At 58.1% G+C, this 461,373-nt stretch carries 407 protein-coding genes, 11 tRNA genes, 3 rRNA genes, 6 pseudogenes and 1 riboswitch (2 of these 428 running past the window's edge); of the genes and pseudogenes, 273 read left to right on the plus strand and 154 right to left on the minus strand.

Translation table 11 applies throughout. The features are described 5' to 3' along the window. The 6 genes from odhB to BLU11_RS04795 form a co-directional block, all read left to right on the plus strand. On the plus strand, positions 1-1,217 hold the 3' portion of the coding sequence (gene odhB / locus BLU11_RS04770; protein WP_090272287.1) for a 2-oxoglutarate dehydrogenase complex dihydrolipoyllysine-residue succinyltransferase. 16 nt of this gene lie to the left of the window's left edge; only the last 1,217 of its 1,233 coding nucleotides appear in the window; its start codon lies off the left edge, out of view; the stop codon is at positions 1,215-1,217. Between the two features lie 101 nt (positions 1,218-1,318). After that, positions 1,319-2,755 (plus strand): dihydrolipoyl dehydrogenase, encoded by a 1,437-nt coding sequence (lpdA, locus tag BLU11_RS04775; protein ID WP_090272288.1) that lies wholly within the window; start codon positions 1,319-1,321, stop codon positions 2,753-2,755. A 207-nt stretch (positions 2,756-2,962) separates the two neighbouring features. Beyond that, positions 2,963-4,129 carry an ADP-forming succinate--CoA ligase subunit beta gene (gene sucC / locus BLU11_RS04780; RefSeq protein WP_090272289.1) on the plus strand — a complete coding sequence of 389 codons (1,167 nt, stop codon included), beginning with the start codon at positions 2,963-2,965 and terminating at the stop codon, positions 4,127-4,129. Then, positions 4,129-5,010, plus strand: a complete 882-nt coding sequence (sucD, locus tag BLU11_RS04785; RefSeq protein ID WP_090272290.1) for a succinate--CoA ligase subunit alpha — start codon at positions 4,129-4,131, stop codon at positions 5,008-5,010. Before sucC ends, sucD begins: the two co-directional genes overlap by 1 nt. Before the next feature lie 153 nt (positions 5,011-5,163). After that, a complete protein-coding gene (gene brnQ / locus BLU11_RS04790; protein ID WP_090272291.1) occupies positions 5,164-6,474 on the plus strand; it encodes a branched-chain amino acid transport system II carrier protein in 1,311 nt (436 codons plus the stop codon). Positions 6,475-6,497: 23 nt separating this feature from the next. Then, positions 6,498-7,253: a DUF599 domain-containing protein gene (locus tag BLU11_RS04795; RefSeq protein ID WP_090272292.1), complete on the plus strand. Its 756-nt coding sequence runs from the start codon at positions 6,498-6,500 to the stop codon at positions 7,251-7,253. A 68-nt stretch (positions 7,254-7,321) separates the two neighbouring features. Here BLU11_RS04795 and BLU11_RS04800 read toward each other — a convergent pair whose 3' ends face one another. Then, entirely contained in the window at positions 7,322-7,678 is a 357-nt protein-coding gene (locus BLU11_RS04800; RefSeq protein ID WP_197674258.1) for a hypothetical protein, read from the minus strand. A 161-nt stretch (positions 7,679-7,839) separates the two neighbouring features. Between BLU11_RS04800 and BLU11_RS04805 the strand changes: the two genes are divergently transcribed. The 6 genes from BLU11_RS04805 (at position 7,840) to BLU11_RS04830 (ending at position 15,313) form a co-directional block, all read left to right on the plus strand. Further along, positions 7,840-8,304, plus strand: coding sequence for a PaaI family thioesterase (locus BLU11_RS04805; RefSeq protein WP_090272293.1), 465 nt, complete (start codon positions 7,840-7,842; stop codon positions 8,302-8,304). Continuing rightward, positions 8,301-8,738 carry a PaaI family thioesterase gene (locus BLU11_RS04810; protein ID WP_090272294.1) on the plus strand — a complete coding sequence of 146 codons (438 nt, stop codon included), beginning with the start codon at positions 8,301-8,303 and terminating at the stop codon, positions 8,736-8,738. The genes BLU11_RS04805 and BLU11_RS04810 overlap by 4 nt, the downstream gene beginning before the upstream one ends. Positions 8,739-8,775: 37 nt before the next feature. Further along, positions 8,776-9,774, plus strand: a complete 999-nt coding sequence (locus BLU11_RS04815; protein WP_090272295.1) for a hypothetical protein — start codon at positions 8,776-8,778, stop codon at positions 9,772-9,774. Between the two features lie 98 nt (positions 9,775-9,872). Next, a complete protein-coding gene (gene htpG / locus BLU11_RS04820) occupies positions 9,873-11,777 on the plus strand; it encodes a molecular chaperone HtpG (RefSeq protein WP_090272296.1) in 1,905 nt (634 codons plus the stop codon). Between the two features lie 264 nt (positions 11,778-12,041). Next, entirely contained in the window at positions 12,042-13,451 is a 1,410-nt protein-coding gene (locus BLU11_RS04825) for a hypothetical protein (RefSeq protein ID WP_090272297.1), read from the plus strand. 65 nt (positions 13,452-13,516) lie between these two features. Beyond that, complete coding sequence (locus BLU11_RS04830) at positions 13,517-15,313, plus strand: ABCB family ABC transporter ATP-binding protein/permease (protein WP_231702272.1); 1,797 nt, start codon at positions 13,517-13,519, stop codon at positions 15,311-15,313. A 220-nt stretch (positions 15,314-15,533) separates the two neighbouring features. Here BLU11_RS04830 and BLU11_RS04835 read toward each other — a convergent pair whose 3' ends face one another. Continuing rightward, a complete protein-coding gene (locus BLU11_RS04835) occupies positions 15,534-17,963 on the minus strand; it encodes an acyl-CoA dehydrogenase (protein WP_407920247.1) in 2,430 nt (809 codons plus the stop codon). Positions 17,964-18,167: 204 nt separating this feature from the next. Next, positions 18,168-19,481, minus strand: a complete 1,314-nt coding sequence (locus BLU11_RS04840; RefSeq protein WP_090272299.1) for a spinster family MFS transporter — start codon at positions 19,479-19,481, stop codon at positions 18,168-18,170. A 186-nt stretch (positions 19,482-19,667) separates the two neighbouring features. Here BLU11_RS04840 and BLU11_RS04845 point away from each other — a divergent pair, with 186 nt between their 5' ends. The 3 genes from BLU11_RS04845 to queF all read left to right on the plus strand — a co-directional run bounded on the left by BLU11_RS04845 (position 19,668) and on the right by queF (position 22,281). Beyond that, positions 19,668-20,600 carry an ABC transporter ATP-binding protein gene (locus BLU11_RS04845; RefSeq protein ID WP_090272300.1) on the plus strand — a complete coding sequence of 311 codons (933 nt, stop codon included), beginning with the start codon at positions 19,668-19,670 and terminating at the stop codon, positions 20,598-20,600. A 2-nt stretch (positions 20,601-20,602) separates the two neighbouring features. Continuing rightward, complete coding sequence (locus tag BLU11_RS04850) at positions 20,603-21,379, plus strand: ABC transporter permease (RefSeq protein WP_407920248.1); 777 nt, start codon at positions 20,603-20,605, stop codon at positions 21,377-21,379. Positions 21,380-21,447: 68 nt separating this feature from the next. Next, positions 21,448-22,281, plus strand: coding sequence for an NADPH-dependent 7-cyano-7-deazaguanine reductase QueF (queF, locus tag BLU11_RS04855; RefSeq protein WP_090272302.1), 834 nt, complete (start codon positions 21,448-21,450; stop codon positions 22,279-22,281). A gap of 4 nt (positions 22,282-22,285) precedes the next feature. Here queF and BLU11_RS04860 read toward each other — a convergent pair whose 3' ends face one another. Beyond that, complete coding sequence (locus BLU11_RS04860) at positions 22,286-22,564, minus strand: DUF4404 family protein (protein WP_090272303.1); 279 nt, start codon at positions 22,562-22,564, stop codon at positions 22,286-22,288. A gap of 196 nt (positions 22,565-22,760) precedes the next feature. Here BLU11_RS04860 and BLU11_RS04870 point away from each other — a divergent pair, with 196 nt between their 5' ends. From BLU11_RS04870 to rssC, 3 genes are all read left to right on the plus strand, one after another. Then, entirely contained in the window at positions 22,761-23,486 is a 726-nt protein-coding gene (locus BLU11_RS04870) for an MlaA family lipoprotein (RefSeq protein WP_231702273.1), read from the plus strand. 144 nt (positions 23,487-23,630) lie between these two features. Next, complete coding sequence (locus BLU11_RS04875) at positions 23,631-24,818, plus strand: SpoIIE family protein phosphatase (protein WP_090272305.1); 1,188 nt, start codon at positions 23,631-23,633, stop codon at positions 24,816-24,818. Between the two features lie 2 nt (positions 24,819-24,820). Further along, entirely contained in the window at positions 24,821-25,306 is a 486-nt protein-coding gene (gene rssC, locus BLU11_RS04880; RefSeq protein ID WP_090276259.1) for an anti-sigma factor antagonist RssC, read from the plus strand. Here the strand turns inward: rssC and tal are convergent. Both tal and dusA read right to left on the minus strand, forming a co-directional pair. Next, positions 25,295-26,245, minus strand: coding sequence for a transaldolase (tal, locus tag BLU11_RS04885; RefSeq protein ID WP_090272306.1), 951 nt, complete (start codon positions 26,243-26,245; stop codon positions 25,295-25,297). The two genes, rssC and tal, sit on opposite strands and share 12 nt — an antisense overlap. Positions 26,246-26,288: 43 nt before the next feature. Further along, positions 26,289-27,335, minus strand: a complete 1,047-nt coding sequence (dusA, locus tag BLU11_RS04890) for a tRNA dihydrouridine(20/20a) synthase DusA (RefSeq protein ID WP_090272307.1) — start codon at positions 27,333-27,335, stop codon at positions 26,289-26,291. A 97-nt stretch (positions 27,336-27,432) separates the two neighbouring features. Between dusA and BLU11_RS04895 the strand changes: the two genes are divergently transcribed. Continuing rightward, a complete protein-coding gene (locus tag BLU11_RS04895) occupies positions 27,433-28,560 on the plus strand; it encodes a site-specific integrase (RefSeq protein ID WP_090272308.1) in 1,128 nt (375 codons plus the stop codon). 8 nt (positions 28,561-28,568) lie between these two features. Here the strand turns inward: BLU11_RS04895 and BLU11_RS04900 are convergent, their stop codons facing one another. From BLU11_RS04900 to BLU11_RS04960, 13 genes are all read right to left on the minus strand, one after another. Further along, a complete protein-coding gene (locus BLU11_RS04900) occupies positions 28,569-28,847 on the minus strand; it encodes a pyocin activator PrtN family protein (RefSeq protein WP_090272309.1) in 279 nt (92 codons plus the stop codon). Next, positions 28,844-30,340 carry a DNA cytosine methyltransferase gene (locus BLU11_RS04905; RefSeq protein WP_090272310.1) on the minus strand — a complete coding sequence of 499 codons (1,497 nt, stop codon included), beginning with the start codon at positions 30,338-30,340 and terminating at the stop codon, positions 28,844-28,846. The genes BLU11_RS04900 and BLU11_RS04905 overlap by 4 nt, the downstream gene beginning before the upstream one ends. Next, on the minus strand, positions 30,337-30,519 hold the full coding sequence (locus BLU11_RS04910) for a hypothetical protein (RefSeq protein WP_090272311.1): 183 nt from the start codon (positions 30,517-30,519) through the stop codon (positions 30,337-30,339). The genes BLU11_RS04905 and BLU11_RS04910 overlap by 4 nt, the downstream gene beginning before the upstream one ends. Continuing rightward, on the minus strand, positions 30,516-30,728 hold the full coding sequence (locus tag BLU11_RS04915) for a hypothetical protein (protein ID WP_090272312.1): 213 nt from the start codon (positions 30,726-30,728) through the stop codon (positions 30,516-30,518). Before BLU11_RS04915 ends, BLU11_RS04910 begins: the two co-directional genes overlap by 4 nt. Beyond that, positions 30,725-31,273: a hypothetical protein gene (locus BLU11_RS04920; protein WP_090272313.1), complete on the minus strand. Its 549-nt coding sequence runs from the start codon at positions 31,271-31,273 to the stop codon at positions 30,725-30,727. Before BLU11_RS04920 ends, BLU11_RS04915 begins: the two co-directional genes overlap by 4 nt. Before the next feature lie 53 nt (positions 31,274-31,326). Further along, positions 31,327-32,154: a DUF2303 family protein gene (locus tag BLU11_RS04925; protein WP_090272314.1), complete on the minus strand. Its 828-nt coding sequence runs from the start codon at positions 32,152-32,154 to the stop codon at positions 31,327-31,329. Between the two features lie 30 nt (positions 32,155-32,184). Next, positions 32,185-32,529, minus strand: coding sequence for a hypothetical protein (locus BLU11_RS04930; RefSeq protein ID WP_090272315.1), 345 nt, complete (start codon positions 32,527-32,529; stop codon positions 32,185-32,187). Beyond that, on the minus strand, positions 32,526-32,822 hold the full coding sequence (locus BLU11_RS04935; protein ID WP_090272316.1) for a pyocin activator PrtN family protein: 297 nt from the start codon (positions 32,820-32,822) through the stop codon (positions 32,526-32,528). The genes BLU11_RS04930 and BLU11_RS04935 overlap by 4 nt, the downstream gene beginning before the upstream one ends. Beyond that, positions 32,819-33,106 (minus strand): phage antirepressor KilAC domain-containing protein, encoded by a 288-nt coding sequence (locus tag BLU11_RS04940; RefSeq protein WP_090272317.1) that lies wholly within the window; start codon positions 33,104-33,106, stop codon positions 32,819-32,821. The genes BLU11_RS04935 and BLU11_RS04940 overlap by 4 nt, the downstream gene beginning before the upstream one ends. Further along, entirely contained in the window at positions 33,099-33,323 is a 225-nt protein-coding gene (locus BLU11_RS04945) for a hypothetical protein (RefSeq protein ID WP_090272318.1), read from the minus strand. Before BLU11_RS04945 ends, BLU11_RS04940 begins: the two co-directional genes overlap by 8 nt. After that, positions 33,320-33,613, minus strand: coding sequence for a hypothetical protein (locus BLU11_RS04950; RefSeq protein WP_090272319.1), 294 nt, complete (start codon positions 33,611-33,613; stop codon positions 33,320-33,322). Before BLU11_RS04950 ends, BLU11_RS04945 begins: the two co-directional genes overlap by 4 nt. Then, positions 33,610-33,813 carry a hypothetical protein gene (locus BLU11_RS04955; RefSeq protein ID WP_090272320.1) on the minus strand — a complete coding sequence of 68 codons (204 nt, stop codon included), beginning with the start codon at positions 33,811-33,813 and terminating at the stop codon, positions 33,610-33,612. The genes BLU11_RS04950 and BLU11_RS04955 overlap by 4 nt, the downstream gene beginning before the upstream one ends. A 135-nt stretch (positions 33,814-33,948) precedes the next feature. Then, positions 33,949-34,566, minus strand: a complete 618-nt coding sequence (locus BLU11_RS04960; RefSeq protein ID WP_090272321.1) for a LexA family transcriptional regulator — start codon at positions 34,564-34,566, stop codon at positions 33,949-33,951. 110 nt (positions 34,567-34,676) lie between these two features. Between BLU11_RS04960 and BLU11_RS04965 the strand changes: the two genes are divergently transcribed. From BLU11_RS04965 to BLU11_RS05095, 27 genes are all read left to right on the plus strand, one after another. Further along, positions 34,677-34,901, plus strand: a complete 225-nt coding sequence (locus BLU11_RS04965) for a helix-turn-helix transcriptional regulator (protein ID WP_090272322.1) — start codon at positions 34,677-34,679, stop codon at positions 34,899-34,901. Between the two features lie 318 nt (positions 34,902-35,219). After that, positions 35,220-35,702 carry a phage regulatory CII family protein gene (locus BLU11_RS04970; RefSeq protein ID WP_090272323.1) on the plus strand — a complete coding sequence of 161 codons (483 nt, stop codon included), beginning with the start codon at positions 35,220-35,222 and terminating at the stop codon, positions 35,700-35,702. Then, positions 35,695-35,895: a TraR/DksA C4-type zinc finger protein gene (locus tag BLU11_RS04975; RefSeq protein ID WP_090272324.1), complete on the plus strand. Its 201-nt coding sequence runs from the start codon at positions 35,695-35,697 to the stop codon at positions 35,893-35,895. Before BLU11_RS04970 ends, BLU11_RS04975 begins: the two co-directional genes overlap by 8 nt. Next, on the plus strand, positions 35,895-36,941 hold the full coding sequence (locus BLU11_RS04980; RefSeq protein ID WP_090272325.1) for a PriCT-2 domain-containing protein: 1,047 nt from the start codon (positions 35,895-35,897) through the stop codon (positions 36,939-36,941). Before BLU11_RS04975 ends, BLU11_RS04980 begins: the two co-directional genes overlap by 1 nt. Then, positions 36,938-38,716: a primase-helicase family protein gene (locus BLU11_RS04985; protein WP_090272326.1), complete on the plus strand. Its 1,779-nt coding sequence runs from the start codon at positions 36,938-36,940 to the stop codon at positions 38,714-38,716. Before BLU11_RS04980 ends, BLU11_RS04985 begins: the two co-directional genes overlap by 4 nt. A 308-nt stretch (positions 38,717-39,024) precedes the next feature. After that, on the plus strand, positions 39,025-39,564 hold the full coding sequence (locus tag BLU11_RS04990) for a hypothetical protein (protein ID WP_090272327.1): 540 nt from the start codon (positions 39,025-39,027) through the stop codon (positions 39,562-39,564). 284 nt (positions 39,565-39,848) lie between these two features. Continuing rightward, positions 39,849-40,220, plus strand: coding sequence for a chemotaxis protein (locus BLU11_RS04995; RefSeq protein ID WP_090272328.1), 372 nt, complete (start codon positions 39,849-39,851; stop codon positions 40,218-40,220). Continuing rightward, positions 40,220-40,549, plus strand: a complete 330-nt coding sequence (locus tag BLU11_RS05000) for a hypothetical protein (RefSeq protein ID WP_090272329.1) — start codon at positions 40,220-40,222, stop codon at positions 40,547-40,549. The genes BLU11_RS04995 and BLU11_RS05000 overlap by 1 nt, the downstream gene beginning before the upstream one ends. Continuing rightward, complete coding sequence (locus tag BLU11_RS05005; RefSeq protein WP_090272330.1) at positions 40,546-40,878, plus strand: HNH endonuclease; 333 nt, start codon at positions 40,546-40,548, stop codon at positions 40,876-40,878. Before BLU11_RS05000 ends, BLU11_RS05005 begins: the two co-directional genes overlap by 4 nt. 192 nt (positions 40,879-41,070) lie before the next feature. Then, entirely contained in the window at positions 41,071-41,241 is a 171-nt protein-coding gene (locus BLU11_RS19395) for a hypothetical protein (protein ID WP_172828671.1), read from the plus strand. A gap of 20 nt (positions 41,242-41,261) precedes the next feature. After that, a complete protein-coding gene (locus BLU11_RS05015) occupies positions 41,262-41,792 on the plus strand; it encodes a phage terminase small subunit P27 family (RefSeq protein WP_090272332.1) in 531 nt (176 codons plus the stop codon). Beyond that, positions 41,758-43,506 carry a terminase large subunit gene (locus BLU11_RS05020; protein ID WP_090272333.1) on the plus strand — a complete coding sequence of 583 codons (1,749 nt, stop codon included), beginning with the start codon at positions 41,758-41,760 and terminating at the stop codon, positions 43,504-43,506. Before BLU11_RS05015 ends, BLU11_RS05020 begins: the two co-directional genes overlap by 35 nt. Further along, positions 43,503-44,744, plus strand: a complete 1,242-nt coding sequence (locus BLU11_RS05025) for a phage portal protein (RefSeq protein WP_090272334.1) — start codon at positions 43,503-43,505, stop codon at positions 44,742-44,744. The genes BLU11_RS05020 and BLU11_RS05025 overlap by 4 nt, the downstream gene beginning before the upstream one ends. Beyond that, on the plus strand, positions 44,734-45,585 hold the full coding sequence (locus tag BLU11_RS05030) for a head maturation protease, ClpP-related (RefSeq protein WP_090272335.1): 852 nt from the start codon (positions 44,734-44,736) through the stop codon (positions 45,583-45,585). The genes BLU11_RS05025 and BLU11_RS05030 overlap by 11 nt, the downstream gene beginning before the upstream one ends. Positions 45,586-45,596: 11 nt before the next feature. Beyond that, positions 45,597-46,814 carry a phage major capsid protein gene (locus tag BLU11_RS05035; RefSeq protein ID WP_090272336.1) on the plus strand — a complete coding sequence of 406 codons (1,218 nt, stop codon included), beginning with the start codon at positions 45,597-45,599 and terminating at the stop codon, positions 46,812-46,814. A gap of 45 nt (positions 46,815-46,859) precedes the next feature. Then, entirely contained in the window at positions 46,860-47,114 is a 255-nt protein-coding gene (locus tag BLU11_RS05040; protein ID WP_090272337.1) for a hypothetical protein, read from the plus strand. A gap of 17 nt (positions 47,115-47,131) precedes the next feature. Further along, positions 47,132-47,443 carry a head-tail connector protein gene (locus tag BLU11_RS05045; RefSeq protein ID WP_090272338.1) on the plus strand — a complete coding sequence of 104 codons (312 nt, stop codon included), beginning with the start codon at positions 47,132-47,134 and terminating at the stop codon, positions 47,441-47,443. Between the two features lies 1 nt (position 47,444). Further along, complete coding sequence (locus BLU11_RS05050) at positions 47,445-47,777, plus strand: phage head closure protein (protein ID WP_090272339.1); 333 nt, start codon at positions 47,445-47,447, stop codon at positions 47,775-47,777. After that, a complete protein-coding gene (locus tag BLU11_RS05055) occupies positions 47,770-48,261 on the plus strand; it encodes an HK97-gp10 family putative phage morphogenesis protein (protein ID WP_090272340.1) in 492 nt (163 codons plus the stop codon). Before BLU11_RS05050 ends, BLU11_RS05055 begins: the two co-directional genes overlap by 8 nt. After that, on the plus strand, positions 48,258-48,623 hold the full coding sequence (locus BLU11_RS05060) for a DUF3168 domain-containing protein (RefSeq protein ID WP_090272341.1): 366 nt from the start codon (positions 48,258-48,260) through the stop codon (positions 48,621-48,623). The genes BLU11_RS05055 and BLU11_RS05060 overlap by 4 nt, the downstream gene beginning before the upstream one ends. 68 nt (positions 48,624-48,691) lie before the next feature. Further along, a complete protein-coding gene (locus BLU11_RS05065; protein ID WP_090272342.1) occupies positions 48,692-49,192 on the plus strand; it encodes a phage tail tube protein in 501 nt (166 codons plus the stop codon). Then, a complete protein-coding gene (locus BLU11_RS05070; protein WP_090272343.1) occupies positions 49,189-49,539 on the plus strand; it encodes a phage tail assembly chaperone family protein, TAC in 351 nt (116 codons plus the stop codon). Before BLU11_RS05065 ends, BLU11_RS05070 begins: the two co-directional genes overlap by 4 nt. A gap of 32 nt (positions 49,540-49,571) precedes the next feature. After that, positions 49,572-49,835 (plus strand): phage tail assembly protein T, encoded by a 264-nt coding sequence (locus tag BLU11_RS05075; RefSeq protein WP_090272344.1) that lies wholly within the window; start codon positions 49,572-49,574, stop codon positions 49,833-49,835. 224 nt (positions 49,836-50,059) lie between these two features. Beyond that, the gene (locus tag BLU11_RS05080; RefSeq protein WP_090272345.1) at positions 50,060-50,572 is read left to right on the plus strand and encodes a hypothetical protein; all 513 of its coding nucleotides are present in this window, start codon (positions 50,060-50,062) and stop codon (positions 50,570-50,572) included. Then, on the plus strand, positions 50,572-51,000 hold the full coding sequence (locus BLU11_RS05085) for a type II toxin-antitoxin system YafO family toxin (protein ID WP_090272346.1): 429 nt from the start codon (positions 50,572-50,574) through the stop codon (positions 50,998-51,000). Before BLU11_RS05080 ends, BLU11_RS05085 begins: the two co-directional genes overlap by 1 nt. A 102-nt stretch (positions 51,001-51,102) precedes the next feature. Further along, complete coding sequence (locus BLU11_RS05090; RefSeq protein ID WP_090272347.1) at positions 51,103-51,429, plus strand: hypothetical protein; 327 nt, start codon at positions 51,103-51,105, stop codon at positions 51,427-51,429. A gap of 67 nt (positions 51,430-51,496) precedes the next feature. After that, complete coding sequence (locus BLU11_RS05095) at positions 51,497-54,460, plus strand: tape measure protein (protein ID WP_090272348.1); 2,964 nt, start codon at positions 51,497-51,499, stop codon at positions 54,458-54,460. Between the two features lie 4 nt (positions 54,461-54,464). Here the strand turns inward: BLU11_RS05095 and BLU11_RS05100 are convergent, their stop codons facing one another. Further along, entirely contained in the window at positions 54,465-54,719 is a 255-nt protein-coding gene (locus tag BLU11_RS05100; protein WP_090272349.1) for a hypothetical protein, read from the minus strand. Between the two features lie 131 nt (positions 54,720-54,850). Between BLU11_RS05100 and BLU11_RS05105 the strand changes: the two genes are divergently transcribed. From BLU11_RS05105 to BLU11_RS05135, 7 genes are all read left to right on the plus strand, one after another. Beyond that, the gene (locus BLU11_RS05105) at positions 54,851-55,309 is read left to right on the plus strand and encodes a hypothetical protein (protein ID WP_090272350.1); all 459 of its coding nucleotides are present in this window, start codon (positions 54,851-54,853) and stop codon (positions 55,307-55,309) included. A gap of 1 nt (position 55,310) precedes the next feature. Continuing rightward, positions 55,311-55,799: a DUF1833 family protein gene (locus tag BLU11_RS05110; RefSeq protein WP_090272351.1), complete on the plus strand. Its 489-nt coding sequence runs from the start codon at positions 55,311-55,313 to the stop codon at positions 55,797-55,799. Further along, a complete protein-coding gene (locus BLU11_RS19205; protein ID WP_157718559.1) occupies positions 55,796-56,185 on the plus strand; it encodes a hypothetical protein in 390 nt (129 codons plus the stop codon). Before BLU11_RS05110 ends, BLU11_RS19205 begins: the two co-directional genes overlap by 4 nt. Beyond that, positions 56,178-59,246: a host specificity factor TipJ family phage tail protein gene (locus tag BLU11_RS05115; RefSeq protein WP_157718560.1), complete on the plus strand. Its 3,069-nt coding sequence runs from the start codon at positions 56,178-56,180 to the stop codon at positions 59,244-59,246. The genes BLU11_RS19205 and BLU11_RS05115 overlap by 8 nt, the downstream gene beginning before the upstream one ends. Positions 59,247-59,319: 73 nt before the next feature. Further along, a complete protein-coding gene (locus BLU11_RS05120; protein ID WP_090272353.1) occupies positions 59,320-61,851 on the plus strand; it encodes a DUF1565 domain-containing protein in 2,532 nt (843 codons plus the stop codon). A gap of 413 nt (positions 61,852-62,264) precedes the next feature. Next, complete coding sequence (locus BLU11_RS05130) at positions 62,265-62,801, plus strand: glycoside hydrolase family 24 protein (RefSeq protein WP_090272355.1); 537 nt, start codon at positions 62,265-62,267, stop codon at positions 62,799-62,801. Further along, on the plus strand, positions 62,798-63,391 hold the full coding sequence (locus BLU11_RS05135; protein ID WP_090272356.1) for a lysis system i-spanin subunit Rz: 594 nt from the start codon (positions 62,798-62,800) through the stop codon (positions 63,389-63,391). Before BLU11_RS05130 ends, BLU11_RS05135 begins: the two co-directional genes overlap by 4 nt. Before the next feature lie 686 nt (positions 63,392-64,077). Here the strand turns inward: BLU11_RS05135 and BLU11_RS05145 are convergent. Next, positions 64,078-64,269, minus strand: a complete 192-nt coding sequence (locus BLU11_RS05145) for a hypothetical protein (protein WP_090272358.1) — start codon at positions 64,267-64,269, stop codon at positions 64,078-64,080. Positions 64,270-64,419: 150 nt separating this feature from the next. Further along, the gene (locus BLU11_RS05150; protein WP_090272359.1) at positions 64,420-65,115 is read right to left on the minus strand and encodes an SOS response-associated peptidase family protein; all 696 of its coding nucleotides are present in this window, start codon (positions 65,113-65,115) and stop codon (positions 64,420-64,422) included. 86 nt (positions 65,116-65,201) lie between these two features. Between BLU11_RS05150 and BLU11_RS05155 the strand changes: the two genes are divergently transcribed. The 3 genes from BLU11_RS05155 (at position 65,202) to BLU11_RS05165 (ending at position 68,531) form a co-directional block, all read left to right on the plus strand. Continuing rightward, positions 65,202-65,636 (plus strand): LexA family protein, encoded by a 435-nt coding sequence (locus BLU11_RS05155; protein WP_090272360.1) that lies wholly within the window; start codon positions 65,202-65,204, stop codon positions 65,634-65,636. Beyond that, complete coding sequence (umuC, locus tag BLU11_RS05160; RefSeq protein ID WP_090272361.1) at positions 65,629-66,900, plus strand: translesion error-prone DNA polymerase V subunit UmuC; 1,272 nt, start codon at positions 65,629-65,631, stop codon at positions 66,898-66,900. Before BLU11_RS05155 ends, umuC begins: the two co-directional genes overlap by 8 nt. Before the next feature lie 311 nt (positions 66,901-67,211). Continuing rightward, entirely contained in the window at positions 67,212-68,531 is a 1,320-nt protein-coding gene (locus tag BLU11_RS05165; protein WP_090272362.1) for a DEAD/DEAH box helicase, read from the plus strand. Between the two features lie 46 nt (positions 68,532-68,577). On the opposite strand, the gene BLU11_RS05170 is transcribed toward BLU11_RS05165, so the two are convergent. From BLU11_RS05170 to pyrC, 5 genes are all read right to left on the minus strand, one after another. After that, positions 68,578-69,006, minus strand: a complete 429-nt coding sequence (locus tag BLU11_RS05170) for a universal stress protein (RefSeq protein WP_090272363.1) — start codon at positions 69,004-69,006, stop codon at positions 68,578-68,580. Positions 69,007-69,020: 14 nt separating this feature from the next. After that, positions 69,021-71,609 carry a TRAP transporter permease gene (locus BLU11_RS05175; protein ID WP_090272364.1) on the minus strand — a complete coding sequence of 863 codons (2,589 nt, stop codon included), beginning with the start codon at positions 71,607-71,609 and terminating at the stop codon, positions 69,021-69,023. 72 nt (positions 71,610-71,681) lie between these two features. Next, positions 71,682-72,656: a TAXI family TRAP transporter solute-binding subunit gene (locus BLU11_RS05180; protein WP_090272365.1), complete on the minus strand. Its 975-nt coding sequence runs from the start codon at positions 72,654-72,656 to the stop codon at positions 71,682-71,684. A 122-nt stretch (positions 72,657-72,778) separates the two neighbouring features. Then, entirely contained in the window at positions 72,779-73,423 is a 645-nt protein-coding gene (gene rnt, locus BLU11_RS05185; protein WP_090276262.1) for a ribonuclease T, read from the minus strand. A gap of 55 nt (positions 73,424-73,478) precedes the next feature. After that, positions 73,479-74,513 (minus strand): dihydroorotase, encoded by a 1,035-nt coding sequence (pyrC, locus tag BLU11_RS05190; RefSeq protein WP_090272366.1) that lies wholly within the window; start codon positions 74,511-74,513, stop codon positions 73,479-73,481. A 226-nt stretch (positions 74,514-74,739) separates the two neighbouring features. On the opposite strand from pyrC, the gene BLU11_RS05195 reads away from it, so the two are divergent. From BLU11_RS05195 to gloA, 4 genes are all read left to right on the plus strand, one after another. Further along, a complete protein-coding gene (locus BLU11_RS05195; RefSeq protein WP_090272367.1) occupies positions 74,740-75,990 on the plus strand; it encodes an NAD(P)/FAD-dependent oxidoreductase in 1,251 nt (416 codons plus the stop codon). Between the two features lie 76 nt (positions 75,991-76,066). After that, entirely contained in the window at positions 76,067-76,915 is an 849-nt protein-coding gene (locus BLU11_RS05200; protein WP_090272368.1) for a flagellar protein MotY, read from the plus strand. Positions 76,916-77,048: 133 nt separating this feature from the next. Then, on the plus strand, positions 77,049-78,266 hold the full coding sequence (locus BLU11_RS05205) for an argininosuccinate synthase (protein ID WP_090272369.1): 1,218 nt from the start codon (positions 77,049-77,051) through the stop codon (positions 78,264-78,266). A 102-nt stretch (positions 78,267-78,368) separates the two neighbouring features. Beyond that, complete coding sequence (gene gloA, locus BLU11_RS05210; RefSeq protein WP_090272370.1) at positions 78,369-78,761, plus strand: lactoylglutathione lyase; 393 nt, start codon at positions 78,369-78,371, stop codon at positions 78,759-78,761. Positions 78,762-78,846: 85 nt separating this feature from the next. Here the strand turns inward: gloA and BLU11_RS05215 are convergent, their stop codons facing one another. Continuing rightward, entirely contained in the window at positions 78,847-80,175 is a 1,329-nt protein-coding gene (locus BLU11_RS05215; RefSeq protein ID WP_090272371.1) for a deoxyguanosinetriphosphate triphosphohydrolase, read from the minus strand. Positions 80,176-80,298: 123 nt separating this feature from the next. On the opposite strand from BLU11_RS05215, the gene BLU11_RS05220 reads away from it, so the two are divergent. Both BLU11_RS05220 and BLU11_RS05225 read left to right on the plus strand, forming a co-directional pair. Continuing rightward, the gene (locus tag BLU11_RS05220) at positions 80,299-80,562 is read left to right on the plus strand and encodes a glutaredoxin family protein (RefSeq protein ID WP_090272372.1); all 264 of its coding nucleotides are present in this window, start codon (positions 80,299-80,301) and stop codon (positions 80,560-80,562) included. Positions 80,563-80,564: 2 nt separating this feature from the next. Continuing rightward, entirely contained in the window at positions 80,565-81,014 is a 450-nt protein-coding gene (locus BLU11_RS05225; RefSeq protein WP_090272373.1) for a YcgN family cysteine cluster protein, read from the plus strand. 45 nt (positions 81,015-81,059) lie between these two features. Here BLU11_RS05225 and BLU11_RS05230 read toward each other — a convergent pair whose 3' ends face one another. The 12 genes from BLU11_RS05230 to BLU11_RS05285 all read right to left on the minus strand — a co-directional run bounded on the left by BLU11_RS05230 (position 81,060) and on the right by BLU11_RS05285 (position 92,241). Further along, positions 81,060-81,836, minus strand: a complete 777-nt coding sequence (locus BLU11_RS05230) for an MlaA family lipoprotein (RefSeq protein ID WP_090272374.1) — start codon at positions 81,834-81,836, stop codon at positions 81,060-81,062. Further along, positions 81,833-83,122 (minus strand): alpha/beta fold hydrolase family protein, encoded by a 1,290-nt coding sequence (locus tag BLU11_RS05235; protein ID WP_090272375.1) that lies wholly within the window; start codon positions 83,120-83,122, stop codon positions 81,833-81,835. Before BLU11_RS05235 ends, BLU11_RS05230 begins: the two co-directional genes overlap by 4 nt. Before the next feature lie 185 nt (positions 83,123-83,307). After that, positions 83,308-83,493 carry a PA3496 family putative envelope integrity protein gene (locus BLU11_RS05240; protein WP_090272376.1) on the minus strand — a complete coding sequence of 62 codons (186 nt, stop codon included), beginning with the start codon at positions 83,491-83,493 and terminating at the stop codon, positions 83,308-83,310. A 79-nt stretch (positions 83,494-83,572) separates the two neighbouring features. Then, positions 83,573-84,208, minus strand: coding sequence for an endonuclease III (gene nth, locus BLU11_RS05245; RefSeq protein WP_090272377.1), 636 nt, complete (start codon positions 84,206-84,208; stop codon positions 83,573-83,575). 1 nt (position 84,209) lies between these two features. Next, positions 84,210-84,926, minus strand: a complete 717-nt coding sequence (locus BLU11_RS05250; RefSeq protein WP_090272378.1) for an electron transport complex subunit E — start codon at positions 84,924-84,926, stop codon at positions 84,210-84,212. Beyond that, on the minus strand, positions 84,919-85,572 hold the full coding sequence (rsxG, locus tag BLU11_RS05255) for an electron transport complex subunit RsxG (protein WP_090272379.1): 654 nt from the start codon (positions 85,570-85,572) through the stop codon (positions 84,919-84,921). The genes BLU11_RS05250 and rsxG overlap by 8 nt, the downstream gene beginning before the upstream one ends. A gap of 1 nt (position 85,573) precedes the next feature. Beyond that, positions 85,574-86,641, minus strand: a complete 1,068-nt coding sequence (gene rsxD, locus BLU11_RS05260) for an electron transport complex subunit RsxD (protein ID WP_090272380.1) — start codon at positions 86,639-86,641, stop codon at positions 85,574-85,576. After that, positions 86,638-88,380 (minus strand): electron transport complex subunit RsxC, encoded by a 1,743-nt coding sequence (gene rsxC, locus BLU11_RS05265; RefSeq protein ID WP_090272381.1) that lies wholly within the window; start codon positions 88,378-88,380, stop codon positions 86,638-86,640. The genes rsxD and rsxC overlap by 4 nt, the downstream gene beginning before the upstream one ends. After that, entirely contained in the window at positions 88,380-88,961 is a 582-nt protein-coding gene (gene rsxB / locus BLU11_RS05270; protein ID WP_090272382.1) for an electron transport complex subunit RsxB, read from the minus strand. Before rsxB ends, rsxC begins: the two co-directional genes overlap by 1 nt. A 1-nt stretch (position 88,962) precedes the next feature. Beyond that, positions 88,963-89,547 carry an electron transport complex subunit RsxA gene (rsxA, locus tag BLU11_RS05275; protein ID WP_090272383.1) on the minus strand — a complete coding sequence of 195 codons (585 nt, stop codon included), beginning with the start codon at positions 89,545-89,547 and terminating at the stop codon, positions 88,963-88,965. A gap of 263 nt (positions 89,548-89,810) precedes the next feature. Further along, positions 89,811-91,868, minus strand: a complete 2,058-nt coding sequence (metG, locus tag BLU11_RS05280; RefSeq protein ID WP_090272384.1) for a methionine--tRNA ligase — start codon at positions 91,866-91,868, stop codon at positions 89,811-89,813. Positions 91,869-91,986: 118 nt separating this feature from the next. Continuing rightward, positions 91,987-92,241, minus strand: coding sequence for a GlsB/YeaQ/YmgE family stress response membrane protein (locus BLU11_RS05285; RefSeq protein WP_090272385.1), 255 nt, complete (start codon positions 92,239-92,241; stop codon positions 91,987-91,989). Positions 92,242-92,369: 128 nt separating this feature from the next. On the opposite strand from BLU11_RS05285, the gene BLU11_RS05290 reads away from it, so the two are divergent. The 5 genes from BLU11_RS05290 (at position 92,370) to BLU11_RS05310 (ending at position 95,243) form a co-directional block, all read left to right on the plus strand. Continuing rightward, entirely contained in the window at positions 92,370-92,678 is a 309-nt protein-coding gene (locus BLU11_RS05290; protein WP_090272386.1) for an antibiotic biosynthesis monooxygenase family protein, read from the plus strand. Positions 92,679-92,761: 83 nt separating this feature from the next. Beyond that, on the plus strand, positions 92,762-93,370 hold the full coding sequence (locus tag BLU11_RS05295; RefSeq protein WP_090276264.1) for a LemA family protein: 609 nt from the start codon (positions 92,762-92,764) through the stop codon (positions 93,368-93,370). Then, the gene (locus BLU11_RS05300) at positions 93,367-94,113 is read left to right on the plus strand and encodes a TPM domain-containing protein (RefSeq protein WP_090272387.1); all 747 of its coding nucleotides are present in this window, start codon (positions 93,367-93,369) and stop codon (positions 94,111-94,113) included. Before BLU11_RS05295 ends, BLU11_RS05300 begins: the two co-directional genes overlap by 4 nt. 19 nt (positions 94,114-94,132) lie before the next feature. Continuing rightward, complete coding sequence (locus BLU11_RS05305; RefSeq protein ID WP_090272388.1) at positions 94,133-94,750, plus strand: TPM domain-containing protein; 618 nt, start codon at positions 94,133-94,135, stop codon at positions 94,748-94,750. A gap of 31 nt (positions 94,751-94,781) precedes the next feature. Next, the gene (locus BLU11_RS05310) at positions 94,782-95,243 is read left to right on the plus strand and encodes a DUF2147 domain-containing protein (protein ID WP_197674260.1); all 462 of its coding nucleotides are present in this window, start codon (positions 94,782-94,784) and stop codon (positions 95,241-95,243) included. Between the two features lie 9 nt (positions 95,244-95,252). Here BLU11_RS05310 and BLU11_RS05315 read toward each other — a convergent pair whose 3' ends face one another. From BLU11_RS05315 to BLU11_RS05345, 7 genes are all read right to left on the minus strand, one after another. Beyond that, on the minus strand, positions 95,253-96,404 hold the full coding sequence (locus tag BLU11_RS05315; protein WP_090272389.1) for an NnrS family protein: 1,152 nt from the start codon (positions 96,402-96,404) through the stop codon (positions 95,253-95,255). A 135-nt stretch (positions 96,405-96,539) separates the two neighbouring features. Next, complete coding sequence (locus BLU11_RS05320) at positions 96,540-97,079, minus strand: anti-virulence regulator CigR family protein (protein WP_157718562.1); 540 nt, start codon at positions 97,077-97,079, stop codon at positions 96,540-96,542. Positions 97,080-97,468: 389 nt separating this feature from the next. After that, the gene (locus BLU11_RS05325; protein WP_090272391.1) at positions 97,469-97,729 is read right to left on the minus strand and encodes a YebG family protein; all 261 of its coding nucleotides are present in this window, start codon (positions 97,727-97,729) and stop codon (positions 97,469-97,471) included. Between the two features lie 222 nt (positions 97,730-97,951). Continuing rightward, a complete protein-coding gene (locus BLU11_RS05330) occupies positions 97,952-98,398 on the minus strand; it encodes a VOC family protein (protein WP_090272392.1) in 447 nt (148 codons plus the stop codon). 20 nt (positions 98,399-98,418) lie between these two features. Further along, positions 98,419-99,054, minus strand: a complete 636-nt coding sequence (locus BLU11_RS05335) for a DUF4142 domain-containing protein (protein WP_090272393.1) — start codon at positions 99,052-99,054, stop codon at positions 98,419-98,421. 131 nt (positions 99,055-99,185) lie between these two features. Continuing rightward, on the minus strand, positions 99,186-99,650 hold the full coding sequence (locus BLU11_RS05340) for an META domain-containing protein (protein WP_090272394.1): 465 nt from the start codon (positions 99,648-99,650) through the stop codon (positions 99,186-99,188). Between the two features lie 74 nt (positions 99,651-99,724). Next, complete coding sequence (locus BLU11_RS05345; RefSeq protein WP_090272395.1) at positions 99,725-100,852, minus strand: mechanosensitive ion channel family protein; 1,128 nt, start codon at positions 100,850-100,852, stop codon at positions 99,725-99,727. A 190-nt stretch (positions 100,853-101,042) separates the two neighbouring features. Here BLU11_RS05345 and BLU11_RS05350 point away from each other — a divergent pair, with 190 nt between their 5' ends. Both BLU11_RS05350 and BLU11_RS05355 read left to right on the plus strand, forming a co-directional pair. Beyond that, on the plus strand, positions 101,043-101,936 hold the full coding sequence (locus BLU11_RS05350; protein ID WP_090272396.1) for a DMT family transporter: 894 nt from the start codon (positions 101,043-101,045) through the stop codon (positions 101,934-101,936). Positions 101,937-102,040: 104 nt separating this feature from the next. Next, positions 102,041-103,738 (plus strand): purple acid phosphatase family protein, encoded by a 1,698-nt coding sequence (locus BLU11_RS05355; RefSeq protein ID WP_090272397.1) that lies wholly within the window; start codon positions 102,041-102,043, stop codon positions 103,736-103,738. Positions 103,739-103,959: 221 nt separating this feature from the next. Here BLU11_RS05355 and BLU11_RS05360 read toward each other — a convergent pair whose 3' ends face one another. The 10 genes from BLU11_RS05360 to BLU11_RS05405 all read right to left on the minus strand — a co-directional run bounded on the left by BLU11_RS05360 (position 103,960) and on the right by BLU11_RS05405 (position 117,757). Next, positions 103,960-105,375: an undecaprenyl-phosphate glucose phosphotransferase gene (locus BLU11_RS05360; RefSeq protein WP_090272398.1), complete on the minus strand. Its 1,416-nt coding sequence runs from the start codon at positions 105,373-105,375 to the stop codon at positions 103,960-103,962. 96 nt (positions 105,376-105,471) lie between these two features. Further along, positions 105,472-106,608, minus strand: a complete 1,137-nt coding sequence (locus BLU11_RS05365; RefSeq protein WP_090272399.1) for a glycosyltransferase — start codon at positions 106,606-106,608, stop codon at positions 105,472-105,474. A gap of 125 nt (positions 106,609-106,733) precedes the next feature. After that, positions 106,734-108,170 (minus strand): mannose-1-phosphate guanylyltransferase/mannose-6-phosphate isomerase, encoded by a 1,437-nt coding sequence (locus tag BLU11_RS05370; RefSeq protein ID WP_090272400.1) that lies wholly within the window; start codon positions 108,168-108,170, stop codon positions 106,734-106,736. Positions 108,171-108,172: 2 nt separating this feature from the next. Beyond that, a complete protein-coding gene (locus BLU11_RS05375) occupies positions 108,173-109,318 on the minus strand; it encodes a glycosyltransferase family 4 protein (RefSeq protein ID WP_090272401.1) in 1,146 nt (381 codons plus the stop codon). Positions 109,319-109,366: 48 nt separating this feature from the next. Then, a complete protein-coding gene (locus tag BLU11_RS05380) occupies positions 109,367-110,368 on the minus strand; it encodes a glycosyltransferase family 4 protein (protein WP_090272402.1) in 1,002 nt (333 codons plus the stop codon). Continuing rightward, entirely contained in the window at positions 110,343-111,650 is a 1,308-nt protein-coding gene (locus BLU11_RS05385) for an O-antigen ligase family protein (protein WP_090272403.1), read from the minus strand. Before BLU11_RS05385 ends, BLU11_RS05380 begins: the two co-directional genes overlap by 26 nt. Next, positions 111,647-112,870, minus strand: coding sequence for a glycosyltransferase family 4 protein (locus BLU11_RS05390; protein ID WP_090272404.1), 1,224 nt, complete (start codon positions 112,868-112,870; stop codon positions 111,647-111,649). Before BLU11_RS05390 ends, BLU11_RS05385 begins: the two co-directional genes overlap by 4 nt. Before the next feature lies 1 nt (position 112,871). Beyond that, positions 112,872-114,194: a UDP-glucose dehydrogenase family protein gene (locus tag BLU11_RS05395; protein WP_090272405.1), complete on the minus strand. Its 1,323-nt coding sequence runs from the start codon at positions 114,192-114,194 to the stop codon at positions 112,872-112,874. A gap of 38 nt (positions 114,195-114,232) precedes the next feature. Next, entirely contained in the window at positions 114,233-116,458 is a 2,226-nt protein-coding gene (locus tag BLU11_RS05400; RefSeq protein WP_090272406.1) for a polysaccharide biosynthesis tyrosine autokinase, read from the minus strand. A gap of 201 nt (positions 116,459-116,659) precedes the next feature. Next, complete coding sequence (locus BLU11_RS05405) at positions 116,660-117,757, minus strand: winged helix-turn-helix domain-containing protein (protein WP_090272407.1); 1,098 nt, start codon at positions 117,755-117,757, stop codon at positions 116,660-116,662. A 225-nt stretch (positions 117,758-117,982) separates the two neighbouring features. Between BLU11_RS05405 and BLU11_RS05410 the strand changes: the two genes are divergently transcribed. Further along, on the plus strand, positions 117,983-118,969 hold the full coding sequence (locus BLU11_RS05410) for an ATP-grasp fold amidoligase family protein (protein ID WP_157718564.1): 987 nt from the start codon (positions 117,983-117,985) through the stop codon (positions 118,967-118,969). 2 nt (positions 118,970-118,971) lie between these two features. Then, the gene (locus tag BLU11_RS05415; RefSeq protein WP_090272409.1) at positions 118,972-121,047 is read left to right on the plus strand and encodes an acyltransferase family protein; all 2,076 of its coding nucleotides are present in this window, start codon (positions 118,972-118,974) and stop codon (positions 121,045-121,047) included. Positions 121,048-121,121: 74 nt separating this feature from the next. On the opposite strand, the gene glmS is transcribed toward BLU11_RS05415, so the two are convergent. Together glmS and BLU11_RS05425 are read right to left on the minus strand one after the other, a co-directional pair. Then, positions 121,122-122,948: a glutamine--fructose-6-phosphate transaminase (isomerizing) gene (gene glmS, locus BLU11_RS05420; RefSeq protein ID WP_090272410.1), complete on the minus strand. Its 1,827-nt coding sequence runs from the start codon at positions 122,946-122,948 to the stop codon at positions 121,122-121,124. A 54-nt stretch (positions 122,949-123,002) separates the two neighbouring features. Next, positions 123,003-124,565, minus strand: a complete 1,563-nt coding sequence (locus BLU11_RS05425; protein ID WP_090272411.1) for a methyl-accepting chemotaxis protein — start codon at positions 124,563-124,565, stop codon at positions 123,003-123,005. A 133-nt stretch (positions 124,566-124,698) separates the two neighbouring features. Between BLU11_RS05425 and acnA the strand changes: the two genes are divergently transcribed. Continuing rightward, the gene (acnA, locus tag BLU11_RS05430) at positions 124,699-127,434 is read left to right on the plus strand and encodes an aconitate hydratase AcnA (RefSeq protein ID WP_090272412.1); all 2,736 of its coding nucleotides are present in this window, start codon (positions 124,699-124,701) and stop codon (positions 127,432-127,434) included. 341 nt (positions 127,435-127,775) lie between these two features. On the opposite strand, the gene BLU11_RS05435 is transcribed toward acnA, so the two are convergent. Continuing rightward, entirely contained in the window at positions 127,776-129,608 is a 1,833-nt protein-coding gene (locus BLU11_RS05435) for an ABC transporter ATP-binding protein (RefSeq protein ID WP_090272413.1), read from the minus strand. Positions 129,609-129,796: 188 nt separating this feature from the next. Between BLU11_RS05435 and BLU11_RS05440 the strand changes: the two genes are divergently transcribed. Further along, positions 129,797-130,579, plus strand: coding sequence for a spermidine synthase (locus tag BLU11_RS05440; protein ID WP_090272414.1), 783 nt, complete (start codon positions 129,797-129,799; stop codon positions 130,577-130,579). A 3-nt stretch (positions 130,580-130,582) separates the two neighbouring features. Here the strand turns inward: BLU11_RS05440 and BLU11_RS05445 are convergent, their stop codons facing one another. Further along, entirely contained in the window at positions 130,583-131,074 is a 492-nt protein-coding gene (locus BLU11_RS05445; RefSeq protein WP_090272415.1) for a SprT family zinc-dependent metalloprotease, read from the minus strand. A gap of 82 nt (positions 131,075-131,156) precedes the next feature. After that, positions 131,157-131,624, minus strand: a complete 468-nt coding sequence (locus BLU11_RS05450; protein WP_090272416.1) for a flavodoxin family protein — start codon at positions 131,622-131,624, stop codon at positions 131,157-131,159. Positions 131,625-131,761: 137 nt separating this feature from the next. On the opposite strand from BLU11_RS05450, the gene BLU11_RS05455 reads away from it, so the two are divergent. Next, positions 131,762-133,060: an MFS transporter gene (locus tag BLU11_RS05455; protein WP_090272417.1), complete on the plus strand. Its 1,299-nt coding sequence runs from the start codon at positions 131,762-131,764 to the stop codon at positions 133,058-133,060. Positions 133,061-133,066: 6 nt separating this feature from the next. Here BLU11_RS05455 and BLU11_RS05460 read toward each other — a convergent pair whose 3' ends face one another. Beyond that, positions 133,067-134,971 (minus strand): choice-of-anchor I family protein, encoded by a 1,905-nt coding sequence (locus BLU11_RS05460; protein ID WP_090272418.1) that lies wholly within the window; start codon positions 134,969-134,971, stop codon positions 133,067-133,069. Between the two features lie 110 nt (positions 134,972-135,081). Here BLU11_RS05460 and BLU11_RS05465 point away from each other — a divergent pair, with 110 nt between their 5' ends. The 5 genes from BLU11_RS05465 to BLU11_RS05485 all read left to right on the plus strand — a co-directional run bounded on the left by BLU11_RS05465 (position 135,082) and on the right by BLU11_RS05485 (position 138,684). Next, a complete protein-coding gene (locus BLU11_RS05465; RefSeq protein ID WP_090272419.1) occupies positions 135,082-135,696 on the plus strand; it encodes a DNA-J related domain-containing protein in 615 nt (204 codons plus the stop codon). Between the two features lie 150 nt (positions 135,697-135,846). Continuing rightward, on the plus strand, positions 135,847-136,446 hold the full coding sequence (locus BLU11_RS05470) for a Yip1 family protein (protein ID WP_090272420.1): 600 nt from the start codon (positions 135,847-135,849) through the stop codon (positions 136,444-136,446). Between the two features lie 134 nt (positions 136,447-136,580). Then, on the plus strand, positions 136,581-137,405 hold the full coding sequence (ttcA, locus tag BLU11_RS05475; RefSeq protein ID WP_090272421.1) for a tRNA 2-thiocytidine(32) synthetase TtcA: 825 nt from the start codon (positions 136,581-136,583) through the stop codon (positions 137,403-137,405). Between the two features lie 12 nt (positions 137,406-137,417). Beyond that, entirely contained in the window at positions 137,418-138,092 is a 675-nt protein-coding gene (locus BLU11_RS05480; protein WP_090276268.1) for a DNA-3-methyladenine glycosylase I, read from the plus strand. Between the two features lie 91 nt (positions 138,093-138,183). Continuing rightward, positions 138,184-138,684, plus strand: coding sequence for a C40 family peptidase (locus tag BLU11_RS05485; protein ID WP_090272422.1), 501 nt, complete (start codon positions 138,184-138,186; stop codon positions 138,682-138,684). A gap of 100 nt (positions 138,685-138,784) precedes the next feature. Here the strand turns inward: BLU11_RS05485 and BLU11_RS05490 are convergent, their stop codons facing one another. After that, the gene (locus tag BLU11_RS05490) at positions 138,785-139,864 is read right to left on the minus strand and encodes a patatin-like phospholipase domain-containing protein (protein WP_090272423.1); all 1,080 of its coding nucleotides are present in this window, start codon (positions 139,862-139,864) and stop codon (positions 138,785-138,787) included. Positions 139,865-139,967: 103 nt separating this feature from the next. Here BLU11_RS05490 and BLU11_RS05495 point away from each other — a divergent pair, with 103 nt between their 5' ends. The 5 genes from BLU11_RS05495 (at position 139,968) to BLU11_RS05515 (ending at position 143,765) form a co-directional block, all read left to right on the plus strand. Further along, positions 139,968-140,276, plus strand: a complete 309-nt coding sequence (locus BLU11_RS05495) for a PepSY domain-containing protein (RefSeq protein WP_090272424.1) — start codon at positions 139,968-139,970, stop codon at positions 140,274-140,276. Then, complete coding sequence (locus tag BLU11_RS05500) at positions 140,269-140,601, plus strand: PepSY domain-containing protein (RefSeq protein ID WP_407920226.1); 333 nt, start codon at positions 140,269-140,271, stop codon at positions 140,599-140,601. Before BLU11_RS05495 ends, BLU11_RS05500 begins: the two co-directional genes overlap by 8 nt. Beyond that, complete coding sequence (locus BLU11_RS05505) at positions 140,601-141,272, plus strand: response regulator transcription factor (RefSeq protein WP_090272425.1); 672 nt, start codon at positions 140,601-140,603, stop codon at positions 141,270-141,272. Before BLU11_RS05500 ends, BLU11_RS05505 begins: the two co-directional genes overlap by 1 nt. Next, positions 141,269-142,576, plus strand: a complete 1,308-nt coding sequence (locus BLU11_RS05510) for a sensor histidine kinase (RefSeq protein WP_090272426.1) — start codon at positions 141,269-141,271, stop codon at positions 142,574-142,576. Before BLU11_RS05505 ends, BLU11_RS05510 begins: the two co-directional genes overlap by 4 nt. 250 nt (positions 142,577-142,826) lie before the next feature. Next, positions 142,827-143,765, plus strand: coding sequence for an IS110 family RNA-guided transposase (locus BLU11_RS05515; protein WP_090272427.1), 939 nt, complete (start codon positions 142,827-142,829; stop codon positions 143,763-143,765). 183 nt (positions 143,766-143,948) lie between these two features. Here BLU11_RS05515 and BLU11_RS05520 read toward each other — a convergent pair whose 3' ends face one another. Next, entirely contained in the window at positions 143,949-145,271 is a 1,323-nt protein-coding gene (locus BLU11_RS05520) for a Na+/H+ antiporter family protein (protein WP_090272428.1), read from the minus strand. A 190-nt stretch (positions 145,272-145,461) separates the two neighbouring features. Further along, positions 145,462-147,108 carry a methyl-accepting chemotaxis protein gene (locus BLU11_RS05525; protein WP_090272429.1) on the minus strand — a complete coding sequence of 549 codons (1,647 nt, stop codon included), beginning with the start codon at positions 147,106-147,108 and terminating at the stop codon, positions 145,462-145,464. Between the two features lie 292 nt (positions 147,109-147,400). Here BLU11_RS05525 and rloA3 point away from each other — a divergent pair, with 292 nt between their 5' ends. Next, positions 147,401-148,102 carry a retropepsin-like aspartic peptidase RloA3 gene (gene rloA3 / locus BLU11_RS05530; RefSeq protein ID WP_231702274.1) on the plus strand — a complete coding sequence of 234 codons (702 nt, stop codon included), beginning with the start codon at positions 147,401-147,403 and terminating at the stop codon, positions 148,100-148,102. 20 nt (positions 148,103-148,122) lie between these two features. Here rloA3 and chrA read toward each other — a convergent pair whose 3' ends face one another. Genes chrA through BLU11_RS05545 form a run of 3 tightly spaced genes read right to left on the minus strand, consistent with a single transcriptional unit; the run spans position 148,123 to position 150,100 of the window. Further along, complete coding sequence (gene chrA / locus BLU11_RS05535) at positions 148,123-149,310, minus strand: chromate efflux transporter (protein WP_090272430.1); 1,188 nt, start codon at positions 149,308-149,310, stop codon at positions 148,123-148,125. Positions 149,311-149,339: 29 nt separating this feature from the next. Further along, complete coding sequence (locus tag BLU11_RS05540; RefSeq protein ID WP_090272431.1) at positions 149,340-149,870, minus strand: DUF2058 domain-containing protein; 531 nt, start codon at positions 149,868-149,870, stop codon at positions 149,340-149,342. A gap of 53 nt (positions 149,871-149,923) precedes the next feature. Further along, entirely contained in the window at positions 149,924-150,100 is a 177-nt protein-coding gene (locus tag BLU11_RS05545; protein WP_090272432.1) for a DUF2897 family protein, read from the minus strand. A 200-nt stretch (positions 150,101-150,300) separates the two neighbouring features. Here BLU11_RS05545 and BLU11_RS05550 point away from each other — a divergent pair. Then, positions 150,301-150,377 (plus strand) — tRNA-Asp (locus BLU11_RS05550). Positions 150,378-150,510: 133 nt separating this feature from the next. On the opposite strand, the gene BLU11_RS05555 is transcribed toward BLU11_RS05550, so the two are convergent. Together BLU11_RS05555 and BLU11_RS05560 are read right to left on the minus strand one after the other, a co-directional pair. Beyond that, positions 150,511-150,957: a DUF411 domain-containing protein gene (locus tag BLU11_RS05555; protein ID WP_090272433.1), complete on the minus strand. Its 447-nt coding sequence runs from the start codon at positions 150,955-150,957 to the stop codon at positions 150,511-150,513. A gap of 21 nt (positions 150,958-150,978) precedes the next feature. Beyond that, positions 150,979-151,236, minus strand: coding sequence for a heavy-metal-associated domain-containing protein (locus BLU11_RS05560; RefSeq protein ID WP_090272434.1), 258 nt, complete (start codon positions 151,234-151,236; stop codon positions 150,979-150,981). Between the two features lie 104 nt (positions 151,237-151,340). Then, positions 151,341-151,536, plus strand: a riboswitch (cobalamin riboswitch). A 247-nt stretch (positions 151,537-151,783) separates the two neighbouring features. Between BLU11_RS05560 and bluB the strand changes: the two genes are divergently transcribed. The 6 genes from bluB to BLU11_RS19670 all read left to right on the plus strand — a co-directional run bounded on the left by bluB (position 151,784) and on the right by BLU11_RS19670 (position 155,573). Next, complete coding sequence (gene bluB / locus BLU11_RS05565) at positions 151,784-152,431, plus strand: 5,6-dimethylbenzimidazole synthase (RefSeq protein WP_090272435.1); 648 nt, start codon at positions 151,784-151,786, stop codon at positions 152,429-152,431. Positions 152,432-152,497: 66 nt separating this feature from the next. Next, positions 152,498-153,058 (plus strand): bifunctional adenosylcobinamide kinase/adenosylcobinamide-phosphate guanylyltransferase, encoded by a 561-nt coding sequence (cobU, locus tag BLU11_RS05570; RefSeq protein ID WP_090272436.1) that lies wholly within the window; start codon positions 152,498-152,500, stop codon positions 153,056-153,058. Then, a complete protein-coding gene (gene cobT, locus BLU11_RS05575; RefSeq protein WP_090272437.1) occupies positions 153,055-154,116 on the plus strand; it encodes a nicotinate-nucleotide--dimethylbenzimidazole phosphoribosyltransferase in 1,062 nt (353 codons plus the stop codon). Before cobU ends, cobT begins: the two co-directional genes overlap by 4 nt. Beyond that, positions 154,110-154,685 carry a histidine phosphatase family protein gene (locus tag BLU11_RS05580; RefSeq protein WP_090272438.1) on the plus strand — a complete coding sequence of 192 codons (576 nt, stop codon included), beginning with the start codon at positions 154,110-154,112 and terminating at the stop codon, positions 154,683-154,685. Before cobT ends, BLU11_RS05580 begins: the two co-directional genes overlap by 7 nt. Next, positions 154,673-155,398 carry an adenosylcobinamide-GDP ribazoletransferase gene (locus tag BLU11_RS05585; RefSeq protein ID WP_090272439.1) on the plus strand — a complete coding sequence of 242 codons (726 nt, stop codon included), beginning with the start codon at positions 154,673-154,675 and terminating at the stop codon, positions 155,396-155,398. Before BLU11_RS05580 ends, BLU11_RS05585 begins: the two co-directional genes overlap by 13 nt. A 46-nt stretch (positions 155,399-155,444) precedes the next feature. Next, positions 155,445-155,573 carry a hypothetical protein gene (locus tag BLU11_RS19670; protein ID WP_269433236.1) on the plus strand — a complete coding sequence of 43 codons (129 nt, stop codon included), beginning with the start codon at positions 155,445-155,447 and terminating at the stop codon, positions 155,571-155,573. A 106-nt stretch (positions 155,574-155,679) separates the two neighbouring features. Here BLU11_RS19670 and BLU11_RS05590 read toward each other — a convergent pair whose 3' ends face one another. Then, a complete protein-coding gene (locus BLU11_RS05590) occupies positions 155,680-156,732 on the minus strand; it encodes an AraC family transcriptional regulator (RefSeq protein ID WP_090272440.1) in 1,053 nt (350 codons plus the stop codon). Positions 156,733-156,912: 180 nt separating this feature from the next. Between BLU11_RS05590 and BLU11_RS05595 the strand changes: the two genes are divergently transcribed. The 10 genes from BLU11_RS05595 to BLU11_RS05640 all read left to right on the plus strand — a co-directional run bounded on the left by BLU11_RS05595 (position 156,913) and on the right by BLU11_RS05640 (position 170,632). Beyond that, positions 156,913-158,943, plus strand: a complete 2,031-nt coding sequence (locus BLU11_RS05595; protein WP_090272441.1) for an NADPH-dependent 2,4-dienoyl-CoA reductase — start codon at positions 156,913-156,915, stop codon at positions 158,941-158,943. A 125-nt stretch (positions 158,944-159,068) separates the two neighbouring features. Further along, a complete protein-coding gene (locus BLU11_RS05600) occupies positions 159,069-159,920 on the plus strand; it encodes a hypothetical protein (RefSeq protein ID WP_090272442.1) in 852 nt (283 codons plus the stop codon). A 117-nt stretch (positions 159,921-160,037) separates the two neighbouring features. Further along, positions 160,038-160,922: an NAD(+) kinase gene (locus BLU11_RS05605; protein WP_090272443.1), complete on the plus strand. Its 885-nt coding sequence runs from the start codon at positions 160,038-160,040 to the stop codon at positions 160,920-160,922. Positions 160,923-160,924: 2 nt separating this feature from the next. Further along, on the plus strand, positions 160,925-161,881 hold the full coding sequence (locus BLU11_RS05610; RefSeq protein WP_090272444.1) for a metallophosphoesterase: 957 nt from the start codon (positions 160,925-160,927) through the stop codon (positions 161,879-161,881). Next, complete coding sequence (locus BLU11_RS05615; protein ID WP_090272445.1) at positions 161,878-162,720, plus strand: rhomboid family intramembrane serine protease; 843 nt, start codon at positions 161,878-161,880, stop codon at positions 162,718-162,720. The genes BLU11_RS05610 and BLU11_RS05615 overlap by 4 nt, the downstream gene beginning before the upstream one ends. A gap of 45 nt (positions 162,721-162,765) precedes the next feature. After that, complete coding sequence (locus tag BLU11_RS05620) at positions 162,766-163,038, plus strand: YeaC family protein (protein ID WP_090272446.1); 273 nt, start codon at positions 162,766-162,768, stop codon at positions 163,036-163,038. Then, on the plus strand, positions 163,038-163,871 hold the full coding sequence (locus BLU11_RS05625; RefSeq protein ID WP_090272447.1) for a DUF2797 domain-containing protein: 834 nt from the start codon (positions 163,038-163,040) through the stop codon (positions 163,869-163,871). Before BLU11_RS05620 ends, BLU11_RS05625 begins: the two co-directional genes overlap by 1 nt. A 10-nt stretch (positions 163,872-163,881) precedes the next feature. Continuing rightward, positions 163,882-166,533 (plus strand): aminopeptidase N, encoded by a 2,652-nt coding sequence (gene pepN / locus BLU11_RS05630; protein WP_090272448.1) that lies wholly within the window; start codon positions 163,882-163,884, stop codon positions 166,531-166,533. 526 nt (positions 166,534-167,059) lie between these two features. After that, positions 167,060-168,223: a WD40/YVTN/BNR-like repeat-containing protein gene (locus BLU11_RS05635; protein WP_090272449.1), complete on the plus strand. Its 1,164-nt coding sequence runs from the start codon at positions 167,060-167,062 to the stop codon at positions 168,221-168,223. A gap of 57 nt (positions 168,224-168,280) precedes the next feature. Next, positions 168,281-170,632: an efflux RND transporter permease subunit gene (locus BLU11_RS05640; protein WP_090272450.1), complete on the plus strand. Its 2,352-nt coding sequence runs from the start codon at positions 168,281-168,283 to the stop codon at positions 170,630-170,632. Positions 170,633-170,798: 166 nt separating this feature from the next. Here the strand turns inward: BLU11_RS05640 and BLU11_RS05645 are convergent, their stop codons facing one another. The 7 genes from BLU11_RS05645 to BLU11_RS05675 form a co-directional block, all read right to left on the minus strand. Further along, on the minus strand, positions 170,799-171,737 hold the full coding sequence (locus BLU11_RS05645) for an IS110 family RNA-guided transposase (protein ID WP_090272451.1): 939 nt from the start codon (positions 171,735-171,737) through the stop codon (positions 170,799-170,801). Positions 171,738-172,108: 371 nt separating this feature from the next. Further along, a complete protein-coding gene (locus tag BLU11_RS05650) occupies positions 172,109-173,770 on the minus strand; it encodes a BatD family protein (RefSeq protein WP_090272452.1) in 1,662 nt (553 codons plus the stop codon). Next, complete coding sequence (locus BLU11_RS05655) at positions 173,767-175,566, minus strand: VWA domain-containing protein (protein WP_090272453.1); 1,800 nt, start codon at positions 175,564-175,566, stop codon at positions 173,767-173,769. Before BLU11_RS05655 ends, BLU11_RS05650 begins: the two co-directional genes overlap by 4 nt. After that, on the minus strand, positions 175,559-176,560 hold the full coding sequence (locus BLU11_RS05660) for a vWA domain-containing protein (RefSeq protein ID WP_231702275.1): 1,002 nt from the start codon (positions 176,558-176,560) through the stop codon (positions 175,559-175,561). The genes BLU11_RS05655 and BLU11_RS05660 overlap by 8 nt, the downstream gene beginning before the upstream one ends. Continuing rightward, on the minus strand, positions 176,550-177,014 hold the full coding sequence (locus BLU11_RS05665; protein WP_157718568.1) for a DUF4381 domain-containing protein: 465 nt from the start codon (positions 177,012-177,014) through the stop codon (positions 176,550-176,552). Before BLU11_RS05665 ends, BLU11_RS05660 begins: the two co-directional genes overlap by 11 nt. Beyond that, positions 177,014-177,946 (minus strand): DUF58 domain-containing protein, encoded by a 933-nt coding sequence (locus BLU11_RS05670; protein WP_090272455.1) that lies wholly within the window; start codon positions 177,944-177,946, stop codon positions 177,014-177,016. The genes BLU11_RS05665 and BLU11_RS05670 overlap by 1 nt, the downstream gene beginning before the upstream one ends. An 18-nt stretch (positions 177,947-177,964) precedes the next feature. Further along, complete coding sequence (locus tag BLU11_RS05675; RefSeq protein ID WP_090272456.1) at positions 177,965-178,924, minus strand: AAA family ATPase; 960 nt, start codon at positions 178,922-178,924, stop codon at positions 177,965-177,967. Positions 178,925-179,052: 128 nt separating this feature from the next. On the opposite strand from BLU11_RS05675, the gene BLU11_RS05680 reads away from it, so the two are divergent. The 3 genes from BLU11_RS05680 (at position 179,053) to BLU11_RS05690 (ending at position 185,267) form a co-directional block, all read left to right on the plus strand. After that, entirely contained in the window at positions 179,053-183,936 is a 4,884-nt protein-coding gene (locus tag BLU11_RS05680) for an NAD-glutamate dehydrogenase (protein WP_090272457.1), read from the plus strand. Beyond that, positions 183,917-184,138 (plus strand): DUF2835 domain-containing protein, encoded by a 222-nt coding sequence (locus BLU11_RS05685; RefSeq protein WP_090276276.1) that lies wholly within the window; start codon positions 183,917-183,919, stop codon positions 184,136-184,138. Before BLU11_RS05680 ends, BLU11_RS05685 begins: the two co-directional genes overlap by 20 nt. Positions 184,139-184,220: 82 nt before the next feature. Then, on the plus strand, positions 184,221-185,267 hold the full coding sequence (locus tag BLU11_RS05690; protein ID WP_090272458.1) for a quinone-dependent dihydroorotate dehydrogenase: 1,047 nt from the start codon (positions 184,221-184,223) through the stop codon (positions 185,265-185,267). Between the two features lie 89 nt (positions 185,268-185,356). Here BLU11_RS05690 and rmf read toward each other — a convergent pair whose 3' ends face one another. Then, positions 185,357-185,572, minus strand: a complete 216-nt coding sequence (rmf, locus tag BLU11_RS05695) for a ribosome modulation factor (RefSeq protein ID WP_090272459.1) — start codon at positions 185,570-185,572, stop codon at positions 185,357-185,359. A 250-nt stretch (positions 185,573-185,822) separates the two neighbouring features. Between rmf and rlmKL the strand changes: the two genes are divergently transcribed. Then, entirely contained in the window at positions 185,823-188,027 is a 2,205-nt protein-coding gene (gene rlmKL / locus BLU11_RS05700; protein WP_090276278.1) for a bifunctional 23S rRNA (guanine(2069)-N(7))-methyltransferase RlmK/23S rRNA (guanine(2445)-N(2))-methyltransferase RlmL, read from the plus strand. A gap of 113 nt (positions 188,028-188,140) precedes the next feature. Here the strand turns inward: rlmKL and BLU11_RS05705 are convergent, their stop codons facing one another. The 4 genes from BLU11_RS05705 to BLU11_RS05720 form a co-directional block, all read right to left on the minus strand. Beyond that, positions 188,141-189,079, minus strand: coding sequence for an IS110 family RNA-guided transposase (locus BLU11_RS05705; protein WP_090272427.1), 939 nt, complete (start codon positions 189,077-189,079; stop codon positions 188,141-188,143). 255 nt (positions 189,080-189,334) lie between these two features. Next, on the minus strand, positions 189,335-190,807 hold the full coding sequence (gene dacB / locus BLU11_RS05710) for a D-alanyl-D-alanine carboxypeptidase/D-alanyl-D-alanine endopeptidase (protein WP_090272460.1): 1,473 nt from the start codon (positions 190,805-190,807) through the stop codon (positions 189,335-189,337). Positions 190,808-191,069: 262 nt separating this feature from the next. Further along, positions 191,070-191,858, minus strand: coding sequence for a TatD family hydrolase (locus tag BLU11_RS05715; protein ID WP_090272461.1), 789 nt, complete (start codon positions 191,856-191,858; stop codon positions 191,070-191,072). A 14-nt stretch (positions 191,859-191,872) separates the two neighbouring features. Next, entirely contained in the window at positions 191,873-193,579 is a 1,707-nt protein-coding gene (locus tag BLU11_RS05720; RefSeq protein WP_090272462.1) for a DEAD/DEAH box helicase, read from the minus strand. A gap of 129 nt (positions 193,580-193,708) precedes the next feature. On the opposite strand from BLU11_RS05720, the gene greB reads away from it, so the two are divergent. Continuing rightward, positions 193,709-194,185: a transcription elongation factor GreB gene (gene greB / locus BLU11_RS05725; protein WP_090272463.1), complete on the plus strand. Its 477-nt coding sequence runs from the start codon at positions 193,709-193,711 to the stop codon at positions 194,183-194,185. Between the two features lie 323 nt (positions 194,186-194,508). On the opposite strand, the gene BLU11_RS05730 is transcribed toward greB, so the two are convergent. Then, a complete protein-coding gene (locus tag BLU11_RS05730; RefSeq protein WP_090272464.1) occupies positions 194,509-197,010 on the minus strand; it encodes an ABC transporter permease in 2,502 nt (833 codons plus the stop codon). Next, positions 197,007-197,687 (minus strand): ABC transporter ATP-binding protein, encoded by a 681-nt coding sequence (locus tag BLU11_RS05735; protein WP_090272465.1) that lies wholly within the window; start codon positions 197,685-197,687, stop codon positions 197,007-197,009. The genes BLU11_RS05730 and BLU11_RS05735 overlap by 4 nt, the downstream gene beginning before the upstream one ends. A 14-nt stretch (positions 197,688-197,701) precedes the next feature. Between BLU11_RS05735 and BLU11_RS05740 the strand changes: the two genes are divergently transcribed. Genes BLU11_RS05740 through BLU11_RS05750 form a run of 3 tightly spaced genes read left to right on the plus strand, consistent with a single transcriptional unit; the run spans position 197,702 to position 199,610 of the window. Next, on the plus strand, positions 197,702-198,316 hold the full coding sequence (locus BLU11_RS05740; protein WP_090272466.1) for an arylesterase: 615 nt from the start codon (positions 197,702-197,704) through the stop codon (positions 198,314-198,316). Between the two features lie 37 nt (positions 198,317-198,353). Further along, positions 198,354-198,677, plus strand: a complete 324-nt coding sequence (locus BLU11_RS05745) for a hypothetical protein (RefSeq protein ID WP_090272467.1) — start codon at positions 198,354-198,356, stop codon at positions 198,675-198,677. A 3-nt stretch (positions 198,678-198,680) separates the two neighbouring features. After that, on the plus strand, positions 198,681-199,610 hold the full coding sequence (locus BLU11_RS05750; RefSeq protein WP_090272468.1) for a L,D-transpeptidase family protein: 930 nt from the start codon (positions 198,681-198,683) through the stop codon (positions 199,608-199,610). Positions 199,611-199,668: 58 nt separating this feature from the next. On the opposite strand, the gene BLU11_RS05755 is transcribed toward BLU11_RS05750, so the two are convergent. Beyond that, on the minus strand, positions 199,669-199,926 hold the full coding sequence (locus tag BLU11_RS05755; protein ID WP_090272469.1) for an Lpp/OprI family alanine-zipper lipoprotein: 258 nt from the start codon (positions 199,924-199,926) through the stop codon (positions 199,669-199,671). 204 nt (positions 199,927-200,130) lie between these two features. Between BLU11_RS05755 and BLU11_RS05760 the strand changes: the two genes are divergently transcribed. After that, positions 200,131-201,531 carry a GntP family permease gene (locus BLU11_RS05760; RefSeq protein WP_090272470.1) on the plus strand — a complete coding sequence of 467 codons (1,401 nt, stop codon included), beginning with the start codon at positions 200,131-200,133 and terminating at the stop codon, positions 201,529-201,531. Positions 201,532-201,615: 84 nt separating this feature from the next. Beyond that, on the plus strand, positions 201,616-201,888 hold the full coding sequence (locus BLU11_RS05765; protein ID WP_090272471.1) for a GNAT family N-acetyltransferase: 273 nt from the start codon (positions 201,616-201,618) through the stop codon (positions 201,886-201,888). Positions 201,889-201,944: 56 nt separating this feature from the next. Here the strand turns inward: BLU11_RS05765 and BLU11_RS05770 are convergent, their stop codons facing one another. Beyond that, a complete protein-coding gene (locus BLU11_RS05770) occupies positions 201,945-203,024 on the minus strand; it encodes a 3-deoxy-7-phosphoheptulonate synthase (RefSeq protein ID WP_090272472.1) in 1,080 nt (359 codons plus the stop codon). 250 nt (positions 203,025-203,274) lie between these two features. On the opposite strand from BLU11_RS05770, the gene BLU11_RS05775 reads away from it, so the two are divergent. Both BLU11_RS05775 and cysB read left to right on the plus strand, forming a co-directional pair. Further along, positions 203,275-204,234, plus strand: coding sequence for a putative 2-dehydropantoate 2-reductase (locus BLU11_RS05775; RefSeq protein WP_090272473.1), 960 nt, complete (start codon positions 203,275-203,277; stop codon positions 204,232-204,234). Between the two features lie 135 nt (positions 204,235-204,369). Next, positions 204,370-205,344 carry an HTH-type transcriptional regulator CysB gene (gene cysB / locus BLU11_RS05780; RefSeq protein WP_090272474.1) on the plus strand — a complete coding sequence of 325 codons (975 nt, stop codon included), beginning with the start codon at positions 204,370-204,372 and terminating at the stop codon, positions 205,342-205,344. A 31-nt stretch (positions 205,345-205,375) separates the two neighbouring features. On the opposite strand, the gene BLU11_RS05785 is transcribed toward cysB, so the two are convergent. Beyond that, the gene (locus tag BLU11_RS05785) at positions 205,376-206,110 is read right to left on the minus strand and encodes a phosphoadenylyl-sulfate reductase (RefSeq protein ID WP_090272475.1); all 735 of its coding nucleotides are present in this window, start codon (positions 206,108-206,110) and stop codon (positions 205,376-205,378) included. 207 nt (positions 206,111-206,317) lie between these two features. Between BLU11_RS05785 and thrH the strand changes: the two genes are divergently transcribed. Next, positions 206,318-206,935, plus strand: a complete 618-nt coding sequence (thrH, locus tag BLU11_RS05790) for a bifunctional phosphoserine phosphatase/homoserine phosphotransferase ThrH (RefSeq protein ID WP_090272476.1) — start codon at positions 206,318-206,320, stop codon at positions 206,933-206,935. A gap of 101 nt (positions 206,936-207,036) precedes the next feature. Here the strand turns inward: thrH and pabB are convergent, their stop codons facing one another. From pabB to rloB, 3 genes are read right to left on the minus strand one after another with little or no spacing between them, the layout of a single operon-like run. After that, on the minus strand, positions 207,037-208,371 hold the full coding sequence (gene pabB / locus BLU11_RS05795) for an aminodeoxychorismate synthase component I (protein ID WP_090272477.1): 1,335 nt from the start codon (positions 208,369-208,371) through the stop codon (positions 207,037-207,039). Further along, positions 208,368-209,384, minus strand: a complete 1,017-nt coding sequence (locus BLU11_RS05800) for an alpha-L-glutamate ligase-like protein (protein ID WP_090272478.1) — start codon at positions 209,382-209,384, stop codon at positions 208,368-208,370. The genes pabB and BLU11_RS05800 overlap by 4 nt, the downstream gene beginning before the upstream one ends. A gap of 9 nt (positions 209,385-209,393) precedes the next feature. Next, positions 209,394-210,923, minus strand: a complete 1,530-nt coding sequence (gene rloB / locus BLU11_RS05805) for an osmotic stress tolerance membrane protein RloB (RefSeq protein WP_090272479.1) — start codon at positions 210,921-210,923, stop codon at positions 209,394-209,396. A 241-nt stretch (positions 210,924-211,164) separates the two neighbouring features. Between rloB and BLU11_RS05810 the strand changes: the two genes are divergently transcribed. The 6 genes from BLU11_RS05810 (at position 211,165) to BLU11_RS05835 (ending at position 218,873) form a co-directional block, all read left to right on the plus strand. Further along, entirely contained in the window at positions 211,165-211,875 is a 711-nt protein-coding gene (locus BLU11_RS05810; RefSeq protein ID WP_090272480.1) for a GntR family transcriptional regulator, read from the plus strand. Continuing rightward, complete coding sequence (gene prpB / locus BLU11_RS05815) at positions 211,872-212,756, plus strand: methylisocitrate lyase (protein WP_090272481.1); 885 nt, start codon at positions 211,872-211,874, stop codon at positions 212,754-212,756. The genes BLU11_RS05810 and prpB overlap by 4 nt, the downstream gene beginning before the upstream one ends. 90 nt (positions 212,757-212,846) lie before the next feature. Next, positions 212,847-214,007, plus strand: coding sequence for a bifunctional 2-methylcitrate synthase/citrate synthase (gene prpC, locus BLU11_RS05820; RefSeq protein ID WP_090272482.1), 1,161 nt, complete (start codon positions 212,847-212,849; stop codon positions 214,005-214,007). Then, the gene (acnD, locus tag BLU11_RS05825; protein WP_090272483.1) at positions 214,007-216,616 is read left to right on the plus strand and encodes a Fe/S-dependent 2-methylisocitrate dehydratase AcnD; all 2,610 of its coding nucleotides are present in this window, start codon (positions 214,007-214,009) and stop codon (positions 216,614-216,616) included. Before prpC ends, acnD begins: the two co-directional genes overlap by 1 nt. Positions 216,617-216,679: 63 nt before the next feature. Further along, entirely contained in the window at positions 216,680-217,867 is a 1,188-nt protein-coding gene (prpF, locus tag BLU11_RS05830) for a 2-methylaconitate cis-trans isomerase PrpF (protein WP_090272484.1), read from the plus strand. A 217-nt stretch (positions 217,868-218,084) separates the two neighbouring features. Then, complete coding sequence (locus BLU11_RS05835) at positions 218,085-218,873, plus strand: SDR family oxidoreductase (protein ID WP_090272485.1); 789 nt, start codon at positions 218,085-218,087, stop codon at positions 218,871-218,873. A gap of 47 nt (positions 218,874-218,920) precedes the next feature. Here the strand turns inward: BLU11_RS05835 and folD are convergent, their stop codons facing one another. Continuing rightward, on the minus strand, positions 218,921-219,775 hold the full coding sequence (folD, locus tag BLU11_RS05840; RefSeq protein WP_090272486.1) for a bifunctional methylenetetrahydrofolate dehydrogenase/methenyltetrahydrofolate cyclohydrolase FolD: 855 nt from the start codon (positions 219,773-219,775) through the stop codon (positions 218,921-218,923). 242 nt (positions 219,776-220,017) lie between these two features. Between folD and BLU11_RS05845 the strand changes: the two genes are divergently transcribed. The 4 genes from BLU11_RS05845 to BLU11_RS05860 all read left to right on the plus strand — a co-directional run bounded on the left by BLU11_RS05845 (position 220,018) and on the right by BLU11_RS05860 (position 220,962). Then, positions 220,018-220,094 (plus strand) — tRNA-Arg (locus tag BLU11_RS05845). Positions 220,095-220,145: 51 nt separating this feature from the next. Next, positions 220,146-220,221 (plus strand) — tRNA-His (locus tag BLU11_RS05850). A gap of 55 nt (positions 220,222-220,276) precedes the next feature. Beyond that, positions 220,277-220,361: transfer RNA gene (locus BLU11_RS05855), tRNA-Leu, on the plus strand. Positions 220,362-220,524: 163 nt separating this feature from the next. Next, positions 220,525-220,962, plus strand: coding sequence for a YqaA family protein (locus BLU11_RS05860; RefSeq protein ID WP_090272487.1), 438 nt, complete (start codon positions 220,525-220,527; stop codon positions 220,960-220,962). A gap of 52 nt (positions 220,963-221,014) precedes the next feature. Here BLU11_RS05860 and BLU11_RS05865 read toward each other — a convergent pair whose 3' ends face one another. Continuing rightward, positions 221,015-222,403, minus strand: a complete 1,389-nt coding sequence (locus BLU11_RS05865) for an iron-containing redox enzyme family protein (RefSeq protein ID WP_090272488.1) — start codon at positions 222,401-222,403, stop codon at positions 221,015-221,017. Positions 222,404-222,756: 353 nt separating this feature from the next. On the opposite strand from BLU11_RS05865, the gene tig reads away from it, so the two are divergent. From tig to BLU11_RS05915, 10 genes are all read left to right on the plus strand, one after another. Continuing rightward, positions 222,757-224,100 carry a trigger factor gene (tig, locus tag BLU11_RS05870; protein WP_090272489.1) on the plus strand — a complete coding sequence of 448 codons (1,344 nt, stop codon included), beginning with the start codon at positions 222,757-222,759 and terminating at the stop codon, positions 224,098-224,100. 135 nt (positions 224,101-224,235) lie between these two features. After that, positions 224,236-224,877, plus strand: a complete 642-nt coding sequence (clpP, locus tag BLU11_RS05875) for an ATP-dependent Clp endopeptidase proteolytic subunit ClpP (RefSeq protein WP_090272490.1) — start codon at positions 224,236-224,238, stop codon at positions 224,875-224,877. A 163-nt stretch (positions 224,878-225,040) separates the two neighbouring features. Continuing rightward, positions 225,041-226,324 carry an ATP-dependent Clp protease ATP-binding subunit ClpX gene (gene clpX, locus BLU11_RS05880; RefSeq protein ID WP_090272491.1) on the plus strand — a complete coding sequence of 428 codons (1,284 nt, stop codon included), beginning with the start codon at positions 225,041-225,043 and terminating at the stop codon, positions 226,322-226,324. Positions 226,325-226,506: 182 nt separating this feature from the next. Beyond that, complete coding sequence (lon, locus tag BLU11_RS05885; RefSeq protein ID WP_090272492.1) at positions 226,507-228,915, plus strand: endopeptidase La; 2,409 nt, start codon at positions 226,507-226,509, stop codon at positions 228,913-228,915. A gap of 211 nt (positions 228,916-229,126) precedes the next feature. After that, the gene (hupB, locus tag BLU11_RS05890) at positions 229,127-229,399 is read left to right on the plus strand and encodes a nucleoid-associated protein HU-beta (RefSeq protein WP_036992334.1); all 273 of its coding nucleotides are present in this window, start codon (positions 229,127-229,129) and stop codon (positions 229,397-229,399) included. Between the two features lie 222 nt (positions 229,400-229,621). Then, positions 229,622-231,508 carry a SurA N-terminal domain-containing protein gene (locus BLU11_RS05895; protein WP_090272493.1) on the plus strand — a complete coding sequence of 629 codons (1,887 nt, stop codon included), beginning with the start codon at positions 229,622-229,624 and terminating at the stop codon, positions 231,506-231,508. 242 nt (positions 231,509-231,750) lie between these two features. Next, a complete protein-coding gene (locus BLU11_RS05900; protein WP_090272494.1) occupies positions 231,751-232,914 on the plus strand; it encodes an efflux RND transporter periplasmic adaptor subunit in 1,164 nt (387 codons plus the stop codon). A 70-nt stretch (positions 232,915-232,984) separates the two neighbouring features. Beyond that, positions 232,985-236,074, plus strand: a complete 3,090-nt coding sequence (locus BLU11_RS05905) for a multidrug efflux RND transporter permease subunit (protein ID WP_090276280.1) — start codon at positions 232,985-232,987, stop codon at positions 236,072-236,074. Continuing rightward, positions 236,074-239,172, plus strand: a complete 3,099-nt coding sequence (locus BLU11_RS05910; protein WP_090272495.1) for an efflux RND transporter permease subunit — start codon at positions 236,074-236,076, stop codon at positions 239,170-239,172. Before BLU11_RS05905 ends, BLU11_RS05910 begins: the two co-directional genes overlap by 1 nt. After that, positions 239,169-240,590 carry an efflux transporter outer membrane subunit gene (locus BLU11_RS05915; protein WP_090272496.1) on the plus strand — a complete coding sequence of 474 codons (1,422 nt, stop codon included), beginning with the start codon at positions 239,169-239,171 and terminating at the stop codon, positions 240,588-240,590. Before BLU11_RS05910 ends, BLU11_RS05915 begins: the two co-directional genes overlap by 4 nt. 118 nt (positions 240,591-240,708) lie before the next feature. Here BLU11_RS05915 and fabI read toward each other — a convergent pair whose 3' ends face one another. The 8 genes from fabI to gloB form a co-directional block, all read right to left on the minus strand. Then, positions 240,709-241,509 (minus strand): enoyl-ACP reductase FabI, encoded by an 801-nt coding sequence (gene fabI / locus BLU11_RS05920; protein ID WP_090272497.1) that lies wholly within the window; start codon positions 241,507-241,509, stop codon positions 240,709-240,711. Positions 241,510-241,521: 12 nt separating this feature from the next. Then, positions 241,522-243,162, minus strand: a complete 1,641-nt coding sequence (locus tag BLU11_RS05925; protein ID WP_090272498.1) for an ABC transporter ATP-binding protein — start codon at positions 243,160-243,162, stop codon at positions 241,522-241,524. Continuing rightward, positions 243,159-244,190 carry an ABC transporter permease gene (locus BLU11_RS05930; RefSeq protein ID WP_090272499.1) on the minus strand — a complete coding sequence of 344 codons (1,032 nt, stop codon included), beginning with the start codon at positions 244,188-244,190 and terminating at the stop codon, positions 243,159-243,161. The genes BLU11_RS05925 and BLU11_RS05930 overlap by 4 nt, the downstream gene beginning before the upstream one ends. Positions 244,191-244,194: 4 nt before the next feature. Further along, the gene (locus BLU11_RS05935) at positions 244,195-245,268 is read right to left on the minus strand and encodes a microcin C ABC transporter permease YejB (RefSeq protein ID WP_090272500.1); all 1,074 of its coding nucleotides are present in this window, start codon (positions 245,266-245,268) and stop codon (positions 244,195-244,197) included. A 3-nt stretch (positions 245,269-245,271) separates the two neighbouring features. Then, complete coding sequence (locus BLU11_RS05940; RefSeq protein ID WP_090272501.1) at positions 245,272-247,095, minus strand: extracellular solute-binding protein; 1,824 nt, start codon at positions 247,093-247,095, stop codon at positions 245,272-245,274. 19 nt (positions 247,096-247,114) lie between these two features. Next, positions 247,115-248,950, minus strand: a complete 1,836-nt coding sequence (locus tag BLU11_RS05945; RefSeq protein ID WP_090272502.1) for an extracellular solute-binding protein — start codon at positions 248,948-248,950, stop codon at positions 247,115-247,117. 93 nt (positions 248,951-249,043) lie between these two features. After that, positions 249,044-250,381: a LysM peptidoglycan-binding domain-containing protein gene (locus BLU11_RS05950; RefSeq protein ID WP_090272503.1), complete on the minus strand. Its 1,338-nt coding sequence runs from the start codon at positions 250,379-250,381 to the stop codon at positions 249,044-249,046. A gap of 144 nt (positions 250,382-250,525) precedes the next feature. Continuing rightward, the gene (gene gloB, locus BLU11_RS05955; RefSeq protein ID WP_090276282.1) at positions 250,526-251,305 is read right to left on the minus strand and encodes a hydroxyacylglutathione hydrolase; all 780 of its coding nucleotides are present in this window, start codon (positions 251,303-251,305) and stop codon (positions 250,526-250,528) included. Positions 251,306-251,377: 72 nt separating this feature from the next. Here gloB and BLU11_RS05960 point away from each other — a divergent pair, with 72 nt between their 5' ends. The 7 genes from BLU11_RS05960 to BLU11_RS05990 all read left to right on the plus strand — a co-directional run bounded on the left by BLU11_RS05960 (position 251,378) and on the right by BLU11_RS05990 (position 257,475). Next, positions 251,378-252,148, plus strand: coding sequence for a class I SAM-dependent methyltransferase (locus BLU11_RS05960; protein WP_090272504.1), 771 nt, complete (start codon positions 251,378-251,380; stop codon positions 252,146-252,148). Next, a complete protein-coding gene (gene rnhA / locus BLU11_RS05965; RefSeq protein ID WP_090272505.1) occupies positions 252,148-252,609 on the plus strand; it encodes a ribonuclease HI in 462 nt (153 codons plus the stop codon). Before BLU11_RS05960 ends, rnhA begins: the two co-directional genes overlap by 1 nt. Further along, positions 252,602-253,333, plus strand: coding sequence for a DNA polymerase III subunit epsilon (dnaQ, locus tag BLU11_RS05970; protein ID WP_090272506.1), 732 nt, complete (start codon positions 252,602-252,604; stop codon positions 253,331-253,333). Before rnhA ends, dnaQ begins: the two co-directional genes overlap by 8 nt. 120 nt (positions 253,334-253,453) lie before the next feature. Then, on the plus strand, positions 253,454-254,266 hold the full coding sequence (locus tag BLU11_RS05975) for a crotonase/enoyl-CoA hydratase family protein (RefSeq protein ID WP_090272507.1): 813 nt from the start codon (positions 253,454-253,456) through the stop codon (positions 254,264-254,266). 40 nt (positions 254,267-254,306) lie between these two features. Then, positions 254,307-255,959, plus strand: a complete 1,653-nt coding sequence (locus BLU11_RS05980) for a hypothetical protein (RefSeq protein ID WP_090272508.1) — start codon at positions 254,307-254,309, stop codon at positions 255,957-255,959. A gap of 4 nt (positions 255,960-255,963) precedes the next feature. After that, entirely contained in the window at positions 255,964-256,797 is an 834-nt protein-coding gene (gene nudC, locus BLU11_RS05985) for an NAD(+) diphosphatase (RefSeq protein ID WP_157718572.1), read from the plus strand. Positions 256,798-256,827: 30 nt separating this feature from the next. Next, on the plus strand, positions 256,828-257,475 hold the full coding sequence (locus BLU11_RS05990; RefSeq protein WP_090272510.1) for a hypothetical protein: 648 nt from the start codon (positions 256,828-256,830) through the stop codon (positions 257,473-257,475). A 31-nt stretch (positions 257,476-257,506) separates the two neighbouring features. Here the strand turns inward: BLU11_RS05990 and BLU11_RS05995 are convergent, their stop codons facing one another. Further along, positions 257,507-258,274, minus strand: a complete 768-nt coding sequence (locus BLU11_RS05995; RefSeq protein ID WP_090272511.1) for an SDR family oxidoreductase — start codon at positions 258,272-258,274, stop codon at positions 257,507-257,509. Between the two features lie 173 nt (positions 258,275-258,447). Further along, positions 258,448-258,762 (minus strand): SCP2 sterol-binding domain-containing protein, encoded by a 315-nt coding sequence (locus tag BLU11_RS06000; protein WP_090272512.1) that lies wholly within the window; start codon positions 258,760-258,762, stop codon positions 258,448-258,450. A 215-nt stretch (positions 258,763-258,977) separates the two neighbouring features. Between BLU11_RS06000 and sohB the strand changes: the two genes are divergently transcribed. The 5 genes and pseudogenes from sohB (at position 258,978) to BLU11_RS19790 (ending at position 263,377) form a co-directional block, all read left to right on the plus strand. After that, positions 258,978-259,997, plus strand: a complete 1,020-nt coding sequence (gene sohB, locus BLU11_RS06005) for a protease SohB (RefSeq protein ID WP_090272513.1) — start codon at positions 258,978-258,980, stop codon at positions 259,995-259,997. Positions 259,998-260,006: 9 nt separating this feature from the next. Further along, positions 260,007-260,993: a YhdH/YhfP family quinone oxidoreductase gene (locus BLU11_RS06010; RefSeq protein ID WP_090272514.1), complete on the plus strand. Its 987-nt coding sequence runs from the start codon at positions 260,007-260,009 to the stop codon at positions 260,991-260,993. 6 nt (positions 260,994-260,999) lie between these two features. After that, the gene (gene alkB / locus BLU11_RS06015; RefSeq protein ID WP_090272515.1) at positions 261,000-261,650 is read left to right on the plus strand and encodes a DNA oxidative demethylase AlkB; all 651 of its coding nucleotides are present in this window, start codon (positions 261,000-261,002) and stop codon (positions 261,648-261,650) included. A 215-nt stretch (positions 261,651-261,865) separates the two neighbouring features. Continuing rightward, a pseudogene (locus BLU11_RS19860) lies at positions 261,866-262,822 on the plus strand (IS91 family transposase); the annotation flags it as partial. Between the two features lie 318 nt (positions 262,823-263,140). Beyond that, the gene (locus BLU11_RS19790) at positions 263,141-263,377 is read left to right on the plus strand and encodes a type II toxin-antitoxin system death-on-curing family toxin (protein ID WP_090272518.1); all 237 of its coding nucleotides are present in this window, start codon (positions 263,141-263,143) and stop codon (positions 263,375-263,377) included. A 24-nt stretch (positions 263,378-263,401) separates the two neighbouring features. On the opposite strand, the gene BLU11_RS06035 is transcribed toward BLU11_RS19790, so the two are convergent. Further along, positions 263,402-264,954, minus strand: a protein-coding gene (locus BLU11_RS06035) for an IS3 family transposase (RefSeq protein ID WP_407920211.1) whose coding sequence is annotated in 2 segments (ribosomal slippage) — positions 263,402-264,501 and positions 264,501-264,954 — 1,554 coding nt in all. Because the reading frame shifts where the segments join, the coding sequence is not laid out codon by codon here. A 344-nt stretch (positions 264,955-265,298) separates the two neighbouring features. Between BLU11_RS06035 and BLU11_RS06040 the strand changes: the two genes are divergently transcribed. The 5 genes from BLU11_RS06040 (at position 265,299) to BLU11_RS06065 (ending at position 269,361) form a co-directional block, all read left to right on the plus strand. Next, the gene (locus BLU11_RS06040) at positions 265,299-266,267 is read left to right on the plus strand and encodes an IS5 family transposase (protein ID WP_090276209.1); all 969 of its coding nucleotides are present in this window, start codon (positions 265,299-265,301) and stop codon (positions 266,265-266,267) included. Positions 266,268-266,442: 175 nt separating this feature from the next. Then, positions 266,443-267,605, plus strand: a protein-coding gene (locus tag BLU11_RS06045; protein WP_090272001.1) for an IS3 family transposase whose coding sequence is annotated in 2 segments (ribosomal slippage) — positions 266,443-266,698 and positions 266,698-267,605 — 1,164 coding nt in all. Because the reading frame shifts where the segments join, the coding sequence is not laid out codon by codon here. Between the two features lie 323 nt (positions 267,606-267,928). Beyond that, positions 267,929-268,153, plus strand: coding sequence for an addiction module protein (locus BLU11_RS06050; RefSeq protein WP_090272519.1), 225 nt, complete (start codon positions 267,929-267,931; stop codon positions 268,151-268,153). 289 nt (positions 268,154-268,442) lie between these two features. Further along, entirely contained in the window at positions 268,443-268,865 is a 423-nt protein-coding gene (locus tag BLU11_RS06060) for a lysozyme inhibitor LprI family protein (protein ID WP_090272521.1), read from the plus strand. A 58-nt stretch (positions 268,866-268,923) separates the two neighbouring features. Continuing rightward, a complete protein-coding gene (locus tag BLU11_RS06065) occupies positions 268,924-269,361 on the plus strand; it encodes a DUF1810 domain-containing protein (RefSeq protein WP_090272522.1) in 438 nt (145 codons plus the stop codon). 136 nt (positions 269,362-269,497) lie between these two features. Here BLU11_RS06065 and BLU11_RS06070 read toward each other — a convergent pair whose 3' ends face one another. Continuing rightward, positions 269,498-270,439 carry an AraC family transcriptional regulator gene (locus BLU11_RS06070; RefSeq protein WP_157718576.1) on the minus strand — a complete coding sequence of 314 codons (942 nt, stop codon included), beginning with the start codon at positions 270,437-270,439 and terminating at the stop codon, positions 269,498-269,500. A 182-nt stretch (positions 270,440-270,621) separates the two neighbouring features. Between BLU11_RS06070 and BLU11_RS06075 the strand changes: the two genes are divergently transcribed. From BLU11_RS06075 to BLU11_RS06085, 3 genes are read left to right on the plus strand one after another with little or no spacing between them, the layout of a single operon-like run. Then, positions 270,622-272,835 (plus strand): TonB-dependent siderophore receptor, encoded by a 2,214-nt coding sequence (locus BLU11_RS06075; protein WP_090272524.1) that lies wholly within the window; start codon positions 270,622-270,624, stop codon positions 272,833-272,835. A 29-nt stretch (positions 272,836-272,864) separates the two neighbouring features. After that, complete coding sequence (locus BLU11_RS06080) at positions 272,865-273,185, plus strand: DUF2218 domain-containing protein (RefSeq protein ID WP_090272525.1); 321 nt, start codon at positions 272,865-272,867, stop codon at positions 273,183-273,185. Further along, a complete protein-coding gene (locus BLU11_RS06085; protein ID WP_090272526.1) occupies positions 273,182-274,141 on the plus strand; it encodes an alpha/beta hydrolase in 960 nt (319 codons plus the stop codon). The genes BLU11_RS06080 and BLU11_RS06085 overlap by 4 nt, the downstream gene beginning before the upstream one ends. Positions 274,142-274,305: 164 nt before the next feature. Here the strand turns inward: BLU11_RS06085 and BLU11_RS06090 are convergent, their stop codons facing one another. From BLU11_RS06090 to metH, 9 genes are all read right to left on the minus strand, one after another. Beyond that, positions 274,306-274,986, minus strand: coding sequence for a Fe2+-dependent dioxygenase (locus BLU11_RS06090; RefSeq protein WP_090272527.1), 681 nt, complete (start codon positions 274,984-274,986; stop codon positions 274,306-274,308). Between the two features lie 98 nt (positions 274,987-275,084). Continuing rightward, positions 275,085-277,379, minus strand: a complete 2,295-nt coding sequence (locus BLU11_RS06095) for a catecholate siderophore receptor Fiu (protein WP_090272528.1) — start codon at positions 277,377-277,379, stop codon at positions 275,085-275,087. A 394-nt stretch (positions 277,380-277,773) separates the two neighbouring features. After that, complete coding sequence (locus BLU11_RS06100; RefSeq protein ID WP_090272529.1) at positions 277,774-278,268, minus strand: DUF934 domain-containing protein; 495 nt, start codon at positions 278,266-278,268, stop codon at positions 277,774-277,776. Continuing rightward, positions 278,252-279,910 carry a nitrite/sulfite reductase gene (locus BLU11_RS06105; RefSeq protein ID WP_090272530.1) on the minus strand — a complete coding sequence of 553 codons (1,659 nt, stop codon included), beginning with the start codon at positions 279,908-279,910 and terminating at the stop codon, positions 278,252-278,254. Before BLU11_RS06105 ends, BLU11_RS06100 begins: the two co-directional genes overlap by 17 nt. Before the next feature lie 371 nt (positions 279,911-280,281). Beyond that, positions 280,282-280,521 carry a DUF2970 domain-containing protein gene (locus BLU11_RS06110; RefSeq protein WP_090272531.1) on the minus strand — a complete coding sequence of 80 codons (240 nt, stop codon included), beginning with the start codon at positions 280,519-280,521 and terminating at the stop codon, positions 280,282-280,284. Between the two features lie 24 nt (positions 280,522-280,545). After that, complete coding sequence (locus tag BLU11_RS06115; protein WP_231702276.1) at positions 280,546-281,895, minus strand: MATE family efflux transporter; 1,350 nt, start codon at positions 281,893-281,895, stop codon at positions 280,546-280,548. Positions 281,896-282,010: 115 nt separating this feature from the next. Continuing rightward, positions 282,011-282,535: an AAA family ATPase gene (locus tag BLU11_RS06120; RefSeq protein WP_090272532.1), complete on the minus strand. Its 525-nt coding sequence runs from the start codon at positions 282,533-282,535 to the stop codon at positions 282,011-282,013. Next, positions 282,532-283,092: a nicotinamide riboside transporter PnuC gene (gene pnuC, locus BLU11_RS06125; RefSeq protein WP_090272533.1), complete on the minus strand. Its 561-nt coding sequence runs from the start codon at positions 283,090-283,092 to the stop codon at positions 282,532-282,534. The genes BLU11_RS06120 and pnuC overlap by 4 nt, the downstream gene beginning before the upstream one ends. 70 nt (positions 283,093-283,162) lie before the next feature. After that, positions 283,163-286,855, minus strand: coding sequence for a methionine synthase (metH, locus tag BLU11_RS06130; protein WP_090272534.1), 3,693 nt, complete (start codon positions 286,853-286,855; stop codon positions 283,163-283,165). A 214-nt stretch (positions 286,856-287,069) separates the two neighbouring features. Here metH and nfuA point away from each other — a divergent pair, with 214 nt between their 5' ends. Then, a complete protein-coding gene (gene nfuA, locus BLU11_RS06135) occupies positions 287,070-287,654 on the plus strand; it encodes a Fe-S biogenesis protein NfuA (protein WP_090272535.1) in 585 nt (194 codons plus the stop codon). A 94-nt stretch (positions 287,655-287,748) separates the two neighbouring features. Here the strand turns inward: nfuA and BLU11_RS06140 are convergent, their stop codons facing one another. Beyond that, a complete protein-coding gene (locus tag BLU11_RS06140; RefSeq protein ID WP_090272536.1) occupies positions 287,749-289,695 on the minus strand; it encodes a transglycosylase SLT domain-containing protein in 1,947 nt (648 codons plus the stop codon). Positions 289,696-289,867: 172 nt separating this feature from the next. On the opposite strand from BLU11_RS06140, the gene BLU11_RS06145 reads away from it, so the two are divergent. Then, positions 289,868-291,781 carry an ATP-binding cassette domain-containing protein gene (locus BLU11_RS06145; RefSeq protein ID WP_090272537.1) on the plus strand — a complete coding sequence of 638 codons (1,914 nt, stop codon included), beginning with the start codon at positions 289,868-289,870 and terminating at the stop codon, positions 291,779-291,781. Positions 291,782-291,800: 19 nt separating this feature from the next. On the opposite strand, the gene BLU11_RS06150 is transcribed toward BLU11_RS06145, so the two are convergent. Beyond that, positions 291,801-292,244: a universal stress protein gene (locus tag BLU11_RS06150; protein ID WP_090272538.1), complete on the minus strand. Its 444-nt coding sequence runs from the start codon at positions 292,242-292,244 to the stop codon at positions 291,801-291,803. A 103-nt stretch (positions 292,245-292,347) separates the two neighbouring features. On the opposite strand from BLU11_RS06150, the gene BLU11_RS06155 reads away from it, so the two are divergent. The 4 genes from BLU11_RS06155 (at position 292,348) to BLU11_RS06170 (ending at position 298,055) form a co-directional block, all read left to right on the plus strand. Further along, the gene (locus tag BLU11_RS06155) at positions 292,348-292,791 is read left to right on the plus strand and encodes a hypothetical protein (RefSeq protein ID WP_090272539.1); all 444 of its coding nucleotides are present in this window, start codon (positions 292,348-292,350) and stop codon (positions 292,789-292,791) included. 221 nt (positions 292,792-293,012) lie between these two features. Then, positions 293,013-295,160, plus strand: coding sequence for a fatty acid oxidation complex subunit alpha FadB (fadB, locus tag BLU11_RS06160; RefSeq protein WP_090272540.1), 2,148 nt, complete (start codon positions 293,013-293,015; stop codon positions 295,158-295,160). A gap of 30 nt (positions 295,161-295,190) precedes the next feature. Beyond that, complete coding sequence (gene fadA / locus BLU11_RS06165) at positions 295,191-296,366, plus strand: acetyl-CoA C-acyltransferase FadA (protein WP_090272541.1); 1,176 nt, start codon at positions 295,191-295,193, stop codon at positions 296,364-296,366. A 210-nt stretch (positions 296,367-296,576) separates the two neighbouring features. Further along, positions 296,577-298,055: a flavin-containing monooxygenase gene (locus tag BLU11_RS06170; RefSeq protein WP_090272542.1), complete on the plus strand. Its 1,479-nt coding sequence runs from the start codon at positions 296,577-296,579 to the stop codon at positions 298,053-298,055. 175 nt (positions 298,056-298,230) lie between these two features. Here BLU11_RS06170 and BLU11_RS06175 read toward each other — a convergent pair whose 3' ends face one another. Both BLU11_RS06175 and BLU11_RS06180 read right to left on the minus strand, forming a co-directional pair. After that, positions 298,231-299,385: an acyl-CoA dehydrogenase family protein gene (locus tag BLU11_RS06175; protein WP_090272543.1), complete on the minus strand. Its 1,155-nt coding sequence runs from the start codon at positions 299,383-299,385 to the stop codon at positions 298,231-298,233. A gap of 64 nt (positions 299,386-299,449) precedes the next feature. Continuing rightward, on the minus strand, positions 299,450-300,313 hold the full coding sequence (locus tag BLU11_RS06180; RefSeq protein ID WP_090272544.1) for an IclR family transcriptional regulator: 864 nt from the start codon (positions 300,311-300,313) through the stop codon (positions 299,450-299,452). A 249-nt stretch (positions 300,314-300,562) separates the two neighbouring features. On the opposite strand from BLU11_RS06180, the gene BLU11_RS06185 reads away from it, so the two are divergent. Then, positions 300,563-301,798 (plus strand): CaiB/BaiF CoA transferase family protein, encoded by a 1,236-nt coding sequence (locus tag BLU11_RS06185; protein ID WP_090272545.1) that lies wholly within the window; start codon positions 300,563-300,565, stop codon positions 301,796-301,798. Between the two features lie 22 nt (positions 301,799-301,820). Here BLU11_RS06185 and BLU11_RS06190 read toward each other — a convergent pair whose 3' ends face one another. Further along, positions 301,821-302,312, minus strand: coding sequence for an Lrp/AsnC ligand binding domain-containing protein (locus BLU11_RS06190; RefSeq protein ID WP_090272546.1), 492 nt, complete (start codon positions 302,310-302,312; stop codon positions 301,821-301,823). A gap of 140 nt (positions 302,313-302,452) precedes the next feature. Between BLU11_RS06190 and BLU11_RS06195 the strand changes: the two genes are divergently transcribed. From BLU11_RS06195 to BLU11_RS06205, 3 genes are read left to right on the plus strand one after another with little or no spacing between them, the layout of a single operon-like run. Next, entirely contained in the window at positions 302,453-303,715 is a 1,263-nt protein-coding gene (locus BLU11_RS06195; protein ID WP_090272547.1) for a D-amino acid dehydrogenase, read from the plus strand. 10 nt (positions 303,716-303,725) lie between these two features. Beyond that, positions 303,726-304,085, plus strand: a complete 360-nt coding sequence (locus BLU11_RS06200) for a RidA family protein (RefSeq protein ID WP_090272548.1) — start codon at positions 303,726-303,728, stop codon at positions 304,083-304,085. 43 nt (positions 304,086-304,128) lie between these two features. Beyond that, positions 304,129-305,235, plus strand: a complete 1,107-nt coding sequence (locus BLU11_RS06205; RefSeq protein WP_090272549.1) for a YkvI family membrane protein — start codon at positions 304,129-304,131, stop codon at positions 305,233-305,235. Positions 305,236-305,298: 63 nt separating this feature from the next. Here BLU11_RS06205 and BLU11_RS06210 read toward each other — a convergent pair whose 3' ends face one another. Next, entirely contained in the window at positions 305,299-305,766 is a 468-nt protein-coding gene (locus BLU11_RS06210; RefSeq protein ID WP_090272550.1) for a MaoC/PaaZ C-terminal domain-containing protein, read from the minus strand. A gap of 204 nt (positions 305,767-305,970) precedes the next feature. Here BLU11_RS06210 and BLU11_RS06215 point away from each other — a divergent pair, with 204 nt between their 5' ends. The 8 genes from BLU11_RS06215 to BLU11_RS06250 all read left to right on the plus strand — a co-directional run bounded on the left by BLU11_RS06215 (position 305,971) and on the right by BLU11_RS06250 (position 319,233). After that, on the plus strand, positions 305,971-307,656 hold the full coding sequence (locus tag BLU11_RS06215) for a long-chain-fatty-acid--CoA ligase (protein WP_090272551.1): 1,686 nt from the start codon (positions 305,971-305,973) through the stop codon (positions 307,654-307,656). Positions 307,657-307,905: 249 nt separating this feature from the next. Then, positions 307,906-309,594, plus strand: coding sequence for a long-chain-fatty-acid--CoA ligase FadD1 (gene fadD1, locus BLU11_RS06220; RefSeq protein ID WP_090272552.1), 1,689 nt, complete (start codon positions 307,906-307,908; stop codon positions 309,592-309,594). Positions 309,595-309,684: 90 nt separating this feature from the next. Beyond that, positions 309,685-313,581, plus strand: a complete 3,897-nt coding sequence (hrpA, locus tag BLU11_RS06225) for an ATP-dependent RNA helicase HrpA (RefSeq protein WP_090272553.1) — start codon at positions 309,685-309,687, stop codon at positions 313,579-313,581. Positions 313,582-313,642: 61 nt separating this feature from the next. After that, on the plus strand, positions 313,643-314,551 hold the full coding sequence (locus BLU11_RS06230; RefSeq protein WP_157718578.1) for an alpha/beta fold hydrolase: 909 nt from the start codon (positions 313,643-313,645) through the stop codon (positions 314,549-314,551). Positions 314,552-314,620: 69 nt separating this feature from the next. Then, on the plus strand, positions 314,621-315,745 hold the full coding sequence (locus tag BLU11_RS06235) for a beta-ketoacyl-ACP synthase III (protein ID WP_090272555.1): 1,125 nt from the start codon (positions 314,621-314,623) through the stop codon (positions 315,743-315,745). A gap of 274 nt (positions 315,746-316,019) precedes the next feature. After that, entirely contained in the window at positions 316,020-317,099 is a 1,080-nt protein-coding gene (locus BLU11_RS06240) for a porin (protein WP_090272556.1), read from the plus strand. A gap of 220 nt (positions 317,100-317,319) precedes the next feature. After that, a complete protein-coding gene (locus BLU11_RS06245; RefSeq protein ID WP_090272557.1) occupies positions 317,320-318,042 on the plus strand; it encodes a DUF2057 family protein in 723 nt (240 codons plus the stop codon). Between the two features lie 66 nt (positions 318,043-318,108). After that, positions 318,109-319,233 carry a GNAT family N-acetyltransferase gene (locus BLU11_RS06250; RefSeq protein ID WP_090272558.1) on the plus strand — a complete coding sequence of 375 codons (1,125 nt, stop codon included), beginning with the start codon at positions 318,109-318,111 and terminating at the stop codon, positions 319,231-319,233. Between the two features lie 22 nt (positions 319,234-319,255). Here BLU11_RS06250 and BLU11_RS06255 read toward each other — a convergent pair whose 3' ends face one another. Both BLU11_RS06255 and BLU11_RS06260 read right to left on the minus strand, forming a co-directional pair. Further along, complete coding sequence (locus tag BLU11_RS06255) at positions 319,256-319,819, minus strand: peptidylprolyl isomerase (RefSeq protein ID WP_090272559.1); 564 nt, start codon at positions 319,817-319,819, stop codon at positions 319,256-319,258. Between the two features lie 85 nt (positions 319,820-319,904). Next, on the minus strand, positions 319,905-320,792 hold the full coding sequence (locus BLU11_RS06260) for a LysR family transcriptional regulator (protein ID WP_157718580.1): 888 nt from the start codon (positions 320,790-320,792) through the stop codon (positions 319,905-319,907). Positions 320,793-320,847: 55 nt separating this feature from the next. Between BLU11_RS06260 and BLU11_RS06265 the strand changes: the two genes are divergently transcribed. Then, complete coding sequence (locus BLU11_RS06265; RefSeq protein WP_090272560.1) at positions 320,848-321,165, plus strand: hypothetical protein; 318 nt, start codon at positions 320,848-320,850, stop codon at positions 321,163-321,165. A gap of 52 nt (positions 321,166-321,217) precedes the next feature. On the opposite strand, the gene BLU11_RS06270 is transcribed toward BLU11_RS06265, so the two are convergent. Together BLU11_RS06270 and BLU11_RS06275 are read right to left on the minus strand one after the other, a co-directional pair. Continuing rightward, a tRNA-Asn gene (locus BLU11_RS06270) sits at positions 321,218-321,293 on the minus strand. A gap of 80 nt (positions 321,294-321,373) precedes the next feature. Beyond that, on the minus strand, positions 321,374-322,579 hold the full coding sequence (locus BLU11_RS06275) for an amino acid aminotransferase (protein WP_090272561.1): 1,206 nt from the start codon (positions 322,577-322,579) through the stop codon (positions 321,374-321,376). Between the two features lie 151 nt (positions 322,580-322,730). Between BLU11_RS06275 and uvrB the strand changes: the two genes are divergently transcribed. The 10 genes from uvrB (at position 322,731) to BLU11_RS06325 (ending at position 332,334) form a co-directional block, all read left to right on the plus strand. Beyond that, the gene (uvrB, locus tag BLU11_RS06280) at positions 322,731-324,746 is read left to right on the plus strand and encodes an excinuclease ABC subunit UvrB (RefSeq protein ID WP_090272562.1); all 2,016 of its coding nucleotides are present in this window, start codon (positions 322,731-322,733) and stop codon (positions 324,744-324,746) included. Between the two features lie 81 nt (positions 324,747-324,827). Further along, positions 324,828-324,904, plus strand: a tRNA-Val gene (locus BLU11_RS06285). 133 nt (positions 324,905-325,037) lie between these two features. Then, entirely contained in the window at positions 325,038-326,963 is a 1,926-nt protein-coding gene (gene thrS, locus BLU11_RS06290) for a threonine--tRNA ligase (protein ID WP_090272563.1), read from the plus strand. Continuing rightward, positions 326,960-327,511, plus strand: a complete 552-nt coding sequence (gene infC, locus BLU11_RS06295) for a translation initiation factor IF-3 (protein WP_172828711.1) — start codon at positions 326,960-326,962, stop codon at positions 327,509-327,511. Before thrS ends, infC begins: the two co-directional genes overlap by 4 nt. 60 nt (positions 327,512-327,571) lie before the next feature. Next, the gene (gene rpmI, locus BLU11_RS06300) at positions 327,572-327,766 is read left to right on the plus strand and encodes a 50S ribosomal protein L35 (RefSeq protein ID WP_090272565.1); all 195 of its coding nucleotides are present in this window, start codon (positions 327,572-327,574) and stop codon (positions 327,764-327,766) included. A gap of 21 nt (positions 327,767-327,787) precedes the next feature. Next, complete coding sequence (gene rplT, locus BLU11_RS06305) at positions 327,788-328,144, plus strand: 50S ribosomal protein L20 (RefSeq protein ID WP_022964141.1); 357 nt, start codon at positions 327,788-327,790, stop codon at positions 328,142-328,144. Positions 328,145-328,246: 102 nt separating this feature from the next. Continuing rightward, entirely contained in the window at positions 328,247-329,263 is a 1,017-nt protein-coding gene (pheS, locus tag BLU11_RS06310) for a phenylalanine--tRNA ligase subunit alpha (RefSeq protein WP_090272566.1), read from the plus strand. Between the two features lie 38 nt (positions 329,264-329,301). Then, entirely contained in the window at positions 329,302-331,683 is a 2,382-nt protein-coding gene (gene pheT, locus BLU11_RS06315; RefSeq protein WP_090272567.1) for a phenylalanine--tRNA ligase subunit beta, read from the plus strand. Positions 331,684-331,691: 8 nt separating this feature from the next. Then, on the plus strand, positions 331,692-331,994 hold the full coding sequence (gene ihfA / locus BLU11_RS06320) for an integration host factor subunit alpha (protein ID WP_022964138.1): 303 nt from the start codon (positions 331,692-331,694) through the stop codon (positions 331,992-331,994). Next, positions 331,975-332,334 (plus strand): MerR family transcriptional regulator, encoded by a 360-nt coding sequence (locus tag BLU11_RS06325; protein ID WP_090272568.1) that lies wholly within the window; start codon positions 331,975-331,977, stop codon positions 332,332-332,334. The genes ihfA and BLU11_RS06325 overlap by 20 nt, the downstream gene beginning before the upstream one ends. 55 nt (positions 332,335-332,389) lie before the next feature. Here BLU11_RS06325 and BLU11_RS06330 read toward each other — a convergent pair. After that, positions 332,390-332,466, minus strand: a tRNA-Pro gene (locus tag BLU11_RS06330). A 303-nt stretch (positions 332,467-332,769) separates the two neighbouring features. Here BLU11_RS06330 and xth point away from each other — a divergent pair. From xth to rrf, 6 genes are all read left to right on the plus strand, one after another. After that, positions 332,770-333,552, plus strand: coding sequence for an exodeoxyribonuclease III (gene xth, locus BLU11_RS06335; protein WP_090272569.1), 783 nt, complete (start codon positions 332,770-332,772; stop codon positions 333,550-333,552). A gap of 447 nt (positions 333,553-333,999) precedes the next feature. Beyond that, a 16S ribosomal RNA gene (locus BLU11_RS06340) occupies positions 334,000-335,536 on the plus strand. A gap of 109 nt (positions 335,537-335,645) precedes the next feature. Then, a tRNA-Ile gene (locus BLU11_RS06345) sits at positions 335,646-335,722 on the plus strand. A gap of 33 nt (positions 335,723-335,755) precedes the next feature. Then, positions 335,756-335,831 (plus strand) — tRNA-Ala (locus BLU11_RS06350). A gap of 292 nt (positions 335,832-336,123) precedes the next feature. Beyond that, positions 336,124-339,015, plus strand: a 23S ribosomal RNA gene (locus BLU11_RS06355). A 154-nt stretch (positions 339,016-339,169) separates the two neighbouring features. Next, positions 339,170-339,285 (plus strand): 5S ribosomal RNA (gene rrf / locus BLU11_RS06360). Together the 16S, 23S and 5S rRNA genes with 2 tRNA genes alongside form the textbook arrangement of a ribosomal RNA operon. 147 nt (positions 339,286-339,432) lie before the next feature. Here the strand turns inward: rrf and tnpC (BLU11_RS06365) are convergent. From tnpC (BLU11_RS06365) to tnpA (BLU11_RS06375), 3 genes are all read right to left on the minus strand, one after another. After that, complete coding sequence (gene tnpC / locus BLU11_RS06365; protein ID WP_090271637.1) at positions 339,433-340,971, minus strand: IS66 family transposase; 1,539 nt, start codon at positions 340,969-340,971, stop codon at positions 339,433-339,435. 75 nt (positions 340,972-341,046) lie between these two features. Continuing rightward, entirely contained in the window at positions 341,047-341,382 is a 336-nt protein-coding gene (gene tnpB, locus BLU11_RS06370; RefSeq protein ID WP_157718495.1) for an IS66 family insertion sequence element accessory protein TnpB, read from the minus strand. Next, positions 341,379-341,753 carry an IS66-like element accessory protein TnpA gene (gene tnpA, locus BLU11_RS06375; protein ID WP_090271635.1) on the minus strand — a complete coding sequence of 125 codons (375 nt, stop codon included), beginning with the start codon at positions 341,751-341,753 and terminating at the stop codon, positions 341,379-341,381. The genes tnpB (BLU11_RS06370) and tnpA (BLU11_RS06375) overlap by 4 nt, the downstream gene beginning before the upstream one ends. A gap of 165 nt (positions 341,754-341,918) precedes the next feature. Between tnpA (BLU11_RS06375) and tnpA (BLU11_RS06380) the strand changes: the two genes are divergently transcribed. From tnpA (BLU11_RS06380) to BLU11_RS06395, 4 genes are all read left to right on the plus strand, one after another. Then, a complete protein-coding gene (gene tnpA, locus BLU11_RS06380; RefSeq protein ID WP_090272570.1) occupies positions 341,919-342,284 on the plus strand; it encodes an IS66-like element accessory protein TnpA in 366 nt (121 codons plus the stop codon). Continuing rightward, on the plus strand, positions 342,281-342,616 hold the full coding sequence (gene tnpB, locus BLU11_RS06385) for an IS66 family insertion sequence element accessory protein TnpB (protein ID WP_157718583.1): 336 nt from the start codon (positions 342,281-342,283) through the stop codon (positions 342,614-342,616). The genes tnpA (BLU11_RS06380) and tnpB (BLU11_RS06385) overlap by 4 nt, the downstream gene beginning before the upstream one ends. A 74-nt stretch (positions 342,617-342,690) precedes the next feature. Beyond that, positions 342,691-344,229 carry an IS66 family transposase gene (tnpC, locus tag BLU11_RS06390; RefSeq protein WP_090272571.1) on the plus strand — a complete coding sequence of 513 codons (1,539 nt, stop codon included), beginning with the start codon at positions 342,691-342,693 and terminating at the stop codon, positions 344,227-344,229. Between the two features lie 169 nt (positions 344,230-344,398). Beyond that, a complete protein-coding gene (locus BLU11_RS06395; protein WP_172828712.1) occupies positions 344,399-344,917 on the plus strand; it encodes a hypothetical protein in 519 nt (172 codons plus the stop codon). Between the two features lie 77 nt (positions 344,918-344,994). Here BLU11_RS06395 and cls read toward each other — a convergent pair whose 3' ends face one another. From cls to BLU11_RS06425, 6 genes are all read right to left on the minus strand, one after another. Then, positions 344,995-346,434: a cardiolipin synthase gene (gene cls / locus BLU11_RS06400; RefSeq protein ID WP_090272572.1), complete on the minus strand. Its 1,440-nt coding sequence runs from the start codon at positions 346,432-346,434 to the stop codon at positions 344,995-344,997. A gap of 24 nt (positions 346,435-346,458) precedes the next feature. Next, positions 346,459-346,791: a TusE/DsrC/DsvC family sulfur relay protein gene (locus BLU11_RS06405; RefSeq protein ID WP_090272573.1), complete on the minus strand. Its 333-nt coding sequence runs from the start codon at positions 346,789-346,791 to the stop codon at positions 346,459-346,461. Then, a complete protein-coding gene (gene tusB, locus BLU11_RS06410) occupies positions 346,791-347,090 on the minus strand; it encodes a sulfurtransferase complex subunit TusB (protein WP_231702277.1) in 300 nt (99 codons plus the stop codon). Before tusB ends, BLU11_RS06405 begins: the two co-directional genes overlap by 1 nt. 20 nt (positions 347,091-347,110) lie before the next feature. After that, entirely contained in the window at positions 347,111-347,464 is a 354-nt protein-coding gene (gene tusC / locus BLU11_RS06415) for a sulfurtransferase complex subunit TusC (RefSeq protein ID WP_090272575.1), read from the minus strand. Between the two features lies 1 nt (position 347,465). Next, positions 347,466-347,855, minus strand: coding sequence for a sulfurtransferase complex subunit TusD (tusD, locus tag BLU11_RS06420; protein ID WP_090272576.1), 390 nt, complete (start codon positions 347,853-347,855; stop codon positions 347,466-347,468). Positions 347,856-347,927: 72 nt separating this feature from the next. Continuing rightward, entirely contained in the window at positions 347,928-348,596 is a 669-nt protein-coding gene (locus BLU11_RS06425; protein WP_090272577.1) for a Bax inhibitor-1/YccA family protein, read from the minus strand. A gap of 153 nt (positions 348,597-348,749) precedes the next feature. On the opposite strand from BLU11_RS06425, the gene BLU11_RS06430 reads away from it, so the two are divergent. The 5 genes from BLU11_RS06430 (at position 348,750) to BLU11_RS06450 (ending at position 354,577) form a co-directional block, all read left to right on the plus strand. Beyond that, a tRNA-Ser gene (locus tag BLU11_RS06430) sits at positions 348,750-348,839 on the plus strand. Between the two features lie 168 nt (positions 348,840-349,007). After that, entirely contained in the window at positions 349,008-349,208 is a 201-nt protein-coding gene (locus BLU11_RS06435; RefSeq protein WP_090272578.1) for a hypothetical protein, read from the plus strand. Positions 349,209-349,423: 215 nt separating this feature from the next. Next, positions 349,424-352,390, plus strand: a complete 2,967-nt coding sequence (locus tag BLU11_RS06440; protein ID WP_090272579.1) for a diguanylate cyclase — start codon at positions 349,424-349,426, stop codon at positions 352,388-352,390. A gap of 132 nt (positions 352,391-352,522) precedes the next feature. Continuing rightward, on the plus strand, positions 352,523-352,789 hold the full coding sequence (locus BLU11_RS06445) for a DUF4212 domain-containing protein (RefSeq protein WP_090272580.1): 267 nt from the start codon (positions 352,523-352,525) through the stop codon (positions 352,787-352,789). Positions 352,790-352,807: 18 nt separating this feature from the next. Continuing rightward, complete coding sequence (locus BLU11_RS06450) at positions 352,808-354,577, plus strand: sodium:solute symporter family protein (protein WP_090272581.1); 1,770 nt, start codon at positions 352,808-352,810, stop codon at positions 354,575-354,577. A 74-nt stretch (positions 354,578-354,651) separates the two neighbouring features. Here the strand turns inward: BLU11_RS06450 and BLU11_RS06455 are convergent, their stop codons facing one another. The 3 genes from BLU11_RS06455 to BLU11_RS06465 all read right to left on the minus strand — a co-directional run bounded on the left by BLU11_RS06455 (position 354,652) and on the right by BLU11_RS06465 (position 358,781). Next, positions 354,652-355,926 carry an OmpP1/FadL family transporter gene (locus BLU11_RS06455; protein WP_407920249.1) on the minus strand — a complete coding sequence of 425 codons (1,275 nt, stop codon included), beginning with the start codon at positions 355,924-355,926 and terminating at the stop codon, positions 354,652-354,654. 207 nt (positions 355,927-356,133) lie between these two features. Continuing rightward, a complete protein-coding gene (locus BLU11_RS06460) occupies positions 356,134-356,850 on the minus strand; it encodes a 3'-5' exonuclease (protein ID WP_331456696.1) in 717 nt (238 codons plus the stop codon). Then, positions 356,847-358,781: a putative nucleotidyltransferase substrate binding domain-containing protein gene (locus BLU11_RS06465; RefSeq protein WP_090272583.1), complete on the minus strand. Its 1,935-nt coding sequence runs from the start codon at positions 358,779-358,781 to the stop codon at positions 356,847-356,849. The genes BLU11_RS06460 and BLU11_RS06465 overlap by 4 nt, the downstream gene beginning before the upstream one ends. 209 nt (positions 358,782-358,990) lie before the next feature. Between BLU11_RS06465 and BLU11_RS06470 the strand changes: the two genes are divergently transcribed. From BLU11_RS06470 to BLU11_RS06495, 6 genes are all read left to right on the plus strand, one after another. Beyond that, a complete protein-coding gene (locus BLU11_RS06470; RefSeq protein ID WP_231702278.1) occupies positions 358,991-359,344 on the plus strand; it encodes an AMP-binding enzyme in 354 nt (117 codons plus the stop codon). A gap of 97 nt (positions 359,345-359,441) precedes the next feature. Beyond that, complete coding sequence (gene uvrY / locus BLU11_RS06475) at positions 359,442-360,092, plus strand: UvrY/SirA/GacA family response regulator transcription factor (protein ID WP_090272585.1); 651 nt, start codon at positions 359,442-359,444, stop codon at positions 360,090-360,092. Next, positions 360,089-361,918: an excinuclease ABC subunit UvrC gene (gene uvrC / locus BLU11_RS06480; RefSeq protein WP_090272586.1), complete on the plus strand. Its 1,830-nt coding sequence runs from the start codon at positions 360,089-360,091 to the stop codon at positions 361,916-361,918. The genes uvrY and uvrC overlap by 4 nt, the downstream gene beginning before the upstream one ends. 31 nt (positions 361,919-361,949) lie before the next feature. Then, complete coding sequence (gene pgsA, locus BLU11_RS06485; protein WP_090272587.1) at positions 361,950-362,522, plus strand: CDP-diacylglycerol--glycerol-3-phosphate 3-phosphatidyltransferase; 573 nt, start codon at positions 361,950-361,952, stop codon at positions 362,520-362,522. A gap of 62 nt (positions 362,523-362,584) precedes the next feature. After that, a tRNA-Gly gene (locus tag BLU11_RS06490) sits at positions 362,585-362,660 on the plus strand. Between the two features lie 223 nt (positions 362,661-362,883). Continuing rightward, positions 362,884-364,680 carry a tyrosine-type recombinase/integrase gene (locus BLU11_RS06495; RefSeq protein WP_090272588.1) on the plus strand — a complete coding sequence of 599 codons (1,797 nt, stop codon included), beginning with the start codon at positions 362,884-362,886 and terminating at the stop codon, positions 364,678-364,680. A gap of 548 nt (positions 364,681-365,228) precedes the next feature. Here the strand turns inward: BLU11_RS06495 and BLU11_RS06500 are convergent. Next, entirely contained in the window at positions 365,229-365,603 is a 375-nt protein-coding gene (locus BLU11_RS06500; RefSeq protein WP_090272589.1) for a hypothetical protein, read from the minus strand. 93 nt (positions 365,604-365,696) lie between these two features. Here BLU11_RS06500 and BLU11_RS06505 point away from each other — a divergent pair, with 93 nt between their 5' ends. After that, positions 365,697-367,472, plus strand: a complete 1,776-nt coding sequence (locus BLU11_RS06505; RefSeq protein ID WP_090272590.1) for a hypothetical protein — start codon at positions 365,697-365,699, stop codon at positions 367,470-367,472. 409 nt (positions 367,473-367,881) lie between these two features. On the opposite strand, the gene istB is transcribed toward BLU11_RS06505, so the two are convergent. The 3 genes from istB to BLU11_RS06525 form a co-directional block, all read right to left on the minus strand. Next, a complete protein-coding gene (istB, locus tag BLU11_RS06515) occupies positions 367,882-368,622 on the minus strand; it encodes an IS21-like element helper ATPase IstB (protein WP_090271457.1) in 741 nt (246 codons plus the stop codon). Further along, a complete protein-coding gene (istA, locus tag BLU11_RS06520; RefSeq protein WP_090271454.1) occupies positions 368,619-370,139 on the minus strand; it encodes an IS21 family transposase in 1,521 nt (506 codons plus the stop codon). The genes istB and istA overlap by 4 nt, the downstream gene beginning before the upstream one ends. A 363-nt stretch (positions 370,140-370,502) precedes the next feature. Next, positions 370,503-370,889, minus strand: coding sequence for a hypothetical protein (locus tag BLU11_RS06525; RefSeq protein ID WP_231702279.1), 387 nt, complete (start codon positions 370,887-370,889; stop codon positions 370,503-370,505). A 516-nt stretch (positions 370,890-371,405) separates the two neighbouring features. Here BLU11_RS06525 and BLU11_RS06530 point away from each other — a divergent pair. From BLU11_RS06530 to BLU11_RS06740, 42 genes and pseudogenes are all read left to right on the plus strand, one after another. After that, the gene (locus BLU11_RS06530) at positions 371,406-372,170 is read left to right on the plus strand and encodes a hypothetical protein (RefSeq protein ID WP_090276294.1); all 765 of its coding nucleotides are present in this window, start codon (positions 371,406-371,408) and stop codon (positions 372,168-372,170) included. A gap of 117 nt (positions 372,171-372,287) precedes the next feature. Next, entirely contained in the window at positions 372,288-372,506 is a 219-nt protein-coding gene (locus BLU11_RS06535) for an AlpA family transcriptional regulator (RefSeq protein ID WP_090276296.1), read from the plus strand. A gap of 37 nt (positions 372,507-372,543) precedes the next feature. Next, on the plus strand, positions 372,544-373,395 hold the full coding sequence (locus BLU11_RS06540; protein WP_090272593.1) for a ParA family protein: 852 nt from the start codon (positions 372,544-372,546) through the stop codon (positions 373,393-373,395). 46 nt (positions 373,396-373,441) lie between these two features. After that, a complete protein-coding gene (locus tag BLU11_RS06545) occupies positions 373,442-373,612 on the plus strand; it encodes a hypothetical protein (protein WP_231702280.1) in 171 nt (56 codons plus the stop codon). Beyond that, complete coding sequence (locus BLU11_RS06550) at positions 373,605-375,317, plus strand: ParB family protein (RefSeq protein ID WP_090272595.1); 1,713 nt, start codon at positions 373,605-373,607, stop codon at positions 375,315-375,317. The genes BLU11_RS06545 and BLU11_RS06550 overlap by 8 nt, the downstream gene beginning before the upstream one ends. Before the next feature lie 16 nt (positions 375,318-375,333). Beyond that, on the plus strand, positions 375,334-375,894 hold the full coding sequence (locus tag BLU11_RS06555) for a DUF2857 domain-containing protein (protein WP_090272596.1): 561 nt from the start codon (positions 375,334-375,336) through the stop codon (positions 375,892-375,894). Positions 375,895-375,897: 3 nt separating this feature from the next. Beyond that, the gene (locus BLU11_RS06560) at positions 375,898-377,088 is read left to right on the plus strand and encodes an STY4528 family pathogenicity island replication protein (RefSeq protein ID WP_090272597.1); all 1,191 of its coding nucleotides are present in this window, start codon (positions 375,898-375,900) and stop codon (positions 377,086-377,088) included. Positions 377,089-377,299: 211 nt separating this feature from the next. Further along, positions 377,300-378,130, plus strand: coding sequence for a PFL_4669 family integrating conjugative element protein (locus BLU11_RS06565; RefSeq protein ID WP_090272598.1), 831 nt, complete (start codon positions 377,300-377,302; stop codon positions 378,128-378,130). Then, a complete protein-coding gene (locus BLU11_RS06570; protein WP_090272599.1) occupies positions 378,127-378,678 on the plus strand; it encodes a DUF3158 family protein in 552 nt (183 codons plus the stop codon). Before BLU11_RS06565 ends, BLU11_RS06570 begins: the two co-directional genes overlap by 4 nt. Further along, on the plus strand, positions 378,675-379,076 hold the full coding sequence (locus BLU11_RS06575) for a single-stranded DNA-binding protein (protein ID WP_090272600.1): 402 nt from the start codon (positions 378,675-378,677) through the stop codon (positions 379,074-379,076). The genes BLU11_RS06570 and BLU11_RS06575 overlap by 4 nt, the downstream gene beginning before the upstream one ends. A 282-nt stretch (positions 379,077-379,358) precedes the next feature. Then, positions 379,359-381,374, plus strand: a complete 2,016-nt coding sequence (locus tag BLU11_RS06580; protein ID WP_090276298.1) for a DNA topoisomerase III — start codon at positions 379,359-379,361, stop codon at positions 381,372-381,374. Positions 381,375-381,915: 541 nt separating this feature from the next. Beyond that, positions 381,916-383,417, plus strand: a pseudogene (locus tag BLU11_RS06585) (DNA cytosine methyltransferase). Positions 383,418-383,791: 374 nt separating this feature from the next. Then, positions 383,792-384,184: a hypothetical protein gene (locus tag BLU11_RS06590; RefSeq protein WP_090272601.1), complete on the plus strand. Its 393-nt coding sequence runs from the start codon at positions 383,792-383,794 to the stop codon at positions 384,182-384,184. A gap of 162 nt (positions 384,185-384,346) precedes the next feature. Beyond that, entirely contained in the window at positions 384,347-385,063 is a 717-nt protein-coding gene (locus tag BLU11_RS06595) for a DUF5983 family protein (protein ID WP_090272602.1), read from the plus strand. Positions 385,064-385,344: 281 nt separating this feature from the next. Then, on the plus strand, positions 385,345-386,148 hold the full coding sequence (locus BLU11_RS06600; RefSeq protein WP_090276299.1) for a GTPase: 804 nt from the start codon (positions 385,345-385,347) through the stop codon (positions 386,146-386,148). 102 nt (positions 386,149-386,250) lie between these two features. Next, a pseudogene (locus tag BLU11_RS06605) lies at positions 386,251-386,605 on the plus strand (DUF3085 domain-containing protein). A gap of 434 nt (positions 386,606-387,039) precedes the next feature. Continuing rightward, positions 387,040-387,912 carry a DUF3577 domain-containing protein gene (locus BLU11_RS06610; RefSeq protein ID WP_090272603.1) on the plus strand — a complete coding sequence of 291 codons (873 nt, stop codon included), beginning with the start codon at positions 387,040-387,042 and terminating at the stop codon, positions 387,910-387,912. Between the two features lie 103 nt (positions 387,913-388,015). After that, entirely contained in the window at positions 388,016-388,681 is a 666-nt protein-coding gene (locus tag BLU11_RS06615) for a DUF3275 family protein (protein WP_407920227.1), read from the plus strand. Positions 388,682-388,776: 95 nt separating this feature from the next. Further along, entirely contained in the window at positions 388,777-389,118 is a 342-nt protein-coding gene (locus BLU11_RS06620; RefSeq protein ID WP_090272605.1) for a hypothetical protein, read from the plus strand. 120 nt (positions 389,119-389,238) lie between these two features. Beyond that, the gene (locus BLU11_RS06625) at positions 389,239-389,895 is read left to right on the plus strand and encodes a hypothetical protein (protein WP_090272606.1); all 657 of its coding nucleotides are present in this window, start codon (positions 389,239-389,241) and stop codon (positions 389,893-389,895) included. Positions 389,896-389,961: 66 nt separating this feature from the next. Continuing rightward, positions 389,962-391,071: pseudogene (locus tag BLU11_RS06630) on the plus strand (DUF6094 domain-containing protein). Between the two features lie 52 nt (positions 391,072-391,123). Continuing rightward, positions 391,124-391,444, plus strand: a complete 321-nt coding sequence (locus BLU11_RS06635; protein WP_090272607.1) for a methyltransferase — start codon at positions 391,124-391,126, stop codon at positions 391,442-391,444. 95 nt (positions 391,445-391,539) lie between these two features. Continuing rightward, positions 391,540-391,836 carry a hypothetical protein gene (locus BLU11_RS06640; protein ID WP_090272608.1) on the plus strand — a complete coding sequence of 99 codons (297 nt, stop codon included), beginning with the start codon at positions 391,540-391,542 and terminating at the stop codon, positions 391,834-391,836. 103 nt (positions 391,837-391,939) lie between these two features. Next, positions 391,940-394,215 (plus strand): annotated as a pseudogene (locus tag BLU11_RS06645) (SNF2-related protein). Positions 394,216-394,492: 277 nt separating this feature from the next. Beyond that, positions 394,493-396,514, plus strand: a complete 2,022-nt coding sequence (locus tag BLU11_RS06650; protein ID WP_090272609.1) for an nSTAND3 domain-containing NTPase — start codon at positions 394,493-394,495, stop codon at positions 396,512-396,514. Positions 396,515-396,567: 53 nt separating this feature from the next. Next, the gene (locus tag BLU11_RS06655; RefSeq protein WP_090276301.1) at positions 396,568-397,536 is read left to right on the plus strand and encodes an IS5 family transposase; all 969 of its coding nucleotides are present in this window, start codon (positions 396,568-396,570) and stop codon (positions 397,534-397,536) included. Between the two features lie 574 nt (positions 397,537-398,110). Next, the gene (gene pilL2 / locus BLU11_RS06665) at positions 398,111-398,650 is read left to right on the plus strand and encodes a PFGI-1 class ICE element type IV pilus protein PilL2 (protein ID WP_090272611.1); all 540 of its coding nucleotides are present in this window, start codon (positions 398,111-398,113) and stop codon (positions 398,648-398,650) included. 14 nt (positions 398,651-398,664) lie between these two features. After that, on the plus strand, positions 398,665-399,387 hold the full coding sequence (locus BLU11_RS06670; RefSeq protein WP_090272612.1) for a TIGR03759 family integrating conjugative element protein: 723 nt from the start codon (positions 398,665-398,667) through the stop codon (positions 399,385-399,387). After that, positions 399,369-399,953 carry a transglycosylase SLT domain-containing protein gene (locus BLU11_RS06675; protein WP_090272613.1) on the plus strand — a complete coding sequence of 195 codons (585 nt, stop codon included), beginning with the start codon at positions 399,369-399,371 and terminating at the stop codon, positions 399,951-399,953. Before BLU11_RS06670 ends, BLU11_RS06675 begins: the two co-directional genes overlap by 19 nt. Further along, positions 399,950-400,501, plus strand: coding sequence for an integrating conjugative element protein (locus BLU11_RS06680; RefSeq protein WP_090272614.1), 552 nt, complete (start codon positions 399,950-399,952; stop codon positions 400,499-400,501). The genes BLU11_RS06675 and BLU11_RS06680 overlap by 4 nt, the downstream gene beginning before the upstream one ends. Before the next feature lie 4 nt (positions 400,502-400,505). Next, positions 400,506-402,692, plus strand: coding sequence for a type IV conjugative transfer system coupling protein TraD (gene traD, locus BLU11_RS06685; protein ID WP_090272615.1), 2,187 nt, complete (start codon positions 400,506-400,508; stop codon positions 402,690-402,692). Further along, the gene (locus BLU11_RS06690; protein ID WP_090272616.1) at positions 402,664-403,413 is read left to right on the plus strand and encodes a TIGR03747 family integrating conjugative element membrane protein; all 750 of its coding nucleotides are present in this window, start codon (positions 402,664-402,666) and stop codon (positions 403,411-403,413) included. Before traD ends, BLU11_RS06690 begins: the two co-directional genes overlap by 29 nt. 259 nt (positions 403,414-403,672) lie before the next feature. Then, positions 403,673-404,035, plus strand: coding sequence for a histone-like nucleoid-structuring protein, MvaT/MvaU family (locus BLU11_RS06695; protein WP_090272617.1), 363 nt, complete (start codon positions 403,673-403,675; stop codon positions 404,033-404,035). A 163-nt stretch (positions 404,036-404,198) separates the two neighbouring features. Continuing rightward, positions 404,199-404,564: an integrative conjugative element protein, RAQPRD family gene (locus BLU11_RS06700; protein ID WP_090272618.1), complete on the plus strand. Its 366-nt coding sequence runs from the start codon at positions 404,199-404,201 to the stop codon at positions 404,562-404,564. Beyond that, entirely contained in the window at positions 404,561-404,794 is a 234-nt protein-coding gene (locus tag BLU11_RS06705; protein WP_090272619.1) for a TIGR03758 family integrating conjugative element protein, read from the plus strand. The genes BLU11_RS06700 and BLU11_RS06705 overlap by 4 nt, the downstream gene beginning before the upstream one ends. An 18-nt stretch (positions 404,795-404,812) precedes the next feature. Further along, positions 404,813-405,172, plus strand: coding sequence for a TIGR03745 family integrating conjugative element membrane protein (locus tag BLU11_RS06710; protein ID WP_090272620.1), 360 nt, complete (start codon positions 404,813-404,815; stop codon positions 405,170-405,172). Between the two features lie 10 nt (positions 405,173-405,182). After that, on the plus strand, positions 405,183-405,581 hold the full coding sequence (locus BLU11_RS06715) for a TIGR03750 family conjugal transfer protein (protein ID WP_090272621.1): 399 nt from the start codon (positions 405,183-405,185) through the stop codon (positions 405,579-405,581). Next, the gene (locus BLU11_RS06720; RefSeq protein ID WP_090272622.1) at positions 405,578-406,258 is read left to right on the plus strand and encodes a PFL_4703 family integrating conjugative element protein; all 681 of its coding nucleotides are present in this window, start codon (positions 405,578-405,580) and stop codon (positions 406,256-406,258) included. Before BLU11_RS06715 ends, BLU11_RS06720 begins: the two co-directional genes overlap by 4 nt. Beyond that, positions 406,255-407,136: a TIGR03749 family integrating conjugative element protein gene (locus BLU11_RS06725; protein WP_456237239.1), complete on the plus strand. Its 882-nt coding sequence runs from the start codon at positions 406,255-406,257 to the stop codon at positions 407,134-407,136. Before BLU11_RS06720 ends, BLU11_RS06725 begins: the two co-directional genes overlap by 4 nt. Continuing rightward, a complete protein-coding gene (locus BLU11_RS06730) occupies positions 407,126-408,523 on the plus strand; it encodes a TIGR03752 family integrating conjugative element protein (RefSeq protein WP_090272623.1) in 1,398 nt (465 codons plus the stop codon). Before BLU11_RS06725 ends, BLU11_RS06730 begins: the two co-directional genes overlap by 11 nt. After that, complete coding sequence (locus tag BLU11_RS06735; protein WP_090272624.1) at positions 408,504-408,938, plus strand: TIGR03751 family conjugal transfer lipoprotein; 435 nt, start codon at positions 408,504-408,506, stop codon at positions 408,936-408,938. The genes BLU11_RS06730 and BLU11_RS06735 overlap by 20 nt, the downstream gene beginning before the upstream one ends. Continuing rightward, positions 408,938-411,820 (plus strand): conjugative transfer ATPase, encoded by a 2,883-nt coding sequence (locus BLU11_RS06740; RefSeq protein ID WP_090272625.1) that lies wholly within the window; start codon positions 408,938-408,940, stop codon positions 411,818-411,820. Before BLU11_RS06735 ends, BLU11_RS06740 begins: the two co-directional genes overlap by 1 nt. A gap of 153 nt (positions 411,821-411,973) precedes the next feature. On the opposite strand, the gene BLU11_RS06745 is transcribed toward BLU11_RS06740, so the two are convergent. Both BLU11_RS06745 and BLU11_RS06750 read right to left on the minus strand, forming a co-directional pair. After that, positions 411,974-413,737 carry an alkaline phosphatase D family protein gene (locus tag BLU11_RS06745; protein WP_090272626.1) on the minus strand — a complete coding sequence of 588 codons (1,764 nt, stop codon included), beginning with the start codon at positions 413,735-413,737 and terminating at the stop codon, positions 411,974-411,976. A 100-nt stretch (positions 413,738-413,837) separates the two neighbouring features. After that, positions 413,838-414,617, minus strand: coding sequence for a CHAD domain-containing protein (locus BLU11_RS06750; RefSeq protein ID WP_090272627.1), 780 nt, complete (start codon positions 414,615-414,617; stop codon positions 413,838-413,840). Between the two features lie 678 nt (positions 414,618-415,295). Between BLU11_RS06750 and BLU11_RS19215 the strand changes: the two genes are divergently transcribed. From BLU11_RS19215 to BLU11_RS06770, 4 genes and pseudogenes are all read left to right on the plus strand, one after another. Beyond that, positions 415,296-416,570: a hypothetical protein gene (locus tag BLU11_RS19215; RefSeq protein WP_157718585.1), complete on the plus strand. Its 1,275-nt coding sequence runs from the start codon at positions 415,296-415,298 to the stop codon at positions 416,568-416,570. Between the two features lie 119 nt (positions 416,571-416,689). Continuing rightward, positions 416,690-416,761 carry a hypothetical protein gene (locus tag BLU11_RS19510; RefSeq protein ID WP_407920250.1) on the plus strand — a complete coding sequence of 24 codons (72 nt, stop codon included), beginning with the start codon at positions 416,690-416,692 and terminating at the stop codon, positions 416,759-416,761. A gap of 91 nt (positions 416,762-416,852) precedes the next feature. Further along, positions 416,853-417,086: pseudogene (locus BLU11_RS19795) on the plus strand (hypothetical protein); the annotation flags it as partial. Positions 417,087-417,478: 392 nt separating this feature from the next. Next, positions 417,479-418,708, plus strand: a complete 1,230-nt coding sequence (locus tag BLU11_RS06770; protein WP_231702281.1) for a hypothetical protein — start codon at positions 417,479-417,481, stop codon at positions 418,706-418,708. A 102-nt stretch (positions 418,709-418,810) separates the two neighbouring features. Here BLU11_RS06770 and BLU11_RS06775 read toward each other — a convergent pair whose 3' ends face one another. Both BLU11_RS06775 and BLU11_RS06780 read right to left on the minus strand, forming a co-directional pair. Continuing rightward, complete coding sequence (locus BLU11_RS06775) at positions 418,811-421,447, minus strand: AAA family ATPase (protein WP_090272630.1); 2,637 nt, start codon at positions 421,445-421,447, stop codon at positions 418,811-418,813. Positions 421,448-421,646: 199 nt separating this feature from the next. Then, a complete protein-coding gene (locus tag BLU11_RS06780; protein WP_172828674.1) occupies positions 421,647-423,134 on the minus strand; it encodes a BAR domain-containing protein in 1,488 nt (495 codons plus the stop codon). 730 nt (positions 423,135-423,864) lie between these two features. On the opposite strand from BLU11_RS06780, the gene BLU11_RS06785 reads away from it, so the two are divergent. The 8 genes from BLU11_RS06785 (at position 423,865) to BLU11_RS06820 (ending at position 443,178) form a co-directional block, all read left to right on the plus strand. Further along, complete coding sequence (locus BLU11_RS06785) at positions 423,865-424,797, plus strand: DMP19 family protein (protein ID WP_090272632.1); 933 nt, start codon at positions 423,865-423,867, stop codon at positions 424,795-424,797. An 87-nt stretch (positions 424,798-424,884) separates the two neighbouring features. Then, positions 424,885-425,172 (plus strand): FecR/PupR family sigma factor regulator, encoded by a 288-nt coding sequence (locus tag BLU11_RS06790; protein WP_090272633.1) that lies wholly within the window; start codon positions 424,885-424,887, stop codon positions 425,170-425,172. A 401-nt stretch (positions 425,173-425,573) separates the two neighbouring features. Then, positions 425,574-426,758 carry a substrate-binding domain-containing protein gene (locus BLU11_RS06795; protein ID WP_090272634.1) on the plus strand — a complete coding sequence of 395 codons (1,185 nt, stop codon included), beginning with the start codon at positions 425,574-425,576 and terminating at the stop codon, positions 426,756-426,758. 309 nt (positions 426,759-427,067) lie between these two features. Then, positions 427,068-440,390, plus strand: coding sequence for a filamentous haemagglutinin family protein (locus BLU11_RS06800; protein WP_172828675.1), 13,323 nt, complete (start codon positions 427,068-427,070; stop codon positions 440,388-440,390). Between the two features lie 73 nt (positions 440,391-440,463). Further along, positions 440,464-441,303, plus strand: a complete 840-nt coding sequence (locus tag BLU11_RS06805) for a hypothetical protein (protein ID WP_090272636.1) — start codon at positions 440,464-440,466, stop codon at positions 441,301-441,303. Positions 441,304-441,427: 124 nt separating this feature from the next. After that, positions 441,428-441,724, plus strand: a complete 297-nt coding sequence (locus BLU11_RS06810; protein WP_090272637.1) for a hypothetical protein — start codon at positions 441,428-441,430, stop codon at positions 441,722-441,724. 144 nt (positions 441,725-441,868) lie between these two features. Then, positions 441,869-442,222, plus strand: a complete 354-nt coding sequence (locus BLU11_RS06815) for a hypothetical protein (RefSeq protein WP_090272638.1) — start codon at positions 441,869-441,871, stop codon at positions 442,220-442,222. A gap of 251 nt (positions 442,223-442,473) precedes the next feature. Continuing rightward, a complete protein-coding gene (locus BLU11_RS06820; RefSeq protein WP_090272639.1) occupies positions 442,474-443,178 on the plus strand; it encodes a DUF2971 domain-containing protein in 705 nt (234 codons plus the stop codon). Positions 443,179-443,413: 235 nt separating this feature from the next. Here BLU11_RS06820 and BLU11_RS06825 read toward each other — a convergent pair whose 3' ends face one another. The 4 genes from BLU11_RS06825 to gspH form a co-directional block, all read right to left on the minus strand. Continuing rightward, positions 443,414-444,250, minus strand: a complete 837-nt coding sequence (locus BLU11_RS06825; protein WP_090272640.1) for a hypothetical protein — start codon at positions 444,248-444,250, stop codon at positions 443,414-443,416. Positions 444,251-444,452: 202 nt separating this feature from the next. Beyond that, positions 444,453-445,136 (minus strand): prepilin-type N-terminal cleavage/methylation domain-containing protein, encoded by a 684-nt coding sequence (locus BLU11_RS06830; RefSeq protein ID WP_090272641.1) that lies wholly within the window; start codon positions 445,134-445,136, stop codon positions 444,453-444,455. Then, positions 445,136-445,504: a type II secretion system minor pseudopilin GspI gene (gene gspI / locus BLU11_RS06835; RefSeq protein WP_090272642.1), complete on the minus strand. Its 369-nt coding sequence runs from the start codon at positions 445,502-445,504 to the stop codon at positions 445,136-445,138. The genes BLU11_RS06830 and gspI overlap by 1 nt, the downstream gene beginning before the upstream one ends. Before the next feature lie 2 nt (positions 445,505-445,506). Then, positions 445,507-445,992, minus strand: coding sequence for a type II secretion system minor pseudopilin GspH (gene gspH, locus BLU11_RS06840; RefSeq protein WP_090272643.1), 486 nt, complete (start codon positions 445,990-445,992; stop codon positions 445,507-445,509). A 148-nt stretch (positions 445,993-446,140) separates the two neighbouring features. On the opposite strand from gspH, the gene BLU11_RS06845 reads away from it, so the two are divergent. Then, positions 446,141-446,593, plus strand: coding sequence for a hypothetical protein (locus BLU11_RS06845; RefSeq protein ID WP_090272644.1), 453 nt, complete (start codon positions 446,141-446,143; stop codon positions 446,591-446,593). 2 nt (positions 446,594-446,595) lie between these two features. Here BLU11_RS06845 and BLU11_RS06850 read toward each other — a convergent pair whose 3' ends face one another. The 4 genes from BLU11_RS06850 to BLU11_RS06865 form a co-directional block, all read right to left on the minus strand. Beyond that, positions 446,596-446,937 carry a hypothetical protein gene (locus BLU11_RS06850; protein ID WP_090272645.1) on the minus strand — a complete coding sequence of 114 codons (342 nt, stop codon included), beginning with the start codon at positions 446,935-446,937 and terminating at the stop codon, positions 446,596-446,598. A gap of 46 nt (positions 446,938-446,983) precedes the next feature. Further along, positions 446,984-447,964, minus strand: a complete 981-nt coding sequence (locus BLU11_RS06855; protein WP_090272646.1) for a FecR family protein — start codon at positions 447,962-447,964, stop codon at positions 446,984-446,986. Positions 447,965-448,003: 39 nt separating this feature from the next. Beyond that, positions 448,004-448,534, minus strand: a complete 531-nt coding sequence (locus tag BLU11_RS06860; RefSeq protein WP_090272647.1) for an RNA polymerase sigma factor — start codon at positions 448,532-448,534, stop codon at positions 448,004-448,006. A 75-nt stretch (positions 448,535-448,609) separates the two neighbouring features. Continuing rightward, positions 448,610-449,305 carry a hypothetical protein gene (locus BLU11_RS06865; protein ID WP_090272648.1) on the minus strand — a complete coding sequence of 232 codons (696 nt, stop codon included), beginning with the start codon at positions 449,303-449,305 and terminating at the stop codon, positions 448,610-448,612. Between the two features lie 440 nt (positions 449,306-449,745). On the opposite strand from BLU11_RS06865, the gene BLU11_RS06870 reads away from it, so the two are divergent. The 12 genes from BLU11_RS06870 to gspK form a co-directional block, all read left to right on the plus strand. After that, positions 449,746-451,329, plus strand: coding sequence for a ShlB/FhaC/HecB family hemolysin secretion/activation protein (locus BLU11_RS06870; RefSeq protein WP_407920228.1), 1,584 nt, complete (start codon positions 449,746-449,748; stop codon positions 451,327-451,329). A gap of 57 nt (positions 451,330-451,386) precedes the next feature. Continuing rightward, complete coding sequence (locus tag BLU11_RS06875) at positions 451,387-453,267, plus strand: DUF2341 domain-containing protein (RefSeq protein ID WP_090272650.1); 1,881 nt, start codon at positions 451,387-451,389, stop codon at positions 453,265-453,267. Positions 453,268-453,279: 12 nt separating this feature from the next. Continuing rightward, positions 453,280-453,702, plus strand: coding sequence for an ExbD/TolR family protein (locus BLU11_RS06880; protein ID WP_090272651.1), 423 nt, complete (start codon positions 453,280-453,282; stop codon positions 453,700-453,702). A 28-nt stretch (positions 453,703-453,730) separates the two neighbouring features. Further along, entirely contained in the window at positions 453,731-454,444 is a 714-nt protein-coding gene (locus tag BLU11_RS06885) for a TonB family protein (protein WP_090272652.1), read from the plus strand. Between the two features lie 51 nt (positions 454,445-454,495). Further along, positions 454,496-456,211, plus strand: a complete 1,716-nt coding sequence (locus BLU11_RS06890; protein WP_090272653.1) for a putative porin — start codon at positions 454,496-454,498, stop codon at positions 456,209-456,211. Positions 456,212-456,274: 63 nt separating this feature from the next. Then, positions 456,275-456,919: a hypothetical protein gene (locus BLU11_RS06895; protein WP_090272654.1), complete on the plus strand. Its 645-nt coding sequence runs from the start codon at positions 456,275-456,277 to the stop codon at positions 456,917-456,919. 47 nt (positions 456,920-456,966) lie between these two features. Beyond that, positions 456,967-457,485, plus strand: coding sequence for a YbjN domain-containing protein (locus BLU11_RS06900; protein ID WP_090272655.1), 519 nt, complete (start codon positions 456,967-456,969; stop codon positions 457,483-457,485). A gap of 60 nt (positions 457,486-457,545) precedes the next feature. Then, on the plus strand, positions 457,546-458,505 hold the full coding sequence (locus tag BLU11_RS06905) for a peptidylprolyl isomerase (protein ID WP_090272656.1): 960 nt from the start codon (positions 457,546-457,548) through the stop codon (positions 458,503-458,505). 19 nt (positions 458,506-458,524) lie between these two features. Beyond that, positions 458,525-458,968 (plus strand): energy transducer TonB, encoded by a 444-nt coding sequence (locus tag BLU11_RS06910; protein WP_157718587.1) that lies wholly within the window; start codon positions 458,525-458,527, stop codon positions 458,966-458,968. Positions 458,969-459,020: 52 nt separating this feature from the next. Beyond that, on the plus strand, positions 459,021-459,956 hold the full coding sequence (locus BLU11_RS06915) for a LysR family transcriptional regulator (protein ID WP_157718589.1): 936 nt from the start codon (positions 459,021-459,023) through the stop codon (positions 459,954-459,956). Positions 459,957-460,321: 365 nt separating this feature from the next. Then, positions 460,322-460,774, plus strand: coding sequence for a type II secretion system major pseudopilin GspG (gene gspG, locus BLU11_RS06920; RefSeq protein ID WP_090272659.1), 453 nt, complete (start codon positions 460,322-460,324; stop codon positions 460,772-460,774). A gap of 80 nt (positions 460,775-460,854) precedes the next feature. Then, positions 460,855-461,373, plus strand: the 5' portion of a protein-coding gene (gene gspK / locus BLU11_RS06925) for a type II secretion system minor pseudopilin GspK (protein ID WP_157718591.1). The gene runs 441 nt beyond the window's last position; only the first 519 of its 960 coding nucleotides appear in the window; its start codon is at positions 460,855-460,857; its stop codon lies off the right edge, out of view.

The raw sequence follows: 461,373 nt of genomic DNA on the forward strand, positions 1-461,373 counted from the left end.
AGGCCCCGACATTTCCCGAATCCATTGCGGACGGCACTGTTGCAACCTGGCACAAGCAACCCGGCGACGCAGTCAAGCGTGATGAGCTGATCGTTGATATCGAGACCGACAAGGTGGTTCTCGAAGTACTGGCCGAAGCGGATGGCGTACTGGGTGACATCATCAAGGGCGAAGGCGAAACCGTGCTCAGCGCTGAGTTGCTGGGCACATTGAATGACGGCGCTACCGCGGCTCCCAAGGCGGAAGCGGCCCCCGCAGCAGCGCCTGCTGCAGGCAATACTGCGGCAGCGCCCGCTGAGGCAGCTCAAGCCGAAGGCGACGAGCAGCTGCTGAACCCGGCTGCCCGCAAGCTGGCTGAAGAAAGCGGTCTGAATCCGGCTGAGCTCAAGGGCACCGGCAAGGGCGGTCGCGTCACCAAGGAAGACGTGCTCAATGCCATTGAAGCGAAGAAATCCGCGCCGGCTGCCAAGCCTGCTGCCGCCGCTGCGTCCAGCGTGATGCTGAGCGAAGGTGACCGTGTCGAGAAGCGCGTCCCGATGACCCGTCTGCGCGCCCGCATCGCCGAGCGTCTGGTCGATGCCCAGTCCAGCATGGCCATGTTGACCACGTACAACGAAATCGACATGAAGCCGATCATGGACCTGCGCAAGAAGTACAAGGACCTGTTCGAGAAGAAGCACAACGGCGTTCGCCTGGGCTTCATGTCCTTCTTCGTCAAGGCTGCGACCGAGGCGCTGAAGCGCTTCCCTGCGGTCAACGCTTCCATCGATGGCAAGGACATCGTGTATCACGGTTATCAGGATATCGGCGTAGCCGTATCGAGTGATCGTGGTCTGGTGGTTCCGGTTCTGCGTAACACCGAATTCATGAACCTGGCACAAATTGAAGGCACCATTGCCGAGTACGGCCGCAAGGCACGTGACGGCAAGCTGTCCATGGAAGAAATGACGGGCGGCACCTTCACCATCTCCAATGGTGGTGTATTCGGTTCGCTGCTGTCTTCACCGATTGTCAACCCGCCGCAAGCGGCCATTCTGGGTATGCACAAGATCCAGGAGCGTCCGATGGCTGTAAACGGACAAGTGGTAGTGCTGCCGATGATGTATCTGGCGCTTTCCTATGACCACCGCCTGATCGACGGCAAGGAAGCGGTCAGCTTCCTGGTTGCGATCAAGGAACTGCTGGAAGATCCAGCGCGCATGTTGCTGGACATCTGATCCCGGCGGCAGTCACAGGTTTCAATGCTTCAAGCGGCAAGCTGCCGGCGGTATCCCACCGGCAGCTTTGAGCACATAGCTGCAAACAGAGGAATTGGTTTATGAGCGAAAAATTTGATGTAGTGGTCATCGGCGCCGGTCCGGGAGGCTATGTAGCCGCCATCCGTGCAGCCCAACTGGGTCTCAAAACCGCCTGTATCGAGAAGTACAAGGGCAAAGACGACAAGCTGGCCCTGGGTGGCACCTGCCTGAACGTGGGGTGCATCCCCTCCAAGGCGCTTTTGGACAGCTCCTGGAAATACCACGAAGCGAAGGATTCCTTCAATGTTCACGGCATCACTACCGGTGAAGTGAGCATGGACGTGTCGGCGATGATTGGCCGCAAGGACCAGATCGTCAAGAACCTGACCGGTGGCGTAGGCGGACTGCTCAAGGCCAATGGCGTGACTGTTTACCAGGGTCATGGCAAGCTGCTGTCCGGCAAGCAGGTCGAAATCACCAAGGAAGACGGTAGCACTGAAGTGCTGGCCGCCGAGAACGTCATTCTGGCCTCCGGCTCGCGTCCTGTGGAAATCCCGCCGGCCCCGGTCGATCAGAACATTATCGTCGACTCCACCGGTGCTCTGGAATTCCAGGCTGTACCCAAGCGTCTGGGTGTGATCGGCGCCGGTGTCATCGGTCTGGAGCTGGGTTCGGTATGGTCGCGTCTGGGCGCTGAAGTGACTGTCATCGAAGCGCTGGACAAGTTCCTGCCGGCGGCTGACGAGCAGCTGTCCAAGGAAGCGCTGAAAATCTATACCAAACAGGGCCTGAAGGTGCTGCTGGGTGCGCGCGTTACCGCCAGTGAAGTCAACGGCGAAGAAGTGACCGTCAAGTTCACCGACGCCAAGGGTGATCAGGAAATCACCTTCGACAAGCTGATCGTTGCCGTTGGCCGTCGCCCGGTCACTACCGATCTGCTGGCTGCCGATTCCGGTGTCACCCTGGACGAGCGTGGCTATGTCTACGTCGACGATCATTGCGCCACTTCGGTACCGGGCGTTTACGCCATCGGTGACGTGGTCCGCGGCCTGATGCTGGCTCACAAAGCGTCGGAAGAGGGCGTGGTGGTAGCTGAGCGAATCGCCGGACACAAAGCGCAGATGAACTATGACCTGATTCCGTCGGTTATCTACACTCATCCCGAAGCAGCCTGGGTCGGCAAGAACGAACAGCAGCTGAAGACCGAAGGCGTTGATGTCAAGGTCGGCGTATTCCCCTTCGCTGCCAGCGGTCGTGCCATGGCGGCCAACGACACCGCCGGCTTCGTCAAGGTTATTGCCTGCGCCAAGTCTGACCGCGTACTGGGCGTTCACGTGATCGGGCCGAGTGCCGCCGAGCTGGTACAGCAGGGCGCCATCGCCATGGAATTCGGCACCAGTGCCGAAGATCTGGGCATGATGGTCTTCGCGCATCCGACCATGTCGGAAGCAATGAAGGAAGCTGCTCTGGCGGTGAATGGCCAGGCTATTCACGTAGCCAATCGCAAGAAACGCTGAGGAATCATCCCAGTTGCTGCCGGTGCCTCTGTATGGAAGCGCCGGCAGCCTGGTTGCCATTCATAAGGCAAGGTCAACGGATTGACCATCACCCCATGCTGGGTGAACCGGGTGTGTCGGAGTTCTGATCCGATGACCTGATAGGTGACGGTGGTGCGTTCGCGCTTGACCACCGTTATGAATTCATACGAACAATGGTACAAACGAATGAATCTTCACGAATATCAGGGGAAGCAGCTGTTCGCTGAATACGGTCTTCCTGTCTCCAAGGGCATCGCTGTTGAGACTCCCGAAGCAGCAGCTGAAGCCTGTGACACCATTGGCGGCACTGAGTGGGTGGTAAAAGCCCAGGTTCACGCTGGTGGTCGCGGTAAGGCTGGTGGCGTCAAACTGGTCAAGAGCAAGGAAGAAGCCAAGGCCTTCGCCGAAAAATGGCTGGGTCAGCGTCTGGTGACCTATCAGACTGATGCCGATGGCCAGCCTGTTGCCAAGATTCTGGTTGAATCCTGCACTGACATCGCTCAGGAACTGTACCTGGGTGCCGTAGTGGATCGCTCCACTCGCCGTATCGTTTTCATGGCGTCCACCGAAGGTGGTGTCGAGATCGAGAAAGTTGCCGAGGAAACCCCGGAAAAAATCCTGAAAGCTACCATCGATCCGCTGGTTGGCCCGCAGCCTTACCAAGGTCGTGACCTGGCCTTCAAACTGGGCCTGAAAGGCGATCAGATCAAGCAGTTCACCAATATCTTCGTCGGTCTGGGCAAGCTGTTTGCCGACTACGACCTGGCGCTGCTGGAAGTCAACCCGCTGGTCATCAAGACAGACGGCAACCTGCACTGCCTGGATGCCAAGATCAACATCGATGCCAACGCTCTGTACCGTCAGCCCAAGCTGCGCGGCATGCACGATCCGTCCCAGGACGATGCCCGTGAAGCCCACGCTGCCAAGTTCGAACTGAACTATGTCGCGCTGGACGGCAACATCGGCTGCATGGTCAACGGTGCCGGTCTGGCCATGGGTACCATGGACATCGTCAACCTGCACGGTGGCAAGCCAGCCAACTTCCTCGACGTAGGCGGCGGAGCTACCAAAGAGCGCGTAACCGAAGCGTTCAAAATCATCCTGTCCGACAGTAATGTGGCCGCGGTTCTGGTCAACATCTTTGGCGGCATTGTGCGTTGCGACATGATTGCCGAAGGCATCATCGGTGCGGTCAAGGACGTTGGCGTCAAGGTGCCAGTCGTGGTACGTCTGGAAGGCAACAATGCCGAACTGGGCGCCAAGGTACTGGCTGAAAGTGGTCTGAACATCATCGCAGCAACCAGTCTTACCGACGCTGCAGTACAGGTCGTGAAAGCGGCGGAGGGCAAGTAATGAGCATCCTGATCGACAAGAACACCAAGGTAATCTGCCAGGGCATCACTGGTTCCCAGGGTTCCTTCCACACCGAACAGGCCATCGCCTACGGCACCAAGATGGTCGGTGGGGTTACGCCGGGCAAGGGCGGTACCGAGCACCTGGGTCTGCCGGTTTTCAACACCGTTGAAGAAGCGGTCAAGGCCACTGGCGCCACTGCATCGGTCATCTATGTACCCGCACCCTTCTGCAAGGACTCCATCCTTGAAGCAGCCAACGCCGGTATCGAGCTGATCGTCTGCATCACCGAAGGCATCGCCACCCTCGACATGCTCGAGTGCAAGGTCAAGTGTGATGAGCTGGGCGTACGCCTGATCGGGCCCAACTGCCCGGGCGTCATCACCCCCGGCGAGTGCAAGATCGGCATCCAGCCCGGTCACATCCACCTGCCAGGTAAAGTGGGCATCATCTCCCGCTCCGGCACCCTGACCTACGAAGCGGTAAAGCAGACCACTGACGCCGGTTTCGGTCAGTCCACCTGCGTGGGTATCGGTGGCGACCCGATCCCGGGCTCCAACTTCATCGACATTCTGGAAATGTTCCAGAACGATCCGAAGACCGAAGCGATCGTCATGATCGGTGAGATCGGCGGTAGCGCTGAAGAAGAAGCTGCAGCCTACATCAAGGCCAATGTAACCAAGCCGGTTGTGTCCTACATCGCTGGTGTAACTGCTCCGGCAGGCAAGCGCATGGGTCACGCCGGTGCAATCATCTCCGGCGGCAAAGGTACTGCCGACGAGAAGTTTGCTGCACTGGAAGACGCAGGCGTTAAAACCGTTCGCTCGCTTGCCGATATCGGCAAGGCGCTGTCCGAGCTGACTGGTTGGGCAATGAAGTAATACTTCATTGCACGCCAGACAGGACCCCGCTTCGGCGGGGTTTTGTCGTTCTGGGTTCACAAAGTGACCAGGAATGCCCAATTTGTCCATCAGCTTGTTTATAATGCCCCGCATTGCTGTCTCTACCAGGCAGTCCCTGACAGAAGAGCTCCAATGAAGACATTATCGCCAGCCAATATTCTGGCCCTCGGTTTCATGACATTCGCCCTGTTTCTGGGAGCTGGTAACATCATCTTTCCACCCAGTGCTGGCCTGTCAGCGGGGGAGAACATGTGGCCCACCGCGTTTGGCTTTCTGCTTACCGCTGTGGGCCTGCCGCTGCTCACCCTGGTTGCCCTGGCGCGGGTAGGTGGTGGTATCCAGGATCTGACAGCACCCCTGGGTCGGTTGCCCGGCCTGATCCTCGCGATTCTTGTATACCTTGCCATCGGCCCGCTGTTTGCTACCCCGAGAACCGCTGTTGTTTCCTATGAGGTGGGTGTATTGGGGCTGGTCGAAGACAGCTGGCAAACGCTGTTGATTTATTCGTTGGTGTACTTCGCTGTGGTGCTTTTTCTGGCGCTGAAGCCTGGTCGGTTGGTGGATAACATCGGCAAACTGATCACCCCGGTATTGCTGCTGGCGTTGGTGGTGCTGGGCATTACTGCATTGCTGTTCCCCGCAGGTGAGCTGGGCCAGGCCACGCCGGCCTATAAGGAGAACCCGGTTGTTGAAGGTATTCTGCAGGGTTACCTGACCATGGATGCACTGGGGGCGTTGGTATTTGGTGTGGTCATCACCCGCGCCATCCGTGACCGTCAGGTGCAGGAAACTCACATCGTTACGCGATACACCGTTATCGCTGCGGTTATCGCCGCAATCGGCTTGGCGCTGGTGTATCTGACCTTGTTCCAGTTGGGCGCCACCAGCGGTTCGCTGGTCGGCGAGGGTGCCAACGGCGCGGAGATTCTGGCTGCCTTCGTCCAATATCGATTTGGTACCGCTGGCAGCTTCCTGTTGGCGGTGGTGATCACGCTGGCCTGTCTGACGACAGCGGTGGGGCTGATCTCCGCCTGTGGTGCGTTTTTCAGTCGGGAATTTCCGGTCAGCTATGCGCAGGTGGTGTGGGTATTCACCATCTTCTGCATGGCGGTTTCCAACCAGGGTCTGGATAGCCTGATCAATATTTCCGTCCCGGTGCTGGTCGGCCTGTACCCGTTGGCAATTGTGCTGGTCTGTTTGGGACTGTTCAGCAGCAGCCTGGCACGTCCGCAGAATATAATGCGCCCTGTCATGTCGGTTGCTCTGGTATTCGGTATCATGGATGGCCTGAAAACCGCTGGCTTAATGGCCCGTGATACTGCCTGGATGAGCGCATTGCCGTTCTCTTCTCAAGGGCTGGGCTGGTTGGCGCCGGCGGTTATAGTGCTGGTACTGGCATTAATTGTTGATCGCTTGCGCTTTGGCAAGACGCAGCACGCCTGATCAACTTTATTGAAGGGAGCCGGATGGACGCCTTACCTGATGCGGGGTCGCTGTGGCTGAATCTCGCTGCATTCTGCTGGTTCATGTTCTGCTGGGTCGGCTATACCCACTTTGCTTGGTACAAGGGGCGGGATACGCCCTGTCTGGCGAGCGTCCTGCATCTCTACCGCAAGGACTGGATGAGCAGGCTGCTGCTGCGTGAACAGCGTATCGCGGATGCCAGTCTTATCAGCAATCTGGAGCGCAATACGTCCTTCTTTGCTTCCAGTACACTGCTGATCCTTGCGGGTCTGATTACGGTCATGGGGGCAACGGACCAAGCGCAGAGCCTGCTGCGTGATCTGCCTTTCGTGGCGCAGGTCAGTCGTGAAATGTCGGAAATGAAGCTGCTGATCATGCTGGGCATCTTCGTTTATGCGTTTTTTACCTTCTCCTGGGCCATGCGTCAGTACAACTTCGCCTCTGTGTTGTTCGGGTCGGCACCGCTGGTGGGGGAGAAGCATGTCAGTGAAATCGAACGCAAGGCGTTTGCCAGTCGCGCAGCCAAGGTCCTCTCCATGGCGGCGCATTCCTTCAACCTGGGGCTGCGTTCCTATTATTTTGCATTGGGCATGCTGAGCTGGTTCATCAATCCCTGGGCGTTCATCTGTATCACCACGGGCGTGGTGTATGTACTGTACCGGCGCGAATTCCGTTCGACGGTGCTGGAAGTGCTGATGGCCACGCCAGCGCAATTTCCTGAGCCCCCAACTGACGCACTGCAGACTCCCGAGCAGTGAAAGCCGAAAACATTACCGGCCGCAAAAGCGGCCGGTAATGTCGTGGGATACAGCAAAAACCTGAAAGGTTATTCGCCGTCGGTCTGCTCTTCGAGATCGTTCTTCGCCTCAACCGCCGCATTCTGGGCCTGCTGGCCTTTTTCCTTCAGGTAATCGGTTGAATCGTCATAGGCTTCAGCAACCCGGTCGCCAGCGTCATCCAGATTCTCCTGAATCCGCTCGCCGGTGGTGGGTTCGTTATTGAAGGTCTGGTCGGCCTTCTGTTCAAGGGCATCACCGGTTTCTTCGGCAGCATCACCCATGTTATCCATCGCATCGGACATCGACTCCTGAGCCGACTCCATCTTGTCTTCAGGCTCGTCCTGGCAGGCTGCCAGCAATCCGAGACTGGCCACCAGGGCGGCCGTTACGCAAAGCTTTTTCATCTGATTCTCCAAGTGATGATTCATGGGAGATTAGTCCCACGTCTGAGCAAAGAGTTCCCGCTTCGCTAAGTTATGCCGTTTACAACGAGCTGTTTTGTCGCCTCTCTACCGTGATCTGCTAAAATCTGCCGCTTTGTTGTATTCCGGATCTGGATTTTCCTATGACCATCGAACAACGTGCGCGGAATTTTCTTTCAGTGCTACGTCATTGCCAGGTGCTTGGCATGACGGTAGAGCAGGCCGACAAGGATGGACTGGTCATACAGTTGCCCTACAGCGATCTCATTGTCGGCAATCCGGTCACCGGAGTAGTCCATGGCGGAGCCATTACCACGCTGATGGATACCTGCTGCGGTATTTCAACGGTCTGTTATCTGGATGACTTTGAAGTCTGTCCAACGCTGGATCTGCGTATCGACTATATGCATCCTGCCGAGCCCGGCAAACCGATTTTCGGCTTTGCTGAATGCTACAGGGTAACCCCGACGGTGATCTTCACCCGGGGCGTCGCCTATCAACACAGCCGTGAGGAGCCCATTGCCCATGTGGTCGGCAATTTCATACGCATGGGCAAAGCGCCACTCGGTGCCGCTCAGGAGCAGATACTTCCGGGAGCGGCAGAATGAATATGGATATCGAACAGCTGATTCGAGACGCGCATAACTCGGGCGATTACATGCCGCTGATTGCGCAGATCCCCTACGCACGCATGCTTGGCGTACAAGTGCTGCGACTGGGCGAGGAAATGGTCTTTCATCTGCCGCTCAACGCCGACAATATAGGCAACCCCGTGTTGCCCGCTCTGCATGGCGGTGTCCTCGCCGGGTTCATGGAGCAAGCCGCTATGCTGCATCTGATGGTCAGCATGAACAGCCAGACCTTTCCCAAGATCATCGATTTTTCCGTGGATTACCTGCGCGCCGGCTTGTCCAGGGACACCTACGCCACCTGCCAGGTATGGCGTCAGGGTCGGCGAGTGGGTAATGTGGCGATTACCGCCTGGCAAACCCGTTCGGACGAACCGGTGGCGACAGCGCGGGCCCATTTCAAGCTGGATTGAGTGCGCGCCTCAAAGAGGTAAAGGAGATATTCAGGACATGGAAGCCTTGTTGATACTGGCCGGTGCCGTCTTGTTGGCCCTGGGCTGGGTGTGGCTGGTCATCGCTGCCATTCGGCTGTCGGTCGGACGCATGCTGTTCGCGTTGCTGGCAGCTCCCCTCACATTATTGGTTCGTGGTCGCGGTTATCCTGTCTCGCCGCGCCTGCTGTTATTGCTGGGTCTTCTCGGCATTCTCATTGGTACTGCGCAACTCTACCGTCATCAGCCCGAGCGCTTGGATCTGCTGTTGTCGGGCCGTTGGATGGCGGATGCATCAACCGTCAATGACTTGCAGGGTACCATCATGGGCCAGCCATTTTCGCCGGAGCGCATATTCTGGCGCGGCGAGGATCTGGTTTTTGAGGAAGGCCCGGAGGATCGGGTGCGGAGCGCATTGACCATCCGCTTCGGCGTTGCTCAGGACCTGTTACGCGCGCCGACCATCGAACGCCTGCCCAGCGATGACGGAGCCTGGCCGGAACTCATTCTGCAATGGTACTCGGGGGCGCTGAGTGCGCCTGGCCTGCGCAAGGTGAAAGACGAATACAGTCTGAGTCTGGATCTTGCCGAGCCGGTTGATGGTCAGGTGGCGGGACGCATACATCTGCATCTTCCGACGATCTACAATACCTGGCTCACTGGTCGCATCGAATTGCCCCCCACTCCGGACTGGCTGCAGGAGCGCATACATGGCGAGCAGCTAGAGCAGCAGCGCGCCGCCGAACAGACGGCTAATGCCGCAACGGAGAAGGGGGGCGGGGAGCTGCCGCCGCAATGGCAGGAATTGAGTCTGCTGGCCATGATGGATGAGCCAGAGCTGTTTGCAGGCGCCCCGGTACGCCTGACGACCTGGTCAGGCCGCACTCATCTGGGCGCCTTCAAGCAGCTCAGTGAGGAAAATCGGTTGATTCTGGCCCAGACCCGTGGGCCGCATCAGATCGAACTGCACTTTCATCCGCTGGATATCCGCATGATCGAGGCGCGCAACAGACCTTGAGTCGCGCCTTGAAATTTTCCCACAGTGTCCCCATCAAGGACTCATCCGCCCGCGAGTGTCGGGCAAAGTCCCTTGAGAAACATGGAGATACTGAAAACATGACCGTGGAAGCCCAAAAGGAAACGCTTGGATTTCAGACCGAGGTGAAGCAACTGCTGCACCTGATGATCCACTCGATGTACTCGAACAAGGAGATCTTTCTCCGCGAGCTGATCTCCAACGCGTCGGACGCCTCGGACAAGCTGCGCTTCGAAGCCATCGCCAAGCCGGAACTGCTGGAAGGCGAGCCCAACCTGCGGATTCGCATCAGCGCTGACGAACAAGCCAATACCCTGACCATAGAAGACAACGGTATCGGTATGTCCCGCGAGGAAGTCATCAGCCATCTGGGGACCATCGCCAAGTCGGGCACCGCAGCCTTCATGCAGCAACTGACCGGCGACGAGAAGAAGGACGCCAGCCTGATTGGCCAATTCGGCGTGGGCTTCTACAGTGCTTTCATCGTTGCTGACAAGGTTGAAGTGTTCACCCGCCGTGCCGGTGCTGACGCTGCCGAAGGCGTGCGCTGGGAATCAGCGGGTGAGGGCGACTTCACCATCGAGAATATCGATAAGCCCGAGCGCGGTACACGCATCGTGTTGCACCTCAAGGCCGCAGAAACAGAGTTTGCTGATGGCTGGCGTCTGCGCAATGTCATCAAGAAATACTCCGACCACATCTCCCTGCCGATCGAACTGCCCAAGCAGAACACCGGCGAAGAGCAGGAGCAACCTGCCGAGCCGGAATGGGAAAGCGTCAACCGTGCCAGCGCGCTGTGGACGCGTTCGCGTACCGACGTGAAGGACGAGGAGTATCAGGAGTTCTACAAGCATGTCTCCCATGACTTCGACAACCCCCTGAGCTGGAGCCACAACAAGGTTGAAGGCAAGCTGGAATACACCAGCCTGTTGTACGTGCCAGCTCGTGCGCCCTTTGATCTGTACCAGCGCGAAGCGCCGCGTGGGTTGAAACTCTACGTGCAGCGCGTATTCATCATGGATGACGCCGAACAGTTTCTGCCGCTCTATCTGCGCTTTATCAAGGGTGTGGTGGACTCCAATGATCTGTCGCTGAACGTATCCCGGGAAATCCTGCAGAAGGATCCGGCCATCGACAGCATGAAGTCGGCGCTGACCAAGCGTGTGCTCGACATGCTGGAGAAACTGGCGAAGAAGGATGACGAGAAGTACGCCAACTTCTGGAATGCGTTCGGTAGCGTATTGAAAGAAGGCCCGGCGGAAGATTTCGCCAACCGCGAGAAAATCGCCGGCCTGCTGCGCTTTGCCTCCACCGCGCAGAATGACGACAGCGAAGTGGTCAGCCTGGACGCCTATATCGAGCGCATGCAGGAAGGTCAGGACAAGATCTACTACCTCACAGGCGAGCGCTACAGCCAGGTCAAGAACAGCCCGCATCTGGAAATCTTCCGCAAGAAGGGTATCGAAGTCCTGTTGCTGACCGATCGTATCGACGAATGGCTGATGAGCCATCTGAACGAATACAAGGATAAGCAGTTCGTCGACGTGGCGCGTGGCGACCTGGATCTGGGCAAGCTGGAAGGCGAAGAAGACAAGCAGGCGCAGGACGAAGTGGCCAAGGCCAAGGCGGATCTGGTGCAGCGCGTCAAGGATGTGCTCAAGGATGACGTGGACGAGGTCAAGGTGTCCCATCGTCTTACCGACTCCCCGGCGGTATTGGTGGTCACTGAAGATGGTATGGGTCTGCAGATGCGCAAGATCCTCGAAGCTACCGGCCAGAAAGCCCCGGAAAGCAAGCCGATTCTGGAGATCAACCCGGCCCACCCGTTGCTGGACAAGCTCGATCAGGAGCAGGATGAGGCGCGCTTTGCTGACCTCACCCATATCCTCTTCGACCAGGCCGCACTGGCCGCCGGTGAATCCCTGCAGGATCCCGGCAGCTATGTACGCCGCCTGAACGCGCTGCTGGTGGAATTGAGCAAGTAAGCCACCACGCCGTATCCAAGCCCGGCCCGGAATACCGCGCCGGGCTTTTTTGTGGGAGCCTGCCTCAGGCGCCCAACGGCGGCTGATGGCAGAAGAGAGTGCCATCACTACTTCACCATAACAGGTGATATTCAGAGAGGTGATAGAAGAGCTGACGGCTAGAGCTTCACCGGATGCCCGTCAATAATGAAAGCAGTCCACGCGAAGGCCAGGTAAGGCGAAATCGCGGCAAAACAAATAATAAATAACCATGGAGATGGATTTATGTCCCGACCTGAACTGCCCGGCTGGCGCTGGGGACCTTTTACCTTCCGTTTGCCGTTCTATCACACCCGGCTGTACTGGCCAGAGCTGTTTCAGGGGCTTTTCATCGCGGCTGCAACGGGCCTGTCGCTCGTGCCCCTGATGATCATGTTCTTCGGTCTGACTTTCGAAGAGGCCGTAGCCGCCTCGATGATCCATTCCATTCTCATCAGCACAGCGTTGATCGTGTTCGGCGAACCCTATGCGCCGGGCTGGCTCACACCGGCGCTGCCGCTGGCGCTGGCCTTTGCAATTGGTGCCGGGGGTGATCCGGTGCTGCGCCTGCAGGCCATGATGGCCCTGTCGCTGGATTTTGCCTTGTTGCTGCTGCTGCTGGGTATTACCGGCCTGGGCAAGAAGTTTGTAATCTGGCTGCCGGATACGCTCAAGGCCGGAATTATCCTGGGCGCTGCGCTGGCGGCGCTCAAGCGGGTATTCATTGACGACGCCGAGCGTTTTCTGCTGCAACAACCCATAGCCACCACACTGGCCTGTGCGGTCTGTCTTATCTTCGCTTTCTCGCTGCCGATGCAGAGGCTCAAGGAAAAATATCGTTGGGTGGCCAGGATTGCGGCGTTGGGACTGCTGCCGGGCTTCCTGATTGCCGCCATTGTCGGGCCCATGGTGGGTGAGGTCTCCTATGACATTCAGTGGGGCTTCATGGTTCCGCCGGTGGCGGATATGTGGGCCAAGATGTCGCCATTCGCCATTGGTTTCCCCAGCCTGAACCTGATGATCCAGGCCCTGCCGCTGGCCATCATCACCTACGTCATCCTGTTCGGTGATCTGGTCACCGGCAACGAGGTGATTCGTGAGGGCCTGAAAGAGCGCAATGATGAGCATATCGATATCAATCCGACCCGTTCGCACTTCGCGTTGGCCATCCGTAACGCGTTGATGGGTATCAGCGCGCCGTTTTTCCCGACTCAGGGGCCGATGTGGACCGGTGTGCATGTGATCATCATCCAACGCTGGAAACAGGGCAAGCAGACCATGGACAGCCTGCATAGTGGCTTGATTTCCTACTATGGCATGGGCATTCCCATCCTGTTTTTCACGCTGCCGCTGGTCACCGGACTGCAGCCACTGCTGGGTATCGCCCTGTCGCTGACCCTGGTTCTGACCGGCTTCGCCTGTGCCTATATCGCCATGGCCATTCCCAAGAGCAATGCGTCACGTGGCGCCGTGCTGATGATAGGTGCGGGTCTGGCGTTCTTCGAGCCCTGGGTTGGTCTGCTGTTCGGCGTGTTGACCACCCTGCTGCTGGTGGGTTGGGATCGGAGCGCCGAGCCGATTCTCGAGGAGCATGATGATCGGGTACCCGAGCCGGCAAGCACTCCAGTGGTTGCCAAGCTGGAGGCGGAAAGCTGAGTGAGAAGTAACGCGCCTCGGGGTGATAGACTGCCGCTTTGGCACATCATCCCGAGGCTCTTGCATTGCGACCCAGAAGTGACAGTTCCTATGCCGGTGGCCCGGTCAATTGGCGGATCATCCGCAGTCTTGTTCCCTACCTGAGCGAATTTCGCGGTCGTGTCACCCTGGCGATGGCGTGTCTGCTGCTCGCCAAGGTCGCTGGCGTGGCGGTGCCTTGGGTACTCAAGCTGATCGTCGAGCATTACGAGGCCACGACCGATGCCTTGATTCTGGTGCCGGTTGCCTTACTCGCCGCCTACGGGTTGCTGCGTTTCTCCACTGTGCTGTTCTCGGAGCTGCGTGACGCAGTATTTGCGCGAGTGGCCGAGCGGGCCATGCGGCGCATATCACTCAAGGTGTTCGAACATCTGCACCGGCTGGATCTGGGCTTTCACCTGTCGCGGCGCACCGGTGGGCTGGCACGGGATATCGAGCGCGGCACCAGCGGCATCAGTTTTCTGCTGCGGTTCATGGTCTTCAATATCCTGCCGACCTTGCTGGAAATCGGCCTGATCGCCATTATCCTGCTGGCCAACTTCAGTCCGGTGTACGCGTTGACGGTGTTGGGTGCGGTGATTGTCTATGGCCTGTTCACCATCGTCTTCACCGAATGGCGCAATCGCTTCGTGCGGGAAAGCAATCAGCTGGATAACCGCTCCAATACCCGGGCGATAGACAGCCTGCTGAACTACGAAACGGTGAAATACTTCGGTAACGAAGAGTTCGAAGCTCGGCAATACGACGGGCATCTGGCGGGCTGGGAAGCGGCGCGGATGAAGACCCGATTATCATTGGCGGCGCTGAATTCGGGCCAGGCGCTGATCATTGCCGGATCGGTTACGCTGATGATGGTGCTGGCGGCGCGGCAGGTATCGGCCGGCAGCATGACCCTGGGTGAGCTGGTGATGATCAATGCCTACATGATCCAGCTGTTCATTCCGCTGAATTTCCTCGGCTTCATCTATAGGGAGATTCGCGAGGCGCTTATCAATATCGAGCGCCTGTTCGGCCTGTTGGAAGCGCCGGTCAAGGTGGTGGACGTGGAAACCGCCCCCGCGCTGAGAATCAGCGGCGGGGCGGTGCGCTTTGATAAGGTCAGCCATGCCTATACAGCGGAGCGGCCGATTCTCGAAGATGTCAGCTTCACCATTCCGGCCGGTCAGACCTTGGCTGTGGTCGGGCCCAGTGGCGCCGGTAAGTCCACCCTGGCGCGGCTGCTGTTCCGCTTCTACGACGTCAGCAGCGGCAGCATCAGTATCGACGAGCAGGATATCCGCAGCGTCAGCCAGCACAGTCTGCGTCAGGCCATTGGCGTGGTACCGCAGGATACAGTGCTGTTCAACGACAGCATCGGTTACAACATCGCCTATGGCAAACCCGGTGCCAGCGACGAGGAGATCTGGAATGCACTGCGCATGGCGCAACTGGAGGATTTTGTCGCGCAGCTGCCCGAGGGGCTGAATACTCAGGTGGGCGAGCGCGGGCTGAAACTGTCCGGCGGCGAGAAGCAGCGTATCGCCATCGCCCGGGTACTGCTCAAGGACCCGCAACTGCTGATTCTGGACGAAGCCACCTCATCCCTGGATACCCATTCCGAACGGCGGATTCTTGATTCACTCAACCTGGTCGCGCAGCGGCGCACCACGCTGGCTATCGCCCACCGCTTATCCACCATCATCCATGCCGAGCAGATTCTGGTGTTGGATCAGGGGCGGGTGGTGGAGCAGGGCAATCATCAGCAACTGCTGGCGGCAGGCGGAGCCTATGCCCATCTGTGGGCAGAACAGCTGCGTAATAGCGAAGGCGAGTCTGACGTTTAGCGTGAAGGCTGGCTGGTTCGGACGCAGAGCGTCCACTGCGCCGGCTCCCACGCAGAGCATGGGAGCCATCGAGAGATGAGTGCTGGCTCCATATCAGATCGTTCCCACGCTCCTGCGTGGGAATGCCTGCCGGGACGCTCAGCGTCCCGGTTTTAGCGGTGTGCAGGCGGTGGGTTCGACGCCATGTGTCCCGGTTTGGGGCTTTACAGCAGACAGGACCTCACTCTGGCCGCATTTCCTCCTTCGAGAAATCATCCACTTCGATAACCGAGCGGCGTGCCAGACGGGCAGCGCGGACCTTCTGCGCCTCGTCAGGGCTGATGACGCCGCTTTCGGCCGCGACAGCCAAGACGTCAGCGTCGCTGTCATGTTCCAGTTCCCCGGAACGAACTGCCTTGCTCAGGCGCAGCTCGATCGGATCAGCCAGGATTACCTTGTCCAATGCCGTGTTGAGCAGCCCGGTAACATCCTCTGGATCGTTGCTGCGATAACAGCCTGACAACAGCCGGTCACGTGAGGCGCTGGGGGTCATCAGCTGGCGTGCCACTTCACTACCGGTAAGGTCTGATGGTGGCGTGAGGCGCCGGCCCAGGGGGAAGATCAATACTCGCAGCGCAATACCCATGCAACGATCCGGGAAGTTAAGCAGAATCTCGTGCATCGCCTGTTCGATCTTGGCCAGCAGATCCTCGACACCCCAACGCAGCAGTGGCAAGTCCTCTTCCGGTGATCCCTGGTCGTGATAATGCTTGAGCGTGGCACTGGCCAGATAGATGAAGCTGAGTACATCGCCGAGTCGTGCTGACAGTCGCTCGCGGCGCTTCAGTTCCCCGCCGAGCATCAGCATGGTGGTATCGGTAAGCGTGGCAAAGGCGGCACTGAGGCGTGACAGCTGTCGATAATAACCGCGAGTGTCATCATTGCCCGGTGTTTTGACCAGCGCACCAGCCGTCAGGCCCAGCAGCAGACTGCCTGCGGCGTTTCCCAGCGCATGTCCGATGTGCTCGAACAGCAACCCATCGAAGCGCACGATGGCGCGGTCCTGATCCGGATCCTGGGTCGCCTGCATTTCCTGCAATACATACGGGTGACAGCGAATCGCACCCTGGCCGAAGATCATCATGCTGCGGGTCAGGATGTTGGCGCCTTCCACGGTGATGGATATCGGCACCGACTGATAACCGCGCCCCAGATAGTTCTTCGGCCCCATGCAGATGCCCTTGCCGCCATGCACGTCCATAGCGTCGTTCATGCACTCACGCATGCGCTCGGTGATGTGGTATTTCACCACACCGGACAACACCGCGGGTTTCTCGCCCAGGTCCACGGCGCCGGCAGTCATGGTGCGGGCGGCATCCATGACATAAGTGTTGCCGCCGATGCGGGCGAGAGCTTCCTGAACGCCTTCGAACTCGCCGATGGGCAGGTTGAATTGTTGACGTATGCGCGCATAGGCGCCGGTAGTCATACTGGCCATCTTGGCCGCGCCGGTGCCGCCAGCGGGCAGGGAAATGGAACGCCCGACGGCCAGGCAATTCATCAGCATCTTCCAGCCATGGCCGATCATCGGCTGGCCACCGATCAGATAATCCATCGGGATGAATACGTCCTTGCCGGAGTTGGGGCCGTTCATGAAAGCCGCATTGAGTGGGAAGTGGCGGCGGCCGATTTCGACGCCCTCGGTGTCGGTTGGAATCAATGCCAACGTGATGCCCAGCTCTTCCTGATCACCCAGCAGACCATCGGGATCGTAAACCTTGAACGCCAGACCCAGCAAGGTGGCCACTGGCCCCAGGGTGATGTAGCGTTTTTCCCAGGTGACACTCAGGCCCAATACCTCTTCACCCTGCCACTGGCCGCGACAGACGATGCCTCGGTCGGGCATGCCGCCGGCATCTGAGCCTGCTTCCGGAGAGGTCAGTGCAAAGCAGGGCACCTCCTGGCCGGCCGCCAGGCGCGGAAGGTAGTGTTGCTTCTGTTCATCGGTACCGTATTGCATCAACAGCTCAGCGGGGCCGAGGGAGTTGGGCACCATGACGGTAGAGCCCAGATCTCCGCTACGGCTGGCCAGCTTCATGGCGATCTGCGAGTGGGCATAGGCAGAGAAACCTTTGCCGCCGAACTCCTTTGGAATGATCAGGCCGAAGAAACCGTTGCTCTTGATGAAGCTCCAGACCGGCTCCGGCAGATCCTGCAACTCCGTGGTGACTTCCCACTCATTGGTCATCCCGCACAGTTCTTCCACGGGGCCATCAAGAAACGCTTGCTCTTCCGCCGATAACGTCGGCCTGGGATAACTATGCAGCCTGTCCCAATCGGGGCGGCCGCTGAAGATCTCGCCATCCCACCAGACGGTGCCAGCATCCAGGGCTTCCTGCTCGGTGTCGGAAATGGGCGGTAACACCTTCTTGAACCAGTGAAACAGCGGTGTGGTTATGTTTCTACGACGCCAGTCAGTCATGTTCAATGGAAGGGCAATGCCGAGAAACAAAGCCCACAGGATGACATCGAGCAGCCAGTGGACCGGGCCCAGCAGGGTCATTGCCAGCAGATAGGCGCCGACAACCAGACAGCTGTTCAGCAGGCCGATGCGTACCCAGGCAAGTATGACAACGCAGAAAATAAGGCCCAGCAGCCAGAGCAGGGTCAGCATGAAGCACTCCTTGGTTGATTGATCCACTATTGAGCATAGCTGTTCTACAGACGCCCTGCGCGATGATGGGGCCTGGTCCAACTGTAACGGGATATCACTGTAGGGGGGGGGGGCGACGAGGAAGTGCGTAACGGGAGAGGTGAAGCAGGTAGGCCAGGTTGGCTACGGCTTGCGCAGCCAACCTGGCTCGGTACGGCGGGATCAGTGATCGATGTGAGCGGTATCGTATTTGATGGTCTTGCCCGCGAGGTAATAGTGGAAGCAGGCCCAGATGTTGATCAGCGATGCGGCGATCAGCGCGTAACGCAGGCTGTCCGCGCCATAGGCGCTGTTCATCAGGTCACTGGCCAGACCGATCAGCTGCGGGCCGAAACCCAGGCCGAACAGGTTGAGGATCAGCAGCATGACGGCCGATGCCAGAGCGCGGCTGCGCAGCGGCGTCAGGCTCTGGATCATGGCAAAGCTCGGCCCGAGATAGAAAGCCCCCAGGAACACCGCTGGCATATAAGCGATCAGTGCCAGAGTGGTGTTCTCAATGGTATAGAAGGCGATGATGAACGGGATGGCCATGAGCTTGGCCAGACCGACGATCCACGCGTTCCAGCTCTGATTGCGTGCCGTCAGCTTGTCGGCGAGGAGGCCCCCGATCCAGACGCCGAGACCCCCGACGATGCCCATCAGCGGGCCGAGCAGCATGCCGACTTCGCCGGCGCTCATGCCGTGACTGCGCATGAGGAAGGCCGGATTCCAGACGATGGTGCCATAGCCGACCAGTGCGGTCAGGGTAACGCCGGTCACCACGTGACGGGTAGTGCGCACGCGCCACAGTACAGCCATGCCGGCCTTGACGCTGACCTTGCCGCGCGGTGGCGGGGGGACGCCATCGGCGAAGCCGCGTGGTGGTTCGATCATGGTGAAACGTACCAGCAGGGCGATCAACAGTCCGGGAATACCGACAACGAAGAAGGCCGCACGCCAGCCCCAGGCATCGGCGACGAAACCGCCAACGATGAAGCCGATCATGATGCCGAAATACACACCCAGGGAATACAGCGCCATGGCACTGGAGCGCTGTTCCTTCGGATAGAGGTCAGACAGCATTGAATGGGAGGGTGGGCTGGAACCGGCTTCACCGATGCCGACCCCGATACGGGCGGCAGCCAGTTGCCAGAAGTTCTGTGCCAGGCCGCACACCGCAGTCATCAGACTCCAGATGGCAATGGCCCAGGCGATAATATTACGGCGGTTGGAGCGGTCGGCCCAGACGGCGATCGGGATACCGAGGGTGGCGTAGAAGAGAGCGAAGGCAATCCCCGACAGGAATCCGAGCTGGGTATCGGACAACAGCAGATCGGCCTTGAGCGGCTCGATCAGAATGCCGACAATGTTGCGGTCAACGTGGCTCGAGGTATAGGCCAGTACCAGAATGAAGAGCGCGTAACGACGATAGGCCGGAGTAATACGGCTGACAAAGTCGTCCTTGGCATTTGCCGATGTTTCTGGCAATTGGGACATGGAGAATCTCCGTGTGATGGTTATTGTTGTCAGGCAGAAGCATACGACCGGGCACTTCTGACCACAATCGACCGGACAGTCACATTTGTAGAGGTTTTGTAATTGCCAGCCGGGAGGCTGTTCAACTTGAATCTGGTGATTTCACCCCCATATCGTGGGCCTGTTCCATGAATTAAAGGCGTATGCATGACGGCAGCAATCACAATTCGCGGGCTTGAAAAAACCTACCCCAATGGCATGCGTGCTCTCCGAGGCCTGGATCTGGATGTGGCGCAGGGCGACTTCTTTGCGCTGCTCGGCCCCAATGGAGCAGGCAAGTCCACGACCATCGGCATCCTGTCGTCGCTGGTCAGCAAAAGTGCGGGCAAGGTGAGTATCTTCGGGCATGATCTGGATACCGATCTCATGGCGGCCAAGCGTTGTATCGGTGTGGTTCCACAGGAATTCAACTTCAGCCAGTTCGAGAAGACGCAGGATATTCTGATCAACCAGGCCGGTTATTACGGTATTCCCGCCGCCGAGGCACGCGAACGCTCCGAGCACTTTCTCCGTCGCCTGAGTCTGTGGGACAAGCGTGATGTGGCGTCGCGCATGTTGTCCGGCGGGATGAAGCGGCGGTTGATGATCGCCCGCGCATTGATTCACGAGCCGAAGCTGCTGATTCTTGATGAACCGACCGCTGGTGTGGATATCGAAATCCGTCGCTCCATGTGGCAGTTCCTGGAGGAGATCAATGCTCAGGGTGTCACCATCATCCTGACCACGCATTATCTGGAAGAGGCGGAACAGCTGTGCCGTAACATCGCCATCATCGACGGAGGGCAGATCATTCATCACACCGGCATGCGCGAGCTATTGAAGGAGTTGCACGTCGAAACCTTCCTGCTGGATTGCCGCAACGCGCTGGTACAGGCGCCGATGTTGAATGGCTATCCCTGCGCACTGGTGGATGACCACACGCTTGAAGTACAGGTCGACAAGGAGCAAGGCATGAACGGCCTGTTTGCCGAGCTGGCCGGGCATGGCATTGATGTATTGAGTTTGCGCAACAAGAGCAACCGGCTTGAGGAGTTGTTTCTCAACCTGGTGGACGGTAATTCGGAGAAGGAGACAGCATGAACATGCAGTATTGGCGCAACGGCTGGATCGCCTTCACCACCATCCTGTTCAAGGAAGTACGTCGATTCTCCCGCATCTGGCCGCAGACCCTGCTGCCGCCGGGTATCACCATGGCACTGTATTTCGTTATTTTCGGCAACCTGATTGGCAGCCGTATCGGCGAAATGGATGGCTTTTCCTATATTGATTACATAGTACCGGGGCTGATCATGATGTCGGTGATCACCAACAGCTATTCCAATGTGGTGTCCAGCTTCTTCAGCACCAAGTTTCAGCGCTCCATCGAGGAGTTGATGGTGGCCCCTGTTTCGCCCCACGTGATCCTGTTGGGTTATACCCTGGGTGGCGTGGCGCGCGGGCTGGCGGTGGGGTTGATCGTGACGCTGATGTCGCTGTTCTTTACCCGGCTGAATGTGCAGCACATCGGGCTGACTGTTGCGGTGGTGTTTCTCACCTCGCTGGTATTTGCTCTGGGCGGATTCATCAACGCGGTCTTTGCCAGAAACTTTGATGACATCTCCATAGTGCCGACCTTCGTGCTGACGCCGCTGACCTATCTTGGTGGGGTGTTCTACTCGATCAGCCTGTTGCCAGAATTCTGGCAGAAGGTATCGCTGATCAACCCGATTCTGCATATGGTCAATGCGTTCCGCTACGGCATCCTCGGCGTGTCGGATATCCATATAGGCACTGCATTGATGCTGATGATGCTGTTTGCGGTGGTTCTCTATGTGTTCAGCTATCGGCTCTTGGTGCGCGGTACAGGCTTGCGTCAGTAACTATTGATTATTGGCCTGACCTGCACTCCACAGGTATGCTTGCGGGTCTCACTGAAGGAGACCCGCAGATGCACCCGGCAGAACAATCGCCCCTCGGAAAAACCACCAGCTACAACGGTATTTACACGCCGTCACTGTTGTATCCGATTCCGCGCCAACCTATCTGGCACGGCCTGGGGCTGGATCCGGAAAACTTGCCCTTCCATGGCGTGGACGTATGGAACAGTTATGAGGTTTCCTGGCTCACTCCCTCGGGTAAGCCGGAAGTCGCAGCGGTGGAGTTCATCTTCCCGGTGACGGCCAGCGGGCGCATTGTCGAGTCAAAGTCCTTCAAGTTGTATCTCAACTCGCTCAATCAGACCGTGTTCAGCGACCGTTCGGATGTGCTGCGTACCCTCGAGTCCGATCTGAGCGTGACTGCCCAGGCGCCGGTCATGGTGCGATTGTTGAATATGGGCCGGTTGCAGCAGGAAGGCATCGCGCGGCTGCCCGGCGAGTGTCTGGATGATCTGGATATAGCCGTAGACGTCTACGAATACACGCCGTCCCTACTGCAGCGGGTGTCCGGCGGCGGTTGGGCGCGGGAGACATTGCACAGCCATCTGCTCAAGTCCAACTGTCCGGTCACCGGCCAGCCGGACTGGGGCAGCGTGATGATCAGTTATGCCGGACCTGCCATCGACAAGGCCGGCCTGCTGCGCTATCTGGTGTCCTTCCGGCAGCACGCAGACTTCCATGAGCAATGCGTCGAGAGGATATTTCTCGATCTGCAGCGGCTGCTGGGCGACGGTTGTGAGTTGACGGTATATGCGCGGTATCTGCGCCGGGGCGGGCTGGACATCAATCCCTGGCGTTCAACCAAGGCCGGCGTGCCGGACAATATGCGACTGGCACGCCAGTAAGGGTTCAGATACCCATGTTCGAAAGGCTTTGCACGACGTTTTGCAAGGTGGCTGCCAGCGTTGGGTGGCGCTCGGAAAACTCCTCGATCATCAGGTTGACCCCATCTACCAGGCTGGGGTCGGCGAGTGATTCCTCATTGCTCTCACTGACCAGCAGGCGCGCTTCGAGGTTGTCCGCCAGCGCCTGCAGCGAAATACGCTCTTCTGCGGTCAGAACGATATCTGGATCATTCAGGGTCTGCTGCAAGGAATCGAGCTGGGCTTTCAACTGTTCTTCGGCCATGGGCCACTCCTTTATTCGAAAAAGTCTTGGTCACACTATAGCTCTGTGCGATGTTCCCGTCTCCCCGGAGCGACTTGTTGAGGGTAGTGCAAAATTAACTGAGTTGGCCGTTGGTTTGAATTACAATGGCGACATGATACGCGCCATCGATGTCGGCGACGCCGCCATGAATGGCATGAATGGAGAGTAAGCACTGATGAACCTCATGAATGCCACTGCCTGCGGTCTGCTGGCCGGAGCGCTCTCATTGTCATTGATCGTCCCGGCTTCGGCGCAGGATGCCGATGCTGACTACGCCGCCTACCCCAATCCCGATCCGTGGGAACCGGTCAATCGCGTGGTGTTCCGGTTCAATGACACGCTGGATACGTATGCTCTGAAGCCCGTCGCCAAAGGCTATGACTGGGCCATGCCGACCCCGTTGAATGACGGTGTCACCAACGTCTTCAACAACCTCGGCGAACCGAAGAACCTGGTCAATAATCTGCTGCAGGGCAAGTTTCATGACGCCAGCGTGGACCTCTCGCGGTTTCTGATGAATACCACGCTCGGGGTTGTCGGTGTGTTCGATGTGGCGACTCGCATGGGGCTGCGCCGCAACGATGAAGATTTCGGTCAGACCCTGGGTCGCTGGGGTGTGGAAAGCGGCCCTTATGTCATGCTGCCTTTCTTCGGCCCGAGCACGCTGCGCGACGGCAGCGCTTTTGCTGCTGAAGGTTTTGCCGGCTATAGCTATGGCAGTCAGATGGATCATGTACCAAGTCGCAACACCGCGGTGGGGGTGGATATTGTCGACACGCGTGCGGGCCTGCTATCGCAGGAAAGGCTCATCCGCGGCGACAAATACCGCTTCATCCGTAATGCCTGGTTGCAGAATCGTGAGTATAAGGTCATGGATGGACAGGTAGAGGACGACTTCTAGTCTCCCCGACCTTGCCTATGGTTGCCTGTACGGGCGGATGGGAGTAATGTCTGCCCCTTGATGGCGTCAGGCTCGTTCTGACTCGAATACACCCCTGTGGTTGAGAAGTTCTGCCTGGCTTCTCGGCAATGACGTAGGGAAAATATGCAGCTTCCTGGCATTACCTTGCTGGTTATTGATGATGACGACATGGTTCGTCAAAGCATCGCGATTCATCTTGAACAGTGTGGCTTCGAAGTTCTGCAGGCCAGTCACGCTCGTGAAGGTCTGGCACTTGTTGTTTCACACTCTCCGGCGCTGGTGCTGTGTGACCTGTACATGTCGGACATGAACGGGTTCGAGCTTCTCGCGCAGATCGGCGAACAGGCATCGGAAACGCCGGTGGTGGTCATTTCCGATGATGGAGTCATGAGCGACGTGGTCGAAGCGCTGCGCCTGGGTGCCAGCGATTATCTGATCAACCCTCAGGCCGACCTGGAAGTGCTGGAACATGCGGTGCGCCGCTCTCTTGATCGTGCGCATCTGCGCAACGAGAACCAGCGCATCCGCGAACGTCTCGAATTGGCCAACCGCGAGCTGGAGAATCATCTGCGTGAACTGCGAGATGACCAGACGGCAGGACGCCAGGTTCAGCTCAACATGTTGCCGGCCACGCCCTGGAAAAGTGACGAGTATCTGTTCGAACACCGCATCATCCCTTCGCTGTACCTCTCCGGTGACTTTGTCGATTACTTCCGTGTGTCTGAAACCCAGCTGGCCTTCTATCTGGCTGATGTGTCCGGACATGGCGCCTCCTCGGCTTTCGTCACCGTGCTGCTCAAATTCATGACCACCCGACTGCTGTACGAGCAACGCAAACAGCGAGAGCAGGGGCCGATTGCGTTCCAGCCTTCCGACGTGTTGGGGCATATCAACCGCAGCCTGATCAGCTGCAACCTCGGCAAGCATGTGACCATGCTGGGTGGCGTGATTGATGAAGCGCAGCAGACGCTGACCTACAGCATCGGTGGCCATTTACCCTTGCCGGTCCTGTGTGTTGGAGGCAAGGCGGAGTATCTGCAGGGCAAGGGGCGCCCGGTGGGGCTGTTTGCCGAGGCGGAATATGAAAACCATCAGATACCCCTGCCACCTCGATTCTCCCTCACGCTGTGCTCCGATGGCGTGCTTGATTGCGTCGAAGGGGCTACGCTGAAGGAAAAGGAAGACCGGTTGCCCATATTGGTTGGGCAGGCAGGAGGAGATATGCAGACCTTCATGCAATTGCTCGGACTCGAGCACGCCAAGGTGATGCCCGATGACATCTCTGTATTGCTGTTGAGCAGGACACCCTAATGATGACCACAGGCAGGATTCAGTTCGCTGAATCCGAAGGTACTTTTGTTCTCAAATTCATTGGCGATGTGCGCCTGACCTTGTGTGCGGCTCTTGATGCCTATATCGAAAAGATCTTCAGCGCACTGAGCTTCCAGTCCATCGTCATCGATCTGACCGAAACTCACGGGATTGACAGCACCTCACTGGGGCTGCTGGCCAAACTGTCCATTCTCTCCAATAATCGGGTCGGGCTGCTGCCGACGCTCGTTTCCACTCATGCCGACATGAATCGACTGCTGCAGAGCATGGGGTTTGATCAGATCTTCAACATCGTGGCCGAATCCACGCCTACCGATACCGAGCTGCAGGATCTGCCCGGGCAGATGTTGTCCGAAGATCAGGTAAAAGGGCGGGTGCTGGAGGCGCATCGCATTCTGATGGACCTCAACGAGCATAACCGCGCCGCCTTCACCGATCTGGTCGACACTCTCGAATCAAGCTGTTGACGCGACCCGTTCGGCCAGCAATTTCTCCAGTTTGAGTTGGTCTGCGGCAAAGGCACGGATGCCCTCTGCCAGTTTTTCCGTCGCCATGGCATCTTCATTGTGCGCCCAGCGAAATCCAGACTCATCCAGCAGTTGCTGCGGGTCTTCCGAAGGGCTGCTCAACAGGCCCGACGGGGTCAATGGGTCAGATTCTTCAGCCAGTTGCTGCAACAGGGAAGGGCTGATAGTCAGGCGATCGCAACCGCACAACGATTCGATCTGGCCAATATTGCGGAAGCTGGCGCCCATCACCACGGTGGCGTACATATGCTGCTTGTAGTAGCGGAAAATGCGCGCCACTGATTGCACGCCCGGGTCGTCAGCACCCTGGTAATCCACGCCGTCGCGCTGTTTGTGCCAGTCATAGATTCTGCCGACGAAGGGCGAAATGAGAAACACACCGGCGTCGGCACAGGCCTGGGCCTGGGCGAAAGAGAACAGCAGCGTGAGATTGCACTGGATGCCTTCGCGCTCGAGCTCCGCAGCAGCCTGGATGCCTTCCCAGGTGGCGGCAATCTTGATCAGTACCCGGTCGCGGGTCACCCCAGCCTGTTCATAGAGAGCAATCAGCTTGTGCGCCTTGTCGAGAGTCGCAGCGCGGTCGAATGACAGGCGCGCATCGACTTCCGTGGAGACCCGGCCCGGCACCAGTTTGATGATTTCACTGCCGACCGCCACGGCAAAGTGGTCGCAGGCGTCGGTAATCTGCTGATAGCTGCCGGAGGCCTGTTGCAATGCCTGGTCCAGCAAATACGCGTAGTCAGACTGTTGCGCGGCCTTCAGCAGAAGTGAAGGATTGGTAGTGGCATCCACGGGTTGCAGTGTGCGAATGGCATCGATATCGCCGGTGTCGGCGACAATCAGCGTGTGCTGACGGAGACTGTCCAGTTTGCTTGTCATGATGGCCTGAGGAGGTTGCGAAGAAAGTGTCTTCGACCTTACCTCAAGCTTGTTGCAGTGAGCAATCCTGGGATTGCATGCGTGCGGTCATATCGGTGACCAAGCGGTCATAGAGTTCAAGCGGTTGGTCGGTGCGGTGGATTTCGGTGCTCAACTGTCGGCGGAAATACCGCGCGCCCGGCAGTCCCTGAAACAATCCGAGTATATGCCGGGTAATGTGATGCATCACGCCGCCTTGCTCGATATGTGCAACAATGTAGGGCCGTAGTGCCTCAAGTACCTGAATACGACTGAGTACTGGCGTTTCGTCCGCATAGAATCGTCTGTCTACTTCGACCATCAAGTAGGGATTGTGATAGGCCTCGCGGCCTACCATCACGCCGTCCAGTATCTGCAAGTGCTGCTGCATGGCATCCAGGTCGGTCAGTCCGCCATTGAGAATGATCTCAAGCTGCGGAAAATCAGCCTTCAACTGATGCACTACCTCGTAGCGCAACGGGGGGATGTCGCGGTTTTCCTTGGGTGACAGACCTTCCAGGATCGCTATACGGGCATGCACGATAAAGGTATCGCAGCCTGCTTCCTGGACCTGACCGACAAAATCACACAGCTCCCCATAGCTGTCGCGGCCATTGATGCCGATTCGATGTTTTACTGTGACTGGCAGGCTGCAACTATCCAGCATCGCCTTGACGCCATCGGCTACCAGTGCCGGATGACCCATCAGGCAGGCGCCGATCAGATTGTTCTGCACTCGGTCACTGGGACAGCCGACATTCAGATTCACTTCGGCAAAACCAGCCTGTTCAGCCAGTTGAGCGCACTCAGCGAGTTCCTGTACATTGCTGCCGCCCAATTGCAGCGCCAGCGGCTGCTCCCCGGCGCTGTAGCCCAGCAGGCGCGAGCGGTCGCCATGCAGAACTGCACCCGTGGTGACCATCTCGGTGTACAGCAGGGCGTGCCGGCTGATAAGACGGGCAAAGTAGCGGTAATGGGCGTCAGTCCAGTCCATCATCGGGGCCACGCTGAACCGTCTATTCGGGCCGGGCCGCGTGATTGCTGGGTTTGATGGGGTTTTTGGCTCTGTCATGATTGTCTCGTTTACGCTTGTTTACTACTGTTTACGCCTATTTATTACACGCCGTTGCTACAATGTAGCAATCACAAAACGGAATGTAGCAAACGCCATGGGCACGATCAGCAGCAGACAAAAGAAAGATGGTTCAACCAGCCACACGGCGCAGATCCGGATCATGCGCAACGGGAAGCGAGTTTATCAGGAAAGCCAAACCTTTGATCGGAAGCCTGCTGCAAAAGCGTGGATGAAGAAGCGGGAGGTGGAGCTGGGTGAGCCTGGTGCGCTTGAACGAGCTATGCGGCAGGGCGTGACGCTGAGGGAGATGGTTTACCAGTACCTGGAGCAGTATGAAAAAGTGCGGCCCCTTGGATCGACCAAGCGCTTCACGCTGAAGGCCATTGCCGCGAGCTGGCTGGGTGATGTACTGGACTGTGATCTAACCAGCCAGAAACTGGTGGAATATGGTGTTTGGCGTACGAGTGACGAGGGTGGCGGCGTTCAACCCCAGACCGTCGGTAACGATCTTTCACACCTGGGAGCGGTAATGGCCGTGGCTCGCCCGGCTTGGGGCTATGATATCGATCCGCATGCCATGGCCGATGCGCGAAAGGTTTTGCGGCGCATGGGGCTATCGGCATCATCCAGCGAACGGAATCGCCGTCCCGAACTGGAAGAGTTGGATCGTTTGCTGACGCATTTCAGTGAGTTGCAGCTACGCCGCCCCACATCGATCAACATGCTGAAGGTGGTAGGGTTTGCGCTGTTCTCCACCCGCAGACAGGAAGAGATCACCCGCATCCGGTGGGCTGATGTTGATGATGCGCATCAGCGAGTACTGGTTCGTGATATGAAAAACCCAGGCCAGAAGATCGGCAATGATGTCTGGTGTTCCCTGCCCGATGAAGCCTGGGCCATACTCCAGAGTATGCCGCGGACATGCGATGAGATATTCCCCTACAACTCAGATTCAATCAGCGCAGCCTGGACGCGGACCTGCAAGTTTCTCAATATCACCGACCTGCGCTTCCATGACCTGCGTCATGAGGGAGTTAGTCGGTTGTTTGAGATGGGTTGGGATATTCCCAGGGTATCCAGCGTGTCAGGGCACCGGGATTGGAACTCGCTGCGACGCTATACGCATCTGCAGCGGAGGGGGAATCGATTCGAGGGATGGGAATGGCTGCAGAAGATTGTGGACGCCCCAGTCGAGCTGGGGGCCAGAGTGAGAGGCTGGTGAGCAATTGCTCACCCCGCTTTCTTATACCTACCGTGCAGCTTGTCGTTCTCCGTCACGGCGCGCCTTCGCTGCTCGTCCAGATAGCTTGCCAAGTCCTGCAGGTGGACGCCTTTTGCTGCTTTCTGGCTGCCCTCAATGCGAGTGATAGGCAGGTCTATCTCTCCGACAGCGACCTTGCGCAGCAACTTCTCCGGCGTTAGATGCTGAAAGTAATCCTTGCAAACAACATCCAGCGGCACGATGGCCAGACCATCGTACTGCGCCATCAATAGAAATAGCGTATTCATGCCACCTCCTTCAAGCCCTGCTGCTCTGCCATATTCGCCCGCACCAGCGCCGCCGCCATTGGCGGACAAACGCTGTTGCCGCACATGCGTACCTGGGCCTTGATAGTGAGTGGCTTGCCGCCAGCGGTACGGTCATGGATGTAGTCAGCCGGGAATCCCTGCGCGGCGTAGAGCTCGTGGGGCGCGAGCATGCGCATGCCAATGTCGACGATCTGATAAGGCTCACCCTTTACCATGATCAATCCGTACCGGTCCTTGGTGGTGACGGTGTGCAGCGGCTCCTGCATGGTTTGGCCATCTCCGGTGCCGTAGTATTTGATCAGGAAGGCGCGGACCTCTCCGAAGTGACCACCGGTGGTGATGGTATGGATCGGTTCACGCAGATCCTGCCCGGTGCAGTTGTTGCGCAGCTTTAATAGGTGACTGGTTACCAGGGCGTTGTGGTCAGTTGCGGTGACGGTGTGCACAGGCTGGTCAATCCCACTCCCGGCTCCTGTGTAGTTCCCTCCGTAATGCTTGGCCAGAAATGAAGCAACTAGCTCATGCTTACCACCAGCACCTTTGGCGGTACCGAGATGCATCAGTGTCGGGGTGACCAAGGCGGTCCCCAGTATGCTGGTAATAGTCTGCAGCGGGTCATCGAGCGACTGCCCCCGAAAATAGTCATAGCCATGGTTGACCTTGACCAAGAACGGCGTCGGACTATCGATCACATAACGCTGGAGGCCTCTGGCAATCCGCCGCATAGTGTTCTCCGCCAGTGGCCGCTTCCGCTCGAAGATTGAAGGACAAGGCAGCGACCAGTCGATGATGTCGCCCGCTGTACGCCATGGCTTGAGCTGCTTCGCCTTCACCTCTGCGCCATTCGGATCGCCATGCGTAGCGGCTGGCCAACTGATGGGCAGGCCATCGCAACGGGCAACCAGAAACAGTCGTTTGCGAATGGTGGGCGCGCCATAGTCGCTGGCCCGCAGCTCTCGCCATTCGACTGCATAGCCGTGTTTGCGCAGGGCATTAACGAAGCTGGCGAAAGTGCGGCCCTTGTTATCCGGGCATGGGCGGCCGTCACTACCGATCGGCCCCCAAGTGACGAACTCCTCGACGTTCTCCAGCATGATTACGCGCGGCCGCACGGTAGCGGCATAGCGCAGAGCAACCCAGGCCAGCCCACGAATCTTCTTACTGACGGGAGTGCCGCCCTTGGCTTTGCTGAAATGCTTGCAGTCAGGACTGAACCAGCAAAGATCGACCGGGCGGCCGCCAGTGATGGTGCGGGGATCTATATCCCATACGCTTTCGCAAAAGTGCTTGGTATGGGGGTGGTTAACGTCGTGCATTGCAATGGCTTCGGGGTCGTGGTTGATGGCAATGTCCACTGGTCTGCCGAGTGCCATTTCAATACCTGTACTGGCTCCGCCCCCGCCGGCAAAGTTGTCGATGATCAGACCGCCGAAGTTGAATCCCGGCTGGGGGTGGAGGCGGTAGGCGTTCATACCAAGCTCCTCATGACGTGGATGTTTTCACGCAGGACGTTGATGGACCATTGGGCTCGGTCTTTCAGGTGCGGGTCGGTCACTCTCTCCAAGCGACTGATGCTTTGCTGGGCATCCCTGATGCTCCAAACCAGCTGGTCGTTAGTCATTTCCAGGTAAGGCAGCGGCTTATTTTTCATGTTCGCTCTCCCGAGCCCTCTTGGGGGTGGCTCTGCATAGCCGCGTCGATTGCGTCATGGCCTGCCTGCAGGTAGTCGTTCTCCTCACCCTCTGGCATCTCCCCGGCTGCCGCCTGCAACAACGCCGCCCGATACTGCCCCAGGCTCTGGAAGGTGGCTGCATAGCTGTCGTCGCTGATCAGTTTCGCCAATCTGGACTGGATGCTCATGCCGCGTCCTCCTTAACTTCATTCTTCGGGCGCAGGCGCTTGACCAGGTTGTCGCCTCGCAGTGCCAGCTCTCTTGCTTCACGGGCGTCGGCGAACTGCTGGGTGGCGTGCAGTGATGCGCCGCTGAGGCGCAGCTTGCCGGCCATGTCTTCAAGCAGCTGAATTTCATTCTGGGTGAGGGTGCAGTTGCGTAGGCGGGCTACTTCAGTATCGGCGGCTTCATTGCAGAACCGCAGTTCATCGCGCAGCACTCTGCTGTTGGCCTCTGCTTCTTGCTGAGCATTGCTCGCTTCTTTGAATTTTCGGGCATAAGTGCCAGTCACTTCCAGCAGCTCTTCTTGATGCCGTTGCGACTGGTCTTCCATTGCTCTGACAAAGTCTCGCTGACGTGCTGCAGCAGCTTTGCGTGATTCAACCAGTGCGCGGTGCCGATCGGCCGCGCTTGCCTGTTGGCCTCGGGTGTAGGCTTCGCGCGCGACGTACAGGACTATGACCAATGCCGTAAATAGGCCGATGCCGGTGGTCAAGATTTGGATTGTGTTCATGTGCTGTGTCTCCGCATAGGTGTGGCGGGCTGGTGAAGCCCGCCGGATGGTGGTTACTTGCCTGGATCGAAGCTACCCAGGGTGAGGTGGACGAAGCCGCCGATTTCAGCGGTGAGTACGGCCTTGAATTCCTGGGCGATCTCTTCCTCCTGCGCCTCCTGCTGCACCCAGCGGGCGACCAGCACCGGCTTGTCACCGGTGATCACGCTGAGGCGCAATGTAAAGGTGCGCTCCTCCAGCCCTTCGTAGGGCTTGATGGTGAACAGCAGGTCGTTCGGTTGCTGCTCGGCATGGGCCGCCTCGATCTGGTCCATGGCACTGCGGCCAGCACTGAAACTGCCCTCGGTGCTCGTGCGCTCGGCGGTGGCCTTGATGGTAATGGTACGGATCTTCTGCACGGCCACGCCGACGGGTATATCTTCGCCGTTGGTGCCGGTGACCTTGAGGTTGGTCGCCCAATCTTCCATCCACTCGGCCAGTTGGGTCTGGGTTACGCGTGAACCGGCGATGGCTCGCATGGCGGCATAGGCAGCGGTGGGCTTGAGCTTGATGGTGGCGGTATCGTCAGCGTGGCCAGGTGCGGCCTCGTCGCCAAGGTTGAAGATCACCTCGCAGCTCATGCTGTCTGCATCAATGAAGCCCGCTTCGGTGGCCGCGGTCTGATCGCCGCAGGTGCGGCGCTCTACATAGTTACAGAAGTCCGGCAGGCTGTTGGTCTTCATGCAGCTACGGAAGCGGGCGCGGTATTCGTGGAGGCGCTCCATATTCTGCACAGCATAATGCTCGGGCAGCAGAATGGCCGGGGTATGGGTGCCCAGCTCACGACCGGTGGCAGCTGCATGGGTGGCGGTGATCTGGTTCAAAGTGTCGATAGTCAACATTCGGTCAATTCCTTTCATTCAGTCGGTGGGTCAGGTGCGGGCGATAACCGGGGCGTCTTCGCTCTTGAAGAGTCCGGCGGTGGGGTTGTCGGCAAACAGCTTCAGCCCGTCTTTTGTCACGTGCATCGGAGTATCGAGTGCCAGATCCTCCCGCTTGGAGCCGCGTTTGGTCGGCTCGGTGTAATCCAGCTTGTGGGTGATCTTCACCTGGTGGCTTTCGCCGATCTGGCTCATTTCCAAGGTGATGACCACCTTGCCCTTCTTGCCGTTGTCGACCACCGCGCCGGCGACGGCGCTGAGGGCGGTGGCGAGCTGGTTGTTGAACACGCCAGCGTTGAGATTGGCGAGAAACTCGCCGGGATCTGTTGGTTTCATGGTGCTGTGTCTCCGTTGCTATTGAATGCCGGTAGGTGTCCGGCAGGTTGGGTGTTGCTTGGGTTGCGACTGAGCAGCCAGCGGGCCAAGTCGTCGAGGTAGACGACGGGGATGCCCTTGCGGCTGTGCAGGCGGGTGTATCTGAGCCGGATGCGTCCAAGGCGAATCTGTTTCAGAAGATGCTCTTCGCTGTTGATGTGCGGTAACCATTCGGCTCGCACCTCGTCCAGCGGCAGACAGGGCCGGTCATAGCGGCGGCGCAGTTGCTCCAGCGTGGCGGGAAGAGTAGTCATGCCGCCTCATCCATGTTCTTGATCTGCAGCCCCAGCTCGGCGGCCAGCCAGCGCACGCCCGCAGGCGTGACCATGGCAACGCTGTACAGTTGGCCATTGCCGTTGTTCCATAGTGGGTTTCGGGTGTGCTCTCGCAGCTCGGTCACGAAGCGGCCGGCGTCGATGTGCTGCTGGGCGGGCAGGCGCTGGTGGTCGAGGATATTGCGCTGCTTGAGCTCGCGGATCAGGCGGTTGCGTCCGGTGCCGAACAGCTTGGCAACGCGCGCCAGAGAATAGTTATGCATGGCGCAACTCCTGCCGCGCTTTCTCCGCGGCGTTCAGTGCCAGATCACTCAAGCGACTCCATTCATTCGTGGTGATAAATCCGCACCGCCGCGCGGCTTCCTGCCATGCCAGCGCTCCACCGAACAGGGTGCTGATCGTTTGTTGGTTATCTCCGCCGCGCCGCAACCGCGATAACGATGCGCGGATGCCGGTCATGTGCACGCTGTGGATGCTCATGCCGCACCCTCCAGCCGCCCGTTGGCGCAGTCTTCAATCCAGCTCTGTACCGACACCGACATTTTGCGCGCATCGGCCTTGGCGACTGACCAGCTGTGCCGGCTCCCGTGGATATGCAGGATCAGATGGATGGTGTACTGGCCCTGTTCGATAAGCAGGCTGAGCGGGACGATGTCCTCGATCTGTGTGGCATGACCGCGCCGCAGCACTCGATGGTTGAATGTTCCGTTCAGTGCCAGCTGGCTGGGTAGCAACTTGGTGCCGTGTTCGGATAGGTACAGGGGATTCATGCCGCTGACCCTCCGCCCCATGGGCCATGCTCTGGCGGTGTACTGCGGACCAAACTGGCGGCGAGTGGATTGCGGCCGGCCACGGCAATCAAGCCGGTGGCAGCGTGAATCTCACGGATGATCTGGGGGTTGGATGCCGCTGCCGGGTGCAGAAAGACCAGGCAGCGGGTTGCTGCGGGGTGGTGCTGTGCTGTGTCCATTTCGCGATCCCTTGGTGAGTGGGTACGCGATTAATATTACGATATGTTCTGGTTTAGTCAATACAAAACGTAATTTAACTTACAGAGAACACTAAAAAGCCCGCCGAAGCGGGCTTGGTTTGTAAGGCTGGTATTTCAATACCTGATTTTGCTAGGAGCGACGATGCCTCCAACATGGTGTATCTGCTCAACTTCCTCGCTTGGTATCGTCACGCGGCCGTATGTGCCGTTGACTGCCATCAGGCTTACTTCGCGGTCGTTAATGTAGAGCAGTTCCTTGACCATGCATTGACCATCAATCGTCCGCACCATCACGTATTCACTGGGCACAAGCTCTCGGTTAGGCTCGCACCATACTACCCACCCGCTGCGAATGGCTGGCATCATAGATTCGCCTTTAACACGCAATGCATAGGCGTCTGGATCACTGCTGGGAACGTCAACGCTGCCATCGTCGGCTGACAGCGCTTCCCAATATCCTTCGGGGCCCAACTGAGCACATCCTTTTATATGAACGGTTTGCCAGCTTTTGGTGAACTCTGGGCCAGGTACCAACGCGTCTCCAGCTTGATACTCGAGCGGCGGCAAGCCTAGGTAGGCTAGTAACTGATTGATGACTTCCAGCTTTGGCTCGCGCCTGCCTTTTAGCCAATGGGCAATGGCGCCCTGGGTAACGCCCAGCTGCTCCGCCAATTTTTCCTGGCTTATCTTTTCCTGTTTCATCCGCGCTTGGGCGGCTTCATACCATTTCATGCCGCAATATTACGCGCTGTAGTATTTCGGGCAATCGACATATTGTAATATCTCTTGCGCGGTATTATTACAGTATGTATGATTTCCTCATAGTTCGTACGGAGGCACATATGAGTGCACTTACCAAGGCCCGGAAAAAGGCAGGCTTGACCCAGCGGGAGCTGGCTTCTCGCCTCGGCCTGACGCAGGGCGCCATTGCGCATTACGAGGCGGGCCGCCGTGTGCCGCGGCTGGATGATTGCCGCCGCATTGTTGCTGCATTCAATGAGCATGGATTGGCCTGCAACCTGGAAGAAGTTTTTCCTGAAACCAGCCGGCCCGAAAGGGCAGCCTGAATCACAACCCGCCGTGGGACACAGCACACGGAGCATTCAGCGGCGGGGGCCGGGTCGGAAGCCTCACCAGCAGTCCGACCCGGCCAAGGGGGGAGTAACCCTAAATAAGAACAACCGGTCTGCCGCCTTGGCGTCAGACTAAATAAGTGAAGGGCGGGGTTTCCCCAACCCTTCGAACCCGGAGCACGGCACCACCCGTTTGCTCCTCAACCAGCGGCCCTGCGAAGACACAGCAGTCAACTAGGGGGCCGCTAGCTGTACCCACATGATAGGCGATCGCCTGCATGTCGGCTACGGCGTTACAGGGGATTTAACGTCATGAGTCGCAAAGACCTTTTGCCGGACGCCGGTCCGGTGTTGACCCTGCGACAGGCGCTGTATCGGGCCTGCCGTGATTATCGGGGCGGTATCAATGCCGTGGCGCTGATGATGGGTATTGACCCTGATGCGCTGGCTAAAGCCGTTAACCCAAATGACAGCCGCCCCATGCGCCCGGAATGGATAGAAGAGATTCTGACCATGACCGGCGATACTCGCTTGATTGCTGCCCTGGTGCGTCCTGCCGGGGCGATCGCCTTTATCCCCGAGCCGGTAACGGCCGACGCCGCGACTCTGCGCGCCCTGGCGGGTACCTGCCGGGCGAAGGGTGACTTTGTTGAGTCGCTGCATCTGGGTAGTGCCGATGGCGTGTGGCAACCCCATGAAGTGGCCCTGCTCAAGCATCACGCAGCGGGGCTGATCAGCAGCATCCTGAGTATCGTTGCCGGCGCCGAGCAGGCCATGGAGGCCGACCATGGATGAGCGTGCATTCGAGATGGCACAAGAGCGCGAAGAAGCAGAGCGCGCAGCGGCCATCGAGCGCCGTGTGCGTTACGCGGGTGTGAGCCGGGAGCATTGCGCGGAGTGTGATGATCCGATACCTGCCAAGCGCCGCAACGCGATCCCTGGTGTGCAATGCTGCATTGAGTGCCAGGCACTCAAGGAGCGCCCGTAATGACTGACATGCCTGATATTACTCTGGATGATCTGCGTGGGCTGCTGGCCCATATCAGTGCTGACGACCGTGATACTTGGGTGCAGGTGGCCATGGGCGTCAAGGCCGAGTTCGGAGAAGGTGGTTTCGACGAGTGGGACAGTTGGAGTCAGACCGGGGCAGGCTATAAAGCTGCCGAGGCGCTATCGGTCTGGAAATCCTGCAAAGGCGGCAAGGTTGGTATTGGCACAGTGGTGCATCTGGCCAAGCAGGGTGGCTGGAAGCTGCGCAAGCAGGATCTGACCGCCGCTGAGCGTAAGCAGCGCAAGGCTGATCAGGATGCCAGGCGCAAGGCCCGGCAGGCTGAAATTGAAGCAGACGAAGCGCTGTCTCTGGCCATGCAACAGAAAATTCAGGAGGCCACACTGCGGCTGCTGGCTGAGTACACGACAGCCCGAGGCAAAAGTGAGTACCTGGACCGCAAAGGCGTTGCTGCCTTTGGTGTGCGTTTTGTCAGTAAGCCGGTTGTGCTGAGCATTGATGCGAAGCTGATGCGCTGCGATCTGTGGGCGGACGATGATATCCGCCACTTCTTCAGCGGATTGCCCAATCCGCGGCCGGACCATCACAGCTTCATGTTCCTCAAGCCGGGTACCTTCCTGATTCCATTGTCGGACCTGTCAGGGGCCGTATGGTCGTTCCAGAGCATCGCCCCGAATGGCAAGAAGCTGTTCCCCAAGTTTTCCCGCAAGCAAGGTTGTTGTTATTGGGTTGGCAAGGCCGACCCAATGCCAGTTATTGCTCTGGCGGAAGGGTATGCGACCGCCGCCTCTGTGTATCACGCGACCGAGTGGCCAACCGTTATGTGCGTGGATGTGGGCAATATGGTTGCCGTTGGTCGCCAGCTGCGTCAGCGGTACCGGGATGCAGTGATCATGATCGCCGGTGATGATGATCCAACAACCAAGGACAATCCCGGACGCACAAAAGCCGAAGCCCTGGCTGCAGAGATCGGGGCAGTGGCCGTCTTCCCCAAGTTGCCAGAGCAGGGGAGTGAAGCCGCGTGAATGATGCTCAGAAGTTAGATTGGAATGATCTCCATGTGCAGCATGGGCTGGACGTAGTACGAGAGCAGTTGATGGCCGCTGCGGCGAATGAACCCATGGTACGCCTTGCCGGGCTACCGGATGCGCCTGAGCCAGATGCGAGCCTTCCCTCGGCCCCATCAACCGAAGATCCCGCCGCCGATGCGGCATCACCAACTGAGGGGGCCGGGGAGAGCGGCTGGACGCTGGACAAGGTTAAAGCCCGGTTTGCCCTGGTGGAAGGCGAAACCAAGGTATTCGACTTGCATCGCAAGGCGATCATCAAAAAGACAGCGTTCCTCGCAATGACTGGCAAGGTGATCGGCAATGCCTGGTTTGATCTGCCCAGCAAAAAGGGTATTGATGGCGAGCATGCCAAGCGGCTTGAGACAGACGCAAAGCTGGGTGCACGGTTGCGTCGCTCCGCCAACGGAACTGAGGGTGCGGACCCTTTCTGGCGGTATGTGCTGCTGGACGGGACTCAGGATATTTATGACCGCTATCTGCGGCAGCGTTTGCCCGCCGGCGCGGTTAAACTGGCGCTGGGTGATGGGTTTTCGCTATGGCAGAACTCAGATCAGCGGCGGTCCATTCCTTCTGCCAACCTGGTGTTCGATCCCTGCATGACCGAGCCGCCTGCTGATGTGATCAATACCTATGACGGTCTGCCACTTACTCCCAGTACTGATCTGGAACGATGCCAAGGCATCATCTGGATGGTCAATTTCCTGTGCAATGGTCAGCAGGATGCGATTCAGTGGCTGACGCGCTGGTTGGCCTATCCATTGCAAAAGGTGGGGGCCAAAATGGATACGGCCGTGCTCATGCACTCGACTATGGAAGGTTCGGGCAAGTCGCTGCTTTTCGGTGATATTATGCGACCCATCTATGGCGAGTACGGCGCCACAGTGGGGCAGGTGCAGCTGGAAAGCGCGTGGTCACAGTGGCAGTCCAACAAGTTGTATGGCTTGTTTGAGGAGGTTGTGAGCCGGGACCAGCGTTATAACCAGACGGGCAAGATCAAACACATGATCACCGGCAAGTCTGTGCGCATTGAGTCCAAGTTCATGAACGGTTGGGAAGAGGCGAACTATATGAACGCTGTATTCCTGTCCAACGAGATCCTGCCTTGGCCCATTGGCGAGAACGACCGGCGGATGCTGGTGTTGTGGCCGGAACTGACTTTGCCGGTGAAGGCGCAGAAGCGGATCGGCTGGGAGCTGGCCAACGGCGGCATCGAGGCGTTCTACCAGTATTTGCTGGACTATGACCTGGGTGACTTTAACGAGCGGACACGGCCTCCCCACACCCCAGCCAGACAGCGACTGGTTGAACTGAGCCGTGCGGCCTGGGAAACATTCTATTACCAGTGGCAGAAGGGTGAGTTGGGTGTACCATTTACCCTCTGCCGCACACAGGACGTGCACGGGCTGTATCTGGAATGGTGCGCCAGGGGCAAAGAGCATGGGCTGAGCGAGACAAAGCTGAGCCTGTTCCTGTCGACCAAGCCCGATACCTTCAAGTCATCAGGCCAGATATTCTGGACCGACGACTTTAAGAACCGAAGGCGTAGCATCTTCTTTGTGCCGAAAGGGACGCCGCTGGAGCTGAACATCTCATCCGCTGCGGATGTTGGTAGAGCCGTGCGGGACTGGCGTATAGCGGCCTGGAAGGCTGGCTGGTCGCCTGAGAAGTGGGAGAACTGCCTGGGCTTTTCGGCGCCCATGGCCGCCGAAAGGAGCAGCTCAGATGCCTGATTACCTGTCCTGGGTGTCTAGGGTTGCGATAGGGTTGCACTTTTCAACCCTAGACAGATTACACCCCTCTATTTCGCGGGTCTCCGCCACCTGTCCGGGGTGTCTAGGGTTAGGCGCGGGCGCGCGTGCGTATGTATATAAAAGCCTTTCACCTATTGTTTTCTCATGCGTGAGCAAATAACCCTATCAACCCTAGACACCCTAGACAAAAGATTGAATGTTATTGTTTTTAAAGGGTTTTTAATGTCTAGGGTGTGTCTAGGGTTGGCCGTTTTCTGTCTAGGGTTGGTTTCTGCGAGGGTTAAGCCATGATCGAGTTTGTTGAAGAGCTGTTGCTGGCATGGGGTCATGAGCAGGTATGCCCAAGCACCGAGGTGGGTATCCCCAGCCCTCTGGGCCAGATGGATGAAGTCGCTGCTGGTACCGGTGGCCATCGCTGCCTGTCGCTGACCGAGCAGTATGCTGCAGCGGATCGTCGAGTGCTGGCAGTGGAGCAGGCGCTGCGGGACATCGTGAGCGGCCTGGGGCTCGTAGGACGGCAGCTGGATAACCTGGCTGATGTGCGGTATGCCCGCAAGCCGTCGTTGCCGTTGGTGGTTCAGTGGGAGCGGCTGGGCATATCGCGGAATACCTACCGCGCTCGATTGGATCGGCTGCATGTGGAGATCGCTGCCCGGTACCCAGACCTGGAAGGCGTGATCACCCGACTGGAAGCTGAGCTGCCCGCCGCCATGGCCAGACAGGCTTGGGTTGATAAGGCCCGCAAGGCGGCAGAGAAGGCGGCCCGGCAAGCGCAGAAGCGGCAATGCGACTGCTCGCTGTGCCAAGTTCGGCGGCAAGCGAGCTAGCTGCAAGGGGTAACCATTTAAACCGCTCGTCGGCAAATAAAGAGCATTAGCAGAGCATTGATGGAGCATTGACGGAGCATTCAGGGAGCGGCTTTTTTTGGGTGTTTACGCCCCTGGGCCTCGGGTAGTACAAAGGCTCCATGATTTCATAGGTGCGCCCGCAAGAGGCACCAGACAACGGAGCTGTGTCATGACTGGCTTCCCCGGCCAGTCCGCCCCGCAAGGGGCACCCATTCAATAAAGCCCTGGCCTCGGTCGGGGCTTTTGCATTTCTGGAGCATCCGATGGACCCAACCGACCTCGGACCGGGCACAGCCAGTTGGCTGGGCGGAACCGGAACCGTATTGCTGGGTGGCTTTCTCTGGCTGAGAAAGTTTCTCGCTGACCAGAACACAGCCCGTGTGATGGACAACGCCGACATCGGTACCGTGCGCCGGCTGAACGAGCTGCTCGATTCTGAGCGTGCTGCTCGAAAGGAGGCGGAAGCCCGCGCCGACCAATTCGCGAAGGAGCGCAACGAACTTGCTACCGCAGTGGGCCGGATGGAAGGGAAGATCGAAGCCCTGTCTGGTCAGGTCGCACAACTTACCGAGAAAGTGACAAGCCAGAGCGCCGAGATAGGCCGGCTTCGATCGCAGCTTGGAGGTATGAGCTGATGGACAGAGTAGCAATGGAGTTCATTGCACGCAGGTGTTGGCGTAGGGCGGAAGCCTGGGTGATCGGGCTGCTGCTGATCGTTGGCGGCGGGATCTTCGGATACCAGATCAGCCAGTGGACATTGGCCAAGGCCTACATGGATCAAGTCTCCGAAGTGCGCAACGCCTACGACGAGGCCATCAAGCAGCGTGACATCCGGCTGGATGCGCTGACACGCCTGACGGGGACCGCGGCCAGCAAAGCAACTGAGGCGGCCGTGAGTGCCAACCAGGCGGCAGGCAAGGCCGATGAGGCTATCAACCGGCTGGCTCCGGAAGCTGAGCAGTGACCACACCCACCAAGTCGCGTCCCTGGCGGCACCTGTACAACACCAAGCGCTGGAACAGACTGAGGTGGTACCAACTGCAGGGTGAGCCGTTGTGCCGCTTCTGCGCTGCGCTGGGCCACGTGACCGAGGCGACAGTGGTTGACCACAAGCAACCGCACAAGGGCGACGAGGAACTGTTCTTCGACCCCGAGAACCTGCAGTCGCTGTGCAAGACCTGCCACGACTCGACCAAGCAGCGGCAGGAGAAGTCCGGTTACCTGGCCGGCTGCGACGCCAACGGCTGGCCCCTCGACCCCAACTCGCACTGGAACCGTACCCCCGGGGGGTAGGCAAAAGTTCAGGAAGATCCGCACGAAGACCCCGCCCGATGGTTTTTACGCAACGCCGGGAAAAATGGGGGGGTCCCCCTTTGCGCATGAGTGCGCTGCTACGTGAAATTCAGCCCGTTTGAGGAGTTGAAATGGCCTGTTCTGGCTGTGCGCGTCGACGCGAGTGGATCAAGAAGTGGACACAGGTGGCCTATGACCGAGCACGACAACACATCACTGGCGCCGCTGATCGAGGCACTGATAGCCGAGCAGCGCCAAACCAACCAGTTGCTGATGATGCTGATCGAAGCGCTGGCAGACGAGGGCGGCCCTGACGACGACGCGCCGCCGACGCATTACATGGACGGCAGCCCGATCGGCTGACCGACCGGGAGTGAATGACTATGGCTGGCAACAGCAATTCGGGCCGCCCGCCCAAGCCGGCGGTCGTGCACATGCTGCGCGGCAACCCCAGCAAGAAGAACGCTGCTGCGCTGGAAGCAGAGGTTCGGCAGACGCAGCTGGAGGCAGAGGCACCGGCAATGCCTGACTGGCTGGATGCTGATGCTCAGGTGGAGTGGGATCGGGTAGTGCCTGACCTGCTCAAGCTGGGCCTGATCAGCGGCCTGGACCGCCAGGCCCTGGCGCAGTACTGCGAGGCCGTGAGCGACTACCGACGCTGGACCTTGAAGATCCGCGAGCTGAACGAAAGCCTCGTCAGTCCTGACCGGGGTGATGTGCAGACATACAAGACGGGAGCCAAAGACCTGTCTATCTGGCGCAAATTGCGCAATGACGCTGAGCGACGTGCAGACGCAGCGGGGGCCAAGTTCGGCTTTTCGCCGATGGCCCGCCGCGCCCTGCGCGCCGTAGTAGCGCCGCAAGGTGAGTTGTTCCCCAATGAGCAAAAGCAAATCGTCGACAAGTACTTCTGATCGCGCGACTGCCTATGCCCAAGATGTACTTGCCGGCCGCATCATCGCCGGCCCTGATATCCGCAACGCCTGCCAGCGTCACCTGAACGACCTGGATACCGGCGGTGACCGAGGCCTGATCTGGGATGTGGGCTCAGCCAACCGCGCCCTGGGCTATTACGAAGAAGTGCTCTGTCTGAACGGCGGCGAGTTCGAGGGCCAGCCGTTCATCCTGCTGCCCTGGCAGGCATTCATCATCGGAAGCCTGTTCGGCTGGAAGAGCGCCGACGGGTACCGCCGCTTTCGTACTGCCTACATCGAGACCGCCAAGGGCTCCGGCAAATCACCGCTGGTGGCCGGCATCGGCCTGTACGGCATGACCAGCGACGGCGAAGCGCGGGCGGAGATCTACGCCGCGGCCACCAAGAAAGACCAGGCCATGATCCTGTTCCGCGACGCGGTCTCGATGGTCGACCAGTCGCAACTGCTGGCTGACCGCATAGACAAGACCGGGCGCGGAGAGAAGGTGTGGAACCTCGCGCACCCCGACAGTGGCAGTTTCTTCCGGGCGATCAGTGCCGACGATGGCCAGTCTGGCCCACGCCCGCACGTGGCGCTGCTGGACGAGATTCACGAACACAAGGGCCGCATGGTAGTGGACATGATGCGGGCGGGCACCAAGTCCCGCCGGCAAGCGCTGATCGTGATGATCACCAACAGCGGCCACGACAAAACCACCATCTGCTACGAGTACCACGAATACGGCCAGGCGGTCAGCGCCGGTACCAAGCTCGACGATAGCTTCTTCGCCTTCGTCTGCAGCCTGGACCCGGATGATGACCCGTTCAAGGATGAGGGCTGCTGGCACAAGGTCAACCCCAGTCTGGCGTTCGGCAAGCCCGGCGACGCCAACGGCGGTGTGCCCGGTTACAAGTACCTGCGCGAGCAGGTCACCGAAGCCCGGGGCATGCCGTCGAAAGAATCCACCGTCCGCCGGCTGAACTTCTGCCAGTGGGTAGATGCCGAGAACCCATGGATCTCCGGCCCACTGTGGATGCGCTGCGAAAGCGAATTCGAACTCGAGGAACTGCTGGGTGAAGAGTGCTACGGCGGCTTGGACTTGTCCGGCTCCAGAGACCTGACAGCCTTGGCGCTGTACTTCCCCCGCCAGCGCAAAGCCTTCGTCGAGTTCTGGACGCCGGGCGACTCGCTGCAAGACCGGGCCCGCACCGACCGCGTGCCGTATGACGCATGGCTGCGCAACGGCCACATCCACGCCCCGCCGGGCATGGCGGTGGACTACGGCTTCGTCGCCTCGCGTATTGGTGAGCTGACGCAGATGTTCCAGATACAGGGTCTCGCCTTTGACCCGTACCGCATCAAGTACATGGAACCGGAGCTGGACGCCGAAGGGGTGCAGATTGAACTGATATCCCACGGCCAGGGCTACTACAAATCGCAGCAGTCGGGACTGTGGATGCCGCGCTCTATTGAACTGCTCGAAGCGGCTCTCACCGGCCAGCAGATCGAGATCAAACCCAACCCTTGCCTGCGCTGGAACGCCGCCGGCGCCGTGCTTGAAGCCGACCAGAAAGACAACCGCATCTTCGCCAAACGAAAAAGCACGGGCCGTATCGACGGCATCGTGGCGTTGGCGATGGCGGTGGGAGCTGCCGGTGAACACGAGCCAGTAGCGGACATAGCAGCCTTCTTAATGGACCCGATCATCGTATGAAGAATCAGCAGAAGAAACCGGGCCGGGTCAAGGCGGCAGTGTTGGGGTGGCTCGGTGTGCCGGTCGGCTTGACCGACGAAGCATTCTGGGCTCACTTCGGTGCCAACGTCGCCGGCCAAGAGGTCAACGAGCGCACGGTAATGCAGCTGTCCGCCGTCTGGGCCTGCGCCCGGTTGATTGCCGAAACCATCTCAACGCTACCGATCAGCCTTTACGAGCGCACCAGCACAGGCCGCCAGTCGGCCAGCCACCACCCGATCTACACGCTGATCCACAGCCGCCCGAACGCGGACAGTACCGCCGCCGTGTTCTGGGAAGCGGTCATCCTGTCCATGCTGCTCCGTGGTAATGGCTTTGCTGAGATGAAATGGATTGGCGACCGGCTGATTGCCCTGGTGTTCCTATCGCCTCGGCGCCTCAGCATCAGCCGCGACAGCAAAGGCAAGCGTATCTACCGCTACACCGAAGGGGATGGCACCCAACGAGTAATCCCGGAGAAGAACATATTCCGCATTCCTGGATTCACCGCAGACGGCAACTGGGGACTGTCGACCATTGAGTTCGGCGCCCAGGTGTTCGGCTCGGCCCTGGCGGCCAGTAATGCCGCAAACACCACGTGGGAGCGTGGCTTATCCCCCACCGTGGCTTTCACGATGCAGCAGGTGCTCAAGCCTGAGCAGCGCCAAGAATTCCGCAAGAACCTTCAGGACGTGTCCGGCGCCATCAACGCCGGCAAGTCACCGCTGCTGGAAGGCGGCATGGATGCCAAGACCATCGGGATCAACCCCAAGGATGCACAGCTGTTGGAGTCCCGCGCATTCAGCGTTGAAGAGATCTGCCGCTGGTTCCGGGTACCGCCGTTCATGGTTGGTCACAGCGAGAAGTCCACCAGCTGGGGTACCGGTATTGAGCAACAGCTTATCGGCTTCCTGACCTTCACCCTGCGCCCTTGGCTGACCCGCATCGAGCAGGCCATCAACAAGGATCTGCTCAGCCCGGTCGACCAGCTGCGCTACTACGCCGAGTTCAACGTGGAAGGGCTGCTGCGCACCGACAGTGCTGGCCGCGCCGCCTACCTCGGCACCATGACCGAGAAAGGCCTGATGACGCTGGACGAAGGCCGCGCCAAAGAGAACCTGCCGCCTAAAGGCGGGAACGCAGACAAGTTGATGGTCAACTCCGCAATGATGCCAATCGACCAATTGGGCCAGTCCCAGGGGAACAACAATGCCTCGTAGAACCATGCCGGCCGCGAACGTGCGGCGACCCCGTAACGGGATGCGCTTCGACCTATCGCCCAAGGCGCTGGATTTGTGGAACCCCAGCATTCGTGCAGCGGCCACCGATGAGCCAACCATCAACGTCTTCGACGTGATCGGTGAAGATTACTGGACAGGCGAAGGCGTGACCGATAAGCGTATCGCCGCTGAACTCAGGTCCATTGGCAACCGCGACGTAACGGTGAATATCAATAGCCCTGGTGGCGACATGTTCACTGGCATGGCCATCTACAACATGCTGCGAGAGCACCCCGGCCACGTCACAATCAATGTGTTGGGCGTGGCTGCCAGCGCCGCCTCGGTCATTGGCATGGGCGGGGATGAGGTGCGTGTTGCCCGCGCTGGCTTCCTGATGATCCACAACGCTTGGATCTGGGTACCGGGCAACCGCCATGAGCTGCGTGAGTTCGCCGACTACCTGGAGCCCTTCGACGCCACCATGGCAGACATCTACGCCGCCCGCACGGGTGCAGATGCCGCGGCCATGCAGAAGCTGATGGACGCCGAAAGCTGGATTGGCGGCAGTGCTGCTGTAGACCAGGGCTTTGCTGATGATCTACTGGCCTCTGACCAGATCGAGGATGGCGGATCTCACCCGGCCTCGCTGGCCGTCCGACGAGTTGAAAACGCGCTGCGTGCTTCCGGCATGCCACGCTCCGAGGCCATGCGCCTCATATCCGAGTTCAAGGCCGGGCTGCGTGATGCGTCCGGTAACGGTGAGCGTGACGCCACCGACAAAGCAGCGGCCAAGGCCCTGCAAGAAACTGCCGCACTTGCGGCGTCACTGCTAAATCGTTAGGAGACATATCCATGTCCGAAGTTGAAGAAAGCATCAAGGCCATCAACGCCAGCCTGAAGCAGGTCGGCGATCAGTTGCGGGCCCAAGCGGAATCGTCCGAGAAGGAAATCAAGGCTCACAGCAAAATGTCGGAAGAAACCAAAGCCAGCGTCGACAAGCTGCTGATCACCCAGGGTGAACTGCAGGCGCGGCTGCAGGCTGCCGAACAGCACATGGTTAAGATGGAAGAAGGCGGTGGCCGTGAAGCGCCCAAGTCCATGGGCCAGTCCTTCGTTGAATCCGAAGGGATGGCAGAGTTTGCCGCCCGTGCTGCCGTCGGCAACAAAGGCAGCTTCACCGCACCGGTCAAAGCAGCCATCACCAACCTGGACAGCAGCGCCGGCAACCTCGGTGAGCCGACCCGTGTTGGTCTTATCAACCCGACCCAGCAGCGCCTGTTCGTACGGGATCTGCTCAGCTGGGGCCGCACCACCTCGAACTCCATCGAGTACGTGCGCGAAACCGGCTTCACCAACAACGCAAACGTAGTAGCTGAGAACCCGGTCGATCCCAAGCCGGAATCGGATCTGACGTTCGAGCTGGATACCGATCCGGTAGCGACCATTGCCCACTGGGTGCGCGCATCCCGTCAGGTGTTGTCGGACATCCCCATGCTGCAAAGCTACATCGACGGCCGCCTGCGTTATGGCCTCAAGCTCAAGGAAGAAGCGCAGCTGCTCAAGGGCTCCGGCGTCGGCTTGAACCTGAACGGCCTGTACACCCAGGCATCAGTATTCGCCAACCCCGGCGTAACGGTGCAGGCAGAAACTGCCATCGACCGTCTGCGCATTGCCCTGCTGCAGGTCACCCTGGCCGAATACGAAGCCGATGGCATCGTGCTCAGCCCGATCGACTGGGCAATGATTGAGCTGACCAAGACGGCGGATAACCAGTACCTGTTCACCACCCCGACCGGGTTGGCTGTGCCGGGCCTGTGGGGTCGCCCCGTGGTGCCGACTAAATCCCTGGCCGCGGGTGAGTACCTCGTTGGCAGCTTCCAGCAGGGCGCGCAAGGCTGGGACCGCGAGGATGTATCGGTCACCGTCTCCACCGAAGACCGCGACAACTTCGTGAAGAACATGGTCACCATCCTCTGTGAAGAGCGGGTTGGCCTGTCGGTCTATCGCCCGGAAGCGTTCGTCAAAGGTGACTTCGATGGTCTGCCGGTGCAGCCGGAACCCGCGGCGTAACATCCAGCGGGGCGAAAGCCCCGCTCTCTACCTGGAGACAGAATCATGCCCAAAGTGATTGCGCTTCACTCTTTCACCCATAACGGTGAAAGCCGCGCCCGCCACTCCGAATGGCCTACCAGCGAGAAAGATGCAGCAGCGTTGGCCCGGGCCGGTCTGGTCCGTATCAAGGGCGGCGAGCCTGCAGCAGCCATCAAGCCCGCGCCCACGAAGAAACCCGCGGCCCGCAAGAAACCTGCCGCGCCCAAGCAGCCAACCACGAAAGCTGACGACCCGAAGCCGGGCCAATTGACCGCGTGATATAGGAAGGTGACCGCATGCCGATCTTGCTCAGTGACGTGAAGATTCACCTGCGGCTGGATCCGGAGCCTGACGCCGATACCGACCGCGAGCTGGAAGGCATGCTGGCCGCGGCGATCGACAATGCCAGCCAGTACATCAACCGTCCCATACCCTGGGTTGATGAGCAGGGGAATGAAGTGTTCCCGCCTTCGGTGCGTGCGGCCATCCTGCTGATTGTTGGGGACCTGCACGAGAACCGGGAGGGCATTATCACCGGTACCATCGTCGCACGAAACCCGACAGTCGAAAGGCTGCTGCACTTCTACCGCGTCGGGCTGGGGGTGTGACATGCGCAATGGACCGCTCCGGCATCGCATCACCCTACAACAGCGGGTGCAGGTGCAAGACCCGGTAACGGGGGAAGTGGTGCCCGGCTGGATTGACTGGGCCCGGCCCATGGCTCGGATCGAGCCGCTATCGGCCCGGGATTTCATTGCGGCCAAGGCGGCGCAGTCTGAGGTTACTGGACGCATCGTCATCCGGTACCGGGAAGGGGTGCTGCCCACCATGCGCATTCTGTACCGGGGCAAGGTGTACAGCATTCACGGCGTGTTGCCCGATACCAAAAGCGGCCGGGAATATCTGACGCTGCCCGTCAGCGAGGGGGTACGTGATGGCTGACGGAATCCAATTCAGCCTCACCGGCGTGGATGAGCTGATCGCCACCCTCAACGCAGTCACCTACGACACCAAGCGCAAGGGCGGTCGGTTCGCGTTGCGCAAGGCGGCGCAGGCGATCCGAGACGCGGCCAAGCGCAACGCGGAAGGTCTGGACGATCCCTCTACCGGCAGACAGATCGCGGCCAACATCAAGGAGCGTTGGAACGGTCGCCACTTCAAGCGCACTGGAGACCCAGCGTTCCGGGTGGGTGTGCAGCACGGCGCCGTCATCCGTGAGAAGGGCAACCCCGACCCAGGCGTCAACGGCCCCACGCCGCACTGGCGGCTGCTGGAGCTGGGTACCGAGAAGATGCGCGCCCAACCCTTCATGCGCCCAGCTCTGGAAAACAACATCGGCCTGGCGACCGACACCTTCGTGCGCGAGTTCGAGAAGTCGCTCGATCGGGCCATCAAACGCGCTGCCAAGACTGGAGGGTCAGCATGACGCCACCGATCTTTACTGTTGCTGCCGCTGACCCAGTAGTGACCGCGCTACTCGGTACCGACCCGGTACGCTTGTTCCCGTTCGGAGAAGCACCGGAAGGGGTGGAATACCCATACGCCACTTGGCAGGGCATCGGCGGTGCACCAGAGAACTACCTCGGCAACCGCCCCGACATAGACCGCATCGCCCTGCAGGTGGACGTGTGGGCCAAGACCGGCAGCTCGGCAACGGCGGTAGCCAATGCCCTGCGTAACGCCATTGAACCCCACGCCTACATCACCGCCTGGCGCGGCGATGGCCGGGACACCGAGACCGGCAGTTACCGCGTGAGTTTCGATATCGACTGGCACGTCGAGCGATAGCAGAACCAACCCCAACCCAACCCGCTAAGGCGGGTTTTTTGTACCCAAAACCCGCGAGGAAATATCCTATGGCAATGCTCACCCAAGGCACAGAGGTTTACGTGCTGGCCCCCAGTGCGGCCGATCCGTCGGTCATGGAAGTGCTGGAAATCGAATGCGCTACCGCGTTCACCCCTGGCGGCAACCCCGCCGACCAGATTGAAACCACCTGCTTGAGCGACACCGTGCGCAGCTACCTGCGCGGGCTTCGCACCCCTGGCCAAGCTTCGCTGACCATCAACGCCGACCCGCGCAACCCGTCCCACGTACGGCTGCATGAGCTGAGCGAAGATGACAGCATTGAAGACCTGGCCTGGGCTGTTGGCTGGTCCGATGGCAAGGGCCTTGCGCCGACTGTCAGCACCGATGGTGATGACTTCGAATTGCCGAGCGACCGCACCTGGTTCGTGTTCCGCGGCTACGTCTCGGACTTCCCGTTCGACTTCGCGGCCAACACCGTTGTTACCACGGCGGCCACCATTCAGCGCAGCGGCGGTAGCGCGTGGATTCGCAAGGTGGTGACCCCGTGAACCTGAGCATCGATTCCCTGAAAGAAATGGGCGCCTTCACCGGCGCCCCGGTTAAGCGTGAGATCACCTGGGAGCAGGGCGATAAGCAGCTGACCGCGACCGTCTTTGTGCGGCCACTGTCGTACCTGTCGGCCAAGTCAGACCTGCTGGCCATGGGCGGCAAGGGTGACGCGGTGGCCGGGCGCATTGCGGCCAGCATCTGCGATGCCGAGGGCAAGCCAGTGTTCACCCCCGAGGACATCACCGGCGAAGCCGACCCCGAGCGCGGCCCGCTGGATGGCAACCTGACCATGGCCCTGCTTGCTGTCATCGGCGAGGTCAACGGCCTGGGAAAGACGACGAGCTGACCGACGAGGATGAGCTCTGGCATGAACTGGTAATGTGCGGCATCGGCGGCCGCACCATCGCCGAGGCCCAGCAGCGCATCAGTTTGCCAGAGTTCATCCGCTGGTCCCGGTACCGCCGAAAGCGGGGCAGCTTGAACCTGGGGCTGCGGGTCGAGCGCGGATCAGCTCTACTGGCTACCCTGTACGCGAACACCCATAAGGGCAAGGACACCGCCGCCTTCCAGCTCCACGACTTCGCGCCGCATCATGACCAGCCTGAGCTGACGTTGGAGCAGGCGATGGCGACGTGGGGGTAGGCATATCATCGACCGGGCGCGCATACGCCGTAACGAGCACATAGTCAATGATCTGTTGAAACCTGTGTCGGAAGTCGACATAATCATTATCCGAAACAAATCAATGCCTGCTTCCTAAGCAGGCATTTCCCGTTTCGGCGCAACGATCACCAAGCGGACGGTGTCGGATGTGTATAGGGCCCTGATGAGTGGGCGCCATGAGATTTTCATTTGGAGAACCATCTATGAGCAAAGCAACGCCAGCAGTGATTACAGCTGCACTGGGGCTTATGGTTGGCTATGATTCTGCCGTCGGTGCTGCCGCCCCGAGCGAGCCGGTAGCGCGCAATGAGCGTCACCAGGATCTGCAACGGGTGGCTGACAACATCCATTCTGTTATCTCAGACGCCCGAGCTCTGGAAGCGACCTATACATCTCTCGTCAAAAGGGCGACCAATACCGATATTCGTGCATTCGTCTCTCCTGATGACCTGGGTACTCTTGAAGAGCTCCTTAAGAACCTGCGTGGCGTGGAGGTCGGTTTAAAGGGAGCAGACGTACCAGCGGAGCTCATGGATCTCCATATGCAAGTGCGCAGAGCAATTGCTAAGGGGCGTTCTCGGGTGGCAGCATTCTACAGCTTAGCTTGGCAGGCGTACACGGAGCCCAAGGTGGTTGCCGCGCGTGCGAGCGGTGAGGGGCTCAGATCTTTGGCCGATCACACGACTCGTCGGTTAGTTGAGCTGGCGAATGCTTAATGTCAGGGATCATCGTCGAATACCACCCGCGCACTTTTGAAGAGTTTTTTTTGGAGCCGCTGAAAGACTTCCCGAACTTGGCGGAAGATCTGAAGGCTGACTTTTTTAGCTACAAAGCGCACGGTGAGCTACCTTCGACCTTTGGGCGGGATGCCTCGTATACCCAGCCTTACTCGGCGTATAAGGCTCATCTGATGCATATCCACCTGAAGCTGCCCCCCGAGACCTTTCCCGAAAACTTGCCTCAGGACGACCGCAAATGCACTCGTCGGAAAGATGCTGCGATCGTATATGTTCAGGGTGAGCTAGAAGAAAACCTGTACTGCATTCTCGGAGTCTTGTATCCGAACGCGCACGCTAAGGCGCGAGAGGACAAAATCATGCGATATCTTGCGCGGTTGGCCCAGGAGTTTAGGGATGCCCATTAGGGAGCAGTGAGTTCGTCTTCCAGTCTGAATAGCAGGCGGATGGCGGCGCAAAGGAAGCGAAGGGAGCTATGGTGTATCACTGGATATCAAAGGAGTTGGCAAATGATGAAGCGTCTTGCTTTTCTGTTTGGAGTTCTAATGGCCCCCATGCTTTTGCAAGCGGCCGAGCTTTCTGCTGAGGATGAGAGAGCCCTCAGAAGCGCGCTAGACGAGCATCTACGTGATGCAGACAGTGCAAAATTCAAAGATCTGAAGTACGGAGCAGAAGGATCGTTCTGCGTGAAAGTAAACGCAAAGAACGCTTACGGGGCTTATGCCGGTTATAGCCCCTTTATGGGCATGAAGCTCCAGAGTGGAAAATTTTTCATCTTGAAGGGTGGGTCCTCTGCAGTTGAGCAGGTATGCCGACAGCAAGGGATGTTGGACTAGATTCAGCGAGCAAAAGTGATTACATACAAACCCGCTTCGGCGGGTTTTTTATTGCCTGGAGAAAATCATGGCAAGCAAATCCCTCGGGGTTTTGACGCTTGATCTAGTCGCCAAGACAGGCGGCTTTGAGCAGGGCATGGACAAGGCGCAGCGCTCCTCCGAGAAGTGGCGTAAGCGCGTAGATGATGATATGCGTGGAGCCTCCGCCAGTTCGGAAAAGGCGTTCTCGTCTATAGCTGGTAATGCCGCGAAAATGGCGGGAGCCATTGGCCTAGTTCTGTCGACGCAACAAATTATTGATTATGCAGACGGCTGGTCCGAGCTTAGCGCCCGGGTAGCTAACGTGGTCGGCCCGGGGGGCGATGCGGATAGCGTAATGCGGTCCATTGCCACTACGGCGCGTAGCACCTACACATCGCTCAACCAGACAGCCGAAGCTTTCCTGAATAACGCAATGGCGCTGACTGAGCTCGGCTACAGCACAGAGCAGCAGTTGCAGGTGTCGGATGCCCTGAACAACGCGCTCGTGATCTCTGCCACCCGCGGGCAGCAGGCCGAGTCGGTGATGCAGGCGTTGTCCAAGTCCATGGCAGCCGGCGTGCTGCGCGGTGATAACTGGAACACCGTGCTGCAGAGTGGGGGGCGTATTGTCCAGGCACTGGCTGATGGTCTTGGCGTAACAACTATTGAGTTGCGCAAGATGGCCGAGGACGGCCTGCTAACCACTGAGAAGGTTGTGACCGCGCTGACATCACAGCTGGAAGTGCTCAGGGCTGAGTCTGACGCAATGGCCGCCGCGGTAGTGGACGGGGTTGGCCAGATCGGTAACTCCTTATTGGCACTGATAGGGATTACTGATCAAAGCATAGGGGCGAGCGGCTCACTCGCGAATGCTTTGGTAGCTGTGGCCGACGCAATCCGGCCCTTTGATAACGCTGGCAACCTGAAGGCTTGGGCGGAAAATCTGCACCTTGTAGCAGATGCAGGCGCGGTAGTTGCTTTGGTAATCGGAAGTCGAGTTGCCGGTGCTGCGACAACATCTGCTTATGCCTTCACTATGGCGACTGCGGAGTCCATACGCTACCAGGCAACGCTGGCCCAAATGGCAGGTGTGTCGAACATCACCGCAGCACGTCTGACGGCACTGTCGGTTGCGGCGCGTACTGCGTCTGCGGCCATGGCCCTGGTTGGCGGCCCGGTGGGGGCAGTGATCCTGGCGGCGGGTGCACTGACCTACTTTGCAACTCGGGCCAGCGAGGCCGAGCGGGAAGCCGAAGCGCTGGATGGGCGCATAACCAAGCTGGGCGGCAGCTTCGACAAACTGACTGCAGCCCAGGCATCCGCAGCCATTCTGGATTATGACCAGAAGCTGGCGTCGGCCACGCTTACCATGCAAGCCGCCGAGGCCAAGGCGTTCACGCTGCGCCGGAATCTGGAACAGTTCCCTAATTCCAAAAAGGCGGAACAGTGGGGTACGGATCTGATTCGCGCTGAGGGCGCGGTGGATGACGCTCGCACTGAGGTCGACGCCATCAATTCCAGCCTTGAGCGGCTGAACGGTATTGTGCAGGCCGGTGGAGCTGGTGCGCTGGCGGATGATGCCAATGAAGCGTCTGAGGCTTTCCAGAAACTCAACCGCCAGTTGGTCGAGCGTCTGGCTTTGGTTGGGCTGAGTACTGAGGCCGAGCGGCTGGCCGCCCGCGTAGCTGGTGGCTATGTCGAGGGTCTTGAGGAGGGAGAAGGCGAGCTGCTGGTTGCGATTCAAAAGCAAATCGACGCCCGTGAAGAATCAATCGCAGCAGAAGAGCGCAGGACGAAAGTCGCAGCGGATGCCAGTAAGGCAGCTGCCCAGGCTGAAAAATCCCGCCTCGAGGCTATCGCCAACGAGATCACCGCCCTTGAGCGTGCCGCCACTACCTGGGGCATGACATCAGATGAGGTGAAGTTGTACACCCTCGCGGCGCAAGGCGCATCGGAGGAACAGCAGCTCCAGGCGGCCAACGCTCTGCGCGTAGTTGAATCCCTGAACGCCCAAGCCGAAGCGCACAAGCGGGTTCGGGAAGAACAGGGCCGCATCAACTCCGAGGCCGTGGGGATCGCTGAGAGCCTCCTGACAGAAGAAGAATCGATACTCGCCAGCTACGATCGGCGGCGGCAGATCATTCTGGATAATACCAAGATCACCGGCGAGGCCCAGACCGAGCTGTTGCGCCGGCTGGAAGAAGAGCGAAACGAGCAGCTGATTGAAGTTAATGGCAGCTACTGGGAGAAGTGGCTTGCTGGGGCCGAAGAGGCGCTGACAAGTTTTGACGAGCTGGCTGGCAACGTGGTTGAGCAGTTCTCCGGCCAGTTCGGCGATGCGTTTGAATCCATGGTGTTCGATGCGGAGACCGTGGACGAAGCCATACAGGGCATGGCTGAAAGCATGGCGCGTTCAGTTGTGAATGCGTTGGGGCAGATGGCTGCGCAATGGCTGGCCTATCAGGCTGTTCAGCTGCTGGTTGGCAAGACGGCCCAGTCAAGCGCCGCCACCGCGATGACCGGTAATGCTTACGCTGGTGTAATGCAGGCCGGCATCAGTGCGTTCGCCAGCACGGCAGCTATCCCCATCGTTGGCCCCGTATTAGCCCCCGCCGCGATGGCCGGTGCTATCGCGGCAACATCTCCGCTGGCCGCGGCCGTGAGCACGTTCTCGCTGATGGGCATGGCCCACGATGGTATCGACTCGGTACCGCAGACGGGCACCTGGCTGCTTGAGAAGGGGGAGCGGGTTACCACCGCGGAGACCAGCGCCAAGCTGGATGCCACGCTTGCCCGGGTGGAGGCTGGGCAGACGGGTGGTGGAGGTGCGGGTGGATTACCGCCAGTGGTCAACATTTACGAGGACGCGAGCAAGGCTGGTCAGAAGCGGAGCTGGGTAGATCAGGACGGGCGACAGGTTCTGGATCTATGGATTGCCGATTTCATGGGCGAGGGGAAAACCTTCAAAGCGGTGGCCCGAAAAATTGGTGCGAGGGCGGTGGGTGGGTAAGCGTTCAACCACCTGGCTTAAGCCCGGTGGCGTCGTCGATGTCTATCGAGATTTCGACAAACTCGTCTTCCCCCTTAACGAATTCCATGTCCATGCCGGGAATGAGAGTGTATTTGAAGGTCCATCCCTTCGATGTAGTTATTGAGATATGGACGGGGCCTGCGTGACCCGGGAAGCAGATCCTGCCCTCCCCGCCGACAGGTATTGAACGGATCATCTCAGTGATCTGATGAGACAGTTCTTCAGAGTTATTAAGCATGGCCGCTCTCCATTGGTTTAGACAGTGATAGCACGAAGCGAATGGATAGCCAAGCTCCCCTTAGCTAGCTTCTATGAGATCCCGCCTCGGCGGGATTTTTTATGCCCGCAGAAAAGTGCAGGAAAGCATCCATGATCCAATACCCAGCAGGCCTGCCCTGCTTCGAGCGTACCGGCTACGGCCTGAAGACCAAAGACCCGCAACTGCGCTCCGAGCTGGAGTCTGGCCGGTCGCGGCCGCGGCGCAAGTTCACCCAAACCCCGACCGCCATCGAGGTGGTCACCCGGCCCATGAACGATGCCCAGGCCCAGCTGTTCGAGGCTTGGTGGGAGCAGGTGTTGGTCAGCGGTACCAAGTGGGTTGACCTGCCCCTGAAAACGCCCTTGGGCATGCAGCATTACACGGCTCAGTTTGTCGGCATTTACGACGGCCCGCTGTTGGTGGGCGTCAGCCATTGGCGCTTCAGCTGCACTGTGGTGCTCCGCAAACGCCCCCTGATCCCAGCCCCCTGGGCCGCACAGGCCCCGGATTGGATCCTGAATGCTGGCAAGTTCGACCGGCTCATGAACGACACCTGGCCGGAGGCCTGACATGGCGACACCCCTTGACACGATATATGCCAGCGGCGGGGAGGCATTGATTGTTTCCCATGAGCTGCAGTGCGACGCGTGGCCCGGGCCGATCCGGCTGGTGGATGAATACGAAGACCTGGTGCTGGGTTTGGAAGACGGCACGGCGGCGCTGTTCGAGGGTAGCGGCATTGACTTTGCGCTACCCAAAACAAACGCCAGTGGCCAGCAGACGATGAGGTTCGCGATCGACAACGTGCGCGGGGAGGCGCAGCAGTTGATTGACTTGGCGATTGAGGCTGGTGCGCGGGTGGTGATGATTGCGCGCAAGTATGCCGGCGATGACTTGTCAGCGCCGCTGGAGCGGCCAATGCGCTTTACGGTACACAGTTCCGCTATGGCCATGAACACCGTGCGCCTGGAGGCAGGTTTCTTCGACATGCTGGGTCGCCGTTGGCCCATCCACTTCTATACCGCGGACGAGTTCCCCGGCGTCACGTACATGGTATGAGCACATTACTGCAATACCTGCAGGCACCCTATGTGGTCGGTGCTCGCGGGCCGGATGCTTATGACTGCTGGGGGCAGGTGCGCGAGGTGCGCCATTTGCTGTGCGGTAAGTCACTTCTGCCATTGTACCCGGCGGCCAACTGCCGCAACCCGCGGGAGATCACACGCTGCTGGCGGGAGGGCACCGCGCCCATGCGCCCCTGCGGGCCAGAGCACGGCGCGATCGCCTCGGTATTTCGCGGCAAGCTGTGCATCCATGTGGCTGTGGTGCTGGCGGTGCCGGAGGGCTTGCGCGTGCTGGAGACCAATGAGGGGACCGGCGCCCGCATCATGCGGGTGGACGAGTTCGAGCGGCTGTATCTACGGGTGGAGTATCACAATGATTGAGATGTACCCCAGCTATTTGGATGGCGCCCCGCTGGCCACCTACCGCACCCGCAAGCGCATGACCATCGAGGCGTGGTTGCTGGCCAACATGGACACCTATGCCGACCGCGATCCGGCGAAGACTGGCCGGATGGTGGTGTTGCTCAATGGTGAAGAAGTGCCGTCGCCGGAGTGGCCGGAAGTGGAGTTTGGGCCGGACGATTACGTGCGAATCCACCCAGCGGCGCGCAGTGGCGCGGGCAAGGCCTTAGGTGGTTTGCTCAGCGGTGCGTTCAAGGTGCTGGACGTCATGTTCCTGGGCACGCTCAGTGGCTTGCTTGGCGCCATGACGCCGTCAATGAAAACCAGCAGCAGCCGCCAGTCCCAGGGTGATCGCCTTTCCGAAGCGACCATCAAGACCAACTCGGCAAAGATCAATACGCCGATCCGGGTGGCCGCTGGTCGCAACCGCATCTACCCGGACATCATCATGCCGCCGCGCCGTTACTTCACCGCGCCGACCGAGCAGAAGATTGATCTGCTGCTGTGTTTCGGCTGGGGTGACTACGACCTGACCTCAGCTGATCTGCTGATTGGCGATACTCGAGCAATCGCGCTGGGTGAGGATTTTCAGTCCACGATCTATTCACCCGGTGCAGACCTGGGCGCAGACGTGCGGCACGAATGGTGGCACCAGGCGCCGGAGGTGGGCGCCAGTAGCAAGGGCAGCGCCGGTTTGGAGCTGCGCGCCACCTTTGATGTGGACCCCGACCTGCGCGATGTGTCGGAGCTGACATTCACCGACGATGTGGTGTTCATCCCCACCGGTGCGGGTCAGTACCCTGAAGGCTGGACCAATGGGGCGGTCGTGCGCATCGAGCAGTTCCGGGATTACACGGTGTTGGATGGCATGCGCATCCGTGGCCCGCTGGGGCAGCTCGCGCCGTTCCCGGGCATGCAGATAGAAATCATCGGGGAGAGCGAAGGGCTGTACCGTGTTGGCACTTACACGCCGTACAGCCCCGAGGTGCCAGCCGATCCCGGCAGCGCGAGCATGGCGACCGGATCAGCAGCCCCGGCCACCTTTGACTTTGCCGCAGCGCCGGTAACGTTCAACGTGCTGTTCAACAACGGGATATTCCCGATCAACCTGGCAGCAGATGTAAGCGATATGACAGGCTTGCTCGCCGCCCTGAGCGCCCAGCTGCCGGCGCAGATTCGCGCGGGGCAGGTGGGTGACGCGGTGCGGCTCACAGAGCATTCGCCCTACAGCGGCGCGGCCATCACCGTCAGTGCCGGGGCCGGCAGTGTGTTCGGCTCGCTCAGTTATGTGGCCGGTACCGCGACCACCGCGGCCCAGCCCGAGGTGGTCGCGCAGATGACCCTGACCTTTGCGGATGGGTCGCCGGTGACCGGTTTGGTGAGCGGCACCCAGCGCATGGCAATTGGATACGCCGGCCTGCGGTACCGGATTATCGCTGGCGGTGAATACAGTATTGCGGTGGAGCGCCTGACTGATACCGGGGCGACCGATGAGGATTGGCCGGGGTTTGACTTCTTTACTGCCGTTGACGCGGTGCTGACGCTCGATGACAGCAGCCTGGAGGGCGACTGGTGCGGGTGGTTCGCCGTATGCCCGGAGGGGGAGGTGGTCGACGCCATCGAATGGGATGTGTTCTTCCCGGGCGGTCTGATCTACATCAACGACAAGGGCCGCAAGCGGTCACTGTCGGTTACCTGCGATCTGGAGTGGCGCGAGCTCGGATCCGTCGCCCCAGGTACCCGAATCAGCAAGACCTATACCCAGGCTACTCAGGACCAGATCGGGTTCACTGAGCGGGAGATCCTGCCGGCCCCGGTACGACCAGAAGTGCGCATGCGGCGTATTGGCGCCAAGTCCACCTCGGTGGGGGCGTCTAATGCGGTGCAGTGGTACGGATTGAAGGGCCGCATCCCCCGGGCGCCGACCGCCTATGAGGGCGTGACCCTGGCTGCTGTGACCATCGCCGGCGGGGACCGCTTAGCCGCGCAGGTAGAAAACCGCATCAGTGGCAAGACTACCCTCAAGCTGCCCCTGATGGATGGCGGCTTTGGCCCCACGCGGGACATCGCCCCTTGGGTGCGCTACGTGTGCCATAGCGTGGGCTACAGCGATGACGACATCAACATGGCCGAGCTCCGGCGCCTGCATGATATCTGGTCTGCCCGGGGCGATTACTACGACGATATGATTGAAGACAACGGAACCGTCAAGCAGGTGCTCAACGACGCCCTGGGCGCAGGCTTTGCCGAGCTGACCGTGCAGCGCGGGCTGATCCATCCCGTGCGGGACGAGCCGCGGTCTACCTTCGATGACGCCTTCATGTTCAGCGCGCAGAACTACCTGGCCGGCGGTGGCCTGGTGAAGACGACCGAGATGTTCAAGCACGACGACTTCGACGGCGTCGACGTGGAGTACATCGACCCGGACACCAACCAGTGGGAGACGGTGAAATGCCGGCTACCCGGTGACCTGGGCCTGCGCGTGGACAAGATCCGCGTGCAGGGCGTGAAGGACCGCACCCGCGCCTGGCGTATCGGCATGCGGCACCGCCGAGCGCTGCAGTACCGTCGCACGCAGTTCAGCTGGTCCACGGAAATGGATCTGTTCAACTGCGGCTACATGAGCTTCGTCTCGCTGACCGACGACGTGCCAGGCTACGGCCAGAGCGCCCTTGTTGAAAACGTGGAATACCGCGACGGCAAAGCGCTGCTGGAATCCACCGAGCCGCTGCACTGGGAAGAAGGCCAGAGCTACCTCATCGGCTTGCGCCGGCCAGATGGCAAGCTGTCGGGACCGTACCCAGCCACCCAGGTGGATGAGTACACAGCGCAGATCGACATCCCCGACTTCGACGTGATCCCATACAGCGAAGCACCGGACATCGAGCCGACGCACCTACAGTTCGGCCCGGCCCAACGCTGGAGCTACGTGGCCCTGGTGCAAGACGTATCACCCAACGGCCTCACCCAAGCCACCGGCACCGCCGTCAATTACGACGAACGGGTCTACGCCGACGACGACAACTTCGTACCCGCTTAAACCCTAACCCTTAACACAACACGCAGACACGGCCATTGACGCTGTGGGCTTCGCTCTGTCTGGAGATTGATACATGAGCAGGAATAATACTGGCAACCCGATTGATTCGATGGCGTTTGCGGATTTTGAGGATAACGTCAAGAATTTCGACGAGTGGTCCACCTCCGAAGCTGACACACTCAAGGATCGGAAGGGAGAGGAGCGGCTGACGCTGCGTGGGACTGAGCGGGCCGGGGCGGGTGATACGTCGGTGGCGGTGGATGCTGCGGCGCGGGCGGTGGCGGCGGCTGGGCAGGTGGAGGCGGATGCTGAGCAGATTGCGCAGGAGGCTGCGCAACAGGCGGTGGATAGTGTTGTGGTTGCGGTGGACGGGGCGGTGGTGCGGGCAGAAGATGCGGCTGATCGGGCTGAGACTTCAGCTTCGTCAGCAATTGCGGCTAGTAACACTTATAGCACAACGGCTGTAGGGATCGCTGAGACCGTGAGTGGTCAGTATTTCCTGCTGAGCACTGCCGACCCACAAGTTTTTGATCTTTACCTTAACAGTAGCGGGACAGCCATACTACAGTCGGGCCAGTTTAGCGTTGCGGGATTGGGAGTCGCTGGTCCGATCCCTCTAAATCTGAGGATAAACGGGTTTGCGCTCAGGGACGGATTTGTCCAAGGCGAGGTGATTGGCCCTGTGTCCGCGACGACTCTGACACCACAGACGGGGATCGGATGGGATGTCGTTGGCGGAGCGTTGACGCTAGACGGCAACGGCAGCTTTACACAGGCCCGGCTCTGGTCTGTAGGTCATCATCGGTCCGCAGATTTTGCGCTGGACTTGACGATGCGCCAGACGATCACTACTGAGATACCGACTAGCGCAGGGTCAGCAACCGGGCCGCTGATCTTGATCGGCGATACAGCAGCGGCGCTCTTGGGTGTTTATTGGATCAACACAGGAGTCATGTATCAGTCTACGGGCAATCGCGGGTCCGGCGGTGCGACTACCGGCCCGATCCCTGGGCTGCAATTTACTGCGGGTCAGGAGCTACAGCTCCGGATGGCTGTGCGAGAAGACGGCTCCGGTTTTGCAGTTGCCACTAATTTATCATCAGGATTCGAGCACACGCTCACATTCACGACCCCAGTGCCGGCAGGTAGAGTATGGCTGGGATGGACCCGAGCGTATGCGGGGGCGATTTCACATCTTGTCGTGCGCTACCCCGACGCGCTGCCCGAAGATGAAAACTACGCGGGTCAGATTGCTGATATAGACGCACGCGTTGACAGCTTGACTCAGCAGATAGACATCAACCCGTCGAGCGAACCCACGACCGCAGTTACTGCGCCTGAGGGGTTCTTATTCCGCGACTATGGGTTCCGAATTTTACGCGGGCTGCATAGCGGTCGCATAACTACGGATATAAATCCGCAGGACTACAAAGCGAGCGCGGTGTCATCAATTTATATTGACCGTGCGACTGGCGATGACAGCAACCCCGGCACCGCAGCGCTGCCGTTCCGCACCGTGAGTGCTGCGCTGGTTGCTGTCAATGCTGGGGGCCAACCGTGTGATGTTACGATCTCGGGTGGGGAGTACACGTATGAGGACATCGGCGCTATGCCGATACTGACTCAAAGCGTCAATTTGGTTTGCATGGACCCCGTGCCCGCAGTGCTAAGTTTATCTGCACGCGACTTGCTATGGTCCCCGACTTCGGGCAGGGCTGGAGTGTTTGAAGCCACTCCCGCTGCTGCCGCGCCGCTATGGGGTTATGATAAATCTAATCTTGACCCGTGGGGCGAAGAGATACCCTTCACGCCGGTATCATCAGTTGATCTTGTCGAATCGACGCCCAACTCTTGCTTTGTTGAAGGAGGCGTCATCTATGTACAAACACACAACAGCAGAGTCCCGGACGGAAGCATACGGGTATTGCTGGATGTTGACGGCCTGAACGCGGGAGCCACAAAATACTACATCGAAAACGTGCATATCTTGGGCGGAAAGCAGCGGTCCCTGCGCTGCACAAATATGACTGACGATACAAAAGCGGACAGTATGACGTACCGCTGCCGTTTTTCTTATTCATACGCCAACGCCTGTTATGGCACGTTACGAAGGCTGGGCAGGCTATACGCGGTCCAGTGTGTCGCGTCATGGGCTAGAGCCGGCGACGGATTCAGCTACACAACGAGCGGCATTCGCACGACCGATATTGTAGAGATTGACTGCATTGGTCACGACAACGGGCGCTTTTCTGGCAGGGATAACAACGGTTCTTCTATCCATCATGCTGGTCGTATCATCCGAATCAATGGAGACTACCCGAATAATATCAAGAATATCGCTGACACTGGGGATGGAAGCCAGACGTGGATGGTCAATTCGTCAGCTAGTGACTCGACCGACGAATCTGGCAGCGAGGAATATTCCATTAATTTCATATTTAGTGGCGGAGAGGTTAAAGCATGGCTGGATACTTGCGTGTCTCGGGGCGGGTCTGTTGTGGATTTTTACGTCGGGGAAGGCGCGCAGGTATTTGTCAGAAATACCGACGTCAGTAACATGAAGAATAATGCGATAAAACCTGGAGGCTTGTTAGCCCCGTATTAAGTGGTAGAAAAGAAAATGGAGCCAGGTGCGGACTAGTTCATCTAATAAAATCCGGCACTGCTGTGTCCTGAACCTCAAATTCAGCAATTCGCTTTAGTGAGAGTATGATGAATATATTGCTCCATTTAAGAAAGCAACTCAGGTTTGACTCAGATATAGTCGCTCCAACGGCCGCGTTTCTTATTTTCATGTCTTTCGCTTGGATAGAGGGTCCTATCGTCGCTGCGAGCGGGGTCATCCTTTTCGGCTTCTCGGCGTGGTATTACGAGATCCTGAGGGGCTGGGTTAGAAGGCGTAAGCTGTAACTTGGAGTGTTGTCTCATTCCTTCGATGACCCCTTTACGGACGGCATCTTGTATATCTGACTCTTGGTTGCAGCTTTGCAATAGCGGGTTTTAATGCCTGGAGAAAACATGCCAGTAATCACCGAAGCAAAGGCCGGCGGGATCAACGTGCTCGCCTTCCTGGATATGCTCGCCTGGAGCGAAGGCACCAGCACGATCAAGAACTCTGATGATGGCTACAACGTCATCGTCGGAGGCAAGCTGTTCAAAGACTACAGTGATCATCCGCGGGTATACGTGAAGTTGCCGCGCTACGGTATCACCTCCAGCGCCGCTGGCCGGTACCAGTTCTTGGCCCGCACCTGGGACGCCATCGTACGCAACTACGGCTTCCGGGGACGCTTCATTCCCGAGGCGCAAGACCTGGCCGCCATCAAACTGCTTATGGAGTGCGGCGCCTACCGCCTGATCCGGCAGGGGCGCATCGAAGATGCCGTGGCCAAGGCCGCCCCCGTCTGGGCCAGCCTGCCCGGGGCAGGGTACGGACAGCGGGAGCATAAGCTGGCTCAGCTGCTGGAGATCTACGAAGGGGAGCATGCGGCCGAGCAGCACACAGAGCTCGAGTTGGTAGCGGTGTACTCGGACTGCAGGGGAGCGCTGGCATGACCGGGGCACTCCGTGCGTTCGCGCCCTACATCGCAGCGCTGCTGGTCGGCGCGCTATTCAGCTGGTGGGTCGCCAGCAACCACTGGCAGGCCCGATACAGCCAGCAACAAACTATACACGCCACCCAACTGCGCCTGACCGCCGAGGCCAACGCCCAAGTCATCCTGCAACAGCAAACTGAACAGCAGGAACAGGCCCAGCGCTTGGTCGAGCTGGATACCAAGCACACACAGGAGCTATCCGATGCACTCAAAGAAAACCGTCGCCTTGAGGCTCTGTATTCTAACGCTGATGATGAGCGCCGCCGGCTGCGCATCGACGTCATCGTCGCCCGTAATGATGCCATCGTGTCCGAAACCGTTGGCGCCGGCAGCGTGGGCGATGCAGACTCCCTCGAACTCAGTGGAGCAGCTGGACGCGCTGTTTGGGATATCCGGCGAGGAATGATTGAAGATCGGGAGAAGTTGGAGTATTTGCAGCGTTATATCAGCTTGCAGGAGGGGCGCAACACTTTGCTCGAGGATCGCGCTCAGCATGGTCTTCCTGAAACCTCTGATATATGGCGTCGTCAAAATGCGACGCTGAAATAATATTTTCTTGTTTTAGAATAATGAAGAGATTCTGATCGACAGCGCTGTAGTGTGTAGTGAAGGTCACCTTCAAATGGTCCTTACAGCGGTATCCGCTGATTATCGGCCGGAAAACTACGTCTTCTGTTCCTCCATGGCACTCGCTTGGATCTCCAAGAGAAGCCACTACACCCACATACACCTTCCTATCATCCATAGAGAGCATCACCACATCCATTGCTGCAAGCGCTGTGGAGAGGAAGCTTTCGAGCGGCCTGTGGCTGAGGATGCCTTCAAGTATGTAGGATTTTTGCGCCTTATAGCTTATGCCTTGCCTCCAAAGCTTCAGCTGCGACGCGAGCCGCCAGAGGTCCGGTATTACAGCAACCGCCACGAATGATACCCAGGCGTACCAAGCCAAGTGACTGCCGTCCTGTACTGATAGGTTAAATGTTTCGATGAGGTACCCGGACAAAATGGCAATATGATCGGGCAACTCTCTTCCATAAATAATTACATTGTTCGATATGGAATTGTAGATAAGGTTGATTACGAAACTCGAAAAAAAGCACTTCAAGCCAAGAACGGCTACATGAAGGTACAAGTACTGACCTTCTTGTCTGTGGAGTTTGAAGAGATAATTCGGGTGCACATGACACACCCGAAAACCGCTGGCGAGCAGCGGTATGATTAGGAGGAGAAACATATCAGCCGATCAGCTGAGCATAACGTTTGGATATTTCTTTGAACCGCTCATCATCGGTGATGGACTTAAGATCTCGTACCAAGGTTCCGTTCCCTGTCGCCTTAACTTCACCTTCATTGAGGATGCGTACAAGATTTTTCTTATCTTCTGACAGTTCTGGAGGAAAAATAAACTCTGCCATTGAGCGAAACATAATCCTCTCCTTCTTCCTTGTAAATTTGAGGTTTAGATTAGGCGATCTGATACAGAACCTCAAAGGGTATATTTTAAGAGTCTAAGGCTACCTATCGATATGACGCAGCATCTAGGGATTCTATAATTTTGACCCACTACATGCTGTGTTTTAGTCTGTTACACATTTTATCAAACCCGCCCCCTCGTTCCGCACATTCCCCACCTCCCGCCCAACCGGGTACCACTCAAACACCTCCACCGACTCCCCATGCTGGTGCATGATTTCTTCCGCCTCCACAGGCTCCAGCTCTGGATCAATCCAGTTGGCCGCGCACTCGGATGACAGCACCACCGGCCGGCGGTCATGGATATCCACCATGCCCTGGTCGCTGTCCGCGGTGATGATCACAAACCCATCTCCCACCTGCGGCTCGCTGCCGTCCCGCCTGAACTGCCCAATCCCCGCAAAATACATCGGCTGCTTGTCACGCCGGTGGATGTAATACGGCTGCTTCTTCTTCGGATCAGCTGAATCCTTCACCCACTCGTACCAACCATCCGCCGGGATCACGCACCGGCCTGACTCCCATATTTGCTTGAAGAACTTGCCGGTGGCTGCCGTCTCGCCCCGGGCATTGATCGCTGGCGGCCGTTTGCCCTTGGCCCAGAACGGCTCCCATCCCCACGGCACCAGATCCCAACGCAGCCCGTCCGGGTCGGGGTGGAGAATGCGCACCCGTGACCGTGGCGCCACGTTGTACCGGTTGATTGGCTCGGGATCTACGCCGCCCAGCAGAGGCAGCTGCAGCCCGATCGGTTCCAGGTATTCCCACGCTATCCGGTACTGCGCAAACCTTCCGCACATAGCGACCTCCGATCCAGATCCGATTGACGAAAACCGCCGACGCGAATACTGTATTTATATCCAGTCACGCCAGCGAGTCACGCTCAATGAGTAATGCAGTAATCATAGGCCCTTTGACCAGTTCAACCATCGAACTACCGTTTTATACCTGCCGGGTACCGGCCGGCTTTCCCAGTCCCGCTCTGGACCATATGGATCAGCCGCTATCGCTGGACGAGTTAATGGACGTAGACGCGCCGCACACCTACCTGGTGCAGGCGTCTGGGGATAGCATGATCGGCGTAGGGATTTTCGATAGCGACTTGATGGTCGTGAATCGCAAGCTGGACGCGGTGCCTGGGCATATCATCATTGCCGCGCTGAACGGCGACCCCTGCGTCAAGCGACTGGCGAAGCGGGGGGAGCAATTCGTGCTGGAATCGGAGAATCCAAAATACCCGCCGCGCTACATCATGGAAGGGGACGAGTTCGAAGTGTGGGGCGTGGTCATCGGAAGCCTCCGACGGTTTCCCCATGGCTGAACGGGCTATCGCGCTGGTCGACTGCAACAGCTTTTATGCCAGCTGTGAACGGGTGTTTCGCCCTGACCTGAAGAAGGTCCCCATTGTGGTGCTGAGCAATAACGACGGCTGCGTGATTGCCAGGTCGGCAGACTCCAAGCCGTTCGTGAAAATGGGCGAGCCCTACCACAAGATCCGGGACGTGCTGCGGCGTAATGGCATCGTTGCGTTCAGCTCGAACTATGCGCTGTACGGCGACATGAGCCAGCGAGTGATGACGGTTATCGAGAGCTTGGTACCGGCATTGGAGGTGTATTCGATTGATGAGGCCTTTGCCGACCTGACCGGCATTGGCTCACCAGAGCAGCTGGCCCGCAAGGTCCGCGCTCAGGTGCTGAAGCAAACCGGCATACCAACCGGGATCGGGATTGCTCCCACCAAGACCTTGGCCAAGCTGGCCAACGCCGCGGCGAAGAAGTGGCAGCAGCATACCGGCGGGGTGGTGCACCTGGATTCAACGGCCAAGCGAGACTGGTTGCTCAAGCGGATGCCGGTGGATGAGGTATGGGGCGTCGGCCGGCGCATGAAAGAGCACCTGGCCTTGATGGGGATTCATACTGCGTGGGATTTGGCCCAGGCTGATGCTTGGACGCTGCGCAAGAAACACAGCGTCGTCATCGAGAAGACTGCCCGGGAGCTGCGAGGCGTGCCGTGTCTGGAGATCGATGACGACCCGGCGCCCAAGCAGGAGATTTGCAGCAGTCGTGCTTTCGGACAGCGACTCCAGGAGAAAGAGCCGATCCGGGAGGCAGTGGCCACCTACGCTGCCCGAGCATGCGAGAAACTGCGTGCACAGGGCTCGCTATGCAAGAAGGTCAGAGTCGGCATCCGGACGGGCATGTTTAACCCGAACGAGGCCAAGTTTGCCAAGGGCATTATCTGCGAACTGCCATATCCCACCGACGACACCCGATTGATTATCAAAGCGGCAAGCCAGGGGCTGGATGCGATCTACCGCACCGGTTACAACTATGCCAAAGCTGAGATTCTGCTGATGGATTTGCGGCAGCGAGGGGAGTTTACCGGCGACCTGTTTGCTCGGGAGCAGCCTGAAACGGCGGGGCGTGTCATGGGTGTACTGGACCAGATCAACAGTCGCTGGGGAAGGGGTACGCTGCGACCAGCTCGGGTGCCGGTGGAGCCGGGTTGGGGTATGCGGCGGGAGCTGTTGAGCCCGAGATATACGACGGATTGGAATGGGCTTTGGCGTGTTCAGTGCAAGTAGCGTTGCTACATATTTGCTACACAGTGAGGAGTGGTGCTAGTAACGCATTGATTATGATGGCTTTATTTAGAATGCGGACCAATCCATCATGGGCGCAACGGAAAAGCGGCGGGATGGGCCGGGGCGGGTGATAGTTGCCATGGGGTTCCTGCGTATGGGTAATGCCAGCCGAGGCTCGAAAAGACAGTGATTCTACCATGAAAGCCGGAGCTGGTTATGTCAGCTGATCCGGGAAAACTCCATACCGGGATTTTCTCCACGCAGTGGTACACTGGCGGGCATTTCGCATTGTTTTTTTCAAAGGAAAGCCCGTGTTTACCGAATTGTCCCTGAATGAACGCCTGCTCAAGGCATTGACTGCACTGTCCTTCGAGAAGCCCACCGACGTTCAGGCGGCCGCGATTCCCCCGGCAGTTGCCGGTGATGATCTGTATGTCATCGCCCAGACCGGCAGTGGCAAGACGGCTGCCTATGTCCTGCCGATTCTTCAGCGCCTGCTGGAGGATGAAAGTCAGCCGCTCGCCCCGCGCGCATTGATCCTATCGCCGACCCGCGAGCTGGCCCGGCAGATCCACAAGGATATTCAGGAGCTGGCGCGGTTCACCTTCCTCAAGGCCGAATTGGTCATCGGCGGCGAAGACTTCAAGGTGCAGGCAGCCAAGCTGCGCAAGAACCCCGATATCGTCGTGGCAACGCCGGGTCGGACCTTGGAGCAGCTGAGCGCGGCCGGATTGGACCTGTCGGCGATTCAAACGTTGGTGATTGATGAAGCTGACCGCATGCTGGATATGGGCTTCAGCGAAGATGTGCTGGCCATCGCCGCAGCCTGTCCTGCCGAGCGCCAGACCATGTTGTTCTCCGCCACGACGGGCAATGCCGGGCTCAAGCGCATTATTGCTGAGGTCCTGAACGAACCGCGTTGGCTGGAGCTGGACAGTGTGCGTGCCGATACTCCGGCGATCCGTCAGCAGGTGATAGCCGTTGATGACAATGCGCACCGTGAGGCGCTGGTCAAATGGTTGCTGCTCAATGAATGCCAGGGCAAGGCGATCGTCTTTACCAACACCCGAGTCATGGCAGATCGTCTGAATGGCGTGTTGCGGACGGTGGAAGCCTTGCGCGTGTACGTGCTGCACGGCGAGAAGGATCAGAAGGACCGCAAGCTGGCCATCGAGCGCTTCAAAGACGTCGGCAGAGGTGTGCTGGTGGCGACCGATGTTGCTGCGCGGGGGCTGGATATCAGCGAATTGGATCTGGTGATCAACTTCGATATGCCGCGCAGTGGTGACGATTACCTGCATCGCGTGGGCCGTACCGGCAGGGCAGGCGCGGAAGGTGTGGCGATATCGCTGGTGGCGCCGCACGAATGGAGCCTGATGTCGAGCATCGAGCGCTATCTGCGCCGTCAGTTCGAGCGTCGGGTGATCAAGGAATTGGCAGGCAGCTTCAAGGGCCCGCGGAAGCTCAAGGCTTCCGGTAAGCCGGTTGGGGCGAAGAAGAAAAAGGAAGACAAGAAAAAGATCAAGCGCCCGAAAACGCCGAAGCCGGCAGCCAAGCGCAAACCGGCCGTGCCCAAAGGGCAGGTCATCGTCAGCCCGGACGGCCTGGCGCCACCGAAGCGGCGCACCTGACAGAGCTCGAAAGGTTATCCGGAGCCAGATCATGGCTCCGGATGACTCAGCGCACGACCAGTACCGATACCTTCGACTGCTGCAGCACGCGCATGGCGTTGGTGCCGACCAGATAGTCCTCGATACGTTTGCGTTTATGGGTGGACATGACAATCAGGTCGGCATTGATTTTCTTGGCCACGCGCAGGATCCCTTCATAGGCTTTGCCATCCGCCACGATCAGCTGGGCTTTCATGTCGGCGGGCACCTGTTTGGCGGCAAAATCCCGCAGCGCTCCCTTCATGGTCTTTTTGGCCGTGGCGGTGAATTCCTTGGGAAAGAATCCATCCACCATTGGCATGCCGATGACAGGCAGGATGCTGACCAGATGTAATGATGCACCATAGGTCTGGCACAGTTGTATCGCGGCGGGCAATGACTTGGCCCAGGATCCCTTGTGGTTGATGTCAACGGGAACCAATATCACCTTGTACATGAGCTAGCTCCTTTTCAGGCCGGGGTGGCGGTGGCCGCAGGGCGTCTGCGCCACTGCAGACCTACAACCAGGGCGAATACCAGGAAGCCGGGTATCCACATCCATTCCTTGCGATATCGATCAACCGGTGCCAGCACCTCGATGATTTCCTGGTCAAAGTCAAAGCCCAGCTCCGATGCCAGACTGCCATAGGTCACCAGGTCCACCAGGGTGCGATCACCCTCCTGCATCAGCGTAAGCCCCAGGTTCTCCAGCTTCTCTACGCCGGTTGCGCCATCCGGTATCGGCACCAGCAGATAGAAGGTGGTTGGGTTGCCGATGTCATCCAGGCCACTGATCTGCATGCGCAGGTTGCTGTCGTCATCTACCCGATCCAGCGCCTGGGCAATCTCGGTCGGCGGAATAGAGCGGTAGGGATCATGCACCATATCCATCCAGAACCCGGGGCGGAACAATGTGAAGGCAACCAACAGTAGCAGTGCACTTTCATACCAGCGGCTGCGGGTGATCATCCAACCCTGGGTGGCGGCAGCGAAGATAAGCATGGCCACCGTTGCCACCACGAAGATGACCAGCCCGTAGGTGAAGCTCACATCGATCAGCAGCAGGTCGGTATTGAAGATGAACAGGAAGGGCAGGGCGGCGGTACGCAGGCTGTAATAAAAGGCCTGAAAGCCGGTACGGATCGGGTCCCCACCCGAGATGGCTGCGGCGGCAAAGGAGGCGAGGCCGACAGGCGGTGTTACATCCGCCATGATGCCGAAATAGAACACGAACAGGTGGACGGCGATCAGCGGCACTATCAAGCCGTTCTGCTGACCCAGGGTGACAATCACTGGCGCGAGCAGGGCGGACACCACGATATAGTTGGCCGTCGTGGGCAAGCCCATGCCGAGTATCAGGCTGAGCACTGCGGTGAGCGCCAGCATCAACAGCAGGTTGCCCATGGACAGCACTTCCACCAGATCTGCCAGAACCAGGCCGACGCCGGTCTGCGAAACGGCGCCGACAATGATCCCCGCGGTGGCAGTCGCAATCCCGATGCCGATCATGTTGCGTGCGCCGGCAACCAGACCCTCCCAGAAATCGCAGAAGCCGCGACGGATATTGCGCCCCAGGTCTCGCTCCTTGCGGAACATGGCAATTAGCGGGTGCTGAGTAAGCATGATGATAGTCATGAAGACGGTGGCCCAGAATGCCGACAGGGCGGGTGACAAGCGCTCGACCATCAGGCACCAGACCAGCACGATCACCGGCAGGATGAAATGCAGCCCGGTCATCAGGGTTGGTCTGGTTTGAGGCATGGATACTACAGGTGAATTCGGATCATCCAGATCAAGATCCGGATAGTGTGAGCCGACCCGCAACAGGGCGATGTAGGCTATGGCGAGCCCGGCGGCGATCACCCAGGAGGCATAAACACCCAGCGCGGGTTTCAGCCAACCAAGACCATAATACACGGCAAGGGACAAGCCCATGATCAGCAGCAGCCCGGTAAGGAATCCGAGCATCTTGCGGGCGAAGGGACGCACCGGGTTGCTGCTCTCCAGTCCCTGCATACCGGCTTTCAATGCAGCCAGATGCACTATGTAGAACAAGGCGATATAGGAAATCATTGCCGGTAGGAAGGCATGCGTAATGACTTCGGTATAGGAAATACCGACATACTCGACCATCAGGAAGGCCGCAGCGCCCATCACCGGTGGCATGATCTGGCCGTTCACCGATGCCGATACTTCTACTGCACCGGCCTGTTCGGCGGTATAACCGACGCGTTTCATCATCGGAATAGTGAAGGTGCCGGTGGTCACCGTATTGGCAATCGAGGAGCCGGAGATCAGGCCGGTCATGCCCGAAGCGGCGACGGCTGCCTTGGCTGGGCCGCCGCGATAGTGGCCGAGCAGAGAAAAGGCCAGCTTGATGAAATAATTACCCGCACCGGCCTTGTCCAGGAGCGAGCCGAATAGCACGAACAGGAATACGAAACTGGTGGACACTCCCAGGGCAATGCCGAATACGCCCTGGGTACTCAACCATTGATGGTTTGCCAGAGAAGTGAGGCTGACGCCGCGGTGGGCAAGCATGCCCGGCATGTATGGGCCGGCGACGGAATAGATGATGAACAACAGCGCCACGATCATCAGCGGAGGGCCCAATGCACGGCGGGTCGCCTCCAGCAGCAACACCAGACCCACCAGGGCAACGACCACATCGGTTGTGGTAGGGCTGCCGGGGCGTTCGGCCAGCGCTGCATAGAATATGTAGATGTAGGCGGCGCAGAAAGCACCGACCAGGGCCATTACCCAATCCGTCAGGGGCACGTGATTACGCGGCGAACGACGGAAGGCCGGGAACGCCATGAAGCCCAGAAAAACCGCCAGCGCCAGGTGAATGGAGCGGGCTTCGGTACTGTTGAATACGCCGAATCCGACCATATAGGGTAGCGGAGAAGCGATCCAGAGTTGAAACAACGACCAGAAGGCGGCTACGGATAGCAGCAGTTTTCCGGTAAAACCATGGGGTTTGCGTGCGCCGGTGTCGCTTGTGGCGACCAGATCATCCAGCTCGGTAAGCAGATCATCGCGTTTGGCAGAGTCGGTCATTGACTATTCCCTGTGCTCTATATCGAACGAGAATTCCGGGCTTGCCGCGATGGGCAAACCCGGAATGGCGGCTTACATCCAGCCGCGCTCCTTGTAATAACGCACGGCGCCGTCATGCAGCGGGATGGACAGGCCTTCCTTGATCATTTCCTGCTCGTCCAGGGTGGCAAAGGCCGGGTGCAGGCGCTTGAAGCGATCGAAGTTGTCGAATACTGCCTTGACGGTCTGGTATACGGTTTCATCCGGCACCTTGGTAGAAGTCACCATGGTGGCGCGCACGCCGAAGGTTTCAATATCCTTGTCGTTGCCGCGATACATTCCGCCGGGGATGATGGCCTTCGCGTAATAAGGCTGGGCGGCAATGACGCCGTCGATTTCCTCACCATTTACCGCAACGATCACCGAATCCACGGTGGTGGTAGCCTCCTGGATCGAGCCGTTGGGGTGGCCAGCCACGTAGACCATGGCGTCAATATTATTGTCGCCGAGGGCAGCGGCCTGTTCCGAGGCGGACAGCTGGGATGCCAGGGCAAAGTCCTTGATGGTCCAGCCCAGCGCGTCCATGACTACATCCATGGTGTCGCGTTGACCGGAGCCGGGGTTGCCGATATTGAAACGCTTGCCCTTGAGATCCTTGACGTGCTCAATGTCCGCGTCGCGGCGGGCGACGATAGTCAGCGGCTCGCCATGCAGGGCAAATACTGCGCGCATTTCCTTGAATTCACCGGCGTCGGCAAAATTTTCGATGCCTTCATAGGCCTTATATTGGATGTCGGATTGCACCACGCCCATGTCCATCTCGCCACCACGAATGGCGTTGACGTTGGCTACCGAGCCGCCGCTGGAAGGTGCGTTGCAACGAATACCATGCTCATTGCTGTTGCGGTTGACCAGGCGGCACATGGACTGGCCGACAACATAGTAGACACCCGTCTGGCCACCGGTGCCGATGGTGATGAAGTTCTGCTGAGCAACGGCAGGTGTCGCCGCCATGGCAGCGTAACCCAGTGCAGCGGAGAAGATGTATGGGAGTGCTTTGAATTTCATGGGAGTTCTTCCTTTTTCTTGGTCCCACCGGCTTGCCACGAGGCGCCGGTCTCTGGTGGTTGGCTTACCGCAGTAAAGTGTAGCCGACCAGAGTGAAATTAGCCGGTCGGCGTACGGGCGGTTCAAACCAGGGGCCAGCCGCCCATGTCGCGCCAGCGGTTGACGATGGTGCAGAACAGCTCTGCAGTCTTTTCCGTATCGTAGCGAGCAGAGTGCGCTTCGCGACCATCAAACTCGATATCAGCCGCACTGCATGCCTTGGCCAGCACCGTCTGACCATAGGCAAGACCGCCAAGGGTCGCTGTGTCGAAGCAGGAGAATGGATGGAAGGGGTTGCGCTTGATCTCGGTGCGCTCAACTGCAGCATTCAGGAAGCCAAGATCAAAGAATGCATTGTGTCCGACCAGAACGGCGCGTTTACAGCCAGCGGATTTCACCGCCTTGCGCACATGCTTGAAGATTTCCGTCAGCGCATGGTTTTCGCTTACCGCCATGCGTAGCGGATGATCCAGCTTGATACCGGTGAACTCCAGCGCGGCCTGTTCGACATTGGCGCCTTCGAAAGGCTCAACGCGGAAAAAATGCGTCTGGTCTGGATAAACCTGTCCATCGTCATCCATCAGGATGGGCGTGGCGGCAATCTCCAGCAGGGCGTCAGTCGCCGAGTTGAAACCACCGGTTTCCACATCCACCACTACCGGCAGGAAACCGCGGAACCGATAGGCCATCGGTGGCTTGTTGCCGCCGGAGTAGGGTGCATCGTCCATTGCGTCGTTGTCGTAATCAAACTCGCTCACACAGCGTCCTTAATTCGAAAGGGGGTCAAACGACCCGCCATTGGATGGTTTCACCCGCACGCAGCGGCACCAGTTCCTGCTCGCCGAGCTGCAGGGTGGCTGGCACGGTCCAAGGCTCACGCACCAGGGTAATACTATCGGTATTGCGCGGCAGACCATAGAAGTCCGGGCCGTGCAGACTGGCGAAGCCTTCCAGCTTGTCCAGCGCCCCCAGCTCATCGAAGGCATCGGCATACAACTCGATTGCCGCATGGGCACTGTAACAGCCGGCACATCCGCAAGCGGCCTCTTTGGCGTGGCGGGCGTGGGGGGCTGAATCGGTGCCGAGGAAGAACTTGCTGGAGCCGGATACCACGGCGTCGCCCAGCGCCTGCTGATGGCGCTGGCGCTTGAGAATCGGCAGGCAATAGAAGTGCGGACGAATACCGCCGACCAGCATATGGTTGCGGTTATACAGCAGGTGATGAGCGGTGATGGTTGCGCCGATGCGGTCGGAGGCACTACGCACGAAATCCACCGCATCGGCAGTGGTGATGTGCTCAAACACGACTTTCAGCGTCGGAAAGCGCTCGGTCAGGGTCACCAACTGTTGGTCGATGAAAGCCTTTTCTCGATCGAATATATCCACCTCGGCATGGGTCACCTCACCGTGCACCAGCAGCGGCATGCCCACCTCGGCCATGACCTCCAGAGCCGGATAGATCTTCTCCAATGCTGTCACGCCGGAATCTGAATTGGTCGTGGCGCCGGCGGGATACAGTTTGGCAGCGATCGCCTGACGCTGCTGCCATGCCTGACGAACGATCTCGGGTGATGTCTGGTCGGTCAGATACAGCACCATCAGCGGATCAAACTGACTGTTCTGCGGGCGGGCGGCAAGAATGCGCGACTTGTACTCATCCGCCTGCTGTCCGTCGCGCACCGGGGGTACCAGGTTGGGCATGATGATGGCGCGAGCAAAGTGCCGGGCAGCATCGGCAACCGTGTGCGGCAAAGCTGCGCCGTCACGAAGGTGAATGTGCCAGTCGTCAGGCCGGATCAGGGTGATACGATCGGTCATGGGGGTGAATTCCAGGCTATTGCAATGCTCGCTATGCTACCGGAAAAGGCGAGGAGGCACACGCTGGATACGCTGGTATCTGGCAAAGTGCCGGTGCGCCAGCTGATTTCAAACTGCTGGACATTCAATGCTCAGGTGTTGCCGCAGCGCTGCTGAATCAGGCTAGACTCTCTGCCATGCCTGCCCTGTTGCACGGGGTATCTTGATACACAGCAGGGAGACCACCATGTCGCGTAATATCACCGTTCTCGGCGCCGGAATGATCGGCGTTTCCGTAGCCTGGCACCTGGTGCGTCGCGGCCATACCGTGACGCTGGTGGACCGCCGTGAGCCGGGGCGTGAGACCTCCTTCGGCAACGCTGGCATCATCCAGCGCGAGGCGGTGCGCCCTTATGCCTTTCCGCGCGACATAGGCACTCTACTGCGCGTTCTGCCCAACCGTGAGGTGGATATTCGCTATCGGCCAACGGGCATGGCGAATGTGGCTGGCCCGCTGTTGCAGTACTGGCTCAACTCCGGTGGGGCGCGCTATGAGCGCATCGTGAAGGAGTGGGCGTCGCTGATCATGCGCTGCCAGGATGCCCATGCGCCGATGATCGAGGCTGCCGGTGCCGAGGAGTTGGTGCGCAAGGGTGGTTGGCTGGAACTGTATCGAACGCAGAGGGCGTTGGATGAGCGGCTGGCCCTGGCGAATGAGGATAGGGGACGCTTCGGGGTGGAGTACAAGGTGCTCGACGCGGCCGCTTTGCGGGCGGCGGAGCCGCATCTGGGAGCAGGGTTGGTAGGAGCCATTCACTGGACCCAGCCGTGGATGGTGTCGGACCCGGGCGCGCTGGTGCAGGCCTATGCGCGCAACTTTGAAGAACAAGGTGGCCGTCTGTTGCGGGCCAGCGTTGAGGACGTGATTCAGACAGAGGACGGCTGGCGCGTGGTGACCAGCGAAGAAACGCTGGAAACGGAGCAGGTGGTGGTGGCGATGGGGCCGTGGTCAGCCAAGCTGATGGCAAGCCTGGGCATCAAGGTGCCGCTGTTCGTCAAGCGTGGTTATCACATGCACTATTCGACAGAGCAGGGAGCCGTACTCAACCATTGGGTGATGGATGCCGAGAAGGGCTTTCTGCTCGAGCCGATGCGTGCCGGGATTCGCCTGACTACCGGCGCGGAGTTGGCCGATCTGGATGCTCCCCCCAAATACAAGCAATTGGCGGCGGCAGAGCGTGCCGCACGACAGCTGTTCCCTATAAGCAAACGCCGTGACGCTGAGCCATGGAAAGGCGCGCGGCCCTGCATGCCGGACATGAAGCCGGTCATCGGGCCGGCTCCAGATAAAGCAGGACTGTGGCTGGCATTCGGTCACGGGCATCAGGGTTTCACCCTGGGGCCGGCCACCGGTGAGCTGCTGGCGCAGATGATGGATGGAGAGACGCCGGCGATAGACATGACGCCGTTTTCTGTGACGCGTTTCCTGGTCAATTGATTCAGTCTGGATCTTAAAGTTTCCCTGTCTCCCGCCGATTCAGTCTCCAGTGACCGATGAATCGGGAGATCTTCCTTTGCCACGCCTGCCTCTTGCCCTGCTGTTGGGTCTCGCTTTGCCTGCCCAAGCCCTGACTTTCCAGACTCGCATGGAGAATGTGCAGTGGGCGGTGAAGGGAGATCAGTTCGAGTGTCGTCTCAGCCAGCAGGTTGATGGTTATGGCGAAGCCATGTTCGTACGGCGGGCAGGGGAGCGGCCGGTGTTTCAGCTGTCGGCATGGAGCAATCTGATGCGGCCGGGGCCGGCCCAACTATTCAATGACGCACCGCCGTGGCGTCCCGGCACTGCAGCGCAGGTACTCGGGTCGGGCACGGTAAGCGATGGCCCTACGGTGCTCCAGCTACCTTACCAGCAGGCGGGGCGGATGCTGGCTGGTCTCTCGGCCGGATTGCAACCGACCATTCAGCGCAGCAGTATCAGTGATGCCGGGCAGATCACCGTGGTGGTGTCCAGTGTCGGTTACCGGCAGGCCTGGGACGAGTTTCAGGGCTGCATCAGCGGGCTGTTGCCGAAGAATATCGATCAGATATCCCGCAGCGCCATCGGCTTTCCCACGGGTGGTTCGGTACTGGACGCCGAGGCGCGGCAAATGCTGGATGTGGTTCTGGCCTATATCGAGGCCGACCCGGATATCCGCAAGGTCCAGCTGGATGGCCACTCGGACAATGTCGGTGACCGCCTGAGCAACCGTGAATTGTCCCGCCAGCGGGTGTTGGCGATACAGGCTTATCTGACGGAGCGAGGGGTGGATGAGACATTGATCATGACCCGCTTTCACGGGGAACGATACCCCGTGGCGTCAAATGAAAGCGCTGCTGGCCGGGCCCAGAACCGCCGCGTCACCTTGCGTCTGGAAAAGGACTGAGCTCGGTTGACGCTGCATCTAATTCCCTGAGTTTCTCCGACAGCCCCTGTAATTACTCGTCTCCGAGCGGTAGAATGGCGCCTTTGGCTGGTGCCTTTCGTTGCGCCGGTAACCTTCATCAATGGAGCGCGTAATGACTGATGTGAAAAAAGTCGTCCTGGCCTATTCCGGCGGTCTGGATACTTCGGTAATCCTCAAATGGTTGGAAGATACCTACGGCTGCGAAGTGGTCACTTTCACTGCTGACCTGGGGCAGGGCGAGGAAGTCGAGCCAGCACGCGCCAAGGCTCAGGCCATGGGCGTAAAGGAAATTTACATCGACGATCTGCGCGAAGAGTTCGTGCGTGATTTCGTATTCCCCATGTTTCGCGCCAATACCGTCTATGAAGGCGAATACCTGCTTGGTACGTCCATTGCCCGTCCGCTGATCGCCAAACGGCTGATCGAGATCGCCAATGAGACCGGCGCCGACGCCATTTCCCATGGCGCCACCGGCAAAGGCAACGACCAGGTGCGTTTCGAGCTGGGTGCCTACGCGCTCAAGCCGGGTGTGAAAGTAATTGCTCCCTGGCGTGAGTGGGACCTGCTGTCCCGTGAGAAGCTGATGGATTACGCCGCCAAGCACGACATTCCGATCGAGCGCCATGGCAAGAAGAAGTCGCCGTACTCGATGGATGCCAACCTGCTGCACATCTCTTACGAGGGCGGTGTGCTGGAAGATACCTGGGCCGAGCATGAAGAAGACATGTGGCGCTGGACCAAGTCGCCGGAAACGGCACCTGACGTGGCCACCTACATCGAGCTGAGCTACCGCAATGGCGATATCGTTGCCATCGATGGCCAGGACATGTCGCCGGCTACCGTGCTGGCCTATCTGAACAAGGTCGGTGGCGAGAACGGCATCGGTCGTACCGATATCGTCGAGAACCGCTTTGTCGGCATGAAATCCCGTGGCTGCTACGAAACTCCCGGTGGGACCATCATGCTCAAAGGTCACCGCGCCATCGAGTCGATTACCCTGGACCGTGAAGTGGCCCACCTGAAAGACAGCCTGATGCCGAAATACGCCGAGCTGATCTACAACGGCTTCTGGTGGAGCCCTGAGCGCGCCATGCTGCAGGAAATGATCAACGCGTCCCAGCTGAATGTGAACGGCGTGGTGCGGCTGAAGCTGTACAAGGGCAACGTGGTTGTTGTCGGCCGCAAGTCGGATGACTCGCTGTTCGATGCCAACATCGCTACCTTCGAAGATGATGCCGGTGCCTATGATCAGGCCGATGCGGCTGGCTTCATCAAGCTCAATGCGCTGCGTTTGCGTATTGCTGCCAACAAGGGTCGCACGCTGATATGATTGGCTGCCAGCCTATCTGACCCGCGATAGAGTGCCCGTTCGGTTTGATGTGATACATCGGCCGAATGGGCACTGTCGTATTACAACCTGAGGAGAACCATCATGCGTTTACTGCATACCATGCTCCGTGTGGGCGATCTGGAGAAATCCATTGCGTTCTATACCGAAGTGCTGGGCATGACCCTGCTGCGCCGCAAGGATTATCCCGATGGGCGTTTCACCCTGGCCTTCGTCGGTTACGGCAATGAGGCGGAGAACTCGGTGCTGGAGCTGACGCATAACTGGGATACGCCCAGCTATGATCTGGGCAATGGTTACGGTCACATCGCCATCGAAGTGAACGACGTGTACAAGGCCTGCGAGCAGATCAAGTCCAGCGGTGGCAAGGTGGTGAGAGAAGCCGGCCCGATGATGCATGGATCCAGCATTCTGGCTTTCGTCGAAGATCCGGATGGTTACAAGATCGAGCTGCTGTCGCCCAGTCGGGGAGATTGAGCCCGACCTGCATGATTGATCCGCCGCTCTCACAGGTGGGGTAAAACCTGCGGGAGCGGCACTTGCCCGCGAAGGGGAAGGCCGATCAGCTGGGATGGATGCCCCGAATCCGGGCAGACATATCCGCCGCATACAAATCAGTCATCCCGGCAATGAAGTCGGTTACGCGCATATAGCTGGAATACAGATCCCACTCTTCCCGTGGCGCATTATTGCCCAGCAGATCCAGAATGCGTCGATGCTTGAAGCTCAGGGCCTGGCCGGATTGCTGTTCATTGACTGCACCACAGAAGGCCTCCAGCAGCGTTTCGAGAGTGCTGTAGGCACCGATCTCATGCAGTGTCTTGCGCTTGTCCTGAAAGATGCGATGGCGGGCGATGCTTTTTGCTTCCAGTACGCAGCGCTGGGCGGCTTCCGGCATGTGACCGACCAGGTCTCCGGGCAGTGTGCCCGCGAGCAGTGCCGGTTGCTGGTCGATGAAGGTTTCGGCAGCAGCATTAACCAGGTGTTCGATGGCCTTGCCGCGCAGAATCGCCAGCTTGCGTCGGGTTGAATCCCGCGGGCCGAGCTGGCGGTAGGTTTCCGGCAGATCATCACCCACCAGATCCAGCAACAGCCGCTCGACTTCGCTATAGCTGAGCAGCTCCATTTCCATGCCATCTTCCAGATCAATCAGCGCATAGCAGATATCGTCCGCAGCCTCGACCAGATACACCAGCGGACTGCGGGCCCAGCACTGATCGCTCTGCAGTGGCAGGCCGAGCTTGTCGGTGATCTGCGCCAGCAAGGGATATTCGCCCTGGTAACAGCCGAACTTGTGTTTCTTGTAGCCATGGCTGTCGGCGTGCTGTGATGTCCAGGGGTATTTCAGATAGGCGCCGAGCGTGGCGTAGGTCAGGCGCATACCGCCGTCGAATTGATGGTATTCGAGCTGGGTCAGCACCCGGAAGCCCTGGGCGTTGCCCTCGAAATTGAGAAAGTCATGGCGCTGGGCGTCGGACATGTTGTCGAGCCATCCGGAATTGGCGGCCTTGTAAAACCAATGTCGGATGGCGTCTTCGCCGGAATGCCCGTACGGCGGATTGCCGATGTCGTGAGCCAGGCAAGCCGCTTGGACAATGACACCGAGATCGGCTGGTTCGCACCAGTTTGGCAGCTCGCCCCGCAATATCTCGCCGACGCGCATGCCCAGCGAACGGCCAACGCAGCCGACCTCAAGGCTGTGGGTAAGGCGTGTGTGGATGTGGTCATTGCTGGACACCGGATGTACCTGGGTTTTCTTGCCCAGACGACGAAAGGCGCCGGAAAAGATCACCCGGTCATGATCCTTGTGAAAGGGCGTGCGGCCAAGCTCTTCGGTGCTGGCGATGGGCTTGCCCAGCCTTTCACGACATAACAGTGTTTGCCAATCCATATATCCTCCGATCAGATCGTCCGAGTATGTGACAATGCCGCCGGGCTGCCAAGCATCGCAGCCTCTGACTGATTTCCGGTTCCGAGGTAGAATGGGCGCTGTCCCGCACGTTTCGGAATATTCATGACTGCCTCATTGACGTTGACCCTGTTTGGAACCACCGCCTGCCACCTGTGTGAAGAATGCCTGCATCTGACCCGACCGTTGGAAGGTAACGGCGTTGTCGTGCGGCAAGTGGATATTGTTGACTCCCCCGAGTTGCTGGAGCGCTATCAGCTGCGGATACCTGTTTTGCGCCGCGACGACACGGGAGCTGAGCTGGATTGGCCTTTTGATCTCGGCCAGTTGTTGGACTGGCTAGCCGATGCCACTGGCGAGGAGAGTTGAGTATGGCGCAGAGAGTAACGGAATTCTGGAAGCGCAAGACGCTGGAGCAAATGGATCAGCAGGAGTGGGAGTCGCTGTGTGATGGTTGCGGACTGTGTTGCCTGCAGAAGCTGGAGGACGAGGATGATGCAAAGTCCATCTATTACACCCGGGTGGCCTGCAAACTGCTGGATCTGAATACCTGCCGCTGCAGCGACTACCCCAACCGCCGCCAGCAGGTGCCCGACTGCGTGCAACTGACTCCGGCCACGGCCGAGGAGTTTGCCTGGTTGCCACCCACCTGTGGCTATCGCCTGGTCGCCGAGGGCGAGGATCTACCACCGTGGCATCATCTGGTGTGTGGTGACCGGGAGGCGGTACATAAATCGGGTATTTCCCAGGCGGGGCGCATGCTGGCGGAGGGGAGTGTGGCTGAGGATGATTGGGAAGAGCACATCATCTTTCGGGTGTGATGGGGGCTTCTCTCGCCCCCCCCCCCTCCTGGCGCGGCCGTTGACCTACTGTCGTATCTGCAACTCTCGCAGCTTGATATACAGATAACGAATCTGGTCGTACTCGAACGGGCTGTCCAGCGAACCGTAGCGGAAGCCATTGATATAGCGCAGGTTGAGAGCATACAGGCCATAGGACCAGGGGTTCTGGTTCATGTAATGGCGGTTGTCGAGAAACTCTGCGGCGTCCTCGATGGACCAATCCACGGCTTTGCCAGACGCATCCCGAAGGGTTGAAGGGCCGAGCAGGGGCAGGACCAGGTAAGGCCCGGTGGGTACGCCATAGAAACCCAGCGTCTGGCCGAAGTCTTCCGACTCCTGAGGCAGACCCATGGCTTGGGCCACATCGAACAGTCCAAGCACGCCAAGGGTGGTGTTGAATAGCAACCGAGCGGTGGTCCGAGCACCTTTCTTGAGCTTGCCCTGGGCCAGGCTGTTGGCCAGATTCGGTACGTCGGCAAGATTGGCGAATACATTGGATACCCCGGTGCGTACAAAGCGCGGGGTCGCCCATTCATAGGCATTCACAGCCGGCAGGTAAACATACTCATCGAACTGCCCATTGAATCGATAGACGCGTCGATTGAAACCTTCGATCGGGTCATGGACCTTCAATGCTTCGAGGCTGGAGCGCTCGAACTGGTAACTGGTGCCTTCGGTACTGAGCGTCAAGTTGTCCAGCGCATCGTGATATTGGGGTATCGCATCGGTGGTCTGGGCTTGAGCTGCCAGGCTGGCCAGCAGGGTGCAACCGGCGAGTAGTCCGCGACGGAGTTGATTCATTGTGCGCTCCCTCCCATGAATGTCAGTATCTGCGTGACCACATCCCGGTGTTGCAGGTTGCCGCCATGGCCGCCGCGCGGATAGAGGAAGGCCCGTTCGCCGAAGGTGTCGGCGATGAACTGGTAGTTTTCCTTGGTGAGAATGAAATCATCGGCGTTGGTCAGGGCGGCGATATCCGGGTTGTTTCTGAGGAAGGGTTCAATACTGTAGAGGCTGGTATCCCAGGCCATGTCCTCGATGCTCTTGCCCTCGTTATTGCTGCTCCAGACCGGCCATAGCTGGTTCTGCAGGTAGCAATCGAAGTCGCAGAACAGTGCGCGGCGCAGATAGGGGGTAAGCGAGGTGCTGACCTTGAGTTCCTTGCCTACCGGCGCATAGCGCCCGCCCTCGGTGATGACATCGGCCATGAAGTTAAGGTCGGCGGCGGCGAAGCGGAACACCGCGCCGATCAGCATGGCCAGCTCCGGATCAGTCAGCGCGTTGTCGGAGCGCTGAATATCGGCGAACAGGCTGCTCTCGATGTCGGTCACGCCGCTCTCGAAATGCCGGGCCAGCTTCTGGAAGATATGCTCATAGAAGCTGTTGCCGGTGCTGACGCCGTCGACTTGGGTACGCGACAAGGCGTCCAGCCGCCTGACCGAAGCATAGAGATCCACCGGCGGGTTGAGCAGTAACGTGCGGGTGAAATCGAACTGCTGCAGGTCCTGATCCAGATGGGCGACGAAAGCGGCATTGAGCGCACCCAGGCTGAAGCCGGCGAGGCGGTATTCGGTGATTGCCAGGTTTTTGCTGTCTTGAGCATGCTCTGCGGCGATGGACATGGCGGTATGCAGGTCGCGGGCGTCGCTCAGGCCCAGGCCCGGCAAGCCGCTGCGCGAGGCTGCCGCGATGAAGTCGTGGTTGGTTGGCGACGACAGCACGATGACATGCATGCCCGCCTGCCAGAACACGCGCTTCAGGTAATTCAAATTGGGGCTGTCATAGCCAGAGCCCGTCCCGGCGATGAGAAATATCAGCGGTGCTGGTTCATTCTGCCAGGCCAGGCGGTAATGCAGTTGGCTGTAACGCGACAGTACCGGTGGCAAGTTGCGTTCAGGAATGACGGTAACGGCAAGATCGGTCTGACGGACATCTGCTTCGTCCGGCACCGGCGCCGCCATCAGCCGTGGCGTGCCTGCGATGGTTGCCAGAAAAGCATTACCCTCGGGGTAGTTGAAATCCTCAGCGTGGGCAAGACCGCCCAGTAAGGGGAACAGAATAAAACAGAACAACAAGCATCGATTCATGAGCACATTCCCGGTTGGCTTCATGAACTATACCCAAGTTCGTGGCGTTTAGTTCCTCATAACGCGAAGGTAAGAGTTAGGCACACTAAAATAGGAATCATTGCTGTTTCCGCCATCTTACGTGCGCCATACCTTATTCTGAATCAAAGCCTGTCAATCAGTCTGATCAGAAGTTTCAATCAAGCTCAATCGAGGTCGAAGTCATATTCTGACAGCTGCTTCTGCAGCCGACGCTCTTCCAGCAGATTGTCGATCTGTCTGCGCCTGGTCAGGCTGGCTTTACTGGTTGATGTTTCGGTTTCAGACGCTTCATCCTCGTCAGCGACAAAGTCTTCGTCATCCAGCTCTATATCACTTTTAGCTTTGGCCATAACTCCACTCCACTATTGAAGATGCCATTGGCGCACCTTATAGCGGGAGTCGAGAATAAGCGGAAATAGATTTTTTGTATCAGTCCGAGGTCTTGTGCCGATACTCGCACAGATCTTCTATCCGGCAGCTGCCGCACTGCGGGGTTCGGGCCTTGCAAACGTAGCGTCCATGCAGAATCAACCAGTGGTGGGCATCGACCATAAATTCCCTGGGTACATGACGCATCAGTTTCTTCTCGACTTCGAGCACCGTTTTGCCCGGTGCGATACCGGTGCGGTTACTGACGCGGAAGATGTGTGTGTCAACGGCCATGACCGGATGGCCAAAGGCGGTGTTGAGCACCACATTGGCCGTTTTACGTCCGACGCCGGGCAGCGCTTCGAGTGCTTCGCGGCTATCGGGCACCTGGCTGCCGTGCAATTCGATCAGCATGCGGCAGGTTTCGATAACGTTCTTTGCCTTGCTGTTGAACAGGCCGATGGTCTTGATGTATTCCGACAATCCATCAACCCCGAGGGCGTAGATCGCTTCGGGTGTGTTGGCCACCGGATACAGCTTGTCGGTGGCCTTGTTGACGCCGACGTCGGTGGACTGAGCCGAGAGGATGACGGCGATCAACAGTTCAAAGGGCGAGTTGAAGTTCAGTTCGGTGGTAGGGTGGGGATTATCCTCACGCAGGCGACGGAAGATCTCGTAGCGTTTTTCTTTGTTCATGTCAGTTGATGGTTCCAGTAACGCGGACCCGCTTGCTGCCACTGGCCACGGGGGCGCTGCTGCGGGTCGCTGCACGCGCTTTGAGCTGCGCGTCGATGATGTTCTTCAGGGCAATCAGCAGCCCCATGACCAGGAAGGCGCCGGGTGGGAGAATGATGAACAGCACTTCCTTGTAATTGGCGAACACCACCCAGGTCCAGTCGGCGGCGACTGGGCCGAGCAGCAGATGCATGTTGGCAAACAGCGTGCCCTGGCCGATCAGCTCGCGCAGCATGCCCAATACCAAAAGCACCAGGGCGAAGCCCAGGCCCATCATTAAGCCATCCAAAGCTGAGGGCAGCACCGGGTTCTTCACGGCAAAGCCGTCGGCACGACCGAGGATCACACAGTTGGTCACGATCAGCGGGATGAAAATGCCGAGAATCAGGAACAGCTCATAGGTGTAGGCCTGCATCAGCAGTTCGATACAGGTGGTGACCGAAGCAATGATCATGACGAAGGCGGGCAGCCGCACGGTGTCGGTCACGGCGCTGCGGATCAGCGATACGGCGACGTTGGAGGTGACCAGTACCAGAATGGTGGCGATGCCCAGTCCCAGAGCGTTGACTGTGGTGCTGCTGACGCCGAGCAGGGGGCACAGGCCCAGCAACTGCACCAGACCCGGGTTGTTGTGCCATAGGCCGTCGGCGGCCAGTTCGGACAGTTTCTTGTCAGCCATGGGCAGCTTCCTCCGGCGTCAGTTGCAGCAAGGTATCGCGGTGTTCGCTGAAATATTCCAGGGCCTTGTGTACTGCTTGAACCACGGCGCGCGGAGTAATGGTGGCGCCGGTGAACTGGTCGAACTCACCCCCATCCTTGCGTACCGCCCAACCGTCTGGGGTGGGCATGCTCAGGCTCTTGCCGTCGAAGCTGAAGACCCAGCTGCTCTTGCCAACCTCAAGCTTGTCACCCAGGCCGGGCGTTTCCCGATGATTGATTACACGCACGCCGGCCAGCTCGCCATTGGCCTGAATGCCCACCAGCAGGTCGATACGTCCGCTGTAGCCGTCCATGGTCACCACCGGCAGAATTACCGCAGACACCGCGCCCGCCTGTCGTCCGCGCCAGGCGGTGGCTGGGGCGGGCAGGCCCAGGAACTTGCGATCATCGATACTGAAGGCATCGTCCAGCAGATCGTTGTCATGCTGGTCATCAGGCAGTATCTCATTGAGGGCACGCATCTGCATGCGCTGCTGCTCGGCGATGATGCGCTCTTCGGTACCCTGCTGGGTGATGGCGATAAGGCCCACGGTGCAAACGGCGAACACGCCGAGAATCAGACTGTTGCGCAGCACCGAGCGGCTGGGATTGGTCACGGAATCCATCTCAGTCTCCCTTGCCCAGGCCACGCTTGGCTTTGCGGTGGCCATAAGTGCGCGGGTTGGTGTAATAATCGATGGTCGGCGCGCATAGATTCATCAGCAGCACAGCAAAGGCCACCGCGTCGGGGTAGTTGCCCCACACGCGAATGACGTAAATGAGAATGCCGATACCTATGCCGAACACCAGGCGTCCGCGGTTGCTGGTGGCGCTGGAGACGGGGTCAGTGGCGATGAAGAAGGCGCCCAGCATGGTGGCGCCGCCCAGCAGATGGAACAGGGGCGAGCCATTGGAATCGGAGCCGGAGCCATTCCAGAACAACAGGCTCATCACCGCCAGTGAGCCGAGCATGCCGACCGGAGCGTGCCAGCTGTAGATGCGCTTGTACAACAGATATAGACCACCGGCCAGATAGGCCAAGGCGACCCATTCCCAGGCCTGGCCGGCCATACTGCCGAAAGCCGGCTGCGACTGCTGCAGCTCGGCCATGGTCAGCGCGCTGTTATTCTTCAGCAGGTCCAGCGCCGTGGCCGTAGTCCAGCCGTCTACCGGCAGGCTGCCGGGCGTGAATACTCGTTGCAGTCCTTCGATCAGCCCCAACGTCGGCGACAGCGCCGGCGGCACCTGTTCGATGCCACGCCAGAGCGGCCAACTGGTCATCTCCAGCGGAAAGGACACCAGCACCATGGCATAGCCGAGCATGGCCGGGTTGAAGGGGTTCTGACCCAGGCCGCCATACAGATGTTTGCCGAAGGTGATGGCAAAACCCGTGGCCACCAGCACCAGCCACCAGGGCGAGTAGGGCGGTAATGCCAGGGCCAGCAGCCAGGCGGTGACCAAGGCACTGCCATCATTCAGATAGAAGCCCACCGGGCGGCAGCGCAAGCGCAGGATCGCCGCTTCGAAAGCGATGGCGCAGGTGCTCGCCAGCAGGATATTGATCAGCGTGCCCCAGCCGAAGAACCAGGTCATCAGGGACAGGCCCGGCAGCGTTGCGCCCAGCACCTGCAGCATGATGGTCCGGGTACGATTGCTGCCCTGGGCGTGGGGTGAGCTCATGGAGGCCGAAATCATGACAGGTTCTCCTTGTCGGACATCTGTTCCTCGAAGGCTTGCTGCGCTTGATCGAAGGCCTGCTGTAATGTCGGGATTTGTGCCTGCAGGTCAACATTATCCGGGTTGGCGGCCAATTGTTTCTGCGCTCTCTGCAGTGCCATACGCGCCGTCGCGGCTGCGACTTTAAGCTGTTTCTGTTCGGCGCTCAGCGTATTGACCTTGCGCGACTGGATGCGCGCGAGGTCCGGCTCGGCAGGTTTGGTTTCGGTAGCCTGCTCTTTCGCGGCCTGGGCTTCACGAGCCGCTTTTGCACGCGCCGCCTTCTCTGCCCGCGCCTGGCGGTCCAGCTCCCGCTGCTCAGCTTCGCGCTGCAACCGTTCCTGACGTTGCTCGAAGCGTTGCCGCGACTGCTCGGCGCGGCTGTGCTGCAGATTGATGCTGCGAATCTCTGATTTGCCGGCGCGAAAGTACTGCACCAGCGGGATACTGCTGGGGCAGACGTAGGCGCAGGCGCCGCATTCAATGCAGTCGAACAGGTTCTGACGTTCGAGCTGCCCGTAGTCCTTGCCCATGGCAAACCAGTGCAGCTGCTGTGGCAGCAATTCCGCTGGGCAGGCTTCAGCGCACAGACCGCAGCGGATGCACGGCAGCGCCGGCGGCGGTGGTGGCAGTTCCTCACGGGTGCCGGCCAGCAGGCAGTTGCTGGTCTTGATGATCGGCGCGGCGCTGTCGAGTAGGGTAAAGCCCATCATCGGACCGCCCATTACCAGCCGATGCAGTTGTTCCTGCCGCAAACCGGCGAATGCCAGAAGATCCTGTATTGGCGTGCCAATGAGCGCTTCGACGTTGCCTGGGCGTGCCAGCGCATCGCCGGTCAGGGTAGTAATACGGCTGATCAGGGGTTTGCCCAGCATTATGGCGTCGTGGACCGCCAGGGCGGTACCGATGTTCTGGCAGAGAATGCCGATATCAGCCGGTAGGCCACCACTGGGCACTTCCTTGCCGGTGAGGATCTGGATCAGCTGTTTTTCGCCGCCGGAGGGATACTTGGTGGGCAATACCACCACGGTCATTGGCCGTTCACCCACCGCCTCGCGCATGGCGGCGATCGCCTGGGGCTTGTTGTCCTCAATGCCGATCAGGACCTGATCCGGCTTGAGAATGTGCATCAGCACTTCTATCCCGGACACGATCTGCGGCGCCCGGTGACGCATGCTCATGTCATCGGCAGTGATGTAGGGTTCGCATTCGGTGCCGTTGATGATCAGGGTGTCGATCTGGTGGTCAGGGCGTGAGGTCAGTTTGGCCGCAGTCGGAAAACCTGCGCCGCCCATGCCGCTGATGCCCGCGTCACGAATACGTTCCAGCAGGTCGAGCGGTTGCAGACTGTGAAAGTCAGCCACCGGATGCAGTTCGGTCCATTGATCCTCACCGTCGCATTCCAGGGTGATGGCCAGCTCGGCCAGGCCCGAAGCATGAGGGTAGGGCGCGGGCTCGATGGCACTGATGATGCCAGAACTGGGCGCATGCAGCGGGCAGCTGAGCGGGCCATTGGCCTCGGCAATCAGCTGACCCTTGAGCACCCGTTTGCCAACCTGTACTACCGGCACAGCGCGATTGCCTATGTGCTGCAGCAGCGGCAGTATCAGGCGGCTGGGCAGTGGCATCAGTTCCAGGCCACGACCAGTGGATTGGCGCTTGTTTTCCGGTGGGTGGATGCCGCCGGGAAATTCCCAGATACGCGATTGGGTGGGCATCAGGCGGCTCCTCGCTGGGCGTCGGTGGCAATCAATTGATGCGGTGGGCGTGGTAGGTCCCAGCTCCAGGTCTGTGGGGTGACGGGAACAGCCAGCATATCGATACAGTCCACGGGGCAGGGCTCCACGCACAGATCGCAGCCTGTGCATTCATCAACGATAACGGTGTGCATATGCTTGGCCGAACCCAGGATCGCATCTACCGGACAGGCTTGAATGCATTTGGTGCAACCGATGCATTCATCCTCGCGGATATAGGCCACTGTGCGCGGCTTTTCCTCACCGTGTTCGCCATCCAGCGGCAAGGCTTCCACATCCAGCAGATCGGCCAGTGCCTGGATGGTGGTTTCGCCACCTGGCGGGCACTTGTTGATCGGCTCGCCGTTGGCGATGGCTTCGGCGTAGGGCTTGCAACCGGGGTGTCCGCATTGCCCGCACTGGGTCTGCGGTAGCAGAGCGTTGATCTGCTCAATGATGGGGTCGCCCTCGACCCGGAAACGGATCGCGGCATACCCCAGCAGCGCGCCGAAGATCAGCGCCAGTACCAGCAGAATGCCTACTGCAGTAAGGACGATAGTCATGTCAGATCCTGATCAGCCCGGTAAAGCCCATGAACGCCAGGGACATCAAGCCGGCGGTGATCATGCCGATGGCCGCGCCACGGAAGGGGGCAGGCACGTCAGCAATGGCCAGCCGCTCGCGCAGGCCGGCAAACAGGATCAATACCATGGAAAACCCCAGCGCAGCGCCCAGGCCGAAGGTGGCGGCCTTGAGGAAGGTCTGCTCGGTACGGTTGGTGTTCAGCAAGGCGACGCCCAACACCGCGCAGTTGGTGGTGATCAGTGGCAGAAAGATGCCCAGTACCCGGTACAGCAGCGGGCTGGTCTTGTGCACCACCATTTCGGTGAACTGCACCACCACAGCGATTACGAGGATAAAGGAAATGGTCCGCAGAAATTCCAGCTCGAAGGGCACCAGGATGTACTGGTAGGTCAGGTAGCTGAGAATCGAGGCAAGAGTCAGCACGAAAGTAGTGGCCATGGACATGCCGATGGCGGTCTCCAGCTTGCCGGACACGCCCATGAATGGGCACAGGCCGAGGAACTGCACCAGGACGAAGTTGTTCACCAGGATGGTGCTGAGCAGGATCAGGATGAATTCAGTCATGGTTGGTCTCGTTGGTGCTGGGGCTCATTTTTGGTTTCCTCTGCCGGGCTCCCTTTCTTTGGGTTCCCCCATCCCCGCTCCGTGCCCCGGCCCTTCGCGGAGCTCAGGCGGGCGAGAGGAGAGGGAGTTAGTCCCTGCAGTTAAGCAGCTCTGCATGTTCCAGCATGCCTCACGGCAGCAGAAGAATAGAAGAACACCAGAACGCAGTTACTTCCCCTCTCCCTCGCAGAAGAGGGGGAGCCAGGAGGGGGAGGAGCAGCCTGTCAGCTCACCCGCTGCCCCGGCTTGGCCCCGGCATCCGGGCTCAACAGATAAATCTCTTCCCCGCCAGGCCCCGCCGCCAGCACCATCCCCTCGGACACGCCGAACTTCATCTTGCGCGCCGCCAGGTTGGCCACATACAGCGTCAACCGGCCTTCCAGCTTGCTCGGGTCAGGATAAGCACTCTTGATGCCGGAGAACACGTTGCGCGTAGCATCGCCGATGTTCAGCGTCAGACGCAGCAGTTTGTCCGCGCCCTCGACGAATTCGGCCTTCTCGATCAATGCGATACGCAGGTCGACGGCGGCGAAGGTGTTGAAGTCGATTTCTTTTGCCAACGGGTCCTTCTCCAGCTCGCCATTGCCGGCCGGTGCAGCGCCGGTATCGGTGGCGGCTGCGGCCAGGTCTTCCTTGGACGACTCGATCATGGCCTCGATCTTGGCTGGTTCAATACGGGTCAGCAGCGGTTTGAATGCGTTCAGCTGGTGATCGCTCAGCATGCTGCCCAGATCACTCCAGCACAGCGGCTCTACATTCAGGAAAGCTTCGGCGTCGGCGGCCAGGGTCGGCAGCACCGGCTTGAGCAGGACGACCAACTGGCGGAACAGGTTGATGCCCAGCGAGCAGATCGCCTGGACCTCGTCCTGCTTGCCTTCCTGCTTGTTCAGCGCCCAGGGCGCCATGTCGGCAATCCAGGCATTGGCCTTGTCAGCCAGGGCCATGATTTCGCGCATGGCACGGGAGAAGTCGCGTTTCTCGTAGGCTTCGGCAATGGAGGGCGTGGCACTGATAAAGGCATCAGTCAGTTCAGGCGCCGGGTTGGCGGCGACCATCACGCCGGCGTTGCCCTTGTGAATGAAGCCCGCGCACCGGCTGGCGATGTTGACCACCTTGCCGACCAGGTCGGAGTTGACCTTCTGCACGAAGTCTTCCAGGTTCAGGTCCAGGTCTTCGACGCCGCGGCCCAGCTTGGCAGCGTAGTAGTAGCGCAGGTATTCCGGCGACAGATGATCCAGATAGGTGCGCGCCTTGATGAAGGTGCCGCGGGATTTGGACATCTTCTGACCATTGACGGTGAGATAGCCGTGCACGTTGACTGCAGTCGGCTTGCGGAAGCCGGCACCTTCGAGCATGGCGGGCCAGAACAGCGTATGGAAGTTGATGATGTCCTTGCCGATGAAGTGATACAGCTCGGCGGTGGAATCCTTGTCCCAGAAGGCATCGAAATCCAGGTCCGGGCGACGGGCGCAGAGGTTCTTGAAGCTGGCCATATAGCCAACCGGCGCATCCAGCCAGACGTAGAAGTACTTGCCCGGCTCACCGGGGATCTCGAAGCCGAAGTAGGGCGCATCACGGCTGATGTCCCACTCCTGCAGGCCCGAGTCCAGCCATTCGGCGATCTTGTTGGCCACGGCGTCCTGCAGCGTGCCGCTGCGGGTCCATTTCTTCAGCATGTCCTGGAAGTCAGGCAGCGCGAAGAAGAAGTGCTTGGATTCCCTCAGCACCGGCGTGGCGCCGGAGATGGCCGAGCGTGGGTCTTTCAGCTCGGTGGGCTCGTAGGTGGCGCCGCACTTCTCGCAGTTGTCACCGTACTGGTCCTCGGCGGCGCACTTGGGGCAGGTGCCCTTGATGAAACGGTCCGCCAGAAACATGCCCTTTTCCGGGTCGAAATACTGGGTGACCGAACGGGTGTTGATATGGCCGGCAGCCTTGAGTTTTCCGTAGATCAGCTCGGACAGCTCGCGGTTTTCTTCGGAGTGGGTCGAATGATAGTTGTCGAAATCCACCAGGAAGTCGGCGAAATCGGCGGTGTGCTCAGCCTTGACGTTGTCGATCAACTGTTCCGGGGTGATGCCTTCCTTCTCGGCACGCAACATGATCGCCGAGCCATGGGCATCATCAGCGCAGACATACACGCACTGGTTGCCGCGCAGCTTCTGAAAGCGCACCCAGATATCGGTCTGAATGTACTCCAGCATATGCCCCAGATGGATCGAACCGTTGGCATAGGGCAGGGCGCTGGTAACGAGGATCTGGCGGGAATTGGCGTTGCTGGACATGGGTGCTCGGCTTCTGTTGGGTAAACGGGTCAAAGCCGGCAATTGTACCTGTTTGGGGGGAGGAGGTCATCAGGCTGAAGAGAAGGAAGCAGACCCCGGTGTACCGGGGCCTGTAGACTCAGGCTTTCTTGAAAATGCCCAGGGCTCTGAGAATGAAGATGAGCAGCACTGCGCCGGCTATCGAGATGATGAAGCGTATGATGACGCCGCCTTCGGCAAAGCCGATCAGCCCGGCGATCCAGAAACCCAGCATGGAACCGACAATACCGACGATAACGTTGGCAATCAGGCCCATCTGCTCGTTGGTCTTCATGATGATGCTCGCCAGCCAGCCGACGATGCCACCGATTATCAGAGATACGATCCAGCTCATGTCAGTTCCTCTTCTCGCTAATGATGTCTGTAGAAGTAAAGCAGACAAGTCCAGGACTTGCTGGCAATCCTCGGCAGTTTCACCGCTTCTTGCCTAGACTGCTTGGTGAAAACCAAGAGGAGGCATGCATGAAATACCTGTTCGAGGTGCATATCAAGCAAGGCCATCGCGCGGAGGAGTATGCGGATGCCTGGGTGCGAGCTAGTGAAATAATCCAGGCTGCTCCGGGCGCGCGCGGTACCGAGTTGCATCGCAAGATCGGTGATCCGAATGTGTTGATCGCGATCGCCAGCTGGGACAGCAAGGAACAGCGCGACGCCATGGAAGGGCAGCATGATCCGACAGTGGCGGCGATCATCCAGAGCGCGGCGCCATTCTGTGAAATTCATCCGATTGGAGAATTCCATGATCCCGAGTGGGTGGTGACGCCGAGTTGAACACCGCTTTGACAGCGATCCCTGAACTCTGCGACGGTGGGAAGGTCGTTTGTACCAACAGCATTCAACGGATGAGACATATCATGCCCATGCAGAAATATCGACTTACCTGGCAACTGGCATTCCTGATTCTGATGGGGAGTCTGCTTTCAGGCTGCGGCATCAACAACATTCCCAGCTATGACGAACAGGTCAAGTCGGCCTGGGCCCAGGTGGAGAACCAGTATCAGCGGCGCGCCGACCTGATTCCCAATCTGGTGGAAACCGTAAAGGGCTTCGCCCGCCAGGAACAGGAGACACTGACGGCGGTTGTCGAGGCGCGGGCGCGGGCGACGTCGATCCAGATATCAGCGGACGATCTGGATGATCCTGTCAAGATGCAGGCCTTCGAGCAGGCCCAGGCACAACTGACTGGCGCGCTGAGCCGTTTGATGGCGGTGTCCGAACGCTATCCTGATCTGAAGTCCAACCAGAACTTCCTCGCGTTGCAATCGCAGTTGGAAGGCACTGAGAACCGTATCGCCGTGGCCCGTCGCGATTACATCGCCGCGGTGCAGCAATACAACACCGAGATCCGTACCTTTCCTGGTCGTATCTGGCATAGCCTGATGTACAGCGATATGCCGATCCGGGAGAACTTCGAGGCCACTACGGAAAACGCCGAGCAGGCGCCGCAGGTGCAATTCGAATGAGAATGATCCGGCTATTGGCGCTGGGATTGGTCTGCTGGACGGCGGGTTCGTCGGCACAGCAAGCCCCCGCTGAGCTTGCCTTGCCGCAGCTGACCGGCCGGGTAGTCGACCAGGCGGAACTGCTCAGCGCACCAGTTGAAGCGCAATTGACGCAGATGCTGGCGGGGCACGAACAGGCGACCACTGAGCAGGTGGTGGTGGTTACCGTTCCCGACCTGCAAGGGCGGAGCATCGAGGAGTTCGGTGTTCAATTGGGCCGCGAATGGGGTATCGGGCAGCAGGATGAGGATAACGGCGCGTTGCTGATTGTCTCGCGGGACGACCGGCGTATGCGTATCGAAGTCGGTTACGGGCTTGAAGGACGGCTGACCGACGCCCAGTCTTCGATCATCATCAACCAGATCCTTGCTCCGGCGTTTCGCCAGGGGGATTTCGAAGGCGGTATCATTGCCGGGACCGAGGCGATGATCCAGGTGCTCGGCGGCGACCCGTTGCGCTCTGCCAGCGCCGCTGCGGCCGGCGAGCGGCCGCCGGCACCCTTGGTGGGCGGTCTGACCTTCTTCTTCATGATCATTCTGTTTCTCATCGGCGGTGGCCGAGGCGGCCGCGGGCGCTTTGGCCGCGCGGTGCTGGCTGGTGCCTTGCTCGGTGGTATGGGCCGTGGCGGCGGCATGGGCGGCGGAGGTGGTTTCGGTGGCGGTGGCGGCGGCTTCGGTGGCGGCGGCGCGTCGGGTGGCTGGTAATGCAGACAAGGGATGAGCAATGACACTTCTTACCCAGGATGAGCAACAACAGGTCGCCGAGGCCATCGATCGCATCGAGCGGCATACCGATGCCGAGGTGGTGACGGTGTTGGCCGCGCAGGCGGACGACTATCACTATATTCCTTTGCTGTGGGCCGGGCTCGCGGCGTTGCTGCTGCCCGGTATCGTACTGGTGTTGACGGGCTGGCTGAGTAGCGGCGAGCTGTTACTGGCCCAGTGGTTGACCTTCATCGTGCTGGCGCTGCTGTTTCGTATGCCGAAGATCACCACGCGGTTGATTCCGCGCTCGGTGAGACATTGGCGCGCCGGCAATCTGGCTCACCGGCAATTTGTGCAGTTGGGCTTGCATCACACCAGCGGCGAGACGGGCATGTTGATCTTCGTTTCCGAAGCTGAACGCTATGTCGAAATCATGGTGGATAGGGGCATTTCCCAGCGTATCGATGACAGCACCTGGGAGTCGATCGTTGCCGATTTCACCTCGCATGTACGCGAGGGGAAGACGCTGGAGGGTTTTCTGGCCTGTATCGACGCCTGTGGTGAGGAGCTCAAGCGGGTGTTGCCTGCCACCCATGAACGCAACGAGCTGCCCAACCGCTTGGTAATCTTGTCGTAGAATGACTGTTCGACAGAAAGGGAATCGTTTAATGAAAGGTCTACAGCAAATTCTGGGAGTGTTCGTTTTGATGGCCGGAGCGCTGGGTTCAACCCAGGTACTGGCGCAGCCGGTTGGGCTATGGAACACCGAAGATAATCAGGGGCAGGTGGAAGTCAGCCCCTGCGGCGATAAACTCTGCGGTGAACTGGTGTGGCTGGCCGAACCCATGGATAACGATGGCCAGCCCAAACTCGACCAGCACAACCCTGATGAAACCCTGCGCAGCCGCCCGGTGCAGGGCCTGCGTATTCTCTGGGACATGCAGCCGGCAGGCGATGGCAAGACATGGGAAAACGGCAAGGCCTACGACCCGGAGAGCGGCAAGACCTATCAGGGCAAAATAACCCTCGATGGGCAGGACGTGCTCAAGTTACGCGGCTTCGTTGGCGCCCCTATTTTCGGTCGCACTTCCACCTGGACTCGCACCGACAGTCCCAGCGCGGCGCAATGAGCTGACCTTTTAGATTCGACGGGCCAGAATGAGCATCTTCACCGTCAAGGCCAGATAGGCCAGTGCCCAGCTAGCTGCGGACAGGCTCAGCAGCCACGGCTGGGCAAAGACCGTCGGGCCGCTGAAATAGCGCGCCACGGCGGCAATGGCGATCAGGGCCGTAATGCTCCATACCCAACCGGTGCTCGGTGGCGTTTTGCTGCTGCGTTGAAAATACAGCCGTAGCATCACGCCGGCAGACAGCGTGCCCAGCCCGCCGATGGTGACCAGATGCAATGCCGGCGCCATTGCGCTCTGATCGAAGAAGGCCACGCCGCTGGCGATGCTGCCCAGTGCCAGCCAGGCATAACCGATACCGAAAGCCAACAGATCGGGGCGATCAGCGCAGTGCCACAACTCCCAGCGCAGACAACGGACCGCCAACACCCCGCCAGCGGCAATCAGGCAAAGACCGGACCAGCGATAGCTGAAAGTGCCGCTCAAGCCGGGCAGCAGCAAGGGCACAATGGCCAGCCCCAGCAGAATAATCAATGCCGATTCTATATGCGGCTGCAGGCGCGCCTTGGGCTCCAGTCCCTTGCGCTCCAGGGTAACGGCCGCCGCGGGGGCGATAATGCGCCCGCCCATGAACATCATCAGCAGCAATAGACAGAGTACACCGGCGTGGAGCAGGCGACTGGCGTCCAGCTGGAGACTGGGCGCCAGGTCGGGGAAGTAACGCCAGGCGACCCGCAGCCCAAGCCAAGCGAGGGGAAGCAGACAGACCGTCAGAATCAATGGTCCGGTGATCTTGTTGCGCCACTTCTTCGCCGCATTGAAACGGGGCACCACATGCCAGGCCAGGAGCAGGGCGAAGGCCGGGGAAAGCAACAATGCGAGCCAGCTATCCGGTAGCAGCAACCAGCTGAAGCGCGCGACCAGCCACAAACCGATCAGCGGATAAAGCACCTGCCGCAGCTGATTACCCAGCGTATAGCCGGCGATCAGCGCCAGGGCGAAACCGAAAATCAGCTCATGCCCATGCCCACTACCCAGCAACCCCGGCGGCCAGCCGCTGCCAGACAGCACAGCCCAGACCGACAGTGGCACGACGCTGGCGGCTAACAGACCGGCAAGGGGAAAGAACAGCAGGAAGGCAGGGCGTTTGGCTGGGGCTTTCATCTTGTTCCAGAGATACGAAGGTGGCGCCCGATGTTAGAAGCTGTCACCACCTCATCGCAAGTCCAAGAGCTTCGTGACAAGAGCTCAGAATTTCCACGGTTTCTGGGCTTTCGCTATCTCAAGTGGTTTCTCGGCTCAATTGAGCACATTCTCCATTATGGTGTAGATCAGCCCGGTGGTAACGGCTACCAGTACCAGATTGCTACCCGCCCGGTGCCATTCATAACCGGGATAGTGCGGCAAGTGCCGCAGATGTTGATGCGGCAGGCGTTGGCTCCAGCCATGGGGTATCGGGCGGCCGGTAATCAGGCGGGCGCGGGGCGGCAGGGCTGGGCCGCGGCCGATGTGGTGGCGGTTCTGGTAAATCTGCCGACGCAGCTGACCCCGGTCGGGCGCCCGATATTGGTGGCGTTGCTGGTAGATCTGCCGATGATCGGGCGGTACGGCATGGTCCCGCGGCCGGTAGCCTGAGCCGGGATGCTGTTGACCGTAGCGGTTGTGATCACGTCCCAGGTTCTGCTGACGGTGATGGTCGCGTTGCTGCTGATGCTGTTTGAAAGCCTTGCGATGCTCGTGGGATTTGCCCGGCGCATAGGGGCCCGGAGCGGCCTGGGCCAAGGAGCCCAGCAATGCCGCTGCGGCGAAGAGGCTGATGACAAGGTGGCGTAATCTCATGGCGGTACCCTCATTCTGATAATGCTTAGAGCAGCTCCGGTGCCTGGAATTCCTAGCCTGAGCAAAATCAGCATATGGCATTGCGGAGCAGAGAGGCCCTTTGTAAAGACGTTTTTACTCGCCTTTACGCAAAGCAGATATTGGAGCCGCTACTTGTAATCACATCGATAGACTCGATTGATTTCATTTATTGCTGAGAGAGGATCAGCATGGCGCTATCAATTCAGTTCAATGGAGCGTTAGACGATGGATGCCCTTAAGCGAATTTTCATGAGTGTGCGTATCAAACCGCAGGCCGCGGTGGTTGAAAATCATCCCAACTTCTGGATGTATCATCAATAAGACTGGCCGAGTATTCCCATGCGGGAATAGCGGTGGAAAAGCCGGCATCAAGCCGGCTCTTCTTCCAGCAATGCGGCGAGGACATCCGGCGAGCTCTTGAACGCTTTGGCGAACAGGTCGCGTTGCCTGGCCATGTAGATTCCCGCTTCTTCCGATTGCGCCTCGGTGATTGACGGTACCGCTTTGCGCAGGACATCACTCAGGACTTCAGCCAGTTCCAGCATCTTGTCGTGACGATCGGCTTCGGCTTTATCCATGAACAGGCGCTCCGGGTCTCTGCTGCTGCGATAGACTATTTCAACGGCCATTTTTACCCCTGGCTTGAATGTGATTCGTTGGGCTGGCAGCGACATCTGTCGCTCGGCGGTCGATAGTATACTGGGTTTTTATACAGTTTTGGGTTTTGATAGCGGCAGATATTGGATGAGGGGCGGATCGGCCAGGTATGCAACCGCAGGTTTGAGGCTATGTTCGGTCTGGCTAGCGGTCTTCCGGTCAGGGTGCGCCGGGTGTGAGCCGGCGCGCGGAGGTCACTTCCAGTCGTCCGGCTCAATGTAGCAGCTGGTGATAACCCAGCCGATGCCGAACCGGTCCGTGAGCATGCCAAAGCCTTTGGCCCAGAAACTCGGACCGAAGGGCATGTGTGTGGTACCGCCATCGGACAAGCGATTGTAAGCCTGTTCCGCGGTCAATACATCGTCATAATACAGTTGAACGAATACGCCCTGGGCCGGCTGATAGGTGCCCGGCGGTGCATCGGACCCCATGATCACCTGATTGGCCACGGTAACTTCGCCATGCATGATCTGATCCAACCATTCTTCTGGAACGCCGGTGCCTTCCGGTGCATCGCGGTGAGTATGCAGCTCGCTCAAGGTGCCGCCCAATTCCTGAGCGTAGAATTGCAGGGCATCCCGGCAGCTACCGGGGAAGGTAAGATATATTGCCAGGCTGGCAGGTGTTTTTGCTTGGCTCATGAGGTTGTCCTTTTGGTGGCTCAGTGATGAGGATTGGTGGCGTCGCCGCGGTTCTGTTGGGGGCTGCCGCTGCTCAGGCCGGATTCATTGGCGCTGACTTCTGCAGTTGCTGCAGCATCGGCGGCTGTCGCCGGCGCCAGATCTGCGTTGACGGTGTCTGCCAGTCGCTCGGCCATGGCGAGATGATGTTCCATTTCTCTGAGCGCTTTTCTGACGAAGTTGCTGACATCGAAATCGTCGATGCGAACCCCGCGTCGGTACAGGCTGATAGCCTTGCGGTGAGCGGTAATCTGGTGTTCGGCGTAGGCCAGATCGAATGACTGCACTGCCTTCAGGTTCAAAAGGGTATTTCGGGCTTTGGGGGCGAGAGCATCCTCTCCGGCTACCTGATAACCGCGGCTGGCGGCCAGCTGCTGGAGTTCGCGATTGATCGCCATATGGTCCTCAATCATCTTCTGGGCGAAGTTCTTGACCTTGTCGTTGCGGGTTCTTTCCTGCGCCAGGCGCGCAGCCTCTATTATCCCCAGGCTCTGCAACATGGCATCGTCGATGAACATGACAGGCACCGAATGGTGGCCGCCGGAGAATTTCCGGTACAAGACCGTAGCGGCGCCGACGGCCAACAGGCCACAGGTGAGATTGCGCAATGTGCTCATGAATCCTCCGCAATAGTGAATCAGTCATTGAATGCATTTGTCGGGCATCAATTACTGTGATGGGAGGCAGTTCCGGGAGTTCAGGTGGGCGGATGAGTGGTTGGGCAGACTGAACGCCTGCCCGGTCGGGATTAACGGTCGGTTGTATCGGCACTGGGGTGGAAGATCATTACGCCCGCGTTATTGCGCAATATCAGCTGGGAGGCATTGTCATCAATCTCCATCTCCAGAGGCTGTTGCAGGCGCTTCTTGATGGCATCCTCGCGTGCCATCAATACCGGCTCACAGGCCATCATGGTCTGCATCAGATTGCCCACCTTGAGTGTGTCGCCTTCGACCTGATAATCCCCGCCCATGCCATTGCAGGCATTGCTGATCCCCATGCGGTCCGGATGAAAGCTCAGCGCAATCGGCGCCCTGTCACCACCTGTAAGAGCCGTGTCGGGCTTGCCATCGGCATCAGTGGCGGATGCCAGTAGCCAAGTGTGATGAATGAGTTCGTCTACGGAAACAGAGGAGTTTGTGCTGGCGCAGCCTCCGAGCATCAGACTGAATGCGAGAGCGGCTGGCAACAGGTGGCGAATGGTAGCGGACATGGTATCTCCAGAAAACGGGGTCGCGTTTATACTGCCTGATCCCGTTGTTATCGTCGAGTCTCGCAACGGCTGTGTCAGCTGCCGGAAGGGACACCACCGTAAGGAGTTTCATTGGCAGACGCCCCATTCTGAGGCACGCCGGCGACCTTGATCTCCGGCAAAGTACCACCGGCCAACTCGACACGGCGTATGGGAAAGGCGAACTGCACCTCCATATCGCGCAAGGTTTCCATCAACTGCAGATTGATCTCCTGCTGTATGTCCATGTACCGGTTGTAGTCGGAGGTCTGTACTATGTGCACGACTTCGAAGGTCAGCCGGCTTTCCTCGAAGGCGAAAAGATGAGCTCGATCAAACCGCGTCTGGTCGGTAGCGTCGATGATCCGTTTGACCTGAGCGCTGATCTCCCGCACCTTTTCCACCGGTGTCTGATAACTGATGCCGAAGGTGAAGACGATCCGCCGGGTGTTCATGCGCTTGTAGTTATGCACGATCTGGCTCAGCAGGTCGGCGTTGGCAATGACTATCTGCTCGCCACTCAGCGAGCGGATGCGGGTGGTTTTCAGGCCAATGTGTTCGATATTGCCCGCGACGTCGCCGAATACCACGAAGTCGCCGATCTCAAAGGGCTTGTCGATGCCGATGGACATGGAGGCAAACATGTCGCTGAGCAGGGTCTGCACGGCCAGGGCGATGGCGATACCGCCTACCCCGAGGCTGGCGATCATGGCGGTGATGTCCACGCCCAGGTTGGCCAGGATCGACAACAGCATCATGGTCCAGATCACGATCCGCATGATGATGCCCAGTAGAGTCGTGGTCACCAGATTGCGCGCCTTGCCGTCACGCGTCAGGCTGTCGGTCCAGAGTCTGACGGCATGATCCAGCCAGAGTGCGATCTGGAAGGCCAGAGCAACGAACCAGCCGTGGGACATGGCCGATTCCCAGCGGGGTGACAGCTCGACCGTCTTCAGACCTATCATCAGGGCGAAGGCGAAGATCAATAGCTGACTGGTTGAGCTCAACAGCTCCGAGGCGAAGTGGAAAGCGCGGCCATGGGATACCTTGTCGCGCTGGGCCAGTTGCCGGCTGACTACTCGCAGAATGACAGATAGAAGCAGATAGGTGGCAAGGGTAACAACAACCAGGGTTCCCAGTTGCAGCCAGAGTGAGCGGTCGGTGAGAACGTCCCAGTAGGGCATGTTGAATCTCCAGTCAGTGGTTCGGCCAGTTGTTCCCCAGCCGATCAAGTCTCCTATTTCTGTCGTTGACGAGACTGATTAGTTCCGGCAGTTTCTATCCGCGGCCGCCGCTGTCCGGTCCGTTTTTGACGCTCTATTTCAATGCCTCGGCTTCTATGCGGAGGGAAAACCAGCCTTTTCGAGACTTTCGATGAACGCCATTCTGTATGCGGCAACCGTTCTGATCTGGGGTACCACATGGATCGCCATCAGCATGCAGACGGGGACTGTCCCGGTGCTGGTGTCGGTGTTCTACCGCTTTGCCATCGCGGCTGCCCTCATGCTGCTGGTGCTCAGGGTGAGTGGCCGGTTGCAGAAACTGGGTCGCAGCGATCATCTGTTCTGCCTGTTGCAGGGCATGTGCGTGTTCGGCTTCAACTTTGTCTGCTTCTACACCGCCAATGCCTATATCAACAGCGGCCTGGAGTCGGTGCTGTTCTCGCTGGCGATCCTGTTCAATGCACTGAATGGCGTGCTGTTCTTTGGCAAGCGCATTACCCTGCGGCTGATGCTGGCAAACCTGCTGGGGTTCGCCGGCATCGTCAGTCTGTTCTGGCACGATCTCATTGACGGTCAGATGTCCAGCGGCACCCTGCTGGGGATCGGCTTGAGCATGCTCGGCACCTATGGTTTTTCCCTGGGCAATATGGTTAGCGTGCGATTTCAGCTGCGCAAGCTGGATCTGCTGACAACCAACGCCTGGGCCATGGGCTACGGTGCGCTGACCATGCTGGTGTTGGCGCTTGTTACCGGGGCCTCCTTTGCCATCGAACCGACTGCGGCCTATATCGGTTCGCTGCTGTATCTGGCGCTGATCGGTTCGATCATCGGCTTTGCCTCCTACTTCTCGCTGATCGGTCGCATCGGTGCCGGCCCGGCGGCCTATACCACGGTGATGTTTCCGCTGATTGCACTGGGTATGTCGACGCTGTTCGAGGGTTATCAGTGGACGGGCGCAGCGGTAGTCGGTCTGGTGCTGATTCTGCTGGGCAATGTGGTGATGTTCTATCAGCCGCGAGCGGCTGCGGTGCCCGGCGAGAGTTGAACTCGACCGGGGTGAGTCAGATGTTCGCGGGAATGCAATAAAGCTGACATGTGGCGTCGGCATGCTGGCTGCTTCACTGCAACCCTACCGAGAACATTGACTGTATGAAGAAGACCGCTCTGGCGACCCTGATCGTCGCTGCGTCCAGCATCGGGCTGACCGCCTGCCTGGATGGTTCCAATTCCTCCAGCGACAAGGTCGCGCCTATCCCGGAAGAGATTGCCCCGGATACTCGTGTACTGGTCCTGCCTTATCTGCAGAACCCCACGCAATCGGCGATCAGCGTCATTTGGTTTACCGATACCGCAGTGCCCGGTGAACTGGTGGTCGACGGCGTCGGCAGTTTTGCTTCCGAGCCGGAGCTGGTCGAGGCGTTGGGCTATGGCGAGAGCGAAATCGCCTACATCCACGGAGACAAGAACTTCGGCGGTATTCATGCCGATGTCACCGAAGGCCAGGCGCCGGCACTGCCTTACCGGCATGCGGTACGGGTAGAAGGGTTGAGCGCGGCCACCACCTACGACTATCAGGTGCGCCAGGCGGGCAGCGAGACGCTGATGGAGGCACAGTTCACCACGACGCCGGCTACGGGTGGGCGCGCCAATATTCGCTTCCTGGCCATGTCCGATATGGAAACCGAGCCGGAGTCCACCGACAAGATCGTCGCCTGGGGCGCCAGCGCGGCGGCTGTCGGGAGTGGCAAGCTGGGGACTGATCCCGGGACCTACAACCGCATGTATCCGGTGGATCAGACCACCGGATTCCGTGCCAACATTCAATACGCCATGGAACGTCAGCCGGATTTCTGGGTGATTGCCGGTGATCTGGTGGAGAAGGGCGGTCGTCAGCTGGATTGGGACGAGTTCTGGCGCCACACCGCGGGTGAGTGGAGCAATATCGCGTCCAGCACACCGATCTTTCCGGCTCTGGGCAACCATGAAAACTACTGGCACCCCGAGGGCGGCTCCTATTCGCCGCCAGCGGTGATGCGCTCCTATGACAAGTGGAACAGCTACTGGGAGCTGCCGCGCAACTATGGCACCGATGAGCGTTACGAGAAGCGTTACTACCGCATGGACTACGGCCCGATTACCCTGATCACGCTCGACTCGTCAAACGGTGATGACAGTGATCCTCTGAAGGACACCAACCTGGCCATTGACGGCGTGCAATCACGGGTGCCGGATTTCAACCGTGGCAGCGAACAATGGAATTGGGCCATCAACGAGCTGGCCGATGCGCAGGCCCGAGGCCAGGTGATCTTCGTGCAATTCCATCACACACCCTTCGGTACCGGGGTGCACAGCCTGCCATCAGGCAGTGCGGGCATCGCCAATAACGAGGACAGTCAGTCCGGTCAGCCGATGCGTATCTACCATGAGCTGTTCGTGCGTTATGGCGTGACTACGGTCCTCGCCGGACATGATGAGTTGCTTGAGTACGTTGAGCTGGACGGCGTGCATTACTGGGACGTCGGCTTTGCCGGTGATGGTCTGCGCGGGCCGGGGTATGCCCCAACGACCGATTATGTGCCCTTTGATCAACTGCCGGCACAGGCCCAGGCTACCCACTGGAGCGCCCATGGCGACGCCCCGGAAATCTGGAACGGCAATCAGTTGATCGATGGCGGCAAGCATTATGGCTTCCTGGAAGTCGAAGTGCGCCCCAGTGGCAACGAGGACTATGAAGTGATCATGACGCCGCGCTATGCATTTCCGCTGATGGATGAAAGTGGCACGGTGACCGGCGAGTTCGCTCATCGTCAGTACAACAAGGTGGTGCGGGTGCCGGTTGAGCGCTAGTTTGGCTTGTCTGGAGCGCGATCAGTTGCGTCTGCTGCAATTACTCTGAGGGGGGATTCTATGGTTCATGCCAACCTTTATAAGGTTTTGGGCCGATAAGCTCCTTGGTTCTGATCGCTCCCACACGCGGGAATGCCTGTCGGGATGCTCTGCGTCCCGCTTTCAGCACCTTGCAGGTTATGAAACAACAGTGTTGATCCGGGGTGGGATGTGCTGTTATTTCAATACGCATTCTTGTTCATGAAACCTTTGAAAATGGTAAGGAAGACGATTTTCAGGTCCAGCCAGAGGGTCCAGCGGCGGATGTAGTTCAGGTCGTATTCGATGCGTTTCTGCATTTTGTCGAGGGTGTCAGTTTCGCCTCGCCAGCCGTTGATCTGGGCCCAACCGGTGATGCCGGGTTTGACTTTGTGGCGGAGCATGTAGCCGGCAATCAGTTTGCGGTATTCCTCGTTGTGGGCGATGGCGTGGGGGCGAGGGCCGACGATGGACATTTCGCCGCGCAGCACATTGATGAACTGCGGTAGTTCATCGAGGGAGGTGCGGCGCAGGAAGGCGCCGAAGGGGGTAATGCGGACGTCGTTGCGTTTGGCCTGGGTGACGATGCCGCCGTTTTCCATGACTGTCATGCTGCGGAATTTCCAGATTTCGATGGGGCGGCCGTCCATGCCGTAGCGTTTCTGTCGAAACAGCGCCGGGCCGGACGACGTCATGCGTACACCCAGGGCGATGAGCAGCATTGGCAGGGCGATGATGGTCAGGATGATCGCTGACAGGGCAATGTCCTCGATCCGTTTGACCAGGCGGCTGGCGCCGTCCATTGGGGAGTCGAAGATGCTGATGCTGGGCAGGCCGTTGATGGATTCGCTGCGCGCGTGCAGTAGATCAAAGATGAATACATTGGGGATCAGATAGACCGATGCGGTGCTGTCGCTGAGTTGGTCGAGCAGCCATTTGATCCTGTCCTCCGCGCCCATGGGCAGGGTTATATAGACCTTGTCGATATAACCGGCCCGCGCTGCCCCGACCACCGCCTGGAGGTCGCCCCGGATGCGCATGAAGCCCTGTTTCCTGTCGAGATAGACGGCGTCGCTGATCTGATCATCATAGAATCCGAGCAGGTCCAGGCCCATCCAGGGATTGCTGATGATGTTGTTGGCGAGGCGTTTGCCGAGGGGGCCGGCACCGACGATGGCGACGGTACGGGTGTTATAGCCATTGGCGCGCAGCGTGCGCATGATCTGGCGCAGGGCGATGCGGTAGCCGCTGAGGATGAGCAGGCCGGTGGCGAACCAGTAGAGTTTGTCCGGGTCCGAGAGCCAGGTGTTGTGGAACAGAAAGTAGTCGGCCACGAACATGCTGACGAAAGCCGCGCCCCAGTTGCCTGCCACCCGCCGGTGTTCACGGAAGCTATGTTCGCCCCGCCACGAACCATACAGCTGGCTTACGTCATTCAGCAGATAGAAGGTGAACAGCGCGACCAACAGATTGACCCAGTGTTGCGGTGTGTAGGGCGTGTCTCGCCATAGCATGACCAACAGCAGCGCGAGGCTGATGACCAGGACATCCAGCCAGCGTTGGATGACTGCCAGTATGGGTTCGTTGGAGCGAATGATGCCGTCTTGATTGTTCAGCATTGCGGATACCTGATTGGTCCGGGGAAAGTCCCGGAGAGAAGATTCCATTTCGTGTTTCAGGAAACCTGAGTTCCTGCGGCGCGGGCGGGGTAGGGGTCAGCTGGCTGCCGAATGACGGTGGGGCTCGGGAGCTGTGGGTGAACCGATCATCGATTGTTCGCAGTTGAGCAGCAGGTTCTGCCATTGGCGATTGATGATGCTTGCTTCGGTTTCCCGGGCGAGCAGCAGTGCGCTCTGACTGAAGCGCTCATACAGGTCTGCATCGGTAGTCAGGCTCTGGATCCGCTCGGCGAAGCCTGCCAGGTCGCCGGGGCTGACGGTAAAGCCATTACGGCCGTTCTGTACTATCCAGGGCAGGGCGTCGAAAGTGTCGAAGGCGACGATGGGCAGGCCCTGGCTGCGTGCTTCGATCAGCGTCTGGCCGAAGCCTTCATAGTGTGACGTCATTATGAACACGGCATGCTGTCGGAGTACCGCATCCACCTCCTTGACCGGGCCGCGAAAACGGATGGACGGGTGATCGGCCACCAGTTTTATCAATGCGCCTATTTCATTCGGATCGCCATCGCCATAGATGTCCAGCGTGTAACCTGCGGGCAGAAGATGGAATATATCGACCATGGCTTTGAAGTTCTTCTGCCGTTCCTCCAGCCGAGCGATGGTTACCAATCGCTTGGAGCAACTGGCGGTCGCCTTGCCGGTGGCCAATTTGCAGCCCCGGGGGATGACAGCGATTCGGTCGTTGAACGAAGGGAACAAACGGCGCAGCTTGCTCTTGTCCATCTCGGTATACACCGTGTGGATATCGATATGGCGGCCTTTCAGCAGCATCGCCAGCCTGGCCACCGAAGAGCTGTAGAGGAACTCCAGTTTGTTGGATTGCACCAGAATGATGCGTGTCGAGCGTGCCACAGAGCGGGGTATGAAGAACAGGCTGGTTGGCTGAAAGACGATCAACCAGTCCTCCTCGCCAGGCTGCATTTTCAGCAGGCGATGATAGGTGCGCAGACGTTTGATGGCCGAGCCTATCTTCCAGGGGGTGATCTTCCAGCGCGAGATCTTGTGATACTCGACGTTCGGACGGGCCTGGAAATACTCCGAGCCGTAGAGGTCGTGGTAAATTTCCACCGCACCGGTGTTGATCGAGCCGGCGATATCCTGCAGGTTGCGGATCAGCGTCTGGATACCACCGACGCCGGTGGATTTGTTGTGGTTGTAGGTGATGATTTTCATAGACCGGCAGACACCGAATTAGGACGAGTTGGATAGTTACGAAGGCAGCGCACCAGCAGGATCAGAGGTTAAGCCAGCGCTGCGACTGAGGCGCGCAGGCTGAATGTCAGGTGCAACAACAGGGGTCACGCTTTGCTGCTGATCGGCGCTTGCTCGACCCGGCCATACCGGTCCTCGAAGCGCACGATGTCGTCTTCCCCCAGATAGGAGCCGGATTGCACCTCGATCAATTGCAGGTCGATCACACCGGGGTTTTCCAGGGTATGTACCTGGCCGATCGGGATATAGGATGACTGGTTTTCGGTCACCAGATAGGTCTTGTCGCCATTGGTTACCCTGGCGGTCCCGCAGACCACGATCCAGTGTTCTGCGCGGTGATGGTGCATCTGCAGGGACAGTTTGGCGCCGGGTTTCACGGTGATGTGTTTGACCTGATAGCGATGGCCGTGGCTGATGGAGTCATACACGCCCCACGGCCGATAGACTTCCCGATGGCTGATGTGCTCCCGGCGCCCGGTGGTCCTGAGCTCTCCGACCAGCGTCTTGATCTCCTGCACTCGGTCCTTGTGGGCGACCAGTACGGCGTCCTTGGTTTCGACGATGACCAGATCTTCCACCCCGAGCGTTGCCACCAGACGATGTTCGGCCCTGATAAGCGTATTTTTAGAATCATGGGCCAGTACATCGCCCTGCACGGCGTTGCCCTGGGCGTCCTTGTCGCTGATATCCCACAAAGCCGACCAGGAGCCGATATCGCTCCAGCCTGCATCGAGACTGACCACCACCGCGTCCGCGGTGTTCTCCATCACCGCGTAGTCGATGGACTCATCGGGGCAGGCGGCGAAGGCTTCGGCATCCACTCGGGTGAACAGTAGATCGTAGGCCTTGCCCAATGCAGCTTGCTGACAGCAGGCAAGAATGTCGGGACGATGGGTTGCCAGCTCTTCCAGATAACGCGAGGCGCGGAACAGGAACATGCCGCTGTTCCAGAAGTATTGCCCGGACTGCACATAGTCGCTGGCGGTGTCGGCGTCGGGTTTTTCCACGAAGCGATTGACGCTGAAAGCCTTGTCGCTCAATTGCTCGCCTTGCTGGATATAGCCGTAACCGGTTTCAGCCGCAGTGGGGACAATGCCGAAGGTGACCAGTTTGCCGGCTTCGGCCAGGGGAATCGCTGCCTCGACGCTCGCGTGAAAGGCGTCGATATCGGCGATGCGGTGGTCCGCTGCAAGGATCAGCAGCAACGGGTCCTGCCCGGCAGTGGCCAGCTTGATCGCCGCCAGGGCGATGGCCGGTGCGGTATTGCGGCCGCAGGGCTCGAGGATGATGCGCGCATCGTCCATGCCCAGGTGGTCCAGTTGGGCGGCAGCCAGAAAACGGTGTTGCTCGTTGCAGATCAACAGCGGCTGCGCGCAGGACAGCCCCTGAAGGCGATTGATGGTCGCCTGCAGCATGGTCATCCTGCTGTCGGTCAGAGTTAGAAACTGTTTGGGATTGAGCTGGCGCGATAGCGGCCAGAGCCGGGAACCTGATCCGCCGGCCATTATTACGGGCTGCAACATGGTCATACTCCTGCGAGGGTTGAAGAGGAAATCAGCTGAAATTCATGTATGGCCGCGTCGACTGTCCGAGAAAACCGCTCGCGGAACAGCTCGACCGAGAAATGTTCGGCCTGTTCTCGGCAGCTGTCCGGACTGATACTGTGACCGACGTTCTCGAATCGCTCGATGGCCTGGATGAGTGATTCGGAGGTTTGCTCAGGAAAAAAGAAGCCGGTTTTGCCGTCGATGACGGTTTCCAGTGCGCCGCCTTTGCCGTAGGCGATGACGGGCGTACCGCAGGCCATGGCTTCGACGGGGGTAATGCCGAAATCCTCTTCGGCGGCGAAGACGAAGGCCTTGGCGTCCTGCATGTAGCGCTTCATCTGGACAAAAGGCAGAAACCCGGTGACCGAGATGTTGCTGGCGCCAGCAGCACTGGCGCGTACCTTGTCGAGGTCCGGGCCGTCTCCGATGATCACCAGATGCCGGTCAGGCATATGCCGGAAGGCTTCGGCGATCAGCTCCATGCGCTTGTACGGCACCATGCGCGAGGCGGCGACGTAGAAATTCTGCTTGTCTCGTTGCAGGCTGAAGTCATTGATATTGACTGGCGGATACACCACCTCGGCGGGGCGGCGATAGCACTTCTGTACGCGTCGGGCGATGAATTCGGAATTGGCGATGAAGATGTTCACGCCCAGCGAGGAGCGTGCGTCGAAGTTGCGGATATAATGCAGTGACCAGCGGGCAATCCAGTTCTTCAGGCCTTTGCTGAGCCCCGATTGCATCAGGTACTGATGCTGCAGGTCCCAGGCGTAGCGCACCGGCGAGTGGATGTAACAGATATGCAGCTGATCCGGTCCGGTCAGTACGCCCTTGGCCACAGCGTGGGAGCTGGAAATGACCAGGTCGTATCGGCTCAGATCGAACTGCTCGATGGCCAGAGGCATGAACGGCAGGTAGCTGCGATATCGGGTTCGGGCAAAGGGCATGCGCTGGATGAACGAGGTGGTGGCCTGTTTGCCATTGAGAAAGGCACGCTGATCGTCCTGCAGAAAATCGATCAGGGAAAACAGGTCTGCCTCCGGATAGAGCTGCAATATCTGCTCGACCACGCGTTCTGCGCCGGAATAGACGGTGAGCCAGTCGACGACGACGGCAACTTTCATGGCGGATTCCTTGCTGAGATGGATAGTGACACGAAGAAAGGGTTCGGGTCAGCGGGCTTGCAGTCTGTGCAATGCGGCGCTGACCAGGTTGGCGGTTTTGTCCCAGGTGAAATTCCGTGCTTGTTGCATGCCCTTGGCGGCGAGACTGCTGCTGAGTTCCGAATTGCCTGCCACAGCAATCATCGCCATGGAAATGCTTTCGATATCGCGCGGGTCGATATAGAGCGCGGCGTTGCCGCCGACTTCCGGCATGGATGAAATCGCCGAAGTGATCACCGGTGTGCCGCAGGCCATGCTCTCGGCTACGGGCAGGCCGAAACCCTCATAGAGCGACGGGAAAACCGTGGCGATGGCGCCGCGGTACCAGGCTGCCAGTTGGGTTTCGGAAACGCGGCCGGTGAATACCACCTGTCCCGCCAGGCCTTTACGGTCGATCAATCGTTGCAGTTCGACGTCGGTGCTGCCGGTGAAGACCAGTTTGCTGTCGCGGTACAGGCCGCTCTGGCTGAAGGCCTGCACCAGTCGCTTTTCGTTTTTGTGCCCCTTGCGGTTGCTGCAGCAGAAGAAATAGGCATAGCCGGGCTGCATGGGTGCGACGTCGGCATGGAATATGTTGCTGACGCCGTTGCCCACCACCGTTACCCGTTCGGGATCGCAGTCTGCCCATTCGATAATGCGCCCGCGGGAAAACTCCGAGACCGTCAGTACCCGCTCGGCCTGATGGATCGCCGGGCGGATGACGCATTGGTAGTAGAGCTTCTTCAAGCGCGAGCTGTTGTGTTCTATATCGATATGATTGAGGTCGTGGATAGTGAAGACAAAGGGCACCTTGCTGCCTGACGGCGGAATGAAACCGGGGCTATACAACGCCTTTGCATCACTGCCGGCGAGCCAGCGGCCCAGCTTGAGAGAGGACGCAAAAGACGCCGGATGGCTTGCATCGTCAAACAAGTGGCTGAAGTTGAGACGGACCTGCAACTCCGTGGCGAACCGGCCAATACCGTTCTGGCCAATCCATCTGGAATCAAAGGCTATGTGCGAATGTTCCATACCGGCTCCGGAAAAATTGAGGGGATTTCAGACTCACACAGAGCTGGTCAAAGTAGAAAAACAGCGCCAGCACCGGCAGTAGCCAGAAGGGGTAGAAGACGATCTGATTGAAATGCCCGGCCCAGAGCAGGGTCAGCACGATGTAGATCACCAGTTTCCTGAACAGCTGCGACGGTTGCGGTGAAGATAGCTGCCGGAGTTTGCTGCTGATGACCCAGGCCCAGAGGCTCGCCGCGAGCAAGATCACCAACGTGCCGATCAAGCCGTAGCTCATGATCACCATCTGCAGACTGGAGTCGACCTTGGTGCCGCCTTTGAGGTGTCCGATGGCAAAATTGTAGCCGTGCCCGAGCAGCGGATGCTGGGCAATAAGGTCCATGCCGGTGTCGAATGCCTTGAGGCGTGACAGCGCGGAACTGTCATCGCGGGTGGTGACAAAGCGTTCGACCACCCGGTCGACCTGGCTTTCGAATACATACACCAGCGCCAGGACGAGAAAGGGTGACAGCAGCAGGAAATACACATGCGACGGTGCTATGCCAATGCGCTTGCTCTGGTACTGGGTGACAGTGCTGAGCATCTTCAGGCCGAACACGCAGCCGAAGGCCAGCAGTGCGAGGGAGATTCCCGAACGGGAAAAACTGAACAGCAGGGCGACGACCATCATCAGAAAGACGGCAAGATAACCGCTGCGCTGTATAACCAGTGTCGCCATCAGCAGTGGCAGCACTATGATGGTGCCGAAGAAGTTCGGGTCCAGATAGGTGGAGACCAGGCGAAACTGGTGCGGGTCGCCGGTGAAGTTGATGCCCATCTGTTCCAGCTTGAGCCACAGGACCGTCGAGTCGGGGTAGATGATCAGCAGGATGAAGCTGAACAGAGTCGCTGCGCCATAGGTAATGACGAAGGCCTTGGTCATTCGGGTGATATCGTCGCGAAATATCCAGTGCAGTGCGACGCCGGCGGCGAAGCCCGAGAGAATCATGGCGCTGAGGCGAATGTTGTAGAACATCGATTCGGTCACCAGTCCGTAGTGATAGATGCCGACACCCAAGGAGAAGGAGTTGATGCTCAGCAGGAACAGCACGGCCCGTGAGGTGATCACCCGTTTGAAATTCTTGATCAGAATGGGTGCTGCGCACAGATAGATCACCAGTTCGCTGGCGTTCAGGTTGCCGAATGTTCCGGCTATCGGAACGAAACGTGGCAGATTGCCGAGCACGACAAACAGGAACACCAGCAACAGAAATGCGCTGTTCAGCCGAATATAAGTGAGTTTCATGGGTTCTGGACTTCAGATGGCCCCACGGCCTGGGCCGGCTTGTCGGTGTGGCTGTGGCTCAGGTTCTGATAATTGCGCAGGTAGCGGGCAGCGATGTTTTCCTTGGTGAACTGTCTGGCCCAGGCCTGACAATGCATGCGGGTCTGTTGTTGGTCCTGGCTGACCAGCTGTTCCACCGCTGCAACGAAGGCGTCGATGTCGGTGGCTTCGCAGGCGTAACCGGTTTCGCCCTGGCTGATGATTTCGGGGATGCCGCCGGAACGTGAGCCGACCACGGGGACGCCATGGGCATTGGCCTCAAGTACTACCCGGCCGAGCGGTTCTGCCCATTGCGACGGCACCAGCAGGATGTCGATCGCCGGATAGAACTCCTCTGGTGGGATATGCCCCAGCCAGGCTACATCCAGGCCCGCGTGGGTCAGTTGCAGCTTTGTCATATAGCGACTGTCACCACTGCCCGCGATGAACAGGCGGTATGCCGGGCCGAGCCGCCGACAGACCTGCAATGCCGTCTCGATGCCTTTGGCCGGTTCAAGTCTGCCGATGTAGCCGAGGGTGATGGTACCGGCCGGCGATGTCTGACGCTCCGCCAGCGCCGGTTGAGTTACCGGGTTATAGATCACCTCGGCGGATACCTGGCGGAAATACCCCTGTCTCTGGTGCAACGTCCGTACATGATCGCTGACCGCCACATACTTTCCCACGCTGTGGGACCGCCATTTCTTGATCACGGAGAACAGCCGGCCGGACAGCGAGTCCGGGCTCTGGTGTTGGTTGGCGGCATACAGCATGCAGTTGGGGTGGATCAGGTAATAATCCCGTGAGGTATGTATGACCGGGACGCCCTGCGCGTGCGCGGCGTCCCAGGCGGCGACGGAGAACCCGGCCAGATTGTTGGTGTGCAGTACATCGGGCTGAATCTGTTTCAGCAGCCGGGAGACATCGGCACGTGCCAGCGGGTTATAGATATCCAGCAGGTGCCACAGCAGACGCAGCGGTCGGCTGGGGTTGCCGGCAAAGGGCCAATAGAGATTTCTCAAGGGCAATCGATACAGGGTTACGCCATTCAGCTGATCGATGCTCTCGGTTGCCTCGTGCAGGGTAATCACGCTGACGCTATGCCCGCCATCGACCAGTGACTCTGCCAGCAACTGGACCGACACTTCGGCGCCGCCGATCTTGTACGGGTGGTACAGGGTATTGAGGATGGCGATCTTCATCTCAGCGTCCGGTGGCGTAGTAGTTGAAGCCTTTCTTCTGCATGCGTTTGGGGTCGTACAGATTGCGACCGTCAAAAATCACGGGTTCATTCAGGTATTCACGAATCAGCTCGAAATCCGGCGCCTTGAAGGCCTGCCAGTCGGTCACGACAATGAGCGCATCGGCTCCCTTGAGAGCCGACTCCTTGGTGCCGCACAGCTGCAGATCATCGCAATGCAGATACAGGCGCTGGGTTTCTTCCATGGCTTCGGGGTCATAGGCCCGGACCCGGGCGCCGGCTTGCCAGAGCGCCTCCATCAGTACGCGGCTGGGTGCTTCGCGCATGTCATTGGTATTGGGTTTGAAAGCCAGCCCCCAGATGGCGAAGGTCTTGCCGCAGAGGTTGCCCTGAAAGTGGCGGGAGATCTTTCGAAACAGCATGGTTTTCTGTTCCTTGTTGCGGGACTCGACGGCTTTGAGGATGCGCGCGTCGAAATCGATGATCTCCGCCGTGCGAATCAGCGCTTGAACATCTTTGGGGAAGCAGGAGCCGCCATAGCCGGCACCGGGATAGATGAAGTGATAGCCGATGCGCGGGTCCGAACCTATGCCCTGGCGCACCATTTCAATATCGGCACCGAGCAGCTCGGCAAGATTGGCCATCTCGTTCATGAAGCTGATCTTGGTCGCCAGCATGCAGTTGGCGGCATACTTGGTCAGCTCCGCGCTCTGCACACCCATGATGATGATTTTCTCATGATTGCGATTGAAAGGCGCATACAGCTCGCGCATCACTTCTTCGGTGTCGCTGCTGTCGGTACCGATGATGATGCGATCGGGCCGCATGCAATCGGCGACCGCTGAACCTTCCTTGAGAAATTCGGGGTTGGACACCACATCGAAGGACAATGCCGGGTTGTCCCGACCGGCGAGTATGCCATCGACCGTCTCGCGCACCTGGCGGGCAGTGCCCACGGGTACGGTGGATTTGTTGATGATGATGCGGTGCCCATCCATATGCTCGGCGATGCTGGTCGCCACGGCGAGCACGTACTGCAGGTCGGCGGAGCCGTCTTCATCCGGCGGGGTGCCGACCGCGATGAACTGCACGTTGCCATGCAGTGCCCCGGCGGCTGCGTCGGTGGTGAATTTCAGTCGGCCAGCGGCATGGTTATCCCTGACCAGACTTTCCAGGCCGGGCTCGTAGATCGGGATCTCGCCTTGTTTGAGACGTTCTATCTTGTCGGGGTCGACATCCACACACACCACGTGATGGCCGACTTCCGCCAGCACGGCGCCTTGCACCAGGCCCACATAGCCGGTGCCGAATACGGTTACTTTCATGGTCGTTCCTCGTCGTCAGAGCAGATTGGCTGGGGATTTCACGCCCGTTCCGATTTGTATTCGTAGAAATAGTGGCCGTACTGACTGTATCCATAGGCGGATGACTTCTTGACGACGGCATTGAAGATGGCGCCCTTGAGCTGGATGTCGTCCTGCTCGAAACAGCGTTTGGCTGCTTCGATTTCCCGGGCCGTGTTCTGGCCGAAGCGCGTGACCAACAGGGAGATGCCGGCTTGGCGACCGACGATGGAGGCGTCGGTGACCGCCAGAATCGGTGGGGTATCGATGATGATGAGGTCGTACTGGTCGTTGATCTCCTCAAGGAAGCGGCGGAAATTCTCGTGCATCAACAGCTCGGACGGGTTCGGTGGAATACGCCCGCGGGCGATCATGTGCAGTCTGTCGATTTCGGTATGCTGGATTGCCGTCTCGGTATCGATGCGGGCGGTCAGCCGATCGGACAAACCATCCTTCGCCGGCAGGCGGAACACCTTGTTGAGGTAGCCTTTGCGCATATCGGCATCGATCAGCAGAACCTTCCGCCCCGCCTGCGCCATGGTGGCGGCGAGGTTGGCGGCGACGAAGGATTTACCCACGGAGGGGCTGGGGCCGGAAATCATCAGCACGTTGTTTTTTGCCTCGGCGTGGGCGAAATGCAGGCTGGTGCGCAGCCGGCGCAGGGACTCCACGGCCAGGTCGGCGGGATTCTGCATCGCCAGCAGCAGGGTGTCGTGCCTGGCCGCCCGGCTGTTGCTGCGCAGATTCTTCTCCAGGTGCTCCTGGTCCTTGCTGAAGGGGATGGCGGCATACACCGGCAGGCCGAGTTGCTCGATGATTTCCGGGTTCTCCACGCCGCTGTTGTGGATCTGCCGCAGCAGCACCAGGGCGACGCCAAGAAACCCGCCGAACAGGGTGGCCAGCACAGTGATCAGCGCTTTCTTCGGTTTGACCGGGCGGGTTACGCTGGCGTCGGCGGCGTCGATGATGCGCACGTTGCCCACCGTGCCGGCGCGCAGCACGTCCAGCTCCTTGGAGCGGTTGAGCATCGCGGTATACACCTCGGTGGTGACGGCGACATCCCGGGACAGGCGCAGCAGTTCCTGCTGGGTCTCGGGTAGCTCATCCACCTTCTTGCTCAGTTCGTTGCGCTGGCGCTGCAGCTGCTGGGTCTGCTCGAGCAGAATCTGGTAGGAGGGGTGTTCACCGGTAAAGCGACGCTGCAGCTCGGTGCGCTTGAGGTCCTGTTCGGAGATCAATGTGTCCAGTTCGATGATCTGATTCAGCACCGACTGGGTCTCGATGGAGATATCCACCGATTTACTGCTCATCTGGAAGTCATTGAGCACCTGCTCGTAACGCTCCAGCTCGGAGCGTATCAACGGCAGCTGCTCACGCAGAAATTCCAGGCTCTGCGCGGCTTCGGCAGAATTGCGCTCGACATTCTGACGCACGTACAGCCGACTGACCTCATCCAGAACGCGAATGGAATGGTGATGATCGGCATGTTGCAGGCTGAGACTGATGATGCCGGAATCTCGAGCGCGCTCGCTGGCATTCAGTTCGTTCTGGTAATGCATGATGGTGTTCAGCAGACGATTTCTTGTCACGGTGAACCGGGTGCCGGGGCGCGCCTGGAGCGTGGCGATCTGCACCTTGAAGCCGTTCTGGTCAATCTGCTGCCCGGTCTGACCGGTCAGCAGTTGCTCGTCGTGCCTATCGTAGAGACTGAAATAGTCATGTTCGCCAGCCACCAGGGTGAGAGCGCTGTCCAGGTAGTCCGGAGGAACATCCAGTTGAAAAATGTCCAACTCCTCGCCGCCCCAGGCATATTCGGACAGGCCGAACCAGGGCAGGGCCAGCTCGCCGGAAAAGTGCGGCCGGAAGCGTCGCGCTGCCCATTCTCCAATGAAGGGGAAGTAGTCGGGCGACGCTACTGTATCCAGCTTGAGATTCCTGACGGCCTGGCCGATCACGGCTCTGGATTTGATCAGTTCGATCTCGGTAACGGACTTGGAGGGGCCGCCGAATACATCCGACAGCTCGGACATTCCCGCCAGGCCACCGCTTTTTTCCTCGATCTGGATCAGTGCGTTGGCTTGGTATATCGGGGTGGCCAATAGGGCGTAGGTCATGCCGATCAGGGCGAAGACCAGCGTCAGGCCGGCGATGATCCATTTGCCGTCAATAAGTGCGCCGAAAAGGACCGCCAGGTCGATCTCGTCGGTATTGCTCTGATTCCGGTAGGGAGAGGTAGTGTTTTGCATAAATTCCCTTGCGCACGCGCAAAAATGAAGATGGTGGTAAAGCTCTGGCATGGCCTTCTTCAGGCACGCTACCGCCCCAGGATTTGCAGTTGGATCCTGAAAACTGTTGAATTTCTTGTAGGGGTCAAACATCTCAGGCGGGCATACGGCAGCCACAACGGCTACTGCACGTTTGAGATAAACAGTTGATAAAAGGCTTCGTTACTGTCGGAGCATGTTTTCCAAAGCCACAGTCCAGGTTTCAGGCTTTTGGTGATGTCCGATGCGGTGGGTGTACAGGGGTAAAACCAATTCTTCCACAGACCCCGGCCGCAGGGATGGGCAGGAGTGCGTGGCTGCTTCGATAGTATGCTGGATCGATCTGTTGGTAATGTCTTGTCGCCAGTCAGGAAGCAGGGGTCGAGAAAAATCCGAGGTCACTATCTGATACAGAAGAATACCCAGCGAATAGATATCACTGCGCTGGGATATTCCGCCGTTGCGGTAGGTTTCCGGGGCCCGATAGAAGCAGTGGCAGCTGCTGTGGTGTTCTGCAAGGGCGGGATCCATCAGGGTGTTGCTCGGCGTGGTGATGCGAATCTTGCCTTCCTCGGAAACGATCAGATTGGCCGGTTGCAGAAATGAATGGACCTTGCCCTTGACATGCTGCACGGACACTTCTTTTGCCACACTCATGAACAGGTGGAGACGTTGTTCCAGGGGCATGACATCCAGGTGGTGTTGCCCGGCCCAGGCTTCCAGGCTGGCACCTCCTGATGGGTGGAACGCAGGCGCGCCCGGCTCTGAGTGTGCTTGTGCCTCATATGTCACTCCATCGGTGCCGAGGTCGCCAGACGGGTGCAGGGAAATCACATCCAGATGATGATAGGCGACGGGCGGCGGCATGATACGGGCGCGAGTAAACAGCGAGGTGTTCATGGCTGCACGCGAATGCGATGGAATGATGTCGCAATCGGGCTCGGCTTCCATTTTTCTTACCGGTCCCTTGATGCGGTAGCCGACTCTGGGAATGGTGATCAGTTGCAGGGCGTTATCCCCCAGCGCCTTGCGCAGCTTGGCCATGGCGTTTGCCAACACATTATCGACAGTAACCCGGCCGCCCCAGACGGACTGCAGCAACTCCCGCTTGGTAACCACTTGATCAGCGTGCTCAAGAATTTTTGCCAACAATGACAATGGCCTGCGTTCGATAGCTACAACAATTCCATCAATTTGCAGCTCGAACTTTGCTTCATCGAATTCCGCTGTACCGAAGAAGTATCGGTACAGCCTGGCGGGTCGTTTGTGCTGTGAATCCATATGCTGTCTCCTTGCTGCAAGCATCACGCAGGGTATTAAGGCAGAAGTTCGATGAATGCGCTGTGTACGTTAGTCATTCGTTATTGATCGGTTACGGCCGGCGTTACTGATTCGTGAAGGCATGCCGGCTGGTTTCATGCCTGAATGGATCGGGTAAACGGGTACAGGCAATCCTGCAGTTGCCGCGCCGACGCAGGTGTATCCTCATTTGATTGGGGTGAAAATATGGACATTATTCGCAAGCGTGCTGACAAGGTGCCCCAAAAGGCGCAATCGTCGTTGGCTGAGTCAGTTGTCGGTCTGCTTCCGGAATGGGTGGAGTACCAGCTTCGGTACCTGAAGAGACATGGGACCTTATGCAATTTCAATCACCCGAAAAAGTTGTCGGAAAAGTTGCACTACCGGATGCGGTATCCATTACCCCAATTCTCCCATCTGGCGGATAAGGTCCTGGCTAGAGAGTATATTCGAGATATTCTGGGCGAGAACTTTAACGTCCCGCTCTACACGGCAGTGGAATGGATAACTGCGTCACACTTTGAAAATTTACCCGACAGTTTTGTAATGAAGACCAATAACAGCAGTGGGTCGGTTCGTATTGTCTTCGACAAATCCCGGGAAGATATCGGCGAACTGGTCGCCTTGGGTAACTCCTGGCTGCGGGAGGATTTTTCCAAACGTCGCGGGGAGCGGCATTACAAGGCGATCCGCCCTCAGGTTCTGTTCGAGAAGGCCTTGCTGACACCCGATGGGCCACCAGCAGATTACAAGGTGCACGTGTTCAATTCGGCGGAGGGGAACAGTTATCTGTTTCTGCAGGTCATCAATGGCCGCTTTGGCCGGATGACCCAGAACCTGTTCTCGGAGGATTGGCGCGACCTGCCCTTTCGGCTCGGCGACACCCTGCCTCCCAGTAACGACCCATTTATCACCATGGCGCCGACCAATCTGGGCGAGATACTTGATGCAGCCAGGCGGCTGGCGCAACCTTTCGGCTATTGCCGGGTGGATATGTACCTCTTTGAAGGGTGTATCTACATCGGCGAAATCACCTTTACACCAGGCGCAGGGGCTTTCAAGTTGCACCCGGCAGAATGGGATCTGAAATTGGGCACGTTGTTTCGCTGGCCGGAGATACCGATGCCGGCAATGGCTGGCGCCGCAAAGGAGCGCGCCAGTCATTTTCATGATGCGTTGAACGAGCTGGGGTGAACATGGAAAAGCACAACAATGGCGCGGAGGTTGCAGGCGGATCGTTTCGCGGCGATATAGAAGGGCTGCGGGCACTTGCGGCTTTGCTGGTGGCGATCTTCCATATCTGGATGAACAAGGTATCCGGTGGGGTGGATGTGTTCTTCGTGGTCTCCGGGTATCTGATCACGCTTTCGTTGCTGAGACAGCATGAACAAGAGGGCAGGGTGCGCCCAGTGATCTTCTGGGCTGGCCTTGCAAGACGGCTGTTGCCGTCTGCACTGCTGGTGATCGCTGCGGTGCTGGTGGGTACCTGGTTGCTGTTGCCACGCTCATTATGGATGTCATCGATGAAGGAAAGTCTGGCGGCCATGTTCTATCTGGAAAACTGGCTGCTGGCGCTGAATTCGGTGGATTATCTGGCGCGCGACAATCTGCCCAGCCCGGTGCAACATTATTGGGCGCTATCGGCGCAGGGACAGTTCTATGCCCTGTGGCCGTTCGTGATCATGCTGGCGCTGTGTGTGAGCAGTTGGCTGGCGATGAGTCGTCGTCGCGCGTTGTTGCTGACCTTTGCAGGTGTTTTCATTGTCTCGTTGATGTTTTCGGTGATGCATACGGCGGCAAATCAGACCTTCGCTTACTTCAACACCTTTGCCCGGGTCTGGCAGTTTGCCCTCGGCGGGCTGATGGCGGTCACGCCCTGGGTTGCGGTCGATCGTGATATTCGGCGGTTGATGGGTTGGCTGGGGCTGGCGGCGGTTATCAGTTGTGGCTTCGTGCTGGATGTATCGCTGAGCTTTCCGGGTTATGCGGCTTTGTGGCCGTCACTGGGGGCGGCACTGGTGCTGGCTGCCGGGGCGGATACGGTTTCTGGCAGTGCGCGGGCGTTACTGTCGGCCCGGCCGCTACTCTGGCTGGGTGGCATCAGTTACGCCTTCTATCTCTGGCACTGGCCGGTGATGATCTTCCTGCGCGCTACCTTTGGCGAGCTGGCAGTCGCCTGGTATGGCGGTGTGGCCATCATGTTACTGTCCCTGTTGCTGGCTTATGGCACCACGCGGCTGGTCGAGACGCCGCTTCGGGCGCAGCTTGGCCGGCGCTCACCTGGTTTTGCCTATGCCGCGGCGGTGGTGGCGGTGGCGCCTTTGGTGCTGGTGATACTGTTATGGCGCAATGACGTTCGTGAGATGACCGAAGACTACCGCGTGCCGGACATAGTGGATGCCACACGCTATCCCGGTGCCCGGGCGCTGGCGGAAGCAGATTTGCAGCATGCGGCGGCGGATGGCGACATCATTCCCGAGCCGTTCATGGCCAGCAGGGATGTGCCCAAGCCTTATCGGGAAGGGTGTCATCAGAACCTGTACGGCACGGAGGCGACACCCTGCAATTACGGCCACGCGGATGGCGCGCTGACGATTGCGGTGGCTGGCAGCTCCCACGCTACCCATTGGGTGCCCGCACTGGATGATCTCGCCGAGCAGCGGCATTGGCGATTGGTGAGCTATACCAAGAACGGTTGCCGGTTTACTGCTTTGGCAGATGAGTCACCGGACAACCGGGAGAATTCCTGTGCGCTGTGGAATGACAACGTGCTGGAGGCCATTGAGCAGTTGGAGCCGGATTTCGTTTTCACTACTGGAACGGTAGCGGCGACCGACACCCGGCCTGAACATATGCCCGAGGGTTATGTCCAGCAATGGCAGAAGCTGGGCGCCATGGGGCGGAAGATCCTTGCCGTACGCGATACGCCTTTCATGGGTTTTCACGTACCCACCTGCGTGGACATGAACGGTGCAGATTCACCCCTTTGCTCGCGTCCGCGAGACGCTGCGCTGGAGCCGGCGCTGGCCTTGGATCAACTGAGCAGGACGGGCGAGCATGTTCACTTCATTGATATGAGCAACTATTTCTGCACTGTCGATATCTGCCCGGCAGTGGCTGGCAACATATTGATATACAAAGATAAAAGTCATATATCAACGGTGTATATGAAGTCGCTGAGCAGCTTCCTGGCGCAAGCGATCGATAGGGCAATGCAGCCGCGTACTGATCGCCGCCTTGCCGAACGCCACGAAACAACACTGGGTTTATAGAAGAGCGCCGCACAGGTTGCCAGTCCGGGACGCTTTGCGTCCCGGACTTATTGAAGTGCTGCAGGTTCGGGGGTTTATTCCACCGTCACCGACTTGGCCAGGTTTCTGGGTTTGTCGACGTCGGTGCCTTTGACCAGTGCTACGTGATAGCTGAGCAGTTGCAGCGGAATGGTGTAGAGGATAGGGGAAATCACCTCATCGACTTGCGGCAGGCTGATGGTTTCGCTGTCGTTGCCAGGCTGCTCAATGGTTTCACAGGCGAAGGTGATCAGCTGGCCGCCGCGGGCGCGGACTTCCTCCAGATTGGACTTGAGCTTTTCCAGCAAGCTGTCGCTGGGGGCGACGCTGACCACCGGCATGTCTTCGTCCACCAGCGCCAATGGCCCATGCTTGAGCTCGCCGGCGGCGTAGGCTTCGGCGTGGATGTAGGAGGTTTCCTTGAGCTTGAGCGCACCTTCCATGGCAATCGGATAATGCGGTCCGCGACCGAGGAAGAGGGCGTGGTGCTTGTTGGCGAAGCGTTCGGCCAGGGTGGTGATGGCCGGCTCCAGCGCCAGGACCTGGGTGACCAATGCCGGCAACTGGCGCAGGGCGGCAACGTTGTCGGCGACTCGCTGAGCTGATGCCCCGCGTACCTGGATCAGCGCGGTGGTCAGCCACAGCAGTGCCACCAGTTGGGTGGTGAAGGCCTTGGTCGAGGCGACGCCGATCTCGGGGCCGGCGTGGGTCAGCAGACGCCAATCGGCTTCGCGCACCAGCGAGCTGCCGGCGACGTTGCAGATTGCCAGGCTGGCGAGGTAACCCTGGTCCTTGGCAACGCGCAGGGCGGCCAGGGTGTCGGCGGTTTCACCCGACTGGGAGAGGGTGATCAGCAGCGTATTGGCGGGCACCACGACGGTGCGATAGCGGTATTCGCTCGCCACTTCGACCTGACAGGGCAGGCCGGCCTGGGATTCAATCCAGTAACGCGCGACCAGACCGGCATGATAGCTGGTGCCACAGGCGACGATATGGATGTTCTGCACAGTCGCCAGGCGCGTTTCCGCATCCGGGCCGAGAATCGCTGTCAGCACATGATCATCACCGAGTGTGCCGCTGAGGGTATTGTTGATGGCCTCGGGCTGCTCGAAGATTTCCTTGAGCATGTAATGCCGGTATTCGCCTTTGTCCAGGCTCAGCGCAGCATGCTCGTAGCGTTTTATCGGGCGCTCGACAACGCGGTGCTCAGCATCCCAGATCTCGCATTGGCTGACGGTCAGACGGGCGTGATCGCCTTCGTCCAGATAGCGGAAGCGGTCGGTGACCTGCAGCAGCGCCAGCGGGTCGGAGGCTATATAGGATTCGCCGCTGCCTTCGCCGATGACCAGCGGGCTGCCCATGCGTGCGCAATACAGGTTCTGCGGTTCATCCTCGTGGATCAGCGCCAGCGCGTAAGCGCCATGCAGTTCGCCGAGAGTGCTGCGAAAGGCCTGCAACAAATCACGGCTCTGGCTGTAATGCCAGGCAATCAGGTGTGCGACGACTTCGGTATCGGTCTCCGAGGTGAATACGTAGCCCAGGTCGGTCAGTTTGCGGCGCAGCGGCGAGTGGTTCTCGATGATGCCGTTGTGCACGATCGCCAGTCCCTTGGAGATATGCGGGTGAGCATTGTGCTCGGCGGGTTTGCCATGGGTTGCCCAACGGGTATGGGCAATGCCCAGCGGCCCCTTGGCTGGGGTGGCATCGAGGGCGCGCTCCAGTTCGATTACCTTGCCGGTGGCGCGCACCCGTTGAATGCCGGTGTCTTCGGCAAACACCGCAACGCCGGCCGAATCATAGCCTCGATATTCGAGCCGGTGCAGGCCTTCGAGCAGGATGGAGGTGATATTACGCTGGGCGATTGCGCCGACGATTCCGCACATGGCAGGGATTCCTTTTCGCAAAGATCGCAGTGTATCACCGCTTCTGCTGTCTGATTACCGGCGATTGAAGCGCTCCACCAGGTCGCTCTGGTGCGTCGCCGTGGCGGCCAGTTCCAGATTGAGTTCGGTACTGCGGCGCGCCTGGGTTGCGGTCTGGTCGGACAGCGCGGCGATGTTGGTGATGTTGTGGTTGATTTCCTCGACCACGGCACCTTGCTCTTCGGCAGCGCTGGCGATCTGGCCGGTCATGTCACTGACCTGCCCGATGGCCCGGCGGATATTAGTCAGCGCATCGTCGACCTGCGTCACCTGGGCGACACCCAGATCCGCCTGCTCGCTACCGGCATGCATGGTGCTGACCGCACGACCGGTGGCTTGCTGCAGGTTGGCGATCAGTCCATGGATCTGTTCAGTTGCATCGGCGGTACGCTTGGCCAGGGCGCGGACTTCGTCCGCCACCACGGCAAAGCCGCGACCCTGTTCTCCGGCGCGGGCGGCTTCGATGGCAGCATTGAGCGCCAACAGGTTGGTCTGTGCAGCGATACTCTGGATCACGTCCACCACGGTGCCGATTTCCTGGGCGTCGTCTGCCAGCTGCGAGGCCAGGGTTGCCGCAGAACCGACCGAGGCGGAGAGCATCTCGATAGCATCGCGGGCCTGACCCGCCAGCATGCTGCCCTGTTCGGTCTGTTGATGGGCGCTGTTGGCGGCATCTGCAGCGCGGTGGACATTGCTCGCAACTTCCTGGGTGGCGGCGGACATTTCATTGATGGCGGTGGCCACCATGTCGGTTTCGTTGCGCTGGCGCTCCAGCTGTTCACTGCTGCTTTTTGATAGATTGCTGACATCCTGGGCCTGACGCCGCAGTACCCGTGTACCGTCGGCAACCCGGGTGATGCAGGTTCGCAATTGAGCCTGCTGGCTGTTCAGGGCCATCTCCAACTGACCGAGCGGCCCGGAGTGATCGGTGTACATCTGCGCCAAAAAGGGATCGCTGATGGTGTTTTCCGCGCCCTCGGTCACCATGCGCAACAGAGTACGGTCGCGCACTTTTTTCAGCACGAAGCCGGCAGGGCCAGCGATCGCTGCGGCCGGCAATAGCCCCCAGGGCCCGAGAAAATGCACGGCCAGCCCGCCGAGCACACTCAGCAGCGCGGCGGGCAGCAGAACCTGCAGCAGGGCGGCCCAGTCGAAGGGAAGAGCCTTCTTGCCCGCGTTGAGCTGGGCAAAAAGGCGCGTGGCACGCGCTACCTGCTCGGGAGTGGTCTTGGTGCGTACGGACTCGAAGCCGACGAGCTGGTCGTTCTCGCGAATCGGCGTGATAAAGGCATTGACCCAGTAATGGTCGCCATTCTTGCAGCGGTTCTTGACGATACCCATCCAGCTGTGGCCCTGCTTGAGGTCATTCCACAGATGGGTATAGACCGCGTGGGGCATGTCGGGGTGGCGGACGATATTATGCGCCTGGCCGATCAGCTCCTCGCGGGTAAAGCCAGAGATATCGATGAATTCATCGTTGCAGTAAGTGATTACGCCTTTAAGGTTGGTGGTGGAGATCAGTCGCTGGTCGGAGCTGAATGTTCTTTCCCGCTGGGTAACGGGCAGGTTTTTGCGCATGGGTTTTCCTGGAGCCTCGTGGAGACGGTTCGCAATTGTTCTTTTATGTAGGCTATTCTCAAGGCTATCGACCGAACCGCCGGGTTCTTGAATGACTCGTCGGTATTGAGTATTTCCAAGAGGAGGCACCTTGATGTCATCGATCAACAGTTTGCAGACCCTGAGCAGTCTACAGGTAGGTGGCAGAACCTATCAGTATCATTCCTTGCCTAAGGCAGGAGAACTGTTGGGTGAAATCAACAGGTTGCCGGTGTCATTGAAGGTATTGCTGGAGAATCTGCTGCGTCATGAGGACGGTGATACCGTCACGCGAGAGGACATCCAGGCGATGGCTGACTGGATGATCAATCGGCATTCGGATCGGGAAATCCAGTACCGGCCGGCGCGGGTGCTGATGCAGGATTTCACTGGCGTACCGGCCGTGGTGGATCTCGCGGCCATGCGCGATGCGGTGGCGCGGGCCGGCGGTGACCCGCAGCGCATCAACCCGCTGTCGCCAGTGGACCTGGTGATCGACCACTCGGTGATGGTGGATCATTTCGGCGATGCTGCGGCGTTTCAGGGTAACGTGGCGATGGAGATCCAGCGTAACGGTGAGCGCTATGCCTTTCTCCGTTGGGGACAGAAGGCCTTCAACAACTTCCGAGTGGTACCGCCGGGTACCGGTATCTGCCACCAGGTGAATCTGGAATATCTGGCGCAGAGCGTCTGGGCAGCGGAGGTTGACGGCCAGAGCTGGGCCTACCCGGATACCCTGGTGGGCACTGATTCGCATACCACCATGGTCAACGGTCTGGGGGTATTGGGTTGGGGCGTCGGCGGTATCGAGGCCGAAGCGGCGATGCTCGGGCAGCCGGTGTCGATGCTGATTCCCGAAGTGGTGGGCTTCAAGCTGACCGGCAAGCTGCGCGAAGGCATGACCGCCACGGATCTGGTACTGACCGTGACGCAGATGTTGCGCAAGCACGGTGTAGTGGGCAAGTTCGTTGAATTCTACGGTGATGGTCTGGCCGATCTGCCACTGGCTGATCGCGCGACCATTGCCAACATGGCGCCGGAATACGGTGCCACCTGCGGTTTCTTCCCGATTGATGAGATTACGCTCGGCTATCTGCGCCTGACCGGACGGCCCGCGGAAGTGGTCGAGCGGGTGGAAGCCTACAGCAAGGCGCAGGGAATGTGGCGTGAACCGGGGCATGAGCCGGTGTTCACCGACACCTTGCATCTGGACATGAATGAAGTGGAGCCGAGTCTGGCCGGGCCGCGCCGACCCCAGGATCGCGTGCGGCTGTCCGATGTGCCCAAGGCATTTGATGAGCTGCTGGCACTGCAGACTTCTGCTGTACGCGATGTGGAACGCCTGGAAGATGAAGGCGGTGGTGGAACCGCTGTCGGCGGGCCGAGCGCTGAAGTGTGCGTGACGATTGATGGCGAAGAACATGTGCTGAAGAACGGGGCAGTCGTCATCGCGGCGATTACTTCCTGCACCAACACCTCCAACCCCAGTGTGATGATGGCGGCCGGGCTGCTGGCCAGGAAGGCCATTGAACGTGGCATCCAGCGCAAGCCCTGGGTGAAGTCGTCATTGGCGCCGGGGTCCAAGGTGGTGACCGATTATCTTGAGCGTGCGGGACTGACGCCCTATCTCGACCAGTTGGGCTTCAACCTGGTCGGTTATGGCTGCACTACCTGTATCGGCAACTCCGGTCCGTTGCCGGAACCGATCAGCCATGCGATCAGCGAGCATGATCTGGTGGTGTCGGCGGTGTTGTCGGGCAACCGCAACTTTGAAGGACGGGTGCATCAGCAGGTCAAGGCCAACTGGCTGGCGTCGCCGCCGCTGGTGGTGGCCTATGCATTGGCCGGAGACAGTCGGCTCGACCTGCAGGAAGAACCGCTGGGGTTGGATCGGGATAACAAGCCGGTATACCTGCGCGACCTGTGGCCGTCCAACGCCGAAATCGCCGAGGCGGTGGCCCTGGTGGAAGACAGCATGTTTCGCAGTCGTTACGCCGATGTGTTCACCGGTGACGAACACTGGCAGTCGATCGCTGTGAGTGGCGGCGATACCTATAACTGGGACGGCCAGTCGACCTACGTGCAGAATCCGCCATATTTCGAGCGGATCGACCAGCCGATAGAGCCCTTGCAGCCGATTCATCAGGCGCGTGTGTTGGCGGTGTTCGGCGATTCGATCACCACCGACCACATTTCTCCGGCGGGTAATATCAAGTCCAGCTCGCCTGCAGGTGAGTACCTGCAGCGGCTGGGTGTGAAGCCGGAGGACTTCAACTCCTATGGTTCGCGGCGTGGCAACCATGAAGTGATGATGCGCGGGACCTTCGCCAATATCCGTATTCGCAACCGCATGCTGGGTGGTGAGGAGGGCGGTTTGACCATCCACACGCCCAGTAGTGAGCGTATGTCGATCTATGATGCGGCCATGCGTTATCAGCAAGAAGGCACGCCGCTGGTGGTGCTGGCGGGCAAGGAGTACGGCACCGGTTCAAGCCGCGACTGGGCGGCCAAGGGCACCAATCTGTTGGGCGTCAAGGCGGTGATTGCCGAGAGCTTCGAGCGTATTCACCGCTCCAACCTGGTTGGCATGGGTGTGCTGCCGCTGCAGTTTGTAAACGGCCAGAATGCGCCGACCCTGCAGCTGGACGGACATGAGGTGCTGGATATCCCGGGCATCGACGATAACCTGCGACCGGGACAGATACTCAAGATCAAGGCCACCCGCAGCAACGGTCAGCAGATCGAGTTCGAAGTGGTGTGCCGGATCGATACCAGCAATGAAGTGGACTATTTCAAGGCAGGAGGGATTCTGCACTACGTGTTGCGGGAGTTGTTGGCGGAGGGGAAGTAGCAGAAGCGTCCAAGCCCGCCACCTGCACGGCGTGAAAAACGGGGCGGGGAGCATCCCACATGCATTCCCACGCAGGAGCATGAGAACGATCGGGGGGGCGTGGTGGGGTGGCGCTCTGAGTGCAGGTGGGCGCGGAGCTTCCCCCAACCGATGGTTCCCACGCTCCAGCGTGGTAACCGCGCCGTGGACGCTCCAGCGTCCGGACCTGCCGCCTGCACGGCGTGAAAACCGGGACGCAGAGCGTCCCACATGCATTCCCACGCAGGAGCATGGGAACGATCAGGTCTGAGGCCAGCCTCGATATTCGATGGCTTGCTCTGCGTGAGAACCGGTGCCTGGTTTCAGCACTCCTCCCCAATAAACCCACCCGACTGCCTGGCCCATAGCTGGGCATACAGGCCGCCCTGGCTGACCAGTTCGGCGTGGCTACCATCTTCAACGATACGTCCCTGATCCATGACGATCAGTCGGTCCATTTCGGCGATGGTGGACAGGCGGTGGGCGATGGCGATGACGGTTTTGCCTTGCATCAGGGTGTTCAGGTTTTCCTGAATCGCGGCTTCGACTTCAGAGTCCAGCGCCGAGGTGGCTTCGTCGAGAATCAGGATGGGCGCGTCCTTGAGCATGACGCGGGCGATGGCGATGCGTTGACGCTGGCCGCCGGAGAGTTTCACGCCGCGTTCGCCGACATGAGCATCATAGCCGCGGCGGCCCCTGGCATCACTGAGTCCGGGGATGAAGCTGTCCGAATGGGCGTCGCGTGCAGCTTGCTTCATCATTTCTTCGGTCGCGTCGGGACGGCCATAGAGAATGTTGTCGCGGACCGAGCGATGCAACAGCGAGGTATCCTGGGTCACCATGCCGATATGCTCGCGCAGGGAATCCTGACTGACCTCGGCGATATTCTGCCCGTCAATGAGAATCCGTCCACCCTCGACGTCATAGAAGCGCAGCAGCAGATTCACCAGGGTGGATTTACCAGCACCGGAGCGGCCGACCAGGCCGATTTTTTCGCCGGGGCGGATGTGCAGGTGCAGGTCATCCATCACGCCCTCACCCTTGCCGTAATGAAAGCGCACGTGATCGAAACGGATCTCGCCCTGGGCGACTTCCAGTCGGCGCGCGTCGGGCGCATCCTTGACCAGTTGCGGGCGGGAGATGGAGTTGATGCCGTCCTGCACCGTGCCGACGTTCTCGAACAGCGCCGATATCTCCCACATGATCCACTGCGACATGCCCCACAGCCGCAGGACCAGGCCCACGGCAACTGCCACGGCGCCCACGCTGATACTGCCCTGCAACCACAGCCAGATCGCCAGCCCGGTAGCGCTCGCCAGCAGCATGCCGTTGAGCACATAGAGCGAGACGTTGACCAGGGTGACCAGCCGCATCTGGCGATAGACGGTGTCCATGAAGCCGGTCATGCCTTCACGGGCATGGGTGGCCTCGCGGCGGGCGTGGGAGAACAGTTTCACCGTCTGGATGTTGGTGTAACTGTCGACCACGCTGCCGGTCATTACCGAGCGGGCGTCGGCCTGGGCTTCGGCGACCTTGCCCAGCCGCGGGATGAAATAGCGCATCATCAACACGTAGCCCGCCAGCCAGGCGAGCATGGGCCCCATCAATCGCCAGTCCGCCAGACCCACCACCAGCAAAGTGCCGAGAAAGTACACCACCACATAGTTGAGTACGTCGATCAGCTTGATCACGCATTCGCGCACGGCGAGGGCGGTCTGCATCATCTTGGTGGCAATACGGCCGGCAAACTCATCCTGATAGAAGGCCATCGACTGCTTGAGCAGATAACGGTGTACCAGCCAGCGGATGCGCATCGGGTAGTTGCCCATCAGCGTCTGATAGCTGAACAGCGAGTTGGTCAGGATCAGCAACGGCAGCAGCCCCATGACCACCAGGAACATGCCGGTAAGCTTCCAGCCTTCGTTCTGCAGGAAGGTGCTGCGGTTCTGATTGGACAGCCAATCGACAATGTTACCGAGGAAACTGAACAGCCAGACCTCGGTGATCGCGATGCTGGCCATGAGCAGGGCGGCGATGATCAGGAATGGCCAGGAACCCCTGGTGTAATGCAGACAGAACGCCAGCAGGGTACCGGGTGGCTCGGAGGGTTCCTGTGCGGGGAAAGGGTCTAGACGTCGTTCAAACCAGCGGAACATGGGAGCAGCCTGTGAGAAACAGCAAAGGCCGCGCATTATGCGCGCTGAGGGGAGGGTCGCTCAAGTGTGGTGGCGTCTGGTTGTGGTGTCCAGGAGACTTTCCCGGAGCTGTGCTCCACAATGCAGTGAATAATTCAGGGCATAGGTGATCCATGACCTGGTGGAGCATGTTGTTGGGAAGAGTGTTGATGACTGATCGTGAAATCCTGGTGGACAAGCGCCGCGACAATTATGGCACGCTGCGCGTCACCGAGAATCGGGAAGGTTATCGCTTCCTCTATTTTGGCGAGCAGACCGAGCAGAGCTGTGTCTTCATAACAGACCCCGCCTGGCTGGAATATGACTACACCCGGGCCATGCTGTTGGGCACATTCTGGTGTGGCCGCGAGGCGGATATGACTCTGCTGGGCTTGGGCGGCGGGGCCTTGGCCAACTGTCTGGTACGGCATTTTGCCCCGCATACTGTGAGCGCGGTCGAGTTGCGCGGCGAGGTGTTGGCGATGGCCCGGGAATGGCTGGGTTTGTCGGATGACCCGCAGCTGCAGGTCAGCATCGGTTGTGCCGAGAAGCATGTTGCCGCAGCGCCGGCCAGCTGCGACCTGTTGTTTGTCGATCTTTATATGGAAGGCGGACTGTCGCGGCTGCAGTTGCAGGCGGAGTTTTTCCGTCATTGCCAGCAGGCGCTGCGCCCCGGCGGCGTGCTGGTGATCAACCAGTGGCAGATGGGTGATACCGGTTTGCCTTACGCTGCGCCATTGCTGAGGGACCTGTTTGGTGATGATTATCTGCAGGTACAGGTCGAAGAGGGCAATATCATCCTGTTCATTCCTGCGGCGGGCGATCCACCGCTGACGCTGGACCGGTCAGTGATGACTGACTGGGCGGCAGCGTTGGAGCCGGCGCTGGGCTATGCGCTCAAGCCATATATCAATGACCTGTGCCGTGCGAGGGACAACCCCGGTCCTCTTTGAGGATCAGCCTGTGGTGAGTTGCTGTCCGGTGAAGTGCAGCAGGTTTGTGCAGCGCCGGCACTGATACTGGCGCCCACGGCGCACCAGCGCATGGCGCTGAGGCGTGAAGGGGATGCCGTCGGGGCAACCGCAGCGGTATAGGTAGCGGGTCGTACGCCGTTGCGGGACGGCGTAATAATGGCAGCGGTTGGCGGGCAGGCCGAACAGGCCGGTCATCAGTGTCTGCCATTCACGTCCATGCGGACGGATGCGACCGCCGTGCAGGGCATGGGCTATCAGGTGGGCCGCCTCGTGGGGCACGGTCTGCAGCAGGAAATCATGGAGGTTATCCCGGTACATCTGGGCATTGAACCGTAACAGGTTGCGGTTCAGGTAGGCGACGCCGGCCTTCTGACCGCGCAGGTCGAGAGTGACGCTGGGGCGCTCGAAGGGTCTGGCGAAATGCTGTTCGGCGAGCTGGTAGCAATGTTCAAGGCGGTGCAGTATCTGGTTCATGCGGCATTATAGAGGCATGGACCAGCCGGTTGGTAGAGGTCTGAGCGGTTGCGGGTGAGTGTGGTGTAGCGCGGGATCGCTTTCAGAATATCCCGCTATCCAGCCCCGCGGCCATGTACAGGCCCAACTCTTCGGCATCCTCGATAAAGCGCTCCTGCCATTCGCCGCGCAGTACCAGAGGATCGCGGGCCCAGGTCCAGCGCAGGCCGGTGATGATGCTTTCCACGGCGCGGCGGGTGCCGGTGCCGTCCATGCCGGCGCGGATGTAGAGCGCGCAGGGCAAACCTTGTTTTTCTTCCAGCACCGGGTAGTAGCAGCGGTCGAAGAAGTCCTTCAGCGCGCCGCTCATGTAGCCGAGATTTTCCGTGGTGCCGAGGATGATGGCGTCAGCCTGCAATACGTCGTCCGGGGTGGCCTGCAGCGGAGCTACCCAGCGGGTGTCAACGTTTTCGATATCGGGACTGGCCGCCCCGCGCAGCAGGGCATCCACCAGTTTTTGCGTATTGTCCGATGGGGCATGGGCGACCACCAACAGGCGTTTTTTTGGCATGGTTTTTCTCCTTGTGACAACTGGGGCTGGGTGCTCTGCGTCAGTGTAGGCGTTTGGGCTGTTGATTGGCGAGATGCGCAATCCTGATATAGGTTGGTTAGGAGGTTTCTCAAATATCAATCAGATCAGAGGCTTGCATGCTGCGGATTGTGACAACCATCAGTGCGCTGTTGGCCGGTATCGCCCTGCTGTTGATGGGATCCGGCTTGCTCAATACCCTGGTGCCGCTGCGCGGCGCGACCGAAGGATTTTCCGACCAGACCCTGGGCCTGTTCGGGTCCGCCTATTTTGCCGGTTTCATGCTGGGCACCTGGTTGTGCCCCAAGCTGATCCGGCGCATGGGGCATATTCGCGCTTTCGCCTTCTTCGCCTCGGCCACGGCGGGGTGCATCATCCTGCATGTGATCCATGTCGACATGCTGTTCTGGCTGCTGCTGCGCCTGGTTACCGGTACGGTGTTGGTCGGCGTGTATACCTCGATTGAAAGCTGGCTGAACACCGGGGCGCCCAAGGAGCGTCGGGCACGGGTGTTTGCGGTGTATATGGCGGTCAATCTCGGTGCGCTGGCATTGTCTCAGCAACTGCTGCAGATGGACAATCCGCTGGCCAACCTGATGTTCGGCATAGCGGGCTTCTTCGTTATCATCGCGATCATGCCGGTGGTGGCGACACGGCTGCCGCAGCCGGAAATCGTAGAGACCACCACGCTGTCGCTCAAGGCGCTATGGCGCGCTGCACCGGCGGCCTGTGCCGGCGCGATGTTGTCGGGATTGGCAATGGGTGGTTTCTGGGGGCTGGGCGCGCTTTACGCAGGCCGTGTGGGGATGGATACCGGGCAGATCGCCAGTTTCATGTCGCTGGTGATCGTCGCCGGGGCGTTGTTTCAATGGCCGATGGGCGTTCTGTCGGATCGGATTGATCGGCGTCTGGCACTGGTGATCGTTGCCGGTATTGCCGCCGTTGGTGGCTTGCTGATGGCATTGCTGGGCAGCTCCGGTATCTGGTTATTAGTGGGCGCGGCGATATTCGGCGCAGGTTCGTTTTCGGTTTATCCGACGGTGGTGGCGCACTTGATCGACCATCTGCGCAAGGAGGAAGTGCTGTCTGGCAATGCCGGACTGCTGATGTTGCAGGGTGTCGGCTCGGCAATTGGCCCGGCCCTGGCCGGCTGGCTGATGGGCATCACCTCAATGCTGATGCTGCCACTGTACTTCGCGGTAATGTTTGCTGCCAGCGCGCTGTTCAGCCTGCTGAGCTGGCGTGATAACCATGATCGGATTGTCGAGGAACCTGCTCACCAGATCAGCATGATGGGCACCTCGCCTGAAGCACTGGAAATGGTGGTGGACGAGCAGAAACCGGACGAAACGCCGGTGGAGGAGGAAATGGCCGATCCGGTGAACACCGAAGCGGGCGATGGAAATTTCGCCCGCTGATGGCGCTTACTTGCGGTCGACCTGATAGATCGCCGTGGTGCCGCTGACTTCGTTGCCGACAATCAGCAGCGGTTCGCCGTTGGGTGACTGCTCGGCGGAGACGAATGCCAGGCCTTCCGGCCCCAGGTCACCGGTCTGCTCCAGTAGCTCGGGCGATTCTTCCAGGTCTGCTTTCCAGTCTTCACGGGTATTCAGATAGTCCTGGAACTGCGGTGCGAAGGGATCAGTGATGTCGAATACCATCACGCCACCCATGCGCTCCAGGCCGATAAAGGCGAAGGTCTGCTCGCCAATGCGGCCCAGGGTGATGCCCTCCGGCTCGGGGCCCTTGGCATCGCTGCGGCTGTCGAGGGTGCCGACCTCATCGTGACCGGTATTGAAATACAGGTCGCAGGGAATGTCCCGGGCGGCGCGCAGCTGACAATCATGCTCGGTCTGGTTGGCCAGGAACTGCTCGAAGAAGTCGCCGGAATCCCACACCTGCTTGCCGTTCTCATCCCAGATCGAGAAGGAGCGGGCGCCATAGGAATACAGTTCGTCGTACATCAGCAGGTTGCCGGCGGGGTTGGCTGTGCCGCTGGCGTCGAACAGCATGGGGCTGCCATCGGTATTCTGGCGATAGCCGTTCACCCAGCTGATATTCAACCGGCCCAGCTCCTCATCTTCACGGCAATCGCCGGGGTCGGCAGCGGTGGCGCCACAGTAGCTGAAGATCTCGGGGTTGAGCAGGGCGCCGCCAGCCAGTGCGGCTAGTTGCGGCGGCAGGTCGTCATCGGCGCGGCGACCGAAGCCGTCGGTGTGCACCAGGTGCTTGACGCGGAACTCTTCGACAAAGCCTTTACTGGCATCACCTGCCCAGTAGCCATCATCATCTTCGCCCCAGGCGCGGGCGTCGCCTTCGTTGGCCGAGACGATATAGGTCTTGCCGTCGACGTTGTAGCTGCTGATGGCGTCAGGGTGATACATGCCGACCACGCCGGGCCGTGGCTCGATACGAATCAGATCGCCTTCATCATCGCTGGCGTCGATGCCGTTGCCTTCCTTGTCATAGTCTTTGAAGCCCAGTGGCAGGATGTCGGTGACGGTCGCGTTGGCGATATCCAACTTGGCGAAGGCGTTGTTTTCCTGCAGGGAAACCCAGGCGGTGCTGCTGTCGGCGGATACGGTGATGTATTCCGGCTCCACATCGCGCGCGACGCTGGCGATGTTGTTGTGGCTATAGGTCAGGCTGTTATCGGACGGCCCGTAGATGCGTACGCCTGCGTCGAGCAGCTCCTGTCTTTTGTCATTGAAACTGGCAAAGCCAGCGGTGCGGACGGCACCGAAGCGGTTGGCATCCGCCTGGATTTCGATGACGCTGATCGAGCCTTCGGGATCGATTGAATAGTCGTCATTCGGTTCGCCTTCATTGGCGACCAGGACGTATTTGCCATCAGGCGTGAAAGTGACCATGTCGGGCAGGGCGCCGACCGGTTTGCTGTCCAGCAGCTGGAGCGTGGTGGCGTCATACAGCTCTACGGAGCCCGGGTCGGTCTTGACCGCGGCTTCGACGGCCACGGCGAGCAGGCCGTTGTGCCAGGATACGCTGTTGACGGTGGCGTTCTCGACGCTGGCTACCAGGGAGGTCATGTACTCCAGGTTGGCTGGGTCGGCGGCATTCAACACATCAACGGCGCCGGAGAGAGCGTTGACCATGAATATCTGCTGGTTGATCGGGTCGAAGGCGGGGATTTCTGCCGCGCTCTTGCCGAACTCGCCAGTGGAGTAGCTGCCAATTTTGCTCAGCTCGACGCTGACCGGTGCGCTGTTGTCGCCACCATGGTTGCGGTCATTATCGCTGTCACTGTCCAGACAGCCAGTGAGGCTTACCGCAACGGCTGCAGCGAGTGCAGTCAAAGTCCATCTATTCATTATTCGGTTCCCGAGAAGAAATTTGCTCCATATTTGTACGCACGTGTTATTGCATTCCTGTGGCGTTTGGATGGCTGTTTAATGTCTCCCGGGATGGCTACACTCGTGGGATGATCAAACCAACAGCGCAGGACCTGTTACCGACAGGCTTTGATAATTGCGTACTACAGTTGCTTGAAGCGAACCCGGAGGGTGTGAGCGAGTTCGTATTGATCAGGCATCTGGCTGATGTCTTCCCTGAGTCCGTGTTTGCTGTGCCGGGAGTATTGCGTGATCCGTTGCAGATGTTTCAGGCGCATTTTCTGCTGTTTCATTCCTTGTATCGGTTGTCGGATGTGCTGGCCGTGTCGCAGCAGGAACTGTCGATCAATGTGTTGCGCATTGCGCTGGGCTCCCGACGTGCCTGTCATCCAGGCGTGGAGATCAATGATTCGATTCGGACTTATTACCTTGATTGGGACCAGTGGCTGGAAACCAGCGCCGGGGATGTGGAGCGCCTGCTGGATCAGTTCTGGCAGGGGCGGCGGGCGCCGGTAACGGAGCGGGAAGTGATCTGGGCGAGGGAGTTTTTCGGACTGACTGCGCTGGACGATGGTGGGTCGGTAAAGCCTCGTTATCGCCGTTTGATGATGCGACATCACCCGGACCGTGGCGGCAGTACCGAGCAGGGCCGTGAAATCAATAAGGCTTACTTAATTCTTAATCGCTATTACCAGTTGGAGTGAAGCTGCAAATCTCTCTAATGAGATGGGTTCTATTTGCTGCGTATTTGACTATAGTCAAGGACGAGATGGCTGCGGCGGTATGTCGCAGCCTCTGTCGCAGACGTCGCCAATGCTGGCGCTGCGAGACAATAATAATACGGAGGTCAGACCATGATCCAAAATGTCGTAGGGCTGTTCACCAATCCCGACCGGGCCTGGCGCACTATCAAGGGCCAGGAGACCGTTATCGGGCCCCTCTATCTGGTTCACGTATTGGCACTCGCCGCCATCCCCGCTGTTTCCGCTTATATAGGCACTACCCAGATGGGCTGGACAATCGGCACCCTGGAACCCGTCAAGCTTACCCAGGCCAGCGCATTACAGATGACTGTTCTCACCTGGCTGGCGATGCTTGCTGGTGTCGCGGTGATGGGCGCGTTCATCCATTGGATGTCGCGTACGTATGACTCCAGCCCGACGCTGAGTGACTGCGTCGTTTTTGCCGCCTATACGGCAACCCCCTTGTTTGTGGCAGGTCTGGCCGCGCTCTATCCCAACCTGTGGCTGGCGATGATCGTCGGGACCGCGGCTATCTGTTATACGGCGTATCTGCTGTACCAGGGTATTCCGATATTCATGGGTATTTCCCAGGAGGAGGGCTTCCTGTTCTCCAGTTCGATTCTGGCTGTAGGCCTGGTGGTGCTGGTGGGCATGATGGCCACTGCGGTAATTTTCTGGGGGTTGGGCATCGGCCCTATTTATCTGCGTTGATCTTTGATTGTCCCACGCTCCCGCGTGGGACGGCCTGCCGGGACGCTCTGCGTCCCAATCCCGTCCAGCTTTTTACATTGCTTGCCCCTTGTTTCAAGGTAAAATGCTGGGTTTCGAGATTCCAGGTTCCAGCCATGTCCAGTCTGAGTGTCAACCAGAACAAGTTGCAGAAGCGTCTGCGGCGTTTGACTGCCGAAGCGGTCACCGATTACAACATGATCGAGGAAGGTGACAAGATCATGGTGTGCCTCTCGGGTGGCAAGGACAGTTACACCATGCTGGACATGCTGCTGCATCTGCAGAAAGTCGCGCCGATCAATTTTGAACTGGTCGCGGTGAACCTGGACCAGAAACAGCCGGGCTTCCCCGAGGTAGTGCTGCCCGCCTACCTGGATGAACTGGGCATTGCATATCATATCCTCGAGCGGGACACTTACTCGATGGTCATGGAAAAAGTGCCGGAGGGCAAGACCACCTGCTCGCTGTGCTCACGCCTGCGCCGGGGCAATCTGTACACCTTTGCTGACGAGATTGGCGCAACCAAGATGGCGCTGGGGCACCACCGTGACGATATTGTCGAGACCTTCTTCCTGAACATGTTCTACGGCGGCAATCTCAAGGCCATGCCGCCAAAACTACGTTCGGACGATGGTCGCAATGTGGTGATTCGGCCGCTGGCCTATTGCAGCGAAAAGGATATCGAAACCTATTCCCAGCTGCGCGAATTCCCGATCATCCCGTGCAATCTGTGTGGCTCACAGGAAAACCTGCAGCGTAAGGTGGTCAAGGACATGCTGCAGACCTGGGATCGGGAAACCCCTGGCCGGGTAGACAATATCTTCCGCTCGCTGCGGCACGTGCAACCATCGCAACTGGCCGATGCCAAACTGTTTGACTTCGCCAGCCTGACGGTGGATACCAGCGCGGCCCCGCGTTTTGTCGATGTGATGAATCTCTGATCCGAGATGCCCATGCGCAATTATCGCTGGCTTGAAGAGTACTGCCTGAACCGCTTCGGCTCACGGGAGGCGCTGGAGGCACGAATGCCGACACCGCCTCCTGTCGAGGACTTGCGCGCATTGAGTGATGACCGCTACCTGTCGACCATTGCTTTGCGGGTGTTTCGCGCGGGCCTCAAGCACAGCGTTGTGGATGCGCGCTGGCCGGCCTTCGAAGAGGCGTTCTTTGGTTTCGATCCGCATAAGGTGGTCCTGATGAGCAGCGAGCACATCGAGCGATTGATGCAGGACAAGCGGCTGATCCGCCATCTTGCCAAGTTGCGCAGTGTGCCGCGCAATGCTCAGATGGTGCTGGACCTCAATCATGAGTACGGCTGCATGGGTAATCTGATCGCGGATTGGCCGAGCGATAATATTGTCGGCCTGTGGCGGTTGCTGGCCAAACGTGGCAATCAGCTCGGCGGGCTGTCGGTGCCGCGCTTTCTACGCATGGTCGGCAAGGACACTTTCGTTACCACTGACGATGTGCTGGCCGCGCTGAAGGGCATGGGTGTGCTGGATCAGACCAAGGCCACCAGCCAGCGGGACCTGGCATTGGTGCAGGAGGCTTTCAATCGCCTGGCCAGTGACAGCGGTCGTCCGTTGAGCCAGCTGTCGGCAATGCTGGCTTTCACAGTGAATCATTGAGTTACAAGCGAAGTCTGAACCTGAGTCTGGAAACTTGACGTTAAGTCCTTGTCAGGGCAAGGTTGTCGGGTAGTCGGGGCGAGGTTCTTGCATGCGCGCTATTCATCTGCTGGTGGTGTTGTCGTTGGCTGTTTTAGGCGGGTGCGCCAGCGCCCCGCAGACCGTCACGCCGCCGATTCCGAGTACGCCGCCCCCAGCCCCGAGCGCCAGCGCTGCCAGTCATGACGAGTTGCTGTTTCATGCCTTCAGTCTGGTGGGCACGCCATACCGTTACGGTGGCAGTTCGCCCGAGACGGGCTTCGACTGCAGCGGTCTGATCAATTATGTATACCGTGAGGCCGCAGGTGTGGCCCTGCCGCGCACGACCGCCGGGCTGAGTGCTTTGCCGGATACTACTCCGGTACGGTCGCTGATGCCGGGCGATCTGGTGTTGTTTTCCACGAGCGGCAAACGGGTTGATCATGCCGGTATCTATGTTGGCGATGGCCGATTCTTGCATGCGCCGAGTACCGGTGGCCGGGTTCGGGTGGATGATCTTCAGGCCAGCTATTGGCAACGTGCCTACGCCAGTGCACGTCGGGTTCTGAACTGACATCCTGGTTCTTATAGGAGTGGGCTTGCCCACGAACGGCCCGCAGAAAAGCTTCGCGGCCAAGGGCACCTCCTACAGAACTCACTCCCGCATCAGGGTGCTACAGTGGCTGCACCCGGTCGATCAGCCGGTCCTTTTCCATCAGCTCCAGAAACTCATCGCCCAGGCGTTGGCTTTCGGCCATGGCTCGGCGCCAATATGTCTCGCGTCCGGCATCGTCACCGACAAAACGGCGATAATCCCGCCGGTCCGGCAGCTTGCCGTAGGGCAGGCTGGCCAAATAGGTCGGTGATGGCGCCGCCAGTAACACGTCACCAATCTGCCCGACGTTTGCCTTGCGCCATGGCAGGGCCTTGTCGAACCAGCCGGGCACCACACGACCCAAGAAATGCGGATACAGCACCACGCCGGGCGCGCGCCAGGGCAGGTCGAGGTGATAGTCGAGCAGCCCGCCGTCGCGGTAGACGCCCTGGCTGGCGCCGGGGATATCCCGGACCGCTTCCATGACCATGGGGATCGAGCCGGAAGCCAGCAGCGCGGGCCGCAGGTTGTCGGCGGTCAAGGGCACGTAGCTGGTGACAAAGTCCTGCAGCTCGGCCAATGGTGGGCGAAGCCGCTGGTCATGCAGAATTATCCGCTCGAAATAGTGTTTGAGATGACGGCGGCCGAGGAGATTGGCGCCGATGACACCACCGAGGCCCAGTCCCAGACGCGAGGGGTGATCGTGCTGTAATAGGCGCAGGCTTTTTACCGCGACGACATTCAGGTGATACGCTGGATTGCTCAGAATGCTCTGGTCCTGGCCATCCAGCAGCTCGTCCAGCATCCGCCCGCAACGGCGGCTGATCTCCGTCACCGTAATGCCCTTGGGAAAACACTGGGCGGTATACAGCTCGCCCAGTCGGCGCAACCCTTCTACCGGGTCCGGCAGGCAGGCGCTGGCGAATCTCCAGCTGCCGATCGAGGCGCCGATCAGACTGCGCGGTTGCGGTGCGCGAGGCAGCCAGTCACCGAAGATGGCCATATCCAGACCCTGAATGCCCAGTGCCTTGGGCCCCCCGGCAGCGCCTGGAATGAGGTGTACGTCGGCCGGCTGCAAGCCGTGGCTGCGGATATGCTCAAGCGCTCGTTCACCAGCGCGCAGCGTGAGGGCAGGTTGGGCAATATGGATGGCGGTCATGCGGTTCCATGCACGGGCTCGAGATCGACTCGAGCCATTTTAAGGTTCAATTCAGTTTCTCTGTCTATTATTCAGTTGTATTCAAACAACGGAGCGACATGATATGAAAAAACTTATTGCACTGTCTTGCGCAGCTTTTCTGGGTCTGGGTTCGGCTGCCGTTTTCGCTGATGATGATGTCAGTTCCGCCGAAGCGGCCAAACTGGCTGAAGAAGGCAAGATCCAAACGCTGGAAAGCCTGGAAGAAAAGGCCCTGTCAGTCAAGGCTGGTGAGATCACCGACCGTGACCTGGAGCACGAATATGGTCGCTACATCTACAAGCTGGATGTGCGTGCCGCAGACGGCACCGACTGGGATATCGACATTGATGCCAGCACTGGAGAAGTCCTCAAAACAGAGCAAGATGACTGATCTGGTTTGGGTAATGAAGCCAGCCGCCTTGTGCGGCTGGCTTTGTTTTGGCTTGATGGTGGGCTGGTTACCCCAGGCATCGGCTGATGAGGTAGATCACGATGAGGCGCTGGAGTTGGCGGAGCAGGGGGTGATCCTGCCTCTGCAATCACTGATTGGCGATGCCTTGGGCCGTTACCCCGGCCGCTTTCTCGAGGCCGAACTTGAATACGACGACGGCCGGTATATCTACGAGCTGGAAATAGTCACCCGCGATCGGCGAGTGCTGGATCTTGAATACGACGCCGTGAGCGGCAAATTGCTTGATGTGGATGAGGACGACTGATGCGGCTGCTGCTGGCTGAAGACAATATTGCCCTGGCTGATACGCTCAGTGCCAGCCTGAAACAGGCCGGTTATGCGGTGGATTGGCGAGCTGATGGCCGCGATGTGCAGCTGCTCGGCGAACAGGAGCCTTATGATCTTTGTGTTCTCGATCTGGGACTGCCCGGGCGCGGCGGCCTTGAAGTCTTACAGGCCTGGCGCGAGCAGGGCAGCGCCATGCCGGTGCTGGTGCTCACCGCACGGGGTAGCTGGACCGAGCGCGTCGAAGGTCTGCGCGCCGGCGCTGATGATTACCTGACCAAGCCTTTTCATCCTGAAGAGCTGCTGTTGCGTATCCAGGGGCTGTTACGCCGCAGTCATGGCCGTGAGCCGCAGAATCAGCTGCGCGCGGCGGGCCTGACCCTTCATGAAGACAGCCAGCAAGTGTCCGGCCCGGGGCTGGATGCGGCGCAGTTGTCGGCCAGTGAGTTTCGGCTGTTGCGCTGCTTCATGCTGCAGGCGGGGAAGCTGGTATCCAAGGCCAAGCTGGCAGAACACCTATATGACTATGAAGCCGAGCGCGACTCGAACGTGATCGAGGTGCAGATCAATCATCTGCGGCGCAAGCTGGGCAAACAGGCGATCGAGACCCGGCGTGGTCAGGGCTACGTGCTGGTGGGCCTGGATTCGTGAAGTCCATCGGTCGCCAGCTTGGCGGTGGCTTGCTGCTGGTGCTGCTGCTCACGGTGATGCTGGTCGGCCAGGGCAGTGTCTGGCTGTTCGATCGGGCGCTGCGGGATTATCTGAGTAACGATCTGCAACGGGAGACCGACGCGTTGCTGGCGGCGCTGATGCCGGGTGCGGATGGGTTGTATCTCGACCTGCAGCGCGTCAGCCCCGATTACCAGCGACCCTTTTCCGGGCGCTATTTCGTGTTGCAGACCACGGAGCGCTGGCGTTCACGTTCGTTGTGGGATCAGCGCCTGCCACTGGATGCTGAAGGATTGGAAAATACTTTGATACCCGGTCCGGCGGGGCAACGATTGCTGGTGCATTCGGGGCGCTTCAGCAAGTTGGGTGAGTCGGTGAGCATCAGTGTGGCGATGGACTATCAGCCGCTGCTGCAGGCGTTTTCCCGCGCCAGATTGTGGCTCTGGAGTCTTGGTGGCCTGGCAGTGGTTGTCAGTCTGTTGATTCAGCAAGGGCTGTTGCGCCGTGCATTGCGACCGCTGCATCGCTCCCGCCGCGAGCTGTCGGAATGGCACGCCGGCCAGCGGCTGGTGCTCAGTGATGACGTGCCGCAGGAGCTTGTGCCTCTGGTTGGCCAGATCAATCACCTGGGCGCACAGGTCGAACAGACCATTCAGCGTTCGCGCAAAGGTGTTGGTGATCTTGGTCACGCATTGAAAACGCCGTTGGCGGTGACCGAGAGTCTGGTGCGTCAGGCTGATCTGGACGCTGAAGCGAAGCAGGCTATTACCGCGCAGCTGGAGGGTATCCGTCGGCAATTGGAGCGGGCATTGCAACGCTCGCGTCTGGCGCCGGAGAGTCAGGCGGGAAAACGGTTCAGTCCCCGGCAGGATCTGCCCTGGCTGATGGACTCGCTGCGGCAGATACACGGTGAACGGGTACGTATAAGCGCCCCGGAGAATGCGGGCGCAGAGTGGCCCTTCGAGCGCGAAGACATGCTGGAATTGCTGGGTAATCTGCTTGATAACGCCTGCAAGTGGGCGGACGGTCTGGTGCGGGTAGATTGGCAGTTGAGTGGTCAGCTGTTACAGCTGCAGGTAGAGGACGACGGCCGGGGGATTGATGGCGCAGATAGAGACAGGGTGTTGCGCCGCGGTACCCGGCTGGATGAAAGCGTCAGCGGGCATGGGTTCGGTCTGGCGATCGTCGGCGATCTGGTCGAGGTATATGGTGGAGAGCTGGAGCTGCAGGACAGCGAACTGGGTGGACTGGCCGTGCGGGTGAGACTGCCTGTGTCGCGCAGATAACAACCACTCCCCACCCTAGATCGTTTGTATGGTTCATCTGCAGGTCCAAAATGGACCTGTCAGGGTGGAGGGGCTCAATCGTTTTCCGGCCTTTCGGCACGGACTGTGGGAGATTTCGCCCCACCCTCACCATAAACGCCAATAGAGAATCCATCGGCAGAGCCAAGCCGCTCAGACCGACGATACGTCGCAAGCCAGCGTCTGGTGAGCCCTGACAAGTCAAAGACTACTTTAGCTTGGAGGACGCGCCATGACAAAATCTGTTGAATCTATCCTGGTGGGTATCGATGTCAGCAAGGCGGAGCTGGTGATCGCTCGCAGTGACGCCCCTCAGATCGACACGATCAACAACTCCCCCAGCGCTATTAAGCGCTGGTTGAAGTCGTTGCCGCAGGGCTCAAGGATCGCGCTGGAAGCCACCGGAATTTATCATCGGCAACTGGCCACGCTGGCTCATGCAGCAGCACACCCGCTCTACTTACTGGATGGTTATCGGCTCAGCCGTTACCGCGATGGGGTAGGTACCCGGGCCAAGACCGACCCGTCTGATGCCAGACTGATCCTGCGTTATTTGAGCAACGAGCTTGAGGAGCTCAAGCCTTGGATCCCTGCCCATGATGCGTTTTACCGCATCCAAAGCCTGATGCGCCGTCGAGCCTCGCTGGTTCATACCCGAGTAGCGTTGAGCCAGAGCTTGCAGGATGTACCTGAGTTGAAGCAGGCGAGCAAACAGCTGGATACCCATATCCGTCGCGTTGAGCTGCTGATTACCCAGCGCCTGAAGCAGGCCTTGGCAGACGTAGGCTGGGACGCAGATGCAAAACGCTGCATGGACATCGAAGGCATTGGCGAGCTGAGCTCAATGGCACTCGCCAACACCTTCCACCGAGGTCGCTTCAAGAGCAGTGACGCCTTCATCGCTTACCTGGGGATGGATGTCAAAGTCCGAGACTCTGGCAAGCAGGCAGGCCGACGAAAACTCACCAAGAAAGGCGACCCGGAATTACGCCGCCTGCTCTACAACGCGGCTATGGCTGCCCGTAAAACCGCTGCCTGGAAGGCGTTATACGAGACCTATCTATCACAGGGACTCAAGCCCATCCAGGCGCTGATCAAGCTGGCAAGAAAGTTGGCGCGCATTGCCTTTGCCTTGATGCAGAATCAAACGGTTTATCGGCCCAAAACCTGATAAAAGGGGTTGGCATGAACCATAGAATCTCCCACGCTCCCGCGTGGGAATGAATGCTGGGATGCTCTGCGTCCCAGTTCTGGCGTTGTGCAGGTGGTTGGTCGGGACGCAGGAGCGTCCAGGGCTTGGCTCCCACGCTGGAGCGTGGGAGCCATCAGCTGAGGCGATCAGTTGGGAGCTAGCTCAGAGCACCATCGCCGCCAGCCAGCCGAAGGCGATCAGCGGCAGGTTGTAGTGCAGGAAGGTGGGCACCACGGTATCCCAGATATGGCTGTGCTGGCCATCGGCATTCAGGCCGGCAGTGGGTCCGAGTGTGGAGTCGGAAGCCGGCGAGCCGGCGTCGCCCAGTGCGGCAGCGGTGCCGACCAGAGAGATAATCGCCAGCGGGCTGAAGCCGAGCTGCATGGCCAGAGGCACGTAGATGGCGGCGATGATCGGAATGGTCGAGAAGGACGAGCCGATACCCAGCGTGATCAGCAGTCCCACTATCAGCATCAGCAAGGCGGCCAGCGCCTTGTTGTCACCGATGGCGGTGGCGGAACTGGTGACCATGGTCTCGATGTGGCCGGTGGCTTGCATTACCGAGGCGAAGCCGTTGGCGGCGATCATGATGAAGCCGATCATGGCCATCATCTTCATGCCTTCGGTAAACAGATTGTCGGCCTCGCGCCAGCGCACTACACCCGACACGGAGAACACGATGAAGCCAGCCAGCGCGCCCATGATCATCGAGTCCAGCCACAGCTGGATGGAGAAGGCAGCGATCACGGCGATCAGGGCTACCAGCAGCGTCTTGGGTGTGTAGCCGACCTTCTCAGCTGACTCACCGGTATTGCCCACCGCAGCGGCGGCGTACTCACGGCGCTTGCGGTAGCTGAAGAAGGCTACCCCCAGGCCGAACAGCATACCCAGCGCCGGCAGCGCCATGGCATGCATGACGTTGAGGCCGGTGATATCCAGACCACCATCCTGAACGTTGGCCAGCAGGATGTCGTTGAGGAAGATGCCACCGAAACCCACCGGCAGAAACATGTAGGGCGTGATCAGACCGAAGGTGAGGACGCAGGCGACCAGGCGGCGGTCCAACCTCAGCTTGCCCATGACGAACAGCAGCGGCGGCACCAGCAACGGAATGAAGGCAATATGGATCGGCAGGATGTTCTGCGAGGCCATGGCTACTGCCAGCAGCATGACCAGCAGGATGAGGCGCAGTTTGCCGGTACCACCCTCGCGCTGGCTATTGATCATATTCAGCGCCCGGTCAGCCAGCGCCTGGGCGGTGCCTGACTTGGCGATGGCCACCGCGAAAGCGCCGAGCAGGGCGTAGCTCAATGCAACGTTGGCACCTTTACCCAGGCCTTTCTGAAAGGTCTCAAGGGTCGCGTCCAGGCTCAGACCACCGAGCAGACCGCCGGTGACTGCGCCGATGATCAGCGCGACGACTACGTGCACTCGGCACAGACTCAGAATCAGCATTACTGCAACTGCAACGACCACTGCGTTCATGGTTACATCCTGTGTGAAAAAATGACTTGCAAAGGGGCAGGGCGCGTACTCTGCCGGATGGCCGGGATGCTGTCAAAAGATACGGATGAAATCGTCGGGGCGGGGGTTCTCATCAAGCGTCCTCGTAGGAGGGCCGTCGGATCGCGGCACCGCCCTCACGACGCTGGCCGGGAGGCCAGCTATTGGCTACCTAGATTTTGAACCGCCCGAGCAAGTTGCTGATCTGCTGTCCGATTCGGGCCAGGTGCTCGCTGGCCTGGGCGGTTTGCTGTGCACCATCGGTGGTTTCCCGGGCCAGCTCGGCGGCTTCGGTAACGTTGCGATTCACGTCTTCGACCACGGTCGATTGCTGGGTGGTGGCGCTGGCAATCGACGCATTCAGGCTCACCAGCTGCTGCATGGAGGTGGCGATCTGCTCCAGTGCCTGTCCGGCGGAATTGACCTGCTCGACGCTGAGTTCGGAATAGCGGCTGCTTTCATTGATCACGGTGACGACCGACTGGGTATTTGTCTGCAGCCGGGTGATCATCCCGTGAATCTCTTCGGTGGATTTCTGCGTACGCTGGGCCAGGTTGCGCACTTCATCGGCTACCACGGCAAAGCCGCGACCCATTTCGCCGGCGCGGGCGGCCTCGATGGCGGCGTTCAACGCCAACAGGTTGGTCTGCTCGGCAATGGCGCGGATCACATCCAGCACGGTGGCGATTTCCTTGGCATCGGCAGACAGGGTTTCCATGTGTGCGACGGCGGTGTTCACGCTGTCGGACAGATGATCGATCTGCTCGATGGTTTTCCCGACCTGCATGCGACCGAAATGGGCGCCCTCGTTGGCGCTTTCCACTTCCAGGGCTGCGGCATTGGCGTTCTGCGCCACGTCCTGCACGCCATAGGTGATTTCATTGACCGCCGTAGCCATGAGCTCCATGCGCTCGGATTGGCGGGTCATGCCAGTGAGGCTGGCATTGCTGATCTGATCCAGCTGCTGGCTGGCACTGATCATCTGAGTGGCGCCGTCGCCCAGTTGGCCGATCAACTGACGCAGGTTGCTGGTAAAGGTATTGAAGTGTCGCGCCAGCAGCGACAGCTCATCCTGAGCATCGCTGTCCAGGGTGCGCGTCAGGTCACCTTCGCCATTGGCTATATCGCCCATGGCCTGAACCACCTGATTCAATGGTCGGGTAATACTGCGACCTATGATATAGAGGCTGATCACCATAAGCAGAAGGATCACGGCCACCACGGACAGTGCCCAGAGAACCTGGGTGCGGAATCTGTTTTCCACGTCGGTGAGGAAAATGCCAGTGCCGATCATGTAATCCCATGGCTTGAAATGAGTGAAGGCGGCCAGGCGCCTAACGGCATCGCCTTCACCGACCACACCGCCCGGTTTGACCCAGAGATATTCGTAATGGCCGGTGCCCTGGGCGCGGGCTACGTCGACCATCTCCTTGATTACGTTAGGGCCTCTATCCTTGCCGAGGGTGCTCAGGTCGACGCCTTCGGTTTCGGGCGCGAAAGGGTGCATGCGCATGACATAGTTCATGTCATTGACCCAGAAATATTCATTACCGCCGTAGCGTAAGCCGCGCAGGGTTTCCAGCGCCTGGTGGCGAGCCTGTTCGGGGCTGAGTTCGCCGCTGAGCTCCTTGGCATGATAGGACGCCAGTAAGGTGTGGGCGGTTTCAACCAGGTGAGTGGCCTTGGTGATCTCGGCGGTATGGATTTCCTTGCGCAAATGGTCAAGAGAAATGAAGGTAAGCACCAGCAGGCTGACGAGTGACACTATGAGAATAAGCCATATCCGCTGGCTGATTTTTATTCTTCGCAACAGATCCATTTTCCAATCTCCGACATCTTTCGAGGTAACTGCGGCCTGGCCATTTCGGCCTGCCTTTGACTGTTATCGGTCAGTTGCGGGGATACTGAAGTGTTTTTTGTGGCGAGGCCAGTATCTAATGGCCATTATTGGTCTGGTGAATCCCTCAGGGCCGTCTCCTTCGACAGTACCAGCCACTCTGTGGGATCTTTCGAGGCACGCGTTGGCATGCTAAATTGCCGCGGCTACTCGATACGGATGGCACTTTTCGTTGCCGCCTCGGTCTATCTGTTTGTTTCCCAAAGGATATTTTATGCAGTTATCTATCAAGAGCCTGTCCCTTGCGGCGCTGCTGAGCACAGCAGCGGTCTCCACCGCTGTCATGGCCGGGGCGCAGGATGCCATCGAGCCGCCAGATGATGCCGTTCTGACTGAAGATATCGCCGGAAAGGTGGTGGTGGGTTGGGTCGAAAAGGGTTTGATTCTGCCGGAGGAGACTGCGGTAAAGATCAAGGTGGACTCCGGCGCGCTGACCTCATCCATGCATGCGGTCAATCTGGAGCGCTTTACCCGCAAAGGCAAGAAGTGGGTGCGCTATGACGTGCCGGTGGTCGATGCCGATACCGGCAATCGGGTCACCCTGCATTTCGAGCGTCCGGTATTCCGTCAGATGACGGTGCGTGGCGCCGGTGGCGAAGACTATCGGCCCGTGGTGAAGATGCGTATGTGCGTGGGCAATCGGATCTATGACGAGCAGTTTTCCCTGCGTGATCGCAGCGACATGACCTATCCGGTGTTGCTGGGTCGACGCACCATCGAGCATATCGGTCTGATCGACGTGTCCGACACATTCATGCTGCCGCTGGATTGCCCGGACGCCGCCAGTGAGGAGGAGCGCAACCGGCAGCAGCTGATGAAGGATGACGCGACTCTGGTGGATGACAGTCAGATCGATCAGCCCTCGGAGCCTGAAGAGGATGACCGTGAAGACCGTGAAGAAGAACGCAGTGAATGAATGACCGCGCCGCGCTGTTGTCAGACTGACAGCAGCCAGCCGAATGCCGCCGTGGCGATCACCACCAGCCACGGCGGCACCTTCCAGAATATCAATGCAATGAGCGCAGCCAGGGCAAGGGCCGCATCCTGCGGGGCTTTGATGGCGCTGGTCCATACCGGCTGATACAGCGCCGCCAGCAGAATCCCCACCACTGCAGCATTGACCCCGGCCAGTGCCACTCGTGTGCGTAGGTTGTGACGTAATTGTGCCCAGAACGGCAGGGCGCCGATGACCAGCAGAAAAGAAGGCAGAAAGATCGCTACCAGGCAGATCAGACCGGTGATCCAGGCTGGCGCGGCGGTCTCCATGGCGGTACCCAGGAAAGCAGCGAAAGTGAACAGCGGCCCGGGTACGGCCTGAGTGGCGCCATAGCCGGCGAGGAAGGTATCGGTATCCAGCAACCCGGCTTGTACCGTCTCGGCCTGCAATAGCGGCAACACTACATGCCCGCCACCGAAGACCAGTGAACCCACACGATAGAAGCTGTCCACCAGGATAAGCATCTGGCTGGGGATCAAAGCGGCCAATAACGGCAGGCCGATCAGTAGAGCAAAGAAGACTGTCAGCGCCCAGCTACCGGTGCGGCGGCTGACACGTGTTGGTAGATCGTCTTGCTGTTCCTCAATGTCCGGTTTGATCAGTAATACGCCGATCAGTCCGGCCATCAGCAATACCAGAGGTTGGCTCCAGATAAAGGGCAGCATCAGTACCGCTGCCGCGCTGATGCCCATGAGAGTGACGCGCAGACGGTCAGGGCAGAGAGTGCGTGCCATGCCCCAGACGGCCTGGGCAACGACCGCCACCGCAACGATTTTCAGTCCTTGCAGCACGCCTGAACCGAGATTGCCGTAATACGTCAGTGAACTGGCAAACAGCATCAGCGCCGCCGCTGAAGGCAGGGTGAAGCCTATCCAGGCGGCCAGTGCGCCGCCGTAACCGGCACGGGAGAGTCCCAGCGCCAGACCCACCTGGCTGCTGGCGGGGCCGGGCAGAAACTGGCACAGGGCAACCACGTCGGCATAGCTGCGTTCGGACAGCCAGCGCCGGCGCACCACAAATTCGTCACGAAAATAGCCCAGATGCGCGACGGGCCCGCCGAAGGAGGTCAGGCCCAGCCGCAGAAAGATCAGGAAGACCGACCAGGGGCTGTTATCGGCAGGAAACATTTTCTGGCTTACTGGTCGTCGAGAGAGGGTTACCACATCAGATCATCGGGTACCTTGAAGTCGGCATAGGGATCATCTTCTGCTGGTTGTTCGGCTTCGACCCTGGCGATGACAACCGGCCAATGCGGCGCCCGCTCTGCGACTTTTTCGGCTACGTCCAGAGGAATGACCTCGAAGTGGCCGGACAGTCGCACGATACCCAGCGTGCCGCGGCTGAGCTTGTCGAACTGCTCTTCAGTGACGTAAATTTTCTTGACCTTATTCTTGGCAACGAATTGATAGGCCGTTTCGCCACCGCTACGGTCCAGCTTGGCCTGGGCGATCAACTGTTTGGCCTGGGCCTCACGGTCGCGACGCGCAGCTTCCTCCTGGCGTTGCAGGTTCAACTGGCGATCGCGTTCGGCTTTCTCATTACGCGCCTTTTCTACCGCAGCGGCGGTGTCATGCACCTTGTCCGGGGTGTTTTTGGCGGCTTTCTTCTTGGCACGCTGGGCCTGCTTGAGTTTCTTTTCATCAACCAGTCCGGATTTGAGCAACTGGGCTTGCAGTGAATTGACCATGCTGTGGAACTACCTGTTACGCGGCTGAAAATGTGTCGTGCATTCTAGCACCATCAGTCCTGTTGCTTCTCCCGCCTTTCCTGTGCTTCCAGTTCCGCCTGCCGTTCCTTGATACGCTCCATCTGCTCATCGCCGATGGGCATTTTGTTGGCGGTCTTGCGCAACATATACAGGCCGCCGATGACAGTTGCGAGAATGATGATGATAAAAAACCAGCCGATGCCGGACATGTTCGTACTCCTTGCGTAGAGAACCTGTATCCACAGGATGGTTAATGTATCCGGGTATGGCAAATAAAGAGACAGGCAAGTGAGGGCGGGGAGTGGAGCAGGTTTAGTGTACAGCTGAGGCTTGACTTAATCTGACGAAAGCTTAGAATGCGCGCCTGCTTCGATGATGGGTACGTCAGTATCGATTGTTGATCAGATGCGCAGTGGTAGTTCAGTTGGTTAGAATACCGGCCTGTCACGCCGGGGGTCGCGGGTTCGAGTCCCGTCCACTGCGCCATATCCCAAAGCCTTTGACCAGTTGCTGGTCGAAGGCTTTTTTGTTTCTGCTGTCTTGGCCGCGGAGCCCTTCCAGCAGGCGGCACCCCTCACGGGCAAGCCCGTTCCCCACAAAACCCCGGCGTAGGAGAAGCTCAGTTGCCGGGATACTCGGCGACAACTTCGATCTCACCCTTTTTGGTCAAGCCCACGACCTGATAAGGATCCTGGCGGTCACCATATTCCATGCCGGGCGAGCCCATGGGCATGCCGGGAACGGCTAAGCCCAGCAGGTCGGGGCGTGCTTGCAGGGCTATGACCTGATCAGCCGGCACGTGGCCTTCGATGAATTGGCCGTTGATCACAGCGGTATGACAGGAGCCCAGGCGCGGGGGGACGCCCAGCTCCTGTTTCACGGTTGCCATGTTGGTTTCGACATGGTCATTGACCTCGAAACCATTGCTTTCCATATGCTTGATCCAGTCCTTGCAGCAGCCGCAATTGGCGTCACGGTGGACGTCAATGGTCAGACTGTCTGCGGCCTGGGCAAAGCCGCCCAGCAGCAGGGCGCTCAACGCGACAAGGCGTAATTTCGCAGGCATGATAATCCCCTTGTATTGGTATTACTGGCAGCCGCCGCAGCAGGTGGTGTGGCCATCATGAACCGGTTTTGCAGCGCTGGCCTCTGTTGCTGGGTAACCAGCCTCATCGAGGGCATTGATCAATGCCTGGCTGTCGGCCTGGCCGCTGACCTTGACGCTGGCCTTGTCGAGATTGACTTCGACATTGTTGACGCCAGCCACGGCGTTCAGTGCCTCGGTGACGTGCTTGACGCAGGAGCTGCAGGTCATTTTCTCTACATTCAATTCGATGAAGCTCATGTCGGGTACTCCCTGGATGTTTGAACTGGGCACAGTTTCAACCTTGACATCGTGGCAGAGTCAAGCACCGTTCAGTGTTCTTTACTTCCCTGGGCAAACCCCATAATCTTGCGCCTGCTTCAGGTACCTGTCAGGCGTCGTCCGGCAGGTGAAACTGGGAAGCCGGTGCGTCTGTTACTGACCATTCCGGCGCTGCCCCCGCAACGGTAAGTAAGTGCGAGCCCCCATGGCAGCTATATCCTGGCGCCGGTTAATCCTCCACTCACAAGCCCGGAGACCGGCCTGTCGCATGTCACAGCAGTGCGGCGGGCTCTGCGGGTGTAGCTTTTTCATGTTATGTCTGAAACCGCTCCGCCAATGCTGTTCGCCGACTGCATAAGTAGCCATGCCGTACGGGTGAGTAGGACGACGGAGCACAAATGAACACCAGATATGCCTTCCCGGTATCGGCCCTGACGGCCACTGCCTGCTTTTCCCATGTTGAATTCCCTTTCCCGACTCGCCCGCTGCCAGGCGTTCTGACCACAGCTGCGGCCTCGGTTCAATCATGATCGAACGTGCCTTCTCTGCGACTGAACGGGATGCGGTCTACCGCGTGATTCGTGAGCGCCGGGATATGCGGCATTTCTCTGGTGGCACGGTTGAGCCGGAGCTACTGGGGCGCTTGTTGCAGGCAGCCCATCAGGCCCCGAATGTCGGGCTGATGCAGCCTTGGCGTTTCATCCGTATTCAGGATGCCGACCTGCGCGAACAGATTGCCCAGTTGGTTGAACAGGAGCGCCGGCGGACTGCCGAGGTGCTGGGTGAACGTAAGGCACAATTTCTCGAACTCAAGGTTGAAGGCATACGCGAGTGTGCCGAGTTGCTGGTCGCCGCATTGCCGGATGGCCGGGAGCGTCATGTGTTCGGGCGCCGCACGCTGCCGGAAATGGATCTGGCGTCCCTGGCCTGTGCAATCCAGAACCTGTGGTTGGCCGCCCGGGCGGAAGGGTTGGGGATGGGTTGGGTCTCGCTGTTTGATCCGCAGGCCCTCGGCGAGCTGCTCCGGTTACCGAGCGACGCCCGCGCTGTTGCCGTTCTTTGCCTGGGGCCGGTACATGCTTTCTATGAACGACCGATGCTGGTTGAAGAGGGCTGGGCAACTGAACGTCCGCTGAGTGAACTGCTGTTTACCAATCACTGGGGCGAGAGCTGATGCTCCGGCGCCAGATCTTGGCTTGTCCAATGCCTATAAACTACTAAAGATTTACGGGATAACTGATTGATTGAATTGATATTAGGTGGGGCGCGATCAGGCAAGAGCCGACTCGCGGAAAGCCTCGCGCTGGACTCGGGACTGGCGGTTACCTACATCGCCACCAGCCAGCCGCTGGATGAGGAAATGCGGCTGCGCATCGCCCATCACCGCCAGCGTCGACCCGCTCACTGGCAGTTGGTCGAAGAGCCGCTGGCCCTGGCCCAGGTGCTGCGCGAGCAGGCGGAGCCGGAGCGCTGTCTGCTGGTGGATTGTCTGACGCTGTGGCTGACCAACCTGTTGTTACATGAGGATGCCGAACGTCTGCAGCGGGAGCGCCAAGCACTATTGGATGTGCTCGATGAGTTGCCGGGGCGGGTGATTCTGGTCAGCAATGAAACCGGCATGGGTGTGGTGCCGCTGGGCGAACTGAGTCGCCGCTATGTGGATGAGGCCGGCTGGCTTCATCAGGCACTGGCGAGGTGCAGTGACCGCGTACAGTTCTGTGTCGCCGGATTGCCGATGCTGCTCAAGGGCGCCAAGGACAGTACGGGGACAGACGATTTGAAATTATCGGGGAATCTATGAACACAGATTGGTGGCGCAATTCGGTGGCGCAGATGCATGGCGTGTCGCTGGAGCAGGCCAGGCAGCGTCAGACCCAGTTGACCAAACCGCAGGGTGCATTGGGCCGACTGGAACAGCTGGCGGTACGGCTGGCCGGCTGGCAGGGCAGTGCCAGGCCACAGATGGACCGGGTATGGATCAGTGTATTCGCTGGTGACCATGGGGTGGCCGTGGAGGGCGTATCGACGGTGCCGCCGGCGGTCACCGGACAGATGCTGCGCAATTTCGCCGCCGGTGGCGCGGCGATCAGCGTCATGGCCCGACAGCTCGACGCGACCCTGGATCTGCGTGATCTTGGTCTGGCGGTACCGATCGAGCCGCTGCCCGGTGTGCATCATCTGGATCTGGCACCGGGCAGCGCCAATCTGCTGCACGAGCCGGCAATGAGTGAGGAGCTGTGCCGACTGGCGCTGCGGGCGGGTCGTCAGGCGGTACTGGATGCGGTGGAGCAGGGCGCGCAACTGTTCATTGCCGGGGAAATGGGCATCGGCAACACCACGCCAGCCTGCGCCATGGCCAGCCTCTTGCTGGATCAGCCGGCGGCGGCGCTGGTCGGGCCGGGCACTGGCCTGGACGCCGAAGGACTGCGCCACAAGACGCGGGTCATCGAGGCGGCGCTGCAGTTGCATCGGCCGCACTGCCAGACGGCGCTGGATGTGCTGAGTCGTCTTGGTGGGCTGGAAATCGCCGCTATCACCGGCGCCTACCTGGCAGCGGCGCAGTGCGGCATCCCGGCGCTGGTGGATGGTTATATCTGTTCCACCGCGGCGTTGTGCGCAATCCGACTGAACCCGGCCTGTCGCGAATGGATGCTGTTTGGTCATCGCGGCGCTGAGCCCGGTCATGCGCCCGTGCTCTCGGCCTTGCGGGCTGAGCCCTTGCTGGAACTGGACATGCGCCTGGGTGAAGGGACAGGAGCTGCGGCTGCGGTACCGCTGCTGCGTATGGCCTGTGCTCTGCACAATGAGATGGCGACCTTTGCCGAGGCGGCGGTGACAGCAGAGCCCGTCACATGCTGACGCTGGATCTGCTGCGCCATGGTGAAACCGAACTCGGCGGCGGGTTCCGCGGCAGCCTGGATGACCTGCTGACCCCGCTGGGCTGGCAGCAGATGCGCGAAGCGACGGTGCAGCCGGAGAAGTGGGATGCCATCGTCAGCTCGCCGTTACGCCGATGTGCCGATTTCGCCTTTGAACTGGCGCAGCAGTGTCGGGCGCCGCTGGTGGTTCTGGATGATCTCCGCGAGCTGCATTTCGGTGAATGGGAAGGGCACCATGCCAGCGAGCTGATGGTCGATCATGCTGATGATCTGGGACGTTTCTGGTCCGATCCTTATGGCTTTACGCCGCCGGGTGGCGAGCAGCTGGCGTTGTTCGAGCAACGCGTGCTGCGCGTGATCGAGGAGCTGTACCAGCGTCGCGCCGGTGAGCACCTGCTGGTGGTCACCCATGGCGGGGTGATGCGTCTGCTGCTGGCCCGGGCCCGCCGTCTGGCGCGCGAGGGGCTGCTGCAGGTGGAAGTTGGCCATGGCCAGCGACTGCGTATCCAGGTTAAGAGTGCCGGGAGGCTGAGCGAATGCCTTTATTGATCGCGTTGCAGTTTCTGACTCGCTTGCCGATCCGTTTGGTGAGAGTACCCTGCGCCGAGGAAAACGGTCGTTCGCTGCTCTGGTATCCCTTGGTGGGGTTGCTGCTCGGGGTGGCTCTGCTGCTGGCTCAATGGCTGCTGGGGGGCATATCGCCACTGCTTCAGGCTGCGCTGTTGCTGGCGCTATGGGTATGGTTCAGCGGCGGGCTGCATCTGGACGGGCTGGCTGATACCGCTGATTCCTGGGTCGGTGGCTATGGTGATCGTGAACGCACTCTGGCGATCATGAAAGACCCGACCTGCGGGCCGATTGGTGTCATCAGTCTGGTATTGCTGCTGTTGCTGAAATTCGGCGCCCTGGTGGCGCTGCTGCAGGCTGGGCAGTGGGGCGCCCTGCTGCTGGCGCCCTGGCTGGGACGCTGGGTGCTGCCGCTGCTGCTCTACAGCACACCCTATGTGCGGCCCGGTGGTCTCGGTCAGCCGCTGGTTGAACATATGCCGCGCCGCAGTCTGCCGATGTTGTTGCTGGTGCATGGGCTGGCGATGCTGCTGTTCGGTTGGGTAGGCGTGTTGGCACTGATCATCGCGCTGGTTGTATTGCTGATTGTTCGTCATTACCTGTGTGAGCGACTGGGCGGTACCACCGGGGATACCGCTGGTGCGCTGGTCGAATTGGTTGAGGTGTCTGTGCTGGTGGGCTGTGCTGTGCTCTGAACTTTTACCGCTCCGCTACATCAGACTGTAATGCAGGGATCATAAGATGATGTGTGTCAACGTCACTCCTGCAACAGGAAACGGAGAAAACAAGATGAACGAATACGAAGAAGAAATACTGGAACAGCGTGCTCAGGATTGGGATTACGAAGTGGAAGATGCCCAGGAAATGTAAGGTGCGAGCTTGTGTGTGAGATTGCATCCTGGGCCGAGTAGCCTTGGCCCAGGGAGTGAGCATGTGTGCGGTTGAGGGTTTGAAACCATCAGCCACAACGAACCTTTCAATTCAACAGCATTCCAGGCCCGCCCTGGTCGTTCGGTAACACGGCTTCCCGGCTCTGCCGGCGATACTGCCCCGGCGTCATGTCTGTCCAGCGTTTGAATGCCCGCTGAAACGCAGCAGGCGATGAAAACCCCAACAGAAACGACACTTCCCCCAAGGCCATTTCCGTATCGCGGATATAGGTCACTGCCAGCTCGCGTCTGATCTCATCAATGATGTCCTGAAACCGCGTGTTGTCTTCGGTCTTGAGGCGGCGACGTAGCGTCCATCCCGGCAGACCCAATTGCGCGGCTACTTCATCCAGCGTCGGCAACTGACTGTGCAGTTGCGGTGAAAGAATTTCCTCCACGCGCTCGCGCAGACGCCGATGCCGGGTCAGCTCGGTCAGCTGTGCTTGACACAACTCGATCAGTTGGCTGTAAGTGGTGGCCGCGCTTTGCTCTGGTTGCAGTGCCAGGCTGGCTGGCTCCCAGAGCAGTTGGTTGTGCTGTTGATCGAACAGCACCGGGCAGCCGAACAGTGCTTCATAGCGTGCGCTGTAGGCGGGGGCGGGAAATTCGATATGTACTTCGCGCAGGCGGGCTGCGCCGCGCGTCAACTGGCGGGCCAGCTGCATGCGCGAAGCCAGTGCGGAATCCACCACAAACAGATTGAAGGCGTTGTACGGGCTGATGGAGTAGAAGCGCGACGCCGGTGCCTCAAAGCTGGAGTGACCGCGGTAGTTCTGGCTGGCTAGACGCTCGAAACGCATCAGGGTTTCAAATGCCTGGGCCAGGGTTGGAGCGCATTGGGCGGCTATGCCCGGTAAGCCGAAATGCGAGGGTTGGCTGTACAGGCCCATGAGCAGACCGATGTCGGCTCGCCCACTGAGCTGGGTGGCGGCGTGGCCCAGGCGCATGAAGCGTGGAATGCTGATACGCGCCTGGGGCTGGTCGAGCAGCGCTGCGCTGATCCGATAGCGGCGCAGCAGCGTCTCGGGGTCATGACCGAGACTGCGCAAAGCGGCCTGCAGGCTGTAAAGGTATCCGACCGACAGGTCACCCAGTTTCATGGTTTTTAGGGCCGCTCATTCATTGACAGAGGGGGTGTCTGATAAAAGTAGAATGTAACCCAGGGTTATGAAAATGTCATTTGAAGTGATTGAGCGTTGCCGGTGCCCGGCCTATTGTCAGCTCCCTACCAAAGCCGGACGATGAGCCGGCGGCCTGATGATGATCTATGGAGCATGAACATGACCGGACAAACCCTCTACCCCAATCTGCTGGCCCCGCTGGATCTGGGCTTCACCACGCTGCATAACCGCGTGCTGATGGGCTCCATGCATACCGGGCTGGAAGAACGCCCGCAGGGTTTCGAACGCATGGCAGCTTTTTTTGCCGAGCGCGCGCGCGGCGGCGTCGGGCTGATCGTTACCGGTGGCTTCGGCCCGAATACCGAAGGCAGCGTCGGCAAGGGCGCAGCCAAGCTGAGTACTCTCGAGGAAGCTGAACAGCACAAGGTGGTGACTCAGGCGGTGCATGAGGCGGGGGGCAAAATCTGCATGCAGATCCTGCATGCGGGACGCTATGCCTATACACCCGAGCAGGTGTCGGCCAGTGCGGTGCGTTCGCCGATCAACCCTTTCACGCCGAAGGAGCTGGACGAGGCGGGCATTGAGAAACAGATCAGTGATTTCGTCAATTGCGCTGTGCTGGCGCAGAGCGCTGGCTATGACGGCGTAGAGATCATGGGCTCGGAAGGCTACTTCATCAACCAGTTCCTGGTGCAACGGGTCAACCAGCGCACCGACCGCTGGGGCGGCAGCTACGAGAACCGTATGCGTTTGCCATTGGAGATCGTGCGCCGGGTGCGTGAGGCGGTAGGGCGTGAGTTCATCATCATCTATCGCCTGTCGATGCTGGATCTGGTGGAAGGGGGCAGCAGCTGGGATGAGGTGGTACTGCTGGCCAAGGAAATCGAGAAGGCTGGAGCGACCATCATCAATACCGGCATCGGCTGGCATGAGGCGCGTATTCCGACCATTGCCACCAAGGTGCCGCGTGCCGCTTTCACCAAGGTCACTGCGCGGCTCAAGGGCGAAGTGTCTATTCCGCTGATCACTACCAACCGCATCAACACGCCTGAGGTAGCCGAGCAGGTGCTGGCCGAGGGTGACGGTGACATGGTTTCCATGGCGCGACCTTTCCTGGCCGACTCGGAGTTCGTCAACAAGGCGGCAGCCGGGCGCGCCGATGAAATCAATACCTGTATCGGCTGCAACCAGGCCTGCCTGGACCATACCTTCAGCGGTCGTCTGACCAGCTGTCTGGTCAATCCACGGGCCTGCCATGAAACCGAGCTCAATTATATTCCGGTACGCGAGAGCCGCAGGATTGCCGTCGTGGGAGCGGGTCCGGCGGGTCTGGCTGCGGCGACTGTTGCCGCGGAGCGCGGGCATGATGTCACGCTGTTTGACTCGGCAGCGGAAATCGGCGGTCAGTTCAACATCGCCAAGCTGATTCCCGGCAAGGAAGAGTTCTACGAAACCCTGCGCTATTTTAGCAAGCGTATCGAGACCACCGGGGTAAAACTCAAGCTCAACACTCGGGTGGCGCCGGAGAATCTGGGCGATTTCGATGAGGTGATTCTGGCTACGGGTATTGCGCCGCGCACGCCCGAGATTCCCGGTATCGACCACCCCATGGTGATGGGTTATCTGGATGCCATCCTGCAGCGCAAGCCGGTAGGCCGCAAGGTAGCGGTGATCGGTGCCGGCGGAATCGGTTTCGACGTGAGCGAGTTCATCACCCACAGTGGTGACAGCGCCAGCCTGAATACCGGGCAGTTCTGGAAGGAGTGGGGGATTGATGCCCAGTTGCAGGCGCGTGGCGGTATCGAAGGGGTTCAGCCGCTGCCGGAGCCGCCGGCGCGTGAGGTGTATCTGCTGCAGCGCAAGGCCAGCAAGGTCGGTGCCGGGTTGGGCAAGACCACCGGTTGGATTCATCGCGCTGGCCTGAAAACCAAGCAGGTGCAGATGCTCAACGGTGTCGAGTATCTGCAGGTCGATGACCAGGGACTGCATATCCGCCTGGGTGAGCAGATCAGTGTATTGCCGGTCGATACCATCATTGTCTGTGCCGGGCAGGATCCGCTACGCGAATTGCAGGCCGGCCTGGAAGCTGCCGGCAACCCGGTGCATCTGATAGGCGGTGCCGATGTTGCCAGTGAGCTGGACGCCAAGCGCGCTATCGATCAGGGTTCAAGATTGGCGGCTGCTCTGTAATCTCTGCCAAATCCATCACAGACCTGAGATTGGCTCTTCATTAACTGCACCGAGGCGGGTGTAATCGCCTCGGAAAAAGTGCAAAGTTAGGGAGATAAACACCAACAATGGATGGGACGGAAACGATGGACGCAAGAGAGGTGGTCAGAATACAGAAGCCGTTGTTGACCGAAGCGGTAATGTTCTTTTCTGAACATGGTATCTCGCGGGAAATGCTGTTCCCTGAGTTCGAGGCACTGCTTGATGGTCTGGTGGCGGCACCTGAATGCGCTGATGAGACCATCGAGGCGGTGTTTCTGCAGATCAACCATCGCCTGCATGTGCGGGCGGCGGTGTTCATCACCATCGATTTCGATATGGAGGGCTACGTCAATCGGCTATGGAATCTGCCGCTGCGCCAACTGGCCGAAAAAGCCAGTCGCGGCCCGGATATGGGCGGTGGGCCGATACGCCTGGCCTGTCTCGGCTTTGGTGACAGCCAATACCGGGCAAGCATGTGGAAGCCACGACAGCGCGGCGGCAAGGCTGACCTGGCACTGATCAAATCGGCAGTAACGCGCAATGCATTAGGCATCCTCGGTGATGACGAGGAGGCGCTGGCAGTGTTGGCTGGCGATCTGCAGGTGGCGGCCGAAGATACCTGGTACGGCAATAATTCAACGATAGACGCTGGCACCCAGCATACCCTCGAGTCTGAACTTGCGGCCGAGTTTGAGGCGCTGAAGAAGACCCACGCCGGTGAAGTGGCCGAATACCTGCGGCAAATATCCGAACTGCACAGTCGGCTCAGCGTCCAGGAGCAGATTCATCGTCAGCAATTGGAGAACCTGCGCGCGCAACATACCGATCACCAGGCGGTGGCCCGAGGGGAGTTGCTGGACATCAAGCAGGAACTGGCTGAACAGCAGAAGCTCAACGCGCTGCTGCGTCGGGAGCTCAGCCGACTGCAACATCGTACGTCGGTGGATACCGAGTAAGCCTGATCGATTGACCCTGTGCATTTGCCATAACGCCGGCGGCTGCGGATAATTATGCGTTATCCGTGCGGTAAAATTTTGTGCGGAATTTCTGAAGCCGACATATGAGACTGGTGCATGGATAATTTCCGCAACATAGGGCTGATCGGGCGTCTGGGCAGCGGCAAGGTCGTGGATACCCTGAGACGGCTCAAACGTTTCCTGCTGGATCACGGCTATACCGTGATTCTCGAAGATGCCGTGGCTGATCTGCTGCCGGGTCACCAACAGCAGGTCTGTACCCGCAAGATGATGGGCGAGATCTGCGATCTGGTGATCGTCGTTGGCGGTGATGGCAGCTTGCTCGGTGCAGCACGTGCGCTGTGTCGTTACGATGTGCCGGTGCTGGGTGTCAACCGAGGCGGGCTGGGCTTTCTCACCGATATTTCTCCTGACGAGCTGGAGCAACGGGTCGGCGATGTGCTCGCCGGAAAATACATGGTCGAATCGCGATTTCTGCTCGATGCCTTCGTCCGTCGTGATGAGGAGCAGCTGGGCAGCAGCGAGGCGTTGAACGAGGTGGTGCTGCATCCGGGCAAATCCGCGCGGATGATCGAGTTCGAGCTCCATGTGGATGGTCAGTTCGTATACAGCCAGAAGTCCGATGGTCTGATCGTGGCCACGCCGACCGGTTCCACTGCCTATTCGCTGTCAGCCGGCGGACCTATCATGCACCCCAAGCTGGATGCGGTGGTGCTGGTGCCGATGTTCCCGCATACCCTGTCCAGTCGCCCCATCGTCGTGGATGGCAACAGTGAGCTGCGAGTGCTTATTTCCAAGCAGAACGGTATCTATCCTCAGGTCAGCTGCGACGGACAGGTACATATTGCCTGCGCCCCGGGCGATACGCTGATCATTCGCAAGAAACCGCAGAAACTGCGCCTGATCCACCCGCTGGACCATAACTTCTACGCCATCTGCCGCAGCAAGTTGGGCTGGAGCAGCCGCCTGACGGAGCGATGAACATGGCGGCAGAACGTTGGCAGGGTTACGACATCATCGGCGATATTCACGGCTGCGCGAAAACGCTGGAAGCGCTGCTGGAACGTCTGGGATATGCCAAAGCCAATGGCGTCTGGCAGCACCCCCAGCGCCAGGCCTTGTTTCTCGGCGATATTATCGATCGCGGCCCGCGCATTCGTGAAGCACTGCATCTGGTCCGCGATATGGTCGAGGCCGGCGCGGCGCGCTGCATCATGGGTAACCATGAATTCAATGCGCTGGGCTGGGTAACCCCGGCGCCTGCTGGCAGTGGTCGCACCTACGTGCGTGAGCACACCGAGCGCAATGAGCGGCAGATCCACGCGACGCTGGAGCAGTTTGCCAACCACCCCGCCGAGTGGAACGAGTTTCTCGACTGGTTCTGGACGCTGCCACTTTTTCTGGATGAGGGCGCGTTCCGGCTGGTGCATGCTTGTTGGGATGATGAGTTGATTCAATCATTCGCTGCGCAGTTTCCTGATGCCTGCCCGGATGTCGATTTCCTGCAGGCATCGGTGGAGCGCGATGGTTTCGCCGATCTGGTGTTCGACCGTTTGCTGCGCGGCATCGGCATGCATTTGCCCCATGGGTTGACCATGAGAGGTGGCGACGGGGTTACCCGCGGAATGTTCCGCACCAAGTTCTGGGAAGAAACGCCGGAAACCTACGGTGATCTGGTATTCCAGCCTGATGACCTGCCCGAACACATTGCCATCCGTCCGCTGACCTATCGGCAGAAGCGCGAACTGTTGGTGTACGGTGCCGATGAGCCGTTGCTGTTTGTCGGGCATTACTGGCAACAGGGTCTGCCACAGGCATTGCGCCCGAACCTGGCCTGCCTGGACTACAGCGCAGTGAAATATGGCCGACTGGTGAGTTACCGCTGGAGCGGTGAACAGCGGGTGCGGCGAGAAAACTTTGTCTGGGTGGATGTGCGATGAGTATGCACCGCGCGATGCACTGCCGGCTGGATGAAGACCTGAGTCAGTTGACGCATTTCCTGCGCCGGCAGGGTGTGCCACACAGGATCACCGAAGAGCGCGGTCGGCAGGTGATCTGGACCCGCGATGAGGTGGATGCGGAGATAGTTCGGGGTGTATACGCCCAGGGTGTGCCGGAATCGACAGCTTCTCAGAGGCCGTCAGGGGGCGGTGCCCGGTTACGGCTGGCTTGGCAGCAGATGCTGCGGCTGATACCGGTAACCATGGCGGTATTGCTGATCACCGCAGTGGTGGCTGTGATAACACGGCTGGGCAGTGAGTTGCAGACCATCGCGCTGTTTACCTTTACGCCGATCACGCCAACCGGCTACATCGCAGCCGTGCCGGATATGGCGCAGTGGTGGCGGCTGATAGCGCCGATGTTTCTGCATTTCGGCTGGATGCATCTGGCATTCAACGCGCTGTGGTACTGGGAACTGGGGCGACGTATCGAGCTGCGCTCGGGCGCCTGGTGGTTGCTCGGCCTGACGGTGTTGTTTGCGCTGGTGTCCAATACGGCGCAATGGCTGTTCGGCGGTCCGGCCATATTCGGCGGCCTGTCCGGCGTGCTTTACGGACTGCTGGGCTATTGCTGGCTGTATCAGCTACTCGCGCCCAACGTGCATTTTGCTCTGCCCAAGGGTGTGGTGGTAATGATGCTGGGCTGGCTGGTGCTGTGCCTGTCCGGCGTCGTCACACTGCTGGGCTTTGGCGCCATCGCCAACGCGGCACATGTTGGCGGGCTGGTGATCGGTTGCCTGTGCGGTGCGGTTGCCGGAGGTCTGCAGCGAAGGCGCTGAACGGGGTACAATAGCCGATTACCGAATCAGTGTTCCGGAGACGCCATGAATACCTTTATCGACATGCTGCGCAATATCTCTCCCGAGGTATATGAGAGTCTCAAGCAGGCCATTGAGCTGGGCAAGTGGTCGGATGGCCGCAAGCTGACACCCGAGCAGAAGGAATTGTGCCTGCAGGCGATCATTGCCTGGGAGATGGATAATCTGCCGGAAGAACAGCGTACCGGTTATATCGGCCAGACCTGCAAGTCTCAGGCGAAGGCCCCCACTAATCTGGATGCTTCTCTGTTTGAGCCGGCCAAAGGCACACTGCACTGATGGCGTTTGTCAGTGGTGAGGGCAGCATCCGCAAGCTGCTTGGGGCGCTGGATGAACCAGTCAATTACAGTTTGCCGCTGGGCGAACAGCAGGTTCCTCTGAACGAGCTGCTGGGTCGCACCATACGGCTGCAGGCGATGGGCGAGATCCACTGCATGCATTGCGGCCGGCGTACCAAGAAGAGCTACAGCCAGGGGCATTGCTATCCCTGCATGACCAAGCTGGCCAGCTGTGATGTCTGCATTGTCAGTCCTGAACGTTGCCATTATGAACTGAATACCTGTCGCGAGCCGGCCTGGGGTGAGCAGTTCTGCATGACCGACCATATCGTTTATCTGGCCAATTCATCGGGCCTGAAGGTGGGCATCACCCGTGCGACGCAGATTCCCACGCGCTGGATAGATCAGGGCGCCAGCCAGGCGCTGCCGATTCTGCGCGTGGCGACCCGGCAGCAATCCGGGTTGGTGGAAGATCTGCTGCGTCAGAATGTAGCCGATAAGACCAACTGGCGTGCGCTGTTGCGCGGAGAGCCCGAGCCGATCGATCTGCTGGCCGAGCGCGACCGTCTCCTCGGTGGTGCCCGTGAAGGGCTTGAGGCCTTGCAGGCGCGCTTCGGGTTGCAGGCAATTCAGCCGCTGCCGGATGCCCAGGTGCAGGATATCCGCTACCCGGTGCTGCAATACAGTGCCAAGCCGCAGTCGGCCAACCTGGGCAAGGAGCCGGTTCTGGAGGGCACCTTGCTGGGGATCAAGGGTCAATATCTGTTGCTGGATACCGCTGTCATCAATATTCGCAAATACACGTCCTACACTCTGGCTTTCAGTGTGTCCTGAGGAGTCCCCCATGCGTACAGAACAACCCACGACCATCCACCTCACGGACTACAAGCAGCCCGACTATCTGATCGATGAAACCCACCTTACGTTCGAGTTGTTCGAAGATCATGCGTTGGTGCACAGTCGTCTGGCGATGCGCGTCAATGCTGACGGGGAGGGTGCGCTGCCACCGTTGGTGCTGCATGGTCAGGAGCTGATGCTGCAGAGCGTCAAGCTGGACGACCAGAGTCTGGCAGCGGATGCGTATCAGGTGGATGAAAACAGCCTGACCCTGCAGCCGGTGGCGCGCGAGTTCGAGTTGGCGATCACTACCCGGATCGAGCCGCAGAACAATACCGCGCTGGAAGGGCTGTACAAGTCCGGTGGCATGTTCTGTACCCAGTGCGAGGCCGAGGGCTTTCGCAAGATCACCTATTATCTGGACCGTCCGGATGTCATGAGTCGTTTCACCACCACGGTGATGGCGAAGCGTGACGCCTATCCGGTGCTGTTGTCCAACGGCAACCTGATCACCAGCGGCGAGCATGAGGGTGGTCGGCACTGGGCGACCTGGGAAGATCCTTTCCCCAAGCCGGCCTACCTGTTCGCCCTGGTAGCCGGCGATCTGTATCGCATCGATGACAGCTTCACCACCATGAGCGGGCGCGAGGTTGAGCTGCGCATCTATGTCGAGCCGGAAAACCGCGAGCAGTGCGGTCATGCCATGGACAGCCTCAAGCGCTCCATGCGCTGGGATGAGGACGTCTATGGCCGTGAATACGATCTGGATATCTTCATGATCGTTGCGGTGAACGACTTCAATATGGGCGCCATGGAAAACAAGGGGTTGAACATCTTCAACTCCAGTTGCGTACTGGCTCACCCGGATACCGCCACCGACGCGGCTTTTCAGCGGGTGGAGGCGGTGGTCGCCCATGAGTACTTTCACAACTGGTCGGGTAACCGCGTTACCTGTCGCGATTGGTTCCAGTTATCGCTGAAGGAAGGTTTCACGGTATTCCGTGATGCCGAGTTCAATGCCGACATGAATTCGCGTACGGTCAAGCGCATCGAAGACGTGACCTTTCTGCGGGCCAATCAGTTTGCCGAAGATGCCGGTCCCATGGCCCACCCGGTGCGGCCTGATTCCTTCATTGAAATCTCCAACTTCTACACCCTGACCATCTACGAGAAGGGCGCTGAGGTTGTGCGCATGCTGCATACCCTGTTGGGCGCCGAACGTTTTCGCAAGGGTACTGATCTGTACTTCGATCGCCACGACGGCCAGGCGGTGACCTGTGACGACTTCATCGCTGCGCTGGAAGACGCCAACGGCGTCGATTTTACCCAGTTCAAGCGCTGGTACAGCCAGGCCGGCACACCGGTGCTGCAGATCGACAGCCGCTATGATGCGGCCACCTCGACCTTCCAGTTATTGTGTCGGCAGAGCTGTCCAGCAACCCCCGGGCAGCCGGAAAAACAGCCCTTCGTGATCCCGATGCGCATGGCGTTGCTGGATGGCGAAGGTCGGGAAATGCCGCTGCAACTGGCCGGTGAAGACCAAGGCAGAGGCACCGAAACCGTGTTGGCGGTTACCGAGGCCGAACAGCTGTTCGTCTTTGAAAACGTAACCGAAGAGCCGTTGCCATCGCTGCTGCGCGAGTTCTCGGCGCCGGTGAAGCTGGTCTATCCCTATTCGCGGGACGATCGAGTGTTCCTGGCGATGCACGATCCGGACGGCTTCAACCGCTGGGAGGCGGCACAATCCCTGGCCGTGGATGTGCTGCAGGGGTTGATCCAGATCCATCAGGCAGGTCGGCCGCTGCTGTTGGATCAACGCTTGTTGGAAGTTCACCGTGCGGTATTGGAAGACACTGCGCTGGACGCTGCCATGGTGGCCGAGATTCTGCGTCTGCCATCTGAAGCCTATTTGATCGAGCTGGCTGAGGTGGCTGATGTCGACGCCATCCACCATGTGCGTGAGTGGGTGCGCAGGGAATTGGCGACGGGGTTGACCGAGGTCATGTGGACACGCTTCCGCCAGTTGGGAGACGACGGCAGTAGTTACAGCGCCGATGCCGAGTCCATGGCGCGGCGCAGTCTACGCAATACACTGCTCGGTTACCTGATGTTGACTGAATCGTCCGAGTCGCTCTCTGCATGTGTGCAGCAGTTTGTCGAAGCCGGCAACATGACCGACCGTCAGGCCGCGCTGGTGGCGCTGGTCAATTCGCCCCATGAACAGCAGAAGCAGGCAGCGCTGGACGAGTTCGCCCAGCGCTGGAGCGATTACCCGCTGGTCATGGATCAATGGTTCGGCATCCAGGCGAGCAGTCCGTTGCCGGGTGGCCTGGAACGCGTGCAGGCTCTGATGTCGCATGCGGCATTCAATATCCGCAACCCGAACAAGGTGCGGGCGGTCATTGGTGCCTTTGCCAATCAGAATCTGGCCAACTTCCATCGTGCAGATGGGGAGGGTTACCGCTTCGTGGCGGACCAGATCATCGAGCTGAACCGCCTCAACCCGCAGATTGCCTCGCGAATGCTTACGCCGCTCACCCGCTGGCGCAAGTTTGATGCGTCGCGCCAGGCGTTGATGAAGGCCGAGCTGACGCGCATTCTGGCATGTGAAGACCTGTCCGCTGATGTGTATGAGGTGGTGAGCAAGTCGTTGGCCTGATGCTGATTCTGCTGCACGACGAATGGCCGGCTGGCTGTTCGATGTGCAGCAGAATGAGACAAAGCCATGTTTTGTAGGTTATGGTGTCCTGATTACAAAAGATTACCGAGCAGGCATTGGTGAAGTGCCTGATTCGCCCTAATATAAATCACCCGACGATCCAGGGTGGCCAATAACAAAAGGGGTCTTGAATGCGTAATTTCCTGATGGATCAGGTTTGCGCGCTGTCTTGCGACAGTAATCCAGTCCGTTCCGGGGAAGCCAGTCTTCTTTCCTGTATTTGTTCATTCTGCGTCGTCCGATCGAATGCCGTGCATTCGGCCGCAGTGGTGCCATCCTGTATGACATTTCCGAAGAAAATACCGGTTATGGCGTCGATCTGCAGAGATCGATCCAGTCGCGCCATATCACCGACATGATTAACAAAAGATAACCAAGGTCAGTTGGCAGCGCTTGTCAAACCCCGATAGTATGCGGGAGACATGCCAATCGGCAGAGTGATCTATAAGAACAAAGGGGAAGGACTATGCACGAGCCAAATTCCTGGCGCGTTTCATCCTTTAGCCAGGCTGGTGCAGAACAGCCGGATAAAGGAATCACCACAGCACTGTCACGCAGGATCGTCATGGCGCTGGGTCTATCCGGCGCCTTGCTCGGCAGCGCCTCACTCGCTATGGCACAGGATATTGCCGGCGAGGATCTCAAGCCGGCGATCATTTCACTCAAATCCAGCAAGTCGCTGCTGCTTGATATCGAGCACGCAGGTGAGCGCCTGGTTGCTGTCGGTGCGCGTGGCCACATTGTCTATTCCGATGATCAGGGTGACAGCTGGCTGCAGGCTCCGGCCCCGACTCGCCAGCTCCTCACTGCGGTGGACTTCGTCGACGAGCGTAACGGCTGGGCAGTAGGTCACGACTCACTGGTTCTGCACAGCACCGATGGTGGTGAAAGTTGGACGGTGCAATACCGTGACCCGGAAATCGACGCGCCGGACGAGGGTTTTGGCTTCCTTGAAAAACCGCTTATGGATGTCTGGTTCCGCAACCGTCAGACCGGCTTTGCGGTCGGCGCCTATGGTATTTTCCTGCGTACCGACGATGGTGGCGAGACCTGGGAAGATGTTTCCTTTGATATCGACAATCCCGACGGCTTCCACTACAACGCGCTGACTGTCGTCCAGGATAGTGGTCTGTTCCTGGTAGGCGAGATGGGCACCATGTATCGTTCCGCCGATTTCGGGGATACCTGGGAAACCCTGACCGAGATGCCCTATGACGGTTCCTGGTTCGGCGTTTCCGGTACCGGTGAAGCGGGTGGCATATTGGCCTGGGGGTTGCGCGGCAACATGTACCGCTCCAGCGATTTTGGTGATAGCTGGGAGCGGGTCGAACTGATGACGCCCAACAATGGCCCTCTGGAAGGCACTCTGGCCGGTGGTCAGCTGGCCGCCGATGGTCGCCTGGTCGTGGTAGGGGTGGGCGGCGTGGTTGCCACCAGTGACGACGGCGGACGCAGCTTTGATGTGACTGTGCGCCCGGATCGGGTTGCTCTGGCGAGTGCTACCGGTTTGTCGGACGGGGGCATTCTGCTGGTTGGTCAGCGGGGGGTGGTAAAAGCTGATGAACAGGGGCTGTCGGCCGCTGGAAGCACCGCCCTTACCTTGCCGGAACCGGCCGATACCGAAGAATAAAACGCATAATTCAATCGACGATTTCTTACAAGAAGAATTAAAGCCAGGAGAATCTGGATGTCCAGACACCATCAGGAGACCGCTCCACTTGTGGAACGGGTCATTTTCAATAACCGACTGATCATGTTGCTGATCTTTGCTGCGCTGACCGTGTTCTTCGGTTTTCAGGCAGCGCAGGTCCGCCCAGTCACCAGCTTTGAGAAGATGATTCCTCTCGAGCATCCCTACATCATCAACATGCTCGAACATCAGAGCGACATGGGCAATCTGGGTAACTCCATCCGTATCGCAGTGGCGATCAAAGATGGTGATATCTTCTCTACCGAGTACATGGAAACGCTCAAGCGTATCAATGACGAGGTATTCTTCCTGCCCGGCGTAGACCGTGCCAACCTGCGTTCATTGTGGACGCCGAACGTGCGCTGGACCGAAGTGACCGAGTACGGTTTCGACGGTGGGCCGGTAGCCAGCCGCCCAGCCTACCTGAGCGCGGAAGATCTTGACGAACTGCGTACCAATATCCTCAAGTCCGGTGAGATCGGTCGATTGGTGGCGAATAACTTCAAATCCACCATCATCGATGTGCCGCTGCAGGGCTCCTATCCCAATCCGGAAAACCAGGCCGAGCAGATCAAGCTGGACTATGGCGAGTTCTCTCGCCTGCTGGAAGAGAAAATCCGCAGCGAGTTCCAGGACGAAAACCCCAATATCAGTATTCATATTGTCGGCTTTGCCAAGAAGGTCGGTGACCTGATCGACGGCATCATGAAGGTGGTGATGTTTTTCGGCGCTGCGCTGTTGATCACCTTCGTGCTGCTGCTGATCTTCACCCGCTGTCTGAAGAGCTCGCTTACCACCCTGGTATGTTCGGTCATTGCGGTGATCTGGCAGCTCGGTTTGCTGCATACCCTGGGTTTTGGTCTGGACCCCTATTCGATTCTGGTGCCGTTCCTGGTGTTCGCCATCGGTATCTCCCACGGGGTGCAGATCATCAACGCCATGGCAATCGAATATGCCGGGGCGGATGATGCCTATACCGCGGCCCGTCGCGCCTTCCGTTCGCTCTACGTTCCAGGGATTGTGGCACTGGTGTCGGACGGTGTCGGCTTCGTGACTTTGCTGTTGATCGAGATCGAAGTCATTCGTGAGTTGGGTATTGCCGCGTCCGTCGGTGTGGCTGTGATCATTCTGACCAACCTGATGCTTCTGCCGATCCTGATGTCCTTCATCGGTATCAGCAAGCGTGCGGTAGAGCGCAATCGGGATCTGGCTTCACGTCCGCAGAAATTGTGGCAGTTCATCTCCGGTTTTGCCCATCCTGCGGTTGCACCGATCTCCGTGGTGCTGGCGATTCTGGCTTTCGGCTTCGGTATCTATTACGGCAAGAATGTCGAGATCGGTGATCTGGACCCGGGTGCGCCGGAGTTGCGTGCGGATTCGCGCTACAACCTGGATAACGAGTTCATCATCAGCAACTACTCGACCAGCTCCGATGTATTGGTGGTCATGGTCAGCACGCCGCCGGAAATGTGCTCGGCCTACGAAACCATGGAAGCCATCGACCAACTGGAGTGGCGCATGAGCAACCTGGCGGGCGTGCAATCCGCTGTGTCGCTGGTGACTGTGGCCAAGCAGGTAATCATGGGCAACAACGAGGGCAGCCTGAAATGGCAGGCGCTGTCGCGGAACCAGGACAACCTGAATACGGCGATCAGCCGGGCGCCGGATGGCATGTTCAACGCCAGTTGCTCGCTTGCTCCGGTGATGATCTTCCTCAACGACCACAAGGCCGACACCCTGAGCCGGGCGACTGCGGCGGTTGAAGAGTTTGCCGAGGAATACAACACCGACAACATCACCTTCAAGCTGGCTGCCGGTAATGCCGGGATTGAAGCTGCGACCAACGTGGTGATCGAGAAGTCCCAGCTGAAGATGCTGCTGACCGTGTATGCGGTGGTTATCCTGATGTGTCTGATAACCTTCCGCTCGATCCGTGCGGTGCTCTGTATCATCATCCCGCTGGCCTTGACCTCGGTATTGGCCAACGCACTGATGGCCTTCCTCGGCATTGGCGTGAAGGTGGCAACCTTGCCGGTTATCGCTTTGGGTGTGGGTATCGGGGTCGACTACGGGATCTATATCTACAGCCGACTGGAGACCTACCTGCGTCAGGGCATGCCACTGCAGGAAGCCTACTATGAAACCCTGAAGACGACGGGCAAGGCAGTGACCTTCACTGGCTTCACCCTGGCCATCGGGGTGGCAACCTGGATCTTCTCGGCGATCAAGTTCCAGGCTGATATGGGTATTCTGTTGACCTTCATGTTCCTGTGGAACATGTTCGGTGCCCTCTGGCTGTTGCCAGCCCTGGCGCGCTTCCTGCTGCGCCCGGAGAAAATGCGCAGCTGAAGGCTGTAACGCAAGACCAAAGGCCGCCCGGGAAACCGCGCGGCCTTTTTGGTTTGAGGGGGAGGGGTAGACGTCTGCACGGCGGTGGGATGGGACGCGGAGCGTCCCGACAGGCATTCCCACGCTGGAGCGTGGGAGATTCTATGGTTCATGCCAACCCCTTTTATCAGGTTTTGGGCCGATAAACCGTTTGATTCTGCATCAAGGCAAAGGCAATGCGCGCCAACTTTCTTGCCAGCTTGATCAGCGCCTGGATGGGCTTGAGTCCCTGTGATAGATAGGTCTCGTATAACGCCTTCCAGGCAGCGGTTTTACGGGCAGCCATAGCCGCGTTGTAGAGCAGGCGGCGTAATTCCGGGTCGCCTTTCTTGGTGAGTTTTCGTCGGCCTGCCTGCTTGCCAGAGTCTCGGACTTTGACATCCATCCCCAGGTAAGCGATGAAGGCGTCACTGCTCTTGAAGCGACCTCGGTGGAAGGTGTTGGCGAGTGCCATTGAGCTCAGCTCGCCAATGCCTTCGATGTCCATGCAGCGTTTTGCATCTGCGTCCCAGCCTACGTCTGCCAAGGCCTGCTTCAGGCGCTGGGTAATCAGCAGCTCAACGCGACGGATATGGGTATCCAGCTGTTTGCTCGCCTGCTTCAACTCAGGTACATCCTGCAAGCTCTGGCTCAACGCTACTCGGGTATGAACCAGCGAGGCTCGACGGCGCATCAGGCTTTGGATGCGGTAAAACGCATCATGGGCAGGGATCCAAGGCTTGAGCTCCTCAAGCTCGTTGCTCAAATAACGCAGGGTCAGTCTGGCATCAGACGGGTCGGTCTTGGCCCGGGTACCTACCCCATCGCGGTAACGGCTGAGCCGATAACCATCCAGTAAGTAGAGCGGGTGTGCTGCTGCATGAGCCAGCGTGGCCAGTTGCCGATGATAAATTCCGGTGGCTTCCAGCGCGATCCTTGAGCCCTGCGGCAACGACTTCAACCAGCGCTTAATAGCGCTGGGGGAGTTGTTGATCGTGTCGATCTGAGGGGCGTCACTGCGAGCGATCACCAGCTCCGCCTTGCTGACATCGATACCCACCAGGATAGATTCAACAGATTTTGTCATGGCGCGTCCTCCAAGCTAAAGTAGTCTTTGACTTGTCAGGGCTCACCAGACGCTGGCTTGCGACGTATCGTCGGTCTGAGCGGCTTGGCTCTGCCGATGGATTCTCTATTGGCGTTTATGGTGAGGGTGGGGCGAAATCTCCCACAGTCCGTGCCGAAAGGCCGGAAAACGATTGAGCCCCTCCACCCTGACAGGTCCATTTTGGACCTGCAGATGAACCATACAAACGATCGAAGTGGCGGGCAGGCGGTGGGTTATCAGGGCGCGCGGCTTTTCTAACTTGGGGTGGCAGCTGGATGTGGAGTTAGCCGATGGCTCCCATGCTCTGCGTGGGAGCCCGCGCCGCAGATGTTCTGCGTCCGGGTTGGCTCTTAGACTTCCGGATACAACCCTTCGGGTTTCGCCGTCTGTTGTTCTTCTGCTTCACGGCGGCGGCTCTGGATGACCATGCGTACGGCGCGCCATAATGGTTTGCCGCGCCAGGTGTGGTGGGCGCGGCCGAACAGGCAGGCGTTGAGGTCGTCGAGTGCTTCTTCCAGCTCCAGATAGTTGTGCGCAAGCCCAATCAGGCCTTCGGTGTGCTGTTGGCGGGCCCAGGTCTCCAGGGCCTTGCGCGCTTCCGCTGGTTGGTTGGTGCGACAGGCAGCCTGCAGGTCGGCCAGGGGGTTGTCCTGGGTTGCATCATCCAGATCTTCTTCGGCTTCTGGCAGGCTGTATTCGGCCAAGATGTGATGGGCAAGGCGCAGGTAATACAGACTTGCCGCCAGGGCCGACAGCAGCAGCGCGGTTGCCAGCTGCCAAGGCCAGAGCAGGGTGGGTTCGCTTGTCTGGAAATTCAGAGGCTCACTTACCTCGGGGTAATCTCCACTGCGACTGAAGTTCAGGGTTACCGCGTCAAGCGTGCTGACTTCCAGCTGATCTTCAGCCGTATTCCACCAGTGGACCACCACCTGCGGCAGACTATATGAACCTTCCTGCAGCGCGACCAGGGCAGCGCTGTCATGCCGCGCGCTGTGTATTCCGCTGTCATTGATGCGGCTTTCCAGACGCGGTTGATCGGCGTATTGGCGCAGCTCGCTGTCGGCGTCGCCCGGCAGGCTCTGCAGTACGGGCAATTGGCTGGCATTCAGACCGTCGGCTTCCAGAATCAGCGTGCGGGTAAGGGGTTCGCCGCTGAGCAGATCGATACCGGGGTCGGGTTGCCAGGTCTGGCTCAGGCTCAGCGCCGAGGTGGGTATCCAAGGCACCCCGGCGGGGTAGCTGTCTGGTACGGGTTTCACCTGCAGGGTAATGCTTGGTGAGCGTACCTGGATGAGTTTTCCGGTGCGGGCGGAGAAACGCTGTGTACCATCGGTTGGCTGGAGCGTGGTGGCGCTGAACAGTTGCGAAGGTATCTCCAGCTCACCGCTCTGCTGGGCGAAGATGGCGTAGCGCATCTCGATCACGCCGTGACGTACTCCGTTCATCAGACGTTCGAAATGACGCGGCGGGCCGAGGCTTTCCACTCGGGCGTGGGGGATATCCAGGCCGCTGAGGACTGAGTCGTCGAACAACGATACCGAATGATAGATCCGCAGAGTCAGCAAGACCTGGGCCTGGACATAGGGCGTTTCGATATCCACTTCGCTGTCGATGAACACCGGTGCCAGCTGGGTGCGGCTGTCATTGGCGGCCTGTGCTGCCGATAGCACCTGCAGGCTGATTGGCTGGCTCGCCGAGGTGCCCAGGTTGAGCGGTGGAATGACCACGAAACCGGTTCGCTGTGGCAGCAGCCTGACTACCCAGCGGGTCACTGGCGTGGTCTTGCCATCGATCTGGCTGACCAGGCTCAACTGGCGGGTGCGCTGTACCTCGAAGTGCTCCTGCAATGGACTCAGATCCAACTCGCTCAGACGGCTGGCCGAGGGCGTTTCCAAGGTGAGTTCCAGGGCTTCGCCTTCGACCAGCCGGGTGCGGTCAACGCTGGCCTCGAGCGTGGCGTGCGCCAGCTGGCTGAAGATGATCGTCAGGCAAAGGGTTATCAATCTGATCATCGCGGCGACTCCTGTTGCTGCAGATGTTGGTATAGAAACTTGCGCCGCAACAATTCAGCCGGATCGTCCGGAATATCCCTCAGCCATTGTTGCAGTGCCTGTTGTTGTTCGAGAGCGGCGCGATGTTCGCTGCGGCTTCCATGGTCTTGATTCCCGGTCGTGCTGTTGCCGGCAGACTGCTCGTCTGTGGCAGCCCTGTTGAGGTCAGTTGATGGCGGACTTGTGGTTGCACCCGTTGTCGCGGGGCCTGAGGGGCCGGATACCTCACTGTCGGTACCCGGCGTTTCGCCATTGCTGCCCGGCGAGGTTCTCGCAGCAGATGAGCTGTTGCTGCCGTTGCCGTTGCTGCTTGAGGAAGACTGTTGAGCAGTGTCACTGCCGGGGCTGGCGTCGTTGCTATCAGTTTGCTGGTCTTCCTGCTGCTGGCGCAATTTCTTCAGTAACGCTTCGACAACGCCTCGGTTATGACGCGCAGCGCCATGCTCGGGCGCACGGGTGAGAGCCTGTTCGTAGGCTTCCAGCGCCAGCTGGTATTGTCCAGCCATGGCCTGGGCGGTGCCGAGGTTGAAATGATGTTGCGGATTGTCGGGCTCGGTAGCGGCCAGTTGCGTCCAGGCCTCGGCGGCCTGTTGATAGTCACCTGCCTGATATAGCGCCCAGGCGCGCCAGGCAGGATCAACAAAATGCTCGGCTGCGGCAGCGGGTTGCTGTTGCTCCAGCAGCTGCATGGCCTGCTGGTCCGGGCGAAGCCATAGATCGGCCCAACTGAAGGCCTGAGCCGGTGGTGGCAGCAACGCGGCAATCAGCAGCACGCCCAGCCAACCGCGGCGTGCGCCGAGTGCCGCCAAGGGTAACAGCAATAGCACCAGCCAGTGGCCCTGGTCCACCGGTAGCCGACGTTCGCTGGCGTCGCTGCTGACATCAACGCTGGGACGCAGCACCAGGTAGTCCAGATCCCGATTGCTGATGGTGATGCCGTGATAGCGGCTGCCGTGCTGCCGCGCCACCGTGGCCAGTTGCTGGGTATTGAGCCGGGGCAGCAGAATGCGGCCTTCGGCGTCGCGCATGAAACCGCCTTCGGCCAGGGGGACCGGGGCGCCGGCGGCGGTGCCGATCCCGAGAATCGCCAGTTGCGCCCCGAGCTCCTGCGCCTGTCTGGCCAGTGCGTCGCGTTCCGTGGTGTCGAGTCCGCTGGTCAACAATAATACCTGGGAACTGCGCTGGGGCTGGTCCGCGAGCATCTGCCCAGCCAGGCTCAGGGCCTGCTCCACGTTCTGCCCATCGGCCGGCATGATGTCCGGTTCCAGTGCCGCCAGCAGACTGCTCATGGTATTGCGGTCCTGGCTCAGAGGTGTCACCCGGTGAGCGCTGCCGGCGAAGGCGATCAATGCCAGCTGAGTGTCCGGGTAATCCTGCATCACCGTGCGGATCTTGTGTTTGGCGCGTTGCAGGCGGTTGGGCGCAAGATCGTCGGAGAGCATGTTGCGCGAGACATCGAGCACGATGACCAGCGCGCTTTCCGACAGCCGCCGGGGTTCGCCGACACTGTTTACCACAGGCCCGGCCAGAGCCAGTACAGCCAGCGTCCAGGTCAGCCCGAGGGCGGTGAAGCGCAGCGCATGACTACCGCCGGGATGCTGCTGCAACAACCAGCCATGCAACTGGGCGGGTAATAGCTGCTCCCAGCCGGAGCGGCGCCAGCCGCGTTGATAGAGGAGCACCAGCAGGAAAGCCGCCGGCAGCAGGGCCAACAGCCACAACGGGCGCGCGAAGGAGAAGCCGAAGAGCTCAGACATGGCGGCCCCTCCGCAGGACGACGCTGCCCGACAGCATCAGGCTCAATGTCAGCGCCAGACCCAGCGGCCAGGGATACAGCGGCGTTGTCTGACGGTCGGGCAGGCCGTCGCGCAAAGCGGGTTCCAGCTCGTCCAGGCGCTGATAGATGGCCTGCAGATCCGCCTCGTTACGTGCACGAAAATAGCTGCCGTCGGTGATCAGGGCAATTTCCTTCAGACTGCCCTCATCCAGCTCGATGGAGGGATCGAACTGCAATCCCCACAGGCTGGCAGTGGTGTTGTCCTGCGTCTGGGTATCAGCACCGACACCTATGCTGAAAATGCGTATGCCGTGCTCGGCGGCCAGCCGGGCTGCGCGCAGCGGGCTGACATTGCCGGCGGTATTGGCGCCGTCGGTAATCAGGATCAGCACCCGGCTCGATGCGGGTTCATCCAGCAGCCGCTTGACCGCCAGGCCGATGGCATCGCCGATGGCGGTTTCCCGGCCGGCGAGACCGATGAAGCTTTCTTCCAACCATTCGCTGACCGCTTGCCGGTCATGGGTGAGCGGTGCCTGCACATAGGCCTGGCTTCCGAACAGAATCAGCCCCAGCCGGTCACCGTGGCGACGATCAACAAACTCGCCAAGCAGATGCTTGACCAGTACCAGTCGATTGACCTCTTCGCCATCCAGCTGCATGTCTCGAAACTCCATGCTGCCGGACAGATCCAGCGCCAGCATCATGTCCCGACCGGTGACCGGTGTCGGCAGCGTTTCACCGAGCAGCTCGGGGCGGGCAGCGGCGCTGACCAGCAGCACCCAGACCACCAGATAAGGCCATTTGCGTCCCGGACTGCTGTGCTGCGCAGAGAGTGGCCGCAGTGCTTCCAGACGCTGCATGAAGCTGACCTGCAATGCGGCTGAACGGGTCTCGGCGGCGGGTAGCCAGCGCCGGTAAAGCCAGGGCAGCGGCAGCAGTAGAAAGCACAGGGGCCAGTGGAATTCAAACATCATCGTGGCGCATCCAGCGTCGCAGCTCGGTGAGCAAAGCCTGGCGCTGCGCCTGAGTCAGTTCGACATCCGGCCGATATAAGTCGGCAGCCAGAGGCTGCAGGATGTCGCGGCGAGCCTTGGGCGAACGGCTGCACAGAAAGTCGAGCCAGGCTTCACCGAACAGGCGCGTGGCCGCCTCGTCACCGCGCAGCTTCAGCCGTTGTTTGATGCTGATATTGATGGCTGCCAACCATTGGGCGTCCGGCAGCGCTGCCGGCACGTCGGCCAGCATCTGTCGGGTGCGGCGATTCAACCGCCGTTTCCGGCGCCGTGCATAGCGCAGCAGCCAGGGCAGTAATAGCATGACAAGTAGCAGAGCGCAGCCGAGCACCCACCAGCCGGGCGCTGGGGGCCACCACGAGATCGCCGGCGGGGAGGCGGGATGAGTCAGCTGGGCGTACAGTGATTCTTCCATCAGTGACGCCTCCGTGCATGCGTGCTCAGCAGCAGGCGGAGCTGTTCGATAGGCGGGCGACTGGTATCCAGCGGTTGCAGGCCGCAGCGCAATCGAGTGGCAAGTTGTTGCCATGCTTGCTGGCGAGTCAGGAACTGTGTGGCCCAGGCCTCACGCAGTGCGGTGTCGGTGGTGTTCAGCGTCAGGCGCTGGTGATCCTGCACGAACTCAAGGGCCGGGCTGCTGGGCAGGCTAGCCTCCAGAGGATCGAATATCGGCAGCAGGACCAGATCATTGTGCGCGCCCAGCGCATTCAACAGGGGCTGGCTCAGACCGTCAATGGCAGAGTGGTCACACAACAGATAAAGGATGCTGCCGGGACGAATGACTTCGCGACTGTGGCGTAACGCCAGGTTGAGCGGTTCGTCGGTCATGGCTGCCGGGGCGCCGGGCTGTAATGCATGATTGCCGCTGAGCAGGCGATTAAGCAGTTGCAGAATTGCCTGGCGGCTGCGGCGCGGGCGAATTTCATGGCACTGTTCGGCATCGAACACCATGCCGCCGATGCGATCATTGTGAGCCAGCGCCATCCAGGCAATCAGGGCACAGGCTTCAGCCGCCAGTACCGATTTGAAGCACCTCTGAGTGCCGAAGAACATCCGGCTGCTCTGCTCGCAGAGAACGAATATCGGCCGCTCGCGCTCTTCATTAAATACCTTGGTATGAGCCTTGCGGGTGCGTGCGGTCACCCGCCAGTCGATATTGCGGATGTCATCACCGGGCTGGTACAGACGCACCTGATCGAAATCGATACCGCGTCCACGCAATCGAGAAAACTGTCGGCCGGTCTGACGTCCGGCATGCATGGGACGGCCAGACAGTGGCAGTTCACGGCAATGACGGCGCGCCTCCAGCAACGCATCGAGGGTGATATAGGCAGCGGAATCGGTCATGGTCTGGGGCCGCGGGTCCTAGACCACTGCAACGGATTCAACCAGCAGAGTAATGGCCCGGTCGGCGTCGATACCGGCTGCTTCGGCCTCGAAGCTGAGCATCAGCCTATGCCGCAATACATCATGCACTATGGCCTGGACATCCTCCGGGCTGACGAAGTCGCGACCGGCCAGCCAGGCGTGGGCACGGGCGCAGCGGTCCAGTGCTATGGTGCCGCGCGGGCTGGCACCCAGTTGAATCCATTCGGCCAATTGCGGGTTGTACAGCTCGGGTCGGCGGGTCGCCATGATCAGTTGGATCAGGTATTCCTCCACCGCATCGGCCATGAACAAGCCGAGCACTTCCTGGCGAGCAGCAAGAATCGACTCCTGGCTGACCCGCTCGGCAACGCGCGGCTCGAAGCCTTTGGCTTCGCCACGGGCCAGCTGCAGGATCTGCCGTTCCAGTGCGGCATCGGGAAAGCCGATGCGCACATGCATCAGGAAACGATCCAGCTGCGCTTCCGGAAGCGGATAGGTGCCTTCCTGTTCGATGGGGTTCTGCGTGGCCATGACCATGAACAGCTCCGGCAACGGCCAGGTCTCCCGGCCAATACTCACCTGCTGCTCGGCCATGGCTTCGAGCAGGGCGGATTGTACCTTGGCCGGTGCGCGGTTGATCTCGTCGGCCAGGACCAGATGATGAAAGATCGGTCCCTGCTGAAAGCTGAAGCTGGCGGTTTCCGGGCGGTAGATTTCGGTACCGGTGATGTCCGCCGGGAGCAGGTCGGGGGTGAACTGGATACGATGAAAGTCCGCCTCGATGCCCTCGGAAAGCACCTTGATCGCCTTGGTCTTGGCCAGCCCGGGAGCACCTTCGACCAACACATGACCACCAGCGAGCAGACAGATCAACATACGGTCGATCAGTTGTTCCTGGCCGAATATCTGCTGAGCCATGAAGGTTTTCAGCTGGAGCAGTGACTCGCGATGGGACATGGTGACGGAGTTCCTTGGGTGACCGAATCTTCCTGTGGTGATTGCCACTTTACCGAAAAGCCTGTGGTCTAGACTAGGGGTTGTTGAGGATGCTGATCAGAACGCTTGTCCAACCGGGTGGAGGTTTCATGGCTTTTATTGTTGCCAGCGACAGGAACGAATTCCTGCAGATTATTCAGCAGCGTCTGCAGACACTGGTGGAGCCGGCAGACGCTGCTGATATTGCGCTGTTCGCGGAGCATTTCTTCAGTATTGCCACACTCGACGAGTTGCTTACCCGGCAGGATACCGACTTGCTGGGGTCAGTTCTGTCATTCTGGCATATGCTGCAGCATTTTGATCAGCCCACTGGCAACATCCGGGTGTTCAATCCACAGGTGCAGGGGCATGGCTGGCAGTCCGCGCATACGGTAGTGCAGTTGCTGCATGTTGACTCGCCATTTCTGGTGGATTCGGTGCGTATCGAGTTGAACCGCCAGGGATGTGCCATCCACATGCTGCAGAACAGCCTTTTCAAGGTTGCTCGGGATGCGGATGGCCAACTGCAGGCCTTGCATCCGGCCAGCGCCGATGGCGAAGGGCTGCGCGCCGAGTCGGTGATGCATATCGAAGTTGATCGGCGCGCCGCACCGGCCGAACTCAAGGCACTGCAAGACGGTCTGCAGGAGGCGTTGCTGCATGTCGAGACGGCCGTCAGTGCTTTCGAACCCATGCAGCGACAAGCTCGGGAGCTGATCGTTCGGTTGCAGGGTAGCGGGTTCGACTGGTTCGATGATGATACGCGGCAAGAGGCGGCAGCTTTTCTCGATTGGCTGTTGGAGCATTTCACTTTCCTGGGCTATACCCGATTTGCCATTCGCGATGGGGGGCGGGAGGGCCGCCTCGGAATACAGCCGGATCACAGTCTCGGTATCGCCGCACTGGAGCCGCCGGAAGACAATATCGAGGGTCTGCCGGCCTCGGTGCTGGACTATCTGCATTCGCCATTACTGGTGTCATTCGCCAAGGGTGCGCAGAACAGCCGGGTGCACCGGCCGGCGTACCCGGATTACGTGTCGATACGCGAAGTGAATGCCGAAGGAGAGGTGATTCTGGAGCATCGGTTCGCCGGGCTGTACACCTCGCGGGTCTACAGCGCGGATGTGCGCAATATTCCCTGGCTGCGCCGCAAGGTGGACGGAGTGCGGCGTGAGTCTGGCTTTGAAGCGCATAGTCATCTGGGCAAGGAGTTGAACCAGGTGTTGCAGATACTTCCGCGCGATGACCTGTTCCAGATGTCGCAGCAGCAGCTCAGTGACACAGCCATGGGGATTGTGCAGATACAGGAACGCGCGCAGATCCGGATATTCCTGCGCCGCGGCAATTATGCGCAGTTCTATTACTGCCTTGCCTATGTCCCGCGGGATATCTATTCCACCGCCATTCGCCGGCAGATCCAGCAGGTGTTGATGGCGCGTCTTGAGGCGTCCGCCAGTGAGTTCTGGACGTACTTCTCCGAATCACCGCTGGCCCGCGTGCAGTTCATACTGAGCGTGGACCCGCGACGCAATCTGGAAATTGACCACGTGAAAATTGAACAGGATGTGATACAGGCTTGCCGCAGCTGGGACGACGATTACGCTGAGCAGTTGCGGGACAGACTGGGTGAGGCTGCCGCCATCGAGGCACTGGCGCGCTTTGGTACTGAATTTCCACCCGGTTACAGCAAGCGCTTCAATCCGGCCACCGGCGTGGTTGATATTCAGCATCTGCTCGCGCTCGACAGTGAAAACCCGCTGGCGATGAGCTTTTATCAGCCGCTGGAGCGTAAAGCCGGTGAATTGCATTGCAAGTTGTATCATCTGGGCGGGCCGCTGCCACTGTCGGATGTAATGCCGGTATTGGACAATCTCGGTTTGCGGGTGCTCGGTGAGTTTCCCTTCCAGATTCGCCTGCAGGATGGGCAAAGCTATTGGATTCACGACTTCGTGTTCAGCTCGACGCTGGACCCGAGCATGGACATCGAAGACGTCAATCAACTGTTTCGTGAGGCCTTTTCCGCAATCTGGAACGGGCAAGCGGAGAACGACGGCTTCAACCGACTGATTCTGCTGGCGGGTATTCAGTGGCGCGAGGTTGCTCTGTTGCGGGCTTTTGCCCGCTATATCAAACAGATTCGCATGGGCTTCGAGCTACCTTATATCGCCGGGACCCTGATCAATCATGCGCCGATTGCCCGGGAGCTGGTGAGGCTGTTCAAGACCCGTTTTCTGCTGGCCCGCAAAGCCTCGGCCAACGAGCTTGAAGACAGGCTGGAACAGGCCATCACCGGGGCGTTGGAGGGGGTGGCGGTACTCAACGAGGACCGCATCCTGCGCCGCTTTCTGGCGTTGATCAAGGCGACCGTGCGGACCAACTTCTATCAATCCGATGCGCAGGGTGAGCCCAAGAACTACATCAGTCTGAAGTTCGATCCGTCAGGTATTCCGGAGCTGCCGTTGCCGCGGCCGATGTATGAGATTTTCGTCTATTCCCCGCGCGTCGAGGGTGTGCACCTGCGCGGTGGCAAGGTGGCTCGTGGTGGGCTGCGCTGGTCCGACCGCGAGGAAGACTACCGTACCGAGGTACTCGGGCTGGTAAAGGCACAGCAGGTCAAGAACGCGGTCATCGTGCCGGTCGGAGCCAAGGGTGGCTTTGTACCCCGACGGCTGCCCGTCGGCGCCGATCGAGACGAGATACAGCAGGAGGCCATTGCCTGTTACCGGATCTTCATCCAGGGACTGCTGGATCTCACTGATAATCTGGTGGACGGTCAGGTAGTGCCGCCTCAGCAGGTCATTCGTCACGATGGCGACGACTATTACATGGTCGTGGCGGCGGACAAAGGGACGGCCAGTTTTTCCGATATCGCCAATGGCATCGCCGCCGACTACGGCTTCTGGATGGGAGACGCATTTGCCTCGGGCGGTTCGGCCGGATACGACCACAAGGCCATGGGCATTACCGCTCGGGGGGCGTGGATTTCGGTGCAGCGGCATTTCCGCGAACTGGGTATCAATGTGCAGCAGGACCCGATCACGGTGATAGGTATCGGTGACATGAGCGGGGATGTGTTCGGCAATGGCCTGCTGCGTTCACGCTCGGTGAAACTGCTGGCTGCCTTCAACCATCTGAATATTTTCATCGACCCCGATCCGGACCCCGAGCGCAGCTTCGAGGAACGCCAGCGTCTCTACGACCTGCCGCGCTCCAGCTGGACGGATTATGACCCGGAGTTGATATCGGCGGGCGGTGGCGTATTCCCGCGCAGTCTCAAGCAGATCAGGCTGACGCCGGAAATGAAGGAGGTCTTCGATATCAGCGAAGACCAGCTCACACCGGCGGAACTGATCAATCGTCTGCTGCAGGCGCCGGTGGACCTGCTGTGGAATGGTGGCATCGGTACCTATATCAAGGCGTCAACGGAAAGCCATGCCGACGTGGGTGACAAGGCCAATGATGCGGTACGGGTGGATGGCTGCGAGTTGCGCTGCAAGGTGATCGGCGAGGGCGGCAACCTCGGTGTGACCCAGCTGGGACGGATCGAGTATTGCCTGAATGGCGGCGCAGCCAATACCGACTTCATCGACAACGCCGGCGGGGTCGATTGCTCCGACCACGAAGTCAATATCAAGATCCTGCTGAACGAAGTCGTGGCGGCAGGGGATATGACCGGCAAACAGCGCAACCAGTTGCTGGCGGACATGACCGAGGCCGTGGCCGGGCTGGTGCTGTCCAACAATTATCAGCAGACCCAGGCGATCAGTCTGGCCCAGGGTCAGGCTACGCGCGCAATGGCGGAGTATCGGCGCTTCATCAGCGCCATGGAGTCCAGCGGTAAGCTCAATCGTGCGCTGGAGTTTCTACCAGAGGACGACCAGTTGGCCGACCGTGCAGCCAAGGGGACGGGGCTGACGCGGCCGGAGTTGTCGGTGTTGATCTCCTATTCCAAAGCGGACCTGAAAGAGCGACTGGCTGCATCCGAGGTGCCGGAGGATACCTGGCTGGCCCGCGAAATGGCCACGGCCTTCCCGCCGCAACTGGTGCGTGAGCATACTGCGGCGCTTGCCGGACATCGGCTGCGGCGCGAAATCATCGCCACGCAGTTGGCCAACAACCTGGTCAACCATATGGGAATCACATTCCTGCGACGCATGGAGCAATCAACGGGCGCCAGTGCTGGGCGGATTGTTGCAGCCTATGTGGTGGCGCGGGATGTATTCCGGTTGATGGAACAGTTTGACAGCATCGCCAAGCTGGATTATCAATTGCCGGCGGCGGTGCAGATCGAACTGATGGATGAGCTGATGCGCCTGGCGCGCCGGGCCACGCGCTGGTTCCTTCGCCGCCGCGGACCGGGCGGAAGTCCGGAGGAGCAGATGCAGACCGCAGCCCTGGTGGCGCATTTTGCGCCGCAGATCCAGGCGCTTGATGAGCACTTCGATGAGATGCTCGAGGGTTCCGTGCGTCAGCTTTGGGAGTCGCGCGTCGAGCACTATACTGCCGCCGATGTTCCGGTACCTATCGCCCGTCTGGTGGCGGGGGCTGCCCATTTCTATACCATGCTCGGGGTGATCGATGCGGCAGATGTCACCGGGCAACCCGCACAGCGGGTTGCTCAGGTATTCTTCGCGCTGGGCAGTGAATTGCAGATCACCTGGTTCGCCAATCAGATCAATGCGCTACCGGTGGATTCTCATTGGCAGGCGCTGGCCAGAGAGGCCTATCGTGATGAACTGGAAAATCAGCTTGGCTACATGACCATATCGGTTCTGCAGACGAGCGACCGGGACCAGCCGGTGGATGAATTGTTGTCCAGCTGGTTGGACCATAACCGGTTGTTGGTGCAGCGTTGGCAATTGTTGTTGACCGAATTGAGAAGCACGGGGCAGAACGATTATCCGATGATCGCTGTGGCCATGCGCGAACTGACCGACCTCGCTGGCAATGCCCGGCAGGCAACGATGGAGAATCATGCAGGAACTGATCATTGATCTGACATTGCCCGCTGAGCGCTACCTGGCCTGGTATCGGGGTCAGGCCGGCCGGGTGATGATGCACAGCCGGGATGGCCGCCGGGTCAGCCTCCCGGCCCATCATCTGCGGCCCTTTCTGACGCACATGGGGGTGTATGGCAGCTTCGTTATGCGCTTTACTGCCGAGGGCAAACTGGTATCTCTGGAGCGGCTGGAATAGTCCGTAATAGCGTGATTTGGACGTTAAATAACAGTCATAAAACGGTATACTCCGCGCAGCTATTTTCAACCGGGGCATCACCATGTATTCCAACCTGCGTTCCCTGATGTTTCACCTGCCTGCCGAAACGTCCCATGACCTGGCGCTGGACATGATCGGCGCTGCCGGGCGGCTGCGTCTGGCTTCCTGTCTTGCACGACCGGTGCAACCCCAGCCGGTGAAGCTGCTGGGTATGACTTTCGACAATCCGGTGGGCCTGGCCGCGGGGCTGGACAAGAATGCCATTGCGGTGGATGGCCTGGCTGGGCTGGGGTTTGGTTTTCTCGAGGTCGGCACCGTGACCCCGCGGCCGCAGCCGGGGAATCCCAAGCCGCGGCTTTTCCGCTTGCCAGAGGCCAGCGCCATTATCAATCGCATGGGATTCAACAATCTGGGTGTGGACGCCTTGATGGAACGCGTCGCCCGGGTGCGCTATCAGGGGACTCTGGGGATCAATATCGGCAAGAACGCCACGACCCCGGTCGGACGGGCGGTGGACGACTATCTGTATTGTCTGCGCAAGGTCTACAGCCATGCCGGTTATGTAACAGTGAATCTGTCCTCACCCAATACCCCCGGCCTGCGTACCTTGCAGTACGGCGACACGCTCAAGATTTTGTTGGCCGAGATCAAGGCCTGTCAGCAGGAGCTGGCGAGCCTGTATGACCGCTATGTACCCATTGCCATCAAGATCGCTCCGGACATGACGCCCGAGGAGTTGACTCTGGTTGCCCGCACTCTGCTGGAAGAGGGGATGGATGCGGTGATTGCTACCAATACCACTCTGGATCGCTCGCGAGTGGAGGGTCTGACTTTCGCTGATGAGGAAGGTGGGTTGTCAGGCGGACCGCTGACTGACGCCTCGACCAACGTGATCCGCATTCTGGCTGATGAAATCAAGGGCCAGATGCCGATTATTGGTGTCGGTGGGATTCTGACCGGCGCCGATGCGGCGGCCAAGATCGCAGCGGGTGCCAGTCTGGTACAGCTGTACAGCGGCTTCATCTACCGTGGGCCGGAACTGATCCGCGAATGTGTGGATGCGATTGCGGCGCTGAACAGCGGTGCTGCAGAAAGTAACCGGGGCTGAATTAAATGGCCCCCGTAAACGGGGGCCTTGGGCCTCGCAGGCCCGACGCTCTGAGTGAGCGCCCTGGGTAAAGAGGGTGGGAGAGGGGATTACCCTACAGCGCGCATCTCATTGAGGCGATGCACGCCTGAAATACCGGTGAATCCTGCCCAGTGGTCGGCTCTGCCTTCACGCCAGCCATTGATCCAGTTCTGTCTGCCGGCAGTGCTGTTGAAGGGACAGGAGTCTTGAGACTTGCCTTGAACGCCGTTCTGATATCCGCGCAAATATGCTCGTTCCATCGGATCACGCTTTAGTCTTCTCATAAAGTACAGCCCTCGTGTGGTATGACAACCCGGTCCAACTGGTCTGGACCGGGGTTTGGTGCAGAGAATTTTTCCCTGCACCCGGGAAACTGCAGAAATTGCAGCTTCCTTGTTCGGTTTACCAACGCAAAGTCTTGATGTCTCTTGTACCCTATTACGACGGGCTGAGAAAGATCGAATTGGCATACTGGGCTCATTCCTTAGAGCCCGGATGCAACATAAACGTAACACTGTTCTGGAAATCAACGAGATGCGCGAGACCCTTGAATTTTTTATCACCTGTCCGAAAGGAATCGAGGGCTTGTTGCTCGACGAGCTGCGGGCGCTGGGCGCCTCGTCGGCCAGGGAAACTGTCGCCGGTGTGCATGCTGAAGGCGACCTGGAACTGGGCTATCGGATCTGTCTATGGTCACGCTTGGCGAACCGGGTGCTGCTTATTCTTGAGCGCTTTCCGGGGAGTGACGCGCAGAGCTTGTATGACGGGGTCGCGCGCATTCAGTGGGCTGATCACCTGCAGCCGGACGGCAGTCTGGCGGTGGATTTCACTGGTCAGCTGGCGGGTGTCGACAACACCCACTTCGGCGCACTGCGGGTCAAGGATGCGATTGTTGATCGGCTGCGCACTGCCGACGGCACCCGTCCTTCGGTAAACAAGGTGAATCCGGATCTGCGGGTCAATGTGCATTGCCGCAATGGTGAAGTACAGCTGGCGTTGGATCTGTCCGGTACCAGCCTGCACCAGCGCGGTTATCGTTTGCAGCAGGGCGCCGCGCCGCTCAAGGAAAACCTCGCGGCAGCCGTGTTGATTCGGGCCAACTGGCCGGCGCTGGCGGAGCAGGGAGCGGCGCTGGCCGACCCCATGTGCGGCTCCGGCACCTTTCTGGTAGAAGCCGGCCTGATGGCGGCGGACATTGCGCCGAACCTGCACCGCCAGCAATGGGGGTTCAGCCACTGGCTGCAACACGTTCCCGCTCTGTGGCAGCGCTTGCATGCCGAAGCCCAGCAGCGCGCCGATGCCGGGTTGGCGCGTGCGCCCTTGTGGATCCGCGGCTATGAAGCCGACCCGCGGTTGTTACAACCGCTGCGCAACAATATCCAGCGCGCCGGCCTGGGGGAGTGGATCAAGGTCTATCAGGGCGAGCTGGCGACCTTTGCACCGCACCCTGATCAGGGTCAGAAAGGCCTGGTCGTCTGCAACCCGCCCTACGGCGAGCGGCTGGGCGATGCCGCGAGTCTGGTCTACCTGTACCAGAAGCTCGGTGAGGTACTGCGCAGCGAATGCACTGGCTGGCAGGCGGCGATCTTCACCGGTAACCCGGAGCTGGGGCGGCGCATGGGTATTCGCAGTCACAAGCAATATTCGCTGTTCAATGGTGCCTTGCCATGCAAGCTGCTGCTGATGGACCTGCAATCCGAGCGCTATGTCACCGGTGCTGCGCCTAACTCCGCTGAGCGCGCCGAGCGGACTGAGCGAGCTGAGGCAGGCGATGCCCCCGCGCCGATGGAAACCAGCGCGCGGCTCAGCGAGTCGGCGCAGATGTTCGCCAATCGCTTGAAGAAGAATCTGAAAACCCTGGGCAAATGGGCACGTCAGCAGCAGATCAGCTGTTATCGTCTGTACGATGCGGACATGCCGGAGTTTGCCGTGGCCATTGATGTGTATGGCGATTGGGCTCACGTGCAGGAGTATGCCGCTCCGGCCAGTATCAGCGAAGACAAGGCCCAGGCGCGTCTGCAGGATGTGCTGGTGGCGCTGCCGCAGGTACTGGGCATTCCGGTCAGCCAGGTGGTGCTCAAGCAGCGTCAGCGTCAGGCTGGCAAGCAACAGTATCAGCGCATGGATCGTCGGGGTCAGTTCATGACGGTCAATGAAGGTCAGGTAAAATTGCTGGTCAATCTGACCGACTATCTGGATACCGGCCTGTTTCTGGATCATCGCCCGATCCGCCTGCGCATCGCCGAAGAAGCCCGCGGCAAGCGTTTCCTCAACCTGTTCTGCTATACCGCCAGCGCCACTGTGCATGCCGCGGTGGGCGGGGCGCGCAAGACGACCAGCGTCGATCTGTCGAAAACCTATCTGGACTGGGCGCGGCGCAATCTGTCATTGAACGGGCTGTCTGATCTGCATCAGTTGGTGCAGGATGACGTGATGAAGTGGCTGGAGCAGGATCGTGGTGAGTATGAACTCATCTTCATCGACCCGCCGACCTTCTCCAATTCCAAGCGTCTGGACGATGTGTTCGATGTGCAGCGCGATCATGTGCAATTGCTGGATATGGCCATGGCGCGCTTGGCGCCGGGCGGGGTGGTGTATTTCTCCAACAACTTCCGCCGTTTCCGGCTGGACTCTGCGTTGGCAGAGAAATATCAGGTTGAGGATATATCGGCGCAGACGCTGGACAAGGACTTTCAGCGCAATACGCGGATTCATCGCACCTGGAAGCTGATGCGCTGAGATAGCGTCCGGAAGGGTCTCCGCACTACTGCTGGTGTGGGACGCAGAGCGTCCCGGCATGCGTTCCCACGCTGGAGCGTGGGAGATTCTATGGTTCATGCCAACCCCTTTTATCAGGTTTTGGGCCGATAAACCGTTTGATTCTGCATCAAGGCAAAGGCAATGCGCGCCAACTTTCTTGCCAGCTTGATCAGCGCCTGGATGGGCTTGAGTCCCTGTGATAGATAGGTCTCGTATAACGCCTTCCAGGCAGCGGTTTTACGGGCAGCCATAGCCGCGTTGTAGAGCAGGCGGCGTAATTCCGGGTCGCCTTTCTTGGTGAGTTTTCGTCGGCCTGCCTGCTTGCCAGAGTCTCGGACTTTGACATCCATCCCCAGGTAAGCGATGAAGGCGTCACTGCTCTTGAAGCGACCTCGGTGGAAGGTGTTGGCGAGTGCCATTGAGCTCAGCTCGCCAATGCCTTCGATGTCCATGCAGCGTTTTGCATCTGCGTCCCAGCCTACGTCTGCCAAGGCCTGCTTCAGGCGCTGGGTAATCAGCAGCTCAACGCGACGGATATGGGTATCCAGCTGTTTGCTCGCCTGCTTCAACTCAGGTACATCCTGCAAGCTCTGGCTCAACGCTACTCGGGTATGAACCAGCGAGGCTCGACGGCGCATCAGGCTTTGGATGCGGTAAAACGCATCATGGGCAGGGATCCAAGGCTTGAGCTCCTCAAGCTCGTTGCTCAAATAACGCAGGATCAGTCTGGCATCAGACGGGTCGGTCTTGGCCCGGGTACCTACCCCATCGCGGTAACGGCTGAGCCGATAACCATCCAGTAAGTAGAGCGGGTGTGCTGCTGCATGAGCCAGCGTGGCCAGTTGCCGATGATAAATTCCGGTGGCTTCCAGCGCGATCCTTGAGCCCTGCGGCAACGACTTCAACCAGCGCTTAATAGCGCTGGGGGAGTTGTTGATCGTGTCGATCTGAGGGGCGTCACTGCGAGCGATCACCAGCTCCGCCTTGCTGACATCGATACCCACCAGGATAGATTCAACAGATTTTGTCATGGCGCGTCCTCCAAGCTAAAGTAGTCTTTGACTTGTCAGGGCTCACCAGACGCTGGCTTGCGACGTATCGTCGGTCTGAGCGGCTTGGCTCTGCCGATGGATTCTCTATTGGCGTTTATGGTGAGGGTGGGGCGAAATCTCCCACAGTCCGTGCCGAAAGGCCGGAAAACGATTGAGCCCCTCCACCCTGACAGGTCCATTTTGGACCTGCAGATGAACCATACAAACGATAGGGTTGGGGAGCCGCTGGCGTCCTCAGCGACTATCCGCCACATCCGTCGGTCCGCGGCGGTAGACGTCACTCAGCAGTGAGTCCAGCGCCTGACGGCTGCCGCCGGCGGAGGGGTGGTTGACGATGGCAGTCACTGCCCAGCTCTGGCCGTTGTTGTCGCGAGTGATGCCGGCGATGGCTCTGACGTTGCGCAGCGAACCGGTCTTGATGTGAGCCTGGCCGGCGACCGGCGTATTGCGCATGCGACGGCGCATGGTGCCGTCCATGGCTGCCAGCGGCAGGGAGGCAACAAATTCCGCTGCGTAGGGACTTTCCCAGGCCTGAGCCAGCAGTTGCGCCATGTCGCGGGCGGTCATGCGCTCCAGGCGCGACAATCCCGAACCGTTATCCAGCACCAGCCCTGTGGGCTGGATATCCTTGTCTGCCAACCACTGGTTGATGATGCGACTGGCCGCTTTGTGATCATCGGTATCGGCAGCGCTGCGTTGCTCTCGCCCGATGGTCAGGAATAACTGCCTGGCCATGGTGTTATTGCTGTACTTGTTTATATCGCGGACTACGTCGACCAGATCCGGTGACGTACTGCGGGCCAGCAGGCGCGCGTTCGCCGGCGAGGGCCCGATACGGTTGGCGCCCTGAATGCGCCCGCCCATCTCATGCCACAGGGTGCGAATAAGGCTGGCGGTATACACCGGGGCATCCAGCACCGACAGATAGCGTTCCGCGTCGCAGCCCTGATGCAGCGAGCCGGTGAGGGTGATGGTGGCGCGCTTGCCGTCATCCTGGACCGCATAGGCCACGTTCGGCCATGGACAGCTCTTGACCGCGGGCAGCCTGGTCAGCTGATTATCGATGGTTACTTCCGGCAAGGCCGGCTCCAGATGGGTACGAATCCCGTCGGCATCGGCGAAGCTTTTCAGCGACAGCAGCTTGAGATTGGTCAGCAGCGGATCAGGTTCGACCAGAAAGGGTTTGCTCGGATCATTGCCGTCGTCCACAAACCTGCCGGCATCCGATGGTATGCGGATATCCGCCGGCTGCAGTACCAGATCGCCGCGCACTTCGCGCACGCCGGCGGCACGCAGGTCACGCAACATCAACCATACGCGCTCCATGGTCAGCTTGGGGTCGCCGCTGCTGTGAAATATCAGGTCCCCCTGCAGCTCGCCGCCGCTGATCGCTCCGGTGCCATACAAATCTGTCCGCCATTGGAAATTCGGGCCGAGCAGTTCCAGGGCGGCGTAAGTAGTGACCAACTTCATGGTCGAGGCCGGATTGACCGGCTGATCGGCGTTCACATATTGCGCCAGGCCCTGGCCTTCCAGCGGGATGACCGCCAACGCCATGGCATTGGTGGGGATCTTGGCTGCGGCGAGGGCGGAGCTGACCTTGGTGGGCAGGGTGCCGCGGTCGTTTTCAGCAACAGCGGCACCGCTGGCGAACAGGCCGGCGAGAGGAAGGAGGCAGCACAGGGTCAGTTTTTTCAGACGCAGCATTGAGCGCGACTCCCAGGGAAAGCGGGTGAGGGCTGTGCGGAGTGTCCATTCCCAAGGGTACAGCCGGTTGTCAGACAGGATAGCGCAAGAAAGCGCTGAAAAACTACCGGTGGGGTGCAGTTTGCAAGGAACAGGTTGGCCGACAGGACTGGAGCCTACAGGGAAGTATTTACGGCGTGTCTCAGGCTGGTGCAGGGCGGGGCACGAAACGCGAAGCGATAACAGACAGGCCCCTAGGTGGGCTTCTTTTTGGATGGCGCGATTACGGCAACTGAAAAAACGCCCGCGCCGTCGCCGTCGTATGTTCTGCCAGCTGTTCCAGGCTTTCTTCGCGACAGCGCGCAACCATGTTGGCCACTTCCGGCAGGAAGGCCGGTTCGTTGCGGCGGCTCTTCGGTTTGGGGGAGAGGGTGCGTGGCAGCAGCCAGGGAGCGTCGGTTTCCAGCATCAGGCGGCCAGCGGGAATATCCCTGACCAGCGTTTGCAAATGGGTGCCGCGCCGCTCATCACAGATCCAGCCAGTAACGCCGATATGCAGGTCCAGATCCAGATAGCCATACAGCGCCGCCTTGTCTGCGGTAAAGCAATGCACCACGGCGGCGGGTAACCGGTCGCGGAAGTCGCGCAGGATGCCCACCAGCGTGTCGCTGGCTTCGCGCTCGTGCAGAAATACTGGGTAACCCAGCTCCACCGCGAGTTCAAGCTGCTCTTCAAGAGCCTTGATCTGTAGCGGGCGGGGTGAGAAATCGCGATTGAAGTCCAGACCGCACTCGCCGATGGCGCGTACGCAGTCTGCGGCGGCCAACAGGCGCAGGTCAGTTGCCTGGGTGGTATTCCAATGACGGGCTTCGTGGGGATGGACACCGGCGGTACAGAACAGCCGGAGCGGGTCCTCGGTGCACTGCGCCTGTATTGCTGCGCAGTCGTCCACCGAGGTGGCGGTCAGTATCATCTGACTGATACCGGCCGCCCAGGCCCGTTCGAGTACCGCTTCGCGGTCCTTGTCAAAAGCGGCGTCAAGCAGGTTGACGCCGATATCGACCCATTCCATGAAGGGGCGCCCGCTCAGCTGCGCCGTGGCGGCTTGGCTGCGCGGGGTTTACCGGCAAAATCCTTGCGCGGCGGACGGGGGCTGCGTGGACGCTCGGTTTCACCGGGCGGCAGCGGCCATTCGCGGATCTGCAGAGCTACACCGTTGACCTCGATGCCGGCCAGCTTGCCGAGGACGGACTGATCCATCTGCGGCAGGTAGACACCGGTATGCTCGGTGAACATCTTGATGTGACCGATCTGCTGACGGCGCAGACCGCCGTGCTTGACCAGCGCATCAACCAGCGGCTTGGGCATCAGACCGTTGGAGCGACCGCCCTGCACTTTGTAGCGGACCAGGCCGCTGTCGCGCTCATCGTCCATTTCACGGCGCGGTGGCGCAACGGGCAGATCAGCTACCGGCTCGACCAGGGTCTTGGCCCCGGGCAGGATTGCCAGCAGGCTGGCAGCCAGTTCCAGCGGTTCCATGTTGGTCAGCTGCAGCAGGTCGTCAACCAGTTGCTGGTGCAGTGAGCCAGTGGTTTCCGCAGCTTTCTGCAGGCGCGTACCCAGCTTGCTCAGGCGACCACTGCGTACCGCATCGGCGGTCGGTAGAGCCTGCTGTTCGATCTTCTGACCGGTGGCCTTTTCCAGCATGCCCAGCATGCGACGTTCACGCGGCGTGACAAACAGGATGGCGGTACCGGAGCGACCGGCACGGCCAGTACGACCGATGCGGTGCACATAGGATTCGCTGTCGTGGGGCAGATCGTAATTGAGTACGTGGGAAATACGCTCCACGTCCAGACCCCGGGCGGCCACGTCGGTAGCGACGACGATATCCAACAGGCCACGTTTGAGGCGGTCAACCACCTGTTCACGCAGTTGCTGGCTGAGGTCACCGTTCAGCGCTGCGGCGGCAAAGCCACGGGCTTCCAGGCGCTCGGACAGCTCCAGACTGGCAGTCTTGGTGCGCACAAACACGATCATGGCTTCGACTGGCTCGACTTCGAGCAGGCGGGTCATGGCATCCAGTTTGTGGTGGTTGGCCACTTCCCAGACTTTCTGGGTAATGGTGTCCAGGCTGCTGCTCTTGCCGCTGTGCAGGCGGATTTCCTTCGGCTCACGCATGTGCTTGCGGGCAACGGTGCGCACGCCTGTCGGCATGGTGGCGGAGAACAGGGCCTTCTGGGTGTTTTCCGGCACTTTCTCGAATACGGCGTCGAGGTCGTCGGCAAAACCCATCTTGAGCATTTCGTCGGCTTCGTCGAGTACCAGGAAGCGCATGTTCTCGAACTTGATGCTGCCGCGACGCATGTGGTCAGTCAGGCGGCCTGGTGTAGCCACGACGACATGGGCGCCTCGCTCAAGCGCTTTGAACTGCGGAGCGAAGGGGGAGCCGCCGTACAGCGCCAACACGGAAAAGCCGCGCATGTTCTGCGCGTAACGCTGCAGGGCTTCAGCCACTTGCAGAGCGAGTTCGCGGGTAGGCGTGAGGATCAGCGCCTGAGTTGCGCGGATGCTGACGTCGATGCCTGCCAGTACGGGCAGTGCAAAGGCCGCGGTCTTGCCGGTGCCGGTCTGAGCAAGGCCCAGCAGGTCGTCGCCGGCCAAAAGAGTCGGAATAGCCTCGGCCTGGATAGGGGAGGGTGTTTCGTAGCCGAGGCTGTTCAGAGCCTCAAGAAGCGGTGCAGGCAAGCCGAGATCGGCAAACTGCGGTGCCGCCGGAGCGGTATCGGACATACTTGGAGTAAACCTTGGGGGATTGAAGATCGCGTAGTATACGCTCATTGCTGCAGAATTACTGCATTGAATTATATATAGCAAACAATCGCGCTGATGTAAGGGCGGTTGATACACAAGGAGCCGGAATTGAAGACACCGCTGATCACGCGCCAGGGCTATGAAGGTTTGCGCAAGGAGCTGGATGAACTCTGGCGGGTCGAACGCCCGGAAACGACGAGGAAAGTTAGCTGGGCGGCCAGCTTGGGTGATCGCAGTGAGAACGCCGATTATCAATACAACAAGAAGCGTCTGCGTGAGATTGATCGCCGGGTGCGGTATCTGCGCAAGTGTCTGGAGTACCTCAAGGTTGTCGATTATCGGTCTGAGCAGGAAGGCAAGGTGTTCTTTGGTGCCTGGGTCGAAATCGAGAACGAAGAGGAAAAACGTCTGCGGTTTCGGATCGTCGGTTATGACGAAATCTTCAACCGCAAGGATTACATCTCCATCGACTCACCCATGGCCAGGGCACTGTTGAAAAAGCAGGTCGATGACGAGGCGGAAGTGACAACCGACGCGGGAACCACGCTTTGGTATATCAATTCGATTGAGTATGAGAAGGACTGAGCCGGCGCCATAACTCGCGTCCTGCTCCGAGTGGCCTTGGCGCGGTGAGTGGCCTGTCTGCGACACGCTGCAAGTACATCCCTGTAAGCTCATTGATGCCATCCATGGCATCAAACGGTCGCAGTCAGGCCACTCACGGCGCCAAGGTATGGACATGGGGTGGCTGAGGGTTTGAAAACCATCAGCCATACAACTGATATGCGGAACAGGCTGGTCAGTAGGGTTGTGCTGACCGCGAGCTTACAGGGATGTACTTGCAGCGTGTCAGCACAACCCTACTGACCAACCTGTGCCCTACCAGCCACAACAAGCTTCGCCTGTCGTCACCCACCTCGATTGATCAGTTGCATGGGGCTCTGGTTGACCACGGCGCGGGTGCCCAGGGCGCCGGCGATGCCGATCAGCAGGGCGCCGCCGATGGGTACCAGTAGCCAGAGCAGATAGTGCGGTTGCCAGTCCAGGTTCAGGGCGAAGCGGTACAGTAGCCAGGTGATGAGTTCGGCCGCGACGATGGCCAGCAGGCCCGCCAGGGCGCCGAGCAGGCTGAACTCCAGACGGTTGGCCTTGCGCAGAAGGTCTCGACGGGCACCCAGGGTACGCAGCAATGCACCTTCGTAAAGTCGGCTGTCCAGTGTGGATTGTAGCGAGGCGAACAACACGGTGAACCCGGCCAGCAGCACGAACACCAGCACATATTCCACCGCCAGGGTGACCTGGTCGAGAATATCGCGCAGCTGCTCCAGTATGGCTTCGACTTCCAGCAGCGTCATGGCGGGAAAAGCGCGGGTCAGCTCGCGCAGGCCCTCGCGCTGATCTGCAGGTAGATTGAAGCTGGTGAGCAGGGTGCTGGGTTTGCCATCCAGGGCGCCGGGTGAAAACACCATGTAGAAGTTGGGCGTGAAGTTGTCCCAGTTGACCTCACGTATGCTGCTGACCTCGGCTTCCAGTGTTGCGCCGCTGATGATGAAGCTCAGTTGGTCGCCCAGACTGACGCCGAGGCTGTCGGCCAGTTCCGCTTCCACCGATACCCGATGGCTTTCGCTGGCGGGAAGCTCCTCCCACCATTGACCTTCCCGCAGCTGATTGTCCGCGGGCAGGTCGGCCGCCCAGGTCAGGCTCAGGTCGCGGTTGATGGCGCGCTCGCCGGGACTGTCCTTGGTGACATGTTCGCGTACGGCTTCGCCATTGATGGCGGTCAGACGGCCCTGCGTGACCGGGTACAGCGGAGCGCTGCGGGCGCCAATATCAGCCAATGCCTGGCGGAACGCAGGTTCTTCCGCGGGCAGGATATTCAGGGCGAAGTGATTCGGGGCATCGTCTGGCAGCTGCGCTTGCCAGGTATCCAGCAACTCGGTACGCAGAATGAAGATCACCACCATGGACATCAGGATCAAGCCGAAGGCGAGAATCTGGCCGGCGGCGGCTGTCGGCTGTTTCAGCAACTGGCCGCTGCCCAGGCGCCAGGCCAGTCCGGCATTGCGCAGGCGCTTGCCGCTGGCCTGCAACAGCAGCCAGGCGAGACTCCCGAGCAGCAGAGCCGCCAGCGCGCCGCCGAAGATCACCGCCAGGGTCATCGGCAGATTGCCGGTGAATTGCCACATCAACAGACTGAGCCCACTCAATGCCAGACCGTAGATAACCCAGGCACTCCCCGGCAGTGGCGTCAGCTCCCGACGCAGCACGCGCAAGGGCGATACCCGACCCAGACGCAGCAGCGGCGGCAGGGCAAAGCCGAGCAAACCGATCAGGCCGGTGGCCGAGCCGACCAGTAATGGCTTGATACCGGCCGGCGGCAAGTCTGGCGGTAGTAGCTCGCGTAGCAGGTGCACCAGCCCCCATTGCATGAGCCAGCCGAGCAGCAGGCCGATCACCGTAGCAAGAATGCCCAGCCCCAGCAGCTGAATGAGAAACAGCCGCAGGGTGCGCCCCCGGCTGGCTCCCAGGCAGCGCAGCAGGGCGCTGGTGTCGTAGTGGCGACTGGCAAAGCGGCTGGCGGACAGGGCCACGGCCACCCCGGCCAAGACGACGGCGGCGATACTGGCCAGCCCGAGGAACTGGTTGGCGCGCTCCAATGCACTGCCGATCTGCCGGTTATCATCGGCGACCGAGGTCAGGCGTTGGTGGTCTCCCAGGCGCGGCTCCAGCCATTGGCGGTAGTTCTGCAGGTCCGCTTCGGCACCGCTGACCAGCAGTCGGTAGCGTACCCGGCTGCCGGGTTGCACCACGCGGGTGGCGGGCAGATCATCAAGGTTCATCAATACGCGCGGGGTGAGGCTGTAGAAATCGCCGGCGCGATCCGGTTCGTGGGTCAGCAGGGCGGCAATCTGCAGCTGGGCATAACCAATTTCCAGTTGATCGCCGACCTCCAGTCCGAGCACATTGAGCAAACGCGGTTCGATCCACACCGTACCGCTGTCGGGAATGCCGCTGGCAACCTGCTCCGCGCCGAATGCCTGCTGGCTGGTGCGTACCTCGCCGCGCAACGGATAGCCGGCGCCAACCGCTTTGATGCTGCTCAACTGCATCTCGGATCCGCTTGAGGTGACGCTGGAGAAATTAACGATATCAGTATGTTGCAGGTTGCTTCTGATAGCTTCCTGGAGGAGTTCTGCAGGCAGTGGCTCGCGCGATGAGATGCGCATGTCAGCGCCGAGAAACTCCGCGGCGCGCGTTGCCATGCCGCGTTGCAGGCGATCGGTGAAGAAGCTGATGGCAGTGCTGACCAGTACCGCAATCACCAGCGCCAGCAGCATGATCCGCAGTTCGCCGGCGCGCCATTCACGCAGCAGCAGGCGCGAGGCCAGAGGCAGGTCGCGGCCGATCATGGCTGGTCTTCCCTGATGCGTCCGGCTTCGATATGCAGGGCGCTCTCACAGCGCTGCGCCAGGCGCTCATCATGTGTGACCATCACCAGTGTGGTGCCCTGTTCGCGGTTGAGCTCGAACAGCAGGTCGGTGATGCGTGCCCCGGTAACCGCGTCGAGGTTGCCGGTCGGCTCATCAGCAAACAGGATAGCCGGTTCGCTGGCGAAGGCCCGGGCGATGGCGACACGCTGTTGTTCGCCACCCGACAGCTGCCGGGGATAATGGCTGGTGCGCTGATTCAGACCAACGCGCTCCAGTAATTGCCGGGCCCGCACCGCCGCGTCCCGACGACCATCAAGCTCCAGAGGCAGCATAACGTTTTCCAGGGCGTTCAGGCTATCCAGCAGCTGGAATGACTGGAATACAAAGCCGACATGTTCGGCGCGCAGGGCGGCGCGTTGATCTTCATCCAGTGCACTGAGCGATTCGCCGGCGAGAATGACCTCGCCGCTGCTGGGCAGATCGAGGCCGGCCAGCAGACTCAACAGGGTAGATTTGCCCGAGCCGGACGCGCCGACAATGGCCACACTGCTGCCGCGCGCAATGCTCAGACTGACATCGTCGAGGATGGTCAGCGTGGCTTCCGGGGCATCGACGACTTTGCTAAGGTGGCGGGCAATGATAACGCTGTCTGACATGGGTATCGGCCTTGATGAGTGTCTGGAAGAAATACGCTGCGTCCATTCTGTTGTGCCTGCTGGCGATGCCCGCATCGGCGCAGAATATTCTGCTGGTCGGCGATAGTATCAGTGCCGCTTTCGGGCTGGAAATCGAACAGGGCTGGGTAAGGCTGCTGGAGCAGCGCTTGGCTGATGAAAATCAGCCCCACGAGGTGGTCAATGCCTCGGTGAGCGGCGACACCACGGCGGGTGGCCTGGCCCGGCTGCCCGCGCTGTTGGAGCAGGTGGAGCCGGCGCTGGTGATGATCGAGCTGGGCGGCAATGATGGCCTGCGAGCACTGCCGACCGGGAATATGCAACAGAATCTTTCTGCCATGGTCACGCTGGCCAGAAACGCCGGTGCCGACGTCATTCTATTGGGTATGCGCATCCCGCCGAATTACGGTCCGCGTTACTCGGATGCTTTTGAAAAAGTGTTCGCTGAGGTTGCCGATGAGCATGATGTTCCGCTGGTGCCCTTTTTTCTGAAAGGCGTGGGTGGGGTGCAAGGCTTGATGCAGAGCGATGGCGTGCATCCAACAGCTGCAGCCCAGCCGATTTTGCTGGATAATGCCTGGCCGTCCATCAAGCAGTGGCTCAGGCAGTGATGGCATTTATTCGGTGTGAGGAGCGGTTTGGGTGACGATGTCGTGGATTGCCAGGCGATGGTGTGTAGTCGAACAGGATGAGCAGCAGGACCTGTTTGTGGGAGACCCGTGGCATCACCATCTGGTTGATATCAATTTGCGGCTGGATGCACCGTTGGAACGATCTCTGTGCGGTGATCTATTGCCTGCCAAACCGGTCTATCAGGAGTTGACCCGGCAGTTGCTGAAGAATCTGTGCCCGCATTGTCGGGACACGGCACAGTCACTTCGGGGTAACGGTCGGCGTGCGGCGACGCGTCGAGGTGCAGCTTTGCCGGCCATGGCGCAACAATTCGATCTATATGCACCAGCCGGGGGCTGAGTCATGAGATACCTGTCGGGCAAGATGGTGGTCGGCATGTTGTCAGCGAGTCTGGGTGCTGCGGTGATGGCAGCGGACCATGCGCTGGACTCGGTCGATCAGCAGGTAATTGGAGCGGTGTATACCCTGGACGCGGTGTTCGAGGACACTTTTGCCGATCTGGGTGAAGCACATGGCTTCGGCTTCCTCGAAATGCAGGCGGCCAACCCCGGTGTAGACCCTTGGTTGCCCGGGGCGGGTACCTCGATCCGCATGCCCGGGCAGCATATTCTGCCCGATACGCCGCGCAGCGGCATCGTCATCAACCTGCCGGAGTACCGTCTTTATCATTACCCGGCGGATGGCGGCTCGGTCAGTACCTGGCCCGTGGGTATCGGTCGTGAAGGCTGGTCATCGCCGATAGGCGAGACCCGCGTCGCGCGCAAGGAAGCCAACCCCTCCTGGTACCCGCCGCAATCGATCCGTGAGGAACATGCCGCTGCGGGGGACCCGTTGCCGGCGGTGGTACCGCCCGGGCCGGACAACCCCATGGGACCGTTCAAGATGAATCTGGCGATGAGCGGCTATGTGATCCACGGCACCAATAAGCTGTTCGGTATCGGCATGCGCGTCAGTCATGGTTGCTTTCGCATGAACAATCAGGATGTGACCGAACTCTTCCCCCAGGTGCCGGTGGGTACCGCGGTGACTATTGTCAATCAGCCCTACAAACTCGGCGTGTATGCAAACAAGCTGTATCTGGAAGTGCACACGCCGCTGGATGAACATGGGTTCCCCTCGTCGCTGGACAAACAGGCGGCGATTCAGGAACTGCTGCAGGCGCGCAGTGAGCTGGTGGCGGGGTACCGTCTGGATTGGCAGTCCATACGCGACATGGTGTATGCCGAAGACGGCATTCCAGCGGTGATTGGCGAGCCTTACGGCTCACTCTGAAGCAGGCTGCGAAGGCATCGCGATGATTGTCGCGCGCCTTCGCACCAAGGCGGCCGGCTTACTTGCGGCTGGCCTTTTCGAGCATGCGCAGGGCACGCTCGTTTGCTTCGTCAGCCGTTTGCTGGGCGCGTTGTGCAGCGGCCAGGGCTTCATCAGCCTTGCGGTTTGCTTCGTCAGCGGTGGACTGCGCGCGGGCCGCTGCATTCTCGTTGGCGGACAGGCGAGTGCTCGTCTCTTCCTGGTACTGATTGCTGCTACAGCCGGCGATCAGCAGGCCTGCCAGAGACAACGCCGAAAGTTTCAGTGCAATGTTCATGTGATACCCCTTCGTTTAGCAGTAGTGTCGTTTTGCCGACGGGTTCATATTAGCAGTTCTCCCGACGAATGGTGATTGACGGACGTCATAACCAGCAAGTCTTTGTCGACATTCAGCACATTGACTGAGCAACGTCACGCTTTGTTCCCACAGAGCGTCTGGGTTACCGTATTTACTGATAAGTACAAAAAGGAATTGCATTCTATGCTGGGGTACATCGGGTTGTTTGCCGGGCTTATTCTGTTGATCGGATTTGCCTTGCGGGGTGTGAACATTTTTCTGGCTTCGATTATCTGCGCTTTGGTGGTGGCCATTCCCAATGGCATTCTGCTGCCCGCCGCGCTGCTTGAGCATTACCCCTTCGGCCCGCTGGGCGCCTTCACTTTCGCCGGTAAGTTCTTTCTGTTGTTCCTCTGTGGGGCCATTTTCGGTAAGGCCATGGCCACCAGCCAGGCGGCCAAGAGTATTGCTGTGGCGATCACCCGCGGGCTGGGTGTAAAGCACACCTTGCTGGTCGGGATGGTGGTCTGCGCCTTGCTGACCTATGGTGGTGTGGTGGTCTTCGTGGTGGTCTTCACCATGTATCCGCTGGGTATCACATTGATGCGCGAGGCCAATCTGCCCAAACGTATTTGGTGCGCGGCGACTTCGGTGGGAGCCGGCACATTCACCATGACCGCCTTGCCGGGTACGCCTTCCATCCATAACGTGATTTCCGCCAGCTCTCTAGGGACCGATCTGTTCGCCGGTGGCTGGATCGGTCTGTTTGCCGCGGCGATCATGGCCGGGTTGGGTATGTGGTACGTCGAGCGCGAATGGCGACTGGCCCGGGCCACTGGCGAAGGCTTTGTGGAAAACGCCCAGGATCTGCGCATGGAACAGCTGATCGGCGATCCCAACGATGCGCCGCCCTGGGGGCTGGCGCTGGTGCCTTTGTTGCTGGTGCTGGGCGTGATCATGTTGCCGCGGTTGATCCTGGGTATGGCGGATTGGTCCGAAACAGAAGGTCTGTTTGCAGCTATTCTGCGCTTCAGCGCAGCTCAACCCATCATCTGGCCGAGTATTGCGCTGGTGATCGGTGCTCTGTCCTGCGGTGTGCTGTTCACCAGCGCTCGTCGCAAGCTGGGTCAGGTATTCGGCCAGGGTGCTGAAGATTCGATCATGCCGCTGCTGAATACCGCCGCGGTGATCGGGTTTGGTGGGGTGGTGACTCAGACGGCCGGTTTTGGTGAGTTTGCGCAGTGGATACTCGGCGTCGAGATGCCGCCGTTGCTGTCGGTGTTCACCTCAGTCAGCACCCTGTCGGCGATCGTCGGTTCCTCGTCGGGCGGACTGCAGATATTCATGCAGACGCTTGCACCCAGTTATCTGGAAATGGGTATTCAGCCGGAAATCCTCCACCGTATCGCGGCGATCGCGGCAGGTGGTCTGGATTCGCTGCCACACTGCGGTGCGGTGATCGCCACCTTCATGATCATGGGGTTGTCACACAAGGAAGCCTACAAGGACATGTTTGTTGTTACCGTGGCCGTCCCGGTGATAGCCTGCCTGTTGTCCATCGCGCTGCTGATGGCGTTGGGGGTGGGGGTTACGCCGCCGGCGTGACGGGCAGCGGCAGCGATGGAATCTTTCCGCGCTGTCGCAGGTCAATTGTTCAGTCATTTCTCGATGCGTCAGAAGGAGACCGTCATGACCGCTGATGCTCCGGTCCAGCACGACACCGAAGGCAAGCAGTTCTATATTTCCGCTGAAGGCGGGCGTGCCTATCTTGCCTATATGGATCTGGGCAAGCAGACCATGGATATCTATCGAACCTACGTGCCTGATGCCCTGCGAGGCCAGGGGCTGGCGGAGCAACTGACCGTCGAGGCACTGAAATATGCCGAGGAACAGGGCTACACGGTGATTCCGTCATGCTCTTACGTCGAACAGTACATGCAGCGACAGCAATCGCCCAACTGATACGAGCTGACATTAAAAAACCCGCAGAAGCGGGTTTTTTAATGTTGCCTGTGAGCCTACTGGCCGCGCTTGCGCGCCGGCAATACATCCTTGATCTTCGCGTGCATGCTGCGCACCGCCTGAACAGTGGTATCCCAATCGATGCAGGCATCGGTGATGGATACGCCGTATTCCAACTGCGACAGGTCCTTGTTGATGGCCTGGCTGCCCCAGCCGATGTGGCTTTCGACCATCAAGCCGACAATCGAGGTGTTGCCTTCAGCAATCTGGTTGGCGACGTTATCCATCACCAGCGGTTGCAGCGCCGGATCCTTGTTGGAGTTGGCGTGGCTGCAGTCGATCATGATGTTCGGAGTGATCCCGGATTTTTCCAGTTCCTTTTCACACAGGGCCACGCTGACCGAGTCATAGTTGGGCTTGCCATTGCCGCCCCGCAATACCACATGACCGTACCGGTTGCCGCGGGTGGTGACGATGGATACCTGGCCTTCGTGGTTGATACCCATGAAACGGTGCGGACTGGCGGTTGATTGCAGCGCGTTGATGGCGACGCCAAGGTTGCCATCGGTACCGTTCTTGAAACCGACTGCCGAGGACAGACCGGAGGCCAGTTCACGGTGAGTCTGGGATTCGGTGGTGCGCGCGCCAATCGCTGACCAGGAAATCAGGTCCTGCAGGTACTGTGGCGAAATCGGGTCCAGCGCCTCGGTGGCGGTGGGCAGGCCCATATCGGTCAGGTCGCACAGCAACTGACGGCCGATATGCAGCCCATCCTCGATCTTGAAGCTGTCGTCCAAGTAGGGATCGTTGATCAGGCCTTTCCAGCCAACGGTGGTGCGCGGCTTCTCGAAATACACGCGCATCACCAGATACAGGGTGTCGCCGACTTCCTCTGCCAATGCTTTCAGGCGGCGGGCATAATCCTTGGCTGCTTCCACATCATGAATGGAGCAGGGCCCGATAACGATGAACAGGCGGTGATCCTTGCCATCCAGAATGTCGCGAATGACCTGGCGGCTTTCCACTATGGTGGCTTGCGCAGCGTCGCTCATCGGTATCCTGGCCTTGAGTTGGGCAGGGGTAATCATCACTTCGTTGGAAGCGACGTTCAGATCATTAATAGGTAAGTCGGCCATCTTCTTTCCCAGCGAGTCTTTCGGCCACCAACCGGTCGGCCTCTGAATAGTGGCCGACAGCTTAAAGCATGCATGGCGGCTACGGCTACCCTGTCGGCTCGCTATCGGCCCTGATTGACCTTGTGAATGGCAAGGTTTGCAGTCGGTTGCATCATTGCGCGTGGCTTTGTCACTTTGCCGACTGTTGCCGCGGGTCCGCAGCGATTAACATGGACAGCATTTTCGCGCATCGTTCAAACAAGAGGTAAGCATGCAAAAGGCAAAACCACGTATCGGCGTCATCGGCACGGGCGCCATTGGCGGGTTCTACGGATTGATGTTGGCTCGTGCGGGCCACGATGTGCATTTTCTACTGCGCAGCGAATATCCGGCCGTCCGTGAACATGGTATTACCGTGGACAGCCGCGTGCATGGCGAGCTCAATCTCAAGCCGGTGCAGGCCTATGCCGACGTCGCCGACATGCCACCCTGCGATTGGCTGCTGGTTGGCGCGAAGTCGACTACCAACGAGACTCTCGCACCCATCATCGCCAAGGCGGCCGCACCGGGGGCTCGGGTTATATTGCTGCAGAACGGATTGAATAACGAACAGCAGCTGCGCCAGCTTTTGCCGCCCGAACTGCATCTGATCGGCGGGCTGTGCTACGTCTGTCTGTATCGCAAGGCGCCCGGCGTGGTAGTGCATCAGGACAACGGCATGATCGACCTGGCCTACCATTCCGGCCCGGCCGATGAGCAGCAGCAACAGGAAATGATTGCGCTGGGTGCAGAAATGTTCCGTGACGCGGGCCTGAAGGCGCGGGAAAAGGGCAACCTGGATGGAGCCCGCTGGCAGAAGTTGGTATGGAATGCGCCATTCAACGGTGTCTCGGTCATCCTCAATGCCGGTACTCAGACGCTGCTCGATAATGCGGCAAGCCGCCAGTTGGTCGGCGAATTGATGCAGGAAGTAGTGGACGCGGCAGAGGCTTGCGGCCACAGCATGCCTGAGTTGCTGGCAGAGAAACTGCTGGTAGGTACCCAGCGTATGCCCGACTATCTGCCAAGCATGTATCACGACTGGTTGCATAAACGTCCGATGGAACTCGACAGTCTCTATGGCGAGGCATTGAAGCTGGCTGCCGTCGCGGGATGCAGCATGCCCAAGACCGAGGCACTGCTGCAGATGTTGCAATTCATTGAAGCGGGCTACTCCGCATCTGCAGACTAACCGACAGGCGGTGGGACTGATTCCCATTTTGGATCTTGCTGGTGGATATTCTGGTCTAACCTGAGTCATGTATCTATGAATCTGGTTATAAAGGGTTCATGATGCTTCGCTTGATCCAAGAGGGGGACAGTCTTCATGAAACTGCAGCAGCTGCGCTATATCTGGGAAGTGGCGCACCATGATCTGAACGTGTCGGCGACAGCGCAAAGCCTCTATACCTCCCAGCCGGGCATCAGCAAACAGATTCGTTTGCTGGAAGACGAGTTGGGAGTGGAAGTGTTTTCCCGCAGCGGCAAGCACCTGACGCGCATCACGCCGGCAGGGGAGAAGATCATTGAGACTGCGGGCGAAATTCTGCGCAAATGCGAGAGCATCAAGCAGATAGCCCAGGAATTCAGTCATGAGCGCAAGGGCGTGTTGACGCTGTCAACCACCCATACCCAGGCACGCTATGCCTTGCCGCCGGTGATCAGTCGTTTCATGCAGAGCTACCCTGACGTCTCCCTGAACATGCATCAGGGCACGCCGACTCAGATCAGTGAAATGGCCGTCAACGGCACCGCCGACTTCGCCATCGCCACCGAAGGGATGGAGCTGTTCAACGAGCTGGTGATGATGCCGTGCTACCGCTGGAACCGCTGCGTGATTGTGCCCAAGGGGCATCCCTTGGCTGAGGTCGGCAAGCTGACCCTGGAGACTCTCAGCGAGCAGCCGCTGGTGACCTACATATTCGGCTTTACCGGACGCTCCAAGCTGGACGATGCATTCAGTCATCAAGGCCTCTCGCCCAAGGTGGTATTCACTGCGGCTGATGCGGACGTGATCAAGACCTATGTGCGACTGGGGCTGGGTGTCGGTATTGTGGCGAAAATGGCTGTTGACCCGAAAATCGATGACGATCTGGTGGTCATCGATGCCAGTCATCTGTTCGAGTCCAGCGTGACCCATCTGGGCTTTCGTCGAGGCACCTTCCTGCGCGGCTTCATGTATGACTTTATCGAGGCTTTCGCGCCCCACCTGACGCGCGAGCGAATCGAGGAAGTGCTGATGTGCCAGAACCGTCAGGAGATCGAGGCGCTGTTCGAGGCGGTGGAGTTACCGGTTTATTGAGTGTCGGCCTGATAGGCCGACACTGCACAACTCAATTCTTCGCGATCAAATTCCCGGCATGCAGCCCGCATTCCTTCTGCGTGGCTTCCTCCCACCACCAGCGACCTTCGCGCTCGTGCTGGTTCGGCAGAACGGGGCGGGTGCAGGGTTCGCAGCCGATGCTGAAGAAGCCGCGTTCGTGCAGGCTGTTATAGGGGATTTCCAGCATGCGGATGTAGTTCCACACATCCTCGCTGCTGTAGTTGGCCAGCGGATTGAACTTGATCAGCGATTTGTCCTGACTGGAAAAGGCCCCGTCGATCTCGACTACCGGCACATTGCTGCGCGTGCCGGGGCTCTGATCGCGGCGCTGACCGGTGATCCAGGCATCCACGCCGGCCAGTTTGCGGCGTAGCGGGGCGATCTTGCGGATGCCGCAGCATTCGCCGTGACCGCTTTCGTAGAAGTCGAACAATCCTTTCTCTTTGACATAGGCTTCCAGAGCCTGCTGGTCGGGGGACAATACCTCCAGCTGGATTCCGTAGTGTTTTCTGACTTCTTCCAGGAAACGGTAGGTTTCCGGGTGCAGACGCCCTGTATCCAGGGTGAAGACCTTGATGTCGGGATTGATCTTCCACGCCATATCGAGCACGACGATATCATCCGCGCCGCTGAAGGACAGCCAGAGGTCATCGAAATGCTGAGTGGCCAGCTTGAGAATATCCTGCGGCGACTTGCTCGCATATTCTGCAGCCAGGGTTTCTACATCGAACAGGTTGGTGGACATCAGGCTCTCCCGCTATGCGGCCCGTGCAAGCGGACCATCTGTAATCGCTGCATTTTAACAAGGGTTGCTTAGTACTTCTTCTTTTGTTTAGTTATAGTTTTATGCCCTGGCGTTATTAACGAGCCACCCGGTCAGCTCAGCGTTGCGCCTGGCAAGCGGACCCGGTAGATTACGGCGCCAGTTCATTCACTGCTTCAGGAGTACTCTGTGGAAATCGCCTGCCTTGACCTCGAAGGTGTTCTGGTCCCCGAAATCTGGATTGCCTTTGCCGAGAAAACCGGTATCGCCGAGTTGCGCGCGACCACACGGGATATTCCGGATTACGATGTGCTGATGAAGCAGCGTCTGCGCATTCTCGATGAGCATGGCCTGAAGCTGTCGGACATCCAGGAAGTGATCGGCACGCTGACGCCGCTGGATGGCGCGGTGGAGTTCGTCAACTGGCTGCGCGAGCGTTTCCAGGTAGTGATTCTGTCCGACACCTTTTATGAGTTCTCCCAGCCGCTGATGCGTCAACTGGGCTTTCCGACGCTGCTGTGTCACAAGCTGGTCATTGACGAAAATGACCGGGTGGTGGATTATCAGCTGCGCCAGAAGGATCCCAAGCGTCAGTCGGTGTTGGGGTTCAAGAGCCTGTATTACCGGGTGATTGCCGCCGGCGACTCCTACAACGACACCACCATGTTGTCCGAGGCCCACGCCGGCATTCTGTTCCACGCCCCGGACAATGTCATCGCCGAATTCCCACAGTTCCCCGCAGTGCATACCTTCGAGGATCTGAAGAAGGAATTCATCAAGGCCTCGAACCGGACGTTGAGTCTGTAAGACGGTTTGGGCTGGTTGCCGTATGACTGGTGACTGGACTGGTTTGGTCTTCGCTCGCTCCATAAGCGAAGTCTTACATCGGTCCAGCAACCAAGGTCGAGTTAAGCCAGGCTGTCCATCAACACCCGCACCTTGGTCAGGCTTTCCTGATACTCCGCGTCACCCTCTGAATCGGAGACTATACCGCCGCCGCCCCAGCAGTACAGGCGGTCATTCTGGTGTACCAGTGAACGGATGGCGATGTTCATGTCCATCTGTCCTTCACACCCTATGTAGCCGATGCTGCCGCAATACAGGCTGCGTCGTACTGGCTCCAGCTCCTCGATGATCTGCATGGCGCGGATTTTCGGGGCGCCGGTGATCGAGCCGCCAGGGAAGGCGCCGGTCAGCAGACTCAGGGCATCCTGTCCGCTGGCCAGTTGGCCGGTGATGCTGCTCACCAGGTGATGCACGTTCGGGTAGCTTTCAATGCTGAACAGTTCGGGCACCTTGACGCTGCCGAAACGGCAGGCACGACCCAGGTCGTTGCGCAGCAGGTCGACGATCATCAGATTCTCCGCACGATCCTTGAGGCTGTGCTGCAGCTCTGTGGCGAGTGCCTGGTCGTCTGCCGGAGTCTTGCCGCGTGGGCGAGTGCCCTTGATTGGTCTGGTTTCCACCTGGCCATCCCGCACTTTCAGAAAGCGCTCTGGAGACAGGCACAGCAGGGCGTGCCCAGCGGACTCCAGATAGCCCGCAAAGGGTGTCGGGCAGGCTTCACGCAACCGCCGGTAGGCATTCAGGGGGTCGCCCTGGCAGGGCGCGGAGAAACGCTGGGCCAGGTTCACTTGGTAGCAGTCGCCGGCCTGAATGTAATCCTGGATACGGCCAAAGGCTTGCAGATAGTCTGGCTGAGACTGTTCCGCGGTAAAAGGGCTGTGCAGGGCGAACGTATCCGGCTCGGGTGCTGGCCTGGCCAGACGGGCCAGCAGCTCGGCCCGATCGCTTTTGTCGACAATCGGATGGCACACCAGCCAGCGGCGTTGCAGCTGGTTATCGCTGACCAGACTCCAGGCGTAGATACCCAGCTGCAGGGCAGGCAGGGAAATGTCCGCGCGTGCGTGGGCTGGCATCTGTTCCAGGGCGCGCCCGAAGTCATAGCTGATGAAGCCGAGCGCGCCGGCGCCAAAGGGTAACTGCAGATCGTCAGGCCAGGAGGCGGGGCCAAGCAGTTGAAGCGCATGACGCAGGCGGTCGATGGTTTGGATACCGGTTTCGTTGTCATGCGGAGTGATCAGTTGCTGTGGGCCGGCAGCGAGGATGCTGTAGCGACCCAGGAGGTCACCGCTGGCAGCGGAGTCGAGCAGAATCGGGTGACCCATGTCGCGAAAGGCAAAAAGCCCTGGTAGCGGGTCGGCTTGCCAGGGCAGTTCGGTGATCTGGTAGGGCGAGGTCATTCGCTCGGTTCAGGCTCGACAGGTGCTTCATCCGCACTGAGGAACACCGGTTTGCCGAAATGCTTCTGGGCGAATGCCATGCGTTCTTCCACAGTCTCGGTCCTGCCGGCTTTCTTCAGTTCGGCAATGTGTTTTTCTACCTTGTGACAGCGATGGGTCAGCCCAGCGTCGTTGGCGATCTGGATGTTCAGGCCGGGACGGGCGTTGAGTTCGAGAATCAACGGGCCTTTCTTTTCATCCAGTACCAGGTCGACGCCGATATAGCCCAGCCCGGACAGCTCATAACAGGAGGTGGCCAGGCGCATGAAGCCATCCCAGTCTGGCAGCTGCACGCCATCTACCGGGTTGGCGGTATCTGGGTGTTTGCTGATCTTGTTGTTCAGCCAGGTACCCTTGAGGGTGATGCCGGTGGTCAGATCCACACCCACGCCGATAGCGCCCTGGTGCAGGTTGGCCTTGCCGCCGGATTGACGGGTCGGCAGCCGTAGCATGGCCATGACCGGGTAGCCCATCAGCAGGATGACGCGGATATCCGGCACACCTTCGTAACTGATGCTCTTGAAGATCGGGTCGGGTTTGACCCGGTATTCGATCAGCGCTCGGTCGCGGTGGCCGCCGAGTGAGTACAGCCCGGAAATGATATTGGAGAGGTGGTGCTCGATCTCGTCATGGCTGACGATCTTGCCGGACACCGTGCGATAGCGGCCTTCATAACGATCACCGATTACCAGGATGCCGTCACCGCCGGCGCCCTGCGCCGGCTTGATGACGAAATCCTTATGGTTCTCCACCAGCTTGGCGAACTGGCTGATGCCTTTTTCCGTATCAATGATGCCGTACAGGTCAGGCACGTTGATCTCAGCGGCGATGGCGCGCTCCTTGGTCAGGATCTTGTCATCCACCACTGGATACAGGTTGCGCTTGTTGTACTTGAGCACATAGTCCGCGTTGCGCCGGTTGATGCCCATAACGCCGTTGTCACTGAGGGCTTTCCAGGTGTTCCAGAAAAACATGCTCTCTCCTCAGCCCTGTTTGGTCAGCGCCTTGAAGCGCATCAGTTCGGTGAGACGGTAGCCGCGATAGCGACCCATGGCCAACATGAAGCCCACCAGCACCAGCAGAACAGCCGGGAAGGTAAAGACGAAATAGGTCAGTTCCGGAATGGTCATCAGCATGTGCGACAGCGTGGCTGCGACCAGAGTGCCCAGAGCAACCTTGAACGAATGGCCGCCGCCACGCTCTTCCCAGTTGATCGACAGGCGCTCGATGGTCATGGTCAGGATCACCATCGGGAACAGCGACACCGACAGGGCGCGCTCGATGCCCAGCTTGTGACTGAACAGGCTGATCGCGGCAATCACCAGTACCACGAAGGTCAGTACGATCGACAGCCGTGGGAGCATCTGCAGTTTCAAATGCTCCAGGTAGGAGCGCAGCGACAGGCCCAGCGCGGTGATCACGGTGAACAGCACAATGCCCCAGCCGACCTGGGTTTCACGGAAGGCGAGGGCGATCAGTACCGGGGTGAAGGTGCCCAGTGTCTGGATGCCGATCAGGTTACGCAGCACCAGGATTACCAGCACGCCGATCGGGATCATGATCATCACCTGATAGACCTGCTGCGCCTGCAGTGGCAGGCCGTACAGGGAGTACTCCAGCAATGCGGACGGGCTGTTTTCGGTGGTCATCTTGGCTAGTCGCAACGCATTCATTTCGCTGTTGCTGACAGTGAAGTTGATATTGCCGGCGCTACCGCCTTCCAAGCTCAACAGTGGCATGGGACCGGTCCACCAGACCAGGCGGTTCTCGGGAATTCCCTGTTGTCCGGTTTCCGGATGGAAGTACAGCCAGCGTTCACCGTTATAACTGCGCAGCCAGAGTTCCGGTTGCTGGTTGGGAGTGGCCTCAAGGCGGATGGTATGTACCAGTTCCAGCGGAATGCGGGCATTGGACAGCAGTACATCGATTACCCGGGCCTTGTCCAGAGCACTGCTATCGCCGCCGAGCAGCAGGCGTACGTTGTCATCGGTAATGTCGTTGACCCGGCGAATGGTTTCGCTGATGAAGGTTTCGATATCCGCCGAGTGCTGACGAATCGGGTTGATCAGAGCGTCGGCGGCAATCTGCTCCGGGCCGTCCAGCGGGATCGGTTGACGCGGCGCGGGCGGTTGGGCTGCGGCCGGTTCGGTGCCATACCGATTGGTCAGTACCAGACGGTAATACAGCGTTTGTGTGCCGCTGGCGCGGCGTGCGGACCAGGTTACCCGGCGATTGCCGTCCTGCTGGTTGACGCTTACGCCGTAGTTGTTGGAGATGAAGCTTTCATTGAGGCTGACGAACTTCTGATTCAGCGGCGGAATGAATAGCTGGGCCTTGACGGGGACGCCGCTGGTGGCGCGGAACTCGATCTTGGCATCCAGGCTCCAGATATCATCGGTTTCATCTTCGCGGACGGGGATGTCGAGTACATATATCTGGTATCCCGTGATCAGCAGGCCCAGGCTGACCAGAAGGAAGATCATGATCTTCAGATGCGTATTGATCGATTGCATAGTGTTCTCAGCTGCGGTATTGGATTGCTGCTTCGTTCTCGGAATAAGGAGACAGAGCAGCGTTAGGCAGGCGGCATATTAGCATGCCAAGCAGACCGGCACCCATCGGCATAAGTTCCTTGGGGATTTTCTCTCGTAATTGCAGTTTTAATATGGATTGTTGACAATCCGTCTCGATGGAAGGCATTATTCGCCTCAAGTTGTGCTTTAGAGCAATAAATCCTAACAAGGTTGTCGACAATTGGCTGATTCAGAGAGCGTAATACCCGCTGCAACTTTGTCCGACGGTGCTTTCCAGCGCTTGCAGACGGCTATTGTCAAAGGCGAGATCCCTCCGGGTACGCGCATCAGTGAACAGTTTCTGTCTACTACTTTCGGTATCAGTCGCGGTCCGCTGCGCGAAGCCATTCGCCGTCTGGAAGGGCGCCGTCTGGTAGTGCGTATCCCGCATGCCGGGGTGCGCGTGGTGTCGCTGAGCTACGAAGAGCTGATCGAGCTGTACCACGTACGCGAAGCCTTGGAAGGCATGGCCTGCCGGCTGGCCGCGCAGAACATGACAGCCGAGGAGATGGCCAACCTGCGTGATGTGCTGGCGACCCATGAGCGTCACTCAGGCCTCAAGGCCAACGAATCCTACTATCAGCAGGAAGGTGATCTGGATATCCATTACGTGATCATTCAGGGCTGCAAGAATCGCACTCTGAGCGACATGCTCTGCGGTGATCTTTACCACCTGGTACGTATGTACCGCTACAAATTTTCTGCCACGCCGAAACGCCCACAGCAGGCGTTCGCTGAACACCACCGAATCATTGAAGCCATCGCCGATCGTGATGGTGAACTCGCGGAAATGTTGATGCGCCGGCATATCAGCGCATCTCGCCGCAACATTGAGCGTCGCATGCTGGAACAGCGCGACACCATTACATCCTCAGGAGGGAGCACGCAATGAACAAGACCCCAGGCCAACGTTTTCGTCAGGCATTAGCTGAAGAACAGCCACTTCAGGTGATTGGCGCGATCAACGCCAACCACGCTCTGCTGGCCAAGCGTGCCGGTTTCAAGGCTATTTATCTCTCCGGTGGCGGTGTTGCGGCCGGTTCACTGGGTCTGCCGGATCTGGGCATCAATACCCTCGAGGATGTGCTGATTGATGTACGCCGGATTACCGACGTCTGCGATCTGCCGCTGATGGTGGATATCGATACCGGCTTCGGTCCCAGCGCCTTCAATATCGAGCGTACGGTCAAGAGTCTGATCAAGGCCGGTGCTGCGGCTGCGCATATCGAGGACCAGGTTGGTGCCAAGCGTTGCGGTCACCGCCCCGGCAAGGAAATTGTCTCCACCGAGGAAATGGTTGACCGCGTTCGCGCCGCTGCCGATGCCAAGACTGATCCGGACTTTTTCCTTATTGCTCGTACCGATGCGATCCAGGCGGAAGGTGTCGAGGCGGCTCTGGAGCGCTGCAAGCGCTACGTTGAAGCGGGTGCCGATGCCATCTTTGCCGAGGCGGCCTATGACCTGCCGACCTATGAGCGCTTCGTCAAGGAGCTGAATGTGCCGGTACTGGCCAATATCACCGAATTTGGCGCCACGCCGCTGTTTACCCGTGAAGAGTTGGCCTCGGTTGGCGTCGCGATTCAGCTGTATCCGTTGTCGGCTTTCCGTGCAGCGAACAAGGCGGCAGAAAACGTCTACAACGCCGTTCGCACCGAAGGCCATCAGCAGAACGTGATCGATAGCATGCAGACTCGGGAAGAGCTGTATGACCGTATCGGCTATCACGTTTTCGAAGGAAAGCTGGACGCGCTGTTCGCCGCCGGCAAGAAGTGATTCCGCAGCGCCGTCCGGTTATCGGGCGGCGCTGTATAAAGACAATAAATGCATGAGCCTGCCCAGCAGGATGATTGAGGAGAACACGCCATGAGCGCTAACGAATCGACCACCCCGACCTTCAAACCGAAGAAGTCCGTCGCGCTGAGCGGCACTGCTGCGGGCAATACCGCGCTGTGCACCGTCGGTCGCAGCGGTAACGACCTGCATTACCGTGGCTACGACATTCTCGATGTGGCCACTACCTGCGAGTTCGAGGAAATCGCCCATCTGCTAGTCCACGGCAAACTGCCCAACGCCGCCGAACTGGCAGGTTACAAAGCCAAGCTTAAAGCCCTGCGTGGCCTGCCGGCTGCCGTGAAAACCGCGCTGGAGCAACTGCCGCCGTCCGCTCACCCGATGGATGTGATGCGTACCGGGGTGTCGGTGCTCGGCTGTCTGTCCCCGGAAAAGGATGATCACAACCATCCGGGTGCGCGTGATATCGCTGACAAGCTGATGGCCTCCCAGGGTTCCATGCTGCTGTACTGGTACCACTTCAGCCACAACGGCAAGCGCATCGACGTGGAAACCGACGATGACTCCATCGGCGGCCACTTCCTGCACCTGTTGCACGGCGAGAAGCCCCGTGAATCCTGGGTACGTGCCATGCACGTGTCGCTGATTCTGTATGCCGAGCACGAATTCAATGCCTCGACTTTCACCAGTCGGGTGATTGCCGGTACCGGTTCGGACATGTTCTCCGCCATTGCCGGCGGCATCGGTGCTCTGCGCGGTCCCAAGCATGGCGGCGCCAACGAAGTGGCCTTCGAGATTCAGAAGCGCTACGACACGCCGGATGAAGCCGAGGCGGACATCCGTGCGCGCGTCGAGAAGAAGGAAGTGGTCATCGGTTTTGGTCATCCCGTATACACCGTCTCCGATCCGCGTAATGAGGTCATCAAAAACGTGGCTCGCGATCTCTCCGATGAGCAGAACAGCCCCAAGATGTTCGATATCGCCGAGCGGCTGGAAAGCACCATGTGGGAAATCAAGAAAATGTTCCCCAACCTCGATTGGTTCAGTGCGGTGAGCTATCACATGATGGGCGTGCCCACTTCCATGTTTACGCCGCTGTTCGTGATCGCGCGTACTGCCGGCTGGTCGGCCCACGTCATCGAACAGCGTATCGACGGCAAGATCATCCGTCCGAGCGCCAATTATGTCGGCCCGGAAGATCTGCAGTTCGTGGCGTTGAAGGATCGTAAGTGATGAACACCCAATACCGTGAAAACCTGCCAGGCACCGACCTGGACTACTACAACGCCCCAGCCGCTGTGGACGCCATTCAGCCTGGCGCCTGGGCCAGGTTGCCCTATACCTCGCGGGTGCTGGCTGAGCAGTTGGTACGCCGCTGCGAGCCGGAGGCATTGACTGACTCGCTGAAGCAACTGATCGAGCGCAAGCGTGATCTGGATTTCCCTTGGTATCCAGCCCGGGTAGTCTGCCATGACATCCTCGGCCAGACCGCCCTGGTTGATCTGGCCGGCCTGCGTGACGCCATTGCCGATCAGGGCGGCGACCCCGCGCTGGTCAACCCGGTGGTGCCGACGCAGCTGATTGTCGACCATTCCCTGGCTGTCGAGCATGCCGGCTTTGACGCAGAGGCCTTCGACAAGAACCGCGCCATCGAAGATCGCCGCAACGAGGATCGCTTCCACTTCATCGAGTGGACCAAGACCGCGTTCAAGAACGTTGACGTGATCCCTGCCGGTAACGGCATCATGCACCAGATCAACCTGGAGAAGATGAGTCCGGTGGTGCAGGCCCGTGACGGTGTGGCCTTTCCGGATACCTGTGTCGGTACCGATTCGCACACACCGCACGTGGATGCGCTGGGTGTGATTGCCATTGGTGTCGGTGGTCTGGAAGCGGAGACCGTGATGCTCGGTCGGCCGTCGATGATGCGCCTGCCCGACATCGTCGGCGTCAAACTCACCGGCAAACGTCAGCCCGGCATCACCGCCACCGATATCGTCCTGGCGCTGACCGAGTTTCTGCGTGCCGAGCGGGTCGTCGGTGCCTATGTTGAATTCTTCGGCGAGGGCGCTGACAGTCTGACCATCGGCGACCGCGCGACCATCTCCAACATGTGCCCCGAGTACGGTGCCACGGCATCGATGTTCTACATCGATCAACAGACCATCGAGTACCTGAAACTCACCGGTCGCGAGCCGGAGCAGGTCTCGCTGGTCGAGAACTACGCGAAAAAGCTGGGTCTGTGGGGCGATGCGCTGACCACGGCCGAATACGAGCGGGTGCTGGAGTTTGATCTGTCCAGCGTGGTGCGCAACATGGCTGGTCCGTCCAACCCGCATCGTCGTCTGCCGACCTCGGCGTTGGCCGAGCGCGGTATTGCTGACGGGGGCAAGCTGGAATCGGGCAAAGCCGAGGAGCAGGGCGGGCTGATGCCCGATGGCGCAGTGATCATAGCCGCCATCACCAGCTGCACCAACACCTCCAACCCGCGCAACGTGGTGGCGGCAGGGCTGGTGGCGAAGAAGGCCAACGAGCTGGGGCTGGTACGCAAACCCTGGGTCAAGACCTCCTTTGCGCCGGGTTCCAAGGTTGCCAGACTGTATCTGGAAGAATCCGGCCTGTTACCGGAGCTGGAGCAGCTCGGCTTTGGTATCGTCGGCTACGCGTGCACCACCTGTAATGGTATGTCTGGGGCGCTGGATCCGAAAATCCAGCAGGAAATCATTGATCGCGACCTGTATGCGACCGCCGTATTGTCGGGCAACCGAAACTTCGATGGCCGCATCCATCCCTATGCCAAACAGGCATTCCTGGCATCGCCGCCGCTGGTAGTGGCCTACGCCATCGCCGGTACCATGCGTTTCGATATCGAACAGGACGTGCTGGGCAAGGGTCAGAACGGCAACCCGATTACCCTGAAGGATCTGTGGCCGAGCGACGAAGAGATTGACGCCATCGTCGCGTCCAGCGTCAAGCCGGAGCAGTTCAAGCAGGTGTACATCCCGATGTTCGACCTGGGCGCCATCCAGGAAGCGGAAAGCCCGCTGTATGACTGGCGTGAGATGTCCACCTATATCCGCCGTCCGCCGTACTGGGAAGGTGCGCTGGCAGGTGAGCGGACGATGAAAGGCATGCGCCCGCTGGCGATCCTGCCGGACAACATCACCACCGACCACCTGTCGCCGTCCAACGCCATCATGATGGACAGTGCCGCCGGTGAATATCTGCACAAGATGGGCCTGCCGGAGGAAGACTTCAACTCCTACGCCACCCACCGTGGTGACCACCTGACCGCTCAGCGCGCCACCTTCGCCAACCCGAAGCTGTTCAACGAGATGGTATTGAACGACGACGGCAGCGTGAAGCAGGGTTCGCTGGCTCGGGTCGAGCCGGAAGGCAAGGTCATGCGCATGTGGGAAGCCATTGAGACCTACATGAACCGCAAGCAGCCGCTGATCATCGTCGCTGGCGCGGATTACGGGCAGGGTTCCAGTCGTGACTGGGCCGCCAAGGGCGTGCGCCTGGCGGGTGTCGAGGCCATTGCTGCCGAAGGTTTCGAACGCATCCACCGCACCAACCTGGTCGGCATGGGCGTGTTGCCTCTGGAATTCAAACCGGGCACCACGCGCAAGACACTGGAACTGGATGGTACCGAGACCTACGACGTAGTGGGCACACCAGCTCCGCGCGCTGAGCTGACGCTGGTGGTCAACCGCCAGAGCGGCGAGCGGGTCGAGGTGCCTATGGTTTGCCGTCTTGATAGTCATGAAGAAGCGCGCATCTATGAAGCGGGCGGTGTGCTGCAGCGGTTTGCTCAGGACTTTTTGGAAGGGAAGGTTTAAACCCTATCCCCTTTCCCTTCTCGCGAGGGGGAAGGGGGGCCAAATAATCAGGAGTACCACTACATGACCCAAGCAACACAAATCAAAATCCCCGCCACCTACATGCGTGGCGGTACCAGTAAGGGCGTATTCTTTCGCCTGAGCGACCTTCCGGAATCCTGTCAGGTGCCGGGTGAGGCGCGTGATGGTTTGTTCATGCGGGTGATTGGCAGTCCCGATCCCTATGCTGCGCATATCGATGGCATGGGCGGTGCTACGTCCAGTACCAGCAAGTGCGTAATCCTGTCGAAGAGCAGCCAGCCGGAGCACGACGTCGATTACCTTTATGGTCAGGTATCCATCGACAGCCCCTTCGTTGACTGGAGTGGCAATTGCGGCAACCTGTCCACGGCGGCCGGCGCTTTTGCCATCCATGCCGGGTTGGTTGATCCGTCGCGCATTCCCGATAACGGTGTCTGCACCGTGCGGGTCTGGCAGGCCAATATCGGCAAGACCATCATTGCTCAGGTGCCGGTGACCAATGGTCAGGTGCAGGAGCTGGGTGATTTCGAGCTGGACGGGGTGACCTTTCCGGCGGCGGAGATCGTGCTGGAGTTCCTTGACCCGTCGGATGACGGAGAAGAGGGCGGCAGCATGTTTCCCACCGGTAATCTGGTCGATGATCTGGAAGTGCCTGGTATCGGTACCTTCAAGGCGACCATGATTGCCGCGGGTATTCCCACTGTATTCGTCAATGCCGAGGATATCGGTTATCAGGGCACTGAACTGCGTGAGGATATCAACGGCAACCCCGAGGCGCTGGCGCGCTTTGAGGCCATCCGGGTGGCGGGTGCGCTGCATATGGGCTTGATCAAGACTCCGCAAGAGGCCCTCAAGCGGCAGCACACGCCGAAGATTGCCTTCGTTTCACCGCCAAAAGACTATCTGGCGTCCAGCGGCAAGCAGATCAAGGCAGATGAAGTCGACCTGCTGGTACGGGCCTTGTCCATGGGCAAGCTGCACCACGCCATGATGGGTACCTGTGCGGTGGCTATTGGTACGGCGGCGGCGGTGCCGGGTACGCTTGTCAACCTGGCCGCTGGTGGCGGGGAGCGTGAGTCGGTGCGTTTCGGTCATCCGTCCGGCACCTTGCGCGTTGGCGCTCAGGCCAGTCAGGTGGATGGTAAATGGACGGTGACCAAGGCGATCATGAGCCGCAGCGCGCGGATTCTCATGGAAGGCTGGGTCCGAGTGCCGGGAAATACGGTCTGAGGCGAGAAGTTTACTCCGAGCGATCCGTGTTCTTCTTGAAGAGCACCGCCTCTCATTCCGACCACAAAGAAGCCCGTAGCATCAATGCTACGGGCTTTTTCGATTCCGGCAGATCCTGACGGTGCGTTAGTATGGCGCTGGAATGAGAAGGTTGAATTAGGTAACACGAGCCAGATCGAAAACTTGAACCTGGTTGTTACGTTGATGGGAGTCAGTCATGGATTTGAATCTAGCGGGAAAGCGCGCCCTGGTCGGTGGGGCCAGTCAGGGGTTGGGGGCAGCGTGCGCGCGGCAACTGGCGCTGCAGGGGGCGGAAGTCATTGTTCTGGCGCGCAGCGAAGACAAGTTGTCCGAGGTTGTTGAGCAGCTGCCGACCGCAGAAGGGCAAAGGCATGGTTATATCTGTGTTGATTCCGCTGATCTGCCAGCGTTGGCGCGAGCAGTTCAGGCCGAGGTAGAGCGGGGCGGGCCGATCTGTGTGTGGGTCAACAACACGGGTGGTCCGGCGCCGGGGCCGGCTCATGCGGCCGCGCCGGAGAACTATGCCGCAGCGTTCAATCAACACCTTCTGAGCAGTCAGACGCTGCTGGAGCTATTGCTGCCTGGGATGCGTGAGTGTGGTTATGGCCGTATCATCAATGTGCTGTCCACATCGGTGAAAACGCCTATCGCCAATCTGGGCGTTTCCAACGCCATCCGGGCCGCCATGGCCAACTGGGCGAAAACCCTGGCTTCGGAGCTGGCGAGCGATGGCATCACGGTGAATAACGTCCTGCCGGGCCTCACCCGCACGGCGCGATTGGAAAGCCTGTTCAGCTATCGGGCCTCAGTCAGTGGCAAGACCGAGCAGGAGGTGGAGAGGGATCTGTTGCAGGGAGTTCCGGCCAGGCGTTTCGCGGAACCGGAGGAATTCGCCAATGCAGTGGGATTTCTGGCGTCGCCGGCGGCAGCCTTCATCAATGGCATCAATTTGCCAGTAGACGGTGGCGCTACCGCCAGTTTGTAGCGAGGCAGAGGGGTGCAGCCAGCGCATGGGCTGGCTGCACCAGCGGATCAGCTATGCAGCTTCTCACAGGCAGTGAGCGTGTTTTCCAGCAGGCAGGCGCGAGTCATCGGGCCGACACCACCGGGCACCGGGGTAATCCAGGCGGCGCGTTCGGCAGCGGCCTCGAAATCCACGTCACCACGCAGGCGGCCATCTTCCATACGGTTGATCCCGACATCGATGACGATAGCGCCTGGTTTTATCCACTCGCCCTTGACCAGGCCGGGCTTGCCGACGGCCACTACTACCAGGTCGGAGCGGCGGACATGGTCTTCCAGGTCGTTGGTGAAGCGATGGGCAATGGTGGTGGTGCAACCGGCCAGCAGTAATTCCAGTGCCATAGGTCGACCGACGATATTGGAAGCGCCCACTACAGTGGCATTCAACCCATAGGGGCTGACGCCGGTACTTTTCAGCAGGCGGATGATTCCCAGCGGGGTGCATGGGCGCAGCAGCGGCATGCGTTGGGCCAGACGGCCTATGTTATAGGGGTGAAAGCCATCTACGTCCTTGTCTGGGCGGATGCGTTCCAGCAACAGGGACGAGTCGAGGTGCGCCGGCAATGGCAGCTGAACCAGTATGCCGTCAATCTCCGGGTCTTCGTTGAGGCTGTCGATCAGGTCCAGCAGATGTTCCTGCTTGGTATCGGCTGGCAGATCATGAGAGCGGGAGATGAAACCAACCTCCTCACAGTCCTTGCGCTTGTGCGAGACATATACCTGGGAGGCAGGGTCGCTGCCGACCAGGATAACGGCGAGGCCGGGGATGCGCAGGCCTTGTTCTTTACGCAGGCTGACCTTGTCGGCGATCTCGCGCCGGAGATTGGCGGCAATCTGTTTGCCATCGATCAATTGGGCTTTCATGATGTTCCTGAGGGGAGTGCATAGAATGCCCGCGATTGTCGCATGTGAGGGGGTTTGGCAAAAGGGTCCGGTCGTCTGGATTCTTAACTTACTCAAATATTTGAAAAAAATGTGAATTCATCGTTGACGGGGGAGTGGGGGCTGAGTATTATTCGCCCCGCTTCACAAACACAACGAAGTCGGTTTGGAAGGCGATTCAGGCTCCAGCATTTCAAGCCTTCGGGATTGATAATGTGTACGCGGCGCCCGTAGCTCAGTTGGATAGAGCACCCGCCTTCTAAGCGGGTGGTCGCAGGTTCGAATCCTGCCGGGCGCGCCAAGCGCACATGGTAAGGTTCTGCGAAGTTGTGTTAGTGTTGTTGCTGTAATGGTGGGCGTAGCTCAGTTGGTAGAGCACAGGATTGTGACTCCTGTTGTCGTGGGTTCGATCCCCATCGTCCACCCCATTTCAGCAAAAGCGCCAGGCGTCAGCCTGGCGTTTTTGTATCTGTAGCCTGTTTTGCGGATGTGGTGGAATTGGTAGACACACCAGATTTAGGTTCTGGCGCCGCAAGGTGTGGGAGTTCGAGTCTCCCCATCCGCACCATGGATACCGTGAAGTACCCAGAAAGCCCCGTTATTCGGGGCTTTTCTGTATCTGGCTTTCAGGCTTTCCATTCGCCAGCCTGCGCTGATGTACTAGATTCATATATTCAAATCGTTGCTGCATATGCCGGGTGTTGGGTGAGGCTGGAAAGGTGGGGTGATTGATGTGGGAAGTATCTGGCTATCTTGGCCTCTTTCTGGCGGCGCTTGTTGCGGCAACCTTTTTGCCGATGCAGTCGGAAGTGGTGTTGGTGGGCCTGCAGTTGGCCGGGCAGCATTCGCTGGCGTTGTTACTGCTGGTTGCCACGGTGGGCAATGTGCTTGGCTCGCTGATCAACTGGCTGCTGGGACGTTATATAGAACGCTGGCGAGAGCGACGCTGGTTTCCGGTGCCGCCGGATAAGTTGGCCAAGGCGCAGCGGGTTTACCAGCGTTACGGCTACTGGTCGCTGTTACTGAGTTGGGCACCCTTTATCGGTGATCCTCTGACATTGATGGCAGGGGTTCTGCGTGAACCCCTCTGGCGGTTTCTGTTGATTGTGACGGTGGCGAAGGCCGGCCGTTATCTGCTGCTGATGGCTGTCACCGCGCAGCTGATCTGAGAGGTTCTGGCGACTTCCGGTCAATCCTGAAGCAAGCCGGGCCCGCTCAGCGTCAAGCGCCGCGCTGGCCCATCGCTTGCGCAAACAACCGGGTTGCCAGCAGGCCGTCTGGCGTAAAATGGCTGGATGGCGACATCAGTTTGATCAGTTCATCCATCAGTTCGCTGGCCGGCAGCTTGCGCAGATGCCGGTGCAGAGCGGTCTGTTCTGCATCGAAATCACCTGCATCGACAGGTTCGGCTGCTACCTTCGGGGCAACGTAGCGCCGCGGTTGGCGTTGGGTTGTAGGTGCCGACCATTCGCCGGCTATCCAGTCATGCAGCAACTGCATTTCATACGCGCTGAACACGCCGAACATGGGTGCCCGGTTACCCTGAATCAGCTGCCAGAAGCGGCTTTCGGTCGGGTCGGTGTCGCGTAGAATCCAGCCACGTTTTTCCAATGCAGCGAGAAACTCGCCGGTCCGGCCGGGCTGGCTGAGCCATTCGTTCACGGTACGGCCTTGAATGCGGCAGAAATCGGAGTGCATATTGCGGGCGACCAAGGCCTTCTGTTCCAGCACACGATGTACCTCGGCTTCCAGATTGAAGCTGCCTATGACGTCCATGGAGGATATGCCCAGCTCGTTCAGTTGATAGCCAAGCTTTACCCGCTGATAAAAGGCGTCTGCGTCGCCCGAGATCGGCAGGTTGTCCAGTACGGCGTGTGCGGCTTTCTGAGCATGGCCGGTATCGGCATTGTCGATGGTCACATGCAGCTGAAAATAATAGGGGTCGATACCCAGTTCGTTAAGCTCGTAGGTGGTGATCAGCAGATGCAGGGGAAGTTGCTCGTAGCCCAGGTTGTAACCGATCAGTTCGGGCAGGAAATCCTTGGCCAGGTGAGCCAGTGCCAGCTGTTGGGCGCCCTGCACGTAATGCCCTGCAGATAATGTGTCCGGGTCATTCAGTTCATGGGTATTCAGCAGCTGTTTATACAGCACGACGTGGTTCTGCAGTGGTTCGCTGTCACCCAGCTCTTCAAGATAGGTGCGTACCAGTGAATGAAAGCGCCAATCCTGCCATTGCGAAAGCACGCCGTAGAGCCAGGCGCCATCGACCAGCTTGGTGGGCGCCACGCCGCGCAGGAAGTACATTGCGTGCGCGCGACTGGCGAAAAAACGTCGGGGCTGGCCCTGCTTGCGGGCGGTCAGGTAATCGCTGTAGGCAGAAGTGGTGCGTGCGCTGCCAGCCTTGACCCATTCGCTCAGCTGCTGCGGATCGGTCGGGAGGTCGCAGGGCTGAAGGCTGGCCTGGTGCAGTTGGCGCTGTAGAAACTGACGGGCCGAGGTGAGGTGTTGCTGTGGTTGCTGCAGCAGACGGTGGTACAAGATCGTGGGGTCGGACTGTTCTGTTATCGGTTTATGCGTGTATTGCCGGGTGGGTGTATTCAATGTCGGCATTATCGATTCCCCGCTACGTTTTTCAGGCTTTCGCGGCGAGCGGCAGCTGCGCCGAGGATTCGTCGTGTTCGCAATTGATCGTGCACTGTGTATTTCGAGCTGGTGCGGTTGGAATGATTCAATGAATCGGACGGCCGATCGATGAGATGAACGCTGGTAGGGGCGAAAAACATCGCGTGCCTGTGGTTTGCGGCCCTGTAGCCGCGTATGCTGCGTGGCACATCAAGATGTGCTCCGCTTGCCTGGACCGGCAGTAGCGGAGTATGCATCAGCGAGGATGACTTCTACTGCGCAAGCGACTAGAATGTCCGCCTTTTATTCATTCATCATTGTCTGTTCAACGAGGACTCTACATGCAAGTTTCGGTTGAAACCATCTCCGGCCTTGAGCGCCGCATGACTGTTGGCATCCCTGCCGAGCGCATCGAAAACGAAGTCAACAAGCGCCTGCAGCAGACCGCTGGCCGTGCACGTGTTGATGGTTTCCGTCCGGGCAAGGTGCCGATGAGCGTGATTCGCAAGCGCTTTGGTGCATCTGCACGTCAGGAAGTCATCGGTGAAGTGATTCAGTCTTCCTTCTATGAAGCCATCGTTCAGGAAAAGCTCAACCCCGCCGGTGCGCCGAGCGTTGAGCCCAAGTCGCTGGACGAAGGCAAGGATTTCGAATACATCGCCACTTTCGAGGTTTACCCCGAAGTGACCCTGGCTGATTTCGCTGGGATCGAAGTAGAGCGCATCGACTCCGAAGTAACCGATGCCGATCTGGAAAACATGCTGGAAATCCTGCGCAAGCAGCACACCAACTACGAGCCCGTAGAGCGTGCCGCTGAAGATGGCGACCAGTTGACCATCGACTTCACCGGTCGCGTTGATGGCGAAACCTTCCAGGGCGGCACTGCCAGCAACACCAACCTGGTGCTGGGTTCCGGTCGCATGATCCCCGGTTTCGAAGACGGCCTGGTCGGCGCCAAGGCGGGTGAGACGCGTACTGTCAGCGTTACCTTCCCGGAGGATTATCAGAACCTGGATCTGGCCGGCAAGGCTGCGGAGTTCGAAATCGTCGTGCACAGCGTTGCCGCTGCTGCGCTGCCTGAGCTGAACGACGAGTTCTTCGCCCGTTTCGGCGTGGAAGAGGGCGGTATCGAAGGTTTCCGCACCGAGGTTCGCAAGAACATGGAGCGTGAGCTGCGTCAGGCGATCAAGACCAAGACCAAGAATCAGGTCATGGACGGTCTGCTGAACATCAACGAGATCGAAGTGCCCAAGGCACTGATCAGCAGCGAAGTCGATCGTCTGCGCGAGCAGGCTGTACAGCAGTTCGGCGGCGCCAATATCGATCCTAGCCAGCTGCCGGCTGAGCTGTTCGAAGAGCAGGCCAAGCGTCGTGTCAGCCTTGGTCTGATCGTTGCTGAAATCGTCAAGCAGAACGAGATCAAGCCGGACAACGATCGTGTCCGCGCCATGATCGAAGATCTGGCTTCTGCCTATCAGGAGCCGGAGCAGGTGGTGAACTGGTACATGCAGAACGAGCAGCAGCTTGCCGAGATTCAGTCTGTTGTGCTGGAAGAGCAAGTCGTGGATACTGTATTGCAGAAGGCCAAGGTGACCGACAAGCAGGTCGCCTACGAAGATGCCGTCAAGCCAGCTCAGCCTGAACAGGTTGAAGCCGACGAAGCGGAAAGCAGCGCGGACGAATAATTCGTCATTGTTCTCATGCAGTGCATTGAGCCAGCCTTCGGGCTGGCTCATGTGTTTATGGAAGCCCCGAAAAACCAGCAGCGGCATTGGCTTCGGGGTTTTACGCGACAGGCTAAATCGGAGTGACACCAGCCCATGATTCATAACAGCTATACCGGGTTACCGCCGGAAATTCAGGCCGCAGGCGGTCTGGTGCCCATGGTTGTCGAACAATCGGCACGGGGCGAACGTTCCTATGACATCTATTCACGTCTGCTCAAGGAGCGGGTGATTTTCCTGGTCGGTCAGGTTGAAGATTACATGGCCAATCTGGTGGTGGCTCAGCTGCTGTTCCTTGAGTCGGAGAACCCCGACAAGGACATCCACCTGTACATCAACTCGCCCGGCGGCTCGGTGACTGCGGGCATGGCGATCTATGACACCATGCAGTTCATCAAGCCGAAGGTCAGCACACTGTGCATCGGTCAGGCTTGCAGCATGGGCGCCTTCCTGTTGGCCGGTGGTGCCGAAGGCAAGCGCTTTGCGCTGCCTCATTCGCGAGTGATGATCCACCAGCCGCTCGGCGGTTTTCAGGGTCAGGCGTCGGATATCGAAATCCACGCCCGTGAAATTCTTTATATTCGTGAGCGCCTGAACAAGGTGCTGGCGCATCACACCGGCCAGCCGCTGGACGTGATTGCCCGCGACACCGATCGTGACCGTTTCATGAGTGCCGCCGAGGCGGTTGAATACGGCTTGATCGATCAGATGCTGGAGAGCCGTCCTGCCGCGGAATGATGGCATGACGCACCGGTTTAACGGCCTGGGTGAATAGCCCAGGCCTTTCAATGTTCCGCCTGCCTGACCGGCGTACCGGTACGGGTTGATCGGATTGCACTTGCAAAGAGACGTGGCAGCCCCCATCTTTGTTACAAGAGTGATCTGCAAGCAGGGGTTTTAGATGACAGATATGACTGGGAAGGGTGACGACAACGGCAAGCTGCTGTATTGCTCCTTCTGTGGCAAAAGCCAGCATGAAGTGCGCAAGCTGATTGCCGGCCCCTCCGTATTTATTTGTGATGAATGTGTCGATCTGTGTAACGACATCATTCGTGAAGAGGTTCAGGAAAGCCAGAGCGACAGCGGCGAACAGAAGCTGCCTTCGCCCATGGAAATCTGCGGCATCCTGGATCAGTACGTGATTGGCCAGCAACAGGCCAAGAAAGTGCTGTCGGTAGCGGTTTACAATCACTACAAACGACTCCATCAGCGCGACGGCAAGGATGATGTCGAACTGGGCAAGAGTAATATCCTGGTCATCGGCCCGACCGGCTCGGGTAAGACCCTGTTGGCGGAAACCCTGGCTCGGCTGTTGAACGTGCCCTTCACCATTGCCGATGCGACCACGCTGACCGAAGCCGGTTATGTCGGTGAGGATGTCGAGAACATCATTCAGAAGCTGCTGCAGAAGTGCGATTACGATGTGGAAAAAGCCCAGATGGGTATCGTCTACATCGACGAGATCGACAAGATCTCGCGCAAATCGGACAACCCATCAATCACCCGTGATGTATCGGGTGAAGGCGTGCAGCAGGCGTTGCTCAAGCTGATCGAGGGCACTGTGGCCTCGGTACCGCCACAGGGTGGCCGCAAGCATCCTCAGCAGGAGTTCCTGCAGGTGGACACGCGCAATATCCTGTTCATCTGTGGTGGCGCTTTTGCAGGTCTGGAAAAAGTCATCCGCGACCGTTCCGAGAAGAGCGGCATCGGCTTCAACGCCAGTGTACGCAGCAAGGAAGGCGGCAAGAAGGTGGGTGAGACCCTGCTGGAAGTCGAGCCCGATGATCTGGTGCGTTTCGGCCTGATTCCCGAGTTCGTCGGTCGTCTGCCGGTGATCGCCACCTTGACCGAGTTGGACGAGGATGCGTTGATCCAGATTCTCACCGAGCCGAAGAACTCGCTGACCAAGCAGTACGGTCGGTTGTTCGAGATGGAAGACGTGGAGCTGGAGTTCCGTACCGACGCACTCAAGGCGATCGCCCAGCGTGCCTTGACGCGCAAGACCGGCGCCCGTGGTCTGCGCTCGATCCTGGAAAGCGTACTGCTGGATACCATGTACGAGATTCCATCTGCCGAGCACGTCAGCAAGGTAGTCATCGATGAAAACGTCATCAATGGCAACGCCAAACCGCTACTGATCTATGAATCTCCCGAGCAGCCGCCCAAGGCGATGCCCGAGGAGTGAGTGATATCCACGCCGCCGCCTTGGCGGCGTGGTTCTTTCTGGTCCTGGAATATGCATCTGACAGATTTGTGCGCCATGCGCATCTTGTAATCTGCTGCATGCGCCCTCATCTTGAGTTCATGAGTATTTTCAATTCCGGGTGCAAGTCTGTGGCTTCACCCCACTGCGAGCGAGCCTAAGTCATGACGACTCCCAGCGATTTTCCATTATTGCCACTACGTGACGTGGTGGTGTACCCCAACATGGTCATCCCCCTGTTCGTGGGCCGTGATAAATCCATTGAAGCCCTGGAAGCAGCCATGGTTGCCGACAAGCAGGTACTGCTGCTGGCTCAACGCAACCCTGCGGATGATGATCCGTCCCGCGACGGGCTGTATGACCTGGGTACCGTCGCCACCATTCTGCAGCTGCTGAAACTGCCTGATGGCACCGTCAAGGTACTGGTGGAAGGCGAGCAGCGCGCGCGGGTTGAACGCATCGAAGAGCTGGAAGGCTACCAGCAAGCCAGCGTGACGCTGATCGATGAAGCTGAGCTCGATGAGCGCGAGGCCGAAGTGCTGGTGCGCAGTCTGATGAGCCAGTTCGAGCAGTTCGTCAATCTAGGCAAGAAGATCCCCGCCGAAGCGGTCAGCTCGCTGTCCGGCATCGATGATCCGCGGCGCCTGGTGGATACTATGGCGGCGCAGCTCAACCTGAAAATCGAACAGAAGCAGGCCATCCTGGAAATCATTTCCCTGCGTGAGCGGGTAGAGCATGTGCTGGGTGTGCTGGACAGTGAAATCGACCTGCTGCAGGTGGAAAAGCGCATCCGTGGGCGGGTCAAGAAGCAGATGGAGCGCAGTCAGCGCGAGTATTACCTCAACGAACAGATGAAGGCCATCCAGAAGGAAATGGGTAGCTCCGATGACGGCCACAGTGAGCTGGAAGAGCTCAAGCAGCGTATCGACAATGCCGGCATGACCAAGGAAGCCCTGGAGAAGGCCAATACCGAGCTCAACAAGCTGAAGATGATGTCGCCGATGTCCGCTGAGGCCACCGTGGTGCGCTCCTACATCGAATGGCTGTGCAATGTACCTTGGGCCAGCTCCAGCCGCGTGCGGCATGACCTCAAGCACGCAGAGAAAGTGCTGGAAACCGATCACTACGGTCTTGAAGAAGTAAAAGAGCGGATTCTCGAGTATCTCGCCGTGCAGAAGCGGGTGCGCAAGCTCAAGGGCCCGGTGCTGTGCCTGGTAGGGCCGCCCGGGGTGGGCAAGACCTCGCTGGGTGAGTCCCTGGCGCGGGCAACCAATCGCAAGTTCGTGCGCATGGCCCTGGGCGGTGTACGCGATGAAGCGGAAATCCGCGGGCACCGCCGCACCTACATCGGCTCGATGCCGGGCAAGCTGATCCAGAAGATGAGCAAGGCAGGAGTGAAGAACCCGCTGTTCTTACTTGATGAGATCGACAAGATGGGCCAGGACATGCGCGGTGATCCCTCCTCGGCGCTGCTGGAGGTGCTCGATCCGGAACAGAATCACGCGTTCAGCGACCACTACCTGGAAGTGGATTACGACCTGTCCGACGTCATGTTCATCTGTACCTCCAACTCGATGAACATCCCGGCGCCGCTGCTGGACCGGATGGAAGTCATCCGTATTCCGGGTTACACCGAGGACGAGAAGATCAATATCGCCCAGCGCTACCTGGTGACCAAGCAGGTCAAGAACAACGGTCTGAAGAAAGACGAACTTACTTTTACTACCGAATCGCTGCGCGATCTGATTCGTTACTACACCCGTGAAGCCGGTGTGCGCGGGCTCGAGCGTCAGATTGCCAAGGTTTGCCGCAAGGTGGTGCGTGAGCAGGCGGAGAAGGGTGCAAAGGGCGCCCAGGCTTCGGTTACCGTCGACGGCGCGCTGCTGGAGCACCATTTGGGTGTACACAAGTTCAAATACGGTCTGGCTGAAGAAGCCGACCAGATCGGCCAGGTTACCGGGCTGGCCTGGACGCAGGTTGGCGGTGAGCTGCTCAGTATCGAAGCGGCTGTGATGCCGGGCAAGGGGCGGCAGATCAAGACCGGCTCACTGGGCGATGTGATGCAGGAATCCATCAGCGCGGCACTGACCGTTGTGCGCAGTCGTGCTGCGAGCCTGGGTATCAGCAGTGATTTTCATGAGAAGCATGATATTCACATCCACGTCCCGGAGGGTGCCACACCCAAGGACGGCCCCAGCGCTGGTATCGGCATGTGTACCGCCCTGGTATCTGCGCTGAGCAAGATTCCGGTACGGGCCGAGGTGGCCATGACAGGCGAGATTACCCTGCGCGGTCAGGTGTTGCCGATCGGAGGGTTGAAGGAAAAGTTGCTGGCGGCGCACCGCGGCGGAATCCGTACCGTGGTGATCCCCCATGACAATATCAAGGATCTGAAGGAGATCCCCGACAATATCAAGCAGGATATTGAAGTTATACCGGTAAAATGGATTGACGAGGTGCTGCAGATTGCGCTGCAATACATGCCGGAGCCCTTGAAGGAGGAAGGGGATGAAATCATCGCCAAGGAGGAGCCTCATAATGCTGACGCGAAAGGCCGCATCAGCACTCATTGATGTTAAGCTAGCCGCCATTGGGCCAAGGTGATCCATCCTGGCCCGACAGCCATGCTGCCGTGACGGCAAGCATTCCTTGACATGGTTTTTGACCGCTTGTTATAAAGCGTGCTTCGACCCAAGCAGGTATGCTGACTGGCTACAGCGTTGCTAGAACCACAAGCTTACATAACGACTAAACAACTCATTGAAATAGATAAGGGGACTTAGAGTGAACAAGTCTGAACTGATCGATGCAATCGCTGCATCTGCCGATATTCCGAAAGCTGCTGCCGGTCGTGCTCTGGACGCCGTCATTGAGTCCGTCACTGGTGCTCTGAAAGAAGGTGATTCAGTTGTTCTGGTAGGCTTTGGTACTTTTGCTGTCAAGGAGCGCGCTGCCCGCACCGGTCGCAACCCGCAAACTGGCGAGCCGATTGAAATCAGCGCTGCCAAGATTCCCGGCTTCAAGGCTGGTAAAGCACTCAAGGACGCCGTCAACTGATAGCGTCCTGTAACTGACAGGACATGCCGCCACGACACTGTGCGGCATGCTTTTGGACTCCTGGTCAGCAACAAGACACAGAGGTTCAGTCAGTTCCCGAAAGGCGCATCAATCAGGTGCGCCTTTTTTTGTTGTACAGGATAAGGATGGACCGGCAGGTTCGCGTGATCTGCCGGTTCTGTCGTCTGGTACCACAGGCGGCTGACAAGAAGATTTGGGGGCATGATGCTGCAGAATATGAGGGACAAGGCGCAAAGCTGGGTCGCGAAAGTGATCGTCGGCGTCATTGTGCTGGTTTTTGCGTTGACCGGTTGGGAGTCGATAAGCCGTTTCACCAGCAATGACGATAAAGCGGCTGAGGTCAACGGAACCGTGATCAGCACGGCTGAATTCGAGCAGGCCGTTTCCCTGCAGCGCCGCCAATTGACCCAGCAGTTACAGCAGCTGGGCGAGCAGTTTGACCCCGACATGATTGATGAGCAGTTGCTGCGTGACTCCGTTCTGCAGGGGCTGATACAGCGTGCCGTGTTGCTGGAGGGAGCCCGCGATGCCGATCTGCGCGTCTCCGAACAGATGGTCGATCAGATGCTGTTGAATACGCCAGACTTTCAGGTCAATGGCCAGTTTGACGCCAACCGCTTCGATATCGTGATCCGCAACATGGGCCTGAGCTCACGCATGGCCTTCCGCGATCTGGTACGCCAGGAGTTGATGCTTGCACAGCTGCGCAATGCCTATCAGGCTACTGCTTTTGCCACCCCGGCTGAGCGCCAGATGCTCGCCCGCCTGGAGAACCAGAGCCGTGATTTCGCAGTGCTCGAGCTGGACGCCGATGCCGCAGGGGTCGAGGTGATCGAGGCGGAAGTGGAAGAGTACTACAACGACAATCTGGCCGATTTCCTCAGCCCCGAGCAGGTGATCCTGGAAACCTTGACGCTGTCGCGCAGTGATTTCTTCGATGATGCCCAGGTGGATGAGGCGGCGCTTGAGTCGCTGTATCTACGTGAAACCGAAAACCTGACCGAACAGCGCCGCGCCGCGCACATTCTGATCGAAATTGAAGACGGTGACGAAGCGGCTGCCCGCGAACAGGCTGAAGCCATCAAGGCACGCCTGGATGCCGGCGAAGACTTTGCCGAGCTGGCCCGGGAAGTGTCGGATGACCCGGGTACCGTGAACAACGGTGGTGATATGGGTTATGTCGAACATGGCAGTTTCGATCCGGCTTTCGACGATGCCTTGTTTGCTCTGCAGGAGAATCAGGTATCGGAGCCTGTGCGCAGCCGCTTCGGCATCCATCTGATCAAACTCACCGACCTACAGTCACCGGAAGTGCCCTCGCTGGAGTCCATGCGTCCGACGCTGGAGCAGGAATTGAAAACCGAGGCCGTGGAGCGCCGGTTTGTCGAGGTGGCTCAGGAGCTGGCCAACCTGGCTTACGAGTCCGAGGATCTCGCCGAGCCGGCACGCGTGCTGAACACAGAGATTGAAACCCTGGGGCCGCTGGAGCGCTCCGGTGGAGAAGGTCTGGCTGCCAACCCGAAAATTATCGCTGCGGGCTTTTCCGAGGAAGTACTGGTTGATCGGCGTAACAGCCAATTGATCGAGCTGGATGCCGACACGGTAGCCGTCGTACGGGTCAAGGAGCACCTGCGTCCGGAACAGCGTCCGCTGGAGGAAGTTCGTGCTGAAATTGCCGATCTGCTGCAGTTCCGTAAAGCCACCGAACAGGCGGCTGCACAGGCTGAAAACTGGGTGAAGCAGCTGGGGCAGGGCGAGCTGGATAGCTCGACACTGGCAACGGAACTGGATCAGCAGTGGTTGATTCATGAGGCCGCCAGTCGCTCCGACCGAGACATCGCTCAGGCACTGCTGCGTAACGTGTTCACCATGCCCAAGCCGGATGCCGGCCCGCGCTACGCGCATTTCCGTCAGCCTGACGGCGGCCAGTGGATCGTTGAACTGCGGGGCGTGTCGACGCCGAAGGAGGCGCTGGCTGAGGCCGACTCACCTATGTATGACGAATACATCGCTGGCCAGACCGGTGAGCAGGATTTTGCGGGTGTTCAGCAGCACCTGCAATCCGAGGCTGATATCGAGCGCTTCTGATAGCAGCCCGGGCCGAACGAAAGAACCGCATGTCCTCGGATATGCGGTTTTTTTATGTCCGCAAAGAGGCTGATATCGGGCGTTGTTGGTAAGAAGAATCCTTTGCAAGTGGCATATTGATCATTTACTGTTGCCGCTGCTCCGCTTGCCCGCCATCATTGAGCTGCCGACACGGCCGCGCAAGGTGATTGTGCGTCGACGTGGGGCTTTTCGTTTCCTCTCATTCTGGGTTTGTGTTTTCCATGACCGACTCCCCGTCATTATCCATCCGCCATAAACGTCTGATCGGTATTCTGGCATTGCTGCTGGTTCTGGCCGGGATCTGGTATCTGTTGGCAAGGAACCCGGCTTCGGTGCCGCCACCCCAGCGCAGTGCCTGGAACCAGCCGACCCCGGTGCGGGTAGTACAGGTCGAGCGTGGCAGCCTTGATGTGCAGCTCAAATCCATCGGCACTGTCACCCCGCTTAACACGGTAACAGTGCGCAGCCGGGTCGACGGCGAACTTACGCGGGTGCTGTTCACCGAAGGCGCCGAGGTGGAGCGGGGCACCTTGCTGGCCGAGATCGATCCATCGCCCTACCGGGCGCAGCTGGCTCAGGCCGAAGGTCTGGCCCAGCAGAACCAGGCGCAGTTGGCCAACGCCCAGGCGGATCTGGAACTGTATGAAGGATTGTTCGAACAGGATTCCATCGCCCGTCAGCAGTTGACCAGCCAGCGCGCGCTGGTGGAGGAGCTGCGCGGTACCCTCAAGGCGAACGCGGCCCAGGTCGAGGATGCCCGCCTGCAGTTGTCCTGGACCCACATCGAGGCGCCCATTGCCGGCAAGTTGGGATTGCGCCGGGTGGATGCTGGCAACCTGGTGAGCAGCGGCGATACCGAAGGCCTGGTGAGCATTACCCAGATGCGCCCGATCGCCGTGGAGTTCACTGTGCCGGAGCCTGATGTGCCAGCCCTGCGTCGGGCTGCGGCCAGCGGCGAGGAACTGGCGGTGCAGGTGCTGGATCGCAGCGAGCAGCAGACACTTGCCAATGGTCGGTTGCACACCCTGGATAACCAGATAGATATCGCCACCGGCACCCTGCGAGTCAAAGCGCTGTTTGAGAATGAGGATGACGACCTGTTCCCCAATCAATTTGTCAACGTGCGCCTGCGACTGCATACCTTGCCCTCGGTGGTCACCATTCCCGCGGATGCGGTGCAGTTCGGCTCCCGCGGTACCTATGTTTATGTGGTGAAACCGGAGGAAAGCAAGGCCTACAGCCGGCTGGTCAAGCTCGGCGCGAGCGCCGATGGCCGGGTAGCGGTGACCGATGGACTGGCGGAACAGGAACTGGTGGTGCTGGAAGGGCTCGACCGGCTGCGCGATGGCCGCGAGGTGGTGATCAGTGATGAGGATGCCGGTTGATGAAGGGCTTGTCGGTGGCCGCCGCCACGCGACCGGGAGCGGCGCAGCTGGTTGAGGCCGGCGGCAGATGATGAGCCTGTCGCGTCCCTTCATCCTGCGACCGGTCGCCACCTCGCTGCTGATGTTGGCGTTTCTCATCACGGGCGTTATTGCCTGGCGCCTGTTGCCAGTAGCGGCGCTGCCGCAGGTGGATTATCCGATCATCCAGGTATTCACTTTCCAGCCCGGTGCCGGGCCGAACGTCACCGCTCGCACTATTACCGCACCCTTGGAGCGCCATCTGGGGCAGATCCCCGGCCTCAAGCAGATGTCCTCCACCAGCTCTGCCGGTGCCTCGGTGATTACCCTGCAGTTCGCACTGGAGGTTGATCTCGGCGTCGCGGAGCAGGAAGTACAGGCGGCAATCAATACTGCCGACAGTCTGCTGCCCAATGAGTTGCCCGCACCACCCATCTACCGCAAGGTCAACCCGGCCGATGCGCCCATTCTCACTCTGGCTATCACCTCCGACGCCATGCCGCTGCCCGAGATCCATGATCTGGTGGACACCCGTATGGCCCAGAAACTCGCCCAGTTATCCGGGGTGGGCATGGTCAGCCTGGCTGGCGGCCAGCGACCGGCGCTGCGGGTCCAGGCCAATCCGGCAGCACTGGCCGCCCGTGGCCTGAGTCTTGATGATGTGCGGGCGGCCATCGCCGCTACCAACGTCAACCAGCCCAAAGGCAGCTTTGATGGCCCCCTGCGTACCACCATGCTGGATGCCAACGATCAGATCCGCTCGGTGCAGGACTACCGGGATCTGATTCTTACCTGGCAGGATGGCGCCGCGCTGCGCCTGGGTGATGTGGCCACTATTGTCGACGGCGCCGAGGATCGTTTTCTTGCGGCCTGGGCAGACACCCAGCCGGCGGTGCTGCTGAATGTGCAGCGCCAGCCCGGCGCCAACGTCATTGATGTGGCGGACCGGGTGCAGGCACTGCTGTCGCAACTGACCGCGACCCTGCCGGCAGCGGTGGATGTAACTGTGCTCACCGACCGCACCCAGAGCATCCGCGCCTCGGTGCGCGATGTGCAGCATGAGTTGCTGTTCGCCATCCTGCTGGTGGTGCTGGTGACCTTCGCCTTTCTGCGCAGCATTCCCGCCACTATTATCCCCAGCATAGCCGTACCGCTGTCGCTGGTAGGCACCTTCGGCTTCATGTACTTGATGGGGTTTTCCATCAACAATCTGACGCTGATGGCGCTGACCATTGCCACCGGCTTCGTGGTGGATGACGCCATCGTCATGCTGGAGAACATCGCCCGGCACCGCGAGCAGGGCGCGTCGCCAATGGAGGCCGCGCTCAAGGGGGCGGCGCAGATTGGCTTCACTCTGATCTCGCTGACCCTGTCGCTGATCGCCGTATTGATCCCGCTGCTGTTCATGGGCGATCTGGTAGGCCGACTGTTCCACGAATTTGCCGTGACCCTGGCGGTGGCCATTGCCATCTCGCTGGTCGTGTCCCTGACCCTGACGCCGATGATGTGCGCGCGGATGCTGCGCCAGCCGCTGGTCCATGACGAGCAGGCCGAAGGGCGAAGTCTGATGAGCAGAACCATCCGCTGTTACGGCGAACTGCTCGACTGGGCATTGGATCGTCAGCCACTGATGTTGCTGGTAATGCTGGCGACCATCGGTTTGACTGCGCTGTTGTATCTGGCGGTGCCCAAGGACTTCTTTCCGGTGCAGGACAGCGGCGTGATCCAGGTGGTGACCGAAGCCCCCCAGGAGATTTCCTTCAGCGCCATGGGCGAGCGGCAGCAGGCCCTGGCCGCGGCGCTGCTAAATGATACCGGGGTGGTCAGTCTGTCTTCCTTCATCGGCGTGGATGGCACCAACAGCAGTCTCAACAGCGGGCGGATGTTCATCAACCTGCCGCCACACAGCGAACGCAGCGAATCGGTATTCAGCGTCATCGAGCGGCTGCGTCAGCGTGCCGCCGAGATCGAGGGTATCGAGGCCTGGTTCCAACCGGTGCAGGAGTTGAGTATCGAAGACCGGGTTGCCCGCACCCAGTATCAATTCACTCTCACCAGTCTCGACAGCGAGACCCTCGGTGAGTGGGCTCCACGCCTTGTGGATGCTTTGCGTCAGCGACCGGAGTTGATCGACGTGGCATCCGATCTGCAGCACCGGGGCCAGGAGCTCTATCTGGAAATCGACCGCGACGCTGCAGCGCGTCTGGGTATCAGTGTCTCGGCCATTGCCGAAGTACTGCAGAACGCCTTCGGGCAGCGACAGATCTCGACCCTGTTCACCCAGGCGAATCAGTATCGGGTGGTGCTGGAGATGGACCCGGCACTGGCTCAGGGCCCGGACGCGCTGCGCAGTATTTATGTACCCACCGCCTCGGGTGGCCAGGCGCCCCTGGCCACGGTGGCGCGGCTGCAGCAGCGCGCGACGCCGCTGAAGATCAGCCATCAGGGGCAGTTTCCGATGGCCACGGTGTCCTTCAATCTGGGGCCACAGACTTCACTTGGCCAGGCGGTTGCAGCGATCGAGCAGGTCAGCGGGGAGCTGGCCATGCCGACGGAAATCGAGACCCGCTTCCAGGGTGCGGCGCAAGCCTTCCAGGCCTCGCTGTCCAATACCCTGTGGCTGATTCTGGCGGCGGTGTTAACCATGTACATCGTGCTGGGTGTGCTCTATGAGAGCACCATCCATCCCATCACCATTCTTTCCACTTTGCCATCGGCAACCGTCGGCGCCTTGCTGGCGCTGCTGGTCAGCGGCCGGGCGCTGGATATGATCGCGGTGGTCGGGGTGGTACTGCTGATCGGTCTGGTGAAGAAGAACGGCATCATGATGGTGGATTTTGCGCTTGAGGCTCAACGTAATCAGGGCATGGCGCCGCGGCAGGCGATTCACCGGGCGGCGATGCTGCGTTTCCGGCCGATTCTGATGACCACGCTGGCGGCGCTGTTCGGTGCGGTGCCCCTGATGCTGGCCAGTGGCTCGGGGGCCGAACTTCGGCAGCCGTTGGGATTGGTCATGGTCGGCGGCTTGCTGGTCAGCCAGGTATTGACCCTGTTCACCACGCCGGTGGTATACCTGTTCTTTGACCGGCTCAGCCGGCGCCGCCGTACCCAGGCGGATACCGATGCAGCGAGTCAGGGCTGATGAATCCTGCGCGCCTGTTCGTCAGTCGGCCGATTGCCAGTTGTCTACTGGCTCTGGCCTTGCTGACCTGCGGCCTGTTGACCTGGCGCCTGCTGCCGGTGGCACCCTTGCCGGAAGTGGAGTTCCCGGTCATTACGGTCAGCGCCAGCCTGCCGGGGGCCAGTCCGGAAAGCATGGCCACCACGGTCGCCACGCCGCTGGAGCGCGCGCTGGGCAGTATTTCCGGGGTGCTTGCCATTACCTCCAGCAGCAACCAGGGTTCCACCCAGATCATGTTGCAGTTCGAACTGGACCGCAACATCGACGAGGCCGCGCGGGAGGTGCAGGCCGCCATCAATACGGTCCGCGGCGAGCTGCCCGCCGGCATGCCGGGTAACCCCGAGTACCGCAAGGTCAATCCTTCCCAGGCGCCGATCATGGCCCTGGCGCTCAGTTCAGCCAACTTGGATTCCAGCGACCTCTACGATGCGGCCTCGACCATCCTGGCGCAGAAGTTGGCGCAGATCAGCGGGGTGGGGGAGGTGAGCGTCACCGGCGCCTCGCTGCCGGCGGTGCGAGTGCAGCTGGACCCCGGCGCATTGCTGCACAACAGCATTGCCCTGGATGAGGTGCGCAACGCCATCATCCAGAGTACGGCGCTGTATCCACTGGGCTTCATCGAGGATGACGAACATCGCTGGCGGGTAGGCATCAGCGATTCGCTGCGGACGGCAGAACAGTACCGTGAACTGACAATCCGCCATCGCGACGGTGCGGTGGTACGGCTGGGCGACCTGGCCACGGTCACCGATTCGGTGGAGAACCGCTACACCAGCGGTTTTCACAACCATGACCCGGCAGTGATCCTGATGATCAGCCGGCAGAGTGGCGCCAATGTGGTGCGCACCATCGATGCTATCCATGAACAGCTGCCGCAACTGCAGGCGCTGATGCCGGTCGATAGCGAGCTGGCCGTGGTCATGGATCGTTCGCCGGTCATCCGCGCCACCTTGAACGAAGCTCAGTTCACTCTGCTGCTCGCCTCGGTGCTGGTGGTGCTGGTGGTGTGGCTGTTCCTCGGCAGCGCGCGCACCGCGCTTATTCCTTCGGTGGCGTTACCGGTGTCGCTGGTCGGCAGCTTTGTGGTGATGTATTTCTACGGTTTTTCCCTCAACAATCTGTCGTTGATGGCGCTGATCGTCGCCGCCGGGCTGGTGGTGGACGATGCCATCGTGGTGCTGGAGAACGTCGAGCGGCATATCGAGAATGGCCTGACGCCCTTTCAGGCCGCACTCAAGGGCACCGGGGAGGTGGGTTTTACTCTGTTGGCGATGAACGTGGCGCTGGTGGTGGTGTTCGTCTCCATCCTGTTCATGGGCGGGATAGTCGAGCGGCTGTTTCGCGAGTTCTCCATTACGCTGGCGGCGGCCATGCTCATCTCTCTGCTGGTCTCTCTGACCTTGACTCCCAGCCTGTGCGCGCTGTGGCTGAAGAGCCGGGCCGAGCGGGAGCCTGGCGCGGTAGCGCGCTATAGCGAAAGTCTGTTCAGTGCGCTGCGAGACGGCTACCAGGGAACGCTCGATTGGGCGCTGCGCCATGGCGTGCTGGTCCTGCTGGCGCTGGCAGCGGTGATCGCCTGCAATGCCTGGTTGTACGTCAATATCACCAAGGAAACCCTGCCACAACAGGACACCGGACAGATTCGTGGTTTTGTGCGCGGTGACGACGGCTTTTCCTTCCGGGTCATGCAGCCGAAGATTGAAGCCTACCGCCAGTTCATTCTGGCCGACCCGGCGGTACAGGATCTTACCGGTACCAGCGGCGGCGCCGGCGGCACCACCAACGCCCAGCTGTCGATCAACCTCAAACCGCTCGAGGAGCGTGGCGTCTCGGCCCAGCAGGTGGTCGAACGGCTGCGGCAGAATCCACCGCAGATCCCGGGTGCCATGATGATACTGATGGTCGATCAGGATCTTTACCTGGGCTCGCCGTTCCGGCGCAGCGAGCATGAAGTGGTATTGCGCTCCGACTCACTCGAGGCGCTGAAGCTCTGGTCGCAACGGGTATCCGTAGCCATGCAGGACTTGCCTGAACTGGTGGACGTTGACGCGGCCGGCGGCGAAGAGACTCGCCAGGTGATGCTCGATATCGACCGGGAGGCGGCCCGACGCCTTGGTGTGGATATGGCCACGATCGCCTCGGTACTCAACAACTCCTTCTCCCAACGCCAGGTGGCGACCCTCTACGACGAGCTGAACCAGTACCGGGTGGTGATGGAACTCGACCCGCGCTACACCGAGGACCCGGCTGTGCTGGGGCAGATCGAGGTGATCACCGATGTCGGCACGCGCGTACCGATATCCGCCTTCGCCCGCTGGGATTACGGCATGGCCAGCGACCGGGTGCGGCATGACGGCCAGTTCGCCTCGGTAGGTGTCGGCTATGCCCTGGCGCCCGGTGTGACAGCCTATGAAGCCGAGCAGGCGATTGACCGTATGCTCGGTGAGGTCATGCTGCCGAGCAGCGTGCATACGGTACCGGCATCATCCGGGCGACCGGATTTCAGCGTCAATCTCAATCAACCATGGTTGCTGTTGTGGGTGGTGCTGGCGGTGTATCTGGTGCTCGGGGTGCTGTATGAAAGTACCCTGCACCCGCTGACCATTCTGTCGACCCTGCCGTCGGCCGGCGTCGGTGCCTTGCTGGCGCTCCATCTCAGCGGTACCCACTTCAGCTTGATCGCCTTGCTGGGATTGTTTTTGCTCATCGGTGTGGTGATGAAAAATGCCATCATGATGATCGACTTCGCCCTCGAGGCCCAGCGCCGTGACGGTCTGGCGCCCCGGGCAGCTATTCGTCACGCGGCGGTGTTGCGGCTGCGGCCCATCCTGATGACCAACATCGCCGGGCTTCTCGGTGCGGTGCCGCTGGTGCTCGGCTTCGGCGAAGGCGCGGAGATGCGTCGGCCGTTGGGCATCACCATTATCGGCGGGTTGGCAGTCAGCCAGTTGCTGACGCTGTATACCACACCTGTCATCTATCTCTATCTGGAGCGCCTGCGGCAGCGGGTGCTGCGCAACCGGGAGCAACCGGTCGACTCGATGAATCCTTCGCCATGAAAATACTACCACTGTCTGTCCCGCTGTTTGTCATTCTGCTGTCCGCCTGTACTCTGGGGCCGGATTATATTCAGCCCGATATTGCGGATACCGCCGCTGTCAGATACCAGGACGGCTGGCAGCCGATGCCCGCGCAGAGCTGGAAGGCCAGCGGCAGTTGGTGGCGGGCATTCGATGACGACACCCTGAGTGCTCTGGTGGAGCGCAGCACCCGGGCGAATCAGACCCTTGCTCAGGCCGAGGCCCGCTTTCGCGCCGCCGAAGCACAGTGGCGCCTGTCCCGCGGCGGCTTGAGCCCGGAGCTGGAGGCGACCCTGGGGGCGACCCGCAGTGGCGGCAGTGGCGAAATCGAGCGGTCTGCTTCCGAGCAGTACGATGCCCGCCTGCAGTTCAGCTGGGCGCCGGATCTGTGGGGGAGGGTGCGGCGGGGGATCGAGGCCGATGAGGCAGGTTTGCAGGCCAGCGCTGCGGACCTGGCGGCGGCCCGGCTTGCGATTCAGGTGGCGGTGGCCGGCGCCTATGTCAATGTACGCGCACTGGATCGTCAGCAGGAGATCCTCAACGAAACCATGGCGGCCTACGACCGGTCCGCGACCCTGACCCGCAACCAGTATGAAGCCGGTATTGTGTCCTGCGCCGACGTCATCCAGGCCGAGACTCAGCGCCAGTCGCTGCGTACGGAGATGTACGACCTGCAGGCCGCGCGCGCCCGGGAGCAGAATGCGCTGGCGGCCTTGCTGGGCATCGCCCCGGCCGAACTCAGCCTGGAACAGCAAGGTGAGCGCCTGCCGGCTGTCCCTGTTCTGCCGCAGAGCCTGCCGGCCGTGCTGATCGCCCGGCGACCCGATGTGGTCGCCGCCGAGCGCCAGGTGGTCGCAGCCAATGCGCGCATCGGTGTGGCCCAGACCGCCTGGCTGCCGGACCTGAGCCTGGATCTCTGGGGCGGCGTGCAGAGCGGCAGTTTCAGTGGGCTGTTCGATGCACCGGCCAGGGTCTGGTCAGTGGGGCCGAGTCTGGCCCAGACACTGTTCGACGGCGGTCGGCGCGCGGCCACCCGGGACATGGCCATCGCGCAGTACGATGAACAGGCAGCCTTCTATCGGCAGACCGTGCTCGATAGCCTGCGGGAGCTCGAGGATGCCCTGGCCACGCTGCAGATCCTGGCCGAGAAGACCGAGCAGCAGGATGCTCTGTTGCAACTGGCACTGGAGAACGAACGGGTGATCACCAACCGCTATCGAGCGGGGCAGGTCTCTTTCCTGGAGGTGGCGACAGCGCAGAACACCACCCTGAGCACCCGGCGGGTGGCAGTGGACATCCATGCCGAGAGGTTGGCAGCCACGCTGCAGTTGGCAGCAATCATCGGTGGCGGCTGGGATCTGGATGATCCGGTGATTCAATCAGTGACGGGAGAGTAAGCCTGCGCTTTAACCTGGGGACTGCCTACCTGCGACCGTGCGAAGACCCCGCACCTGCCAGAAAACCAATACAGCGCCCCGCCGCGACAGTTTAGGGCGGGGCGCTTACCGGTAGGCTTTATTCCTGATCGACGCTGCCCATGGCGGTGATGTTGAAGCCACCGTCCACGTACAGGATCTCACCGGAGATCCCGGAAGCCAGATCGGAACTCAGGAAGGCGCCGGCGTTGCCGACTTCTTCGATGGTCACGTTGCGGCGCAGCGGGGTGCGGGCTTCGTTGTAAGCCAGCATTTTGCGGAAGCTCTTGATGCCGGAGGCGGCCAGAGTACGGATCGGGCCGGCAGAAATGGCGTTGACGCGGATGCCGTCCTCGCCCAGGTTGTTGGCCAGATAACGCACGCCGGCTTCCAGACTGGCCTTGGCCATGCCCATGACGTTGTAGTTGGGCATGGTGCGCACAGCGCCGAGGTAGGTCAGGGTCAGCAGGTTGCCCTGACGCTTCTTCAGCATTTCGCGGCCGCCCTTGGCCAATGCGACAAAGCTGTAGGCACTGATGTCGTGGGCAATCTTGAAGCCCTCGCGGGTGGTTACTTCGGTGAAGTCGCCATCCAACTGATCGCCGGGAGCGAAACCGACCGAATGCACGATGCAGTCGATACCATCCGGCCATTTCTGGCTCAGCTCGGTGAACACCTGCTCGATCTGCGCATCATCGGCGACGTCACAAGGGAAGCACATGTCAGCACTGGAACCCCAGTCGGCAGCGAAGCCTTCGACGCGGCCCTTGAGTTTCTCGTTCTGATAGGTGAAGGCCAGCTCAGCGCCTTCACGGTGCATTGCCGCAGCAATACCCGAGGCGATGGACAATTTGCTGGCTACGCCAACGATGAGTACGCGCTTTCCGCTTAGAAATCCCATGTCTGTTTCCTGTTATTCAAAGGGGGCCTCAATCGAGGCCGACTTATCGGATACCGGGTGAGCGAACGCTGCCTCGAGCAGCTGACGGGTATAGTCATGCTGCGGTGCGGCAAAGAGCTGCTCAGCCGGTCCCTGTTCTACAATTTCGCCCCGGCGTATGACCATCAGCTGATGACTGAGGGCCTTGACCACCGCCAGGTCGTGGCTTATGAACAGATAGCTCAGATTGTGCTTGCGTTGCAGCTCGCGCAGCAACTCGACCACCTGGCTCTGCACCGTTCTATCCAGCGCCGAAGTTGGCTCGTCCAGCAAAATCAATGACGGCTTCAGCACCAGCGCCCGGGCGATGGCGACGCGCTGACGTTGCCCACCCGAAAATTCGTGCGGATAGCGATGCCGACTTTCTGGGTCCAGGCCAACTTCCTGCATGGCCTGAATCACCATCTGCTCGCGCTCCGGCGCACTGCCGATGCGGTGAATATCCAGGCCTTCACTGATGATCTGCGCGATTGACATGCGCGGACTCAGGCTTCCGAAGGGATCCTGAAATACCACCTGAAACTGCCTGCGTACCGGGCGAACCGCATTTTGATCGAGTCCATCCAGTCGCTGGCCGTTGCATTCTATCAGGCCCTGACTGTCCGTGAGCCGCAGCAGCGCCATGCCCAGTGTGGTCTTGCCTGAGCCACTTTCACCGACGATACCCAGGGTCTGCCCGCGTTGCAGGCTGAAAGTGGCATCGGTGACCGCTTTGACGTGATCTACGGTACGCCGGAACACGCCCTGGCGGATCGGAAACCATACCCGCAGTTGCTCGGCACGCATCACTACCGGGGCCGCAGTGTCAGCTTCTACCGGCTTGCCTGACGGATCGGCAGCCAGCAGCCGCTGCGTGTATTCATGCTGCGGTCGGGCAAACAATTCTGCACAATCGTTCTCTTCGACGACCCGACCCTGATACATGACACATACTCGATGGGCAATTCTGCGCACCAGGTTGAGGTCGTGGCTGATCAACAGCAGCGCCATGCCGAGTTTCTGCTGCAACGACTTCAGCAATTCGAGGATTTTCAGCTGCACGGTGACGTCCAGCGCGGTGGTCGGCTCGTCGGCGATCAGCAGCTCCGGCTCGTTGGCCAGGGCCATGGCGATCATCACCCGTTGCCGCTGGCCACCGGACAGTTCGTGGGGGTAGGCGCTCAGGCGCTTGGCCGGCTCCGGAATGCCGACCAGCTCCAGCAATTCCAGGGTTCGGGCTCGGGCGGCTTTCTTGTCCAGGCCCTTGTGCAGAAAGAGCACCTCGTTGATCTGCCGCTCCACCGTATGCAAGGGATTCAGCGAGCTCATCGGCTCCTGAAAGATCATCGAAATGCGGTTGCCGCGCACCTTGCGCAACTGCTTTTCCGACGCGCCGAGCAGATCCTGATCTCGATACAGAATGCGCCCACTGGGGTGTCTGGCCTGGGGGTAGGGCAGCAGGCGCAGGATGGAATGCGCGGTCACCGACTTGCCCGAACCACTTTCGCCGACCAGCGCCAGTGTCTCGCCCGGGCGAATATCAAAGCTCACACCGCGTACGGCCTGAATCTCCTGCTTTTCACTGGCGAAAGCGACACTGAGATTGTCGATCCGTATCAATGGCTGTTCGGTCATGATTTCCTCGGGTCGAAAGCGTCGCGCAGGGCTTCGCCAATGAATACCAGCAGCGACAGCATGACTGACAGCACCACAAAGGCGGTCAGACCCAGCCAGGGCGCCTGCAGGTTGGCCTTGCCCTGGGCAATCAGCTCACCCAGTGACGGCGAGCCGGGCGGCAGGCCGAAGCCGAGAAAGTCCAGCGAGGTCAGGGTGATGACGCCACCGGTCAGAATGAACGGAAAGAAGGTCAGCGTGGCGACCATGGCATTGGGCAGGATATGCCGGAACATGATGCTGCCATTGCTGGCTCCCAGCGCGCGGGCGGCACGCACATATTCCAGATTGCGCCCGCGCAGAAATTCGGCGCGGACCACATCTACCAGGGCCATCCAGGAGAACAGCAGCATGATCCCCAGCAGCCACCAGAAGTTCGGCTGCACGAAGCTGGCCAGGATGATCAGCAGATAGAGCACCGGCAGGCCCGACCAGACTTCAATGAAGCGCTGGCCGAACAGATCGATGCGGCCACCATAAAACCCCTGAACGGCACCGGCAATGACGCCGATGATCGAGCTGAGGATGGTCAGGGTCAGGGCGAACAGCACCGAGATGCGGAAGCCGTAGATCACTCGCGACATGACATCCCGGGCCTGGTCGTCGGTGCCCAGCCAGTTGTCAGATGACGGCGGCGCGGGGGCGGGCAATTGCAGGTCGTAGTTGATGGTTTCATAGCTGTAGGGGATGGGCGGCCAGAACATCCAGCCGCCTGACTCCTCGATCAGCTCACGCACATAAGGGCTGCGATAATCGGCCTCGATGGGGAATTCCCCGCCGAATTCGGTTTCCGCGTAGCGGTTGAGTACCGGAAAATACAGTTCATCCTGGTAGCTCAGCAGCAGTGGCTTGTCGTTGGCCAGAAACTCGGCCCCCAGACTCAGCACGAACAGCACCAGAAACACATGCAGCGACCACCAGCCGCGGCGATTGGCGCGGAAGCGGGCGAAGCGCCGGCGGTTGAGCGGTGACAACTGAAAACGCGACATCGACTCAACCCTCCCGGCTTTCGAAGTCGATGCGCGGATCGACCAGGGTGTAGGCGATGTCACCGATCAGCTTCACTACCAGCCCGAGCAGGGTGAAGATGTACAGGGTGCCGAACATCAACGGGTAGTCCCGGTTGATGGCCGCTTCAAAGCCGAGCAGGCCCAGCCCGTCCAGCGAGAAGATCACCTCGATCAGCAGCGCGCCGGTGAAAAACACGCTGATCAGCGCCGAGGGAAAACCGGCGATGATCAGCAGCATGGCGTTGCGGAATACGTGGCCGTAGAGCACGCGATTCTCGGACAGGCCCTTGGAACGTGCGGTGGTCACGTACTGCTTGCCGATCTCATCGAGAAAGCAGTTCTTGGTGAGCATGGTCAGGGTGGCGAAACTGCCGATGACCATGGCGGTAATCGGCAACACCAGGTGCCACAGGTAGTCGGTGATCTTGCCCCAGGTATCCAGCTCTTCCCAGTTGTTGGAGGTCAGCCCGCGCAGTGGGAACCAGTCGAAATAGCTGCCACCGGCAAACACCACGATCAACAGGATCGCCAGCAAAAAGCCGGGGATGGCGTAACCGACAATGATCAGCGAACTGGTCCATACATCGAATGCCGAACCGTGACGAATGGCCTTGCGAATGCCCAGCGGGATGGAGATCAGATATGTGAGCAGGGTGGTCCACAGCCCTAATGAGATGGACACCGGCATCTTCTCGATGATCAGGTCGATGACGCTGGCATCGCGAAAGAAGCTGTCACCGAAGTCGAAGGTCAGGTAGCCCTTGATCATCAGCCAGAAGCGTTCATGGGCGGGCTTGTCGAAGCCGTACATCTTTTCTATCTCGGCGATGATTTCCGGATCCAGACCCTGGGCTCCCCGGTAATTGCCGCCACTGGAGACCTCGCCCTGGGCGCTGCCGCCAATGCGGCTGGTAGCACCTTCAAAGCCTTCGAGGTTGGCAATCATCTGCTCCACCGGGCCGCCGGGGGCGGCCTGGATGATCAGGAAGTTGATCAGCAGAATACCGAAGAGGGTAGGGATGATCAGCAGCAGGCGTCGAATGATGTAGGCGAGCATGGCTCAGGGCTCCTGCTCTGGGGTCGGCAATACCGACACCGGCTCAGGCGCGCCGGGTTTCACCCACCAGGTATACATGCCCACGTCGTACTTGGGCGCCTGTGCGGGGTGGGCGAACTTGTCCCAATAGGCCACCCGGTAGACCGGCGTATGGTAGTTGGGAACCAGATAGTGCCCGGCGCGCAGCACGCGGTCCAGGGCCCGGGTGTGCGTGATCAGCTCGGCGCGTGAGTCGGCGACGATCAGACCTTCCACCAGTTGGTCGATGGCCGGATCGCGCAGGCCTATCAGGTTGCGACTGCCGGGGTTGTCGGCGCTGCTGGAGTGCCAGTATTCCCGCTGTTCGTTACCCGGTGAATTGGATTGGGAAAAGCCGGTGACGACCATGTCGAAATCTCTCGAGCGCAGCCGGTTCACGTATTGCGAGACATCGATGCGGCGCAGCTGCATGTCGATTCCCAAGGAGGCCAGGTTACGTTTGAAAGGCAGCAGCACGCGCTCGAAATCAGCCTGAATCAATAGGAACTCGAAGCTCAGCGGCACACCCTCGGCATTGATCAATTGATCGTTCTCGATCCGCCAGCCTGCGTCCTGCAGCAGCTCGTAGGCCTGGCGCCGCTGGTCACGGATACTGCCGCTGCCATCGGTCTGCGGCGGTATGTAGGCGCTGTCGAACACAGTGTTGGACAGTTGCTCGCGCAATGGTTCCAGCAGTGCCAGTTCATCTTCCCCGGGCAGGCTTTCGGCAGCCAGTTCGGAGTTGCCGAAGTAGCTGGCGCTGCGGGTGTAGGCGCCATGGAACAGGCGTTGATTGGCCCATTCGAAATCGAACAGCAGGGCGATCGCCTGGCGCACGCGGATATCCTGGAAATACGGTTTGCGCAGGTTGAAGATGAATCCCTGCATACCCTGGGTGTTCTGGTTGGCTATCTCTTCCTTGATGATGCGCCCTTCACTGAGGGCCGGGCTGTCATAGCCGGTCGCCCAGTTCTTGGCGCTGAACTCCAGGTTGAAATCCAGCTGGCCGGCCTTGAACGCCTCCAGGGCGATGCCGGTGTCGCGGTAGTAGTCCACCACCACGCGGTCGAAGTTGTAGAAGCCCTTGCGCACCGGCAGCTCGGCTGCCCAGTAGTCGGTGACCCGCTCGAAACTCACCGAGCGGCCGGGGCGCACCTGGCCGATGCGGTAGGGGCCGCTGCCCAGTGGTGGCTCCAGGCCGTTGCGGGAGAAGTCCCGCTCGGCCCAGTAATGTGCCGGCAGCACCGGCAGTTGCCCCAGCACCATGGGCAGCTCGCGGTTGTTGCCGTGGTGGAAGTGGAAGGTCACGCTGCGCTCGCTGTCAGCCACCACCTCTTTCACATCGGCGTAATAGGCTTTGTAGAAAGGCGCACCCTGTTCCACCAGGATATTGAAGGTGAATACCACATCGGCCGCGGTGACCGGCTCGCCGTCATGAAAGCGCGCCTCAGGGCGCAGATGGAAGCGCACCCAGGTATTATCCGGTGCTCGCTCGATGCGCTCGGCCAGCAGGCCGTATTCGGAGAAGGGCTCATCCAGTGACTGCACGGTAAGGGTATCGTAGATCAGGCCGAGTTCGTCGGCCGCGGTGCCGCGGCTGATAAAGCCGTTGAAGGAATCAAAGCTGCCAAAACCCGAAAGCCGCAAGGTGCCACCTTTGGGGGCTTGGGGATTGACGTAATCGAAGTGGGCGAAATCTTCAGGGTATTTCGGTGGCTCGCCGTAGAGCGTCAATGCATGTCCGCCGACCGCGGCCGTTGATGCTGCCAGCAGCAGGCATCCCAAACAGGTTTTGAACATGTCGAACATCGAGGTGGCCTTTCCTTGTTCAGTCGCTCTTGTTATCTATCCACCAACTGCGGATGGACAATGAGTAGGGTGGTGTCGTCAATGACCGCAGCGTACTTCGATGGGCAATGCGATGGTAGTTTATATACCAGTTCGGGATTGTATAGTGCTCCCATAACAACACCCTATCTATCGCTTTGGCTGCGGCAATCTGTTTTGTGCGTGTGTCAGCGGCCTGCAGTGTGTCCAGCAGGTCATCCACCACCGGGTTGCTGATGCCGGCATAGTTGCGGCTGCCCTTGACGTGGCGCTGGGATGAGTGGAAATAAACGTGCTGTTCCTGTCCCGGCGACAGGCCCTGGGGCAGGGTGGTGAGAATCATGTCGAAATCGAACTGGTCGAGACGCGCCTTGTACTGTGCCCGATCCACGGTGCGGATACGCAGGTCGATACCCAGGCGCGCGAGATTGGTGCGATAAGGTAACAGAATGCGCTCCAGGCTCGGGTTGACCAGCAATATCTCGAACGTCAGGGGCCGACCTTCGCTGTTTTGCAGGCGGCCGTTCTTCAAGTGCCAGCCAGCCTCGGCAAACAGATCCACAGCGTTACGCAGGGTTGCCCGCGGAATGCCGCGCCCATCGGTTGTCGGCAGATTGAACGGCTGCAGGAAAAGCGCCTTTGGCAGTTGGTCACGATATTCATTCAGATACAGGAATTCCTGACCGGAGGGCAGCTCCGTAGCGCTGAAGGGACTGTTCGGGTAATAGCTCAGAGCGCGCTGGTAGGCGTCATAGAAGAGCACTCGATTCGACCATTCGAAATCGAACAACATACCCAGTGCCTGGCGCACCAGTCGTTGATCGAAGGGGTTGCGTCGGGTATTGAAAAACAACGCCTGGGTCGAAGCCGGAATCTCATGTTCGATGGCGCGCTTGACCACGGATCCTGACGCCACCGCGGGGAAATCATAGGCATTGGCCCAGTTGCTGGCCTTGTGGTCCAGGTAGATGTCGAACTCGCCGGCCTTGAAGGCTTCAAAGGCGACGTTGTTATCGCGATAGAACTCCACTTCCATGCGGTCGACATTGTATTTTCCACGATTGATCGGCAGGTCCTTGGCCCAGTAGTCCTTGACCCGCTGGTAAACCAGTCGCCGGCCCGGTACCACCTCTGTGATCCGATAGGGACCGCTGTTCAACGCCGGCTCGAAGGTGGTGTCGCCGAAGCTGCGGTCGCGCCAATAATGCTCGGGCAGCACGGGTAGCTCACCGAGGCGCAGAATCAGCAGCGGATTATTCGCCCGTTTGAAGATAAAGCGGATACGGTGCGTGCCCAGCAGATCGATACGTTCGATATCCTGCAACATGGCGCGGTAGTTCGGATGGCCTTCCTTGCTCAACAGGCGGTAACTGAAGGCAACGTCATGGGCGGTAATCGGACGGCCGTCATGAAAGCGCGCTTGCGGCCTGAGATTGAAGACCACCCAACTGCGATCATCGGAGAACTCCAGGGTCTCGGCAATCAGGCCATAGGCGGAATAGGGCTCATCGCCCGAGGGGTCATAGATGCCGCTGCCGGCCATCAACGGCTCGTTCAGTTCGTTGATGCCGTACTGATAGAAGTTGCCGGTACTGATCGGGCTGGTGCCCTTGAGGGTGTAAGGATTGACCGTGTCGAAGGTGCCGCTGCCCATGATCCGCAGCGTGCCGCCCTTGGGCGCATCCGGGTTGACGTAATCGAGGTGGGTGAAGTCCTTCTGATACTTGGGTTGGCCGAATACCGCGTAGCCGTGCTGCTTATAGACGGTCGCGCTTGCCGCCGGGCAGAGCAGGATGGTCAGCAGGAGGGCGTACAGCAGTTTCAACGGCAAGATCATGGACTATCGCGTAACCGGAGGGGCTTGGGGGTAACAGACCCTAAGCTAACATCCCCCGGCTATAAGCGAAAGCGCCTGACCGATCGAACCCGGTCAGGGCATATGCAGTGTCAGCTGCTGGCCCGGGCTGAGGTGGGTGTCGACGCCGTTCCAGGCACGCAGCTGCTTGATTTCCACGTTGAAACGTCGCGCGATACTGTACAGCGAGTCGCCGGATTTGACGGTATAGATACGCTTTTTGCGCTCTGCCTGCGTACTGGCCAGTTGGGTCGGACCGTGAGGCACGATCAGCGTCTGGCCGATATTGATCAGGCTGCCTTGAATGTCATTAGCCTGACGCAGCATATTCACGCTCAGGTTATGTCGTTTGGCAATCTGCGTCAGGCTGTCGCCGCGGCGCACTGTGTAGCGGGTAAAGGGAATTCGTTCGCTGTCCGGCAGGCTGGCCAGCGCGGAGCTGAACTGTTGCGCCTGGTCCACTGGAATCAGCAACTGATACGGTCCTGAAGGTGTCGCTACACGATGCTTGAAAGCCGGATTGAGGTACTTCATCTCATCGCTGGAGATGCTCGCCAACTCCGCCGCCTTGATCAGGTCCAGCGGGCGTTTGATGGTGATCTGCGCGAAATAGGGCTGATCATGCAGAGACGGCAATACGGTTCCGTATTGCTCGGGACTGTTGATGATCTGGCTCAAGGCCAGCAGCTTGGGTACGTAATTCATTGTTTCGCGCGGCAGCTGCAGGTTCCAGTAGTCGGCAGGCAGACCCATGCTCTGGTTGCGTTTGACGGCGCGGCTCACACAGCCTTCACCGCAGTTATAGGCCGCCACGGCCAATAGCCAGTCGCCATCGAACATGTCACCCAATTTGGTCAGGTAATCCAAGGCGGCGGCGGTAGAGGCGGTGATGTCGCGACGTCCGTCGTACCAGTCATCCTGACGCAGAGCGAATACCCGGCCGGTGGAGGGAATGAACTGCCATATACCTGCCGCATGGGAAGTGGAATAAGCCATGGGGTTATAGCCGCTTTCCACGAAGGGCAGCAGCGCCAGCTCCAGAGGCATGCCACGCTTGTCCAGCTCTTCCACTACATAATGCAGATAACGCTGAGCCCGTTTCGAGGTGATTTCGAAATAGCGGGGCTGAGAAGCGAAAAACAGTCGTTGCTGATCGATCCTGGGGTTGTCAATGACCGCCGGGTCGAGCATGAAACCGTCGCGGATGCGCGTCCAGAGAGTACGCGGCTCCTCTATTCGATGCGGCGGACGCCAGCGTGGGACAGACGGTTTGGTAGCCTGCGACACAGGGGTCGGATGCTCGGTGAGAGTGGGAGATTGGCCTACTGGCCCGGTGCTGGTCTGACAGCCGACAAGAACGACGAGCCACAGCGTCAGGAGTCCGTTTCTGAGTGCTTTGGGCGAAAAATGCATGAGCTGGTCCGTGAAAATTTGCTCGATTCTAGGGAGTCACTTCCCCAGGGTCAAGGAAGCCGGGCGGGACCTCTTGCCGCACCGGCGTGGGACGTCATGCAAAGGGGCGTTATAAGCGGCGCAGTCCCGCTCGTCTGGACTGTTTCAGAATGTGTCTTTCCATGATCTGATGGCGGAAAATGTCTGCACGCCGGTGGTCGGCATGGCGCCGCTGTGGGCCGCAGCGGCTGCGCGCACATGCTGATCCTCGCAACGCAGGAAGGGGTTGGTACGCTTTTCCAGCGCCAGGGTCGTGGGCAGGGTTATTCTGCCGTCGCGGCGCAGATCCTCGACCACTTCAAGGCGCACCTTTATATCCGGATTGTTCGGTTCAACCGCCCGGGCAAATCGCAGGTTGGCCTGGGTATATTCGTGGGTGCAGTATATGGTGGTGTTGTCCGGCAGATTGGCCAGACGTTGCAGCGAGGCATGCATTTGCTCGGCAGTGCCTTCGAACAGCCTGCCGCAGCCACCAGCGAACAGAGTATCGCCGCTCAGCAGCCAGGGATCCTGCAGGTGATTGCAGAAGTAGGCGATATGATCCAGTGTGTGACCGGGCACGGTCAGTACCTCGATCTCCTGTTCGAACAGGCACACCCGGAAGCCGTCTTCGAGTCGGCGGTCGATGCCTTTAATGTTGTCGTTCGCTGGCCCCCAGACCTTGCAGCCGGTGGCACCCTTGAGGGTGAGCACGCCGCCGGTGTGATCCTGGTGATGGTGGGTGAGCAGGATGGTGCTCAACTGGTACTCCGGATGGCGACTCAGCCAGGTAATGACAGGCTGGGCGTCGCCCGGATCCACCGCAGCGACCTGCAGAGTGGTCTCGTCCAGCAGCAGCCAGATATAGTTATCCTGGAACGCTGGTAACGCAATGAACTGTGGCATGGGCATGCACCTTCCTAGAATAGTGGTTTCCATCTTAGGAGGTAATATGACTCAGGCCAACCCGGAGGTCTTATGGTGATACCAGAACTGTCGCGTTCCATCAGCCAGGATGACCTGCTGAAGCTGCTGGGCGTCGCGCGGGAATGGCTGGACACGGCTCCGGGTCGCTGGCTGTTGGACAGCGAGCGTGCGGTGATGCGCCAGGAGATGTCCGCCTGTTTCGGTCAGCATCTGGTTCAATACGGGCTGGCCGCAGAACTGCTCGACAGTGAGCGCTCGGTATTGCGTCATCACTGGCAGCTGGATCTTCTGGCGGGTCCCTTGGCGCTGCCCGCAGAAGAAACGCAATGGCCCTTTGCGCCGCACTCTCTGGATGCCGTGGTGCTTCACCATGGGCTGGATTTCTGTCTGTCCCCGCGCAGCCTGCTGCGCGAAGCCAGTCAGGCGGTGCGCGCCGGTGGTCATCTGCTGGTGTTCGGTTTCAACCCCTGGAGCAGTTGGGGAGTCAACCATTTCGCCGGCCGTGAGTGGTTCAGTGAAGCAGGCTTCGTCAGTCCGGCGCGACTGACCGACTGGTTGGAACTGCTTGGTTTTGCGGTGGAGAAACGCGTTGATGGATGTTATCTTCCGCCCCTCAAATCGCAGGCCTGGCTCCACCGGCTCGGACGTATCGATGCGCTGGGCCAACGGCATCAGTTACCGGGCGGCGGTTTCTATTTTCTGCTTGCGCGGCGGCAGACGCTGGGCGCCACGCCACGTCGGCAGCGGGGAATGGCCTTCCCGGCGCTGAGTCTCCCGCCCCTGGTTGCCGGCAACCGGCGAGCACATAAACGGAACAAGTAATGAGTCATGTAATCGAGATATTTACCGACGGTGCCTGCAAGGGCAACCCCGGGCCGGGCGGCTGGGGCGTACTGCTGCGCCTGGGCGAGCATCAGAAGACCCTGTTCGGTGGTGAGCTGGCCACCACCAACAACCGCATGGAGTTGACCGCGGCGATTCGCGGGCTGCAGGCATTGAAAAAGCCGGCCCAGGTGATGCTGACCACGGACTCGGAGTATGTCATGAAAGGCATCCGCGAATGGATGCCGAACTGGAAGAAGCGCGGCTGGAAGACCGCCAGCCGCCAGCCGGTCAAGAATGCCGATCTGTGGCAGGAGCTCGATGCCCTGGTGAACCAGCATCAGGTCGATTGGCGCTGGGTCAAGGGTCACAGTGGGCATCCGGAAAACGATCTGGCCGATGAGCTGGCCAACCGCGGTGTGGACCAGGTGCTGGGTAGAGGGAGTGCGTTGGATGCGTGAAGTAGTTCTGGATACCGAAACCACGGGTATCGAAGTTCGCGAAGGGCACCGCATCATCGAAATCGGTTGCGTTGAACTGATCGACCGGCGTCTGACCGGTCGCCATTTTCATGTATACATCAATCCCGAGCGCGAAGTGGAAGAGGGTGCGTTCGCCATCCACGGTATCAGTGATGAGTTTCTGGCGGACAAACCGCTGTTCGGCGAGGTTGCCGACAGCTTCATGGAATTCATTACCGGCGCCCGTCTGGTCATCCATAACGCAGCCTTTGACGTTGGTTTCATCGATGCGGAATTGCAACGTCTGGGCGCGGTGCATGGCCAGGTAGCTGATCATTGTTCCGTGGTGGATACACTGCGCACCGCCCGGGAAAAACATCCGGGCCAGCGCAACAGCCTGGATGCGCTGTGCAAGCGCTACGGGGTGGACAACTCCCAGCGTGATCTTCACGGCGCCTTGCTCGATGCCGAGATTCTGGCTGATGTCTACCTGATCATGACGGGTGGCCAGACGGCGTTGCTGCTGTCCAATCAGGGCTCCGGCGATGCCGGCGCAATTGATGCTGGCACCATCCGTAGACTCGATCCGGCGACCCGGCCACAATTGGTAGTCATCCGCGCCAGCGAGGCCGAACTGGCGGCACACGAAGAGCGCTTGGCGGCTATTGAAAAGGCGGCGGGCTTCGTAGCCTGGCAACCGGCAGTGGAGTTGGCGGCGGACTAGGGAAGAGGAGCCCTGCTGCCAGCATGCGAAGCGGTATGCGCCCGAGCAGAAGGCTTGATATAGTTGGCGCTATTGTCTCGGTACAACCGGTCAAGAACAATAATCAGGGAGCCTTTACAGATGCATGAATACCAGTCGCTGAAAGTCGAACAGCAAGGCGCCATCGCGCATATTCTGATCAATCGGCCGGCCAAGGCCAACGCCATGGATGAAGCTTTCTGGACCGAGATGGTCGAGGTGTTCGACTGGGTCGACCAGACCGACAGCGTGCGTGTCGCGGTCATATCCGGGGTGGGCGAGCATTTTTCCGCTGGAATCGATCTGGCCATGCTGGCCCAGGCGGCCGGTAGCCTGACCCAGGACATCGGCCGCAATGCCGAACGTATTCGCCGTAATATCCTGCGCCTGCAGGCCGCCTTCAACGCCGTGGATGACTGCCGCAAGCCCGTCATTGCCGCCATTCACGGCTACTGCATCGGCGGTGCGATAGACCTGATTTCTGCCTGCGACATGCGTTATGCTACGGCCGATGCACACTTTTCGATCAAGGAGATCGATATGGGCATGGCGGCGGATGTAGGTACCCTGCAGCGATTGCCGCACCTTATCGGGGATGGCATGATGCAGGAATTGGCGTATACCGGCCGTGCCATGCACGGTGACGAAGCCAGGCAGCTCGGTCTGGTCAACAAGGTCTATGCTGATCATGCCGAATTGATCGAAGGCGTGATGACCCTCGCCGGTGAGATTGCCGCCAAGTCACCGCTGGCCATCCGCGGGACCAAGGAAATGATTCGCTATAGTCGTGATCACAGCGTTGCAGAGGGCTTGAACTATATCGCCACCTGGAACGCGGCCATGCTTCAATCGGAAGATCTCAAGCTGGCGATGGCGGCACATATGAGCAAAAAGCCAGCCGAGTTCGCCGATTGAGCGTACCAGTCTGACTGCAGGGACGAAGGAGACTGAAGCGATGTTAACCGGTGCCACATCACTTGATCTTGTCAGGGACGAACTCTTCGCCAGCGTGGCCGGCGTGGAAGATCTACTGCAGCAATTTCTCGAAGAACGACAGAACGGCAGTCTGCTGCAACAGGCGATCGAAGGTTTGCAGCAGCTGCGCGGGACGCTGAACCTGATCGAGCTGGGCGGCGCTGCGTTGCTGCTCGAAGAAATGATAGCGCTGGCAACGGATATCCCGGTGCACGAGGGTGACGGCAGAAACGCCCCCTTGACGGCGTTATGCAACAGCCTGTTCCTGCTGCAGCGTTATCTGCATCTGTGTCGTCAGCAGGGCGCGGAGCGACCCGAGTTGCTGCTGCCTACCATCAACGACCTGCGCTCGCACAGATCGGATGCGCCATCTCTGCCCGAAAGCCATTTCTATCCGCTGGAACTACAACGCGTACCTATGGCCCTGCGTGACGGCGCACGTGAACCACTGGATGCCCGGAGTTTCGCCCGATTGCGCCAGATGTATCAACTTGGCTTGCTTGGCATGATCCGGGACGAGCGTCCAACAGCCGGCATTTCATTGATGCAGCGGGCGTTGCAGCGCTGGGAAACCCGTCTGGATGACCGCGCAGCAACCCTGTGCTGGGTGGCGTCCGCGTCGCTTGAAGCGGTCGATGGCATGCCGCTGTTGCTGACCCCTGAGCGCAAGCGGCTGTACTCGCGTCTGGATCGGGAGATCAAGCGTCTGGCCGGAGGTCTTCCGGATACGGGCACGGCGCCGCAGTTGCTGCGCGAATTGTTATATCTGGTGGCCCTGGGGGATGCCAGGTGTGTGTTGTGCGAGGAAGTTCGCCGCGCGGTCAATCTGCCTGAGCCGGGTTACACTGAAGCCGCCTTGCAGAGGGGGTTTGACAGTCTGCGCGGCCCCGGCGCCGATGTCATGCGCTCAGTTGCCGACGCGCTGCACGAAGAGATCGCCACCATCAAGGATTTGCTTGACCTGCTGGCACGCAATGCCGGAGACGCCGAGCAGTCTCTGGACAGCCTGGATGTCGCATTGCAGCGATTATGGAAGACCCTGAACATGCTGGATATGCCGGGCGTATCCGAGCGGATTCGCAACGCCACCGGACAGCTGGGCCAATGGCAGCCGGGCAATAATGCAGTGCTGGAGCAGGTGGCTGATGCGGTGCTGCATGCAGAGCTGGTGGTCAACCGGCTTGAGAATGAAGGCGAATCGTTGGGCTCGTTGGGCGATGCTCAACAGCCCGGTCCGGTTGAGTTGAAGGAAGCGCACATCGTCCTGGTGGAAGAATCCCAGGCGGGTCTGGCATTGGCCAGACGGGCCGTTACCGCCTATATCGAATCGGGCAACGACCGTATGCATCTGTTGAATGTGCCGGCTACCCTGGAAACCGTACGCGGTGGCCTGATCTTCCTCGGTATGACCCGGGCTGCAGACATCATCCTCACCGCGTCGCGTTTCATTCGCGAGTCGATGTTGGAGCGTCAGGCCGCCACGGGCACGCAGCAACTCGAAGTGCTTGCCGATGCGCTGACGAGTATCGAATTCTATCTGGAGTCAGCGGAACGTTCGTCGGTGGGTACAGGTGATGTTCTGGCCCTCGCCGAAGACAGTCTGGCTGAGCTCGGTTACAGCGTGGGAGCCTGACGCGATGCAGAAGTTTGCCCGGTTCACTGCCTCCTTCTCGGCCGAGAGCCGAACGGATGGTTGGGTGCTGATCCGCCATGAACAGTCTTTCGCCATGTACCAGGGCAACCTGCTGCATGATCCAGACATGGCGCGTTATCTGGGTGATGCAGAGTACCAACTGACCCTGGGGCTGCTTGATGATCAGCCATGCCGGCTGGTGCGGGTCAAGGAACAGCTCGATGTGCCGGGACTGTCCTGGCATGATTTGCGGGCCCTGCTCGGTCAGGTGGATGACTCGACCTTCCGCCTGCTCGGTGTTGCCCAGCAGCTTGACATCTGGCATGACACCCATCGCTTTTGCGGACATTGCGGGCAGCCGACCCATATCCGGCCTGATGAGCGGGCGATGGAATGCAGCAGCTGTGGCAATAGGCAATATCCCAAGCTGGCGCCATGCATCATCGTACTCATCACCCGTGGCGAGGAAGTGCTGCTGGCACGCTCAGCCAACTTCCGGTCAGGCTTCTTCAGCACCCTGGCGGGGTTCATCGAGCCCGGCGAATCTGCTGAAGAGGCTTTGCGCCGTGAGGTAATGGAAGAGGTCGGTGTAACAGTCGATCATATCGAATATCTCGGCAGCCAGAATTGGCCGTTCCCGAATTCGCTGATGCTGGGTTTTCATGCGAGTTATGTCGACGGTGATATCGTGCCGCAGCCTGGCGAAATTGAAGAGGCCCACTGGTGGCATGTCAATCAGTTGCCGCCCATCCCGCCCCAAGGAACTATCTCTCGCTGGTTGATCGATTGTTATCTGGCTCGACTGGCCGGCCAGCCGCAGCCCCCCGTTCCAGCTTGAAATCAGGGAAGCGCTGAACAAGGAGTTCACATGCAATATGCTGGTCTGGCAGGGCTGGTAGGATGCCTCGCGTTGTTGTTGCTATATCTGACTTTACGCTGCGGTTGGCGGCTTGATTGGTTGTATGGCTGGCTGAAGGGCTCACTGCTGTTGCTGCTTCTGCTGTGCTGCGCGATTGTAGCGGTGGCGGCCTGGGAACTGTATCAATTCCGCCCGATAGCCGATGGTGCTCGCATAGCTACCCTGGAGCTGCATGAGACCGCTCCGCAGCGCTATGAGGCGACGCTGAGCTCTGCCGCGGGTAGCCAGCATCTGCAGCTGGAGGGTGACCTCTGGGAACTGGAAGTTCAGGTGTTGCGTTGGCAGGGGTTTCCGCATGTCCTGGGGCTGCAGGATGGTTATCGTCTGGACACCCTCAATGGTCGCTATCTGGCCCTGGAGCAGCAGCGCGAGACCGGCCTGTTGCTGGATCGTTCGCTGCACGCTACGCCGCGCTGGCGCGATGCCTGGCGGTGGTTGGATCGGCTGGATTTTGGCTGGCTCTATGCAGACGCCTTTGCCATACGCTTCATGCCGGCTGCTGAGGGAGCCGAGTTTGCCATTGAAATTGGCGCCACCGGCCTGTCGCCAGTGGCCACAAACCTGCAGGCGCTTGAGGTACTGAAAGGATTCGAGTGACAATGCCGGCCGCGAGGCCGGCATGCGGGCATCAGGACAGCATGCCGCCGTCCACATTGATGGCGGTGCCGGTGGTGTAGCTGGAAGCATCACTCACCAGATACAACACGGTACCGGCCATCTCGCTCGGGTCGGCCGGGCGAGCCAGAGGGATACGCTGCAGGGCGGGCTTGAGAATGCTGTCATTCTTGACCAGCGCCGAGGCGAATTTGGTGTCGGTCAGACCCGGCAGCAGCGCGTTGCAGCGGATACCGAACTGCGCACATTCCTTGGCGAACACCTTGGTCATATTGATGACCGCTGCCTTGGTGATCGAGTAGATCCCCTGCATCATGCCCGGCACCATGCCATTGACCGAAGCAACGTTGAGGATGGCGCCGCCGCCGTTCTCGCGCATCAGCTTGCCGGCTTCGACCGACATGAAGAAATACCCGCGGATGTTCACATCGACGGTCTTCTGAAAGGCGTCCAGGTCGGTATCCAGCACATTGCCGAAATAGGGGTTGGTGGCCGCATTGTTGACCAGGATGTCCAGCTTGCCGAACTGGCTGCGAATGGACTCGATGGTGGCGTTGATCTGTTCCATCTCACCGATATGGCAGGCCATGGCCGTGGCCTTGCCGCCGGCGGCAACGATGGCATTTGCCACTTCCTGGCAGCCGTCGATCTTGCGGCTGCTGACGATGACATGAGCGCCCTGTTGAGCCAGCAGCTTGGCAATGGCCTCGCCGATACCACGACTGGCGCCGGTTACCAGCGCGATTTTACCGTCCAGATCGAACAGTTGAGTTTTCTGCATGGGTCTTGTCCTTGTTGAAGTAAGCATGATCGTCGGTCAATCTAATGCAGCACGCTGGCTCTGCCAATATAAAGCGACGCTTATCAGAAAACGTGTTGTTGGCCGATTGGCTGTGTCAATCAGCAGCGCATAAAAAACCGGAGCCAGGCTCCGGTTTTCATACTGCTGCCCGATCAGACCGGGAAGAGTTCGCCCAGCTTCAGCGCCAGCATCATGTCGCCTTCAGCGCGCAGCTTGCCGCCCATGAAGGCCTGCATGCCGTCGGTCTCACCGGAGATCACGCCGTTCAGCGTTTCGGAGTCCATGATCAGGGTAACGTTGGGATCTTCTGCGTCGCCCTTGCTGACTGCGCAGGTGCCATCTTTGATTACTGTGTAGAAGTTTTCGTCGTCTTCGATGTTGAACTGGAAAACCAGGTCCAGGCCGGCAGCTGCAGCCGGGTTGAACTTGCTTTCCATGTTATTGATGATGTCAGCAACGGTAGTCATGGATTCTTCCTTATAGTGCTTTTACAGTAAGGCAACGGCGGAACCGTCGCGGTGGCATCAGTGGTGTAGCTCAATAGAGGGTATGGTGGGCCACCCAGCCTGTCAACAAGAATCATACGCTCGTTTGAATCGTCTCTTGGTAGTCTTGTAATCCGAATACGATCATCCTGTATGCTTGATGCGGATCGGAACCCGAATCGAATGTGGAGAGGCTTGTGGATTGGCTTGCTGAGTATGGAATGTTTGCGGCAAAAGCGCTGACAGTGCTGTTGGCGTTGGTGTGTCTACTGTTGGTGATTGCCTCGCTCAAAGGGCGACAGCGCAAAGGTGAGGGCGCCCTGACGGTGACCCGATTGAATGACCAGCTGGCCCGCATGACCGAGCGGCTGGGTGAGGCCGTGCTGGACAAGCCTGCCCTCAAGGCGCTGCAGAAAACCCGCAAGCAGGAGAGGAAGGCGCGTGATAAAGGCACCGCCGAGCGGAACAAGGTCTTCGTGCTGAATTTTCACGGGGACATCAGGGCCAGCGCTCTGGAGAATCTGCGTCACGAAGTCACAGCGGTACTGGAATTGGCCACACCCCAGGATGAGGTAGTGGTAAAGCTGGAAAGCGGCGGCGGCATGGTGCATTCCTACGGGCTTGCTGCAGCGCAGCTTACCCGACTGCGCGAGGCGGGCGTGCCATTGACCGTATGCGTGGACAAGGTTGCCGCCAGCGGCGGCTACATGATGGCCTGTGTCGCTGACCGGATCTTGGTAGCGCCTTTTGCCATGCTGGGGTCCATTGGTGTGGTTGCCCAGTTGCCCAATTTTCATCGCGTGCTGAAGAATCATGACGTCGATTACGAAATGCTCACCGCCGGCGAGTACAAGCGCACCCTGACCATGTTCGGTGAGAATACCGACAAAGGCCGGGAAAAATTCCAGGAAGATCTGGAAAATATTCATCGGTTGTTCAAGCAGTTTGTCGAGCGCTATCGACCTTCACTGAATGTCGACGCGGTTGCCACCGGCGAGGTCTGGTTTGGAGTCGAGACGCTGGAGCGGGCATTGGCGGATGAAGTGAACACCAGCGATGACTATATCAATCGGCGCATTCGTCAGGCTGATGTCTTCGAAGTGCACTTTGCCCGTCCCAAGCGGCTGCAGGATCGCCTGTCATCCAGCATGTCGGCAGCGCTGGATCGCGTGCTGCTGACCTGGGCGTCACGTTTTTACAATCAGCGTTTCTGGTAGGAGTCGGTCATGTCCCAGTTCAAGGCGTTACTGGTCAACGAAGAACAAGGGGAATTCATTCCCCGCGTGGTTACCCGGCATATAGACGAATTGCCCGCCGGTGAAGTACTTATTCGTGTGCAATGGTCGTCACTCAACTACAAGGATGCGATGTCCGCCAGCGGCAACCGCGGCATTACCCGCAATTTCCCACATACGCCGGGCATTGATGCGGCCGGCGTAGTCGAGGCCAGCTCGGTGGCGGAATTGGCGGTCGGTGATGAGGTGATCGTTACCGGGTACGACCTGGGCATGAACACATCCGGCGGTTTCGGCCAGTACATCCGAGTGCCTGCCGCCTGGGTGCTGAAGCGTCCCGCTGGGCTGAGCCTGCGTGACAGCATGGTGCTGGGTACTGCCGGGCTGACTGCCGCGCTGTGCATCGACAAACTGGAACGGGCCGGTCTGGTGCCCGGCGCCGGACCGGTGCTGGTCACCGGAGCGACCGGTGGGGTCGGCAGCATCGCGGTGGCTATGCTGGCGCAGCTGGGGCATGAAGTGGTCGCGGTGACCGGCAAGGCCGATAAGGTGGAGCTACTGCAGCGACTTGGGGCGACCCGAGTGCTCAGTCGGGCCGAACTGCAAGCGGGCACCAATAAGGTACTGCTGACAGAGCAGTGGGCCGGCGCGGTAGATACCGTTGGTGGCGACATCCTGTTCAATGTGGTCAAGTCATTGCGTTACGACGCCAGTGTCGCCTGCTGCGGCCTGACTGCGGGTGGCCAGTTCCAGGCCAGCGTATTCCCCTTCATTTTGCGCAACGTCAATCTGCTGGGCGTCGACTCGGTGGAACAGCCACTGGTGGTCAAGGCCTCCATGTGGGATCGGCTGTCGCTGCAATGGAAAACCGACCTCAGCCAGCTGGAGCAGGAAATCACCCTGGAACAACTGCCAGAGTATATCGACACCATCCTCGCCAGTGGCATGGTCGGCCGCGCAGTGGTCAAGCTGGGGTAGGGCGGTATGAGCACCCTGGATCTGTTCCATGAGGATCAACCAGGCCAGCGGGTAGCGATGGGCGCCCAAGCGTTCATCCTGCCCGGCTTCGCCAATCCTTGGCTCAATCAGCTACTCCCGGCACTGCAGGCCATCCAACAGCAGGCTCCCTTCCGCCAGATGATCACCAAAGGCGGCCGCCGCATGTCAGTACAGACCACCGCCTGCGGTGAACTCGGCTGGGTCTCCAGTGACCACGGCTACCGTTACTGCCCTATCGATCCGACCAGCGGACAAGCCTGGCCAGTCATACCCAGCTGTCTACTTGAACTCGCCCAGCGCGCCGCCGCAGAAGCCGGTTTCAACCACTTCCATCCCGACACCTGCCTGATCAACCGCTACCTCCCCGGAGCCCGCATGGGCCTGCACCAGGACAAGGATGAAAAAGGTTTCAAGGCACCCATCGTCTCGGTATCTCTGGGCATGTCCGCCACGTTCCTGTTCGGCGGCTTCAAACGCTCCGACCGACCAGCCAGAACAATACTGAACCACGGCGATGTAGTGGTGTGGGGCGGGGTAGACCGGATGCGTTTTCATGGCGTAATGCCGGTGGGCGATATGCCGCATCCAGAGCTGGGTAGTCAGCGGATCAATCTGACGCTGAGAAAGGCAGGGTAGAGGTGGCAAGACGCCATTGCTTGAGGTATGTTCTGACACGGGCATTGGAATGCAGATCTCTCTTCCTCAGGTGGACATGGATAGCCGTCATTTCCCAGCCAACTCGGCCGCAACAGTATTCTCCAGCCGAGCGCGGTAGCCATTCTGAAAAGCGAACCAGAGCGCTGAGACCGCAGATGTAATGAATTCACAAAAAGAAGACGTCAAGCGAATACAGGATGGCGGAGGTGGGTGGTCGCCAGCTGCAGTGCAACACCTGCTTGCATGGGGAGGTGCAATATTTCAGTTGTCGCGATCGGCACTGCCCGCAATGCCAGTGGCGCGTGATTCAGCAATGGGCCGAGCGGCAACGCGCAGACATTCTGGCCGTGCCCTATCACCATGTGGTGTTTACCCTGCCGCATCAGCTCAATGGCTGGGTGCAACTGCATCCGGAGTTGATCTGTCGACTGCTGTTCCAGGCCGTGTGGGGCACGCTGGATCGGTTTGGACGCGACCCCAAACGCCTGAATGGTCAACTGGGCATGACGGCTGTACTGCACACCTGGGGGCAGACTCTTGGTCAGCATGTGCATCTGCACTGCCTGGTACCAGCGGGTGCGCTCGGTGACGACGGCCACTGGCACGCCGCACGCAGTAACTACCTGTTCCCGGTGCGGGCGCTGTCCAGGCGTTACCGCGGCCTGATGGTCAGCGCCAGGCGCCAGGCGCCAGGCGGCAAGTCAGCATCAGCTGTCGCGTGTAACGCAGGCAGGCGAGGTGGATAGATTATTGAACAGCCTGATGGCTACTGAATGGGTCGTGTACAGCAAGCACTGCCTGCAGCACACCAGCAGCGTGGTCGATTATCTGGCGCGCTACACACGCCGGATCGCCATCAGCAATGCACGCGTGCGGCAGGTAGACGAGCAGGGTGTGACCTTCAGTTACAAGGACTACCGCCAGAGTGCGCGCTCCAGAGAGATGACCCTGAGCGGCGACGAGCTCGACTTGGACAGCTGAGGTCTGCACTGCTGCTCGGTGATATTGCGCACAAGGAAAAGACGGATGCGGGCACACCCAGCCCGCATAGCGGTCTTGTGTGTAACGCATGCAAGCGCCCGCACCTGTATTGCGTTGGGACAGTGGCGCCGGAGCGGGGGCAAGACACAGGCCACTTGCGACGACGTTGAATGCCTTGCCGGTTGGGGGAGACTGCCTGGCAGAGCAAGGCACGGCCGTACTGGCCATAAGGTGGCAATCGTAAGCAAATCGCGCTAATTTTACGTTATCAAGGAACCCGAGAGCATCGACATGGATATACACAACCGGTCAATCCGGCTTTTTCAAGCGCCACGTGGCCGCTGTCCAGCTGTCGCGACCTCACCTTCTCAATACAAAACCCTATAGATGCTGCGTGATCGCCGTTGCGGCTCAGTCCAACAGACATTTGATCGGCATGCTGTGCACACCGTTCAAATGCTTAGATGTTATATTTCAATAGGAAATACATGGATATCAATCAAGTAAAATTCATACACGACTATCTCGTCGATTACTTTGATAATTCTGATGACCCCGTATCACCTCCGGGTGTTAAAGATGAAGACTTATTGAACTCATCAGTTTCGCGACCATTCATGAGTGTCGGCGGTCAAGATGCATACCCTGGAATCTTTTACAAAGCAGCAGCATTATTCCATTCAATTATCAATAATCATTGCTTTTACAATGGAAACAAGCGGTAGTTGTCAACAATGATGTCCGGTAACTCATGCGGCACGTCTTTCCTTTTCTAATAACTCCTCATGCAGATTGTCCGGGTTAAGCCAGACACTATCGATAGGTGTCCAGTTGCGTGTCGGGCGAGTTCTCCAGCGAGCCGGATTGGCCTGTTTCGCGGCTTCATAGACAGCAGTACGGCTGACCAGGATATCCCGGTCAAGGCCGACATGACGCTGCTCCGGCGTAACGAAGCGGATACCACTATGACGGTGCTCGGTGTTATACCAGCTCACGAAGCGCTGCACCCAGACACGGGCCTGGTCGATGTCCGCGAAGCGCTTAGCAGGATAGGCTGGACTGTATTTCAAGGTCTTGAACATCGCTTCAGAATACGGATTGTCATTGCTCACCGATGGACGGCTGAACGAGGGCACCACACCCAGTTTTTGCAGTGTTGCCAGCATGGTGGCCCCTTTCATCGGGCTGCCATTGTCCGAATGCAGCACCAGCTGATCGCGGCGTATGCCATGACGTAGGCAGGCCTTGCTGATCAGAGTCGAGGCATGTGCTGAAGCCTCATTGTGGTGGATCTCCCAACCTACGATCATACGGCTGAAGATATCCATCACCAGATACAGACGGTAGAACTCTCCCTTCACAGCGGTCGGCAGGAACGTGATATCCCATGACCAAAGCTGGTTCGGTGCCGTAGCCACCCAGGCTTGCGGCTTTTCCAGGGTGCGTGGTGCGGCAGTCCGTCCACGGCGATGCGCCTGTTCATGCTCTCGCAGAACCCGGTAGAAGCTGGACTCACTGGCAATGTAGATGCCGTGGTCAGCCAACCGAGGAACAATCTGGCTGGGAGGCAAGCTCTGATGTTCCGCGCTATTACACACAGCGAGAATCTGCTCCTTCTCCTGTGCGGTCAGGGCATGGGCGCTGCCCTTTCGGACAGCTCCTTTGCGCTGATCTAGCAGTGTCTCGCTGCGTTGCCAGCGGCGCAGCGTACGATCGGTCAGGCCGAGCACCCCACAGGCCAAGTGCTTGCGTGCACCTGCTTCTACCGCTTCGTCAATCAAGGCAATGGCCATCTGTTTCATCGGCTCGGAGATCAATCGTCCTCGCTGGTGCCCCAGATGGCCTGGGCTTTTTTTGACAGGGTCAGCAAGGCAGCCACCTCCGCCAGGGCACGCTCCTTGCGCAGCAGTTCTTTTTCAAGCTTACGGCTCTTCTTGCGCTCTGCTGTCAGCTGCGCCTTGTCAGCCGGATGGCCGCCAGCATCCATACCCTCGAAGGCCTCCTTCCAGGCCTCCAGCTGCTCTGGGTACAGACCATGCTCACGACAATAGGTCGAGCGTTCGGCCTCATTCATGGAGGCGGTCTGGATGACCGCTGCCAGCTTGGCACGGGCATCCCAACGATCCGGGCTGGACGGTTTGGCTGGCACAACAAATCCTCTGGTCTGAAACTGCTTTTTCCAAGCATACAGCGTTGGCTCCGAAACACCGATCTCTCGGCTCAGATGGGCAACACTCTGATTATAGGGCGGCATCATCTTTCTGACGGTCTGCTCTTTGAATTCCGGGTTGTAACTGGGCACTGAATAAATCCGTCCGCCCCTCAAGTATCAATGGTAAACGAGCGGACATCTATTGTGACTGAGGGGGCAAGCGCTGTGCCCTTTTGAGCGCTATCGTTTATTTGGGAGATAAAGGGTGGTGGATCACTATCCCCAATGACGACGAATTATTTGAGTTTACTAGGCAAGCTGCTGCGCATGAGTTGACTGAAAAGCGTAGCGACGAGATAGCATATATTTCGGATTATTTTAAGCAAAATACTCGTAAAAGACAGGCGGGCGAGCACCAATTGACGCTTAGGGAAGGTCTGAAAAAGACTTCCTGAAAAGGTAAAATGCGTCAGCGCCATTTTCGAGACCACCGCATGAAACAGATGAGCTTTGCAGACGCCGAATACGCTGGTAAACGTAAGCAGACCCGCCGTGAGCGCTTTCTGCTGGAAATGGATCAAGTGGTTCCCTGGAAGCCATTGCTGGCGCTGATCGAGCCGCACTATCCCAAGGGCGAAGGTGGTCGACCTGCTTACCCGCTCGACGCGATGCTGCGAGTTCATCTGATGCAGAACTGGTTTGGGTACAGCGATCCAGCGATGGAAGAAGCGCTGTATGAAACCACCATCTTGCGACTCTTCGCGGGCCTTCAACTTGATCGCATTCCGGATGAAACCACTATTCTCAAATTCCGTCGGCTGCTGGAACGCTACGGCCTGTCCACGGCGTTGTTCGAAGTGGTCAATCGTTACCTGGGTGAGCACGGGCTAATGCTGCGCCACGGCACCGTGGTCGATGCAACCATCATTCATGCACCCAGTTCGACCAAGAACAAAGAAGGTAAGCGCGATCCCGAGATGCATCAGACCAAGAAGGGTAACCAGTATTATTTTGGCATGAAGGCCCACATTGGCGTTGATGCTGAGTCAGGGCTGGTTCACAGTCTCGTGGGGACGGCGGCCAATGCGGGCGATGTTACTCAGGTAGACAAGCTTCTGCATGGCGAAGAAACCCATGTATGCGGTGACGCCGGCTATACCGGCGTTCAGAAACGGGATGAACACAAAGGGCGCAAGCAGGTGGTCTGGTCGATTGCGATGCGCCCAGGCAAGCTCAAGACATTGAGCAAAACCAAGCTGATCGAGAAAGGCTTGCGCCGAATCGAGCGGGCCAAAGCCAGTACACGAGCCAAGGTCGAGCATCCGTTTCGAGTGATCAAATGCCAGTTCGGATTCACCAAGGTGCGCTACAAGGGCCTGGCGAAGAACACGGCCCAGTTGCATACCTTGTTCGCCCTGGCCAACCTATGGATGGCCCGAAAACAGCTGTTAAGTGCAGGATAAATCCGCCCGGAGTACTGGGTACAGCGGCCTAGATGGCCGAAAAGGGGCTGCAACGCGCTGAAAACGCGACTGAGGGCGATGAAATCGTTCCTGAAATGTTTTTTTTGTGAGCTGTAGTGGTCTAATGAAACCGGACACCAACTAGGCGACAATACTCGCCATTGAGAGGTGTTCGATGACAAGAAAGCGACGTACTTTTACCCCTGAATTCAAACAGGAAGCAGCCAGCCTGGTGCTGGACCAAGGCTACAGCATTACCCAAGCCAGCACATCGCTGGGCGTGGTTGAAAGCGTCCTGCGCAAGTGGGTTAAACAGCTCACTGAGGAGCGGCAGGGTGTCACCCCTAAAGGCAAAGCCATGACACCAGAGCAGCAGCGCATTCAGGAGTTGGAAGAGCGGTGCCGGCGGCTGGAGATGGAGAAGACCATCCTAAAAAAGGCTACCGCTCTCTTGATGTCGGACGACTGGAAACGTACACGCTGATTGACCAGTTGAGAGAGCAGGCCCCCGTTGACATGGTGTGCGCAGCCTTTGATATCAACCGTTCCTGTTACTACGAACACCGCCAGAGGATACAGCGTGTGGATGCTGAGCGTGTAGCCCTGAGGGCCCAGATTAACGAGCTGTTCAACAAAAGCCGCAGCTCGGCAGGTAGCCGCACCATCAAGGACATGCTGAACGATCAAGGCGTCGGCATCGGCCGCTTCAAGGTGCGCCGTTTGATGGGAGAGCTTGGCCTGATTTGTAAGCAACCAGGCCCCCATAAGTACAAGCAGGCCACCGTGGAGCGGCTAGATATCCCCAACCGTTTGGACCGGGAGTTCGATGTGGCGCAACCAGATCAGGTCTGGTGCGGTGATATCACCTATATCTGGACCGGGCAGCGCTGGAGTTATCTGGCGGTGGTACTGGACCTGTATGCCCGTCGCGTCGTCGGCTGGGCCATGTCTGACACCGCTGATGCGGACTTGGTGGTACAGGCCTTGGAGCATGCGTGGGAGCAGCGTGGGCGCCCTCATGGGGTGATGTTCCATTCTGACCAAGGATCACAGTATGCAAGTCGCAAGTTCCGGCAGAGGCTGTGGCGCTTCCGTATGGTGCAAAGCATGAGTCGTCGAGGCAACTGCTGGGATAATGCTCCTATGGAGCGGCTGTTCCGCAGTCTGAAAACGGAATGGATACCGCCGATGGGGTATCACAGCCTGGCAGCTGCCCGGAAGGATATCAGCAACTACCTGATGGGGTACTACAACCAGAAGCGTCCCCACGCCTTCAATGGCGGGCTCGCTCCGGCGGTGGCCGAAGAAAAACTTAAAACTGTGTCCGGAATCAGTTGACCACTACAACTATGACAAGCAGTACATTAGGAAACTACGACGTAAGCTCAAGCTAGTTCCTGAATATGGGGTGGATAGTTTCGCATTCTACGGTGATCGAGGTTTTTCCGACACTCTCGGAAAGTACATGAAAATGCGAGATAAGGTTATGAGGGATCTAGCCAAAATATAACCAGTGCAGGCACGGCGACGCCTACTACATTGCGCCTTCGGCTCCATTTCGTAGGCGCGGATGCTGCAAGCGTTAAAGCGAAAACACCGAGCCGTGGCACACAGCGCCCATCCGTGGCAAGATTGCGGTACGCGTATGAGAGGTTTTTCCCATGAATCTCCAGAAAATTGAAAACGAGGCGCTCCACCTTCCTAGGGAGGAGCGGGCTCAGTTGATCCAGAGACTGGTTTTGAGTCTTGAGTCTCCGTCAGAAAAAGAGCTCAGATCCGATTGGCTGCTTGAGGCTAGACGTAGAGCTGAAGAACTCGATAGTGGCTCCGTTCAGGCTGTGTCCGGTGAAGAAGTGATCCGGAAGGCTAGAGCCCTGATCAAATGAATTATTCTTTTCACCCGGCAGCGGAAGCCGAGTTTCTGGAATCTGTTGGTTATTACGAGACAAAGGTGCCGGGATTGGGTGGTGCTCTCATCAAGGAATTTGAAGCGCTGACCAGTTTACTTGGCGCGTCACCAAAAGCGTGGCAAGTCGAGTTGCCGCCAGACATCCGAACGGCCCCCCTTCGCAGATTCCCTCTATCCATCGTTTACCGAGAGCAGCCTGATGGTTTCCAGGTTCTGGCTGTAGCCCATAACAGGCGACGCCCCCAGTATTGGCTGGGAAGGCTCCGATGAAGTATTTTGCTTTGGCAGTTTTCATTGTTCTGTCAGCTCCGTCGCTGGCTAGTGCAGACTCGCTCTGCACCGATGCAGAAAGCACGTCAGATATGCGCGAGTGTTTGAATGAGCTGAATCGGGAAGCCAATATCCTGATGGAACAATATCTGACCGCAGCTATTGAGCGCTATGGCGACGACGAGGTGGTGGTTGCCGGGATAAGGTCTGCCCAGGCTGCCTGGGAAGCCTACCGTTCAGCCCATTGCGACAGTGTTTTCTCCGCCTGGCGAGACGGCTCCATCCGGTTTGATATGGCCAGCCTCTGCGGGACCTACACCACCCGAATGCGAACCCATGATATCTGGCGAGAATTTCTCACCTATATGGATTCCTCTCACCCTGTACTTCCGGAGCCGGAGCTTATGCTCGGCCAGTGAGCAGCGGGTCCCGCTACGCGTCTCGAACCCAGCCCCGACAACCATTCAGGGAGGCTCCATGTCCGATGACTTTGATCTGAGCCGCTTCAGGCAGGCCCAGGAGACCACATACGCCACGGCGCTGGCTGAGCTGCGCGCCGGCCACAAGCGCAGCCATTGGATCTGGTTTGTGTTTCCGCAGTTACGGGGGCTGGGGCGCAGCGCTACGGCCGAGCGCTATGGCCTGACCGGGTTGGCCGAGGCCCGCGCCTATCTTGCGCATCCGCTGTTGGGTGAGCGACTGCGTGAGGCGATAGAGGCAATGCTGATCCATGAGGCCCGGGGCGCGAGTGTGGTGTTGGGCGAGCTGGATGCCATGAAGCTGCGCTCTTGCCTGACGCTGTTCTCGCTTGCCGATCCCTCGGAGCCGCTGGTTCGCCGCGCGATGGAAGTGTTCTTTGGCGGGCAGCTGGATGAGCGCACGTTGAAGTTGCTGCAAGTGCAGTGCGGCAACTGAGATAAAATAGGGGCAAGTACATTTAATCTGCTTCGGCTTTTTTGGCCAACCGTTGCCGACGAGCCCGACTTGGACAACTAGGCTGACACAGGGGGGCTCGCCGGGACTCTCGATCGAGCGCCCGGAGCTTGGTCGTCTAAAAGAACTTCTGGACTACCTGAGGGGTGACGCCGAACTCACGTCGAAAAGCTGTGGTGAAGTTGGCTGTACCTGAGTAGCCTGCCAGCCAGGCGGCTTCGCGGATGCTCAGGCCGTTCTGCAGGGCACGGCGGGCCTGCTGCAGCTTGCGTTGCCGTTGGAAGGCAAACAGCGATTGGCCCTGCGCAATACGAAATTGGCGCTGTAAGGTGCTGGCACTGGCGCCCACCGCTGTGGCGATCTCATCCAGTGACCAGCCATCAGCTTGGTTGCTATGCAGCAGGTCCAGCGTGCGCTGCACCAGGCGTTGTTGATGCGGGCGTTGTCGCGGCGTTGGGTGCGTCTGGCCAACCAGCTGCTGCAGCACCCCTTGGGCCAGGTCCAGCGCCCGCGACTCCTGCTGCAACCGGGCCAGCAAGGTGTTTTCTGGGGTCTCGCTGAGAATCGTCTCGGACAGCGCCAGCACTGCGGGCGTCGGGGTCCAGCGGTGCATGGCCATATGCTGCTGCGGCTCGATAAATTGACCAATGCTCGCGCGGCTATCCATGCCACTGCTCTCGAACCACTCGGGAGACATGCACAGTGATAGCTTACGAATATGCTGACCGCGCCGGGCACGACGGGTAAAGATTGCTGGTTCGGTGAGTGCGACGGCGATGCCCTGGGGTTGTCCGGGGCGTGAGGCGACCTGTAGCGAGCGGTCGTCATAGCGCACTTCGCTACCACCGGCCATGAATAACACGAAGCTCAGACGCGGGCCGACCTCAACCTGAGTGGAAAAGTCATGCAGCTCCACACAGTCTGAACAGTGCAACGATAGTCCGGAGCGCAACCGCTGCCAGCTCAGCTTGCCCGTGAACAGTTGTTCGTGGGGCGGCCCATCCTCGCGTACTGTTACTGCGGCGCCTATGCGTCGTGACAAATCATCTGCTCTGACCATCTGCCGCTCTTCGCCCATTGCCTACCCTCGCAGTGCGTCGGTTTTTGCCGCCTGCGCAAATGAGATTGACGCTGACGCAAAACGTTTCGTTGGAACTGTGTGACAGACTACTCGCCGAAAAGCATACATGCAAATCATTCGCATTAGCGCTGTCTCACACGGATCATCAACAAGGATTGCACATGCAACCGTCAACTGTTTGCCAGGTATTGCGTTACAGCCGTCTGTCTCTGGCTATTCTTCTGGCCCTCGGCGCGCAGCAAGCGTTAGCCGAAGAGCCTCTTGAGCTCGACAGTGTTCAGGTAATAGGTACGGCGCAGGAGGAGCTCAAACAGGCTCCCGGCGTCTCGATCATTACTGCTGAGGATATTCGCAAATCGCCGCCAGCCAATGACATTGCGGAGCTGATCCGCAAACAACCGGGCGTTAACCTGACCGGCAATAGTGGCTCTGGCGCTCGCGGCAACAGTCGGCAGATTGATATCCGCGGCATGGGCCCGGAAAACACCCTGATCCTGGTGGACGGCAAGCCGGTCTCTTCGCGCAACGCCGTCCGTTATGGCTGGCGCGGTGACCGGGATACCCGGGGTGATACCAACTGGGTGCCTGCCGAGCAGATTGAGCGTATTGAGGTGTTGCGTGGCCCGGCAGCGGCGCGCTATGGCGACGGTGCTGCGGGTGGTGTTGTGAACATCATCACCAAGGGGCCGGGGTTGGAACACCACGGTGATATGACCGTATATATGAACCTGCCGCAACACAGTGAAGAGGGCGCCAGCAAGCGTATCAATTTCGGCCTTAACGGTCCGCTATCCGAGGACGTGGCTTACCGGGTGTATGGCAATATCAGCAAAACCGACCGGGATGATGAAGATATCAACGAAGGCCATACCATTCCAGGTTATGCCACCGCCGGGCGCGAAGGCGTGCGTAATAAAGATATCAACGGCTTGCTCAGCTGGTATGTGACCGATGCGCAGCAGCTGGAACTGGAGGCCGGTTACAGCCGCCAGGGCAATATCTATGCGGGCGACAGTATGAACAACGTCGCCTCAGCCAAGCTGGAAGAGCTGCGTTCTCCCTGGCTGGGCCGAGAAAGCAACGTCATGTATCGGCAGAACTACGCCATCACCCATCGCGGCGACTGGGACTTTGGTAGGACGGTTAATTACCTGCAATTTGAGCGCACCGAAAACCGCCGCCTCGAGGAAGGTCTGGCCGGCGGCCCTGAGGGCAGCATTCTCAATAGCAACTTCGGTACCATCAAACTGGATACCACTACGGCCCACAGTGAGTTGAATATGCCACTGTCCGGTCCTGTCGAGCAAATGCTGACGCTGGGCGCAGAGTGGGTCGAGCAGCGTATGGATGACCCCTTCTCCAACAATCAGAGCACCACCGAAGCAGGTGCCGTAGCCGGGCTGATCAACGGTGCTCGTAACACCAAAAGCGCCGCCCGGGTCTCTTCGGTGTTTGCCGAGAGCAATATGGAGTTGCGTCCCGGTACTATCCTGACGCCGGGCCTGCGTTTTGATCATCACAGCAAAACCGGTAGCAACTGGAGTCCGGCGCTGAACCTGTCACAAGCGCTGGGCGAGAATTTTACCCTGAAGGCCGGTATCGCACGGGCCTACAAAACGCCTAACCTTTACCAAAGCAACCCCAACTACCTGCTGTACAGTCGTGGTAACGGCTGCTGGGGCGGCGCGGGAGCTTGCTATTTGCAAGGCAATGACAAGCTTGATGCCGAAACCAGCGTCAATAAAGAGATCGGTATCGAGTTTCATCGCGATGACTGGGTTGCCGGTATCACCTGGTTCCGCAATGATTACAAGAACAAGATCGAGTCCGGCCGCAGCGCCATCGGTCAGGCCGCTGGTGGGAGTAATCCGGACTACGCAGACGCTGATATCTTCCAGTGGGAGAACGTACCCAAGGCGGTGGTGGAAGGTCTTGAGGGCGCTCTGAACGTACCGGTTACCAGCGCTCTGGAATGGCATACCAACTTCACTTACATGTTGCGTTCAGAGAACCGCGACACTGGGGAGCCGCTGTCGGTTATTCCTGAGTACACAGTGAATTCACAGCTGGACTGGCAGATCAACAAACCCTTCTCAGTCCAGGCTGACGTCACCTGGTACGGTAAGCAGAAGCCGGGAAAACTTGGTTATCAGGGCAACACCCTGACCGGCGACGCGCGGCGGCAGATTTCGCCTTACGCATTGGCAGGTCTCAGCGGCCAATATGAGTTCAGTGAGCGTCTCAGCCTCGCGGCTGGTGTCAGCAACCTGTTCGACAAACGCTTGTACCGTGAGGGTAACGCCAACGTGGCGGGTGCTTACACCTACAATGAACCCGGTCGTACTTTTTATACCAGCCTGAGCACGTCCTTCTGAGGTAGGTAAACCGGTAACAGGATTTCTACATGATCGAGTTTTACGGAAAGGCCGACACTGCGTCGGCCGCGCTGTATATGAACAAGCTGTGCAAGCATTTTGCGCATAAAATCGATATCCAACTGGATGCTGATCAGGCCCAGGCACTCTTTCCTTACGGCCAGTGCCTCATGCAGGCCGGTACCACGCAGTTGACGTTTAGCTGCAGCGCCCCGGAACTGGGCGGTGCGGCCATGATGCGTTTTGTGCTGGAAGATCATCTGGAACGCTTTGCCCGCCGCGAAAACCTGCAGATACAGTGGAACGCTGACGCGCCAGCAGCCTACCAGCCTGATCAGACGCCTTCGTGAAAGTCCTATGGCGTTTGCTGGCCATGTTGTCGTTGTGCTGCATTGGTAGCGTGAAGGCCAGCGCTCTACCTACACCAGATTGGCGGCCAGCGCAGCTGCCCCAAAGCGAGCAGACCGACCAGGTGTCCCGCTTCACTCGGCGTAGCTATCGCATCTTCGTCTCAGTGCCGACAGCGCCACCGCCTGCGTCAGGTTATCCGGTGGTCTACGTTCTGGATGGCAATGCCAAGTTCGCGCCCCTGGCGCTGCAGGCCCGTGGTGCCGAGCTGGGAATGGGCGATGGACTGGGCCAGCCGGTTATCATCGTTGGCATTGGCTATCCGATAGACGGTCTATACGATTTCAAAGCCCGCGCCGAGGACTACACGCCAGTGTTGCCTGACTCGCAGACCGAGCGAACGGCTGTTCGCCAGAGTAATGCGGCCTTGTTTCTGCGCTTTATTCAGGAGGAACTCAAACCACTGATCGCCAGCCGGTTTCCTGTTGATCCGCAGCAGCAAAGCCTGTTCGGGCACTCCTATGGCGGCCTGTTTACACTTTACACGCTGTTTCAGATGCCGGACGCCTTCCAGAACTATATTGCCGCCAGCCCGTCGCTCTGGTGGGACCACCCTGGCTTGTTAAGCCAACTGCCGGAGCTGAAGCGCAAGCTCGCTGTGCTGCCGCGCAGCCCGCGCTTGCTCCTGACGGTTGGCTCGGCAGAGGAGTACAGCGGGGAGCCAGTCTCTGCGCGCGAGGTGAAGCTGCAGGGCCGTCGTATGCGCAGTAACCTCGACGAGCTATATCAGGCGCTGCAACCTTTGCAGTCACAGGGACTGTACAGCGAGCGCCTGATCACCGCCGACGCCGATCATGGTACTAATGCCAGCCTGACCAGCCTGCGGGTTCTGAGCTTTGTCTCGGGCCACAGGCGCTGTAGTGTTGCCGGTGCTGATAAATGTTCCAAGTACAAATAGGCCGGTACACGTGGGTCTGTTTTTGATCACGCTCTGGCTTTGAATATAAATGTGAAGCCGTCAAAAGTAGCGACGTGACAGCCATCACCACAAGTCACGGACGGTATTTCTTTTAAATCTCTACTGAGTCACGCTTTGGTGTCACTGCAAACCAGATTTGTAGCCTAAAGGTCTGCCCATTGCCGCAACAGATTATGATAATGCCCGGTCAAGCTCAGCACCTCAGGGCTTTCGCCGATCTTCTCTCGCAGCTGCTGAATAGTGCCATCCAGATCGTATAACTGCGCACGCTGCGCGTCTGAGCGCACCATGCTTTGACTCCAGAAAACACTGCAGACCCTTTCGCCACGGGTGACCGGGGTTACCTGATGCAAACTGCTGGAGGGATACAAAATCAGGTCACCGGCCGGCAGCTTTATCTCATGGCAACCATAGGTATCCTGCACTTCAAGCTCACCGCCGTCATACTCTTCCGGCTCTGACAAAAACAGTGTCGATGACACGTCGGTACGCAGACTCAACTGGTTGAACGGCAGCTGGCGCACAGCACCGTCGATGTGAAAGCCGTAATGCTCGCCACCGCTATAAATACTGAACAGCGGCGGCACCGAACGCAGCGGCAGGGCGGCCGCCATGAACAGTGGGTTGGCGTACAGACGTTGCAAGATGATTCCGCCCAGTTCGAGCCCTAGCGGCGAATCGACCGGCAACTGCCGATTGCGTTTCACTTGTGCGCCCTGGTGTCCCACAGTCGCGCGGCCATCGACCCATTCAGCAGCCGTCAGTCGCCTACGAACCTCCGCAACCTCGGCTTTACTGAGCACTTCAGGAATATGAACCAACATAAAATTTCACCCCTCACGAGCTTGGCAAATAAGCGGGCTTCCGAGCAACCTCTGAATGGCTTGAAAACCGTTCAGAGGAAGCGTATTGATCAGCCGGCTTAGAAGCTCATATCAGCACTGAACAGGAAGGTGCGCGGGGCTCCAGGCGTGTATCGGTAGCCACTCTTGTTAATCGAAGCGACGTACTCTTCGTCGGCCAGGTTATAGGCATTCAAGCGCAGAGTTACGCTGTCCAGCACCGGGTAAGACACCACAGCGTCAAACACGGTGTAGGAGTCGGTATGGTCCGGCGTTCCCTGGGCGCCGTCTCTGCCACGCGTCAGCCCAGCGGTGTAACGCGCGCCACCACCCACGGTCAGGCCGGAGGGGAAGCGGTACGTAGTCCAACTGGTAAATGCATGATCCGGCGTATAGGTCAGATTGTTCGAGCCGCTGGCCGTGATGGCATCGCCTTCGGTCACTTCAGTATCCAGGTAGGTATAACCTGCGGAGACAGACCAGTCTCGGGTGATAGCGCCTACCATCGACAGCTCAATACCTTGTACCCGTTTCTCGCCATCCTGCGTCGGATTGCCGAGGTCATCTTCGCTGATCTCATTAAGCACATCGGTACGGAACACTGCTGCATTCAAGGTCAGCGCATTGGGGATGGCATCCCACTTCACGCCAAGCTCGTAGGTATTGGCTTCCTGTGGGTCCATGTTCGGATTGCTGGAGCTGGATGCCGAGTTGCTCAACTGGAAGTTCAAGCCGCCTGGGGGCTGTTGGGACAGCGCGTAATTAACATACAGGCTGGTTTGTGGCACAGGCTTATAAACGGCGCCAAGTTTCCAGTTGATCAGCGTATCGCTGTCGTCGGCGTCGATGGTATTTACGACGCTGCCGGTGGGCAACGCGCCACAGGGCACAGCGCGGCGACCGGTACCACCACATACCGCGTCGCTGCTGTACTCGGTATTGTAATGGTCAGCGCGCACGCCACCACTCACCAGGAACTGCTCGCCAAACTTGAGGGTGTCGAATACGTAAACGGAGTAGGTGTTGGTCTCGCCCTCGCTGTCTGCGCCGCTGCGTGAGTAGGTCAGATCGCCGGTGTCGCTCCAGTTGGGATTGAACAGGTTGGCATCCGGGCGACTGCCGGTTCCAGCAACGCCATAACTGGTTTGTTCTTCCTTGGTCAGCTCGACGCCAGTCAGCAGATTATGCTCCACGTTACCCGTGTTGAAATCGACTCGCAGGTTCAACTGATTAGTAAGGATGGTGTTTTCAATGTCCTTGAAGGTAGGCAGGCTACGCGACAGCATGTAAGTAGACAGGTCATTGACATCGGTATAGGTGATGTTGGTGCCGGTGCTCATGAACGCGGTCAGCAAATAATCCTGCTTGGTTTCACCCCAGCGCACGACGTTGGTCAGCCTGACCTGCTCGGAAAAGTCGTGCTCAAAACGGAAGGTGGCCATCTTGGCGGTGACGTCATCGTGATCCTGCTTGGTACCGTAGAAGTTCTCGCTATCAACCGGATTACCAACCAGATTCTCCAAGCCTGCCTGCGGGCTCCAATGGTCAATACCCACCGCTGGCACGTAACCATCGGGGATATTGTCCTGCTTCACGTACATCAGATTAAGGTAAGCGCGCGTATCGGTATTCAGACCAAAACCGAAGGAGGCAGCAATGCCATTACGGCTATTGTTCACATGATCACGACCGGCCACATCGCTGTCCTGCCCCAACAGATTGAGGCGCACCGCACTACCCGACAATTCATTCAGCGTCTGATTCAGGTCCGCCGTTATTCGCTTCTGGCCGTCGGTACCAACGGTCATGCTGGTCAGATTGGAATCTCTCAGGTTCGCCTGCTTGGTGCTGAGATTGATCGAGCCCGACGGCGAGCTGCGACCGCTGTCAGTACCGGCCGGTCCTTTCTCGACTTCCACCTGCTCGATATTGAACAGGTCGCGGGAGATTGAGCCGATATCCCGCACGCCATCCACAAAAATGCTGCCGGAGGTGTCAAAGCCGCGCATGTAAATGGAGTCACCCGTGGTGGTGTTGCCATTCTCTCCCGCATAAAAAGTGCCCACGCCGGCACTGTTGCGCAGCGCCTCTGTCAGGGTGGTCGCGCCTTGCTCCGTAAACAACTGATTGGTGATTACCTGAATGGTCTGCGGAGTATCCAGCAGCGGCTGGGTAAACTTGGGAGAGCTGACGGTATCGGCGCGGTAAGAGGCAGCCTTGCCCTCAATCTGCATGGCATCCAATTCAACGACGTTAGCTGCGTCTTGCGCTACAGCGGTACCAGACAACAACAACAGTGATGAGAAGGCAGTCGCTACCGGCTGCTGAAGGCGATGTTTCTTGGAGTGAATGAACGGCGAAGAAGACTTTTGCATGGCGTTGCTACCCTTTCCATTTTTGTAGGTTCAGAAGTCATTTCGCTTCTGACTTTGGAATCGGTCGCCATGCTAATGAGAATCAGTATTGTTTTCAATAAAAATATTACTTAATATTTCTGCGCTGTGATGTGTGCAAGAACTTTTCCAACGGTAAGTGACCCCAGGGAAACGATCGGAGACGCCCCCGTGCGGGCCGTTCAGGTTTTACGGATATGAGGCTAAGCGAGATTGTGCCGGACATGAACCGAGCTACTGCGGCAAAAAGCTAAAACGCTTGCACTTCTTTTCTGCCACCACCTTGGCATCAAGTAAATGGAATTAAGCATCAGTTGAAAGGTAAGCGATACATGAAACAGAACCGGACGCCTGAGCGTCCGGTTTGTCGTTCCAGTCAACGGCGCCGAAACAACGGCAGCGGCTGATCAGTGGCGGCCTGATACACTTCGGAGAAGTCATTCAGGCTGGCCAGTGCTGCATGCGGGTCGTGATCCTCGCGCAGGGCGTAGGCGTCAAAACCGCAGCGGTGCATGAAGAACAACTGGTCGCGCAGTACATCGCCAATGGCGCGCAGCTCGCCCTCATAGCCATAGCGATCACGCAGCAGACGGGCATTGGAGTAATTGCGACCGTCACTGAATACCGGGAAGCTCAGCGCGATGACCTGAAAATGCTGCAGGTCATCGGCAATGACTTCAGCTTCTTCGTCAGCGTCCAGCCATATGCCCAGGCCGCCATCACGCGCCTTGAGTGCATGGGCATGTTCGAGCCACAGGGCCAGCGGCACTATGATGTTGCCGGTGTTGGTCAGGTCGTCGGTGTTGGTGTCCTTGGGCAGCAGTTGCCAGGCGTCTTCAACGACCCGGTTACCCTTAATTATTTGCTGCATACACTTGCTCCTTGAACGGGGCCATACCGATACGCTCAAATGTATCGATGAAACGCTCTTCCGGGGTGCGGTTTTCCACATAGACGTCAATCAGCTTCTGTACCACTGTCGGCATCTGGTCGGCGGCGAAGGAGGGGCCGAGAATCTTGCCGATGGCCGAGTCGCGACCTGACTTGCCGCCAAGGGATACCTGGTAGAACTCCTGGCCTTTCTTGTCGACGCCGAGGATACCGATATGACCGACGTGGTGATGACCGCAGGCGTTCATGCAGCCGGAGATGTTCAGTTCCAGCTCACCGATATCATGCAGGTAGTCCAGGTTGTCGAACTGACGCTGGATGGATTCGGCAATCGGAATCGATTTGGCGTTGGCCAGCGAGCAGTAATCACCGCCTGGGCAGCAGATGATGTCGGTCAGCAGACCGATGGTCGGTGTGGCAAAACCCAGTTCGCGGCACTGCAACCACAGCTCGTAGAGGTCGCTCTGCTTGATGTAGGGCAGTACCAGGTTCTGATAGTGCGTTGAGCGAATCTCGCCCAGGCTGTAACGGTCGGCCAGATCGGCGGCGGCGTCCAACTGCTCGGCGGTGATGTCACCGGGAGAAATGGAAGTCGCTTTCAGCGACAGGGTGACTGCGGCGTAGCCCGGCACCTTGTGGGACTGAACGTTGCGCATGGCCCAGTTGTTGAAGCCCTTGTCGGTTTCGCGCTTGCTCAGGTAGCCCGCGTCATCACCGTCCAGCGTTTCGTACTGAGGCGGCACAAAGTACTTGCTGACGCGCTGCAGCTCGGATTCGGTCAGCGTCGCGCTGCCATCCTTGAGGTTCTGCCATTCGGCTTCGACTTTCTCGGCAAATACTGCCGGTGTCAGGGCCTTGACCAGAATCTTGATCCGCGCCTTGAACTTGTTGTCACGGCGACCATAGCGGTTATATACACGCAGGATGGCTTCGAGGTAGGTCAGCAGGTGCGGCCAGGGCAGGAACTCGCGGATTTCGGCACCGACCATGGGGGTGCGGCCAAGGCCACCGCCAACCAGAACCTGGAAGCCCAGTTCGCCTCGCTCGTTGCGTACCGCATTCAGACCGATATCGTGAATGCCAATCGCTGCGCGGTCTTGTTCAGCGCCGTTGATGGCGATCTTGAACTTGCGCGGCAGGAAGGCGAATTCCGGGTGAAAGGTGGACCACTGGCGGACGATTTCACACCAGGGACGCGGGTCGATCAACTCGTCTGCAGCAACCCCGGCGAACTGGTCGGTGGTGGTGTTGCGAATGCAGTTGCCGCTGGTCTGGATGGCATGCATCTGAACCTGGGCCAGCTCTTCGAGAATGTCCGGCACTTCTTCCAGATTCGGCCAGTTGAGCTGAATATTCTGACGAGTCGTGATGTGCGCATAACCCTTGTCGTAACGACGGGTGATGTAGGCCAGTTTACGCAGCCGCTCGGCAGACAGCACGCCATAAGGAACGGCGATACGCAGCATGGGCGCGTACCGTTGTACATACAGGCCATTCTGCAGGCGCAGCGGGAGAAATTCCGCTTCGGAAAATTCGCCGGCGAGGTAGCGGCGTACCTGGTCGCGGAACTGCTTGGCGCGGTCCTCTACGATGCGTTGATCATACTCGTCGTAAATATACATTCTGACAACCTGTTGTTGGGCGTTCGTTGCCCGTGACTACGGAAGCTCAGCCCTGCGGGGCTCAGGAAGCGCGGAGACAATATCAGTTTTGCTTTATGCTTAAAAGGAATGTTTATCTATATGCTTAGATCGAATAAAGATGTTCCGGCACAAGGCAACTTGTGCATTTGGCTGGTCTGGGCTTAACTGTACCGGCAGTACATTCCCATTTCAAAAACAACAGGAATCCTATCATGAGCGACGATGAAATTCACACTGGCGGGGACCATAACAGCGGTCTCGACGCTTTTGCCGCAGTCACATTGATCCTGATTGCGGTATTGACGGTCGTGTTCTGGGTCAGTCAGCACTAAACCGCAGGGCAGGGGTGACTACCCTGCCAGGTGCGTTACCAGTTTCACGATACCTACCAATACCAGAATGAACACCAGCATGAAACCAAGCCCGAAATAGATGAAGTGGCTTGGTTTTCCCTGGCTGAAATCCCGCTCTCTGGCCTTGTTGCTCTGCACCCCCAATGCACCGAACAGAATGGTGCTGAACATGTCTCGCAAGCGCATCTTGCTTGGGTTGGTGGAATCCTTCCTGTCGTTTTTCTTATTATCGGTCATCTCTGTTCGCTCTCCGGTGGTCCGTCAGATCTGAATATCAGTCCAGTGCTTGCGTCTCCACATTATGGCAAAGATAACAGAAGCCATAGTGCGATACAGCGTCTGCAGTAACCAGACTGCAAGCAGGCCCCCGCCGAGCACGGGACCTGCCAGATAGGCGCAGGGCAGGAAGATCAGCCACTGACTACCCAGGTTCACGCTCATGACGGTACGGCTGGCTCCGGCGCCGAGCAGCGCCTGGGTCAGTACCAGGGCGGTAGCATCCAGCGTCATGCCGAGTCCGGTAATGCGCAGCGGCCACTCACCCAGCGCCAGTAGATGTGGATCCTGGGTGAATACCTGCAGTACCAGCTGGGGCGCCAGCCAGAAGGGCAAGCCCATGAGGAACAGCGTTACCACAGCGACTCGAACCACGTCCCAGCCCCAGCGGTAGGCTTCCTGAGGGTTCTTCTCGCCGAGGCTGTGGCTGACCAGTGTGGTGGCGGCCATGCCCAGCCCAACACCCGGCAGAATCAGCAGCAGCGCCAGATTTACCAGTATATGGGCAATGGCCAGTTCGGAGGTGCCGATCTGCCCGACTATCCAGAACAGCACGGTCACTCCGGTGGCGAAGAAGAACTGTTGCATGGAGTTGGGCAAGGACAGGCGCAGCATGAAGCGGATATCCACCAAGCTCGGCAGGCTGCGCATGAAGCCATGCTTACGGCCGGTACGCCAGGTCAACAGGAAGTACATGGCGGTACCCATGAACATGGCGATGCTGGTGCCCAGTCCGGAGCCGGCCGCGCCCATTGCCGGCAGGCCGAAGTGGCCGAAGATCAGGCCATAGCTGATGATGATATTGAATACATGCATGGCCACCAGAATCTGCAGATAGCGACTGGTCTGGCGTATGCCGTTCCAGTAGCCTCGATAGGCGAAATTGCAGCCTACGGCAATGATCGCCAGCGCCCGCCAACGCAGGTATTCGCTGCCGATGTCGATGACCTCGGCATCTTGGCTGAGCAGACTGATGATGTTGGTAGCGTTGAACCAGCAAAGAAGCATCAGAGGCAGGGACAGCAGGGCGGCGAGAAACAGGCCATGGTTGAGAGGGGCTGCGATCTGTTGATGGCGGCCTTCACCACGACGACGGGCCACGGTGGCCTGGACTCCGACCCCCAATCCCATGACCAGCGCGATGGCCATGAAGTTGGCATATCCAGCCAGCCCGACACCGGCCAGCGCTGCTTCGCCGAGCGAGCCAACCATCGCCGCGTCCACCAGGTTCAGTAAGCTCTGGCTGAGCATGCCGCCCATGATCGGCAGTCCCAGCAGGGTGATATTCTTGAATCGCTCGGGACTGGGCAGCAGGTGGAATCGACGTTTACTCACGATATCGGTGTACCGGTTGCAGGTGACTTGTACAGCGGCCTGCATCGCAGGCATTACTGGCGAGGCGGCTGACTATAACAGATGCCGGCGGCTGACAATGAACCGGGAACAGCCCTTAGCTATCGAGCAACTGCTGCACCTGGGCAATGGACTCGGCCTGACGCTCGGACCAATCGCCAGCCAATTCGACCATCGGCTGCCCATGGGCGGTCAGCCATTGCCGGCACGCGTTGTGAAAGACAAGCCGTTTATCCAGCTCCGGCTGGCAACGCTGGCCATCGCCGATCCAGGGCACGCCTTCGGGCGACAGCAGTAGGTAGCTGTCGTAGCGACGGGTCAGCAGTGAGGCTTCCAGCCAGTCAGGAGCACGTCCGAACAACGTCCGGCTCCACAGCAGATTGCTCAGCAGATTGGTATCGAGAATCAGCAGTTCCGGATTTTGTTGGCGGGCCGCATCTTCCCGGCGTAGTTGTTCGCGCGCGATCGGTGACACGTCATTGTAATGGGTGTCACGCTGTAGCTGATCCACATATTCCCGCACATACTCGCTGACGCGCTGGCCGCCAAAATGATGCTGCAGCTCAGCGGCCAGCCAGCTCTTGCCAGTAGATTCGGGGCCGGTCAGTACCACTACCTTCATGGCGCCACCGCCTGTGCTGCACGCCATTGCCGCCAGCCCATTGCTGCCAGCAGCACGAACACGCAATACAGCGCTGCGGTAGGGTAGTAACCTTGATACAGAAACAGTGCCACATAGGCAATGTCCAGTACCAGCCACAACAACCAGCACTGGACGCGCTTGAGCGCCATCCAGAACTGGGCCAGCAGGCTGAAGGCGACCAGAGTGGCATCCAGTCGCGGGTGAACGGCGTCCGTGAAACCCGCCATGGCCGCGCCCAGCACCATGCTTATCAGGCAGGCAGCAGCGCCGCCGAGCAGCAGCCCACGCGGTGAGACAGAGGTTACCTGCAGTGGCTGTCGAATACCGCCGCGTGTCCATTGCCACCAGCCATAGACCTGCACTGCCGCATACACGAGGTGCAGCAGAACCTGGGAATAGAGGCCGGTGGATTGGAAGAACCAGGCGTACATCAGCACCATGCCGAGCCCGACCGGCCAGCACAACGGGTTCTGGCGCACCGTCAGCCAAACCGAGACAGCACCCAGCAGGGCAGCAATGATTTCGAATGAGGTCATGGAAGCCGAAGCGGCAAGGAGGAAAGAAGGGGCCGGTGGCTGCGCAGGCGCAGACCACCGGCATGCAATATCAGATGTCGTAACCCAGGTTTGGCATCAGCCAGCGCTCGGTTGTTTCGAGATCCTGGCCCTTGCGCTTGCTGTAGCTCTCGACCTGATCCTTGTCGATCTTGCCAACGGCAAAATACTGCGCCTTGGGATGGGCGAAGTACCAGCCGCTGACGGCAGCGGTGGGGAACATGGCATAGTGCTCGGTGAGCGTCACGCCGCAGTCACCCTGGGGGTCGAGCAACTCGAACAAGGTGCCTTTCTCGGTGTGATCCGGGCAGGCCGGATAGCCGGGGGCTGGGCGGATACCCTTGTACTGCTCCTTTATCAGCTCTTCATTGCTCAGCGTTTCCTCCGGGTCATAGCCCCAATGCTTGCGACGCACCTGTTGGTGTAGCCACTCGGCGCAGGCTTCGGCGAGCCGGTCGGCCAGTGCTTTGACCATGATCGAGTTGTAGTCGTCGCCAGCGTCCTGATAAGCCTTAGCCACTTCCTCGGCGCCAATGCCGGCAGTGGTGATGAAGCCGCCCACATAGTCGGTGATGCCGCTGTCCTTGGGCGCAACGAAGTCCGCCAGCGAGAAATTCGGCTTGCCGTCGGTTTTGACGATTTGCTGGCGCAGATGGTGCAGTCGGCTGAATGGCTGGCCCTGCTCGTCGTAGAGTTCGATATCGTCGTGATCAACCTGATTGGCCGGCCAGAAGCCGAATATGGCCTTGGCGCGGATCAGTTTTTCATTGATCAGTTTGCGCAGAATGTCCTGCGCGTCACTGAACAGCGACTTGGCCGCTTCGCCGACCACTTCATCATCGAAGATGCGCGGGTACTTGCCCACCAGATTCCAGGAGATGAAGAACGGGGTCCAGTCGATATAGTCCTCGAGAACGCGCAGATCAATGTCTTCCAGTACCTTGCGACCGAGGAACGCGGGTTTAACCGGAGTATGCTCGGTCCAGTCGAACTGCGGACCCGCTGCCAGCGCCTTGTCATAGCTCAAGCGCTTGGTGCGCCCCGCGCGATTGGCGGTACGCTCGCGGATCACGGCATATTCTTCGCGAGTCTTGCTGGCGTAATCAGCCTTCAGTTCCTTTGACAGCAGGGTCGTGGCTACACCCACGGCACGGGACGCGTCAGTAACATAGACCACGGCATCGTTCTTGTAGTGCGGGTCGATCTTCACGGCGGTGTGCGCCTTGGATGTGGTCGCACCGCCAATCATCAGCGGCAGGTGGAAGTCCTGACGCTGCATTTCCCGGGCAACGTGCACCATCTCGTCCAGCGAGGGGGTGATCAGGCCCGAGAGGCCGATGATGTCGCATTTTTCTTCAATGGCGGTCTTGAGGATCTTGTCCGCTGGCACCATCACGCCCAGGTCGACAATGTCATAGCCATTGCAACCCAGTACCACGGCAACGATGTTCTTGCCGATGTCGTGTACGTCGCCCTTGACCGTGGCCATGAGGATCTTACCCTTGGCCTCCGGCTTATCGCCTTTTTCTTCCTCGATAAAAGGAATCAGGTGGGCAACGGCCTGCTTCATCACCCGGGCGGACTTGACCACCTGGGGCAGGAACATCTTGCCCGAGCCGAACAGATCGCCGACCACGTTCATGCCGGACATCAGCGGACCTTCGATGACTTCGATCGGGCGCGCTGCCTGCTGACGACACTCCTCGGTGTCTTCGACGATGAACGCGGTGATGCCTTTGACCAGCGCGTGTTCCAGGCGCTTGTCTACCGGCAGGCTGCGCCATTCCTCGTTCTCCACTTCCTTGACCGAGCCGTCGCCGCGATAGTCTTCGGCAATCGCCAGCAGGGCTTCAGTGGCGCCGGGGTGACGGTTGAGAATTACGTCCTCGACCTTGTTACGCAGGTCCAGCGGAATCTGATCGTAGATTTCCAGCTGGCCAGCGTTGACGATACCCATTTTCAGGCCGTTCTGAATCGCGTAATACAGGAACACCGAGTGAATCGCTTCGCGTACCGGATTGTTACCGCGGAATGAGAAGGATACGTTCGATACGCCGCCCGAGGTCAGCGCGTAGGGCAGGTGATCACGGATGAAGGCACAGGCCTCGATGAAATCCACGGCGTAGTTGTTGTGCTCGTCGATGCCGGTGGCCACGGCAAAGATGTTCGGGTCGAAGATGATGTCTTCCGGTGGGAAGCCGACTTCGTTGACCAGGATGTCATAGGAGCGCTGGCAGATTTCGCGCTTGCGGGCGGCGGTATCGGCCTGGCCGGTTTCGTCAAAGGCCATGACCACGACGGCAGCGCCGTAGCGCTTGCACAGCCGGGCGTGTTTCTTGAATTCGTCAACGCCTTCCTTCATTGAGATGGAGTTGACGATGCCCTTGCCCTGGATGCACTTGAGGCCGGCTTCGATGATCTCCCACTTCGAGGAGTCGAGCATGATCGGCACCCGGGAAATATCCGGCTCGCCGGCAATCAGATTGAGGAAGGTCACCATGGCCTTCTTCGAATCCAGCATGCCCTCATCCATGTTGATGTCGATCACCTGGGCGCCGGCTTCAACCTGCTGCAGGGCAACTTCCAGGGCCTCGGTATAGTTGTCCTCGCGGATCAGTCGGGCGAATTTGGCGCTACCGGTAATATTGGTGCGCTCACCGACGTTCACAAACAGTGAGTCGCGATCGATGGTGAAGGGCTCCAGGCCGGACAGGCGGCAGGCCTTGGGAATGTCCGGGATCTGCCGGGGCGGGTAGCTGCTTACCGCCTCGGCAATCTGCTTGATATGTTCCGGGGTGGTGCCGCAGCAACCGCCGACGATGTTCAGGAAGCCGGAGGCGGCGAATTCACCGACGATCTTCGCCATGTCTTCGGGCGACTCGTCGTACTCACCAAACGCATTCGGCAGGCCGGCGTTGGGGTGAGCGGATACATAGGTGGCGGCCTTGCCTGAGAGTTCTTCCAGGTAAGGACGCAGTTCCTTGGGCCCCAGTGCGCAGTTCAGACCGACAGAGATCGGATTGGCATGGCGCACCGAGTTCCAGAAGGCTTCGGTGGTCTGGCCGGACAGAGTACGGCCGGAGGCGTCTGTGATGGTGCCGGAAATCATGATCGGCAGCTCGACACCCAGTTCCTCGAACACACCCTGCACGGCAAAGATCGCCGCCTTGGCGTTGAGGGTATCGAAGATGGTCTCGATCATGATCAGATCGGCGCCGCCTTCTACGAGACCGCGCGTGGCCTCGCTGTAGTTGTCCACCAGCTCATCAAAGGTCACGTTGCGGTAACCCGGATTATTCACGTCCGGTGACAGCGAACAGGTTCGGCTGGTTGGCCCGAGTACGCCGGCTACAAAGCGCGGACGGTCCGGGGTTTCAGTGGTTTTTTCATCGCACACTCGGCGAGCCAGACGAGCGCCTTCCAGATTCAACTCGTAGGCCAGCTCTTCCATGCCGTAGTCGCCCTGGGAGACGCGGGTGGAGTTGAAGGTGTTGGTCTCGATGATGTCTGCACCGGCATCCAGGTAAGCCTTTTCCATGGCGGCAATGGCGTCGGGACGGGTCAGGATCAACAGGTCGTTGTTGCCCTTGAGGTCGCGGTGCCAGTCGGCAAAGCGCTCACCGCGGAAATCCGCTTCCTCGAGCCGATAACTCTGGATCATGGTGCCCATGCCCCCGTCGAGTATCAGGATGCGCTGGCGCAGAGCCTCATTCAAGGCAGTCAAACGGGTGGTCAGGTCAGACATGGAAACTCCAGAATCAATGAGTACACAGCAGGGCAGTTTACCAGAAGACGTTCCGTACTGAATGAAAGCTATTCAAGGCACATGGATTTCATTCAAGCGCGAAGAAGCGGGAGAGGGTGCTGAAGATAATAACCAAGTGAAAAGGTGGGTCTTTATTCGCGGGTGCGAATCCCGTACACTGTCCGACATCAAGACATCGAACACGAGGCATTTCATGGCAGGCATTCACTTTACCGAGGCGGCCCAGAGCTATCTGGCGGACTTGTTATCCAAGCAGGACACAGACGGCATCGGTATTCGTGTGTTCATTACCCAGCCCGGTACGCCCTATGCAGAAACCTGCATTGCCTATTGCAAGCCCGGCGAAGAGAAGCCTGAAGATACAGTCATCACACTGCCCATACTGCGGGTCTGGCTTGATGCTACCAGCGAACCTTTCCTCGAAGATGCTGTTGTCGACTACGCCACCGACCGTATGGGCGGTCAGCTGACCATCAAGGCGCCCAACGCCAAGGTGCCCATGGTCAACGATGACAGTCCGCTGAACGACCGCATCAACTACCTGTTGCAGACCGAGATCAATCCCGGCCTGGCCAGTCATGGCGGTGAGATCAAGCTGATCGATGTCGTCGAGGACGGTATCGCCGTGCTGCAGTTCGGCGGCGGCTGTCAGGGTTGCGGCATGGTCGATGTGACGCTGAAGGAAGGTATCGAGAAGACACTGGTAGCGCGCATTCCCGAGCTCAATGGCGTGCGTGATGTGACTGACCATACCGTCAAGGAAAACGCTTACTACTGAGTGTGCAAACGTCGGGTTGTCGAGCGCCTGCTCGACGACAGAGGTGTAGATCTTGAACGCTTTGGCGTAGCGCAGGCGCACTACACCCCGAAGTTTACTCTACGTAGCGCTCATTCGGTTCCATCACCGATTGCTGGATCCCCAGCTTTTCCCCATAGATCACCCCGTAGGTCAGCACGGCCTGAACGTAGGCCCGTGTCTCGTCAAAGGGGATTGTCTCGATCCAGATATCCGAAGGCAGCGCCGGCATGTCGCGGGTCCACTGGCGTACCCGACCAGGGCCAGCATTGTAGGCGGCCGAGGCGAGCACCCGGTTGCCGTGGAACTGACCGTACAGCTGCGACAGGTAAGCCGTGCCCAGTGCAATATTGCGTTCTGGTACCAGCACCTCATGGGTGTTGCCCAGCGGAATGTTGTAGCGACGCGCGGTTTCCCTGGCGGTGGCGGGCATCAATTGCATCAGCCCCAGAGCGCCGGCGTGCGACCGCGCGTCCGTCATGAAGCCGCTTTCCTGTCGGGTAATGGCGTAGACCCAGGTCGAATTCAACTGGCGTAGCCGCGCCTGCTCGACGATGGGCTCGCGATAGGCCAGTGGGAAGCGGATATCCAGGTCGTCCCAGTGCTGCGCCTTGCTGATACCGCGAATCGCCGGAAAGTACCAGTCCATCTGCCGGGCCAGGCTGGCCTGGGCAATCAACTCTTCGCGACTGAACAGGCGCTCGGCGTGATACCACTCGCGGCGGGCATTGACGTGTTCGCCACGGGCAAAGAATTCCCGGGCGCGGATGATGCCTGCGGTGTTCTGCACCCGGGCTGCGGCGCGAGGATCAATGGGCACGGGCTGGTGATTGGTTGCATAAGGTTGGCGGCTACGCTCGGCTGCCAGAAAACCATAAAAGTCCCGCTCCCCGGCCAGTTGCGCATATTCGCTCTGCAGGTCACCAGTGTCGGTATCGCTTAGCTGCCTGCTGCGCAAGCTCCAGTAACGCCAGCGGCTCTGCTCGCGAAGATGCTCGGGCATGTTGGTTATCAGGTCCTGGACGCTGTGCCAATGCCCGGTGCGCAGCGCAAGCCGTCCACGCCATTCGGTAACGGTGTCGTCCTGCATGTGCGGATCATTAGCGGCCATGAAGACAAGCCCTTCCGGTTGATAACGCCGAGCCAGGCGCACGCCGATGTCTCGGGTCAGTGCAAGACGTTCTTCGTCAGTGAAGGGCAGGTGTTGGTAGTGCGGCCACAGGGCCAGGGCGGCATTGGTGTCATCACGTCCCAGGCGGCGCAGGGACACGGTTACCATGTCCGTAAGTTTTTCCAGCGGCTGGCTGGCGCTGGGCTGGTAACGACTGAACTGACTGAGCAGCCTGGGATCGCTGGCCGTGGCGACAAAGCGTTCGGCGAGCACTGATGAACCTGACATCTGCCGCGTCAGGTACTTGGCGAGCCCGTCCTGACGATGCAGCAGAGCCAGACGAATACGCTCCCAGACGATATCGTCAGTCAGGCCGCCGGCGGCGATCCAGCGCTCGAACAGTGGGTCGCAGGCATCCGGCTGCGACTGACCTACCGTCCAGAGTGCTTCTGCGCGCTGTCTGGCCTGCTCGACTTTCCCTTCATTCCAGGTGTGCATCACCAGCGGGCACTCCAACTCTGCCGTCAGCGTCTCGGTATCCACGTGGCGGCGTAGTCGCTGCCAGTCCTGTTCTTCTGTCAGACGCTTGAGCCAACTCTGCTTCAGGCTGCCGGCTGTGGGCAGGTCGCCATGGGCGGTGAGAAATTGCTCGATTTCCTGATGCGGCGCATAGTCCAGCCGCTTGCGCAGGGAGGCCAGCGTCAGATAAGGCTGCAGCGGGTAGTCCGCCAGGCCAGTCTTGAGCGTTTCAAAGCGGGAGAGGTCACCCGTTGCCAGAGCGCGCTGCGCCTGGTCGTACTGGACGCGCTGCTCACTGAGCCGGTCGGCCTGGGCTGGTAAGCTTGACAGTAGAAATGCTGCGCACAGCAGGCGGGGCAGTCTGGTCAGGTATCGTTTTATCAGGCGCGGCATGGTTATCCTGCCCGGGTGGGCGTCAGGCGTGTTCGAGAGGGCTTCCATGCCGGCTGTTCATGGAGCACAGCTTAGCTGTTTGAGCTGTTGCTTCAAAGACGCGGCCGCAATAAACATGCAGTAGTAACAGCCTGCAGGTAGAATGCCGACCTGAATGAACAAAAGGTGTGATATGGCTCTGCTTTCCTTTACCGATGTTTCCCTGGCCTACGGTCTGAATCCGCTGCTCGACAAGGCCAGTTTTCAACTCGACCGAGGCGAGCGTGTCTGTCTGATCGGTCGCAATGGCGCCGGCAAGTCGAGCCTGTTCCGACTGGTCAGCGGTGAGCAGGCGGCCGACGAGGGCGAATTGTGGCTTGCGCCGGGACTGAAGATCGGCCAACTGCCTCAGGAGCTACCCGAAGCGGGGGACATGAAGGTGTATGACGTGGTCGCCGCGGGCCTTGATGGCGTCGGAGATCTGCTCGCCGAATACCACAGCCTGGTGCATGGCGAGATGGGTGAGGCGGAGCTGGCGCGACTGGAAAAGGTGCAGAGCCGCCTGGAATCGAAGGATGGCTGGCGTTTGAATCAGCTGGTCGAAACCACGCTGACTCGTCTGGGATTGCCCGCGGAAAAAACCATGTCCGAGCTGTCCGGTGGCTGGCGTCGCCGGGTGCTGCTGGCGCAGGCGCTGGTAGGCGAGCCGGATGTGCTGCTGCTTGACGAGCCGACCAACCATCTGGATATCCATACCATCGCCTGGCTGGAACAGGTGTTGCTGGAATTCCGCGGTGCGGTGTTGTTCATCACTCACGACCGTGCATTCCTGCAGGCATTGGCCACGCGCATCATGGAGCTGGATCGCGGGCAATTGATTGACTGGGTCGGTGACTATCGCAGCTTTCTGGAGCACAAGGAGCAGCAGTTGGCAGCCGAAGCCACCGCGAATGCTCTGTTCGACAAGAAGTTGGCCCAGGAAGAGGTATGGATTCGTCAGGGTATCAAAGCTCGACGCACCCGTAACGAGGGTCGGGTCAGGGCGCTCAAGGCGATGCGCGAAGAGCGTGTCAGACGCATCGAGCGCCAGGGCAAGGCCAGCTTCCAGATGGAAACTGCAGATTCGTCGGGCAAGCGTGTTATCGAACTGGACAAAGTCAGCTTTGCCTGGCCGGGCCAGCGGCCGTTGGTACGCAATCTTACTACCAACGTACTGCGCGGTGACCGCATCGGTCTGATCGGCAATAACGGCTCCGGTAAAAGTACGCTGTTGAAGTTGATGCTCGGCCAGCTGGAGCCCACCAGTGGCACCATCAAGCATGGTACCAAGCTGGAAGTGGCCTATTTCGATCAGTTGCGCGGCCAGCTGGATCTGGAAAAGACCGTTATCGACAATCTGTCCGAAGGCCGGGATTTCATCGAGATCAATGGCGCGCAGCGGCACGTGATCAGTTATCTGGGCGACTTCCTGTTTTCTCCCGAGCGCACCCGTACACCGGTCAAGGCGTTGTCCGGCGGCGAGCGTGCACGTCTGCTGCTGGCGCGCCTGTTCAGCAAACCGGCCAACGTGCTGGTGCTGGATGAGCCGACCAACGACCTGGATGTGGAAACCCTCGAGCTGTTGGAAGAAGTGCTCGATGGTTTTGATGGCACCGTGCTGCTGGTCAGTCACGACCGGGCATTCCTGGACAACGTGGTGACCAGCAGTCTGGTGTTTGAAGGGGACGGCAATGTGCGTGAGTACATTGGCGGTTATGCCGACTGGCTGCGCCAGGGCGGCAGGATCGAGTCGCTGGCAGAGTGGGGTGACGACGCAGCAGAACCTGCTGTGGCTGCGCAACCTACGGCGGAGCCAGTCAAGGCTGCGCCAGCGGCAACAAAGGTCAAATTGAGTTACAAGCTGCAGCGGGAGCTGGACGCACTACCGGCGCTGCTGGAAAAGCTCGAAGCCGAATTGCAGGCGCTACAGCAGCAGGTCAGTGATCCGCAGTTCTATCTGCAGGATCACGCCCTGACTGCACCGGTCGTCACTGCCCTGGAAAACAAGCAGGCTGAGCTGGACCAGGCGCTGGAGCGCTGGGCCGAGCTGGAGGATATGGAAGGTTGAGAGAACGCTCGCCAGCGTTTCAGCTGGCGGCGGTCTTGTGCAGGCGTACCGCGATCACATCGCAAGGTGCGCCATGCAGGAGATCATTGGCGGTGGACCCCAGCAGCAAGGCCAGCCCATGGCGGCCATGACTGCCGACGACGATCAGATCGCAGCCATATTCGGTAGCCACACGGTGAATTTCCTGACGGGGGTGGCCGAAGGCGATCTGCAGTTGCTCCTCGGGCAGACCGTATTCGCCGGCAAACAGCTGCATGCGCTCGCGTGCTTGCTCGAACTGCTGTTGCTGCAACATGGATAGATCCATGGGGACGTCTCCGCCATAGGCCATGGCCAGGGGTTCGACGACATGGACAATGGTCAGTCGGGCATCCAGTGCCTGGGCCAGCTGCCGGGCGTGTTCGGCTACGGCGCGGCATTCTTCGATCAGGTCGATCGCGACCAGCACATGTGAGTAGAGCATGTGGGTTCTCTCCTTGCTTTTCGCTGATCTTAGCAGTCTTTGGCAAGAGGTCTACAGTGACATCCATTCAGTTACATTATTTCCAGCCAAACGAGGTAAAAAGATGATCACCTGGATCATAGTCGGCGTGGTAGCGGCCATACTGGTTTCCAATCTGGCCAAGCTGATGCCGCGCGGTCGCGAGAGGCACCTGCACCGCTTGCGCGAGCAGGCCAGACAGTCCGGTTTCGCCGTGGAATGGCTGCGTGAGGCACAGCGGGTGAACCAACTGGCGGGGTGTATTGCCTACCGAATGCCCTTGGAACGCGCGCCGCTGGCGCAGGAATTCAGCTGCCGTCGCGAGGCGGACGGCTGGGTATGGCTGCACGGCTCGGAAGTAACGCCCGGGTGCACGGAGGTGCTGAAGCAGCTTCCGGAGCAGGTGCGGGGCATTGATCGTCAGAGCCTGTCAGTGGTTGTGTACTGGCGTGAGCCGGATGATCCGGCGGTACTGACGCAGCTGGTTGCTGCGCTGGAGCCATTGAAAGCGCCATCCCAGCTGGACTGATCAGTCAGGACAATTGCCGCTGTTTTTTACCGTCATCCCGGTGTGGCAGATTGACAATGGCGCGGTTTTCCATGAAGGTGTGCGTACCCGAATCAAACGAGCGTATGAATCTTGCCGGGCCAGGCATCATTCAGTGTAGTCGGGAACTATCATGACATTGTCCGACAGCATGGTTGGGCAGTGTTTTTTCTCATCTGCTTTCACAGCATGGAGATCAGTTGATGATTTACGAAGGTAAAGCCATCACGGTTCAAATCCTTGAAGACGGCATCGCCGACCTCAGATTCGATCTGCAGGGCGAGTCGGTCAACAAGTTCAACCAGGCCACTCTCGCCGAACTCAAGGCGGCCGTTGACAAGATCCAGTCCGACAGCAGCATCAAGGGCGTCATTGTTACCAGCGGCAAGGACGTTTTCATCGTCGGCGCCGATATCACCGAATTCGTGCAGGCATTCAAGCTGTCCGAAGAAGAGCTGGTGACTGCCAATCTGGAAACCAACCGCATTTTCAACGCGTTTGAAGGCCTGAACGTACCAACAGTTGCTGCGATCAATGGTCTGGCACTGGGTGGTGGTCTGGAAATGTGTCTGGCGTGCGACTTCCGGGTCATGGCTCAGAGCACCAAGATCGGTCTGCCGGAAACCAAACTGGGTATCTACCCGGGTTTCGGTGGCACAGTTCGTCTGCCGCGTCTGATCGGTGTCGACAACGCCGTCGAGTGGATTGCCGGTGGTACTGAGCAGCGCGCCGACAGTGCATTGAAAGTGCGTGCCGTGGACGCTGTGGTCGCCGATGACAAGCTGCGTGATGCCGCGCTGGACCTGGTGCGCCGCGCCATCTCCGGTGAGCTGGACTTCCGCGCCAAGCGTCAGCCCAAGCTGGAAAAAATCAAGCTCAACACCATCGAACAGATGATGGCGTTTGAAACCACCAAGGGTTTCGTCGCCGGACAGGCCGGTCCTAACTACCCGGCCCCGGTTGAAGCGATCAAGACCATCCAGAAAGCTGCCAACCATGGTCGCGACAAGGCACTGGAAATCGAGGCCGCCGGTTTTGCCAAACTGGCCAAGACTACTGTTGCTGCATCGCTGGTGGGTCTTTTCCTGAATGATCAGGCACTCAAATCCAAAGCCAAGAAGTACGATAAGCAAGCCGGTGAAGTGAAGCTGGCTGCGGTACTGGGCGCCGGCATCATGGGTGGCGGGATTGCCTATCAGTCCGCTTCCAAGGGCACGCCTATCCTGATGAAGGATATCCGCGAAGAGGGTATTCAGCTGGGTCTGGACGAAGCTTCCAAGCTGCTCGGCAAGCGCGTTGCCAAGGGCCGCATGAAGCCGGAGCAGATGGCTGCAGCGTTGAATGCCATCCGTCCGACCATGTCCTACGGCGATTTCGGTAACGTCGATATCGTGGTGGAAGCGGTTGTCGAGAATCCCAAGGTCAAGCACGCCGTGCTGGCTGAGGTAGAGCAGTATGTGAAGGAAGACGCGATCATCGCGTCCAACACCTCGACCATCTCCATCACCTACCTGGCCCAGGCGCTGAAACGTCCGGAAAACTTCGTCGGCATGCATTTCTTCAACCCGGTACACATGATGCCGCTGGTGGAAGTGATCCGTGGTGAGAAGTCCAGCGAGAAGGCTGTAGCCACCACCGTCGCCTATGCCAAGAAGATGGGCAAGACGCCGATTGTGGTCAACGACTGCCCCGGCTTCCTGGTCAACCGCGTACTCTTCCCTTACTTCGGCGGCTTTGCTCGTCTGATCGGTATGGGTGCTGACTTCCAGCGCGTCGACAAGATCATGGAAAAATTCGGCTGGCCCATGGGCCCGGCCTACCTGATGGACGTGGTTGGCATGGACACCGGTCACCACGGTCGTGATGTGATGGCTGAAGGTTATCCTGATCGCATGGCAGACAAGACCAAGACCGCGGTCGACGTCATGTACGAAGCCAACCGTCTGGGCCAGAAGACCGGCAAGGGCTTCTATGCCTACGAGCTGGACAAGAAAGGCAAGACCAAGAAGGTTGCTGACCCTCAGTCCTATGAACTGCTCAAGCCGGTGGTTCTGGAACAGCGTGAGTTCAGCGATGAGGAAATCATCGAGATCATGATGGTGCCGCTGTGCCTGGAGACCGTACGCTGCCTGGAAGATGGCGTCGTCGAATCCGCTGCAGATGCCGACATGGGTCTGATCTACGGTATCGGTTTCCCTCCCTTCCGGGGCGGCGCACTGCGCTATATCGACACCATCGGAGTGGCTGAATTCGTGGCCATTGCAGACAAATACGCTGAGTTCGGCCCGATGTATCACCCGACTGAAAAGTTGCGTGAAATGGCGGCCAACGGCAAGAAATTCTTCGGTTAACCGCGGAACGTACAGAGCGAGAGTGAATTTATGAGCCTCAATCCGAGAGACGTTGTTATTGTCGACTTCGGCCGGACCCCGATGGGCCGATCCAAGGGTGGTATGTACCGCAATGTCCGTGCCGAGACCCTGTCTGCCAAGCTGATTACCGGTGTGCTCGAGCGCAACCCGAAAATCGACCCCGCAGAAGTGGAAGATGTCATCTGGGGCTGCGTCAACCAGACCCTGGAGCAGGGCTGGAACATCGCCCGCATGGCATCCCTGATGACGCCAATCCCGCACACTGCTGCAGCGCAGACGGTCAGCCGTCTGTGCGGTTCATCCATGAGCGCGCTGCACACTGCCGCCCAGGCGATCATGACCGGCAACGGTGATGTGTTCGTCATCGGTGGTGTCGAGCACATGGGTCACGTCAGCATGATGCACGGTGTTGATCCGAACCCGGCGTTGTCCCTGTATGCAGCCAAGGCCGCGGGCATGATGGGTCTGACTGCGGAAATGCTCGGCAAGATGCACGGCATTACCCGCGAGCAGCAGGACCAGTTCGGTCTGCGTTCGCACCAGTTGGCGCACAAGGCCACGGTCGAAGGCAACTTCAAGGATGAAATCATCCCGATGGAAGGCCATGACGAAAACGGTTTCCTGCGTGTGTTCACCGAGGATGAAACCATCCGACCGGAAACCACGCTGGAAAGCCTGGCTGCACTGCGTCCGGCGTTCAACCCCAAAGGTGGTACCGTGACTGCCGGTACGTCTTCGCAGATCACTGACGGTGCTTCCTGCATGATCGTCATGTCTGCCGAACGTGCCAAGGCGCTGGGTCTGGAGCCATTGGCCGTGATCCGTTCCATGGCAGTGGCCGGCTGCGATCCGTCGATCATGGGTTACGGCCCGGTTCCTGCGACGCGCAAGGCGCTCAAACGTGCTGGTCTGAGCATCGACGATATCGATCATGTCGAGCTGAACGAAGCCTTTGCTGCCCAGGCACTGCCTGTGCTCAAGGACCTCAAGCTGCTGGACAAGATGGACCAGAAGGTCAACCTGCACGGCGGGGCTATCGCTCTGGGTCACCCGTTCGGCTGCTCCGGTGCTCGTATCTCCGGCACCCTGCTGAACGTGATGAAGCAGAACGGTGGCACCATCGGCATGTCGACCATGTGTATCGGTCTGGGTCAGGGTATCACCACGGTATTCGAACGCGTGTAAACGCCCGGATAGCGGAGCCGGAGCATTAGCTCCGGCAGCCTGCTTAACCGAACCCGCCAACCGCGGCTGTGAAAACAGCTGGGGTTGGCGGGTTTTTTATTCAGTTCTGATAAGTCGGTATAACCTTTGGGCATTCAGCAACAAGTGCGATGGATTACAGCGCCGAATGCCTGTTAGATTGTCAGCGATGCCTATCCGAAGGATGCCAGCATGAACAAGGGACAAGAACAATTCCAATCGTCTCCTCTGGATGTACTGATTATCGGTGCCGGGTTGTCCGGTATCGGTACGGCCAGGGCATTGACCAGACACTGTCCGGACCAACGCTATCTGATTCTGGAGCGCCGCCAGGCTATCGGGGGTACCTGGGACCTGTTCCGCTACCCGGGTATCCGCTCCGATTCGGACATGTACACCCTGGGCTACCAGGATAAGCCCTGGACGGGACGCAAGGCCATTGCCGATGGCGCCGACATCAAACGGTATATCGAAGACGCCGCCGAGGAGGCGGGCATCAACAGACACATTCGCTTCCGACGTCAGGTGGTCTCCGCCAGATGGTCAATCGAGAAGGCCATATGGACGGTGACTGTTCGCGTGGCGGATGCCGAGGGGAGGCAGCAAGAGGAACGCTATCAGGCACGCTTCATCGCGTCCTGTTCCGGTTATTACAGCTACGATGAAGGCCATCGCCCCGAGTTTGCCAATGAATCGGCTTTCGCCGGGCGCATCGTCCATCCGCAGTTCTGGCCGGAAGATATGGACTGTCAGGGCAAGCGAGTCATCGTCATCGGCAGCGGCGCGACGGCAGTCACCCTGGTGCCGGCACTTGCCGAACGGGGTGCTCAGGTCGTCATGCTGCAGCGCTCTCCGAGTTATGTGGTCACGCGGCCCCTGGTCGACCGTCTTTCGCTGGGAATGCAGAAATGGCTGCCCGTGCCGCTGGCCTATCATCTGACCCGTTGGAAGAACGTCTTGCTTGGCCAATACTTCTACCGACTTGCCCGCAGCAAACCGAAGCAGGTGAAGCGATATTTGCTGCAGCTGCTGCAGCGTCAGGTGGGTGCGGACATCGACATGAAGCATTTCACGCCCAGCTACAACCCCTGGGACGAGCGGATCTGTGCGGTGCCCGACGGTGATCTGTTCAATCTGCTGCGGTCTCGGCAGGTCGAGATGGTGACCGATACTATCGATCATTTCACTGAGGACGGTATTCGCCTGAATTCCGGGCAGGAGCTGAAGGCAGATATCATCGTCACCGCCACCGGACTGAAGCTCAATGCGATGGGCGACATGCAGCTGGACGTGGATGGCGAGCTGGTGCAGCCGGCCGAGCGTATGTCCTACAAGGGCATGATGCTCAGCGATGTGCCCAATCTGATTCTCACCTTCGGTTATACCAACGCCTCCTGGACGCTCAAGGCCGAGCTCACCAGCAGGTACACCTGCCGATTGCTCCGCTACATGGACCGCAAGGGTTATCGCGTGGCGGTGCCACGACGGACGCCCGAAGTGCAGGAGCAGCCCTTTCTGAGCTTTACCTCGGGTTATGTACAGCGCGCCCGACACATCCTGCCCAAACAGGGCGATCGAGCGCCCTGGCAGGTTCATCAGAACTATCTGAAAGACAAATACATCATCCAGTACGGCCGACTGGATGATGGCGCGCTGCAGTTCCAGAAATAACCGCTGTTGCGTCATCCCGGCCAGGGTGACCGCGATGGTGGCAAGGTAGAACAGATAACATCAGCCCTCGTCAGGCAGCAGCCGGCCGTCCAGAAGTGTGTGGCTGAACGCGTAATCTTACCTGATGAGCGAGGGGGGCGACGCCCCTCTGGCTGTTGGAGTTGTCGTCGGGCGCTCAGTCCTGGACTTCACGAATCATGTTGCGGGCGATGATCACCTGCTGGATCTGCGTGGTGCCTTCATAGAGACGGAACAGGCGCACGTCACGATAGAAGCGTTCGATGGCGTATTCGCTTATGTAGCCGGCACCGCCATGAATCTGCACGCCCCGGTCGGCGACGCGGCCGCACATTTCGGTGGAGAACATCTTGGCGCAGGAGGCTTCGGTACTGATGTTCAGTCCCTCGTCGCGCTTGCGGGCGGCATCGAGCACCATGCAGCGGGCGGCATAGATCTCTGCTTTGCTGTCGGCGAGCATCGCCTGGATCAACTGGAAATCGGCAATACGCTGACCGAACTGCTTGCGCTCCACTGCGTATTGCAGTGAGTCAGCCAGCATGCGTTCGGCGGCGCCGACGGCGAGAGCGGCAATATGCAGGCGGCCCTTGTCGAGCACCTTCATGGCGGTCTTGAAGCCAACTCCTTCCTTGCCACCGATCAGGCTATCGGCCGGTACGCGAACATTATCGAAGATCACATCGGCGGTATGCGCGCCTTTCTGGCCCATTTTCTGATCCGGCTTGCCAATGGTCAGCCCCGGCGTGCCGCGCTCGACAATAAAGGAGCTGATACCGCCGGCGCCCTTGATCTCGGAACTGGTGCGGGCCATCACGGTGAAGACACCGGCATGGGGAGCGTTGGTGATGAAGCGCTTGGTGCCATTGATCACATAGAAGTCACCATCGCGCACAGCGGTGGTCTTCAGTGAGGCTGCATCAGAACCGGAATCAGGCTCGGTCAGGCAGAACGAACTGAGATATTCACCGGCAGCCAGCTTCGGCAGGTAATGTGCTTTCTGCTCCTCGGTACCATCGAGCAGGATACCGATGGAGCCGATACCGTTATTGGTGCCGATATAAGAGCGAAAGGCAGGGGAGGTGCGGCCTAGCTCGAAGGCGATATTCACCTCTTCTTCCATGGTCACACCCAAGCCGTCGTACTCCTCGGGAATGGTCAGGCCGAACAAGCCCATTTCCTTCATCTGCTCGACGATGTCCGCGGGAATGTTGTCGCTCTCGGCGACTTCATGTTCACGGGGAATCAATTCCTGGCTGACAAACTGACGGATGGAATCCAGCAGAATCTGCAGTGTTTCCGGATCACGAATCATATGCTCTCCTGAATAGCCTGCACGGCAGGCTTGTTGTTCATGGAGGCAGCCACCCGCGCGCATGTCAGCGGGTGGCTGCCTCTATGTTGTTTACCATGTTCACCAGACGGGGTCCGATGTCGTCTTCGAGCTTTTCCTGAGGCAGGTGAAAGCTCGGGCCGCCGCAGTTGAATGCCAGCAGGCCGTGTTGTGGGTGTGCCATGGGCACCGCGACGGAATTGACATCCCGCTGCCATTCGCCGATGGACATGCAATAACCGAAATCGGCGTAATCCCTGAATGCTCTTTCCAGCCCTCTGCGAATCGTCGGCCAGTCGTCCTGGTGTGCTGCACGCAGATGGTCAAGAATGAATTCCCGTTCACTCTCCGGCATGGCCGCCAGGCAAGCCCGGCCCATCGCCGTCAGGTGCATGGGCAGGTAGGTGCCTATGTGGCGCCGGGTGCTCATGTTGGCCTTGCCGTAGGCTACATCCAGATACACCATCTGCAGTCTGTCCCTGGCCGCCATGGCCACTGATGCCTGCGCATAAGCCGCCATTTCTTCCATCAGTGGGTGGCAGGTGGCATGTACCGACAGATTCGATAGCAGCGCGTAACCAAAGCCCATCACGCCGACATCCAGCTGGTACTTGCCGGTCTGTGCTTGGCGCTTCAGGCAACCCAGGCGCGTCAGCGTGTGGGTCAGCCTTGTCACGGTCGCCTTGGGCAGACCGGTTTTCGTAGCCAGATCCTGGTTGCCCAGCATGGTTTCCCGCGGCGAAAAACATCGCAAGATCTCGACTCCACGTGCCAATGCCGTGACGAAATGCCGGTCTTTCGGCGCATCATCGAAGGCCGTCATCGGGTCTAGCATCTGGGCATCGAACGTTTGAGTGGCAGATGCTTGTTCATTCGATTTGCCTTCTGGTTGGCTCGGATTGGCGGGCATGGTATCTCCAATTTTCATGAAATATCAACAAAACAAAATTAAGTACTGCAGTGCGAAATATAGCGCTTTTCGCCGAGCAGGGTGGTTCCTGGGGCCGGGGCACAGATGTTAGTGCAGGTGTCCGCTTACAGGTTGTAAGCTTTACTCAGCCGTTCTGCGAAACTATGATGATTGCAGAATACAGAATCTTATACTGCATAGCGGAATATGATTCAGTGTCCAACTCAAGGGTCGCAACGGGAAAAACGAATGGGTGCGCTGACTGGAATACGGGTGCTGGATCTGAGCCGAGTGCTGGCTGGGCCATGGTGTGGCCAGGTTCTGGCTGATCTGGGAGCAGAAGTGATCAAGGTCGAGCGCCCCGGTAGTGGGGATGACACCCGTGGTTGGGGGCCGCCCTGGATGAAGAACCCTGAAGGCGAGTGGACTGCCGAGACCTCCTATTACCAGTCTGCCAACCGGGGCAAGTTATCGGTGGCAATCAACTTGGCCAGTGCCGAAGGTCAGGAGCTGATACGAGCGCTGGTGGCCGATTGCGACGTGCTGATCGAGAATTACAAAGCCGGCTCGCTCGAGAAGTATGAGCTGGATTATGCCAGCCTGGCGAAACTCAATCCGCGGCTGGTGTACTGCTCCATCACCGGTTTTGGCCAGACCGGGCCGCGCGCGGCAGAGCCGGGATATGACTTCATCATTCAAGGCATGGGCGGACTGATGAGTATCACCGGTGAGCGCGATGACCTGCCCGGCGGCGGTCCGCAGAAAACCGGCGTCGCCGTTACTGATCTGATGACCGGATTGTATTCGACGATTGCTATTCAGGCGGCGCTGCTCAACCGCGAGAAAACCGGGCGCGGCCAGCACTGTGACATGGCTCTGCTGGATGTGCAGGTAGCGACTCTGGCCAACCAGAGCCTGAACTACCTGGCGTCCGGCAAGGTGCCGGGACGCTATGGTAATGCTCATGCCAATATTGTGCCTTATCAGGTATTTCGCGCGGCCGATCGCGACTTCATCATCGCTTGCGGCAATGACAGTCAGTTCGTGGCGCTATGCAATGCCATAGGCCTGCCTGAATTATCGGCCGACCCGCGCTTTGTCCGTAATGCTGACCGGGTGCAGCATCGCGAAGAGTTGATTGAGATTCTCGCCGCCCATTTTCTTGGTGCGACTGCCGATGAGTGGGTGAGCAAGGTTCATCCAGTGAATGTGCCGGTAGGCGCCATCAACAATATTGCCCAGGCGCTGGAGGAGCCGCAGATTCAGGCGCGCGACATGCTGGTCAATATTCCGCATCCGCTCAATCCCGAGTTCACCATGGTCGGCAGCCCGATCAAGCTGTCCGAGACGCCAGTGGAATATCAGCGCCCCGCGCCAGTGCTTGGACAGGACACCGAAGCGGTGTTGCGCGAGCGGCTGGGTTTGAGCAGTGAGCAGATGGCGGGACTGAAAGAGCTGGGTATCATCGGGCAATCGCCGCGCTGAATATGTCGGGGGAGCAGTGATTCTACTGCTCCGGCACCGGTAATGTCAGTGACTCCTTCACTTCTTCCATGACGATATAGCTTTTCGACTCGCGCACGTGGGGGAGCTTCAGCAGGATGTCGCCCAGCAGCTTGCGGTACGACGCCATCTCGTTGATGCGGGCCTTGATCAGATAGTCGAAGTCTCCCGAGACAAGATGGCACTCCAGCACATGTGGGAGCTTGAGTACCGCGCGGCGGAATTCTTCGAAGATATCGCCGGATTTGTAGGACAGGTTGATCTCGACGAAAACCAGTAGACCCGCTTGCAGATGTTCAGGGTTGAGACGTGCGCTGTAGCCCATGATCACCCCCTCGCGTTCGAGCCGGCGAACCCGTTCGGTACAGGGCGTGGTGGACAGTCCAACCCGCTCACCCAGCTCGGTAAACGCCAGCCGGCCCTCCGTTTGCAGTTCTCGAAGGATCTGGCGATCTATGCGATCAAGCTCTCTCTGGGCGCGATGTTTGGTTCTCATGGGAGAAGTGACTAGACCTTTGGCTAATTGAACGGACTTAAACGCTAAATATAGCGGATTAAATAGTGAATTCAACTGGTAATGCTCTCCTATAATCCGGGGCCAAAGCGATTGACCCATCAGTGGCGGGAGTTTTCATCATGCGTGTTCTGGTTCTTGGTAGTGGTGTGATAGGCACCACCAGTGCTTATTATCTGGCCAGGGAAGGGTTTGAAGTGACCGTGATCGACCGTCAGCCTGACGTGGCGGAGGAGACCAGTCACGCCAATGCCGGGCAAATATCCCCTGGTTACGCTTCGCCCTGGGCGGCGCCGGGTGTGCCATTGAAGGCCATCAAGTGGATGATGCAGAAGCATGCCCCCCTGAGCATCAAGCCGACAGCCGATATCAATCAGTACCTGTTCATGGCGCGCATGCTGCGCAACTGCACCGCCGCGCGTTATGCCGTGAACAAGGAGCGCATGGTGCGGCTGTCCGAATACAGCCGCGACTGTCTGGACGAGCTGCGTGCCGAGACCGGCATTCACTATGAAGGTCGCCAGCGCGGTACCACCCAGTTGTTCCGCACCCAGGCCCAGCTCGATGGTGCAGCCAAGGATATTGCCGTGCTGGAGCAGATGGGGGTTCCCTATGAGCTGCTGGACCGCAACACTCTGGCTACAGCCGAGCCGGCGCTGGCCAAGGTCGCGCACAAGCTGACCGGCGGCTTGCGTCTGCCCAATGACCAGACAGGTGACTGTCTGATGTTTACCCGGCGGGTCGCAGAGATGGCGCGCGAGCTGGGTGTCGAGTTCCGTTTCAACCAGAATATCGAACGCCTGGACTACGCTGGCGACCGTCTCAACGGTGTCTGGATCGATGGCAAGCTGGAAACAGCAGATAGCTACGTCCTGGCACTGGGCAGCTTCAGTCCGCATATGCTGGCGCCGCTGGGTATCACCGCGCCTATTTATCCGCTGAAGGGCTATTCGATCACTGTGCCGATTACCAACCCGGACATGGCCCCGGCTTCCACCATGCTGGACGAGACCTATAAGGTAGCGATCACCCGTTTCGACAACCGCATCCGTGTCGGTGGCATGGCGGAAATCCGTGGCTATGATCTGAAGATCGATCCGCGCAAAGGGCAGACTCTGAAGATGATTGTCGAAGACCTGTTCCCGGAAGGGGGAGATACCTCGACCATCGACCTGTGGACCGGCCTGCGCCCTGCAACCCCGGACGGTACGCCGATCATCGGCAAGACCCGTTACCGCAATCTGTTCCTCAATACGGGTCACGGCACCCTGGGTTGGACCATGTCTTGCGGCTCGGCACGCCTGCTGGCGGACATGATGTCGAAGAAGACTTCTGCGATCAGCACCGCCGGTTTCGATATATCACGCTACGGCGACAGCAAATAAGGAAACAAGCATGCGCATCCAACGACTGGACACTGACAACCGGATGAGCCAGGTTGTCATCCACCGTGATACTGTCTATCTGGCGGGTCAGGTGGGCGAGAACATGGGAGCGGGTATTGAACAGCAGACGCTGGAAACCCTGCAGGAAATAGAGAAACTGCTCGCCCAGGCGGGCAGTGACAAGGAGCATATTCTTTCGGTAACCATCTACCTGAAAGATATCGAGCGCGATTTCGCCGGCATGAACGCCGTATGGGATCGCTGGCTGCCCGAGGGCGTTGCCCCGGCGCGAGCCACCGTAGAGGCTGGGATGTGCGAACCGGACATCCTGGTGGAAATGTCAGTTATTGCTGCCGTAGCTGAACAGTAAAACGCAGCACAACTATAACGATAAAATTAAGTAGAGCTAAAAAATGAACAAACACTCCTTGCAGATTGCCCTGGCTTACATGTCCGTGGTTATTGGTGGTGGCTTTGCCTCGGGTAATGAAGTTCTGCAATTCTTCAGCGGCTACGGCGTTGCCGGCGTGGCCGGATCGGTGATCAGTGCCGTGTTGTTTGCCTTTCTGGGTATGCAGATTGCCCGCATCAGTTCGGTGATGCAGGCTGCTTCGCACAAACAGGTGCTCTATATAATGTTCGGAAAGCAGGCCGGCCTGGTGGTTGACCTGATTCTGTCATTCTTCCTGTACGGTGTGGGTGTGGTCATGCTTGCTGGCGCTGGTTCGACCCTGGCTCAGCAGTTCGGTCTGGCCCCGTTGATTGGCTCCGTTCTCATGACCGTCCTGGTGATCGGCACGCTTTGCCTGAACGTCAGAGGCATCATCAATCTGATCAGTGTGGTCATGCCGTTCCTGTTGGTTCTGGTTCTGGCCATCATGGTGTACTCCATCTATACCAGCAGCGCCGCCGTTGAGGAGCTGACTCAGGTGGCAACAGAAGTGCCGGTGATCACCTTCCTGGGCGCGGACGTGCCGCACTGGGCCTTGAGTGGTCTGCTCTATGCTTCTTTCAATATTGCTGTGGGCTTTCCCATGTTGGCGGTCATTGGTGGCTTGATCAAGTCCCCGAAAGCGGCGGCACGCGGCGGCATGGCCGGTGGTCTGGGTCTGGGCTTCCTGATCATTCTGCTGAACATCGGGCTGTTCACGAACCTGGACAAGCTGCAGGGTGTTGAGATCCCGACGCTGATGCTGGCTCAGAACATTCACCCCTGGTTGGCTGTGCTGCTGTCCATCGCTCTGGTTTGCATGATATACAGTACTGCCGTTGGCATGTTCTTCGCCTTCAGTGCACGTTTTGCTGCTCCAGAAACCAATAGGTTTAAGGTGCTTAGTGCTGTGTTTGCTGTAGTGGGGCTGGGCCTGAGCCAGGTCGGCTTTACCAAGCTGGTCGGTACCGTCTATCCGATGCTGGGTGTGGTCGGACTGGTGTTGATCATCGCCATCGCCGCTAGTTGGATTCGTACGCGCAATCATAGCGCCGAGGAACTTGCAAGTGAGGCAAAGCGCCTTAGCTGAATCTGAGTCTGTTTGATGAACAAGGCCGCCATCAGTTGATGGCGGCCTTGTCGTTTGTGCCAGTCAGTAGCTGACTTCAGGTAGTTGCATCCTTTCCAGGCGTACCTTTTCGGTTGGCGCCATCACGGTCGCTGCACCGTCCACCACCTTCTTGCCATCTTGATTGATTACCCGGGTGGCAATCTTCAGCCGGTTCTTCGGCAGCTTTTCCAGTACTTCCAGTTCGATACGGATCTCGTCACCAAGGCGTACCGGACGTAGGAAACTCAGCTCCTGTCCGATATATATAGTGCCGGGCCCGGGTAATTCACAGGCAATTGCTGCGGAAATAAGCGCACCTGACAGCATGCCATGGGCAATGCGGCCCTTGAACGGCGTGGTCTCGGCGAACTGTTGATCAAGGTGAACCGGGTTCACATCGCCTGATACGGTAGCGAACAGGATCAGATCACGCTCGGATACGGTATGGTTGACACTGGCGGTGTCGCCTATACCGACTTCTTCGTAGGTGCGGCTTTCTAGCATGGACATGGATTGACTCCGATAGCGTCTGAACCGGCATGCAACCGTATTCAGACAATTGATGAAACAGAACCGTGTTTTGTGTTTTTCGGCATTACTGGTAATTTTGCCCGGTACGCTGATACCCCATGAATAATAACAGCGCAAGTGCCTGGAGGCTGTTGCTGCAACAATATCCGGCACCTGGCAACTCCAACGGGAGAGAAGGAAAAAATGGAAGCAACGTTCTGGAACGACAAACGCCCACCGGGGGTTCCTCACGATATCGATCTGAGTCAGTTCAATTCAATCATCGAGGTGTTTGAATCGTCCTGCGCGCAACATGCTGATAATCCCGCATTCACCAATATGGGTGTCACCCTGAGCTACCGGGAGCTTGAGCAATATTCAGCGGCATTTGCCAGCTATATCCAGAATTACACCGACCTGAAGCCGGGCGACCGCATCGCCATTCAGATGCCCAACGTGCTGCAGTTTCCCATTGCCGTGTTCGGCGCCATGCGTGCCGGTCTGGTCGTCGTCAATACCAATCCTTTGTATACCGCACGGGAAATGCGTCATCAGTTCACAGACTCCGGTGCGCGTGCGCTGATCTACATGAATCTGTTCGGCCACCTGGTGGAGGATGTGCTGCCGGATACCGACATCAAATACCTGTTCGAGGCGCGCATGGGTGACATGTTGCCACCGATCAAGGGGCTGCTGATCAATGCCGCTGTCAAGCATGTGAAGAAAATGGTGCCGGCCTACCGGTTGCCCCATGCGGTGTCCTTTAAAAGTGCATTGAGCCGTTGCCGGGACCTCTCGCCCATGCCGGTATCCCGCACGTTGGATGACATTGCCGTGTTGCAGTACACCGGCGGTACCACCGGTGTGGCCAAAGGCGCGATGCTGACACACGGCAACCTGGTCGCCAACATGCTGCAGGTGCACGCTAATCTGCAGCAAGTCGACAAGGATGGCCAGCGCTTGATGGGCGATGGCGGGGAGGTGATCATTGCACCGCTGCCGCTGTACCATATTTTTGCATTCACGGTGAATTGCATGTGCATGATGCTGGCGGGGCACCATAACGTGCTGATCACCAACCCACGCGATATTCCCGGTTTTATCAAGGAACTGAAGAAATGGCAGTTCTCTTCGATTGTCGGTCTCAATACCCTGTTTGTAGCGCTTATGGAGCATCCGGAATTCAAGGATCTGGATTTTTCCCGGCTAAAGAGCACTACTTCTGGCGGTACGGCGCTGGTCAAGGCGACTGCTGAGCGCTGGCAGAGTAAAACCGGTAGCGGTATCGGTGAAGGCTACGGCCTGACCGAGTGCTCGCCGGTAGTCTGCTCCAGCCCGGGTGACGGCTTGGCCAGACTCGGCAGTGTGGGTCTGGCGGTACCCGGCACGGCGTTGAAGGTGACTGATGAGGATGGCAATGAGCTGCCGATAGGCGAACGAGGTGAGCTGTGCGTCAAAGGCCCTCAGGTGATGAAAGGCTACTGGCAGCGGCCCGATGCTACGGCCGAGGCGATGGATGCGGACGGCTGGTTCAAGACCGGTGATGTAGCCGTTATCGATGAAGACGGCTTCGTCAGCATTGTTGATCGCATCAAGGACCTGATCATCGTCTCCGGCTTTAATGTGTATCCGAATGAAATCGAGGACGTGGTGGCAGCCCATCCCAAGGTGGCCAACGCGGCTGCCATCGGTGTGCCGGATGAGAAATCCGGTGAGGCGGTCAAATTGTTTGTGGTGCCGTCTGCTGCTGATCTGACCGTGGATGAGCTGAAAACCTATTGTCGGTCGAATTTCACCGGCTACAAGGTGCCGAGATACTATGAAATCCGCGAGTCGCTTCCCATGACGCCGGTCGGCAAGATCCTGCGCCGCGAATTGCGTGATGAGTAATTGTTGACCCCTCAGAGCATAGAAACCGACTGACTGAGGAGTCGGTTTCTGCCTGCCTCGTCCTGCTTCTTTTCCATCTCCCTGATTAGCCTGTGGCCTATGGCCTGACTATAAAAAAGCTGTTAGGCTTCGGCCACTTTTCGACCAGAATCTATGAAATATTCACGGAAGGGTCGAAATGACTTTCTGCCTTAATTAAAAGACAATAGCAGCGCGGTATTGCAACCGGACGCATTTCAGGGGGTATCCATGCACGAGAGTTTTTGGACTGACAAATATCCGGAGGGGATCCCTGCCGAGATCAATCCCGACCAATACCCCAACGTTCTGGCTGTTCTGAAGGAATGCTGTCAACGCTTCGCTGATAAGCCTGCTTTCACCAATCTCGGTAAGACCATTACCTATAGTGAGCTGTATCACCTGTCTGGCGAGTTTGCCGCCTACCTGCAGACCCATGCTGGTTTGCAGCCGGGCGACCGCATTGCGGTGCAGTTGCCCAACGTGCTGCAGTATCCAGTAGTGGTGTTCGGCGCCATGCGTGCCGGTTACGTAGTGGTCAACACCAACCCCCTGTATACCGCACGGGAGATGGAGCATCAGTTCAATGATTCCGGCGCCAAGGCTCTGGTTTGCCTGGCCAACATGGCGCATCTGGCCGAGGAAGTCGTACCGAAGACCGGTGTGAAACACGTGGTCGTGACTGAGGTCGCGGACATGCTCCCGCCGCTCAAGCGAGTGCTGGTGAATGCCGTGGTCAAATATGTGAAGAAGATGGTACCAGCTTGGTCCATCCCAGGCTCGGTGCCATTCACCAAAGCCATGAAAGCCGGCGCCAAGGCCAGCTTCCGTGAAGTCAATCCGGATGCCGAAGACACTGCAGTGCTGCAATATACCGGCGGCACCACCGGTGTGGCCAAGGGCGCCATGCTGACCCACCGCAACCTGATTGCCAACATGTTGCAGTGCAAGGCGATGATGCCGAACGACATGAACGACGGTGAAGAGGTCATCATCTGTCCGTTGCCGCTGTATCACATTTATGCGTTCACCTTTCATTGCATGGCGGTAATGCTGTCCGGTAGCCAGAACATTCTCATCACCAACCCGCGGGATATCCCTGCCACGGTAAAGGAGATGGGACAGTTCCGCTTCAGCGCCTTTGTGGGGCTCAATACACTGTTTGCCGCTCTGTGCAACAACGAGAAGTTCCGCCAGCTGGACTTCAGCGGCATGAAGCTGACACTTTCAGGTGGTATGGCGCTGCAACAGGCCACCGCCGAACGTTGGAGCAAGGTAACCGGCTGCGACGTGTCCGAAGGTTATGGCATGACTGAAACCAGTCCGGTGGTCTCGGTGAATCCGGCCAATGCTACCCAGTTGGGCACTATCGGTATTCCGGTACCTTCGACGCAGTGCAAGGTGATTGGCGATGAAGGGCAGGAGCTGCCTTTGGGTGAGCGGGGCGAGTTGTGTGTCAAGGGGCCCCAGGTGATGAAGGGGTACTGGCAGCGTCAGGAAGCCACCGACGAAATCCTCAGCGCTGATGGCTGGCTGCAGACCGGCGATATCGCCGTTATTCAGGACGACGGTTATATGCGCATTGTCGACCGCAAGAAAGACATGATCGTGGTGTCCGGCTTCAATGTGTATCCCAATGAGCTGGAAGATGTCATGGCCGCGATCCCGGGCGTGCTGCAATGTGCGGCTATTGGGATACCCAATGAAAAATCCGGCGAGACAATCAAGGTGTTTGTCGTTAAGGAGCCGGGTGCGCAACTCACAGCGGAACAGGTCAGGACGCATATGCGCGAGAAGTTGACTGCCTACAAGGTGCCGAAGGAAGTCGAATTCCGTGACAGCCTGCCGACCACCAACGTAGGCAAGATCCTGCGGCGCGAGCTGCGTGATGAGGAAATGAAGAAACTCGGCGCGGCATAACACCCGCTCCCGGTTCTTTGCGACAATAAGCCCCGCCCGGGTCATCCGGCCGGGGCTTTTTCGTGGCCCATCTCTGACAGACAGGAAAGCATGACCGATCTTCGCACCCTTACAGGCAATCTCGACCAAGCCATGTCCGCCGATCAGCCTCGCCTGCAGCGCCAGTTGCAGGCACTGGGCAAACGGCCCGAGCCGGAGCGGCTGGATCAATGGTTGGCGCGGCTGACGAAGTCCTGCGCCAAAGTGGCGGCGCGGCGGGCCAGTGTGCCGCAGGTGCGTTATGACGACAGTCTGCCGATTGCCGCCAAGCGCGAGGAAATCAAGCGCGCCATCGCCGGCAGCCAGGTGGTGGTGATCGCCGGGGAGACCGGGTCCGGCAAGACAACTCAGTTACCGAAGATCTGTCTGGAGCTGGGGCGCGGCGCTCGCGGCCTGATCGGTCACACCCAGCCACGCCGACTGGCAGCCCGTAGCGTTGCCAGTCGGGTTGCCGAGGAGCTGAACACGCCGCTGGGCGAGCTGGTGGGGTTCCAGGTACGGTTCACTGACCAGAGCACCGAACGCACGCTGATCAAGCTGATGACTGACGGCATCCTGCTGGCGGAAACCCAGAATGATCGACGGCTGTCGCGCTATGACACGCTGATCATCGATGAGGCGCATGAACGCAGTCTGAATATCGATTTCCTGCTCGGTTACCTGAAGACCATTCTGCCCCAGCGCCCGGACCTGAAGGTGATCATCACCTCGGCGACCATCGATCTGCAGCGCTTTTCCGCGCATTTCAACGACGCGCCCATCATTGAAGTATCCGGTCGCACCTTTCCGGTGGATGTCTGGTATCGGCCCTTGTCGGCGGAGGTGGACGAGGAGGGCAACCGTGTCGAGGAAGATCTCAGCATTGATCAGGGCATTGTCGCCGCGTTGCGCGAGCTGGAGGCGCATGAGCGGGCCAATGGCAAGCGGCCGGGTGATGCACTGGTGTTTCTGCCGGGGGAGCGGGAGATCCGCGATACCGCCGATTTTCTGCGCAAGGCCAATCTGAAGCACACGGAGATATTGCCGCTGTATGCTCGGCTGTCGGTGGCGGAACAGCAGAAGATCTTCGCCAGCCATGCCGGGCGCCGAGTGATCCTCGCCACCAACGTGGCGGAAACCTCCCTGACCGTACCCGGCATCGTCTATGTGATTGATCCCGGTGAGGTGCGCATCAGTCGCTACAGTCCGCGCTCCAAGGTGCAACGCTTGCCTATCGAGCCGGTTTCCCAGGCCAGCGCCAATCAGCGCAAAGGTCGCTGTGGACGTGTTGCGCCCGGCATCTGCGTGCGCCTGTATGACGAGGCGGACTTTCTTGGCCGACCGGAATTCACCGATCCGGAAATCCTGCGTACCAACCTGGCTGCGGTGATCCTGCAGATGTTGCATCTGCGCCTGGGGCGGATTGAGGATTTCCCTTTCATCGAGCCGCCGGATGGCCGCGCCATCAGTGATGGTTTCAACCTGCTGCAGGAGTTGGGGGCGGTTGAGCGGGACGGGCGCATCACCGATATCGGCCGCCAGCTGGCCCGCTTGCCAGTTGATCCGCGCATTGGCCGCATGCTGATCGAAGCGGCCGCGCTCGGCAGTCTGCAGGAGGTGCTGATCATCGCCAGCGCGCTGGCAGTACAGGACCCACGCGAGCGGCCCATCGAACGCCAGCAGGCGGCGGATCAGGCACATGCCCAGTGGCGTGATGATCAGTCGGATTTCGCTGCTTTCGTCAATCTATGGCGTGGCTTTGAAGAGCAGCGCCAAGCGTTATCACAGAGCCAGTTGCGCAGCTGGTGCCGCCGCCAGTTCCTCAATTATCTGCGCATGCGCGAATGGCGCGAAACCCATCGCCAGCTGGTGCTGACCTGTCGTGATCTGGGGTTGCAATTCAACGCCGAGCCGGCCGGTTTTGATCCGGTGCACAAAGCCCTGCTGGCCGGCCTGTTGAGTCACCTGGGTAACAAGACCGAGGAAGGGGACTATCTTGGTGCACGCCAGCGGCGGTTCATGTTGCACCCATCCTCGGCACTGGCGAAGAAGCGCCCGGCCTGGGTAATGGCTGCCGAACTGACTGAAACCCGGCGCCTGTATGGTCGGCTGGTGGCTAAAATCGATCCGCTATGGGTGGAACCACTGGCCAAACACCTGACCAAGACCAGTCACAGCGAGCCGCACTGGGAGAAGAAGCGCGGTCAGGTCGTGGCCTTCGAGCAGGTAACGCTGTACGGCATGATCATAGTGCCGCGGCGCAAGGTGCATTTCGGGTCGATCGATCCGGTGGTATCTCGAGAGTTGTTCATTCGTCATGCACTGGTTGAAGGTCAATGGCATGGCCGTGCGGCGTTCAACCAGGCCAACAAGGCGCTGCTGGAAGAGCTGGACGCCCTTGAAGCCAAAGCGCGCAAGCGCGACATCCTGGTCGATGACGAAACTTTGTTCCGCTTCTTTGATGAGCGCATCCCGGCGGAGATATATCAACTGGCCAGCTTCGAGCGCTGGCTCAAGCGCACCAGTCATGAGCAGCCCAAGCTCCTGCACATGACGCGCGAAGACCTGTTGCAGCGCGAGGCCAACGAGGTCAGTGCCGAGCAATATCCTGACACCTTGCGCTGGCAGCGGGTGGCGTTGCCGCTCAGCTACCATTTTGAACCCGGCCATCCAGCCGATGGGGTCACCTTGAGGGTGCCAGTGGCGTTGCTGCGTCAACTGCCCGAGGAGCGACTGGATTGGCTGGTACCCGGATTGCTGTATGACAAATGCGTGGCCCTGGTACGTGGATTGCCCAAGGCGCTGCGCAAGAATTTTGTACCTGTGCCGGACTTCGTCCGCGCTGCGCTGGAGCGTATGCCGTTCGGTGAGGGCAAGCTGACCCAGGCTCTGGGCCGGGAGCTCACGCGCATGACCGGGGTACGTCTGGGAGATGAAGCCTGGTCAGATATCAAGCTCGAGGATCACCTGCTGATGCGTCTTGAAGTGGTTGATGCTGAGGGCAGGGAAGTGGCCTCCGGTCGCGATTACAGCGCTCTGTGCACCCAGTTGAGCGGTCGCCTGGCTGACCGCCAGCCATCGTCCAGTACAACTGCTCCGGCAGCGCCAACCTCTGCGCCGGCAGGCCAGGCTGAGTTGCCGATCCAGGTAAGTCAGCGACAGGCGGGTATCGATGTGGACTTCTGGCCTGCCTGGGTGGAGCAGGGCGATACGGTTACCGAGCAGCTGTTCGACAATCCGGCTCAGGCGCAGCAGGCGCACCGTCTCGGGCTGCAGCGTCTGATCCTGCAGGCGTTGCCGGAGCAAGCCAAATTCCTCCGGCAGAAACTCAGCGCCGTGAAAGAGGCGGCTATCTATTACCGTGACCTCGGCAATCAGCAGCAATTGACTGAAGATGTGTTGCTTGCTGCGATTGATCGGGTGTGCCTGCCTGCCGGATCGCCCCTGCCGCGTGGCCCTGATGAGCTGAAGGCCCGTATCGAATCCGGGCGGGGGGATTTCGTCGCAACTGCCGAAAAACTTGCCGCCGAGGTGCTGACTGTTCTCAAGGCCTGGCACAGTGTGCAGAAACGCCTCAAGGGCAAAATCGATCTGTCGCGGGCTATTGCCATGAATGATATTCGCGAGCAGCTGGGGCAACTGGTATTCAGGGGATTCGTGCGTACTGTACCGGCAGAATGGCTCGCACAGTACCCGCGCTATTTTGCGGCGATTGAACAGCGGCTCGATAAGCTGCCGGCGCAGGTGCAGCGTGACCGGGTTTGGACGGATGAGCTTCAGCAATTCACTGAGCAGTACCGGATGCGAGCCGAGCGCTATCGGCTTGAAGGCAGGCAGGATGACCGTCTGGAATACTGGCGATGGATGCTTGAAGAATACCGCGTCTCTCTGTTCGCTCAGCAGTTGGGTACGAAGGTGCCGGTTTCCGAGAAACGGCTGAAGAAGCTGTGGCATGAGATCACGGCCTGACGGGAAGTCAGGGTGGGCTATTAGATACACTGTGGATTCTGTTGAGAAAAGGACTGATCAGGTGATTGAAGAGCGGATGAACTCCATCTCCATACCTTTGGCGGATAATGCAGCGTTGCAGGTGCGACGTTTCACGCCGACTGCGAACGGACCTGCAGTATTGATGATTCATGGGCTGGGGCAGCGCGGCGATGTGTTCTGTCCAGCGCCTGGCGTCGGGCTTGCGCCCTGGTTACGTGAGGCCGGCTACGATGTCTACGTGGCGGACCTGCGCGACCGGGTCAGCAACAGCTCGGCGGTGCCGGACATCTCCCAGCATCAGCTGATCTGCGAAGACCTGCCGGCATTGTTCGAGCACATTGGCGCCGACCATCCCGGTGAGCGCTTCTTCGCCATCGGTCACGGCTGGGGCGGCGTATTGCTTGCCTGTGCGCTGATCAGGCACCCGGCGTGGCTCGAGCGGATTGCCGGACTGGTTCAGATAGGTGCACGCAGGGTCTGTCAGCAACGGAACTGGCAACGGCTGCTGTTGCTTGAGCTGATGTGGAATCGGCTGGCACCGCTGGCTGGGCGACGTCAGGGTTATCTGCCGTTGCGCTCGCTCGGTTTGGGAACGGCAGACCTTTCTCCGAAGCTGCATACAGACAGCCAACTGTGGCAAAATGACGGCAAATGGCGTGATCCGCAGGATGGTTTCGACTATGCTGCAGCTTTGCACGAGATCAGTTGGCCGAGCAGTTTGTATCTGAGCGGCCGCAATGATCGCTGCATGGGGCATTCAGCAGACGTAAAGGCATTCGCACGCGAACTGGGTAACCACGACGCCCAGCTGATACTGCTGCAGAAGGGCACCGGCAGCTCCCGCGATTACGGTCACCTCGATATGCTGACTCACCCGCAGGCCGTCAATGATCATTTCCCGTTGATGCTGTCCTGGCTGGCTCGACACTCAGATACAGCAACGCCATAGCTTTCATGAACGTATCGCCACCCTCGGCGATGCACAGCCATTACATTGAGATATAAAAGAGGCCCAACCGTGCAGAAAGTAGTCATCAGCGGCACAGGTTTGTACACCCCCCCAAACAGCATCAGCAATGACGAACTGGTTGCCAGCTTCAATGCCTGGTCAGAACGCTTCAACCAGGATAATGCCGAGGCCATCGCGGCCGGTGATATGACCCCGGCGCCGCTCTCCAGCAGCGAGTTCATCGAAAAAGCCTCCGGTATCAAGAGCCGTCATGTGGTCAACAAGAGCGGTATTCTTGACGTTGATCGTATGGTTCCGCAGATTCCCGAGCGCAGCAACGATGAATGGTCGATTCTGTGTGAGATGGCCGTTCAGGCCGCCACCGAGGCTTTGCAACGTGCCGGGCGCACGGCGGCTGACATCGATGGAGTGATTGTTGCTTGCTCCAACCTGCAGCGCGCTTATCCGGCCGTCGCCGTCGAGGTGCAGGCCGCATTGGGCATCAACGGGTTCGGCTTTGACATGAACGTGGCCTGTTCTTCTGCCACTTTCGGCATCCAGAATGCGGCCAACAGTGTCAGTACCGGACAAGCCCGTGCGGTGCTGATGGTCAATCCGGAAATCTGTACCGGCCATATGAACTTCCGTGATCGTGATAGCCATTTCATCTTTGGCGATGCGTGTACTGCGGTGATCATCGAGCGTGCGGAGGATGCCGTTTCCGAGCACCAGTTCGAGATCGTCGGTACCAAGCTGCTGACCCAGTTCTCAAACAATATCCGCAATAACTTCGGCTTCCTCAATCGTGCCGATGAGAGCGGTATCGGCGCGCCGGACAAACTGTTCGTGCAGGAAGGCCGCAAGGTGTTCCGAGAAGTCTGCCCGATGGTGGCCGAGCTGATCGGTAAGCAGTTGAGCGAACTGGATCTGGCGGTAACTGATGTCAGCCGTTTCTGGCTGCACCAGGCCAACCTGAACATGAATATGCTTATCGCCCGCAAGCTGCTGGGCCGTGATCCTGATCTGGAGAAGGAAGCACCTGTGGTATTGGATGAATATGCCAACACCAGCTCAGCCGGTTCGATCATCGCCTTCCATAAGTATCAGGACGACCTGCCAGCCGGGAGTCACGGTGTTATCTGCTCCTTTGGTGCCGGTTACTCCATCGGCAGCGTAGTACTTCGCAAGTTGTAATACTCCCGCCTATATACTGCTTCCGACGGGCCTTCGTCGGAAGCAGAGCACACCTGGCACCCCAGGTCTTTCTTTCTGGTTGTTTTGTCCTTGCTCGCACGGGCGCGGAAGTGCGCTGCTTGTTTCTGCCTTTTGCAAAAAGTTCCCCTGACTTCAAACCTTCATATTTCAGCAAGCGTTCTGTCACATCGGGTTCCCATAATCCCTCCTGTCGAAACAAACAACGTCAAATCACCGCAGGATGACGTTCTACAACCCGAAGGAGTTTTTCCCGATGAAGAAGAAGTTGATTGCGCTTGTTGTTGGTGCTGCTGCAGTAGCTCCTAGCCTGGCAATGGCTGATGTTACCGTCTACGGTCGTGCACACGTTTCCACCGACTTCCTGGATGATGGCGCCGATTATTCCGAAACCAACATCTCCAGCAACTCTTCGCGCTTGGGCTTCAAAGGTGATCATCAGATCAACCCGAACCTGAAAGCGTTCTTCCAGATTGAGCAGCAGATCAACTTCAACACTGGTGAGAGCGACAGTGGTGAGAACTTCGCGACCCGTGACACCTTCGTAGGTGTGGCTGGTACCAACTGGGGTGCGGTCCAGCTGGGTCGTTTCGACAGCCCTTTCAAGAAAGCCCGTGGCCCGGCCAACCTGTTCGGTGACCAGGTCGGTGATATGCGTAACCTGACCCGCGTCGGCAATGCTCGTTTCGATGAGCGTTACGACAACACCGTACAGTACACCACGCCGAGCCTAGGTGGCTTCAACATCCAACTGGCTTATTCGGTTTACGAAGGTCAATCGCGGATCGTTGATGAAACTCACGAGGATTACAATGAAGACTCCGATGCCTTCAGCACCTCGTTGAACTATGCTTCTGGCCCGTTCGAAGGTTCGCTGGCCTATGAAACTGCTGAGGAGAACACCGGTCGCGGTGAGCGTGATGGTATTCGTGCCGCAGCAGCCTACAAGCTGACTGATGCGTTCAAGATGGTCGGTTTCTATCAGACAGTCGAATATGATGACTCCGACGCTACGGCTGGCGATCGCGATCTGTGGTCTGCCGATGTCTACGGTCTGGGTGGTGAGTTCAAGTTTGCCCCCAATACTGCGTTCAAAGCCATGTACATGACGCGTGACGCCGATGCTGACAACGCTGACAGCGATATGTGGGTCGTGGGTGTTGAGCACAAGCTGGATAAGGCGGTTCGTGTTTATGCCAACTACGCGGTTGTGGATAACGATGACGATGTCGCTCTGACTCCGTGGAGCCAGGCTCGTACTGCTGATCCGGATGATGCTGATGCTTCGGGTGAAAAAGCTACTGGTTTTACTGTAGGTCTGCGTTACGACTTCTGATCTTACCTGACGGGAATGGAAGTACCGAACCGGGTTGCTCGCAACGAGCAACCCGGTTATGCGTTCCTGCTGCGCGCTGATGCGTTGGTGGTAACTGAAATGGCAGGCGACCGGCGCCTGTCATCGAATTGAAACCATTTGTTCTTATTCTTGTTTCGCCTGTCATCTTACAGGGTGGTCGCGATCGCCCAGCCTTGTCCATTCGCATCAAGGAGTTTCCATGCGTAGTCTTTTTGTCCTCGCCATTGCCTGCCTGTTGTCGGCTTGCGCTCAGCAGTCCCAGATACAGCTCTATCCTGGATCGCCGTTATCTGACGAGCAGGTGCTCACCGTGGTCGTGCCTAATGAGCTTGAAGTGCAAAGCATCAACGGCCAGCAGATTCCCTCCGCCAATTGGAGTTTTGGTAACGCTGACAAACGTCTGGAGCTGCAGCCGGGTGTCTATCGGATCAATGCTTTCTACAAAAACGGTTTCGACATTGATGGCGGTATAAGCCATGAGGTAGTGCGTGGGCGTACTGCGACATTCATTGTTGATGGTCAGCCCGGTGAGCTGTGGCAGCTGGACTTCGATCGGCCCGAAAATCTGCAGCAAGCAAAGGCCTTTGAAGCCGCGTTCTCCGCCTGGACCGTTAATACCCGTACTGGTGAGCGGCACGCAGCAGAGGCTGGTCAGCGAAATAACTCCGTGATCAACAACCTCATTGGTGGTACCGCTGACCCGGTGGCGGAACAAACCAGCGTGGCGCCGCTGGGTGCTGCTCCGGCCAGCGCGCGTGCAATTCAGCCTGCTCCAGCACAAGGCGTCGTCAGACCTATGCCGGGTGCGATGGCTAATGAAACCTTGCCGCACAACGATGCTACCTTGAGCACCCTGCAACAGATGTGGCAGCTGTTGGGTGATGACAGTCGCGCCGCCTTCCTGAAATGGGCGCAGCAGTGAGATAGATCCTCGGTGGGAGGCTTTCATGCCTCCCACCCACTCTCCCGCTGTGGCATGCTTGTCGCCATGCACATACGTCAACTGAATCACATAAGCGACATCTCTCCTGAACTCTGGGACGCTCTGCTACCCACGGACTATCCCTTTCTGCGCCATGCTTTTCTCCATGCACTGGAACACAGTGGATCGGTGACGCCGGTGCAGGGCTGGGAGCCAGCTCATCTGGTGGTAGAGACTACCGACGGTAGTCTGCAGGCGCTGCTGCCCCTGTATCGTAAGCAACACTCCTGGGGTGAATACGTTTTCGACTTTCAGTGGGCCGAGGCCTGGGAGCGGGCAGGGCAGCGCTATTATCCCAAGCTGACGGCGGCCATTCCCTATTCTCCAGTGCAGGGGCCGCGCCTGCTGGCTCGCTGTGCGGACAGCCGTGGTTTGATCATCAGCTGGTTGCAACGAGCGCTGGCTGGCGACCAGGTCAGCGGCACGCATCTGCTGTTCAACGATGGCGAGGAGAATGCGGCGCTGGAGGCGGCGGGCTGGGTACAGCGGTTGGGCTGTCAGTTCCACTGGTTCAATCGTGGCTACGGCTGCTTCGAGGACTTTCTTGCGGTCTGTAATTCACGCAAGCGCAAGAACTTCCGTAAGGAGCGCCAGAGTGTTGCGGCTCAGGGTATTCAGTTTGAATGGCTCAGCGGTGGCGAGATCAGCATCGCCGATTGGGAGCGCTTCTATCCTTTTTATGCGGCGACTTATCTCAAGCGTGGGCGTCAGCCTTATCTCAGCGCTGCTTTCTTCCAACTGCTGTCAGCGGGCATGGCCGAGTCGGTAAGGCTGATATTTGCCAGAGAGGCCGGCCGGGATGTGGCAGGGGCGCTGTTTCTGGTGGGAGGGGATACCTTGTACGGTCGCTACTGGGGCTGTCTGGACGAATATGACCGGCTGCATTTCGAGACCTGTTTCTACCAGGGTATGGAGCGCTGTATTGCTGAAGGGTTGTCGCGCTTCGATGCCGGTGCGCAGGGTGAGCAGAAACTGTTGCGCGGATTCGAACCGGTTCTGACTCAGTCGTGGCACAGAATGCAGCCTGGGCTGCATGAGGCGGTGGCAGACTTTCTGTTACGGGAAGGTGATTCGGTCAGGGCGTACCAGCAGGATGCCCGGCAGTATCTGCCGTATCGCCGGGAAGAATAATCTCCGGCGATACGGCGGGAGTTTATTCGGCCGCCTCAACTCGCTTGGCGCTGATGATGGTCACCGGGTTCTGCGGCACGTTCTGATGCCCGCCCTGGTTGCCGGTGGGCACCTTGGCAATGGTTTCCACCACGTGCTCGCCGGCGACGACCTTGCCGAATACCGCATAGCCGAAATCGCGTGAACCGTGATTCAGGAAGTCATTGTTGGTCAGGTTGATAAAAAACTGGCTGGTAGCGCTATCCCGCACCTGGGTGCGTGCCATGGCCAGCGTGTAGCGATTGTTCTTCAGGCCGTTATCCGCTTCGTTCTTGATCGGTTGACCGACGGCACGCTGACGCATCTCGGGAGTAAAGCCACCCCCCTGGATCATGAAGCCGGGGATGACGCGATGGAAAATCAGCCCATCATAATGACCGGCGTCGGTGTAACGCAGAAAGTTCTCGACCGAAATGGGCGCCTCTTCGGCATTCAGCTCGATTTCGATGTCGCCGTGGCTGGTGTTCAGTATGACGCGCGGGTTGTCGGCAAAAGCGGTGGTAGTGGCCAGCAGCAGGGCGCAGGTTCCTATGAGTCGTTTCAGCATTCTACAGCTCCGTGGGGTAGAAGATTCGGGGATGAGTGTAAGCACAACGGCGGTGGGAGACAATGTGGCATATCGGCCCGACTTGTCACGTCCCGGAATGCTCGCAGATCAGATCTGCGAGAATGCGCGTGGCCGGGCCAAGTGGCTTGTCCTTGTTGGCATAGAGATACATGTTTGAGGCGCGGCGGCTGCCCTGTACCAGGGGTAATACTTTCAAGCTGCCGCGCTCCAGCGAATCCTTGATTTCATGCTCGGGCAGCCAGGCAAACCCCAGCCCCTGGCTTAACAGTTTGGCGGCGGTACTCAGGCTGGTGACTGTCCAGCGTTGCTCGGCACCCAGCCAGCCGGCATCCCGGGGCTGGCGGCGTCCCGAGTCTCGAATCACCACCTGAAGATGGGTTTCAAGGTCGCTGTGGGTGAGCGCGCGTTCGAGCAGGTGCAGAGGGTGCTCTGGATGAGCTACGGCAACAAACTCAATGTCATTGAGTTGCTGCGGCAGATAGCCGGCGATGCTGATGCCGGAGATGGCCAGGTCAGCTGTGCCGCTGTGCAGACACTCTTCGACGCCGGAAAGCACCTCTTCACGCAGTTGTACCCGGCAGCCTTTACTCTGCGGCATGAAGGCCTTCAGTGCGCCAGCCAGACGCTCAGTAGGATAGGCTGCGTCCACTACCAGCTGTACCTCGGCTTCCCAGCCCTGATCCATGTTCCAGGCCAGCTCTTCCAGTTGACTGGCTTGCTTGAGCAGGTTGCGTGAACGGCGCAGCAGAGCAGCACCGGCTTCGGTAAGCACGGCCTTGCGTCCGGCGATTTCCAGCAGTGGCACGCCGAGTTGCTCTTGCATGCGCGCCACGGTATAGCTCACCGAAGACTGTGAACGATGCAGCACCTCGGCGGCCTGGGCGAAGCCGCCGTGATCGACGACGGCTTGCAAGGTACGCCATTGTTCCAGGGTGACGCGCGGTGCTTTCATCGATGGAGCCTCTGGCCTATGCTGATGGTGTGGAGTTTGCCAATACGAGGATGCAATGTATCAATATTTGCTGGCCGTTGGGATAGCTCTGGGTTGGACGATGCCGGCGTGGGGATTTCCGATTGATGTTGATGTGCAGCCCGGTGCAGCTGAGGTGTCGGTCAGCAGTACTGATCTGATCAATATCGCAGCGATCAATCTGACCAGTCACGCGGCGACACCGCTGCGCTGCCAGGCCACTTTCGTCAATGGCCCTGAGCGGCCGCTGCCTCGGCGATTGCATCTGCAGCCGGGCGAGGGGGTCACGCTGACTCACGAATTCACGCGCGAGATTATTCGGGTTCGTGTCAGTATTGATTGCGCACCGGAGTGAGGTGTTTTCTGCGCGCACAAAAAACCCGGCTATTGCCGGGTTTTCTGAATATTGGCTCCGCGACCAGGACTCGAACCTGGGACCCAATGATTAACAGTCATTTGCTCTACCAACTGAGCTATCGCGGATCGGATGTGCGCACTTTACCAAAAAAACTTTTCAAGTCAACACCTTGAACCGCTTTCCAATAAGTGCTCACAGGTTCCGTTCAACCTTCAAGCAGGACTTTGGCCATGGCATTGGCGACCACGTCGATGTTGTTGTCATTCAATGCGGCAACGCAAATGCGTCCACTACCGACCGCATAGATGGCGGACTCTTCAGCCAGCCGAGCGACCTGTTCGCGGGTCAGGCCGGAGAAGGAGAACATGCCCCGTTGCTGCTGAATGAAGCTGACATCCTGTTGCACACCTGCTGCCTGCAATTTCTCGACCAGCGCCTGACGCATCTGCTTGACGCGCACACGCATCTCGGCGAGCTCCTGTTCCCAAATGGCGTAGAGTTCTGCGTTGTTCAGTACTGCAGCCACTACTTTGGCGCCATGGGTCGGCGGGTTGGAGTAGTTGGTGCGAATCACCCGCTTGAGCTGTGACAGCACGCGCTCGCCTTCCTCGGGAGTCTCGGTGATCAGCGTCAGCGCGCCAACCCGTTCGCCGTACAACGAGAAGGATTTGGAAAAGGAGCTGGCAATCAGGCAGGGCAGGCCTGCTTCGGCAAACAGGCGTACAGCCAAGGCATCCTCTTCCAGATTGTCGCCAAACCCCTGATAGGCGATGTCCAGAAAGGGCACATGGTTGCGCTTGCGGACAACCTCGATCACCTGTTTCCACTCATCCACACCGAGATCAACGCCGGTCGGGTTGTGGCAGCAGGCGTGAAGCAGAACCACACTGCCTTCGGGTAACTGTTCGATGCCCTGCAACATGCCCTGCAGATTCAGGCCGTGGGTAGCCGGATCGTAATAAGGGTAGGTCACGACCTCATAGCCTGCCGCTTCAAACAGCGAGCGATGGTTTTCCCAGCTGGGATCGCTGATCGCGACCAGGCGCTTGCCAGACAGGCGATACAGGAAGTCGGCACCCAGTTTCAGCGCGCCGGTACCACCCAGTGACTGCGCGGTGATCAGCCTGCCGGAGGACAGCAATGCGGAGTCGGCGCCCAGCAGCAATTTCTGCACGGCGAGATCATAGGGCGCCAGACCTTCCATGGGCAGATAGGTACGCGGGGCGTGTTCGGCTACGCGGGCTTCTTCCGCTGCCTGAACTGCGCGCAACAGAGGAACCTTGCCGTTTTCGTCGTAATAGACGCCAACGCCCAGATTGACTTTTTCTTCACGCGGATCAGCATTGAAGGCTTCGTTCAGGCCAAGGATGGGATCGCGTGGCGCCATTTCAACGGGGGAAAACAGACTCATGATATGGGCAGACTCGAAACAGGTGAATGTAGGTGTCGGGCTATGCCGCAGGCGGCTGGCTATTATAAACAGAGACGCGCGCAGGGTGCGAGTCCATGGAAGGGCAATGCTATGATAAGGGTTGTCTGTCCATACGTGGTGCCCCCTGATTATGAGCCAATTCAATCTGCAAACCCGTTTCAAACCGGCCGGTGACCAACCCGTTGCCATAGAGCAATTGGTGGAGGGGCTGGAAGCGGGTCTGTCACATCAGACGCTGCTCGGGGTAACCGGGTCGGGGAAGACCTTCACCATTGCCAATGTCATTCAGCGCATGCAGCGGCCGGCGATTATCATGGCGCCAAACAAGACGCTGGCTGCGCAGCTGTACGGGGAGTTCCGCGAGTTCTTTCCGAACAACGCGGTGGAGTACTTCGTTTCCTATTATGACTATTACCAACCCGAAGCCTACGTGCCGGCGTCGGATACCTTCATCGAGAAGGATGCCTCGATCAACGATCATATCGAGCAGATGCGTCTGTCTGCGACCAAGGCGCTGATGGAGAGACCCGATGCGATCATCGTGGCGACTGTTTCGGCGATCTACGGTCTGGGGGATCCGGAGTCCTATCTGCGGATGGTGCTGCATATCGATAGGGGGGACGTTCTCGACCAGCGAACCCTGCTGCGCCGGTTGGCCGAGTTGCAATACACCCGCAATGATATGGAGTTGTCCCGTGCTAACTACCGGGTCCGCGGGGATGTGATTGATGTCTATCCGGCTGAGTCCGACCTTGAGGCGATTCGTATTGAGTTGTTCGATGATACAGTGGAAACGATCAGCTTCTTCGATCCGCTTACGGGTGAGGTTCTACGTAAGGTTCCGCGCGTAACTATCTATCCTAAATCACATTATGTGACACCAAGAGAGAAGCTGCTGGAAGCGGTGGAAGAGATCAAGGTCGAGTTGAAGGAGCGGCTGGAGGTGCTCAATAGCCAGAACAAGCTGGTCGAGGCGCAACGTCTGGAGCAGCGTACCCGCTTCGATATGGAAATGATCATGGAGCTGGGATATTGCAACGGTATCGAGAACTACTCTCGCTACCTGTCCGGCCGGCCCATAGGTGAAGCTCCGCCAACTCTGTTCGATTATCTGCCGGAGAACGCGCTGCTGATCATTGATGAGTCCCACGTCTCGGTGCCGCAGGTCGGCGCGATGTACAAAGGCGACCGTTCACGCAAGGAAACACTGGTGGAATACGGCTTCCGCCTGCCATCGGCACTGGATAACCGGCCCATGCGCTTCGATGAGTGGGAGGCAATCTCGCCGCAGGCCATTTTTGTATCCGCGACCCCCGGGCCCTATGAGGAAACCCATGCCGGTCGCGTGGTGGAGCAGGTGGTACGGCCGACCGGCCTGGTGGACCCGCTGATCGAAGTGCGCCCGGCCACGACGCAGGTTGATGATCTGCTGTCGGAAATCGGCCTGCGTGTCGCCCAGGGCGACCGGGTGCTGGTTACCACCTTGACCAAGCGCATGGCAGAAGACCTCACTGACTATCTGGCTGACCATGGTGTGCGGGTGCGCTATCTGCACTCGGATATCGATACGGTTGAGCGGGTGGAGATTATTCGTGACTTGCGTATCGGCGGTTTCGATGTGCTGGTCGGCATTAACTTGTTGCGCGAAGGTCTTGATATGCCGGAGGTTTCTCTCGTTGCGATACTGGATGCGGACAAAGAGGGCTTTCTTCGTTCGGAGCGCTCGCTGATTCAGACAATTGGTCGTGCGGCGCGGAACCTGAACGGCAAGGCCATTCTGTACGCCGATCGCATGACCGGTTCAATGGAGCGCGCGATCGGCGAAACCGATCGTCGTCGTGCCAAACAGATTGCCTTTAACCTGGAGCATGGCATCACGCCAAAAGGCGTGGTCAAAAGCGTGCAGGATATTCTCGAAGGCGCAGTGGTGCCGGGCAGCCGCTCGAACAAGCGACGCCAGCTCAAGGCCGCCGAGGACGCTGCCGAATATGGCGCGGAGAAGCTACGTTCGCCATCGGAGATCACCAAGCGTATTCGCCAGATGGAAGAGAAAATGTACCAGCACGCGCGGGATCTGGAATTCGAAGCGGCGGGGCAGCTGCGGGACGATATCCAGGAGCTGCGCAAGCGGTTGGTGAACATCTGAAAAAGTCTGAGTTTTTATAGTTATTCAGTAACTTAGGGGTTGACGGGTTTTAGAGGGGTGCGTATAGTTCGCCTCCATTGCAGGCACGTAGCTCAGTTGGTTAGAGCACCACCTTGACATGGTGGGGGTCGGTGGTTCGAATCCACTCGTGCCTACCAAATTAAAGCCCGATCACCCTGTGATCGGGCTTTTTCATTTCTGCGTCGAGAGGGATGCCGACAGCGGCAGGCTCTTCGATACATTTCCATCATGTGGCCTTGCGTAGCGGTCACCACTGAGAAGGAGCGGTATATGCCCACTATTACTCTTCCTGACGGCAGTCAGCGCACTTTTGATCACCCTGTAAGCGTAGCCGACGTGGCGCAATCCATTGGCGCGGGCCTGGCCAAGGCGACTGTGGCAGGCAAGGTCGATGGCCGTCTGGTCGACGCCTGTGACGTCATTGACTCTGATGCTCATCTGCAGATCATTACGCCGAAAGACGAAGAGGGGCTGGAGATCATTCGTCACTCCTGTGCTCATCTGGTTGGTCACGCGGTCAAGCAGCTGTACCCGACGGCCAAAATGGTGATCGGTCCGGTCATTGATGAAGGCTTCTATTACGACATCGCCTATGAGCGCTCCTTCACGCCGGAAGATATGGCAGCAATCGAGTCGCGCATGCGTGCGCTGATCGCCACTGAATACGATGTCATCAAGAAGATGACGCCGCGTCAGGAAGTGATCGAGCTGTTCCGTGTCCGTGGCGAGGAATACAAGCTGCGTCTGATCGAGGATATGCCCGATGAGCAGGCGATGGGGCTGTATCATCACGAAGAATACGTCGACATGTGCCGCGGTCCGCACGTGCCCAACACCCGCTTCCTCAAGGCCTTCCAGCTGACCCGTATTTCCGGCGCCTACTGGCGTGGGGATGCGAAGAACGAACAGCTGCAGCGCATCTACGGCACCGCTTGGGCGGACAAGAAGCAATTGGCTGCCTATATCAAGCGTATCGAAGAAGCGGAGAAGCGTGATCATCGCAAAATCGGTAAGCGTCTGAATCTGTTCCACATGCAGGAAGAAGCGCCTGGCATGGTGTTCTGGCACCCGGACGGCTGGACCGTCTATCAGGTGCTCGAGCAGTACATGCGCAAGCTGCAGTTGGATGCTGGCTACCGTGAGATTCGTACCCCGCAGGTTGTGGATCGAGTGCTCTGGGAACGTTCCGGCCACTGGGAACACTACTCCGCCAACATGTTCACCACCGAGTCGGAAAGCCGCGATTACGCGATCAAGCCGATGAACTGCCCGTGCCACATCCAGGTATTCAATCAGGGACTGAAAAGCTACCGTGAGCTGCCTCTGCGTCTGGCCGAGTTCGGCTCTTGTCATCGCAATGAGCCTTCCGGTTCGCTGCATGGCCTGATGCGGGTGCGCGGTTTTACTCAGGATGATGCGCATATCTTCTGTACCGACGAGCAGGTCAAGGCCGAGGCGTCCGATTTCATTGCGTTGACGCTGCAAGTTTACCGTGATTTCGGTTTTGATGATGTCGAGCTGAAGCTGTCCACTCGTCCGGAAGATCGGATGGGCGACGATGCGGATTGGGATCAGGCGGAGCAAGGGCTTGAGGCAGCATTGAATGAAGCTGGGCTGAAGTGGGATCTGCAGCCGGGTGAAGGCGCCTTCTACGGTCCGAAAATCGAATTTTCTCTGCGCGATTGCCTTGGGCGGGTCTGGCAGTGCGGTACATTGCAGCTGGACTTCATGCTGCCGGGTCGTCTGGGCGCGCAATACGTAGCAGAAGACGGTGCTCGCAAAACGCCAGTCATGCTGCACCGTGCGATCCTGGGGTCGTTCGAACGCTTCATTGGTATTCTGATCGAGCATTACGCTGGGGATTTCCCCGCCTGGCTCGCCCCGACCCAGGTCGCGGTACTGAATATTACTGATAATCAGGCGGAATTTTGCCAGGAAGTTGAGAAATCTCTCAATGAAATGGGATATCGTGCTATTGCGGACTTGAGAAACGAGAAGATCGGCTTTAAAATCCGCGAGCATACTTTGCACAAGACTCCCTATCTGCTGGTAATTGGCGACCGGGAAGTCGAATCGCACACTGTGGCCGTGCGCACGCGGGAGGGTAAAGACCTGGGTATAATGAAAATTGCCGAGTTCTCCGAGTTCCTTGCCCGCGCCGTTGCACAACGAGGCCGCCCGAATTCGGAGCAATAAAGATTAAACGCGAGATGAGACAAGACAAAAGAGCCGCACAACGTCCGCCGATCAACGAAAATATCACGGCGCCTGAAGTGCGCCTGATTGGCGCCGAAGGTGAACAAATCGGTATCGTGTCCATTCAGGAAGCCATGGCCGCCGCTGAGGAGGCCAAGCTAGACCTGGTTGAAATCTCCCCCGATGCAGAGCCGCCTGTTTGCCGGATCATGGATTACGGCAAGCACATCTTCGAAAAGAAGAAGCAGCAGGCTGCTGCACGGAAGAATCAGAAGATCATCCAGATCAAAGAAATCAAGTTTCGTCCAGGGACGGAAGATGGGGACTATAAGGTCAAGCTTCGCAACCTTATAAAGTTCCTCTCTGAGGGTGACAAAGCCAAGGTATCCTTGCGATTCCGCGGCCGCGAAATGGCTCATCAGGAGCTGGGCATGGAGTTGTTGAAGCGGGTTGAAGCTGACCTGCTTGAATACGGCACCGTTGAACAGCACCCGAAAATGGAAGGTCGTCAATTGATGATGGTCCTAGCACCCAAGAAGAAAAAGTAATCTCCAGGGCAACGCCAGGCCTTGTGATTATCTTATCCACTCTATTTGGAGTAACTGAACATGGCAAAGATGAAGACCAAAAGTGGTGCCGCCAAGCGCTTTAAAGTGACTGGCAACGGCATCAAGCACAAGCACGCTTTCAAGAGCCACATCCTGACCAAGATGAGCACCAAGCGTAAGCGCCAACTGCGTGGGACTTCCCAGCTCAATGCTGCGGATACCCAGAAAGTTGAACGCATGTTGCGCCTCCGTTAATCAAGGTTGAGGATTTAAAGAATGGCTCGTGTTAAGCGTGGTGTAATGGCGCGTAAGCGTCACAAGAAAATTCTGAAGCTCGCCAAAGGTTACTACGGTGCGCGTTCGCGTGTGTTCCGTGTTGCCAAGCAGGCGGTCATCAAGGCTGGTCAGTATGCCTATCGTGACCGCAAGCAACGGAAGCGTCAGTTCCGTGCTCTGTGGATCGCTCGTATCAACGCTGGTGCTCGGATTAACGGCATGTCTTACAGCCGTCTGATCGCTGGTCTGAAGAAAGCGTCCATCGAAATCGACCGTAAGGTTCTGGCCGATCTGGCTGTGAACGAAAAAGCGGCGTTTACCGCGATTGTCGAAAAAGCAAAGGCTAGCCTGGCTTAAGCCCTCGTTACGACAATCACCGGCGCTCGCGTCGGTTGGCAACGTCATTAATAGGGGAAGAGCCTTATCGCTCTTCCCCTATTTTTGTTTCTGGAGTGTGAAATGGAAAACCTAGACGCGCTGGTCTCCCAGGCCCTGGAGGCCGTGCAGCAGGCGGTGGATGTTAATGCACTGGAGCAGATCCGCGTCCAGTATCTCGGCAAGAAGGGCGAGCTTACCCAGGTAATGAAGACCTTGGGCAACATACCTGCCGAGGAGCGCCCCAAAGTCGGTGCCATGGTCAACGAGGCCAAAGAGCAGGTGCAGGGTGTGCTCAATGCACGCAAGGCTGATATGGAAGCTGCAGCACTGAATGCCAAGCTGGCAGCGGAGCGGGTAGACGTAACCCTGCCTGGCCGTGGCCAGGTGAGCGGTGGGCTGCATCCGGTTACCCGGACCATGGAACGGATCGAAGAATTCTTTTCCCACATCGGCTATGACGTTGCGGAAGGCCCCGAAGTCGAAGACGATTATCACAACTTCGAGGCGCTCAATATTCCCGGCCATCACCCGGCACGGGCGATGCACGATACCTTCTATTTCAACGCCAACACGCTGCTGCGCACCCATACCTCACCAGTACAGGTGCGGACCATGGAAAGTCAGGAGCCGCCGATTCGCATCGTCTGTCCTGGTCGCGTCTATCGCTGCGATTCGGATCTGACCCACTCACCGATGTTCCACCAAGTCGAAGGACTGCTGGTCGATCGCAAGGTCAGCTTTGCCGATCTCAAGGGCACTATTGCTGAGTTTTTGCAGGTGTTCTTCGAGAAAGATTTGAAGGTGCGCTTCCGGCCATCATTTTTCCCGTTCACCGAGCCTTCAGCTGAAGTCGATATTCAGTGTGTGATGTGCAGCGGTAATGGCTGCCGGGTATGCAAGCAGACTGGCTGGTTGGAAGTCATGGGGTGCGGCATGGTTCACCCGAGCGTATTCCGCTCCTCGGGGATCGACCCTGAGAAGTTTCAGGGCTTTGCCTTCGGCATGGGCGTCGAGCGTCTGGCCATGCTGCGTTACGGCGTGAATGATCTGCGCCTGTTCTTCGACAACGATCTGCGTTTTCTCGCACAGTTCCGTTGACACCGTAACCGCAACCCCTTTGATAGCAGGAAAAGAACATGAAATTCAGTGAACAGTGGCTGCGCAGCTGGGTGAACCCCGAGGTTTCTCGTGATGATCTGGTTGCACGTCTGTCCATGACTGGCCTCGAAGTGGATAGCGTTACTCCGGCTGCCGGTGAATTCAGCGGTGTCGTGGTGGGCGAGATTATCGCAGCCGAGCAGCATCCCGATGCGGACAAACTGCGCGTCTGTCGCGTCAGCAATGGCAGCGAAGAATTCCAGGTGGTTTGCGGGGCGCCGAATGCTCGCGCCGGCATCAAGGTACCGTTTGCCATGGTGGGGGCGGTGCTGGGCGAGGACTTCAAGATCAAGAAGGCCAAGCTGCGTGGCGTGGAATCTTTCGGCATGTTGTGCTCGGCTGACGAGCTCAAACTGTCGGATGATAGCGATGGGTTGTTTGAACTACCTGCCGATGCGCCGACAGGGCAAAGCTTGCGCGAATATCTTGGTTTGGACGACGCTATCATTGAAGTCGATCTGACGCCCAACCGCGGTGATTGCCTGTCCATCGCCGGCTTGGCACGGGAAGTGGGTGCCAACTACGCTGTTCCCGTTACTCGTCCAGCGATCGAGCCGGTTGCTGCTGTGCATGATGAGGTGCGTCCGGTCGAGCTGATGGCCCCCGCTGCATGCTCGCGCTATATCGGTCGGGTTATTCGTAATGTCGACCTGTCACGTCCGACGCCTCTGTGGATGGTCGAGCGTCTACGCCGCAGCGATATTCGCAGTATCGATGCGGTAGTAGATGTCACCAACTACGTCATGCTTGAGCTCGGTCAGCCATTGCATGCTTTTGATCTGGCTCAGGTGTTTGGCGGTATCCGTGTGCGTATGGCGGAAGAAGACGAAAAGCTGGTGCTGCTTAATGGTCAGGAAATAAGCTTGCGCAGCGACACGCTGGTAATTGCTGATCACGAGCGTCCGTTGGCAATGGCCGGCATCATGGGTGGCGAGCACAGCGGTGTCAGCGACACTACCACCGACCTGTTTCTGGAAAGTGCTTTCTTCGACCATATCGCGATTGCCGGCAAGGCACGTAATTACGGTCTGCATACCGATGCCTCACACCGCTACGAGCGGGGCGTTGACTGGCAATTACAGCGTGAAGCAGTCGAGCGCGCTACGGCACTGTTGCTGGAGGTTGTCAGTGGGGAGCCGGGCCCGGTGGTCGAAGCTGTTGAGCCGTCTCATCTGCCGCAGCCGGTCAGCATCACCTTGCGTAATGAACGTGTTACGCAGATGCTTGGGCTGGAAATCGCTCCCGCAGAAATTGAAGCCTATCTGCGTGGGCTGGAGCTCAATGTAGTGTCCAGCGGGGCGGCGGAATGGCAAGTTGATGTGCCCAGTCACCGCTTCGACATCGCTCTCGAAATCGACTTGATCGAAGAGCTGGCCCGCCTGTATGGCTATAACCGCCTGCCGGTCAGCGCGCCGACGGCTGCCTTGAGTCTCACCGCCAAGCCGGAAACCCAGGGCGAACTGCCGATCCTGCGTCGTCTGCTGGTGGCTCGCGGTTATCAGGAAGCGATCACCTACAGCTTCATCGAGCCGAGCCTGAACAAACTGTTCGACCCACAAAGCGAGCCGCTGGCCCTGGCCAACCCCATTTCCAGTGACATGGCGGTCATGCGCACATCATTGTGGCCGGGTTTGAGCAAGGCGGTTCAGCATAACCAGAATCGTCAGCAAGCACGGGTGCGCTTGTTTGAAAGCGGCTTGCGGTTTGTTCCGCAGGCTGACGGTGAGCTGCTGCAGGAGCCCATGCTGTCCGGTATTGCTTGCGGCACTCGTTTGCCCGAAGGCTGGGCCAATGGTAACGACAAGCTGGACTTCCATGATGTCAAAGGCGACGTAGAAGCAGTGCTGGGGCAGGGCGGTGCACTGGACGCGTATGGCTTCGAGCCGGCAGAGCATCCCGCTTTGCATCCGGGACAGTGCGCTCGGATCGTGCGTGACGGCAACCCGGTGGGTTGGCTGGGCGCCTTGCATCCGCAGCTGGTTGATGAGCTGGATCTGTTGGGCCCGGTGTTTGTATTTGAGCTGCGACTGGATGGCATCACCGAAGGGCGGTTACCGCGTTTCAGCGAACTCTCCCGCTTTCCTGAAGTCAGACGTGATATCGCCGTGCTGGTGGACAAGACCGTAGTAGCCGGGAATCTGCTGGCAGATATCCGCGAGCACGCCGGTGAATTCCTCAAGAACCTCAGGCTGTTTGACGTCTATGAAGGGAAAGGTGTTGATCCCCAAAGCAAAAGCCTGGCGATCGGCTTGACCTTGCAGCATTCATCGCGCACTCTTACTGATGATGAAGTGAATGCTGTTATGGACAAGGTGCTCGGCTCACTGGAGCAAAGGTTCAACGCCACACTAAGAAAATAGGGATTGCTATGGGGGCTCTGACAAAGGCAGAAATGGCGGAACATCTCTACGAGGAACTTGGTTTCAACAAGCGTGAAGCCAAGGAACTGGTAGAACTGTTTTTTGAAGAGATCCGCAACGCGCTTGAAAGCAACGAGCAGGTCAAGCTGTCCGGTTTCGGCAATTTCGACCTGCGCGACAAGCGTCAACGCCCCGGCCGCAATCCCAAGACCGGCGAAGAAATACCTATTACGGCCCGGCGCGTGGTTACCTTCCGCCCCGGTCAGAAACTCAAGGCCCGAGTAGAAGCCTATGCTGGAACCCAGCCATAACAATGAACTGCCGGCAATCCCGGGAAAACGCTACTTCACCATCGGTGAGGTCAGTGAGCTCTGTGCCGTTAAACCACACGTGCTGCGTTATTGGGAGCAGGAGTTTCCTCAGTTGTCTCCGGTCAAGCGCCGTGGCAATCGCCGTTATTACCAGCGTCAGGATGTGCTGATGATTCGCCAGATTCGCGCACTGTTGTATGACCAGGGGTTTACCATTGGCGGTGCTCGTCAACGTCTCTCCGGTGACGAAGCCAAGGATGACGGTAGTCATTACAAGCAGCTCATCCGTCAAACTGTGGCCGAGTTGGAAGAAGTGCTCCAGGCGCTCAGAGCAAAATAGTCACCAAGGCAGAAACAACAAAGCCACCCGAAGGTGGCTTTGTTGTTTCTTAATTTGGTCGGGACGGAGTGATTCGAACACTCGACCCCTTGCACCCCATGCAAGTGCGCTACCAGGCTGCGCTACGCCCCGACGATGCTTTAACGATTGCTGCCAAAGCGGGACGAACTATACATTAACTAACTGAAATGCGAAAGGTTTTTTTCGGCTTCAGTGGTCAGGCTTTCTTTTTTCCGAAACGCCATCTCTTTGACTCATAGCGGAAGCCGCCCGGTATTGTCTAGCTTGTCTCTTGGCATCTCTGTAGGTCGACTTGCATATGCGCGCACCACTCCGCCGTGGGGGAGTAAGGATCGGACGCGTCGGATTGATGGAACTTTAATGCTGCCCTTCCGTTCCGATACCTAGAAGTAGCTTTCAAGGTAAAGGGCCTGTATGCGAACCCTTAGAATAACGACATTCAATATCAATGGTATTCGTTCCCGCTTGCCTGCGCTGCTGGACTGGTTGTCGCGGGAGGAGCCGGATATCGTCTGTCTGCAGGAATTGAAGGCGGCGGACGAATTTTTCCCCATCGAGGCGATACAGGCGGCGGGATATGGGGCGGTGTGGCATGGTCAGAAAGCCTGGAACGGAGTGGCAATATTAGCCAAAGGCACCGAGCCGCTCTTGAGTCGCCGCGGGTTGCCGGAAGATCCCAATCCGGAACAGAGCCGTTATATAGAGGCAGTGGTCGAAGGGGTAATTGTGGGATGTCTTTATCTGCCCAACGGGAATCCTCGGCCAGGGCCCAAATTTGATTATAAGCTCGCATGGTTCAGAAAGTTGATAGAGCATGCTGGCGATTTGTTGAAGGCGGGGCATCCGGTTGTGCTGGCGGGCGATTACAACGTGGTGCCAACCGACGCCGATATCTACAATGCGCGTTCTTGGCAAAATGACGCCCTGTTACAGCCGGAAACCCGGGAGTGTTATCAGCGTTTATTGGGGCAAGGCTGGCAGGATGCGCTGGGCAGCCTTTATCCAGGCCAGCGCATCTATACATTCTGGGATTATTTTCGTCAGCACTGGCAAACCAATTCGGGTTTACGTATTGATCATCTGCTATTAAGCCCGCAACTGGTTGAACGCTTGGTCGGCGGGGGCGTGGATCTATGGGTGCGTGACCAGCCGAAAGCCAGTGATCACGCGCCTACGTGGATAGAGCTGTCAATTTAGCAATCCGCTATTGACAGGCAAGCGAAACGGCGTAGAATGCGCCGCTCACTGAAGGGGCCGGTTTGGTCGCTTCTTCAGGGTGAGAAAGGAATTTCAGGAAGGCGTTGACAAGGGGTTTTACTCCTGTAGAATGCGCCTCCCTGGCCCGGAACAGCAGCAGCGTTCCAGGCCGATGTGCCAAGCGGTGCAGCGCTGAAAAGCCTCACAAAAAACGCTTGACAGATCAGAAGGTTAGCGTAGAATGCGCGGCCTTGGTTAAGCGGAAACGCAGACCGAATCGCTCTTTAACAAATTGGAATCAAGTAATTCGTGTGGGTGCTTGCTCAATGGAGAGATGATCGCAAGATTATCAGCCTAAGCAAGTTACTCTGTGAATTCATCGAGTTTATAGAATTTTTTGTACGGCTGAGCCAAGTTTAGGGTTTTCTCAAAACCCAATCAGTATTTTAACTGAAGAGTTTGATCATGGCTCAGATTGAACGCTGGCGGTAGGCCTAACACATGCAAGTCGAGCGGATGACGGGAGCTTGCTCCCTGATTTAGCGGCGGACGGGTGAGTAATGCCTGGGAATCTGCCTGGTAGTGGGGGATAACGTTCGGAAACGAACGCTAATACCGCATACGTCCTACGGGAGAAAGCAGGGGATCTTCGGACCTTGCGCTATCAGATGAGCCCAGGTCGGATTAGCTTGTTGGTGGGGTAATGGCTCACCAAGGCGACGATCCGTAACTGGTCTGAGAGGATGATCAGTCACACTGGAACTGAGACACGGTCCAGACTCCTACGGGAGGCAGCAGTGGGGAATATTGGACAATGGGCGAAAGCCTGATCCAGCCATACCGCGTGTGTGAAGAAGGTCTTAGGATTGTAAAGCACTTTAAGTTGGGAGGAAGGGTTGTAGCCTAATACGCTGCAACTTTGACGTTACCGACAGAATAAGCACCGGCTAACTCTGTGCCAGCAGCCGCGGTAATACAGAGGGTGCAAGCGTTAATCGGAATTACTGGGCGTAAAGCGCGCGTAGGTGGTTCAGTAAGATGGGTGTGAAATCCCCGGGCTCAACCTGGGAACTGCTTTCATAACTGCTGAACTAGAGTACGGTAGAGGGTAGTGGAATTTCCTGTGTAGCGGTGAAATGCGTAGATATAGGAAGGAACACCAGTGGCGAAGGCGACTACCTGGACTGATACTGACACTGAGGTGCGAAAGCGTGGGGAGCAAACAGGATTAGATACCCTGGTAGTCCACGCCGTAAACGATGTCAACTAGCCGTTGGGAACCTTGAGTTCTTAGTGGCGCAGCTAACGCACTAAGTTGACCGCCTGGGGAGTACGGTCGCAAGATTAAAACTCAAATGAATTGACGGGGGCCCGCACAAGCGGTGGAGCATGTGGTTTAATTCGAAGCAACGCGAAGAACCTTACCTGGCCTTGACATGCTGAGAACTTTCCAGAGATGGATTGGTGCCTTCGGGAACTCAGACACAGGTGCTGCATGGCTGTCGTCAGCTCGTGTCGTGAGATGTTGGGTTAAGTCCCGTAACGAGCGCAACCCTTGTCCTTAGTTACCAGCACGTTATGGTGGGCACTCTAAGGAGACTGCCGGTGACAAACCGGAGGAAGGTGGGGATGACGTCAAGTCATCATGGCCCTTACGGCCAGGGCTACACACGTGCTACAATGGGGGATACAAAGGGTTGCCAAGCCGCGAGGTGGAGCTAATCCCATAAAGTCTCTCGTAGTCCGGATTGGAGTCTGCAACTCGACTCCATGAAGTCGGAATCGCTAGTAATCGTGGATCAGAATGCCACGGTGAATACGTTCCCGGGCCTTGTACACACCGCCCGTCACACCATGGGAGTGGGTTGCACCAGAAGTAGCTAGTCTAACCTTCGGGAGGACGGTTACCACGGTGTGATTCATGACTGGGGTGAAGTCGTAACAAGGTAGCCGTAGGGGAACCTGCGGCTGGATCACCTCCTTAATCGAAAGATCACCTCTGTTTTTCAAGCACTCACACGAATTACTTGATTCCGAAAGAAAGGCGATTGGGCCTGTACTCCAAGCAGCAACGGTGGCAGCCCGAGATAATTGGGTCTGTAGCTCAGTTGGTTAGAGCGCACCCCTGATAAGGGTGAGGTCGGCAGTTCGAATCTGCCCAGACCCACCAATTATCGAGGTGTCAGATTCGTCAGGTCTGAACGGGGCCATAGCTCAGCTGGGAGAGCGCCTGCCTTGCACGCAGGAGGTCAGCGGTTCGATCCCGCTTGGCTCCACCAGGTCAGCATGCAGGCTTGGAAGATTGACCAACATCGCCGGTACTCGATAAGAGTTCATACATGAATTATCCCGCAGGTTTATGATGGGATGATTGATGTCTGATCTTTGATCAGTCGCTCTTTAACAATGTGGAAAAGTGATAGAAGTAGACAAGACATAACGGGTGTTTCACTGCACACGTTATGGCTAAGGTAACTTGTGATCTCAAGTGCAAGTTCCGGATTGTCGTGAAATCATGTCAAGACGTATGGCAGCAAGCGATCAGCGCAAGCAGATTGTTTGGGGTTATATGGTCAAGTGAATAAGCGCATACGGTGGATGCCTTGGCAGTCAGAGGCGATGAAAGACGTGGTAGCCTGCGAAAAGCTTCGGGGAGGTGGCAAACGACCTTTGATCCGGAGATATCTGAATGGGGAAACCCACCCAGCATAAGCTGGGTATCACACACTGAATACATAGGTGTGTGAGGCGAACCCGGGGAACTGAAACATCTAAGTACCCGGAGGAAAAGAAATCAACCGAGATTCCCCAAGTAGTGGCGAGCGAACGGGGAGCAGCCCTTAAGCGGTATTGAGTCTAGTGGAACGCTGTGGGAAAGGCGGCCATAGTGGGTGATAGCCCCGTACACGAAAGACTCTTTGCCGTGAAATCGAGTAGGTCGGCGCACGTGAAACGTTGACTGAACATGGGGGGACCATCCTCCAAGGCTAAATACTCCTGACTGACCGATAGTGAACCAGTACCGTGAGGGAAAGGCGAAAAGAACCCCTGTGAGGGGAGTGAAATAGATCCTGAAACCGTATGCGTACAAGCAGTGGGAGCCGACTTGTTCGGTGACTGCGTACCTTTTGTATAATGGGTCAGCGACTTATATTCAGTAGCGAGCTTAACCGTCTAGGGGAGGCGTAGGGAAACCGAGTCTTAATAGGGCGTTTAGTTGCTGGGTATAGACCCGAAACCGGGCGATCTATCCATGGGCAGGTTGAAGGTGCCGTAACAGGCACTGGAGGACCGAACCGACTACCGTTGAAAAGTTAGCGGATGACTTGTGGATAGGAGTGAAAGGCTAATCAAGCTCGGAGATAGCTGGTTCTCCTCGAAAGCTATTTAGGTAGCGCCTCGTGTATCACCACTGGGGGTAGAGCACTGTTTGGGCTAGGGGGTCATCCCGACTTACCAACCCCATGCAAACTCCGAATACCAGTGAGTGCAGAGCACGGGAGACACACGGCGGGTGCTAACGTCCGTCGTGAAAAGGGAAACAACCCAGACCGTCAGCTAAGGTCCCAAAGTTATGGTTAAGTGGGAAACGATGTGGGAAGGCTTAGACAGCTAGGAGGTTGGCTTAGAAGCAGCCATCCTTTAAAGAAAGCGTAATAGCTCACTAGTCGAGTCGGCCTGCGCGGAAGATGTAACGGGGCTCAAACCATACACCGAAGCTACGGGTGCATCTTAGGATGTGCGGTAGAGGAGCGTTCTGTAAGCCTGTGAAGGTCAATTGAGAAGTTGGCTGGAGGTATCAGAAGTGCGAATGCTGACATGAGTAACGACAATGGGAGTGAAAAACTCCCACGCCGGAAGACCAAGGGTTCCTGCGCAACGTTAATCGACGCAGGGTGAGTCGACCCCTAAGGCGAGACCGAAAGGTGTAGTCGATGGGAAACGGGTTAATATTCCCGTACTTCTGGTTACTGCGATGGGGGGACGGAGAAGGCTAGGCCAGCACGGCGTTGGTTGTCCGTGTTTAAGGTGGTAGGCTGAGATCTCAGGTAAATCCGGGATCTCAAGGCCGAGAACTGATGACGATCCTTCTTTTTAGAAGGAGAAGTGGTTGATGCCATGCTTCCAGGAAAAGCCTCTAAGCTTCAGGTAACCAGAAATCGTACCCCAAACCGACACAGGTGGTCAGGTAGAGAATACCAAGGCGCTTGAGAGAACTCGGGTGAAGGAACTAGGCAAAATGGCACCGTAACTTCGGGAGAAGGTGCGCCGGCTAGGGTGAAGGACTTGCTCCGTAAGCTCTGGCTGGTCGAAGATACCAGGCCGCTGCAACTGTTTATTAAAAACATAGCACTCTGCAAACACGAAAGTGGACGTATAGGGTGTGACGCCTGCCCGGTGCCGGAAGGTTAATTGATGGGGTTAGCTTCGGCGAAGCTCTTGATCGAAGCCCCGGTAAACGGCGGCCGTAACTATAACGGTCCTAAGGTAGCGAAATTCCTTGTCGGGTAAGTTCCGACCTGCACGAATGGCGTAATGATGGCGGCGCTGTCTCCACCCGAGACTCAGTGAAATTGAAATCGCTGTGAAGATGCAGTGTATCCGCGGCTAGACGGAAAGACCCCGTGAACCTTTACTATAGCTTTGCACTGGACTTTGAATTTGCTTGTGTAGGATAGGTGGGAGGCTGTGAAACGTGGACGCCAGTTCGCGTGGAGCCAACCTTGAAATACCACCCTGGCAACTTTGAGGTTCTAACTCTGGTCCGTTATCCGGATCGAGGACAGTGTATGGTGGGTAGTTTGACTGGGGCGGTCTCCTCCTAAAGAGTAACGGAGGAGTACGAAGGTGCGCTCAGCACGGTCGGAAATCGTGCGTAGAGTATAAAGGCAAAAGCGCGCTTGACTGCGAGACCAACACGTCGAGCAGGTACGAAAGTAGGTCTTAGTGATCCGGTGGTTCTGTATGGAAGGGCCATCGCTCAACGGATAAAAGGTACTCCGGGGATAACAGGCTGATACCGCCCAAGAGTTCATATCGACGGCGGTGTTTGGCACCTCGATGTCGGCTCATCACATCCTGGGGCTGAAGCCGGTCCCAAGGGTATGGCTGTTCGCCATTTAAAGTGGTACGCGAGCTGGGTTTAGAACGTCGTGAGACAGTTCGGTCCCTATCTGCCGTGGACGTTTGAGATTTGAGAGGGGCTGCTCCTAGTACGAGAGGACCGGAGTGGACGAACCTCTGGTGTTCCGGTTGTCACGCCAGTGGCATTGCCGGGTAGCTACGTTCGGAAAAGATAACCGCTGAAAGCATCTAAGCGGGAAACTTGCCTCAAGATGAGATCTCACCGGGGACTTGATCCCCCTGAAGGGCCGTCGAAGACTACGACGTTGATAGGCTGGGTGTGTAAGCGCTGTGAGGCGTTGAGCTAACCAGTACTAATTGCCCGTGTGGCTTGACCATATAACACCCAAACAATTTGGGCCTATGGCTTGACGCATTGAACGACAGTCTGGAACTGCAGGAGATTGCAAGTCCTTAACCTTGTCTGATAAACAACTATCACTTTTCCCACCCTTTACGCCGTGTGGACTGACAAACGCACAGCAACGAATTGCTTGACGACCATAGAGCATTGGAACCACCTGATCCCATTCCGAACTCAGCAGTGAAACGATGCATCGCCGATGGTAGTGTGGGGTTTCCCCATGTGAGAGTAGGTCATCGTCAAGCGCTATACCGAAACACCCCGATCTGGAAACAGGTCGGGGTGTTTCTCTTTGTGCACGGAAAAAATCCTAGCCCGGACCCGACCAATTATGCTCTTGGGATGTAGCGCGCCTGTGCTAAGGCTGAAGGTAAGCGGTAAGCGTCCGGCAATCACAGGTTGATAGCCGGCTTCCAGTTGTGCGGCAGTAATTCATTGATAGCGCTGTTCTTCTGCGTCGGCAGTCGGGTCAGCACATCCTTCAGATAGGCATAGGGATCATACCCATTCAGTTTGGCGGACTGGATCAGGGTCATGATGGCCGCGGCACGCTGACCACTGCGTAGCGATCCGGCGAACAGCCAGTTGGAGCGGCCCAGTGCCCAAGGCCGGATCTGGTTTTCAACCCAGTTGTTATCGATCGGTACAGCCCCGTCATCCAGGTAACGTGTCAGTGCTGCCCAGCGCTTCAGGCTGTAATCCAGAGCTCTGGCTGTCCCTGTCCCGTCCGGCACCTTTTCCCGCTGGGCCAGCATCCATTTATGCAGCGCCTCGGCAATAGGTTTGGCTTGTGTGGCCCTCATGACCTGGCGCTGTTCCGGTGCCAGGTCTTTGGCTTCCCGCTCGACCTGGTATAACAGTTTGATGTACTCCAGTGCCTGCTCGGCCAGCACACTCTGATTAGCGACGTGCAGGTCGTAGAACTTGCGCCGGGCATGGGCCATGCAGCCGATCTCGATGATGCCATTGCCGAACCCGGCCTTATAACCAGCGTAATCGTCACACACCAGCTTGCCTTGCCAGTCACCCAGGAAGGTGCGGGCATGCTCACCCGCCCGGCTTGGGGCGAAGTCGTAAACGGCCGCTTTCAGATCAGCGAACGGGGTGGTGCTGTAGGCCCAGACGTAGGCTTTGTGGGTTTTCTTCTTGCCGGGAGCCAACATGCTGACCGGCGTTTCATCAGCGTGCAGAACGCCGTGTTCCAGCAGGGCCATTCTCAGGGCATCGGCCAGCGGTTGCAGCTGGACGCCGCAAGCGCCTACCCATTCGGCCAGGGTGGAGCGAGGAATGGTGAGACCAGCGCGGCCAAAGATGCGTTCCTGGCGATACAGCGGTAGATGATCAGCGTATTTGGCTACCAGTACCTGGGCCAGCAGACCGGAGGTCGGAATGCCCTTGTCGATGACCTGTGCCGGAACCGGCGCCTGGGTCAGGGTGCTGCATTGGTTGCAGGCCCACTTGCCGCGGACATGGCGTTCAACGGTAAACACACCCGGCACATAATCCAGCTTTTCGCTGACGTCTTCGCCGATACGCTTGAGCTGACATCCACAGCGGCACTGCGTGGACTCAGGCTCGTGATGGATCAGTGTCCGGGGCAGTTCTGGCGGCAGCGGCGCACGTTTGGGCTGCTGCTTGGGTTTGGTGTCAGGAGGCAGGGCCTCTGTGAGCTCGGCCAGCTCGGCCTCGATGGCTGCGATGTCGCTATCCACCAGCTCTTCCAGCAGCAGCCCTTGATGCCCATCCAGCTGTTCGCTGCGACGGGCGAACTTGTGGCGTTTAAGTATGGCCAGCTCATGGGTGAGCTTTTCGTTCACGGCCTTGGTGTAATGCAACTCCCGATCTTTGCTCTCCACGCGATCAAGCAGCTCCATCGCGAGGGCGCGGAGCTGGTCGGTAGAGAGTTGATTGAGGTCGGGTCGCTGAGTCATGGCTGGCAGTATGCCAATCCCCAGGCCTCGTCGCGATTCCCTTATTTGGTGATGGCTCTGCTGGCCAGGTTGTGGTTACAGCACCGAGATGACGCCTGCCTCACCAAGGCGCTGCCAGGGCAGCCCCTGGACCAGCGCCATGACTTGCTCATCGGTCAGCCGCAGACGCTCGCCGCGCCAGGCTTCGCCCCAGTGGAACTTGCCCCGGTTCAGTCGGCGGGCACACAGCCAGATACCCAGGCCGTCATGGATCAGCACCTTCATCCGGTTGCCCCGTTTGTTGGCAAATAGGTAGGCGCAGTGAGGTCTGGCCGAGCCAAACACCTGAACCACCCGCGCCAGTGCCGTATCGGCACCGGCGCGCATATCCAGCGGTTCGGTCGCCAGCCAGATCTCATCAATGCGGATCATCCCAGCAGATCCCGCAACAGGACGGCACACTGCTGGGCCTGTTCTGTGGGCCATTCCACCACAACCGCACCACCGGCCCGGTGTATCTCGATACGGATGGTATTGCCAGCATTCGAGACCGGCCGGCCGCCCGGAGACGGTGCGACGGCGGGCAAGTTGATTGGCATGAACCCGGGGGTTGCCAGCGGTGCTCCGCCTTCTCGTGCCTGACTGACCCAGCGTCTGACCAGGTTGGCATTGAGCTCATTGTCCAGGGCAATACGGGCCACGGAGACGTCCGGCTGACGGCACTGAGCAACGATGCTGGCTTTGAATTCGGGAGAAAAACGGCGGCGTGTACGTTTAGGGGTGGTTACGCTTAATGAGTCCATCGATAGTGTCCACTAGAAAATAAGTGGACACTATCCTGATGCCTATAGCAGGACGCTCAAGATGGGATCACCAGACGCTTACGGTAAGCGTCCGGCAATCCCGTCTTGAGCCTGGCACAGCTGACGTCAGGATAGTGTCCACTTATTTTCTAGTGGACACTTAATATGAGCACTGTAAGCGTAGGCAAGCCCTACCAAAAACGCCGTCGCCATTCCCAGGAGTTCAAGGCCAGCATCGTTGCAACCTGCCATGAACCGGGTGCCTCCGTCTCACGCATTGCGCTGGATAACGCCCTCAACGCCAATCTGGTGCGGCGCTGGATCAGTGAGTCGCGACGAACCGATAACACGCTCACTTCAGTGCCCGCGTTCGTTCCGGTTAACCTGCCAGCTCCGTCGACTGCTGCAAACAGTCACCCGCGCAACAACATCCGTATCGAGATACCCCATGTTGATGGCGCTGTTGTCGTGGAGTGGCCTGCCGACCAGGCTCACCAGTGCGCGGCCTTGTTACGCGATCTGTTGCGGTGATCCGCATCGATGAGATCTGGCTGGCGACTGAACCGCTGGATATGCGCGCCGGTCCGGACAAGGCCTTGGCACGTGTTATCCAGGTCTTCGGTGCAGCCAGACCACACTGCGCTTACCTGTTTGCCAACAAGCGCGGCAACCGGATGAAGGTATTGATTCACGATGGCCTGGGGATCTGGTTATGTGCCAGGCGCCTTAATCGCGGCAAGTTCCACTGGGCTGAAGCCTGGCGCGGTGACCGAGTGAACCTGACAGACGAGCAGTTGGTTGCACTGGCTCAAGGGCTGCCTTGGCAGCGCATGGGTGATGCCGGGGTCATCTCAATGCTGTAATCATATTCTGCTGATGGGAGCCATAACCCAAAGGATGAATTCCGAACCGGACACAGGGTCGGCATACTACCGGCATGACCCAGCAGCCTGATCTCAACCAGCTCTCCGCCGATCAACTCCGCGCCTTGGCCGCTGAGTTGATGGTCTCGCTGGCGGCTAAAGATCGGGCGCTGGTGCACAGCAATGCACTGAACGACAAGCTGACCCATGAACTGGCCATCCTCAAGCGCCACAAGTATACCCGGCGCAGCGAGCAATTGAATGCACTGCAAGGCTTGCTGCTGGATGAATTGGTCGACAGCGACCTGGCCGCCATTGAAGTCGAGCTTGAGCAGGCCATGCTGGCTACCGGCCAAACCACCAAGCCCAAGCAGCAACCCAAGCGCAGCCCGCTGCCGCCAGAACTGCCCCGTACCTTGATCCACCACGAGCCTGACAATACGCAATGTCGCTGTGGCTGCCAGCTCAAGCGCATCGGCGAAGACATCAGTGAAAAGCTGGACTACGATCCCGGCGAGTTCAGCGTAGAGCGCCACATCCGGGGCAAGTGGGCCTGCGACAACTGTGAAACCTTGATCCAGGCACCCGTTCCAGCGCAGATCATCGATAAGGGTATCCCTACTTCAGGACTGTTGGCTCAGGTGCTGGTCGCCAAGTATGCAGATCATCTGCCGCTGTACCGCCAAGAACGTATCTTCGGTCGCGCCGGTCTCGAAATCCCGCGTTCCACCCTGGCCGAGTGGGTGGGCGCCTGCGGTATACAGTTGCAACCGCTAGTGGATGCGCTGCGCCGCGAATTACTGGCACATCCGGTGCTGCATGCCGATGAAACCCCGGTCAGTATGTTGGCGCCGGGCAAGAAGAAAACCCACAAAGCCTATGTGTGGGCATTCTGCAGTACCGGGTTCAACGACCTGAAAGCAACGGTGTACGAATTTGCTCCGAGCCGTGCCGGCGAGCACGCCCGCGCCTTCTTGGGTGACTGGCAAGGCAAGCTGGTCTGTGACGATTACGCTGGCTACAAAGCCGGGTTCGGCATGGGCATTGTGGAAATCGGCTGCATGGCGCATGCCCGCCGCACGTTCTATGATCTGCACCAGGCCAACCAGAGCACCTTGGCCGCCCAGGCGCTTGAGTACATCAAGCATCTCTATGAGGTAGAGCGGCAAACCAAGGACTTACCGCCGGACAAGCGTCAGGCCATCCGGGCAGCCAAAGCCCGGCCGATAGCTGATGCCTTGCATCAATGGATGCTTGCCCACCGAACAAAAGTACCGGATGGCTCCGGCACCGCCAGGGCATTGGATTACAGCCTGAAACGCTGGGATGCGTTGACGCGCTACTTGGACGACGGCCGCGTTCCAATCGATAACAACTGGGTGGAAAACCAGATCCGCCCCTGGGCGCTCGGTCGCTCCAACTGGCTGTTCGCTGGATCGTTGCGCAGTGGCCAACGCGCTGCCGCCATTATGAGTCTGATCCAATCAGCCAAGCTGAATGGCCATGATCCCTATGCCTACCTGAAAGATGTGCTGACCCGGCTGCCAACGCAGAAGAACAACGCCATCGAAGAGCTGCTGCCGCACAACTGGAAACCAGCTATCCAGGTGTGATCGCCGGTCGCTTACGGCTGAAGGACCAGGCATGGATAAAAGCTCGCTAATCGGCAGAGTGCATCGGGCGCTTGTCAATTTTGTGGAAACTGGCCCGTCCGGCCTTTGTGCTGAACTTGTGCATACGGTCTGCCTCAAAGGCATGAGAACCGGTATGGACATATTAGCTATGATTATTACTCCACAAACCCCGCCATCACCGTTATGTGACAACGATATAAAAATGTTTGTATCACCCAAGGATCGACTCGATTTTTACCGTAAGGAGATCCATAGCGAGGCGGATAATCTGTCGGCCCGCACGAATGCCTATTTGACGGCTCAATCGTTTCTGGTTATTGCATATGCGTCTTCGATGGCCAACACGAATGCAGAATGGGGGCCGATATTCACCTTGATCGTACCGCCGATGCTTGCGCTGTTTGGTATATTGAGTTCGATTAACGCATGGCCGGGTATTCATGCCGCTTGCGACATTATCGACCATTGGCACCGAAAGCAGACCGACCTGCTTAATTGCGAGCCGGCAACCGGGCCGGTGTATGATGATGCGCCGCTATTTTCGAGCTGGGAATCCACATACCAAGGCCAAAGCAAGGCGCTCATGTTTTCCAAACGCACGCCGTGGTTGTTTTCTGGGTTCTGGGCGTTTCTTGGTATTTTCGCGTTGGTTATTCAGCTTCTATAACGGAGCTTGGCAAGACTCTACAGCGTGCCGTCAATGCCGGAACGCTGTATATAGCATTCTGAAGGCGGGTCTTACACTTAAAGAAGCGGGCTCATGAAAAACATCAGCCGTTCCAGAACTCTGGGTGCCTTGCCTCGCTGTGCCCAGCGCTCGGCTTGCAGAAGCTCGCTGTTGGCCTCATAACTGCGCAGCAATGCACCTATGGTCGCACAGCTCTCCGGCGCAAACAGCGCGACGGTGAGCTCGAAGTTGAGCTGGAAGCTGCGAATATCCAGATTCACGCTGCCGACCAGGGCCAGCTTGTCATCCATCAGCATGGCTTTGGTATGCAACAGTCCTCCATCAAACAGCAGAATCTGTACGCCGGACTCCAGCAGAACATCAAAATAGGATCGGCTCGCCCAGCCAACCATCAATGAGTCGTTCTTGCGCGGTAGCAGCAATTTCACGTTCACTCCACGGTTTGCTGCTTGGCAAAGTGCGTCGAGTACCGCCTCCGAGGGCACAAAATAGGGCGTACTGATGACAATGCTATAGTTGGCGCGGTAGATGCTTGCCAGCACCGTCTGGTTGATGAGGTTGCCCAGACCGGGGCCGGAGGGGATGATCGACAGCCATTGATTTGGCTGGTTGGCAGGCTCAGCGAGGGAAGGAAAGCATCGCTCTCCAGTTTCCACTTCCCAATCCCAGGCAAAAACCTTCGCCAGCCCGGCTGCGGCCTCCCCATCCAAGCGTAACATCATATCAACCCACTGCCCGACTCGCGCTTCCAGCTTGAAATGGGCGGGATCGGCCATATTCATTGAGCCTGTATAGGCGATCTGATCATCAATCACGATCAGTTTGCGATGTAAACGCAGGTCTATTCGATGCGCCAATGCACGGAACAGACGGACGGGCAGGGCGGGCACCACCTGAATGCCGGCTTGCGTCATGGATGTGCGCCAGACCGAGCGGAAAAAACGCCGACTGCCGGCGTGATCGATCAGTAACTTCACATTGAGGCCGCGCATACTGGCGGCAATCAGTTCACGGGCCAGTTCGTCAACCAGCCCGCCGGGATGCCAAATGTAAGTTTCCAGGACCACGCTCTGTCTGGCGTTGCGGATATCTTCAATCAACCGCTCGAAGATACGCTCCGGCGTGTTCAATACCTGCAGTCTCTCATAATTGAGCACACCAATACCTACTTGAGTGGTCATCAATCGATTGACCGCCAAGCTGAGTTCTCCGCCGGGAAGCGGCTGGTGGTTATCCCGGAACTGTGTGGTGAGATTGGTCAGATAAGGCTCGATCATGGCGTTGGATCGCGCGGCACGCTTGCGCCCCAGGTTCAGTTCGCCGATCAATAGATACAGCGCCGCGCCCAGAATAGGCAGGATATAAATGATGAGCAACCACGCCAGGGTCACGCTCACCGGCCGGCGCAAAGCAATGATGCGAATGGTAACAGACGCAGTCAACAACCAATAAAGACCCGCGAGGGTCCAGCCAATAATGCTATGCAGATAATCCATGGCGGCCCGTAAATGATATTTGGGTTAGAGGCAGTTATCCGGCTTGGGTAAGCCTGCCAGCTTACTGGCAAGCTTGGCAGGACTGTCCGGAAACAGCGAAAGCAGATACAGGCTAGTCCCCTTGTCCTTACCAAGTTCTTGACCAATATACTTCACCAGTGGGCGCATGGCTGGAGATAGTTGATACTGAGCATGAAACCGGCGCAGAGCGTGGATGATTTCGAAATGAGCGGCGCTCAACGTCAGACCTTCATGCTCTGCCAGTGCTACGGCCACACCATCCGACCAGTCCACCATGTGGACCAGAAAGCCGTCCTTGTCCAGATCGATGTCTCGGCCGTCTGCCTGCAGGCGCATCACCAGCTCACCACCTTTGCATGCTTTGTGCACAGCTCCACCATCATTGGATAACCAATCACCTTGATGCGGGAGGGTAAGTCGTCCAGCGCAAGCCCTCGGGCCTGCAGATCCTGTTCCAGCGTATAAAGATCAATGCTCCCCGGCAGATAGTCCAGAGCGGCGCGGCCCGATGTGCCGGGAAGCAGTCCATAGACTGCGTCCTCAATCAGCAGCAACCCCTGGTTGGCATTGATCGCGCGCAGGCAGCTGCCAAACCGAGAGTCCGAATGGGGCGAATGACGCAGGATATGCAACATGGTAGTCATCCTTATGCAGCTCAGAGCGAAACGACCTGCTCGTAATGTTCAAGTAGCGTGGCGATTTCAGCATTGTTCACTGCGCGTGCCTCCAACATGCACTGGTTGGCGTGCAAGCCTCGTTCGCCGAGAGAGTGCTGGCAAACCAGAATATCTTCCACCCCATACAGCGGTAGTGCTTGAAGATTGGCCGCCAATGACTTCTGCCCTATCTGCCCAGCGTCCTGCCCGCGCATCAACTGAAATATTCCATCGTCCATGAACAGAATGCCGCAAGGTACACCAAACGCCGCTGCCGCCAGCGCAACGTCCAGCGCTTCGCGTGCTGACTGACGAGCAGGCGGTTGGCGAGTGATGATCAACAGACTTTTCATGTCAGGTCCCAAAAGTCACGGCGCGATCGGCCGTCTGTAGCGCGTCGACCCACTGCCCCAGTCCCGAAAGCACCCAAGGAGCCGCGGCATTGGCTGCGGGGCGGCCCCAGCGAGCAGACTCCGCCTCGTCGAGAATACCGCGACGGAGGGCGGCAGCAATGCATACCACTGCATCAAGCTGATGATCAGTAATGAACTGACGCCATTCGGCAGCAACATCCTGTTCGTCCTGCGGTTGCACACCAAGATGTGAAGCCACCTGTACCGCATCCCGGTAAAAGAACAGACGACTGATCTGATGGCCCGAGGACAGGACCGCACGAGCAAACTCGAGGGCACTCCGGGCGGCCGGGTCTTGAGGGCCGGCTAGCAGGGCAATGGCAAAATTCATGAAATCGACCCAGTAGAAACAAAGAAGGCCCGCCAAACGGCGAGCCCCCGAAGTATAACCAAAACCGCCGGATCAGTCGTTGCTGAAGATGCCGAGCAGCTGCAGCAAGCTCAGGAACAGGTTGTAGATCGACACGAACAGGGTAATGGTCGCCATGATGTAGTTGTCTTCACCACCATGGATGATCGCGCTGGTCTGATACAGGATAACGGCTGAGGAGAAAAGCACGAAACCAGCAGAAATCGCCAGTTGCAGGCCGCTCATCTGGAAGAAGAAGCTCGCGACCACCGCACCCAATAGGACGATGAAGCCAGCCATGATGAAACCGGACAGGAAGCTGAAATCCTTGCGGGTCAGAATCGCATAAGCGGACAAACCGAAAAACACCAGCGCGGTAAGACCCAGGGCCATGGTGACCAGCTGTCCGCCGTTGGGCAACGACAGGTACGCGTTAAGAATCGGCCCAAGGGTATACCCCAGGAAACCGGTAAAGACGAAAGTAGTGATCAACCCCCAGCTGGAGTTGCGCAGCTTTGCGGTCAGGAACAACAGACCATAGAAACCGACCAAGGTGATTATCAGACCCGGATGAGGCAGGTTGAGACTCATGGACGTGAATGCGACCAGAGCACTGAATGCCAAGGTCATGGCGAGCAGCGTATAGGTGTTGCGGAACAGTTTGCTGACCTCGACCTCACTTACGCCGGTGTGCTGCAATGTATTGCGTTCTTGCGTTTGCATGGTTCGTTGGCTCCAGTAATGACACGGACAATCCTTCTTCAGCGATCATACCTGTTAACCTTCAGCAAACAATACCGACAACTTCGGAAAACGTTAACTGATGTGTCTTTATCCATTGACTGTGCACGAGTTTCCGGTAGTATTGCCGGCCGTGGAGGGATGGCAGAGCGGTTGAATGCACCGGTCTTGAAAACCGGCGAAGGTGAAAGCCTTCCCAGGGTTCGAATCCCTGTCCCTCCGCCACTTCATGTCCTCAAAGCCCCGCACTCCGGGGCTTTGTTGTGTTCGGGGTGCTCTCGTTGTCACTCCGCCCCCTCATTCAGCCTGCATCGCCGCAAAACAAATCTGCACTTCCCTGCGCGTATCCGGTCATACCCAAGGCAACACTTCAACCATTAGAAGGAGTTCCTTATGCGACTGACGTACCTGTTGGTTCCGGCTTTTGCTTTGATGCTGGCTGGCTGTGGGCCGGATGAGAATGATCGTATCAACGAAGAAGATGCCATGCCGCCTTCGGCCGAGCCGCAGAACAATATGGGGCAGCCCGCGACGGGAGCGAGTGGTACCGATATGAACACGCCGCCAGCCACCAGCCCGGGTACCGCGCCGTAATCGGCAAGCCTCTCTGGAGCTCAGGCTCCGGAGGGCTCGGCATTGATTCTCCGGCGGCTCAGAGCGTAGCCATTGTATTGAGCTTTCTCTGGGCGACTGGTACGAGTTATTGATTGTATAAATGCCTTGAAGTAACGGGCGGGTGGTGTTCTATCCACTGCTCCGGCTCGATTAGTTCTTTATACTCCATCTGTTTCCTCGCAGGATGTGTGTAGATGGATAAGATTGCCAAAGGTTATTCCGGGGGCTTTCTCTGGGCTGCTGTCTCTGTCTTACTGGTTGTGCTCGCGGCTTATTGGTGGCTGCTGCTCGACAATCAACGCTCGCAGCTCGATTACGCCGAAAAACAATTGGAGCTACGCGCGCAGCAAACCTCCGAAGCGCTGGCGACTCAGATTCAAGTGCTTGTTTCCGGCTTGGATTACCTGGGTGAGAGCCTGTCTGCTCAATACATCGAGAGCAACGAACGTTTCCCTCTCGCGGTCGAAAAGGCCATTGCCATTTTTGAGCAGGACATTATTTTGCAGGTGGCCGTGGCCGATGAAACCGGGAACATTGTCTACAGCAACCTCACATCTGATACCAACACGACAGGAACGCCGTTTTCCATTGCCAATCGGGAACACTTTCTGATCTATGCTGAAGGTCGAGCGCCCGCAACCGGAATATATATCAGCGATCCCGTTCGAGGGCGAATATCAGGCCGATGGTCCATTCAATTAGCTCAACCCCTGGTACGTGACGGCACATTCGCGGGGGTGCTGGTCGTATCGATCTCACCTGAATTTATTTCCGAGTATTTTCAAAAGGTCTTTCCCCGCAGCGGCGGTGACGTGGCTTTACTGCTGAATGACCGAGGCTACTATCTGGCGCGCTCTTCTCAGCAGGACCAAGTCATTGGTAGCCAAGTCTCAAAACAACTGCGCGCAGGCCTTGATAGCGGGGATGCACGGGGCAAGTATCGGTTGCAGCCTGCTTGGGATGCTGTCCAACGCGATTACGCCTGGCGTTGGGTTCAGGGTTATCCGCTCGCTGTCAGCGTTGGCCTGGACCGGCAGGCGGCCTTGTCACCAGTAACCGACCGTTTTGTGCAAAGTCGATTCTGGAACGCAGTCAGTACTTTGGTCATTCTTGTATCGTTATTGTTGATCGCCATTCTGGTGAGACGTTTGCATACCGAGCAACAGCGTCTGGCCTGGAATGAGGAACGCCTGACCAGTCTGCTCGCGCAGGTACCGGGGGCCGTCTATCAATTTCGCCGTCAGTCTGATGGTTCGTCCGAAATGCTGTATATCAGTCCTGGCAGTACGGCTCTGATTGGCTATACCCCGGAAGAAATAAAAAACAATATATCCGCCATATTCGATACCTTCCATCCGGAAGATCGACAGGAAGTACTCGCTGCGATCGCAGTGTCAGCTGAGAACCTGACGCCCTGGGAAATCAAATTCAGGTTATTGCTACCCAGCGGTGAGACTCGCTGGGTGGCTGGTTACGCCAATCCGCGACGAGAAAGTGACGGCAGCATACTGTGGCACGGCTATGTGCATGATATAAGCCGCCAGCATGCAATCAATGATGCCTTGCGCGACAGCACGGCGCGCTTGCGCACGACAATTGACGCAGTGCATGACGGTCTCTGGGAGTGGCATCTGAGCAACGACACCATCCTATTTGACGAGCGTTGCCAGGGCATGCTTGGTTATCCACTATCTGACCGGCCGGTAGCTTTCGCCCACTGGTATGGATTGGTGCATCCCAACGATCGCCCTTTTCTGGACAAGGCGATCAATGAGATCCACCGCGGAGAGCTGTTCAGGCTCGAGCTGCGCTTGCGTATGGCCTCCGGTGACTGGTTGTGGACGGAGATACGCGGCAGAGCAGTCGAGGGCGATGAGGGTAAGAGGGTGCTGGGTACGCAAAGCGATATCAGCCAGAGGGTGGCTGAAGATCAGCTGCGTAACGCCTTGCTGGATAACAACGCGGCGGCGATTTTGTTGGTGGGGCCGGACCAGCAGGTGCGATTGGCCAACCGTCGGGCCAGGCAGTTATTTGCCAATGGCCATCCGCTTAAGGGGATGCGGCTTGGCCAATTACAACGCAATGAGACTGGGGCTGATAATCTCAGTGCGCACGCGGGGATGCTGCGCCAGGGAAAGTACGCAGTGGAAGCGGAATATCCCTTTCCTGATGCCAACGGCGAGCTTCACTGGTTCAGTATCCATGGCACGCTACTTGATGCTGAACGTCCTGAGGGCGACATCATCTGGACACTTATCGACATTACCGAGCGCAGGCAGATGGAGGTGGCACTTTCCGCCACCCAAACCCGCCTGATCGAAGTGATCAGACATTTCCCCGGTGGCGTATTACTGGAGAGCGCGGATGGTGAGATTCTGGTTGCCAACCAAGCCCTATGTGATCTGTTCGGCCTGGAGATGACGCCTGACTCGCTGACCGGCACCGACCGTGAACAACTCTCTCACCTCATCAACCTCCAACAGGTGCCGGCGCCGCAGGATGAGCGCCGCCAGAATGTACTAGGGAGCACCAGCGAGGTGGTTCTGGCAGATGGACGTATGCTGCAGGTCGACCTGATTCCCATTCGAATCGATGACACCGACGTCGGCAGACTATGGATCAGCTCAGATATAACCGAATGGCGCGAGCATGAGCGCAATCTGGAGCGGTTAGCCACAACCGATCCTTTGACGGGACTGGTAAACCGCCGAGTATTGTTGGCAGAAATGGAGGCGGCGCTTCAGCGAGACGCACCTGAATTTGCGATGGGCGCCTTGATCATGCTTGATCTCGATCACTTCAAGAATATCAACGACACCTATGGCCACGCAGCCGGGGACAGTGTGCTGGTGCATCTGGCTAGCCTGCTCCGCAATATGCTGCGCCAGGGTGATATAGCCGGCAGACTGGGCGGAGAGGAGTTTGCGGTATTGCTCGCCGGTGCGGGGAGCGAGAGCGCTCTGGTCATCGCCGAGCGCCTGCGTGCTGCGGTGGAGCAGAGTAGTATCGAACTGGAAGGCAACAGCATTCAGGTGACCACCAGTATCGGCCTGGCGCCGCTCATCGGGAAGGTGGACGATGTTTTCGCCCGGGCAGATGAAGCCTTGTACCGAGCGAAAAAAGAAGGACGCAATCGAGTCGTGATGGGCAGTCCTCCGTAAATGCTCTCGGGCATCATCTGAAAGGCGTCTGATGATGCCTTTTCTAATATTTATACGAAAGTCGTAGTCTCGTTTTGCCTCACGTGGTGCTAATTTTAAGCTGCAATATAAAAACAACAATAGGAGACTTATATGTCTTTATCCAAAGAAGACGCAGCCCGAGCCTACTGGAAGGAGAACCTGCGGTTAATGATGACGTTGTTGGTCGTCTGGTTCGTCGTATCCTTCTGCGCTGGCATCCTGTTCGTGGATGTCCTCAATCAAATCCAGTTTTTCGGTTTCCCACTTGGCTTCTGGTTTGCCCAGCAAGGTGCTATCTACGGCTTCCTGCTGTTGATCCTGGTCTATGTGTTGAAGATGAACAAACTCGATCGCAAGTACGACCTGCACGAAGAATAACAACCAGGAGCCTTGCATATGGAAACCCAAACGCTGATATATCTGGTGGTTGGCGCCACCTTTGCGCTGTACATAGGTATTGCCATCTGGACACGGGCTGGCAGCACCAGTGAGTACTATGTAGCCAGCAAGGGCGTTCACCCGATCGCCAATGGCATGGCAACCGGCGCCGACTGGATGTCGGCAGCCTCATTCATCTCCATGGCGGGGATTATCTCGTTCACTGGTTACGATGGCAGTGTGTATCTGATGGGCTGGACCGGTGGCTACGTGCTACTGGCAATGTGTCTCGCTCCTTATCTGCGCAAGTTCGGACGGTACACAGTGCCGGAGTTCGTCGGAACCCGGTATTACTCCCAGGCGGCGCGGGTGGTAGCGGTTATCTGCGTGATTTTCATATCCTTCACCTACGTGGCAGGCCAGATGCGTGGTGTCGGTATCGTGTTCTCCCGTTACCTGGAGATTGATATCAACCTGGGCGTCATCATCGGGATGGCCATCGTATTCTTCTACTCCGTGCTTGGCGGGATGAAGGGCATTACCTATACCCAGGTGGCTCAGTACTGCGTGATGATGTTTGCCTACATGGTTCCGGCCATCTACATCTCTATGCTGATTACCGGTAACCCCATTCCACAGTTGGGCTTCGGTGATACCGTGAGTGGAACCGATACATCGGTTCTCGATCGGCTCAACGGCCTGGGGGCGGAGCTCGGCTTCAGTGCCTATACTGATGGGACCAAGTCCACTATTGACGTTTTTGCCATCACCATGGCGCTGATGGTAGGCACCGCAGGCCTGCCTCATGTGATTGTGCGATTCTTCACTACGCCTACGGTCAGAGATGCTCGTAAGTCGGCAGGCTACGCACTGTTGTTCATTGCGATTCTTTACACTACTGCGCCAGCGGTGGCCGCTTTTGCGCGCATCAACTTGTTGAGCAACGTGCCCGACGTGGCTTATCAAGAGGCGCCAGAATGGATCAATACCTGGGAAGATACGGGGTTGATTGCATGGCAGGACAAGAACAATGACGGCATTATCCAGTATGGTCCAGGCGCGCCTTTCGCGGGCTCACCGCAGTTCACCGGTGAGCGCGGCGCGAACAACGAGCGTTTGATCAGCAATACGCCGACGGATGCGGAAACCGAACTGTACGTTGACCGCGACATCATCGTTCTGGCCAACCCCGAGATCGCCAATCTGCCGGGTTGGGTGGTCGCACTGATCGCCGCAGGCGGGCTGGCTGCCGCACTCTCCACTGCAGCAGGCCTATTGCTGGTTATCTCGACATCGGTATCCCATGACTTGCTCAAGAGTAATTTCAAGAAAGATATCAGCGAGAAGGGCGAATTGCTTGCCGCCCGGGTCGCAGCTGGGGTTGCAGTGGTTATTGCCGGCCTGTTCGGCATCTATCCTCCAGCGTTTGTGGCGCAGGTGGTAGCCTTCGCCTTCGGTCTGGCAGCAGCATCCTTCTTCCCCGTCATCGTGATGGGTATCTTCTCGAAGAAGATGAACAAGGAAGGTGCCATTGCAGGTATGGCGATTGGTCTGGCGTTTACTTTCAGCTATATCGTGTTCTTCAAGTTCATCAGTCCCGAGATGGATAATGCCGCGCATTGGTGGTTCGGTATTTCGCCGGAAGGTATTGGTACCTTGGGGATGATCTTGAACTTCATCGTATCGGTCGCCGTTGCTTCGGTTACCAAGGCGCCACCGGAGCATATCCAACATCTGATCGAGGATATCCGTGTGCCGCGTGGGGCAGGGAGCGCAATCGACCACTGATCAGCGATGCTGTGAAACGAGAAGGCCCCGGTTGGAATCAACCGGGGCCTTCTTCGTTGCGCGGGTCTGAAGGATCAGAACCGGTGGGTCAGCTGCACGCCGGCGCCGTGGGCGCTGTTGCGGTACTCAGCGGAGTAGTTAGTGCCCGTCGAATGATTGGTCTGATCTACTCGCCCTTTGCTTTCGCGCAGATAGGAGTAGGCGAAGTCCATGGTCCAGTCGTGGTTGATATTCCAGCCTGCGCCGAGGGATACGATCTTGCGGTTGCTGACAGGGATGCGCACGGTGCGGTCAGCGTTATTCGTGGGAGACTCATCCATGGTGAAACCACCGCGCAATACCCAAGCTGGGTTCAACTGATAGGCTACACCCACGGCGTAGGACCACGAGTTTTCCCAATTCAATTCTTCGCCGACGGTGTCATATTGTCCGCCAAGCCCTGGATGCATGCCCTCGTTAATTGCTTCGATTTCCTTAAGCTGGCTCCAGCGAGTCCATGTCGCCCCTGCATACAGGGTCCACTTGTCATTCGCTGTATAAGTGATGGAAGTATCAGCCGACTCAGGGGAGGTGAAATCCAGCGTCGCATCATAATTACCGCGAAGAGGAGCAGGGAAACCGGCGAAACGAGTGCGACCTTCAAGCTCGTAGTCCACTTTCGAATGATAGGTCAGACCCCAGGCCAGGCGATCTGTTACATCTACCAGTACGCCCACGTTGAAACCATAACCGATGTCATCACCTTTGATGTTCACAGTCGCGTCGGAACCTGTGACGGCCAATGGCTGGCTAGTAAGCTTGCCTTCAATCTTATTGATTGTCGGGCCGAAGCCGATTGCTATGCGATCATTGATACGGTAGCTGAGAGTCGGTTGCAAAGTCATTACTTGGACCTTGCTGTAAAGCCCGAGATCACGACCCTGCGACGATTTCTCGTAATCGCTGATCACGCCGAACGGAACATAAAAACCGAGGCCGAAATGCCATTTATCATTAAGAGGGCGGACGTAATAGGCAAACGGCACAGCTGCTTCGGGAGCAATGTCTCCCTCGTTAGTGCCTTGTACAAGGTTGGTGCCAGTGGCAGGGTTGGGGCTGGCGCTACCAATATCAGTGCTCGCCTTAATCGCTGCAAAACCACCGCTGATCTCAGCCCGCTCCAGACGCGACATGCCCGCGGGGTTGCCGAACACGGTACTGGCATCCTGTGCGGAAGAGGAGCGGCCAGCGAAACCGGTACCCATGCCGCTGACGCTTTGCTCGTTGATAGCCAAACCGTTTGCCATCAATTGGCAAGAGGCACTGGCTACGGCTACGGCTAACGTGGTTCTGAACCAGGCGTGTTTGATCATCGAGTACTCCTATTGAGGTTTTGAATTGTTGAATTTGTTGACGCCGCGGAAACTAGCAGGAAAAAAGCCGCTGCGCCACGCTCCATGCTTCGGATTTCATGTGATTCGCGTTAAGAAACGTAAATTTCGGCGAAGTTGATGGAAGACTGATCAGTCACCTTGCGGGAGCCGGTTTTTACTTTGTTCACGCCGCAAGAGATAGATCTAGAATCCGCTGGAGCGGGCGTGGTTCAGCCGTCGCCAGAGCACCAGTCGGTTGTTGAGTTCTGCCAGTGTATTTGTGCCTTGCTTCGCGGCTCGGTTCAACAAGATGAGCAGGATCTCAGCAGTGGCCTGGGCGTCGGCGGCAGCGTTGTGTCGCTCGCTGTTGTCCAGATGAAAATGGTTCTGCCAGTCATCCAGCGTCGAGCATTGCTGCGCGGCTTCTGGAAACAACATCGGCGCCAGCTCGGCAACGTCCAGAAAACGATGTTGCAGTCGATGATTCAGGTCCCGACGCAAGCCGCGCCTGAGCATCCGCTGATCGAAGCCGGCATGGAAGGCCAGGAAAACGCAATGGCCAGCAAACTCCATCAGCCCCAACAAGGCGTCATCGGCCGGAACCCCGTCGTTAATCTCACCTGGCGTGATTTCATGCAGCAAGGTGGCTTGGCTGGCGCGGTGGGTCGGGCGAAACACTGTGCATTCGAATTGATCCGCCATGCTGAGAATGCCGGTATCTATCGCAACCGCACCGATGGAGAGTATTTCATCATGCTGAAGATCCAGACCACTGGTTTCCAGATCCAGCACAACCAGGCGCGCTCGATTCAGCGCTGTACTATCGATGGGTTGCGGAGAGGGCAGGGCATCTCGGCGCGCGGCACTGGCCTGTGTGAGTCGGACCGGCTTGGTGCGCTGGAACAGTTGGCGGAGATTCACAGCTGATATCTCAAGGCCAGACTGGACTGCAGACGCTGGGCCTGGCGAAAGGACTCGCGTAGAATGCGGCGGTCCAGATGGTTCAAGGTGTCCGGTGCCAGACGGTTGGAAAATGGCAACTGCTCACGTTCCTGACGCTGGTGTTGCTGCATGCGCACCAGCTGTATGAACTGATAGGCCTCCACATAGGCATCAGCGTCCAGAGCCTCGATTACGCCCTGTTGCTTCAGTTGGTGCAGGCGGCGCAGCGTGCCTGTTTCGCTGATGCCATTAGCCAGTGCAAGAACCCGCGCACCATCGACAAAGGGTGTCAGACCCTGAGTTTTCAGATCCAGCGTATCTTTTTCGTGGCCACTGCGCGACACCACGAAGCCGCGGAACATGCCGATTGGAGGGTGGTTAGCCAATGCATTGCGCGCCAGCAGGTGTTGAAAGGTGCGGTTGTGAGCAACCATGCCCAGTACCGATCTGAACAGTGCCTGGGCGCCACCCGGCTCACCCCAGACCACCCGGAAATCGAAGAAGATCGATGAGGCCAGCAGATTCTCCGGGGTGGTCGACTGAATATAGCGCGAGAAACGGCTGTGCCATTCATCGCGCGACAGGCACATTTCAGGGTTGCCTGCCATGATGTTGCCCTTGCATAGCGTGAAACCACAATCAGCCAGCGCCTGGTTGATCCGCTGCGCCAGTGGCAGCAGGCGTTGGCGGTAGGCATTGGCCTGCTCGGTATTATCGGCTTCGAACAGGATGCCATTGTCCTGATCGGTCAGTAACGTCTGCTCGCGGCGGGCCTCGCTGCCGAAGCATAACCAGGTGAAGGGAATACCCGGATCGCCATGCTGGCGCTGGCACAGTTCGATAGCGCGGCAGACGGTGTGGTCATTGAGCAAAGTGATGATGTCGGTGATCTGAGCGGCTGAGGCACCGTGCGCCAGCATGCTGTCGACCAAGTGGTGAATATCATGTCGCAGGGCTACCAGACTGGAGGTACTCTCGGCCTGGCTGATGGTCCGTGCCAGATGCACCAGATCCACGCGCTGCAAGGCGAACAGATCACGTTCGGATACCACACCCACAAGCCTACCCTTATCTACCACGCAAAGGTGCGCAATGTGCTCACGGGTCATGCTGATGGCCGCGTCAAAGGCACTGGCGGAGGAGGGCAGGTATGAGGGGGACTGGGTCATTACCTCGGCTATGGCCTGCTGCAGGTCCGCTTGCCCCTGCGCCACGATGCGCCGCAGATCGCGCAGCGTGAAAATACCTATCGGCGCCGCCTGCGCATCAGTGATGACGATGCTGCCGACGCTGGCTTCATGCATGCTCTTCACTGCGGCGCCAATGGCGGTGTCTGGCGAGCATGTAACGGGGTCGCGTATGGCGATCTTTGCCAGCACTGTATCCAGCGAATAGTGGGCGCCGACGGCTTCCGCTGCCTCACGTTGTACCTGCAGATTGACCTGCACCAATAGGCTACTGACGCCGCGCAGGGCAAAATTCCGGAACACTGGCGACAAGCCGAGCAGTTGGCTGAAATCCGCTCGCGGCAACAAAAGGCAGAAGGTGTCTTCTCCGGCAATATGATCGGTGCGCGTGGGCCTATCGCCGATGAGTGCGGCCAAAGGAAAGCATTCGCCTACGCTGATTTCAAATGTGGTCGCGGGCGACTCCTGGCTGGGGAGTAGACGTTCTCCACGAACGCGCCCCTGCTTGACGATATGAAAGTGCTGTACGGGGCCTTCAGCGGGGTGAATGATGACGTCGCCCTGTGCATAGAAACGCAGCTCACAATGTTCGACCAGCCAGGCAAGATGGTGGCTTTCCATCTGATTGAATGGCGGGTAGCCGAGCAGGAAGGTCATGGTGCCATGAATATTCTGCTTCACTGCGGTTCTGCCGATCTGGTCGAGCGAGTCGTCTCTGTTCATATGCGCCTCTGCAAGGTATTTCAGCCGTAAGTCTAGTTTCGTTTCGGGCTGGCTGAGGTGATCTGGTGACATAATAATAAGGAGACAATCATGTCCAGTTCCCTTGCCTACAGCAACGCCCCACGAGTCATCCCAATGAGTTCTGGGCCGCTCAGGCCGCTCTGCTGAAATGGCACGGGTATCGCCTTTCCACCGGGGAGATGGAGGAGGTGCTGGGCTCCCATTCAGCCATCGCCGAATGCGCGGTTATCAGCGTGCCGGATGCGATCAAGGGCGAGCTGCCGGTAGGTCTGGTAGTGCTGAAGAATGGTATGGAGCCGGCGCAGCTGAGTACGCACCTCGCCGTGTTGCTACGCGATGAGATTGGTGCCTTGGCGTGTTATCAACGTACCCTGGTAGTCAGTTGGCTGCCGAAAACCCGCTCGGGCAAGATCCTGCGACGTATTCTGCGGCAAATGGTACGCGGCGAGGATTGGGTGGTGTCATCTACTATTGATGACCCCGGCTGCCTGGGTGAGTTGGCGGCGGTGTTGGAGGAATCTGCTCCCGTCGCCGCAGGTTGACGTTTCACAATAATCACCGATTTGCTATCTTGGCGCGGTTGCGAGATGTTGCGGTGCTATCAAGCAGCTCTCGATGTGTTCATGAAAGGGGTAGACGGTGATCAAGGTACTGGTGGTGGACGATCATGATCTGGTGCGTATGGGCATCACCCGCATGCTCGGCGACGTGCCCGGCCTGTCCATTGTGGGCGAGGCTGACAGTGGCGAATCGGCGATCACCCAGGCGCGCGCGTTGAAACCCGACGTGGTGCTGATGGATGTGCGCATGCCAGGAATCGGCGGCCTGGAAGCCACCCGCAAACTTCTGCAGCATGATCGCAGCATCAGAGTCATTGCCGTCACCGCCTGTGATGAAGAGCCATTCCCGACCCGATTGATGCAGGCCGGCGCCGCTGGCTATGTCACCAAGGGCGCTGCGCTGGAAGAAATGGTCAATGCCATTCGCAAGGTGGCGATTGGCCAGCGGCACATCAGTCCGGACATCGCCCAACTGTTGCTGGCGCGGATGTATGACCCAGGCGATGCGGGCCCCTTCGATAGTCTGTCCGAGCGGGAAATGCAGATCGCCTTGATGATCGTCGGTTGCGAGAAAGTGCAGAGCATCTCCGACAAACTCCACCTCAGCCCCAAGACAGTGAATACCTATCGCTACCGCATCTTTGAAAAGCTCAGCATCACCAGCGATGTGGAACTGACGCTGCTGGCTGTGCGTCATGGCATGATCGACGCATCACTCGACCAGATATGAGCACAGAGGTTTTTAACGCCGCAGCCTTTCTGTCTGCGGTCACCGGCAAACCCGGTGTCTATCGAATGTTCGACGCCGCAGGCGAATTGCTTTATGTCGGCAAGGCGAACAATCTCAAGAAACGGTTATCCAGCTACTTCCGCCAGACCGGCCTGAGTCCGAAGACGGCCGCGCTGGTGTCGCGCATTCATCAGATCGATACCACCGTCACGGCCAATGAAACCGAGGCCTTGCTGCTTGAGCAGAGCCTGATCAAGGGATCGCGGCCGCCGTACAACATCCTGTTGCGAGACGATAAGTCTTACCCCTACGTTTATCTCTCCAGTCGGGATGCCTATCCCCGGCTCGGACTGCATCGGGGTACCAAGAAGGCCAAAGGACGGTATTTCGGTCCTTACCCGAGCGCGGGCGCCATCCGCGAGAGTCTGAGCCTGCTGCAGAAAACCTTCAAGGTGCGTCAATGTGAAGAAAGTTATTTTCGCAATCGCACCCGGCCTTGCCTGCAATACCAGATCAAGCGTTGCAAGGCGCCCTGTGTCGGTTTTGTCAGCGAGGAAGAATATGCCGAGGACGTACGCCACTCGGTCATGTTTCTGGAAGGGCGTAGCAACGCGCTGACGGATGAGCTGACCCGAACCATGGAAAGCGCAGCGCAGAACCTGGAGTTCGAGCGGGCTGCAGAGGTGCGCGACCAGATTGGTCAGTTGCGGCGTGTGCAGGACCAGCAGAATATCGATACCGAATACGGCAACGTCGACGTCATAGCCGCTGCGGTCATGCCGGGTGGCGCCTGTGTTCATGTGATCATGGTCAGGCAGGGAAGGGTGTTGGGTAGTCGCAATCACTTCCCGCGGGTTCCTATCGAGCAAACTTCCGGCGAGGTGCTGGCGGCCTTCCTGCCGCAGTACTACCTCGGCACGGGGGAGCGGGAGCTGCCCAAAGAGATCATCGTCAATGCCGTGCATGAAGACCTGCCCGTCATTGCTGATGCGCTGGCGCAGGCGCGCGGCCATGCAGTTGCCTTCACTCACCGGGTGCGCGGTACGCGCAGCCGCTGGCAGAGCATGGCAGTCACCAACGCCGAACAGGCACTGACCTCCATGCTCGGCAATAGGCAGAATATCCAGACTCGCTTCGAGGCTCTTCAAGAGGCACTCGGACTGGATGAAATGCCCACCCGTCTGGAGTGCTACGACATCAGCCACACCAGCGGCGAATCGACCGTCGCTTCCTGCGTTGTGTTTGGTCCCGAAGGCCCGCTGAAAAGTGATTACCGGCGCTATAACATCGAGGGCGTTACTGCCGGAGACGATTACGCAGCCATGCAGCAGGCTCTGATGCGGCGGTTTGCCAAATTGAGCGAGGGTGAGGGCAAGATGCCGGATATCCTCATAGTGGACGGTGGCAAAGGCCAGATGAAGATGGCCCGTGACGTGCTCCAGGAACTGGCCATTCATGATCTTACCCTACTCGGCGTGGCCAAGGGTGTTACCCGAAAGGCGGGTATGGAAACTCTGTATCTGAACGAATCGCACAATGAGTTGGTATTGTCCGGACATTCGCCGGCATTGCATCTGATCCAGCACATTCGTGACGAGGCTCACCGTTTTGCCATCACTGGGCATCGTCAGCGCCGTGGTAAGACGCGTAACACATCCACCTTGGAAGGCATTCCCGGTGTTGGTCCGAAACGGCGCAGGGAACTGCTGAAACATTTCGGCGGTCTGCAGGAATTGATACGCGCGAGCGCGGTGGAAATCGCTAAAGCACCCGGTATCAGCAAAAAACTCGCAGAACAGATATATACTGCTCTCCATAGCGACTAGAATGCAGTCCAAACCCGTTCTCAGAGACGTCATGAACATTCCGAATATTCTTACATTGATGCGGGTCGGTCTGATCCCCGTATTCATTTTGCTGTATTACCTGCCGTTCCATTGGAGCTATCTGGCTGCCGCGGTGATTTTTACGCTGGCCAGCATCACCGACTGGCTGGATGGCTATCTGGCCCGCAAGTGGGAGCAGAGCACCCCGTTCGGTGCTTTCCTCGATCCCGTTGCGGACAAGTTGATGGTCGCCGTGGCGCTGATTCTGCTGGTGCAAAGCCATGGCAACTTCTGGGTGACCGCCCCTGCGGTAGTCATCATTGGGCGGGAGATCGTCATTTCGGCACTGCGTGAGTGGATGGCCGAGATTGGCGCCCGCTCGCAAGTCGCAGTGTCTAATCTGGGCAAATACAAGACGGCGGCGCAGATGGTGGCGCTGGTGGTGCTGCTGGCTAACCCTGCGTTACCCATGAGCGTCTGGGTGATCCTGGGTTACATGCTGTTGATGATTTCTGCTGTTCTGACCTTGTGGTCAATGGTGGTATATCTGCGCGCTGCCTGGCCGCATCTGCGTCCCGGTGCAGATGAAACAAACGACAGATAAACTTTTTTGAATCAATGACTTGACAGGGCGCCGCAGAAAGATAGAATAGGCGCCGTTCCAGAGCGGGAATAGCTCAGTTGGTAGAGCACGACCTTGCCAAGGTCGGGGTCGCGAGTTCGAGTCTCGTTTCCCGCTCCAATTCATGATCTGCAGACTTCCATAGAGGTCTGTAAGTCATTGAAAAAACGGCGAAAGCTTGTTTTTTCATTCCAGTGAAATCCACCAAATTCTACCTGCAGCTAAGGCTTTTAAGTCCTTTTTTAAGTCCTTTTATACGGTATCGGTGGTTGCGGTTAGTTACTGGGAGAAAATGGGGGATGTGATGATGATCAGGTTCTGACTCTACTCAGGAGCTGGAATCATGGCACTCTCTGATCTCACCATTCGCCAAGCCCGGACGACGGGCAAAGACTATACCCTACCTGATTTTGATGGTCTTTCATTGGCCGTATCCGCCGTGGGCGGAAAATCCTGGCATTTCCGGTATTACTGGGCATCCAAGCAAAAACGCATGTCGCTGGGCAGGTATCCGGATGTCAGCCTCCGAGAGGCTCGTTCACTACGTGATGATGCTCGCGCCCTGGTAGCAAAAGGCATCAACCCCAAGACCGACCAAAAACTAAAACTTCAAAACACGATCCTGGCGGAGAAGAACAGTTTCAAGGCCGTCTATTTGATGTGGTTTGCACACCGCAAGCTGGAGCTCAAGGAGGGGAGACAAAGCACCCTTTCTCAGATTCGGCGGATCTTCGTCAAGGACATACTGCCTCGCCTGGGCACCATTTCCATCTTTGATATCCGTCGTTCGCACCTGCTGGATGTATTGGCCAGGATAGAGCGGCGCAGAGCATTCTCGGTTGCTGAAAAAGTGCGCACCTGGTTCAGACAGCTATTTCGCTTTGCCATGGTCAAGTTTGAAGGGATAGAAAGTAATCCTGCATCCGACCTAGTGGCTGTTGCTATTCCCAAACCGCCAGTGGCCAATAATCCCTTTTTGCGATTGCCTGAAATGCCCGAGTTATTACGTAGGCTGCGTCACTTTAGTGGCAGAACAACCACACAGCTCGGTATTCGGTTACTGTTGTTAACGGGAGTACGAACCGGCGAGTTGCGCCAGGCGACCCCTGATCAGTTTGATTTGGATCAGGGGCTGTGGATTATTCCGCCCGAGGCGGTCAAGCAGCTTCAAAATGACATGCGCAAGAAGAAGAGACGGCCCAAGGATATCCCTCCCTACATCGTACCTCTTTCTGTACAGGCGATTGAGATCGTTCGCTATCTACTCGAGCAGGTCAAACCTGCACAGAAAAATTTGCTTGCACACTGCAGCGATTTGAAAAAATGTATCAGCGAGAACACGCTGAACGCGGCCTTGATCCGCATGGGCTACAAGAACCTCCTTACCGGTCACGGTATCCGTGGCACCCTTTCAACAGCACTCAACGAGATCGGCTACCTCAAGACATGGGTTGATGCCCAGCTCTCGCATGCAGATCCCAATAAAGTCAGTGCTACCTATAATCACGCCCTGTATGTAGAGCCACGCCGTAAAATGATGCAGGATTGGGCTGATCGGCTTGATCTGCTGGAGCGGGGAAAAGTACAGGCGGCCAGCAGGCATCTGACCATCCGTATTGAGGGAATGCCACTGAGGGATGACTCTGTAGAGCAGGGGGAACGGTATTCAGACCAGACTCCTCTATCTTCAGAAGTGGACGCCGTTGGTGGCCATCTACCAGCCGTCCCAGTTCAGAATAGGACAGCTGTAGCTAGGGAGGCGAAGGTTTCAGGTATCCAAAACGAGCGACTGGAAATGCTTCAGGCCTATGAAGAACCGCATAACCTGCAAATCGTTCAGTTTGCCAAGCTGGCGGGCAAATCTCGGGATCAGATAAATCGTGAAATCAAGGCTGGAAAGCTGCTCACTTTGAAGGTGGGTAATCGCGGTCAGCGAATTCCTGATTGGCAACTAGATCCCGTAAAACTCAGGCTGACACAGGCAGCAATGGTGAAAGGGCGTGGTGATGCTCATTCTTGGCATCTCTATCGCGTCCTACTGCAGCCGTATGAGCAGTTGCGGGGGAAGTCACCGGTGGAAGCCGTCTTCGCCAATAATATCCATAAGGTGACTAGCGTGGTTCAGGATGCGCTTAGATGACTGTTTTCTTCTTGTCGTAACGGATGATGTGCTTCTATAAAGTTACCGGCCTGTCACGCCGGGGGTAGCGGGTTCGAGTACCGTCCACTGCGCCATATAATTCAAGGGTTTGCAGCGTATTCGCTGTGAACCCTTTTTTATTTTCGGCGCCTGTGTCCTACTGGTGTCCTAAAAATCAAGCTCTAGAATGTTGCGTTAGATCCGACGAGCGGTTGGTTTTGAGATAGCTAACGAGGCCGGATGGGTGCTCCGATACTCTTGAATGATGAGGTCGCTCTGTTGACGAGCTTTCGGATGATTTTTGCTGGTGCAGGGAGGGCTTTGCCGACGTGGTCGCGAGTCCGGGCATTGACTTGCATACACGTGAAATTCTCACCGTAAGCCGGGAAGAAATCACGGAATCCTGCTTCAGATTAAAAATATGAAACATTAATTGGCCGAATAGTTTCTACACCCAGATTGCAGGATGCCATTAGCGCCGATTGAATAGATTGGGCTCAATGCTGCCGCAAGCTACTGTTCGAAGTTGCGTAGCGGCAGCGCTTTTCTCAGCTTGTTGTCTCTTCCGGTGTGTGGAACAAAGCACCAAGACGGTTCATGGTTTCCATCGCCGTCTCTACATGAGGTTCAGCTCGGTACCTGCAGTAGCCTGCGGTACTCATCGATTTCAGTTTGCGCCCGCGCTCATATGCGATGCTTAGATGCACATCATTCGCTAGACTCTCAAACTCCTCAGTGGGAACCAATTTGTGCTTATTGTTTAGGTTTCGTAACGTATCTTTAACGTCTATAGTGAGTCCGGTGTCTTGGACGGTTATCATATCCAAGGCGATTTTTTTGAGCGCGCTGTCGAGAAACGCACCTTTCAAATTTTTCACTTTTTCATTCTCCGCGAGGTTCAGTGGTTTGTTGTGCTCAAGCATTACCCGTGCGCTCAAGCGCTGGCGACTACGAGCTGAGGTATGATGCCGCCACCAAAGTAAGTTGTCTCGCCGGATTTTTAAGGAGCCTCTGTCATGGACCAATCGCATACAGCATTCCCCATTATCACCCTCCCTTCTGTGGATGGATTCGTCGAGACGATCGGCGAAATCTTCTGCGTAGGGCGCACCCAGTCGGAAAAGCTATCTCTCGCTCGTAGCTACTCCACCAAGCAGAATCGCTATCAAGCGCTAATCAAGGGGCGCAATTCACTTCTTGACGCTATGGTCGGACGCTCGATTTACGATACCGAAGAAGATGTCGAATTAAAGAGCACTATCGAGCGCCATTTCGGGCACATGCAACAATTGGTATCTTGGATTCGCGCGAGCCCTATGTATGAGGTCGAGACCCAAGGGGAAGTTAACCAGCAGCTAACGATTGCGTTTGCAGCTCCTCAACTGGCAATATTATTGACCCAAATTGAGCCAATGCTAAAAGACTTTAGTCCGTTGAAATATGTAGACTATTGTCTTGGCTTAATAATTAAAGCGGATAACGAACCTGTTCGGGCGTGCCAGATAGCATTTCGAGATCTGCTAGCTCTTGCACTAAAAGGCAAAAAAGCACCAGATCTTAGTATTAGAAAAAATCTTAATTCTCTTGATACAAAAACTTCAAAATTCTCCGCCACACAGATTTCAGAACTTATAACGTTGGACCGAGAGCTTGGAGAAGTCTTAAAGCTCGAGGAGCGAAAGAATCTAATTGATAAGCTGACAGGGATTTATTCGGCATTTATGGCATTTAATCGACTAAAAAAAATCATGGACCATTGGTCAATTCATGCCTTTTCAGATTTCGCTGTCGAAATATCTGAATTTATGTCGACTTATGGACAGGTGTACAGTGATGATGAGCTAGTAGTCCTCGACGAGTTGGCTCTCTTAAATGATAAGTTGATTGTGGAGTTTTATAGAGCCGAGAACCCAAGTGCATGTTTTAATTTCACCCTCGAAACGTGCAAACCGTATATTTCTATACTCAGTCTCACTAGTGTCTTCTCACCTCCTAGCGAAACCATTGATGTAGCGAAATTGCTAAAAAAAGGAGCTCTAATTTCGGATAGTCGTGAATACTTTCAAAGCCTGAAAGCCACCCTTTTTAAGCATAGGGAAAGCCCGTACTTTGAGGGCGCAAATAATTTCTTAGATGGGATATTGGCACTATATGATGGGGATAGGGGACGGGCCTGTGCTGAATTTCAAAAGTGCTTATCTGCCACACGTCGATGGCCCCTCGGCGTTCTAGAAAACCAGGCGGCACTTTTTTGTATTGGTTTAGCCATGTCGGATGATCCGGGAAAATCGGTAGAAAAAGTAAACCCGCTTCTGGCTATTTACTTGGAAAGCTCCCCCCAACTATATATCATTCAGTTACCTGATTCCATAAAGGATGTCGTGAATTATAATCTTCAGACAGCACTCATCCAATACAATCAGTACTGCCTCAAATTAGATCTTGCCCAAGGTTTTATTTTCAACCCTTTAAAAAGCGTTGAAAAGTTATTCAAGAGAGTATTTGACTGGATTGATGAGAAGGGGTTGGGCGACGAGGACGCTAATATTGTCGAAGCGACTCGAGAAGTTACTAACAGACGGGACGTACAGCGTGTCCGTCCCTACCTAGTATCTGAAAACAGACTTATCGACTGGCTAGCCTCCGACTCGGTAGCTGAAGCTTTTCAATATTTTCCGACTACTGAATCCCTTAAAACTATTCCTAATGTTTGTCGCTTGTTTAGCCGGGGAAGCCACTATCCCTCACTTATTGCCCGCGAGCTTGATAGAAAAACAAATGAAAAGCGGTGAATTATTTAAAATTGAATCACCCCTGATTCCTTAGCCGCTTTCGAAGGACTACTTCTGGCCGATGCTGCTGAAAAAGTCCCTCCGCGATTTTTGCTCACGAAAGGGCGTGGGCGACATTGAAATCTGGCTCGCTCAGAAGACGGAGCTGTCTTGGTTTTCACGTAGCAACGCCAAAGTTGAGCGGTTTTTTGAACTGCTGAAAAGCAGCTTTCTCAGAGCCCGACTTTTTCAACAGAATCGGCCGATTTCTGCCTGTTGCCATCAGGCAGCAATGGGCCAATTCCGGTAGTTTGTGACCAGTCGCTAGCGACAGATTCAGTTGAAGAAATTTGGTTTCAGCTCGCTATGTGTCAATGGCCATTAATTTTGACCCACTTTTGGCCAATAGAATTGACCCACTTGCTCACCGCTAACCGGCGGTTTTCTGCTTCAAGCGGTAGCTCTCCCCTCCCAGCATAAAAATGTGTGAATGGTGGATTACACGGTCAATGATGGGCACTGCCACGTTGTCGTTATGGAAGAACTCGCCCCAGCTGGTGAAGTCCTTGTTGGTGGTCAGGATCACCGAGCGGTACTCGTACAAGTTGTTGATCAACTGGAACAGGTTATACCGGGCCTGACGGGTCATCGGCAGGTAGCCCAGCTCATCGATGATCAGCACATCGTACTTGCTCAGCTGGTTCAGTCGCTTCTTCAGCTCGCCCTTCATCTCCGCCAACTCCAGGTCCTCGACCAGTGCCAGTGCAGTGCGGAACAGCACCTTGTAGCCAGCCTGGACGGCCTTGTGGCCAATCCCAATGGCCAGGTGGGTCTTGCCCACCCCCGGTGGCCCAATGAACACCAGGTTGTCGCGGTTATCGATAAAGCTGAAGTCCAGCAAGGCACTGACCTGTCGCTTGGTGATCGTGGTCTGATGCCGGTAATCAAAGGCCTCCAGGTGCTTCTCCGAGGGGAACTGGGCCTGTTTGAGGTTGCGGCTCACACGACTACTCGAACGGGCGTTGATCTCATGCTCAACCAACGACTGGGCGAAATTCAGGTAAGACATCTCATTGGCTTCAGCCCTGGCCAGCAGGGCGGTCAGTTCACCGGCGGTCGCGCTGAGGCGAAGGCTGCGGTACTGCGCTACGGTGCTATCGAGTAGGCTCATGGGGTCACTCCGTGGCCAGTCGACTGGCCAACGTGGGCGTAAGCATTCAGATCGGCATGGCCGACGCGGCTACCCGCCTCCGGCGCATACTCGCGGTCACTGATGGCGCGTCCTCGCGCCCTGGCTTGCTGCCAGGCTTCGAGGTAGCGCCTGAGTCCGGTGGCGGTCAGCTCGCTGCGCTCGCACAACTCACCCAACAGCTTGGTATCAACCGGCGCGTGGGCCATGAGCAGATCACGCACGGCGACCAGTTGGTCCTTGTAGATACGCGGTGAGGTCCGCTTAAGCAATTGGCACAGGGCAGAGCCCAGATCATCGGAGAGGATCGCATCAATGCTGTGTTCCAGATCGGTAATGCGCTGGGTCTGGTCTCGGTAGTGGTTGTTGTTCTTGATCATCCGGCCCTTGGCCTTGCACAGGTCATGGGTGGCGATGAGCTCGCCGCTCTCCAGGTCATGGATCAGCAGCTGGTTGTCCTGTGCGCTGACACCGACACGGGCTTGCTGCCAAGCCATGGGTACCGAATACTTGTTAGCCTGCCAGGAGATCAGCCCGGTCTTGTCGACCTTGCGCGTTTCTCTTGCAGGCATCAAGTGCAGCAGGCTCTGCGGGACCAGATAGGGCTTGAGCTGGCTGCGCTCCAGCGCCTCGAAATGCTCCCGAGGATGCTGTCCGGTCGTGCCGTGCACACGCGCATTGGCTACGGTCTCAAGCCAGTCATGCAGATGCTGGTGAACGGCGTTCTCGTCCGCAAATTGCTCGCCATAGAAACAGTCACGCTTGACGTACTTGACGCCGGCCTCCACCTTGCCCTTGCTCTCCGGGTCATAGCCCTCACAGGCATGGATACGATAGCCAGCCGTGGTTGCATACTGGTGGAAGCGCTGGTTGAGCGTCAGCTCTCGATATTGCTCGCTGATCACCACCATCTTGGTCTGGTCGTAAATGCACTCCTCAGTGACGCCGCCGAAGTAACGGAATGCCTCGTCATGCATCTGGATAAAACGCTCGGTATCCAACGGACGGAAGCTCAGGCCGACATACATTAGCCGGGAACAGGACAACACAAAAACCACAAAATGCACCACGCGCTCCACGCCGCCGATCATGACGCCACGCAACTCACCGGGATCGACCTGGCACTGAACGCCCGGCACCGACTCAACGACCGGTTCGTAATAGCGGAACTGGCCGCAGGCAACCTGCTGCTTGAGCGTTTGTACATACCGGCGGATGCTCCGGTCAGATACCGCCAGATCAACGCTGCGCTCTCTCAGACGTCGGGCCAACTTGACCGCACTGAGTGCTGGAAACTGGATCAGCTGATTGATCAGATAATCACGGTGCCCGTCGAGCAGCTTGGTCCGCGAAGGGTCAGCAATGGCGACGCTGATCTGCGTTTCATCCAGGTGAAGATACTTGCGTACGGTATTCCGGGAAATCCCCAGCTCACGGCTGATGGCACGGACCGACAAACCCCGGCCCTGGTCGTACAACCCCTTGATCTTGTGAATCACAACCCACTCCTTCAATGATCTGTCCCCGGCCTGTGCATAAGGCGGGTGACGCTACATGGATCGGTGGCCAGTGCCACCATGGGTGGGTCAAAATTGTTGGCCAGAGGTGGGTCAGTTTAATTGGCCATTAACACTATGACTCAGACATTGCTACCAACGAAGGGTCTACTCACCCCATATTAGTGGTTTCTCGGCCCTTGTCGGCTTCTGCCGTGAATCGTCGACGGTATTGGCTCAACCCTCATAACTCCGGGACATTTCAGTTTCGCTCATGCCGAAGTCCTGCATACGCCTTGCGGGGGCTTTCTTTGGGAAATCTATATAAGTCAGCGCTCGTCATCGCAGCTTCCGCCACATGGTTTCTCAGCTCAGGTGATTATGAATGAGCTGTCGTTGCTCTGGTGGCAGCGTAAGGGGCTGGCGAGCCTCTAGGGTGAACCGGTCGCCATTGAACCATAACAGCTCGGCATGCTGGTCAACGAGTTGTAGCTGGGCTTCGCGGAACGTCTGCACCTGATGCATTTCCCCCTCGATACGGCTGGGGTGTAGGCTGCTGACGGAGCGGTTGGTGACCCAGAGCCATTCATGACCAGAATCTGATGTGTTGGCCATCTGGTCGTGGCGTTTGATCTCGACCAGATGGCCCTGTGGTGATGCGAACAGACGCATGACTTCGTAAGCTAAAGACATAGAATGGATCGATTGCTGATGGAAGGTGGTAATTCTGCCAGAGATGCAGCTTTTCTTCATGGTCGCTGCTCGCTCATTCGCAGCTCTGATATTTGGCAAAATCCCAGTCCTGGTCATCCCGACCTCGTTACTTCTCATTAGTTGGATAGAACAGCAAGACTATTTTTCGAAATTTCTTATTGTTATTTTCATCATGTGATTGACCAAAAATGTCACTTCAGCCATCAAGATGATATTGGAGATTACCAGGAGTGATGTTGGGGTTGGACGTAGGCTAGCGCAACGCGTTTGAGGGTCACGCATGACAGGCTGCAGGATGACCTTTCAGGTCATGTTTGTGACTATTTAAGTTGAGAGATGTCACGGTATGGAAATATGACCGTCATGACGGCTTTACGGCCTTTACAGCGAGACGATTACCGAAAACACTGATCATCAGCGTTAATTCTGGCTCTTGAGCCTGCGGGGAGGCTTTAGCTAGACGTGCTACGTCTTTTCTCCGGTTTGCCTTGGTACCCGATCGGGCTTCGCAGGGATGTCCATTACGCCACGATCTTCATAGGTGTTTTGCTGCAGATGACCAGTCGCATCGAATGCAAAAGCAGATGGAAGCGCGTGACAGTGATTTCAAATACTATAAAAATATTCTATACACCCATCGAGGCCGCTATACGGTGGAGTAACCTGTCCGAGCATGAGGAGACTATCCTCGACAAGCTCAATCCTGATTGCATACCCTCAGCTCAGGAATTGGAAGAATGGCCGCTTGTTAGTCTGAATTTTGGTCGGATCTACGACGGATTGCTCAATGGGGATCTGCCCTTTGGTCGAAAGGGTATTACCTGTGCAGATCCCGAACTGCTGACTTCTCCAGACGTCACGATCAGACATGTGGATATGCGCGTATGGATGATAGAAAACTACCCCGATCAAAGGCCCGATTTTCTCTTTGATGAATATGAGCGATCGCTGCATCCCTCCATTTCTGTCGAAGCGGCTCAAATCCTGGTCTTTGAACGGGACCTCTGGTGCTCTACAAGCAAAAAGCTCCAGGCGCAGTTGAATGTGATGCAAAGTGAGCTTGAGACCGCTACCACTCGCAATGGCGGTGAGTCACTGAGTCAGCGCGCTGAATACACCTACTTGAATATCATAGGCGCATTGGTTCAGCTCATACTAAGCGAAACGCCGTCAGGCATCGCGTATTCCACTTTTCGGAGCCAGGAAGCCATTATTACCGCACTGATAGCCCATCATGCCGGCCTTATGGGTATCACTGAACGAACCCTGCATGCCAAGTTTGCTGAGGCAAAGCGCCGACTGATGGCACAAGTCATCTAGCGTTTCCATCCTGCATATGCAGTAGCCAGTTCTGCATATGCAGTGCCCATTCAGAGCGGCATCCTCCTCAATGAGATCACGTCCATGAAGCGCCAGAAGCGCACAGGAGTGATCAAGATGAACCAGCAAACAACTTCCAGCGAGGCCAATATTGAACGCCGCATATTGCGTCGGCCAGAAGTAGAAGCAAAAACCGGTTTTAAACGCGCTCATATCTACAACATGATGAGTGTGGGTAAGTTTCCTCAAGCTATCCGCATTGGCGTGCGTGCAGTGGGTTGGGACTCAGTCGAGATAGAAGAATGGCTTACAGAGCGGCGAAATGAACGGTCATGACCGTACTTTCCCCATCCAGGAAACAAGGGAGCCGTTCATGCAAGTATTGTCATTGATAAGTACCAAAGGCGGAGTTGGTAAAACTACGATTGCGGCCAATCTTGGTGGCTTCTTTGCCGATGCCGGTTTTCGGGTTTTGTTGCTCGATCTTGATACTCAACCCACGCTGTCCTCGTACTACACACTTGTCCATCGAGCCACTGGAGGCACCTACGAACTGCTTGCCTTCAATGAGCAAGACCTGACGAAGATCGTGTCACGCACGGCTATCAACGGCCTTGATATCATTGTGTCGAATGACGAGCACCGGCAGTTGAACACCTTGCTGTTGCATGCTGCAGATGGACGCTTGCGGTTGCGCAATTTGTTGGCGATATTCAAACCGCACTACGATCTGGTACTGATTGATACTCAAGGTGCTCGCAGCGTTCTGTTGGAAATGGCCGTATTAGCCTCCAATCTGGCTATCTCGCCAATTACTCCGGAGATCCTGGCTGCTCGTGAGCTGCACCGTGGCTCGTTGCAACTGATGGAGGAGATGACTCCTTATCGCCATCTTGGCATTCAGCCCCCTCAATTGCATCTGTTGATCAACCGGGTTCCAGCCGTTTCCTCCAACGCGCGGCTGGTACAGCAGACGTTGCGGTTGGTGTTCCGGAAACATCCAGGCGTACATGCTCTGGAGTCAGTGGTTCCCGCCATCGTAGCGTTTGCGCGTGCGGCAACCAGGGGGCGGCCTGTCCACCAGGTTGAACGCCGACGTCCAGCGGGTCGCCAAACACCAGCGGCATTGGAGATCGTTTGCAACCTTGCTACAGAGTTGTTTCCCCAGTGGCAGGCTCGGTTTGTTCTAGTCACCGGTAGGGGGCCTTATGTCCACCGTGTGTAACCCAGGCCCTGGGCACAAGCGGCTTTTGTCACTTATTGAAACTGCGATGAGTGAAGAACCGAACGTCATGCGTACTCAAGGCGGGCATCTGACATTCAGCAAACCAGGCCTCCCGAGCATCTACACCTGTCCGGCTACGGACAACCGCCGCGCCGGGATGAATGTCACAACATCGCTACGCAAGGCGCGCGAACATCATGGAGGAGCGGATGGCTGACTTCACATCTGAAGAGATGGCTGACAAGTTATTGGCAGCTGGCTTTTCACGCAGCGGTCCTGTGGCTCAAGCCTTGAGCGATCCCCTTGTTGATACGCCGGTGGTAGTAACGCTCGATGAACTGCGTGCTTACGAACTCAACCCAAGGCTAACGCGTAATCCACTCTACGCGGAGATTAAAGCCTCGATCCGTGAGCGCGGTCTGGATGCGCCACCGGCTATAACCAGGCGTCCTGATGCCGACCATTACATTATCCGCAACGGGGGTAATACACGCCTGGCGATCTTGCGGGAGCTATGGGCTGAGACAAAAGATGAGCGGTTCTTTCGAATCTCTTGCTTGTTCCGGCCTTGGCCGCAGCACGGTGAAATCGTCGCACTAACAGGCCATCTGGCAGAAAACGAACTTCATGGCAGGCTGACCTTCATTGAGCGTGCCTTGGGTGTCGAGAAGGCCAGAGAGTTGTACGAGCAGGAAAGCGATGGCGCCTTGTCTCAGAGCGAGCTCGCCCGCCGTCTTGCCGCGGATGGTTATCCTGTCCCACAACCGCATATCAGCAGAATGCAAGAAACCATTCGCTACCTGTTACCTGCAATTCCTAATGTTCTCTACAGCGGGTTAGGCCGTCATCAGGCGGAGCGCTTGGTGATGTTGCGCAAAGCGGCTGACCTGATCTGGCAACAACATGCGCCCCAGAAAAACATGCAGGGTGATTTTGATGCGATATTCCACGATGTGCTGGCATCCTTCGATGCGCAACCTGATGCATTCAGCCCCAAGCGGGTTATGGATGAGCTAGTTGGACAGATGGCCGATCTGTTGGAGCTCGATTACAGCGCGCTGGAACTGGATATCGATAATATCGACAGGCGCCAGCGTGCTGTGACAAGCCCACCGCAAATGCCGGCCAGCTCTGAGACATCCGTCCCCGAAACGGGTGCCCTTACAGACTTGCAGCCATCGCCAGCCACATCAGCACCAGCGCTCCGGGATACGGCGTCTACACCTGAAACACCCTCTGAACAGCATGTGGTCACAAAAGCATCAGGAGATGACCTGCCTTCTGCCGCCGGTGCAGCCTTGTCAGGGGAGACCGAACATGAGAACGGTAATGCCGTAGAAGCAACGCTGCAAGCCCATATCGTCTCACCTGTGGACAGTACCGAACGGCTGCAGGCTATCCAGCAATTGGTGGCGAATCACACGGGTGAAGAGCGCCCTGATTTTGCAGAGACTGTACTACGGGCCATCCCGGTCCAGGTAGGGGGGCTCTTTCCGATCACAGATGTCTGGTATATCGAGCCAAGTCTGGATGCGCCAGACCGTCTTCGTATCCACCTGGCCCAGTTTGCAGGTGAGATAGCCGAGGAAGCAGACATGCTGGACTGTATCGAGGCCGTCGGCGACGGGGTTGGCTTTATCTGCGCTACTGACAGTGGCAGCCCAAAGACTTCTTCACCGTTTAGCCTCGCTGTCCAGGCACTGTTATGCGCATTGAGCGCTACGCATGAGGAGCCGTCCCTGTCTTCGAGCGTCCGGCTGGAGCATGTGCTGGGGCCGTTGTTACATGGGGTCATGCCATGCGATGAGCACAACATGCCCCGACTGAGCGATAACGGTCTGGTCAAACTGTTTCGCATGCTGCGTCTTGCTCGTCGGCTGCAAGATCTGGAGACCGGCGCAGCAGATCGAGCAGACAACTGAACAAGCGGAGACGATCATGTCGGGGCCACATCCTTTGAATCAAGCCGTTGTAGCTCAGGCTCTGCATGATCTGCGCAATGGCCAAATGCGCAGATGCTTATCCATGGGCTTTGGGGAGCGTGAGCTTGATGTGCTGAAACAGCCGGCGCTGGTTGCCTTGCTTGCCGACGCACGCGTGCCTTGGTGCACTGTCACAGTGAACCGCGACGTGCTCTGGCGGCTGGTCAACCAGATGCATGAAATCGAGTCTGAAATCGCTACGGTTGATCGTATGCTGCGGCTTGGAGCCAGTACCGAGATGGTCTGTGCTTTCTATGGATTGACGCATCAGGAGGTGGCGCTGCGTCGGGACATTCTTGAGCTGCCCAAGCGCAAGGGGCGTCATCCTGTGTTGAGTGAAGAACAGGAGACCGATTTATGGCATCGATGGAAACCTGCTGTTGCTGAGCGCGATATCCCTCTCAACGACGATGCCTCGATGCTCACTCTGACCATGGATCTGGCTGAAACCATGGCTCTACCGGTGTCGGTCATTTGGAGCGTCATACGGAGCTGGATCGACCAGGGCCTTGCCTGAGCCATGGATACATTGAATACGGGTGCAACTGGCCCCGTACCGCTCCGCCAACTACTCGATAGCGCCTTGCATCAGTTGAACGGTGCGGGGCCAGGTGATGGCTTTCTTTTCAGCGGCAACCGGCATGAGAGCGTGCCTCGTGGGCTACTGCTTGATCGCCGACTCACCCCGTTGGAGCGCAACGCCTGGCAGGTGTTCAGGTTGTTGCTCAGTGAAGATGGTATAACCACCTTTCCGACCTACGATCAATTACGCCCGTACCTGGCCTCCATGCCCTGTGTCGCCCAAGCCTCACATGAAACGGTAGCGCGTGCGCTGACTGCTTTGCGACTGACGCGCTGGCTCAGCCTGGCTCGTCGTCGACGCGATCCCCGCAGCGGTCGCATTCTGGCGAACCTGTACGTGCTGCATGATGAGCCGCTCACTCCCTACGAAGCCATACAGATCGACCCGGAGTACCTGGGCCTGATCAGTAACTCCCTTACCCATGCCAGTAAATCGATCAAGCGGCTTGGCCACCATGTGCTGAACGAGTGGGCGGTCGATCCTTTTCTGACCCAGCGCTCATTACCTACACGGCTCCAGGTTCTGACGCTGCACCTGGCGGATAATGTTCAGCCTCCCTCGGCGACTTACCCACAACCGACGCTGGATCACCAATCCGAAGAAGGGGAGGAGGCCTTACTTCGGATTGGTGATCCGCTGTCTTCGGATTCCGAAGCAGGGCTGAAACCCAGCAATCACCACTCACTTCCGATTCCGAAGCAGGACCGTACTGTAGTACTTAATATAAAAACAAAAGAAGTACGTACTGTACCGCGCGCATGTGAGTTGCCGGGACTGTGTTTGCCTGACCATTTCTCACGATTGAAGAACGAGCAGCAGGCAGGCGCATTGGTGGCTCTAAAACAAGTTGAACAGGAACAGCGTCAAGCGGTGCTGGACGAATGGGCCGCACGTTGCCACACCAGCACGGTTCGCAACCCAGCCGGCTACTTGTTCGGCATCATTCAGAAGGCGGTTCGCGGTGAGTTCAAGGCCTGGGCAACACAGAAACGGGCAGTTATTACACCTGCCAGTGCCACGCCGCAGATCGCTGTACCGTCAGCGCCGTCGGCCAGCCCGGAAAGCGTTCGCATCCACTTGGCACGCATGCGCGCCATGCTAAACAAGACCGAATCGGGTGAGCAGTAGGCTCCGGTGGAAGTCCATAGCGCTATACCCTGGGTATAGCTGCAACAGACAGCCTTCCGTTTTTTGATGCTGCAAACCGATGTGCGTGCCCAGATGTCAGTGCGGTCAGCCTGGCGTATGTAATCGGCTCGAAGCAGTACGCTTTGTTAACAGATTTCCTTCCTCGCCGGATCGACACTTGCGACTCGTTTATCCAATGCGGGTTGTACACATGGCAAATAACGAATCCCTTCAACTGAACCTTGGATCACTGCGCAGTGCGATGTCGCTAACATTGCACACCCACCACGCATCGCGAATCTGGCATGGCCGGGCTGCCGGTGAGGGTCGGCCCGCCATCGTGGGCTTGAACGGCTTCATTGCTGTGATGAACAAAATGAAGCGTGGTGCGGAGCAGGACGACCCTTACAGCGATTGGTGGATGCTGAGGATAGAAGACAAACTGTCCCAGACCGGGACTACCCTGAAGACATTGCGGGAACAGGTCGACCAGGCGCTGGATGGAGTTCCCCCGGCACTGAGTCTGGGCGAAAACCTCAATGTGCAGCCCGTCAAGTTGCCGCTATTTGTGAATGCCCAATTGGGCTTTGCGGCGGTTTACCTGCTGGCCGACTACGACGATATTGCACGCAAGCTGATCCTAGCCCATCACACTGCCTTGATCGACCGCAGCACTCTTGAGCGCTGGCTCAATGATGGTGCCCATTCTCTGCGCAGCCTTTTCTCTCTGGCACAACATTATCGTTACTCTGGCTGCACGCGCGATGATTTTGCAACCAGAAACGCTGCCGCCCGGGCTGCGCTCGACAAGTTCGGTGAACTGCCGCAAGAAGTGATGGAGGGGACGCATCGATCACGCTTCGCCCCCGTCATCGCCAGGCGATCGGCCTCGGTATCGAAAACAGAAACAGCATTGGCAGAGCCGGAAGATAACAATGACACAAGCGAGGTGAACGAGGACAACAACGAAACCGAGGAGGTGCCAGACCTTGCCGAGTTGGATGCTGACTCCAGCGTCAACAACGAGGAGGAACCCACATGAGTTCGGACTCATTTTCTGGCCTGAATCGAAGCCGCTTCGTCAGCCTTGAACAGACAGACTTCCAGAGACTGGAACACGCAGCCTATCTAAAAGGCCTTTTAAAACCTTTTAAAGGTAAGGGGGATCTGGAGAACTGGGCCAGCCAATGCCGTGCGTTACGCGACGGCATGATAGAGCTGGCGCAACGACGGATATTGGTGCAAGCGAGCGCTTATCCCTTCCGGTTGTTGCCAGTCGAACTGGCCCAGCAGCCCACTGGCGCAGGCACGACATTTCTTCGCTGGCGCAGGCTCGATCGCTCAGCCATGGGGGTGGCGCTGTGGCAGAAGATGCTGCTGAGCAGCGCAACACCAGACAGCCTGATCGATGACCTGTTCACAATGGAGTGCCAGCGCATCGTACACAACATGCAAATCAGCCTGACTCACAGTATTGCCCGACAGGCCCTGGAATGCGCCAGCAAGATGGGGCAGGCCGAGGCGACTTATCTGCGCCGGCTTGATGTTGGCAGCAGACCCACACCCAATACCTCGACGGAGGCACCATGAGTACTCACTTTATTGGCGAAGGTAATATTGGCTCTGCGCCGGAATACCGGGAGTTTCAGAACGGCAATGAAGAGCCGCGGCGGTTACTGCGCCTGAATGTCTACTTCGATAATCCGGTGCCGAAGAAGGACGGCGGCTTTGAAGATCGGGGAGGGTATTGGGCACCCGTGGAACTGTGGCATCGCGAGGCGGAGAGTTGGGCCACTCTGTACAAGAAGAGCATGCGTGTGTTGGTGGAAGGGCGCACCGTGCGCGATGAGTGGGAGGATGCTGACGACAACGAGCGAGTGACCTTCAAAATCGAGGCGCGGCGCGTTGGTATTCTGCCGTACCGGCTGGAGTCGGTCAGAACCAGTGCCAAGCCGGCCAGCAACGAAGCGCCTCCCGAGGACGAGTAGGTTCTTTGAGTGGAGCAGCTGCGTTCCCTCGCGGCTGCTCTTTTTTGAAGCCGTAGAGCAAACCTATACCCAAGGGATAGTTCCACTGATGCCCACCCCGTTCCACGCGCTTTGATATTGGTAGCGGCTGTTCCAGAAGCCCCTCGTCCAACCTGATTCTCACTCATATCACCTCGCGTTCTGAAAGCGGCAGCATCAAGTACGGCTTGTTAGCTGTCTGCGTCTGACCCAGCCGTCATGTTGTTCCTCATTCCCATCAGTAACGAAGTTTTGTGGAACAACATGAGATTATTTCTATGTGAGAAGCCCTCTCAGGGTAAGGACATTGGCCGAGTGCTCGGTGCTACGCAGCGAGTCAACGGTTGCGTTAAGGGGCCAGGCGTCATTGTGACCTGGTGCATAGGCCACCTTGTCGAAGCGGCACCGCCCGAAGTCTATGACGCACAGCTAAAACGCTGGTCCATTGAGCAGTTACCCATAATCCCTGAGCACTGGCGCGTCGAGGTCAAACCCAAGACTGCAGCGCAGTTCAAGGTCATCAAACAGTTGCTTGGTCAAGCCACTGAGCTGGTCATCGCCACTGACGCGGATCGTGAAGGCGAGCTAATCGCCCGTGAAATCATCGATCTGTGTGGTTACCGAGGTCCGATACAACGCCTGTGGCTATCGGCGTTGAATGATACGTCGATCCGTAAGGCATTGGCTGCCCTGAAGCCTTCGTCCGAAACGCTCCCCCTGTACCATTCGGCCCTGGCGCGCTCCCGCGCCGATTGGTTGGTGGGCATGAACCTCAGCCGGCTTTTCACATTGCTGGGCCGACAGGCGGGTTATCAGGGTGTGCTGTCGGTGGGCCGGGTGCAAACCCCTACACTCAAACTTGTCGTGGACCGCGACCGGGAAATCGCTCGGTTCGTATCAGTGCCATTCTGGACCATTGAGGTCACGCTCTCTGCAACAGGGCAATCCTTCGTCGCGCGATGGCAGGCACCGGAAACCAACTCAGACGAGGCGGGCAGGTGTCTGCAGGAGTCAGCGGCGCAAAAGGCGGTCGAGCAGATGCGTGCAGCTGGTGTCGCCCAAGTAGTGTCCGTCGAAACCGAACGGGTACGCGAAGGCCAGCCGCTGCCATTTGATCTCGGCACACTGCAAGAAGTCTGTTCCAGGCAACTTGGCCTGGATGTGCAGGACACCCTGGATGTTGCCCAGGCGTTATACGAAACGCACAAAGCCACCACTTACCCGCGGTCAGACACGGGCTACCTGCCCGAGAGCATGCTGACCGATGTGCCAGCGGTGCTTGATAGTTTGCTCACAACTGATCCAAGCTTGCGTTCCGTGATGGGGCAACTTGATCGCACACTGCGCTCGCGTGCCTGGAACGATAGCAAGGTGACTGCTCACCACGGCATCATACCCACGCTGGAACCCGTGAACCTGTCGGCCATGAGCGAGAAGGAGCTGGCGGTCTACCGCTTGATCCGTGCCCATTACCTGGTGCAGTTCATGCCGCATCACGAGTTCGATCGCACTACTGCGCAGCTATCCTGTGCGGGCCAGCATCTCCAGGCTGTGGGCAAACAGATCGTCGTTTCAGGATGGCGGCAGGCATTGACTGAGCATCAACCCGATGATGTCAGTGATGAAGCAGCCCCGCGCAACCAAGTGCTCCCTGCACTCAGACAAGGCTTGTTCTGCCAGCTTGCTAACATCGAACTCAAGGCGCTCAAGACCCTGCCACCGCGGGCCTTTACCCAGGGCGAACTGATCAAGGCCATGAAAAATGTCGCCAGGCTGGTGTCCGATCCTCGCCTGAAGCAGAAGCTCAAGGACAGCGTGGGCATCGGTACCGAAGCCACGCGTGCCAATATCATCAATGGTCTGCTCACGCGCGGTTATCTGATCAAGAAAGGCCGGGCGATCCGTGCATCCGATGCGGCTGATATGCTCATAGATACTGTTCCAGCGGCTATTGCTGACCCTGGCACCACAGCGATTTGGGAGCAGGCCCTGGATATGATCGAGGCGGGCCAGCTTACCCATGATGTCTTTATCGCCAAACAGTCGGATTGGATTTCACAGCTTATTGTCCAGTACCAGGGCACATCCCTGTCGATCAAGGTGCCCCAAGGTCCAGCCTGCCCAGAGTGCGGCGCGGCCATGCGAGAACGCACCGGTAAAAAAGGTGTCTTCTGGTCATGCCCACGCTATCCCGAGTGCAAAGGTACGTTGCCGGTTGAATCTGCACCTACCAAGGGCAGTACGCCGCGTAAGCGACGCAGCGCCCCCAGGGCATCCTGAGCTGCCCAACACCCACATTGCCATGGCGGCCTGACCGGCTGCATAGCATTCATCCCGTAGCCCTGCGGGACTCCCAACGCGCCAATTCTTCTGCAATCGTGTGCGTGCCTCGCGTGACTGATTACAGCGCCGGGGTAAGAAGAACTCTACTCGCTGAATCGATCCCTGCGATTACCCTTGGTCAGTAATATTCCCGTTTAGCGCGAAGGGTCTCCTGGTGATTTGCCTGCTTGGTCGGAGCGAGCCTCCAGGAGACCCTTTGTGGTCAACGGTATTCAATACCGGTGCTCGCCGGTGAAAAAACGGGCTCCCTTTGTGCGCGGATGTGCGCCAGATAATACCGGCCCCAGCCACGATACGGGTCGGGTGTGAATGCTGAAGCAGCGATCGGTTCTACCGACGACCGTGACTGCGCCAGCCCACGGGTGGTTTCTTCCTCCCAAGCCGAAGGCCTACTGGTTTTCGGCACCTTTCTCCTGCCTACACGCAATACCCCGGACGGTGACCACTGCCCGAGGCCACACGCACAGGAGAGATACGAATGCACCCTCACTCTACCAATACAACCAATACAACGTTGCAGTACGGCAGCGTCTGCAGCGGGATCGAAGCCGTCAGCCTGGCTTGGGAACCGCTGGGAATGGAAGCCGCCTGGTTCTCCGAGATCGAACCGTTTCCGTGCGCCGTACTCGCACATCGCTACCCCAGCGTGCCCAATCTGGGCGATATGACGCAGATCGCCAGTCAAGCGCTGTCAGGCCAGGTTACGGCGCCGGACATCCTGGTCGGTGGCACCCCGTGTCAATCATTCAGTCTGGCCGGTGCTCGCCGGGGATTATCCGACCCACGTGGCGCCTTGACCCTTAAATATGTGGAGCTTGCCAATGCGATCGACCAAACCCGCCTCGCCAGTCACCGTCCGCTCTCAACGCTCGTCTGGGAAAATGTCCCGGGCGTGCTCAGTGATCGCTCCAACGCCTTTGGCTGCCTGCTGGGCGCATTGGCCGGAGAAAGCCATGCGCTCGAACCGCCAGGGGCGAAGTGGACGCACGCAGGTTACGTGTCTGGCCCCCAGCGCCGTCTCGCCTGGCGTGTCCTCGACGCTCAATATTTCGGTGTCGCCCAACGCCGTCGTAGAGTGTTTCTTGTGGCAAGTGGTCGAGACGACCTCGATCCCGCCGAAGTACTTTTTGAGTCAGGTGGCCTGTACGGGGATTCTTCGTCGCGCTTCGCGCCGTGGCAAGACGCTGCCCGCGCTGCTGGAACGCGCACTGCATCATCAGGCGACTATGCCGGTCTGAATCAGTCCTATGGCAAAGTCAGCATCACGTTCGGCTTCGGCGGCGGCAACACGGCAGGGCCGATTGACGTTGCGGCCTGCCTGACTGCGCAGGGCGGCGCCAAAGGCGATTTCGAGACCGATACGTTGTTGCACAGTCGGTAATGGGTTCCATCAGCCACACGCTGAACACGTCCACTGGCTGCAGTGAGGATGGCTGTGGCAGAGGTGTGCCAATCATTACCAGTAATGTACTTCACGTCATGGCTTTTGCAGAGAACTCACGCGGTGAGGTGCGTCTGGAATCTGGGGATGGCCAGATCACAGGTGCTTTATCTACTGGGGGTGGCAAGCCATGGCAGGGGAGGCCGGCGGTACTCAGCGTGGCGCTGCGTGGACGTGACCAGGGCCTGTCTGCAGAGCTGGGTCATGGTATCTCTCCCGCACTGCGTGCCAGCTGCGGCGGTGGCGATAAAGGCCATGTATTGGTGCCTGACTACGACGCCTATTTTCACTATGAGCAGAACGACCTCTCAGCGATGGACTGGTCGCAATGGCGGGTACGCCGGTTGATGCCCAGGGAGTGCGAGCGGCTTCAGGGAATGCCGGACGACTGGACGCTGGTGCCGTACAGAGGTAAACCGGCAGCCGATGCGCCGCGCTATAAGGCCATCGGCAACTCCATGGCTGTACCTTGCGTAGCTTGGCTGGGCCATCGTCTGGCGCACTGCATTCACAAGGCACAGTCGCCCGCTTTGGCTTGATGCACAGAGCGGTAAGCTCCAATCAATCAGCCTCTAAGTCGCATCCATTTCATTATTTTGCCCCCGCCAATGCCGGGGGCTTTTTTTCATGCGCGAGATAAATCCGGTTCAGCCAGTTGCTTATTGCCAACTGACGCCGCCCGAGGCCTGAGCAAAGCTGCCCATATGTGTTGCTGACGTTGTCAGCGCCATGCCAGCAGCAAGGGTCTTTCGGCTGCGCAGGGATTTATCCCCCTGAGACCCACCAGTCCGCCATGCATCAGTCTGCGGATGAACGCCGTCCAGGCGTCGATGCATCTTTCTTCATCTCTAGCGGGACTTGCCATCCCCAAAGGGGCAGACCTGTCTCGCAATCCATAATCAAGGAGCATGTCATGAACAAGATTCTGCCCCCAAAAGTCGTTGATCTGTTGGTGCGCGAAGAGCAGCATTTTGCCTGTGCTTCGAACGCATTCTTCCAAGCCTGGAAGCGTGGCGCCGAGATTGCCGGAGCGCAATGGTTTGGCGACGGCACTCGTGAAGGTCTGAACCGCGCCGTTGATATCTGGGAATTGCGTCCCGGGATGCACGAACTCAATGACGCGCTCGGCGTTATGAGCAGCGGCCAACGCATGTTTCTTGCCGCAATGGTCAGCTTCTACAACGCCCGCGAAGGCACTGCCATGCTGCGCCACTGTGGCTTTGAAGGGTTGGCCGACCTTGGCTGCCTGGATCTGCAGCGGCGTCAGGTTATTTCCGACCTCATGCTGAACTACACCGGTTGGTAAGTCCGTAAAGGGGATAAAGCGCTGCATTTACATCGCGCCCCACAGTGATCCTGCCAGGAACCTTGCATTCCTTCATTTCTATCGTTGCCACTTTTCTCATCCGCTGGAGCTAACCCCCCAGCAGGGGGTTGGCTTTCGCCCATCCCTTGTAGGAGAAATCTCATGTCTCAGCACAACAACCCTTTTATCCGCGGGTATCAGAATCTGCGTATTGCTCGTCAGTTGCTCATCACACACGAAGATGATTGCCCACCCGTCTGGCGATCAGTGCATCCTATTCAAGCACACCTACCGGAGGATCAGGTTAATCAGTTTCCTTGCGTGTTTGACGACTACTTTGCCCTCATTACTGAAGGCCAGAAGGTGCCGCGTACTTTGGAAGACCAATGCAGGTCTGTGGGTATCGTGCGCTCTATGGTCTACGCCATTAGCGGCCAGGACTTTGATGGCACGCCTGTGCATGTAGGAGACTTTTACTCTGAAGCTGCCGCATGCCGGGTGGTGAGCCGCCTGAGTTTCGAGACCGGCTTTTACAGTCGGGCCTGGGAAATCAGCACAGACCACATTACCGAGGATTCGATGCGGTACTTGTGCGAATTGGTGGATATTGACACGCCACCCGGGCTTCTGTTCGTTGCATTCCGAGTGCCGTACAGTCCGGTCGTCGGCGTCAAGTTGATCGCCACGCCCTGGACAGACGAGAACCTGCAGCATGTAGAAGGCATTACCGCCGATCAGCTGCAGCAGGAACATCTGTCCAAAGGCATACCGGGTGATTTGGCGCACATTCTTCAATTAGCAGCCAGTGCCGATGTACGTCTCCTGATGTTCGATCCCGACGCGCCAGTGCTCGACGGTCTGCCGAACTACGCAACATAGACTGTCCCATTCGCCCTACCAAGGGGCTTCTTTTGGTCTGCGGTACCCAAACGGATGAGCGCTATATCTGTTTCATGGCAGACGCCATCGCGTCATGGCGACATCCTCAAAACATGTTCGCTGGCGTAGCCGGCAACAACCCAGGCAGTCAAGGCCATCAAGACTGCGGCGGCCCCCAGGTTCGCTGGCTGACCTCCTATCTGGACGTTCAACGTCCATTCCACCTCAAGGGATCTTTCATCCCTGTGGGGGTGAAGGGTTCCGTTTTCTCGGAGTCCATCATGGATCATCAAGCTATTCGTCAACAAATGCCCACCCTGGTTGCCGGTCATGTACCGAGTAACGCACGATCTTTCCAGTTCAACATCTTCGACGGAAAACCGAAGGAGACGATGTTGGGCTTTCACATTGATCCTCAGCCTTTTGAGGGCAAGGTTGTCGCCATCACCGACGACGCCATTGTTGTCAAAATCAGCCGGACGAGGTTCGCGGTGCTGGATCGGACGCTCGTCACCGAGGTTCCCCCAGAGGGAGCCAAGGTCGAAGTGTCGCCGTATGCACGCCGGCGCTTCGACGGTCTGCGTGCCGATACACCTGAAGAAGTCATCGAACACCGGGCCGACGGTACTCAATGCACTATACAGCGCATGACCCTTGGCGCGGCACCGGCCAAACTGCCGGTTGCCCACCCGCAATGCCTGGAGCTGCAGCAGCTTATTGAGCAGATGGAGGAAATGCCGGCTCCTGATGGGCATCGGCGGATCACTCACATGCTGGTTGATGCACAGGCAAGTGACTTTTCACTCGTTGATCCGAAGCCCAGTGACATTATTCGGACGCCGCCCTCCGTGAGTTTCACGGTTGAAACTGCGAAATTCGCTGGACTTGTCAGCGTGATCTACATGCGCGGGGCCGATACCTATTCCGTGGAGTTGCAACACAACGGAGAACGGGTAGAGCGCCTGGATGACGTTTATTTCGACATGCTTGGGGAAACCCTGGCTGAGTTGATTGATGACGGCTTATGGCGCTGCATCCAGGTCCGCTCGCTACACAAGACTGCTCGTGGCCGGAAAGTAGCCTGATCACCTTCCAAAAGCCCAAGCGAGCATGTTCATACCCCAGAACCTCATGGTCGGCGGCGCATCGCCGGCTGCGGGGTCACTTCCTATCAATGGAGTACGCTCATGTCCATGCGTTTCAAAGGCGCTGACCTGCGCCCCGTGCTGTCTGAGGCTGTTGCCAATCAATGCCGCATCATCCTGGTGAAAGACCGTGGTGTGTACTGGTTGGCAGAGCACGGCGAGCATCTGCCCAGCGTTGCCAAGCGTTGATTGCCTATGCCGCCGGCTGCAACCCCGATATCGATGTATTTGATGATTGGTGGGAACTGGCTCATGAGAGCTGGGAGGTGATGATTTTGGTGAATACTTCGACCCTACCGAGAGTGTGTTTGCACACATCATGAATAGTCTGGATGACCTGGAACTGTCAGCTACGTCGACACACTTGTCGTTGCAAGCGATTTCCCCCACTCCCTGACTAACCGGTTTGTTCTCCCAGCCCCTTACTCCCTCCATGCCAGTCCGCCCCCGTAAGGGAGGCGGGCAGGTTCACTTTCAAGAAGGAGCAATGCATGTTCCAGCCCCTCAACCGAGGGGCTTTTTCATGCCAACAGGAAATGAAAGGGGAGCGCCCGGATGCCGATTTCTTGCTGCCTCACGAACAACCCCCGGCCATGATGACCTCATGCCCAGCTGACAGTCGTCAGCAGCATCCCAGGTAGCCACGATCTTCAAGGCTACGGCGTGGTTCCATTACGTTGATCACCCAGCTCGCACCGCATCCATCTGCGAGCGGCCACCGACCTGTTCGGTGACGGATGCTTTAGTTTTTCAACCCATCGCGGGGTTACGCACTTTCCCCGCAGCATGGGACTGGTGTGTCTCCGCTTCTATTCCGAATGGAGATTCACCATGAATACCACGTCCAATGAGAAGTCCTATTTCGATCTTCACACCTCGGGTATCGGCTACCTGCAGCGTGTCCGCGAAGTTCCCGTACGAGGCGGCCGCCGCGCTGAGCCATTTCTTGCATGCACCATCGCTGCGCTCGTTGGCTCTGTCCAGAACCCTAAAAAGCGCTATTTTGATCTGAAGGTCTCCGGGGCCGAAGCCAAGAAAATCGTCGCCGGCTATGTTGGCATTGATGATCAGCACCAACGTCCATTGGTTCGCTTTCGTATTGGCGATCTGTGGGGCGATGCCTACATCCGTCCCAATGGCGAACGCAAAGGTGAAGCGGCAGCCTCACTCAAAGGTCGCCTGCTGAAGGTAGAACTTATCGACCGCTCTGCGCTTGAGCAGATAGAGCAGCACGAGTTGGTTACAAGGGGCATTGGCTATTTGAACCGGCCCCAAGAGATCAAGCCCATCAACAGCGATGCGTTCCTGTCATGCTCAATCGGTGCATTGGCAGGGCCGGTCGATGAACCTGACTATCGTTATTTCGACACTATCGTTGCTGCAAGGGATGCTCAAGGTCTGGTGCGCCAATGTGTACAGGCAATTGAGGCTGAGAGCAAAGTCCTGGTCAGCTTCCGTCTCAACGACATGAAGATAGATCCGTACATCCGCAATAAGGGCGAGCGCGCTGGTGAACCTGCCGCGAGCCTGAAATCCACGCTGATTCATATTGGACTGATCAAGATCGATGGTGAGCAGGTATACCCGGAGAGGGTAGCGAACGCCGAGGCGCCGCAGGATCAGGACGTACTTGCGCCTGAAGTCGATGGAAGCACTAACGCCCCACCTTCTGAGCGTGAGCCGATTCCGGCTGAGTCGTTCTGACCTGATAAGGCCCCTTCCTGGGGCCTTATCACTTATTCAACTGGGCACATGCCACCTTACGGGTTCGGGCATGCGTCATTTTATCCCTAGGAGGAAAATAGTCATGGCTCCCATCGTTGTTCCCGGCCAGCTCACGCTGCGTACCATTCGCGGCCGCAACGGGCCATTCACCGTCGGTCGCCTTACCACGCACCTCGGTGTGTTCGAGGTGAAGGACGCGGAACTGGAGCAGTACCCCGAAGGCAAGTACGACGGGGAATTCATCATCCGCTACATTTTTCCGAAGGCTTATCCCACTGGTGGCGGCATGCGGTTTGAGATCCGTGCCAACTTGGACGGGATGACGCTAAACGGAATTGACAGTCTGAGCCGCGACGAAGCGCGCAGCTTCGCCGCCCAGGACGTCGATCCGCTTGATGAAGAACAGGGAGCGCAACCAGCGGTGACGCCGGTCAAGCCCTCCGCCCCGTCCAAACCGGCCAAGACCGACCCTGCACTTGATCAAGCATCAGTGAATCCGCTGGTCGATACCACTCCTTTGGGGCTGGATACTCCTACACCGGATTCGACTGCTGGTTTTGGCAGCGCTGATAGTGAGGACGCTGAATTGTTCGGCATCCTGTGGCCTCTGGACGAGTCGGTGAAGCTGGATTCGACCATCGACCGCCGCACCCTACGTGCGCAGATCGCCCGCTTGGGTGAACTGGGCTACGCGCTGGACTTCAAGGCGCAAGAGTGGAGCCGTCAGGCCGAACTGCAACCTGCGTGATCAGAGGCACCGCTCCTGCGGTGACTTCATCCATCCTCCGGGGTTCCTTCTCCAGGGGGGAAGGTTCCCGGCTATTTCAATCCAGGAGCTTCACCATGAGTCAGCATTACTTCAACACCTATCATAAGGGACTTCCCATCACCGTCCTGCTCGGCTGGGATCGACAGCTGAGTTATTTCTTTCTTGTCATCCAAAAGTCTGCCGAGTTGATCGACAGCTGCATGCAGGTCGAGAGCGAGAATTACCTGTACAGCAATCTGTACGAGAAAGCCCCGTTCGGCCTTGGTCTGGACTACTACCGTGCAGTCCTGCGTCATTTCCAAATCGACGTGCCCGAAAGCATGTTCATCGAAGTCCAACAGGACAGCGAAGGGAATGTCGGCAACCGCGTCGTCAACCATGAGGCCGACAGTTCATTTGCTGAACTGGGTCTCTGACGGTTTATTCGTCGCACGGCCGGGGCACTCGCTCCGAGCCCTCTGCGTTCTTTTATCCCTAACGGGGCATCCACTGCCCCAGCGGGCAGTGCAGTCCCTCATTTCATCGAGGACATCACTATGCTTGCAACTTCTTCCGATCACCTTCTGTACCGCATCGACGAATGCAGCGACCTCATGGCCGATGCCTGCGTTTGCGGTGAGGACGGCGACCTGGTCTTTCTGTCGGTCTGGGCGCGGGACACTGCGATCCAGCAGTTCCTCGCTCGGCTCACACTGGGCCGCGACGTAGATGGACTGGATCAGTTCCACCTCATCACCGACCAGGGCGCTTCCGTGTCGGTGTTCGTTCCTTCGGTCGAGCGCCTGGAAAAGCGCCTGACCCGCAGCTATCGGCGAACTCTGTTCGGGTCGCTGGTGAATCTCTGGTTGTTCGACCGGCGCTGCGTCCTGCCGGACAAGGCCACCACCAGCGCGCTGGCACTGTTGCCACGCGCGGCGGCTGATCCCACTTCGCGCCTCTGGCTGCTCGTCAAGGAGACGTGCCCGCTGCCTCTACTGGATCACTGGCAAGGGACGGTAATAGCACTGCTGCGAGACCGCGACATGATCCGCGACCTGCCGGTAGCCCTCGGGCCGCTGCAGGGATTTCGTTTGGGGCTGGACGTGCCGGTGCTCACCGAAGCGCTGGGTAGCATGATCCGCCAGGGTGTGCTCACGGCCCATCCGGTTGCACTTCAGGCGACCTCCGAGCGACCGCTGGAAGCGGTGGCCTGAGCTTCGGCAGGTGCGCGCGACCGGCGCGCATCTGCTTTCTTTCATCACCGCTACAGGAGACTTCTTATGGCACTCATGTTCCCGCGGCTTGCCCGCAATTTCGTCAAAGCGTGCTACTTTCCGACCGACGAACCCACGCTCGAAAGAGCGCTCAGTGCACTGGCGCCCGGCGACGGGCCGATGTGCATACTTGATCCTTGTGCAGGCGAAGGTGTCGCCATCGCGGAGGCCGCGCATGCGCTCGGGCGTGACCAAGTCACTACTTATGCAGTGGAGTTCGACCCGGAGCGCGCCAACCATGCGCGTCTGCTCGTTGATCGCTGCATCCAGGGCGACCTAATGGACATCCTGATCGCGCGCCAGAGCTTTGGCTTGCTGTGGCTCAACCCGCCATACGGCGATTTGTCCAGGGATGCCAACGGCAACATCGGTTACGACGGCAAGGGCCGGGCGCGGCTGGAAAAGCTGTTCTATCAGCGGACGCTGCAATTGCTGCAGTACGACGGCATCCTAGTTTTCATCGTCCCGCACTATGTGCTCGACTAGGAACTGGTCGGCTGGATCACACGGCATTTTGCCGATCTGCGTATCTACAGAGCGGTGGACACACAGTTTAAGCAGGTCGTCGTATTCGGTCGCCGAGTCCGTCAGCGCGAGCTGGCAGGCGATGAGGTCAAGAGCGTCCGTGCCCGATTGTTGCAGATTGGGCAAGGTGATCTGGAAGCGGAGGAACTGCCGCCCGCGTGGCCGGTGTTTCCGTATGTGGTCCCTGTCACCCAGCTCGAGCCGGAGCACTTCTACCGTCTGAGCATGGAGCCATCGCAGTTCGCCGACGAAGTGCAGTGCTTACATGGACTGTGGCCGTCGTTCGAAACCCATCTGGGCGCCGCCCAGCAGTCCTTGCGCCGCCCGGCGCGCGCGTTGTCCCACTGGCACCTCGCGCTGGCCCTGGCCGCTGGCGCAATCTCCGGTGTCGTGCAGTCGAAGAACGGCCGCACCCTGGCCGTGAAAGGCGACACCTACAAGCAGAAGGCGTCGACCACCGAATATAGCGAGCGCGATGACGGCTCCGTGGCTGAGACGCGCATCCTCACCGACAAGTTCGTACCTGTTATCAGAGCCTGGGACTTGACCTCGGGTTCAGCCACGCTGGGTCAGATTCTTACCATTCAGTGACTCTCATTGGACGGTTCCTGTCCTGCCAATTTTTATTCAGAAGGAGCACACCATGCTTTCAAATCTACTCAAGCGGCGAAAGCCGCAGCAGTCACCATTGTTCACCATGGGCTCGTTGCAATTGAGCGAGAAGGTGCGCTGGCTTGCCAGTAAAGGCCTTATCGAACCATTGCCCTATGTGTTGCGTCACGTGCGCGGCGATTGGGGAGATGTCGAAGAAACGGCACGCCAGGCCAACGATGACGCCCTTGAACAGGGCGCCCCAATGACCTCGTGCTTTTCGATTACGCCTCGTCTGATCTTGATGGTGATCACAAGCGATGACCACAGCAAGACCCTTGTTCAACTGATTGACGAACAGGTTCTGGGCTGACGGCACTTTATTACTGACGTTACGCAGCCTTCGGGGTCACGCACCCCGACAGGGTGGCATGGCCCCTTTTTTTCCTACAGAAATGGAGCAACACCATGCCACTTGTACTTTTCGCACAACCACGCTTTCCGACCGGCGTCGTAGTTATGACGCCTGGTGTTGAGTATCTGGCTCTACAAGGCCGGTTCAACCCGGCGATCTATTTGCGCCGTCATCTTAGCGGTGACTGGGGTGATCTTGACGAAGGCGATCGTCAACTGAACGATGCCGCGCTGGAATCAGGCCAGGATCGCCTGTTTTCGTCCTACAAGGTCGCACCTGAGCTGAAACTCTGGATCATTACTGAATGGGATCGCAGCGTGACCACGCTACTCCTGCCCAGCGAATACTGATTCCACTCATGGCGGCCTCCGGCCGCCATTTACCTTTTATCCCCAAGGGGCATGTCACTGCCCCTTGGGGGAGGTGCGTGCCCCATTTTTATGGAGTACCACCATGAATACGCAATGTGAAGCGACGACAGTCGCAGAAACCTTCCACGCCGACGAACTGGCAGATGCCGCAGACTCGGAACTGTCATTCAGCCTACCGGACTTCATTGCGGAGTTTGGCGACGAACTGCTGGATTCCCTGAACCGGGCCAATCCGCCTGTCTATAACGGAACGCCCCGACCTCATCGTCAATTGGTGCTCGCAGGCTTGAAACGTCAGCTTTTCCCTGCACAGGCCGAAGTAGTTCATGCCGTCACCGAACTGTTGATCGTGGCGAACGCGCCGCCATCATCAATGCGGAAATGGGTACCGGGAAAACCATCATGGCTATCGCCACAGCGGCGGCCATGAATGCCGAAGGGTACCGGCGTACGCTGATACTGAGTCCACCACACCTGGTCTACAAATGGCGGCGTGAAATCCTCGAAACCGTTCCTGGTGCGAATGTCTGGGTTCTCAATGGACCCGACACCCTGGTCAAGCTCATCAAGATGCGCGAGCAACTGGGTGTGCAGCCCACGGGCCAGGAGTTCTTCGTTCTCGGCCGCGTTCGGATGCGCATGGGATTCCACTGGAAACCCGCATTCGTTCGTCGTCGTACCCGTCATGGTTCTATGGGAGTATGCCCGCACTGCGGACATGCCATCACCGATCTGGACGGCGAACCCATCAGCACGGCGGAACTCGAAGCCGAAGACGCGCGGCGTAAATGCAGTCTCTGCAAATCCACGCTATGGACGCTGATGCGCCCACGTGGACTGTCTACCACAGACCTGTCCGGTGCCGTTATCAAGGCGCTCAAACGTATTCCGACCATTGGCGAAGCCACTGCGCAGAAGCTGATGAAGAAATTCGGCGAGTCGTTCCTAGTTTCCATGTTAGGCGACAACATTCATGAGTTTATCAACCTCATGGATGATCGCGGCGAATTGGTGTTTTCCGATCGTCAGGCGCATCGGATGGAACGCGCCATGGCGAATATGGAGCTCGGATTCGGAGAAGGCGGATACCAGCCGTCGGAGTTTGTGAAGCGCTATCTTCCGCAGGGTTATTTTGACCTGCTGGTCGCTGACGAGGGGCACGAGTACAAGAGCACGGGCTCAGCTCAAGGGCAGGCCATGGGTGTGCTCGCCGCCAAGGCACGCAAGTCCTTGTTGCTGACCGGGACGCTGATGGGCGGCTACGCGGACGATCTGTTCGCGCTGCTGTTCCGAACACTTCCCGGCAGGATGATCGAAGACGGCTATCGGCCTTCGAAGACCGGAAGCATGACGTCGGCGGCAATGGCGTTCATGCGTGACCATGGTGTCTTGAAGGATATCTATTCCGAAAGCACTGGCAGCGCGCACAAGACCGCCAAAGGCAATAAGGTCACGGTACGCACTGTCAAAGCCCCCGGGTTTGGCCCCAAAGGCATCCTGCGCTGTGTACTGCCGTTCACGGTGTTCCTGAAGTTGCGGGACATCGGTGGCAATGTGCTGCCGGCCTACGATGAGGAGTTCCGTGAAGTCGCCATGGAGGCGGATCAGGGCAATGCCTATCGTGAACTGGCAAATAACCTGACTGCGCAACTCAAGGAAGCGTTGCGCAAGCGGGATACGACTCTTCTGGGTGTCGTCCTCAACGTGTTGCTGGCCTGGCCGGACACATGCTTTCGTCCCGAGACGGTAACGCATCCGCGTACACGGGCACTGCTGGCTTTTGCGCCGTCGCAGTTCAACGAGTTGGAATACACGCCGAAAGAGCGTGAATTGATCGATATCTGCAAAGCGGAAAAAGCCCAGGGCCGCAAGGTGCTGGCTTATACAGTCTATAGCGGTACACGGGATACGCTATCGAGGCTCAAACGGTTGCTGGAGCAGGAAGGTCTGAAAGTCGCGGTGCTGCGCGCAAGCGTAGATACCTCTCGGCGAGAGGACTGGATTGTCGAGCAACTGGATAGGGGTATCGATGTGCTTCTGACGAATCCTGAACTCGTCAAGACGGGACTGGATTTGTTGGAGTTTCCCACGATCGTTTTCATGCAATCGGGGTGGAACGTCTACACCCTGCAGCAAGCGGCGCGCCGTTCATGGCGTATTGGCCAGAAGTTGGCCGTGAAGGTTATCTACCTCGGCTACCAGGGTACGTCGCAAATGACGTGTCTTGCGCTCATGGCTAAAAAAATCCTCGTCTCGCAAAGCACGTCGGGTGACGTGCCGGAATCGGGTCTGGATGTACTGAACCAAGACGGTGATTCGGTAGAGGTGGCATTGGCAAGGCAATTGGTTGCAGCGTAATGGTGTTTTTTCCGGCGCCCTGATGGGCGCCGGATTTTTTACGATGAATGCTAGGCGACTGATATTGACGAGTTGGTCAGGTAGGAGGCAGGTTTGGATCGCCTCAGTGGTACAAGCCAGTATCTGCATTAGAGAGACAATTCACCGACCTCGGAGCGGATTTGGTTTAGTCAGATGTTTGTTATCTTTGCACAGCTTGGAGAGTCAAGCGCTCGCCACTATGATGTGCTCATTACACCTGTTTTTATAGAGCACAACGGCAAGGGCGAAGTACGTAATGATCACAGGAAAATACGACCTGCACCAACTGGGGTGGCATAGTTTTCAGCAGCTTTGCATTGCGGTCACCACAACAGTGTTAGGTCAAACAGTCGAGTCCTTCCTGGATGGTAATGATGGAGGCCGGGATGGCGCATTCAAAGGCTCTTGGTCGCCTCAAGAAAATGAAATATACCAAGGAAAATTTGTCATCCAATGCAAGTTCAGTGCGCGGCGAGGGCATAACCTCAACTACTCCGATATCTCCGATGAGCTGTGTAAGGTCAAAAGGCTGATCGACAAGGGGCAGTGTGACATATACGTGATCATGACGAACGCGGGTGTGACTGGGGCCAGTCACCTCAAAATCACCGAGGCGTTTGAAGCACTAGGAGTAAAGCACGCTCTGGTGCTGGATTCGACATGGATCTGCCAGAAAATCGAGACGCACAGCAGTCTCAGAATGAACGTGCCACGGCTCTACGGCCTAGGTGATCTGAGCCAAATTCTCGATGAGCGGCGGTACAATCAGACGAGAGCCCTCTTGAGTGAGCTTCAGCCTGATTTGGCCAAGACGGTAGTTACTGATACTTACCGAAAAGCTCTACAAGCCCTTCGAAAACACGGCTTCGTGCTACTTGTTGGCGAGCCTGCGGCAGGCAAGACAACCATCGCCTCACTGCTGGCCATGTGTGCAATGGATGAGTGGAAGAGTCAGGTGCTCAAGCTCGAAACTCCCGACCAGGTCAGGAAACACTGGAATACTGAAGAGTCGTCGCAATTCATATGGGTGGACGATGCCTTCGGCGTTACCCAATATGAATCTCATCAAGTAATGGGGTGGAACCGTACTCTGGACTCTGTCTCAGCCATGATCAGACGTGGGCATCGTATTGTTATGACCAGTCGAGATTATATCTACAACCACGCTAAACGTGACCTCAAACGGTCGACGTTCCCATTATTCGATGAAAGCCACGTAGTGATAGACGTGAAGCAACTGACCTCCGAGGAGAGGCAACAGATCCTTTACAATCACGTGAAGCTCGGTGACCAGCCCAAGCACGTCCGTGCTAGATTGAAACGCTTCCTGCCGGATGTAGCCGCACATAGCCGATTCGTTCCAGAAACGGCGCGGCGCTTGGGAAACAGCAACTTTACCAAGACGCTCACGATTAATGAGAGCAGCGTCAACGACTTCGTTGCCAAGCAAGAGCAGTTGCTTGTTGAGACGATGCGCTGCATGGACGCTGACAGTCATGCAGCGTTGGCGTTGATCTACATGAAGGAAGGGGCAATTGAAAGCCCTGTTACGCTCGAGGCAGTGGAAGGTAGTGCAATCGCCAGACTGGGGAGTAACGAGGCCAGTTGCCTTCGGGCGCTTGAAGATCTCAATGGCAGCTATGTGCAATTGGTGGACACCTTGGATAGTCGTGTCTGGCGTTACAAACACCCTACCATAGGAGATGCCTTCGCGCTGATCCTGGCCCAAAGCCCCGAACACCTTCGGATATTTGTCGATGGCACCTCGACGGAGCGTTTGATGGATCTGGTGTCCTGCGGAGATGTAGGCGTGAAAAACGCGACGATCATCCCGCCAAGCATGTTCGAGGAGTTTATACAGCGGATTTACCAATACGTATCAGCAGATCCCTCATCCTCTAAAAATTATCGGAAGCGTGGACGGCTGTACTCGTTTCTGAAGAATCGGAGTAGTCGTGGCTTTTTGGCTAGCTATCTCCAAGTCGATCATAGCCTGCTCGCAGGCATCGTAGAAGACTTTGCGAGATCGTGGTTTACCAGTACAGCCGACTTAGCTCTGTACCTTTTTCGCGAAGGGCTCCTGCCCGAGACTGCCAGAACCTCAATAGTGGAAAAGATCACAAACGAGGTTTTTGAGAGCGACGAACTGTCATACATCTATGATAGAGAAATGCATGAATTTTTTACGCAAGGAGAGCTAAACGACTTTTTGGAGGATATACGGAAATATGTTTTGCCCAATCTCGACGGAATACGCCAAGGTCTAGGGAAGGTCTGAAAAAGACTTCCTGAAAAGGTAAAATGCGTCAGCGCCATTTTCGAGACCACCGCATGAAACAGATGAGCTTTGCAGACGCCGAATACGCTGGTAAACGTAAGCAGACCCGCCGTGAGCGCTTTCTGCTGGAAATGGATCGAGTGGTTCCCTGGAAGCCATTGCTGGCGCTGATCGAGCCGCACTATCCCAAGGGCGAAGGTGGTCGACCTGCTTACCCGCTCGACGCGATGCTGCGAGTTCATCTGATGCAGAACTGGTTTGGGTACAGCGATCCAGCGATGGAAGAAGCGCTGTATGAAACCACCATCTTGCGACTCTTCGCGGGCCTTCAACTTGATCGCATTCCGGATGAAACCACTATTCTCAAATTCCGTCGGCTGCTGGAACGCTACGGCCTGTCCACGGCGTTGTTCGAAGTGGTCAATCGTTACCTGGGTGAGCACGGGCTAATGCTGCGCCACGGCACCGTGGTCGATGCAACCATCATTCATGCACCCAGTTCGACCAAGAACAAAGAAGGTAAGCGCGATCCCGAGATGCATCAGACCAAGAAGGGTAACCAGTATTATTTTGGCATGAAGGCCCACATTGGCGTTGATGCTGAGTCAGGGCTGGTTCACAGTCTCGTGGGGACGGCGGCCAATGCGGGCGATGTTACTCAGGTAGACAAGCTTCTGCATGGCGAAGAAACCCATGTATGCGGTGACGCCGGCTATACCGGCGTTCAGAAACGGGATGAACACAAAGGGCGCAAGCAGGTGGTCTGGTCGATTGCGATGCGCCCAGGCAAGCTCAAGACATTGAGCAAAACCAAGCTGATCGAGAAAGGCTTGCGCCGAATCGAGCGGGCCAAAGCCAGTACACGAGCCAAGGTCGAGCATCCGTTTCGAGTGATCAAATGCCAGTTCGGATTCACCAAGGTGCGCTACAAGGGCCTGGCGAAGAACACGGCCCAGTTGCATACCTTGTTCGCCCTGGCCAACCTATGGATGGCCCGAAAACAGCTGTTAAGTGCAGGATAAATCCGCCCGGAGTACTGGGTACAGCGGCCTGGATGGCCGAAAAGGGGCTGCAACGAGCTGAAAACGCGACTGAGGGCGATGAAATCGTTCCTGAAATGTTTTTTTTGTGAGCCGAGGTCATAATCGCCGCCCATATGGCCGGTATTTCAGACCTTCCCTAGCGAGCGCGTACGATTACGAGAATGATCCAGATAACCACTTTGCCGAGTTGGAGGAACATCTGGACTCCATTTTGCATGCCTACCCAGACTGGCCCGGTATTGATCAGACTATCCAAACCCAGAAATACCGCATTAACGAGTGGGTATCTGAAATATCGCAAGAGCGTGGCAGCGAACCTGCGCAGGGCAGAGAAGATCTTATTTCAACATCCAGTTTTCAAGGTGAGCGGAGCATTTTTGATGACATTGATCTTTAGTGGCAGGCTTATGCTTGCCTTTGTCTTGGATTGCTACAAAAAGAATAGATGAAGGGCTGGTCACAACAAACGGGCAAGCCCCCAATTCGCATTCCTTACTGACCCAGGCTCGCCACTCCACCAACGTATCGGCTTATCAGAAATGAGAGCCGAGCCATGTCATCTTGCTTCCCCTACCAGTATCTGGCTGCTACCAGCCTGCTGATCACAGCCGTGCTGGCAAGTGGTTGTGCGACAACGGTTGTACCGACAGAAACCTCCAACCCTGGAAACGCAGTCTCGGTTCCATGGTCTGCAGAGTCTGAGGTGATTCCCGTTGTACGCCATGGCCGCTACACCCTGGTGGAGCTTGCACCAACTGCAGCACAGCGCGACCTGCTGATGCAGATCGTCGATATGACCCTGCCAGATGATACCAGCGCGTCGGTAGCTGATGGTCTGCGTCAGGTTCTCAAGCACAGCGGCTACCGACTGTGTCAGACCACGTCCACCAACACAGAGCTCTTTGCGCTGCCACTGCCGGCGGCGCACCGGCGTTTGGGGCCCATGACCTTGCGTGATGCGTTGCTGACGCTGGCTGGCCCCGCTTGGGAGTTGCAGGTCTATGAGACAACGCGGGTTATCTGCTTCACCAACCCCCAGTCCAGCGACATTGCTTTGTCACTTTCCAGCATACATCGGCTGGCAGAACCGTGAATCGGGGGCTTGATATGAAACACGGGGCATTGTGCGTTCTGTTGATACTCATGGCACTGCCAGCATGGGCGCAGCCGCCGACCAGGCAAGTCTCTGCCAACCAGCCATCGCAAACCAGCCAGAGCCAGATGGAACAAAGCCACGACCAGCGCTTGGCACGAGAGTGGGGACTGACTAATGAGGAGTGGGCTCGTTATGGTGAATTGATGGACGGCCCGCTGGGAATCTATTCGCCCAACATTGATCCACTTTCAGCCTTGGGTATTGAAGCGCCCTCCGAGCAGGAACAACGTCGCTACGCAGAACTTCAAGTGCAAGCCGAAGCCCAACGAGTCGAAAAATTGCTGGCCTACCAGCGCGCCTACGATGAGGCTTGGCAGCGGTTGTACCCCGACGCGCAGCGCGTGAGTCTGCCCGATGCGACGCCGGGTGGCATGTCAGTTATAGGCAGCGGGCGCGCCGCACTTTTTGTAAAGGACGATTGCGCCCGTTGCGGTTTACTCGTGCAGCGCTTGCAGAAGACAGGCACTGAATTCGATCTGTACATGGTCGACAGCGGTCAGGACGATGCCCGCATCCGTGACCTGGCCAAACGCATGCAGATCGATCCGGCCAGGGTACGAAGCGGTTCCATTACGCTCAATCATGACGGTGGCCGCTGGCTTTCACTCGGTCTGCCGGGTGACCTGCCTGCTGTCGTGCATAGGGTGAATGGGCAATGGCAGCGTCAACAGTGAACACCCTGTTGCGGGTGCCAGCGCTGCTGATTTCGGTCTGGGCGATTAACAGCCAGGCTCAGGAAATCCCGCCGCCGGCTTATCAGTTGGCTGCCCAGCAAGCGGGCATCCCATCGACGGTGCTGTTTGCTGTGGCCTTGCAAGAGAGCGGCCTCCAGCGCAATGACCGCATCATTCCCTGGCCCTGGTCACTGAATATCGCGGGCCAGTCGCATCGATATGCCACGCAATCACAGGCCTGCGCCGGGTTACAGCAAGCGTTGCGCGATGTGCCTCTCAAACGCATCGATGCAGGACTCGCGCAGATCAATCTGGGCTACCAGAAGCACCGCTATCGCCGCCCGTGCGATCTGCTGGACCCCTACACCAACCTGCAAATCGCTGCCGCCATCCTGCGTGAACAATATAGACCCGGCGAAGACTGGCTGTTGGCGATGGGGCGCTATCACCGCCCGGCAGGCGGGGAACCCGCAGCGCGATATCGACGCAGTGTTTCCCAGCATCTGAATCGTGTTCAGGGGTCGTCCGCAACACCACGCACGATGCAATCGGAGGTTTCGCCATGAAAGTGGCCATCCTGATCCTGAGCAGCCTGGTTTGTTGTATCACCGTTATCCCCAGATCAGTGCTGCAAGCAGCAGAGCCCGCAGAACCGCTGATTGTAGTGGACGATCACGGTGGTGCATCGGCATTACCGTATTACGAAGCGCTCAACCTGTTGCCGCGCACCGGCAACTTTCAGCATCCGCCACTTTCCATACCTGAAGCGCCGCCGATGGTATCCAGCGAAACGCAGATGCTGCCGGTGCGCAGTTCAAGGCTGACACCCGGCAAGGTCACGCGACAGGTTATTGAAGCACCGGGGCTACAGCCGTTCTTTCTGATTGGTGATGACGCGGCTTCTCATGCCTGGCTACGCCGCCAGGAGGCCAGTCTGCGTGATCGACAAGCCGCTGGTCTGGTGGTCAACGTTGAGACGCTGGCGGGACTGACACAGCTGCGGGCGTTGGTGCCCGGTCTGCAGCTCTGGCCTGTATCAGGGGACGACCTGGCCGACCGGCTGGGGCTTCGGCACTATCCTGTGCTGATTACCGCTACCGGCATCGAGCAATGATGTCATGGCACAGGCTCAACCGGTCGAGGTGCTGCTGCGTCCTGCGGTGGAGCTGTTCACCGTGGCGGTGTGCATTGGCGCCGCGATTCTATGCCTGGCGGCGCCCTGGTCCCTCGCGCTAAACGCCAGTGTGGGTATGGGTAGTGCCCTGGCATTTGCCGCCTTCGGCGCAATCCGCTTTCGGCAAGCCCAGGCGATCCTGCGCTATCGACGTAATATCCGCCGCCTGCCGCGCTATGTGATGACCAGCCGCGAGGTGCCGGTCAGTCAGCAGCGGCTGTTTATCGGCAAGGGCTTTTTGTGGGAGCAGAAGCATACCCACCGTCTGACGCAAACCTACCGACCTGATTTCCGCCGCTATGTGGAGCCCACAACGGCTTATCGGGTGGCGCGGCGCCTGGAAGAACGACTGGAATTTGCGCCGTTTCCCTTATCGGCGCTGGTGAAGTTCACGACATGGGATGTACCACTCAATCCAGTGCGTCCCTTGCCACCGGTCGGCGGTTTGCCGCGGCTGCATGGCATTGAACCGCACGAGGTCGACGTCAGTCTGCCACTTGGTGAGCGGGTCGGCCATTCACTGGTGCTGGGCACCACACGGGTCGGCAAGACCCGGCTGGCCGAACTGTTCATTACACAGGACATACGCCGCAGGAATCCAGCAGGCGAGCATGAGGTTGTGATTGTCTTCGACCCCAAAGGCGATGCTGATCTGCTGAAACGCATGTACGTCGAGGCGAAACGCGCTGGGCGTGAAGGTGAGTTTTATATCTTCCATCTGGGCTGGCCGGAAATCAGTGCTCGCTACAACGCCGTGGGCCGGTTTGGACGGATTTCCGAAGTGGCCACGCGTATTGCGGGTCAGCTCTCGGGTGAGGGCAACAGCGCTGCCTTTCGGGAGTTCGCCTGGCGTTTCGTCAACATTGTCGCTCGCGCCTTGATTGAGCTGGGGCAGCGCCCGGACTATATGCTGATCCAGCGCCATGTGGTCAATATCGATGCGCTGTTCATCGAATACGCCCAGCACTATTTTGCCCGAACCGACCCGAAAGCCTGGGATGTCATTGTCCAGCTGGAAGGGCGGCTCAACGACAGAAACATACCGCGCAACATGATCGGGCGTGAGAAGCGGGTGGTCGCGCTGGAGCAGTACCTGAGCCAGGTACGCAACTACGACCCGGTACTGGATGGTCTGCGCAGTGCCGTCCGCTACGATAAAACCTATTTCGACAAGATTGTCGCCAGCCTGCTGCCACTGTTGGAAAAACTCACCAGCGGTAAGATCGCGCAGCTACTCGCGCCCGATTATGCGGATCTGACTGACCCCAGGCCCATCTTCGACTGGATGCAGATTATCCGCAAACGGGCAGTGGTCTACGTCGGCCTGGACGCACTGTCCGATACAGAAGTGGCCGCTGCGGTGGGCAACTCGATGTTCTCCGACATGGTGTCGGTCGCAGGCCATATCTATAAACACGGTATCGACGATGGCTTACCGGGCGCATCGGCCGATTCCCGGGTGCCAATTAACGTCCACGCAGATGAATTCAATGAACTCATGGGTGACGAGTTCATCCCGATGATTAACAAAGGCGGTGGAGCCGGCATTCAGGTCACCGCTTATACACAGACCCTGTCGGACATCGAAGCGCGTATCGGCAACCGTGCCAAAGCGGGGCAGGTGATCGGCAACTTCAATAACCTGTTCATGCTCAGGGTCAGAGAGACGGCTACAGCAGAGCTACTGACCAATCAGTTGCCCAAGGTCGAGGTGTACACCACCACAGTGGTCAGCGGTGCAACGGACAGCTCAGATATCCATGGCAGTACCGATTTCACCAGCAACACTCAGGATCGCATCAGCCTGTCCAGCGTACCGATGATTGAACCTTCGCATGTGGTTCAGCTACCCAAAGGCCAATGCTTCGCGCTGATGCAGGGGGGCAATCTGTGGAAGATCCGCATGCCGCTGCCAGCCGCTGACCCGGATGAAGTCATGCCGGCTGACCTGCGAGAGCTGGCTGACTATATGCGCCAGAGCTACACCGAATCAGGCCAATGGTGGCAGAACCTCGGTACGCCTTTGCAGCAGCAGGAGCTGCTTCCAGAAGGACTGCTCGACGATGACCATCTGCAGGATAGAGGGCAGGGGGGATGCTGCCATGAGCGATGCGCCCGCTACAGCACATAAACACCAAACACAAAGGCACAGTCTTATCGTGCGGCTCATCAGCTTGCCTTTGCGATTATTGGGTGTGCTGATCGGCGCCTTGCTGATGTCGATAGTCATCGAATGTGTGGGTATGCACCTGTTCTGGAAGGACGAAGGCTGGCAACACTCGCAATCGATGCTGCAGTATGAGCTGAGTCATCTATCAAGCCAATTCACCCGGAGCGCGATTATCCAGGAGCCGGGACGCACCGCGCACCAGCTGGTGGACACCGGCTATCAGTGGATATTCATCAAGACCGGTTTGGTTGATCAGATGAGCCGCAAAGCGCAACGTGCCCGCGCACCGAGCCGGGGTGATAAACGGGACTTTCGATACGTCATCAGCCAGACATACGTGTGGATAGAAAACTACCTGATCGCGGCCGCCTTTACGACGCTGACCTTTATGGTGCGGCTTCTGATTCTGGTGTTGACCTTGCCGCTGATCCTGATGGCCGCGTTTGTCGGCCTGGTCGATGGTCTGGTGCGCCGTGACGTCCGAAAGTTCGGAGCGGGGCGAGAGTCGGGTTTCATCTATCACCGCGCCAAAGCCTCGCTCATGCCATTGGCAGTCTTGCCATGGGTGCTGTATCTGGCAATGCCGATATCCGTACATCCGCTGCTCATCCTGTTGCCCAGTGCAGCGGTGCTGGGCCTGGCGGTGAATATCGCTGTGGGAAGTTTTAAAAAGTACCTTTAGCAATACAGCATACTTTGGATTTCAAGTCTCCATAAAATCCATTCGGTTGATGAAGGTTTCTGGTATTCTTAACGAATAATGACCTGTTATGAAACACAACTGCTATTTAGTGATAATGTGCGCGCGGTATCTTAGGCATGTACTGCAATTCTTTTCTCAAGTCGTTGTCTCAGTATGGTAACCCTTCCTCTGTGGGTCGCTGGACGTGGCGATGGGATGAGGGTGATATTTGTTTTATCAATAATCAAGGAGATAGAGTTTGTCGAAACTAGCTGAGTTCCGCCATATTGAAAGGCAGTTGGCTGCACAGCTTGCTGAACTGGAAGCGCTGAAAGACGATAAGGGTTTGCAGCGCGAAATTGAGTTTGAAACCAAACTGCATGAACTGCTCGCTGAGTACACTTTCAGCGCGCAAGAAACCATCAGGCTGCTTGACGGACAACCATCCAAACAAACGTCAGTCGCAGTGCCTGTCAAAGCAGCAAGCAGGGTTCGTCGAGTTAAAACCTACACAAACCCGCACAACGGCCAAGTCGTCCAGACCAAAGGCGGTAATCACAACGTCTTGAAGGAATGGAAGGCTGAATACGGTGCCGCTACGGTCGAGTCCTGGGTGTCTTGATTCAGGCTTGAGTACAGTCAAAAGAGCCTGCGGGCTCTTTTGACCACCCAATAACGTAAATCCCGCCTCAATCCGGTCACCCCTCACTTCCCTTTGTTTGCAGCTTGTACACACCCAACTTGCCACGATCACGTCATTGCTGATCTGAAAAGGGAAGGGTGTGATGGTGCTTATATCTCGGCGGGGCATTGCGACTCGCAGCGCCACTGCGTTGTTCATCACCATCTTGATGGCTGGCGCGCCGCTGCTGGCCCGTGGCGAGACGCCAACACACCGCAGTGAACTGGCCGCCGCTGTTCGCCAACTCAACGCCCTGGAACGCTTGGTTGTACAGAGTGCAGCCCAGTCGCAGGCTGCCCCTGGCGAACGCTACCACTTCGATTACCCACGGCTTCTCGCCGACCTTGAACGTGTACGCACCGGTATCCAGGGCTACCTCACTCCCGTCCGTGCCCAGCCACGTGATCCCGTTGAGCTGATAGGCGCTTACCGCGCTGACAATACGCCGTCAGCGGAGCTCCAGCCATGACCGCCGCGCAGCTGAGCGCCTTTCAGGCCAACAGCGGCATTCCACCTGCCGTGATGGCGACCGCACTGGTCGGCTTCGTATTTACGGTGCTGTTGTTATGGGGCGTCTGGGCTATTCGCACTGCCTACGTGGGCTGGTCGGAAAGCCGAATCAATCAACGTCAGTTCCTCGGTGTCGTCATACGCTTCCTGGCGATGTACCTGGTGCTGACTTTTTTCCTTCTGTCATAGCAATACGGGGCCAACATAATGAAAACGCGCTTCCCTTCACAACGTCACCTTCAGCGCTGCGCATCCACCTTGGGCATCGCCTTTGTACCTGTGCTGTCATTCGCGCAGGGTCTGCCACAGATGGAAGACCCATCTCGCGGTACCGGTGGCGGCATCATGGAAACCATTCGCAATTATGGGTACGACATAGTCCTGTTGGTCGCGCTGCTGGTGGTGGCTTCCATGTTTGTGGGTGTGTGTTATCACGCCTATGGCACCTACGCAGAGATCCACACAGGAAAAAAGACCTGGGGTCAGTTTGGTCTGACGGTCGCCGTGGGGGCGGTGATGCTGGTGATCGGCATCTGGTTGCTCACCGAAGCCACCGGCATCCTGTAAGGGCAGCGTCATGTCTGAGCATCAGCAATTTCTGGCCGATGGCACTGTGTCGTTTCTTCCGCACCGGCTCAACCGGCATCCAGTTGTGGTGCGGGGATTGACCGCCGATGAGCTGTGGATCTGCTGCGGCCTGTCTGGGGTGCTCGGGCTGTTGATCGGTACAACCTTGTCATTGCTGTTCTCGACCTTCGCTCTGGTGCCTACCTTCGCTGTTGTCAGCATTGCCCTGGGCGTTTTCATCGGGGGCGGCTTCCTGCGCCGCCGCAAACGGGGCAGGCCGGACACCTGGCTATATCGGCAATTGCAATGGCGCATAGCGACCCGCTATACGGTGTTCAACGCTTGGGTGGGCGGTCATGGTCTGATTACCCGTTCCGGCCACTGGACCATCCGGCGGGACGTGCCGTGAGCCGGTTCAAGAATGAGGTCACCCACCTGCACGCGCATATCAAAACCCTGCGTATGGGGGTGGCAGCGCTGCTACTGGTGACGCTGATTATGGCGGGCGGCTGGTGGAGCGCGCCGCGTGACCTGACCATTCACGTCCCGCCTGATCTGCGCTCCGGCAGCACCCGGGCATGGTGGGAGGTGCCGCCGGAGTCCGTATACGCCTTTACCTTTTATGTCTTTCAGCAACTCAATCGCTGGCCGAGCAATGGTGACGAAGACTATGCCCGCAACCTGCACAGCCTCTCGGCTTATTTCACACCGGCGTGTCGAGCCTTCCTGCAGGCCGACTATGAATACCGGCGCAGCACTGGTGAGCTGCGCCAACGGATGCGGGGCATCTATGAGATTCCGGGGCGTGGCTATGGCGACAATCCCACCGACCGGGTGCGTGTGCTGTCTGCCCGGGATTGGGTGGTTACGCTCGATCTGACCGCCGAGGAATACCACGGATCGGAGCAAGTCAAACGTGCCTTTGTGCGCTACCCGATCAAGGTCGCTCGGGTGGATGTAGACCCGGCGAGCAACCCCTTCGGTCTGGTTCTCGACTGCTACGACGGTGCGCCTCAGCGCATCACTGTGTCTGCACCAGATACCCTGACCCGTAGTGGTCTGGGGCTGCAAGGAGATTCCCTATGACCTTGAAACACGCTGTTCTGGTCGCGCTAGGATTGCTGGTGTGGGTGTTGGCCAGCGCTGCGCAGGCGGTGGAAATTATGCGCTGGGAACGTCTGCCGCTGACGGTACCGCTGATCGTGGATCAGGAGCGCATAGTGTTTATCGATCGCAATGTTCGCGTAGGGGTTCCTGCCAGTGTCGGCGACCGCCTGCGTGTGCAAAGTGCCGGTGGCGCCGTTTATCTGCGGGCCAGCGAGCCGATTGAGCCTACTCGACTGCAGTTGCAGGATACCGATACCGGCGCGCTGATCCTGCTCGACATTGCTGCCCAGTCAGCCGTTGAGGGTGTGCCTGAAATGGAGCCGGTGCAGATCGTAGAGGAGAATGCAGCAGCACGGGTACAAACGGACGATCCCGTTAATCACCCAGCACCATCACCGCGTGAAACTCCCATACCCGTGGTGCTCACCCGTCATGCCGCCCAGCAGCTTTATGCGCCGCTACGCACCGTCGAAGCAGTGTCAGGCATCACGCGCGTCAACCTGCGTGGTGACCTGAACCTGAATACGCTGCTACCCACCTTGACCGTGCAGGCCGTGGCCTTGGCTTCATGGCGACTGGAGGATCTGTGGCTCACCGCCGTTCGATTGACCAACACCAGCAGCGTCTGGCTGGAGCTGGACCCACGTGTATTGCAGGGCAACTTTGTCACCGCCACCTTCCAGCACCCGACCCTGGGGCCGCGTGGCGTCCCGGAGGACACCACCGTGGTGTACCTGGTGACTCGTGGTCATGGGCTGGCGCAGTCGCTATTGCCCGCCATTCAGCGTTTCGACCCGGCGGTGCATTTGCTGCAACGTCTGCCTGAAGGGATTGAGGGAGACGGCCATGCGCAGTAACGGGTTGCTGAAATGGCTGATGATTCCGGTTGCGCTGCTGGTGCTATTTGCCGTTATTCGCATGTTTTCTGCTGGCAGCACATCCAACTCACAGACAACTGGTGCCGACAATCGACTCACGCCTGAAGAGATGCAGGCACTGGGCATTGAAGGCGACACCCCGCATGACACCGTGGCGACCCTGGTAGCCCAGGTCAAACAAATGCGTGCCGAGCTGCGCAGCGCACAGACCGAGAACCAGTCCCAGCGCAGCGAGAATGAACGCCTGCGCCAACGCGAAGGCACCATCGACCAGCGCATCAGCACCGCGCTGGAATCGGAGCGCGACGAGTTGCGACGGGATCAGACCCGACTGGCCAACGAACGTCAGCAGACAGAGGGCTTGTTGCAGGACGTGCAGCGTCGCCTGGAAAGTATGGGTACTGCCGACCTGCCTGTGGGGCTCGGCCTGCGAGATGGCGATGCCAACGGTTTTGGTACGGGCGACCAGATCCGATGGATCGATCCGGATGATGCCCAGCAGGCCGATAGCGATAGCCGCAAGAGTAGCTTGCGTGCTCCAACCCGCTTCGGCCCCGCACAGCAGCCGCTGGAAACCACCCTGAACAAGATGACAGACGTGGGCGCCAGAGCCGCAGGCGTCAGCAACGTCAAGGCGGTCTATACGGTGCCGAGCAACTCAACGCTCATGGGCTCGGTGGCGATGACTGCACTCATTGGCCGGGTCCCCATCGATGGCACGGTCAACGACCCATACCCATTCAAGGTGGTGGTCGGCCCGGACAACCTCACTGCCAACGGCATCGACATTCCCGATGTAGCCGGTGCCGTGATCAGCGGTACTGCCTCGGGCGACTGGACACTCTCGTGTGTACGCGGCGAAGTGCGCTCCATCACCTTTGTTTTTCAGGACGGCACAATCCGCACCATTCCCGAAGACAGCGAGGACAACGGGCAGCGCAACAACCAGCAGGATGGTCTGGGTTGGATCAGCGATCCCTACGGTATTCCCTGCGTGTCAGGCGTACGCCGCAGCAATGCCCAGCAATACCTCGGCACGCAGGCGCTGATCACCGCAGCAGGTGCAGGGGCAGCGTCACTGATCGATTCGGATAGTGGGCAGATGTCCTACGTCGGCGCAGACGGCTCCATCGGCACCGTAGGGATCGGCGCCAATGAAGCCATGGGTCGTGTTCTGGCCGGTGGTGTGCGCGATATGGCTGATTGGGTCAACAAGCTCTACGGCCAGGCCTTCGCCGCCGTTTATGTGCAGCCGGGCGCAAAGATTGCTGTCCACCTGGAAAAACCGCTAGCCATCGATTACGACCCCGAAGGACGCCGTGTTGATCACCGCGCAGGAGAAAGTCATGCACTCGAACTGGATTAAACCACTGCTGCTGATTGCAGCCGTTGTGGTGCTGGCCGGCTGCGCCACCAACAAGGAAGAACTGATGCCGCACGGCAGCCGTACCATGCAGGACATCTGGCATCACGAGGCCGGTGAGGGCGGTAGCGGCCAAGTGGCTCGCCGTCACTTGCTCGACGCGCGCCAAAGCCTGCGCCGCCCGCTGACCGACGCCGACATGCAAGCGGCCCCAGAACAGCAGGCTCGCTATACCCGCACCGCGGCCAACGAAATTTACCGCCAGTTCCATCGCCTACCCAATCCCGATCTTGTGATGTACGTATTCCCCCATCTGGCGGGCACCGACCCGGTGCCGGTACCCGGCTACAGCACGGTGTTCCCTCTGTATCAGCGCGTTCAGTACGCGATGCCGGGTGAGCGCGTGGAGGACTACTGATGGTGTTCGCGCTTCCCTGGCGCAAGCGTGCCAATAGACCGGAAGATAAAGCTGAACCGGCAGACGTATGGCAGCGCCATGTGAAGGCGCTGAACGAGGCAGGCATCTCTGAGCCTGGCGCAGCAGTGCAGGGCGGCAAGCCGGCCACACATGCCGATGAACAGGCCTTATACCGTAGCGCTCCTTCGTTTGTCAGCCTGCTGCCATGGGTCGAATACCTGCCCGACAGCCGCTGCATGTTGCTGGAAGACGGCCAGTCGGTGGCAGCTTTCTTCGAGCTGACCCCATTGGGTACCGAAGGCCGCGAAGCAATATGGCTGGCCCAGGCCCGCGATTCACTGGAGAACGCATTACAGGACAGCTTTGACGAACTGGAAGACAACCCCTGGGTCGTGCAGCTGTATGCCCAGGACGAAACCAACGTCGACCATTACATGCAGAAGCTCAGAGCGTATATCCAGCCGCGCGCACAGGGCACGGCATTTACCGACTTCTATCTGCGCTTCTTTGAGCACCACCTGGGTGCCATTGCCAAACCCGGCGGGCTCTTCGAGGACACCGTCGTATCGCGTCTACGCTGGCGCGGCCAGAGCCGACGGGTGCGCATGGTGGTGTACCGCCATGTCACCGGGGGCGCCTCACGGCGCGGCCAACTGCCCGAGCAGGAACTGAACATCATCTGCGACCGGTTGCTGGGTGGTCTGTCCAATGCGGGCATCACCACGCAACGGCTGGATGCACCGCAGATCCATGACTGGTTGCTGCGCTGGTTCAATCCGCGTCCCACTCTGCTCGGGCCAACCCAGGAGGATCGCGAGCGCTTCTACCACCTGGCCGCCTACCCGCAGACAAATGAACCTGACGAGCTCGAGTTGGCCTCGGGGCGGGATTTCAGCCAGCGGCTGTTCTTCGGCCAACCGCGCTCGGATGTGGACAAGGGGCTGTGGTACTTCGATGCCATGCCGCACCGGGTCATGGTCACCGACCGCCTGCGCACGCCACCCTTGACTGGCCACCTGACCGGCGAGATCCGCAAAGGTGACGCGATCAACACCGTGTTCGATCAGATGCCGGAAGACAGCATCATGTGTCTGACGCTGGTGGCGACGCCGCAGGATATCCTTGAGACGCACCTCAATCAGCTGGCCAAAAAAGCGGTGGGGGAGACCCTGGACTCCGAACAGACGCGCCAGGCGGTACAACAGGCCCGCTCCCTGATCGGCAGTGCGCACAAACTCTACCGTGCCAGCCTAGTGTTCTACCTGCGTGGTCAGGATGAAACCGAACTGGACAACAGGGGACTGCAGCTGGCTAACGTCATGCTCAATGCCGGCCTGCAGCCGGTACGTGAAGATGATGAAGTGGCGCCCCTCAACAGCTACGTGCGCTGGCTACCCTGCAGCTACAACCCCCGTCAGGATCGGCGCCAGTGGTACACCCAACTGATGTTTGCTCAGCACGCCGCCAACCTTGCCCCAGTATGGGGCCGCAGCCAGGGCACCGGGCATCCCGGCATTACCTTATTCAACCGTGGCGGCGCGCCCATCACCTTCGACCCGTTGAACCGCCTCGATCGGCAAATGAATGCGCACCTGTTCCTGTTTGGGCCATCCGGTTCGGGCAAGTCAGCCACCCTGAACAACCTGCTTATCCAGGTCACCGCCATCTACCGGCCGCGACTGTTTATCGTGGAGGCGGGCAACTCGTTTGGCCTGTTCAGCGATTTTGCCAAGCGCCTCGGGCTGACAGTCAATCGCGTCAAACTCGCGCCGGGCGCAGGCGTCAGTCTGGCGCCGTTCGCCGATGCCAGCCGACTGATCGAAACACCGAGTGATGTCAGGACACTCGACGCTGACGACCTGGGCGACGACCAGCCTGCCGAGACCATGGCAACCGAGACAGCTGAGATAACCGAAGCGGACGAACAGCGCGACGTGCTGGGTGAACTGGAGATCATCGCCCGTCTCATGATCACCGGCGGGGAGGACAAGGAAGAGGCGCGCATGACGCGGGCTGACCGCTCACTGATCCGCCAGTGTATTCTCGATGCAGCACGGCGCTGCGTTGCTGATCAGCGCACGGTACTGACCCACGATGTACGCGATGCCCTGCGTGAACGTGGCCGCGATTCGGCGTTGCCGGAGGCTCGACGCACCCGGTTGCTGGAAATGGCCGACGCCATGGACATGTTCTGCCAGGGCGCCGAGGGCGAAATGTTCGACCGACCAGGTACACCCTGGCCAGAGGCCGACATCACCCTGGTCGATATGGCCACCTATGCCCGGGAAGGCTATAGCGCACAGCTCTCGATTGCCTACATATCGCTGATCAATACCGTCAACAACATCGCAGAGCGTGACCAGTACCTGGGCCGGCCCATCATCAACGTCACTGACGAGGGGCACATCATTACCAGAAATCCGCTGCTGTCGCCCTATGTGGTAAAGATCACCAAAATGTGGCGTAAGCTGGGCGCCTGGTTCTGGCTGGCAACGCAGAATATCGACGACCTGCCCAAGGCAGCCGAGCCCATGCTCAACATGATCGAATGGTGGCTCTGCCTGTCGATGCCCCCAGATGAGGTAGAAAAGATCGCCAAATTCCGCGAACTGTCGCCAGCGCAGAAGGCACTCATGCTGTCGGCCAGAAAGGAAGCAGGCAAATTCACCGAAGGGGTGATTTTGTCCAAGAGCATGGAAGTACTGTTCCGTGCCGTACCTCCCAGCCTATACCTGGCCTTGGCCCAAACGGAGCCTGAAGAAAAAGCCGAGCGCTACCAGCTCATGCAGGAGCATAGCATCAGCGAGCTGGATGCTGCGATCAAAGTGGCGGACAGGATTGATCAGGTACGCGGAATCATGTCACTGCCCCTTAAGGCGTAGGTACACCATGGGTCTGGGCTGGTCATTGAAATCCGCATGACTGTGTGGGTTTTTGTGAAAGGAGACACGAAAAACCCGGCACGGGGCCGGGCTATCGACGGGTGCTAATCCTTTAGCAGAGAACATCATACAGCTTTCAACGTGATGCTTCGATCAGCCTGGTGTCTGCAAATGTCGTTGTCCGGTACCTGGCAGGGTTTGCAATGAGTGGCTGCGGTCGGTATCCATTCGATAGTCAGGCTGTTTGATCGTATCGACGAAGTGCCAGTCAGCGCGGGCCTGTTCCTGCGTCAAGGTGACAACCATGAAGCCACGCTGGTTGACGTTGAGGTATTGCAGGTCGTCGACCAGCATGGTGATGGCCTGTTCAGCTGGCTGGATCATTTCAGGTGGCAAGCTCAGATAGGCTTCCAGCCCCGGTGAACTCACCGATGCGGTGGCGAATTCGACACCTACCTGCTTGCCATCAACCGTCTTGAGATCACTGGCCCAGGCATTGTGCGTGTCGCCGGCCAGCACCACGAGGTTCTTGTTCAGGCTGGCGCAGGTTTCCAGAAGGACTTCGCGCTCGTAGGCATAGCCGTCCCAGGCATCCAGGTTATAGGGAATGAGTGTCGTGATCCGGGCAAGTTCTTGGGGTGTCAGCGTAGGATCATTGTTCTGCTGGCGTAGTTTGAGCGTGACCAGTTCGGTCAGCAGACCTGTTATGTCGGTTGATCCTGGAGCGGTCATGGTGGCGAGTATGGCTGCAAGCATCTCAGCAGGCACCAGCATGCGGCCCATCAACACCTGCTGACCGAGTAACTGCCAGGTGGCGGTCGAGGTCGCCAGCTGCGTTTGGAGCCAATCCAGTTGTCGCAGCCCCAGCATGGTTCGGTCAGTATCGGCCAGATCCGCGGCCAGGCGCGTGCCATCCATGCCACCGGCGGTCAGGTAGTTGGTGAAATTGAGCTGTTCATCGCGCCCGATGATGCGGGTATCGAGCATGTGAAGACTGACGAGATCAGCAAAGTCGAATCGTCGGTACGAGGTTTCTGTGTCGTGCTCGGAGGCCGGGCGTATCGGCTGCCATTCGAAGTAGGCCTGCAGCGCCGCCAGCTTGCGCTCGGCGAAGTCGCCTTCACCCTCGTTGTGGTTTTCCGCGCCCTCACGCCAGCTATCGTTGGCTATCTCATGATCATCCCAGACCAGAATCCACGGAACGCTGGCATGCAGCTGCTGCAGGTCAGGATCGGTGCGATACAGCGCATAGCGGCGTCGATAGTCCGTTAGGGTCAGGAGTTCACCTGCATTATCTGCAGCCAGTTGGCGACCCAGAGCCTGGGCATCTTCGCTGGCATAGCCGCCGGCCGCATACTCATAAATGTAGTCGCCCAGATGCACCACAGCATCAAGCTGCTCAACCTTGGCCGCTTCGGCATACACATGGAAATAGCCAGCGGGGAAATTGGAGCAGGACAGGACTGCCAGGCGCACTTGATCAATGCTGGCTGCGGGCAGGGTACGCATGCTACCGATAGGCGAGGTGGCTCCTGCGCAATGGAAACGGTAGTAATAGGTTTGACCGGGAAGCAGATTGAGTACGTCAACCTTGAGGGTGAAGTCCCGCTCGGCGCCCGTGTTGAAACTCCCATCATGCAGCAAGTCGGTAAACTCGGCGTCACTGGCAACTTCCCAACTGATCTCTATATCGCTCTGATCAGTATCCTGCGGAGTGACCCTGGTCCAGATCATGATCCGATCCTGAAGCGGATCACCACTGGCAACACCATGTAGAAAGGCTGCCTGCCGAGCTTGCTCATCGGCGCGACTACTGCTGCTACTGCTGAGGCAGCCTTGCAGCCCTGTGGAAATGGCGACTGTGCCCACGGTCGCCAGAGAAAGACGCAGAAAATCACGACGAGTAAAACGAGACATGGTACATCCTGTACTATCAGCTGGGTGATGCTGTCCGATGATCGCTGCTGATCATTTCACCTTCATGTACGTTTGAGTGCAATGCAGCGCTACACCGCTGCTATTTGCCTTCTTTCTTCTGCCCCTTCGGCAGCACCCTGGCCAGCTCGCTCAAGGCGACCTCGGCCTCTACCAGCTCTTGCTCTGAGGCTTCTGCCCATTGCAACGCCAATGGCTGCAGATCGCTCTCACGCTGCGTTGTGAGGCCCCATTGAAAGTGATCATGCCAGACACCGAGCGCAGCCTGAGCCTTCTTCAGCGAATTGGCTGCGGCAGCGGGTAGAGGAGATAGTTTCGGGAAAGCATCAGTGAGATAACGGGTACGCTTGACCAGAATACGCAGTTGGTGGCGGTCGAACTCGGCATCGTTCACCGCCGCATGCAGCTTGCCGATCTGCTTGACCAGCGCCTTGCTGATAATGCGCTTGAGCTCATGCGAATCCTTGCCCAGTTTCGATGCGCTGAATGCCGCAGGCCATCGCTCCAGTTCGGCAAACAGCTGCTGCAGCTCCTGTGCAGCGATAATCTGCTGATATTCGATCTGCAAGCGTGGGTGGCGGGCCTCGGCCAGCGGCTGATGACCGCGCTGCTGTAGCTCGCCGATCAACACTTCCAGATCCCGGGTAGGAGTAGTCAGCCGGCCAACTTCTGCTGCGGCCTCACGCAATGCCTGGCTTTCAGGCTGGGAGCGGAGAGGGGTGATCAGACTGCGGATACGCCTGACCGCGATGCGCAAGTCATGCAACGCCTCCTCATCCGCCGCATCATCCAAACGTCTATACGCTTCAAGCAGAGCCTCTTCGAGGCTGCGAATCTCTGCAACATAGCTGTCTGTAAACACTGTGGTGCACCCAACTACGAAATGGATCTGAATCAGGCTAGCAGAGATTAAGCAAAGCGGTAGGTAGTTCGCAGCCAGCGTAGCCGGGAAGATGCCGAGTTCGCTGCATACACTCACTGGCCTGCAGGACGAGCTTTCTGTACTCAATGTGCTGTTGAGTGCCCACAAGGCTGCAGGACTGACGCAGGCAGCAGGGTGCCGAACGGCCGTAAGCACTCACTATCCCTGGAGACGCTGCGCAAGTATGCACACGCATGCGGTAAGTCCCTGACAATTGGGATTTGGAAAGCGCAACAATGACCTGCCCAGATCCGCAGAACCCATGCTAAGCATAATCGAATGGTGGATCCGCCTGTCTCAGGTCCGGAAGAGAAAGCCGAGCGCTACCAAGCGACGCAGGAGTATGCTATCAGTTGGCTGGATACTGCGTTCTAGTTAGCTGAAGGGGGCAGGTTCGAGGGATTGGTTCGATTCTATAAGACAAGCAGGCTACGGTTAGCAGTAGTAAATGACCCGTAGCGACTGGTCGCGCTCGGCTGCTACCAGCCGTTGGTTGTAATATACAAATACTCGACAGTAGACGCTAAGAGGCTCCTATGGAACTGCGGCGGCAGCGCTGATGATCTCAGTCCACGACAAATAAATACAGCAATATCTTGGATATAAAAAGGTTTACTGATGACAGCAATTGCCTTGCTCGACGCTGAAAACTCTCCGTACTTAATTGCAGACACATTAGTTAGCGTGGAGACGGCGGATCCGAACCCGGAAAAGAAAATTTGGCTTCCTGCGTTAGGAAGCATTAACTCAGAATGGGGTACACCTCCAAATCTTTGGCATATTTCACGACTAGCCAGAAAAACCTATTTCTTGCCAAACAGTTCGGGAGTACTTGCTTTTTCTGGAAACTGCGCAGTCGCTGCGGATTTTCTAAGAGAGCTATCTAGGAAATTCTTGACATCTTACAGCTATGACCGATCACTTCGAATTTCACGCCAAACAATTGAAGATTCTTTGCAAAACTCTAGCAGAGTATGTGAATTTTCCTTGCTCGGAGTGCTTGCCCGAAGTGACGGATCCCGCGAGGCTTTCACACATAACGTACACAGCCAAATGGACACCATAAATTACGGAAAATGTTACACCGCCGGCAGTGGTGCAGAGCTTATCGCCAATATAATTACTTCAGTTGGCAATCAAAAACTGCGCGAGCATCTTCCTATTAGTCCAACTGAAGACTTGGCTGAATTAATTTCCAGTCAAATGCTCTTCCGAGAAAGAAACTTAGAAAACGGACATGCTCCGGGCACGCCAATTGATCTAGGTTGCGGTGGTTTCTATGAGTGGTACGCGATACGCGAAAACGGACCACATTCGATGCCGCCAAGAATAGACATCCACGTAAACTTTGACGAAGGCCGGCTATACATTTCGAGACTACACTTTAGCGAGCAGATGGAAAGTAGCGTTACTAGATTGATAGGCTCATCTCTTCCATCACAAGACTATTCGCTTATAGTTTATAACTTCGGCTTGCATTCGACAGAAATCCCTTTAAATATTGATGTCACAAATGAAATAAAGTATATGATCACTCAGGCGGCCGCAGTTTTTATAGAGTCTATTTTTAAGCCGAATCTCGAATTGAAAGGCAATCCTCGCCCAAGAATGTCCGGATTACTTACACCTGACTTAGTAGCACATTTGTTTGACGAGGAAATCGAGGTCCGACGTGCAAGAATAACGGTTTCCGCCCTTGGCCACACAGTTCAAGACGCCACTATCTCTACTCTTGACGCACCGCCTCAGGTGACTATAGGTCGAAGCGAAGAGAAAATATGCATTTCGTTAGGGGTTGAAATATTGGAGACAATTATAGACGCCCTTGCTCATCTCGCTCAAAACAACTCAACAATCAAGGACCAACTCCTCAGATCTGTATCGCAGTGTTGAACTCCGCTCAAAGCACTAGCATTAGCTTCGCGACTTTCAAGGGGGAAGCCTGAGTGCCTAGGGCGATATCTGACAAGGTTCTTACGCAAAGGCTCAAGGAAGTTCTGAGCTGGGTGGATGTGCGGCTGTTGGATCATCTCTTTGTAGGGGAAGGTAGCCATTTTCCTTTGCAGAAGCCTGGTTGCTATTAGTGATTGGCAACCTCGCTATCCAGCTGCGTTTTTCAGCCCGGTAGGCTGGCTCATATCCTTGAACAGGTTATGGGCCAGCCAGTCCTGGGAAGGGGACATTGTCACCTAACGAGGCCAGTCGCATGTGTATCAGCCCCTGCTGGCCAGCTCCCGTGACGATTGCTGGCCGGTGGGTGCGCTCATGGAGGGTGGTGCGAGCACCGGTAAGTGGCAGTCGCGCATGTCGCGCTTCTGTACGGTGTTACCCCACGAAACAAACCACATTAAAAATCACCGCAAGGTTCGGTCCGAGGCCGCTAGAAACGACTATATAGAGAGAGGGTAGATTTCCAGGAAAGGGGGTTTAAATAAGCCAGATAGTCAGAGAAGGGCCGTGCAAGACCCTTAAGAGCCATGACGGGACGGATGCGGTAGCTATCGGCTGAAGGACAAGAAAGCGGCTGGTCTCGCACCGATCTCAGCCAGCAGCCAAGAACTATTAACCAGCATGTAAACGCTAAGGGTGGGTCAGTTTTGGATCGGCGATATTGCTGATAAGTGGGCCACTTTTAAACCAGCGTTGACACTTATGTCCTTGTCAAGGGCTGCATAAGGAGAAAAAATGAACCACCTGATGTGGACTGCTCCGCGTGACGGACGTGATTGGGTAGATGATTCTGCTCTACGTGTAGTTGGCCTGCTCCGCAACACGGTGCCTGGGTCTGATTGGGTGGCCGTATGGATGCAGTGAGGGAACGATTCGAGGAGAGGAGGAAAGTATGGGCGCAGGGTCAGTCTGGGCCGCTTTTTGATCCCGAAGATGCAATATTCTGGTATCTCCTCCAAGCCACCGCATATGCCACCCCTGATCGTCGACATGATTACTTTGAACCTGATGCTTTCAGGATCAGTCCAGTATTCGCTCGGTTGGGTCAAATGCTTTCGCGGCTATCTAGTATCGTTGGTATTGAAGACCGACTTGAAACCTTGATGACCAAGGGGAAAAGTCAGCCGGATGCTGGGCTGTATGAGATTCTTGTTGCAGGTGCTTATAAGAGTCGAGGGTGGAATGTCGCATTTGTTCCCGAACAACCGGGCGTAGCCAAAGCTCAGGACTTACTTGTTACCAAAGGTCGCCACCGCTGGGCGGTGGAATGCAAGCGTGTAAATCGAAACAAATATGAAGAGCAGGAATATCAACGCGCCCTGGCCCTGGCTCGACCTATACACTCACTGGCCGAACAGCAGGGGGTATCAGTTCTGTGTGAGGTGATGTTTCTCATCGAGATGAAAGATGTGCCCGATGAATATTTGCAGGATCACTTGCGCGATTATTTATCTGGTCCGAGATCTTGTGTCTGGAAGGATGAGGTAAGCATCGGTTGCATTCAGAGTACTAGGCTCGATCTTCTGCAACAGGTATTGCAGTATGATCATGTATTTTACAACTCAAGCAGAATGGTTGAACTGCTTGCAGGTGGGTATCGGCAGGATTTCGACCACAGTGTTAAAGCACTCTGGGAACCTGCCCCCCAGCACCCAATTCATGCATCTTGGGTAAGCCAAGCCAGTGTGGTGAGCTGGCGTAGCGCGTCGCCTGAGGCAGCAGAGAGTAAAGCTCGTCATTTTCGGGCTCTCATTGCAAAAGCTACCAAGCAGTTGCCTTCCGACTATCCAGGTGTTGTGCATGTGGGCTATGAGGCGCTGGGCAACAACTCGGTGGATGAACAACGCCATATTCGTAATAGATTGGAGATGAAGCGATTTGATCCAATAGATTCCCGGTTACGCTGGGTATATGCCAATTACCTCATGCCTGAACATACCACGGCGAGAAATGAGAATTGGGCTGTCAGTGAAACCACTGCTTGTTACCGAATAGGGAAGCATCGAGTGCCTGAACCATTACCTGATCATATAATACTAGATCGAGAAGATGGGGAGCCGGGAGTTCATTGGCGAGGATAACGGATGAACTCGACTTCGGCATACCTACCCAGTAGCAAACATTTACGTCCTGTGTCTGGTGTCATTCCAGCGGGATTAGCACCCCGCTGGAATCCTATAAGCTCAAGCAGGAGCAGCACCCGCAGTAACTGCTGGGCCTGTTTTTCGCTTCTTTGCCGTGTCTTCTGAACGCTTATGGACTAGAGTACGCCAATTTTCTAGTGCGAGGATATCCACAAGCAATTCGTCCGGATCCGGAACGGCAACGCCACCCATCATTGCCTTGTCATGGGCATAGTTGGAGCATTTACTCATCCCTGAGTTTACCTGTGCATAGTCATCATCATTTACACTCACACCGGCTAAGCGCTGCGTTTCAACACCCTTCCGGAAGCGAAGAATGACTTCACGCAGAAGTACCTCTTCCACAGCTCGCTCCCAGGCCATACGCAGGCGGAAATATGCGTCAACGGTTTGCCTGTGATGCTCCTGCTCGTTACCTTCTCGGTACAGCTTGGCAATGACCTGCTGCTGCGCTTTCAGAGCGCCGATGCGCTTGCTCGCATTCTTACCCTCGAACGGTAACTCGGGATCCGCGATGCCATATCCTTCGGTGCGCCGTGTCAGGCTTTGCGTGACCACTGGGGCTCCAGCCTGTTTAGCTTCTTCGGCCAACAGACAAAGGAAATAGATGTCATGCGTGAAAATGATCACCTGCCGTTGTGCTGCCTCAGCAGCAAGACGTTTGGCTACACGTTCACGCCGCCGGTGATCAAGAGATGACACCGGATCGTCGAAGACGATTCCCCCTGTACCACCGCTAAGTCCAACCTCCGCCAGAAATGAACCGATGGCGATGGCACGTTGCTCGCCTTCGCTCAGTATCTCACCCGGGCTGCGGGCCTGTGGGAGTTCTAATTTCAGTTTGTGCAGTGCCTTCCCTCGATTAGCACGGCTTTGAAGAGACACTTTGAGATTACCCACTCCAAGGGATTTGAATTCTCGGTTCAACGCATCAGCCAAATCCTTGGAGACAACCTTTTCCGCTAGCTCAGATGCCTTGTTGGATATGGCGTTTGTCCTGACAGCAGTCAGGCACTTTTTCAGTTTCCCTTGGTGTACAAGTTTTGCTACAGCAGTAATAACTGCATTCTTGACCTGGCTGAGCTTTACGCGGGCATCCAACTCATCAAGTTGGCTCTGTAGCGCAGTGCGGGCAGCTTCGTCTGCAGCTTTCTCCAACGCTTCAACTTCGGTATTCAGTTTCTCGGCAAGTAATTGGAACCGTAGGGTCGGGCTGACCAGAGGCTGATCCAGGCCACCCCAGTCATGGGAAACAATCGCAGCCTTGATTGCTTCATGACGGCTTTTCAATGCAGCCTCGTAAACCTTGGAGTCGGCCACTAGGTTTGGATCGATCTCTTGTATCTCCGCTTGAGTTGCCTCATCAATATTCAATGCCATAATCAACGCGTCGAATGGGCGATACTCTGCAACGAGCGCCTGGCGCCGCGCTAGAACTGTTTTTTCCGCTTCTGCCTGAATGAAGGCTTCAAACCTCAGTAGCCGCTCGGCTCCCGCAGCCAGCGGTTGTTGGCATAATGGGCACTCCGCATCTGCCCCCAGAGCTGGAAACTGCCTGTCTGGATGTGCTTCTAGCGCAAACTTCCGGGCTGCATCGAACAGCTCCCGCCAGGCGTCACCCCCAGTCCCTGGCAACAGGTTTTCCCCCTCTTTGAAGTTCTTGGCAGCAAGAGCGGCAACATCTTGTGCCGTGCGAAAATCATTGGCCAGGGTTTTGAGCTTAGCAATGGCTTCAGGTCCAACAGCGGCGCCTTTCTCGGCTGTTGTCTTGGCGATTGTCGCAACACGGCGTGCGCGTAAGCGCAAGAGACCAGCCTTCTCCTTCGGGTTGTTCTCTTTAAGACTTTTCTCCAAGGTTTCCCGCAGCTCAATTTCTTCTGGTTTGAGCATGGCGAGCGCCTCAATCTTTGCCGTGTCTGTTTTTGCAGAGAGAGTTGCGATCAGCTTTCCGACGGCCGATTCCCCCTGTAAATGTGCAAACGCCCCGGTATCCACTGAGGACTGCTTCTGTTCTACCTCAATGGCTGTCTTGAGGTGCTGGCAAACCTTGGCAAGCGCCTGGAATACATCCAGGCCATAGGGCACGTATGAGAAGTCATCTTCATTATCCAGATATGCTCTCGCGCAATGAGCATCAAAAATGGAGAATGATGACAGCTCAGGAGGTGCTTCTTTACCTTGTTGCCAGAGCACCTCCTCAAGATTCCCATCAATGGATAGATCGAAACTCGCCTGCGCGGTGCCAGCCTGTGCCAACGGCACGTTAGCATTGGGATGGATAGGCTCTGACTGATCGCGAGCTCGGCAGGCGCGCTTGAGAACCCGCGAGTAGCCTGATTTACCGGAGCCATTGTCGCCATATATGACCGTCATGCCGGAGGGCCCTACTGCAAGTTGCTGATTTTCTGCAATTGCATTGACGTTACGCAGGTTTTTTATGGCATGAAGCTCGATATGTGTAGTTCTCTTGACCAGTGCTGGTACCTGATCAGCAGACAATGGCTGGGGCTGGCGATTCTTGGGATCAGGTATACCATGAGCCTGTTTGAGAAGGGCGTATAGGTCCTCATGATCTTCCGGCGTCAGCACTTGTTTTGCCAGCAAGCGGGAAACAGCGTCACTCTGCCATGCTGGGAGTTCTTTTGTCCAAGCCAATATTTCTTGCAAGATAGCCATGTACTTTTCCTGTCCAAGTTTTTTGTTGGAAAGCATAAAACATATGTCTTGCTGGGAAGCGGTAGTAGCCCAATTCCGCAGGATACCCCAAAACCCTGAATCTCCCGCTAGTGTGCTACCGCTGTACCAAGCTATTGCTGTTGAACGCTTTTTACTCTTTCCTTGTACTGCAACGATGATGGGGCGGCAGGATAGTTACCTATCTGTCGTCAGGTTCAACACCTGCTGGTGATGGGGTCTGGTTTCTCCCGAGGCGAAGCCCGGGGGTGGTTTTTACCGATGGGCTGTTTTGACTTTGCGTTGCTTGAAATTGGCCGTCTTGTTGTAGCTCAGTCTGCTCAGAGGACACTTGGTTGTTGGCGAGTGGGTTATTTCTATCCTTGCCTATAGAGGTGTGGTCAGGTCTTGTAATTAGTTCCGCACCAGGAATGTTGAGGCCTCTGGATGTAGTCCTATTATCTGAGTCACCTGTATTTGAATCACCAATGTCATTTTCTTCGTTTGGTTCGGTTGTGTCAGCTGGTTCATCAGTTAATCCAATAAATTCAAACAGAACCGCCCTATACCCAATAGCCAGCGGTTTGGAAAACACTTGAGTAAGCGTTATACCCGAACTGGATGATCGCGTGACATGGCCAGTTACGCCGGGTGCGCTTGGTGCAACCGCTTTACCTAAAGTCTCGATGTTGGTTGTGATCTCTTGCAGCTCGTGCTTGAGCTCGTCAATCTTGGTCTTTTGCTCGGATGACTTTTGATCCACCTGCTCTGGAGGTGAGGTAGACGAGGACAGTGATTGGATTCTCCTTTCTAACTCTGATTTCTTTTTGGATAGGTCAATCATTGCCATTGTGGCGCCCGAGAGTTGTGTCGAAAATGCTTTTGATGCTGAGATCGAAACATTGATTGACCTAGCATAATGCACTTCTGAGATAACAGCCATAATTGGAGTTATTGATTGGCTATCCTTATCGGGAAGTGCCTGAGTTTCTGCCAGTGCCTTGATATTGCCGTACTCGGTCTTGTAATGATTATCCCAATACTCTTCGAAAAGACTGATCAGGTGCTTGGTTTTTACGCTTAGCACCTCCGCGCTAGGTACTGAGTAAGTTATATGATTCTGGGCGTTCTTTCCCCCGCCCCAGCGCGCGCCAAATCCACTATTCACGATATTTGCCCCTAACGCAGATTGAGACAGAGATGCAAAGGAAAATGAGGGGAATGCAGTGGACTCACTCAGCAGGAAATCCGTCGAAGAACTAACGTCACACTTGAAGTGAGAATACATGATTTTGGGTGGAGCCCAGGGATCTGTTTTTTCACCATCCAGTGGATAGCCCTTCGTTAAAGGCAAGTCGGGTTTGGGATTGCTATTTCCAAATACCTTGCAGTAGTCCAAGTGGTCATAATAGATGGGGTGGATGTTGTAAAACTCAACAGGCACGGATTGTTGGCTCACCTCTGATTTAGGGGAGTAAGCGGCGAGCAATACAATATCGCCAGGATAGAACCCTTCTCTCAGAGGGTAAATCGGCATGATCCCCAACTGGGATGTGTTTTCAGACCATTGCTTAGCGACAGTGCCTGGCGTCATGGTATGTGATCCGCAGCCGCTGAGGATCAATAACGACAAAAGGGTGGTGGCTGCGGGTTTCAGATTTACAAATCGTTTTAAGTTTGTTGTTTTCATAATATTACCATCCGTGTGCTGGCGCCGCGCTATCACTCTTATAGCCCGAATTTCTACTTTGTTCAAATCACCAATGAGAAACATGGCTGCGTCGTAGAGCGCGATTCTTGCTTTGGTTTGTGACGGATATGTTAAAAAAGTTACGTAGTTTTGGGGTTGTTTGTGAAGAGCCTGTTTTTCTGGAAAGAAACTAGAAATGTGGTCCGGGTTGGGAGGTGCTAAGCGCCGCAGGCGGGAACGGGGTAGGTGTGGAAGGTGAGGTGGTAATGTAGAGGATACATTGCCTATAAATCAGGCGCGAGCCGATCCGGCTGCTGACGCTAACTATCATGCAAGGCCGCACCGGGCAGTGGGGGGGGGGCGTGGCGGCGCAGGCAACGAAAAGCCCGGCAACAATGCCGGGCTTTCGACGGGGATGCTGATCCTTCAGCGAGCACTAATCCTTCAGTAAGTACTAATCCTTTAGTGGTGGGGATCTTACACCGCTATGTATTACAGCGAGGTGACAGCGGGCGAGCGAAATGCTGAGCTGGATCAGCTACCGTGATTTCATCAATGAAAATTCTACGTAGCTCTCCACCCAAACATGAAACAAATCACACTTTAAACCCACCGTACATAAAAAACCAAAAAATTAGTTCGGTCTGAAGGCCCAGAAAGCGACTTATATAGAGAGAGCCTGTTAATGCACGCGAGTCTGGTAATTACTGCCAGACAACACGAGGTATAAATGAGTCAGACATTCAGCTCGGTGCCGTTCAAGACCTTTGAAACTTGCATCCGCACTGTTCCGATACGCCTGCGCGACTATAACGCTGCCGATCCACACGTCTTCAGCCGGGCGGTCTCTCGTGTCCGTAACGATCTGGTTGTGTACGGGGCATACGCATACAAGGAACTGCCCGGGCCGCTGCATGTCAATCACCATATTTGGCAATATGCAGGCCAGATCACCAGCGGCGGGCATGAACAGTTTGTAGCCAATTGCGGCTGGTCGCGTAACAGGCAAGACGAGCTGGATACCGCATTGGGTGCGATAGGCGCCACCGCCCATCAGCAGTTGTTTCGCGAAGTGGCCGCGTACATCAATTCCTCGGACGCCATATTGGCTGATGTCATGGCCCGTGGTGGCTTTGACCACCCGGAACATGGCTGCGTCGACCCCTGGCTCATCAACAAGGACAACGCGTTCCGTGAATTGATCAGGGATCAGGATCTCATGGCGCTGCTGTGTGCCTGGCTGAAACAGCATCCAGCCATTCAACCGGTACATGACCTCCAGTGGAAATTCAGCATGTCTGACCTCATCGAAGACAATCCCCTGCGTGAAGCAAGACTGGCCAAATCGGGGCAGGCGAATAGATCCTTTCTCAAGGAACTGACCGACAATGCACCGATGAAAATGACCCGCCATGAGTACGCAGCCAGCATAGCCAAACGGCACGGCATCGAGCTGCCCAGGCTGGCCCAGGGCATATGGAAGGACGTCATCAACGGCGAGGAGTGCCTTGTTGCGCATTACGTCAAAGGCAAAGAGGACTTTGTCGCAATCTACTCGCGGTCTGCTGCGGGGCTTTATCAACTCAGGAAGAAGCTGTTCGGACAGGGATTGACCATGGGCCGGAAGCTGGGCATCGCCAGAATAGAATACAAAGAGGTGTGATCCCCCATAACAAAACAAAAGGTCTAACACGTTCGATCCAGGTGCGCGTAGCCGGTAGCCCCGGCGTCAACTCCGAGGAAAGCGAATATGGCCAGGTACGAGCATCGCAATGCAGCAACCCCTGCAACCGAAACTCAGCTGCGCGACCAGGCCTTGCGCTGGTTGGTACGTTTGACCTCTGGGCATGTCTCCGCCACGGACGCGAACGCGTTTCGCCGTTGGTGCGCACTCAGTGAAGAGCATCGGCGCGCTTTTGCGCTTGTCAAACGAGTGTGGGATGCCCTTGGTCAATTCGGAGGGCAGGGCGCGCCGTCGGAATCATCCAATATCATCCCCATTATTTCCCGCCGCATAAAAAACAGCAGAAAAACCTGATTGCTGCCTGCGTTAATACAATATCGCCATGTTACGTAACTTCTGAAACACGGCCGTCATGTTTCAGCGGGTAGAGTTCGCCTTTCTGTTTATAGAGATATCCCTGTTTTATATCGATTTGGTGTTTTTCTATTTAATGTCAACGGCTTGCGACTGCATTTTAAGTGTCGGCTTGATGGCTGGCTGATTCTTTGATTTTTTTTGAAAGTAATGTGTTTTTTCCTGTGTGTTATGTAATTTTTTTAGTGGGATTGTCACACGGTATCGGCAATCTAGAACTGTCACCGAGTGGTGGCGAGGTGCATGAAGGGCGACCTGGCTAATAGTCCACGATTGCCCGGGCTGTAAAACGGTAAACAAGTAATTCCGATCTTTCCTACTATCTGTAAGGAGTTTTGGTAATGACTAAGTTTCGTATGAGCGCTCTGTCCGCTCTGGTTGCAGTAGGTGTTATGGGTATGGCTGGCGCTGCTTCGGCAGACGGCGTTGTCGGTGGCGGTGCCACCCTGCCGGAAGATCTGTACAACGGTCCGAATAACACTGATGGTATTCTGACCGGCTCGGTTCCGGACTTTGAGTTCTATACCGGTGTTGGTAGCGGTGCTGGCAAGCGCGCCTTCTTCAACAACGACGCTACCGAGTTTGATCTTGCTGCGGGCACCACCGTTGACTACGCCGGCAGTGATTCGCTGGTGACTGCGACTGAAGCTGAGGACTATGCCGACCATTTGACTCTGGGTGAGGCCAGCTTTGGTCCGCTGATCCAGGTGCCCTCGGTTCTCACTTCGGTGACTGTGCCTTTCAACGTACCAGGGCTTGGCACGTTGGATTTGACCAGCGAGCAACTGGCGCTGATTTTTGCTGATCCCGCAGTTGTAAACTGGAACGATTCGGGTCTGGCTATCCCGAATGCGCCAGCTACGCCGATCACGGTTGTTTATCGCACCGATGGTAGCGGCACCACCGAAATCTTCCTGCGCCACCTCAATGCTATCAACCCCGCCCTGGTTTCCCAGGTGAGTAACAGTTTCTCTGGCACCATTGACGTCAGTAGCCCGAAATACGTCGGCGCTAACGGCAGCGATGGTGTAGTGACAGCGCTGGGTGAAAATGATTACTCCATCACCTACGTCAGCCCGGACAAGGTCGATTACGACAACCCAGCTGAAGTTGCATCGATCAACGGCGACCTTCCAACTGAGGTCAACGTACAGAGCGCCCTCACTGGTATTCTTCCGCCCATATTGAGTGCAAGGAATGACGCTGTGAACTGGGGCATCGGTTACGTGGCATCGGGCGTCAGCCCTATTGCCAATCCAGCCCAAGGTTACCCGATCGTCGGCGCTACCAACCTGATCTTCAGCCAGTGCTATCTGGATGGTGCTGATTCGAACAAGATTCGTACCTTCTTCGATCAGCATTACGCCTCTGGTTCGACCGTGAATGATGCGGCGATTACTGCAGGTTCGTTCATCAAACTGCCGGAGAACTGGAGATCTGCTGTCTACAATGCGTTCTATACTCAAAGCAGTGCCCTGAGCGTTGGTAATGCCAACGTATGTAACGGCAAAGGTCGTCCGCTGTAAGGCGCGTCCCGGCTTTGAGTGAGTCATCTAAGTTTCCCTAGCAACTCAAAGCCGCTTCAGGCCGGGCAGGTATTCGTATCTGCCCGGCCTTTTTTGATTGTGCTTGCCCACCCCAGGCCTGCACCACCATACAAGTCGTTCCCGCGCAGGCGGGAATCCAGCGCCCTGATCAAGGCGGTTCTATTAAATTTCCATGACATGGTTCGGTCGAGCTGTTCGCCAAACGACTTATATAAAGAAGCGAATTCCCATCGCCAACCAAATAACCGTACTTATCAGCACCAGCGCAGATCCAATAAGGAAAGAGTAATGAGGCAACTCAAACCCAGCCGCCCCATCAACCGCCGGCCATCATTTACCCTGCGCCCGGTAGCCCAGGTCATTGCATTGCTGCTGGTGGCCGGTGCCGCCGAAGCCTCTCCACGCCCGTTCAGTTCCGACTGGTTTGCCGCCAAGGGCGCCAGCCAAGGTGCTGCTGCCAACCCCAACCGCCCCGGTGCGCATATCCCCGGCACACCGCCGCCGCTGGCCCAGCAACAGAAAGATAACGCCCAACTGCAACGTTCGATCGCCAATATCGGTCGTACCGCCGCCTCCATTGCCGCCCAGCAAGCCGCGCAAAAGGCAGCCCGCGACGCGGCCCGCCAGAATGGCTCCCATGTTCCCGAAGGCTACACCCAAGGCGGTCTGTGGGATAGGAATGCTGATGGCAACCAACTGAACTGGAAAGGCGCCGAATGGGCCAATGGCACACCGAATATCGGTGACCGAGACCTGACCATCAAGCAGACCGAATCCAAGGCCATCCTCAACTGGGACACGTTCAATATCGGTCGTGATACCAGTCTGGAGTTCCAGCAGAACGCCGGTGATGCGGTACTCAACCGTGTGGTCGGAAATGAGATTGCCCCCAGTCAGATCGCCGGCCAGCTGAAAGCCGACGGCACCGTGATGGTGATCAACCAGAACGGCGTCATCTTTACCGGCTCCAGCCAGACCAACGTGCGCAATATGGTTGCGGCTGCAGGTACCATTACGGACAGCCAGTTCGAGAACAACGGCCTGTATAACGGCAACAATGCCACCATCACCAATGCCGCTGGTGATGTGGTGGTAGAGCAGGGCGCACAGATAACCACCCATAAGTCGGAAACCTCAACCCAGGGCGGCGGCTATGTGCTGCTGCTCGGGCAGAATGTAGACAACGCCGGTGAGATCAATACCACCAATGGCCAGACGGCCATGGCCGCTGGTGACAACTTTATTATCAAAAAAGGCTATGCCACCACCGATGGCGACCTTCAGTCCACAGTGCGCGGTAATGTGATCACTGCAGCCGGCAACGGTACTGTCACCAACAGCGGTATTATCCAGGCCAGCATCGGCGATATCAGCCTAACCGGTAACCAAGTCAAGCAGGAAGGAGTATTGCTGGCCAGCACCTCGGTAAATAACCGGGGCACTGTTCACCTCAATGCCACTGGCACCGATGCCAATGTCACCCTGGGCGAGGGCAGCACCACCGCTATTCTACTGGAAGATACCGATACCACCGCCCTGGACAGCCAGCGCGACGGCCTGCAAGGCCCGGTAGTGGATAATGCCAATCAAAATATCGTCCCAGCGGATAAGTACCGCCGCGACCAGTCGCTGGTCGAGATTAGCAGCAGCGGCACGGTGGACTTTGCAAATGATTCCATGACCCTGGCCACCGGGGGCCAGATCGCTGTCAATGCCAGCGAACGCAGCCTGGTACGCGACGGCGCCACTCTGGATGTATCCGGTGCTACAGGCGTCAAGGTGTCGATGGAGTCCAATAGCGTCAAGGTCAATATCCAGGGCAACGAACTGCGGGATTCACCGAACAACCGTGATGAAGGCAACATCGGCAGCAACGATGTATGGGTGGATGTCCGTGACTTGGTCTACATCCCCGCCGGTACCAATGGCCATGACAGTGACCGCTGGTATACCGCCGGTGGCCTGCTGGAAGTAGCGGGCTATTTGGGCACCCAGGGCCACAGCGTGGGTGAATGGATGGCCCAGGGCGGCAGCGTTATCTTTGCCGGTAACGATGTAGTTACCCAGCAAGGCTCACAGATCAACATTTCCGGCGGTACCCTGGATGTGCAGACCGGTGAAATTCAACTGTCCTGGCTGCGCGGCGCGGATGGTAACCTCTATGAAGTGTCCAGTGCACCCGGCGATCTGTTGTATACCGGTATCTATTCAGGCTTTGAACGCAACAGCGAACGCTGGGGCCAGAAAGAATCCTGGTGGAACCCGCTGATCACCCCCAAAACCCGGCTGGAAAACGGCTATACAGTAGGTCGTGACGCCGGCACCTTGGTGATTGGTACCCGCAATGCGGTGCTGGAAGGGGATATCGTCGGTGATACCTATCAGGGTGATCGCCAGACCCAAGCCGCCCAGCAGGGGCTGGATGGCTATTACCAGTCACAAAAGGCCGTGGCCCGTGGCGCGCAGCTGGTGGTGGGCGAATATGTACCGTTTTATGTCAAGAACAGCGGCACCCTTCAACATCGGCTGACCGCCACCGGCAACACCATCCAGAAGGTGATCTTTAACAATACCGCCGGCAATATCTCCGCCGGTCTGGAACTGGACAGCGAACTACCGGACGATCGCCAGGGCACACTGGTACTGAATGCCGACCAGCTCAACGGATTCAACCTGGGCGCCATCAAGGTGGCGGCCGGGGAAAGCATTACAGTGGAAAATGACCTGGCGGTCGGTCATGCGGGTAACATCACCCTGTATGGCCCACAGATTAACGTCAACGCCGACCTCACCGCGCGTAGTGGGAGCATTCACCTGGGTAACGTGGTGAATCAGATCGGTATCAATAACACCAATATTCAGGACGTGGTGATCAATGCACCAGCCGGCACCGCTGCCGGTGTCACGGTAGCTGAAGGCGTCAACCTGGATGCCAGCGGCCTGTGGAGCAATCTACTCCTGAACTCCGAGAATACCAGCCTTCTACCGTATCAGAATGGCGGCAATATCTCGATCCGCAGCAGCGGTGATGTCACCCTGAGCGAGGGTAGCCTGATTGATGTGACATCAGGCGCTGCCATCCTGGTTGATGGCGGTCAGCAGGGCGGGCGCGGCGGAAATGTAACGCTGCAGGCTGGGCTGCTCAGCCAGAGTGGGTCGCTGGTGCTGGACGGTGACATACAAGGCCACGGTGTCAACGGCGGCGGCAGCCTGACGGTTCAGGCTGGCTCGGCCATTTATGTTGGTGACGACGAAATACTGGCGGGTGGCTATCTGGAGGCGGGAGAACCGGCCCCCATTACGGTGCTGCTGAATGAGCCGATTACTCAGGGTAAAGGTGACATTCTGCTGGCGGATGCCAGCTACAACCAAGTGGTTAGTGGGCAGACGCTGGAATCCGCTATAACCTTTAGTAACACAGGGAATACATTATCGGTCGCCGTCGGTTCGGGTGGTTGGGATCTAACGGCTCTTTCCAATCTAGATGTCTATGTGGGGAGCACGCGCTATCGAAGTATACGCGGCGAGACGGTTCCAGAAGGGGCTGTCATTACCCGCATCAATGCCGGTACCCTGCCGGCGGGCTACAAGCTGCCGGATTCTCTCGCGTCTTTACCGACGCCTACTTATACCGTCACCGTTGGCCAAGTTGCGCCAATGGATACGACTCTGGCGGTGGGTACGGCAGTGGCGGCCGGAGCGGTATTTGATCAACGCGTCGCGGTGCAGGCGCCGCTGGTGTTGGAGTCAGACTTCTTTGACAAGGGCTTCGGTCATTACAATGTAGTTGGCCAATATGGCGTTACGGTTGCCGAGGGAGCGCAAGTCGACGTCACCATGCCGGTGATGCGTCTGAACGAACAAGCACGTGGCCTGGCTACTGGCAGCGATCCGAGCGAGGTATTGGAACGGTGGACTTCGCCTGTGTACATGGAAGATCCGATTGAGGGTCAGCTGGCCCAACGCCAAGGTGCCAGCCTGAGCTTACAGGCTGGCAGCGAACAATCCAGCGTCGGGGATATGGCCAATGTTCAAGCCGGGGTTGGCAGGCGCGCGGTAGTTAATGTCGACCCTGGGCAATCCATTGATATCCACAGCATTGGCCAGTTGACAGTGGATGGCACCCTTAATGCCTGGGGCGGTCAGATTGAGCTTGGCAGCGTGGCGCCTGCTGCAGGGATTGATAGAGAAAGAGCAGAAGCGGCTGGCCATGGCCACTCCATCTGGATCGGTGAAAATGCCGTGCTGGATGTGGCCGGCCGTGCGGTCACGACAGTTGACGTGCGTGGCCAACGCTATGGCCAGGTAAATAAGGGCGGCAGCATCGTTATCGGCGGTGCATTCGACCCTGCCAGCGGCATAGCCGATGCCGCCAATCTTTTTGTGGTGGTGCGCGAAGGCGCACTACTGGATGCCTCGGGCGCCAGTGCGGTACTGGATATCCCAGGGCAGGGCGCAGTTGAAGTGGCCAGCAAGGGGGGCGATATTACTTTGACCTCCGGCAATGGCCTATACCTGGACGGCACCATGCTGGCCGCCTCCGGCGGTGCTGGCGCGGCGGGTGGTAGCTTGACCGTTGCTCTGGAAACACCGCTTTACCGATCAAGCGGCGGCGTTGTGCCCGATGAGCGGGTGCGCCGGGTGCGCGAGTTCGTTCTTATCCAGGAGAATACAGATAGCGAGCTCGCGAGGGGTATTGATGCTGGTGAGGCAGCGGATCAATTGGTGTACGGGCAGGGCCGCTTGGGCGTTGATCAGATTGATGGTGGCGGCTTTGACAACCTGACCGTACTGAGTAATGGCTTGCTCAGTTTTGAGGGCGATCTGTCCCTGAATATGGGCCAGTCATTGAACCTGTACACCGGGGCTTTGGGGCTGACCGATGCGGCCAATGAAGACAGCCGCATCACATTGGCCGCACCATATGTAGGGTTGGCAGGAGCCGGGGCGACCAGCTCACCCGATAACTATATTCGCCCCACTGTGCGTGGCGGCATTACTAGCATTTCTACTCAGGCTCCTGCTGGTGTTTTTGAGGTGAATGCAGGGCAACTGCTAGAACTGAGGGATGGGGTGGCCTTCGGCGCCCGTGGTGGTGGCAATGCCAATATTGACGGCTTGGGGGTAGTAGTCGATCGACGCGCCTTCGATAACGTTGAGCTGGTTAGCCAGGGCGATATGCGTTTTCTGGCCACCACGGTAACGGCCGGCACTGTGCTCAATACGTCCGGCGACCTCACTTTGGCGGCCGCGCAGATCTACCCTGCAACCGGAGCTAATGCCACGGTCTATGCGGGTTGGCGCGGTAATTTTACTGATTACGATTCCGAACGCACTCTGAGAGTGATGCGCACGACCGAAGAAGTGCCAGACGTGCCTTATTCAGTGTTCGGCAGCCTGCTTTTGGGTGCCGACACCATCGAGCAGGGTGGTATTCTTCGCGCTCCACTCGGTTCGGTGCAAGTGGGTCAGTCACCAAGTTCGTTCCGCACGACCAAGGCGGTGAATCTGCTCGATGGGAGTCTGATTTCTGTCAGCGCTGCGGGATTAGTGATGCCCTATGGCGGGACTAAGGATGGCCTCACCTGGGAGTACGAAGGGGAGGAGGTGCAACTGCACGGTGCGGGCTCACTGGAAGCTGGCAGCGTCACCCTGACCGGACAATTGGTTGATGTGCAGGAAGGGGCGGTCATTGACCTGTCTGGTGGAGGCGAGCTTACTGGGGCCGGTTTTGTTTCCGGTCGAGGTGGTTCCACCGATGCTCGCTATAACCCGCTGGTGCAGATTGGCACTGATGGCTTTACTTTACCGGGGCTGGATAGTAACCCGGTGTATGCCATTGTGCCGGGTGTGCAGAGCGTGGCCCCTGGGAGTGGAGAAGCGGGGGCAGTCGATCCTATGGTTGGCCAGCAGGTGACCATAGGCACCGGGGTTTCCGGCCTGCCGGCGGGTACCTATACGCTGATGCCCTCTACTTATGCGCTGCTGCCTGGTGCCTTCCGGGTGGAAATCAATGGTCTGGCCGGACAGGGCGCGGTTACCCCGGCCACTGCCGCGCGTAATGGTTCATTTTCCATTGCTGGCATCATGTCGATTGCCGGCAGCGGCATTCGCGACAGTCTTGCAAGCCAGTTGATTCTGACTCCGGCGGATACCCTGCGCACATACTCGCAATATAACGAAACCAACTATGCTGATTTTGTGCGCGCTGATGCCGCTCGTCTTGGTGTGCCGCGTGCCTTGATTGAGAGCGATGCCAAGACGTTGCTACTACAGTTTCCTACTCGTGATGCAGAAAGCGAGGAACTGAGTTTTTACTTTGACGGCACTGTGCTGGGCGAGGCACACGAGGATGGTTATGGCAGTACATTGGCGGTGGTGGGGAGTTTTTCGAATGCACGTATCGAAATCATGGCCGATGGTACATTGCCCAACTCTGAATTCGAAGTTGCTGTGCAAGCATCAGATCTTAACCGGATAGAAGTAAACCGAATGGTGATCGGTAGCCGGCCGCAGGTGGACTATGGTCAGGGCGGTAATCTGTTGCATTTCAATACTCCTACTGGTACGGCACGGGCCATAACCGTACGTAGGGGGGCGACTTTGTCGGCACCGGAAGTGATGTTGATCAGTTATGGCGTGCGAACTGACAGTAGTAGCGCTATTGAAATTGAACAAGGTGCGGTGATCAATACCCTGGCTCAGGGTGACGTGGCTTATGATTCGACAGATGGGTTTATCTATCAGCCTGGCAATTCAGGTGTGGTGGCTGTGTCCAACGGGCAATTGCAATGGCTGGCGCCGGAGAACTCTTCCGGTGCCGCCGGCCCAAGTGCAATCCGCATCGGTGGCTGTGCTGCGGACGACTGTACAGGTACCACACAACTCTATTCTGAAGGCAGCATCGCCTTTGTTACCAACAACGACTTTGAGCTGGATGACGATGTTCGCTATGGCACTCGCCATCTGAGCTTGGGGGTCGGCGCCTTCAATATAGGCAGCGCCGAAGCGCTGGCTGCCGCTGCCGCCCGTAATGCTCTGACTCCGGGTCTGGCGCTTAACCAGCAGACCATGGAGCGCCTGCTGCAAGGCGATGAAAACAGCGGCGCACCGGCACTGGAAACCCTGGAGCTGATCGCCGCTGACTCGGTGAATTTCTTCGAGTCGGTGACCCTGTCCACCCTGGATGAGAACGGCGAGTCACTGTTGGATAATCTGCTGCTGACTACCCCGGCCATTTATGGTTATGGCGCTGCCAATGATGTCGCGTTGATCGAGACCGGCCACCTGGTATGGAACGGCGCGGCTATGGCCCCCGGCGCGGTAGTGACTGGTGGTGCGGGCACCGGCAGCGGCACTCTGGCCGTGGATGCCGAGCAGATCACCTTCGGCTATGGCCCGTGGGCCCAGCCCGATGGTATCAGCTCGCTGGACCGGCTGGCGCTGGGCTTTGCCAATGTCAACCTGAGTGCCAGCGACCGCGTGACTGCCAATAACCAGGGCAGCCTGGCGGTATACCAGAGCCAGGGTGCGCATGTGGCGGGTGAGGGCGCCCAGTACAGCGGTGGCAACCTGACGATCACTACGCCGTTGATGACTGGCGAGGCCGGCTCGGTAAACCATATTACCGCTGGTGGTGCCATCAACGTGTTGGCACCTGAAGTCGGTGCGGCTGATCCCGCTGACATCAGCGCTTTGGGTGCCGAACTATCGCTGACCGCAGGCCATGGCCTGAATCTGGATACCACGGTGGCGCTGCCCAGCGGCAAGCTGGAGCTGGCTGCCAATGGTGATCTGACGCTGGGTGACAATGCGCATCTGGACCTGGCTGGCCGCAGTGTTGAATTCTTCGATGATGAGGAAGCTACCCAGTACAGCTGGGGTGGCGATGTGAGCCTGGAAAGCAGCACCGGCAATATCACCCAAACGGCTGGCTCGATCATCAATGTCTCTGCTGAACACAACCAGGCTGGCCGGGTGACCGCCATCGCCCTGGGCGAGGCAGCGGGGCGGGTTGACCTGCAGGGGCAGATACTCGGCAGTGCCAGCGGCTACTACGAGGCCGGAGGCACCTATGTACCTTATCTGGGGGGCGGTATCGTATTGCGCGCCCAGCAACTAGGTGCGGGCAGCTTGAGCAACGCCTTTGCCGAACTGAACCAGCGGCTGAATGACGGTGAGGTCAACGGCCTGCGCAGCTTCCAGCTCAAGCAGGGTGATCTGACCATTGGTAATGAGGTACAGGCCAACCAGATTGAAGTGTCCCTGGATGGGGGCCACCTGACCGTGGCCGGTACCGTGGATGCCAGCGGTGAGCGGGTGGGTGCCATTCGCCTGGCTGCCAATAACGGCCTGACTCTGACCGGTGATGCACTGCTGGATGCCCACGGCAGCATGCTGCGCCTGGACAGCTACGGGCAGATTATCGATGCGCCCAACCGCGCCATGGTTGAGCTGAACTCGGGTGACGGCCTGCTGACCCTGGCCAACGGTGCGCGTATCGACCTGCGTCATGGTACGGCTGATAAACGGGTGCAGGCTGATCCGAGCCTGCATGATGGCCGTGACCGTGGCACCCTGGAACTGAACGCACCGCGCCTGGGTGGTGCGACGGCTGGCGATATTGATATCGATGCCGGAGGCAGTCTGGATATTCAGGGCGCCCGCTCCATTGCGCTCAATGCCGTGCAGCGCTATGACGATGCGGCCTACGGTACGGATGAGGCGGCCAGCGGGCGGCCCTACCAGATTATCGATCAGGCCTATCTGGACGCCAAGCACGCCGACAGCACCGTCTTTATCAATGCCGCGCTGCTCAACGACAACCTACTGAACATCAAACTGGCCGGGTTGAATAACGCCCGCTATGCAAATGTCTTGCATTTGCGCCCCGGGGTGGAGCTGGTCAGCGCCACCCCGGATGGTGACCTGATCGTCAGCGGTGATCTGGACCTGTCTGGCCATCGCTATGCCAGCCTCAACCCACACACCCAGCGGACCAGTATCTATGGTTCCGGTGAGGTAGGTGCGCTGGCCATTCGTGCCGGCGGCGACCTGAGCATTTATGGCAGCGTCAACGATGGCTTTGCGCCGCCGCCCGCTACGCCTGATGACAACGGCTGGGTATTGACCCCCGGTGTGCAGGCCTACGGTGGTGATGTGATTGTGCCGGGTGCTGGGGTGGAGCTGGCCAAGGGTACAACCTTCCCGGTAGACAAGACTCTGAACTATGCGGTGCCGATTGAGGCACTGACGCTGCCGGCCAATACCGAACTGCCGGTAACAGCTGAACTGGCTGCCGATCTGATCATCCCCGCCAACACCGTGCTGAGTGCGGCGGTGCGTGATGCGGACGGCAATATCTTGTATGCCGCTGGCACCCTGCTGGATCAGGCCACTACGTTGCCCCGGGGCAGCCAGCTGGAGGCGGGCAGCCGTTTGCCAAATGCCATACCCCTGACTGCCATGACCTGGCCGGCCGGTGTGCCGCTGCCGGTCGCAGCCATCCTGGCCGACAACACCCTGCTGCCGGTTGGTGCCCTGATTCCCTCGATGACTGATGTCAAACTGGTGGGCGATGCCATCTCGGTACCGCTGCGCCCAGTCAGTGGCGACAGCATGGGCAAGAACTGGGCGGTGGCGGCTATGCTGCCGGAAGGTTCGCAATCCTGGAGCATCCGGCTGGTGGCGGGAGCGGATACTGAAGCGGCTGACCCGCGACTGAGGCAGCATGGTGCAACGGGGCGGCTGATACTGGCAGATACGCATTACAGTGTGTTTGAGCAACGTGGAGCGGCATCGGGGCGTGAGCCGGTGTGGCACTGGGACCCGGCTACCGGTGAGACGGGGCCGGTACCCCAGGAGTACATCGATGCGGGTTATTGTGAGATCACAGGATATTGCATCCTTGTCGAACCGGAGCCCGAAGGCGAATGGCACTGGGATCCGGCTACTGGCGAGAGTGGGCCGGTGCCTCAGGAGTACGTAGATGCGGGGTACTGTGATATCGCGGGCTACTGCGTATTCGTGGAGTCGGAGCCAGAGCCCAAGGGTGAGTGGCATTGGGACCCGGCTACCGGTGAGACGGGGCCGGTTCCCCAAGAGTACGTTGATCAGGGGTACTGCGATATTGCTGGATACTGCGTGTTTGTACCGGAACCAGATGGTGAATGGCATTGGGATCCAGCAACGGGCGAGACGGGCCCGGTGCCTCAGGAGTACGTTGATGCGGGGTATTGTGATATTGCTGGGTATTGTGTGTTTATTCCAAATGAAAGTGGCGAACAGGGTGATGTAATTGCGCTATATCCTGTGGCACAGAACTTCAGTGTGATACGCACAGGTACTGGTGATCTGGAGCTGCTGGCCGCTAGTGACGTCTCGATGCAGTCACTGTATGGCATATACACTGCCGGTACTTCCACTTCGTCACGAGCTGGTACTGAAGCAGATTCCTTCAATCGCGCACGGAGTACAGCAGGCGATGGTAGTTATCTGCACACAGGTAATAGTGCTGATGAGGATGTGGGTGAAGCCTACGAAGCGCTGGTTAATGGTGGTGCCGATAGCACTTATGCGGCCTGGTACCCTGATGGTGGCGGTAATCTGTTGTTGCGAGCTGGCGGCAATCTGACTGGCGACCTGATTGGCAGTTATGCCCCAGGCTGGCCGGGCGAGGAGTTACGCCCGCAACGGAGCAGCGTGGATCAGGGCAACTGGCTGTGGCGCCAGGGCAGTGGTGATACGGTGGGAGTGGATCCCATTGCAACCGGCTGGTGGATCAACTTTGGGACTTACGTACCGGGGACGAGGGCGACTGATCAGTCCAGCGGGAATTATGGTCTTGGAGTTGGTGAGCAGAATGCTGTTGCCTCTATCCCAGAGCTGGTGGGCTTTACTGGTATCGGCACCTTGGGTGGTGGCAATCTGACTATAGATGTGGACGGTGATGCCGGCATGTTGGCGCGTCGAGGGGTATCGCATAATAGCCGCCCTCGCAGTGAAGGATTGGTATTAGCCGTTGGCAGCACTGGTCGGGTCACGGAGAGCGGAGAGCTGCTGCTGACCGGCGGCGGGGATTTGAATTTGCGCTTCGGCGGGGAGCTAAACCCGGGCTTGCAGGCACGGGCTACTGGTGGCAGGGAACAGAACCTGAATCTGAATGGTGTGCTGAGTAACTTGCGTGGTGGTTTGCGTTTGCAGGCGGGAGAGATCGGTGGTGTTGCGCTGACTTATTACTCTACATCTCAGGTTCAGACCGACGGTGAAGAAATAAGGGCCTTCGACCCCTATACGTCCTCGCTGGGTACTGCCGGCGGCGGCCTGGTGTTGATGCTGGGGGACTCCGCAGCTACGCTGGCTACCCGCGGTGATTTGGTGTTGGCTGGCACGGGTGACCCGGGGCGGGTGTCTCTACCCTATGTGCCTGAGGACAACGGCTATAGCTGGTTCTCGCTCTGGACCGAGAATACCGCCATTAATCTGCTCTCTGCAGGGGGCGATCTGACTCCTAATGGGCGGCTTTGGGATAATGGAACCAACACAGTTACCAACTATACAAGCACCGATGGCCGCTACATTTTCCCATCACAGTTGAGTGCGGTAGCAGCTGAGGGCAGTATTTATCTTGACGATCTGATGTTGGCACCCGCGACCCAAGGCAGCTTGGCATTGCTGGCGGGTAAATCGATCTATGCCAACGGCAATACAGTCAGCCAGTCAGGTGCCAATGTCAGCGCAATGCCCACGCCTTTTACTCCTGCTTTTGCGATATATGGGCAGGACGGCTACTCGGTGACAGAGCTGCACAATCTGGCGGCTGATGCGATTGTTCCTGACCCGTATCATTTTTCGCTGTTTTCTTTTGAGTCAAATACCTTTTCGGGTGAGGAGCGTGACTCAGCTCAGCCAGCGCGGCTATATGCCCGTGATGGCGATATTGTTGGTTTGAGTAGCGGTGAAGTGCTGGTCTTTAACAGCGGTGGGCGTGCCGGACAGACTTGGTATGAAGGTGCTGGTCCCATATGGATGCGTGCCGGGCGGGATATTGTACGTTCGGGTGGCCTGCTTGGCGATTCTGTGATTATTCCCAATGCGATTACCCGGGCACTTGGAAATACTAGTAACGGTACGGGCAGAAGCACAAGTAACCTGCTTGTTCACAACAGCTTGACCGATGTCTCAATTATCGAAGCGGGCCGAGACATTTTGTATAGCAGTTTTGATGTGGCTGGACCCGGTACGCTGGAAGTGCGCGCCGGTCGCAATATCCTGATGGTTGGGCAAGCGGATCGCCTGCCTAACGATTCTTTGACCTACGGTGAAACCGCCATCACCAGCCTTGGCCCGATCGTGCCCGGCGACAACCGCCCCGGTGCCAGCATCGTGATGCAAGCGGGCATGGGGCCGGGCGTCGATTTTGCCGGGTTCCTCGATCTGTATCTGAATCCGGAGAACCTGGCTGATGCTGACCTGCCGCTGGCTGATCAGGAGGGCAAGGTTGCCAAGACCTACGAGGCCGAGCTGATCGAGTGGCTGGAACAGCGTTACGGCTTTGTGCCCAGCAGTGAAGACAGCGCGGTGGATGAGGCACTGGCGTTCTTTGCCGGACTGGGGGTTGAGCAGCAGCGGGTGTTGGGTCGTAAACTGTATTTTGCCGAGCTGAAGGCCGGCGGTCGCGAGTACAACGATGCGGATGGGTCGCGCTTCGGCAGTTATTTGAGGGGTCGCAACGCCATTGCGGCGCTGTTCCCGACCCATGATGTGGCCGGTAATGCCATTGCCTACGCTGGCGACATTCTGATGTACGGCGGTGCCGGGGTTCACACCAATATGGGTGGTGATATCCAGATGCTGACGCCGGGCGGGGCACAGACCTTTGGCGTGGAGGGCGCGGCGCCGCCATCCACGGCGGGTGTTATCACCCGTGGCCAGGGCGATATTCAACTCTATTCGCGGGACAGCATCCTGCTGGGCCAGAGCCGGGTGATGACCACCTTTGGTGGGGACATTCTTGGCTGGTCGGCAGAAGGCGACATCAACGCAGGCCGGGGCTCGAATACCACGGTGGTCTATACGCCGCCGAGTCGGATGCTTGATCAGTGGGGTAACGTGACCTTGTCGCCGGATGTGCCAAGTACTGGTGCGGGTATTGCCACGCTGAATCCGATTCCTGAGATCGAGCCGGGTGATATTGATCTGATCGCGCCGCTGGGTACGGTGGATGCGGGCGAGGCCGGTATCCGGGTGTCGGGTAGCGTCAACGTCGCGGCTCTGCAGGTGCTGAACGCGGACAATATTCAGGTGCAGGGCGAGTCGACCGGTATACCGGTGGCGGCGGCCGTCAACGTGGGTGCCCTGACCTCGGCCAGCCAGGCGGCGAGCAGTGCGGTAACGGCTGCCGAGCAGGTGAACCAGGCGGCACGACGTAATCTGCCATCCATTATCAGTGTGGAAATTCTGGGCTACGGCGATGAGCGTTTGGAGCCGAGCAGTGGCCGGAATGATCCGCTGTCCTATAACCAGGGTAGTCCGGTGCAGGTGTTGGGGGTTGGGCCTGTCAGTGAAGAGGGCCTGCAGCAGATGACAGAGGAGGAGCGCCTGCAGTTCTGAAGCGCTGAACGGTAAAGGGCAGTGGCTGCGGCCTGCCATGAGCAGCCGCGGCCCTTACTGGGAGGGAGTCAAGATGAAGAAGGTTCCGAAGAAGGCAATAACCCGTAAAGGCTTTACCAGTCATATTTCGATGTATGAACTGAATCGGGAGTTGTCCACGCATATCAGTACGGCACTGAAGCAGCCGTTGCACGTCTACCGCTATTCTTCTCCTTGTGTGTGCATTATCTCGGCTGACTTATGGGCCAGGATGAACAGCTTGAACTCTTATGTACCGGTTAATCATGTATTGGCAGGGCTGCGAAGTGAGATCGATGCTGAGCTGATCAAGCGTTGCAAGGACCTCTATGCATTGGCGGATCGCTGTGTGAGCGGAGCGAATTTGCCGCTGGTGATCCGGGCCTGGGTTTTGCAGATTCTGCATTCGTTCAACCACGCTGAACTGGTTCGCACACGATTGGTTCACGATATGTTGTGGCGTTGGTTCGTCGGATGTGAAGGTCAGTCGGATTGCCTGCCTGATGAAACGCTATTTGTGCAGGATATGGCGTTGGTCAGCGCCGATCCGAATGTCATCGATGTGATCTACCACTGTCTGAACGACAACCCGTTACTCAAGGGCGGATCAAGCGAACTGCGACCAAATCTTGGGCTCCTGCAGAGTCTTTATGCCAAGCATTTTGGTCGGAATATAACCGATGCGGATGGCGATGAGGCGAAATGGAAAAGCCCATTTAGCACAGCAGCGTATTGGGATATGGAGGGTTTTGCCGATACCAGAAATGTCGTCTTCATTGGTACCGGAACAGACATCTTTAGCGTTTTACCCAGCGTGAGCGTCAATGGCGCTCTTTCCAAGCCCTTACCAGGCCAGCCCACAGCGACTGTGGTGGATATTCTAAGCAAGAAGTGAAGGGTAGACGCGTAGCAGAGAATGGCCAGGTTCAGCCAAGTGCTGCAATTGAACTGGAAGATCGGTGTAAGCCTACTATTTACAAGCGTTAGGCTTGAAGCAGAACAACAACCAAGGAGGAAACATGCCCTTACTTTCAAAATCAGATTTGAAATACCGATACTCGTGGACTGCTATTGCCCCTGATGATCCCAAGGCCACCGGAGCTCCTGATAGCGCTTTGCTTAATCGGAATGAAGGGTATGAGGTTTTAGCTTTCATTAACCGGTTTGCAGAAGCATGTGAATTTAAATATAAAGCATCTGGAACTAAAGCTGAAAGACTAATCAAGGAACACCTTCCGGGCGATGTCCGAAGTCATAAAAATGTAAGAAAGTGGCTCGCTGATAACTGGAAGAAATACGATAAATCTAAGAAGTAAATAATCAGTCGCCAGGAATTTTATTATTTAATTTATAATTAGGAAAAATAATTCCAGAATATCCTGGAGCTGAAGTCGTGTAGGGCTGCCTGCGGTATCGTTTTGGCTGATCCACGTAGTGGCGTTATATAAAATAGGGAAAACATGATCCAAAATAGCCCGGAAGAAGCAATAGCCAATAAGTACTTCGCTCAAGCAAACGGCCCGGTTGCCTTTTTGCTCGTGTCGCTAGGATATACCGCTTTGCAGTTTGAATACCCACAGCCATTTGCTTGCTTTGCAATTGCTATATCTTCGATTTGGCTATTTTCTGTTGGCGGTCCTTACAGGAGTATTTTGAAGGTGTACCTGCCCAAAGGTGCGCCAGCCTCTCGTTACATATTTGTTCTTTGGCGCTTGAAAGTGTTTATTGTAAGTCTCTGCTTTACGATAGCTATTGCACAGGGGATGAATGTTGTCGAAATTTACTCTCTGATGGGATATCCAATAAGTCAATAAAAATATTCGGTGGCCGGTCTTGCCTACCAGAGCGGGCATGATTCCCCACCTATGAAGGTATAAGGGATTGAGGGGGCATATGAAAACAATCATCCTTAAAGATTTTGTCCTTTTTAACTCACTAATATCGCATGAGGTATTGCTCTGCTGGCCCTTTATGCATATTTCCTGGACTCTCTGATTGAGGGCCTAGATACATAACGTTATTGTGATTCCAGAAAGAAGAGTTGAACGGATTGTAAGGATAGAGAATGGCATCAAAGTCTAGACAGAAAAATTTGTATCGGATCATGGATTTTAGCCGTGTCGTTCAAATATTCGAAAAGGAGGAGATTTATTTTGCCAAACCGAGTACGTGGGATGATCCTTATGAACAACGTATTAGGCATGCGAAGGATCATGCGGTTTTTGCTCAGTGTTGGGGGGAAAGACCGATTTCAGATGCTATGTGGCGGATCTACTCCCAGAATGGAATGGGGGTTCGAATTTCCACCACGGTAGACAAGCTTACCGGAGTAATGAAGGTAGCCTGTAAAGCTCATGGTTATAAGCGTAGATTGGCGAAAGTGGAGTATAAAACTCAAAGAGAGATCGATGAGATCACAAGGGGGATTGCTGCTGAGTTGAGGGATGCTTTTGATATTGGTAGGGCAACCGATGCTCTATATAATAAGCGCGATGCGTTTAGTCATGAGGCAGAGTGGCGAGCTACTCTTTTTACGCCGGAAGCAAGTCGTGATGTGGAGAAGAAGGGTGTATCGGTGAGGCTTGATCCTCATGATTTTATCGATCGCATTCTTCTTGATCCGAGAGCACCAGAAGAACTGGTTAAAGCTTTTAGGTTTTACTTCAAAAATAAACTGAATTTTAAAGGGAGGATTGGGCGGTCTGTACTTTATAAAGCACCAAATCCATATGTGGTAGAAGATAACGCTGTTAGTGTAGATGACTTGTAATGCAAGCGGAGTGCACACGTCAGAAGCTAAGCAGGATGGGCGGAGGGGTAAGGAGTGTGGAGCGCTGGTGATAACCTGTCACGCCCTCTCTTCACAAATTTGTTCTGAATAGTTATATGATTCGAGTATTTGAAAATGGAGTGTGGGATGCCGACGCCCCTGGTAGTTAAGAGCAAGACCACGATATACTCGGACGGAATGGAGGGCAGGCGGCATATCCATCTCTATGTTTGTATTATGGCTCCCTTTCTGTTGCGTTCGATATCGCTAACTGGTTGCGTTCGCGTTGGCGAAGCCGCTTTATATATGCATCGTCCACCAGATCATCGGAATCAAGGTTCAGGGCGCAGTTAACCATCGAGGCTAAAGTTCGGTCTGTGAGTTTGAAGCCTTTCGGCAGTTGACCGTAGTTCTCAGCTCTGTTTTCGTCGATAGAGGCGAAGAGAGCCTTGATGAAATCCGCTTTGGATGAGCGTGGTGCTGAGGTGGCTGCGGCCGTCAAGGGATCTGAGGCCTCTAAAACGGCGTTATTAGCGTCAGATGCCAGTTCTTGCACAAACTGGCTCAGAGAGGGCCAGTATTTCAAGTCAAACTGTCCACGCAGAGCGCGAAGATTGTCTTTAACATAGGACTGAAACAAATAGTTGCGCCGAGAAGCTGCTTCAATTACCTGACCTACATGATAGTGCGTATCGCTGCTGAAGCCAGAAACATTGTGTAGTTCGGAGCGTTGTTCCAGCAATACCGCGAGCTCGGCCGCTTTCTTTGCTATCCTCTGGTTGATGTTGGTGAGATCATTGCGTTCGGCGCGCGCTTCTTGAATCTTTTCCGGAGACCAGAAAGCAGCAGTATTCAAGAGCAGCCCGAGAAAAACTTCGAGCGCCGGCGGATATGCATGGAGCTTACAGTGTAGCTCTGCATAGGTGTCCTTCAATTCAATTCCACGAGCTAGCAGTCGATCTACAATGGTGTTCTCGCTGGGCAGGATGCCGTGCTCGATGTTATAGCGCTTTTCCTCTTGGAGAATTTTTTCGCAGATTTGCTTCGGATTCGTTGCTTGAGTTGGAATCATTGTCTTTCCTTGGTGTTTAAGATGCTCTACAGCATATTGAACCAAGATAGTCTTGTCGGTACCCCAACAGACATCGTTGAACCAACTCTAAGGTACTTGTATTAACGTCCTTGATTGGGAGGTTGGGGTTTGCTGCGCCCGATGCTTCGCATCGAGCCGCTGCGTGGCTCGCAGTGACGCCGGTGGCGTAACCCAACTGTAATCAATCAAATGCCAGTACCCGGCGGTAATACGAGACCGGCCCGGCGCTGCGGCGGGTGCCGAGACGGATTTCCAAGCCTGATGCCGGTGCCAGGGAGCGGCTGGTGGTAGGGAGTTGTCGCCACCCTTGCTGGGGCTCCCAGGCGCGGACGTTGAAAGAGGCGATACCTTCCAGTACCGCAACACTGTCCGCGGTCTTGGGGTCGGGCAGGGGGTAGCTGTTGGTAGGTTGGCCGGCGGCGCGATAGAGCGTGCCTGATTGCAACCACCAACGCACCCGCTGCCACTGGCCGGGGGCAGCGGGGGCGGCGCGTACCAGTTCAAGTTGCAGCGGGATCTGGTTCAGGCGCCGCACATCCATGCCTACGGGCAGCATGGATATTGGCGGTACTTGCCTGTCTTCAGTCGGTTCGGGCGGTGTCGGTTCAGCGCCTTGCTCTGGCATGTCCATGGCGCTGGATGGTAATTCGATGGTGGTACGCCAGGCGAGGTCATGTTCGAGCTGTTGCAGCGTGCGCATCAGCCGCGCATTTTCTTCGCCGCGCACCTCCATTTGGGTGTTGGCTCGGGTCATGATGTCCAGGCCACGCCAGGCGATCAGGCTGATGATGGCCATGATCATGATGGCAATCATGACTTCGATCAGGGTGAACCCGCTTTGGCGGTTGTGTGGTGGGGCTTGCATCAGCGGGCCTCCGGCAGCCAGGTTTGCAGGGAGGCTAGCCGCCGGTCACTGTGCTGCAGGGGATAGACGCCAATGCTGATGTTGCGCATGCCTTGCTGAAGTGAGCCGACCTGTAATCGACAAATGAACTCCTGGTCGCCCTGGGGGCACTCAGCCTGATGTAGGCCGGCCGGAGGTAGGGGCGTCATGCGTACTTCGTTCAGACTGTTCTGCGCCGAGAGCATGGCCAGCGTCTGTTGCTCGATATGGGCCATATTAGTCGCGGCCTGGCTGGTGACGCGGGTGTAGGCGGCTAGCGCTACGCTGATGATGGCCAGCGCGATCAACACTTCTATCAGGGTAAAGCCTGTTTGCCGGGTTGCTGACATGCTTATTCCACCCTGTAGTTGCCAGTGTTGTCGCGCACAATGGCAACCTGATGCTCACCGCTACGCAATTCCAGTTTGAGTGGCGCGCCTATCCATTCGGATGTCAGCAATAGGGGCGTTTCTGGGGATACGGCTACTTGTGTGGCACGCCATTGACGCGGCCGCAGCGCTTCGTCGCTGTCAAAGCGATCCAGTTCACCTGCCGTCGAGACCACGGGCACGACGCTGCCTAGCGTGTTGGTCCAGGTGCCGCGGACGAATTGGTACCCATCGCCAAGCGCTTGCCAGGCGATGACGCGGCCATCGATGCGGACTTCGTTCTGTGCGGTAGTCAGCCGTAGTGCCAGTTCACGTGCGTCGCGGCGCAGGTTTTCATCTGGGGCGGGCGCAATATCAAGGCTGATGGCTGCCGTCGCAACACCGATGATGATCAATACGATCATCAATTCAATGAGAGTAAAGCCACGACTGCGACGCTGTATGGTCATGAAGTACGCTGCCCCTACGTCATGTTGAGAGAGTCCGCCTGCGTTGTTATATGAGATTACGCGCTGAATGTGGCGTTGACATTAAATGCACATATTAATCTGCTATGTATGGGCGTCGGCAGATCAACCCACTGAAGGAGTTGCGACTATGTCAGTTACTTGGAGACTACCGCAGACGGTATCCCCGGTGCGTCTGATACATGCGGCCGGCTTGCTGGCTGTGGCAGCTGGGGTGTGCGTCTGGGGTTATGTGCTCTATCAGCCCGAGTCAGCTCCTGTCCAGGAGGCCGAAGTGTCAGTTATCGTGGCTGACGCTGCTGGTGAAGCAATGGCGGGGTGGTTTGGATCGGAGCCGGTACGGCTGGATGTGACGGTGATCGGCCTGGTGCGCAAGTCGGATCGGGCGGTGGCGGTGCTGTCTGTGAATGGTTCGCCTGCGCAAGCTTACATGCCCGGCGAGTCGCTGATGAATGATGTTGTTCTCACCTCCATCGAGACTGATGGGGTCACGGTCGAGCGCGCTGGGGTTGAGTCGCAAATAGCTGCTCCGGCAATCCCTGACACTGGACCCGATGGGATCAGCCGGGTGCCCAGAGCGTGATATCAGCGCGGTGGGCGTGCCGGTTGGGCTGATTGGCCCAGGTTGCTGCCCATGCGGATGCGCAAAGCTGATTGGCTGAATTGACCTATCGCATTCGGTTGACGTTTGGCAACATCAGCCGAGTCAAATGCCGGGTTGTGGGTCGGGTGGCCTGTGTGCGGTTTGGGCGCCATCATCTGGGTATAGCAGTCCAGCGGCATTGCACGTTGGCCGTTCACTACCACTTCAATGCAGGAGTCAGGTGCATCCTGACTGTTGGTATCCTCGGCATGGGCTGGCAATACGGCGGTGAGTAATGCGCAGCTTATAAGGCTGAACCAGAAGGGGTGGTTGAATAAATTCATTATCTGGGCTCCAGATTGATTCGTTGAGCCGAATCAGTATAGACCTTCAGGTCAGCACGACTACTCCGCCGGGCAGGGATAGGCTCTTGATGCCGTAGACATCGGTCAGCAGGGTAATCACCTCGTCCAGCCTGTCGAGTTCAAAGCGTGCCTGCACCCGACGCTCGGCGACCTTGGAGTTCAGCAGCAGTATTTTACCTGAACGGTAGCGGTTTACTTCTTCAATGACTGTGCCCAGCGGAATATCATCAAACACCAGTACGCGATTGAGCCAGGCGCTGACGCTGCTGGCATCCACCGAGGTGGGCGAAGAAAACGACGAGGGGCTGTAGCGTATCTGTTCGCCGGGACCAATGCGCGCATTCTGCCCCTGGAATGACACTTCAGTCAGTCCCTGCAGGCAGGTGACTTGCACACTGTCATTGATGTGTTTGATGTTGATATGTGCGTCCGAGCTCTTGATCTCGCCGCCTGCCGCGACAATATTGATGCCCTTTGTATAAGAAGAACACTGCACATCCATTTCACCGCTGACCAGTCGTAAGCGATGCTGGTGGGTGCTGGTGTTGTCATCGAACATCTCGATATGGGTCAGAGTGTTGAGTGTAATGGCGATATCGGAGCTGATATTCAGGCGTTTCTGTTCGCCGCGCGCGGTCTGAATGCTGTTGTCTGTACCCAGCGAGATACCTGTACGCATACCGAAATGCGCGACCATGGCTACCCCGGTCAGGCCGGCTGCGGCTGCAAGAAAGTGCCGGCGGCTGAGCTGGCGTGGTGGTAATGCTACAGGCGTGTCGGTGTTCAGCTTGGCAGCGGCGTCGAGCAGACGCCAGGCACGGCTGGTTTCAGCAAAGGTACGGGCGTGCAATTGACTTTGCGCGCACCAGGACTTGAACGATTCGGCTTCGTCCGGCGACATGTTTCCGGAAGTAATGCGCACCAGCCAGCAACGTGCTTGTTCCTGGATCAGCTCTGGATCCGCGGCATTGGGTTCGGATTTGTGGTTGTCAGTGCTGGGCGGCATAGCGGGGCTTGTCTGAGGGTGTGGAGGAAGAGCATCCCTTCATGTTTTCTTGTCTGAGGCGGGGCCAAAGCGCTGTATAAATTCGCGGCCAAGGTGTTTGCAGCAGAACTCAAGTGCCGATCTTAACTCTTTCTCGATCATTCGGGTAGAGATGTCATAGCGCTCGGCCAGTTCTTTATGCGGAACTTCGTATATGCGCGAGGCCAGCAAGATATCTCTGCGGCGAGGGGAGAGGTGGGAGAGTGCCTTGTGGAGCTGCCTGATATCGTCCGTAACCAGGGTATGGTCCTCCGGGCCGAGTGTGTCATCGGCTATGTGCAGCAGAGCCTCGGTATCTACTTCAAAGAACTCTTGGCGACGAAAGTCATTGACTGAAATATTCATGGCCATGCGATGTAGATAGGCAAGGGGGGATTTGGTTTCAGCCTGGGATCGCTTCTGATGCAACTGGATCCATGTGTCATGCAGGATATCGTCGGCCTGACTATAGCTACCCAGCCGCATCTTGAGCCGATTGCGCAACTCCGCGTAATGGTTCAGATAGGCCATTTTTATCGGATTGTCTGCCATGACCGGTTTGCTCCTGCCATAGAAAGGTTTGGATTTTATATGGCCACTATGCAGAGGGGATGTGACAAATAGGTTTCAAGCGGGGCATCCGCTGCTGATGTTGTTGGGTAAGAGCAAAAGGGTGATCGGCTGGGGTAGGCGTCCGGACGAGGGTGGAAATCTCAGCGATCGTACTGCATCAAGTACCTGTCTATCCCGCGTTGGGTCATCGGTTGGTTTGACCAATCTGATGGTGTCAACCGTGCTGCGTGGACTCAACCATACCTGTAGCAGCATGCGGTAGTCGCCTTCAGGCAGCAGGAATGAGTGGCAGATTACCTTTTCCAGGCTGCTCTGGAAGGCGGTGACGAACTCACTGGCTTCCAGTGTCGCAGGGGTTATCGGTTGGGCTGGTTTATGCTGCTGGGCACGAGGCATCAAGGTGAATGTACGTGAGCTGGCGTAATGAGCATCAAGGCCGGAATGGATGATTAGCTGTCGTAATGCTTGTTCTGCGGTGAATGAACCTTGTGCGCCGGGGGAGTGCTGCCGAGAGGTCAGGTTGCTATCGACCAGTACGTTGAGCCCGGTGGTCTGGATGTATTGCCGGAGTGCCGTTTCAAGTGGCTGCGCAGCGATATCAAATTCAAACTGCGTTTGATTGCTCTGGATGGCCTGGCGCTCGTTGGCAAAAGTGGGCGCGCCTGGCCACCAGGGCAGCAGAAAGATGCTGGCGTATAACAGGATTGCCAGTGGCGCGCGACCATAGTGGTTGAGCAGGGAGGCAGACAAACATTCTTCCTCGAAAATACAGCGCCATTGTAACCAGCATTACATCCCCGGTAGATCCATCAGCGAGTTACATCGAATACGGGTTTTGGCCTGACTGAGTCTGGGCCAGGAGTGTGTCAGTAGTATGACAAGCAATTCGCTCATGTAGCCTGGCTTATCGTTTCCCGTCGGTCACTTTCAAGTCATCTGAAAATGCCAGCATGGTCTTCGGCTATGCGTCTTTGCAATAAACAATATGAAGTTTTGGTGACATGGTTCGGTCGTGCCGTTTCCCAAACGACTAAGTAGGAGTAAGCGGAGATCTCCATTTTGAGGACGCCTCCCAAAGACGTTATGCAGCGATCGCCTTGCGACCAGGGAAACCGGGGGGCGCAGCGGTAGCTTTTTGTCTCACCAGGAACCGAGTCTATTCAATGCATGACTTTGAGAGAAAAAACAGATTGCCATACCTGTTGGGGGGGCTGCTGGCGGCGTTGCCGCTGAGTGTGTCTCTGGCAATTGCACAGGAGCAGGACAGTTCAGTCACGCAAGCACCTCGGGTCAATATCAATGAATACATTGTGCGCGGCAACACCGTGCTTAATGCCCGAGAGATTGAAAAGGCGGTGTATCCGTTCCTGGGTCCGCAACGAACCCTTGCCGATGTGGAAAGCGCCCAGCAGGCGCTACAGCAAGCCTATCAGGATAAGGGCTACCAGTCGGTGTACGTTGAGTTGCCGGAGCAACAGGTGACCGGTGGGGTAGTGCTTCTGCAGATTATGGAAACGCGCGTGGGCCGCGTGCGGGTAGTGGGTGCAAAGCACTCGTCGCCATTGGCTATTCGCGAGGAAGTGCCGGCGCTGACCGAAGGTGTGGTGCCGAATTTTACTCAAGTGCAGGACGAGTTGACCGAGCTTGGGCGCACCGGACAGCGGCAGGTCATGCCGATGATCAATGAAGGACAGATCCCCGGCACCATGGATATCGAGCTGACTGTCGAGGACAAAAACCCCTGGAATGGCAGTCTGACGCTGAATAACGATTACAGCGCCGATACCGAGAAATTGCGTTCGGTGGCGACTCTCGGTCATTCCAATCTCTGGCAGAAAGGCCACAGTGCTTCGCTGACGTTCTTCACCGCTCCCGAAGATACCAATAACGCCGAGGTCTGGTCGGGCAGCTATAGCGCGCCGTTGAATGAGCGCTGGAGCCTGCGCTTCTCCGGTTACCACTCGGAAAGCGATGTGGCCACGGTTGGCGGCACCAATGTGTTGGGTAAAGGCCATTCCTACGGGATGGCCGCGATCTACAGCCTGCCGTTCACTGGCGACTGGATGCACACGGTCTCTCTGGGGCTGGATGTGAAGAGCTTCGATGAGTCTGTGCAGTTTAGTGGCGAGACCGATGATGTGCCCCTCGAGTACATGCCGCTGACCCTGTCCTACAACGGCTATTTCTTTACCGATCAACGTCAGGGCAACTTTGGCATCAGCTTGGTGACATCCACCGACAAGTTGTTTGGCGATGGCAGTGGCTGGGAAGAATTCGACTACAAGCGCTACAAGGCGAGCCCGGATTTTGCCGTGCTCAAGGGCACCTTCGGGCTGACCGACGCGCTGCCGCGCAACTGGGAACTGGCGACCAGGGGTGAATGGCAGGTTGCCAGCGGGCCGCTGGTCTCCAACGAGCAGTTTTCAGCGGGGGGTTCCTATTCGGTACGGGGTTATCTGGCGGCTGAGCAGTCGTCGGATGACGGCTTCATGTTGTCGGCCGAGCTGCGTACCCCGTCGATCAAGGAGTGGCTGGATCTGCCGGTGCAGGAGCTGCGTCTGCATGCCTTTGTCGACAGCGCCAACATGTGGTTGCAGGACGCCATGCAGGAACAGGATGACAAGTACGAGCTGGCCAGCGTGGGGATCGGTGCGCGGGCTGAAGTGACGAGCTGGCTACACGGCAGCTTTGATCTGGGCTATCCGCTGGTCGATGGGCCTGAGACTGAGAGACATGATGCACACGCACATTTCAGCCTGACGGCAAGCTTCTAATAATCAGGTGCCTGCGCACCTCCATACCAATACTGGATCGTTTCGGAGTGCTAGAACATGCAACGCCTTTTGATGATTTTCCTTGTGTGCGTGAGCACCTTGTTGCCCTCGGTCGCACATGCCTGGTGGCAGCAGGACTGGGAGTACCGCAAGCAGATTAGCATTGATACTACCGCCGAGGGTGGGGCTATCAATGAGCGGGTAGGGCGTGTGCCCCTGCTGGTGCGTCTGCACACCGGCAATTTCCAGTTTGATGGTGTGCAGGACAACGGTGGTGATATTCGCTTTGTGCTCACCGATGACCAGACCGTATTGAATCACCAGGTGGAAAGTTTCGACCCGCTGATGGGCATGGCTCAGATCTGGGTTGATGTGCCTGCGGTCGAGGCTGGCCAGATGCAAGATATCTGGATGTATTACGGCAACCCGGATGCACCGGCCACCTCCAACGGCCAGGTGACTTTCGATCCGGACTATACCCTGGTCTATCACTTTGAAGGTGCCGCAGGTGTACCGGCGCGTGATACCACCGCCTACAGCAACCAATCACAAACTTCAGTGGTGTCGCTTACTGATGGTGTGGTGGGGCGCGCCGCTCAGTTTACTGGTGGCGAACCCTTGATGCTGCCTGCCAGCCCATCGCTGGCGGTACCGGCGGCGGGTGCCTTTACCTTCAGTGCCCATTTGCGAGCAGATCAACCGGCTGGTGAGCAGTTGATATATGCCCGGCGTGATGCAGGCAATTCCTTGTTGATCGGTCTGGATCAGGGTATCCCTTTTGTTGAAGTGAACGGTCAGCGCAGCAGTCAGGGCCAGCCCATTACCGCTGGTCAATGGCAGCATCTGGCAATGGCTGCCAGTGCCGATCAACTGGTGCTGTATGTTAACGGGCGTGAGTCCAGCAGCCTGGATGCCAGCTTGCCACCGATGAGCACAGTAACCGCTATTGGCGGTGATATACCCGGTTTTACCGCCAGCGCAACGCCTGTAGCAGAAGGAAGGGCGGATGAGACAATCGAGGGTGAAGTGAGTACAGGGACGGTAGCCGGCTCTCAATACACCCCCTTTGTCGGGGCTATCGATGAAATCCGCCTGTCCAAGACAGCGCGCCCAGCCGCGTTGTTGCAGGCTGACTTTCTCGCCCAGGGCTCCGACTCACGCCTTGTGACCTATGGAGTAGACGAGCAGCAATCAGGTATCAATTTCGGTGGCCTGGGCTTTCTGGTGAACGCGGTACCCTTTGATGCCTGGATTATCCTCGCCATTCTGGCATTCATGGCAATTCAGACCTGGGTCATCATGATCAGTAAGAACCGCACTGTCACGCGGATGGCCGAGGCCAATGATGAGTTCCGCCAGGCCTTTTCTACTGTGGGTACGCGTCTGGAGTCACTCAAGGATGACGCTAGTCTCGCTGCCCGGATGCACAGCTCCTCTACCTGGCGTCTGTATGAAGTCGCGATTAATGAGCTGCGTACTCGCCGTGAGCAGGGTATGGATACGCGCTCTCTGTCTTCCACCACGCTGGATTCGATCCGCGCATCGATGGATGTTCAGCGGACTCTGGAAAATCGTCAGCTGAGTGCGAGGCTGGGCATCCTCTCCAACGCCATTGCCGGTGGGCCCTATATCGGTCTGCTGGGTACGGTGCTGGGGATCATGGTGGTGTTTCTCGGTACGGCCATGGCCGGCGACGTCAATATCAACGCGATTGCCCCAGGTATGGCTGCTGCGCTGCTGGCTACAGCGGCGGGTCTGTTCGTCGCGATTCCAGCGCTATTTGGTTACAACCGGCTGACGGGTCGTAACCGGGAGATCAGCTCGGATATGCGGATATTTGTGGATGAGTTCGTCACCCGCCTGGCTGAAGTGCATGGCGGGGATGGCGGCAGTGCGGTGGCCCTGGCCAAGCACAATACGCAACCGGTTTCTGCCTGAGGAGGGATGACCATGGCTTCAGTCAATAGATCGGTTGATGACGACGATATTGATAGCCCAGTAAATGATCTCAATATCACACCGCTGGTAGACGTGCTGATGGTGGTGCTGGTGATGTTCATTCTCACCGCTACCGCCCAGGTATCGGGTATTCGAGTTGATTTGCCCAAGGCCAGTTCGACGGTATCTCTTGTGCAGCCGAAGTCCAAGGCTATCTCGGTGAATGACAACGGTCAGGTTTTCCTCGATGCATATCCGGTCACCTTGCCTGAGCTGGAAGACCGTCTGCGTACAGAGAAGGCATTGAATCCGGACTTTCCGGTGATCCTGCGCGGTGATTCGCTGGTGCAGTACCAGAAGGTCGTCGAAGTGCTCGATTTGTTGCGCCGCCTTGAGCTGACGCAAGTCGGTCTGGTTACGGGCAAGCCCAATTAACACTGAATTGTAAGTGACAGGGAACACCATGCCGTTGCATTCACCACAATCAGACAGACCCGGCACCAAACGGCCATTGCTGGGATACATCAAGATAGGTGCTGGCGTGCTGGTCGTCGCCGGGCTGGCCTGGCTGGTATGGGAATGGGCCAACAGCACCAGCACGGTGCGCCGAGAAGTGGCCCAGACGCCGATGATAGTGCCGCTGCCGCCGCCACCTCCGCCGCCGCCGGAGCCGGAGAAAGTGCCGGAGCCGGAAGAGCCGGAGGAGATAGTGGAGCCCGAGCCTGAGCCGGAACCAACACCGGTGGAAGAGCCGCTACCCGATGATCAGGAGCCAACGCCTTCGGATGATTCGTCCGAAGCCATGGAGATCGATGGCGAAGCTCAAGCCGGAGGCGATGCATTCAATATCGGGGCCGGTTCGGGGCGCGGGATGTCGGGTTCGGGAGCCGGGCGGGCGGGGAACGCCACTTATGGGCAGTACCTGGCGCATAACTTTCAACGCATCCTTCGTGATGACGACGACACGCGGCAGCTGAGCTACCGGATGCAGGTCAACCTGTGGCTGAACGAAGATGGGCAGATCACCCGTGCCGAGGTGCTCAGATCCAGCGGCGATACGGATGTTGATAGCAAGATTCTGGCCGCCTTGCGTAATGCCCCGGCCATGGAGCAGATGCCCCCCAAATCCTTTTCTCTACCTGTGCAGGTGTCCTTGCAGGGGCGGCGACCAGGTTAACAGCGACCTTATATCCACCAATCGATCAGTTTTATCAGGAGCAGTGCAAAAATGAATTTTCAACCCAATCGACTGGCCGCTGTCGTCGCCGTCACCCTGGCCTTATCCGCCGGCCACAGTCAGGCCCAGGCCCCGTCAGAGAACGCCACGATCAACCTGATTCGTCTGCTGGTGCAGCAGGGCGTATTGCCGGCCGAGCAGGCCGATGCGCTGGTGCGTCAGGCTGAGCAGGAAGCGCTGCAGGCGCGTGAGCAGACGCAGCAGGGCGGAGCGGTTGCCGGGGGCGCGGTGGCAGGCGGTGTGGCTGTTGAGGCCGGAGATGTGCGTGTGCCTTATATTCCGGAAACCGTGCGCGATCAGATCCGCGATGAGGTCAAGAGCGAGGTGATCGCTCAGGCCAAATCAGAAAACTGGGCTACGCCTAATACCTTCCCCGACTGGGTCTCGCGGATCAAGTTCGAGGGCGATGTGCGAGTGCGCAACGAGTCGCGCTTCTTTGATGGTGCCAACAGCAACGAGATCCTCGATTATCAGGAATACAATGCCAGTGGACCTTATAACGTCAATGAGAACGTTGCAACCCAATTGCCGCCGCTGCTCAATACGTTGGAAGACCGCAAAAACCGCTTACGCATTCGCGCCCGTTTCGGCCTCACCGCTGCCCTGTCCGAACACTGGTCGGCTGGTATCCGCGTGGCCACCGGCAGTGATGACAGTCCGGTCTCCACGACCCAGACCCTCGGCGGGGGCATGAGCAAGAAGGACATCTGGCTGGATCAGTCCTGGCTGCGCTGGCAGTCGGCCGGTGGCGACAATGTCACCCTGGGGCGTGCCTCCAACCCATTTGTGTCCACCGACATGATCTACTCCAATGATCTGAACTTTGATGGCGTATCCGCCACCATTGCACCGATCGAAATTGCCGATGACTTTGCACTGTTCGGCACCCTGGGAGCCTTTGCGCTGGAATACAGTTCGGACTCCTGGCCTTCCAACAGCATGGACAAAGGCGAGAGTGAAGATAAATGGCTGTTCGGCGGTCAGCTCGGCGCGCAGTGGAAGATCAACAATGAGAACCAGTTGCGCAGTACCCTGGCCTACTACCATTTTGACAATATCGAGGGCCAGCGCTCGTCTACGTGTTACCTCTATGAGGGCGATCCAGCCTGCGATACTGACTGGTCACGCCCGGCGTTCATGCAAAAGGGCAACTCGCTGTTCCTGCTGCGTGACATTGCGCTGGACCCGACAGATCCGGCCATGACCCCGTTGCCCCAGTACGTGGGTCTGGCCTCGGAATTCAACGTACTTGACCTGAACATGATCTGGGATACGTCGGTCTTCGATAATCTCAAGATGCGTCTGCATGGTAACTACATCGTCAACCTGGCCTATGACGAGCGCGACATGATGAAGCGTACGCAAGGCCAGATCATCAACAACTTTGATGACAACGACGAGTTTGAAAGCGGCGACACCGCCTGGATGCTGCACGCCACCCTGGGTAACCAATTGGATCGGTTGAAGACGGGGGATTGGAACGTATTTGCCGGTTACAAGTACATCGAGCCAGACGCACTGCCGGATGCTTACAACGACTCCAGCTTCCATCTGGGTGGCACCAACGCCAAGGGTTACTTCCTGGGTGGTTCCTACGGGCTGGACGAAAACGTCTATGCCCTTGGCCGCTGGATCAGCACCGACGAAGTGTATGGCTCGCCGCTGTCCATCAACCTGTTGCAGGTTGAGCTCAATGCGCGTTTCTAACCACCGTCAGCACCTGCGTGGAGACATGACATGAACGACTTCTCTCACACAAAGAGCAGCCGGATGAACAGCACAGCCCCCTGGCTACTGGCCCTGTTGATGGGCAGCGGTCTGCTGCTGCCGTCCCTCGGTCAGGCTCAGGAACAGAGCATGGAAGAGCGGCTGCGAACTCAACTGCGGATGACCACCCAGCAGTTGCAGCAACTGCAATCTGAGCAGGCGCAGATGCAGACCGCCAGTATCAATGCAGAAGCCCAGCGCGATACCGCGCTGGAGAACGTCAAGAAGCTGGAGGCTCAGTTACAGAAGGCCCAGGGCCAGACCGAGACCCTGCAAACGCAGAAGCAGGCTATCCAGGCTCAGGTCAGGGAAAGCCGCCAACAGACCGGTGAAGTTCAGCAGGCCTATGACGAGCTGCTGGTGGTAGCCCGTACCAAGGAAGCCGAACGCGCGGCACTGCAGGCCAGCCTGAATAAGCGTGACACCGAGCTGGCGTCCTGCACTGTAAAGAACCAGCAGCTGTTTGAGATAGGCAAGGACATGCTCGCGTCGCTTGAAGAGGTCAGCACCGGTAGCGTATTGCAACTGCGCCAACCGTTCGCTGCCAGCGGTCGGGTCAAGTTCGAGGAAATGGCGCAGGTCTATGGCGACAAGCTGTACGGCGGACAGGTCGGCGCCCGTGATGCAGCCGACACCAGCGCACAGTAGTAGCCAGTGGCACCAGCCAAACGATTTTACAAAGAGAGAGTAATGAAATGAGCAATGAATCAGCGCTTATCGAAAGCATGGATATCGCCAAACTGAGCGAGATGCTGCAGAACGCCGGCTACCGTTCTACTGAAATGGAGCAAAATGGCTTGGTACAGCTGTTGAGCGCCAGCCAGGGGATCGGCTTTGTGCTGCGTCCAGGCAATCCGGGGCAGGAGCCCGGCAGGGTTGTTGATTTCACGCTGAGTTGCGCTTTGCAAATTCAAAATGGACTGCCTGCCGACCTGGTAACCGAATGGAATCGTACCAAGCGTTTTTCCCGTCTGACCGTACAGGGTGAGTTTCTGGTACTGGCGAAAGACGTTGTCGTGGCCGGCGGTGTCAGCGAACGCTACCTGCGAGCCAATATGGAGTTGTGGGATCGCCTGTTGCTGGATTATGTGCTGTACCTGCGAAATTTCAATCGCGATAACGCACAAGCGCCTGTATCAGTACCCTCCGTCGAGTCGGAACAAGCAGACTCGGAACAGACGGATACCAATGTGTCGACCGAACAGCAAGCCTGATACCTGTTAATGAGTGGCCCGGTATGCCGGGCCTTAGCTTGGACTGTCAGAGAGTAACCCATGAAAACTCGCAATATGATCCTGGCATTGGTGGCCGTCGGTGTGGTGGTTGCAATCTATATGATGGATGGATCTTCGTCCTCCGCTGATGCTGTTACGCATGAGGTCAAATCCACCCAGACCAAGGGTGGATCTGGCGCGTCAGACTCCAGCCCCGTTGCCAGTCTGGGCAGCGTCAGTATCGAGCCCGAGGCGGTGAACGACTGGCTGGCAACCCTGCCGGCCGGTATGCGCAGTGCCTTGCAGCAGAATCGGGACCCGTTGGATCAGTGGCTGCGTAACCAACTGACTGAAAAAGCCCTGTTTGCTGAAGCCCAGGCTCAGGAGTGGAGCGAGCGTCCCGAGATCGCCCGTGCAATTGAATTGGCGACCCGCGAGATCGTATTGCGCAGTTATCTGGACTCGGTCAGCCAGCCAGCTGAGGATTATCCGGCCGCAGCGGACATGGCTGCTGCCTATGAGCAAAACAAAGATCAGCTGGTTATTCCGGCCCGCTACCGTGTACGGCAAATCTACCTGGCGGCACCGGCCAATGACGAGGCCGCTGTCGCCGCCGCCAGCCAACAGGCCAATGCCTTGGTCAAGCAGGCCAAGGCGAAGGATGCTGATTTTGCCGAGTTGGCCCGGGCACATTCTCACGATATGCGATCCGCCGCACTGGGCGGGGAGATCGGTTTTCTGCCGTTGGCACAACTGGTGCCGGAAGTACGGCCTGTGGTTGCCGGGATGAAGCAGGGTGAGGTGTCAGAACCGGTGCAGACGGCAACAGGTCTGCACATCCTGATGCTGGAAGCAGTGGAAGAGGCGCGTAATGCCAGTCTTGAAGAAGTTGATGCGCAGTTGCGCCAGGCACTGCGTCAGCAACGCCAGGCCCAGGTTGCTCAGGCGTATGTGGAGGGGGTGCTGTCATCCTCGACCCTGAGCATCGATGGCGGCCAACTGACCCAGTTACTTGAGTAGCAGTGCAAGGAGAGATGATGTGAGCATTCAGATGCGCCGTCCTCGTTGGAGACGTTTTCTAACGTTACTGGGCTTTATGGGCGGTGCTGCAGTGGCATCCACTGGCCCTGAACCTGGCGGTACCACAGACGTTCACCCATCGCTCTACTGGGATGCGTATGCCCGTTTTGCGGGAACCGTCTTTCAGGGTTATCTGGATGAGGAGACTGAAATCAATTTGCGGTTCCATCAGTTCCTGCATCAGCAGGCCGAACGCGTTGGGCGGACGCCTGAACCCGTGACGCTGCGCGTCTGGCTGGATGAGCAGGGCTCTGTTGTCAGGGTGAGCGCATCGCCGTTAGGCAATGCTCAGGCCGATCAGGATCTGATGCAGATTCTCATGGCAAAGCCTCTCCCCACCGCACCCCCGGCGGGCATGCCCATGCCTTTGTTGGTTAGTCTGAAACTGCTGCAGAAGGTATGACGTCATGTTCTTGTCAGAGGGGTGTAGTGGGGGTTTTCAGAGTGGGCTTGAGATGAGTTCCAGCCACTCTGATGTCGGGAGTCTCTCACCCAAACTGGCTGCACTGCTGAGAACCCAATTGTTTGGCGATGACCATGCCACGCGGTATTTCCTGACCGTTGTGCGCCGGGGAGGATTTTCTATGGCGGCACGGAGTCTGGGGCTGAGATATAGCACGCTGCGCAACGAAATCACCCGGCTTGAAGAACACCTGGATATGCGTCTGTTTCATTCAACGAATGGACGAGCCAAATTGACATTGGAAGGCGAACAGCTGTTCCAGCTCAGCGAAAAGTTACTGGACGAAAACGCAACGACCGCTATGTATGGCGAGCAGTCGGATCTGGTGCTGTCTATTCCCACACTGGTTCTGGAAGGGTTTCTGTACCGGGAATTGATCTCAATATTGCGCGAAAACTCAGGTTTGAAAGTGTCACTGGTCGATGATGCGCCTGAGATGCAGGAAACCGCCGATCTGGTCATCTGGCTGCAGGAGCCGCGGGACGGTAATGAGCTGCGGAGAAAGCTGACCCAGCCACGACAGCTATCGACACTGAGCTTCTCTCCCTATGTCACCGAGCGCATGACCCGGGGCCGCGCGGTACCTGCAGGGCTGGAGGACATGGAGCATTTCATGACGGTTCAGTATGACGGGTACGAGAGTTTTTCGTGCTTTGGGGAATGGAATGACTTCATTGCACAACGTAGACACAGCGCAATTCATGTCGATTCCCCGCAAGCCCAGTGGCAGATGATTCGGTGGGCCAATTGCATCGGACTGTTACCTGATAAATCAGCCTATTTGAACAGCGGAGTGAGGCGTTTGCCGGCATTCCTGGACACCGCATTGGAGTTGGATGTCTGGTCGGGACTCAATACCCGCAGCGCTCATATTCCTGATGCACGAATGATTGCTAAACGTGTTTCTCGAGTATTCCGCAGCCAATGAGGCAAGGCAATGAAAGATGTCAGTCGAAGACGGGGGTGGCGCTGGGCATATAGCAAGACACGTGGCTGGCACGTGAATAAGTTACGGGCATTCTACCTGGCCACACGCTACTGGCTTACCGGCGATACGGGTAGTTTTTCAAGTCATGGTGGGTTTCGCAGGACTCGTATTCGGAAGGAGGGGAAGGGAGATAGCTGACGGGTTGTGCCTATACGAGAACTCTGTGGGGAATGCGCAGTATTTCCTGTGAAATTGTTTGTATTTGCTGCCATTAATCGCCATTCACAAGGTGGTGGCAATCAAACTGAAACGCTGGATTGGCAACATTGTCAGGTGGCCAAAGGCGACTTACCTGGGAGGGCGGAATGACGGCACGAGTTCAGGACAGTACAGCTTCTTGTTTGCAGCGCCAACGAGGTTTCACACTGATCGAGATCATGGTGGTGTTGGTGATCATGGGAGTGCTCGCTGCATTGGTGGTTCCCAACCTGATGGATCGTCCCGATCAGGCCCGTGCCACGGCGGCCAGCAACGATGTGGGGAGCATCATGCAGGCGCTCAAGTTGTACCGCCTCGATAACGGCTCTTATCCCACGGCTCAGCAGGGCTTGCAGGCTCTGGTAGTAAAGCCGACCACAGGCAAGGAGCCATCGAACTGGCGCAATTACATTGAAAAGCTACCCAATGATCCCTGGGGCAATTCATACCAGTATCTCAACCCCGGCACCTATGGCGAAGTCGATGTCTTTTCACTGGGTGCCGATGGCGAGCCGGGTGGTGAGAAGACCAATGCTGATATCGGCTCCTGGCAGCTGTAGGCCGGGCCATGACACAACCAATCAGGCAACTCGCCCACAAGTCGACGCTGTGTAGTAAGGGCAAGCCTCAAGAGCAAGGCATGGCAGTGATCAGCGTGCTGCTTGTGGTGGCGGTGATTGCGGTGCTTGCAGCGGCGTTACTTGCGCGGCAGACCGCTGCAATCCGCGCCGTACAAAACGAGCAAACTCGATCGCAGGCCAGTTGGTTGTTGCGCGGTGATATCAGTCGCGCCCAGGTATTACTGCAGGCCGAAGCGCAGCGTGAGCCGACCACCCGTCTCGATGGTCTCTGGAATCAGCCAGTGAATGGCCAGCACATCGGCGAGATCGAAGGTGCACCGGCTTACCTATACAGCGAACTCACTGATGAGCAAGGTAAGTTCAATCTGCGTAATCTGGTCGACAATGGCCAGATTGATCCGGACGAAAGTGCTAGCTGGTTACGTCTGTGTGCTCTGCTGGGCGTTCCGCCGGATCAAGCCAACTTGGTTGCCCGCCGGGTAGTACTGAGTCTGGTGGAGGCTGATCGACAGGCCACACCAGACAATACTCCGCAACAACAGACAGACGATAAGCTGCAAGCGGCCCAGCAGATTGGT

Source organism: Halopseudomonas litoralis (assembly GCF_900105005.1).
GTDB lineage: Bacteria > Pseudomonadota > Gammaproteobacteria > Pseudomonadales > Pseudomonadaceae > Halopseudomonas > Halopseudomonas litoralis.

Bases quoted from the DNA above. Each gene is read 5' to 3' on its own strand.
- lpdA (WP_090272288.1), top strand. From the start codon at position 1,319: ATGAGCGAAAAATTTGATGTAGTGGTCATCGGCGCCGGTCCGGGAGGC.
- sucC (WP_090272289.1), top strand. From the start codon at position 2,963: ATGAATCTTCACGAATATCAGGGGAAGCAGCTGTTCGCTGAATACGGT.
- sucD (WP_090272290.1), top strand. From the start codon at position 4,129: ATGAGCATCCTGATCGACAAGAACACCAAGGTAATCTGCCAGGGCATC.
- brnQ (WP_090272291.1), top strand. From the start codon at position 5,164: ATGAAGACATTATCGCCAGCCAATATTCTGGCCCTCGGTTTCATGACA.
- BLU11_RS04795 (WP_090272292.1), top strand. From the start codon at position 6,498: ATGGACGCCTTACCTGATGCGGGGTCGCTGTGGCTGAATCTCGCTGCA.
- BLU11_RS04800 (WP_197674258.1), bottom strand. From the start codon at position 7,678: ATGAAAAAGCTTTGCGTAACGGCCGCCCTGGTGGCCAGTCTCGGATTG.
- BLU11_RS04805 (WP_090272293.1), top strand. From the start codon at position 7,840: ATGACCATCGAACAACGTGCGCGGAATTTTCTTTCAGTGCTACGTCAT.
- BLU11_RS04810 (WP_090272294.1), top strand. From the start codon at position 8,301: ATGAATATGGATATCGAACAGCTGATTCGAGACGCGCATAACTCGGGC.
- BLU11_RS04815 (WP_090272295.1), top strand. From the start codon at position 8,776: ATGGAAGCCTTGTTGATACTGGCCGGTGCCGTCTTGTTGGCCCTGGGC.
- htpG (WP_090272296.1), top strand. From the start codon at position 9,873: ATGACCGTGGAAGCCCAAAAGGAAACGCTTGGATTTCAGACCGAGGTG.
- BLU11_RS04825 (WP_090272297.1), top strand. From the start codon at position 12,042: ATGTCCCGACCTGAACTGCCCGGCTGGCGCTGGGGACCTTTTACCTTC.
- BLU11_RS04840 (WP_090272299.1), bottom strand. From the start codon at position 19,481: ATGTCCCAATTGCCAGAAACATCGGCAAATGCCAAGGACGACTTTGTC.
- BLU11_RS04845 (WP_090272300.1), top strand. From the start codon at position 19,668: ATGACGGCAGCAATCACAATTCGCGGGCTTGAAAAAACCTACCCCAAT.
- BLU11_RS04850 (WP_407920248.1), top strand. From the start codon at position 20,603: ATGCAGTATTGGCGCAACGGCTGGATCGCCTTCACCACCATCCTGTTC.
- queF (WP_090272302.1), top strand. From the start codon at position 21,448: ATGCACCCGGCAGAACAATCGCCCCTCGGAAAAACCACCAGCTACAAC.
- BLU11_RS04860 (WP_090272303.1), bottom strand. From the start codon at position 22,564: ATGGCCGAAGAACAGTTGAAAGCCCAGCTCGATTCCTTGCAGCAGACC.
- BLU11_RS04870 (WP_231702273.1), top strand. From the start codon at position 22,761: ATGAACCTCATGAATGCCACTGCCTGCGGTCTGCTGGCCGGAGCGCTC.
- BLU11_RS04875 (WP_090272305.1), top strand. From the start codon at position 23,631: ATGCAGCTTCCTGGCATTACCTTGCTGGTTATTGATGATGACGACATG.
- rssC (WP_090276259.1), top strand. From the start codon at position 24,821: ATGACCACAGGCAGGATTCAGTTCGCTGAATCCGAAGGTACTTTTGTT.
- tal (WP_090272306.1), bottom strand. From the start codon at position 26,245: ATGACAAGCAAACTGGACAGTCTCCGTCAGCACACGCTGATTGTCGCC.
- dusA (WP_090272307.1), bottom strand. From the start codon at position 27,335: ATGACAGAGCCAAAAACCCCATCAAACCCAGCAATCACGCGGCCCGGC.
- BLU11_RS04895 (WP_090272308.1), top strand. From the start codon at position 27,433: ATGGGCACGATCAGCAGCAGACAAAAGAAAGATGGTTCAACCAGCCAC.
- BLU11_RS04900 (WP_090272309.1), bottom strand. From the start codon at position 28,847: ATGAATACGCTATTTCTATTGATGGCGCAGTACGATGGTCTGGCCATC.
- BLU11_RS04905 (WP_090272310.1), bottom strand. From the start codon at position 30,340: ATGAACGCCTACCGCCTCCACCCCCAGCCGGGATTCAACTTCGGCGGT.
- BLU11_RS04910 (WP_090272311.1), bottom strand. From the start codon at position 30,519: ATGAAAAATAAGCCGCTGCCTTACCTGGAAATGACTAACGACCAGCTG.
- BLU11_RS04915 (WP_090272312.1), bottom strand. From the start codon at position 30,728: ATGAGCATCCAGTCCAGATTGGCGAAACTGATCAGCGACGACAGCTAT.
- BLU11_RS04920 (WP_090272313.1), bottom strand. From the start codon at position 31,273: ATGAACACAATCCAAATCTTGACCACCGGCATCGGCCTATTTACGGCA.
- BLU11_RS04925 (WP_090272314.1), bottom strand. From the start codon at position 32,154: ATGTTGACTATCGACACTTTGAACCAGATCACCGCCACCCATGCAGCT.
- BLU11_RS04930 (WP_090272315.1), bottom strand. From the start codon at position 32,529: ATGAAACCAACAGATCCCGGCGAGTTTCTCGCCAATCTCAACGCTGGC.
- BLU11_RS04935 (WP_090272316.1), bottom strand. From the start codon at position 32,822: ATGACTACTCTTCCCGCCACGCTGGAGCAACTGCGCCGCCGCTATGAC.
- BLU11_RS04940 (WP_090272317.1), bottom strand. From the start codon at position 33,106: ATGCATAACTATTCTCTGGCGCGCGTTGCCAAGCTGTTCGGCACCGGA.
- BLU11_RS04945 (WP_090272318.1), bottom strand. From the start codon at position 33,323: ATGAGCATCCACAGCGTGCACATGACCGGCATCCGCGCATCGTTATCG.
- BLU11_RS04950 (WP_090272319.1), bottom strand. From the start codon at position 33,613: ATGAATCCCCTGTACCTATCCGAACACGGCACCAAGTTGCTACCCAGC.
- BLU11_RS04955 (WP_090272320.1), bottom strand. From the start codon at position 33,813: ATGGACACAGCACAGCACCACCCCGCAGCAACCCGCTGCCTGGTCTTT.
- BLU11_RS04960 (WP_090272321.1), bottom strand. From the start codon at position 34,566: ATGAAATGGTATGAAGCCGCCCAAGCGCGGATGAAACAGGAAAAGATA.
- BLU11_RS04965 (WP_090272322.1), top strand. From the start codon at position 34,677: ATGAGTGCACTTACCAAGGCCCGGAAAAAGGCAGGCTTGACCCAGCGG.
- BLU11_RS04970 (WP_090272323.1), top strand. From the start codon at position 35,220: ATGAGTCGCAAAGACCTTTTGCCGGACGCCGGTCCGGTGTTGACCCTG.
- BLU11_RS04975 (WP_090272324.1), top strand. From the start codon at position 35,695: ATGGATGAGCGTGCATTCGAGATGGCACAAGAGCGCGAAGAAGCAGAG.
- BLU11_RS04980 (WP_090272325.1), top strand. From the start codon at position 35,895: ATGACTGACATGCCTGATATTACTCTGGATGATCTGCGTGGGCTGCTG.
- BLU11_RS04990 (WP_090272327.1), top strand. From the start codon at position 39,025: ATGATCGAGTTTGTTGAAGAGCTGTTGCTGGCATGGGGTCATGAGCAG.
- BLU11_RS04995 (WP_090272328.1), top strand. From the start codon at position 39,849: ATGGACCCAACCGACCTCGGACCGGGCACAGCCAGTTGGCTGGGCGGA.
- BLU11_RS05000 (WP_090272329.1), top strand. From the start codon at position 40,220: ATGGACAGAGTAGCAATGGAGTTCATTGCACGCAGGTGTTGGCGTAGG.
- BLU11_RS19395 (WP_172828671.1), top strand. From the start codon at position 41,071: ATGACCGAGCACGACAACACATCACTGGCGCCGCTGATCGAGGCACTG.
- BLU11_RS05015 (WP_090272332.1), top strand. From the start codon at position 41,262: ATGGCTGGCAACAGCAATTCGGGCCGCCCGCCCAAGCCGGCGGTCGTG.
- BLU11_RS05020 (WP_090272333.1), top strand. From the start codon at position 41,758: ATGAGCAAAAGCAAATCGTCGACAAGTACTTCTGATCGCGCGACTGCC.
- BLU11_RS05025 (WP_090272334.1), top strand. From the start codon at position 43,503: ATGAAGAATCAGCAGAAGAAACCGGGCCGGGTCAAGGCGGCAGTGTTG.
- BLU11_RS05030 (WP_090272335.1), top strand. From the start codon at position 44,734: ATGCCTCGTAGAACCATGCCGGCCGCGAACGTGCGGCGACCCCGTAAC.
- BLU11_RS05035 (WP_090272336.1), top strand. From the start codon at position 45,597: ATGTCCGAAGTTGAAGAAAGCATCAAGGCCATCAACGCCAGCCTGAAG.
- BLU11_RS05040 (WP_090272337.1), top strand. From the start codon at position 46,860: ATGCCCAAAGTGATTGCGCTTCACTCTTTCACCCATAACGGTGAAAGC.
- BLU11_RS05045 (WP_090272338.1), top strand. From the start codon at position 47,132: ATGCCGATCTTGCTCAGTGACGTGAAGATTCACCTGCGGCTGGATCCG.
- BLU11_RS05050 (WP_090272339.1), top strand. From the start codon at position 47,445: ATGCGCAATGGACCGCTCCGGCATCGCATCACCCTACAACAGCGGGTG.
- BLU11_RS05055 (WP_090272340.1), top strand. From the start codon at position 47,770: ATGGCTGACGGAATCCAATTCAGCCTCACCGGCGTGGATGAGCTGATC.
- BLU11_RS05060 (WP_090272341.1), top strand. From the start codon at position 48,258: ATGACGCCACCGATCTTTACTGTTGCTGCCGCTGACCCAGTAGTGACC.
- BLU11_RS05065 (WP_090272342.1), top strand. From the start codon at position 48,692: ATGGCAATGCTCACCCAAGGCACAGAGGTTTACGTGCTGGCCCCCAGT.
- BLU11_RS05075 (WP_090272344.1), top strand. From the start codon at position 49,572: ATGTGCGGCATCGGCGGCCGCACCATCGCCGAGGCCCAGCAGCGCATC.
- BLU11_RS05080 (WP_090272345.1), top strand. From the start codon at position 50,060: ATGAGCAAAGCAACGCCAGCAGTGATTACAGCTGCACTGGGGCTTATG.
- BLU11_RS05085 (WP_090272346.1), top strand. From the start codon at position 50,572: ATGTCAGGGATCATCGTCGAATACCACCCGCGCACTTTTGAAGAGTTT.
- BLU11_RS05090 (WP_090272347.1), top strand. From the start codon at position 51,103: ATGATGAAGCGTCTTGCTTTTCTGTTTGGAGTTCTAATGGCCCCCATG.
- BLU11_RS05095 (WP_090272348.1), top strand. From the start codon at position 51,497: ATGGCAAGCAAATCCCTCGGGGTTTTGACGCTTGATCTAGTCGCCAAG.
- BLU11_RS05100 (WP_090272349.1), bottom strand. From the start codon at position 54,719: ATGCTTAATAACTCTGAAGAACTGTCTCATCAGATCACTGAGATGATC.
- BLU11_RS05105 (WP_090272350.1), top strand. From the start codon at position 54,851: ATGATCCAATACCCAGCAGGCCTGCCCTGCTTCGAGCGTACCGGCTAC.
- BLU11_RS05110 (WP_090272351.1), top strand. From the start codon at position 55,311: ATGGCGACACCCCTTGACACGATATATGCCAGCGGCGGGGAGGCATTG.
- BLU11_RS19205 (WP_157718559.1), top strand. From the start codon at position 55,796: ATGAGCACATTACTGCAATACCTGCAGGCACCCTATGTGGTCGGTGCT.
- BLU11_RS05115 (WP_157718560.1), top strand. From the start codon at position 56,178: ATGATTGAGATGTACCCCAGCTATTTGGATGGCGCCCCGCTGGCCACC.
- BLU11_RS05120 (WP_090272353.1), top strand. From the start codon at position 59,320: ATGAGCAGGAATAATACTGGCAACCCGATTGATTCGATGGCGTTTGCG.
- BLU11_RS05130 (WP_090272355.1), top strand. From the start codon at position 62,265: ATGCCAGTAATCACCGAAGCAAAGGCCGGCGGGATCAACGTGCTCGCC.
- BLU11_RS05135 (WP_090272356.1), top strand. From the start codon at position 62,798: ATGACCGGGGCACTCCGTGCGTTCGCGCCCTACATCGCAGCGCTGCTG.
- BLU11_RS05145 (WP_090272358.1), bottom strand. From the start codon at position 64,269: ATGTTTCGCTCAATGGCAGAGTTTATTTTTCCTCCAGAACTGTCAGAA.
- BLU11_RS05150 (WP_090272359.1), bottom strand. From the start codon at position 65,115: ATGTGCGGAAGGTTTGCGCAGTACCGGATAGCGTGGGAATACCTGGAA.
- BLU11_RS05155 (WP_090272360.1), top strand. From the start codon at position 65,202: ATGAGTAATGCAGTAATCATAGGCCCTTTGACCAGTTCAACCATCGAA.
- umuC (WP_090272361.1), top strand. From the start codon at position 65,629: ATGGCTGAACGGGCTATCGCGCTGGTCGACTGCAACAGCTTTTATGCC.
- BLU11_RS05170 (WP_090272363.1), bottom strand. From the start codon at position 69,006: ATGTACAAGGTGATATTGGTTCCCGTTGACATCAACCACAAGGGATCC.
- BLU11_RS05175 (WP_090272364.1), bottom strand. From the start codon at position 71,609: ATGACCGACTCTGCCAAACGCGATGATCTGCTTACCGAGCTGGATGAT.
- BLU11_RS05180 (WP_090272365.1), bottom strand. From the start codon at position 72,656: ATGAAATTCAAAGCACTCCCATACATCTTCTCCGCTGCACTGGGTTAC.
- rnt (WP_090276262.1), bottom strand. From the start codon at position 73,423: ATGGACGATGCACCCTACTCCGGCGGCAACAAGCCACCGATGGCCTAT.
- pyrC (WP_090272366.1), bottom strand. From the start codon at position 74,513: ATGACCGATCGTATCACCCTGATCCGGCCTGACGACTGGCACATTCAC.
- BLU11_RS05195 (WP_090272367.1), top strand. From the start codon at position 74,740: ATGTCGCGTAATATCACCGTTCTCGGCGCCGGAATGATCGGCGTTTCC.
- BLU11_RS05205 (WP_090272369.1), top strand. From the start codon at position 77,049: ATGACTGATGTGAAAAAAGTCGTCCTGGCCTATTCCGGCGGTCTGGAT.
- gloA (WP_090272370.1), top strand. From the start codon at position 78,369: ATGCGTTTACTGCATACCATGCTCCGTGTGGGCGATCTGGAGAAATCC.
- BLU11_RS05215 (WP_090272371.1), bottom strand. From the start codon at position 80,175: ATGGATTGGCAAACACTGTTATGTCGTGAAAGGCTGGGCAAGCCCATC.
- BLU11_RS05220 (WP_090272372.1), top strand. From the start codon at position 80,299: ATGACTGCCTCATTGACGTTGACCCTGTTTGGAACCACCGCCTGCCAC.
- BLU11_RS05225 (WP_090272373.1), top strand. From the start codon at position 80,565: ATGGCGCAGAGAGTAACGGAATTCTGGAAGCGCAAGACGCTGGAGCAA.
- BLU11_RS05230 (WP_090272374.1), bottom strand. From the start codon at position 81,836: ATGAATCAACTCCGTCGCGGACTACTCGCCGGTTGCACCCTGCTGGCC.
- BLU11_RS05235 (WP_090272375.1), bottom strand. From the start codon at position 83,122: ATGAATCGATGCTTGTTGTTCTGTTTTATTCTGTTCCCCTTACTGGGC.
- BLU11_RS05240 (WP_090272376.1), bottom strand. From the start codon at position 83,493: ATGGCCAAAGCTAAAAGTGATATAGAGCTGGATGACGAAGACTTTGTC.
- nth (WP_090272377.1), bottom strand. From the start codon at position 84,208: ATGAACAAAGAAAAACGCTACGAGATCTTCCGTCGCCTGCGTGAGGAT.
- BLU11_RS05250 (WP_090272378.1), bottom strand. From the start codon at position 84,926: ATGGCTGACAAGAAACTGTCCGAACTGGCCGCCGACGGCCTATGGCAC.
- rsxG (WP_090272379.1), bottom strand. From the start codon at position 85,572: ATGGATTCCGTGACCAATCCCAGCCGCTCGGTGCTGCGCAACAGTCTG.
- rsxD (WP_090272380.1), bottom strand. From the start codon at position 86,641: ATGATTTCGGCCTCCATGAGCTCACCCCACGCCCAGGGCAGCAATCGT.
- rsxC (WP_090272381.1), bottom strand. From the start codon at position 88,380: ATGCCCACCCAATCGCGTATCTGGGAATTTCCCGGCGGCATCCACCCA.
- rsxB (WP_090272382.1), bottom strand. From the start codon at position 88,961: ATGACTATCGTCCTTACTGCAGTAGGCATTCTGCTGGTACTGGCGCTG.
- rsxA (WP_090272383.1), bottom strand. From the start codon at position 89,547: ATGACTGAATTCATCCTGATCCTGCTCAGCACCATCCTGGTGAACAAC.
- metG (WP_090272384.1), bottom strand. From the start codon at position 91,868: ATGTCCAGCAACGCCAATTCCCGCCAGATCCTCGTTACCAGCGCCCTG.
- BLU11_RS05285 (WP_090272385.1), bottom strand. From the start codon at position 92,241: ATGAGCTGGATCGTATCTCTGATAATCGGTGGCATCGTCGGCTGGCTG.
- BLU11_RS05290 (WP_090272386.1), top strand. From the start codon at position 92,370: ATGAAATACCTGTTCGAGGTGCATATCAAGCAAGGCCATCGCGCGGAG.
- BLU11_RS05295 (WP_090276264.1), top strand. From the start codon at position 92,762: ATGCCCATGCAGAAATATCGACTTACCTGGCAACTGGCATTCCTGATT.
- BLU11_RS05300 (WP_090272387.1), top strand. From the start codon at position 93,367: ATGAGAATGATCCGGCTATTGGCGCTGGGATTGGTCTGCTGGACGGCG.
- BLU11_RS05305 (WP_090272388.1), top strand. From the start codon at position 94,133: ATGACACTTCTTACCCAGGATGAGCAACAACAGGTCGCCGAGGCCATC.
- BLU11_RS05310 (WP_197674260.1), top strand. From the start codon at position 94,782: ATGAAAGGTCTACAGCAAATTCTGGGAGTGTTCGTTTTGATGGCCGGA.
- BLU11_RS05315 (WP_090272389.1), bottom strand. From the start codon at position 96,404: ATGAAAGCCCCAGCCAAACGCCCTGCCTTCCTGCTGTTCTTTCCCCTT.
- BLU11_RS05320 (WP_157718562.1), bottom strand. From the start codon at position 97,079: ATGAGATTACGCCACCTTGTCATCAGCCTCTTCGCCGCAGCGGCATTG.
- BLU11_RS05325 (WP_090272391.1), bottom strand. From the start codon at position 97,729: ATGGCCGTTGAAATAGTCTATCGCAGCAGCAGAGACCCGGAGCGCCTG.
- BLU11_RS05330 (WP_090272392.1), bottom strand. From the start codon at position 98,398: ATGAGCCAAGCAAAAACACCTGCCAGCCTGGCAATATATCTTACCTTC.
- BLU11_RS05335 (WP_090272393.1), bottom strand. From the start codon at position 99,054: ATGAGCACATTGCGCAATCTCACCTGTGGCCTGTTGGCCGTCGGCGCC.
- BLU11_RS05340 (WP_090272394.1), bottom strand. From the start codon at position 99,650: ATGTCCGCTACCATTCGCCACCTGTTGCCAGCCGCTCTCGCATTCAGT.
- BLU11_RS05345 (WP_090272395.1), bottom strand. From the start codon at position 100,852: ATGCCCTACTGGGACGTTCTCACCGACCGCTCACTCTGGCTGCAACTG.
- BLU11_RS05350 (WP_090272396.1), top strand. From the start codon at position 101,043: ATGAACGCCATTCTGTATGCGGCAACCGTTCTGATCTGGGGTACCACA.
- BLU11_RS05355 (WP_090272397.1), top strand. From the start codon at position 102,041: ATGAAGAAGACCGCTCTGGCGACCCTGATCGTCGCTGCGTCCAGCATC.
- BLU11_RS05360 (WP_090272398.1), bottom strand. From the start codon at position 105,375: ATGCTGAACAATCAAGACGGCATCATTCGCTCCAACGAACCCATACTG.
- BLU11_RS05365 (WP_090272399.1), bottom strand. From the start codon at position 106,608: ATGAAAATCATCACCTACAACCACAACAAATCCACCGGCGTCGGTGGT.
- BLU11_RS05370 (WP_090272400.1), bottom strand. From the start codon at position 108,170: ATGTTGCAGCCCGTAATAATGGCCGGCGGATCAGGTTCCCGGCTCTGG.
- BLU11_RS05375 (WP_090272401.1), bottom strand. From the start codon at position 109,318: ATGAAAGTTGCCGTCGTCGTCGACTGGCTCACCGTCTATTCCGGCGCA.
- BLU11_RS05380 (WP_090272402.1), bottom strand. From the start codon at position 110,368: ATGGAACATTCGCACATAGCCTTTGATTCCAGATGGATTGGCCAGAAC.
- BLU11_RS05385 (WP_090272403.1), bottom strand. From the start codon at position 111,650: ATGAAACTCACTTATATTCGGCTGAACAGCGCATTTCTGTTGCTGGTG.
- BLU11_RS05390 (WP_090272404.1), bottom strand. From the start codon at position 112,870: ATGAAGATCGCCATCCTCAATACCCTGTACCACCCGTACAAGATCGGC.
- BLU11_RS05395 (WP_090272405.1), bottom strand. From the start codon at position 114,194: ATGAAAGTAACCGTATTCGGCACCGGCTATGTGGGCCTGGTGCAAGGC.
- BLU11_RS05400 (WP_090272406.1), bottom strand. From the start codon at position 116,458: ATGCAAAACACTACCTCTCCCTACCGGAATCAGAGCAATACCGACGAG.
- BLU11_RS05405 (WP_090272407.1), bottom strand. From the start codon at position 117,757: ATGGATTCACAGCACAAACGACCCGCCAGGCTGTACCGATACTTCTTC.
- BLU11_RS05410 (WP_157718564.1), top strand. From the start codon at position 117,983: ATGGACATTATTCGCAAGCGTGCTGACAAGGTGCCCCAAAAGGCGCAA.
- BLU11_RS05415 (WP_090272409.1), top strand. From the start codon at position 118,972: ATGGAAAAGCACAACAATGGCGCGGAGGTTGCAGGCGGATCGTTTCGC.
- glmS (WP_090272410.1), bottom strand. From the start codon at position 122,948: ATGTGCGGAATCGTCGGCGCAATCGCCCAGCGTAATATCACCTCCATC.
- BLU11_RS05425 (WP_090272411.1), bottom strand. From the start codon at position 124,565: ATGCGCAAAAACCTGCCCGTTACCCAGCGGGAAAGAACATTCAGCTCC.
- acnA (WP_090272412.1), top strand. From the start codon at position 124,699: ATGTCATCGATCAACAGTTTGCAGACCCTGAGCAGTCTACAGGTAGGT.
- BLU11_RS05435 (WP_090272413.1), bottom strand. From the start codon at position 129,608: ATGTTCCGCTGGTTTGAACGACGTCTAGACCCTTTCCCCGCACAGGAA.
- BLU11_RS05440 (WP_090272414.1), top strand. From the start codon at position 129,797: ATGACTGATCGTGAAATCCTGGTGGACAAGCGCCGCGACAATTATGGC.
- BLU11_RS05445 (WP_090272415.1), bottom strand. From the start codon at position 131,074: ATGAACCAGATACTGCACCGCCTTGAACATTGCTACCAGCTCGCCGAA.
- BLU11_RS05450 (WP_090272416.1), bottom strand. From the start codon at position 131,624: ATGCCAAAAAAACGCCTGTTGGTGGTCGCCCATGCCCCATCGGACAAT.
- BLU11_RS05455 (WP_090272417.1), top strand. From the start codon at position 131,762: ATGCTGCGGATTGTGACAACCATCAGTGCGCTGTTGGCCGGTATCGCC.
- BLU11_RS05460 (WP_090272418.1), bottom strand. From the start codon at position 134,971: ATGAATAGATGGACTTTGACTGCACTCGCTGCAGCCGTTGCGGTAAGC.
- BLU11_RS05465 (WP_090272419.1), top strand. From the start codon at position 135,082: ATGATCAAACCAACAGCGCAGGACCTGTTACCGACAGGCTTTGATAAT.
- BLU11_RS05470 (WP_090272420.1), top strand. From the start codon at position 135,847: ATGATCCAAAATGTCGTAGGGCTGTTCACCAATCCCGACCGGGCCTGG.
- ttcA (WP_090272421.1), top strand. From the start codon at position 136,581: ATGTCCAGTCTGAGTGTCAACCAGAACAAGTTGCAGAAGCGTCTGCGG.
- BLU11_RS05480 (WP_090276268.1), top strand. From the start codon at position 137,418: ATGCGCAATTATCGCTGGCTTGAAGAGTACTGCCTGAACCGCTTCGGC.
- BLU11_RS05485 (WP_090272422.1), top strand. From the start codon at position 138,184: ATGCGCGCTATTCATCTGCTGGTGGTGTTGTCGTTGGCTGTTTTAGGC.
- BLU11_RS05490 (WP_090272423.1), bottom strand. From the start codon at position 139,864: ATGACCGCCATCCATATTGCCCAACCTGCCCTCACGCTGCGCGCTGGT.
- BLU11_RS05495 (WP_090272424.1), top strand. From the start codon at position 139,968: ATGAAAAAACTTATTGCACTGTCTTGCGCAGCTTTTCTGGGTCTGGGT.
- BLU11_RS05500 (WP_407920226.1), top strand. From the start codon at position 140,269: ATGACTGATCTGGTTTGGGTAATGAAGCCAGCCGCCTTGTGCGGCTGG.
- BLU11_RS05505 (WP_090272425.1), top strand. From the start codon at position 140,601: ATGCGGCTGCTGCTGGCTGAAGACAATATTGCCCTGGCTGATACGCTC.
- BLU11_RS05515 (WP_090272427.1), top strand. From the start codon at position 142,827: ATGACAAAATCTGTTGAATCTATCCTGGTGGGTATCGATGTCAGCAAG.
- BLU11_RS05520 (WP_090272428.1), bottom strand. From the start codon at position 145,271: ATGAACGCAGTGGTCGTTGCAGTTGCAGTAATGCTGATTCTGAGTCTG.
- BLU11_RS05525 (WP_090272429.1), bottom strand. From the start codon at position 147,108: ATGGATCTGTTGCGAAGAATAAAAATCAGCCAGCGGATATGGCTTATT.
- rloA3 (WP_231702274.1), top strand. From the start codon at position 147,401: ATGCAGTTATCTATCAAGAGCCTGTCCCTTGCGGCGCTGCTGAGCACA.
- chrA (WP_090272430.1), bottom strand. From the start codon at position 149,310: ATGTTTCCTGCCGATAACAGCCCCTGGTCGGTCTTCCTGATCTTTCTG.
- BLU11_RS05540 (WP_090272431.1), bottom strand. From the start codon at position 149,870: ATGGTCAATTCACTGCAAGCCCAGTTGCTCAAATCCGGACTGGTTGAT.
- BLU11_RS05545 (WP_090272432.1), bottom strand. From the start codon at position 150,100: ATGTCCGGCATCGGCTGGTTTTTTATCATCATCATTCTCGCAACTGTC.
- BLU11_RS05555 (WP_090272433.1), bottom strand. From the start codon at position 150,957: ATGCCTGCGAAATTACGCCTTGTCGCGTTGAGCGCCCTGCTGCTGGGC.
- BLU11_RS05560 (WP_090272434.1), bottom strand. From the start codon at position 151,236: ATGAGCTTCATCGAATTGAATGTAGAGAAAATGACCTGCAGCTCCTGC.
- bluB (WP_090272435.1), top strand. From the start codon at position 151,784: ATGATCGAACGTGCCTTCTCTGCGACTGAACGGGATGCGGTCTACCGC.
- cobT (WP_090272437.1), top strand. From the start codon at position 153,055: ATGAACACAGATTGGTGGCGCAATTCGGTGGCGCAGATGCATGGCGTG.
- BLU11_RS05580 (WP_090272438.1), top strand. From the start codon at position 154,110: ATGCTGACGCTGGATCTGCTGCGCCATGGTGAAACCGAACTCGGCGGC.
- BLU11_RS05585 (WP_090272439.1), top strand. From the start codon at position 154,673: ATGCCTTTATTGATCGCGTTGCAGTTTCTGACTCGCTTGCCGATCCGT.
- BLU11_RS19670 (WP_269433236.1), top strand. From the start codon at position 155,445: ATGATGTGTGTCAACGTCACTCCTGCAACAGGAAACGGAGAAAACAAG.
- BLU11_RS05590 (WP_090272440.1), bottom strand. From the start codon at position 156,732: ATGAAACTGGGTGACCTGTCGGTCGGATACCTTTACAGCCTGCAGGCC.
- BLU11_RS05595 (WP_090272441.1), top strand. From the start codon at position 156,913: ATGACCGGACAAACCCTCTACCCCAATCTGCTGGCCCCGCTGGATCTG.
- BLU11_RS05600 (WP_090272442.1), top strand. From the start codon at position 159,069: ATGGACGCAAGAGAGGTGGTCAGAATACAGAAGCCGTTGTTGACCGAA.
- BLU11_RS05605 (WP_090272443.1), top strand. From the start codon at position 160,038: ATGGATAATTTCCGCAACATAGGGCTGATCGGGCGTCTGGGCAGCGGC.
- BLU11_RS05610 (WP_090272444.1), top strand. From the start codon at position 160,925: ATGGCGGCAGAACGTTGGCAGGGTTACGACATCATCGGCGATATTCAC.
- BLU11_RS05615 (WP_090272445.1), top strand. From the start codon at position 161,878: ATGAGTATGCACCGCGCGATGCACTGCCGGCTGGATGAAGACCTGAGT.
- BLU11_RS05620 (WP_090272446.1), top strand. From the start codon at position 162,766: ATGAATACCTTTATCGACATGCTGCGCAATATCTCTCCCGAGGTATAT.
- BLU11_RS05625 (WP_090272447.1), top strand. From the start codon at position 163,038: ATGGCGTTTGTCAGTGGTGAGGGCAGCATCCGCAAGCTGCTTGGGGCG.
- pepN (WP_090272448.1), top strand. From the start codon at position 163,882: ATGCGTACAGAACAACCCACGACCATCCACCTCACGGACTACAAGCAG.
- BLU11_RS05635 (WP_090272449.1), top strand. From the start codon at position 167,060: ATGCACGAGCCAAATTCCTGGCGCGTTTCATCCTTTAGCCAGGCTGGT.
- BLU11_RS05640 (WP_090272450.1), top strand. From the start codon at position 168,281: ATGTCCAGACACCATCAGGAGACCGCTCCACTTGTGGAACGGGTCATT.
- BLU11_RS05645 (WP_090272451.1), bottom strand. From the start codon at position 171,737: ATGACAAAATCTGTTGAATCTATCCTGGTGGGTATCGATGTCAGCAAG.
- BLU11_RS05650 (WP_090272452.1), bottom strand. From the start codon at position 173,770: ATGATCAGATTGATAACCCTTTGCCTGACGATCATCTTCAGCCAGCTG.
- BLU11_RS05655 (WP_090272453.1), bottom strand. From the start codon at position 175,566: ATGTCTGAGCTCTTCGGCTTCTCCTTCGCGCGCCCGTTGTGGCTGTTG.
- BLU11_RS05660 (WP_231702275.1), bottom strand. From the start codon at position 176,560: ATGATGTTTGAATTCCACTGGCCCCTGTGCTTTCTACTGCTGCCGCTG.
- BLU11_RS05665 (WP_157718568.1), bottom strand. From the start codon at position 177,014: ATGGAAGAATCACTGTACGCCCAGCTGACTCATCCCGCCTCCCCGCCG.
- BLU11_RS05670 (WP_090272455.1), bottom strand. From the start codon at position 177,946: ATGACCGATTCCGCTGCCTATATCACCCTCGATGCGTTGCTGGAGGCG.
- BLU11_RS05675 (WP_090272456.1), bottom strand. From the start codon at position 178,924: ATGTCCCATCGCGAGTCACTGCTCCAGCTGAAAACCTTCATGGCTCAG.
- BLU11_RS05680 (WP_090272457.1), top strand. From the start codon at position 179,053: ATGGCTTTTATTGTTGCCAGCGACAGGAACGAATTCCTGCAGATTATT.
- BLU11_RS05685 (WP_090276276.1), top strand. From the start codon at position 183,917: ATGCAGGAACTGATCATTGATCTGACATTGCCCGCTGAGCGCTACCTG.
- BLU11_RS05690 (WP_090272458.1), top strand. From the start codon at position 184,221: ATGTATTCCAACCTGCGTTCCCTGATGTTTCACCTGCCTGCCGAAACG.
- rmf (WP_090272459.1), bottom strand. From the start codon at position 185,572: ATGAGAAGACTAAAGCGTGATCCGATGGAACGAGCATATTTGCGCGGA.
- rlmKL (WP_090276278.1), top strand. From the start codon at position 185,823: ATGCGCGAGACCCTTGAATTTTTTATCACCTGTCCGAAAGGAATCGAG.
- BLU11_RS05705 (WP_090272427.1), bottom strand. From the start codon at position 189,079: ATGACAAAATCTGTTGAATCTATCCTGGTGGGTATCGATGTCAGCAAG.
- dacB (WP_090272460.1), bottom strand. From the start codon at position 190,807: ATGCTGCGTCTGAAAAAACTGACCCTGTGCTGCCTCCTTCCTCTCGCC.
- BLU11_RS05715 (WP_090272461.1), bottom strand. From the start codon at position 191,858: ATGGAATGGGTCGATATCGGCGTCAACCTGCTTGACGCCGCTTTTGAC.
- BLU11_RS05720 (WP_090272462.1), bottom strand. From the start codon at position 193,579: ATGTCCGATACCGCTCCGGCGGCACCGCAGTTTGCCGATCTCGGCTTG.
- BLU11_RS05730 (WP_090272464.1), bottom strand. From the start codon at position 197,010: ATGATCGGCCGCGACCTGCCTCTGGCCTCGCGCCTGCTGCTGCGTGAA.
- BLU11_RS05735 (WP_090272465.1), bottom strand. From the start codon at position 197,687: ATGTCAGACAGCGTTATCATTGCCCGCCACCTTAGCAAAGTCGTCGAT.
- BLU11_RS05740 (WP_090272466.1), top strand. From the start codon at position 197,702: ATGAGTGTCTGGAAGAAATACGCTGCGTCCATTCTGTTGTGCCTGCTG.
- BLU11_RS05745 (WP_090272467.1), top strand. From the start codon at position 198,354: ATGTCGTGGATTGCCAGGCGATGGTGTGTAGTCGAACAGGATGAGCAG.
- BLU11_RS05750 (WP_090272468.1), top strand. From the start codon at position 198,681: ATGAGATACCTGTCGGGCAAGATGGTGGTCGGCATGTTGTCAGCGAGT.
- BLU11_RS05755 (WP_090272469.1), bottom strand. From the start codon at position 199,926: ATGAACATTGCACTGAAACTTTCGGCGTTGTCTCTGGCAGGCCTGCTG.
- BLU11_RS05760 (WP_090272470.1), top strand. From the start codon at position 200,131: ATGCTGGGGTACATCGGGTTGTTTGCCGGGCTTATTCTGTTGATCGGA.
- BLU11_RS05765 (WP_090272471.1), top strand. From the start codon at position 201,616: ATGACCGCTGATGCTCCGGTCCAGCACGACACCGAAGGCAAGCAGTTC.
- BLU11_RS05770 (WP_090272472.1), bottom strand. From the start codon at position 203,024: ATGGCCGACTTACCTATTAATGATCTGAACGTCGCTTCCAACGAAGTG.
- BLU11_RS05775 (WP_090272473.1), top strand. From the start codon at position 203,275: ATGCAAAAGGCAAAACCACGTATCGGCGTCATCGGCACGGGCGCCATT.
- cysB (WP_090272474.1), top strand. From the start codon at position 204,370: ATGAAACTGCAGCAGCTGCGCTATATCTGGGAAGTGGCGCACCATGAT.
- BLU11_RS05785 (WP_090272475.1), bottom strand. From the start codon at position 206,110: ATGTCCACCAACCTGTTCGATGTAGAAACCCTGGCTGCAGAATATGCG.
- pabB (WP_090272477.1), bottom strand. From the start codon at position 208,371: ATGACCTCGCCCTACCAGATCACCGAACTGCCCTGGCAAGCCGACCCG.
- BLU11_RS05800 (WP_090272478.1), bottom strand. From the start codon at position 209,384: ATGTTTTTCTGGAACACCTGGAAAGCCCTCAGTGACAACGGCGTTATG.
- rloB (WP_090272479.1), bottom strand. From the start codon at position 210,923: ATGCAATCGATCAATACGCATCTGAAGATCATGATCTTCCTTCTGGTC.
- prpB (WP_090272481.1), top strand. From the start codon at position 211,872: ATGAACAAGACCCCAGGCCAACGTTTTCGTCAGGCATTAGCTGAAGAA.
- prpC (WP_090272482.1), top strand. From the start codon at position 212,847: ATGAGCGCTAACGAATCGACCACCCCGACCTTCAAACCGAAGAAGTCC.
- acnD (WP_090272483.1), top strand. From the start codon at position 214,007: ATGAACACCCAATACCGTGAAAACCTGCCAGGCACCGACCTGGACTAC.
- prpF (WP_090272484.1), top strand. From the start codon at position 216,680: ATGACCCAAGCAACACAAATCAAAATCCCCGCCACCTACATGCGTGGC.
- BLU11_RS05835 (WP_090272485.1), top strand. From the start codon at position 218,085: ATGGATTTGAATCTAGCGGGAAAGCGCGCCCTGGTCGGTGGGGCCAGT.
- folD (WP_090272486.1), bottom strand. From the start codon at position 219,775: ATGAAAGCCCAATTGATCGATGGCAAACAGATTGCCGCCAATCTCCGG.
- BLU11_RS05860 (WP_090272487.1), top strand. From the start codon at position 220,525: ATGTGGGAAGTATCTGGCTATCTTGGCCTCTTTCTGGCGGCGCTTGTT.
- BLU11_RS05865 (WP_090272488.1), bottom strand. From the start codon at position 222,403: ATGCCGACATTGAATACACCCACCCGGCAATACACGCATAAACCGATA.
- tig (WP_090272489.1), top strand. From the start codon at position 222,757: ATGCAAGTTTCGGTTGAAACCATCTCCGGCCTTGAGCGCCGCATGACT.
- clpP (WP_090272490.1), top strand. From the start codon at position 224,236: ATGATTCATAACAGCTATACCGGGTTACCGCCGGAAATTCAGGCCGCA.
- clpX (WP_090272491.1), top strand. From the start codon at position 225,041: ATGACAGATATGACTGGGAAGGGTGACGACAACGGCAAGCTGCTGTAT.
- lon (WP_090272492.1), top strand. From the start codon at position 226,507: ATGACGACTCCCAGCGATTTTCCATTATTGCCACTACGTGACGTGGTG.
- BLU11_RS05895 (WP_090272493.1), top strand. From the start codon at position 229,622: ATGATGCTGCAGAATATGAGGGACAAGGCGCAAAGCTGGGTCGCGAAA.
- BLU11_RS05900 (WP_090272494.1), top strand. From the start codon at position 231,751: ATGACCGACTCCCCGTCATTATCCATCCGCCATAAACGTCTGATCGGT.
- BLU11_RS05905 (WP_090276280.1), top strand. From the start codon at position 232,985: ATGAGCCTGTCGCGTCCCTTCATCCTGCGACCGGTCGCCACCTCGCTG.
- BLU11_RS05910 (WP_090272495.1), top strand. From the start codon at position 236,074: ATGAATCCTGCGCGCCTGTTCGTCAGTCGGCCGATTGCCAGTTGTCTA.
- BLU11_RS05915 (WP_090272496.1), top strand. From the start codon at position 239,169: ATGAAAATACTACCACTGTCTGTCCCGCTGTTTGTCATTCTGCTGTCC.
- fabI (WP_090272497.1), bottom strand. From the start codon at position 241,509: ATGGGATTTCTAAGCGGAAAGCGCGTACTCATCGTTGGCGTAGCCAGC.
- BLU11_RS05925 (WP_090272498.1), bottom strand. From the start codon at position 243,162: ATGACCGAACAGCCATTGATACGGATCGACAATCTCAGTGTCGCTTTC.
- BLU11_RS05930 (WP_090272499.1), bottom strand. From the start codon at position 244,190: ATGTCGCGTTTTCAGTTGTCACCGCTCAACCGCCGGCGCTTCGCCCGC.
- BLU11_RS05935 (WP_090272500.1), bottom strand. From the start codon at position 245,268: ATGCTCGCCTACATCATTCGACGCCTGCTGCTGATCATCCCTACCCTC.
- BLU11_RS05940 (WP_090272501.1), bottom strand. From the start codon at position 247,095: ATGTTCGACATGTTCAAAACCTGTTTGGGATGCCTGCTGCTGGCAGCA.
- BLU11_RS05945 (WP_090272502.1), bottom strand. From the start codon at position 248,950: ATGATCTTGCCGTTGAAACTGCTGTACGCCCTCCTGCTGACCATCCTG.
- BLU11_RS05950 (WP_090272503.1), bottom strand. From the start codon at position 250,381: ATGCATTTTTCGCCCAAAGCACTCAGAAACGGACTCCTGACGCTGTGG.
- gloB (WP_090276282.1), bottom strand. From the start codon at position 251,305: ATGCCACAGTTCATTGCGTTACCAGCGTTCCAGGATAACTATATCTGG.
- BLU11_RS05960 (WP_090272504.1), top strand. From the start codon at position 251,378: ATGGTGATACCAGAACTGTCGCGTTCCATCAGCCAGGATGACCTGCTG.
- rnhA (WP_090272505.1), top strand. From the start codon at position 252,148: ATGAGTCATGTAATCGAGATATTTACCGACGGTGCCTGCAAGGGCAAC.
- dnaQ (WP_090272506.1), top strand. From the start codon at position 252,602: ATGCGTGAAGTAGTTCTGGATACCGAAACCACGGGTATCGAAGTTCGC.
- BLU11_RS05975 (WP_090272507.1), top strand. From the start codon at position 253,454: ATGCATGAATACCAGTCGCTGAAAGTCGAACAGCAAGGCGCCATCGCG.
- BLU11_RS05980 (WP_090272508.1), top strand. From the start codon at position 254,307: ATGTTAACCGGTGCCACATCACTTGATCTTGTCAGGGACGAACTCTTC.
- nudC (WP_157718572.1), top strand. From the start codon at position 255,964: ATGCAGAAGTTTGCCCGGTTCACTGCCTCCTTCTCGGCCGAGAGCCGA.
- BLU11_RS05990 (WP_090272510.1), top strand. From the start codon at position 256,828: ATGCAATATGCTGGTCTGGCAGGGCTGGTAGGATGCCTCGCGTTGTTG.
- BLU11_RS05995 (WP_090272511.1), bottom strand. From the start codon at position 258,274: ATGCAGAAAACTCAACTGTTCGATCTGGACGGTAAAATCGCGCTGGTA.
- BLU11_RS06000 (WP_090272512.1), bottom strand. From the start codon at position 258,762: ATGACTACCGTTGCTGACATCATCAATAACATGGAAAGCAAGTTCAAC.
- BLU11_RS06010 (WP_090272514.1), top strand. From the start codon at position 260,007: ATGTCCCAGTTCAAGGCGTTACTGGTCAACGAAGAACAAGGGGAATTC.
- alkB (WP_090272515.1), top strand. From the start codon at position 261,000: ATGAGCACCCTGGATCTGTTCCATGAGGATCAACCAGGCCAGCGGGTA.
- BLU11_RS19790 (WP_090272518.1), top strand. From the start codon at position 263,141: ATGGATATCAATCAAGTAAAATTCATACACGACTATCTCGTCGATTAC.
- BLU11_RS06040 (WP_090276209.1), top strand. From the start codon at position 265,299: ATGAAACAGATGAGCTTTGCAGACGCCGAATACGCTGGTAAACGTAAG.
- BLU11_RS06050 (WP_090272519.1), top strand. From the start codon at position 267,929: ATGAATCTCCAGAAAATTGAAAACGAGGCGCTCCACCTTCCTAGGGAG.
- BLU11_RS06060 (WP_090272521.1), top strand. From the start codon at position 268,443: ATGAAGTATTTTGCTTTGGCAGTTTTCATTGTTCTGTCAGCTCCGTCG.
- BLU11_RS06065 (WP_090272522.1), top strand. From the start codon at position 268,924: ATGTCCGATGACTTTGATCTGAGCCGCTTCAGGCAGGCCCAGGAGACC.
- BLU11_RS06070 (WP_157718576.1), bottom strand. From the start codon at position 270,439: ATGGTCAGAGCAGATGATTTGTCACGACGCATAGGCGCCGCAGTAACA.
- BLU11_RS06075 (WP_090272524.1), top strand. From the start codon at position 270,622: ATGCAACCGTCAACTGTTTGCCAGGTATTGCGTTACAGCCGTCTGTCT.
- BLU11_RS06080 (WP_090272525.1), top strand. From the start codon at position 272,865: ATGATCGAGTTTTACGGAAAGGCCGACACTGCGTCGGCCGCGCTGTAT.
- BLU11_RS06090 (WP_090272527.1), bottom strand. From the start codon at position 274,986: ATGTTGGTTCATATTCCTGAAGTGCTCAGTAAAGCCGAGGTTGCGGAG.
- BLU11_RS06095 (WP_090272528.1), bottom strand. From the start codon at position 277,379: ATGCAAAAGTCTTCTTCGCCGTTCATTCACTCCAAGAAACATCGCCTT.
- BLU11_RS06100 (WP_090272529.1), bottom strand. From the start codon at position 278,268: ATGCAGCAAATAATTAAGGGTAACCGGGTCGTTGAAGACGCCTGGCAA.
- BLU11_RS06105 (WP_090272530.1), bottom strand. From the start codon at position 279,910: ATGTATATTTACGACGAGTATGATCAACGCATCGTAGAGGACCGCGCC.
- BLU11_RS06110 (WP_090272531.1), bottom strand. From the start codon at position 280,521: ATGACCGATAATAAGAAAAACGACAGGAAGGATTCCACCAACCCAAGC.
- BLU11_RS06120 (WP_090272532.1), bottom strand. From the start codon at position 282,535: ATGAAGGTAGTGGTACTGACCGGCCCCGAATCTACTGGCAAGAGCTGG.
- pnuC (WP_090272533.1), bottom strand. From the start codon at position 283,092: ATGACCTCATTCGAAATCATTGCTGCCCTGCTGGGTGCTGTCTCGGTT.
- metH (WP_090272534.1), bottom strand. From the start codon at position 286,855: ATGTCTGACCTGACCACCCGTTTGACTGCCTTGAATGAGGCTCTGCGC.
- nfuA (WP_090272535.1), top strand. From the start codon at position 287,070: ATGGCAGGCATTCACTTTACCGAGGCGGCCCAGAGCTATCTGGCGGAC.
- BLU11_RS06140 (WP_090272536.1), bottom strand. From the start codon at position 289,695: ATGCCGCGCCTGATAAAACGATACCTGACCAGACTGCCCCGCCTGCTG.
- BLU11_RS06145 (WP_090272537.1), top strand. From the start codon at position 289,868: ATGGCTCTGCTTTCCTTTACCGATGTTTCCCTGGCCTACGGTCTGAAT.
- BLU11_RS06150 (WP_090272538.1), bottom strand. From the start codon at position 292,244: ATGCTCTACTCACATGTGCTGGTCGCGATCGACCTGATCGAAGAATGC.
- BLU11_RS06155 (WP_090272539.1), top strand. From the start codon at position 292,348: ATGATCACCTGGATCATAGTCGGCGTGGTAGCGGCCATACTGGTTTCC.
- fadB (WP_090272540.1), top strand. From the start codon at position 293,013: ATGATTTACGAAGGTAAAGCCATCACGGTTCAAATCCTTGAAGACGGC.
- fadA (WP_090272541.1), top strand. From the start codon at position 295,191: ATGAGCCTCAATCCGAGAGACGTTGTTATTGTCGACTTCGGCCGGACC.
- BLU11_RS06170 (WP_090272542.1), top strand. From the start codon at position 296,577: ATGAACAAGGGACAAGAACAATTCCAATCGTCTCCTCTGGATGTACTG.
- BLU11_RS06175 (WP_090272543.1), bottom strand. From the start codon at position 299,385: ATGATTCGTGATCCGGAAACACTGCAGATTCTGCTGGATTCCATCCGT.
- BLU11_RS06180 (WP_090272544.1), bottom strand. From the start codon at position 300,313: ATGCCCGCCAATCCGAGCCAACCAGAAGGCAAATCGAATGAACAAGCA.
- BLU11_RS06185 (WP_090272545.1), top strand. From the start codon at position 300,563: ATGGGTGCGCTGACTGGAATACGGGTGCTGGATCTGAGCCGAGTGCTG.
- BLU11_RS06190 (WP_090272546.1), bottom strand. From the start codon at position 302,312: ATGAGAACCAAACATCGCGCCCAGAGAGAGCTTGATCGCATAGATCGC.
- BLU11_RS06195 (WP_090272547.1), top strand. From the start codon at position 302,453: ATGCGTGTTCTGGTTCTTGGTAGTGGTGTGATAGGCACCACCAGTGCT.
- BLU11_RS06200 (WP_090272548.1), top strand. From the start codon at position 303,726: ATGCGCATCCAACGACTGGACACTGACAACCGGATGAGCCAGGTTGTC.
- BLU11_RS06205 (WP_090272549.1), top strand. From the start codon at position 304,129: ATGAACAAACACTCCTTGCAGATTGCCCTGGCTTACATGTCCGTGGTT.
- BLU11_RS06210 (WP_090272550.1), bottom strand. From the start codon at position 305,766: ATGTCCATGCTAGAAAGCCGCACCTACGAAGAAGTCGGTATAGGCGAC.
- BLU11_RS06215 (WP_090272551.1), top strand. From the start codon at position 305,971: ATGGAAGCAACGTTCTGGAACGACAAACGCCCACCGGGGGTTCCTCAC.
- fadD1 (WP_090272552.1), top strand. From the start codon at position 307,906: ATGCACGAGAGTTTTTGGACTGACAAATATCCGGAGGGGATCCCTGCC.
- hrpA (WP_090272553.1), top strand. From the start codon at position 309,685: ATGACCGATCTTCGCACCCTTACAGGCAATCTCGACCAAGCCATGTCC.
- BLU11_RS06240 (WP_090272556.1), top strand. From the start codon at position 316,020: ATGAAGAAGAAGTTGATTGCGCTTGTTGTTGGTGCTGCTGCAGTAGCT.
- BLU11_RS06245 (WP_090272557.1), top strand. From the start codon at position 317,320: ATGCGTAGTCTTTTTGTCCTCGCCATTGCCTGCCTGTTGTCGGCTTGC.
- BLU11_RS06250 (WP_090272558.1), top strand. From the start codon at position 318,109: ATGCACATACGTCAACTGAATCACATAAGCGACATCTCTCCTGAACTC.
- BLU11_RS06255 (WP_090272559.1), bottom strand. From the start codon at position 319,819: ATGCTGAAACGACTCATAGGAACCTGCGCCCTGCTGCTGGCCACTACC.
- BLU11_RS06260 (WP_157718580.1), bottom strand. From the start codon at position 320,792: ATGAAAGCACCGCGCGTCACCCTGGAACAATGGCGTACCTTGCAAGCC.
- BLU11_RS06265 (WP_090272560.1), top strand. From the start codon at position 320,848: ATGTATCAATATTTGCTGGCCGTTGGGATAGCTCTGGGTTGGACGATG.
- BLU11_RS06275 (WP_090272561.1), bottom strand. From the start codon at position 322,579: ATGAGTCTGTTTTCCCCCGTTGAAATGGCGCCACGCGATCCCATCCTT.
- uvrB (WP_090272562.1), top strand. From the start codon at position 322,731: ATGAGCCAATTCAATCTGCAAACCCGTTTCAAACCGGCCGGTGACCAA.
- thrS (WP_090272563.1), top strand. From the start codon at position 325,038: ATGCCCACTATTACTCTTCCTGACGGCAGTCAGCGCACTTTTGATCAC.
- rpmI (WP_090272565.1), top strand. From the start codon at position 327,572: ATGGCAAAGATGAAGACCAAAAGTGGTGCCGCCAAGCGCTTTAAAGTG.
- rplT (WP_022964141.1), top strand. From the start codon at position 327,788: ATGGCTCGTGTTAAGCGTGGTGTAATGGCGCGTAAGCGTCACAAGAAA.
- pheS (WP_090272566.1), top strand. From the start codon at position 328,247: ATGGAAAACCTAGACGCGCTGGTCTCCCAGGCCCTGGAGGCCGTGCAG.
- pheT (WP_090272567.1), top strand. From the start codon at position 329,302: ATGAAATTCAGTGAACAGTGGCTGCGCAGCTGGGTGAACCCCGAGGTT.
- ihfA (WP_022964138.1), top strand. From the start codon at position 331,692: ATGGGGGCTCTGACAAAGGCAGAAATGGCGGAACATCTCTACGAGGAA.
- BLU11_RS06325 (WP_090272568.1), top strand. From the start codon at position 331,975: ATGCTGGAACCCAGCCATAACAATGAACTGCCGGCAATCCCGGGAAAA.
- xth (WP_090272569.1), top strand. From the start codon at position 332,770: ATGCGAACCCTTAGAATAACGACATTCAATATCAATGGTATTCGTTCC.
- tnpC (WP_090271637.1), bottom strand. From the start codon at position 340,971: ATGACTCAGCGACCCGACCTCAATCAACTCTCTACCGACCAGCTCCGC.
- tnpB (WP_157718495.1), bottom strand. From the start codon at position 341,382: ATGATCCGCATTGATGAGATCTGGCTGGCGACCGAACCGCTGGATATG.
- tnpA (WP_090271635.1), bottom strand. From the start codon at position 341,753: ATGGACTCATTAAGCGTAACCACCCCTAAACGTACACGCCGCCGTTTT.
- tnpA (WP_090272570.1), top strand. From the start codon at position 341,919: ATGAGCACTGTAAGCGTAGGCAAGCCCTACCAAAAACGCCGTCGCCAT.
- tnpC (WP_090272571.1), top strand. From the start codon at position 342,691: ATGACCCAGCAGCCTGATCTCAACCAGCTCTCCGCCGATCAACTCCGC.
- BLU11_RS06395 (WP_172828712.1), top strand. From the start codon at position 344,399: ATGATTATTACTCCACAAACCCCGCCATCACCGTTATGTGACAACGAT.
- cls (WP_090272572.1), bottom strand. From the start codon at position 346,434: ATGGATTATCTGCATAGCATTATTGGCTGGACCCTCGCGGGTCTTTAT.
- BLU11_RS06405 (WP_090272573.1), bottom strand. From the start codon at position 346,791: ATGCGCCTGCAGGCAGACGGCCGAGACATCGATCTGGACAAGGACGGC.
- tusB (WP_231702277.1), bottom strand. From the start codon at position 347,090: ATGTTGCATATCCTGCGTCATTCGCCCCATTCGGACTCTCGGTTTGGC.
- tusC (WP_090272575.1), bottom strand. From the start codon at position 347,464: ATGAAAAGTCTGTTGATCATCACTCGCCAACCGCCTGCTCGTCAGTCA.
- tusD (WP_090272576.1), bottom strand. From the start codon at position 347,855: ATGAATTTTGCCATTGCCCTGCTAGCCGGCCCTCAAGACCCGGCCGCC.
- BLU11_RS06425 (WP_090272577.1), bottom strand. From the start codon at position 348,596: ATGCAAACGCAAGAACGCAATACATTGCAGCACACCGGCGTAAGTGAG.
- BLU11_RS06435 (WP_090272578.1), top strand. From the start codon at position 349,008: ATGCGACTGACGTACCTGTTGGTTCCGGCTTTTGCTTTGATGCTGGCT.
- BLU11_RS06440 (WP_090272579.1), top strand. From the start codon at position 349,424: ATGGATAAGATTGCCAAAGGTTATTCCGGGGGCTTTCTCTGGGCTGCT.
- BLU11_RS06445 (WP_090272580.1), top strand. From the start codon at position 352,523: ATGTCTTTATCCAAAGAAGACGCAGCCCGAGCCTACTGGAAGGAGAAC.
- BLU11_RS06450 (WP_090272581.1), top strand. From the start codon at position 352,808: ATGGAAACCCAAACGCTGATATATCTGGTGGTTGGCGCCACCTTTGCG.
- BLU11_RS06465 (WP_090272583.1), bottom strand. From the start codon at position 358,781: ATGAACAGAGACGACTCGCTCGACCAGATCGGCAGAACCGCAGTGAAG.
- uvrC (WP_090272586.1), top strand. From the start codon at position 360,089: ATGAGCACAGAGGTTTTTAACGCCGCAGCCTTTCTGTCTGCGGTCACC.
- pgsA (WP_090272587.1), top strand. From the start codon at position 361,950: ATGAACATTCCGAATATTCTTACATTGATGCGGGTCGGTCTGATCCCC.
- BLU11_RS06495 (WP_090272588.1), top strand. From the start codon at position 362,884: ATGGCACTCTCTGATCTCACCATTCGCCAAGCCCGGACGACGGGCAAA.
- BLU11_RS06500 (WP_090272589.1), bottom strand. From the start codon at position 365,603: ATGCTTGAGCACAACAAACCACTGAACCTCGCGGAGAATGAAAAAGTG.
- BLU11_RS06505 (WP_090272590.1), top strand. From the start codon at position 365,697: ATGGACCAATCGCATACAGCATTCCCCATTATCACCCTCCCTTCTGTG.
- istB (WP_090271457.1), bottom strand. From the start codon at position 368,622: ATGAGCCTACTCGATAGCACCGTAGCGCAGTACCGCAGCCTTCGCCTC.
- BLU11_RS06525 (WP_231702279.1), bottom strand. From the start codon at position 370,889: ATGAAGAAAAGCTGCATCTCTGGCAGAATTACCACCTTCCATCAGCAA.
- BLU11_RS06530 (WP_090276294.1), top strand. From the start codon at position 371,406: ATGACCAGTCGCATCGAATGCAAAAGCAGATGGAAGCGCGTGACAGTG.
- BLU11_RS06535 (WP_090276296.1), top strand. From the start codon at position 372,288: ATGAACCAGCAAACAACTTCCAGCGAGGCCAATATTGAACGCCGCATA.
- BLU11_RS06540 (WP_090272593.1), top strand. From the start codon at position 372,544: ATGCAAGTATTGTCATTGATAAGTACCAAAGGCGGAGTTGGTAAAACT.
- BLU11_RS06545 (WP_231702280.1), top strand. From the start codon at position 373,442: ATGAGTGAAGAACCGAACGTCATGCGTACTCAAGGCGGGCATCTGACA.
- BLU11_RS06550 (WP_090272595.1), top strand. From the start codon at position 373,605: ATGGCTGACTTCACATCTGAAGAGATGGCTGACAAGTTATTGGCAGCT.
- BLU11_RS06555 (WP_090272596.1), top strand. From the start codon at position 375,334: ATGTCGGGGCCACATCCTTTGAATCAAGCCGTTGTAGCTCAGGCTCTG.
- BLU11_RS06560 (WP_090272597.1), top strand. From the start codon at position 375,898: ATGGATACATTGAATACGGGTGCAACTGGCCCCGTACCGCTCCGCCAA.
- BLU11_RS06565 (WP_090272598.1), top strand. From the start codon at position 377,300: ATGGCAAATAACGAATCCCTTCAACTGAACCTTGGATCACTGCGCAGT.
- BLU11_RS06570 (WP_090272599.1), top strand. From the start codon at position 378,127: ATGAGTTCGGACTCATTTTCTGGCCTGAATCGAAGCCGCTTCGTCAGC.
- BLU11_RS06575 (WP_090272600.1), top strand. From the start codon at position 378,675: ATGAGTACTCACTTTATTGGCGAAGGTAATATTGGCTCTGCGCCGGAA.
- BLU11_RS06580 (WP_090276298.1), top strand. From the start codon at position 379,359: ATGAGATTATTTCTATGTGAGAAGCCCTCTCAGGGTAAGGACATTGGC.
- BLU11_RS06590 (WP_090272601.1), top strand. From the start codon at position 383,792: ATGAACAAGATTCTGCCCCCAAAAGTCGTTGATCTGTTGGTGCGCGAA.
- BLU11_RS06595 (WP_090272602.1), top strand. From the start codon at position 384,347: ATGTCTCAGCACAACAACCCTTTTATCCGCGGGTATCAGAATCTGCGT.
- BLU11_RS06600 (WP_090276299.1), top strand. From the start codon at position 385,345: ATGGATCATCAAGCTATTCGTCAACAAATGCCCACCCTGGTTGCCGGT.
- BLU11_RS06610 (WP_090272603.1), top strand. From the start codon at position 387,040: ATGAATACCACGTCCAATGAGAAGTCCTATTTCGATCTTCACACCTCG.
- BLU11_RS06615 (WP_407920227.1), top strand. From the start codon at position 388,016: ATGGCTCCCATCGTTGTTCCCGGCCAGCTCACGCTGCGTACCATTCGC.
- BLU11_RS06620 (WP_090272605.1), top strand. From the start codon at position 388,777: ATGAGTCAGCATTACTTCAACACCTATCATAAGGGACTTCCCATCACC.
- BLU11_RS06625 (WP_090272606.1), top strand. From the start codon at position 389,239: ATGCTTGCAACTTCTTCCGATCACCTTCTGTACCGCATCGACGAATGC.
- BLU11_RS06635 (WP_090272607.1), top strand. From the start codon at position 391,124: ATGCTTTCAAATCTACTCAAGCGGCGAAAGCCGCAGCAGTCACCATTG.
- BLU11_RS06640 (WP_090272608.1), top strand. From the start codon at position 391,540: ATGCCACTTGTACTTTTCGCACAACCACGCTTTCCGACCGGCGTCGTA.
- BLU11_RS06650 (WP_090272609.1), top strand. From the start codon at position 394,493: ATGATCACAGGAAAATACGACCTGCACCAACTGGGGTGGCATAGTTTT.
- BLU11_RS06655 (WP_090276301.1), top strand. From the start codon at position 396,568: ATGAAACAGATGAGCTTTGCAGACGCCGAATACGCTGGTAAACGTAAG.
- pilL2 (WP_090272611.1), top strand. From the start codon at position 398,111: ATGTCATCTTGCTTCCCCTACCAGTATCTGGCTGCTACCAGCCTGCTG.
- BLU11_RS06670 (WP_090272612.1), top strand. From the start codon at position 398,665: ATGAAACACGGGGCATTGTGCGTTCTGTTGATACTCATGGCACTGCCA.
- BLU11_RS06675 (WP_090272613.1), top strand. From the start codon at position 399,369: ATGGCAGCGTCAACAGTGAACACCCTGTTGCGGGTGCCAGCGCTGCTG.
- BLU11_RS06680 (WP_090272614.1), top strand. From the start codon at position 399,950: ATGAAAGTGGCCATCCTGATCCTGAGCAGCCTGGTTTGTTGTATCACC.
- traD (WP_090272615.1), top strand. From the start codon at position 400,506: ATGGCACAGGCTCAACCGGTCGAGGTGCTGCTGCGTCCTGCGGTGGAG.
- BLU11_RS06690 (WP_090272616.1), top strand. From the start codon at position 402,664: ATGAGCGATGCGCCCGCTACAGCACATAAACACCAAACACAAAGGCAC.
- BLU11_RS06700 (WP_090272618.1), top strand. From the start codon at position 404,199: ATGGTGCTTATATCTCGGCGGGGCATTGCGACTCGCAGCGCCACTGCG.
- BLU11_RS06705 (WP_090272619.1), top strand. From the start codon at position 404,561: ATGACCGCCGCGCAGCTGAGCGCCTTTCAGGCCAACAGCGGCATTCCA.
- BLU11_RS06710 (WP_090272620.1), top strand. From the start codon at position 404,813: ATGAAAACGCGCTTCCCTTCACAACGTCACCTTCAGCGCTGCGCATCC.
- BLU11_RS06715 (WP_090272621.1), top strand. From the start codon at position 405,183: ATGTCTGAGCATCAGCAATTTCTGGCCGATGGCACTGTGTCGTTTCTT.
- BLU11_RS06725 (WP_456237239.1), top strand. From the start codon at position 406,255: ATGACCTTGAAACACGCTGTTCTGGTCGCGCTAGGATTGCTGGTGTGG.
- BLU11_RS06730 (WP_090272623.1), top strand. From the start codon at position 407,126: ATGCGCAGTAACGGGTTGCTGAAATGGCTGATGATTCCGGTTGCGCTG.
- BLU11_RS06735 (WP_090272624.1), top strand. From the start codon at position 408,504: ATGCACTCGAACTGGATTAAACCACTGCTGCTGATTGCAGCCGTTGTG.
- BLU11_RS06740 (WP_090272625.1), top strand. From the start codon at position 408,938: ATGGTGTTCGCGCTTCCCTGGCGCAAGCGTGCCAATAGACCGGAAGAT.
- BLU11_RS06745 (WP_090272626.1), bottom strand. From the start codon at position 413,737: ATGTCTCGTTTTACTCGTCGTGATTTTCTGCGTCTTTCTCTGGCGACC.
- BLU11_RS19215 (WP_157718585.1), top strand. From the start codon at position 415,296: ATGACAGCAATTGCCTTGCTCGACGCTGAAAACTCTCCGTACTTAATT.
- BLU11_RS06770 (WP_231702281.1), top strand. From the start codon at position 417,479: ATGGATGCAGTGAGGGAACGATTCGAGGAGAGGAGGAAAGTATGGGCG.
- BLU11_RS06775 (WP_090272630.1), bottom strand. From the start codon at position 421,447: ATGGCTATCTTGCAAGAAATATTGGCTTGGACAAAAGAACTCCCAGCA.
- BLU11_RS06780 (WP_172828674.1), bottom strand. From the start codon at position 423,134: ATGAAAACAACAAACTTAAAACGATTTGTAAATCTGAAACCCGCAGCC.
- BLU11_RS06785 (WP_090272632.1), top strand. From the start codon at position 423,865: ATGAGTCAGACATTCAGCTCGGTGCCGTTCAAGACCTTTGAAACTTGC.
- BLU11_RS06790 (WP_090272633.1), top strand. From the start codon at position 424,885: ATGGCCAGGTACGAGCATCGCAATGCAGCAACCCCTGCAACCGAAACT.
- BLU11_RS06795 (WP_090272634.1), top strand. From the start codon at position 425,574: ATGACTAAGTTTCGTATGAGCGCTCTGTCCGCTCTGGTTGCAGTAGGT.
- BLU11_RS06800 (WP_172828675.1), top strand. From the start codon at position 427,068: ATGAGGCAACTCAAACCCAGCCGCCCCATCAACCGCCGGCCATCATTT.
- BLU11_RS06805 (WP_090272636.1), top strand. From the start codon at position 440,464: ATGAAGAAGGTTCCGAAGAAGGCAATAACCCGTAAAGGCTTTACCAGT.
- BLU11_RS06810 (WP_090272637.1), top strand. From the start codon at position 441,428: ATGCCCTTACTTTCAAAATCAGATTTGAAATACCGATACTCGTGGACT.
- BLU11_RS06815 (WP_090272638.1), top strand. From the start codon at position 441,869: ATGATCCAAAATAGCCCGGAAGAAGCAATAGCCAATAAGTACTTCGCT.
- BLU11_RS06820 (WP_090272639.1), top strand. From the start codon at position 442,474: ATGGCATCAAAGTCTAGACAGAAAAATTTGTATCGGATCATGGATTTT.
- BLU11_RS06825 (WP_090272640.1), bottom strand. From the start codon at position 444,250: ATGATTCCAACTCAAGCAACGAATCCGAAGCAAATCTGCGAAAAAATT.
- BLU11_RS06830 (WP_090272641.1), bottom strand. From the start codon at position 445,136: ATGCAAGCCCCACCACACAACCGCCAAAGCGGGTTCACCCTGATCGAA.
- gspI (WP_090272642.1), bottom strand. From the start codon at position 445,504: ATGTCAGCAACCCGGCAAACAGGCTTTACCCTGATAGAAGTGTTGATC.
- gspH (WP_090272643.1), bottom strand. From the start codon at position 445,992: ATGACCATACAGCGTCGCAGTCGTGGCTTTACTCTCATTGAATTGATG.
- BLU11_RS06845 (WP_090272644.1), top strand. From the start codon at position 446,141: ATGTCAGTTACTTGGAGACTACCGCAGACGGTATCCCCGGTGCGTCTG.
- BLU11_RS06850 (WP_090272645.1), bottom strand. From the start codon at position 446,937: ATGAATTTATTCAACCACCCCTTCTGGTTCAGCCTTATAAGCTGCGCA.
- BLU11_RS06855 (WP_090272646.1), bottom strand. From the start codon at position 447,964: ATGCCGCCCAGCACTGACAACCACAAATCCGAACCCAATGCCGCGGAT.
- BLU11_RS06860 (WP_090272647.1), bottom strand. From the start codon at position 448,534: ATGGCAGACAATCCGATAAAAATGGCCTATCTGAACCATTACGCGGAG.
- BLU11_RS06875 (WP_090272650.1), top strand. From the start codon at position 451,387: ATGCAACGCCTTTTGATGATTTTCCTTGTGTGCGTGAGCACCTTGTTG.
- BLU11_RS06880 (WP_090272651.1), top strand. From the start codon at position 453,280: ATGGCTTCAGTCAATAGATCGGTTGATGACGACGATATTGATAGCCCA.
- BLU11_RS06885 (WP_090272652.1), top strand. From the start codon at position 453,731: ATGCCGTTGCATTCACCACAATCAGACAGACCCGGCACCAAACGGCCA.
- BLU11_RS06890 (WP_090272653.1), top strand. From the start codon at position 454,496: ATGAATTTTCAACCCAATCGACTGGCCGCTGTCGTCGCCGTCACCCTG.
- BLU11_RS06895 (WP_090272654.1), top strand. From the start codon at position 456,275: ATGAACAGCACAGCCCCCTGGCTACTGGCCCTGTTGATGGGCAGCGGT.
- BLU11_RS06900 (WP_090272655.1), top strand. From the start codon at position 456,967: ATGAGCAATGAATCAGCGCTTATCGAAAGCATGGATATCGCCAAACTG.
- BLU11_RS06905 (WP_090272656.1), top strand. From the start codon at position 457,546: ATGAAAACTCGCAATATGATCCTGGCATTGGTGGCCGTCGGTGTGGTG.
- BLU11_RS06915 (WP_157718589.1), top strand. From the start codon at position 459,021: ATGAGTTCCAGCCACTCTGATGTCGGGAGTCTCTCACCCAAACTGGCT.
- gspG (WP_090272659.1), top strand. From the start codon at position 460,322: ATGACGGCACGAGTTCAGGACAGTACAGCTTCTTGTTTGCAGCGCCAA.